408 protein-coding genes, 7 tRNA genes, 9 rRNA genes, 2 other RNA genes, 3 pseudogenes and 1 riboswitch (2 of these 430 running past the window's edge) are annotated in these 455,633 nt (G+C 61.7%); of the genes and pseudogenes, 260 read left to right on the forward strand and 169 right to left on the reverse strand.

Going from position 1 to position 455,633, the window contains the following annotated elements:
• From NKT35_RS07905 to NKT35_RS07960, 12 genes are all read right to left on the reverse strand, one after another.
• On the reverse strand, positions 1–381 hold the 5' end (the start) of the coding sequence (locus tag NKT35_RS07905; RefSeq protein ID WP_254300468.1) for a phage baseplate assembly protein. 666 nt of this gene lie to the left of the window's left edge; only the first 381 of its 1,047 coding nucleotides appear in the window; its start codon is at positions 379–381; its stop codon lies beyond the left edge, outside the window.
• The gene (locus NKT35_RS07910) at positions 365–1,672 is read right to left on the reverse strand and encodes a DNA circularization protein (protein ID WP_254300469.1); all 1,308 of its coding nucleotides are present in this window, start codon (positions 1,670–1,672) and stop codon (positions 365–367) included. The genes NKT35_RS07905 and NKT35_RS07910 overlap by 17 nt, the downstream gene beginning before the upstream one ends.
• Positions 1,672–3,480 carry a hypothetical protein gene (locus tag NKT35_RS07915; protein ID WP_254300470.1) on the reverse strand — a complete coding sequence of 603 codons (1,809 nt, stop codon included), beginning with the start codon at positions 3,478–3,480 and terminating at the stop codon, positions 1,672–1,674. The genes NKT35_RS07910 and NKT35_RS07915 overlap by 1 nt, the downstream gene beginning before the upstream one ends.
• A gap of 136 nt (positions 3,481–3,616) precedes the next feature.
• Positions 3,617–3,958, reverse strand: coding sequence for a hypothetical protein (locus NKT35_RS07920; protein ID WP_254300471.1), 342 nt, complete (start codon positions 3,956–3,958; stop codon positions 3,617–3,619).
• Between the two features lie 8 nt (positions 3,959–3,966).
• Positions 3,967–4,341 (reverse strand): phage tail protein, encoded by a 375-nt coding sequence (locus NKT35_RS07925; protein WP_254300472.1) that lies wholly within the window; start codon positions 4,339–4,341, stop codon positions 3,967–3,969.
• Between the two features lie 121 nt (positions 4,342–4,462).
• Complete coding sequence (locus NKT35_RS07930) at positions 4,463–5,887, reverse strand: phage tail sheath subtilisin-like domain-containing protein (RefSeq protein WP_254300473.1); 1,425 nt, start codon at positions 5,885–5,887, stop codon at positions 4,463–4,465.
• A 77-nt stretch (positions 5,888–5,964) separates the two neighbouring features.
• The gene (locus NKT35_RS07935) at positions 5,965–6,654 is read right to left on the reverse strand and encodes a DUF1834 family protein (RefSeq protein ID WP_254300474.1); all 690 of its coding nucleotides are present in this window, start codon (positions 6,652–6,654) and stop codon (positions 5,965–5,967) included.
• A 70-nt stretch (positions 6,655–6,724) separates the two neighbouring features.
• The gene (locus NKT35_RS07940) at positions 6,725–6,940 is read right to left on the reverse strand and encodes a hypothetical protein (protein ID WP_254300475.1); all 216 of its coding nucleotides are present in this window, start codon (positions 6,938–6,940) and stop codon (positions 6,725–6,727) included.
• 13 nt (positions 6,941–6,953) lie between these two features.
• A complete protein-coding gene (locus NKT35_RS07945; protein ID WP_254300476.1) occupies positions 6,954–7,151 on the reverse strand; it encodes a TraR/DksA family transcriptional regulator in 198 nt (65 codons plus the stop codon).
• A complete protein-coding gene (locus NKT35_RS07950) occupies positions 7,148–7,597 on the reverse strand; it encodes a hypothetical protein (RefSeq protein ID WP_505190910.1) in 450 nt (149 codons plus the stop codon). The genes NKT35_RS07945 and NKT35_RS07950 overlap by 4 nt, the downstream gene beginning before the upstream one ends.
• 178 nt (positions 7,598–7,775) lie before the next feature.
• Complete coding sequence (locus tag NKT35_RS07955) at positions 7,776–8,147, reverse strand: M15 family metallopeptidase (RefSeq protein ID WP_254300478.1); 372 nt, start codon at positions 8,145–8,147, stop codon at positions 7,776–7,778.
• Between the two features lie 53 nt (positions 8,148–8,200).
• Positions 8,201–8,617, reverse strand: coding sequence for a Mor transcription activator family protein (locus NKT35_RS07960; protein ID WP_254300479.1), 417 nt, complete (start codon positions 8,615–8,617; stop codon positions 8,201–8,203).
• A gap of 331 nt (positions 8,618–8,948) precedes the next feature.
• On the opposite strand from NKT35_RS07960, the gene NKT35_RS07965 reads away from it, so the two are divergent.
• The gene (locus NKT35_RS07965; protein WP_254300480.1) at positions 8,949–9,701 is read left to right on the forward strand and encodes a S24 family peptidase; all 753 of its coding nucleotides are present in this window, start codon (positions 8,949–8,951) and stop codon (positions 9,699–9,701) included.
• Positions 9,702–9,756: 55 nt separating this feature from the next.
• Positions 9,757–10,344, forward strand: a complete 588-nt coding sequence (gene gmhA, locus NKT35_RS07970) for a D-sedoheptulose 7-phosphate isomerase (RefSeq protein WP_254300481.1) — start codon at positions 9,757–9,759, stop codon at positions 10,342–10,344.
• A 56-nt stretch (positions 10,345–10,400) separates the two neighbouring features.
• Here gmhA and NKT35_RS07975 read toward each other — a convergent pair whose 3' ends face one another.
• Positions 10,401–11,339, reverse strand: a complete 939-nt coding sequence (locus NKT35_RS07975; RefSeq protein ID WP_254300482.1) for an alpha/beta hydrolase — start codon at positions 11,337–11,339, stop codon at positions 10,401–10,403.
• 85 nt (positions 11,340–11,424) lie between these two features.
• Positions 11,425–12,300 (reverse strand): HD domain-containing phosphohydrolase, encoded by an 876-nt coding sequence (locus NKT35_RS07980; RefSeq protein WP_254300483.1) that lies wholly within the window; start codon positions 12,298–12,300, stop codon positions 11,425–11,427.
• Positions 12,301–12,540: 240 nt separating this feature from the next.
• On the opposite strand from NKT35_RS07980, the gene NKT35_RS07985 reads away from it, so the two are divergent.
• The 6 genes from NKT35_RS07985 to NKT35_RS08010 all read left to right on the forward strand — a co-directional run bounded on the left by NKT35_RS07985 (position 12,541) and on the right by NKT35_RS08010 (position 19,470).
• Positions 12,541–13,884, forward strand: a complete 1,344-nt coding sequence (locus NKT35_RS07985) for an SGNH/GDSL hydrolase family protein (protein ID WP_254300484.1) — start codon at positions 12,541–12,543, stop codon at positions 13,882–13,884.
• A 183-nt stretch (positions 13,885–14,067) separates the two neighbouring features.
• On the forward strand, positions 14,068–15,081 hold the full coding sequence (locus NKT35_RS07990; protein ID WP_254300485.1) for a class I SAM-dependent rRNA methyltransferase: 1,014 nt from the start codon (positions 14,068–14,070) through the stop codon (positions 15,079–15,081).
• Between the two features lie 105 nt (positions 15,082–15,186).
• Positions 15,187–16,424 (forward strand): IS3 family transposase gene (locus NKT35_RS07995; protein WP_254294910.1). Its coding sequence is split into 2 segments (ribosomal slippage): positions 15,187–15,537 and positions 15,540–16,424, totalling 1,236 coding nucleotides; the frame shifts between segments, so codons are not numbered across the junction.
• A gap of 210 nt (positions 16,425–16,634) precedes the next feature.
• Positions 16,635–17,981 (forward strand): SGNH/GDSL hydrolase family protein, encoded by a 1,347-nt coding sequence (locus NKT35_RS08000; RefSeq protein WP_254300486.1) that lies wholly within the window; start codon positions 16,635–16,637, stop codon positions 17,979–17,981.
• Positions 17,982–18,095: 114 nt separating this feature from the next.
• A complete protein-coding gene (locus NKT35_RS08005) occupies positions 18,096–19,190 on the forward strand; it encodes an alpha/beta fold hydrolase (protein ID WP_254300487.1) in 1,095 nt (364 codons plus the stop codon).
• Between the two features lie 85 nt (positions 19,191–19,275).
• On the forward strand, positions 19,276–19,470 hold the full coding sequence (locus NKT35_RS08010; RefSeq protein ID WP_254300488.1) for a Lar family restriction alleviation protein: 195 nt from the start codon (positions 19,276–19,278) through the stop codon (positions 19,468–19,470).
• Positions 19,471–19,473: 3 nt separating this feature from the next.
• Here the strand turns inward: NKT35_RS08010 and NKT35_RS08015 are convergent, their stop codons facing one another.
• A complete protein-coding gene (locus NKT35_RS08015) occupies positions 19,474–20,265 on the reverse strand; it encodes an inositol monophosphatase family protein (protein ID WP_254300489.1) in 792 nt (263 codons plus the stop codon).
• Between the two features lie 102 nt (positions 20,266–20,367).
• Between NKT35_RS08015 and NKT35_RS08020 the strand changes: the two genes are divergently transcribed.
• The gene (locus NKT35_RS08020; protein WP_254300490.1) at positions 20,368–21,093 is read left to right on the forward strand and encodes a 16S rRNA (uracil(1498)-N(3))-methyltransferase; all 726 of its coding nucleotides are present in this window, start codon (positions 20,368–20,370) and stop codon (positions 21,091–21,093) included.
• Positions 21,094–21,210: 117 nt separating this feature from the next.
• On the opposite strand, the gene NKT35_RS08025 is transcribed toward NKT35_RS08020, so the two are convergent.
• On the reverse strand, positions 21,211–22,425 hold the full coding sequence (locus NKT35_RS08025) for an HD-GYP domain-containing protein (RefSeq protein WP_254300491.1): 1,215 nt from the start codon (positions 22,423–22,425) through the stop codon (positions 21,211–21,213).
• 439 nt (positions 22,426–22,864) lie between these two features.
• On the opposite strand from NKT35_RS08025, the gene pyrB reads away from it, so the two are divergent.
• The 3 genes from pyrB to NKT35_RS08040 all read left to right on the forward strand — a co-directional run bounded on the left by pyrB (position 22,865) and on the right by NKT35_RS08040 (position 25,702).
• Positions 22,865–23,785 carry an aspartate carbamoyltransferase gene (pyrB, locus tag NKT35_RS08030; protein ID WP_254300492.1) on the forward strand — a complete coding sequence of 307 codons (921 nt, stop codon included), beginning with the start codon at positions 22,865–22,867 and terminating at the stop codon, positions 23,783–23,785.
• Positions 23,786–23,809: 24 nt separating this feature from the next.
• The gene (pyrI, locus tag NKT35_RS08035) at positions 23,810–24,268 is read left to right on the forward strand and encodes an aspartate carbamoyltransferase regulatory subunit (protein ID WP_254300493.1); all 459 of its coding nucleotides are present in this window, start codon (positions 23,810–23,812) and stop codon (positions 24,266–24,268) included.
• Positions 24,269–24,430: 162 nt separating this feature from the next.
• Positions 24,431–25,702, forward strand: coding sequence for a chloride channel protein (locus NKT35_RS08040; protein WP_254300494.1), 1,272 nt, complete (start codon positions 24,431–24,433; stop codon positions 25,700–25,702).
• Here the strand turns inward: NKT35_RS08040 and NKT35_RS08045 are convergent.
• The 3 genes from NKT35_RS08045 to NKT35_RS08055 form a co-directional block, all read right to left on the reverse strand.
• Positions 25,692–26,210, reverse strand: a complete 519-nt coding sequence (locus tag NKT35_RS08045) for a GNAT family N-acetyltransferase (RefSeq protein ID WP_254300495.1) — start codon at positions 26,208–26,210, stop codon at positions 25,692–25,694. The two genes, NKT35_RS08040 and NKT35_RS08045, sit on opposite strands and share 11 nt — an antisense overlap.
• A 62-nt stretch (positions 26,211–26,272) precedes the next feature.
• Complete coding sequence (locus NKT35_RS08050) at positions 26,273–27,154, reverse strand: NYN domain-containing protein (protein WP_254300496.1); 882 nt, start codon at positions 27,152–27,154, stop codon at positions 26,273–26,275.
• A 53-nt stretch (positions 27,155–27,207) separates the two neighbouring features.
• Positions 27,208–28,017, reverse strand: coding sequence for a substrate-binding periplasmic protein (locus NKT35_RS08055; protein ID WP_254300497.1), 810 nt, complete (start codon positions 28,015–28,017; stop codon positions 27,208–27,210).
• Positions 28,018–28,125: 108 nt separating this feature from the next.
• Between NKT35_RS08055 and NKT35_RS08060 the strand changes: the two genes are divergently transcribed.
• Complete coding sequence (locus tag NKT35_RS08060; RefSeq protein ID WP_254300498.1) at positions 28,126–28,335, forward strand: hypothetical protein; 210 nt, start codon at positions 28,126–28,128, stop codon at positions 28,333–28,335.
• Here the strand turns inward: NKT35_RS08060 and NKT35_RS08065 are convergent, their stop codons facing one another.
• From NKT35_RS08065 to NKT35_RS08085, 5 genes are all read right to left on the reverse strand, one after another.
• Positions 28,336–28,878 (reverse strand): DUF2059 domain-containing protein, encoded by a 543-nt coding sequence (locus NKT35_RS08065; RefSeq protein ID WP_254300499.1) that lies wholly within the window; start codon positions 28,876–28,878, stop codon positions 28,336–28,338. It lies immediately after the preceding gene.
• Positions 28,879–28,962: 84 nt separating this feature from the next.
• Positions 28,963–29,898 (reverse strand): substrate-binding domain-containing protein, encoded by a 936-nt coding sequence (locus NKT35_RS08070; protein ID WP_254300500.1) that lies wholly within the window; start codon positions 29,896–29,898, stop codon positions 28,963–28,965.
• Positions 29,899–29,952: 54 nt separating this feature from the next.
• Positions 29,953–30,525, reverse strand: coding sequence for an alpha/beta hydrolase (locus tag NKT35_RS08075; protein WP_254300501.1), 573 nt, complete (start codon positions 30,523–30,525; stop codon positions 29,953–29,955).
• A gap of 108 nt (positions 30,526–30,633) precedes the next feature.
• Positions 30,634–31,128, reverse strand: a complete 495-nt coding sequence (locus tag NKT35_RS08080) for a YgjP-like metallopeptidase domain-containing protein (protein ID WP_254300502.1) — start codon at positions 31,126–31,128, stop codon at positions 30,634–30,636.
• 54 nt (positions 31,129–31,182) lie between these two features.
• Positions 31,183–31,713, reverse strand: a complete 531-nt coding sequence (locus tag NKT35_RS08085; RefSeq protein WP_254300503.1) for a GNAT family N-acetyltransferase — start codon at positions 31,711–31,713, stop codon at positions 31,183–31,185.
• Between the two features lie 142 nt (positions 31,714–31,855).
• On the opposite strand from NKT35_RS08085, the gene NKT35_RS08090 reads away from it, so the two are divergent.
• A complete protein-coding gene (locus NKT35_RS08090; RefSeq protein ID WP_254300504.1) occupies positions 31,856–32,092 on the forward strand; it encodes a hypothetical protein in 237 nt (78 codons plus the stop codon).
• Here the strand turns inward: NKT35_RS08090 and NKT35_RS08095 are convergent.
• Entirely contained in the window at positions 32,056–32,592 is a 537-nt protein-coding gene (locus NKT35_RS08095) for a YaeQ family protein (RefSeq protein WP_254300505.1), read from the reverse strand. The genes NKT35_RS08090 and NKT35_RS08095 overlap by 37 nt on opposite strands.
• A gap of 99 nt (positions 32,593–32,691) precedes the next feature.
• Positions 32,692–33,384 (reverse strand): MliC family protein, encoded by a 693-nt coding sequence (locus NKT35_RS08100; protein ID WP_254300506.1) that lies wholly within the window; start codon positions 33,382–33,384, stop codon positions 32,692–32,694.
• Positions 33,385–33,599: 215 nt separating this feature from the next.
• On the opposite strand from NKT35_RS08100, the gene NKT35_RS08105 reads away from it, so the two are divergent.
• Both NKT35_RS08105 and NKT35_RS08110 read left to right on the forward strand, forming a co-directional pair.
• Entirely contained in the window at positions 33,600–35,024 is a 1,425-nt protein-coding gene (locus NKT35_RS08105; RefSeq protein ID WP_254300507.1) for a DEAD/DEAH box helicase, read from the forward strand.
• 149 nt (positions 35,025–35,173) lie between these two features.
• Positions 35,174–35,965: a substrate-binding periplasmic protein gene (locus NKT35_RS08110; protein ID WP_254300508.1), complete on the forward strand. Its 792-nt coding sequence runs from the start codon at positions 35,174–35,176 to the stop codon at positions 35,963–35,965.
• Positions 35,966–35,967: 2 nt separating this feature from the next.
• On the opposite strand, the gene NKT35_RS08115 is transcribed toward NKT35_RS08110, so the two are convergent.
• A complete protein-coding gene (locus tag NKT35_RS08115; RefSeq protein WP_254300509.1) occupies positions 35,968–36,828 on the reverse strand; it encodes a GNAT family N-acetyltransferase in 861 nt (286 codons plus the stop codon).
• A gap of 39 nt (positions 36,829–36,867) precedes the next feature.
• Positions 36,868–37,431 (reverse strand): TetR/AcrR family transcriptional regulator, encoded by a 564-nt coding sequence (locus NKT35_RS08120; RefSeq protein ID WP_254300510.1) that lies wholly within the window; start codon positions 37,429–37,431, stop codon positions 36,868–36,870.
• Positions 37,432–37,592: 161 nt separating this feature from the next.
• Between NKT35_RS08120 and NKT35_RS08125 the strand changes: the two genes are divergently transcribed.
• Both NKT35_RS08125 and NKT35_RS08130 read left to right on the forward strand, forming a co-directional pair.
• Entirely contained in the window at positions 37,593–38,474 is an 882-nt protein-coding gene (locus NKT35_RS08125) for a diguanylate cyclase domain-containing protein (RefSeq protein WP_254300511.1), read from the forward strand.
• 152 nt (positions 38,475–38,626) lie between these two features.
• Positions 38,627–40,474, forward strand: coding sequence for a sensor domain-containing diguanylate cyclase (locus NKT35_RS08130; RefSeq protein ID WP_254300512.1), 1,848 nt, complete (start codon positions 38,627–38,629; stop codon positions 40,472–40,474).
• On the opposite strand, the gene NKT35_RS08135 is transcribed toward NKT35_RS08130, so the two are convergent.
• The gene (locus NKT35_RS08135; protein ID WP_254300513.1) at positions 40,447–41,430 is read right to left on the reverse strand and encodes an FUSC family protein; all 984 of its coding nucleotides are present in this window, start codon (positions 41,428–41,430) and stop codon (positions 40,447–40,449) included. The genes NKT35_RS08130 and NKT35_RS08135 overlap by 28 nt on opposite strands.
• Before the next feature lie 96 nt (positions 41,431–41,526).
• Here NKT35_RS08135 and NKT35_RS08140 point away from each other — a divergent pair, with 96 nt between their 5' ends.
• Entirely contained in the window at positions 41,527–42,231 is a 705-nt protein-coding gene (locus tag NKT35_RS08140) for a pseudouridine synthase (protein ID WP_254300514.1), read from the forward strand.
• Between the two features lie 50 nt (positions 42,232–42,281).
• Here the strand turns inward: NKT35_RS08140 and NKT35_RS08145 are convergent, their stop codons facing one another.
• On the reverse strand, positions 42,282–43,103 hold the full coding sequence (locus NKT35_RS08145) for an NAD(P)H-dependent oxidoreductase (RefSeq protein WP_254300515.1): 822 nt from the start codon (positions 43,101–43,103) through the stop codon (positions 42,282–42,284).
• Positions 43,104–43,195: 92 nt separating this feature from the next.
• Here NKT35_RS08145 and NKT35_RS08150 point away from each other — a divergent pair, with 92 nt between their 5' ends.
• Positions 43,196–44,107: a LysR family transcriptional regulator gene (locus NKT35_RS08150; protein WP_254300516.1), complete on the forward strand. Its 912-nt coding sequence runs from the start codon at positions 43,196–43,198 to the stop codon at positions 44,105–44,107.
• Between the two features lie 11 nt (positions 44,108–44,118).
• On the opposite strand, the gene NKT35_RS08155 is transcribed toward NKT35_RS08150, so the two are convergent.
• On the reverse strand, positions 44,119–45,978 hold the full coding sequence (locus NKT35_RS08155; protein WP_254300517.1) for a sigma-54-dependent Fis family transcriptional regulator: 1,860 nt from the start codon (positions 45,976–45,978) through the stop codon (positions 44,119–44,121).
• Between the two features lie 277 nt (positions 45,979–46,255).
• Between NKT35_RS08155 and adh the strand changes: the two genes are divergently transcribed.
• On the forward strand, positions 46,256–47,761 hold the full coding sequence (gene adh / locus NKT35_RS08160; RefSeq protein WP_254300518.1) for an aldehyde dehydrogenase: 1,506 nt from the start codon (positions 46,256–46,258) through the stop codon (positions 47,759–47,761).
• A 489-nt stretch (positions 47,762–48,250) separates the two neighbouring features.
• Here adh and NKT35_RS08165 read toward each other — a convergent pair whose 3' ends face one another.
• The 6 genes from NKT35_RS08165 to NKT35_RS08190 all read right to left on the reverse strand — a co-directional run bounded on the left by NKT35_RS08165 (position 48,251) and on the right by NKT35_RS08190 (position 54,195).
• Positions 48,251–49,666, reverse strand: coding sequence for a methyl-accepting chemotaxis protein (locus NKT35_RS08165; RefSeq protein ID WP_254300519.1), 1,416 nt, complete (start codon positions 49,664–49,666; stop codon positions 48,251–48,253).
• A complete protein-coding gene (locus NKT35_RS08170; RefSeq protein WP_254300520.1) occupies positions 49,663–50,217 on the reverse strand; it encodes a PAS domain-containing protein in 555 nt (184 codons plus the stop codon). The genes NKT35_RS08165 and NKT35_RS08170 overlap by 4 nt, the downstream gene beginning before the upstream one ends.
• A gap of 234 nt (positions 50,218–50,451) precedes the next feature.
• Positions 50,452–52,305, reverse strand: coding sequence for a DUF3857 domain-containing transglutaminase family protein (locus tag NKT35_RS08175; RefSeq protein WP_254300521.1), 1,854 nt, complete (start codon positions 52,303–52,305; stop codon positions 50,452–50,454).
• Between the two features lie 126 nt (positions 52,306–52,431).
• Positions 52,432–52,839 carry an ExbD/TolR family protein gene (locus tag NKT35_RS08180; protein ID WP_254300522.1) on the reverse strand — a complete coding sequence of 136 codons (408 nt, stop codon included), beginning with the start codon at positions 52,837–52,839 and terminating at the stop codon, positions 52,432–52,434.
• The gene (locus tag NKT35_RS08185; RefSeq protein ID WP_254300523.1) at positions 52,826–53,503 is read right to left on the reverse strand and encodes a MotA/TolQ/ExbB proton channel family protein; all 678 of its coding nucleotides are present in this window, start codon (positions 53,501–53,503) and stop codon (positions 52,826–52,828) included. The genes NKT35_RS08180 and NKT35_RS08185 overlap by 14 nt, the downstream gene beginning before the upstream one ends.
• A complete protein-coding gene (locus NKT35_RS08190; RefSeq protein WP_254300524.1) occupies positions 53,500–54,195 on the reverse strand; it encodes an energy transducer TonB in 696 nt (231 codons plus the stop codon). The genes NKT35_RS08185 and NKT35_RS08190 overlap by 4 nt, the downstream gene beginning before the upstream one ends.
• Positions 54,196–54,332: 137 nt before the next feature.
• On the opposite strand from NKT35_RS08190, the gene hslV reads away from it, so the two are divergent.
• On the forward strand, positions 54,333–54,884 hold the full coding sequence (gene hslV / locus NKT35_RS08195) for an ATP-dependent protease subunit HslV (protein WP_254300525.1): 552 nt from the start codon (positions 54,333–54,335) through the stop codon (positions 54,882–54,884).
• Between the two features lie 44 nt (positions 54,885–54,928).
• Positions 54,929–56,272 carry an ATP-dependent protease ATPase subunit HslU gene (gene hslU, locus NKT35_RS08200; protein ID WP_254300526.1) on the forward strand — a complete coding sequence of 448 codons (1,344 nt, stop codon included), beginning with the start codon at positions 54,929–54,931 and terminating at the stop codon, positions 56,270–56,272.
• A 155-nt stretch (positions 56,273–56,427) separates the two neighbouring features.
• On the opposite strand, the gene NKT35_RS08205 is transcribed toward hslU, so the two are convergent.
• Together NKT35_RS08205 and NKT35_RS24025 are read right to left on the reverse strand one after the other, a co-directional pair.
• Complete coding sequence (locus NKT35_RS08205; protein WP_254300527.1) at positions 56,428–57,744, reverse strand: MFS transporter; 1,317 nt, start codon at positions 57,742–57,744, stop codon at positions 56,428–56,430.
• 113 nt (positions 57,745–57,857) lie between these two features.
• Positions 57,858–57,986: a hypothetical protein gene (locus tag NKT35_RS24025; RefSeq protein ID WP_256493440.1), complete on the reverse strand. Its 129-nt coding sequence runs from the start codon at positions 57,984–57,986 to the stop codon at positions 57,858–57,860.
• Positions 57,987–58,253: 267 nt separating this feature from the next.
• Between NKT35_RS24025 and NKT35_RS08210 the strand changes: the two genes are divergently transcribed.
• The 5 genes from NKT35_RS08210 (at position 58,254) to rrf (NKT35_RS08230) (ending at position 63,457) form a co-directional block, all read left to right on the forward strand.
• Positions 58,254–59,789: ribosomal RNA gene (locus tag NKT35_RS08210) — 16S ribosomal RNA — on the forward strand.
• Between the two features lie 92 nt (positions 59,790–59,881).
• Positions 59,882–59,958 (forward strand) — tRNA-Ile (locus tag NKT35_RS08215).
• Between the two features lie 12 nt (positions 59,959–59,970).
• Positions 59,971–60,046, forward strand: a tRNA-Ala gene (locus NKT35_RS08220).
• A gap of 258 nt (positions 60,047–60,304) precedes the next feature.
• Positions 60,305–63,196, forward strand: a 23S ribosomal RNA gene (locus NKT35_RS08225).
• A 146-nt stretch (positions 63,197–63,342) separates the two neighbouring features.
• Positions 63,343–63,457: ribosomal RNA gene (gene rrf / locus NKT35_RS08230) — 5S ribosomal RNA — on the forward strand.
• Between the two features lie 151 nt (positions 63,458–63,608).
• On the opposite strand, the gene kdsA is transcribed toward rrf (NKT35_RS08230), so the two are convergent.
• Positions 63,609–64,454: a 3-deoxy-8-phosphooctulonate synthase gene (gene kdsA, locus NKT35_RS08235; RefSeq protein WP_254300528.1), complete on the reverse strand. Its 846-nt coding sequence runs from the start codon at positions 64,452–64,454 to the stop codon at positions 63,609–63,611.
• 478 nt (positions 64,455–64,932) lie between these two features.
• Between kdsA and NKT35_RS08240 the strand changes: the two genes are divergently transcribed.
• From NKT35_RS08240 to rrf (NKT35_RS08260), 5 genes are all read left to right on the forward strand, one after another.
• Positions 64,933–66,468 (forward strand): 16S ribosomal RNA (locus tag NKT35_RS08240).
• Positions 66,469–66,560: 92 nt separating this feature from the next.
• A tRNA-Ile gene (locus NKT35_RS08245) sits at positions 66,561–66,637 on the forward strand.
• A gap of 12 nt (positions 66,638–66,649) precedes the next feature.
• A tRNA-Ala gene (locus NKT35_RS08250) sits at positions 66,650–66,725 on the forward strand.
• Positions 66,726–66,983: 258 nt separating this feature from the next.
• Positions 66,984–69,875 (forward strand): 23S ribosomal RNA (locus NKT35_RS08255).
• 146 nt (positions 69,876–70,021) lie between these two features.
• Positions 70,022–70,136, forward strand: a 5S ribosomal RNA gene (gene rrf / locus NKT35_RS08260).
• Together the 16S, 23S and 5S rRNA genes with 4 tRNA genes alongside form the textbook arrangement of a ribosomal RNA operon.
• 151 nt (positions 70,137–70,287) lie before the next feature.
• On the opposite strand, the gene NKT35_RS08265 is transcribed toward rrf (NKT35_RS08260), so the two are convergent.
• Positions 70,288–71,445, reverse strand: coding sequence for a branched-chain amino acid ABC transporter substrate-binding protein (locus tag NKT35_RS08265; protein ID WP_254300529.1), 1,158 nt, complete (start codon positions 71,443–71,445; stop codon positions 70,288–70,290).
• Between the two features lie 139 nt (positions 71,446–71,584).
• On the reverse strand, positions 71,585–71,908 hold the full coding sequence (locus NKT35_RS08270) for a Mor transcription activator family protein (RefSeq protein WP_254300530.1): 324 nt from the start codon (positions 71,906–71,908) through the stop codon (positions 71,585–71,587).
• Between the two features lie 230 nt (positions 71,909–72,138).
• Between NKT35_RS08270 and NKT35_RS08275 the strand changes: the two genes are divergently transcribed.
• From NKT35_RS08275 to NKT35_RS08435, 34 genes are all read left to right on the forward strand, one after another.
• Positions 72,139–72,597, forward strand: coding sequence for a Gp37 family protein (locus tag NKT35_RS08275; protein WP_254300531.1), 459 nt, complete (start codon positions 72,139–72,141; stop codon positions 72,595–72,597).
• The gene (locus NKT35_RS08280; RefSeq protein ID WP_254300532.1) at positions 72,594–72,791 is read left to right on the forward strand and encodes a hypothetical protein; all 198 of its coding nucleotides are present in this window, start codon (positions 72,594–72,596) and stop codon (positions 72,789–72,791) included. The genes NKT35_RS08275 and NKT35_RS08280 overlap by 4 nt, the downstream gene beginning before the upstream one ends.
• A 2-nt stretch (positions 72,792–72,793) precedes the next feature.
• Entirely contained in the window at positions 72,794–74,263 is a 1,470-nt protein-coding gene (locus NKT35_RS08285; RefSeq protein ID WP_254300533.1) for a phage tail sheath subtilisin-like domain-containing protein, read from the forward strand.
• 2 nt (positions 74,264–74,265) lie between these two features.
• Positions 74,266–74,790 (forward strand): phage major tail tube protein, encoded by a 525-nt coding sequence (locus tag NKT35_RS08290; RefSeq protein WP_254300534.1) that lies wholly within the window; start codon positions 74,266–74,268, stop codon positions 74,788–74,790.
• Positions 74,791–74,920: 130 nt separating this feature from the next.
• Entirely contained in the window at positions 74,921–75,160 is a 240-nt protein-coding gene (locus NKT35_RS08295) for a phage tail assembly protein (protein ID WP_254300535.1), read from the forward strand.
• A 40-nt stretch (positions 75,161–75,200) separates the two neighbouring features.
• On the forward strand, positions 75,201–75,329 hold the full coding sequence (locus NKT35_RS24030; protein WP_256493441.1) for a hypothetical protein: 129 nt from the start codon (positions 75,201–75,203) through the stop codon (positions 75,327–75,329).
• A gap of 88 nt (positions 75,330–75,417) precedes the next feature.
• Positions 75,418–78,471: a hypothetical protein gene (locus tag NKT35_RS08300; protein WP_254300536.1), complete on the forward strand. Its 3,054-nt coding sequence runs from the start codon at positions 75,418–75,420 to the stop codon at positions 78,469–78,471.
• Positions 78,472–78,500: 29 nt separating this feature from the next.
• The gene (locus NKT35_RS08305; RefSeq protein WP_254300537.1) at positions 78,501–79,415 is read left to right on the forward strand and encodes a phage tail protein; all 915 of its coding nucleotides are present in this window, start codon (positions 78,501–78,503) and stop codon (positions 79,413–79,415) included.
• Between the two features lie 6 nt (positions 79,416–79,421).
• Positions 79,422–79,637, forward strand: a complete 216-nt coding sequence (locus NKT35_RS08310; RefSeq protein ID WP_254300538.1) for a tail protein X — start codon at positions 79,422–79,424, stop codon at positions 79,635–79,637.
• Positions 79,634–80,674: a phage late control D family protein gene (locus tag NKT35_RS08315; RefSeq protein ID WP_254300539.1), complete on the forward strand. Its 1,041-nt coding sequence runs from the start codon at positions 79,634–79,636 to the stop codon at positions 80,672–80,674. The genes NKT35_RS08310 and NKT35_RS08315 overlap by 4 nt, the downstream gene beginning before the upstream one ends.
• A complete protein-coding gene (locus NKT35_RS08320; RefSeq protein WP_254300540.1) occupies positions 80,671–81,402 on the forward strand; it encodes a phage baseplate assembly protein V in 732 nt (243 codons plus the stop codon). Before NKT35_RS08315 ends, NKT35_RS08320 begins: the two co-directional genes overlap by 4 nt.
• 24 nt (positions 81,403–81,426) lie before the next feature.
• Positions 81,427–83,286: a phage tail protein gene (locus tag NKT35_RS08325; protein ID WP_254300541.1), complete on the forward strand. Its 1,860-nt coding sequence runs from the start codon at positions 81,427–81,429 to the stop codon at positions 83,284–83,286.
• Positions 83,283–83,855 (forward strand): hypothetical protein, encoded by a 573-nt coding sequence (locus NKT35_RS08330; protein ID WP_254300542.1) that lies wholly within the window; start codon positions 83,283–83,285, stop codon positions 83,853–83,855. Before NKT35_RS08325 ends, NKT35_RS08330 begins: the two co-directional genes overlap by 4 nt.
• A gap of 81 nt (positions 83,856–83,936) precedes the next feature.
• On the forward strand, positions 83,937–84,674 hold the full coding sequence (locus NKT35_RS08335) for a phage tail protein I (protein ID WP_254300543.1): 738 nt from the start codon (positions 83,937–83,939) through the stop codon (positions 84,672–84,674).
• 107 nt (positions 84,675–84,781) lie between these two features.
• Positions 84,782–86,068: a baseplate J/gp47 family protein gene (locus NKT35_RS08340; protein WP_254300544.1), complete on the forward strand. Its 1,287-nt coding sequence runs from the start codon at positions 84,782–84,784 to the stop codon at positions 86,066–86,068.
• Positions 86,061–87,380: a phage tail protein gene (locus NKT35_RS08345; RefSeq protein ID WP_254300545.1), complete on the forward strand. Its 1,320-nt coding sequence runs from the start codon at positions 86,061–86,063 to the stop codon at positions 87,378–87,380. The genes NKT35_RS08340 and NKT35_RS08345 overlap by 8 nt, the downstream gene beginning before the upstream one ends.
• Positions 87,381–87,393: 13 nt before the next feature.
• A complete protein-coding gene (locus NKT35_RS08350) occupies positions 87,394–87,876 on the forward strand; it encodes a BW3TFN family phage tail fiber component (protein WP_254300546.1) in 483 nt (160 codons plus the stop codon).
• 11 nt (positions 87,877–87,887) lie between these two features.
• Complete coding sequence (locus tag NKT35_RS08355) at positions 87,888–89,828, forward strand: DUF4815 domain-containing protein (protein WP_254300547.1); 1,941 nt, start codon at positions 87,888–87,890, stop codon at positions 89,826–89,828.
• A gap of 9 nt (positions 89,829–89,837) precedes the next feature.
• On the forward strand, positions 89,838–91,046 hold the full coding sequence (locus tag NKT35_RS08360; RefSeq protein ID WP_254300548.1) for a hypothetical protein: 1,209 nt from the start codon (positions 89,838–89,840) through the stop codon (positions 91,044–91,046).
• Between the two features lie 8 nt (positions 91,047–91,054).
• Complete coding sequence (locus NKT35_RS08365; RefSeq protein ID WP_254300549.1) at positions 91,055–91,375, forward strand: hypothetical protein; 321 nt, start codon at positions 91,055–91,057, stop codon at positions 91,373–91,375.
• Positions 91,376–91,387: 12 nt separating this feature from the next.
• The gene (locus NKT35_RS08370; RefSeq protein ID WP_254300550.1) at positions 91,388–92,935 is read left to right on the forward strand and encodes a hypothetical protein; all 1,548 of its coding nucleotides are present in this window, start codon (positions 91,388–91,390) and stop codon (positions 92,933–92,935) included.
• 11 nt (positions 92,936–92,946) lie between these two features.
• A complete protein-coding gene (locus NKT35_RS08375) occupies positions 92,947–93,654 on the forward strand; it encodes a hypothetical protein (RefSeq protein ID WP_254300551.1) in 708 nt (235 codons plus the stop codon).
• A gap of 451 nt (positions 93,655–94,105) precedes the next feature.
• Positions 94,106–94,501, forward strand: a complete 396-nt coding sequence (locus NKT35_RS08380) for a GPW/gp25 family protein (RefSeq protein WP_254300552.1) — start codon at positions 94,106–94,108, stop codon at positions 94,499–94,501.
• A gap of 22 nt (positions 94,502–94,523) precedes the next feature.
• Entirely contained in the window at positions 94,524–95,873 is a 1,350-nt protein-coding gene (locus tag NKT35_RS08385; protein ID WP_254300553.1) for a baseplate assembly protein, read from the forward strand.
• Entirely contained in the window at positions 95,866–96,576 is a 711-nt protein-coding gene (locus NKT35_RS08390; RefSeq protein ID WP_254300554.1) for a phage tail protein I, read from the forward strand. Before NKT35_RS08385 ends, NKT35_RS08390 begins: the two co-directional genes overlap by 8 nt.
• Positions 96,573–97,289 carry a phage tail-collar fiber domain-containing protein gene (locus tag NKT35_RS08395; RefSeq protein ID WP_254300555.1) on the forward strand — a complete coding sequence of 239 codons (717 nt, stop codon included), beginning with the start codon at positions 96,573–96,575 and terminating at the stop codon, positions 97,287–97,289. The genes NKT35_RS08390 and NKT35_RS08395 overlap by 4 nt, the downstream gene beginning before the upstream one ends.
• Positions 97,290–97,298: 9 nt before the next feature.
• Positions 97,299–97,994, forward strand: a complete 696-nt coding sequence (locus tag NKT35_RS08400; RefSeq protein WP_254300556.1) for a hypothetical protein — start codon at positions 97,299–97,301, stop codon at positions 97,992–97,994.
• 11 nt (positions 97,995–98,005) lie between these two features.
• Positions 98,006–98,260: a hypothetical protein gene (locus NKT35_RS08405; RefSeq protein ID WP_254300557.1), complete on the forward strand. Its 255-nt coding sequence runs from the start codon at positions 98,006–98,008 to the stop codon at positions 98,258–98,260.
• A gap of 727 nt (positions 98,261–98,987) precedes the next feature.
• Positions 98,988–99,173: a hypothetical protein gene (locus NKT35_RS08410; protein ID WP_254300558.1), complete on the forward strand. Its 186-nt coding sequence runs from the start codon at positions 98,988–98,990 to the stop codon at positions 99,171–99,173.
• A 147-nt stretch (positions 99,174–99,320) separates the two neighbouring features.
• On the forward strand, positions 99,321–99,896 hold the full coding sequence (locus tag NKT35_RS08415; RefSeq protein WP_254300559.1) for a phage tail protein: 576 nt from the start codon (positions 99,321–99,323) through the stop codon (positions 99,894–99,896).
• Positions 99,896–102,268, forward strand: coding sequence for a tail fiber protein (locus NKT35_RS08420; RefSeq protein WP_254300560.1), 2,373 nt, complete (start codon positions 99,896–99,898; stop codon positions 102,266–102,268). The genes NKT35_RS08415 and NKT35_RS08420 overlap by 1 nt, the downstream gene beginning before the upstream one ends.
• 11 nt (positions 102,269–102,279) lie before the next feature.
• Positions 102,280–102,858: a tail fiber assembly protein gene (locus NKT35_RS08425; protein WP_254300561.1), complete on the forward strand. Its 579-nt coding sequence runs from the start codon at positions 102,280–102,282 to the stop codon at positions 102,856–102,858.
• Between the two features lie 253 nt (positions 102,859–103,111).
• Positions 103,112–106,498 carry a hypothetical protein gene (locus tag NKT35_RS08430; RefSeq protein ID WP_254300562.1) on the forward strand — a complete coding sequence of 1,129 codons (3,387 nt, stop codon included), beginning with the start codon at positions 103,112–103,114 and terminating at the stop codon, positions 106,496–106,498.
• Between the two features lie 9 nt (positions 106,499–106,507).
• Positions 106,508–106,891: a phage tail assembly chaperone gene (locus NKT35_RS08435; RefSeq protein WP_254300563.1), complete on the forward strand. Its 384-nt coding sequence runs from the start codon at positions 106,508–106,510 to the stop codon at positions 106,889–106,891.
• Positions 106,892–107,058: 167 nt separating this feature from the next.
• Here NKT35_RS08435 and NKT35_RS08440 read toward each other — a convergent pair whose 3' ends face one another.
• The 3 genes from NKT35_RS08440 to NKT35_RS08450 are packed head-to-tail and all read right to left on the reverse strand — an operon-like array spanning position 107,059 to position 112,796.
• Complete coding sequence (locus tag NKT35_RS08440) at positions 107,059–108,459, reverse strand: efflux transporter outer membrane subunit (RefSeq protein WP_254300564.1); 1,401 nt, start codon at positions 108,457–108,459, stop codon at positions 107,059–107,061.
• Positions 108,452–111,595 carry an efflux RND transporter permease subunit gene (locus NKT35_RS08445; protein ID WP_254300565.1) on the reverse strand — a complete coding sequence of 1,048 codons (3,144 nt, stop codon included), beginning with the start codon at positions 111,593–111,595 and terminating at the stop codon, positions 108,452–108,454. Before NKT35_RS08445 ends, NKT35_RS08440 begins: the two co-directional genes overlap by 8 nt.
• Positions 111,596–111,614: 19 nt before the next feature.
• The gene (locus tag NKT35_RS08450) at positions 111,615–112,796 is read right to left on the reverse strand and encodes an efflux RND transporter periplasmic adaptor subunit (RefSeq protein ID WP_254300566.1); all 1,182 of its coding nucleotides are present in this window, start codon (positions 112,794–112,796) and stop codon (positions 111,615–111,617) included.
• A 339-nt stretch (positions 112,797–113,135) separates the two neighbouring features.
• On the opposite strand from NKT35_RS08450, the gene NKT35_RS08455 reads away from it, so the two are divergent.
• The 5 genes from NKT35_RS08455 to murA all read left to right on the forward strand — a co-directional run bounded on the left by NKT35_RS08455 (position 113,136) and on the right by murA (position 117,109).
• Positions 113,136–113,783, forward strand: a complete 648-nt coding sequence (locus NKT35_RS08455) for a TetR family transcriptional regulator (RefSeq protein ID WP_254300567.1) — start codon at positions 113,136–113,138, stop codon at positions 113,781–113,783.
• Positions 113,784–113,867: 84 nt separating this feature from the next.
• Entirely contained in the window at positions 113,868–114,770 is a 903-nt protein-coding gene (locus tag NKT35_RS08460) for an ABC transporter ATP-binding protein (protein ID WP_254300568.1), read from the forward strand.
• On the forward strand, positions 114,767–115,522 hold the full coding sequence (locus NKT35_RS08465) for an ABC transporter permease (protein ID WP_254300569.1): 756 nt from the start codon (positions 114,767–114,769) through the stop codon (positions 115,520–115,522). Before NKT35_RS08460 ends, NKT35_RS08465 begins: the two co-directional genes overlap by 4 nt.
• Positions 115,523–115,547: 25 nt before the next feature.
• A complete protein-coding gene (locus NKT35_RS08470; RefSeq protein ID WP_254300570.1) occupies positions 115,548–115,793 on the forward strand; it encodes a BolA family protein in 246 nt (81 codons plus the stop codon).
• A 62-nt stretch (positions 115,794–115,855) separates the two neighbouring features.
• Positions 115,856–117,109 (forward strand): UDP-N-acetylglucosamine 1-carboxyvinyltransferase, encoded by a 1,254-nt coding sequence (gene murA / locus NKT35_RS08475; RefSeq protein WP_254300571.1) that lies wholly within the window; start codon positions 115,856–115,858, stop codon positions 117,107–117,109.
• Positions 117,110–117,188: 79 nt separating this feature from the next.
• On the opposite strand, the gene NKT35_RS08480 is transcribed toward murA, so the two are convergent.
• The 11 genes from NKT35_RS08480 to dapC form a co-directional block, all read right to left on the reverse strand.
• The gene (locus tag NKT35_RS08480; RefSeq protein ID WP_254300572.1) at positions 117,189–117,968 is read right to left on the reverse strand and encodes an alpha/beta fold hydrolase; all 780 of its coding nucleotides are present in this window, start codon (positions 117,966–117,968) and stop codon (positions 117,189–117,191) included.
• A gap of 204 nt (positions 117,969–118,172) precedes the next feature.
• Positions 118,173–118,931, reverse strand: a complete 759-nt coding sequence (locus tag NKT35_RS08485; RefSeq protein WP_254300573.1) for a substrate-binding periplasmic protein — start codon at positions 118,929–118,931, stop codon at positions 118,173–118,175.
• A gap of 75 nt (positions 118,932–119,006) precedes the next feature.
• Entirely contained in the window at positions 119,007–119,345 is a 339-nt protein-coding gene (locus NKT35_RS08490) for a zinc ribbon domain-containing protein YjdM (RefSeq protein ID WP_149298263.1), read from the reverse strand.
• A gap of 184 nt (positions 119,346–119,529) precedes the next feature.
• Positions 119,530–120,345, reverse strand: a complete 816-nt coding sequence (locus NKT35_RS08495; RefSeq protein ID WP_254300574.1) for an MlaA family lipoprotein — start codon at positions 120,343–120,345, stop codon at positions 119,530–119,532.
• A gap of 1 nt (position 120,346) precedes the next feature.
• Positions 120,347–120,637, reverse strand: coding sequence for an STAS domain-containing protein (locus NKT35_RS08500; RefSeq protein ID WP_254300575.1), 291 nt, complete (start codon positions 120,635–120,637; stop codon positions 120,347–120,349).
• Positions 120,637–121,266, reverse strand: a complete 630-nt coding sequence (locus NKT35_RS08505) for an MlaC/ttg2D family ABC transporter substrate-binding protein (RefSeq protein ID WP_254300576.1) — start codon at positions 121,264–121,266, stop codon at positions 120,637–120,639. The genes NKT35_RS08500 and NKT35_RS08505 overlap by 1 nt, the downstream gene beginning before the upstream one ends.
• A gap of 73 nt (positions 121,267–121,339) precedes the next feature.
• Positions 121,340–121,807, reverse strand: coding sequence for an outer membrane lipid asymmetry maintenance protein MlaD (mlaD, locus tag NKT35_RS08510; RefSeq protein WP_254300577.1), 468 nt, complete (start codon positions 121,805–121,807; stop codon positions 121,340–121,342).
• A gap of 12 nt (positions 121,808–121,819) precedes the next feature.
• Positions 121,820–122,605 carry a lipid asymmetry maintenance ABC transporter permease subunit MlaE gene (gene mlaE, locus NKT35_RS08515; protein ID WP_254300578.1) on the reverse strand — a complete coding sequence of 262 codons (786 nt, stop codon included), beginning with the start codon at positions 122,603–122,605 and terminating at the stop codon, positions 121,820–121,822.
• Complete coding sequence (locus NKT35_RS08520) at positions 122,598–123,416, reverse strand: ABC transporter ATP-binding protein (protein ID WP_254300579.1); 819 nt, start codon at positions 123,414–123,416, stop codon at positions 122,598–122,600. The genes mlaE and NKT35_RS08520 overlap by 8 nt, the downstream gene beginning before the upstream one ends.
• Before the next feature lie 359 nt (positions 123,417–123,775).
• Positions 123,776–124,597 carry a 2,3,4,5-tetrahydropyridine-2,6-dicarboxylate N-succinyltransferase gene (dapD, locus tag NKT35_RS08525; protein ID WP_254300580.1) on the reverse strand — a complete coding sequence of 274 codons (822 nt, stop codon included), beginning with the start codon at positions 124,595–124,597 and terminating at the stop codon, positions 123,776–123,778.
• 67 nt (positions 124,598–124,664) lie between these two features.
• On the reverse strand, positions 124,665–125,870 hold the full coding sequence (gene dapC, locus NKT35_RS08530; RefSeq protein ID WP_254300581.1) for a succinyldiaminopimelate transaminase: 1,206 nt from the start codon (positions 125,868–125,870) through the stop codon (positions 124,665–124,667).
• Positions 125,871–125,921: 51 nt separating this feature from the next.
• On the opposite strand from dapC, the gene NKT35_RS08535 reads away from it, so the two are divergent.
• The gene (locus tag NKT35_RS08535; protein ID WP_254300582.1) at positions 125,922–126,842 is read left to right on the forward strand and encodes a DMT family transporter; all 921 of its coding nucleotides are present in this window, start codon (positions 125,922–125,924) and stop codon (positions 126,840–126,842) included.
• A gap of 20 nt (positions 126,843–126,862) precedes the next feature.
• A complete protein-coding gene (locus NKT35_RS08540) occupies positions 126,863–127,444 on the forward strand; it encodes a GNAT family N-acetyltransferase (RefSeq protein ID WP_254300583.1) in 582 nt (193 codons plus the stop codon).
• 42 nt (positions 127,445–127,486) lie between these two features.
• Here the strand turns inward: NKT35_RS08540 and NKT35_RS08545 are convergent, their stop codons facing one another.
• From NKT35_RS08545 to NKT35_RS08555, 3 genes are all read right to left on the reverse strand, one after another.
• A complete protein-coding gene (locus NKT35_RS08545; RefSeq protein WP_254300584.1) occupies positions 127,487–127,999 on the reverse strand; it encodes a hypothetical protein in 513 nt (170 codons plus the stop codon).
• Positions 128,000–128,377: 378 nt separating this feature from the next.
• Positions 128,378–128,605, reverse strand: coding sequence for a SlyX family protein (locus tag NKT35_RS08550; protein ID WP_371926464.1), 228 nt, complete (start codon positions 128,603–128,605; stop codon positions 128,378–128,380).
• Between the two features lies 1 nt (position 128,606).
• A complete protein-coding gene (locus NKT35_RS08555; protein WP_254300586.1) occupies positions 128,607–129,920 on the reverse strand; it encodes a Na+/H+ antiporter family protein in 1,314 nt (437 codons plus the stop codon).
• A 207-nt stretch (positions 129,921–130,127) separates the two neighbouring features.
• On the opposite strand from NKT35_RS08555, the gene NKT35_RS08560 reads away from it, so the two are divergent.
• The 3 genes from NKT35_RS08560 (at position 130,128) to NKT35_RS08565 (ending at position 131,053) form a co-directional block, all read left to right on the forward strand.
• Positions 130,128–130,424: a DUF2325 domain-containing protein gene (locus tag NKT35_RS08560; RefSeq protein WP_254300587.1), complete on the forward strand. Its 297-nt coding sequence runs from the start codon at positions 130,128–130,130 to the stop codon at positions 130,422–130,424.
• Positions 130,421–130,552: a hypothetical protein gene (locus NKT35_RS24035; RefSeq protein ID WP_256493442.1), complete on the forward strand. Its 132-nt coding sequence runs from the start codon at positions 130,421–130,423 to the stop codon at positions 130,550–130,552. Before NKT35_RS08560 ends, NKT35_RS24035 begins: the two co-directional genes overlap by 4 nt.
• Positions 130,553–130,657: 105 nt before the next feature.
• Positions 130,658–131,053 carry an acyl-CoA thioesterase gene (locus NKT35_RS08565; RefSeq protein WP_254300588.1) on the forward strand — a complete coding sequence of 132 codons (396 nt, stop codon included), beginning with the start codon at positions 130,658–130,660 and terminating at the stop codon, positions 131,051–131,053.
• A gap of 6 nt (positions 131,054–131,059) precedes the next feature.
• Here NKT35_RS08565 and NKT35_RS08570 read toward each other — a convergent pair whose 3' ends face one another.
• Positions 131,060–131,380 (reverse strand): hypothetical protein, encoded by a 321-nt coding sequence (locus NKT35_RS08570; protein WP_254300589.1) that lies wholly within the window; start codon positions 131,378–131,380, stop codon positions 131,060–131,062.
• Positions 131,353–131,784, reverse strand: coding sequence for an ArsR/SmtB family transcription factor (locus NKT35_RS08575; protein ID WP_254300590.1), 432 nt, complete (start codon positions 131,782–131,784; stop codon positions 131,353–131,355). Before NKT35_RS08575 ends, NKT35_RS08570 begins: the two co-directional genes overlap by 28 nt.
• 80 nt (positions 131,785–131,864) lie before the next feature.
• Between NKT35_RS08575 and NKT35_RS08580 the strand changes: the two genes are divergently transcribed.
• From NKT35_RS08580 to NKT35_RS08590, 3 genes are read left to right on the forward strand one after another with little or no spacing between them, the layout of a single operon-like run.
• Positions 131,865–132,491 carry a DUF6058 family natural product biosynthesis protein gene (locus tag NKT35_RS08580; RefSeq protein ID WP_254300591.1) on the forward strand — a complete coding sequence of 209 codons (627 nt, stop codon included), beginning with the start codon at positions 131,865–131,867 and terminating at the stop codon, positions 132,489–132,491.
• Entirely contained in the window at positions 132,488–133,582 is a 1,095-nt protein-coding gene (locus tag NKT35_RS08585) for a cytochrome P450 family protein (protein ID WP_254300592.1), read from the forward strand. The genes NKT35_RS08580 and NKT35_RS08585 overlap by 4 nt, the downstream gene beginning before the upstream one ends.
• Entirely contained in the window at positions 133,579–133,926 is a 348-nt protein-coding gene (locus tag NKT35_RS08590) for an antibiotic biosynthesis monooxygenase family protein (RefSeq protein WP_254300593.1), read from the forward strand. The genes NKT35_RS08585 and NKT35_RS08590 overlap by 4 nt, the downstream gene beginning before the upstream one ends.
• On the opposite strand, the gene NKT35_RS08595 is transcribed toward NKT35_RS08590, so the two are convergent.
• Positions 133,918–134,694 (reverse strand): class I SAM-dependent methyltransferase, encoded by a 777-nt coding sequence (locus NKT35_RS08595; RefSeq protein WP_254300594.1) that lies wholly within the window; start codon positions 134,692–134,694, stop codon positions 133,918–133,920. The genes NKT35_RS08590 and NKT35_RS08595 overlap by 9 nt on opposite strands.
• A 213-nt stretch (positions 134,695–134,907) precedes the next feature.
• Between NKT35_RS08595 and NKT35_RS08600 the strand changes: the two genes are divergently transcribed.
• The 6 genes from NKT35_RS08600 to NKT35_RS08625 all read left to right on the forward strand — a co-directional run bounded on the left by NKT35_RS08600 (position 134,908) and on the right by NKT35_RS08625 (position 149,285).
• Positions 134,908–142,917, forward strand: a complete 8,010-nt coding sequence (locus NKT35_RS08600; protein WP_254300595.1) for an Ig-like domain-containing protein — start codon at positions 134,908–134,910, stop codon at positions 142,915–142,917.
• A gap of 75 nt (positions 142,918–142,992) precedes the next feature.
• Positions 142,993–144,516 carry a TolC family protein gene (locus tag NKT35_RS08605; protein ID WP_505190911.1) on the forward strand — a complete coding sequence of 508 codons (1,524 nt, stop codon included), beginning with the start codon at positions 142,993–142,995 and terminating at the stop codon, positions 144,514–144,516.
• Positions 144,513–145,253: an efflux RND transporter periplasmic adaptor subunit gene (locus tag NKT35_RS08610; protein ID WP_254300597.1), complete on the forward strand. Its 741-nt coding sequence runs from the start codon at positions 144,513–144,515 to the stop codon at positions 145,251–145,253. Before NKT35_RS08605 ends, NKT35_RS08610 begins: the two co-directional genes overlap by 4 nt.
• A gap of 99 nt (positions 145,254–145,352) precedes the next feature.
• Entirely contained in the window at positions 145,353–146,582 is a 1,230-nt protein-coding gene (locus tag NKT35_RS08615) for an efflux RND transporter periplasmic adaptor subunit (protein ID WP_254300598.1), read from the forward strand.
• A gap of 4 nt (positions 146,583–146,586) precedes the next feature.
• On the forward strand, positions 146,587–148,692 hold the full coding sequence (locus NKT35_RS08620; protein WP_254300599.1) for a site-2 protease family protein: 2,106 nt from the start codon (positions 146,587–146,589) through the stop codon (positions 148,690–148,692).
• Positions 148,693–148,757: 65 nt separating this feature from the next.
• Positions 148,758–149,285, forward strand: a complete 528-nt coding sequence (locus NKT35_RS08625; protein WP_254300600.1) for a GNAT family N-acetyltransferase — start codon at positions 148,758–148,760, stop codon at positions 149,283–149,285.
• A 51-nt stretch (positions 149,286–149,336) separates the two neighbouring features.
• Here NKT35_RS08625 and NKT35_RS08630 read toward each other — a convergent pair whose 3' ends face one another.
• Positions 149,337–149,672 (reverse strand): hypothetical protein, encoded by a 336-nt coding sequence (locus tag NKT35_RS08630; protein WP_254300601.1) that lies wholly within the window; start codon positions 149,670–149,672, stop codon positions 149,337–149,339.
• 57 nt (positions 149,673–149,729) lie between these two features.
• Positions 149,730–150,317 carry a phage tail protein gene (locus NKT35_RS08635; RefSeq protein ID WP_254300602.1) on the reverse strand — a complete coding sequence of 196 codons (588 nt, stop codon included), beginning with the start codon at positions 150,315–150,317 and terminating at the stop codon, positions 149,730–149,732.
• 201 nt (positions 150,318–150,518) lie between these two features.
• Between NKT35_RS08635 and NKT35_RS08640 the strand changes: the two genes are divergently transcribed.
• On the forward strand, positions 150,519–152,780 hold the full coding sequence (locus NKT35_RS08640) for a DNA internalization-related competence protein ComEC/Rec2 (RefSeq protein ID WP_254300603.1): 2,262 nt from the start codon (positions 150,519–150,521) through the stop codon (positions 152,778–152,780).
• On the opposite strand, the gene NKT35_RS08645 is transcribed toward NKT35_RS08640, so the two are convergent.
• The 5 genes from NKT35_RS08645 to NKT35_RS08665 form a co-directional block, all read right to left on the reverse strand.
• Entirely contained in the window at positions 152,767–153,657 is an 891-nt protein-coding gene (locus NKT35_RS08645) for a response regulator (protein ID WP_254300604.1), read from the reverse strand. The two genes, NKT35_RS08640 and NKT35_RS08645, sit on opposite strands and share 14 nt — an antisense overlap.
• Complete coding sequence (locus tag NKT35_RS08650) at positions 153,632–156,229, reverse strand: sensor histidine kinase (RefSeq protein WP_254300605.1); 2,598 nt, start codon at positions 156,227–156,229, stop codon at positions 153,632–153,634. Before NKT35_RS08650 ends, NKT35_RS08645 begins: the two co-directional genes overlap by 26 nt.
• Before the next feature lie 11 nt (positions 156,230–156,240).
• On the reverse strand, positions 156,241–157,017 hold the full coding sequence (locus tag NKT35_RS08655) for a ParA family protein (RefSeq protein WP_254300606.1): 777 nt from the start codon (positions 157,015–157,017) through the stop codon (positions 156,241–156,243).
• A 31-nt stretch (positions 157,018–157,048) separates the two neighbouring features.
• Positions 157,049–157,528, reverse strand: a complete 480-nt coding sequence (locus NKT35_RS08660) for a surface-adhesin E family protein (RefSeq protein ID WP_254300607.1) — start codon at positions 157,526–157,528, stop codon at positions 157,049–157,051.
• A gap of 203 nt (positions 157,529–157,731) precedes the next feature.
• Positions 157,732–158,697 (reverse strand): IS1595 family transposase, encoded by a 966-nt coding sequence (locus NKT35_RS08665; protein WP_254293992.1) that lies wholly within the window; start codon positions 158,695–158,697, stop codon positions 157,732–157,734.
• 136 nt (positions 158,698–158,833) lie between these two features.
• Between NKT35_RS08665 and recQ the strand changes: the two genes are divergently transcribed.
• The 20 genes and pseudogenes from recQ (at position 158,834) to NKT35_RS08765 (ending at position 180,246) form a co-directional block, all read left to right on the forward strand.
• Positions 158,834–160,630, forward strand: coding sequence for a DNA helicase RecQ (recQ, locus tag NKT35_RS08670; protein WP_254300608.1), 1,797 nt, complete (start codon positions 158,834–158,836; stop codon positions 160,628–160,630).
• Positions 160,631–160,707: 77 nt separating this feature from the next.
• Positions 160,708–161,925, forward strand: a complete 1,218-nt coding sequence (gene argJ / locus NKT35_RS08675) for a bifunctional glutamate N-acetyltransferase/amino-acid acetyltransferase ArgJ (RefSeq protein WP_254300609.1) — start codon at positions 160,708–160,710, stop codon at positions 161,923–161,925.
• A gap of 450 nt (positions 161,926–162,375) precedes the next feature.
• A 16S ribosomal RNA gene (locus NKT35_RS08680) occupies positions 162,376–163,911 on the forward strand.
• A gap of 92 nt (positions 163,912–164,003) precedes the next feature.
• Positions 164,004–164,080: transfer RNA gene (locus tag NKT35_RS08685), tRNA-Ile, on the forward strand.
• Between the two features lie 12 nt (positions 164,081–164,092).
• Positions 164,093–164,168 (forward strand) — tRNA-Ala (locus NKT35_RS08690).
• Between the two features lie 258 nt (positions 164,169–164,426).
• A 23S ribosomal RNA gene (locus NKT35_RS08695) occupies positions 164,427–167,318 on the forward strand.
• 146 nt (positions 167,319–167,464) lie between these two features.
• Positions 167,465–167,579, forward strand: a 5S ribosomal RNA gene (gene rrf, locus NKT35_RS08700).
• Between the two features lie 270 nt (positions 167,580–167,849).
• The gene (pilV, locus tag NKT35_RS08705) at positions 167,850–168,341 is read left to right on the forward strand and encodes a type IV pilus modification protein PilV (protein ID WP_254300610.1); all 492 of its coding nucleotides are present in this window, start codon (positions 167,850–167,852) and stop codon (positions 168,339–168,341) included.
• On the forward strand, positions 168,341–169,408 hold the full coding sequence (locus NKT35_RS08710) for a PilW family protein (protein WP_254300611.1): 1,068 nt from the start codon (positions 168,341–168,343) through the stop codon (positions 169,406–169,408). The genes pilV and NKT35_RS08710 overlap by 1 nt, the downstream gene beginning before the upstream one ends.
• Entirely contained in the window at positions 169,405–169,959 is a 555-nt protein-coding gene (locus NKT35_RS08715; RefSeq protein ID WP_254300612.1) for a pilus assembly PilX family protein, read from the forward strand. Before NKT35_RS08710 ends, NKT35_RS08715 begins: the two co-directional genes overlap by 4 nt.
• A 28-nt stretch (positions 169,960–169,987) precedes the next feature.
• A complete protein-coding gene (locus NKT35_RS08720; protein WP_254300613.1) occupies positions 169,988–173,611 on the forward strand; it encodes a pilus assembly protein in 3,624 nt (1,207 codons plus the stop codon).
• Positions 173,608–174,045 (forward strand): type IV pilin protein, encoded by a 438-nt coding sequence (locus tag NKT35_RS08725; RefSeq protein WP_371926465.1) that lies wholly within the window; start codon positions 173,608–173,610, stop codon positions 174,043–174,045. Before NKT35_RS08720 ends, NKT35_RS08725 begins: the two co-directional genes overlap by 4 nt.
• A 9-nt stretch (positions 174,046–174,054) precedes the next feature.
• The gene (locus NKT35_RS08730; protein WP_254300615.1) at positions 174,055–174,606 is read left to right on the forward strand and encodes a GspH/FimT family pseudopilin; all 552 of its coding nucleotides are present in this window, start codon (positions 174,055–174,057) and stop codon (positions 174,604–174,606) included.
• 113 nt (positions 174,607–174,719) lie between these two features.
• Positions 174,720–175,220, forward strand: a complete 501-nt coding sequence (gene rfaE2 / locus NKT35_RS08735) for a D-glycero-beta-D-manno-heptose 1-phosphate adenylyltransferase (protein ID WP_254300616.1) — start codon at positions 174,720–174,722, stop codon at positions 175,218–175,220.
• Positions 175,217–176,182: a biotin--[acetyl-CoA-carboxylase] ligase gene (locus NKT35_RS08740; RefSeq protein WP_254300617.1), complete on the forward strand. Its 966-nt coding sequence runs from the start codon at positions 175,217–175,219 to the stop codon at positions 176,180–176,182. The genes rfaE2 and NKT35_RS08740 overlap by 4 nt, the downstream gene beginning before the upstream one ends.
• Entirely contained in the window at positions 176,179–176,892 is a 714-nt protein-coding gene (locus NKT35_RS08745; protein ID WP_254300618.1) for a type III pantothenate kinase, read from the forward strand. Before NKT35_RS08740 ends, NKT35_RS08745 begins: the two co-directional genes overlap by 4 nt.
• The gene (locus NKT35_RS08750) at positions 176,892–177,740 is read left to right on the forward strand and encodes an SPOR domain-containing protein (RefSeq protein WP_254301360.1); all 849 of its coding nucleotides are present in this window, start codon (positions 176,892–176,894) and stop codon (positions 177,738–177,740) included. Before NKT35_RS08745 ends, NKT35_RS08750 begins: the two co-directional genes overlap by 1 nt.
• Before the next feature lie 97 nt (positions 177,741–177,837).
• Positions 177,838–178,635, forward strand: coding sequence for a YoaK family protein (locus NKT35_RS08755; RefSeq protein ID WP_254300619.1), 798 nt, complete (start codon positions 177,838–177,840; stop codon positions 178,633–178,635).
• Between the two features lie 166 nt (positions 178,636–178,801).
• A pseudogene (locus tag NKT35_RS08760) lies at positions 178,802–178,945 on the forward strand (agmatinase); the annotation flags it as partial.
• A 188-nt stretch (positions 178,946–179,133) separates the two neighbouring features.
• A complete protein-coding gene (locus NKT35_RS08765) occupies positions 179,134–180,246 on the forward strand; it encodes a hypothetical protein (protein ID WP_254300620.1) in 1,113 nt (370 codons plus the stop codon).
• A gap of 7 nt (positions 180,247–180,253) precedes the next feature.
• Here NKT35_RS08765 and cobS read toward each other — a convergent pair whose 3' ends face one another.
• Genes cobS through cobT form a run of 3 tightly spaced genes read right to left on the reverse strand, consistent with a single transcriptional unit; the run spans position 180,254 to position 182,612 of the window.
• Positions 180,254–180,994 carry an adenosylcobinamide-GDP ribazoletransferase gene (gene cobS / locus NKT35_RS08770; RefSeq protein ID WP_254300621.1) on the reverse strand — a complete coding sequence of 247 codons (741 nt, stop codon included), beginning with the start codon at positions 180,992–180,994 and terminating at the stop codon, positions 180,254–180,256.
• Positions 180,982–181,584, reverse strand: coding sequence for a histidine phosphatase family protein (locus tag NKT35_RS08775; RefSeq protein ID WP_254300622.1), 603 nt, complete (start codon positions 181,582–181,584; stop codon positions 180,982–180,984). The genes cobS and NKT35_RS08775 overlap by 13 nt, the downstream gene beginning before the upstream one ends.
• On the reverse strand, positions 181,581–182,612 hold the full coding sequence (cobT, locus tag NKT35_RS08780) for a nicotinate-nucleotide--dimethylbenzimidazole phosphoribosyltransferase (protein WP_254300623.1): 1,032 nt from the start codon (positions 182,610–182,612) through the stop codon (positions 181,581–181,583). Before cobT ends, NKT35_RS08775 begins: the two co-directional genes overlap by 4 nt.
• Before the next feature lie 116 nt (positions 182,613–182,728).
• Positions 182,729–182,936: riboswitch (cobalamin riboswitch) on the forward strand.
• A 62-nt stretch (positions 182,937–182,998) separates the two neighbouring features.
• On the opposite strand from cobT, the gene NKT35_RS08785 reads away from it, so the two are divergent.
• From NKT35_RS08785 to NKT35_RS08815, 7 genes are all read left to right on the forward strand, one after another.
• Positions 182,999–185,017: a TonB-dependent receptor gene (locus NKT35_RS08785; RefSeq protein ID WP_254300624.1), complete on the forward strand. Its 2,019-nt coding sequence runs from the start codon at positions 182,999–183,001 to the stop codon at positions 185,015–185,017.
• Between the two features lie 4 nt (positions 185,018–185,021).
• A complete protein-coding gene (gene cobU, locus NKT35_RS08790) occupies positions 185,022–185,549 on the forward strand; it encodes a bifunctional adenosylcobinamide kinase/adenosylcobinamide-phosphate guanylyltransferase (RefSeq protein ID WP_254300625.1) in 528 nt (175 codons plus the stop codon).
• A complete protein-coding gene (locus NKT35_RS08795; protein WP_254300626.1) occupies positions 185,546–186,415 on the forward strand; it encodes a cobalamin-binding protein in 870 nt (289 codons plus the stop codon). Before cobU ends, NKT35_RS08795 begins: the two co-directional genes overlap by 4 nt.
• Positions 186,416–186,436: 21 nt before the next feature.
• Complete coding sequence (locus NKT35_RS08800; RefSeq protein ID WP_254300627.1) at positions 186,437–186,640, forward strand: hypothetical protein; 204 nt, start codon at positions 186,437–186,439, stop codon at positions 186,638–186,640.
• A complete protein-coding gene (locus NKT35_RS08805; protein WP_254300628.1) occupies positions 186,640–186,951 on the forward strand; it encodes a cell division protein ZapA in 312 nt (103 codons plus the stop codon). Before NKT35_RS08800 ends, NKT35_RS08805 begins: the two co-directional genes overlap by 1 nt.
• 29 nt (positions 186,952–186,980) lie before the next feature.
• Positions 186,981–187,164, forward strand: a non-coding RNA gene (gene ssrS, locus NKT35_RS08810) — 6S RNA.
• A 15-nt stretch (positions 187,165–187,179) separates the two neighbouring features.
• Positions 187,180–187,791, forward strand: coding sequence for a 5-formyltetrahydrofolate cyclo-ligase (locus NKT35_RS08815; protein WP_254300629.1), 612 nt, complete (start codon positions 187,180–187,182; stop codon positions 187,789–187,791).
• Positions 187,792–187,794: 3 nt separating this feature from the next.
• Here NKT35_RS08815 and NKT35_RS08820 read toward each other — a convergent pair whose 3' ends face one another.
• A complete protein-coding gene (locus NKT35_RS08820; RefSeq protein ID WP_254300630.1) occupies positions 187,795–189,348 on the reverse strand; it encodes a POT-type proton-dependent oligopeptide transporter in 1,554 nt (517 codons plus the stop codon).
• Between the two features lie 177 nt (positions 189,349–189,525).
• Here NKT35_RS08820 and NKT35_RS08825 point away from each other — a divergent pair, with 177 nt between their 5' ends.
• The gene (locus NKT35_RS08825; protein WP_254300631.1) at positions 189,526–189,798 is read left to right on the forward strand and encodes a DUF1294 domain-containing protein; all 273 of its coding nucleotides are present in this window, start codon (positions 189,526–189,528) and stop codon (positions 189,796–189,798) included.
• Positions 189,799–189,971: 173 nt separating this feature from the next.
• On the opposite strand, the gene NKT35_RS08830 is transcribed toward NKT35_RS08825, so the two are convergent.
• Positions 189,972–190,127, reverse strand: coding sequence for a hypothetical protein (locus tag NKT35_RS08830; protein WP_254300632.1), 156 nt, complete (start codon positions 190,125–190,127; stop codon positions 189,972–189,974).
• Positions 190,128–190,252: 125 nt separating this feature from the next.
• On the opposite strand from NKT35_RS08830, the gene NKT35_RS08835 reads away from it, so the two are divergent.
• The 6 genes from NKT35_RS08835 (at position 190,253) to holA (ending at position 196,915) form a co-directional block, all read left to right on the forward strand.
• Positions 190,253–190,726: an EVE domain-containing protein gene (locus NKT35_RS08835; protein ID WP_254300633.1), complete on the forward strand. Its 474-nt coding sequence runs from the start codon at positions 190,253–190,255 to the stop codon at positions 190,724–190,726.
• Complete coding sequence (locus NKT35_RS08840; protein ID WP_254300634.1) at positions 190,723–191,688, forward strand: hypothetical protein; 966 nt, start codon at positions 190,723–190,725, stop codon at positions 191,686–191,688. The genes NKT35_RS08835 and NKT35_RS08840 overlap by 4 nt, the downstream gene beginning before the upstream one ends.
• A 56-nt stretch (positions 191,689–191,744) precedes the next feature.
• Complete coding sequence (locus tag NKT35_RS08845) at positions 191,745–192,548, forward strand: sulfite exporter TauE/SafE family protein (protein ID WP_254300635.1); 804 nt, start codon at positions 191,745–191,747, stop codon at positions 192,546–192,548.
• Positions 192,549–192,670: 122 nt separating this feature from the next.
• Positions 192,671–195,289, forward strand: a complete 2,619-nt coding sequence (gene leuS / locus NKT35_RS08850; RefSeq protein WP_254300636.1) for a leucine--tRNA ligase — start codon at positions 192,671–192,673, stop codon at positions 195,287–195,289.
• Between the two features lie 83 nt (positions 195,290–195,372).
• On the forward strand, positions 195,373–195,930 hold the full coding sequence (locus NKT35_RS08855) for an LPS-assembly lipoprotein LptE (RefSeq protein ID WP_254300637.1): 558 nt from the start codon (positions 195,373–195,375) through the stop codon (positions 195,928–195,930).
• On the forward strand, positions 195,911–196,915 hold the full coding sequence (holA, locus tag NKT35_RS08860; protein ID WP_254300638.1) for a DNA polymerase III subunit delta: 1,005 nt from the start codon (positions 195,911–195,913) through the stop codon (positions 196,913–196,915). The genes NKT35_RS08855 and holA overlap by 20 nt, the downstream gene beginning before the upstream one ends.
• Positions 196,916–196,957: 42 nt before the next feature.
• Here holA and NKT35_RS08865 read toward each other — a convergent pair whose 3' ends face one another.
• On the reverse strand, positions 196,958–198,133 hold the full coding sequence (locus NKT35_RS08865) for an MFS transporter (RefSeq protein WP_254300639.1): 1,176 nt from the start codon (positions 198,131–198,133) through the stop codon (positions 196,958–196,960).
• A gap of 138 nt (positions 198,134–198,271) precedes the next feature.
• Here NKT35_RS08865 and NKT35_RS08870 point away from each other — a divergent pair, with 138 nt between their 5' ends.
• The 10 genes from NKT35_RS08870 (at position 198,272) to NKT35_RS08925 (ending at position 213,708) form a co-directional block, all read left to right on the forward strand.
• Positions 198,272–199,171, forward strand: a complete 900-nt coding sequence (locus NKT35_RS08870) for a LysR family transcriptional regulator (protein WP_254300640.1) — start codon at positions 198,272–198,274, stop codon at positions 199,169–199,171.
• Positions 199,168–199,617: an HIT family protein gene (locus NKT35_RS08875; RefSeq protein ID WP_254300641.1), complete on the forward strand. Its 450-nt coding sequence runs from the start codon at positions 199,168–199,170 to the stop codon at positions 199,615–199,617. The genes NKT35_RS08870 and NKT35_RS08875 overlap by 4 nt, the downstream gene beginning before the upstream one ends.
• Positions 199,618–199,881: 264 nt before the next feature.
• Positions 199,882–201,159, forward strand: coding sequence for an MFS transporter (locus NKT35_RS08880; RefSeq protein ID WP_254300642.1), 1,278 nt, complete (start codon positions 199,882–199,884; stop codon positions 201,157–201,159).
• A gap of 227 nt (positions 201,160–201,386) precedes the next feature.
• Positions 201,387–203,525, forward strand: coding sequence for a type I secretion system permease/ATPase (locus NKT35_RS08885; RefSeq protein ID WP_254300643.1), 2,139 nt, complete (start codon positions 201,387–201,389; stop codon positions 203,523–203,525).
• A 6-nt stretch (positions 203,526–203,531) separates the two neighbouring features.
• Entirely contained in the window at positions 203,532–204,953 is a 1,422-nt protein-coding gene (locus NKT35_RS08890) for an HlyD family type I secretion periplasmic adaptor subunit (RefSeq protein ID WP_254300644.1), read from the forward strand.
• Between the two features lies 1 nt (position 204,954).
• A complete protein-coding gene (locus tag NKT35_RS08895; protein WP_254300645.1) occupies positions 204,955–206,169 on the forward strand; it encodes a glycosyltransferase family 4 protein in 1,215 nt (404 codons plus the stop codon).
• 160 nt (positions 206,170–206,329) lie between these two features.
• Positions 206,330–206,728, forward strand: a complete 399-nt coding sequence (locus NKT35_RS08900; protein WP_254300646.1) for a hypothetical protein — start codon at positions 206,330–206,332, stop codon at positions 206,726–206,728.
• Positions 206,729–206,902: 174 nt separating this feature from the next.
• Positions 206,903–207,097 carry a hypothetical protein gene (locus NKT35_RS08905; RefSeq protein WP_254300647.1) on the forward strand — a complete coding sequence of 65 codons (195 nt, stop codon included), beginning with the start codon at positions 206,903–206,905 and terminating at the stop codon, positions 207,095–207,097.
• A 66-nt stretch (positions 207,098–207,163) separates the two neighbouring features.
• Positions 207,164–207,496, forward strand: coding sequence for a hypothetical protein (locus tag NKT35_RS08910; protein WP_254300648.1), 333 nt, complete (start codon positions 207,164–207,166; stop codon positions 207,494–207,496).
• Entirely contained in the window at positions 207,484–213,708 is a 6,225-nt protein-coding gene (locus NKT35_RS08925; protein ID WP_505190940.1) for a calcium-binding protein, read from the forward strand. Before NKT35_RS08910 ends, NKT35_RS08925 begins: the two co-directional genes overlap by 13 nt.
• A 109-nt stretch (positions 213,709–213,817) precedes the next feature.
• Here NKT35_RS08925 and rlmH read toward each other — a convergent pair whose 3' ends face one another.
• From rlmH to NKT35_RS08945, 4 genes are all read right to left on the reverse strand, one after another.
• Complete coding sequence (gene rlmH, locus NKT35_RS08930; RefSeq protein ID WP_254300650.1) at positions 213,818–214,288, reverse strand: 23S rRNA (pseudouridine(1915)-N(3))-methyltransferase RlmH; 471 nt, start codon at positions 214,286–214,288, stop codon at positions 213,818–213,820.
• Between the two features lie 66 nt (positions 214,289–214,354).
• On the reverse strand, positions 214,355–214,723 hold the full coding sequence (gene rsfS / locus NKT35_RS08935; protein ID WP_254300651.1) for a ribosome silencing factor: 369 nt from the start codon (positions 214,721–214,723) through the stop codon (positions 214,355–214,357).
• A 79-nt stretch (positions 214,724–214,802) separates the two neighbouring features.
• Positions 214,803–215,441 carry a nicotinate-nucleotide adenylyltransferase gene (gene nadD / locus NKT35_RS08940; RefSeq protein ID WP_254300652.1) on the reverse strand — a complete coding sequence of 213 codons (639 nt, stop codon included), beginning with the start codon at positions 215,439–215,441 and terminating at the stop codon, positions 214,803–214,805.
• Positions 215,438–216,019, reverse strand: a complete 582-nt coding sequence (locus tag NKT35_RS08945; RefSeq protein WP_254300653.1) for a beta-class carbonic anhydrase — start codon at positions 216,017–216,019, stop codon at positions 215,438–215,440. Before NKT35_RS08945 ends, nadD begins: the two co-directional genes overlap by 4 nt.
• Before the next feature lie 301 nt (positions 216,020–216,320).
• Between NKT35_RS08945 and NKT35_RS08950 the strand changes: the two genes are divergently transcribed.
• Entirely contained in the window at positions 216,321–216,881 is a 561-nt protein-coding gene (locus NKT35_RS08950) for an acetate uptake transporter (RefSeq protein WP_254300654.1), read from the forward strand.
• 58 nt (positions 216,882–216,939) lie between these two features.
• On the opposite strand, the gene NKT35_RS08955 is transcribed toward NKT35_RS08950, so the two are convergent.
• Together NKT35_RS08955 and NKT35_RS08960 are read right to left on the reverse strand one after the other, a co-directional pair.
• A complete protein-coding gene (locus tag NKT35_RS08955; protein ID WP_254300655.1) occupies positions 216,940–217,698 on the reverse strand; it encodes a hypothetical protein in 759 nt (252 codons plus the stop codon).
• A gap of 22 nt (positions 217,699–217,720) precedes the next feature.
• Positions 217,721–218,704, reverse strand: coding sequence for a DUF2804 domain-containing protein (locus tag NKT35_RS08960; RefSeq protein WP_254300656.1), 984 nt, complete (start codon positions 218,702–218,704; stop codon positions 217,721–217,723).
• A gap of 149 nt (positions 218,705–218,853) precedes the next feature.
• Between NKT35_RS08960 and NKT35_RS08965 the strand changes: the two genes are divergently transcribed.
• From NKT35_RS08965 to NKT35_RS08985, 5 genes are all read left to right on the forward strand, one after another.
• Positions 218,854–220,302, forward strand: coding sequence for a M48 family metalloprotease (locus NKT35_RS08965; protein WP_254300657.1), 1,449 nt, complete (start codon positions 218,854–218,856; stop codon positions 220,300–220,302).
• A 301-nt stretch (positions 220,303–220,603) separates the two neighbouring features.
• Complete coding sequence (aceE, locus tag NKT35_RS08970; protein ID WP_254300658.1) at positions 220,604–223,267, forward strand: pyruvate dehydrogenase (acetyl-transferring), homodimeric type; 2,664 nt, start codon at positions 220,604–220,606, stop codon at positions 223,265–223,267.
• Positions 223,268–223,386: 119 nt separating this feature from the next.
• Positions 223,387–225,045: a dihydrolipoyllysine-residue acetyltransferase gene (gene aceF / locus NKT35_RS08975; RefSeq protein WP_254300659.1), complete on the forward strand. Its 1,659-nt coding sequence runs from the start codon at positions 223,387–223,389 to the stop codon at positions 225,043–225,045.
• A gap of 188 nt (positions 225,046–225,233) precedes the next feature.
• Positions 225,234–227,033, forward strand: coding sequence for a dihydrolipoyl dehydrogenase (lpdA, locus tag NKT35_RS08980; protein WP_254300660.1), 1,800 nt, complete (start codon positions 225,234–225,236; stop codon positions 227,031–227,033).
• A gap of 192 nt (positions 227,034–227,225) precedes the next feature.
• Positions 227,226–227,423, forward strand: coding sequence for a hypothetical protein (locus NKT35_RS08985; protein ID WP_254300661.1), 198 nt, complete (start codon positions 227,226–227,228; stop codon positions 227,421–227,423).
• Positions 227,424–228,739: 1,316 nt separating this feature from the next.
• On the opposite strand, the gene NKT35_RS08990 is transcribed toward NKT35_RS08985, so the two are convergent.
• On the reverse strand, positions 228,740–229,672 hold the full coding sequence (locus NKT35_RS08990) for an IS5 family transposase (RefSeq protein ID WP_254294827.1): 933 nt from the start codon (positions 229,670–229,672) through the stop codon (positions 228,740–228,742).
• 167 nt (positions 229,673–229,839) lie between these two features.
• Here NKT35_RS08990 and NKT35_RS08995 point away from each other — a divergent pair, with 167 nt between their 5' ends.
• Positions 229,840–230,163 carry a hypothetical protein gene (locus NKT35_RS08995; RefSeq protein ID WP_254300662.1) on the forward strand — a complete coding sequence of 108 codons (324 nt, stop codon included), beginning with the start codon at positions 229,840–229,842 and terminating at the stop codon, positions 230,161–230,163.
• A 94-nt stretch (positions 230,164–230,257) separates the two neighbouring features.
• On the opposite strand, the gene NKT35_RS09000 is transcribed toward NKT35_RS08995, so the two are convergent.
• Positions 230,258–230,623, reverse strand: coding sequence for a hypothetical protein (locus NKT35_RS09000; RefSeq protein ID WP_254300663.1), 366 nt, complete (start codon positions 230,621–230,623; stop codon positions 230,258–230,260).
• A 222-nt stretch (positions 230,624–230,845) separates the two neighbouring features.
• Positions 230,846–232,039: a GGDEF domain-containing protein gene (locus NKT35_RS09005; protein WP_254300664.1), complete on the reverse strand. Its 1,194-nt coding sequence runs from the start codon at positions 232,037–232,039 to the stop codon at positions 230,846–230,848.
• 255 nt (positions 232,040–232,294) lie between these two features.
• On the opposite strand from NKT35_RS09005, the gene NKT35_RS09010 reads away from it, so the two are divergent.
• The gene (locus tag NKT35_RS09010; protein ID WP_254300665.1) at positions 232,295–232,786 is read left to right on the forward strand and encodes a GNAT family N-acetyltransferase; all 492 of its coding nucleotides are present in this window, start codon (positions 232,295–232,297) and stop codon (positions 232,784–232,786) included.
• A complete protein-coding gene (locus NKT35_RS09015; RefSeq protein WP_254300666.1) occupies positions 232,776–233,540 on the forward strand; it encodes an HAD family hydrolase in 765 nt (254 codons plus the stop codon). Before NKT35_RS09010 ends, NKT35_RS09015 begins: the two co-directional genes overlap by 11 nt.
• A gap of 9 nt (positions 233,541–233,549) precedes the next feature.
• On the opposite strand, the gene NKT35_RS09020 is transcribed toward NKT35_RS09015, so the two are convergent.
• The 4 genes from NKT35_RS09020 to NKT35_RS09035 all read right to left on the reverse strand — a co-directional run bounded on the left by NKT35_RS09020 (position 233,550) and on the right by NKT35_RS09035 (position 237,703).
• Complete coding sequence (locus NKT35_RS09020) at positions 233,550–235,841, reverse strand: sulfatase-like hydrolase/transferase (protein ID WP_254300667.1); 2,292 nt, start codon at positions 235,839–235,841, stop codon at positions 233,550–233,552.
• Positions 235,842–236,225: 384 nt separating this feature from the next.
• On the reverse strand, positions 236,226–236,405 hold the full coding sequence (locus NKT35_RS09025) for a hypothetical protein (protein ID WP_254300668.1): 180 nt from the start codon (positions 236,403–236,405) through the stop codon (positions 236,226–236,228).
• A 36-nt stretch (positions 236,406–236,441) separates the two neighbouring features.
• Entirely contained in the window at positions 236,442–236,702 is a 261-nt protein-coding gene (gene infA, locus NKT35_RS09030) for a translation initiation factor IF-1 (protein WP_254300669.1), read from the reverse strand.
• A 227-nt stretch (positions 236,703–236,929) separates the two neighbouring features.
• Positions 236,930–237,703 (reverse strand): substrate-binding periplasmic protein, encoded by a 774-nt coding sequence (locus NKT35_RS09035; RefSeq protein ID WP_254300670.1) that lies wholly within the window; start codon positions 237,701–237,703, stop codon positions 236,930–236,932.
• Positions 237,704–237,937: 234 nt separating this feature from the next.
• Between NKT35_RS09035 and NKT35_RS09040 the strand changes: the two genes are divergently transcribed.
• The 8 genes from NKT35_RS09040 to NKT35_RS09075 all read left to right on the forward strand — a co-directional run bounded on the left by NKT35_RS09040 (position 237,938) and on the right by NKT35_RS09075 (position 250,456).
• Positions 237,938–239,713 carry an autotransporter assembly complex protein TamA gene (locus NKT35_RS09040; RefSeq protein ID WP_254300671.1) on the forward strand — a complete coding sequence of 592 codons (1,776 nt, stop codon included), beginning with the start codon at positions 237,938–237,940 and terminating at the stop codon, positions 239,711–239,713.
• Positions 239,714–239,718: 5 nt separating this feature from the next.
• The gene (locus tag NKT35_RS09045; protein WP_254300672.1) at positions 239,719–243,531 is read left to right on the forward strand and encodes a translocation/assembly module TamB domain-containing protein; all 3,813 of its coding nucleotides are present in this window, start codon (positions 239,719–239,721) and stop codon (positions 243,529–243,531) included.
• A 206-nt stretch (positions 243,532–243,737) separates the two neighbouring features.
• Positions 243,738–245,180, forward strand: a complete 1,443-nt coding sequence (locus NKT35_RS09050) for an efflux transporter outer membrane subunit (RefSeq protein WP_254300673.1) — start codon at positions 243,738–243,740, stop codon at positions 245,178–245,180.
• Complete coding sequence (locus NKT35_RS09055) at positions 245,177–247,294, forward strand: FUSC family protein (protein ID WP_254300674.1); 2,118 nt, start codon at positions 245,177–245,179, stop codon at positions 247,292–247,294. The genes NKT35_RS09050 and NKT35_RS09055 overlap by 4 nt, the downstream gene beginning before the upstream one ends.
• Positions 247,284–247,484: a DUF1656 domain-containing protein gene (locus NKT35_RS09060; protein WP_254300675.1), complete on the forward strand. Its 201-nt coding sequence runs from the start codon at positions 247,284–247,286 to the stop codon at positions 247,482–247,484. The genes NKT35_RS09055 and NKT35_RS09060 overlap by 11 nt, the downstream gene beginning before the upstream one ends.
• A gap of 22 nt (positions 247,485–247,506) precedes the next feature.
• A complete protein-coding gene (locus tag NKT35_RS09065; RefSeq protein ID WP_254300676.1) occupies positions 247,507–248,370 on the forward strand; it encodes an efflux RND transporter periplasmic adaptor subunit in 864 nt (287 codons plus the stop codon).
• A 227-nt stretch (positions 248,371–248,597) separates the two neighbouring features.
• On the forward strand, positions 248,598–249,065 hold the full coding sequence (locus NKT35_RS09070; RefSeq protein WP_254300677.1) for a putative pterin-binding protein: 468 nt from the start codon (positions 248,598–248,600) through the stop codon (positions 249,063–249,065).
• Entirely contained in the window at positions 249,065–250,456 is a 1,392-nt protein-coding gene (locus NKT35_RS09075) for a sensor histidine kinase (protein WP_254300678.1), read from the forward strand. Before NKT35_RS09070 ends, NKT35_RS09075 begins: the two co-directional genes overlap by 1 nt.
• On the opposite strand, the gene NKT35_RS09080 is transcribed toward NKT35_RS09075, so the two are convergent.
• Positions 250,453–251,367, reverse strand: a complete 915-nt coding sequence (locus NKT35_RS09080; protein WP_254300679.1) for a helix-turn-helix domain-containing protein — start codon at positions 251,365–251,367, stop codon at positions 250,453–250,455. The two genes, NKT35_RS09075 and NKT35_RS09080, sit on opposite strands and share 4 nt — an antisense overlap.
• 487 nt (positions 251,368–251,854) lie before the next feature.
• Here NKT35_RS09080 and NKT35_RS09085 point away from each other — a divergent pair, with 487 nt between their 5' ends.
• Together NKT35_RS09085 and NKT35_RS09090 are read left to right on the forward strand one after the other, a co-directional pair.
• Positions 251,855–252,292, forward strand: coding sequence for a MarR family winged helix-turn-helix transcriptional regulator (locus NKT35_RS09085; protein ID WP_254300680.1), 438 nt, complete (start codon positions 251,855–251,857; stop codon positions 252,290–252,292).
• Between the two features lie 20 nt (positions 252,293–252,312).
• Entirely contained in the window at positions 252,313–252,885 is a 573-nt protein-coding gene (locus tag NKT35_RS09090) for a cysteine hydrolase family protein (RefSeq protein WP_254300681.1), read from the forward strand.
• A 28-nt stretch (positions 252,886–252,913) separates the two neighbouring features.
• On the opposite strand, the gene NKT35_RS09095 is transcribed toward NKT35_RS09090, so the two are convergent.
• Positions 252,914–256,069: an EAL domain-containing protein gene (locus tag NKT35_RS09095; RefSeq protein ID WP_254300682.1), complete on the reverse strand. Its 3,156-nt coding sequence runs from the start codon at positions 256,067–256,069 to the stop codon at positions 252,914–252,916.
• A gap of 106 nt (positions 256,070–256,175) precedes the next feature.
• On the opposite strand from NKT35_RS09095, the gene rnpB reads away from it, so the two are divergent.
• The 6 genes from rnpB (at position 256,176) to galE (ending at position 262,379) form a co-directional block, all read left to right on the forward strand.
• An RNA gene (gene rnpB, locus NKT35_RS09100) (RNase P RNA component class A) lies at positions 256,176–256,636 on the forward strand.
• 126 nt (positions 256,637–256,762) lie between these two features.
• Positions 256,763–257,812 carry a tRNA dihydrouridine synthase DusB gene (dusB, locus tag NKT35_RS09105; RefSeq protein ID WP_254300683.1) on the forward strand — a complete coding sequence of 350 codons (1,050 nt, stop codon included), beginning with the start codon at positions 256,763–256,765 and terminating at the stop codon, positions 257,810–257,812.
• A 43-nt stretch (positions 257,813–257,855) separates the two neighbouring features.
• Positions 257,856–258,092: a helix-turn-helix domain-containing protein gene (locus NKT35_RS09110; RefSeq protein WP_011134100.1), complete on the forward strand. Its 237-nt coding sequence runs from the start codon at positions 257,856–257,858 to the stop codon at positions 258,090–258,092.
• A gap of 73 nt (positions 258,093–258,165) precedes the next feature.
• A complete protein-coding gene (purH, locus tag NKT35_RS09115) occupies positions 258,166–259,743 on the forward strand; it encodes a bifunctional phosphoribosylaminoimidazolecarboxamide formyltransferase/IMP cyclohydrolase (RefSeq protein WP_254300684.1) in 1,578 nt (525 codons plus the stop codon).
• Between the two features lie 255 nt (positions 259,744–259,998).
• Positions 259,999–261,276 (forward strand): phosphoribosylamine--glycine ligase, encoded by a 1,278-nt coding sequence (purD, locus tag NKT35_RS09120; protein ID WP_254300685.1) that lies wholly within the window; start codon positions 259,999–260,001, stop codon positions 261,274–261,276.
• Positions 261,277–261,374: 98 nt separating this feature from the next.
• A complete protein-coding gene (galE, locus tag NKT35_RS09125) occupies positions 261,375–262,379 on the forward strand; it encodes a UDP-glucose 4-epimerase GalE (protein ID WP_254300686.1) in 1,005 nt (334 codons plus the stop codon).
• Between the two features lie 87 nt (positions 262,380–262,466).
• Here the strand turns inward: galE and NKT35_RS09130 are convergent, their stop codons facing one another.
• The 15 genes from NKT35_RS09130 to NKT35_RS09200 form a co-directional block, all read right to left on the reverse strand.
• Positions 262,467–262,952 (reverse strand): hypothetical protein, encoded by a 486-nt coding sequence (locus NKT35_RS09130; RefSeq protein ID WP_254300687.1) that lies wholly within the window; start codon positions 262,950–262,952, stop codon positions 262,467–262,469.
• 217 nt (positions 262,953–263,169) lie between these two features.
• Complete coding sequence (locus NKT35_RS09135; protein ID WP_254300688.1) at positions 263,170–264,411, reverse strand: capsule polysaccharide biogenesis protein; 1,242 nt, start codon at positions 264,409–264,411, stop codon at positions 263,170–263,172.
• A 150-nt stretch (positions 264,412–264,561) separates the two neighbouring features.
• Positions 264,562–266,520, reverse strand: coding sequence for a capsule polysaccharide biogenesis protein (locus tag NKT35_RS09140; RefSeq protein ID WP_254300689.1), 1,959 nt, complete (start codon positions 266,518–266,520; stop codon positions 264,562–264,564).
• Positions 266,521–266,603: 83 nt separating this feature from the next.
• Positions 266,604–267,620 (reverse strand): CgeB family protein, encoded by a 1,017-nt coding sequence (locus NKT35_RS09145; protein WP_254300690.1) that lies wholly within the window; start codon positions 267,618–267,620, stop codon positions 266,604–266,606.
• Complete coding sequence (locus NKT35_RS09150; RefSeq protein ID WP_254300691.1) at positions 267,613–269,211, reverse strand: methyltransferase domain-containing protein; 1,599 nt, start codon at positions 269,209–269,211, stop codon at positions 267,613–267,615. Before NKT35_RS09150 ends, NKT35_RS09145 begins: the two co-directional genes overlap by 8 nt.
• 17 nt (positions 269,212–269,228) lie before the next feature.
• Positions 269,229–270,152: a polysaccharide deacetylase family protein gene (locus NKT35_RS09155; RefSeq protein WP_254300692.1), complete on the reverse strand. Its 924-nt coding sequence runs from the start codon at positions 270,150–270,152 to the stop codon at positions 269,229–269,231.
• A gap of 134 nt (positions 270,153–270,286) precedes the next feature.
• Positions 270,287–271,666 (reverse strand): glycosyltransferase, encoded by a 1,380-nt coding sequence (locus NKT35_RS09160; RefSeq protein WP_254300693.1) that lies wholly within the window; start codon positions 271,664–271,666, stop codon positions 270,287–270,289.
• Between the two features lie 271 nt (positions 271,667–271,937).
• Positions 271,938–272,945: a polysaccharide deacetylase family protein gene (locus tag NKT35_RS09165; protein WP_254300694.1), complete on the reverse strand. Its 1,008-nt coding sequence runs from the start codon at positions 272,943–272,945 to the stop codon at positions 271,938–271,940.
• Positions 272,932–276,879, reverse strand: a complete 3,948-nt coding sequence (locus NKT35_RS09170; RefSeq protein WP_254300695.1) for a glycosyltransferase — start codon at positions 276,877–276,879, stop codon at positions 272,932–272,934. The genes NKT35_RS09165 and NKT35_RS09170 overlap by 14 nt, the downstream gene beginning before the upstream one ends.
• A gap of 11 nt (positions 276,880–276,890) precedes the next feature.
• On the reverse strand, positions 276,891–278,156 hold the full coding sequence (gene wecC / locus NKT35_RS09175; protein ID WP_254300696.1) for a UDP-N-acetyl-D-mannosamine dehydrogenase: 1,266 nt from the start codon (positions 278,154–278,156) through the stop codon (positions 276,891–276,893).
• Positions 278,157–278,172: 16 nt separating this feature from the next.
• Entirely contained in the window at positions 278,173–279,372 is a 1,200-nt protein-coding gene (gene wecB / locus NKT35_RS09180; protein ID WP_371926470.1) for a non-hydrolyzing UDP-N-acetylglucosamine 2-epimerase, read from the reverse strand.
• Positions 279,373–279,386: 14 nt separating this feature from the next.
• Complete coding sequence (locus tag NKT35_RS09185) at positions 279,387–281,015, reverse strand: polysaccharide biosynthesis/export family protein (RefSeq protein ID WP_254300697.1); 1,629 nt, start codon at positions 281,013–281,015, stop codon at positions 279,387–279,389.
• Positions 281,016–281,055: 40 nt separating this feature from the next.
• The gene (locus NKT35_RS09190; RefSeq protein WP_254300698.1) at positions 281,056–282,252 is read right to left on the reverse strand and encodes a KpsE/RkpR family capsule polysaccharide export protein; all 1,197 of its coding nucleotides are present in this window, start codon (positions 282,250–282,252) and stop codon (positions 281,056–281,058) included.
• On the reverse strand, positions 282,236–282,907 hold the full coding sequence (locus NKT35_RS09195; RefSeq protein ID WP_254300699.1) for an ABC transporter ATP-binding protein: 672 nt from the start codon (positions 282,905–282,907) through the stop codon (positions 282,236–282,238). Before NKT35_RS09195 ends, NKT35_RS09190 begins: the two co-directional genes overlap by 17 nt.
• Complete coding sequence (locus NKT35_RS09200) at positions 282,904–283,677, reverse strand: ABC transporter permease (RefSeq protein WP_254300700.1); 774 nt, start codon at positions 283,675–283,677, stop codon at positions 282,904–282,906. The genes NKT35_RS09195 and NKT35_RS09200 overlap by 4 nt, the downstream gene beginning before the upstream one ends.
• A gap of 289 nt (positions 283,678–283,966) precedes the next feature.
• Between NKT35_RS09200 and tsaC the strand changes: the two genes are divergently transcribed.
• Together tsaC and tolQ are read left to right on the forward strand one after the other, a co-directional pair.
• The gene (tsaC, locus tag NKT35_RS09205) at positions 283,967–284,527 is read left to right on the forward strand and encodes an L-threonylcarbamoyladenylate synthase type 1 TsaC (RefSeq protein ID WP_254300701.1); all 561 of its coding nucleotides are present in this window, start codon (positions 283,967–283,969) and stop codon (positions 284,525–284,527) included.
• A 25-nt stretch (positions 284,528–284,552) separates the two neighbouring features.
• The gene (gene tolQ, locus NKT35_RS09210) at positions 284,553–285,221 is read left to right on the forward strand and encodes a protein TolQ (protein WP_254300702.1); all 669 of its coding nucleotides are present in this window, start codon (positions 284,553–284,555) and stop codon (positions 285,219–285,221) included.
• A 129-nt stretch (positions 285,222–285,350) separates the two neighbouring features.
• Here the strand turns inward: tolQ and NKT35_RS09215 are convergent, their stop codons facing one another.
• Positions 285,351–286,325, reverse strand: a complete 975-nt coding sequence (locus tag NKT35_RS09215; RefSeq protein WP_254300703.1) for a lytic polysaccharide monooxygenase — start codon at positions 286,323–286,325, stop codon at positions 285,351–285,353.
• 387 nt (positions 286,326–286,712) lie between these two features.
• Between NKT35_RS09215 and NKT35_RS09220 the strand changes: the two genes are divergently transcribed.
• The 6 genes from NKT35_RS09220 (at position 286,713) to gap (ending at position 295,151) form a co-directional block, all read left to right on the forward strand.
• Positions 286,713–287,447: a GntR family transcriptional regulator gene (locus NKT35_RS09220; protein ID WP_254300704.1), complete on the forward strand. Its 735-nt coding sequence runs from the start codon at positions 286,713–286,715 to the stop codon at positions 287,445–287,447.
• Positions 287,444–288,565 carry an N-acetylglucosamine-6-phosphate deacetylase gene (nagA, locus tag NKT35_RS09225; protein ID WP_254300705.1) on the forward strand — a complete coding sequence of 374 codons (1,122 nt, stop codon included), beginning with the start codon at positions 287,444–287,446 and terminating at the stop codon, positions 288,563–288,565. Before NKT35_RS09220 ends, nagA begins: the two co-directional genes overlap by 4 nt.
• A complete protein-coding gene (locus tag NKT35_RS09230) occupies positions 288,546–289,568 on the forward strand; it encodes an SIS domain-containing protein (protein ID WP_254300706.1) in 1,023 nt (340 codons plus the stop codon). Before nagA ends, NKT35_RS09230 begins: the two co-directional genes overlap by 20 nt.
• A gap of 67 nt (positions 289,569–289,635) precedes the next feature.
• Positions 289,636–292,131, forward strand: a complete 2,496-nt coding sequence (gene ptsP, locus NKT35_RS09235) for a phosphoenolpyruvate--protein phosphotransferase (protein WP_254300707.1) — start codon at positions 289,636–289,638, stop codon at positions 292,129–292,131.
• Between the two features lie 86 nt (positions 292,132–292,217).
• On the forward strand, positions 292,218–293,900 hold the full coding sequence (gene nagE, locus NKT35_RS09240; RefSeq protein WP_254300708.1) for an N-acetylglucosamine-specific PTS transporter subunit IIBC: 1,683 nt from the start codon (positions 292,218–292,220) through the stop codon (positions 293,898–293,900).
• A gap of 252 nt (positions 293,901–294,152) precedes the next feature.
• Positions 294,153–295,151, forward strand: coding sequence for a type I glyceraldehyde-3-phosphate dehydrogenase (gene gap, locus NKT35_RS09245; protein WP_254300709.1), 999 nt, complete (start codon positions 294,153–294,155; stop codon positions 295,149–295,151).
• Between the two features lie 212 nt (positions 295,152–295,363).
• Here the strand turns inward: gap and NKT35_RS09250 are convergent, their stop codons facing one another.
• A complete protein-coding gene (locus tag NKT35_RS09250; RefSeq protein WP_254300710.1) occupies positions 295,364–295,807 on the reverse strand; it encodes an Lrp/AsnC family transcriptional regulator in 444 nt (147 codons plus the stop codon).
• 418 nt (positions 295,808–296,225) lie between these two features.
• On the opposite strand from NKT35_RS09250, the gene phoB reads away from it, so the two are divergent.
• The 3 genes from phoB (at position 296,226) to tal (ending at position 299,385) form a co-directional block, all read left to right on the forward strand.
• A complete protein-coding gene (gene phoB / locus NKT35_RS09255; protein WP_254300711.1) occupies positions 296,226–296,912 on the forward strand; it encodes a phosphate regulon transcriptional regulator PhoB in 687 nt (228 codons plus the stop codon).
• Positions 296,913–296,921: 9 nt separating this feature from the next.
• The gene (gene phoR / locus NKT35_RS09260; RefSeq protein ID WP_254300712.1) at positions 296,922–298,229 is read left to right on the forward strand and encodes a phosphate regulon sensor histidine kinase PhoR; all 1,308 of its coding nucleotides are present in this window, start codon (positions 296,922–296,924) and stop codon (positions 298,227–298,229) included.
• A 94-nt stretch (positions 298,230–298,323) separates the two neighbouring features.
• On the forward strand, positions 298,324–299,385 hold the full coding sequence (gene tal / locus NKT35_RS09265) for a transaldolase (protein WP_254300713.1): 1,062 nt from the start codon (positions 298,324–298,326) through the stop codon (positions 299,383–299,385).
• A 73-nt stretch (positions 299,386–299,458) separates the two neighbouring features.
• Here the strand turns inward: tal and NKT35_RS09270 are convergent, their stop codons facing one another.
• Positions 299,459–299,989, reverse strand: coding sequence for a hemerythrin domain-containing protein (locus NKT35_RS09270; RefSeq protein WP_254300714.1), 531 nt, complete (start codon positions 299,987–299,989; stop codon positions 299,459–299,461).
• A gap of 210 nt (positions 299,990–300,199) precedes the next feature.
• On the opposite strand from NKT35_RS09270, the pseudogene NKT35_RS09275 reads away from it, so the two are divergent.
• Positions 300,200–300,589: pseudogene (locus tag NKT35_RS09275) on the forward strand (GNAT family N-acetyltransferase); the annotation flags it as partial.
• 48 nt (positions 300,590–300,637) lie between these two features.
• Positions 300,638–301,216 carry a 1,6-anhydro-N-acetylmuramyl-L-alanine amidase AmpD gene (gene ampD, locus NKT35_RS09280; RefSeq protein WP_371926499.1) on the forward strand — a complete coding sequence of 193 codons (579 nt, stop codon included), beginning with the start codon at positions 300,638–300,640 and terminating at the stop codon, positions 301,214–301,216.
• A gap of 56 nt (positions 301,217–301,272) precedes the next feature.
• Here the strand turns inward: ampD and kup are convergent, their stop codons facing one another.
• On the reverse strand, positions 301,273–303,138 hold the full coding sequence (gene kup / locus NKT35_RS09285; protein WP_254300715.1) for a low affinity potassium transporter Kup: 1,866 nt from the start codon (positions 303,136–303,138) through the stop codon (positions 301,273–301,275).
• A gap of 333 nt (positions 303,139–303,471) precedes the next feature.
• Here kup and NKT35_RS09290 point away from each other — a divergent pair, with 333 nt between their 5' ends.
• Together NKT35_RS09290 and NKT35_RS09295 are read left to right on the forward strand one after the other, a co-directional pair.
• Entirely contained in the window at positions 303,472–305,178 is a 1,707-nt protein-coding gene (locus NKT35_RS09290) for a proline--tRNA ligase (RefSeq protein ID WP_254300716.1), read from the forward strand.
• Positions 305,179–305,309: 131 nt separating this feature from the next.
• Entirely contained in the window at positions 305,310–305,921 is a 612-nt protein-coding gene (locus NKT35_RS09295) for a lytic transglycosylase domain-containing protein (protein WP_254300717.1), read from the forward strand.
• 84 nt (positions 305,922–306,005) lie between these two features.
• On the opposite strand, the gene NKT35_RS09300 is transcribed toward NKT35_RS09295, so the two are convergent.
• From NKT35_RS09300 to NKT35_RS09310, 3 genes are read right to left on the reverse strand one after another with little or no spacing between them, the layout of a single operon-like run.
• The gene (locus NKT35_RS09300; RefSeq protein WP_254300718.1) at positions 306,006–306,674 is read right to left on the reverse strand and encodes an ABC transporter ATP-binding protein; all 669 of its coding nucleotides are present in this window, start codon (positions 306,672–306,674) and stop codon (positions 306,006–306,008) included.
• A complete protein-coding gene (locus tag NKT35_RS09305; protein ID WP_254300719.1) occupies positions 306,671–307,738 on the reverse strand; it encodes a hypothetical protein in 1,068 nt (355 codons plus the stop codon). Before NKT35_RS09305 ends, NKT35_RS09300 begins: the two co-directional genes overlap by 4 nt.
• Positions 307,739–307,760: 22 nt before the next feature.
• A complete protein-coding gene (locus NKT35_RS09310; protein WP_254300720.1) occupies positions 307,761–308,258 on the reverse strand; it encodes a MarR family winged helix-turn-helix transcriptional regulator in 498 nt (165 codons plus the stop codon).
• 236 nt (positions 308,259–308,494) lie between these two features.
• Here NKT35_RS09310 and guaD point away from each other — a divergent pair, with 236 nt between their 5' ends.
• Both guaD and NKT35_RS09320 read left to right on the forward strand, forming a co-directional pair.
• A complete protein-coding gene (guaD, locus tag NKT35_RS09315; RefSeq protein WP_254300721.1) occupies positions 308,495–309,805 on the forward strand; it encodes a guanine deaminase in 1,311 nt (436 codons plus the stop codon).
• A 473-nt stretch (positions 309,806–310,278) separates the two neighbouring features.
• Positions 310,279–310,440 carry a hypothetical protein gene (locus NKT35_RS09320; protein ID WP_254300722.1) on the forward strand — a complete coding sequence of 54 codons (162 nt, stop codon included), beginning with the start codon at positions 310,279–310,281 and terminating at the stop codon, positions 310,438–310,440.
• Positions 310,441–310,572: 132 nt separating this feature from the next.
• On the opposite strand, the gene NKT35_RS09325 is transcribed toward NKT35_RS09320, so the two are convergent.
• Together NKT35_RS09325 and NKT35_RS09330 are read right to left on the reverse strand one after the other, a co-directional pair.
• Positions 310,573–311,001: a carboxymuconolactone decarboxylase family protein gene (locus tag NKT35_RS09325; RefSeq protein WP_254300723.1), complete on the reverse strand. Its 429-nt coding sequence runs from the start codon at positions 310,999–311,001 to the stop codon at positions 310,573–310,575.
• Positions 310,998–311,276 (reverse strand): DUF2798 domain-containing protein, encoded by a 279-nt coding sequence (locus NKT35_RS09330; RefSeq protein ID WP_254300724.1) that lies wholly within the window; start codon positions 311,274–311,276, stop codon positions 310,998–311,000. The genes NKT35_RS09325 and NKT35_RS09330 overlap by 4 nt, the downstream gene beginning before the upstream one ends.
• Positions 311,277–311,375: 99 nt before the next feature.
• On the opposite strand from NKT35_RS09330, the gene NKT35_RS09335 reads away from it, so the two are divergent.
• On the forward strand, positions 311,376–312,269 hold the full coding sequence (locus NKT35_RS09335) for a LysR family transcriptional regulator (protein WP_254300725.1): 894 nt from the start codon (positions 311,376–311,378) through the stop codon (positions 312,267–312,269).
• A gap of 33 nt (positions 312,270–312,302) precedes the next feature.
• Here the strand turns inward: NKT35_RS09335 and NKT35_RS09340 are convergent, their stop codons facing one another.
• From NKT35_RS09340 to NKT35_RS09355, 4 genes are read right to left on the reverse strand one after another with little or no spacing between them, the layout of a single operon-like run.
• Positions 312,303–312,821 carry an RDD family protein gene (locus tag NKT35_RS09340; protein ID WP_254300726.1) on the reverse strand — a complete coding sequence of 173 codons (519 nt, stop codon included), beginning with the start codon at positions 312,819–312,821 and terminating at the stop codon, positions 312,303–312,305.
• Positions 312,818–313,204 carry a DUF3106 domain-containing protein gene (locus NKT35_RS09345; RefSeq protein ID WP_254300727.1) on the reverse strand — a complete coding sequence of 129 codons (387 nt, stop codon included), beginning with the start codon at positions 313,202–313,204 and terminating at the stop codon, positions 312,818–312,820. Before NKT35_RS09345 ends, NKT35_RS09340 begins: the two co-directional genes overlap by 4 nt.
• Positions 313,197–313,577, reverse strand: coding sequence for a DUF3619 family protein (locus tag NKT35_RS09350; RefSeq protein WP_254300728.1), 381 nt, complete (start codon positions 313,575–313,577; stop codon positions 313,197–313,199). The genes NKT35_RS09345 and NKT35_RS09350 overlap by 8 nt, the downstream gene beginning before the upstream one ends.
• On the reverse strand, positions 313,574–314,140 hold the full coding sequence (locus NKT35_RS09355) for an RNA polymerase sigma factor (RefSeq protein WP_254300729.1): 567 nt from the start codon (positions 314,138–314,140) through the stop codon (positions 313,574–313,576). Before NKT35_RS09355 ends, NKT35_RS09350 begins: the two co-directional genes overlap by 4 nt.
• A 194-nt stretch (positions 314,141–314,334) precedes the next feature.
• Between NKT35_RS09355 and ilvB the strand changes: the two genes are divergently transcribed.
• The 5 genes from ilvB (at position 314,335) to NKT35_RS09380 (ending at position 318,454) form a co-directional block, all read left to right on the forward strand.
• A complete protein-coding gene (gene ilvB, locus NKT35_RS09360; RefSeq protein ID WP_254300730.1) occupies positions 314,335–316,101 on the forward strand; it encodes a biosynthetic-type acetolactate synthase large subunit in 1,767 nt (588 codons plus the stop codon).
• Positions 316,102–316,111: 10 nt separating this feature from the next.
• On the forward strand, positions 316,112–316,603 hold the full coding sequence (gene ilvN, locus NKT35_RS09365) for an acetolactate synthase small subunit (protein WP_254300731.1): 492 nt from the start codon (positions 316,112–316,114) through the stop codon (positions 316,601–316,603).
• A gap of 45 nt (positions 316,604–316,648) precedes the next feature.
• Complete coding sequence (gene ilvC / locus NKT35_RS09370; protein ID WP_043578325.1) at positions 316,649–317,665, forward strand: ketol-acid reductoisomerase; 1,017 nt, start codon at positions 316,649–316,651, stop codon at positions 317,663–317,665.
• A gap of 210 nt (positions 317,666–317,875) precedes the next feature.
• Positions 317,876–318,127, forward strand: a complete 252-nt coding sequence (locus tag NKT35_RS09375; protein ID WP_254300732.1) for a hypothetical protein — start codon at positions 317,876–317,878, stop codon at positions 318,125–318,127.
• Between the two features lie 30 nt (positions 318,128–318,157).
• A complete protein-coding gene (locus NKT35_RS09380; protein WP_254300733.1) occupies positions 318,158–318,454 on the forward strand; it encodes an NfeD family protein in 297 nt (98 codons plus the stop codon).
• Between the two features lie 145 nt (positions 318,455–318,599).
• Here the strand turns inward: NKT35_RS09380 and NKT35_RS09385 are convergent, their stop codons facing one another.
• The 9 genes from NKT35_RS09385 to NKT35_RS09425 form a co-directional block, all read right to left on the reverse strand.
• Positions 318,600–319,661, reverse strand: a complete 1,062-nt coding sequence (locus NKT35_RS09385; RefSeq protein ID WP_254300734.1) for a ferritin-like domain-containing protein — start codon at positions 319,659–319,661, stop codon at positions 318,600–318,602.
• 178 nt (positions 319,662–319,839) lie between these two features.
• Positions 319,840–320,682 (reverse strand): archaetidylserine decarboxylase, encoded by an 843-nt coding sequence (gene asd, locus NKT35_RS09390; RefSeq protein ID WP_254300735.1) that lies wholly within the window; start codon positions 320,680–320,682, stop codon positions 319,840–319,842.
• Positions 320,683–320,939: 257 nt separating this feature from the next.
• On the reverse strand, positions 320,940–321,761 hold the full coding sequence (locus NKT35_RS09395; RefSeq protein ID WP_254300736.1) for a class I SAM-dependent methyltransferase: 822 nt from the start codon (positions 321,759–321,761) through the stop codon (positions 320,940–320,942).
• A 28-nt stretch (positions 321,762–321,789) separates the two neighbouring features.
• Positions 321,790–322,428: a phenazine biosynthesis FMN-dependent oxidase PhzG gene (gene phzG, locus NKT35_RS09400; protein ID WP_254300737.1), complete on the reverse strand. Its 639-nt coding sequence runs from the start codon at positions 322,426–322,428 to the stop codon at positions 321,790–321,792.
• A gap of 25 nt (positions 322,429–322,453) precedes the next feature.
• The gene (locus NKT35_RS09405) at positions 322,454–323,623 is read right to left on the reverse strand and encodes a PhzF family phenazine biosynthesis protein (RefSeq protein ID WP_305883472.1); all 1,170 of its coding nucleotides are present in this window, start codon (positions 323,621–323,623) and stop codon (positions 322,454–322,456) included.
• A gap of 12 nt (positions 323,624–323,635) precedes the next feature.
• Positions 323,636–325,561: an anthranilate synthase family protein gene (locus NKT35_RS09410; protein ID WP_254300738.1), complete on the reverse strand. Its 1,926-nt coding sequence runs from the start codon at positions 325,559–325,561 to the stop codon at positions 323,636–323,638.
• The gene (locus NKT35_RS09415) at positions 325,558–326,181 is read right to left on the reverse strand and encodes an isochorismatase family protein (protein WP_254300739.1); all 624 of its coding nucleotides are present in this window, start codon (positions 326,179–326,181) and stop codon (positions 325,558–325,560) included. Before NKT35_RS09415 ends, NKT35_RS09410 begins: the two co-directional genes overlap by 4 nt.
• A 25-nt stretch (positions 326,182–326,206) precedes the next feature.
• Positions 326,207–326,698 (reverse strand): PhzA/PhzB family protein, encoded by a 492-nt coding sequence (locus NKT35_RS09420; protein WP_254300740.1) that lies wholly within the window; start codon positions 326,696–326,698, stop codon positions 326,207–326,209.
• 38 nt (positions 326,699–326,736) lie between these two features.
• Positions 326,737–328,005 (reverse strand): acyl-CoA dehydrogenase family protein, encoded by a 1,269-nt coding sequence (locus NKT35_RS09425; RefSeq protein WP_254300741.1) that lies wholly within the window; start codon positions 328,003–328,005, stop codon positions 326,737–326,739.
• Between the two features lie 844 nt (positions 328,006–328,849).
• Between NKT35_RS09425 and NKT35_RS09430 the strand changes: the two genes are divergently transcribed.
• The 3 genes from NKT35_RS09430 to metK all read left to right on the forward strand — a co-directional run bounded on the left by NKT35_RS09430 (position 328,850) and on the right by metK (position 332,640).
• Entirely contained in the window at positions 328,850–329,890 is a 1,041-nt protein-coding gene (locus NKT35_RS09430; RefSeq protein WP_505190912.1) for an MDR family NADP-dependent oxidoreductase, read from the forward strand.
• Positions 329,891–329,951: 61 nt separating this feature from the next.
• A complete protein-coding gene (locus tag NKT35_RS09435; protein WP_254300743.1) occupies positions 329,952–331,376 on the forward strand; it encodes a class II 3-deoxy-7-phosphoheptulonate synthase in 1,425 nt (474 codons plus the stop codon).
• A gap of 64 nt (positions 331,377–331,440) precedes the next feature.
• Positions 331,441–332,640, forward strand: coding sequence for a methionine adenosyltransferase (gene metK, locus NKT35_RS09440; RefSeq protein ID WP_254300746.1), 1,200 nt, complete (start codon positions 331,441–331,443; stop codon positions 332,638–332,640).
• A 182-nt stretch (positions 332,641–332,822) separates the two neighbouring features.
• On the opposite strand, the gene NKT35_RS09445 is transcribed toward metK, so the two are convergent.
• Positions 332,823–333,812 (reverse strand): DUF2860 domain-containing protein, encoded by a 990-nt coding sequence (locus NKT35_RS09445; RefSeq protein WP_254300748.1) that lies wholly within the window; start codon positions 333,810–333,812, stop codon positions 332,823–332,825.
• A 193-nt stretch (positions 333,813–334,005) separates the two neighbouring features.
• On the opposite strand from NKT35_RS09445, the gene NKT35_RS09450 reads away from it, so the two are divergent.
• From NKT35_RS09450 to NKT35_RS09460, 3 genes are all read left to right on the forward strand, one after another.
• Positions 334,006–334,662, forward strand: a complete 657-nt coding sequence (locus NKT35_RS09450; protein WP_254300750.1) for a response regulator — start codon at positions 334,006–334,008, stop codon at positions 334,660–334,662.
• Complete coding sequence (locus NKT35_RS09455; protein WP_254300751.1) at positions 334,652–336,058, forward strand: sensor histidine kinase; 1,407 nt, start codon at positions 334,652–334,654, stop codon at positions 336,056–336,058. Before NKT35_RS09450 ends, NKT35_RS09455 begins: the two co-directional genes overlap by 11 nt.
• Positions 336,059–336,242: 184 nt before the next feature.
• Positions 336,243–338,030: a 2-isopropylmalate synthase gene (locus NKT35_RS09460; RefSeq protein WP_254300752.1), complete on the forward strand. Its 1,788-nt coding sequence runs from the start codon at positions 336,243–336,245 to the stop codon at positions 338,028–338,030.
• Positions 338,031–338,266: 236 nt separating this feature from the next.
• Here the strand turns inward: NKT35_RS09460 and NKT35_RS09465 are convergent, their stop codons facing one another.
• Positions 338,267–338,713 (reverse strand): hypothetical protein, encoded by a 447-nt coding sequence (locus NKT35_RS09465; RefSeq protein ID WP_254300753.1) that lies wholly within the window; start codon positions 338,711–338,713, stop codon positions 338,267–338,269.
• A 93-nt stretch (positions 338,714–338,806) separates the two neighbouring features.
• On the opposite strand from NKT35_RS09465, the gene NKT35_RS09470 reads away from it, so the two are divergent.
• The 3 genes from NKT35_RS09470 (at position 338,807) to blaOXA (ending at position 341,378) form a co-directional block, all read left to right on the forward strand.
• The gene (locus tag NKT35_RS09470; RefSeq protein ID WP_254300754.1) at positions 338,807–339,808 is read left to right on the forward strand and encodes a S66 family peptidase; all 1,002 of its coding nucleotides are present in this window, start codon (positions 338,807–338,809) and stop codon (positions 339,806–339,808) included.
• 54 nt (positions 339,809–339,862) lie between these two features.
• The gene (gene bioD, locus NKT35_RS09475) at positions 339,863–340,489 is read left to right on the forward strand and encodes a dethiobiotin synthase (protein ID WP_254300756.1); all 627 of its coding nucleotides are present in this window, start codon (positions 339,863–339,865) and stop codon (positions 340,487–340,489) included.
• Positions 340,490–340,568: 79 nt separating this feature from the next.
• Entirely contained in the window at positions 340,569–341,378 is an 810-nt protein-coding gene (gene blaOXA, locus NKT35_RS09480; RefSeq protein ID WP_254300758.1) for a class D beta-lactamase, read from the forward strand.
• A 4-nt stretch (positions 341,379–341,382) separates the two neighbouring features.
• Here the strand turns inward: blaOXA and NKT35_RS09485 are convergent, their stop codons facing one another.
• A complete protein-coding gene (locus NKT35_RS09485) occupies positions 341,383–342,648 on the reverse strand; it encodes an HD-GYP domain-containing protein (RefSeq protein ID WP_254300760.1) in 1,266 nt (421 codons plus the stop codon).
• A 220-nt stretch (positions 342,649–342,868) separates the two neighbouring features.
• Between NKT35_RS09485 and coxB the strand changes: the two genes are divergently transcribed.
• Genes coxB through NKT35_RS09510 form a run of 5 tightly spaced genes read left to right on the forward strand, consistent with a single transcriptional unit; the run spans position 342,869 to position 347,250 of the window.
• A complete protein-coding gene (gene coxB, locus NKT35_RS09490; RefSeq protein ID WP_254300762.1) occupies positions 342,869–343,984 on the forward strand; it encodes a cytochrome c oxidase subunit II in 1,116 nt (371 codons plus the stop codon).
• Between the two features lie 10 nt (positions 343,985–343,994).
• Entirely contained in the window at positions 343,995–345,638 is a 1,644-nt protein-coding gene (ctaD, locus tag NKT35_RS09495; RefSeq protein ID WP_254300764.1) for a cytochrome c oxidase subunit I, read from the forward strand.
• Positions 345,610–346,197, forward strand: coding sequence for a cytochrome c oxidase assembly protein (locus NKT35_RS09500; protein WP_254300766.1), 588 nt, complete (start codon positions 345,610–345,612; stop codon positions 346,195–346,197). The genes ctaD and NKT35_RS09500 overlap by 29 nt, the downstream gene beginning before the upstream one ends.
• Positions 346,194–346,370: a DUF2970 domain-containing protein gene (locus tag NKT35_RS09505; protein ID WP_254300767.1), complete on the forward strand. Its 177-nt coding sequence runs from the start codon at positions 346,194–346,196 to the stop codon at positions 346,368–346,370. The genes NKT35_RS09500 and NKT35_RS09505 overlap by 4 nt, the downstream gene beginning before the upstream one ends.
• A 22-nt stretch (positions 346,371–346,392) precedes the next feature.
• Positions 346,393–347,250, forward strand: a complete 858-nt coding sequence (locus tag NKT35_RS09510) for a cytochrome c oxidase subunit 3 (protein ID WP_254300769.1) — start codon at positions 346,393–346,395, stop codon at positions 347,248–347,250.
• A gap of 6 nt (positions 347,251–347,256) precedes the next feature.
• On the opposite strand, the gene NKT35_RS09515 is transcribed toward NKT35_RS09510, so the two are convergent.
• Complete coding sequence (locus NKT35_RS09515) at positions 347,257–347,454, reverse strand: DUF2909 family protein (RefSeq protein WP_254300771.1); 198 nt, start codon at positions 347,452–347,454, stop codon at positions 347,257–347,259.
• Between NKT35_RS09515 and NKT35_RS09520 the strand changes: the two genes are divergently transcribed.
• The 24 genes from NKT35_RS09520 (at position 347,453) to NKT35_RS09635 (ending at position 364,878) form a co-directional block, all read left to right on the forward strand.
• Entirely contained in the window at positions 347,453–348,163 is a 711-nt protein-coding gene (locus NKT35_RS09520; RefSeq protein WP_254300772.1) for an SURF1 family protein, read from the forward strand. The genes NKT35_RS09515 and NKT35_RS09520 overlap by 2 nt on opposite strands.
• Complete coding sequence (locus NKT35_RS09525) at positions 348,150–348,659, forward strand: redox-active disulfide-containing membrane protein (protein WP_254300774.1); 510 nt, start codon at positions 348,150–348,152, stop codon at positions 348,657–348,659. The genes NKT35_RS09520 and NKT35_RS09525 overlap by 14 nt, the downstream gene beginning before the upstream one ends.
• Before the next feature lie 48 nt (positions 348,660–348,707).
• Positions 348,708–349,745, forward strand: a complete 1,038-nt coding sequence (locus tag NKT35_RS09530; protein WP_254300775.1) for a COX15/CtaA family protein — start codon at positions 348,708–348,710, stop codon at positions 349,743–349,745.
• Positions 349,742–350,641 carry a heme o synthase gene (cyoE, locus tag NKT35_RS09535; protein ID WP_254300777.1) on the forward strand — a complete coding sequence of 300 codons (900 nt, stop codon included), beginning with the start codon at positions 349,742–349,744 and terminating at the stop codon, positions 350,639–350,641. The genes NKT35_RS09530 and cyoE overlap by 4 nt, the downstream gene beginning before the upstream one ends.
• Positions 350,641–351,219, forward strand: coding sequence for an SCO family protein (locus tag NKT35_RS09540; RefSeq protein WP_254300779.1), 579 nt, complete (start codon positions 350,641–350,643; stop codon positions 351,217–351,219). The genes cyoE and NKT35_RS09540 overlap by 1 nt, the downstream gene beginning before the upstream one ends.
• Before the next feature lie 45 nt (positions 351,220–351,264).
• A complete protein-coding gene (locus NKT35_RS09545) occupies positions 351,265–352,029 on the forward strand; it encodes a flagellar brake protein (protein WP_254300781.1) in 765 nt (254 codons plus the stop codon).
• A 43-nt stretch (positions 352,030–352,072) separates the two neighbouring features.
• Positions 352,073–352,714, forward strand: a complete 642-nt coding sequence (hisG, locus tag NKT35_RS09550; protein ID WP_254300783.1) for an ATP phosphoribosyltransferase — start codon at positions 352,073–352,075, stop codon at positions 352,712–352,714.
• A 68-nt stretch (positions 352,715–352,782) separates the two neighbouring features.
• Positions 352,783–354,075, forward strand: a complete 1,293-nt coding sequence (hisD, locus tag NKT35_RS09555; RefSeq protein ID WP_254300784.1) for a histidinol dehydrogenase — start codon at positions 352,783–352,785, stop codon at positions 354,073–354,075.
• Positions 354,076–354,199: 124 nt separating this feature from the next.
• Positions 354,200–355,132 carry an ABC transporter substrate-binding protein gene (locus NKT35_RS09560; protein ID WP_254300786.1) on the forward strand — a complete coding sequence of 311 codons (933 nt, stop codon included), beginning with the start codon at positions 354,200–354,202 and terminating at the stop codon, positions 355,130–355,132.
• 101 nt (positions 355,133–355,233) lie between these two features.
• Positions 355,234–356,304 carry a histidinol-phosphate transaminase gene (gene hisC / locus NKT35_RS09565; protein WP_254300787.1) on the forward strand — a complete coding sequence of 357 codons (1,071 nt, stop codon included), beginning with the start codon at positions 355,234–355,236 and terminating at the stop codon, positions 356,302–356,304.
• A 7-nt stretch (positions 356,305–356,311) separates the two neighbouring features.
• Positions 356,312–356,905: an imidazoleglycerol-phosphate dehydratase HisB gene (gene hisB / locus NKT35_RS09570; RefSeq protein ID WP_254300789.1), complete on the forward strand. Its 594-nt coding sequence runs from the start codon at positions 356,312–356,314 to the stop codon at positions 356,903–356,905.
• A complete protein-coding gene (locus NKT35_RS09575; protein ID WP_254300791.1) occupies positions 356,902–357,309 on the forward strand; it encodes a VOC family protein in 408 nt (135 codons plus the stop codon). The genes hisB and NKT35_RS09575 overlap by 4 nt, the downstream gene beginning before the upstream one ends.
• Before the next feature lie 4 nt (positions 357,310–357,313).
• Complete coding sequence (hisH, locus tag NKT35_RS09580; RefSeq protein ID WP_254300793.1) at positions 357,314–357,952, forward strand: imidazole glycerol phosphate synthase subunit HisH; 639 nt, start codon at positions 357,314–357,316, stop codon at positions 357,950–357,952.
• 21 nt (positions 357,953–357,973) lie between these two features.
• Positions 357,974–358,714, forward strand: coding sequence for a 1-(5-phosphoribosyl)-5-[(5-phosphoribosylamino)methylideneamino]imidazole-4-carboxamide isomerase (gene hisA, locus NKT35_RS09585; protein WP_254300794.1), 741 nt, complete (start codon positions 357,974–357,976; stop codon positions 358,712–358,714).
• 69 nt (positions 358,715–358,783) lie between these two features.
• Positions 358,784–359,548: an imidazole glycerol phosphate synthase subunit HisF gene (gene hisF, locus NKT35_RS09590; protein ID WP_254300796.1), complete on the forward strand. Its 765-nt coding sequence runs from the start codon at positions 358,784–358,786 to the stop codon at positions 359,546–359,548.
• Positions 359,545–359,964, forward strand: coding sequence for a DUF3617 domain-containing protein (locus tag NKT35_RS09595; protein WP_254300798.1), 420 nt, complete (start codon positions 359,545–359,547; stop codon positions 359,962–359,964). Before hisF ends, NKT35_RS09595 begins: the two co-directional genes overlap by 4 nt.
• The gene (hisI, locus tag NKT35_RS09600) at positions 359,955–360,359 is read left to right on the forward strand and encodes a phosphoribosyl-AMP cyclohydrolase (protein ID WP_371926472.1); all 405 of its coding nucleotides are present in this window, start codon (positions 359,955–359,957) and stop codon (positions 360,357–360,359) included. Before NKT35_RS09595 ends, hisI begins: the two co-directional genes overlap by 10 nt.
• Positions 360,360–360,489: 130 nt before the next feature.
• The gene (locus tag NKT35_RS09605; RefSeq protein ID WP_254301364.1) at positions 360,490–360,813 is read left to right on the forward strand and encodes a phosphoribosyl-ATP diphosphatase; all 324 of its coding nucleotides are present in this window, start codon (positions 360,490–360,492) and stop codon (positions 360,811–360,813) included.
• 17 nt (positions 360,814–360,830) lie between these two features.
• Positions 360,831–361,154 carry a histidine triad nucleotide-binding protein gene (locus tag NKT35_RS09610; protein ID WP_254300802.1) on the forward strand — a complete coding sequence of 108 codons (324 nt, stop codon included), beginning with the start codon at positions 360,831–360,833 and terminating at the stop codon, positions 361,152–361,154.
• 54 nt (positions 361,155–361,208) lie between these two features.
• A complete protein-coding gene (tatA, locus tag NKT35_RS09615; protein ID WP_254300804.1) occupies positions 361,209–361,415 on the forward strand; it encodes a Sec-independent protein translocase subunit TatA in 207 nt (68 codons plus the stop codon).
• Positions 361,416–361,431: 16 nt separating this feature from the next.
• Positions 361,432–361,965: a Sec-independent protein translocase protein TatB gene (gene tatB / locus NKT35_RS09620; protein WP_371926473.1), complete on the forward strand. Its 534-nt coding sequence runs from the start codon at positions 361,432–361,434 to the stop codon at positions 361,963–361,965.
• Positions 361,962–362,702: a twin-arginine translocase subunit TatC gene (gene tatC, locus NKT35_RS09625; RefSeq protein ID WP_254300806.1), complete on the forward strand. Its 741-nt coding sequence runs from the start codon at positions 361,962–361,964 to the stop codon at positions 362,700–362,702. Before tatB ends, tatC begins: the two co-directional genes overlap by 4 nt.
• Entirely contained in the window at positions 362,699–363,043 is a 345-nt protein-coding gene (locus NKT35_RS09630; protein ID WP_254300808.1) for a DUF2069 domain-containing protein, read from the forward strand. The genes tatC and NKT35_RS09630 overlap by 4 nt, the downstream gene beginning before the upstream one ends.
• A 203-nt stretch (positions 363,044–363,246) precedes the next feature.
• Positions 363,247–364,878 (forward strand): methyl-accepting chemotaxis protein, encoded by a 1,632-nt coding sequence (locus NKT35_RS09635; protein WP_254300810.1) that lies wholly within the window; start codon positions 363,247–363,249, stop codon positions 364,876–364,878.
• Positions 364,879–364,932: 54 nt separating this feature from the next.
• On the opposite strand, the gene NKT35_RS09640 is transcribed toward NKT35_RS09635, so the two are convergent.
• The 8 genes from NKT35_RS09640 to NKT35_RS09675 form a co-directional block, all read right to left on the reverse strand.
• On the reverse strand, positions 364,933–365,721 hold the full coding sequence (locus tag NKT35_RS09640; protein WP_254300813.1) for a TatD family hydrolase: 789 nt from the start codon (positions 365,719–365,721) through the stop codon (positions 364,933–364,935).
• Positions 365,721–366,404 (reverse strand): hypothetical protein, encoded by a 684-nt coding sequence (locus NKT35_RS09645; protein WP_254300815.1) that lies wholly within the window; start codon positions 366,402–366,404, stop codon positions 365,721–365,723. Before NKT35_RS09645 ends, NKT35_RS09640 begins: the two co-directional genes overlap by 1 nt.
• Positions 366,405–366,473: 69 nt before the next feature.
• On the reverse strand, positions 366,474–367,013 hold the full coding sequence (locus NKT35_RS09650) for an NUDIX domain-containing protein (RefSeq protein ID WP_254300817.1): 540 nt from the start codon (positions 367,011–367,013) through the stop codon (positions 366,474–366,476).
• Positions 367,014–367,015: 2 nt separating this feature from the next.
• Positions 367,016–368,782, reverse strand: coding sequence for an ABC transporter ATP-binding protein (locus NKT35_RS09655; RefSeq protein ID WP_254300819.1), 1,767 nt, complete (start codon positions 368,780–368,782; stop codon positions 367,016–367,018).
• Positions 368,772–370,514 (reverse strand): ABC transporter ATP-binding protein, encoded by a 1,743-nt coding sequence (locus NKT35_RS09660; protein ID WP_254300821.1) that lies wholly within the window; start codon positions 370,512–370,514, stop codon positions 368,772–368,774. Before NKT35_RS09660 ends, NKT35_RS09655 begins: the two co-directional genes overlap by 11 nt.
• A gap of 84 nt (positions 370,515–370,598) precedes the next feature.
• Positions 370,599–371,516: a bestrophin family protein gene (locus NKT35_RS09665; protein WP_254300823.1), complete on the reverse strand. Its 918-nt coding sequence runs from the start codon at positions 371,514–371,516 to the stop codon at positions 370,599–370,601.
• Positions 371,517–371,579: 63 nt separating this feature from the next.
• Positions 371,580–371,987: a hypothetical protein gene (locus tag NKT35_RS09670; protein ID WP_254300824.1), complete on the reverse strand. Its 408-nt coding sequence runs from the start codon at positions 371,985–371,987 to the stop codon at positions 371,580–371,582.
• On the reverse strand, positions 371,984–372,805 hold the full coding sequence (locus NKT35_RS09675; protein ID WP_254300826.1) for a hypothetical protein: 822 nt from the start codon (positions 372,803–372,805) through the stop codon (positions 371,984–371,986). The genes NKT35_RS09670 and NKT35_RS09675 overlap by 4 nt, the downstream gene beginning before the upstream one ends.
• Before the next feature lie 1,118 nt (positions 372,806–373,923).
• On the opposite strand from NKT35_RS09675, the gene NKT35_RS09680 reads away from it, so the two are divergent.
• A complete protein-coding gene (locus tag NKT35_RS09680; RefSeq protein WP_254300828.1) occupies positions 373,924–374,613 on the forward strand; it encodes a magnesium transporter in 690 nt (229 codons plus the stop codon).
• Positions 374,614–374,680: 67 nt separating this feature from the next.
• On the opposite strand, the gene NKT35_RS09685 is transcribed toward NKT35_RS09680, so the two are convergent.
• Both NKT35_RS09685 and NKT35_RS09690 read right to left on the reverse strand, forming a co-directional pair.
• Complete coding sequence (locus NKT35_RS09685; protein ID WP_254300830.1) at positions 374,681–375,040, reverse strand: NADH-quinone oxidoreductase subunit A; 360 nt, start codon at positions 375,038–375,040, stop codon at positions 374,681–374,683.
• Positions 375,041–375,362: 322 nt separating this feature from the next.
• Complete coding sequence (locus NKT35_RS09690) at positions 375,363–376,034, reverse strand: hypothetical protein (protein WP_254300832.1); 672 nt, start codon at positions 376,032–376,034, stop codon at positions 375,363–375,365.
• A 196-nt stretch (positions 376,035–376,230) separates the two neighbouring features.
• Between NKT35_RS09690 and NKT35_RS09695 the strand changes: the two genes are divergently transcribed.
• A complete protein-coding gene (locus tag NKT35_RS09695; RefSeq protein ID WP_254300834.1) occupies positions 376,231–377,019 on the forward strand; it encodes an alpha/beta hydrolase family protein in 789 nt (262 codons plus the stop codon).
• A 187-nt stretch (positions 377,020–377,206) separates the two neighbouring features.
• Positions 377,207–378,139, forward strand: a complete 933-nt coding sequence (locus NKT35_RS09700) for an IS5 family transposase (RefSeq protein ID WP_254294827.1) — start codon at positions 377,207–377,209, stop codon at positions 378,137–378,139.
• A 35-nt stretch (positions 378,140–378,174) separates the two neighbouring features.
• Here NKT35_RS09700 and NKT35_RS09705 read toward each other — a convergent pair whose 3' ends face one another.
• The 5 genes from NKT35_RS09705 to NKT35_RS09725 all read right to left on the reverse strand — a co-directional run bounded on the left by NKT35_RS09705 (position 378,175) and on the right by NKT35_RS09725 (position 381,906).
• Positions 378,175–378,288 (reverse strand): ogr/Delta-like zinc finger family protein, encoded by a 114-nt coding sequence (locus NKT35_RS09705; protein ID WP_254300836.1) that lies wholly within the window; start codon positions 378,286–378,288, stop codon positions 378,175–378,177.
• 10 nt (positions 378,289–378,298) lie between these two features.
• Positions 378,299–379,288 (reverse strand): P2 family phage major capsid protein, encoded by a 990-nt coding sequence (locus NKT35_RS09710; protein ID WP_254300838.1) that lies wholly within the window; start codon positions 379,286–379,288, stop codon positions 378,299–378,301.
• 14 nt (positions 379,289–379,302) lie between these two features.
• A complete protein-coding gene (locus NKT35_RS09715) occupies positions 379,303–380,028 on the reverse strand; it encodes a hypothetical protein (RefSeq protein WP_254300840.1) in 726 nt (241 codons plus the stop codon).
• Positions 380,029–380,058: 30 nt separating this feature from the next.
• On the reverse strand, positions 380,059–380,277 hold the full coding sequence (locus NKT35_RS09720; protein WP_254300842.1) for a helix-turn-helix transcriptional regulator: 219 nt from the start codon (positions 380,275–380,277) through the stop codon (positions 380,059–380,061).
• Between the two features lie 486 nt (positions 380,278–380,763).
• Positions 380,764–381,906: a hypothetical protein gene (locus NKT35_RS09725; protein WP_254300844.1), complete on the reverse strand. Its 1,143-nt coding sequence runs from the start codon at positions 381,904–381,906 to the stop codon at positions 380,764–380,766.
• A 29-nt stretch (positions 381,907–381,935) separates the two neighbouring features.
• Between NKT35_RS09725 and NKT35_RS09730 the strand changes: the two genes are divergently transcribed.
• Complete coding sequence (locus tag NKT35_RS09730) at positions 381,936–382,868, forward strand: IS5 family transposase (protein ID WP_254294827.1); 933 nt, start codon at positions 381,936–381,938, stop codon at positions 382,866–382,868.
• A 35-nt stretch (positions 382,869–382,903) separates the two neighbouring features.
• On the opposite strand, the gene NKT35_RS09735 is transcribed toward NKT35_RS09730, so the two are convergent.
• From NKT35_RS09735 to rsmI, 4 genes are all read right to left on the reverse strand, one after another.
• Positions 382,904–383,341: a hypothetical protein gene (locus tag NKT35_RS09735; protein WP_254300846.1), complete on the reverse strand. Its 438-nt coding sequence runs from the start codon at positions 383,339–383,341 to the stop codon at positions 382,904–382,906.
• Between the two features lie 26 nt (positions 383,342–383,367).
• Positions 383,368–384,543, reverse strand: a complete 1,176-nt coding sequence (locus NKT35_RS09740) for a tyrosine-type recombinase/integrase (RefSeq protein WP_254300848.1) — start codon at positions 384,541–384,543, stop codon at positions 383,368–383,370.
• 242 nt (positions 384,544–384,785) lie between these two features.
• Positions 384,786–384,870, reverse strand: a tRNA-Leu gene (locus NKT35_RS09745).
• Between the two features lie 62 nt (positions 384,871–384,932).
• The gene (rsmI, locus tag NKT35_RS09750) at positions 384,933–385,829 is read right to left on the reverse strand and encodes a 16S rRNA (cytidine(1402)-2'-O)-methyltransferase (RefSeq protein ID WP_505190913.1); all 897 of its coding nucleotides are present in this window, start codon (positions 385,827–385,829) and stop codon (positions 384,933–384,935) included.
• Between rsmI and NKT35_RS09755 the strand changes: the two genes are divergently transcribed.
• The 4 genes from NKT35_RS09755 to NKT35_RS09770 are packed head-to-tail and all read left to right on the forward strand — an operon-like array spanning position 385,824 to position 388,508.
• Positions 385,824–386,972 (forward strand): penicillin-binding protein activator, encoded by a 1,149-nt coding sequence (locus tag NKT35_RS09755; RefSeq protein ID WP_254300850.1) that lies wholly within the window; start codon positions 385,824–385,826, stop codon positions 386,970–386,972. The genes rsmI and NKT35_RS09755 overlap by 6 nt on opposite strands.
• Positions 386,969–387,307 (forward strand): YraN family protein, encoded by a 339-nt coding sequence (locus tag NKT35_RS09760; protein WP_254300852.1) that lies wholly within the window; start codon positions 386,969–386,971, stop codon positions 387,305–387,307. Before NKT35_RS09755 ends, NKT35_RS09760 begins: the two co-directional genes overlap by 4 nt.
• A 23-nt stretch (positions 387,308–387,330) precedes the next feature.
• Entirely contained in the window at positions 387,331–387,921 is a 591-nt protein-coding gene (locus NKT35_RS09765) for a phosphoheptose isomerase (protein WP_254300854.1), read from the forward strand.
• On the forward strand, positions 387,918–388,508 hold the full coding sequence (locus NKT35_RS09770) for a BON domain-containing protein (protein ID WP_254300855.1): 591 nt from the start codon (positions 387,918–387,920) through the stop codon (positions 388,506–388,508). The genes NKT35_RS09765 and NKT35_RS09770 overlap by 4 nt, the downstream gene beginning before the upstream one ends.
• A 40-nt stretch (positions 388,509–388,548) precedes the next feature.
• Here NKT35_RS09770 and NKT35_RS09775 read toward each other — a convergent pair whose 3' ends face one another.
• Entirely contained in the window at positions 388,549–389,046 is a 498-nt protein-coding gene (locus NKT35_RS09775) for a DUF2938 domain-containing protein (protein WP_254300856.1), read from the reverse strand.
• 75 nt (positions 389,047–389,121) lie between these two features.
• On the opposite strand from NKT35_RS09775, the gene NKT35_RS09780 reads away from it, so the two are divergent.
• Positions 389,122–389,757: an ArsR/SmtB family transcription factor gene (locus tag NKT35_RS09780; RefSeq protein WP_254300857.1), complete on the forward strand. Its 636-nt coding sequence runs from the start codon at positions 389,122–389,124 to the stop codon at positions 389,755–389,757.
• Positions 389,758–389,760: 3 nt separating this feature from the next.
• Here NKT35_RS09780 and NKT35_RS09785 read toward each other — a convergent pair whose 3' ends face one another.
• The 3 genes from NKT35_RS09785 to tsaA all read right to left on the reverse strand — a co-directional run bounded on the left by NKT35_RS09785 (position 389,761) and on the right by tsaA (position 392,896).
• Complete coding sequence (locus NKT35_RS09785) at positions 389,761–390,963, reverse strand: sensor domain-containing phosphodiesterase (RefSeq protein WP_254300858.1); 1,203 nt, start codon at positions 390,961–390,963, stop codon at positions 389,761–389,763.
• A gap of 159 nt (positions 390,964–391,122) precedes the next feature.
• Positions 391,123–392,142 (reverse strand): Tim44 domain-containing protein, encoded by a 1,020-nt coding sequence (locus tag NKT35_RS09790; protein WP_254300859.1) that lies wholly within the window; start codon positions 392,140–392,142, stop codon positions 391,123–391,125.
• Between the two features lie 67 nt (positions 392,143–392,209).
• On the reverse strand, positions 392,210–392,896 hold the full coding sequence (gene tsaA, locus NKT35_RS09795) for a tRNA (N6-threonylcarbamoyladenosine(37)-N6)-methyltransferase TrmO (RefSeq protein WP_254300860.1): 687 nt from the start codon (positions 392,894–392,896) through the stop codon (positions 392,210–392,212).
• 170 nt (positions 392,897–393,066) lie between these two features.
• Here tsaA and NKT35_RS09800 point away from each other — a divergent pair, with 170 nt between their 5' ends.
• Complete coding sequence (locus NKT35_RS09800; RefSeq protein WP_254300862.1) at positions 393,067–393,495, forward strand: hypothetical protein; 429 nt, start codon at positions 393,067–393,069, stop codon at positions 393,493–393,495.
• Positions 393,496–393,561: 66 nt separating this feature from the next.
• Here the strand turns inward: NKT35_RS09800 and NKT35_RS09805 are convergent, their stop codons facing one another.
• Positions 393,562–394,311: a GNAT family N-acetyltransferase gene (locus NKT35_RS09805; RefSeq protein ID WP_254300863.1), complete on the reverse strand. Its 750-nt coding sequence runs from the start codon at positions 394,309–394,311 to the stop codon at positions 393,562–393,564.
• A 191-nt stretch (positions 394,312–394,502) separates the two neighbouring features.
• On the opposite strand from NKT35_RS09805, the gene mnmG reads away from it, so the two are divergent.
• The 14 genes from mnmG to glmU all read left to right on the forward strand — a co-directional run bounded on the left by mnmG (position 394,503) and on the right by glmU (position 407,161).
• Positions 394,503–396,401 (forward strand): tRNA uridine-5-carboxymethylaminomethyl(34) synthesis enzyme MnmG, encoded by a 1,899-nt coding sequence (mnmG, locus tag NKT35_RS09810; RefSeq protein ID WP_254300865.1) that lies wholly within the window; start codon positions 394,503–394,505, stop codon positions 396,399–396,401.
• Positions 396,398–397,027 (forward strand): 16S rRNA (guanine(527)-N(7))-methyltransferase RsmG, encoded by a 630-nt coding sequence (rsmG, locus tag NKT35_RS09815; protein WP_254300867.1) that lies wholly within the window; start codon positions 396,398–396,400, stop codon positions 397,025–397,027. Before mnmG ends, rsmG begins: the two co-directional genes overlap by 4 nt.
• Positions 397,024–397,815, forward strand: coding sequence for a ParA family protein (locus NKT35_RS09820; protein WP_254300869.1), 792 nt, complete (start codon positions 397,024–397,026; stop codon positions 397,813–397,815). The genes rsmG and NKT35_RS09820 overlap by 4 nt, the downstream gene beginning before the upstream one ends.
• Positions 397,816–397,819: 4 nt before the next feature.
• Positions 397,820–398,677 (forward strand): ParB/RepB/Spo0J family partition protein, encoded by an 858-nt coding sequence (locus NKT35_RS09825; protein WP_254300876.1) that lies wholly within the window; start codon positions 397,820–397,822, stop codon positions 398,675–398,677.
• Between the two features lie 115 nt (positions 398,678–398,792).
• A complete protein-coding gene (locus tag NKT35_RS09830; RefSeq protein WP_254300881.1) occupies positions 398,793–399,131 on the forward strand; it encodes an ATP synthase subunit I in 339 nt (112 codons plus the stop codon).
• 10 nt (positions 399,132–399,141) lie between these two features.
• Positions 399,142–399,954, forward strand: a complete 813-nt coding sequence (atpB, locus tag NKT35_RS09835; RefSeq protein ID WP_254300883.1) for a F0F1 ATP synthase subunit A — start codon at positions 399,142–399,144, stop codon at positions 399,952–399,954.
• A gap of 65 nt (positions 399,955–400,019) precedes the next feature.
• A complete protein-coding gene (atpE, locus tag NKT35_RS09840) occupies positions 400,020–400,307 on the forward strand; it encodes a F0F1 ATP synthase subunit C (protein ID WP_254300885.1) in 288 nt (95 codons plus the stop codon).
• A 58-nt stretch (positions 400,308–400,365) separates the two neighbouring features.
• A complete protein-coding gene (locus NKT35_RS09845) occupies positions 400,366–400,836 on the forward strand; it encodes a F0F1 ATP synthase subunit B (protein WP_254300887.1) in 471 nt (156 codons plus the stop codon).
• Between the two features lie 7 nt (positions 400,837–400,843).
• Complete coding sequence (locus NKT35_RS09850) at positions 400,844–401,380, forward strand: F0F1 ATP synthase subunit delta (RefSeq protein WP_254300889.1); 537 nt, start codon at positions 400,844–400,846, stop codon at positions 401,378–401,380.
• An 8-nt stretch (positions 401,381–401,388) separates the two neighbouring features.
• Positions 401,389–402,933: a F0F1 ATP synthase subunit alpha gene (atpA, locus tag NKT35_RS09855; protein WP_254300891.1), complete on the forward strand. Its 1,545-nt coding sequence runs from the start codon at positions 401,389–401,391 to the stop codon at positions 402,931–402,933.
• A gap of 40 nt (positions 402,934–402,973) precedes the next feature.
• The gene (atpG, locus tag NKT35_RS09860) at positions 402,974–403,840 is read left to right on the forward strand and encodes a F0F1 ATP synthase subunit gamma (RefSeq protein WP_254300893.1); all 867 of its coding nucleotides are present in this window, start codon (positions 402,974–402,976) and stop codon (positions 403,838–403,840) included.
• 40 nt (positions 403,841–403,880) lie between these two features.
• On the forward strand, positions 403,881–405,278 hold the full coding sequence (gene atpD / locus NKT35_RS09865; RefSeq protein ID WP_254300894.1) for a F0F1 ATP synthase subunit beta: 1,398 nt from the start codon (positions 403,881–403,883) through the stop codon (positions 405,276–405,278).
• 11 nt (positions 405,279–405,289) lie between these two features.
• Positions 405,290–405,712 carry a F0F1 ATP synthase subunit epsilon gene (locus NKT35_RS09870; protein ID WP_076226530.1) on the forward strand — a complete coding sequence of 141 codons (423 nt, stop codon included), beginning with the start codon at positions 405,290–405,292 and terminating at the stop codon, positions 405,710–405,712.
• Between the two features lie 84 nt (positions 405,713–405,796).
• Positions 405,797–407,161: a bifunctional UDP-N-acetylglucosamine diphosphorylase/glucosamine-1-phosphate N-acetyltransferase GlmU gene (gene glmU, locus NKT35_RS09875; RefSeq protein ID WP_254300896.1), complete on the forward strand. Its 1,365-nt coding sequence runs from the start codon at positions 405,797–405,799 to the stop codon at positions 407,159–407,161.
• A 95-nt stretch (positions 407,162–407,256) separates the two neighbouring features.
• Here the strand turns inward: glmU and NKT35_RS09880 are convergent, their stop codons facing one another.
• Positions 407,257–407,679 (reverse strand): DUF6404 family protein, encoded by a 423-nt coding sequence (locus NKT35_RS09880; RefSeq protein WP_254300903.1) that lies wholly within the window; start codon positions 407,677–407,679, stop codon positions 407,257–407,259.
• A gap of 150 nt (positions 407,680–407,829) precedes the next feature.
• Between NKT35_RS09880 and NKT35_RS09885 the strand changes: the two genes are divergently transcribed.
• The 3 genes from NKT35_RS09885 to NKT35_RS09895 all read left to right on the forward strand — a co-directional run bounded on the left by NKT35_RS09885 (position 407,830) and on the right by NKT35_RS09895 (position 411,531).
• Positions 407,830–408,621, forward strand: coding sequence for a DeoR/GlpR family DNA-binding transcription regulator (locus NKT35_RS09885; RefSeq protein ID WP_254300905.1), 792 nt, complete (start codon positions 407,830–407,832; stop codon positions 408,619–408,621).
• Positions 408,621–410,450: a glutamine--fructose-6-phosphate transaminase (isomerizing) gene (gene glmS / locus NKT35_RS09890; RefSeq protein ID WP_254300906.1), complete on the forward strand. Its 1,830-nt coding sequence runs from the start codon at positions 408,621–408,623 to the stop codon at positions 410,448–410,450. The genes NKT35_RS09885 and glmS overlap by 1 nt, the downstream gene beginning before the upstream one ends.
• Positions 410,451–410,634: 184 nt before the next feature.
• Positions 410,635–411,531, forward strand: coding sequence for a TnsA endonuclease N-terminal domain-containing protein (locus tag NKT35_RS09895; RefSeq protein ID WP_254300908.1), 897 nt, complete (start codon positions 410,635–410,637; stop codon positions 411,529–411,531).
• A gap of 117 nt (positions 411,532–411,648) precedes the next feature.
• Here the strand turns inward: NKT35_RS09895 and NKT35_RS09900 are convergent, their stop codons facing one another.
• Together NKT35_RS09900 and NKT35_RS09905 are read right to left on the reverse strand one after the other, a co-directional pair.
• Positions 411,649–412,497: a hypothetical protein gene (locus NKT35_RS09900; protein WP_254300910.1), complete on the reverse strand. Its 849-nt coding sequence runs from the start codon at positions 412,495–412,497 to the stop codon at positions 411,649–411,651.
• A gap of 447 nt (positions 412,498–412,944) precedes the next feature.
• Positions 412,945–413,487: pseudogene (locus NKT35_RS09905) on the reverse strand (IS256 family transposase); the annotation flags it as partial.
• 396 nt (positions 413,488–413,883) lie between these two features.
• Between NKT35_RS09905 and NKT35_RS09910 the strand changes: the two are divergent.
• From NKT35_RS09910 to NKT35_RS09920, 3 genes are read left to right on the forward strand one after another with little or no spacing between them, the layout of a single operon-like run.
• On the forward strand, positions 413,884–415,971 hold the full coding sequence (locus NKT35_RS09910; RefSeq protein WP_254300912.1) for a ferritin-like domain-containing protein: 2,088 nt from the start codon (positions 413,884–413,886) through the stop codon (positions 415,969–415,971).
• A 12-nt stretch (positions 415,972–415,983) separates the two neighbouring features.
• Entirely contained in the window at positions 415,984–416,868 is an 885-nt protein-coding gene (gene bufB / locus NKT35_RS09915; RefSeq protein WP_254300914.1) for an MNIO family bufferin maturase, read from the forward strand.
• On the forward strand, positions 416,846–417,715 hold the full coding sequence (locus NKT35_RS09920; protein WP_254300916.1) for an HvfC/BufC N-terminal domain-containing protein: 870 nt from the start codon (positions 416,846–416,848) through the stop codon (positions 417,713–417,715). The genes bufB and NKT35_RS09920 overlap by 23 nt, the downstream gene beginning before the upstream one ends.
• A 65-nt stretch (positions 417,716–417,780) precedes the next feature.
• Here NKT35_RS09920 and NKT35_RS09925 read toward each other — a convergent pair whose 3' ends face one another.
• A complete protein-coding gene (locus NKT35_RS09925; protein WP_254300918.1) occupies positions 417,781–419,202 on the reverse strand; it encodes a TolC family protein in 1,422 nt (473 codons plus the stop codon).
• A gap of 192 nt (positions 419,203–419,394) precedes the next feature.
• Between NKT35_RS09925 and NKT35_RS09930 the strand changes: the two genes are divergently transcribed.
• From NKT35_RS09930 to NKT35_RS09960, 5 genes are all read left to right on the forward strand, one after another.
• On the forward strand, positions 419,395–421,503 hold the full coding sequence (locus NKT35_RS09930; RefSeq protein ID WP_254300920.1) for a type I secretion system permease/ATPase: 2,109 nt from the start codon (positions 419,395–419,397) through the stop codon (positions 421,501–421,503).
• The gene (locus NKT35_RS09935) at positions 421,500–422,927 is read left to right on the forward strand and encodes an HlyD family type I secretion periplasmic adaptor subunit (RefSeq protein WP_254300923.1); all 1,428 of its coding nucleotides are present in this window, start codon (positions 421,500–421,502) and stop codon (positions 422,925–422,927) included. The genes NKT35_RS09930 and NKT35_RS09935 overlap by 4 nt, the downstream gene beginning before the upstream one ends.
• Positions 422,928–423,272: 345 nt before the next feature.
• Entirely contained in the window at positions 423,273–424,442 is a 1,170-nt protein-coding gene (locus tag NKT35_RS09940) for a hypothetical protein (RefSeq protein ID WP_254300924.1), read from the forward strand.
• Complete coding sequence (locus NKT35_RS24100) at positions 424,439–436,243, forward strand: putative Ig domain-containing protein (RefSeq protein WP_305883473.1); 11,805 nt, start codon at positions 424,439–424,441, stop codon at positions 436,241–436,243. Before NKT35_RS09940 ends, NKT35_RS24100 begins: the two co-directional genes overlap by 4 nt.
• Positions 436,244–436,282: 39 nt before the next feature.
• On the forward strand, positions 436,283–436,513 hold the full coding sequence (locus tag NKT35_RS09960; RefSeq protein WP_254300926.1) for a hypothetical protein: 231 nt from the start codon (positions 436,283–436,285) through the stop codon (positions 436,511–436,513).
• Positions 436,514–436,573: 60 nt separating this feature from the next.
• Here NKT35_RS09960 and NKT35_RS09965 read toward each other — a convergent pair whose 3' ends face one another.
• The 4 genes from NKT35_RS09965 to NKT35_RS09980 form a co-directional block, all read right to left on the reverse strand.
• Positions 436,574–437,320, reverse strand: a complete 747-nt coding sequence (locus NKT35_RS09965) for an AraC family transcriptional regulator (RefSeq protein ID WP_254300927.1) — start codon at positions 437,318–437,320, stop codon at positions 436,574–436,576.
• 154 nt (positions 437,321–437,474) lie between these two features.
• Positions 437,475–439,718 (reverse strand): M9 family metallopeptidase, encoded by a 2,244-nt coding sequence (locus NKT35_RS09970; protein ID WP_254300929.1) that lies wholly within the window; start codon positions 439,716–439,718, stop codon positions 437,475–437,477.
• Positions 439,719–439,896: 178 nt separating this feature from the next.
• Positions 439,897–440,517 carry a LysE family translocator gene (locus NKT35_RS09975; protein ID WP_254300932.1) on the reverse strand — a complete coding sequence of 207 codons (621 nt, stop codon included), beginning with the start codon at positions 440,515–440,517 and terminating at the stop codon, positions 439,897–439,899.
• 1 nt (position 440,518) lies between these two features.
• Complete coding sequence (locus NKT35_RS09980) at positions 440,519–441,418, reverse strand: NAD-dependent epimerase/dehydratase family protein (protein ID WP_254300934.1); 900 nt, start codon at positions 441,416–441,418, stop codon at positions 440,519–440,521.
• A gap of 125 nt (positions 441,419–441,543) precedes the next feature.
• On the opposite strand from NKT35_RS09980, the gene NKT35_RS09985 reads away from it, so the two are divergent.
• The 4 genes from NKT35_RS09985 (at position 441,544) to NKT35_RS10000 (ending at position 446,230) form a co-directional block, all read left to right on the forward strand.
• Complete coding sequence (locus tag NKT35_RS09985; RefSeq protein WP_254300935.1) at positions 441,544–442,437, forward strand: LysR substrate-binding domain-containing protein; 894 nt, start codon at positions 441,544–441,546, stop codon at positions 442,435–442,437.
• Between the two features lie 212 nt (positions 442,438–442,649).
• Positions 442,650–443,609 (forward strand): choline kinase family protein, encoded by a 960-nt coding sequence (locus NKT35_RS09990; RefSeq protein ID WP_254300937.1) that lies wholly within the window; start codon positions 442,650–442,652, stop codon positions 443,607–443,609.
• An 82-nt stretch (positions 443,610–443,691) separates the two neighbouring features.
• Positions 443,692–445,515: an ABCB family ABC transporter ATP-binding protein/permease gene (locus NKT35_RS09995; protein ID WP_254300939.1), complete on the forward strand. Its 1,824-nt coding sequence runs from the start codon at positions 443,692–443,694 to the stop codon at positions 445,513–445,515.
• Between the two features lie 70 nt (positions 445,516–445,585).
• Entirely contained in the window at positions 445,586–446,230 is a 645-nt protein-coding gene (locus NKT35_RS10000) for a DUF2239 family protein (RefSeq protein ID WP_254300940.1), read from the forward strand.
• A 12-nt stretch (positions 446,231–446,242) separates the two neighbouring features.
• On the opposite strand, the gene NKT35_RS10005 is transcribed toward NKT35_RS10000, so the two are convergent.
• Entirely contained in the window at positions 446,243–446,983 is a 741-nt protein-coding gene (locus tag NKT35_RS10005) for a substrate-binding periplasmic protein (protein WP_254300941.1), read from the reverse strand.
• Between the two features lie 47 nt (positions 446,984–447,030).
• Between NKT35_RS10005 and NKT35_RS10010 the strand changes: the two genes are divergently transcribed.
• Both NKT35_RS10010 and NKT35_RS10015 read left to right on the forward strand, forming a co-directional pair.
• Positions 447,031–447,261, forward strand: coding sequence for a hypothetical protein (locus tag NKT35_RS10010; RefSeq protein WP_254300942.1), 231 nt, complete (start codon positions 447,031–447,033; stop codon positions 447,259–447,261).
• A 39-nt stretch (positions 447,262–447,300) separates the two neighbouring features.
• On the forward strand, positions 447,301–448,896 hold the full coding sequence (locus NKT35_RS10015; RefSeq protein ID WP_254300943.1) for a sulfatase-like hydrolase/transferase: 1,596 nt from the start codon (positions 447,301–447,303) through the stop codon (positions 448,894–448,896).
• Positions 448,897–449,076: 180 nt separating this feature from the next.
• On the opposite strand, the gene NKT35_RS10020 is transcribed toward NKT35_RS10015, so the two are convergent.
• The 3 genes from NKT35_RS10020 to gcvA all read right to left on the reverse strand — a co-directional run bounded on the left by NKT35_RS10020 (position 449,077) and on the right by gcvA (position 452,105).
• Complete coding sequence (locus NKT35_RS10020) at positions 449,077–450,264, reverse strand: DUF3734 domain-containing protein (RefSeq protein WP_254300944.1); 1,188 nt, start codon at positions 450,262–450,264, stop codon at positions 449,077–449,079.
• Positions 450,265–450,273: 9 nt separating this feature from the next.
• Positions 450,274–451,056: a 3-hydroxybutyrate dehydrogenase gene (locus NKT35_RS10025; protein WP_254300945.1), complete on the reverse strand. Its 783-nt coding sequence runs from the start codon at positions 451,054–451,056 to the stop codon at positions 450,274–450,276.
• Positions 451,057–451,226: 170 nt separating this feature from the next.
• The gene (gcvA, locus tag NKT35_RS10030; protein WP_254300946.1) at positions 451,227–452,105 is read right to left on the reverse strand and encodes a transcriptional regulator GcvA; all 879 of its coding nucleotides are present in this window, start codon (positions 452,103–452,105) and stop codon (positions 451,227–451,229) included.
• A gap of 113 nt (positions 452,106–452,218) precedes the next feature.
• Between gcvA and NKT35_RS10035 the strand changes: the two genes are divergently transcribed.
• Positions 452,219–453,508 (forward strand): adenylosuccinate synthase, encoded by a 1,290-nt coding sequence (locus NKT35_RS10035; RefSeq protein ID WP_254300948.1) that lies wholly within the window; start codon positions 452,219–452,221, stop codon positions 453,506–453,508.
• A gap of 48 nt (positions 453,509–453,556) precedes the next feature.
• Here NKT35_RS10035 and NKT35_RS10040 read toward each other — a convergent pair whose 3' ends face one another.
• Entirely contained in the window at positions 453,557–454,327 is a 771-nt protein-coding gene (locus NKT35_RS10040; RefSeq protein ID WP_254300949.1) for a substrate-binding periplasmic protein, read from the reverse strand.
• A 68-nt stretch (positions 454,328–454,395) separates the two neighbouring features.
• Positions 454,396–455,271 carry a LysR family transcriptional regulator gene (locus NKT35_RS10045; protein ID WP_254300951.1) on the reverse strand — a complete coding sequence of 292 codons (876 nt, stop codon included), beginning with the start codon at positions 455,269–455,271 and terminating at the stop codon, positions 454,396–454,398.
• Positions 455,272–455,369: 98 nt separating this feature from the next.
• On the opposite strand from NKT35_RS10045, the gene NKT35_RS10050 reads away from it, so the two are divergent.
• On the forward strand, positions 455,370–455,633 hold the 5' portion of the coding sequence (locus NKT35_RS10050; RefSeq protein ID WP_254300953.1) for an MFS transporter. It continues 930 nt past the right edge of the window; only the first 264 of its 1,194 coding nucleotides appear in the window; it begins with the start codon at positions 455,370–455,372; its stop codon lies off the right edge, out of view.

Here is a 455,633-nt window from a genome sequence, read left to right on the forward strand (position 1 = left end):
GCGGGAGATGCCCAGCGGCTTCACCACATTGTCCAGCACGTCTTGCAGCGTCATGCCTTTGGCGGTGAACAAGGGCGCGCTGCTATCGATCAGATGGCCGGCCAGGTCGCGCCCGGACAGGGCGAGCTGGTGTTCGCCGGCCGCCACGCTGTGGCTGATGTCGTCGATGCGGCCCAGCAGCACGGTTTCGCCGCCGACTTGCACTTTCACCATCGCGCCGGGCTCGACCTCGGGCGGGAACACGCCGCCGGGCAGACCCAGCGATACGTGCCAGCCGTCGGCGGCCATGGCCAGGTCGGAATCGATGGAGTAGTGCGTCCAGTCGCCGTGCTGGCGGCCGTTGATTTGCAGGCTGACGGCCTGATTAGCGGGCGTAGCCATAGACCAGGGTTCCTGCGCTCAGATGGTTGGGTTGGGGCAGCTGCGGATTGAGACGCAGCAGTTCCTCGGCGCGGCCGCTGTCGCCATACCACAGGTGAGCCAGCTGGCGCAGGCTGCAGGCGGCGTCCACTTTGCGTTTCAGCAGCGGCGGCTTGGCGGCGATCAGCGCGGCAGCGCCTTGCTGGACCTGCTGGCCCAGGGTGCGCAAGCCGTCCACCAACGGATAAGCGTCCTCGGGCGGCAGCGCGGCGCGCCATTGATCAATGCTGGTTTGCAGCGAGGAGCGGACATCGCCGGCGATCTCCTCCAGCGCCGGCGGCGTCAGCGTGGGCTTGCGGGTTTCTCCATCGAAGATGCCGGCGGCGGCGGAAGCGAGCTGAGTGGAGACATGCAGCTGCAGCATGGCGTCGATGCGGCGCTGGTCGTCGGACCAGACCGACAGCGAAGCGCCAGCGGCGAAGGGCCCGATGTTCTGGCGCACCGTCGCGGGCAGGTTTTCCACTCGGCGGCGCAGCGCCTTCCAGTCCGCCAGCGTGGCGGAAGGCAGCTCCGCCGCGGCTTTCAGCGCCGGCAGCGGGCCGATGTCCAGTTGGATGCCGAAGCGCCAATCGGCAAGCGAGTGAATCAATTGCCCGGCTTGGGCGACGAAGGCCTGAGGATAGGACAGCAAGTCGGTCGCCTGGGCCGCCGTCTGGTTGGCCATTTTGGCTAATTGTCCGACCGTGGCGGTGAGCTGCTGGCGCAAGGCGGCGACGCGGCCCAGCGCGCCCTGGGCGGTGGCGACCAGGCCCTGGGCTTTGGCGAAGGCTTCGCCGGCGATCTGGCGCAGCTTGTCCACTTGGCTGGAGATGGCATCCACCTGGGGCAGCGTTTTCTTGGCGGCGAAAAACGGGTTGCGGGGCGTGGCTTCCACCCAATTGACCTCCACTGTGCAGGAGTCCGGCGCGTCGGCGTCGTGGTGGATCTGATAATCCGTCACCAAGGCCTGCGGCATGCTGCCGAACACAGGGTGGATCAGCTCGCCCGGTCCGGCGGCATCCAGCGCGGCGACGAACTGGCGCAGCCGGCTTTGATAATCCTTGCCCCAGAACATGGCCGACAGCGAAACCTTGCGCGCCTTGCGGCCCAGATCCTCCACATCGGCCCCGTCCTTATACGGGTATTCATGCATGGCCTGGTCGCGCTGCGCGCTGTCGGCGCTTTTCAGGCAATCGAAGCGCACGCCGCGAAAACTGGCGTCCACTGGCGCGGGGGAGGCGCCGAGGCTGGCCGAAAGGTTGAGGCTGAACATCAATTCCTCCTTTGCTGTTTGCTGTTGGCGGCGTTGACGGCGGCGACGATATTGCCGTTCTGGACGTCGACGGTGATGTGGAGGGGTTGGTGGAATTGCGTAATGGCTGCCGAGAACTGATTGACCAAGGCCTGGAGTTGGGGCAACAAAGATGCCGCAGTGCCATCCCCTTTGCCTTTCGGCGGCAGGGGCGGCGTCTTGGCTGCTGCGGGCTGGGGCGCCGTCGGTTTGGCGACGGCCGGCGGGCTCGCAGCGGCCATGGCGCTTGTTTTCGATTGCTGGGCCAGCGCGGCCGAAGCCGGTTTGCTGGCTGCTGTTTGCTTATTGTCTATTTTGTTGCCCAGCATGGACCCGGCCTTGTCTCCCAAGGTTTCGCCCAGCCATCCTCCTAGCGCGCGCCCTGCCATGGTGCCTAAAGCGACTCCGACAGGTCCTCCCAGCATGCCGATTGCGCCGCCCACGACGCTGCCGATGGCGGAGCCGCCGAGATTGCCTAGCTGTCCGCTGACGGCGCGTACTTTATTGCCGATGGTTGCGTTGGGATCGGTCAGCATTTGGTAGGCGCCGATGGCGCCAGTGGCAAGCCCGAGCACGCCTGAGGCTTTGCCTGCCATCTTGAGGCCGCCTTTCAGAACGCTGCCTAGCACGCCGCTCGATTTCTTCAGCGCGTTGCCGCCGGGGCCGGCCAGGCTACGAAGCTTGTCGGGCAGACTTTTGCCGGATTGAACGGTTTTCTGAAGGAATCCTTTGGTTTTGGTCGCCAGTTTGCTGAAGATGCCTGGACTGCTTCCTGATGTGCTTGCGCGGCTGGGCGTGGAGGCCCGAGGCGGCGGCGAGGCTTGAGCGGGTTTGGCCGGAGACGACTTTTGAGCGCGGGAGTTGGCAGTTTTTGCCGTTGAGGGGGACTTCTTGGAGGCGGGAGTGTTGCTGGAGCCCTTGCCTTTCTTACCGCTGGATTTGGATGGAAGGGAGGGCGGCGAGGCATCGGCTCCGCGCGTAAGCTTGCCAACGATGGAAACGACACCCGCTAGCGCAGAGCCGAATGTCAGCAATGCGGCGGCGCAGTCCAGCAATGGGGCGACGATTTCACTGTAATTGGCCTTCTGGTCGCCAAGTATTTGGCTGGCTTTCTTGTTCTGCTCGCTGTTCGCCAGCGCGCTTTGCTGGCTTTGGTCCTTGAATTGGGCGCTTTCCCGCATCATTTGGACATTGTTGTCGTAACGATTCAGATTCTCTTGGCTTACGCCGGTCTTCTCTACTTTCTTCAGCAAGTCCGGCAGCCACTTGCTTGCATCATCGGGATGATAGTCGCTAGGCTTGGCGGCGGCTTCAGCCAAGGCAAGCCGCAGGTTCTTGTTGATTTTGTCGGCGTCGGGCGCTTGCGTCGCCTGGTCTTTTTCGTTCTTTTTATCGCCGCCTGATGCGACGGCGGCCTCGGCGAGCTTCTGCGCGCTGACGCCTAGCGCCTGCCCGCCGTTGACCAATTGCGGCAGTATCTTTTCGGCATCATTGAGCTTGATGCCATTCTGTAACAGCGTGGTCAGGGCTGCCGCCGCATCATCTCTGCCGCCGCCGGCGGAAACGATGATTTTGTCCAGCTGCTCCATGCCTTGTTTTCGCCCAGACATATCGCGTTCAGGGAAGGCAAGGTTCGCGAGCTGGCGCAATTGGTGATCGGCGGCATCGGCCTTGCGCGCCATATTGACCATGCTATCGCCGGCTTTTTTAGCGTTTTCCGGCAATTTACCAAGCTGCTCCGCTGCGTCTTTGCTTGTCGCCCAGGCGCTTTCCTGTTCTTTTCCTGGCATCTAACCATCCTTTCAATTTTGAAAAACAGGCGTCCCTGTCACCCCATCGTGGCGACGAGGGACGCTTGCAAGCGGTTTGCGGCTTGTAGATAACCGTCCAGCTCAGACTCTGTCAGCTGTCTGATCTGGGGTTCGGTCAGACCGTAGCGGCCGAGGAGGAGGATGGCTTCGCGGTAGTCGGAGAGGCGTTTTTCGCGTTTATCCGCTTTTTTTTAAGCGCATTGCGCATGTCGATCAGCAGTTCGAAGTCATCGTCCACCAGATTCGCCGACAGGAAATCGGTAGTGATGGCCTCCGCCGGCATGTCGCCTAGCTTGGTCAGGCAGCGCGCGGTCAGCGCCAGATTGAATAGAAGGTTGGAGTCGGCGCCGACTTCATCGATGGCGGCGATGCTGTCCGCGACCATAGGCAGCCGCAGGTCCACGTCATAGTGCATTGCGCCTTGGTACTCCACGCCATAGCGCAGGCGTGCTTGCATGGTCTTCATCATTCCACCACCTTCCGCAGCGACATCAGCTTGATATCGCGGCGCGCTTCATTCTCTACGCCGTACTTTTCGCCGACTTCCAAGCTGAAGCAATCCAGATAGCTGGTGCGCTTGCCGCCCGGGGCCAGCGGGAATTCGGTCAGTTTGGCGCCTTCTATCGCCTCCCAGTCCAGATCGCCGGTCAGCGGAATGGACACCGTGACCGACAGGTCATACTCGGTAACGCCGCGGGCGAAGCCTTTGGCGCGGCCGCTGGAGTTCATGGTTTTCACCAGCTTGCGGCCGGTTTTGCTGCTGACATTGAGGTCGATGACGTCGATTTCCTGGCCGTTGACTTCCAGGATGATGGAACCTACGTATTCTTTGAGAGCCATGAGACTTTCCTTTTGGATTCGGGAGGGGCCGGTCGGGCATAGGCCTGGCCGGTGGGGATGTCGCGTTCAGTGGGGGCCAGACGGCGGGGCGTTTGCGGCGCTGCCGTCTGGCCGCGTTGGCTTACAGCAGAAGGTCGATGCGGCCGGCGAAGATGTGCAGGCCGTTGACCACGTCTACCGGGATCTTGGCGTCCAGACGGTTGGCGTCCTGCAGATCGCGTTCGACGATCAGGCCGGCCTTGTTGGCGTCCACCTGTTCGATGATTTCCAGCTCTTCCAGCTTGTACAGCACGTCCAGGAGCTCGGAGCGGACCTTGGACGGCGTGCGGTCGGACAGTTTTTCGCGCGGGAAGCGCAGGGCGATGCGTTCGCGGCAGGCTTTGCGCACATAGTCCAGGGTGCGGATGGTGGTGATGTCCAGCAGCGAGACATCGTCCACGCCTTGCGCATCCTTGGTATAGGTGCTGAGGGCGCGCACGATCTGCACGCGGTTGCCGGCGGAGACTTCCAGCGGGGTGAGGCCGTTGTAGAGCGCGTTTTCCTGCTCGGTGCGAGTGGTGCGGGAGGACAGGTCCACCACGTCCAGGCCCGGCAGCTCCAGCGTGTTCAACGGGCGGGCCGGATCTTCCTCGCTGGCGATCACGGCGGCGTAAGCGGCGGCGATGTCGCTGGGCAGTTTGACCGAGCCGCGATACCAGGCGGCGGTGATGCGGCCGCTATCCAGTTTTGCGGCGATCGTCGAGGCGTCGGCCAGCGCGCCGGTGGCGGCGATCACGCCGATGGCGCCGCGTTGTTCCAGCGGACCGGACACGAAGTCCAGATGGGTGCGCAGCGCGGTCAGGGCGGCATCGTTGGTGTACGGATTGGCGATGATTTGGTGGCCGCCGCTGGCTACCGCGGCCAGCGCCGGGGCGATGTCCGGGTCGCCTGCGCCGCCCTTCATCGGCACGACGGTCACGCCCAGGCCGGCGATCTGTTCTTGAACCTTCACCACGATGGCGTTGCCCAGGCTGCCCTTGTTGCGGGCGGTGAGGGTCAGCACTTCTTTGGCTGCGGAGGCTACGATCGGCAGGTCGGTCAGCTTGGACAGCGCGGTTTGCACATTGGCGGCGATCTTGGCTTGGTCGTCGCCGGCGGCTACGGCCACGTCGATGCGGACCGTGCCGATGAACACGCTGAGCAAGCCCGCGGACGTGGCCGGGCCGCTGAAGGTCAGAGTGCCGGATGCCGCGATGCCGGCCGCGTTGTCATCGACGGCAACCATGGTCAGTTGCAAATAGGGGTTGGCGTTGATCGCGGCGCGCGCCATCAGGTGGGCGATGGAGCCGCGGCCGAAGGCCTGGGCGGCTTGTTCGTCGCTGAAAATATCAATCGCGGTCAGCGCCAGCTGATTGGCGGTGTCGGAGAAACGCTGGCCGATGGCCAGGACGCGTTGCGGGTTGCCCGGCAGCGTGCGCACCGCCAGCTTGGTGTTGAACTCGAAGTACTTGCCCGGCTTGCGGATCGAGGCCGGAATTTGGTCGAAGCTGATGTTGGGGCTGGCCATGAGGAAAGACTCCTGGTTTGGCGGTTGGGAAGATGGCCGCGCCGGACGGCGCGGCGAGAGGGAAATAGGCCGACGCGTCAGTTTTTGGGCGCGTTGACGGTGTCTTGCGTCTTGGCTGCTGCGGCGCCATCGAGGCTGTAGTTGAGCTGCACGCTTTGGGCTGGCTTGGCCGGGTCCTCCAGCTTGCCGCCGAAGGCGCGGAACAGCGCGTCCGGATCGGCATCGGTTTGCGGCGCCGGCCAATGGCCGTTATCCAGCGCCTCGTCCAGCCAGTAAGTGCTGAAGTCGCAGGCCACCAGGCTCCAGGGCTGTCCTTCGCGGGCGGCTTGCCCCAAGGGGCGGACTTTCTCCGGCACCAGCGGATTGACCGGCAAGCCAAAATCTTGCGACACCAGTAGCCGGCGCGCGGCGTAGACCAGTTGCCAGACGCCGGCGCCGGCGTAATTGGCGTCGGTCTGCAGGCGATCGCCTACGATGACGGTAAACAGCGCATTGGCCTTGTAGCGCAGGCGCTGGCTGTTGTGCGGCTGGCTGGAGGTGATGCCGCCTGCCACGGTCCATAAGGCAGGCAATCTCGCCAGCGCTTGCGGATTGATGGTGGGGCTGGATTGGCCCGGGGTGAGCCGGCTGGCGTAATCGCCGTGGGCCAGCTGCAAGCCGCACAGGCCGGTTTCATCCAGATCGGCCGCCACTTCGCGCACCATCCGGCCCATGCCCTGTCGCAGGCGGTCGGAGATGGCGGATTGCAGGGTGATCAGCATGGACATTGAGTTTTCCTTGCGGGAAGGGATGGGGGAAGTGTGGCGGACGCCGGGGAGAGAAGGCAGTTGAGCGGTGTCAGTGGATCAGGCGTTTGAGCAGTTCGCCGGCCAGGGTGACCAGCAGGGCGGAAAGCGCGCCGGAAACGGCGCCGCTTTTGGCGGCTTGCACTTCGACATCGCGCAGGCGGCTGTCCAGTTCTTCCAGTTTCTTATCTTGTTTGGCCAGGTGGGCGACGATCATGTCGAGCTTGCCCTCTATCCGGCCCAGGGCCATGAGATTGTCGTGTTCCACGTGAAACCTTTCGTCAGCGCTCGGCTGCTTGCTGGCAGATGACGCAGCGGGTGCTGTGCGGCACCGCGGCGCGGCGAGCGGCGGGAATGGCATCGCCGCAGTCTTCGCAGTGGCTGAGTCCGGCTTGTTGCAGCTGCCGGAAATGCTTGGCCAGGGCTTGTTCGCGAAACTCGATCTCGAGCTCGCTGGCGCGATCGAAAAAGTCGGTCATGGATGAGGCTCCGGGGGAGAGAAAAGCTGTCTCAGCGCGATGAGGCGCTGCTCGAGCTGTTGGCACCAGACGCCGTAGTCGGCGGCATGGGCGAGGAGGTCGGCTGCCGGTAGCCCGCTTGCGGGGCCGGCGGCTTGGGGGGAATTTCCAGCAGCAAGGGGCTGGGCGCCGGGCAGATCGGCTGAATAACCGAGGAGCTGGCGGTAGAGGCGCAAGCTGTCAGGGCCAAGGCCGGTATAACGAGGGCCATCTTGTGTAATGACATGGTCTATCCTTTGCGCGGCAAGGCGCTGCTGTTGTTGCAAGGCGTGCTGTTGACGCAGCAGTTCGGCTTCCAATTGGTTGATGCGCTGCTGCCATTTCTGCTGAGCGAGCAGGGCCTGGGCCTGCTGATGCTGCAGGCTTTGGCTATGCTGGGCTTGCAAGATGGCGATGCGGGTTTGCATCTGGTTTTGCCCGTCGTGCGCGCCATGTCGCCAACCCGCGTAATAGCCGCCGCTGGCGGCAAGCGCGGGCAACAGCAGCCGGATGGCCAGCCTCGAAAAAGGAAGGGGCATAGTGGGCTCCGTCAATGGATATGTTCATGGAATGAAAAGATGCCAATGCGGTACTGGCGGGCGCGCCTCAGCCTTCTGGAGGCGGCAGCTCGAAGTGCGCGAGCTCCGGCCACGGGCTTTCTGGATGGCCATGCCAGTGCAGGCCCAGATCCTGTCCTATGTCTGCCATGAGCAGCCAATGCGGATGATCCGGGTAACGGACCGGCTTGCCGGCGGCCAGGGGGACGACATCGAAGGCTTGCGCGGCGGGCGAGCCGAACAGCATGGCGTTATGGGCCGACTCGCCGGGCCGGGCGTGAGTCAGGATGGGGCCGGGCAGCGTGCGGCCGAATTGGTATAGCCAGGCTTGCTCTGCGGCGGAGCGCCAAGTGCAGACGAGCAGGGGATCGAGTCCATGATCGCGGCACCGGCGCAGAAATGCCTCGGCGAGAGGTTGCAACCGCGGATGCAAGTCGGAAAGAGCGCGGCTGGCGATGATGTTCTCCTTGGCGGCTAGTGCGTGATGCTTTGAGTCGGCGTCTTCAGTACGCGCCAGATCATGCGGTCGCTGAGGTGGTAGCGCATGGCCAGCACGCTGACAGACTCGTTCGCGCCCAGGCCTTCAATCAACAGGGCGTCGAAGTCGTGGATCAGTTGTTGGTTGCGGGCTTGCCGCAGCGCCTGGCTGCAACGCGGGATATACAGGATGTCCCCGCCGAAGTGCTGGGTCAGCTGCTCCGCCGCGTCTTGGCCGATGACATCCACCAGCGCGGCAAAGCGTAGTTGGCCGGCCTTGCTTTGGTTCTTGGAAAAGGGCAGCGTGGTGCCGCCCAGCGCCTGAACCAGTTGAAGAGTGCGCGGCATGCCGATCAATTGGGCGACCAGCTGCATGGTGTGGGGCAAGGCGGGCAGGGCTTGTTTGGTATTCATCGCCGGAACTCCTGTAATCTTCGCTTGTTTCGAAGACTTTTAGTTCTAAATTAGTTATAATTCGCCAAGGTGCCAAATCGACAGGCAAAAAATTGCGTCGGCACAATTTGGAACGCACTTAAACAAAAACAACTAGAATTAATTCTAAAATATAGGGTTAAACTGTTTTGTAGAACTGATTGAGCAGTGTTGCAGCCATTTTATTCGGGTATTTAGAACCGTACAAGCGATGACGTGTCACTACCGATGTCAGTTCCATTAGACAATATGACAAAAAAATAGTACTCTGGAGCGTCGCGCCAGGCGTGCTTGCTTACTGAGGGAGTTCTAAATGGAAGGCGCTCTGCAGCAAACGGAGTTTCGGCAGCGACTGGAGCTGCTGATCGGCTTGGAAAAGCCCTATGCCTGGGCTGCCCGGATCGGGATCAACAAAGGCTCCTTTACCAATATGTGGTACAAGGGCGGAGTGCCCCGGCAGGCGACGGCGCGGCGGATCGCGGACAGCTGCGATGTCCGGTTTGAATGGCTGATGTTTGGCGAAGGCGCGATGCGCGATGCCGCGCGCGCGCGCGAAGAACCGCGGCGCGAGGAGCCCGTGGCAGCCGATTTAGAACGACAACAGGATAAGATCCCGGAATATTTTGTACCGGCGGATGTCGGACAAGAGTTCTGTTTTATTCCCAGATATAACTTGAAGGCCTCGGCCGGCTTTGGTTCCAATGGCGATGATGAAAGACCAATGTTCTATATGGCATTTCGTCGCTATTGGGTAAAGAACTACCTGAACGCCTCGCCCAGCGACCTGGTGGTGATCAGCGTCAAGGGCGACAGCATGAGCGGCGTGCTGGAGGATAGGGATACGATTCTGGTGAATACGGCGGAAAGTTCGCCGGGAGAAGGCTTGTTCGTGATCCGGATCGGCGACGATATCTTTGTCAAACAATTGCAGCGCCTGCCTGGCGGCGCGGTGCAAGTGAAAAGCGCCAATCCCTTGTATGAGTCGTTCACTGTGGACCTGGGCCGCTCCGCCGGCGAGTTCGAAGTGATAGGCCGCGTGGTGTGGTTTGGCCGGCAGATCGGGTGAGCGCCGCGGGGCTTGCAGGGTGTAAACTGTCCGCTTGTTAGAAAGGCAGATCCGTATGAAGCAATTTATCCATGCCAGTCTCAGCGAGGCGAAGTCCGCGCTGGACCAGTTGTTGGCCAATCCGGCGGCGCTGGATGAGGTGGCCAAGGCCGCCGACGCGATCATTGCGTCCCTGTCGGCTGGCGGCAGGGTGTTTTCTTGCGGCAATGGCGGCTCCATGTGCGATGCGATGCACTTTGCCGAAGAGCTGACGGGGCGCTACCGCAATAACCGTCGCGGCATGGCCGCCATCGCCATCAGCGACGCCAGCCATATCAGCTGCGTGGCCAATGATTTCGGCTACGACGAAATTTTCGCCCGCTATCTGGAAAGCCATGCCCGCGAGGGCGATGTGCTGTTGGGGCTGAGCACCAGCGGCAATAGCCGCAACATCATTCGCGCGGCCGAAACGGCGCGCGAAATGGGGGTGAAAGTCATCATTCTGACAGGGCGCGCCGGCAGCAAGCTGGAGCCTTTGGCCGATGTCTATGTCAATACGCCGGGCGGCCAGTACGCAGACCGGGTGCAGGAGCTGCACATCAAGGTGCTGCATATCCTGATCGAGCTGGTGGAGCGTCATTTCTGCCCGGAAAACTACGCTTAGTTTCCCGCTTGGCGAACAGCCGCCCTAGCTGACTCAAGTCAGCCGGGCGGCTGTTTTCATTGAGGATTCAGGAATTCGCCGATGCGCCGGTATACCAGGTCGCAGACCTCCGGCACCAGGTTTTGCATGTTCAGGAAGGCATGGATCTGATCGTCCAGATGCAGCGACTCCACCGCCACGCCGGCACCACGCAACTTGTCGGCGTAGCGCAAGCCTTCGTCGCGCAAGGGGTCGAAGCCGGCGGTGATCATCAAGGTGGCGGGTAGTTTGGCGCTGAACTCGCCGTAGAGCGGAGAGACGCTGCGGCGATCTTCCGCATGCTGGAAATACTGGTCGAAATACCAGGCCGTTCTCGCCTTGGTCAGGAAGAGCCCTGTTGCATTTTCGTCAACGGACGGCTGGCTCAAGGTGTAATCGGTGCAAGGATAGACCAGCACCTGGCGCGCAATCTCCAGCGCGGCGTCGTGCTGCGCCAGGCGGCTGACGCTGCTGGCCAGCGCGCCGCCGGCGGAATCGCCGGCCAGGGACAGCTTGCGGACATAGGGCAGCCCACGCTCGTCCAATACGCCCCACACGCCTTTGGCCGCGCCATAGGCGTCACGCAAGCCGGCGGGATAGGGGCTTTCCGGCGCCAGCCGGTATTCCACTGCGACGACGATGTGCTGGCTAGCCGCGGCCAGGCGGCGATTGATGGCGTCGTAGACGCTGACGCCGCCGACCATATGGCCGCCGCCATGCAGAAACAGCAGCACGGGCAGCGCCTGCTCGGGCGCGGGATGGTAAATCCGCACCGGAACCGGATACTCGGCTGACAGGATCAGGTCATCGTTGACCCATTCGATCGCGGGACCGGCGGGCACAAGCTCGCGGGTGAGTTCCGCCAGCGCCTCGCGCGCGCCGATGGCGGTGGGTTTATAGCCGGCGGCGAGCTTTTGTTCAACCTGCCGGTTGAATTCGGCCAGCCATTCGGCCAGCCTGGGGTGGAGTTGACGCATCTTCGTTTCTCGTTAAGGAATGGGCGCGGATGAATGGCATAAAATTATACCTTTGTCATTTTGCGCGCAATCGCGCGCGCCAGCCTCAACCAAACAATAAATCCAATAAACCCGGCTTGCTGCGGCTATGCAATTGCGGGCTGTGCAGCAGCAGGTCGTCGATCAGCGCGCTGTCGGCATGCGGCTGCCTGGCCAAAACCGCATCGGATTTGCCGCTGGGCGCCAGAGACAATTGGCCGCCGTCTCTTCGCAGCCGATAACCGCTGGAGCATGCCGGGCAGAAGATTTCGGCGCCGTCGGCGGCGCTGCTCGGCACGGCGATGATGGGGCCGCACGCCAGGCAAGACTGCATGGGGATGCCTGGCTCGCTATGGCCCAACACATGCTCCAGGCGGCCGCGATGCGCCAACTGGATGAAATGATCGCCCAGCTCGGCGTCGAACTGGCTGCCCAGGCGGTCTTGGATGATGGCCAGCGCCTGGGCGGCGGGCATGCCTTTGCGATAGGGCCGGGTGCTGGTCATCGCGTCGAAAGCGTCGGTCAGGCCGACGATGCGCGCCACCAGCGGGATGTTCTTGCCGGTCAGCCGCTGCGGATAGCCATTGCCGTCCGGCGTTTCGTGATGGCACAGCACCGCGTCCAGCACCAGTTCGGCCAAGGGGTGGTCTTTCAGCAATTCCGCGCCGACGCGCGGATGGGTCTTGATCACCGCGTACTCTTCATCGCTGAGCTTGTCCGGCTTGTTCAGCACCGCGTCGGGCACGCCTATCTTGCCCAGATCGTGCAGGAAGCCGCCGAGCGCGATTTTTTCCACTTCCGCTTGCGGGAGCTGCAGCGCTTCCGCCAGCAGATAGCTGTATCGCGATACGCGCCATAAATGGCCGCCGGTATAGGCGTCTCTCGCCTCCACCAGCATGGCCATGGTGTACAGGGTCTTCAGCATGTCTCGACTGGCTTGCATTTCAACCTCGTCCGGACGTGGGTTCATTTTCACTATGGCATATGCGGCGCGATTCGCCGTTGGCCCGCGCAAAAATGCTGCGCTGGCGAAGATGCAACCTCATTCGAGCGTTTAATCTAATTTTTAGCATTCTGTCACAGCATGCCATGTACATGCGTCACATTTCCTCTCTATCTTGATGCTTGCGGCATTTGTTGAGTGAGTTTAAATCCAAAAGAGATAATCATAGAGAGGAGTATCATGAAACATTGGTTGCTATTGGGCGTGGCCTTGTCCGCGCCGGCTTGGGCGGCGCAAGAGCAAGTGACGCCGGATGCCCGCTACGCGCATGTGTTGTCGCCGTCCGGCCCCTTGAGCAAGGCGGAATTGCTGAAGCAGGGCTTGCCCAAGACTCAGGCCAAATTCAAAACGCTGGCGACGCCCGGCGGCGCGACTTACACCTATGTGCGCTGCTACTACCGCACCTCTTCCTCCAACACTGCGCCGACGACCGATTATGTCTGGGCGCTGGACGGCTCCAGCGGCGACTACTACCGCTTGAACGGCCATTGGTGGTCCAGCGGCGCGCTGGAGTGGAAGAATATGTTCTACAGCGATGTCAGCCAGGATGCCTTGCGCTCGGTATGCCAAGGCACCTTGGCCAAAAAGGGCATTCAGCAACAGCCGGCCATGGTGTTCGCCGCCGACAACGCGCTGTCGTTCAATTACACGGTCTGGACCAACGATGCGGCGGGCCAGGGCGGCAAGATCAACAAGATCATCGCCTTCGGCGACAGCCTGTCCGATAACCAGAACGTCTTCAACGCCTCGCAATGGACTTTGCCCAACCGCAACAGCTGGTTCATCGGCCACTTCAGCAATGGTCCGGTCTGGGTGGAATATCTGGCGTCGCGCTTGAATCTGCCGCTATACAACTGGGCGATCGGCGGCGCCGGCGTCACCACGCAGAAGCTGGTGATCCCGGGCGTGGTGGAGCAGGTGCAGTCCTGGCAGCAATACATGCAGCAAGCGCCGAACTACAATCCGGCGACCACGCTGTTTACCTTGTGGATAGGCGGCAATGATCTGGTCAACTACGGCAGCACGCCGGAAAAAGTGATCGCCGGCGAAAAGCAGGCGCTGACCAATCTGATCGGCGCCGGCGCACGCAACATCCTGTTGCTGAAGCTGCCCGATGTGTCGCGCGCGCCGGTGTACCAGCTGAAGGGCGGCGCGGCGACGGTGGCGGCGCAAGTGCTGTCGCTGAACCAGCAGCTGGATGCGTTGGCGACGTCGCTGAGCCAGCAATACGGCGTGAACATCCGCGTGTTCGACAGCTATGCCTTGTTCAATGACCTGCTGACCAATCCAGGCAAATACCAGGTGAGCAATACCACCCAATCCTGCCTGAACATCAACAAGGACTCGTCGCTGAACTACCTGCAGAGCCAGTCGCCGCGCGCCAATTGCGGCAATGCCGATGCCTTTGTGTTCTGGGATACGCTGCATCCGACCACGCACACCCACCTGCTGTTGGGCAATGCGGTGGCCGATTTCCTGAACGCGCCGGGCACAGGCTTGGCGGATTTGAAGAAAACCCGCTGAGCGCAAGCGGGCCGGGCTTGAGCAGGCGGCGCGTTCCAGGCCAGGCTTCGCCGCTCTGCAATGACCTTCCTGGCCCGCTGCATGCGGCGGCGCTTGGTGCGCCGCCCATCAGGGCTTACAATTTCAGTTTGAACCGGCCGCGGATCGCACCGCGGCCCGGCCGAACCGTAATCGAAAGCCCTCATGTCCACCCTGACCGAACTACTCAGCCGCGCCGCAGCATCCCGCGCCGAGCTGATCGCGCGCCTAGCCGCCGAAGACACCAACTGTTACCGCCTGTTCCACGGCAGTGTGGAGGGCGTGCCTGGCCTCACCATCGACCGCTACGGCGAGCAGATCCTGGCGCAAACCTTCCATCAGCCGCTGCAAGAGGCCGAGCTGGCGGAAATCCGCGCCTTCTATCAGGCCGCCTTGCCTGAGCTCGCGCTGGTGTACAACGATCGCAGCGACGCGAACTCCCGCGTCCGCAACGCCTTGCCGCTGGCTGAGCAGGCGGTGGCCGAGCAGGATGTCGCCATCCGCGAAAACGGCGTGGCCTTTCATTACCAGGCTCGCCACAAGGGGCAGGACCCCTGGTTGTTCCTCGACCTGCGCGCCGCGCGCCGCCGCGTGATGCAGCTGGCCGAAGGCAAGAGCGTGCTCAATCTGTTCTCCTATACCTGCGGCGTGGGCGTGGTGGCGGCCAAGGCCGGCGCCAGCTTCGTGCTGAATGTCGATTTCGCCGAATCCAGCCTCAGCGTCGGTCGCGCCAACGCCAAGCTGAACCAACTGGCCAGCCGCCCGCGCTGCCTGCATAGCGATGTGTTCGCTGCTGTGCGCCAGCTGTCCGGCATCGGCCAGCCCGACCGCGTGCGCGGCAAGCGCATGCCTCCCTTCCCCAAGCTGGAGGCGCGCCAGTTCGATCTGGTGTTCCTGGACCCGCCGCGGTATTCCAAGAGCCCCTTCGGCGTGGTGGACCTGGTCAACGACTATCAAGCGCTGTTCAAGCCGGCTTTGCTGGCCACCGCGTCGGGCGGCATGCTGATTTGTTGCAATAATGTTGCAGAAGTGGACGGCGAGGCCTGGCTGGAATCGCTGAAGCGCAGCGCCGCGAAAGCGGGCCGCGAGGTGCGTTCGGCGGAGTGGATCGAGGTCGACGCAGACTTCCCCAGCGCCGATGGAAAACACCCGCTGAAGGTGGTTCTGCTTAGTGTTTGAGACGCATTCTCAAATGGAAAAGCCGCGGAGACGCGGCTTTTTTTATGGACATTGTCCCGTCCTGGAATAAGTTGACACTTTTTCGCCGTAACGAAGGAGAGTCACATGGAATCAAGGATTAAACGTACCCAGCAAGACTACAGCCTGGCTTTTAAACTGTCGGTCGTAGAGCAGGTAGAAAAAGGCGAACTGACTTACAAAGAGGCGCAACGCCGCTATGGTATTCAAGGTCGTTCGACGGTGCTGGTATGGTTACGTAAGCACGGTTTGCAGGACTGGAGTGCCCAGCCCTCCCGTAGCGCCCAGGGGATCGCGATGGGGAATCAAGGCAACAAGCCGCTGACGCCAGAACAGCGGATCAAGGAACTGGAAACCCAACTCAAAGAGGCCAATGAGAAGGCGCAGCTATTCGAAGCGATGCTTGAGGTCTTGAAGAAAGACTACGGGGTGCGCGTAGTAAAAAAGCCTTCGGGCAGGTCCTTGCCCAAAGGCTCGTCCAGGGGTTGAGCGTGGGCCGGGCCTGTCGATATGTCCAGCTGAGCCGCCAGGCCTATTACAAGCGCCGCCAAAGCGAAAGCCATCGTGCCGAACGGAATGGCAAAGTGATCGCGTGGGTGAGGGACGTGCGCTTGCGCCAGCCCCGACTGGGAACGCGGAAGCTGCACCATGTGCTGCAATCGCGAATGGCGGAAGCGGGGATCAAGCTGGGACGGGACGGTTTGTTCGATCTGTTGCGTACAGCCCGCCTGCTGGTCGTGCCGCAGCGGGCGTACCATAAGACCACACACAGTCACCATCGCTTTTACCGCCATCCTAATCTGCTCAAGGCCGGGCCGCACCAAGTCGTCCCGACGGGGCCGGAGCAGGTCTGGGTGGCGGATATCACCTACTTGCCGACAGCGCAGCGGTTTGCTTACCTGAGTCTCGTGACTGACGCTTACTCAAGGAAAATTGTTGGGTATCACGTGCATGACAGCCTGCAGGCGGAGGAAGTCAGCGGAGCCCTCAAAATGGCCTTGCGGACGCGACGTTCACGGCAGCCGTTGATTCACCACTCCGATCGCGGCATTCAGTATTGTTCGGCCTACTATCAGCAGATCCACGAACGACACGGGCTGATGTGCTCAATGACGGATGGCTACGATTGCTACCAGAATGCCCTGGCAGAGCGGGTGAACGGCATTCTAAAAGGCGAACTGCTGCTGCATCGCCCAGCCGATTTGCAGCAGGCGAGGAAAATGGTGGAGCAGTCGGTGAGGATCTACAACCAGGAGCGCCCTCACCAGGGCTTGAAATACAAGACGCCCGATGAGGTACATCGGGCGTCTGTCGCGAGCATCTGACCAGCGCATGCGGCGCGCTGGCAGGTGTCAACCTATGTCAGGACTGGACACATATTGCAAATGCTTTGAGCTGTTTTTGGTTTTTGTATTTAAAATTAGTGCTTTATTTTAAATCTATTTACTTGGTATCCTTGCGTTTACAAAAGCCGGCCGCAGGCGTGATCGATCGATGACGCGGCAGAGCCAGGCATAAAACAAGGTATCGGGACCATGAAAACTATAATCGCCATCACGTTGCTGGCAGGCACGTTGGCGAGCGGCGCGGCGACAGCGCAGTCGGAGCAACCTCCCAGCGAGGCGCTCGACGGCGTGCTGTCCGCCGGCAAGCCGCTTTCCGAAAGCGAAGCCGCCGCCGCGGCCAGCCAATCCAAGCCTCAAGCGGGCAGCGCCACTTACACCTATCTGCGCTGTTATTACCGCCTCAACCCCGCGGCCAATCAGCCGCAAACCAGCTATGTCTGGGCCACCGACCCCAGCAGCGGAGACTATTACCGCGTCAACGGCTATTGGTGGTCGGGCAGCCTCGTCGCCTTGAAGAATATGTTCTACAGCGACGTCAGCCAGGACACCTTGCGTTCGGTCTGCCAGAGCACGCTGGCCAAGCAGGGCATCAATCGCCCGCTGGCGCTGACGGCCGCCGCCAACAACGCCTTGTCTTACAATCACACCATCTGGACGCTGGACAGCGCCGCACAGGGCAGCGGCATCAACAAGATGATCGTGTTCGGCGACAGCCTGTCCGACACCCAGAACATGTACGGCGCTTCGCAGTGGAAGCTGCCCACGGCCAAAAGCTGGTATATCGGCCGCTTCAGCAATGGCCGCGTCTGGGTGGAGCATCTGGCCGATCAGCTGAGCCTGCCGGTGTACAACTGGGCGATAGGCGGCGCGGCCGCCGACCAGCACCTGGTGGTGCCGGGCCTGCTGCAGGAAGTGGAGTCCTGGACCCAGTACATGCAGAAGGCGCCGAATTATCGGCCGGAAAACTCCTTGTTCACCATGCTGATAGGCGGCAACGACCTGCTGAACTACGGCCGCACCGTCGATCAGGTGATCGCTGATCAGAGCAAGGCGCTGGAGAAGGTGATCGCCGCCGGCGGCCGCAATATCGTGGTGTTGAACCTGCCGGACCTGTCGCGCACGCCGGCCGGCAGCAGCGGCGGCAAGGCCGCGCAACTGGCGCAGCAGGTGAAGGACTACAACCTCAAGCTGGCCGCGCTGGTGGCGAACCTGCAGCAGAAATACGGCGCCAGCCTGCGTCTGCGCCAGTTCGACGCCTACAGCATGTTCAATGACCTGCTGACCAATCCGGCCAAGTACCAGGTGAGCAATGCGACGCAGTCCTGCCTCAATATCGCCGCCAACGCCAGCCTGCCCTATGTGTCCGGCCAAACGCCGCGCGCGGAGTGCGGCAACGCCGACGCCTACGTGTTCTGGGACAATCTGCACCCGACCACGCACACCCACCTGCTGCTGGGCAACTTCGTCGCCGATTTCGTGCGGCAGCAAGGCTACCCGCTCTCTTTGCAGGCCAAGATGAAGGCGCGCCGCCGCTGATCCCTGGGTGTTGCCATGCACGCAAACCGCATGCTGATGCAGCATGCGGTTTTTTCTTGTCTGCGCGCCATGGGCAATGCTTAACTATGCGTCCGACATTCTTTCAAGCCCGCCATGTTCACCTTTCCTTTGGATAGCCGCGAGCTGTTCGCCGAGCGCCGCCGCCAGTTCGCCGGCTGGGGCATTCCCCGCGTCTGCATGGACCGGGTGGAGAGCCGGGTGGTCGATGTATGGCGGGACGGCGAGGGCGGCTGGAGCCGCGAGTGGGCGCGCGAGGCGGAACAGGCGGTTGAGCGCCGGCGCTGGCTGCTCGCCGCGCATTTGTACGGCGCGGCCTGTTTCCCGGTCGCCAATACGCCCTTGCGGCGCGAAGCGCAGCGCTTGCAAGTGGCCTGTTTTCTGCGCGCTTCGGCGTGGTTTCCTTGCCGGTTCGAGCGTTTGGAGCTGCCAGGCCTGGGCGCGGCGCACCTGTACCAGCCGCATGGCGAGGGTGCCTGGCCCTTGGTATGCCTGAGCGGCGGCGTCGATACCGGCAAGATCGCGCTGCATAGACTGGCCTTGGCATTGGCGCGGATAGGCCGGTTCCGGGTCTTGGCCGTGGATATGCCGGGAACCGGCGAGAGTTCCCTGCCGCTGCGGGCGGATTCGGAAGGCTATTATCGCGCATGGCTGGCACGCTTCGCCCAGGGCGGCCCGCGCGCGCTGTTGGGCATCAGTTTCGGCGGGCATTGGGCCGCCAAGCTGGCGCTCGGGGGCGAGGTGGACGCGGCGGTCAATCTGGGCGGTCCGCTGATAGGCGCCGCGGAGCTGGATGCGGACTACGCCGCCGCCTTGCCCAATGGCATGAGCGGCATTGTCGCCCATGCGCTGGGCTTGGCCGCCATGCCGTCCGCCGAAGAGGCGCTGGCCTTATTGCAGTTGTTTTCCCTGCGCCGGCAAGGGCTGCTGGATGGTTGCGACGCTGCGCCTTTGCTGGCGGTGAACGGCGAAGCCGATCCCTATGTGCCCGCCGCCGAAACCGAGGTGTTCCGCGCCTGGCCGCAGGCGGAGGTCTGGCGATTTTCCGGACTGGGCCATTGCGCGGCGGAAGCGCTGCCGCGGATCTTGCCGGCGCTGATTGCCTGGCTAAGAATGCGTTTGCATGGCGATACGCCGCTCAACCGGCTGGCTTGGCGCGCCAGCCGGGCGCTATTGCCGCGGTTGGCGTAGACGGCGGGCGGCCGCTAAGCTTGGATGGGATGAAGACCACCTTACGGGGCCCGCGCGGCCCCGCCCGCATTGAGAAAGAACGCCCGTGACCGAAACCGCCGCTCCGCTGGTCCCGAAACCCTGCCCGAAATGCGGCGCGCCCGGCATGCTGGTGAAAGCCGGCTCGCGGCGGCTGTGGGTGCAGTGCAGCCGCTATCCGGAGCGGGGCAACTGCCCGGCCATCGGCGCGCAAGCGGACAACAAGAAGGAAGCCATTCTGAATTGGAATCGGCTCAAGTAGCGCTTACTGATTGGCGCGCACCCAGCGGTGCCATTGCGCGAACAGCTCCGGCGTGATGGCGGCGATGACCGAGCGCTTCCAGACCACGTCGCTCCAGTAGTCGTCGGTGTTCAGTGTGGCCAGGGTGGCGCCGGCTTCCTCGGCGATGACCGCGCCGGCGGCGTAGTCCCACAGCCTTTGGCCGCCATGCAGATAGAGATCGTAGCGGCCGGCCGCCAGGAAACACCAGTCCAGCGTGCTGGAGCCCATATTGCGCTGGCTGCCGCAGGGCGACACGCTGCCGATGCGCGCGGCCAGCTTGCCGGAGCGCAGGTATTTCACCTCGACGCTGGCGATGGCATCGCCCATGCAGTTGTTGATGGTTTTCAGCGGCAGCCGCTCGCCGTTTAGCCAGGCGCCGCGGCCGCGGCGGGCGTAGAACATCTCGTCCGACACCGGATTGTAGATCACGCCCAGCTCGCTTTTGCCATTCACCACCAGGCCGACCGAGATGGCGAAATAGGGCAGGCCGTTGACGAAGTTGGTGGTGCCGTCTATCGGGTCCACCACCCACAGGCCATCCGGGTTGGCCGTCCATAGCGCGTCCTGCTCTTCGCGCTCCATTTCTTCGCCCAGCACCGGATGCGGCAGGATGGCGGGCAGGCCGCGCTGCAGCGCCTGCTGGCAGGCGAGGTCCGCTTCGGTGAACAGGGTGCCGTCGTCTTTTCGGCTCTTGCCGACGCGTAAAAAGCGCGGCATTACCTCGCGGGCGGCCACGTCGCGTACCAGCTGCATCACCTGTTCCAGCACCTGCATCCTGTCTCTCCTGCAAAAATGCGTCGTCGCGGCGCAAAAGCGGTTTGCCGAATGAAGCAAACCTAGCAAAATACCGGTATCAACAGCGACTTTCAATATCTCATGCCCAGGTTTTATCTCGATGCCGACCTCGCGGTCGGCCAGCAACTGTCTTTGCCCGATGCTGTGGTGCGTCATATCCAAGTATTGCGGCTGAATGCCGGCGACGCCATCACCTTGTTCAACGGCCGCGGCGGCGAATACCACGCGACGCTGACGGCGGTGATGAAACGCGACGCGCAAGGCCTGATTGAACGTTTCGACGACGTTTCACGTGAAACGCCGTTGTGGCTGGGGCTGGCGCAGGGCATCTCCAGCGGCGACAAGATGGAGTTCACGCTGCAGAAGGGCGTGGAAATGGGCGTGGCGGTGTTCCAGCCCATCGCCGCCGGCCGTTCGGTGGTGAAGCTCAGCGGCGAGCGCGCCGACAAGCGAGTGGCGCGTTGGCAGGAGATCGTGATTTCGGCTTGCGAGCAAAGCGGCCGCAACACGGTGCCGCAAGTGCTGCCCATTCTGAGCCTGCACGAGTGGCTGGCGCAGAAACAAGAAGCCGAGGTGCGGCTGGTGCTGTCGCCGCGCGGCGACAAGAGCCTGGCCGAGCTGGCCGAGCGTCCGGCGCGCAGCTGGCTGATGGTGGGGCCGGAAGGCGGCTTTTCCGGGCCGGAAGAGGACGCGGCGCTGGCGGCCGGCTGGACGCCGTTGAAGCTGGGGCCGCGCATTCTGCGCACCGAAACCGCCGCGCTGGCGGCTGTCGGCGCCATGCAGGCGGTGTGGGGGGATTACCGCTAGGGTGCGTCACCCCGCAGGGGCGACGCACCAGCCATCTTGCCGCATGCGAATGATCGGCGCGGGATTCAAAGATGCGGTTGGGTGTTGATGGCGAAACGCCCCGCAGGGGCTTCCGCCCTACAGGAAGCGCAGCGGGTCGATCTTCCACTTCTCAGGCGTTTCGTGTTTGACGATTTTGTCGCCGCCGCCGGCGCCCATGCCGCGCGACAGGTCGACGATCTCGGGCGGGATATGGGCATTGCTCTTGGTGCTGAAAATGACCTTCACTTTAGGCGAGACAAGGTTGTTTTCATTCTGCTCCACCACCACGCCTAGCCGGCCGCTCTCCAGCCGCACCAGCGTGCCGATAGGATAAATGCCTATCACCCGCATGAAGGATTGCACCAGCTGCGGATTGAAGTGGAACTTGGACCATTCGTAGATTTTGCGCAGCGCGTCGGTAGGCGGCATGGCCTTGTGATAGCAGCGGGTGGAGGTGAGGGCGTCGTAGACGTCCACAATCGCCGCCATCTGCCCCAGTTGCGAGATCTCCTCGCCCTTGAGGCCGGCCGGATAGCCGCTGCCGTCGTGGCGCTCATGATGCTGGCCCGCCACCAGGATGGCGGTCTCGGAGATGCCCTTGGTGTTGTTCAGGATTTGCTGGCTTTCCACCACATGGCATTTCATCACCTGGAATTCCTGCTCGGTGAGTTTGCCGGGCTTGTTCAGGATTTCATCGGGCACCCGCATCTTGCCGATATCGTGCAGCATGCCGCCGATGCCGGCGTGGTGGATGATTTCCTTGCTCATGTTCAGGCCATTGCAGAAGCTGACCATCAGCGCGCCGACGCTGACCGAGTGCTGGAAGGTGTAGTTGTCCTTGTCCTTGATGCGGCATAGCGACAACAGCGCGCCGCCATTGCGCAAAATCGATTCCGTCAGCCGCTCCACTTGCGGCTCCACCAGCTCCAGCTCCACCTGCTTGCCCATCCGCGCATCCTGCAAGATGCCGCGCACGATCAGGTTGGCTTCGTTGTGGATCAGCTGGGCGCGGCCAAACTCTTGCGCGGCCTCGACTTTTCTTTCGACGGCGCGATGCTGGCTGGCGATCTCCAGCAACTGGCTTTCCAGCTGCTCGCGCACTTCGCCCGCCGTGGGCGCGGAAGGCAGGTCCAGTCCCCTGTTGGTGTCGATATAGACTTCATGGATGCCGGCCTCGACGATCTTTTCGATTTCGCTGTCCTTGCGGACCAGGAAACGGTTGACCAGAAAGGGGTGGGACATCCAGTCGCAATTGAGGTCGTGGATGTACATGCCTACCCGCAGTTCGCTGATATCGATGCACTTGATCATTGCGCGTGTTTGAGAAACCGGACGGTAAGGTGGAAACAGGCTGCGCGCCATCCTTCGCTGGAGCCGCGCGGTTTTCTACAAGCATCAACCTCAGCCGTCCGATTTGCAAGTATCGGACACAGCCATTTGCAATTCGACGCGGTCGCCTTGATCCATGGCAGAAGACGGGCGCCTTATGCCGATGCGGGCGAGGGCTTGGCCGGAACGGTCTTGTCGAGCCTGGCCAATTCGGTATATAGTCCCGCAGTTTTGTTCGGAACGGCAGTAATGAGACAGGCAATACGACAGCGACGACCAGCATACGCACCCCGCGCGGGCGCGGCGGCGGCGTTGCCGTTTGGCGCCGCCGTTCCCGACGTTCCCGTATTCCAGAAGAAAAGCCCCTGAAGCCAGGGGCTTTTTTTTCGTCCGCACAACCGCCAACACGAGGAAAGCGACCATGGCCAATCCCCTGTACCGGAAACACATCATCTCCATACCCGACTTCAGCCGCGAGGAACTGGAATTGGTGGTGGATACCGCTGGTCGCCTGAAACAGAACCCGAGAGGCGATTTGCTGAAGGACAAACTGGTGGCCAGCTGCTTCTTCGAGCCCTCCACCCGCACCCGTCTGTCGTTTGAAACCGCGGTGCAGCGCCTGGGCGGCAATATCATCGGCTTCGCCGACGGCGGCAATACCAGCGCCAAGAAAGGCGAGACGCTGGCCGATTCCATCAAGATCATCAGCTCCTATACCGACGCGGTGGTGATGCGCCATCCCAAGGAAGGCGCGGCCCGTCTGGCCAGCCAGTTCTCCGCGGTGCCGGTGATCAACGGTGGCGACGGCTCCAATCAGCACCCGACCCAGACCCTGCTCGACCTGTTCACCATCCGCGAAACCCAGGGCCGGCTGGATGGCCTGACCGTGGCCTTCGCCGGCGACCTGAAATACGGCCGCACCGTGCATTCGCTGGCGCAGGCCTTGTCGCTGTTCGGCGCGCGCTTCTACTTTGTGGCGCCGGAAGTGTTGGCGATGCCGGACTACATCTGCGAAGAACTGGACGAGAAGGGCATCCAGTACACGGTGGTGGATAGCCTGGAAGAGGTGATCCCGGAAGTGGACGTGCTGTACATGACCCGCGTGCAGCGCGAGCGTTTCGACGAGGCCGAGTTCAAGAAGATCCAGGGCCAGTACGCGCTGCGCGCCGAGATGCTGAAGGGCGCGCGCGCCAATATGAAGGTGCTGCATCCGCTGCCGCGCGTGGACGAGATCGCGGTGGATGTGGATGCCACGCCGCACGCCTACTACTTCGAACAGGCCAAGAACGGCGTATTCGCCCGCCAGGCGCTGTTGTCGCTGGTGCTGAACGAAACTGTGTAATCAGGCAAGGAAAAGGACAAGATCATGCAATACACCCGCACCGTCGAAGCACTGAAGCAAGGCACTGTGATCGACCATATCCCGGCCGGAGAGGGCATCAAGATTCTGCGCCTGTTCAAGCTGGCCGAAAGCGGCGAGCGCGTCACCGTGGGCCTCAACCTGGTGAGCCGCCACATGGGCAGCAAGGACTTGATCAAGGTGGAGAATGTGGCCTTGACCGAGGAGCAGGCCAACGAGCTGGCGTTATTTGCGCCGCAGGCCACGGTCAATGTGATCGAAAATTTCGAAGTGGTGAAAAAGCATAAACTTATGCTGCCGGAGGAGATTGAGGGCATTTTCTCCTGCCCGAACTCCAATTGCATTTCGCATCAGGAGCCGGTAAAGAGCCACTTCTACGTAAAAACACTTGCTCATGACACAAAAATGAAATGCAAGTATTGCGAAAAGGTGTTCACTAGGGATATTGTTGTAGAAGTGCGCTGAGTCGTACAAAGGGTGAGAATAGAGAAATATCAAGAAAAACACTGCATTCGACAGTGGCAGTAACAAAACCGGGAAGCGCCGCAGGCAACTGCGGCGCTTTTCATTTTCTGCGAAACTGTGTCGAACTTGCCCGCTTCCGCCGCCGGCGTTATCGTCCCGCCCATGAACGCACCTCATACCTCCCGCCCTTGGCAGACCCTGGCGCTGGCGCTTTGCGGCGGCGCGCTGGGCGCTTTGCTGGTGTCCGGCTTCCAGGGCCTGCTGCATGCGCTGGAATGGCTGATGGCCGGCCGCAGCGGCAGCCTGGTCGATATCGCCCGCCAGTTGCCGCCCTGGCAGCGGGCCTTGGCCCCGGCGCTGGGCGGCCTGTTGGCCGGTGTGATCTTGGAGCAGGGCCGCAAGTGGCTGAGCGGCGCGCGCGCCGGCGACTATCTGGAAGCGGTGCGGGTGGGCGACGGCTATCTCAGCCTGCGCCGCACGCTGCTGAACAGCCTGTCCTCGCTGAGCACGGTGGCCAGCGGCGGCTCCATCGGCCGCGAAGGCGCGATGGTGGCGCTATCCGCCCTGGGCGGCTCGCTGCTGACCCGGCTGGCGCCGATGAGCCTGCCGCGCCGCCGTTTGCTGACCGCCTGCGGCATCGCCGCCGGCTGGGCCGCCGCCTATCACGCTCCCCTGTCCGCCATCGCCTTCGTCTGCGAGGTGGTGTGGCGCCGGCTGGCCTGGCGCGCGCTGCCGGCCTTGTCGCTGTCCGCGCTGGCCGCCAGCTTGACGGTGGGCCATCTGTTCGGCCTGGCGCCCTTGTACCAGCCCGCGCCGCTGCCGGCGCCGGACAGGCTGGCGCTGGCCGGTTATTGCCTGTTGGCGGTGTTGCTCGGCGCGGGCGCGCCCTTGTTTCTCATCGCGATGGAGCAAGGGCGCAGCCTGATGAGCCGGCTGCCGGTCCGCTTGCCGCTGCGCATGGCGCTGGGCGGCGCGATCGTGGGGGGGTTGGCCTGGTTCTGGCCGCAGATGTGGGGCAATGGCTACAGCACGGTTTCCTGGCTGCTGGTCAACAATGCGGCGTGGCAGCTGGTGTTGACGCTGCTGGTGTGCAAACTGGCGGCGACCGCCGCCACCAGCGGCTCCGGCGCGGTGGGCGGCATTTTCACGCCGATGTTGTTCGCCGGCGCGGCGGGCGGCGCCTTGGCGGGGCAATTGCTGAATCTGTTGCTGCCGGGATGGCTGCCGCCGGGCGGCGCGGTGCTGGTGGGCATGGCGGCGTTTCTGGCCGCGACGGCGCAGGCGCCGGTGTTGGCTGTGCTGATGCTGATGGAGCTGACGGGCGCTTACCGGATGCTGCTGCCGGTGGTCCTGGCCGCGCTGCTGGCGGCGAGAATCGCCCGCCGCCTGGGCGGACGGGCCTTGTATCGCGACGAGGACGAAATCAGGCGCTAGGGCCGGCGCTGCTGTCGTCGATGAAGCGCTGCAGATAGACCAGGTCCAGCCAGCGGCCGAATTTGAAGCCTACCTGCGGCAGGCGGCCTACCTGGACGAAGCCCAGCTTCTCGTGGAAGCGGATCGAGCCTTCGTTGTCGGCGTCCACCGCGCCCAGCATGGTGTGTTTGCCCAGCGCCTGGGCGCGCGGGAACAGCGCTTGCACCAAGGCGGTGCCTATGCCCTTGCCGCGGGCGTCCGCGGTCAGGTGCACGCTGTGCTCCACGGTGAAGCGGTAGCCGGGGCGGGCGCGGAAATCGCCGAAGCTGGAAAAGCCCAGCGGGCGGCCGTCTTCTTCTTCGGCCAGCAGCACCGGGTAGCCGGCGGCGGCGCGGTCCTGGAACCACACCGCGAACTCGCCCGGCGTCAGCGGATCGTCGTTGTAGACGGCGGTGGTGGTCGCGATCACTTCGTTGTAGATGTCGAGTATCGCGGCCAGGTCTTCTAAATTGGCTTCACGAATCTGCATGATCTGTCCTTGCTTGAGGTCGTTGGGGCCTTGGCCAGGCCACTGCAATTAACGTGCCAGTTTTAACTGGTCGTCGAAGGTTTCTTGCGCGGACTGCGCTTTTTGCGCTGCGGCGCGGGCGTTTCCACTTCCGCCGCAGCCGTTTCGCTAAGCGGCGGCGTCTCGGCGGCATGGGCGTCCGCCTCGTGCTTCAGCCGAATCTCGCTGTGCAGCTTGGAGCCGTTGCGGCTCTCCTGCACCGTCAGGAAATCCAGTTTTTTCACCATTTGCGACAAGCGGCCATGGCCCCAGTTGCGCGGGTCGAAAGAGGGGTCGTTCTTGGCCAGGTAGGAGCCGACGGCCGACAGCTCGGCCCAGCCGCTGTCGCGCGCCACCGCCTCGATGGCGGAGGTGAACATGTCTTGCAGCGGATGGCGTTCCTTGGCCGGCGCCGGTTTGGCGCGGGCGCGGGAGGCGCGGGTCTTGGGTTTGTCGGCGGCGGGCTCCGGCTTGGGTTTGGCTGGCGGCGCCGGGCGCAGGATCTCGGTGAAGACGAATTTGTCGCAAGCGGCGATGAAGGGCCGCGGCGTTTTGGACTGTTCGCCCAGGCCGATCACCGTCAGCCCGCCTTCGCGCAGCCGCGTGGCCAGCCGGGTGAAATCGCTGTCGGACGACACCAGGCAGAAACCGTCGAAATTGCCGGTATACAGCAGGTCCATCGCGTCGATGATCAGCGCCGAATCGGTCGAGTTCTTGCCCTTGGTGTAGGCGAACTGCTGGATGGGCGAAATGGCGTACTGGTGCAGCACTTCTTTCCAGCCCTTGAGCTGGGTGGTGGTCCAATCGCCGTAGGCGCGCTTGACGATGGCGGTGCCGTATTTGGCCACTTCGGCCAGGAGCTCGGCGATCAGCGACGACTGGGCGTTGTCTGCGTCTATCAGCACCGCCAGTTTGCGGTTTTCCATTGCTTCTTTCATGAATGGCGATGCCCCATGCTATGCCGGGGCTTCCATCGCTGTCAAAAGGGCGGCTGCGGAGTGAGGCGGCGCGCGGTCTGCATCGCCTTCTCGACGATGCGGTCGATCTCGCCGTTGCGCCTCATCGCGGACAGCGCGCGATTCAGTTGTTCGATGAAGTCCTGCTTGTACGGAAATCGGCCGGCGTCGCGGTCGGTGAAGCCGACATAGCCTTGCTCCTCCGATATCGCCGCGCCCTCCATCAATTGGCCGGTCTGGTAGAGCTTTTGCTGGCGCAGCCGCTCCAGCTCCAGTTGAATGGCCAGCCTGTCGTTGAGATAGCAGTCCAGGTGGCCGCGTATCACTTTCAGCAGATTGGTGCGGGCATCGGCGGCCTCCTCCAGGGGAATATCGCCTTGTTTGACCAGGCTCCAAAACGCCTCGCCGCCGGGGCGGAAGCCGGCGTTATTGCCGAAGCGCAGGCCGCGGTAATCGTCCGGCCAGGCGGGGCGAGGCTTGGCCATCCGCTCCGCTCGGCAAAATACCACCACTTGTTCGGTCAGCAGCGGCACCGAATAAGGGCGGATATAGGGCCGGTCCTGCGGTCGGTAATAGGGCGGCGACAAGGCCAGCGCCTGGCCGGATTCCAGCTCCGCCAGCCCGCGTTTCCAGGGCACCGGCTTCAGCTCGATGCGGTAGTCGCGCAGCTTGCCGGAGGCGGCGCGCAGGATGTCGTTGTACACGCCTTCCGCTTGGCCGGATGCTTCGTAGGAATAGGGCGGATAGCCGTTGTCGGTCAGGATGGTGACCGTTTTCGGCGGCGCGGCGAAGCAAGCGGCCGGCATGAGCAAGGACAACAGGATGGATCGCATGGGCGCGGAGGAGGCGAAGCAATAAACCCTTTATAGCCTTTGCTGGCTTAAGGCATATGGCATGGCTTTTGCGTTAGCCGAAACAGGGCATGCAGAGAGGGAGCGGCGATGACTGCGACAGCGAAAACCAGCGATATGGTGGTGTTCAATTACCGGCGGCCGGTGCGGGCGCGGCGGGTTGTGTTGAGCGGCGGAACGGGGTTGTGGCTGGTGGAGATGCTGGATCGCGCCTGCCAGCTATGGGTGTGGCAAGACGAATGGCAGGCGGCCGACGCCGCGCTGGAACGCGCGCGCCGGCTCAGCCTGATGCTGGACTGATTACTTCTTGGCGATGGTCTTGCCGTAAGTTTCCGCCGCGGACTGCATTTTCGGCAGCAGCGACTTCTCCGCCGTCTTCAGCGTTTCGCCGGCGATGCCGTTGACGATCTGCGGCTGCAGCTTCAGCATTTTCTGACCCGGCGCGCTCTTGTAGAACGCGTTGATCTGCTTCAACTCATCGGCGCTGAACTGGGCGCTGAAGTTCTTGACCACAGTCTGTTCGAACTGGGTCTTGACCGCGGCGGAACCGAAGTAGTCGGTCGCCAGTTTGTGGATGCCGTCGCCATAGCCTTTCAGGCCGGCTTGCGCCTTTTTCTGCTGGGCGTCGGACAGCTTGATCTTGTTCTTGAGGAAGTATTCCTGCAGCAGCGGCAGCGCGCTGGCGGTGGTGCGCTGCGCCAGATCGGGCAACATATTGTCCAGATTCAGCGTGGCGGCCAGCTCTTTGGCGGCGGTTTCCTGGGCGGCGTCGGCATGGGCCAGCAGCGGCAGGGACAGCAACAGGGCGGCAACGCCAGCCTTGAGCGCGCGGGAAGCGAACATGGCAAATCCTTTGATCTGATGAAAGATGTCGGACCGGCAGTGTGACACCCTGCGGGCCTCAGGTCAAAGCGGCGAAATGCCGGGTCAGCGTTTGGGGATGGGGGGCAGCGCGCTCAGCCAGCCTTGGTATTGCGCCAGATTGTAGCGGTTCACCAGCGAGACCGGCACTTTGATCAGGCGCTCGGTCGGCTGGCGCAATTGCAGCTTCTGGCCCAGCAGCACCGCTTCGCGGCCGATCAGATAGGGCGATTGGCTGGCCGAGGCGATGATGCGGCCGGGACGGCGCAAGGCGCGTTCGATATCGGGCGAGCCGTCCACGGCGCCGATCAGCAAATGGCCATGCGTTTGCGCGTCCAATGCTTTTTCCGAGCCCAGCGCCTGGCGGTCATTGGTGGCGAACAAGGCGTCGATGGCGGGGTAGCGCGCCAAATCCTGTTGCATCGCCCTTTGGCCGCCCAGGCTGGAGCCCAAGCCATTGCCGCCGTCCAGCGCGTGCATCTTGGGAAAGGCGGCCAGCGCGGCGCGGCAGCCGGCGATGCGGTCGCTGACCGAGGACACCGGCGGGCCGCCCTGTATCAGCAAATTGCCCTTGCCGCCCAATTGCTCGGCCAAATAGCGGCAGGTGATTTCACCCGCCTGGCGGTTGTCCGACTTCACCGTGCCGTCCACGCCCGGCGCGTCGACATCCACCGCCACTACGGTGATGCCGGCTTCGCGGGCGCGCTGAACTTCCGGCGCGATGGCCTGGCTGTCCACGGCGCCGAGCAGGATCAGGTCGACCTTCTGGGCAATCAACTGGCGCATCTGCTGTTGCTGCAGCGGCAGGGTGAAATTGGCGGACAGCGAGGTGATCTGCGCCGAGGGGTTGAGATGATGCGCCGCCTGTATCGCGCCGCGAACCAGCGCTTGATAGAAGGGATTGTCCAGCGCGCCCACCGAAATGCCGATGCGGGACGGCGCGGCCCAGCTGGGGGCGGCGCTAAACAAAAACAGGATGGGCAACAGGCGTAGCGAAAACATGGCGGACTCGAAGACAAGATGCTTCAGTCTAGACCATCCCGTCTGGCTTGGGATTCAGGCGGCGGGCTCCAGCCGGGCGGCTGCGCGAATGGCCAGTTGCGCCAGCAGCGGCCAGCCTTCTTCCCAATGGCGGTGGCCGGAGTCGATATTGATATGGCCGGCGTGTTGCAGCCAGGTAATCGGCGTTTGCCAATAGCCGGCCATCCGCGCGGCGCGGGCGGTTTTGCAGAAGGGATCGTTGCTGCTGGCCACCACGCGGGCGGGAAAGGGCAGCGGCTGGCGCGGCAGCGGCGCGAAATTCATCAGCTCGGCCGGCGCGAAGGGGCGCTCGACATCGGCCGGCGCCACCAATAGCGCGCCGGCGATCTTGTCCGCTTGGCGGGCCGCATAGTGGGCCACCGCGACGCAGCCCAGGCTGTGGGCGATCACCAGCGCCGGCTTGCTGCAGCGGGTGAGGGCGACATCCAGGCCGTCCAGCCAGTCTTCCAGCTGCGGCCGCGCCCAGTCGGCGTTATCCACCCGGTGCGCGCCCAGGCGGCGTTGCCAGTGGCTTTGCCAGTGCAAAGGGCCGGAATTGTTCCAGCCAGGCTGGATGATCAGGTCGAACGATGACAGGGCGGCGAGCATGTCGGGTTTTCCGTTATCGGGATGCTCGACTGTATCCTGCTAGTAATGGCATGAAAAATAATAAGAAATTGTTTTTTTATTATCTTGAGGAATAAGTTGGGCGGCGGATCACGCCGCCCACTCGCGCCAAGTCAGCCAGAGGCGCAGGTCGAACTCCAGTTGATGGTAGTCCGCCAGCATGTGGCAGCAGAGCTGATAGAAGGCCTTGTCGTGGTCGCGTTCTTTCAGGTGAGCCAGCTCATGCACCGCGATCATCTGCAGGAAGGGGAGCGGCAGCTCGCGGAACAGCGAGGCGATGCGGATTTCGTTTTTGCTTTTCAGGCGTCCGCCCTGCACCCGGGAGACGGAGGTATTGGTGCCCAGCGTGCCCTTGAGCGGGTGCTGCTTGTTGTCGAACAACACCTTGGCCGGCAGCGGCGCGTGTTTCATATGGCGTTGTTTGAGATCGGCGATGAATTCGTACAGCGCTTTGTCGGTCTGGATATCGTGGCGCGGCGGATACTTGCGCTGCAGCCAGTCGCCCAGTTCGCCGGAGGCGATCAGGGTGCGGACTTGCGCCAGCAGCGGCGCGGGGTAATGGGACAGATATTTCAGCTCGGACATGGGCGCATTGTACGCGCTAGCCGATGCGAGGTGTTGCCGCGTCCGCGAGGCGGCTCAAGACGTCAGCGCCGCGGGGTCGTCCCATTGGAAGCATAGCGCGGGCTGAGGGTTGCCGGCCGGGGTGAGGGTGTCCTTCTGTTCCGTCACCGTCCCGCCCAACGCTTGGTAAAAGCGGCAGGCCGATTGATTGGCGGCGAAGGTCCAGAGAAACAGAGGGCGGCCCGGGGCGATGCGCAGGCATTCCGCCGCCGCCGCGGCCAGCAGCAGGCGACCGATGCCGTGGCCTTTAAACTCCGGCAGCACATGCAGATTGTCTAGATAGACGCCGCGAGCGGGCTCCGTGTCTGGCAACAGGCAGGCGAAGCCGGCGGGCCTGCCCGCCAGGTAAGCGATGCGCGTCCAGGAAGACGCATGCTGCGCCAGGCGGTCTTTCCACATGGCCAGTCGCTCGCCGGGCGCGATCTCGTCCAGATAGGCGTCCGGCAAGATGCCGCGATAGGCGCTTTGCCAGCTGGCGACATGAAGACTGGCCAGCAGGTCGGCATCTTGAGGCGTGGGCATGCGCAGCGAGATGATGGGATCCATGCTGATTCTCGGTTTGGTTTCACGTGGAACAGACGCGCATCCGGCCTTGATCGGATTTTTATATGGACGGCTGCTCTTTTTGCCGCAATTTTAGCGCGGTCTTTCTAGCATGGGCCTATTGTCAAACCCAGTCGAGCCGCTTATGTCCGTCCCTGTGCGAACCGCCTTGCGCCGCAGTTGCCGCGAAGCCTCCGGCGTGGTGATCCTCAGCCGACTGCCGATGCGCGACGCCGGCTGGCAGACTTTGCGCCAGCGCCGCCAGTTGGCGCGCATCCGCGTCAATCATGGCGGCTTGCCGCTCAGGCTGAATCTTTGGCAGCGGCTGTGCCGCTGGTGCGGCGCTTATTTCAAGCGCAGCGGCGCGATCAAGATGTTTTGAGCGTCATTGGCCAGCCACAGCTGGCCGTCTTGTATGGTGGCGGTCAGCTGCATGCTGCGTTCGGCGATGGCGGCCAGCGCTTGCAGCGCGTCGAAATCGATGCGGAACACCGACAGCTTGTCCAGGCGGGCGAGCTTGTTTTCGATCTGGCTCCACCACACTTCGCTGGCGCGGCCGCCGTAGCTGTACAGCGCTACCTGCTCGGAGCGGCTGCAGGCCTTCTTCAGCCGCTTTTCGTCCGGCTCGCCCAGCTCCACCCACAGTTCGATTTCGTCGGCGTAATTCTTCTGCCACAGTTCCGGCTCGTCGTCGGCGCTCAGGCCGCGGGTGAAGCTCAGCGTTTCGCTGGCGTGCAGCGCGAAGGCGACGATGCGCAGCATCATCCGCTCCAGCGTTTCGGAAGGGTGTTGGGCCAGCGTCAGCGAGTGGGTGGCGTAATAACCGCGATCCATGTCGGACAGGGTCAGGTTGGCTTTGTATATGGTGGCGGTCAGGGCCATGGCGGTCTTCGGCTAAATTTAAGGCCCGCGCAAATGCGTCGGGCCATGGATGATGACAAACTGCCTGATTTTAAACGTTCGCCGGCGGCGGCGCCATGCTCAGGGCGTGGGCTGGCTGCTGCATTCCAGCTGTTCGCCGCGCCAATTGACGCTGGCGTCGCGGCCTTTGATCCAGAACTCGATGCCCTGTCCCAGATAACGCGCGCCGCTGCCGCTCAAGCCCTGGTGGACAATCACCAGGGTATTGCCGCGCTCCAGTTTGGCGGTGGCCGGATGGGTGCGGTAGAACGTGGCCAGAATGGTGGCGGATGGGCCGCCCTTGCACAGATAACGCAGCGGCGTCAGCGACGGCGCCAGATTCCAGGCCGCCTGCAGCTGCGAAATGTGCAGAATGTAGGTGTCGCCCAGGCACATGTGCGGGTCTTCGTTCTTCAGGCAGTCCTTCAGATTCTTGACCCAGCGTTTTTGTTCGGAGATCAGTTTGGGATAAGCGTTGCCGCCGGCTTGCTCCGCCTTGGCCAGGGCTTGGGCGTAGACTTTTTCCAGGCGATTGTCGAGCCGCGTCAGGCCGTCATCCTGGCAGACCATGCTTTCCACCTGGTTGGCCGGCTGGTCGCAATGAAAGTCGGTGGCGACCGGCGGCAGCGCCGCTGGCGCTTCATCGACGCTTTTGGCGGCATCGGCGGAGGGGCGGCTCGAGCCGTTGGCATGCAGATGGTCGTTCTTGGAGGCAAAGGCCAGAACGGGCAGCGCGAACAGCAAGCCTATCAGCCGGGAAGCGGCAATGGACATAATCTTTCCTTGAATGCGACAACAGGGCTGGTGGGCGGAGTCTGGGCCGATCAGACGCGGTTGGCAAGTTCCCAATGCAGGCGATTGCCTGTAAACTGCGGCGCTCCCGTGCGAGTGCCAGTCCCGCGCGCCGGTCTCATCCTCGAGCTCAACCCCGTTTTCCCGTCTGCCTGGATTGGTCGCCTTGCTGCGATGGGCCGTCGCAGGAGCATATTATGTCCGAACTTACCTTCGCCGATCTAGGCTTGGCCGACCCGTTGTTGCGCGCGGTTTCCGATACCGGTTATACCACGCCCACCCCGATTCAGGCTCAGGCCATTCCGCAAGTGCTGCAGGGCGGCGATCTGTTGGCCGCTGCGCAGACCGGCACCGGCAAGACCGCTGGCTTCACGCTGCCGCTGTTGCAGCTGCTGATGCGTTCGCCCAGCCACCATGCCGGCCGCCCGCGCGCGCTGGTGCTGACCCCCACCCGCGAGCTGGCCGCCCAGGTGGAGGAGTCGGTGCGTACTTATAGCAAATACCTGCCGCTGAAGTCGCTGGTGATGTTCGGCGGCGTCAACATCAATCCGCAGATCAAGGCGCTGCGTTCGCCGGTGGACATCCTGGTGGCGACCCCGGGCCGCCTGCTGGACCACGTGGGCCAGAAGACCGTCGACCTGTCCGGCGTGGAAATCCTGGTGCTGGACGAGGCCGACCGCATGCTGGACATGGGCTTCATCCACGACATCAAGAAGGTGCTGGCCAAACTGCCGGCCAAGCGCCAGAACCTGCTGTTCTCGGCCACCTTCTCCGATGAGATCAAGGCGCTGGCCGACAAGCTGCTGGACAACCCCAAGCTGGTGGAAGTGGCGCGCCGCAACACCACCAACGAGCTGGTGACGCAGAAGGTTCACCTGGTTGACCGCGACAAGAAAACCGACCTGCTGATCCACCTGATCCGCGAGCACAACTGGTTCCAGGTGCTGGTGTTCACCCGCACCAAGCACGGCGCCAACCGCCTGGCGGAAAAGCTGGACAAGATCGGCATCCCGGCCGCCGCCATCCACGGCAACAAGAGCCAGAACGCGCGCACCCGCGCCCTGGCCGATTTCAAGAGCGGCGAGCTGCAAGTGCTGGTGGCCACCGACATCGCCGCGCGCGGCCTGGATATCGACCAGCTGCCGCACGTGGTCAATTTCGAATTGCCCAACGTGCCGGAAGACTACGTGCACCGCATCGGCCGCACCGGCCGCGCCGGCACGCCGGGCGAAGCGCTGTCGCTGGTCTGCGTGGACGAGTTCAGCTTCCTGCGCGACATTGAGAAGCTGATCAAGATGTCGATCGAGCGCTTTACCGTGCCGGGCTTCGAGGCCGACCTCAACGTCAAGCCGGAGCCGATCCCGATGGGCGGCGGCGCCCGCGGCCGCGGCCAGGGCGCGCCGCGCGGTCAAGGACAAAGCCGCAGCCAGGGCCAAGGCCAGGGCCAATCCCGCCACGGCAGCGGCAAGCCGCGCCATCAGACCGAAAGCAAGCCGGCCGGCCATGGCCGCAACGGCGGTCCGCGCCAGGGACAGGGCCAGGGCGCGCGCACGGAAGGCGGCCGCTCCGCCAAGCCGGCGGCGCCCAAGTCGGCCTTGTTCAGCCCGCCTAAGAGCCGCTGACGCCGATGCGCCCGACCGCTAGTCGGCTTCGGGCGCAATCGCATTGCTGAGGGGCGCATTGCCGGTTATGCTCAACTTAATAGACCGCGTGATCGATACCGATCGACAATAAATGGCGGCTGTCAGACTTTGCAAGAATCGGGAAAAGAATGCGATACCACGGCCTGCTGCTGGGTATCCTGAGCTGGGCCGCCTTGGCGGCGGCGCCGGTTGAGGCTGCCCCGCGCCTCAAAATCACCCTGTCCAATCAGGAATGGCCGCCGTATATGGGCCAGGAACTCCCTTACGACGGCATCTTGTCGCGGCTGGTGAAGGAAGCCTTCGCCCGCGGCGGCGTCGATGTCACCTTCCGCTATTACCCCAATAACCGCACGCTGCAATCGGCCCGCAACGGGCAGGTGGACGGCAGTTTCGGCTGGGCGCCCACCGAGGAGCGCAAGCGCGATCTGCTGTATACCTTGCCGGTGTTGAATGCCCGCATGGTGTTTTTCCAGCGCAAGGACCACAAGCTGGAATGGAGCCGCTGGGCGGATTTGAAGGGCGCGCGCGCCGGCGTGACGGTGGGCAACTACTATTCCGACGAGTTCGACGCGCAGGTGAAGTCCGGCGTGTTGACCGCCGATACCGCGCCGGACGATCTGATCAATTTCAAAAAGCTGCTGGCCGGGCGCGTCGATCTATTCCCTATCGATTTGGAAGTGGGGCGCTATTTGCTGGCCCACCATTTCACCGCTCAGCAGGCCAATGCGGTGGAAGCGCAGGGGCGTTCCTTCTGGAACGCGCCGCTGCACGTGGTGATCTGGCGCAAGCATGTCAAAGGGCAGGAGCTGGTGGAGCGCTTCAACCGCGGGTTGAAGGCGCTGCAGGATAGCGGCGACTTCGAGCGGCTGGTGACCGAGACCCGGGAAGCCTGTCTATTGCCGCACAGCTCATCGCCCTGAGTTCAAGCCAGCGTTTTGCGCAGCACCTGCCGGCTGGCCTGCTGCTGAAAGCCCAGCTTGCGGTGCAGGGCCATGGAGGCCGAATTGCTGTCCGCCACCATGGCGGACAGCCGCTGTTGTCCCTTGGCCTGCAGATGCAGCGCCGCCCGGCCGTACATGGCCTGGGCGATGCCGCGTCCGGCGCAGCTTGCCGACACGCCGACGCCGTTGATGTGTCCTGTCGCAGAAATATCCAAGAAAGCCTGGTAGCCGCCGTTTTCGTCCGCCCATAACTGCGCGGCGTCCAAGTCGCACTCGGCCCATTCATCGCGCAACCTATCTATTTCCAGCCCTGGCGCGTGCGGCGTGGCTTCGAAACAGCGGTTGTAGAGATCGGCGAGGCGCCGCCAGTCGATATGCGCGGTCTCCACCATGCGCCAGCCTGCGGGGAAGGCGCGCAGCGGCAAGGTCGCGCTATCCGCTTCCAGCGTCAGAAAACAAAAATGCGCCGCGAAGCCGTGCTGCGCCAAGGCTTGAAGCTTAAGGGCTTCGTCCGGCTCCGCGCTGAAGTGCAAATAGCGCGCGCCGGCTAAAACGCCTTGGCGCACGCATTCATCGATCAAGGCATCGTAGCTTTGGCGGCTGGCCGCTTGCAGCGGGCCGCCATACATTTCGCCGTTTTTGGCGATGCCGGCGCTCACCCAGGCCAGCATGCCGACCACCTGATCGCCATCCAGCAGCATGCGCGCGAATTCTCCTTTGCCGCGCATCGGGTCTTCCAGTTGTTGGCGCAAAGCGGCTGTCTGTTCTGCGCTAGGCGCGGGATAACGTAAAGCAGCCAGCTCGGCTAGCCGTGAAGGATCGTAGGGATGCAGCGTGAGCATGTTGAGGGCGAAGAGGGTTTTGATACTTAAATGCTATCATCATTTATCGGTCAGGCGCGCGCGGGCGCTTTCCAGCAATTGGCGCGATCGATCCGCATCATTCACCAATCTGGCCAAGGCCAGGCAGCCCACCATCAAGGCCAGGTCCAGCAGGGCGTCGCCTTCCTTGCCGTCTTGGGCGCGCGCCTGGGCCAGCGTGGCCGTCAATTGGCCGACTTCTCCGGCGATCCGGCCGCGCACCGGCGCGCCCTGGCGCGCCAATTCGCCGGCTAGCGCGGCCAAGGCGCAGCCGGAATCGGGAAAGTCGCGATGTTCGATATTCAAATACGCGTCCGTCACCGCGGCGAGTCCTTCGCCGGCGGGCGCTTGCGCCAGCAGTTGCCGCCAGCGGTCGTTCTGCTGCCGCAAGGCCTCGCCGCATGCTGCCGCCACCAGTTCTTCCTTGCTGCCGAAGTGGGCGTAGAAACCGCCATGGGTGAGTCCCAGGTCCGCCATCAGATTGGCGATGCCCACTTGCGCCAAGCCCTCGGCACGAAAGCGCAGGGCGGCGATGGAAACAATGCGTTGGGCGATTTCCGCCTTGTGGTCGCTGGGGTAGCGCATGCGGTTCCCTCCTGCCTTGGTTTTATATGATCCCAATCATGTAAACAATGTTTATAAGAATCAGCCGGATAAGAATATGGCATCGCCTAGACTTTGAAGCGAAGGCCATCCTGCTGCTATCACTAATAAACGCGGTTAGCCAAACCGGAGTGGAGGGCCCCATGCCATTGCCTCTCAGCGTTTTCCATTTGATCGTCCATCACGGCAACGATGCGGTGCTGGTGACGGAGGCCGAGCCCTTGCATGAGCCCGGCCCCGCGATCATCTATGCCAATCCCGCCATGTGCGAGCTGAGCGGCTATCCGCTGGACGAGTTGCTGGGCCAGTCGCCGCGGATGCTGCAGGGCCCGCTGACGGATCCGGCGACGCTGGTGCTGTTGGGCGTGGCGCTGCGCGCGGGGCGGGAAACCAAGGTGGAGCTGTTGAATTACCAACGCTCCGGCACGCCGTATTGGGCGGAAATCCATATCCTGCCCTTGAGCGACGAGACGGGCAGCATTCGCTACTTCGCGTCCATCCAGCGCGACATCACCGAGAAGCGCACGCGCCAGGAGTCTTTGTATCGGCTGGCGGTGGCCGATGACATGACCAATCTGTTCAATCGCCAGATGTTTTTCGATGTCGGCGCCAAATGCATGTTGCTGACGTATCGCCAGAATACGCCGCTGGCGGTGGCGGTGCTGGAGCTGGTGGATTTCCGCCGCCTGCAGGAGAGCTATGGCCAGCTGGTGGGGCACATGATCTTGCGGCTGGTGTCGCAGGCCTTGCTGGCGGCCATCCGCGACAGCGATATCGCCGGGCGGCTGGACAATAACGAGTTTGGATTGTTATTGCCGGAGGCGAGCCCCGACACGGCCCAGATCGTGCTGGATCGCATCAAGCAGCAATTGGCGCAAAGCTGGCGCGAGGCGGGCCTGCCGTCGGGCGTGAGGCTGTCTTTGCGCTGCGGCGTGGCCAGCGCGGGCGACGCCGATGAAAATCTCGAACAGGTGTTGCAGCGCGCGCGCGCCTCGCTGCAACAATTGGCGGAGGCGAGCAGTTAGACGGCCAGGACGGGCGCGCATGGATTTCATGTGGAACGGCGGCTAATCTAAAAAGCATAAAACGCGGCGCGTCAGCCGCGGAATAATCGGATGGGACACCGATGGGGGCGTTTTCGGCAAGTCTGAAAGGGGAGGCTTGGCGGCAAGCGGGATTGGCGATTGCCTACGCGCTGGCCGTCGCTTGGCTGTCGCGCGGATTTCCAGCGCTGACCGCCTATGGCTATTGGCAGCCGGGTTTGCCGCTGGCCTTGGCGGCGCTGTTGCGGTTCGGCGGACGGTGTTGGCCAGCCTTGCTGGCCGGCGCCGCATGGCTGGCCTGGCGGAATGGGCTGGCGGTGTCGGCCGCCGCGCCGCAAATCGCCGCCATGTTAGGCGCGGCCTTGCTCAGCAGCCAGGCTTTGCGCCCGCGCGCGTCTGCGCTTTCCCATCTGCCGGGCGTATTGCGCTACCTGTTCGGCGCGGCCCTGTGCGGCAGCCTGTTGTCGGCGCTAGGCTGGTTTTTCGCGCAATTGCCCAGCGCCGATCCCGCGCGGGCGGCGCAAGACGCCCTGCGCATCGCGCTGGGCGATATGGCCGCCATGGCCGCGCTGCCGCCCTTGCTGCTGCTGAATGGCCACTCCTGCATGGCGACGCCGGAGCGCCGGCGCGAAACGGTTGCGGTTGGGATGCTGACCTTGTGCTTGTCCTTGCTGGTTTGCGTCTGGCTGGACGGCCGGGACGGCCGCTACGCCGCGCTGCCTTATTTGTTCATCATGCCTTTGCTGTGGCTGGCTTTCCGCAGCCAGCAGCTGCTGGCCCATGTCCTGTCGCTGGCCATCGTGGCGTTCGCGCTGCGGGGGGCGCATCTCGAGCGCGGCGCGCTGTCCATCGTCGGCGAGCGGGCTGCCTTGTTGAATGTGGCGCTGCTGGCATTGGTCCAGTCTGTGGCGCTGCTGGTGTTCGGCGCGCTGTTGGCCGAGCGCCGGAGCGTGGAGCGCAGCCTGATGCAGGCGAACCAGTCCTTGGAAAGCAAAGTGGCGGAGCGCACCGCGCAATTGGCGGAGAGCGAAGCGCGGCTGCGGCTGCTGGCCGACGCCGCTCCTTTTCCGCTGGCGATGAACCGCCTGTCCGGCGGCGAGCTGAACTATGCCAACGCGCGCGCCGAAGAGCTGTTCGATACGCGCATTGAGGCCTCCGGCTCGCAGAAGGTGCAGGACTTCTACGCCGATCCGGATGAATGCGAGCGGGTGGCCCAGGTGCTGCGGGCGGGCGGCCGGGTCATGGACCGGGAGGTCCGGCTCAAGGGGGCGGGCGGCCGGGAGTTCTGGGCGCTGATCTCCTGCGCGGTGGTGAAGAGCGACAAGGTGTGGCATGTGATCAACAGCATCAACGACATCAGCGAGCGCAAACGGCTGGAGCAGAGCTTGCGGGACGCCAATACGGCCTTGCGCCGCCAGGTCGGCGAGATCGAGCATCTGCAGCAGGGCCTGCGCGAGCAAGCGCGGCGTGATCCGTTGACCGGGTTGTTCAACCGCCGCCATCTGGACGACATCCTGCCCAGAGTGCTGTCCCATATGCTGGCACTGCATCGAGAAGTGGCGGTGCTGATGGTGGACGCCGACCATTTCAAGCGGGTCAACGATACCTATGGCCACCGCTGCGGCGATATCGTGCTGACGGCGCTGGCGGCCTATCTGAGCGACCACTTCCGCAGCGGCGACATCGTCTGCCGCTACGGCGGAGAGGAGTTCTTCGTCTTGCTGCCCGGCGCTTCGCTGGAGGCGGCGCACGCCAAGGCGCAAGGACTGTGCGACGCGGTGCGCGCCATGCCCATCCAGGCGCAGGGCCATGCGCTGACCGTGACGCTGTCGGTCGGCCTCGCGCTCAGCCCCATGCATGGCGAAGACGCCGAAAGCGTGGTCCACGCCGCCGACGCCGCCTTGTATCAGGCCAAGCAGACCGGACGGGACCGGGTATGCGTCGCCGCGCCGCTTCAGTCGCTGCTGTTGGGCGAGGGCTGAGCGCGCTGGCGCAGAAACCAGGCCAGCGCGCCGAACAGCAAGGCGGCGATCAAGGTATCCTCCACCCGCTCCAGCGCGCCGCTGGCCAATTGCGCTGTTGGCAGCAAGGACAGCACCAGCGCGGTCAGCAGCGCGACGAAAACACGGAAGCTGTGCCGCATGGCGATCAGCATCGTCATCTGCAACGCGGCCAGCGCCAGCACATGCCATAGCGGCCCCAGGCTCAAGGCCCGCAACAGCCAGTACAGCAAGCCGCTGAGCAGCGCGCCGGCCAGCGTGCCCATGGCGCGCTCGCGCGCCAGCCACAGCATCCGCTCCGGCGACGGGTCGGGAATGGCGATGGCGGCGATGGGCAGCCACCAGGCATGGGCGCTATGCATCCAGCCGCCGGCCAGCCAGGCCAGCAGGCCCCAGGGCAGAAGATGCCAGGCATAGCGGCGGACATCGGCGGCGGAGGCGGCAGGCAAGACCCGAAACCAGTCTTTCAGGCCGATTCTGGCCAGCGTGCCGCCATAGGCGGCGCCCAGCAGCATCCAGCCGGCCTCCTGCCAGGGCGGAATGGCCGCGGCCGGGGTCATGTCGCCCAGCAGCAGCGCGAACACCCAGAACTGCACGCCCTTGTGCAGGCCATGGCGGGCGCTGCAGGCCAGCAAGGCCAGGCTGGCGGCCAAGACGGCAAACATGGGCAGCGGCCAATCCACGCACAGCCGGCCTATCAGGTAGCACGCCGGTATCGCCAGCCAGGATGCCGGCTGCAAGCGCCGCGCCAGCATCATGCACAGCGCGCTGTAATTGGCCGCCAAGGCGAATACGAACACGCCGGCCCCCAGGCCGCCCATAGTCAGCGCCGCGGCCGGCGCGAACAGCAAAGCGCTGAATAGCGCGGCTTTCAGGATGCGCCGGCGCTGGTAGCGGACCCAGCCCAAGCTATGCAGCGCGTATTTCTGGTAAGGCATGCGGTCTCTCCAGGCTGTCGCCTTTGGCTGACTATGGCGCGATGGCGGGCCGCAGGCAAGGCGGCAGGGCCGCGCCGCGCATGCTAACATCGGCGTATGGAACTTTATCGACTGTTGCAACAACAAGGCTTTGGCGGCCGCAAAGAATGCCGCCAGCTGATCGAATACGGCCTGGTGGAAGTGAACGGCGAGGTGGTGGACAACTATCGCGCCCAATTCGAGCTGGCCGACATCGCTAGCCTGACGGTGGACGACGAGCCGTGGCCGGTGGTGCGCGGGCCGCTGTATCTCTTGCTGCACAAGCCGGCCAATTACGAAACCTCGCACAAGCCGAATTGCCACCCCAGCATCTATCGGCTGCTGCCGGACCAGTTTTCCAATCTGGACATCTGCGCGGTGGGCCGGCTGGATGTGGATACCACCGGGCTGATCCTGCTGTCCAACAATGGCCAGTTCATCCATGCCCTGAGTTCGCCGAAAAAGCTGGTGCCCAAGGTCTACCGCGTCACGCTCAAGCATGAGGCGACGGAAGAGCTGATCGCCCAGCTGCAGAGCGGCGTGTACCTGAACGACGAGGCGCGCGAATTCGCCGCCGACAGCATCGAGCAGCTCGACGCGCACACCATTCTGCTGACCATCACCGAGGGCAAGTACCATCAGGTGAAGCGCATGGTGGCGGCGGCCAGCAACCGCGTCGAGGCGCTGCACCGCGAAAGCCTGGGCGCCATCGTGCTGGGCGACTTGCCGGCGGGCGAATGGCGGCATCTGACGGCCGAAGAATTGGCGGCCTTCGGCTTCTGATCGGAACGGAAACGCAAAAACGGCGAGGAGCGCGTCTCCCCGCCGTTTTTTTATTGCGCCGCGGCTTCGGTCATCGCCGGCCGCGGCGTGGGGCTGCTCGGCGCGGCCAGGTGCGCCCAGATGCCCTCCATGTCCGGCGCGATGTGGCCGGCCAGCTGGTGTCCGTCTGGATAGTCGCCGCCGTTCTGGCGTCGGAACGGGATGGGCGTCTCGTCGAACAAGCCGGCCAGCCGCTTGCGCCAAGCATGCAGTTGGTCTGCTATCTGCTCGCGGCTCAGCTGGTTGACGCCATAGACCGCGTGGGTGGGCAGCACGTCCATGCCGGGGTAGAACAGGCAGCCGTGGGTGACGGGGAACAGCAGCTCCTGCAGCGGGCCGTTGATGCCGCGCGGACCGTAGTCCCGTTCGCCGCCGCCCACCATCGCCGCCAGCAGCGCCCGCTTGCCCTTGAGCGCGCCGTCGCCATAGCGCAGCCGGTTGCCTTGGTTCTGGTAGCCATAGCCGAAGCCATAGGCGTATACCCGCTCGAACCAGCCTTTCAGAATGGCCGGGATGCCGTACCACCATAGCGGAAACAAGAAGATCACCGCGTCGGCGGCCAGGAGTTTGCGCTGCTCCTCGGCGACATCAGGCGTTTGCGCGCCGTTGGCGTAGGCGTGGCCGGATTCGTCGATGAAGGACAGGCGGGCGGGGTCGGCGCGCGCCGGAAAATCGTCGGCGTCCAGCACCGCTTTCCAGCGCATGGCGTAGAGATCGGATTGCAGCACTTGGTGCCCTTGCGCCGTCAGCGTTTCCACGGCGGCGGCGGCGAAGCTGCGGGTCAAGGAGCTGGGCTCGGGCTGGGCGTAGACCAGCAATAGGGTGCGGCGCATGAGCGGACTTTCAGTGGGGTGGCGATGGCGCCAGTGTGTCCTGGCATGATAAATAAGTGAAATCGATGATTTTCTTGTGAGCTATCTGTTTCATGGATACCAAGCGCCTGGATTTGAATCTGCTGCATACGCTGGAAGTGCTGCTGGAGGAGCGCAATGTGACGCGCGCGGCGGCGCGGCTGCATCTGAGCCAGCCAGCCGTCAGCGCGCAACTGGCCCGTTTGCGGGAACTGTTCGGCGATCCGCTGTTGCTGCCGACGCAGCGCGGCATGCGTCCCACCGCCAAGGCGGAGCAGTTGCTGGCGCCTTTGCAGGCCTCGCTGCAGCAACTGCGCGCAAATCTGCTGGCGAGCCAGGATTTCGATCCGGGCGCAGCCAGCATGACCTTGCAGCTCGCCTGCACCGATTACGCCCAGGCGGTGGCGGCGATTCCGCTGATCCAGCGCTTGCGCCAGCGCGCGCCGGGCATTCGGGTGGCGATGCGCCATCTGGAGGCGTCCCGCTTGCAGCGCCAGGCGGAGAGCGGCGAGGTGGATCTGGCTTTGATCAGCCCGGATTGCGCGCCACCGGGCTTGCATGCCAAGCCCTTGTTCGAAGACCGCTACGTCTTGATCGGCCGGCCGGAGCATCCCGTCTGGCGGCAAGGCCTGACGCTGGAAAACTATCTGGCGCACGAGCATGTGGTGGTGTCGCTGGGCAGCGGCGATTTCAGCACCGCAGTCGACGTGGCGCTGGCCGAGCAAGGGTTGGCGCGGCGAGTGGCCTTGTCGGCGGCGTCTTTTCTGCTGGTGCCGGAAATCGTGGCGCAAACCGATTATCTCGCCTTGCTGCCGGCGCGGCTGGTGTCGGCCAGCCGGGTGCCGCTGCGGACGGCGGCCTGCCCGTTTCCCTTGCGCGGCTTCGGCGTGGCCATGGTCTGGCATCCGCGCAACCATAGCCATCCCGGCCAGCGCTGGATACGGCAGCAGTTTTCCGAGTTGATGGCGGAGGCCGCCGCGACATAGCGTCGCCGGACTTATTTGGCGGTTTTGCCCAGCCGTCGGTACAGCGTGGCGCGGCTGATGCCCAGGGCGCGTGCCGCCGCGCTGGCGTTGCCGCCGCAGCGCCGCAGCAGATCGGCGATGGCGCTGTCCGGCACCGCATGGCCCTGGTTTTCCATATCGGCGCGCAGCAAGGCCGGCAGATGGCGCATTTCCAATTGCGCGCCGTCGTCGGCCAGCGCCAGCAAGGTGGCCAGCAGATTGGCCAGCTCGCGCAGATTGCCGGGCCAGCGGTAGCCGCGGAAGGCTCGGCCGAGCTCGGCGGACAAGGCGATGCCGCGACGCGCCGCGCCCATCTCGTCCAGCATGCGCTGCGCGATGGCGGCCACGTCGCCGCGCTCGCGCAGCGGCGGCAGGCTGAGCGGGTAATGGCACAGGCGGTAATAGAGGTCGGCGCGGAACGCGCCTTCGGCCACCTTGGCGCGCAGGTCGCGGTGGGTGGCGCAGATCAGCCGGATGTCCAGCTGTTGCGCCGGCCCGCCGCCCAGCGGCGTCACTTCGCGCTCCTGCAGCACTCGCAGCAGCCTGGCCTGCAGCGCCAGCGGCATATCGCCTATCTCGTCCAGGAACAGCACGCCGCCGTCCGCCTCGCGCAGCCTGCCTTTGCTGCCTTGGCGGCTGGCGCCGGTGTAGGCGCCGGGCAGGTAGCCGAACAGCTCGGCCTCGATCAGGCCTTCGGGAATGGCGGCGCAGTTGACCGCGATGAAGGGCTGGCCGCGGCGGCTGCCGGCGGCGTGCAGGGCGCGCGCCAGCCTGTCCTTGCCGGTGCCGGTTTCGCCGAGGATCAGCACCGGAATATCGGCCTCCAGCTGCTTGAGCGCGGTGGCGCACAGTTCGGGCGGCGCGCCGTCCAGCGGCTCAAGGACGGCGGCGGGGGGCGCTTTGGCGGGCTGGGCGGGCCTTGCCGCGCGGGGGGGCGACGCAATGGGCGCGGCGGCGGGCGGCTTCAAGCGGGCGGAAAAGCGCTGTGCGCCGATCTGCAGCGCGCCTAGGGCCTGGCCGTGGCGTTGCAGCCAATGCTCCAGGCTTTGGCCGAACAGCGCGGCGAAATGGCGCGCCTGCCAGCGGCCGGGCTCCAGCCCGCACAGCGAGAGCCCGGGGCGGTTGGCGGCCAGCAGCCGGCCATCGCCGTCGAAGGCCAGCTTGCAGGCCGAGGGCGCGTCCAGCAAGCGCGGATCGGCGTGCAGGCACAGCAGCCAGCCGTGGCGGGCGGCCTCTTCCAGCAGGCGCGACTCGATCTGGCCGCGCGCCGCCTGCAGCGCCAGAATTTGCGGCTGGCCCAGCTTGCGGCTGGCGCCGCTGATGTCCAGCGCGCCCAGCAACTGGCCCTGCGGCCCTAGCAAGGGCTCGGCGGCGCAGGCCAGCACGCGGTTGCGTTCCAGATAATGCTCGGCGCCGCGCACCAGCACGCTGTCGATGGCGGCCAGCGCGGTGCCGATGGCGTTGGTGCCGCGCGCGGCTTCGCTCCAGTCCATGCCCGGAGTCAGGGCCAGCTGTTCCGCCTTGTTCAGAAAATCGATGTGGCCGCTTTCATCCAGTATCAGGCCGCGGCTGTCCGCCACCACCAGGGCCAGTTGCCGGCTGGCCACCTGTTCGAACAGGCCGGCCAGCGCCGGCGCGGCGGGCGCGAGCCAGTCCTGGTTCGCTTCTTGCCGCTGGTTCAGCTCCATCGCCGTCAGCTTGTCGCCGCCGCCGCCGCCCGCCGGCAAACCCAGGCCGCGGCAACGTTGCCAGGAATGCAGGATGGGCGGCGGCAAGGCCTGGCCGGGCAAGGGCTGATCGGTGAAGAAACGGCGGCGGATCTCGTCCAGCGGCAAACGGCTGACAGCGTTCATGCGCGGCTCCTGGCCTGTCTCGCCGTGCTGAGACAGGTGTCGCGGCGCGAGACAGTTTGATTGGCGTTTCGGTCGATTATCGCCGCATCTGCGCGCATGGCAATGCATTGATTTGAATGGACTATTGTTGCGGTGCGAAATGAGAGGCCGCAAAGCGTTGCGGTTTCAGGCGGTCTGCTATTTTGCAATGCAAAAATCATAATTCTGGCACGCTGCTTGCGCTGTTGCGAAATCCGCTGAACGGATAGCCACCATCCACCAGACGAGGAGACTGAAGATGGCAAGCCTGCAACCTGGATTTCAATTGAAGCCGCGTTACGCCAACTATATCGGCGGCCAGTGGGTGCCGCCGGTGAACGGCCGCTATTTCGAAAACGTCACCCCGATTACCGGCAAGACACTGTGCGAGATTCCCCGCTCGGATGAGCAGGACGTGGAGCTGGCGCTGGACGCCGCCCACGCCGCCCGTTTCAAATGGGGCCATACGCCGGTGACCGAGCGCGCCATCATCCTGAACAAGATCGCCGACCGGATGGAGGCCAATCTGGCCCTGCTGGCCGAGGTGGAAACCTGGGACAACGGCAAGCCTATCCGCGAAACCCGCGCCGCCGACATCCCGCTGGCCATCGACCATTTCCGTTATTTCGCGTCCTGCGTGCGCGCGCAGGAAGGCAGCCTGGGCGAGATCGATGCCAACACCGTGTCCTACCATTTCCACGAGCCGCTGGGCGTGGTCGGGCAGATTATTCCCTGGAACTTCCCCATTCTGATGGCGGCGTGGAAGCTGGCGCCGGCGCTGGCCGCCGGCAATTGCGTGGTGCTGAAGCCGGCCGAGCAGACGCCCTTGTCCATTCTGGTGCTGATGGAACTGGTGGGCGATCTGCTGCCGCCTGGCGTGCTCAATGTGGTGAACGGCTTCGGAGTGGAGGCCGGCAAGCCGCTGGCCAGCTCCAAGCGCATCGCCAAGATCGCCTTCACCGGCGAAACCGGCACCGGCCGGCTGATCATGCAGTACGCCAGCCAGAATTTGATCCCGGTGACGCTGGAGCTGGGCGGCAAATCGCCCAATATCTTCTTCGATGACGTGGCGGCGCAGGATGATGCCTTCTTCGACAAGGCCATCGAAGGCTTCGTGATGTTCGCGCTGAACCAGGGCGAGGTGTGCACCTGCCCCAGCCGCGCGCTGATCCACGAATCGATCTACGACCGTTTCATGGAAAAAGCGCTGCAGCGCGTCGCCGCCATCAAGCAGGGCAACCCGCTGGACCCGCAAACGATGATAGGCGCGCAGGCCTCGCAAGAGCAGATGGACAAGATCCAGAGCTATCTCGCCATCGGCCGCGACGAAGGCGCCAAGGTATTGGCCGGCGGCGCCCGCGCCCACCTGGACGGCGATCTGGCTGGCGGTTTCTACATCCAGCCCACGGTGTTCCACGGCCACAACAAGATGCGCATCTTTCAGGAAGAAATCTTCGGGCCGGTGGTGTCGGTGACCACCTTCAAGGACCGCGACGAGGCGCTGGCTATCGCCAACGACACCCTGTACGGCCTGGGCGCTGGCGTGTGGACGCGCAATATCAACAGCGCCTTCTTCATGGGCCGCCATATCGAGGCCGGCCGGGTGTGGACCAACTGTTACCACGCCTACCCGGCGCATGCGGCCTTCGGCGGCTACAAGCAATCGGGCATCGGCCGCGAAACCCACAAGATGATGCTGGAGCATTACCAGCAGACCAAGAACCTGCTGGTCAGCTACGGCGAGGACAAGCTGGGTTTCTTCTGATCGCTGACTGATCAGCCGCCAATCACACCGCCCTCTGGGGCGGTTTTTTTGCGTTTTGCGTATACGGTGGCTTTCTGCCTGAAAAGTGTCATGCTTTTTATACAAGCAAAACATTGGGCGATTTATCCATACCGGCTAGAGTATGAATTCTTTTGTAATTTAAAACATGAAATACATTATTTATTTACGTAAAATATTTCATTAATTATGCTTTTGGCAATTCAAGGGGCGTGTCGAGCGCGAGATGCGGCTGGGCATGGCGGAGAGCGGCCAATGACCGCGCCAAGCGCGGCTGCGGGGTTTGGATCTGAGTTATCGCCGGACGCGCATGGCGGGATGCGCGCTAGCGGCCGTCCGCAGCCAGGGTGCGGATGAGGAGAGGCGTTCGGAACAGGGTGGAGGAGCGCTGGCGTGGCGAGGGCTGTGAGGGGAAAGCGGAGAGGGGAAATGCCGCGCGGCAGCGGCCAAGCGCCACCGCGCGATCGTCGTTTAGGCGGAGAGCTGGTCCAGAGACCGCTGCAATTTCACGCTGATCTGCTCCAGCGACTGCATCTGGGCGACGATGCCCGCCTCATCCAGTTGGCCGCTGGCGCCGGCCGAGGCCAGTGCGGTTTCGACATGGCGCTGCAGCTGCGCCAGCGGCGCGCGCAGCGGCTGGCAGGCCGCGCCGAACAGCGTGGCGCCGTTTTCCTCGAGCCAGGCTTCCAGATCCGGCGCGGGCATGGGCGAGCCGCTTTCTTCAATCGCGTGATAGGCGCGTTGCTTGTAGATGACGTGGGCCAGCTTCTGCAGCGAAACCTGAGACTTGCGCTGCACATCGCTGACGCTTTGCAGCACGCGATCGGATTCGTCGGCCAGGCTGGAAAAGCGCTGGCGGAAGGATTCGACCGAGGATTGCACCTCGCCGGCCACGCCGCCGGCCGCGCTGGCTTGTTGCCGCATGTCTTCTATGCGCGAGGACAGAGACTCCAGCACGCCTTGCACCTGGTTGGCGGTGCTCTTGCTGCGTTCGGCCAGCTTGCGCACCTCGTCCGCCACCACGGCGAAGCCGCGGCCGGTTTCGCCGGCGCGGGCGGCCTCGATGGCGGCGTTCAGCGCCAATAGATTGGTCTGGTCGGCGATGGCCGAGATATCGGCCAGCGAGCTTTCAATCCCTTGCCATTCGCGGGCCAGCATCTGGCTGGCGGTATCCATGCTGGCGACGCTGCCGGCGATGGTGTCGAGGTGGCCGGACAGTTCGTCGGCGCTTTTCAGGCTGTCGCGCGCGCCGGCGGCGTTGTCGCGGGTGATGCTGGAGACGGCGTCCATCGATTGGCTGATGACGGACAGATCGCGCTGGCTGCCGGCCAGATCTTCGCGCAAGTGGGGATTGCTCAAGGAGGCCAGCTGCGACGACAGGCGGTTGCGGCGAATATAGCCTTCATTGTCGGCCATGGTCTGGATGGCGACGCTGACGTTTTCCAGCGAGCTGGACAGGATGCCGGGCAAGCCCTGGCTCAGCGGGCGGCGGTTGAAATTGCCGGCGCTGATCTCCTTGAAGCAGGTGTTGATTTCCTTGAAGTAGGTTTCCACCAGATCGAGAAAATCGTTCAACTGCCAGGCCACCTGGCCGACTTCGCCCATTTCGCGGGTTTGGGTGCTGCGATGGTGCAGTTCGCCGCAGCAGGCCAGGCCCAGCTGCCGGGTCAGCGTATTGAGCAATAGCAGGATCCGGCTGCCTTTGCTCCATACCCAGACGCTGAGCGCTATGGTGCCGGCCAGCAGCGCAGCATTGACGATGGCCTGTCCCAGCGGCGGCAGCAGATATTCGTCCGCAATGGAAAGCAGCACCAGCAGGTTGAAGCCAATCAGCGCGATGGCCAGGTGCGATCGCAGAAAGGGGGTGGGTTTGCGCGTGGAACTCATCCGGAGACTCCTTTGGCTTTCAGAACATCGGCGTTAAGCCCGAGGATGAAGTCCTGATAACTGCAGTTTTTTTCTTTGAGCACGTTCAGCAGCCAGTCGCGCGAAACGTCCGGCGCGCTGGCCTTGCCTTGCGCGGCTTCGATTTTGCGCATTTCGGCGTAAATGGGCTCGATGGCGGCGATGGCCTGCCGGCTGGGCGGACGTCTTACCGAGTAATAGCCTTTCAACTGGCCGCGCAAGTCGTAATCGGGGGTGACATTGGCCAGCACCCAGTAATAGTTGCCGTCCTTGGTGGCGTTTTTCACGATCGCGAAAAACTCATGGCCGGATTGCAGGGTTTGCCACATCAGCCGATAAGCGCCGCGCGGCATGTCGGGATGGCGGATCAGATTGTGCGGCTTGCCCAGCAGCTCATGCTCGGCGTAGCCGGCGATGCGCATGAACACGCGGTTGGCGTAGGTGATATGCCCGCTGGGGTCGGTCTTGGTCACGATCAGTTCGTGAGGCGCTAGCATCACTTCCCGCTCGCGGCCGGTGGTGGGGTGGTTCATGGTGGGCGCTTTTCGAAATGCTATTTATCGATATGACAAAGGTCATTGTCTGGCGGACGGCCGCCGCGGGCAAGTCGGAAGGTGACAGTGTCTCTGCGGCGCGGGGCCTGCGTCGTTTCTAACCATAGCGGAATGAGACGCAAAAAAAAGCGGGACCGCGTTTGCAGTCCCGCTTGAGCGGATCGCCGGCGCAGGCCGGAAAGGCGCTTCCGCCAGCGCGGGCGGACGGACGGTTTACAGCTTGAGGATCTGCCGCACGCTGTTGGCGCAGTCGCGGCCCTGGGCGATCAGTTTGCCGAAGGCGTCGCTGGCCAGATCGTCATGGCTCAGCCAGCGGGTTTTGCGCGTCAGCTGATATTGCAGATGGATGCCGTCGGCGGCGTTGCGCTGCTTGACGGCAAGGTCGAACCAGGGCGAATTGACCTGGCAGCTGGATGCCGGCTGCACGGCGCGGGCGCCTTTCAGCCAGATGCTGCGCTCGACGATTTCTGCATCGCCCAAATAGACGTCTCCCTGATTGCCGTTGCTGCGATAGCTGGCGAAGTGGTTCCAGAGATAGGCCAGATCCGGGTCGTAAAGATACATGCCGGAAATCTTCTCCACCGCGCGCGCGTCGTCGCTGCGGGTTTGCACGTTGTAGCCGTTTTGCAGCTGGTAGGCGGTGGCGGCGCGCTGCACCTGGCAATTGACCGGCTGGTTGCCGATGCCGTTGCACATCGAGGTATCGCTGCTGCTGTCGCCTTGGTAACGGTCGCGAACGGCCACTTGCACCAGTTGCTGGCCGGAAATCATGCTGTCGCTGGCGATGCTGGCGCTGCCGTCGCGGCGCAGCGTTTCCACCCTTTGCACCTGCACCACCGGGGCGGGGGCCTCGGCGGGAATGGTTTCCTGCCGGACGGCGCCGTCGGCGGAGTAGACATAGGTCGGCCGGTCCTGAATATCGGACGGGGTGTAGCCCGGCAGATAGAAAGGATTGGTCGGATCCAGCCACAGGGTTTTGCCGCCCAGCGTCCCGCGCACGATCATGTGGTTGACGGTGCCTATGCCCGGCAGCAGCGGCACCGGCGCGAAATCGCCGCGGAAAACCAGCGCCGGTTCGGCTGGCAGGCCGGCCGCGCGCAGCATGGCGGTCAGCAAGAAGGCCAGGTCTTTGCAATCGCCATAGCCGTGCTGTTCGATCTCGGCCAGCGTGAACGGAATGAAGCCGCGCTCGGCCAGCCGGGTATCGTTCAGATAGCGATAGCGGTTATTGATGTGTTGCAGGAAGGCGGCGATCTGTTCCGCCGGCGGTTTGCCCTTGGCGGCTTCCACCGCGGCGGCGGCGGCCGGCGGCAGCGGCGCGGCCAGGATTTCGCGGTAGCGTTGGCTATAGATGCCCAGGTGGTCGTTCAGCTTGTCGCTGGTGGAAATGCTGAGACGGGGCCAACTGCGCAGGTCGCTGTTGTTCCACTCATTGGTGTAGTTCTGGTAGTGCGGCTTTTTCAGGGCGACTTGCAGCTTTTTGCCGCCGTCGCTGGATTCGATGGCGAAATTGTCGGCCTGCTCGCCGCGCCACAGCAGCGGGCGGTTCGATTGCAGCTTCAGCGTCAGTTGGTCCAGCCGCACCGGGCCGATGTAGGCGTTGAAGGCGTAGAGCAATTCCTTGCTCAGCGGCGGGCTGACGATGTGGTGGCGGAAGCGGTAGCTCACCACGCTGCCGACCGACAGCTCGGGGAAGGTCAGCCAGGTTTGCTTGTCATGGCTGATCCCGGCGTAGGGATTCGGCGCCATGCGGGTTTCCACCTGCGACTTGTCCAGCTTCACCACTTTGCCGTCGGCCTGGCGGACTTCGCCGGATTCTATCGTCAGCGTGTCATTGACCGGGTAGGTCAGGTCGATGCGGGTCAGCTGGTCTTTGCCGGCCGGCTTGAGAATGGTGTACTGGTAGCTGACATCGCAGTCCAGGCTGTTGTCGGCGTTATGGACGCAGTCGGTGCGCTGGCTGAGGGCCAGCGGGGCTTCGCTGACCGGCTGCAAGGCCGCCAGCGCGGCCGGGCAGGCCAGGGCCAAGCCGCAAGCCAGCGACAGAGTATTGCGGTTAAAGCGCATGAAAGTCTTGCCTCCGTGACATCGAGGGGGTGTGTGTCAATGAATTTGGCATGATTGCCGGCGCATGGCAATCCTGAAAGAGAACGCGCCCGCTCATCGATGCGATGACGGGCGCGCGGGGAGGAGTCAGGGCGTGGTGACGAAGCCCAGTTTGGCGATGCCGTTTTGCTGGGCGGCGGCCAGCGCCTTGGCGACGATCTCGTAGCGCACGGCTTTGTCGGCGGACAGGTGCAGCTCGACATCCGGATTGGCGCTGGCCGCGGCCTGGAAGCGCTGCGCCAGCGCGGCCTCGGCCACCGGCTGGTCGTTCCAGAACAGTTTGCCGGACGCGTCTATCACCAGGCGGATCTGTTCCGGCTTGTCCTGATGCTGGGCCGCCTGGGCCTGGGGCAGATCCACCTTGACCGCATTGGTCAGCAGCGGCGTGGTGATGATGAACACCACCAGCAGCACCAACATCACATCCACCAGCGGGGTGGTGTTGGGTTCGGCCATCGGCGCGGATGGCCCCTGGTTGAAACTACCGAACGCCATGGCCGTCTCCGGATTGGGTCAATAGCTGCGCGTGCAGATCGTGGGCGAAGTAATCCAGTTCCTGCGACATCACGCGCTGGGCGCGGGTCAGCGCGTTGTAGGCCAGCACCGCGGGGATGGCGGCGGCCAGGCCGGCGGCGGTGGCCACCAGCGCCTCGCCTATCGGGCCGGCGACCGCGCCTATGCTCATCTGGCCGGCGTGGCCGATGTTCACTAGCGCGTGATAAATGCCCCATACGGTGCCGAACAGGCCGATGAAGGGCGCGGTGGAGCCGATGGAGGCCAGCACGGTCAGGCCGGCTTCCTGGCGGGCGTTTTCCTGCGCCAGCGCCTTGCGGATGGCGCGGGTCAGAAATTCATCCACGCCGCAGGCCTGGCCCAGCGCGCGGCCGGCCTGGCTTTGGTATTGCTTGAGCGCGGCGAGGCCGGCGCGGGTGAGGTTAGCGAATTGCGAGCGGCTGTGTTGCAGGCATTGCTCGGCCTGGCCCCAGTCCGGCGCGTTCCACAGGCGGCCTTCCAGCGCGCGGTTGGCGCGGCGCAGCTGCCAGGTTTGCGCGCCGCGCACCAGGATCAAATACCAAGTCAGGATGGACATCAGGATCAGGGACAGAAACACTGTGATCAGGATGGCGTCGCCGTGTTCGAAAACAGTCAGGAAGTTCATGTGCGTGCGGATTGAAGTGAGAATTCGATGGGAACGATAAAGGTGTAGTCAATGGGCTCGCCGCCGCGTTTGGCCGGGATGAAGCGCCAACGGCGCACCGTGGCCAGCGCCGAGCGGTCCAGCCGCGGGAAACCGCTGCTGTGGTGCAAGGACACATCGAGCGCCTGCCCCTGGGCGCTGACGCGCACCTTGAGCTGCACCGTGCCGGTTTCGCCTTCCTCCATCGATAAAGCGGGGTAGGGCGGCTTGGGGTTGCTCAGATAGCCGCCTTGCGACAGCGGCGGGGTGACTTCCGCCGAGCGGCCGGCGTTGTCGGATTGCGCCGGCGGGCCCGAATCGGCGCGGGAGGCGGCGGCCGGCGCGACGGCGTGGCTCGGGCTCGCCGCCGGGGTTGCGGGCGCTTGCGGGGTTGTGGCGGCTTGGGTCGGCGTGCTCGGCCGCGCCATCGGTTTCGCTGGCGCGGGGGCGGCTTTGGGCGGGCTCTTGGCCGGCTCGACGGTCTTGCGCGATGCGGGCGGCGCGGCAGGCTTGGCCGCGGCGGGGCGTTCCGCCGCCACCAGGCTGGCCAGCAGCGGTTGAGGCGGCGTCGCCGGCGCGTCTTTCTGCCGTGCCCCGCTCCAGCCCAGCGCCAGGACATGGGCGGCGCAGACCGCGACAAAGGCGCTGATTTGCAAAGAGGGGACGGATTTCATGCTTGTCATGTTAATACAAATAATTCTCATTTACTACAAAAGACCGTATCGCCAGCCTTGCAATTGTTCGAATCGGCAGCATATTTATTGCCAGGCTGGCTCCGCGCCGGCGTCCACTCACTAATGGAATACCGAATATGCAGCAGTTCGACGGAACCACCATCGTTTCCGTCCGTCGCGGCGAGCGCGTGGCGCTGGGCGGCGACGGGCAAGTAACCCTCGGCAACATCGTGATCAAGTCCACCGCGCGCAAGATACGCAAGCTGCACGGCGGCAAGGTTTTGGCGGGTTTCGCCGGCGGCACCGCCGACGCCTTCACACTGATCGAACGTTTTGAAGCCAAGCTGCAAAAGCATCAGGGCAACTTGCTGGTGTCGGCGGTGGAACTGGCCAAGGACTGGCGCACCGACCGCATGCTGCGCCGCCTGGAGGCGATGCTGATCGTGGCCGACAAGGATCATACGCTGATCATCACCGGCAACGGCGATGTGCTGGAGCCGGAGCAGGGCATCGCCGCCATCGGTTCCGGCGGCGCCTTCGCCCAATCGGCCGCGCGCGCGCTGTTCGAGAACACCGAGCTCGCGCCGGATGTGGTGGTGAAGAAATCGCTGGAGATCGCCGGCGACATCTGCATCTACACCAACCACAACCATCTGATCGAAACCCTGGGCCCGGACGACGCGGCCTGATCCCGAATGCAAGACCCGGCCGCGCTGGCCGGGCGGAGACCGTCATGACGCAAATGACCCCGCAGGAAATCGTCCACGAGCTGGACCAGCACATCATCGGCCAGCACAAGGCCAAACGCGCCGTCGCCATCGCGCTGCGCAACCGCTGGCGCCGCCAGCAGGTGGCCGAGCCGCTGCGCAGCGAAATCACCCCCAAGAACATTTTGATGATAGGCCCCACCGGCGTCGGTAAAACCGAGATCGCCCGCCGTCTAGCCAAGCTGTCCGGCGCGCCCTTCATCAAGGTGGAAGCCACCAAATTCACCGAAGTGGGCTATGTCGGCCGCGACGTGGACACTATCATCCGCGACCTGATGGACGTGGCGATCAAAGACACCCGCGAAGCGGCGATCAAGCGCAACCGCGCGCGCGCCGAGGATGCCGCCGAAGAGCGCATCCTCGATGTGCTGCTGCCCCAGCCGCGCAAGGCATCCGGCTTCTTCACCGATGAGCCGGCGGCAGAGGAGAAACAGGAGGACGGCGCCACTCGCCAGAAATTCCGCAAGATGCTGCGCGAGGGTAAGTTCGACGATAAGGAGATCGAACTGGAAATCGCCGCGCCGGTAGCGCAGATGAACGTGATGGCGCCGCCGGGCATGGAGGATTTCGCCAGCCAGCTGCAAGGCATGTTCCAGGGCATGGGCGCGGGCAAGAAGCAGACCGCCAAGATGAAGGTGGCGGACGCCTTCAAGCAACTGATAGACGAAGAGGCCGCCAAGCTGGTCAATGAGGAAGAGCTGAAGGCCGAGGCGCTGAAGAACGTCGAGCAGAACGGCATCGTCTTCCTCGACGAAATCGACAAGGTCACCAGCCGCGGCGAAGGCCACAGCGGCGCCGACGTGTCGCGCGCAGGCGTGCAGCGCGACCTGTTGCCGCTGGTGGAAGGCACCACGGTGTCCACCAAGTACGGCATGGTGAAGACCGACCACATCCTGTTCATCGCCTCCGGCGCTTTCCAGCTGTCCAAACCGTCGGACCTGATCCCGGAGCTGCAAGGCCGCTTGCCGATTCGCGTCGAGCTGTCTTCGCTGTCGGTGGATGATTTCAAGGCCATTCTGACCAGCACCAACGCTTGCCTGACGCGCCAATACCAGGCGTTGCTGGCCACCGAGGGCGTGGAGCTGGCGTTCGAGGAGTCCGGCATCCAGCGTCTGGCCGAGATTGCCTGGCAGGTCAACGAGAAAACCGAAAACATCGGCGCCCGCCGTCTGTACACGGTGATGGAAAAGCTGCTGGAAGAGGTGGCTTTCGACGCCAAGTCCGGTGAGTGCAAGATCGATGGCGCTTATGTGGACAGCAAGCTGGGCGAAGTGGCCGAGCGCGAGGACCTGGCGCGCTACGTGCTGTAATTTATTCGCAAACGCAGCAGACGCATCGCTTATGCCTGCCCGAGATTCCCCTCTCCCCTCACGGGAGAGGGGCCAGGGGAGAGGGGCGATTCCGTACCCCTGCATATATATAGAGAGAGAACGGCGACCATGGATGGAATGGCCGCCGTTTTGCTTTATATAGGTTGCTTCAACTTGCCATCCGCCGAGGCAATCGGCTCAAACGCTTCGGGGTGCTGTTTCAGATACCAGTCCTTGGCCTCATCATGATTCAAATTGAGGAAGCGATTGACGCCCGGCAGCAGCAGCATCGGTATCACGGACAGCAGATGAAATACCGCGAAGAACATATAAACCGCATCCAGCGACCAGCTGTGCAGCAAGATGCCCGCCAGCGCCGGCCCCAGCATCCCTCCCAATTTCGCCACCAGTATATTGATGGCTTGCACTCGGGCGCGGTAGGCCTCCGGCACCGCCAGCGTGCGGTGAGTCTGGCCGATCAGCATGGTGATGGACAACAACAGTCCTTCAATGGCGAACATCGCCAGCATCACCATGGGATGGTGGGTCCAGGCGATGACCAGGAATACAGCCGCCAACGTCCACAAGGCCAGCATGCGGGCGTTGGCGCGGCTACAGTGTTGCAGCAGCCTGTGCGTCAGCCACAAGCTGCCGATCAGCAGCCCGCCGCTCATCGCCGCCTCACAGGCGCCCAGCCAGAACGCGGGCAGGCCGAGCTGGTGTAGCTTGATCGGCAATAGCGTCAGCACCATAGGCATGTAGGCCGTCATCGTCACCAGGCCCCAGAATGCCCACTTGCGTTCCAAGGGGATGCGCCAGCGTATGCGCAGGCCGACACGGATCTGATCGAAAAAACCTTCCGCCTGGATATGCTCGCGGCTGCGCGCAGGAATATGAATGCGCAGGGCGCCGATCGCGGCGATGGCCAATAGCGCGGCATAGCTGCCTAGGGCCAGCCAGGCCGGTGTAAACGCCATCAAACCGCCGCCGATGACTGGACCAATCAGATTGCCCACCGCCTGCGAGCTTTTCTGCAGCGATAAAGCGTCTGACAGCCGGCCCGCCGGCACCAGCTCCGCGGCAATGCTCATCATGGAAGGAAAGACGATGGCCCAGGCGAACATCGACACAGACTCGCTGGCGATCACCCACTCCAGCCGATAGAAATTGAACCAGGCCATCGTCGCCAGCGTGAGGCCGGACAGCATGGCCAGCGCGATGCCGCAGGAGATGACGCGGTTTTTGGGAAAGCGGTCGCCCAGCGGCGCGGTCAGCGGCAGCGCCACCAGCATCACCAAGGCGGTCAGCGCGCTGAACCAGGCCATATCCTTGGCGCCCCCTTGGCTGACCACCCACCAACTGATGCTGACGTAACCTGCGCCCATGGCGAGGCCGCTCAAGACATCGCTCAGCATCAGCAGATGGAAACCGGCGGGCAAGCCGGACATACGCTGTCGAAGGGAAGTCTGCATGGGCGCTCCTCAAGGCTGAAGGGCGTTTCATCCTAGCACGAAATGACATTGTCAAAAAAGTGATGCGAAGCAAACTGATTCCTTCCGCTTTTCTTGAGAAATTGGCCATAAATTCAGCGTTTTTGAAAATTTCTCCAGGCTTTCCCTGTGCCGGATGGCTGCTTTTCCAAAGATAAAGCTGGTGGAAAGTTAAAATTTAATAAATTGATTTCAATTGAAATCAATAACTTAGCTGTTTTCATGTGGGAATCTCTGCATTTTCTAAAAAAACCTGTTGACCGAGGCAGGGGGCGCGGGTATAGTTCGTCTCCTCAGCTGACGCAGCGAACGAAACAGCGGAAACGAAACGGTTTCCGAGGTGACGAAAACTGCACCGGCACTGCTCTTTAACAGAACGAATAACCGATAGGTGTAAGTGCTTGGTGAAAGCCAAATACTTGCACTGCAAGAGACAAGAGATACTTGTTTATTTCTTTGAACTTGCGTGCCAGAAAATTTGCTATGAGATTGAACTGAAGAGTTTGATCCTGGCTCAGATTGAACGCTGGCGGCATGCTTTACACATGCAAGTCGAACGGTAACAGGGTGCTTGCACCGCTGACGAGTGGCGAACGGGTGAGTAATGCATCGGAATGTACCGTGTAATGGGGGATAGCTCGGCGAAAGCCGGATTAATACCGCATACGCCCTGAGGGGGAAAGCGGGGGATCGAAAGACCTCGCGTTATACGAGCAGCCGATGTCTGATTAGCTAGTTGGTGAGGTAAGAGCTCACCAAGGCGACGATCAGTAGCGGGTCTGAGAGGATGATCCGCCACACTGGGACTGAGACACGGCCCAGACTCCTACGGGAGGCAGCAGTGGGGAATTTTGGACAATGGGCGCAAGCCTGATCCAGCCATGCCGCGTGTCTGAAGAAGGCCTTCGGGTTGTAAAGGACTTTTGTCAGGGAGGAAATCCCGCTGGTTAATACCTGGCGGGGATGACAGTACCTGAAGAATAAGCACCGGCTAACTACGTGCCAGCAGCCGCGGTAATACGTAGGGTGCAAGCGTTAATCGGAATTACTGGGCGTAAAGCGTGCGCAGGCGGTTGTGCAAGTCTGATGTGAAAGCCCCGGGCTCAACCTGGGAACGGCATTGGAGACTGCACGACTAGAGTGCGTCAGAGGGGGGTAGAATTCCACGTGTAGCAGTGAAATGCGTAGAGATGTGGAGGAATACCGATGGCGAAGGCAGCCCCCTGGGATGACACTGACGCTCATGCACGAAAGCGTGGGGAGCAAACAGGATTAGATACCCTGGTAGTCCACGCCCTAAACGATGTCAACTAGCTGTTGGGGGTTTGAATCCTTGGTAGCGTAGCTAACGCGTGAAGTTGACCGCCTGGGGAGTACGGCCGCAAGGTTAAAACTCAAAGGAATTGACGGGGACCCGCACAAGCGGTGGATGATGTGGATTAATTCGATGCAACGCGAAAAACCTTACCTGCTCTTGACATGTAACGAACTTGGTAGAGATATCTTGGTGCCCGAAAGGGAGCGTTAACACAGGTGCTGCATGGCTGTCGTCAGCTCGTGTCGTGAGATGTTGGGTTAAGTCCCGCAACGAGCGCAACCCTTGTCATTAGTTGCCATCATTTAGTTGGGCACTCTAATGAGACTGCCGGTGACAAGCCGGAGGAAGGTGGGGATGACGTCAAGTCCTCATGGCCCTTATGAGCAGGGCTTCACACGTCATACAATGGTCGGTACAGAGGGTTGCCAAGCCGCGAGGTGGAGCTAATCTCAGAAAACCGATCGTAGTCCGGATCGCACTCTGCAACTCGAGTGCGTGAAGTCGGAATCGCTAGTAATCGCAGATCAGCATGCTGCGGTGAATACGTTCCCGGGTCTTGTACACACCGCCCGTCACACCATGGGAGTGAGTTTCACCAGAAGTGGGTAGGCTAACCGTAAGGAGGCCGCTTACCACGGTGGGATTCATGACTGGGGTGAAGTCGTAACAAGGTAGCCGTAGGGGAACCTGCGGCTGGATCACCTCCTTTCTAGAGAAGGCGATTGCCAAGTACTTACAGCCTATCGGTTATTTGTGTTAAGGGCATTGAGGTTGTGGAGTCCACGATCTCTAAAGTCAACTGGGTTTGTAGCTCAGCTGGTTAGAGCACTGTGTTGATAACGCAGGGGTCGTAGGTTCGAGTCCTACCAGACCCACCATTTGACCTGTTTGGGGGATTAGCTCAGTTGGGAGAGCACCTGCTTTGCAAGCAGGGGGTCGTCGGTTCGATCCCGTCATCCTCCACCACTCCAGTGCAAACATAATCACTCTTGAGAGAGTGTGATTTTGTTTGCGTTGAAAATACGCCCGATCTTTAACAAACTGAAGAAGCCGAATATATATAGACGGCGAGATGAAAACATGGAGTTAACTCTTCATGTCGACAGATCGTCATCTTGGGTATTTGATTGTATCTAAGGCTGCGTCGCCATATCAAAAGGGGCGGTGCAGTCGTCGCACAAACACTCTCTATTGTCGCAGTAATTTAGGTTACTGAAATGATAGGGTCAAGCGACTAAGTGCATCTGGTGGATGCCTTGGCGATCATAGGCGATGAAGGACGTGTAAGCCTGCGAAAAGCGCGGGGGAGCTGGCAATAGAGCTTTGATCCCGCGATGTCCGAATGGGGAAACCCACCGTTTAGGCGGTATCCCAGACTGAATACATAGGTCTGCGGAGGCGAACTCAGCGAACTGAAACATCTAAGTAGCTGAAGGAAAAGAAATCAACCGAGATTCCGTAAGTAGTGGCGAGCGAACGCGGAACAGCCTGTATGTGTTATGAGTTGCGTTAGTGGAAGGTTCATGGAAAGGACCGCCGTAGTGGGTGATAGCCCCGTACACGAAAACGCATCGCAAGAACTAGGCATACGACAAGTAGGGCGGGACACGAGAAATCCTGTCTGAAGATGGGGGGACCATCCTCCAAGGCTAAATACTCATGATCGACCGATAGTGAACCAGTACCGTGAGGGAAAGGCGAAAAGAACCCCGGGAGGGGAGTGAAATAGAACCTGAAACCGGATGCATACAAACAGTGGGAGCGGACTTGTTCCGTGACTGCGTACCTTTTGTATAATGGGTCAGCGACTTACATTCAGTGGCAAGCTTAACCGAATAGGGGAGGCGTAGGGAAACCGAGTCCGAATAGGGCGTCTTAGTCGCTGGGTGTAGACCCGAAACCGAGTGATCTATCCATGGCCAGGATGAAGGTGCGGTAACACGCACTGGAGGTCCGAACCCACTAGTGTTGCAAAACTAGGGGATGAGCTGTGGATAGGGGTGAAAGGCTAAACAAACTCGGAGATAGCTGGTTCTCCCCGAAAACTATTTAGGTAGTGCGTCAAGTATCACTTCCGGGGGTAAAGCACTGTTATGGCTAGGGGGTCATTGCGATTTACCAAACCATGGCAAACTCTGAATACCGGAAAGTGCGAGCTTGGCAGACAGACAGTGGGTGCTAACGTCCATTGTCAAGAGGGAAACAACCCAGACCGCCAGCTAAGGTCCCAAATGATCAGTTAAGTGGTAAACGAAGTGGGAAGGCCTAGACAGCCAGGATGTTGGCTTAGAAGCAGCCATCATTTAAAGAAAGCGTAATAGCTCACTGGTCGAGTCGTCCTGCGCGGAAGATGTAACGGGGCTCAAACTGATAACCGAAGCTGCGGATGGGCGCGTAAGCGTCCGTGGTAGGGGAGCGTTCTGTAGGTCTGTGAAGGTGTGTCGAGAGGCATGCTGGAGATATCAGAAGTGCGAATGCTGACATGAGTAGCGATAAAGCGGGTGAAAAGCCCGCTCGCCGAAAGCCCAAGGTTTCCTACGCAACGTTCATCGGCGTAGGGTGAGTCGGCCCCTAAGGCGAGGCTGAAAAGCGTAGTCGATGGGAAACGGGTTAAAATTCCCGTACTTTTGTGTAGTGCGATGTGGGGACGGAGAAGGTTAGGTCAGCAGACTGTTGGAATAGTCTGTTCAAGCCGGTAGGCGTGAGGGGTAGGCAAATCCGCCCTTCTTTAACGCCGAGAAGTGATAACGAGGGTCTACGGACCTGAAGTGACTGATACCACGCTTCCAGGAAAAGCCACTAAGCTTCAGCTACACAAGAACCGTACCGCAAACCGACACAGGTGGGCAGGATGAGAATTCTAAGGCGCTTGAGAGAACTCAGGAGAAGGAACTCGGCAAATTGATACCGTAACTTCGGGAGAAGGTATGCCTGTTGGGGTGTAGTGATTTACTCACGAAGCTTTGACAGGTCGCAGAGAATAGGTGGCTGCGACTGTTTAACAAAAACACAGCACTGTGCCAACACGAAAGTGGACGTATACGGTGTGACGCCTGCCCGGTGCCGGAAGGTTAAGTGATGGGGTGCAAGCTCTTGATCGAAGCCCCGGTAAACGGCGGCCGTAACTATAACGGTCCTAAGGTAGCGAAATTCCTTGTCGGGTAAGTTCCGACCCGCACGAATGGCGTAACGATGGCCACACTGTCTCCTCCTGAGACTCAGCGAAGTTGAAGTGTTTGTGAAGATGCAATCTCCCCGCTGCTAGACGGAAAGACCCCGTGAACCTTTACTGTAGCTTTGCATTGGACTTTGAACAGACTTGTGTAGGATAGGTGGGAGGCTTTGAAGCCAGGACGCTAGTTCTGGTGGAGCCGTCCTTGAAATACCACCCTGGTGTGTTTGAGGTTCTAACCTTGGTCCGTGATCCGGATTGGGGACAGTGCATGGTAGGCAGTTTGACTGGGGCGGTCTCCTCCCAAAGTGTAACGGAGGAGTTCGAAGGTTACCTAGGTACGGTCGGAAATCGTGCTGATAGTGCAATGGCAAAAGGTAGCTTAACTGCGAGACCGACAAGTCGAGCAGGTGCGAAAGCAGGACATAGTGATCCGGTGGTTCTGAATGGAAGGGCCATCGCTCAACGGATAAAAGGTACTCCGGGGATAACAGGCTGATACCGCCCAAGAGTTCACATCGACGGCGGTGTTTGGCACCTCGATGTCGGCTCATCACATCCTGGGGCTGTAGCCGGTCCCAAGGGTATGGCTGTTCGCCATTTAAAGTGGTACGTGAGCTGGGTTCAAAACGTCGTGAGACAGTTTGGTCCCTATCTGCAGTGGGCGTTGGAAGTTTGACGGGGGCTGCTCCTAGTACGAGAGGACCGGAGTGGACGCACCTCTGGTGTACCGGTTGTGACGCCAGTCGCATCGCCGGGTAGCTAAGTGCGGAAGAGATAACCGCTGAAAGCATCTAAGCGGGAAACTTGCCTGAAGATGAGACTTCCCTGGAGGCTTGACCTCCCTGAAGAGTCGTTCGAGACCAGGACGTTGATAGGTCGGGTGTGGAAGCGCTGTGAGGCGTGAAGCTAACCGATACTAATTGCTCGTGAGGCTTGATCCTATCATTTGAGTGGCTTAGCGTACGGATCTTGGATTCGTATGATACTGAGCGACGAGATAGAGTGTGTGCGACACAATTAAATACCGAATATTCAGAATCAGAGAGCTTCTCTGGTTCAGGCTTCTTTAAGTTTGTACAAGTTTATGTCTGGTGGCCTTAGCGAGATGGTCCCACGCCTTCCCATCCCGAACAGGACCGTGAAACATCTTAGCGCCGATGATAGTGTGGCCTTGGCCATGTGAAAGTAGGACACCGCCAGACGCCCCATACCACAAGCCCAGCTCTTCGAGCTGGGCTTTGTGCATTGGCGCGCCGGAAACGCGATGCCTGCCACGGCACGACATTCTCGACACGCTCCCAACAAAAAGCCCCGCTGATCCCAGCGGGGCTTTGGCGTTTCTGGTGTTTGAAATCAGATGTTCAGCGGCGCGAACGACTTGACCAGATCGTCGATGGCTTTGATCTGCGCCAGGAAAGGCTCCAGCTGATCCAGTGGCAGCGCGCTCGGGCCGTCGCATTTTGCGTGGTCCGGGTCCGGGTGGGATTCCAGGAACAGGCCGGCCAAACCAACAGCCATGCCGGAGCGAGCCAGATCGGCCACTTGCGAGCGGCGCCCGCCGGAGGCTGCTGCGCCGGATTCGCGTTGTTGCAACGCGTGAGTGACGTCAAAGATGATGGGCGCGTCATTGGATGCTTTTTTCATCACGCCAAAGCCCAGCATGTCGACTACCAGATTATCGTAGCCGAAGCAGGTGCCGCGGTCGCACAGGATCAGCTGCGAATTGCCGGCTTCCTGGAATTTCTCCACGATATTGCCGATTTGAGACGGGCTGAGGAATTGCGGCTTCTTGATGTTGATGACTTTGCCGGTCTTGGCCAGAGCGACAACCAGGTCTGTCTGTCGAGCCAGGAAGGCGGGCAGTTGCAGCACATCGACCACTTCCGCAACCAGCGGCGCCTGCCAGGGTTCATGGACGTCGGTAATCACCGGTACGCCGAAAGTGGATTTGATCTCCTGGAAAATCTTCATGCCTTCTTCCAGTCCGGGGCCGCGATAGGAGTGGATGGAAGAGCGGTTGGCTTTGTCGAAGCTGCCTTTGAATACGTAAGGGATGCCCAGCTTTTGGGTAACCTTTACATAATGCTCTGCCGCCTTTAGCGCCAAGTCGCGGGATTCGAGTACATTGATGCCGCCGAACAGAACGAAGGGCGCGCTGTTGTCGACGCGGATATTGGGGGTCAGGGTAACGCTGGACATGATGCCTCTCTTGTCTTGCCTCGCTTGCCTTGGGCGGCAGGAGCGCAAAGTGTGTTGCCGGGCCGGTTTGGCGCATTTTTTCGCATCAAACCGAATAGATGGTAGAGATGTTAGCACGCCGGGCTGAGATGTTTCAGGCTTCTGGACAAGGCTTTTTTAAAAACCCTTTATTCATATTCTTTGTGAAATCATCAAGTTGCTGGTGATTTTGTAAGAATATCAGTCTTTTCTCAAAAAACCTGTTGACCGAGGCAGGGGGCGCGGGTATAGTTCGTCTCCTCAGCTGACGCAGCGAACGAAGCAGCGGAAACGGAACGGTTTCCGGTGTGACGAAAACAGCGTCCGGCACTGCTCTTTAACAGAACGAATAACCGATAGGTGTAAGTACTTGGTGAAAGCCAAATACTTGCACTGCAAGAGACAAGAGATACTTGTTTATTTCTTTGAACTTGCGTGCCAGAAAATTTGCTATGAGATTGAACTGAAGAGTTTGATCCTGGCTCAGATTGAACGCTGGCGGCATGCTTTACACATGCAAGTCGAACGGTAACAGGGTGCTTGCACCGCTGACGAGTGGCGAACGGGTGAGTAATGCATCGGAATGTACCGTGTAATGGGGGATAGCTCGGCGAAAGCCGGATTAATACCGCATACGCCCTGAGGGGGAAAGCGGGGGATCGAAAGACCTCGCGTTATACGAGCAGCCGATGTCTGATTAGCTAGTTGGTGAGGTAAGAGCTCACCAAGGCGACGATCAGTAGCGGGTCTGAGAGGATGATCCGCCACACTGGGACTGAGACACGGCCCAGACTCCTACGGGAGGCAGCAGTGGGGAATTTTGGACAATGGGCGCAAGCCTGATCCAGCCATGCCGCGTGTCTGAAGAAGGCCTTCGGGTTGTAAAGGACTTTTGTCAGGGAGGAAATCCCGCTGGTTAATACCTGGCGGGGATGACAGTACCTGAAGAATAAGCACCGGCTAACTACGTGCCAGCAGCCGCGGTAATACGTAGGGTGCAAGCGTTAATCGGAATTACTGGGCGTAAAGCGTGCGCAGGCGGTTGTGCAAGTCTGATGTGAAAGCCCCGGGCTCAACCTGGGAACGGCATTGGAGACTGCACGACTAGAGTGCGTCAGAGGGGGGTAGAATTCCACGTGTAGCAGTGAAATGCGTAGAGATGTGGAGGAATACCGATGGCGAAGGCAGCCCCCTGGGATGACACTGACGCTCATGCACGAAAGCGTGGGGAGCAAACAGGATTAGATACCCTGGTAGTCCACGCCCTAAACGATGTCAACTAGCTGTTGGGGGTTTGAATCCTTGGTAGCGTAGCTAACGCGTGAAGTTGACCGCCTGGGGAGTACGGCCGCAAGGTTAAAACTCAAAGGAATTGACGGGGACCCGCACAAGCGGTGGATGATGTGGATTAATTCGATGCAACGCGAAAAACCTTACCTGCTCTTGACATGTAACGAACTTGGTAGAGATATCTTGGTGCCCGAAAGGGAGCGTTAACACAGGTGCTGCATGGCTGTCGTCAGCTCGTGTCGTGAGATGTTGGGTTAAGTCCCGCAACGAGCGCAACCCTTGTCATTAGTTGCCATCATTTAGTTGGGCACTCTAATGAGACTGCCGGTGACAAGCCGGAGGAAGGTGGGGATGACGTCAAGTCCTCATGGCCCTTATGAGCAGGGCTTCACACGTCATACAATGGTCGGTACAGAGGGTTGCCAAGCCGCGAGGTGGAGCTAATCTCAGAAAACCGATCGTAGTCCGGATCGCACTCTGCAACTCGAGTGCGTGAAGTCGGAATCGCTAGTAATCGCAGATCAGCATGCTGCGGTGAATACGTTCCCGGGTCTTGTACACACCGCCCGTCACACCATGGGAGTGAGTTTCACCAGAAGTGGGTAGGCTAACCGTAAGGAGGCCGCTTACCACGGTGGGATTCATGACTGGGGTGAAGTCGTAACAAGGTAGCCGTAGGGGAACCTGCGGCTGGATCACCTCCTTTCTAGAGAAGGCGATTGCCAAGTACTTACAGCCTATCGGTTATTTGTGTTAAGGGCATTGAGGTTGTGGAGTCCACGATCTCTAAAGTCAACTGGGTTTGTAGCTCAGCTGGTTAGAGCACTGTGTTGATAACGCAGGGGTCGTAGGTTCGAGTCCTACCAGACCCACCATTTGACCTGTTTGGGGGATTAGCTCAGTTGGGAGAGCACCTGCTTTGCAAGCAGGGGGTCGTCGGTTCGATCCCGTCATCCTCCACCACTCCAGTGCAAACATAATCACTCTTGAGAGAGTGTGATTTTGTTTGCGTTGAAAATACGCCCGATCTTTAACAAACTGAAGAAGCCGAATATATATAGACGGCGAGATGAAAACATGGAGTTAACTCTTCATGTCGACAGATCGTCATCTTGGGTATTTGATTGTATCTAAGGCTGCGTCGCCATATCAAAAGGGGCGGTGCAGTCGTCGCACAAACACTCTCTATTGTCGCAGTAATTTAGGTTACTGAAATGATAGGGTCAAGCGACTAAGTGCATCTGGTGGATGCCTTGGCGATCATAGGCGATGAAGGACGTGTAAGCCTGCGAAAAGCGCGGGGGAGCTGGCAATAGAGCTTTGATCCCGCGATGTCCGAATGGGGAAACCCACCGTTTAGGCGGTATCCCAGACTGAATACATAGGTCTGCGGAGGCGAACTCAGCGAACTGAAACATCTAAGTAGCTGAAGGAAAAGAAATCAACCGAGATTCCGTAAGTAGTGGCGAGCGAACGCGGAACAGCCTGTATGTGTTATGAGTTGCGTTAGTGGAAGGTTCATGGAAAGGACCGCCGTAGTGGGTGATAGCCCCGTACACGAAAACGCATCGCAAGAACTAGGCATACGACAAGTAGGGCGGGACACGAGAAATCCTGTCTGAAGATGGGGGGACCATCCTCCAAGGCTAAATACTCATGATCGACCGATAGTGAACCAGTACCGTGAGGGAAAGGCGAAAAGAACCCCGGGAGGGGAGTGAAATAGAACCTGAAACCGGATGCATACAAACAGTGGGAGCGGACTTGTTCCGTGACTGCGTACCTTTTGTATAATGGGTCAGCGACTTACATTCAGTGGCAAGCTTAACCGAATAGGGGAGGCGTAGGGAAACCGAGTCCGAATAGGGCGTCTTAGTCGCTGGGTGTAGACCCGAAACCGAGTGATCTATCCATGGCCAGGATGAAGGTGCGGTAACACGCACTGGAGGTCCGAACCCACTAGTGTTGCAAAACTAGGGGATGAGCTGTGGATAGGGGTGAAAGGCTAAACAAACTCGGAGATAGCTGGTTCTCCCCGAAAACTATTTAGGTAGTGCGTCAAGTATCACTTCCGGGGGTAAAGCACTGTTATGGCTAGGGGGTCATTGCGATTTACCAAACCATGGCAAACTCTGAATACCGGAAAGTGCGAGCTTGGCAGACAGACAGTGGGTGCTAACGTCCATTGTCAAGAGGGAAACAACCCAGACCGCCAGCTAAGGTCCCAAATGATCAGTTAAGTGGTAAACGAAGTGGGAAGGCCTAGACAGCCAGGATGTTGGCTTAGAAGCAGCCATCATTTAAAGAAAGCGTAATAGCTCACTGGTCGAGTCGTCCTGCGCGGAAGATGTAACGGGGCTCAAACTGATAACCGAAGCTGCGGATGGGCGCGTAAGCGTCCGTGGTAGGGGAGCGTTCTGTAGGTCTGTGAAGGTGTGTCGAGAGGCATGCTGGAGATATCAGAAGTGCGAATGCTGACATGAGTAGCGATAAAGCGGGTGAAAAGCCCGCTCGCCGAAAGCCCAAGGTTTCCTACGCAACGTTCATCGGCGTAGGGTGAGTCGGCCCCTAAGGCGAGGCTGAAAAGCGTAGTCGATGGGAAACGGGTTAAAATTCCCGTACTTTTGTGTAGTGCGATGTGGGGACGGAGAAGGTTAGGTCAGCAGACTGTTGGAATAGTCTGTTCAAGCCGGTAGGCGTGAGGGGTAGGCAAATCCGCCCTTCTTTAACGCCGAGAAGTGATAACGAGGGTCTACGGACCTGAAGTGACTGATACCACGCTTCCAGGAAAAGCCACTAAGCTTCAGCTACACAAGAACCGTACCGCAAACCGACACAGGTGGGCAGGATGAGAATTCTAAGGCGCTTGAGAGAACTCAGGAGAAGGAACTCGGCAAATTGATACCGTAACTTCGGGAGAAGGTATGCCTGTTGGGGTGTAGTGATTTACTCACGAAGCTTTGACAGGTCGCAGAGAATAGGTGGCTGCGACTGTTTAACAAAAACACAGCACTGTGCCAACACGAAAGTGGACGTATACGGTGTGACGCCTGCCCGGTGCCGGAAGGTTAAGTGATGGGGTGCAAGCTCTTGATCGAAGCCCCGGTAAACGGCGGCCGTAACTATAACGGTCCTAAGGTAGCGAAATTCCTTGTCGGGTAAGTTCCGACCCGCACGAATGGCGTAACGATGGCCACACTGTCTCCTCCTGAGACTCAGCGAAGTTGAAGTGTTTGTGAAGATGCAATCTCCCCGCTGCTAGACGGAAAGACCCCGTGAACCTTTACTGTAGCTTTGCATTGGACTTTGAACAGACTTGTGTAGGATAGGTGGGAGGCTTTGAAGCCAGGACGCTAGTTCTGGTGGAGCCGTCCTTGAAATACCACCCTGGTGTGTTTGAGGTTCTAACCTTGGTCCGTGATCCGGATTGGGGACAGTGCATGGTAGGCAGTTTGACTGGGGCGGTCTCCTCCCAAAGTGTAACGGAGGAGTTCGAAGGTTACCTAGGTACGGTCGGAAATCGTGCTGATAGTGCAATGGCAAAAGGTAGCTTAACTGCGAGACCGACAAGTCGAGCAGGTGCGAAAGCAGGACATAGTGATCCGGTGGTTCTGAATGGAAGGGCCATCGCTCAACGGATAAAAGGTACTCCGGGGATAACAGGCTGATACCGCCCAAGAGTTCACATCGACGGCGGTGTTTGGCACCTCGATGTCGGCTCATCACATCCTGGGGCTGTAGCCGGTCCCAAGGGTATGGCTGTTCGCCATTTAAAGTGGTACGTGAGCTGGGTTCAAAACGTCGTGAGACAGTTTGGTCCCTATCTGCAGTGGGCGTTGGAAGTTTGACGGGGGCTGCTCCTAGTACGAGAGGACCGGAGTGGACGCACCTCTGGTGTACCGGTTGTGACGCCAGTCGCATCGCCGGGTAGCTAAGTGCGGAAGAGATAACCGCTGAAAGCATCTAAGCGGGAAACTTGCCTGAAGATGAGACTTCCCTGGAGGCTTGACCTCCCTGAAGAGTCGTTCGAGACCAGGACGTTGATAGGTCGGGTGTGGAAGCGCTGTGAGGCGTGAAGCTAACCGATACTAATTGCTCGTGAGGCTTGATCCTATCATTTGAGTGGCTTAGCGTACGGATCTTGGATTCGTATGATACTGAGCGACGAGATAGAGTGTGTGCGACACAATTAAATACCGAATATTCAGAATCAGAGAGCTTCTCTGGTTCAGGCTTCTTTAAGTTTGTACAAGTTTATGTCTGGTGGCCTTAGCGAGATGGTCCCACGCCTTCCCATCCCGAACAGGACCGTGAAACATCTTAGCGCCGATGATAGTGTGGCCTTGGCCATGTGAAAGTAGGACACCGCCAGACGCCCCATACCACAAGCCCAGCTCTTCGAGCTGGGCTTTGTGCATTGGCGCGCCGGAAACGCGATGCCTGCCACGGCACGACATTCTCGACACGCTCCCAACAAAAAGCCCCGCTGATCCCAGCGGGGCTTTGGCGTTTCTAAAGCCTGGAGTTACAGATTGACCCACTTGCCCTGCTTCAGCTGGTACAGCGAAACGGTGGCATGCTCGATATCGCCCTTGGCATCAAACTTCACCGGGCCGGTCACGCCTTGATAATCCGTTTTGAGGATCTCCGGCAGATATTTAGCCGGATCGGCAGAGCCCGCGCGCTTCATGGCGGCGATCAGCACCTTGGCGGCATCGTAGTTGTATGGCGCGTAGGCCTGGATTTCCGTTTGGTACTGCTGCTGGAATTTCTTGCTGAAGTCCGCATAGCCAGGCAGTTTTTCCTTGGGCACGCCAGCGGTGGAGGCATAGGCACCTTCGGCGCTGCCGCCGCCCAGCTTGGCGAACTCAGGGGTGTTGACGCCATCCGCGCCCATGAAGGCGGCCTTGATGCCCAGCTTGGCCATTTGCTTGACCATCGGGCCGGCTTGCGCGTCCATGCCGCCGTAGAACAGCAGGTCGGGCTTTTCGCCCTTGATGGAGGTCAGCACTGCCATGAAGTCGGTGGCGGTGTTGGAGGTGAATTCGCGTTTGACCACCTTGGCGCCGGCCAGCGTCACCGCCTTGTCGAAGTCATCGGCCAGGCCCTGGCCGTAGGTGGTGCGGTCGTCGATGATGGCCACGCGCTTGGCGCCTAGCTTCTCCACTGCGTATTTGGCCAGAGCTTGGCCCTGCTGCAGGTCGTTGGCGATCAGGCGGAAGGTGTTCTTATAGCCTTGCTGAGTGAAGCTGGGGCTGGTGACCGAGCCGGAAATCATCGGCACGCCAGCGTCGGAATAAATGCGGGAGGCGGGGATGGCGGCTCCGGAGGTCAGGTGGCCGATCACGCCGGCCACTTTGGCATCGACCAGCCTTTGCGCCACCTGGGTGGCGACTTTCGGATCGGCCTGGTCATCTTCCGATACCACTTCGAAGGTGACCGGCTTGCCATCCAGCACCAGCTTTTCCGCATTGGCTTCTTGCACTGCCAGCTTGACGCCGTTGTCGGCGTCGCGTCCCCAGTGAGCGAAGGGGCCGGTGAGGGGATTGGCGGTGCCGATCTTGACCACCGAGCCGGCGTTATCCGCCGCGGGACTGGCCTTGTCGGCCTCCGCGGATGGTTTGTTGCAGGCGGCCAGGGCGGCCAGGACGCTGCACATCAGCAGGCTGTAACGGGTTTGCATATAGGACTCTCCTAGTCTCTTTGTCGTATGAGTTTTTATTGCCTTGTCCCAGGCATCCCCTCACTCTGTCCCCAGCCTATGTCTTTGTCAATAAAGCGATTTAAAAATCAAGGCTGAGAATATTGACTGTGTGTTGGCATCAACAGCTGGTTTGACGCTGGTTCTTGATGATCTTGTATACCCACTGCACTGAAATGCCATGCTTTTGTGCCAATTCCGCATGATTGGCGCCGGTGAATTCCTGCAGGATGCGCTGGTCCCGCTCGGCGGAACGCGTGCTTTTGCCCAGCGGAAAATAAATATTTTGGCCGCCCCAGTGCTGGGTCATTCTCCGGGTGATTTCCTGGGCGATCTTTTCCGCTTGCCGGCTCTCGGTGTGAGCCAGTTGCTTCAGCGCCTCGGTGATGTGGTCGGTCAGATCGGCTAACAGTTCCGGCCCCTTGCTGCGAAACGAAGTGTTCATGCGCGCTCCCGTGTGCGTTATCTGGCAAGGATTGTTCCATTTTGGCGCGATGCGGGCAGCGTGACCGGTGTCAGCGCGATGTCAGTGCCGGTGAGTTTGTAAAGCCGATTACAAGATCGCTCCCTCCCCTCTGGTGCATTCTCTGCCTCGTTCGGCAAGCAGCCTGCTTGGCCGGCGATTCGAGCGCATTTCCGCGCATCTCCTTTCCTCTCTCATTTCTGGAGTTTCCCTTGGCAAGCACTTCCCAGATTGTCGGCGCGCTGCTGGCGCGTTTGCGCGCCGCATTGCCTCAGATGGCGGTCGAGTACTTCGCCGGCGCCGAGGACGACTACCCGCTGCCGCATCCGCAAGGCGCCGTGCTGTTGTGTCTGCGCGGCAGCCAGTTTGGCCCCCTGCGAGACGGCTATGGGCAACTGCGCACGCTGCAACTGACGGCGACGGTGCTGCTGAGCCAGTCCAGCGCGGGAGTTGCGGATGGCGATGTGCTGGATGCGGTGCGGCAGAGCTGCCTGGGCTTTGCTCCGCCGGATTGCCAGCCGGCCTGGCTGTTGTCCGAAACCTTTCTGGGTTACCGCGACGGCGTGGCGCGCTACGCCATCGCGTTGGCGACCGACACCCTGCAAGTGGCGGACGTCGATCCGGAGTCTTCGTCTCGGTTAACCGTAGTCTCACTCGAGGAGCAAGCATGAAGTACCTGTATTCCGGCCCGATCAGCGGCGTCACCCTGGCCGATGGCCAGGAAATCATGTTGTTTCCCGGCAAGGAAGTGGAAATGCCGGAAGAACACAACTACACCCGCACCCTGGTGGCGCTGGGTTATCTGAATGCCCAGCCGGCCGCCGGCGAGGCATCCCCGTCTGAAACCGCAGTACAAGGAGCGTAAGCATGGCTGCAAATTATCTGCATGGCGTTGAAACGATCGAAGTGGAGCGCGGCCCCCGTCCGGTCAGCACTGTCAAATCGGCGGTGATCGGCCTGATCGGCACCGCGCCGATCTGCCCGACCGTAAAGGATGTGAACGGCAACGACGTGAGCTCCGTCAACACTGCTGTGCTGAGCTTGTCGGAAAAGGACGCGGCCGGTTTCGGTCCGCAGCTGCCGGGCTTTAGCATTCCGCAGGCCCTGAGCGCAATCTATGATCATGGCGCCGGCACCGTGGTGGTGATCAATGTGCTGGATCCGACCGTACACAAGTCGCCCGCTGCTCCGGAGTCCGTTACGCTGAACGCGGCGGATGTCGCCCGCACCAAGAATCCGGCCGTGGCCAATGTGGTGGTGAAGAACGCCGATGGCACCCAGACCTATGTGCTGGGCAAGGATTATGCGTTGGAACCGCTGACCGGCAAGATTACCCGTCTGAAAGCCGGCAACATCGCCGCCGGCGCCAACCTGACGCTGAGTTATGACTACGCCGATCCGGGCAAGGTGACCGCGGCCGACATCATCGGCGGCGTCAACGCGGCCGGCAAGCGCTATGGCGGCAAGGCGCTGCAAGACACCTTCAACCAGTTCGGCTTCTTCGCCAAGCTGCTGATCGCGCCGGGCTTCTGCACCCAGAGCAGCGTGGCCGCAGAGTTGGCTGCCATGGCCGACAAGCTGGACGCCATCGCCTACATCGACGCGCCTATCGGCACTAGCCTCACCGATGTGCTGGCGGGCCGTGGTCCGTTGGCGCCTGCCGGTACCATCCATTTCAACACTTCCAGCGACCGCGTGCGCCTGTGCTACCCCTATGTGATGGTGGCGGACGGCAACGGCGGCCTGCGTCTGGACCCGCTGTCGGCCCGCGCAGCCGGCCTGCGCGCCAAGGTGGACAACAGCAAGGGCTTCTGGTGGTCCAGTTCCAATCAGGAACTGGCCGGCGTGGTGGGCGTGGAGCGCCAGCTGACCGCGATGATCGACGACCCGAACAGCGAAGTGAATCAGCTGAACGCCGTCGGCATCTCCACCGTGTTCAACAGCGTCGGCACCGGCTTCCGCCTGTGGGGCAACCGCACCGCCGCCTGGCCGGCCGTGACCTCTATGCGCAACTTTGAAAACGTGCGCCGCACCGGCGACGTGATCAACGAGTCCATCCGCTACTTCAGCCAGCAATACATCGATATGCCGCTGAACCAGGCCACCATCGATTCGCTGGTGGAGTCGGTGAACGGCTACGGCCGCAAGCTGATCGGCGACGGCGCGCTGCTGGGCTTCAAGGCCTGGTTCGATGTGTCGCGAAATCCGCAGACCGAGCTGTCCGCCGGCCACCTGCTGATCAGCTACAAGTACACCGTGGCGCCGCCGCTGGAACGTCTGTCGTTTGAAACCGAAATCACCTCGGAATACCTGCTCAGCCTGAAGGGAGGCAATTAATCATGGCCGGCAAGATTGAAATCAACCGCATCACCAACGCCAATATCTACATCAACGGCAACTCGCTGCTGGGCCGCGCCGAAGAAGTGAAGCTGCCCGATGTGGCCGCCATCATGCAAGAGCACAAGGCGCTGGGCATGGTCGGCAAGATCGAGCTGCCCGCCGGCTTCGACAAGCTGGAAGGCGAGATCAAGTGGAATTCGCTGTACAAGGACGTGGCCAAGATCGTCGCCAATCCCTTCCAGGCCGTGCAGCTGCAATGCCGCTCCAACATCGAAACCTACGGCTCGCAAGGCCGCCTGCAGCAGGTCAGCCTGGTGACCTATCTGACGGTGATGTTCAAGAAGAACCCGATGGGCAACTTCAAGCAGCATGAAAACGCCGACTTCAGCTCCGCCTTCACCGCCACCTACATCAAGCAGGTGATCGGCGGCGAGGACATCCTGGAGCTGGATTACATGGCCAACATCTTCCGCGTGGCCGGCAACGACATGCTGGACGTGTATCGCCAGAACATCGGCGGCTAAGCCTTAGCGCTGCGCTCCGCGGGCTGCGTCCCGCGGGGTGTTTTCAAGCGTTTTCCTAAAGCGCTTTCGCATACCCCGGGCAGGGGAAACGGGACAATGAGTCCATTCCCAACCCGCTCAAGGAGCCATCATGCAACTCAAGCTGCAATATCCCTTCACCAATGCCGCCGGCGAACGCATCGAAGTGCTGGAACTGAAGCGCCTGAAGCGCGCCGACCTGAAGGCCGCCAACCAGCACAGCCAGGATGACGCCGATCAGGAAGACTTTCTGTTCGCCCGCATGACCGGCCTGACCCTGGAGGACATCGATCAATTGGACATCGCCGACAGCCGCGCGCTGGCCGACAGCTTTCGCGACATGGTGGGCTGAGCCCGGCACGCTCAGGACTTGCGACGAAGCGCTGCTGACCGTGCTGGCCCTGCCGCCGTCTGAAATCGACGCGCTGGCGATGGACGACTACTGGTTCTGGTGCGAAGTCGCCGAACGCGAAGTCCAGCGCCGCCAGGAACGCGAGCAGTCCTTGCTCGACGCGCTCTGATCTCCCGCCCGTCGGCCGCCGCCTGCTTAGCCAGGACGGGGCCGACCCCTCCGGCGGTCTTATTTCTCCCCCATTACAGGCACACACCATGATTAGCGAGTTTTTCGTCGGTCTGAAGGTGGGCGCGACGCTGTCCGGGGTGTTCGACAACGCCTTCCGTTCCGCCCGCTCCGCCATGGACGACCTGCGCAAAGGCAGCCTCCGGCTGTCCGACGCGCAAAAAGACCTGGCCGCCAATGTCGAACGCGCCCGGCAAGCCTTCGCCGCGCTGGATATGCCGCGGCTGGAGCGGCAGCACCGCCAGCTGGAATCGTCGCTGGGCCGGCTGACCCGCCAGCACGAGGCTTGGCAGGCCAGCCTGCGCCGCGGCAGGGCGCTGCAATCCGCCCTGAATCTGCAAGAAAGCCGCCGGATCGAGCTGATGGCCTCGGTCCGGCTCAATGCCGTCATCCGCCTGGCTGAGGAAAAGGTGGAGCGGCAGCGGCGCGATCAGGACAAGACCCAGCGCGAAATGCCGCCGGCGGATTGGCAGCGTCCCGCCCCGCATGGCGGCAAGAAGGGCGAACGCAAGAGCGGCGATAAAGGCGACGCCTCCGCCGATGCGCCCCGCGCTCCCTCCGCCCATCCCACCTCCCTCTCTCTTAGCAAACTCAGGCTGCCTACCCGGCAAGAACTGATCCAGGCTGCCGACTTCATCCATAAAGCAGGCAACGCGGTCGCCGATCTGAGCGGCAAAGCGCATGGACTGCTGTCTGAAGGCGCTGGCCGCAAACTCTTCGACCAACTGCACGGCAAAATCAACGCCCGCCTGGGCGGCAAGCTGCCCAGCGTCGACAAAATCCTCTCCGGCCTGAAAACCACAGAAAGCGTGGCCAAGGCGGTAGCCAAAGGCGGCGAACTGGCCGGCAAGTGGCTGCGGGGCATGGATGGCACGGGTGGCGGCTTTAAACTGCCCAGCCTGCAGTTGTCCGGCTTCAAGCCGAAGATGCCGACGCGGCAAGATCTGATCGCCGCCGCCGACTTTGCCCAAAAAGCGGGCGGCAAAGTGGCCGATCTGAGCGGCAAGGCGCATGGACTGTTGTCCGAAGGTCAAGGCCGCAAGGTATTCGAGCTGCTGCACGGCAAAATCAACGCCCGCCTGGGCGGCAAACTGCCCAGCGTCGACAAAATCCTCTCCGGCCTGAAAACCACAGAAAGCGTGGCCAAGGCGGTAGCCAAAGGCGGTGAATTGGCCGGCAAGTGGCTGCGAGGCATGCCTGATGACAAGGCAACACCAGGCTCGGCGGTGTCGAAATCCAAGAAGACAAATAGCAAAACCAAACCAGGCTCGTCGGTTCCAAAGTCCAAGAAGCCGGATGCCAAAACCAAGCCAGGCTCGTCGGTTCCAAAGTCCAAGAAGCCGGACGCCAAAACCAAGCCGGGCTCGTCGATTCCGAAATCCAAGAAGCCGGACGCCAAAACCAAGCCGGGCTCGTCGGTTCCAAAATCCAAGAAGCCGGATGCCAAAACCAAGCCGGGCTCGTCGGTTCCGAAATCCAAGAAGCCGGACGCCAAAACCAAGCCGGGCTCGTCGGTTACAAAGTCCAAGAAGCCGGATGCCAAAACCCAGTCGGCTCCATCCAAGGACAAGCGCAAAGGCGCGCCGCCACGCAAGCCTGAGAACAAGGGGAGAGGCAAACGCTCCGATTCGAAACCGGATATCAAACCGGGTTCGACCGCGTCGTCCTGGTTGGACAAGTCGGTCTACGGCACCGCCAAGCTGAAGAAACTCAGCGAAACCAGCGAGAAACTGACCGGCGGCGCGGCCAAAGCCTTGCGCACCGACAGCGGCCGCAAGGCGTACGAGGCGGCGCGCGCCAAGCTCAACCCCATGCTGGGCAACCGCCTGCCGGACACCGACAAGGCGCTGGAGTGGCTGGACAAGGCCAATGAATACAGCGAAACGGCGGCGGACTATCTGGGGAGAGGCAATTCCGCGCTAAACCGCTTCCGCAAGACCAAGGGTTCGATGCCCAAGCGCTTGCTGGCCGCCGGCATCAGCTTCTTGAAGGATGACGCCGAGGACGAAGGCGAGCGCAAGCCGAAAGGAAAGCAAGACGGCAAGGCCGGCGACAAGAAGGGCAAGGGCAAAGCCGGCAAGACGGAAGAGCGGGCCAAACCGACCACGCGCCGCGCAGGGAAGGGCGAGGCGAAGCCGGCATCTGAGGGCAGAGCGGCCAAACCGACGGCCAAGGGCGTGGAAAAGACGGCCTCCGCGAGCAAACGCGCGGCGCCGCCCAAGCCCAAGGCGGCAGTCAAGCCCGCCGCCGCGCGCGCGCTCAAACCGGGCGCGGCGCTGAAGGAAAGCGGCGCCATGAAGGCCTTGCGCCAGACCGAAGGCGCGCTGGCGGGCGGCAAATCGCTGAAGAGCGCGCTGAGCGCCGGCAAGGTGGTCAAAGGCGCGATGAAGAAGTTGGGCGTGGTCGGCGACGTGGTGGGGCTGGCCTCGGACCTGGCGGATATCCATCAATCCAAGATGAGCGCGCAAGCCAAATCGGCGGCCTATGGCAAGGCGATAGGCGGCACGGTCGGTTCAATGGCCGGTGGCGCGGCAGGCGCGGCGATAGGCAGCTTCCTGGGGCCGGTCGGCACCATAGTCGGCCAGCAGCTGGGCAGCTGGGTGGGGCAAAAGGGCGGCGAAATGTTGGGCGAGTACATCGGCAAGTCGCTCGCCAAACCCGACAAGCCGGCCGCCGCCGTCAAAAAGACCCAGGCCAAACCGCTCGCCCTCGTCAAGCCGGTGGCCGCGCCCAAACCGGTTCCCACCGCCAAACCCGTCGCCACCGCCAAAGCGGCGAAAGCACCTGCGGCCAAGCCTGCAAGCAGACGGCCGGCGGCGCAAATGGAAGTGGCGGCGCGCGCCCGCGAGCAGGCGCAACGCTTGCAGCGCGCCCAGCAGCCATCGGGAAAGGGCGCGAAGCCAGCCGGCGGCGCGGTGTTCAACATCACTTTCTCTCCGCACATCACCGTGAGCGGCGGCCAGGGCGCGGGCGTGAAACAACAGGTTCAGCAGGCGATGCAGTTGTCTTTCGCCGAATTCGAACGGCTGATGAAGCGCTACGAGTCCGACCGCATGCGGCGCAATTACGCCGGACGCGGCTGAGGAGAACCACATGACACAAGGAGCGAGCGATGTACGCGGTACTGGGTGACATCGAGTTTGATCTGATCAGCTATTTCGACGGGCTGGAACAGCGCGGCGGCAGCGACTACGCCGAGCACGGCCGCATCGGCGGCAAGCCGGTGCTGCAATTCGTCGGCGATAGGCTGGACGAAATCCGCATCGACCTGGTGCTGCATGCCGCCTATTGCGATCCGGACGGCGAGCTGCAGCGGCTGCACGCGGCGCGGCAGCAGCACCAGGCGCTGGCGCTGGTGTTGGGCAATGGCGATCACAAAGGCCACTTTGTGATCACCGAGCTGACCAGCACCGGCCGCCAAACCGACCGCAGCGGCAATTTGATCGCGGTGGAGGCGCAGCTGTCGCTGCGCGAGTTCGGCGGCCAGCCGGCAGCGGGGGCGCGGCCGGGCCTGCTAGGCACCATCAGCGGCCTGGCGCAGGCCAAGGTGAACCAGCTGGCGCCGGGCGCCGGGCTGCGGCCCAATCTGAGCGGCCTGACCCAGGCGGTGTCGCAGGCCAAGAATCTGGCCGACAAGGTCAGAACCGTGGTCAACGACGTGCGCGAGCTCAAAGACCAGGCGGGACGCGATCCGCTGTCCGCATTCGCGCGAGTGCCGAAACTGATCAACGACGCGCAGGTGGCGGCGCCGGGCCTGGCGCAGTGCGCCAACCGTCTGAACGACTTCATCCAGCCCTACGCGCACCTGGCTGAGACCATACAGCCCTTGGTCCAGCCGATGCGGGACACCGGCGCGAAGCTGGTCAGCCTGGGCAAGTCGCTGGGCGGCTGCACGCAGGACAACGTGGCCGACAAATTGAAAGAAGCCGCCGGCGCGCTGCAGGACATCGACAAGGACTGGCAAAGCCGAGACCGGCAAATGGCCTTGCTGGCTGCGCAAACCGCGGTGCGCCGCATTCTGGAGTGATCAATCATGTTTCTCAAACACACGTGCAAGGAAGGCGAACGCTGGGATCAGATCGCCTGGCACTACTACGGCGACGTGGGGCAGATGGTGATGCTGATCGCCGCCAACCCGCAAGCGCCGATCTGCGAGACGCTGCCCGGCGGCCTGCAACTGGCCATCCCGCTGCTGGAGGCCAAGGACGACGTTCTGACCGATCAGCTGCCGCCGTGGAGGCGCGCATGAGCGCCCGCCGCCTCGATGTGGCCGCGCCGGTCTTCGAGCTCAGCTACAACGGCAAGTCCATCACCGCGGATATCGCGCTGTACGCCCTCAACATCAGCTACACCGATCATTTGTCGGGCGAGTCGGACGAGCTGGAAGTCGAGCTGGAGGACAGCGACGGCCGCTGGCTGAACGGCTGGTACCCGGACAAAGGCGCCACGCTGGATTTCAAGCTGGGCTATCGCGGCCAGGCGCTGGTGTCTATGGGCAGTTTCGATGTGGACGAGGTGGAGTACAGCGCGCCGCCATCCACCGTCCACATCCGGGCGCTGGCCACCGGCGTGCAGCACCCGCTGCGCACCCGCCAGGGCCGCGCTTATGAAAAGAAATCGCTGCAGCAGCTGGCGCAGCAGATCGCCGGCCTGCACGGCATGAAGCTGGAAGGCAAGATCGAAGCGGTAGAGATCGACCGGCTCACCCAATACCACGAAACCGACCTGGCCTTCCTGCAGCGCGTGGCCGGCAATTACGGCTATGTCTGCAAGGTGATGGACAACAACCGCAAGCTGGTGTTCTGGAAGCGCGGCGCCCTGCTGGACGAGGCCGGGGTCCGGACCTTCAGCCCGGCGGACCTGATCAGCTGGCGCGCCCGCGACCAGCTGTCCCAGGTGCCCAGCGCGGTGGAGGTGAGCTACCACGATACCCAAACCCGCAAGCTGCAAACCGCGCGGGTGGCGGCCGACGCGCGCGCGCCGGGCGGCAAGGCCAGCAGCGCCGACGTGGTCAAGCTGACGCGCAAGAGCGGCGGCAAAACCCAGGCCGAGCAGCAGGCCAAGGCCGAGATGGAGCGCCGCCAGCTGGAGCGCACCCAGCTGAGCGTCACCGTGGACGGCGCGCCGCAGCTGGCGGCGGGGCGCAATGTCGAGCTGTCCGGCTTCGGCAAACTGTCCGGCCGCTACCTGATAGAGCGCGCCCGCCACCGGCTGTCGCGGCAGGACGGCTATCTGTGCGAACTCGATCTGAAGCGGGCCGCGCCCGCCGCCAAGGAGCTCACATGAACGACATCTCCCTCAGCAACGCGCTGGCGACGCTGAAATTCGGCAGCGTGTCCGATATGGACATCCAGCGCCACAAGGTGCGGGTGATTCTGCCGGAATTAGGCGGACTGGAAACCGCCTGGCTGCCGGTATTGACCCGCAAGAGCCTGCAGGACAAGGACTACTGGATGCTGGACAAGGGCGAGCAGGTGGCGGTGCTGCTGGACGCCCGCGGCGAAGACGGCGTGGTGCTGGGCGCCATTTTTTCCGATGTGGACAAGACCGACGTCAACAGCCAGGACAAGTGGCAGCGCCGCTTCAACGACGGCGCGGTGCTGGAATACGACCGCAAGGCCCATCAGCTGACGGTGAACGGCGGCGTGCAGCATGTGGTGGTGGAGACGCAGGCCGACATCACCCTCAGAACCAAAAACAATCTGACCGGCCATTCCGACGACGCCGTGCTGATAGAAGGCGGCAACACCATCACCATCAAGGCCGGCAGCAAGGTCAGCATCAACGCGCCGGCCACAGAGATCAGCGGCACGTTGACGGTGCAAGGCGCCATCACCGGCCAGGGCGGCCTGGCTATTTCCGGCGGCAGCGGGGCCAGCGTCAGCGGCGACATGAAAGTGTCCCAAGGCAGCGTGACGGTCAGCGGCGGCGACGTCACGGCCAGCGGCAAGAGCCTGGTCGGCCACATCCACCAAGCGCAGGGCCCCAGCTCGCCGACCTCCGCGCCGCTGTAAGACTTTTCTTTCCCAGGAGCTAGCATGAGCAACGACTTTTTCACCATCCTGACCGCCGTCGGCAAGAACAAGCTGGCGGCGGCGGCTACTGGCGGCGCGCCGCTCAAGCTCACCCATATGGCGGTGGGCGACGGCGACAACGGCGGCTACTACTCCCCCAGCGAGGCGCAGGCCGCGCTCAAGCATGAGGTATGGCGCGCGCCGCTGAACAATCTGTCCACCGATCCGCAAAACCCCAACTGGATCATCGCCGAACTGGTGATCCCGGACGCGGTGGGCGGCTTCACCATCCGCGAAGTCGGCGTGTTCGACGCCGACGGCGCGCTGATCGCGGTCGGCAAATTCCCGGAAAGTTACAAGCCGGTGCTGGCCGACGGCGCCAACAAGCAGCTGTATGTGCGGCTGATCATGGAGGTGAGCAACGCCGCCGCGGTGACGCTGCAGGTGGATCCGAGCGTGGTGCTGGCCACCCGCGCCACCGTCGATCAGCGCATCGCCGAGGAGCTGGCCAAGCTGGACGGCAAGCCATCGGTCCGCGCCGCCACCACGGCCGCCATCGCCTTGTCCGGCCTGCAAGCCGTGGATGGCGTGGCGCTGCAAGCCGGCGACCGCGTATTGGCCAAGAACCAGGCCAATGGCGCGGACAACGGCATCTACGTCGCTTCCGCCGGCAACTGGGCGCGCGCGGTGGACTCCAACGCCAGCATCGAAGTGACGCCCGGCCTGTTCGTGGCGGTGGAGCAGGGCGCGGTGAATGGCGGGGCGATTTGGCAATTGACGACGCCATCGCCGATTTCGCTAGGCGCTACGCCTCTGAGCTTTGTCATGCTGGGCGGCAATACCGGCGTGGCGGCGGGCACTTATCGCAGCGTCACCGTCAATGCGCGGGGGCTGGTGGTGGGGGGCAATAACCCATCGTCTGCTGATGACTATGGTTTGAGCGCGGACCTTGCTTTGCCGTTGTCCGCCTTGTCTTTACCGGTGATTGGTACACCGGATAACCGTCTGACGGTAACGGCCGCCGCAGTAGCAGGGCAAGGGAGTACTGTCTCAATACCGGCGGGTGTGACGCTGGCCTTGGCGCAGGAGGTGGTCGTAGGGCAAAGCGGCCGCGTCCGTTCATTTGCGACTTCCGCATGGACCAGTCCGGTGTTGCAAGCTAATGCCGAATATTACTTACGCGCCCAGGCGGGGTCTGGCGGTTTGATGATCTATGTGCAGCGTGGACAATTGAATGATGCGAAACCGGACGGCTTGAAAGGCAGCCCCAATGGCGGAGGCGGTGGCGGGTTTTACTCCACGGTGCTGGATATTTGCCTTGCCCGCATATTGACCGGCGCGCCAGGCGCCTTGCCGATAGTGCAGAGGGTGATCAACCGCGGGGAAAACAGTTGGTCGGCGACGATGAATGGCAACGGAACCATTTATATGCCATTTGATCCGTTTATGCGGATGGGACGCATATCCGCTGGGATTGTCACGCCGCATCCAGCAGCCATTTCAACTGTCATACATGGCTCTGCGGGTTGGACCGGGTATGCATATTGGTATGCCGCTCCCAGTGGCCCGAATGGTAGCAGTTATGTAACTGGCAGTTCTTTGAATTGGACCATCAATACGAGCGGAATCCTGACCACAAGCAATGTCGTGGGCGATGCCACTGTATCGACTAGCACGGGCATGTTTGAGCATGTCACGGGCAAGTCTATGTGGCAGGTGCTGCAGTTGGAGCATCAGCTTGGTGATTTGACGGGGGCCAATGGCGATGAGCACTTGATGGGGGAGGCGACTAAGAATCTTTTGCAAGCCGACTATGACTTGGGTTTGGCGATCAGCTTCGCCAACTGCGTCAATGCTTTGCTGACTTGGGAGATCGTGCGATGAAAATCATACAAGACTTGCTGGCCTACGATGGCGAGCTGCGTCCGGTGCAACCCAGTCCGGATCACATTTGGGATGGCGCGGCTTGGCAGTTCTCCGCTGAGAGGCAGATCGCGGCGCTAACCCAGATGAAGACCGAGATCGGTATCCGCCTGGACGCCGCCGCTGACGCAGCCGGCCAGCCTTACGCCGGCAATGAGCTGCGTGCCTGGGAATACCAGCGCGCCGCCGCCGACGCCCAGGCGTATAAGGATGCCGGCTACAAGGGCGACGCGCCGGCCAGCGTGCAGGCCTGGGCAGACGCCAAGAGCCTGTCCGGCAAGGATGCGGCCGATGGCATCCTGGCCAAGGCGATGGCGGCGGATCAGGCGCTGGCCGCCATCCGCGCCATTCGGCTGAAGGGCAAGGAGGCGGTGCGCAACGCGACCAGCCTGGATGCCGTTCAGGCCGCCGCCGACAGCGCCTTGGCGCAGTTGCAGGCAGTAGAGGCCGGCGCGCCGGATGCCTCGCCGGCCGATGCCGCGGCCAAAGCCAGCCTGTGGCGCGCGCCGCTCAAGCTGTTCTCCCGTTAAGTTTCCTGGCGGCGTTCCGCCGCTTCTTTCCCGCCCGCGCGGATGCGCAAGCGTCCGCGCTCGGGCTGCGGAGCACCCCTCATGACCGATATCCTCCCCACCATGCTGGCGGCGGACGGCCGCCTGTCGTCCATCGCCGGGCTGAGCCAGCGTTGCCAGGCCATCGAGCTGCCGCCTTTTCTGGTCTACCTGATAGACAGCGTGCAGACGGAGTGGCTGCCCTTGCTGGCCGAGCAATTGCACGTGTCCGGCGATGAGGGCTGGCTGTTGGCGCAAACCGACGCGCAGCGCCGCCAGCTGATCCGCCGCGCCATCGCCTTGCATCGCAGCAAAGGCACGCGCTGGGCCTTGGTCCAGGTGCTGGCCACGCTGGGCCTGAACGGCCGCATCAGCGAATGGTTCGAGTATCAGGGCGAGCCTTATCACTTTCGCATTGAGCTGGACCTGGCCGGCGGCGCGCTGACCGAGTCCACCTACCACGCCTTCCGCCAGATGCTGGAGCAATACCGCAACGCCCGCTCCACGTTGGAGGGGCTGACGCTGCGCTACGAGCGGCAGGACCGCTTGCCCTGGCTGGCCGCTACGGCGGAAGGCGGCGAGCTGGCGACGGTTTATCCCTACCGCATCGGCGAAATCCGCCAGCAAAACACGCTCTGCCTGGCGGCGAGCCAGGGCGGGTCGGAGCGCGCCACGATCTACCCCTACCGGCAGACCCGCTGGCTGGGCGCGGGCCCGCTCAATTGGGCGGGCGGCCAACTGGTCCGCGAGACCGTCACCTTGCCGCCGCGCGGCGCGTCAGCGTTTCCTAAAGCCGTTTAAAAGCCCTCATTGCCGCGGCTTTATATGATTTCGTCATTTCTACCCTGCGCCGCGCCCATCGCGGCGGCCGGCATGCGCTTCGCGCGCCATCCACTAAGGACCAGACCATGAGCCAGACCCCCTCCGAGCCGCTCAAGCCGCCGCTGGCCGATCCGGCCGCCGCGGCCAGCGCCTTGGCCGACGCCTATTTGAAACTGGGCGGACAAGAGCGCTATCCGCAGCAGATGGAGCAGTTGCTGACGCAGATGCTGGCCAACCGGCAGCCCAGCCTCGCCGCCGCCGACTTGCCTAAATTCATCGTCGACGACCCCAGGATACTCTCCGCCGAAATGGCGGATGCCTATCAGCAGATGGCGGGCAAACCCTTGTATCCCGGCCAGGTGGAGCAATTGCTGATCGATCTGTTCGCCTACCGCGAAAGCCTGATGCGCGCGGCGTTCAATGATGCGGGGCGGCAAAACCTGGTGGCCTTCGCCCGCGCGCCGATGCTGGATTATCTGGGCGAACTGGTGGGCATCGTCCGCCAGCCGGCCCGGCCCGCGACGGCCAAGGTGCGGCTGCTCTTCCCGGCGCAGGCGAAAGGCTTGAAACAAGCGCTGGTGCCGATAGGCGCGCGCATCGCCGGCACGGCCGAGGTGTGGTTTCAGACCACGTCGTCTGTGACGGTGGACTTGACCGAGCAGCCGCAGGAGCGGGAGTGCGAGGTGATCGCCTGCGTGCCGGGCGAGATCGGCAATCAGCTGCAGGCCGGCGATCTGAATCTCTTGCTGGATGATGTCGGCCTGCCGGTGGCGGTGGCCGGCATCGAGGCGCCCAGCGGCGGGGAAGAGGCGGAGGACGATGAGCGCTTGCGCCAGCGCATCCGTCTGGCGCCGGAGGCCTACTCCTGGGGCTCGGCCAATCGCTACCGCTTGGCGGCGCTGACGGCGTCGGCAGATGCCGTCGATGTGCGGGTGACGTCGCCGCGGCCCGACGGCACGGTGCGGGTGGTGGTGCTGGGGCGGGACGGCGCGCCCGCGCCGGAAACCATCCGGCGCATCCAGGCCGCCCTGGAAGACGGCAAGGCGCGGATGATCAACGACAGGATAGAAGTGGCGCCGGCCCAGGTGGTCGAGTACGCCATACATCTGGAAATCGATGTGCTGGCCACCCGCATCCCGGACCTGGTGTGCCGGGTGGCCAAGGAGCGCTGCCAGGGCTTCGCGGCCAACCTGGCGCGCCGGCTGGGCGGCGACATCGTGCCCTCGCAGATCAAGACCGCCTTGAACGATATCGACGGCCTGTACGACGTCCGCGTGCTGGAGCCTGCCGACAAGCGGGTGTTGTCGGCGGCGGAATGGCCGCGTTGCGCAGCGGTGACGGTGACGCTGGGCAAGGTGGTGAGCGATGACTGATCTGCTTGTGCCGCCGCTGGCGAGCGATGTCCGTGGACCGGCCTTCGATGCCCTCGCCGCGCGGCTGATGAGACTCGATCTGGCGCCGCTGCTGCTGTACCTGGTGGATCAGGCGCCGGAAGGGCTGCTACCTTTGCTGGCCGAACAGTTCAATGTGGTGGGCCCGTTGTGGGCCTATCTGCCCGACGCGGCGGCCAAGCGGCGGGCGCTCAAGGACGCCGTCGCCTGGCACCGGGCCAAGGGCTCGCCCTGGGCGGTGGAAACCGCGCTGTCGTGGGCCGGATTTTCGGGCCGGGTGGAGGATAGGACCGGCACGGCCAGCCGCTGGGCGGAGTTCCAGCTGGAGCTCGGCGCGCCGGCGGATGGCGAGGCCTTGCTGACGGTGCTGGAACTGGTCCGTTTTGCCGCGCCGGCCCGTTCGCATCTGGCGCGGCTGTATGGCGGCTACGACCGGCGCTTGCTGCGCGCCTCGCAATCCGGTCTTTGGTCGGATGCGTTTCTCTCCGACGATTCCGGCGTGTGGCGCGATGGCGTGCAGCTGAGTTTTGGACGTTTGTTGCCGCTCGCCGCGACGAGGGAGGAGAGCGGCGTGCTTTCCGCGCGCGGGCGGCGGCATGTCTCCCGGGTGTTCTATCCCGACGTGCTGCGCTACGGCATCTTCCGTTTCGGCGACGCGCCAGTGCTCAACCACCCGGTGATGCATAGCCGCTTGATCGGCTTGGGCAATGCCCAAGGCTTGCGCAATCCGGTCATCCTGGCGGGCAATCCGCCCGCGCCGGCCTGGCGCGGCGGCTGGGACGCCCGGCAGTGGGGACGCTGGATGCCGATGACGCCGCACCGCCGCATCGCCCGCGCCGCTCTGGCGTTGTCCGAAGACGCGCGCCTTGGCGAACCGAATACCCGTTTCGGCGGCTATGCCGAAACCGCGGCCAATCGCTTTATCTGGTCCGACCCCGCGTCGCGGCTGTCCGAATTCGATCCCGGCCGCGCGCGCTTTCCCATCGAGGCGGTGCAAATCGCCGCGCATGGCTCGGCGACGGTCTGTCCAGACCAGACCGCCGTCGTCAGCGCGCGCCATGCCCGCAGCGCAGCCTGGGCCGATTGGCGCGGCTCCGTCCGGCTGGGCGGCGGTTTGCGCTGGTCGGACCAGCCGTTCTCCCTGTCGACCGGCAGCGGCGCGACCTATCGCCTGCATGGCGGCGGCACGTCCGGCATCGGGCCGCGCGCCGGCGCCTACCGCTGGCTGGGCGCCTGGGACGACCGCAGCTGGCGCGGCGACAGCAGTCTCACCCATCACACCCTGAACCCATGAGGAGAAACATCGAATGGCAACTCTGACCCATAGCGGCCGGACGGCGCTGGCCGCCGCGCTGGCTTCCCAGACGCTGCATTTCGCCTGGGGCGTCGGCGACGCCGCCTGGGACGACAAGCCGGTTCCCGAGCCGGTGGACGCCACGGCGCTGCTGTCGGAAGTCGGCCGCCGGCTCATCACCGAGGTGCGCTTCGTCACCGAAGATCCGGCTGGCGAAGTCGTGGTGCCCACCGGCCGTTACCGGGTATCCGCCGATCCGACCCGCCACCTGCTGCTGCGCATCGCTTTCGAGTTCGGCGACGCCGCCGCCTCGGTGATCCGCGAGGTCGCCGTATTCGCCGGCACCCACACCAAGCCGGATTTGCCGGCCGGACAGCGCTATTTCACGCCAGACCAGATGGTGTCGCCCGGCACCCTGGTGGCGCTGGAGCGCATCACGCCCATCCATCGCTCGCCCGCCACGCGCGAGACTTTCGAACACGTCATTTCCCTGTAAGGACAGCAGCCATGTCTAATATGCCCGACGGTTACTACAACCGTTTCGATCCGGCCAAGCATTTCGACGCGCACCTGTTCCGGGTGGGTTACGCGGTGCAGGCGGCTGAATTCAATGAAGTCCAGTCCGGTCTGGCCGCCCGCATCCAGGGCGTGGCCGACGCCATGTTCCGCGACGGCAATGTGGTGCGCGACGCCCGCATCGTGGTGCAGGCCGACAGCGGCGACACCGTCTGCGAAGCCGGCGCCGTCTATCTCAAAGGCGCCGTGCGCGGCGTGGCGCCGAAAAAGCTGACGCTGCCTGTCATCGGCGTGATTGCGGTGGGTTTGTACTTGCAAGACAGCGTGGTGACCGAGCTGGAAGACCCCAGCCTGCGCGATCCGGCGGTGGGCGCGCGCAACTACCAGGAAGCCGGCGCCGCCCGCCTCAAGGTGGAGGCGGTGTGGGGCTATGCCGGCGATGGGCAGCCGGGCGAGTTTTTCCCGGTCTATCAAGTGGAAAACGGCGTGCTGCGCGCCAAGGAGCCGCCGCCGCAGCTGGACGGCGTCACCCAGGCGCTGGCGCGCTACGACCGCGACAGCTCCGGCGGCTCTTATGTCGTTTCCGGCTTGTCCGTGGCCGCCGCCGCCGATTTGCCGAGCGGCGAACAGGTCTACACCGTCAGCGAAGGCCGCGCCCGCGTCAACGGCTATGGCGTGGAATTGAACACCTCGCGCCGGCTGGTGTATGCCGCCGCCCCCGATTTGCGGCAGATAGACAGCGAGCCGCATACCAGCGCCAGCGGCGACGCGCAGCGCATCAATCTGGATCGCGCGCCGGTAGCCGCCATCAGCCAGGTGCGCATCACCAAGGAAGTGACCGTCACGCTCACCCATGGCGGCTACACCGGCGCGCAGGACCCGTTGCCGGACACCTCGGTCATTTCGGTGCTGGAAGTCAAACAGGGCGCGACGGTTTACGCGGCGGGCACCGATTACAAGCTCAACGCCGGCAAGCTGGACTGGACCCTGCCGGGCAATGAGCCGGCGCCGGGCAGCACTTATACGGCGCGCTACCAGTTCATCGCCGCGGCGCAGCCGGCCCAGGCCGATGCGACCGGCTTCACCGTGGCGGGCGCGGTGCCGGGCAGCCTAGTCTTGGTCAGCTATAGCCAGAAGCTGCCGCGGATAGATCGCCTGGCCATCGGCGCCGACGGCAAGCTGGTGTGGATCAAGGGCGTGGCGGCCGACTGGAATCCCCAGCCGCCGACGGTGCCGGCCGCCTTGCTGCCGCTGGCCTCGGTCGCGCAGAACTGGAGCGGCGATCGCCAGGTCAGCAACGACGGCGTGCGGGTGGTGCCGATGTCGGACCTGGCCGGGCTGCAAGGCCGCCTCGACCATATGGCCGAGTTGATCGCCCAGCAGGCGCTGAGCGCCGATGCCCAATTGCGCGAGTCCGGCGCCAAGAAGGGCTTGTTCGTCGATCCCTTCTTGTCCGACGGCATGCGCGACGCCGGCATCGCCCAGACCGCGGCCATCGTCGGCGGAGAGCTGACCCTGCCCATCCGCGCCGGCGTCTCGGCCCTGCCTGGCGATGTGGCGGCGCGCGTCAGCCTGGACTTCAGCCTGTCGCCGGTGATGGAGCAGCCCATGCGCACCGGCAGCATGAAGGTGAATCCCTATCTGGCCTTCGATCCGCTGCCCGCGCCCGTTACCTTGACCCCGGCGGTGGATCGCTGGACCGAGACGCAGACCAGCTGGGCCAGCCCGATGACCGAGCGCTTGACCATAGGCTACGGCAACCGCTCCAGCATCAGCCAATCCACCGACGACATGCTGCTTTCCACCAGCCGCCGGGCGCTTGAAACCCTGCGCGCGATCGACGTCGGTTTCACGGTGTCCGGCTTCGGCCCCAACGAAGCCTTGTCCAGCCTCAAATTCGATGGCATCAGCGTCACGCCCGTCGCCCAATAAGGAGCAACCATGCCTCTCAATGCCAATAGCGCCGGCGTGCTTGCCGGCAAGTTCACCATCCCCGCCGGCGTGCCGGCCGGCGCCAAGCGCGTCGAGTTCATCGGCGCCGGCGGCAGCCGCGGCGAGGCCGTGTTTGTCGGCCAGGGCGAGCTGCAAACCAACTTGCGCCGTCTGGTGACTCGGATTACCGAAACCCGCTGGCAGGTCGACCCGCTGGCGCAAACCTTCACGCTGAATGCCGATACCCAGCTGGGCGGCGTCGAACTGTGGTTCACCGCCAAAGGCGCCAGCCCGGTAGTGGTGCAAATCCGCGAGACCGCCAGCGGCGTGCCCACCCGCGCGGTGCTGGCGGAGGCGCGTCTGCAGCCGGCGGACATCTCGCTGGCCGGCCCCACCCGCTTCCAGTTTGTCGCGCCGGTGTGGCTGCAAGGCAGCGTCGAATACGCGCTGGTGGCGCTGTGCGACGATGCCGACGCCGCGCTGGCCATCGCCGAGCTGGGCAAGTGGGACAGTGCGGCCAACCGCTGGGTGACCAGCCAGCCCTACCAGGTGGGCGTGCTGTTGTCGTCCAGCAATGCCAGCACCTGGACCGCGCACCAGGACCGCGACATGGCGTTCCGCCTGCTGGCCGCCAGCTATGCGGTCACGGTCAAGACGCTGGATCTGGGCAAGGTGGCGGTGCAGAACGCCACCGATCTGATGCTGCTGTCGTTGTCGGACAGCCCCGTGGCGTCCGCGCGGGTCGAATACAGCCTGGGCCTGCCGGACGGCGGCGTGGTGCAGGTGGCGGACAGCCAGCCGGTGCGCTTGCCCGCGCCCTTGAGCGGCCAGGTCAGCGTCACTGCCCGCCTGCTCGGCACCGAGCAAGCGTCGCCAGTGCTGTTTCCGGGCACTCAGCTGGTCAGCGGCCAGGTGGCGCAAAGCGCCGACTACGTCAGCCGCGCCATTCCCGCCGGCAACAATGCCCGCGTGCGCGTGGTGTTCGAGGCGCTGATCCCGGCCGGCGCCGGCGTGGCGGTGACCGCCTCCGGCATCGATCCCAGCGACGTGTTCCAGCCGGTGGCCTATCAAGGCAGCAAGCCGCAGGGCGACGGCTGGATGGAGATGACGCACGAACTGGCCTCGATCAGCGAAGCGATGGTGCGGGTCAAGCTGACGCTGAGCGGCAACAGCGCCGCGCGGCCGCGCGTGCGCAAGCTGCGCGTCATCGTGCTGTAGGAGGCGATATGCCGGACATCCTGACGACGCCCCATCTCAACCTGCCGCTGCCGCATCCGGCCAATAGCCTGGCCGAGGATGTGCTGCGCATCCGCGACGCCTTTTCCGCGCTGGATCAGAAGATCGCCGGCCTGGACGCGCTGTTGGCCAGCGACGATCTCAACCTCGACACCTTGCAAGAGCTGGTGGCCGCCATCAAGCGCGAGCGCGGCGATCTCGATCAAGCCGCCGCCCAGCTGCTGGAGCACAAGAACGCCGTCAATGCCCGGATGGCCGAGCACGACGCGCGATTGACAAACCTGGCGGCGCTGGCTTGCGCCGGCTTGTAGCCTGGAGGAACCATGTCTAAAGACTTACAGGATTACCGCGGCCAGCTGCTGGCGCGGATCAAGGGCCAACTGCTGGCGGCCGATTTCGGCAACGCCGGCGCAAGCGATCTGGTGATGCAGTCGGCGCTGCTCAAGGCCTACAGCTATGTCGGCAATCTGGACGCGCTGGATATCGATTATCTGCTGGACATGACGGCGGCGGATCTGGACAACCATCTGCAAGACGCCGCCAACAGCGCGCGCTTCGGCCAATTGCTGATGTCCACCCGCGCGGTCAAGGCGCTGGCGGCCAGCGCGCCCATCATGGCTGCCATCGCCGGCAGCGCCGCCGCCATGGCACTGCTGGCCGCCAATGGCCCGGCCACGGCGTCGATCGCCGACAATGCGCAGGCGATCGGCCAGCTGGCGCTCAGCGCCACGGCGATGAAGGCGCTGGCGGGCAGCGCGATCGCCATGTCCGCCGTGGCGGCGTCCTCGACGGCGATGGCCATCGTTTCCGCCTCCACCATCGCCATGACGGCGCTGGCGGCATCGACGCCGGCGATGAACGCGCTGGCGGCCTCGGCCGCGGCGATGTTCGCCATCGCCTCCTCGACGACGGCGATGGCTATCGTGGTCGCCTCGGCGACGGCGCTGGCGGCGGTGGCGGGGTCTTCTAATGCAATGACTGTGGTGGCGGCTTCCCCGCTGGCGATGAATATCATCGTCGCCTCTCAGTCTGCGACGGCTGCGGTGGTCGCCTCCGTAGTGGCAATGAATGCATTGACGACGTCTGTGGTTGCCATGCCGATACTAGCCGGATCGTCGGCTGTCATGACTGCAGTGGCCGCCTCCGCTGTGGCGATGGCTATGATCGCGTCTTCTGCGGCTGCGATAGGCGTCGTGGTCGCCTCTACTCCGGCGATGAGCGCCATCGTGGCCTCCAATACAGCGATGAACGTGCTGGCAGCCAGCCAGGTCGCGCGGTCGGCTCTGCTGGGGTCGACCACGGCCATGAGCATCATCGGCGGCAGCTCGATGGCGGTCGGCAAGCTGGCGTCTGGCATCGCGGGACAGGACGCGCAAACCATCGCAGACCTTGCCGCCGTGATCGCTTCGCCGGCCGCCTTGGCCGCTGTGGCGGCATCTTCCACTGCGATGACGGTACTAGCGGCATCTGCGGCGGCGATGACGGTGCTGGCTGCGTCTGCGACGGCGATGAACGCCCTGAACGCATCGGACGTCGCCATGAATGCGCTGTATGCGTCGCCATTGACGACAAAGATCAGCTACACCTCCACCCAGCTTTGGAGCGCCGTCAATACGCTGCGTTCCGGCATCACGCTGTTTGTGCGCTTGACCACCAAGGCGGGCGTAGCGGGCTGGGGGGAGGGCAATAGCGTCAATGAATGGATGCTGTTTGACGGCGCGCAGATCAATTTCGCGGAGCGCAATGCGAACCCGTACAACCACTCTGGTTTGTCGTCCGCGCCACGTCTGCCGATGCGCCGCTGCGCTTCCACTTTGCAAATCCGTGTCTACCAGGCGTGTGAAATCGCCTATATCGCGCTGCCGGCATAAGGAAGATCTCCATGAAGCAATTTATTTTCGACAAGACCACCCGTCGCTGCATCGGGTGCGTGGAAGGCGTTTTCGATGGATACCACGGGCAAGGCCTGTTGGTGGACGCGGACCACATCTCTCCAGACGTGGAAACCGATGACATGGGTAGTTTGTACCTGTCCGACGATGGCGTAACGGTTAAACAAGACAGGACCGCGCAGCTGGCTCAAGCCAAGTCCGGCCGTAAAGCCCGCATCAAGGCCGAGGCGGCCCGGCTGATAGAGGCGACCGCATGGAAGCTGGAGCGCGCCCGCGAACGCGAAACCGCCGGCTGGGGCAGCCTGGCCGAGGTGGACGCGGTTCTGGCCGAGCGCGAGGCGATCCGCCGGTCGTCCAGCGCCGCCGAGCTTGCGCTGGACACGCTGACCGATGTCGCCAGCGTTCAGGCTTTCGCCTGGTCGGTCGATGTCCAGGTCGCCGCGCCGCGCCGGCTGACCCACAAGCAATTCCTGGCCCGGTTCAGCGACTCGGAAATCCAGGCCATGCTCAAGTCGGTTGCCGACAATTCCCCGCTGCGGCCCTGGTGGGAGCGTTTCAGCCTGGCCAGCGACATCAGCCTGGACGACCCGGCCACCCAGGCCGGAGCGCAGGCCATGGAAGACGCGGGCTTGATCGCCAAGGGCAGGGCTGCGGAGGTGCTGGGCAAGGCGCCGACCCAAGCGCCTGTCCAAGCGTAGTGTGTTCACCGCTGCGCGCCCCGCTATTGGGGCGGCAGTTCCAGCCGCCCGGTCGGCGTAAAGTCGGCTTGGCGCTTTTCTATCCAGACCCCGCGGGAGAAATGCCGCTTTCTCCAGCTTTCTCCCGCGAGGAGGAGGGCTTTCAGCCGTAGGCCGTTTGAGAGCGTTCCCCCTTGCCTAGCCTAGGCCGAGAGGCGGGTTGCCGCAGGCAAGTTGCCATGTGGCAACACGCTCTTTCCCCGCCTGGTTGGCGCGCCCTGTTTTCCTTTCCATGTCTGCCGTGAACGGCGGGGAAACCCGGCGCCCTTGAGCGGGCAAACCACGCCGCGCATGCGCCGCCTGGCACCCCTCTCCCCTCGCGGGAGAGGGAGCGCCCCGCCAATCTTCTCTCGCCCATTTCCCTAACCCTGTTTAAAAGCCGCCGCCCACAGCGGTTTGGCACCATGACGCCATGACAAAGCTAACCGACATCACCTCGCTGCACTGGCAGCCCGCGCTGCAGCCGCGCGGCCAGAAACCCGGCCCCAACGGTTTTCCGGACATCGTGGAGAACCTGGACGACATCCATCAGGCGCTGCGCATCATCCTGGGCACGCCCAAGGGCAGCGATCCGCTGCGGCCGGAGTTCGGCAGCGACCTGCACCGCTATCTGGACTATCCGATAGACCGCGCCCGGCCGCATGTGGTGCGCGAGGCGGTGGCGGCCATCAGCCACCCGCGATACGGCGAGCCGCGCATCGAACTGGTGCGCGTGCTATTCAGCGTGGACGGCGACGCCAGCGCTCGGCTGTGCGCGCAATGGAAGCTGGCCGACGGCGTCATCCGCGAAACCGAGCTGAAGCTGTAAGCCACCCGACAAGGACAAGATCATGACGAGCAATGTGAGCAATCCGGCCGCCGCCGCCAGCGCCCTGGCCGACGCCTATCTGAAACTGGGCGGCCAGGAGCAATACCCCAAGCAGATGGAGCAGCTGCTGACGGAGATGCTGGGCAATCGCCAAAGCGGCCTGGCCGCGGCGGATCTGCCTAAATTCATCGCTGACGATCCCAAGGCCATCGCCCAGGAAATGGCCGACGCCTACCAGAAAATGGCCGGCAAGCAGCTGTATCCGGGTCAGATCGAACAATTGCTGATCGACTTGTTCGCATACCGGGAAAGCCTGGTGCGCGCGGCCTTCAACGACGCCGGCCGGCAAAACCTGGTGGCCTTTGCCCGCGCGCCGATGCTGGATTATCTGGGCGAACTGGTGGGCGTGACGCGCCAGCCGGCCCAGCCGGCCATGGCCAAGGTCAAGTTCACTTTTCCTGCCTATGCCGGCGGCGCGCGGCAGGTGCAGGTGCGCATGGGAACGCGCGTGTCCGGCAATTCCGATATCCAGTTCCAGACCACTGCCCAGTTGACAGTGGATCTGGGTGATCAGCCGCAACCCGCTGATTGCGATGTGGTGGCCACGGTGCCGGGCGAGATCGGCAATTTGCTGCAGGCCAGTGATTTGAACCAACTGCTGGACGATGTCGGCGTCAAGGTGGGGGTGGTCTGCGTGAAAGCGCCGTGGGGCGGGGCCGAGGCGGAAGACGACGAGCATCTGCGCCAGCGCATCCGCCAGGCGCCGGAATCATTCAGCGTGGCCGGCAGCGCCGCCGCCTATCGTTTCCACGCGCTCAGCGCCAGCCCGGACATTGTCGATGTGGCGGTGGTGAGCCAGTCCAGCCTGCCGGACGACGATCCCCTGAAGGCAGAAATCAAAGCCGGAGAAGTGAGACTGTTTCCCTTGTTCGTCGGCAATGGCGCGGGCCAGGCGGCGCCGGTCCCCGGCGACCCCCGGCCGCCGGAAGAGGCCGATCCGCAATTGCGCAAGGTATGGCTGGCTTGCAGCGCCGACAAGGTGCGGCCGTTGACCGACAAGGTCACCGTGCGCCGTCCGCCCACCGAACACTTCGACGTCGAGGCCTTGTTGCAAACCTATGCCGGAATGGATGGCGAGCTGGTCAAGCAAAAGGCTCGCGCCGCGCTGCAGGCCTATCTGGACGAGCGGCAAAACCAGCTGGGCCGCGACATTGTGCCATCGCAACTGGTGGCGGCCCTGTCGGTGCCCGGCGTATATCAGGTGAAGCTGCTGCAGCCCGCCCAGGCGAAAACCGTGGCCAGCTACGCTTGGTCCAGCTGCGCGTCGGTGAGCGTGGATCTGGATAAAGACAACGGCGGCAGCCATGACTGAGCGCCGCGACGGCGCCGTGTCGCCCGTGTTGCGCCAGGATGCGCGCTTCCGGCCGCTGGCCGAGCTGGCGCGGCGGATGGGCGTGCCCTATGCCGAACCGGCGGTGGCCCAAACGCAGGGCCAGTTCGAAACCACCGACCTGCTGGTGTACCTGGTGGACAGCGTCGAACCCGCGCTACTGCCCTTGCTGGCCGAGCAATTCCATGTGGCCGGAGACGAAGGCTGGCTGCTGGCCAACGGCGACGCCAAGCGGCGAGAGCTGATCAAGCGCGCCATCAGCCTGCATCGCTACAAGGGCACGCGCTGGGCGGTAACGGAAGTGTTCCGCGTGCTGGGCGTCAATATCGAGCTGACCGAGTGGTGGGAAAAGAACGGTTCAGGCGAGGCTTACACCTTCAACTTCACCGCCTGGGCCAACGACAACCTTTTGCCCGGCCAGGCCATCCTCAGCCCGCAATTGTATGAACGGCTGCGGCGCATGGTGGAGCAGGTGAAACCGGCGCGCAGCAGCTACCGCTTCAAGATCGGCGCGGCTTTTAGCCAGCCGCTGGGCTTGGCCGGCGCGCTGGGCAGCCTGGCGCTCAGCCGCCGCAGCGCCGACTGCCGGCCCAACCCGGCCAAGCCCTTATCGCAAGCCCTGCGTTGCGCCGGCGCGCTCAAGCCGCTGGCGGTGATGCGCCTACCCATGGAGATGAGCCGATGAGCAGCACCCCCTTGATTCCGCAGATCCTCGATGGCGGCCTGGCCGCCATTCAGTTGGCCAGCCATGACGGCATGCGGCTGCGGATCACCCATATCGCGCTGGGCGACCAAGGCTACACGCCCGACCCGTCCCAGGCCGCGCTGAGGCATGAGGTGGTCCGCTACCCCATCGCCGACGGCAAAAGCGAGGGCCCGCGCCAACTGCACCTGACCGCGCTGGCCAACGACGCCACCGAGTTCTGGGTGCGCGAAGTGGCCTTCATCCTGGAGGGTGGGCAAACGCTGGCCGTCTGGTCCGATCCGCAACAGGCGCTGGCCTATAAGCAGGCCAATCTGGAGCTGTTGCTGGCCTTCGACCTGGCCCTGTCCGGCGTGCCGGCCGGCAGCGTCACCGTCGAATCCACCGGCGCCGGGCTCAACCTGTCCCTGGGCGAGGAGCTGGCCAGCTTCGCCGCCGCCCAGATTGGCGAGATGCAGCGCGGGCTGGGCCGGGACGACAGCCTGCGGCAGCACCAGGCGAGGTTGGACCGCACCGAACAAAGACTGGATGGCCACGATCGTCAACTGAACGACCAGAACAATGCCTTGCTGGACGCCGACCAGCGCGCCCGGCATCGCCATGAAGAATTGCTGGAACTGGCAACCGCCCAAGCCGCGGCCTTAGTCCAGCTGCAATGCCTCACCCTGAATCAAACCGTTTTGCATTCCCGTTAAGGAGAGAACATGAGTTTGGAACAACAAGTCGCCGCGCTGGTGACGGCGTCAAACAACCTGACCGGCATGGTGGCCGGCAAGCAAGCCGATATCGACGCCAAAGTGGCGGCCAAAACGGCAGAGCTGGATGCGTGGAAAAGCAGCGTTGTAGAGGTGATCAACGGAGTAGAGGTTATCAAGGCTGGGGGACTCTATCAGTTTAAGCGCAGCCTTCATATCGAAACCGGTGGGTGGCCTGCATGCAATACCACGCCTTCAGGTCCTACCTATGTTCAATTGCTTGAATTTACCGCTGGTGCAGTAGAGGGCTCATTTTTCGAGATCAATGTTCATAAAGCACACCGCGGAATGGGGTACGCCGGTTACTATGAGTATGTAGAGTTGCGTGGTACGTATTGGTATGACGGTATTGGCGGGATTGCCCGTAAATTCTCTAATGGGGAGGATAAAATTAGTTTGTATACGTCGGATGCCACCAATGTTAGCAATGTCATTCCCCTGCCTTTGACAGGGGCACCAGTTCCTTTTGCAGTAAAACAGATTGCAAATGATGGTAATGATAAAAAATATGCATTAATGCTTGTTTGCAACCCAGAATGCGGTGCGGATGAATTTTTGGGAATATCGGTACGATATTCTGATCCTCATGCTAAGCCTGCAGCAAATTTTGCTTCCTTGGTCAAGCCGACCTACCCCAATTTATAAGGAATATGAAAATGACGGATTTGATGCAGGGCTATGACAGCATTACGCTTGCTAAACAAGAAAATCAAACCATGCAAGTGAATTTGGCAAGGGTTAGTTGTGAAAGCCGAATTGAGCTGTATTATCCGTTGTGGCAGCAGTTAAATGTCATGCGGGCGGGGAGTGATGTGGAGAAAAGTAAAATGGGCATTTTTATTGATGCTTGTAGAGCTTGGAGTAATGGGGTTAACCCAGATCCTGCCGCTTTGCTAAATATAAAGCCGTAAATGGTAATTGCTATGGTCTGATTCGCCGCTGTATATTTGAATGTCTTTTCAAGGAAGGCTGGTGAAAATAGTCAGCTGATTTTTAACATAAAGACAGTGTAAGATTTCTATTGTCAGCCGGTCTCGCGCCCGCGAATCACCGACTGACGCAGTCGTTTATTTCCTCACTCCTCATTTCACGCCGGGCTTCGCCCGAGGCCCGGCGGTCTTTTTCTCCCCTTATCTGTTCCCCAAGGCGTTTGCCGGCCGCGAGACCTTATGCTTGCCACTGCTCCTGAATGGGCTGAGCCGCAATAGTCGCCCGTTCTTCCCTCTGAATGCCGCCTGGCGGGAAACCTTCTCTTTTCGCTGCTGTTATCGTTTGCAATCTTCCTATCCTTATTGGCCTGATCCACCCGCATCGCGCGCGCCGCATGATTATCTATTGGGCGCATGGCTCCGAGTCCTGCCTGATCGTGGTAGGGCGGAAGCGCCGGCTTGCCGGGGCGTTCCGCCGCTTGGCCACGCGGCGGGGTGTCGACGGAATATGGATGGCGAATGAATGGCGGAACGCCCCGCAGGGGCTTCCGCCCTACGGCGGCGAGTTTCGCCCAGCCGTCGCGCCACTGCCATTTCAGCCCTTACAACACCCCACCTCCGGCGCTATCAAGGCGTGACTCAGTCATGCCCGCGCATCCCCTCCCTGTCTCTCCTCGACTTTTCGACTTTCCCCTCCCTGGAGCTCGCCATGCCGTTCACCGCGTTTCCATCTCTTTCCCCCATTTCCACGCTGTCCCCTGCCGATGACGACGCTGGCGTCAGTCGAAAGCCCGCGGCCATGCCCGCATCCAGCGAGACGGCACGCGCCCGCCCGCAATTACACGCCGTCGCCAGCGTGCGCGCCGTGCTGCGCGTGAGCATGCAGGTGGGTTGAGCTGGTTTTCCCGCGGCGACGTTTGCGCCGCGTTTCGATTTCTTCATGGCACGCAAAGGAGGTTTTCCATGAATGCGCATCCCCGCGTCCGCCCGCGCCCGCTCGCGGCGGCGGATCGCGCCCGGCGGCGGGCAAAGGAGGGCGGCCATGGCTGACGCTGTCGCTCCACTCATCAAGGCCGATGCCCGCTTTGGCCCGATGGCCCAGTTGTCCGAGCGGCTGACCGGCATCGATACCTCGCCGTTTCTGGTTTACCTGATAGACCACGTTGACGTTTCGCTGCTGCCCCTGCTGGCCGAGCAGTTTCATATCCAGGGCGATGAAGGCTGGGTACTGGCCGAATCCGACGACGCCCGCCGCGCGCTATTGCACAGCGCCAACGAGCTGCACCGCTACAAGGGCACGCCGTGGGCGATCCGCGAGGTCATCCGCCGCTTAGGCTTGGGCGAGGCGGTGCTGATCGAAGGGCTGGGCGACCAGCACCGCAACGGCGCCATCAGCCGCAACGGCTACTACGTGCATGGCGACCCGGCCAGCTGGAACCGCTACCGGGTGCTGTTGTCGCGGCCCATCACCAACGACCAGGCCGCGCTGCTGCGCCGGATGCTGGCGGCTTACGCGCCGGCGCGCTGCGTGCTGGCCAGCCTGGAGTATCAAAAGGTGGCTAACCGCCACAACGGCGCCATTTTCCGCAACAAGCAATTCAACCGAGGGAGTGCCTGATGGCAAATCTGATCGAAAGCAATGACTGGGTGGACGGCATTTACCAGCTGGAAACCTCCGACCCCGTGCTGGGCGGCCCGGAAGGTGTGGACAATCTTCAGGCCAAGCAGCTGGGCAGCCGCACCCGGTTTCTCAAAAAGAAGCTGGACGATATGGTGTCCGGCGCGCTGGCTTCCGCCTACGCCGCCCAGCTCAAAACCCCGCGCAACATCGCGATGAGCGGCGACGGCAACTGGAACGTGACGTTTGACGGCGGCAAGGATGTCAGCGGCCAGCTCACGCTGAGCAATAGCGGCGTGACGCCGGGCAGCTACGGCCAGGTGACGGTGGACGCCAAAGGCCGCGTCACCGCCGCCCGCGCCATCCAAGCGAGCGATGTGCCGGGGCTGGACTGGAGCAAGATCGCCTCCGGCAAGCCGACCACCTTGGCGGGGTACGGCATTGCCGATGGCGCGAGCAAGGGCGATTTGCAAAGCGCGGTGAGCGGGTTGGTGTCCAGCGCGCCGGACAACCTCAATACGCTGCAAGAGCTGGCAGCGGCGGTGAACAACGACCCCAAGTATTCGTCGACGGTGGATGGCAAGCTGGCGGGCAAGGCGGACAAAGCGACGACGCTGGCGGGATATGGCATTACCGACGCGGCCAGCGCAAGCGATTACGCCAGGGTAGCCGCTAAAGTCAACGGCCGCCGTTTGATTCGGGTACGGGCAGTCGGCGCTGCCGCGCAGGGCAGTGCCAGTGTGGAAATAGATGGCCAAACCATAGCTTCAGGTGCTCGCAGCTATAACATGGTGCAGTTGGATGCGGTAGGAAATGTCGCTCGTTCGGCCGCATTTGATGTGTATGCCGGCACAGGTCAGGCTGCGGCCGATTGGCTTAATGCCGTGCCGGACGGCATGACCGTGATTGTGTACACCAATGACGAACCACAAGGTAACCGTCTGTCCGGTGGCCTGCCTCAGGCCTTGTACCGCTGCGGCGCTAGCAATCAGGTTTTTGCAAGCGACAAATTCCAGTACCGCAGTGCGTACATCCTGATTGGCAGGGCGGGGTGTGGCGAAGGGCAGGGGATGGAGCGCTATCGAGGCGATAAGGCTGAAAGTCCAGATGCCAAGCTGGATGTAGTCTTTGAGCTGGTCAGCGGTCAGCCTTTACTCAATGGTGGTCAAGTCAGCGGCGCAGCCGCGCCGACGGGGCTGGTCGCCTATTTCGCCATGCCAAATGCGCCGGATGGCTGGCTGAAGGCCAATGGCGCGCAAGTCTCTCAGACGAGTTACAGCCGTCTGTTCGGGGCGATTGGCCATGCATTCCGGCCAAACAAGAGCGGTGTCGCCGCTCTGCTTCGGCTGGATGATAAAGACCAGTTGCAAGAGCGTTTGCAACCGGGGCGGTCGGTCCAGTTATTTGGCGGCGCCGGTTTGTCTACCGATGTCGCCAAGTTTGGGACGAAATGCCTGAAAACGACGCGAGGTGGCGGTTATGCCGCATTTAACTTGCCAGAACGCTTGAACACCAAGCAATTCACGCTAGAGGGCTGGCATATGCCTACGCTTAACGGCGGTTGGACGGATACCAATCTCTACAATGGCATCATCGGCATGAATATCAGTACCTATATGGGTGAGATCACGTTGGCGATTGAAAATGGCACGGGATTTCCAACCGTCTGGTTAAGTGATGGCACGGAAAAGAGAGTGGAAGACTGGATTTGCTATCGCAGTGTGGCATCCGCCAAGCGAGTGTTCTCTCCGCGCGCCTGGTATCACATCGCTTTTAGCTATGACGGTTCTACTTATCGATGGTTTGTCGATGGAAAATTGGTGTGGAGCTTGGCCAGCCCCAGACAGGTAGGTCTGCCTGATAATGTTTTGCTGTTTTCCGTCGATGGTTGCTCGCCTAGTTTTGGAGCTTCATCCGAGGGCTATTATCAGGACTGGAAAGTCAGCAATGTCTGCAACTATGCGAGCGAGTTTTCTCCTCCAACACAACCAGCTGAATATCAGGCTGACGTCGACGCGGGGAAATTTTATCTCCCGAATCTGTGCGGCGAATTTATCCGAGGTTTCGATGAGTTGAACCTGGCAGACCCAGGGAGGCAGTTCGGCAGTTGGCAGAAAGGCACCTTGACTACATCGGATCCTAATATCGACTCCGTGTCGGCATCTACCCTGATCCACAATAACAATTCCTCTCCGGACATGGCGCGCGATATGGGCATGGACCCAATAGACTCGTGGAAGTACCCGGTATCTAGAGCCTTTGCCACTAGCACAGCGGAGTACATTTACGATCTGGATAGCCGCGGCTGGTTAGGTGGAAACGGTGCCACTCGCCCGCGCAATGTCGCCTTGCTCGCCTGCGTCAAATACTAAGGAGATACGTCATGCCAGAACAGAAAACCGTTTATAGCTACCACCCGCAAACCGGCGAATACCTTGGTCCGATGCAAGCGGATCGCTCTCCGCTGGAGATGGAGGAGGTATGGCTGATTCCGGCCTTCGCCACCGCGCAGCCGCCGCTGCAGACCGGCGAGCGTCAGGTTGTCGTGTTCCACGATGACACGTGGAGTCTGCATGCCGACTGGCGCACTGTGCCGCTCTGGAGCAAAGAGACGGCCCGGCAACTAATGCCGCAAATCGGCGACACGCCGGACAGCCTGAACGCGACGCCGCTGCAACCGCCAGCATTTGCGGTCTGGAAAGACCAGGCTTGGGCAGTGGACGAGGCGGCTAAGCTTGCTGCGCAAACCGCCTCCTCGCTGCAAAAGCAGCAGCAGCGATTGACGGAGGCGCTGAGGCAGCGCAAGCCATTTGAGGACGCGGTCGAGTTGGGCATCGCCAGCGCGGCGGAACAAGCTAAGTTGGTGGAATGGAAGCGCTATTGCGTCGACTTATCCCGCCTGCCACAGCAGCCAGGCTGGCCGCAATTGGCGGACAGCGCCTGGCCCAGTCAGCCCGCTTGACTGTCTTGCGGGGAAGCCTTGCCCGTTAAACCCCCTTCCTAAACCCCTTTCCAATCCGCACGCCGCAGGTTTGGGCACCATATCGTCCTGACCGGAAGGCCGGCCTCGTCGCGAGGCTGGCTGTTGCCGCGCCTGTGCGCGGCGCAGGCGCTTGGGCGCTCGCCTTGGTTCTTCGCCCGGTCATGCCTCCGCGTTCCATCGTTTCCCTGGCGGAAACGGAGCGCCCCTACTGTTAAAGCATGCGAGGAATGACATGGCTTTTTTGAAGGAAACCAATAACTGGGAAGCCGGCATCTACCAGCTGGAAACCACTGACCCGGTGCTGGCCGGCCCGGACGGCATCGATAATCTGCAAGGCAAACAGCTGGCCAACCGCACCGTCTATCTGAAAGACCAGATCGATCAATTAGCCAATGGCAAGCAAGCTGCCGGCAATGCCGCCAAGCTAAGCGCGGCGCGCAATATCGCCATGAGCGGCGATGGCAGCTGGAAAGTGGCTTTTGACGGCAGCGGCGATGCCGCCGCGCAGATGACGCTGAGCAATAGCGGCGTGACGCCGGGTAGCTACGGCCAGGTGACTGTGGACGCCAAAGGCCGCGTCACTGCCGCCCGAGCCATCGCCGCTGACGATGTGCCGGCTCTGGATTGGAGCAAGATCGCCTCCGGCAAGCCGACTACCTTGGCGGGGTATGGCATTGCCGATGGCGCGAGCAAGGGCGATTTGCAAAGCGTGGTGAGCGGCCTGGTTGCCAACGCGCCAGCCAATCTGAACACCTTGCAGGAGCTGGCCTCGGCCATCAATAACGATGCGGCTTACTCCGCCACGGTAGATGGCAAGTTGCAGGGGAAGGCTGACAAGGCGACGACGCTGGCGGGGTATGGCATCACCGATGCGGCCAGCAAGAGCGATTTGAAGGCCATCGCGGATGGCATCAACAGCGGCAAGGCTGATAAGGCCACGACCTTGGCCGGCTATGGCATTGCCGATGGCGCGAGCAAGGCTGAGTTGAAAGCCGCCATTGATGGCGTGGTGTCTGGCGCGCCGGGCGCATTGAATACCTTGCAGGAATTGGCGGCCGCGCTGGGCAATGACGCCAATTATGCGGCGTCTATGACCAAAATGTTGTCAGGCAAGGCGGAGAAAGCGACGACTTTGGCGGGGTATGGCATTACCGATGGCGCGCCATCTTCTGCGGTGGGAAACTTTAAGGCGCGGGTATTTCTATCCGCTGCGTCAGGCACGGCATTGAGACTTAGCCCTGCGCAGTCGGGTGGCATATTTGAGCTATTTGATTCTACCGCTTTCACAGTTACGCTTCCCAGCCCTGTGGTGGATAATCAGGTATTCAGTTTTTTCAATGCCAGCGGGGCAACGGCCCATTCTATTCAAACAATAGGCGGGGCGATCTATAACAAGGGCATAGCATCGCCATCGATTAGTCTGCCCCCCAGTTCGGCTGTGATGCTGATCAGCGATTGCAGTAATTGGACAGTGTTGTTTATCAGCGCCACCACGTTGGCTGGTTATGGCATTACCGATGCAACTAGCAAAGATGCCAACAATCGTTCTTGGGCTAATGCTTTCCGGGCAAATAAAGGCACGCCTGTCAATGATGATGCGGCACTAGGCTTTGCTTTTGGTTTGGATGGAGATACTGGTTTATTTGCAGATACCTCCGGCTCGAATGCCAATACAGGCACCAATAATCTCAGTCTGTATATCGATTCCAGCAAAGTTTTTAATGTCTATCGAAATGGCAGCATTTGGACACCTGCGTATGGCGCATTGGAGGACAAGTTCGCCTCAAAGGCCGATCTGAAAACGGCCATCGACAATGTGGTCGCGGGCGCGCCGGGGGCATTGAACACCTTACAGGAGCTGGCGGCTGCGTTAGGCAATGATCAGAACTTCGCAGGTACTATCACCAATTCCTTGGGGAGTAAGGCGGACAAGGCCACGACGTTGGCGGGCTATGGCATTAGCGATGGTGCGAGCAAGTCTGATCTGAAAACTGCGATTGATGGCGTAGTTTCAGGCGCACCGGGCGCATTGAATACCTTGCAGGAATTGGCAGCTGCGCTGGGGAATGACGCCAATTATGCGGCGTCTATGACCAAACTGTTGTCTGGCAAGGCGGACAAAGCTACAACGCTTGCAGGCTATGGCATCACCGACGCTACCAGCGCGGATGCTAATAATCGTTCTTGGGCTAGTGCTTTTCGAGCGAAAAAGGGCCTGCCTAATGGAGATGAATCCCGGACCGGATTCGCCTTCGAAGCAGATGGCGATACCGGTCTATTTGCCGATGGTTCAGGGGTTTCTGGCAGTAGCGCGTTAAGCATGCATATTGATAGCAGCAAGGTTTTTCAAGTGAGCCGAGCCGGTCAAATATGGTCTTCCGCTTATGGCGCTTTAGAGGATAAGTTTGCCGCTAAATCCTCCACTCTAGCTGGATATGGCATTACTAATGCGTTCACCAAAGATGAAGGGGCTAAAGTCAATGGCGATGTTGGGCGAGTATTTTCTGTAGCTGCAGGAGCGCAGGGTGAGCATGCGGTACAACTTTCACAGCTGTACAGTTCGCGGAACAAGATTATTAATGGGGCAATGAGAATCGATCAGCGGCTGGCAGGGCAGATGCTGACACCAACAGGTACGCAGTCTTATATTGTTGATCGTTGGAGATTTAACTATAGCCAGCCTGGTAAATTGACATTCCAACAAAACTTGAACGCCATCGTTCCTCCGGCTGGTTTTACACACTACTTGGGTGTGACAGCTAATACTGCTAGCGCACTTTTAGAAACGGATTACTTGTCGCTTGTGCAGGTGATTGAGGGGAATAATGTGTCGGATCTGGCATGGGGGGGGGTAGGAGCTCAGCCGATTTCTTTGCAATTTTATGTATATGCCTCATTGACGGGGAAGTTTTCCGGGGCGCTGGTAAATGCCGATGGAAGCCGATCTTATGTGTTTACTTATACGATCTCTCAGGCAAAAGCCTGGACATTGATCAAGCTGGCCAATATTCCTGGAGATGTTGCCGGAAGTTGGTCTATGAAGGGGGCGGGTGCCGGACTGAATCTGGTATTTAACTTGGGGGCCGGGGTAGGTTATCAGGGGATAGAAAATTCCTGGAATGCGGGGAATAAAATGGCCTCTGCTGGAGTGGTGAATCTTGTGAATACGGCTGGGGCGATTTTTTGTGTGACAGGCGTTCAACTTGAAAAGGGAGTTGCCTGCACGCCTTACGAGCATCTTTTATATGGGCATGAGATTTCGCTTTGTCAGCGATATTTTGAGATTATGGGGAGTGGGGCTATTTATCAATATGGGGTGGGAGGGTTCAATGGTAGTAACACTGTGTATGTTGGCATGCAGTGGAAAATAAGGAAGCGAGTCGCTCCCTCTGTTATGGCCTCGGCAGCGAGTAGCTTCACTATATGGTCCTTCGCTACTAGTAATGTTGCTCCTTTGAAACTTGAATTTGCTCCGACGGTAGATGGAACGTTGATATCATTAGCTATATCAGGGGGGTGGGTGGGCAGGCAGCTTTGCTGGAGGATGGGACGGCGGGTGGCGGCACTGGTGGGTCGTGGATTGCAGCAGATGCCGAACTGTGAGAATTCTACAACTTAAGGATAAACCATGGCCCAGTATAAATTAACGGCTAGACCGGACATAGTTCTAAATATGGAAACGGGGGCAACGATTCCAGAGGGTGTTTGGCTTTGGAATCAATATCAGGACTGGCTTGCAGCTGGCAATACGCCATTGCCTGTGGATCTGCCAGACAGAGGGCTGTTAGCGAGTCAAGTTCGCGTTCAGCGAGATTCTCATCTATTCGCAACAGAATGGTTAGTCCAGCGCCATCGCGATGAAATTGACCTGGGTCGCCCTGCCACGCTTAATCAAGAGACGTTTAACCAACTGATGGCGTATCGCCAAGCCTTGCGCGATGTGCCGTTGCAAACAGGTTTTCCTGAACGAGTGGATTGGCCCAAGGTTCCGTCCTGTCATGGAATGAATTAGGTCCAGGATTTGAAGGATATTGGTTTGCGAAGAGTGGGTGGTAGTGTCGAGGTGTCCTCTCAGAGCCCTCTCCCGGAGGAGAGGGCTTGGAGGCGCGGTGTTCGCGCCATTGCTTGGAGTGGTTTCTCTATATTGCCAAGCGTGGCGCGAGGGCATGGCGGATTAGCTTAAGGCTTACTCGCCTCCCACCCGCCGCCCAGCGCCTTGTAGACGCTGATGGTGGCGTTGAGGCGGTCCAGCTTGGCGCTCACCAGGTTGAGCTGGGCCTGGAAGCTGCTGCGCTGCGCGTCCAGCACGTCCAGATAGCTGGCGTAGCCGTTGTCGTAGCGCAGGCCGGCCAGTTTGAGCGCGCGGTCCACAGCGTTCAGCTGGGTGGTTTGCGCGGCGACGATGTCGCGGGAGGTGCTGTTGGCGGCGAGCGCGTCCAGCGCGTCCTTGAACGCCGTTTGCACCGTCTTCTGGTATTGCGCCAGCGCCTGCTTCTGGACGGCGCTGGCGGCGTCCACGTTGTAGCCGGTGGCGCCGAAGTTGAAGATGGGCGCGGCGGCGTTGCCGGCGAAGCTCCAGGTGCGGGTGGCGCTGGTGAACAGGCTGTCCAGCGACAGGCTTTGCGACCCCAGCGCGCCGGTCAGGCTGATGCTGGGGAAGTAAGCCGCCTTGGCCACGCCGATGCGGGCGTTGGCGGCGATCAACTGCTGCTCGCTGGACGCCACGTCCGGCCGGCGCTCCAGCAGGCTGGAGGGCAGGTTGGCCGGCACGTCCGGCGGCGTGGCCAGGCTGTTGATGTCCTTGCCGCGTTGCAGATTGCCATCCGCCAGCTGCTTGGGGCTATGGCCCAGCAGCACGCCCAGCGCTGTTTCGGTCTGCTCCAGCGAGCGGGCGATCTGCGGCACGGAAGCGCGCGCCGCTGCGGCTTCGGCTTCGGCCTGGCGCTGTTCCAGCTCGGAGATCAGGCCGCCGTGAAAGCGCTTGGTTTGCAGGCGCAGCGATTCCTCGCGGCTTTGCAGCGTGCGCTTGGCGATGTCCAGCTGGGCGTCGAAGGCGCGCAGCTGGAAGTAGGTCTGCGCCACTTGCGCGCTCAGGGCCAACTGGGCCGCGTCGCGGTCGTAGCGGCTGGCCGCGTAGCTGGCGCGGGCCGCTTCGTTGCTGCGGCGCAGCTTGCCCCACAGGTCCAGCTCCCACGCCGCCGTCAGGTTGGCGACGCGGACATCGTTGACCAGCGGCGCGCCGGGGCTGGCCAGCTGGCTGGAGCTGCGGCCGCTCTGGTAGCCGGCGTTGGCGTTAAGCGCCGGCAGCAGCGCGGCGCGGGCGATGCCAGCCTGGGCGGCGGCTTGCTCGACGCGGGCGGCGGCCAGTTGCAGGTCGGCGTTGTTTTTCAGCGCCTCGGCGATCAGCTGGTTCAGCGTAGCGTCGTCGAAGCGCTGCCACCAGTCGGCGCTGAGCGCCGGGTTTGGCGCGCCGGCCTGGGCGGCCGGCAGCTCGACCTTGGGCCGGCTGTAGTCGGGGCCCACCGCGCAGGCCGACAGCGCCAGCGCGACGGCGGCGGGTATCAGGGCGCGCTTAAGCATCTGCGTTTCCTCCGGCCTCGGCGTTTTGCTGAGGCTTGTTCTGTTTGCTGAGCTTCATGATCAGAATGAAGAACAGCGGAATGAAGAAGGTGGCGATGAAGGTGGCCGACAGCATGCCGCCGATCACGCCGGTGCCGATGGAGTGTCGGCTGGCGGAGCCGGCGCCGCTGGAAATGGCCAGCGGCACGCAACCCAGCACAAAGGCGAGCGAGGTCATCACGATGGGGCGGAAGCGCAGGCGGGCCGCTTCCAGCGCGGCATCCATCGCATCCAGCCCTTCTTCCATCTTTTGCACCGCGAACTCCACGATCAGGATGGCGTTCTTGGCCGACAGGCCGATCAGGGTCACCAGCGCCACCTGGAAGTACACGTCGTTGGCCAGGCCGCGCAGCCAGTTGGCCATCAGCGCGCCGAACACGGCGAAGGGCACCGCCATCAGCACCGAGATCGGCAGACTCCAGCGTTCGTATTGCGCCGCCAGGATCAGGAACACCATGATCATGCCGAAGCCGAACACCAGGGCGGATGAGCCGCTGGTGGATTTCTCCTGGAAGGCCGAGCCGGTCCAGGCCAGGGTATAGCCCTCGGGCAGCGTTTCGCGCGCCGCGTCTTCCAGCGCCGCCAAGGCCTGGCCCGAGCTATAGCCCGGCGCCGGGCCGCCCACCACCTTGGCCGCCGGGAACACGTTGAAGCGTTCCAGGGTTTCCGGACCGGTGGTCTGCTCGATGTTCACCAGCGCAGTCAGCGGGATCATCTGGCCGGCTTGCGAACGCACGTAGACATTGCGCAGATCGTCCACCTTGGTGCGGAACGGCGCTTCAGACTGCAGCTGCACGCGGAAGGTGCGGCCGAACTTGTTGAAGTCGTTCACGTACAGCGCGCCGAAGGTGCTCTGCATGGTGTCGAACACGCTGTTCACCGGCACGCCCAGCGCCTTGGCCTTGCTGCGGTCCAGCTTGACGAAGACCTGCGGTACGCTGGCGGAGAAGGTGGTTTGCACCCCCTTCAGTTCCGGGCGCTTGGCGGCGGCGGCCACCAGTTTCTTGGTGATCTCGCCCAGCTCGGCCGGCGTGCGGCCGGCGCGGTCCTGCACATAGGCCTCGAAACCGCCGGTGTTGGACATGCCGGAGATCGGCGGCGGGTTGAAGGCCAGTACGATGCCGTCGTTGATGCCCATCATGCCTTTGCCGAACACGTCTTTCACCACCGCCATCGACGACAGCTGCGGGCTCTTGCGTTCATCCCAAGGCTTGAGAATGATGAAGGACACGCCGGCGTTGGACTTGTTGCCGCCGGTGAGGATGTCGAAGCCGGCGAAGGTCATCCGGTCCTTTATCGCCGGGTTCTTGGCCATCATGGCGTCCAGCTTGTCCATGGTGTCGGCGGTGCGGGTCAGCGAGGCGCCGTCCGGCAGGAAGGCCGCGGCCAGGATGTAGCCCTGGTCTTCGTCCGGCGCCAGGCTGGTCGGGATGATGCGGAACAGGCCGGCCGAGGTGGCGATCAGGCCGCCGAACAGCAGCACGGACAGCACGGCGCGCTTGTTGATGAAGGCCACGCCCTTGGCGTAACGGCTGGTCAGGCGGTCGAAACGGTTGTTGAACCATTCAAAGAAACGGTTCTGATGCTGGTGTTCCGACTTGAGGATCAGCGCGCACAGCGCCGGCGTCAGCGTCAGCGCCACGATGCCGGAGATCACCACCGATACGGCGATGGTCATCGCGAACTGCTTGTACATCTGGCCGGCGATGCCGCCGAGGAAGGCCACCGGAATGAATACCGAGCACAGCACCAGCACGATGGCCACCAGCGCGCCGGAGACTTCCTGCATCGCCTTGAAGCTGGCCTCGCGCGGCGACAAGCCTTCCTGCGTCATCAGGCGCTCGACGTTCTCCAGCACCACGATGGCGTCATCCACCACGATGCCGATGGCCAGCACCAGGCCGAACAGCGTCAAGGTGTTGATGGTGAAGCCGAACATATACATGCCGGCAAAGGTGCCGATGATGGATACCGGCACCGCCAGGCAGGGGATCAGCGTGGCGCGCCAGTTCTGCAGGAACAGGAATACCACCAGGAATACCAGCAGCATGGCTTCGCCCAGCGTGTGGTACACCTCCTTGATGGACACTTCCACGAACTTGGTGGTGTCGTAGGGAATGCCGAAGGACAGGCCTGTCGGGAAACCCTTGGACAGGCGCTGCATCTCGCTTTCCACCGCCTGCGCGGTGGCCAGCTGGTTGGCGCCCGGCGCCAGGAAGATGCCGATCGGAATGGTGGCCTTGCCGTTGTGCTTGCCGTGGAAGTCATAGGACAGCGCGCCCAGTTCCACGCGGGCCACATCCTTCAGCTTCACCGACGAGCCGTCCGGATTGGCGCGGATGATGATGTTTTCAAACTCTTCCGGTTCGGACAGGCGGCCCTGGGTGGTCACGGTGTAGGTGAACTCCAGTTTTTCCTGGGTGGGCTGCGCGCCCAGCTTGCCGGCGGCGAATTGCGAGTTCTGCTCGCGGATGGCGGCGGCCACGTCGCTGGGGGTCAGCTTGAGCTGGGCCAGCTTGTCCGGGCGCAGCCAGATCCGCATCGAGTAGTCCTGGCCGGCGAAGTTGACCACATCGCCCACGCCCGGCACCCGCTTCAGCTCGTCCACCACGTTCAACAGCGCGTAGTTGCTGATGAACAGCGTGTCGTGGCTGTTGTCGGGCGAGAATAGCGAGATCACCTGCAAGATGGTGGCCGACTTTTTGCGCACGTTCACGCCTTGGCGGCGCACTTCTTCCGGCAGCTGCGACAGCACCGATTGCACGCGGTTGTTGACGTTGATGGTGGCCTGGTCGGGGTTGGTGCCGATCTTGAACGATACGCTCAGCGACAGCGTGCCGTTGCTGGCGCTGTTGGACTGCACGTAGAGCATGTCGTCCACGCCGTTGATCGCCTGTTCCAGCGGCGCGGCCACGGTGTTGGCGATCACTTCGGCGGAGGCGCCCGGATAGCTGGCGGTGACGTTCACCACCGGCGGCACGATTTCAGGGTACTGCTGGATGGGCAGCGCCTTGATGGCGGCCAGACCCGCCAGCATGATCACGATGGAGATCACGCTGGCGAAGATCGGTCGCCGGATGAAGAAAGCGGAAAACATGTGTCAGGTTCCCCCTGGCTTACTGCTGGGCGGCCGGCGCGCTGGCGTCGGCCTGGTACGGGTGCGGTTTCACCGCGGCGCCCGGACGCAGCTTGATGATATTGTCGACAACCACTTGATCGCCGGCTTTCAGGCCCTGCTCAACCAACACGTCCAGCCCCACTTCCTGCGAAGTGGCGATGGGGCGGGGCGCGACCTTGCCGTCGGCGCCGACCACCCACACCATCTTGCCTTGCTGCGTGGTCAGCACCGCGCGCTGCGGCACGGTGATGGCGGCGGTGCGCACCGCGCCCTTCAGCTGCACGCGGACGAACTGGCCGGGCAGGATGCCGCCTTGCGGATTGGCGAAGGTGGCGCGCGAGCGGATGGTGCCGGTGGTGGCGTCCACCAGGCTGTCGGTGAAGTTCAGGTGGCCGGTCTTGCCGTACATGCTGCCGTCCGGCAGCTTGAGCTGCACCTCGAAACCGCCGCCATTGGCCAGTTTCAGCTTGCCGCTGTGCTGCATCTTGCGCAGGTTCAGCATGTCGCTGTCGGACATGCTGAAGTTGACGTAGATCGGGTCCAGCTGCGAGATCTTGGTCAGCAGGCTGGCGTCGGCGCTGGTGGCCACCAGGCTGCCCTCGGAGCGGGCTTCCTGGCTGGTGATGCCGGAAATCGGCGCGGTGACGCGGGTGTAGCCCAGATTGATCTGGGCTTGCTCCACCTGGGCCTGGGCGGCGGCGACCGATGCCTTGGCGGCGGTGTAGGCGGCCTGGGCGTCGTCGCGGTCTTTCTGGCTGACGGCGTTTTCCTTGAACAGCGGCATCACCCGGTCGTAGTCCTGCTTGGTGCGCGACAGCTGCGACTGCTGCACCTGCAGATTCGCTTTGGCCTGGTCCAGCGCGGCCTTGAACGGCTCGGGATCGATCTGGAACAACAGGTCGCCGGCCTTGACCGGTTTGCCTTCGGTGTAGGAGCGCTTTTGCAGAATGCCGCCGACACGGGCGCGCACTTCCACTTCGCGCGAGCCGGCCGCCTGGCCGACGTATTCATAGGTGACCGGCACATTGGCGGGCTGCACGGCGAGCACTGCCACCGGCACCGGCGGCATGGCGGCGCCGGCCTGGGCGTCAGGCTTCTGGCCGCAGGCCGCCAGGCTGGCGGCGATGGCGCCGAGCAGCAGGCCGCGTGTGGCGCGCGGCAGTAAATCTTTTCCTTGCATGGTATCGAATCCTCAAAAGGGCAGAATCGCTAGGTAAGGCTGGTTTTAGTTGGTATGGGGTAAAAATCTTTGCGGCATGCCGTCCGGTCTGGATCCTGGATTATCGCACGTTAATGCTATTGTCATTCGTTTTCATGTCTATCCTAAGCAGAAGTCGGCTCGCGCTCAGTCTGCTTCAGTATGGTTTGGATAAGACCGACCGGAAATGTCGGGTATTTTACATACATGCGCGCATGTATGTAAAATGGAGAATATGGTTGTTCGGGTGCGAACACAGATCGGATTGACCGTGTTTTAACGGTAAAATTCATTTACTAGTACTAGCGCAAAGATTAAGGAATGGCACGGAAGACACGCGAAGAGGCGGAACAGACGCGGCAGTTGTTGCTGGATGCGGCCGAGCAGATGTTCAGCGAGCATGGCGTGGCCAGCACCACGCTGGCCGAGATCGCTACGGCGGCGGGCCTGACGCGCGGCGCGGTGTACTGGCATTTCCAGAACAAGCTGGACCTGTACCGCGCCATGCTGGACCGGGTGTCGCCGCCTTTTGACGATATCCGCGCCCAATTGGTGGAAGTGGCGCAGAAGGACCCGGCGCAGGCGCTGTGGGGTCATAGCCACAGGCTGCTGATGTTGTTGCAGGACAATCCGCAAGTGCGGCGCATCTTGATGATTCTGTTCATGCGCAGCGAGCATGTGGGCGAACTGGCGCCCATCCATGAGGAATGCGTGGCGCGGATGCATGAAATCCGCGGCCTGTTGCGCCAGGTGATCGTCGATGCCAAGGCGCGCGGCCAGGCTTTCGACTATGTCGAGCCGGACGAAGCGGCGGTGGCCTTGCAGTCGCTGCATGAGGGCTTGTTCAACCGCGCGCTGACTGTGGAAAACTGCTTTAACGAAGGCCTGTCGGTCAGCCGACTGTTGCAATATTTCTACCGCGGGGTTTTCACGCCGCAAGTGATGGAACAACTTTTCCCAAGTCGCTGAGCCAGCGCTATAATTGCGCTTTTTTCTCAAGCCACTAGCCTTGCCCCGCGATGGCGGCATAACGCTGGCGGCGTCATGGTCTTCATGTCCCACGCAATCGAAATCGAGGCCGTCAGCAAACGCTACGGCCAGCTGCAGGCGCTGGATAAGGTGAGCTTCACCGTCGAGCCCGGCGAATTCTTCGCGCTGCTCGGCCCCAACGGCGCGGGCAAGACCACGCTGATCTCGGCGCTGGCCGGTTTGGCGCGTCCCGACAGCGGCGCCATCCGCGTCATGGGCCACGACGTGGTGGGCGATTTCCGCCAGGCGCGGCGCGCCCTCGGCGTGGTGCCGCAGGAGCTGGTGTTCGATCCCTTCCTGTCGGTGCGCGAAACGCTGCGCTTCCAGTCCGGCTACTTCGGCCTGTCCCGCAACGATGCCTGGATAGACGAAATGCTGGATAAGCTGGGCCTGGCCGACAAGGCCGACAGCAATATGCGCGCGCTGTCCGGCGGCATGAAGCGCCGGGTGATGGTGGCGCAGGCGCTGGTGCACCGGCCGCCCGTGGTGGTGCTGGACGAGCCCACCGCCGGGGTGGACGTGGAGCTGCGCCAGAGCTTGTGGGCCTTTGTGCAGGAGCTGAACCGCGCCGGCACCACCATCGTGCTGACCACCCACTATCTGGAAGAGGCCGAAACGCTGTGCGGCCGCATCGCCATGCTGAAAAAGGGCAAGCTGCTGGCCTTGGAGAACAAGGACAAGCTGCTGGCGCATAGCGCGCGCCGCGAAGTGGCGGTCAAACTGTCCGCCGCGCTGCCCGCCAGCCTGGCCGCGCGCAAGCTGCGCGAGGAAGATGGCCGCATCGTGCTGCAATTGGCCGATCTGTCCGAGCTGGAAGGCGTGCTGGCCGAGCTGCGCCAGGCCCGGGTGGAAGTGCGCGAACTGAACGTAGTGGAGACCGATCTGGAAAGCGTCTTCGTCAAGATGATGAACGGAGGCGCGGCATGATAGGTTTCCTCACCCTGTTCAAGAAGGAGCTGGTGCGCTTCTGGAAGGTGTCGTTCCAGACCGTCGCCGCGCCGGTGCTGACCGCGCTGATGTACCAGCTGATCTTCGCCCACGTGCTGTCCAAGCATGTCGAGGCCTATCCCGGCGTCGGCTACACCGCGTTCCTGATTCCCGGCCTGGCGATGATGTCGATGGCGCAGAACGCCTTCGCCAATAGTTCGTCCAGCCTGATCCAGTCCAAGATCACCGGCAATATCGTGTTTCTGCTGCTGCCGCCGCTGACTGCCGCGGAGTTTTTCTTCGCCTATATGCTGGCCTCGGTGGTGCGCGGCCTGGCGGTGGGCGCGGGGGTGCTGGCTGTGACCGCCTGGTTCGGCCTGCCGCTGCCGGCTCAGCCGTTGTGGGCCTTGGTGTTCGCTTTGCTGGGCTGCGGCGTGCTGGGCACGCTGGGCGTGATCGCCGGCATCTGGGCGGAGAAGTTCGACCAGTTGGCCGCCTTCCAGAATTTCCTGATCATGCCGCTGACTTTCCTGTCCGGCGTGTTCTATTCCATCAACAGCCTGCCGCCGTTCTGGTACGCCGTGTCGCACGCCAACCCGGTGTTCTACATGATCGACGGCTTCCGCTATGGCTTCTTCGGCCAGGCCGACGTCAGCCCCTGGCTGTCCGCCGGCGTGACCGGAGGCAGCCTGATCGCGCTGGTGTCCTTGGCCCTGTGGCTGATCCGCTCCGGCTACAAAATGCGCCATTAATCAATATTCGCTCAGGATTCCCGCCATGACTGAACAACAGGTTCAACAATATATCGAGGCCGGCCTAGACTGCGCCTATATCAAAGTGGAGGGCGACGGCCACCACTTCTACGCCACCGTGGTATCCGCCGCTTTCGAAGGCAAGCGTCTGATCGACCGCCACCGCATGGTGAAGGAAGTGATCGCCAGCCGCCTGGCCAGCAACGAGATTCACGCGCTTTCCATCGTCAAGGCCGCCACGCCGGACGAGTGGGCCAAGCTGCAAGGTTGATAGATAGATTCAGCCGCGCGGAAGGCACCCGCAGCCCGCGCGGCGCAAGAGGTTTTAGAGTAATGGACAAACTGAGAATCACCGGCAACGGCCCGCTGAACGGCGAAATCCGCGTATCCGGCGCCAAGAACGCCGCGCTGCCCATCCTGTGCGCCGGCCTGCTGACCGCCGACACCATGCGCTTCACCAATGTGCCGATGCTGCGCGACATCGCCACCACCCAAAAGCTGCTGCAAGGCATGGGCGTGCGGGTGATGACCGACAATGTGCACGAGATGGAAATCACCGCCGCCCAGCTGGACAGCCTGGTGGCGCCGTATGATCTGGTGAAGACCATGCGCGCCTCCATTCTGGTGCTGGGCCCGACGCTGGCGCGCTTCGGCGAGGCCACCGTGTCCCTGCCCGGCGGCTGCGCCATCGGCAGCCGGCCGGTGGACCAGCACATCAAGGGCCTGGTGGCGATGGGCGCGGAAGTGTCGATCGAGCATGGCTATGTGAAGGCGCGCGCCAAGCGCTTGCGCGGCGCCCGCATCGTGATGGACATGGTGACCGTCGGCGGCACCGAAAACCTGCTGATGGCCGCCACGCTGGCCGAAGGCACCACCATCCTGGAAAACGCCGCCCGCGAGCCGGAAGTGACCGACCTGGCCCACTGCCTGGTGGCGATGGGCGCCAAGATTTCCGGCATCGGCACCGACCGGCTGGTGATCGAGGGCGTGGACAAGCTGCACGGCGCTGAGTACGCAGTGATGCCTGACCGCATCGAGGCGGGCACCTTCCTGGTGGCCGGCGCGATGACCCGCGGCCACGTGGTGCTGCGCAACGCCGCGCCCAAGAGCATGGAAGCGGTGCTGGACAAGCTGCGTGAAACCGGCGCGCTGATCGAGTGCGGCGACGACTGGATCTCGCTGGACATGAAGCAGCGCCCCAAGGCCGTCAACTTCCGCACCCTGCCGTACCCGGCCTTCCCGACCGACATGCAGGCGCAGCTGATGACGCTGAACTGCGTGGCCGAGGGCGCCGGCGTGGTGACCGAGACCATCTTCGAAAACCGCTTCATGCACGTGCCGGAGCTGAACCGCATGGGCGCCAACATTGAAGTGGAAGGCAACACCGCCATCGTCAAGGGCGTGGACAAGCTGTCCGGCGCCACCGTGATGGCCACCGACCTGCGCGCCTCCGCCAGCCTGGTGATCGCCGGCTTGGTGGCCGAAGGCGAAACCATCGTCGACCGCATCTACCACCTGGACCGCGGCTACGAGTACATCGAGAAAAAGCTGGGCGCCGTCGGCGCGCTGATCGAGCGCGTCAGCTGATCCTTTCCGCTGTCGACAAGCAAAACGCCGCGAGCCCTGGGGACGCGGCGTTTTTCATGTTTTCCGATTGCGGCCGGCGTTAGTCCAGCAGAAACTTGCGGACCAGCTCGACCACCCGGTCCGGCTGCTCCAGCAACACGCCGTGGCCGGCGTCGACTTCGGCGTAGAGGCTGCCGGCGATTCTTTGCTGCAAATCCTGAGTCTGATAGGCCGGCACCAGATAGTCCTGTTTGCCGGCGATGACCAGGGTGGGCGCGGCGATGGCGGATGCGGCGTTGCGGATGTCGATGCCCAGGCCCAGCTCTACGCGGCGCAGCGTGTCCGGCGGCGGCGTTTGCCGCAGGAAGGCGGTTATCACGTCTTCGCCCAGGGCGGACAAAAAGGCCGGGCTCAGCGCCAGCGCGGCGGCGTAGCGGTTGCACAGCGCATTGTCGGCTTGCAGCAAGTCCGCCCAGCCGCGGAACACCATCTGATGGCGCGCATCATGGCTATTGGCCCAGCCGGCCACCAGGATCAAACGGCGGATGCGCTGGGGATGGCGGGCGGCGACGGCGGCGGCCACCACCGCGCCGAGCGAGTCGCCGAGCAGATCCACCGGCTGCTCGGGAGAGGCGTCATCGATCACGGCGGCAATCTGTTCAACTAGCGTGTCCAGTCGCAGCGGGCCGGGCGGCAGGGTGGAGCCGCCGTTGCCGCCGTAATTCGGCAGCACGACGCGGCGGCGGTCGGCGAAACGCTCGGCCAGATGGCCGAAATTGGCTTGCGCATCCACGCTGGTGCCGTGCACCAGCACCAGCGCGGGGCCATCGCCCTGGCTGCTGTAATTGACTTGAGTATGGTTGACGGCGAGTTGCGGCATGAGGAGCTCCTGGGCAAGGCGGCGTCTGGGGCGGGCCATCGACGATTGAGCCGGCAATCGGCTATCGGGCGGGCCTGCATCCATCCGCGCTTGATTCGCCGCAGTGTCAGCGCAGCCAAACCTGGCGCTGAACTGGCGGATTTGAAAATGATATTGTATTTATTTTGCCGCCGCATTAAATGCCAAATTGATGGCTGCGACGGCTTATTTTCCAGGCTTGGCGGCGAGGTAGGCGGGCGAGGCGCGCACTGCGGCGATGGCGTCCCAGACTTGATGCGCCCTATCCGGCTGACGCTGGTAGAAGGCGTGCGAGAAGATCAGGTAGTAAGGCTTGGTCGCCAGCGGAGGCTCCAATTTATCCAGTTTGCCTTGCAAGGCAGGCTCGGCGGCGATGGCGTCGTCCGCTTCGCGGCTTTGCAGCGCCGCGCCGCTTACGCGCCCGAGCAGCACCTTGTGCAGAATGACCGCCGCGTTGCGCGAGCTGCTGTCCACCGGCAAGCCCATTTGCTGCAAGCGGTTGACGATGGAGAAGCCGGCCTGGGCCGCGATGCCTTTGCCCGCGCCTTCGATGCGATGGCCATCCCAGGCGAGCGCGCTGTCTTTCAATCGATACAGGCTATAGCTGTCGGTCAGCATGCGCAGCGCGGCGTCGGGCTGGCCGTTCTTCATCGGAAACACGCCCAATTCCTGCCGTTCCGGCGAGAAGCTGATTTTATACAGACCATCCATCCGCCCGGATTTCACTTCCAGCATGCAGCGCACCCAGGGCATGGCTTCGTTCTGGATGGCGATGCCGAGCTTGTCGGCAACCATCGTCAGCATGATTTGGCTGAGTCCGCGGCCATTTTCCAGCAGCCAGGGATAGGAGGGCGCATCCTCGTGGCAGACGCGGAGGACGATTGGCTGGGCCGAGGCCAGGCTTAGCCACAGCAAGAGAAGGAGTCCGGACAGCAAGCGCTTCATCGAAATGGCGGCGAGTGGGGCTGTCTGGAGTATAGGAGGGCGGGACGGCGGCATGCCGCCCCGCGGGCGGGAAAATCAGGCTTTCTTGACGAACTCGGACTTCAGGCCCATCGCGCCGATGCCATCGATCTTGCAGTCGATGTCGTGGTCGCCGTCCACCAGGCGGATGTTCTTGACCTTGGTGCCGACTTTCACCACCAGCGACGATCCCTTCACTTTCAGATCCTTGATCACGGTGACGCTGTCGCCGTCTTGCAGCACATTGCCGACGGCGTCGCGCACCACGCGCTGTTCTTCAGCCGGCGCGGCGGTTTGTTCGTTCCATTCGTGGGCGCACTCCGGGCACACGAACATCGCGCCGTCCTGGTAGGTGTATTCCGATCCGCATTGCGGGCAGGCGGGCAATTGGCTCATGGTGTTTCCTGACAAATTAAAAATGAAAACGGCCGCCGGGCTGCGGACAGCCGGGGCGGCGGGCGTATTGTAACCTTACTAGGCTTAGGGATGCTTGCCTGTGTGGCGGGGATGGCCGGCTCGCGGCAAAAAAACGGCGCGTCGCTCTTGCCGAGCGGCGCGCCTGTTCCTGCTAGCGGCAGCCTTACTGAGCGGCCGAGGCTGCCGTTTTCGGAGCCGGGCTTTCGCTTGCATGCGCAGCCGGAGCGGAGCTGTCGCTCTTGCCGGCGGGCGCGGGGCTGTCCATCAACTCGTCCAGGTTCAGGTTGTCGCTGGACTGGGTCGGGTCGGGCTGGCCCAGTTGCTTGGCGCGCATCTGCATGAACACGTCGCGGGTATAGCTGTAGCGGTCCACTGCGGCGGTGTCCAGCAGGCCTTCCACGCCCAGATACTTGGCGCGGGTGCTGACGCCGTAGACGCCGTAGAAAGCGACGGCTTCGCCGGTGTTGTGATAGAAGTGGCGCTCCGGTCCCGGACCGGCCAGCGAAACCGTCAGGCCGGCGCCGTCGCGGACGGTGGATGGGCCGAAGAAGGGCAGCACGAAGTAGTTGCTGTTCTTCCAGCCCCAGCTGGCCAGCACATCGCCAAAGGAGGTCTTGTTGTTCTTCAGACCCGCCTGGTCGGCGATGTCGATCAGACCGAATAGGCCGAAGCCGGTGTTGATCGCCACGCGCATGAAGTCGTTGGCGGCTTTTTCCGGTTCGGCGCGCGCGATGTTGAAGGCGAAGCTGTACACGTCCTTCAGATTGTCGAAGAAGTTGCTGACGCCGGTGCGCACCGGCGAGGGCACCACCTTCTGGTAACCCTTGGCGGCGGGCTGCAGCACCCATTGGTCGGCCTTGTCGTTCACCGTGTACATCGCCCGGTTATAGGGCTCGTACGGGTCGTAGGCCGTCGTGGGGGCGCTGGCGCAGCCCGTCAGCAGCGCGGCGATGGCGATCAGCGGTTTGGCGCTGCGCATATCATTCAGTCTCCGAGAACAGCAGGGCTTGCAGGCCGTACAGTCCGGCCAGCGCCCGCACATTATCCGGCGCGCCGGCGAGCGTCAGCGCGTGTCCCGCGGCGCGGGCGGCGCGATGGGCCGCCAGCAGCAAGGCCACGGCGGCCGAATCGGCGGCCTCGACGGCCGACAGGTCCAGCCGCAGCGGGCCCTGCGCGGCGAGCCGGCGCAGCGGTGCGGCCAGCGCGCCGCTATTGGCCATGTCGATGCGGCCTTTCAAGGCCGCCTGGCCGGTGGCGAGCGTCTCCAGCATCAGCCTTTGCCCTTGGCGGCCGGCGCGGCGGCGCCCGGTGCCGCGTTCTTGTCTTGCAGCAGCTTGATCAGGCCGTCCACGCCGCTCTTCTGGATTTCTTCATTGAAGCTGTTGCGGTACACGGTGACCAGGCTGGCGCCTTCCACGCTGACATTGTAGATCTTCCAGCCCTTGTCGCCCTTGTTCAGCACGTAGTCCACGGCCACCGGATTGGCGTTGCCCGGCAGGGTGACGCTGGATTTGACGGTGGCGTCGCGGCCGTTGGCGCTGATCACCGGGTTGGCCTGCACATTGACCTGGGCGGTCTTGAAGCGGGTCATGGTGGTGGAGTAGGTGCGAACCAGCAGGGTCTGGAACTGCTGGGTCAGCTGCGTGCGCTGCTCCGGCGTCGCTTGGCGCCAGCCGATGCCGACGGCCAGGGCGGTCATGCGCGGGAAGTCGAACAGCGGCACGGCGATGGTTTCGGCCTGCTGGCGGACTTGCTTGGTGTTCTTGCCGTTGTCCTGCTTCAGGACGTCCAACACTTGGCGCGAGCCGTCCTTGATGATATCCACCGGGGTGTCGGCGGCCAGCGCCTGGGCGGAGGACAGACCCAACATCAGACAGAACAGCGAGATCAGTTTTTTCATTTGCGAGATTCCATGGTTCACAAATCCAGCCCGGCAGCGCCGGGCCAAGGGAGGGAGTTGCCCCGATTGGACGCTACTTGCTGGCGTCTTTGCCGGTAAAACCGGTCATGAATTTGCCGATCAGCTGCTCCAGCACCATGGCCGACGAGGTGATGGTGATGGTGCCGCCAGCCGACAGATTGTTTTCCGAGCCGCCCTGCTGCAGGCCGACGTACTGCTCGCCCAACAGGCCGGAAGTCAGGATGGAGGCGCTGACGTCGTCGCTCATCTGGTATTGCTTGTCGATATTCATCGTCACGCGCGCGCGGTAGGTTTTCGGGTCCAGGCGGATGTCGGACACGCGGCCCACCAGCACGCCGGCTTCTTTGATCGGCGCCTTCACCTTCAGGCCGCCGACATTGTCGAAATCGGCGTACAGCACATAGGTCTGCGACGCGCTTTGCGGAGTCAGGTTAGCCACCTTCAGCGACAGGAAGGTGACGGCGGCGATGCCCAGGGCGACAAAGATGCCGACCCACAAATCAATGGTAGAGCGTTTCATTCGATTTTTTTCCTAGAACATGAAGGCGGTCAGCACGAAGTCCAGCGCCAGGATCACCAGCGCCGAGGTCACCACGGTGCGGGTGGTGGCGGCCGATACGCCGGCGGCGGTCGGGGTGGCGTCGTAGCCTTCGAACACGGCGATCAGCGTCACGGCGATGCCGAACACCAGGCTCTTGATGATGCCGTTGATCACGTCGTAGTGCAGGTCCACATTGCTCTGCATCTGCGACCAGAACGTCCCGGCGTCCAGGCCTATCATCACCACGCCCACCAGATAGCCGCCGAACACGCCGACGACGTTGAACAGCGCGGCCAGGATGGGCATGGAGATGACGCCGGCCCAGAAGCGCGGCGCGATCACCCGAGCCATCGGATTGACCGCCATCACGCTCATCGCGTCGAGCTGCTCGGTGGTCTTCATCAGGCCGATCTCGGCGGTCATGGCGCTGCCGGCTCGGCTGGCGAACAGCAAGGCCGCCAGCACCGGGCCGAGTTCGCGCAGCAGCGCCAGCGCTACCATGGCGCCCAGCGCGTCGGCGGAGCCGAACTTGGCCAGCGTGGTGTAGCCCTGCAGGCCCAGCACCATGCCGACGAACAGGCCGGACACCACGATGATGATCAGCGACATCACGCCGGCGAAGTAGATCTCGCGTATGGTCAGCTGCAGCCGCAGCAGGCTTTGGCCGCTATTGGCCAGAATGGCCAGCAGGAAGCGGCTGGCGAAACCCAGCCGCCACACGGCGTTGATGACGGCATGGCCCAGACGGCGCAGCGGCGAGGTAATCAGGTCAAGCATGCGCGCCTCCTTGCAGACCCAGGTCGGATTCCAGCGTGCTGGCGGCCGGATAGGCGTAATGCACCGGGCCGTCGGCTTCACCGTTGATGAATTGCTTTACCCAAGGCGAATCGGAGCCGCGGACTTCGTCCGGCGTGCCCTGGGCGATGATCTGGCCATTGGCGACGAACAATACGTGATCGACGATGGCCAGCGATTGGTGCACGTCGTGCGTCACCATCACCGCGGTGGTGCCGAGCGCGTCGTTCAGCTTCTTGATCAACAGCGCGATCACGCCCAGCGAGATCGGATCCAGGCCGGTGAAGGGCTCGTCGTACAGCATCAGCTGCGGGTCCAGCGCGATGGCGCGCGCCAGCGCCACCCGGCGCGCCATGCCGCCGGACAGCTCGGCCGGCATCAGCTTTTGGGTGCCGCGCAGGCCGACGGCCTCCAGCTTCATGGTGACGAGGTCGCCTATCATGGCGTCCGGCAGCTTTGTGTGCTCGCGCAGCGGGAAGGCGACATTGTCCTCTACCGACAGGTCGGTGAACAGCGCGCCGAACTGGAACAGCATGCCCATGCGGCGGCGGTGCTGGTACAGCTCGGCCTGGCTCATCCGCGCGATGTCGCGGCCGTCGATCAGCACCTCGCCCGAGTCGGGGCGGATCTGGCCGGAAATCAGCCGCAGCAGCGTGGTCTTGCCGCTGCCGCTGCCGCCCATGACGGCGACCAGCTTGCCGCGCGGCACGCTGAGGGTGAGGTTTTTCAGGATGGGCCGATCGCCGTAGGCGAAGCTGACGTTCCTGAATTCGATGAAATGTTCTGAGGGCACGAAAATTCCAAACAGCTTGCAAGAGAAGTCTGTATGAGACTCCGATGAGTCGGGGAAATTCAAACGAGTCTTGCAGCGGCGACGTGTTGCGTCGCGGCATGGGTGAGGATGGCTGCCGCTCTGTTTTGACGGCTGAACGTCCGTCATGGCGATGCGCTATCCCATCTCGAATAGCGAGATTTTATAGCTTTGCCGCCAAGCAGCCAAATATCACTATGTTACTGTGTGCAATTATGACGCAACATCAACACAGTTGACGTGATTTGGCGCGGTTAAGCAACGGCATTTTGTTGCGCTGCGAGAAAGCGGGCGGCGCCAGGAGCGGCAAACGACAGGCCCCGTTTGCCGCTGTTGCGGATTTACACGCCGCGCAGCAGTTCGTTGATGCTGGTCTTGCTGCGGGTTTGCGCGTCCACCTTCTTGACGATCACCGCGCAGTACAGGCTGTGGCTGCCATCCTTGGACGGCAGGTTGCCGGATACCACCACCGAGCCCGGCGGCACGCGGCCGTACATCACTTCGCCGGTTTCGCGGTCGTAGATCTTGGTGGACTGGCCGATGTAGACGCCCATCGAGATCACCGACCCTTCGCCGACGATCACGCCTTCGACGATTTCCGAGCGCGCGCCGATGAAGCAGTTGTCTTCGATGATGGTCGGGTTGGCTTGCAGCGGCTCCAGCACGCCGCCGATGCCGACGCCGCCGGACAGGTGCACGTTCTTGCCGATCTGGGCGCAGGAGCCGACGGTGGCCCAGGTGTCCACCATGGCGCCTTCATCGACATAGGCGCCGATATTGACGTAGGACGGCATCAGCACGGTGTTCTTGGCGATGAAGCTGCCCTTGCGCGCCACCGCGCCCGGCACCACGCGGAAGCCGGCCTCCTGGAAGCGGGCCTGGCTCCAATCGGCGAACTTGGTGTCCACCTTGTCGAAGTAGCGGTTGACGCCGTCGTCTTGCACGGCGTTGTCGCGGATGCGGAAGGACAGCAGCACCGCCTTCTTCACCCACTGGTTCACCACCCATTTGTCGCCCTGTTTCTCGGCGACGCGCAGATGGCCGTTGTCCAGCTCGGTGACGACCTGCTCGATGGCGGCCTTCAATTCCGGCGATACGGTGGCGGGGGTGATCTCGGCGCGGTTTTCGAACGCCTGCTCGATCAGGCTTTGGATCGGATGCATTTGGTTAAGTCCTTTGGCAATGTGAATCGAAGTCGTCATGTGGTTTCTGAAGGATGGGTTTCGGGTGTCACGCCGGAATGGCGGCGCGTTGTGTCTGGATGAATTCTACAATTCTAAGGGCGGCGGCCACGCATTCCGCCTCTTCCGCCACCAGGGCGATGCGGATATAGCCGCGGCCGGGATTGGCGCCGTGGGCGTCGCGGGCCAGATAGCTGCCCGGCAGCACGGTCACATGCTGGCATTCGAACAGCGCGCGGGCGAAGCCGACATCGTCGCCGCCCGGCGCCTTGGCCCATAGATAAAAACCGGCGTCCGGCATTTCCACATCCAGCTCGCCGCGCAGCAAGGGCAATACGGCGGCGAATTTGGACAGATAGGCCGCCCGGTTGGACTCGACATGGGCTTCGTCGTTCCAGGCCGCGATGCTGGCGGCTTGCACCGTCAGGCTCATCGCGCTGCCGTGGTAGGTGCGGTAAAGCAGGAATTTTTCCAGGATGGCGGCGTCGCCGGCGACAAAGCCGGAGCGCATGCCAGGCACATTGGAGCGCTTGGACAGGCTGGTCAGCATCACCAGCCGCTCCAGGCCGCGGCCGGACAAGCGCGCGGCGGACAGGCCGCCCAGCGGCGGCTCGCCGAAGTGGATTTCCGAATAGCACTCGTCGCTGGCGATGACGAAGCCGTAGCGGTCCGCCAGCGAAAACAGTTTTTGCCAGCCGGCTAGGTCCATCACCGCGCCGGTGGGATTGCCGGGGCTGCAGACGATGAGCAGCTGGGTGCGGCGCCAGATGGCTTCCGGCACGCTGTCCCAGTCCGGCTGGAAGCGGTTTGCCGCCTCGCAATTCAGGTAGTAGGGCTCCGCCCCGGCCAGCAGTGCCGCGCCCTCGTAAATCTGGTAAAAAGGATTGGGAGAGATCACTATCGGTTTTTCGCCGCCGTCGGCGTCTATCAGGCATTGCGTCAGCGAAAACAGCGCCTCGCGGCTGCCGTTGACCGGCAGGACCTCGCGCGCCGGATCCAGTTTGACGCCGTAGCGGCGCTGAGCCCAATCCGCGCAAGCCTCGCGCAAGGCGGGCGTGCCCTGCGTGGCGGGGTAGCCGGACAGGCCGGACAGATTGGCGCACAGCGCGTCCTTCACCAATTGCGGCGCCGGATGTTTGGGTTCGCCCATCGCCAAGCTGATATGCGGCAACGCGGTTGGCGGCTGGCTGCCCGCCAGCAGCGCGGACAGGCGCTGGAAGGGGTAGGGGTGCAATTGGGATAGGCGCGGGTTCAAACTCGTCTCCATCAAAAACGGCTGCGGCAATCGACCATCTTAAAAACTGCGATGACACCTGTAAAACAAAAATTTCTCGCCACCAGCGGCATACTCACCACAGCGCTGGTATGGGCATTGATGTGGTATCCCTTCCGCAGCCTCAAGGCCAGCGGCGTCAGCGTGCCCATGGCTTCGCTGGCGACCTATCTGATCACCATCGCGGTCGGCGTGGCGGTGTTTTTCAAGGTTTATCGCCGCCAGTTCCGTTTAGAGCCGCCGTTGCTGCTGCTGATGCTGGTGTTCGGCTGGTGCAATTTCAGCTATACCCTGGCGGTGGCCGAGGGCCAGGTGATGCGGGTGCTGCTGTTGTTTTACCTGTCGCCGCTGTGGACCGCGCTGCTGTCGCGCCTGTTGTTGCATGAACGGCTGACGCGCAGCGGCTGGATGGTGGTGGCCCTGTCCCTGCTGGGCTGCGGCGTGTTCATCTATCGTCCCGGCTTATTGGATGGCGGCCTGCCTTTGACCCACCAGTATGAATGGCTGGCCTTGTCCGGCGGCATGGCTTTCGCTTTCGGCAATGTGGTCAGCCGGCGCTTGCACACCATACCGGTGGCGGTGAAGTCCGCCACCATCTGGTTCGGCGTGGCGCTGCTGGGCGCGATCAGCCTGGCCCGCAGCGGCGAATTGCACAAGATGCTGGAGATTCCCGCAGAAAGCTGGCTGATCCTGGCCATCCTGGGCGTGGTGCTGTTGTGCACCAGCGTGATTTCGCAGCATGGCTTGTCCATCCTGCCGGCCACCCAGGCGATGACGCTGATGCTGATGGAACTGGTGTTCGCCGCGGTATCGGCCTACCTCCTGGCCGGCGAGCAGATGACGCTGCAAGAGTGGCTGGGCGGCGCGCTGATCGCCGGCGCCAGCCTGCTGTCGGGCGATATGACCCATCCCGCGCCGCGCCATCACGACCATCCGCCGCAAGCGCAGGCGTGAGATTCCATTCAGGAGAAATAATGCAGATTCGAGCAATGACGCCGCAAGACTTCGCGGCGTTCTGGCCCATTTTCCGCGACATTGTCGCGGCGCAAGAGACTTACGCTTTCGACCCGCAGATGGATGAGGACGCCGCGCGGCGGCTGTGGTGCGAAGCGCCGCTGGAAACCTGGCTGGCGGAGGAGGACGGCGCCGTGCTCGGCAGCTATTTCCTGAAGCCGAACGCCGCCGGGCCGGGCGGCCATGTCGGCAATTGCGGCTATATGGTCTCGCCCGCCGCGCGCGGCAAGGGCGTGGCGCGGGCCATGTGCGAACACTCGCAGCAGCGCGCGCGCGAACGCGGCTTTCTGGCGCTGCAATTCAACAGCGTGGTGGCCACCAACGAGGCGGCTGTGGCGCTGTGGCAAAAGCAGGGCTTTGCCATCGTCGGCCGATTGCCGCGCGCCTATCGTCATGCCAGGCACGGGCTGGTGGATTGTCTGGTGATGTACAAGTGGCTGGGGGAGGACGCCAAGCTGGAAATGCCCGAGCCGGTGAAGTTGATCGGTCGCAAGAATATCGAGGCGGTGGTGTCGCGGCAGCGCAAGCGGAGGCCGCAGTAAAGCGCCCGCCGCCGGTTTGAGTCGGCGGCGGAGCTTTAGCGCTTAGGCCAGTTGCTGCAGATACTGCTGCAGGGCCTTGATATTGGTCTCGTAGGCGGCGGGGGTGCCGAGTTCGACATTGCCGCTGCGCACGTAGTAGGCGAAAGGCACGCCGCGGGTGTCGAAGAAGGGCAGGAAGTCGTCCGGCTGCAGCGTGGTGCCGTTCAGGCCAATCGCCCAATTATTGGCCTTGTAGCGGTTCAGCTGGTCGATCACCGCGTGGACGGCGATGCCTTCCGAGCTGCGGATCAGGCCGACATAGTGATTCAGCGTGTCGGTGTTGATCTGGTAGGCCACCGGCTCGCCGACGCTGACGCCCTGGGCGCGGACATAGTAGCTGAACGGCAGCTGGCGTTCGGTGAAGAAGGCCAGGAAATTGTCCGGCGCCAGGTTGTCGCCGTTCAGGCCGATGGCCCAATTCTTGGACTGATACTCCTTCAGCTGCTTGATCACGCCGTTGACGGCTTCGATTTCCTGCTTGGCCGGAACGTTCACTGCGATAGTGTTGTGCGCCATGATGTGCAACTCCTGTGATGGGGGAAGAGATCAACAGGGTTGGGCGAGGCGGCAGAGACGGCGGACCAGCGTCATGAAGTGTCTCCCGGCTGTGGGGTTGGGGGCCGCCGATGGCGGTGGATGGGCTTAGATTAGCGATGGCTACGGGTGGGAGCTACTGATCTATCGGTCTGCAGTCTTTTGTGGATTTTTATTCTATAAAAGCAAATTGAATCATCTGTTTTTAATCAATAAATCGAATTTGCTTAGCATTGCGCCTGGATAGGTCTCAGACATGAAAACGCCCGAACCGTTGCCGGTGCGGGCGCATATGGCCGATGCATTCCTCCCGCCTTCTCGCAAGAGCGGCTCCCTTGCAGGACAGAGCGCGCAACGCGCTCAGTAATGCGGCGGGATTTCGTCGCGCAGCGAGCCGCCGGGCGCGTCGTCCGGCTGCGCGTTTCTGAACTGCTGGTATAGCAGGCGGATTTGCTGCTGCAGCAGGTCGATTTCCTTCTGCTGGCGGGCGACGGTGGCGTTGAGCGCGTCCAGGAGCTCGTCCTGGAAGGCGAGGCGCACTTCCAGCGCCTCGACGCGGTGTTCGGTATTGGTGTCCATGTCCGCCATTCTACAACACCATCGCCGCGATCCAGCCGGCCGCCATCAGCGGCAGGTTGAAATGCAGGAAGGTGGGGATGACGGTGTCGCGGATGTGGTCGTGCTGGCCATCGAGGCTCAGGCCGGAGGTCGGCCCCATGGTGGAGTCCGAAGCCGGCGAACCGGCGTCGCCCAAGGCGCCTGCGGTGCCGATGATGGAGACGGTGGCCAGCGGGGAAAAGCCCAGGTGTGCGCACAGCGGCACGTAGATGGCGGTGAGAATGGGCACGGTGGAGAACGAGGAGCCGATTCCCAGCGTCACCGTCATGCCTATCGCCAGCATCGCCAGCGCCGCCAGCGGCCGCTGGCCCTCGAACAAGGCCGCGCCGGCCTTCACCAGCGGGGCGATCTCGCCGGTGGCGCGCAGCACTTCGGCGAAGCCCTGCGAGGTGATCATGGTGAAGCCCACCATCGCCATCATCTTCATGCCCTCGTTGAACACGCCGTCGGCGTCCTTCCATTTCACCACCCCGGTGGCGAGGAACAGCAGGAAGCCGGCCAGCGCGCCCATGATCATCGAACCGGTGTACAGCTGCACCGAGAAGGCCGCGACGATGGCAGACAAGGCGGTGATCAGCGACTTGCGGCTGACGCGGGCGCGGGTGCGCTCGGCGTGTTCGATCTTGCCCAGCGAGTAATGGCGCGGCTTGCGGTAGCTCAGCAGCACCGCCGACAGCAGACCCGCCACCATGCCCAGCGCCGGAATCGCCATCGCGTGCATCACATTGATGCCCTCGGTATGCATGCCGGCCTTGGCGGCGTTGCCCAGCAGAATCTGTTTCAGATAGATGTCGCCGAAACCCACCGGAAACACCATATAGGGCGTCACCAGGCCGAAGGTGATCACGCAGGCGACCAGGCGGCGATCCAGCTTCAAGCGCGCCATCACGTACAGCAGCGGCGGGATCAACATGGGGATGAAGGCGATGTGGATGGGCACCAGGTTCTGGCTGGCGATGCTGACCGCGCCCAAGAGCAGGATCAGCGTCCACTTCAGCTTGCCATGGGCGCTGCTGGTTTCCAGTTTTTTCACCGCCAGATCGGCCATGGCGTGCGGGAGGCCGGACTTGGCGATGGCGACGGCGAAGGCGCCGAGCAAGGCGTAGGACAGCGCCACCGAGGCGCCGCCGGTGATGCCGTTGTTGAACGCGGCGAGGGTGGCGGACAAGGACAGCCCGCCGGCTAGGCCGCCGACCAGGGCGCCCAGCAGCAGGCTGATGACGACGTGGGCGCGCAGCAAGGTGAGGGTGAGCATGACGCCCACGGCTAGAACAACGGCATTCATTTGTATAGACAAATCAGTCACTTGTGCGCTGACGCGCGGGGCGGGCAGGGTAGCCGGTTTTGGCCGGGCTGTCGAGCCGGGTGGCTGGATCGGGGTTTTATATTCTCTAAAGTGATTAGCTTTTCATTCAATATTTCTAGGAGAAATTTAAAAGCCGCTTTACAGTCAGTTCATCACCTGAATCCGCGCGACACGCAAGGAGGCGAGATGGATGCGCTGCTGGTTGGGGCTGACAGCCTGGGAAACATTCCCGAAGTTCTGCGTAGCTACAATATCCGCATCGCCCGCCACATCTGCGGCCGCAATGTCGCGCACCAGCGCAAGACGCCGCTGCCGGGCAAGCCGGACGTGCTGATCCTGTTGACCGATTTTCTCGGCCACAATGTCATGCGCAATTACCGCGACAGCGCCGCCGCGCTGGGGATTCCGGTGCTGGCCTGCCGCCGTTCCGCCACCGCGGTGGAACAGCGCCTGAAACACCACGGTTGGGATAAACGGTCATGATATTTTCCGGCAATGAAAACTGGCTGGCCTGGCTTCTGGGGCTGACCGCGCTGCAAGCCAAGCCTAAGCTGGAATGGCTGGACTTGGGCCGCAACGTCCGCAAGATCGGCGCCTCGCCGCGTCGCTGAACGGCGGCGCCGCGCGCGGCGGCTGGCTGATCGCGCCCGCTTCTGCGACACTTTCCCCTTTGTCCGTTTCTGCCGCCTGGCAGAGGCTCAAGGGGAAGGTTCGCCATGTCTGTTTTTTCCGTTGAATTCAAAGTGCGCGACTACGAATGCGATATGCAGGGCATCGTCAATAACGGCGTGTATTTCAACTATCTGGAACACGCCCGGCACGAGTTCCTGCTGGAGAAGGGCATAGATTTCGCCCAGCTGGCGCGCGACAAGATCAACCTGGTGGTGGTGCGCTCGGAAATGGATTACAAGGCCTCGCTGACCAGCGGCGATCAATTTGTGGTCACCGTGGCTTACGAGGCGGTGTCCAAGGTGCGCTTTGGTTTCCGCCAGCAAGTGATCCGCCAGGCCGACGGCAAGGTGGTGCTGGATGGCCTGGTGATCGGCACCGCCATCAACGAGCGCGGCCGCCCGGCCATTCCGGAAGGTTTCGCCGAGCGCTTGACTGCCTGAGCCGGTTTACTCCTCCGCCAGCGCGTCCGGCCGGATGCCCCACTGCTCGCGCAAAAAGGCGAGCCCGGCCGGCGTGATGCGCAGCGCGCGGCTGTCCTGCCGCCGCTCTACCCAATGGCGCGCCAGAAATTCCCGGCATAGCGACGCGCCATAGCCGCCCGCCAGGTGCGGCCGCCGCTCGCTCCAGTCCAGACAGGCGCGCGCCGGCGGCCGGCGGCTGGCAGACGGCGCCGCCACGCCCAGCGTGTCGGCGAACCAGACCCGTCCCGCCGCGGTGACTTCGAACTGCCTCTCCTCATTCAGCGCCAGCCAGCCGCTCGCTTGCATGCCGTCGGCGACGGCGATGCCCAGCTTGCCGGCCAGATGGTCATAGCAGGTGCGCGCCAGCCGCAGCGTCGGCGCCACCCGGCTGGCTGCCGGCTGGCTGCCGGCTTCTGCATATCCTGGCCATGCGCCGCCGCGCTCAAGGCCTCCAAAGCTTGGGCGATGGCGGCGTTGGCCAGCAGGTAATAACGATGCCGGCCGTGCTGCTCCACTTTCACCGCGCCGCCTTGCAGCAGCTTGGCCAGATGATTGCTGGCCGCCTGGGCGCTGAGGCCGGCGTGCTGCGCCAGTTCGCTGGCGGGATAGCTGCGGCCATCCATCATCAACAACAGCATGCGGGCGCGGCCGGGGTCGGCCAGCAGGCTGGCCAGGCGGCTGATATCGGGCAGGGTGGCGGTGGCGATCATGGTTCACTCCAGCGTGAAACATCGTGGGGAAGGGATGGCTACGATAAGGGCATTGAAAGCGTTAGCCAAGGAGTTTTGCCATGCAGGCCTGGTTGGATTATCTGCAAAGCCATTTTTTGAGCGAATCGCAGCTCTTGTTTCGCTGCCGCAGCGCGCCTGAGCGCTTGCGCGAGCTGCAACAGGCCGGGCGCATGCCTTGGCCTTCTTACCGACTGTCCGGCTCGGGCGTGGCGTCCTCGTATTTCGGCGAACGCCGGCTGAGCGGCGAGCTGGCCTGGTATCCGCGCGCCGCGGCGGAATGGCTGATCGAGGCGGAACAGGCTGACGCCGCCGCGCTGCGCGCGCGTTTCGACTCGCGATATCGCGCCGAGCGGCGCCGCTTGGCGGCGCAGGGCATCGCGGCGGAGGACGAAGCGACGTTGGATGGGGAATGGGCGCACTTCCAGGCTGGGGTGTACGGCGTCTGCACCCGGCAGGGGCGCATCGAGCAGATCGCGGCCAAGGGCGCGGCCATCGCCGTGATCGACAGGCTGACCGACTGCCAGCGGCTGGCGCGGGTGCGGGCGGAGGACATTCCTTTGTTGTGGCGGGCGGTGGACTTGCTGGACGCGGTCAGCGCCTGGTTTGCGCCGCATGAACGGGCGGCCAGCTCGCGCGCCCGCTGTGTGGATGGGGTGAAACGCAAATATCTGGGGGCCGCGGCATGAGCGCCTGGCCGGAAAACATCTTGCTGGCCTCGAGCCATTCAGATCCTTATCCCTTCTACCGCAGCCTGGCGGAGCAGGGCTGGCATTACGACGCGTCCTTGGGCATATGGCTGGCGGCGTCGCATCGGGCCGTCCGCGCGGTCTTGGACAGCCCGGCCTGCCGGGTGCGCCCTCTCGCGCAGCCAGTGCCGCCCGCCATAGCCGGCTCGATTCTGGGCCAGACCTTCGGCCGCTGGCTGCGGATGCGCGATGGCGCGGCGCATGCCGGTCTGCGCCGCGCCGTCATGGCCAGCCTGGCCGGTTTGCCGTTGCAGGAGGCGGAGGCGAGCGCGGCGGCTTTGGCTGGCCGTTTCTTGTCCGAGGGCGAGTTAAGCGGCCGCCGCATCGATGGCCTGATCGATTTTCTGCCCGTCGCCGCGCTGGCGGCGGCGCTGGGTTGGCCCGTGGCGGGTTTGTCCGCGGCGGCGGAGCGCATCGCCCTGGTTTGCCGCGCGCTGGCGGCGGATGCCGATGAGGCGGCGCGGGAGCAAGGCGCGGCGGCCTGCCAATCGCTGCTGGACGAACTGGCGGCTCTGCCCGGGGAGGGCTGGCTGCGGCGCTGGCGCGAGGCCTTTATGGATTTGGACGAAACCGCGCTGGCGGCCAATCTGCTGGGCGCGCTGTTTCAAAGCCGAGACGCGGGCGCGGGGCTGTTGTCGGCCGCCATCGCCTGGCGTGGCGAAGCGCCGTGGGATTGGCGCGACGAAGGCCAATGGAGCCAGCGTTTGCGGGCGGACCCCGTGTTGCATCACACCCGCCGCTTCGTGGCGGAGGATGTCGAGTTGGCTGGACAGCGGCTCAAGGCCGGCGACCAGGTGTTGGTGTTGTTGGCCGCCGCCGCGCAAGATCCGGCGGGGCCGGGAGAGGCAATGGATTTTGGCCGCGGCCGGCATGCCTGTCCGGGCGAAGGGCTGGCCTTGGCGATAGCCAGAGGCGCGTTGCGCGCTTTGGAGGAGGCCGGGGCGGACTGGTCCGCCTTGTTGAAGCAGATGGTTTTTCTGCCGATTCCCAATGCGCGGATACGGCGGTTTGGCGAAGGGAGCGCGCGATGATCGCGGTGATATTCGAAGTGTGTTTGGCCGAAGGCGGCCGTGATGGCTATCTGGACTGGGCGGCGCGCTTGGCGGAGCAGCTGCGGGCCATGGACGGTTTTATTTCCATCGAGCGCTTCCAGAGCATGACGCAAGCGGACAAGCTGCTGTCGCTATCGTTCTGGCGCGACGAGGCCTCGCTGATGGCCTGGCGCAATCTGGCGTCGCACCGGATGGCGCAGGCGGCCGGCCGCGGCGGTTTGTTCGCCGACTATCGCTTGCGGGTGGCGGCGGTGCTGCGCGACTATGGCCAGATCGATCGCGAACAGGCGCCGCCGGATAGCCGCGCGGCCCACTCAGCCTGAGGCCAGCGCCTTGATCACGTAAAGGTCGAAGCGGGTGGATTTGCCTTCCAGCACCGCTGATGGTTTCACGCCTTCAATCGGCGCGCCCAGGCGCGGGCGCTTCACCACCACCCGCACCTTGGCCGCGCCGATGGCGGCGGCGAGAAGCTCGGCGCTGTCCATATCGTCGCCTATCACGTGTTGGAAAGCCTGCATGTCTTTCTTGGCGGCGGCGGATTTTTTGTCGGTGTCCGGAAACATCGGATCGACGAACACCACGTCCGGTCGTTGCGTCTCTTCCAGGCCGGCCAGCCAGTCGCGCGAGTTGGCGTGCACCAGCGTCATCCTCTCCGCGATATGGCGGGTGCCTTCATCGCGCAGTGCGCGCTCCAGCGCATCGGCCAATAGCGCCGCCGCTACCGGCGAGCGTTCCACCATGGTGACCCGGCAGCCCAGTGTGGCCAGGACGAAACTGTCACGGCCCAGGCCGGCGGTGGCGTCCGCCACGTAGGGCAAGTCTTTCGCCCCTTTTAAACCTACGGCCTTGGCCACCGGCTGGCCGCGGCCGCCGCCTTGCTCGCGGCGATGCTTGGCCGCGCCTTCGACAAATTCCGCGAACACCGCGCCGTGTTTGCCGGTGGTCAGCAGTTCAAGCCTTTCGCCGTTCAATTCCAGCCAGTAGCCGTCTGTCGGGCGCTGGCGCACTAGCGGCAAATTGAAGCGTTCACAGAGGCGCAAGGCGGCGTCGAGGCGGGCAGGTTCTGAGCAGTAAAGCGGCGTGGCGGTCATCGGCAATCCTTGAAAACTGCTGCGCACGATACGGTATGCGCGTGAGCGCCGCAAGCCAAGCGAACATCGCCGCCAGGTGACTACGTAGAATTATCTAAAAAACATTTACCCATACAACATTTTTTTATGTTCGGAACTAGTCTATCTCTGTAGTTGGGACGGTTTTATTCCAACGCGATCGGTGGCAGCCGGCGCTCAGGCGGGAGAAGGGTCATGGCATGGTGGAAATCGACGGGCCGGAAGTCGGCCAAGCAGGCTGCGCGTCCGGTCAACCGTCTGCTGTTGCAGGCGCTGGAACCCAGAATGATGTTCGACGGCGCGGCGGCGGCCTCGGTGGCCGAGGCGGTGCAACACGCCTTCGTTTCTCATCATGATGTCACAGCCGCGCTGCAGCGGCATGGCGAGATGAATGCCGCATCGCCTCAGGCCGCCCCTTCCCCTGCCGAGGCCATGGCCGGCGCCGCCAGTTTGCGAGACAGCAATCCCCATGCGAGCGCTGCCAACGCGCCGCAGGTGGTGTTCGTCGAGTCCGACGTCGTCAACTACCAGAGCCTGATCTCGCAGCTGCCGGCCAATTACCAGGTGGTGATTCTGGACAGCAGCAAGGACGGTCTGGCGCAGATCGCGCAGTGGGCGCAAACCCACAGCGGCTACGGCGCCATCCATATCATTTCGCACGGCCAGGAAAATGATCTGCAACTGGGAACAACGGAACTGACCACCGCCAATGTGGCGAATTACCAGGCCGAGCTAGCCACCATAGGCCAGGCGCTGCGTCCGGGGGGCGATATCCTGTTGTATGGCTGCGATGTGGCCGAAGGCAGCGACGGCGCGGCGCTGGTCAATGCGATCGCGCAGGAAAGCGGCCGCGTGACAGCCGGCTCTACCGACCTTACCGGCGCCGCCAGCCTGGGCGGCGACTGGACGCTGGAATACGCCACCGGCAAGCTGCACGTGGCGACGCTGGACCTGTCGGGCTATGACGGTCTGCTGACGCAGCCGACTTCCGGCACCACCAGTTTCGATTCGCTGGACGGTTCCACCACCGTGGTGCCCACCGGCAACGCCACGCTGACGGTAAGCAATTACCTTGGCTGGAATTTCACCATGAACATGAACTCGAACAGCGACGGTCAGAACGAGATGATCATCGTCGAGAAGGATGGTTCGAGCTCCACGGAAACCGTCGACGCGCTGAGCAACGGCGTCAAGCAGATCAATTATTTCTCGGTCAAGCCCAACGACGGCAGCCTGTTCACGCTGAACTCCATCACCGTGGTGATCAACGGCTACGATTCCACCTTCAACGGCGGCACCATGCAGCTGGTGGGCTATCTGAACGGTTCCGCCGTCGCCGGCGCCACCTTGAGCCAGAGCGTCAGCGACATCGACAACGACGGCTCGCCGGTCACCTTCAATGTGTCCAGCAACAGCAATTTCGTCGGCATCGACTCCTTCCGCGTGATCGCGGCCAACGGCCACAACATCACCGGCTTGCTCGGCATCGGCGCCATCAACGCCACCACCTTCCATTTCCCGGGGCCGACGCTGACCGCCAGCGGCGGCAGCAGCGCCTACAGCTCCGGCAACGGCAACGCGGTGACGGTGGACAGCGGCATCACCCTCAGCGATACCGCGGCCTCGACCCAAACCAGCGCCACGGTATCGATTACCGGCAACTTCCACAGCGGCGAGGACGTGCTGGCATTTACCAATAACGGCAGCACCATGGGTAATATCAGCGGCAGCTACAACAGCGGCACCGGGGTGCTGACGCTGACCTCCAGCGGTTCCACCGCCACCAATGCGCAGTGGCAGGCGGCGCTGGAGGCGGTGACTTACCGGGACAGCTCGCTGTCGCCGAATACCAGCACCCGCACCCTCAGCTTCGCCATCACCGACGCCAGCAGCAACACCAGCTCCACGGTGACCAAGACCGTCACCGTGGCGGCGGACAGCGCGCCGGTGATCAGCAACCTGAACGGCGACAGCAACACCTATTACGCCGGCAGCGGCGCGGTGAGCCTGGACACTGGCACCGCGGCCACGGTCAGCGACAGCGATACTTCGAACTTCAACGGCGGCAACCTGACGGTGCACATCTCCGCCAACGGCCATAGCGGCGAGGACGTGCTGGGCATCAGCACCGCCGGCACGGTCACACTCAGCAACGGCACCAATTCCGGCAGCACGGTGTCGGTAGGCGGCGTAGCGGTCGGCACCATAGACAGCAGCGGCGTGGGCAGCGGCGGGCAGGATCTGATCGTCGACTTCAACAGCAACGCCACCGCCTCCAGGGTGGGCACGCTGGTCAACGCGCTGACCTTCAACGACACCGCCGGCACGCCCAATACCTCCACCCGCACCGTGCAGGTGACGGTCAACGACGGCCGCGGCGGCACCAGCTCGGCGTCTAGCGTGACGCTGGCGATCAGCGACGCGCCTCTGCTGACCACCAGCGGCGGCAGTTCGGCCTTCACCGCCGGCGACAACGCCACCTCCACGCCGGTGGCGGTGGACGGCAGCGTCAGCGTCACCGACAACGCCAGCAGCACGCTGGCCAGCGGCACGGTGTCGATCACCGGCAACTTCCACAGCGGCGAAGACGCGCTGGCGTTCAGCAACACCAACTCCACCACTTACGGCAACATCGTCGGCAGCTACAACAGCGGCACCGGGGTGCTGACGCTGACCTCCAGCGGCGCCACCGCCACCATCGCGCAATGGCAGGCCGCGCTGCGGGCGGTGACCTACACCGACAGCGCGCTGACGCCGAACAGCGCCACCCGCACCATCAGCTTCCAGGTGCAGGACGGCAGCAGCAATACCAGCACGGCGGTGACCAAGACGGTGACGGTGGCCGATACCGACCAGACGCCTATCGCCACCGCCAGCGGCGGCAGCACCGCCTTCACCGCCGGCAACAACACCTCTTCCACGCCGGTGGCGGTGGACAGCGCCATCACGGTGTCCGACCTCGACAACACCACGCTGGCGAGCGGCACGGTATCGATCACCGGCAACTTCCACAGCGGCGAGGACTCGCTGAGCTTCACCAACACCAGCGCCTCCACCTACGGCAATATCACCGCCAGCTACAACAGCGGCACCGGCGTGCTGACGCTGAGCTCCAGCGGCGCCACCGCCACCATCGCGCAATGGCAGGCCGCTTTGCGCGCGGTCAAGTACACCGACAGCGCGGTGACGCCTAACAGCGCCACCCGCACCATCAGCTTCGTGGTCAACGACGGCACCAAAAACAGCGCGGCGACGACCAAGACGGTGACGGTGGCGGACACCGATCAGACGCCTATCGTCACCGCCAGCGGCGGCAGCGCCTCGTTCACCGCCGGCAACAACGTCACGTCCACGCCGGTCACCATAGACGGCGGCGTCACGGTGTCCGATCTGGACAACACCACGCTGGCGAGCGGCACGGTGTCCATCACCGGCAACTTCCATAGCGGCGAAGACGTGCTGGCTTTCAGCAACACCAACTCCAGCACCTACGGCAATATCAGCGCCAGCTACAACAGCGGCACCGGCGTGTTGACGCTGACCTCCAGCGGCGCGACGGCGACGGTGGCGCAATGGCAGGCCGCTTTCCGCGCGGTGACTTACACCGATACGGCGATCACGCCTAACAACGCCACCCGCACCATCAGCTTCGTGGTCAACGATGGCCAGCAAAACAGCACTGCGGCGACGCGCACCGTGACGGTGGCGGATACGGATCAAACGCCGATCGCCACGGTGTCCGGCCCCAGCGGCAGCTACACCCTCAGCGGCACGCCGACCCCGGTGGCGGTGGACAGCGGCATCACCGTGTCCGACCGCGACAACACCACGCTGGCCAGCGGCACGGTGTCGATCACCGGCAACTTCCATAGCGGCGAGGACGTGCTGGCCTTCACCAACACCAGCTCCGCCACCTTCGGCAACATCGTCGCCAGCTACAACAGCGGCACCGGCGTGCTGACGCTGACCTCCAGCGGCGCGACGGCGACCGTGGCGCAATGGCAGGCTGCCTTGCAAGCGGTAACGTACAACGACACCTCAGGCTCGCCCAACACCGCCACCCGCGTGATCAGCTTTGTGGTCAGCGATGGCGAGCAGAACAGCTCGGCGGTCACCCGCAACATCGCCATCCAGCTGCCGACGCCGACAGTCAGCGGCTTGACCGCGGGCACCGACACCGGCAGCAGCAGCTCGGACGGCATCACCAGCGACAATACGCCGACCGCGCAGGGCACGGCCGAAGCCAACAGCACGGTGACCATTTACGTGGACGGCGTGTCGGTGGGCACCACCACCGCCAGCGGCACCGGCGCTTGGAGCTATGCCTTCAGTGACCCGATCGCCAGCGGCAGCCATGCGATAACCGCCATGGCAACCAGCGGTTCGGTGAATAGCAGCGTATCGTCGTCGTATACCGTGGTGATCGATACCGCCGCGCCAAGCGCGCCGGTGGTGACGGGTCTGACCACGGCTACCGACACCGGCAGCAGCAGCGTAGACGGCATCACCAGCGACAATACGCCGACGGCCAAGGGCACGGCCGAGGCGAACAGCACGGTGACGGTGTATATCGACGGCACAGCGGTGGGCACGACGACGGCGGATGGCTCCGGCGCATGGGTCTACAACATCTCCAGCAGCCTGGCGGACGGCAGCCACAGCATCCGGGCGACGGCGACCGATACCGCCGGCAATGTCAGCGGCCAATCGACGGCGTACAGCATCACCATCGACACGGCGACGCCATCGACGCCGGCAATCTCTGGCTTGACGACGGCGACCGACACCGGCAGCAGCAACAGCGACGGAATCACCAGCGACAACACGCCGACCTTGCAAGGCACCGCTTTGGCGAACAGCACGGTGACGGTTTATGTCGATGGCTTCGAGGTCGGCACTACCACGGCCAATGGCAGCGGGGCCTGGAGCTATGCTTTGACGGATAGTTTGCCGGACGGCAACCATGGCGCGCGGGTGACCGCCACCGATACCGCCGGCAATGTGAGCTCTTTGTCCGCGGCCTATAGCATCGCCATCGATACCGCCGCGCCGAGCGCGCCGACCGTCAGCAGCCTGACCACGGCGACAGACACCGGCAGCAGCCACAGCGACGGCATTACCAGCAATAATGAGCCGACGGTGCAAGGCACGGCCGAGGCCAACAGCACGGTGACGGTGTATATCGACGGCACAGCGGCAGGCACGACGACGGCGAATGGCAGCGGAGTGTGGACATTCAGTCCCGAGTCCGTCCTGGCGGACGGCAATCACAGCATCAAGGCGACAGCGACGGATGCGGCCGGCAATGTCAGCGGCCAATCGACGGCATACAACATCACCATCGACACCAGCGCGCCGAACGCGCCGACAGTCAGCAGCCTGACGATGGCGACAGACACCGGCAGCAGCCACAGCGACGGCGTCACCAGCAATAATGAGCCGACGGTGCAAGGCACGGCCGAGGCCAACAGCACGGTGACGGTGTATATCGACGGCACGGCGGCGGGCACGGCGACGGCGAACGGCAGCGGCGCATGGAGCTACAACCTGACTAGCAGCCTGGCGGACGGCAACCACAGCATCCGGGCGACGGCGACCGATACCGCCGGCAATGTCAGCGGCCAATCGACGGCATACAACATCACCATCGACACCAGCGCGCCGAACGCGCCGACAGTCAGTAGTCTGACCACGGCGACGGACACCGGCAGCAGCCACAGCGACGGCGTCACCAGCAATAATGAGCCGACGGTGCAAGGCTCGGCCGAGGCCAACAGCACGGTGACGGTGTATATCGACGGCACGGCGGCGGGCACGGCGACGGCGAACGGCAGCGGCGCATGGAGCTACAACCTGACTAGCAGCCTGGCGGACGGCAACCACAGCATCCGGGCGACGGCGACCGATACCGCCGGCAATGTCAGCGGCCAATCGACGGCGTACAACATCACCGTCGACACCAGCGCGCCATCCGCGCCGACAGGCCTGGCCTTGACCACGGCGACGGACACCGGCAGCAGCCACAGCGACGGCGTCACCAGCAATAATGAGCCGACGGTGCAAGGCACGGCCGAGGCGAACAGCACGGTGACGGTCTACGTCGACGGCTCGGCGGTAGGCACGGCGACGGCGAACAGCAGCGGCGCATGGAGCTACAACCTGACTAGCAGCTTGGCGGACGGCAACCACAGCATCCGGGCGACGGCTACGGACGCGGCGGGCAATGTCAGCGGCCAATCGACGGCGTACAACATCACCGTCGACACCAGCGCGCCATCCGCGCCGACAGGCTTGGCCTTGACCACGGCGACGGACACCGGCAGCAGCCACAGCGACGGCGTCACCAGCAATAATGAGCCGACGGTGCAAGGCACGGCCGAGGCGAACAGCACGGTGACGGTCTACGTCGACGGCTCGGCGGTAGGCACGGCGACGGCGAACAGCAGCGGCGTATGGAGCTACAACCTGACTAGCAGCTTGGCGGACGGCAACCACAGCATCCGGGCGACGGCTACGGACGCGGCCGGTAATGTCAGCGGCCAATCGACGGCGTACAACATCACCGTCGACACCAGCGCCCCATCCGCGCCGACAGGCCTGGCCTTGAGCGCGGCGACGGACACCGGCAGCAGCCATACCGACGGCGTGACGAGCGACAACGAACCGAGGGTGCAAGGCACGGCCGAGGCGAACAGCACGGTGACGGTCTACGTCGACGGCTCGGCGGTAGGCACGGCGACGGCGAATGGTAGCGGCGCATGGAGCTACAATCTGACTAGCAGCCTGGCGGACGGCAACCACAGCATCCGGGCGACGGCTACGGACGCGGCGGGCAATGTCAGCGGCCAATCGACGGCGTACAACATCACCATCGACACCAGCGCGCCATCCGCGCCTACAGGCCTGGCCTTGAGCGCGGCGACAGACACCGGCAGCAGCCATACCGATGGTGTGACCAATGCCAACCAGCCCACCATTACCGGCAATGCCGAGGCCAACAGCACGGTGACGGTGTATGTCGACGGCACGTCGGTGGGCACGGCGACGGCGAACAGCAGCGGCGCATGGAGTTATAACCTGACTAGCAGCCTGGCGGATGGCAACCACAGCATCCGGGCAACGGCGACAGACGCGGCGGGCAATGTCAGCGGCCAATCGACGGCTTACAACATTACCGTCGATACTGCGCCGCCCAAAGTGCAAAGCTTTACCGCGAATGATACTTTGGATACCACGGCGTCCACCGTGTCGTATCAGGTTGTGTTCTCCAAACCGCTCGCTTCTTTCGATGCCTCTGACCTGACCGTGGTGGAGGGGAGCGGCGTGACCGGCAGCATTGCATCGGTTACCAAGGTGAATGCGACGACCTATACGATCACCTTGTCAGGAGTGGGCGGCGGCGGATCGCTGTCGGTGGCGATCACGGGCGGCGTGGTGGCGGATCAGGCAGGCAATCTGCTGGCAGGGCCGGTCAACTCGCCGGCTTACCAGATATCCACGCCAGTGACGACGACCAGCACGGTCACACCGATCACAGTCGGCACCACGACTACATTCACCAACACCATCCAGTTGCCGCCCATCACCCCCAATATCGTGCTGGCGGCGGTCAGCGGCACCCCCGTTGTGACGACAGGAGGCGTTACAACGGTCACGGAAAACCCGGTGACCAACACAGGAGCCATCTCGACGCCCACCTTCGGCACCAGTGACAACGTCAATGGCGCGGCGCCGACGTTCATCAGCAATGTCGCGGCCAATCCGACCATCGCTTTGCAGGTGAATCCGGATCTGGGTGTGCGTCCTTTGGTGTCCGGACAGTCGTTCAGCATCGCCTTGCCGCCAGCCACCATCATCACCCGCGAATCGACCGCCAGCTTGAGCATCGTGGCGCGGCAGAGCGATGGCCAGCCGCTGCCGTCCTGGCTGAAGTTTGACCCGGTGACCGGCAAGTTCACCGGCCAGGCGCCGGCGGGCTGGAATAAGCCTATCTCGATCAATATTCAGGTGCAGGACAAGAGCGGACACCATGGCAACAGCCACATCCAGCTGAATTTTGGACAGCGCACGAACACGGTGCCCGCTGGCAGGACGGCTCAGGCGGCCGCGGGCAAGTTGGCGCTGAACCGGCAATTCGACGAGCATGGCCAGAAAGCCTTCTTGCAACGTTTGCAGGCTTTGCTAGGGGAGGATGCGCAAGCCTAGGCATTGAGTCAATCGCAATACCCGCGGCACCGACGAGCAACTCGAATTGTTATCAAGCTTATGGGGGGTAACAGCATGGGAGAGGCGGTTCTGAAAGCAAGCCCGGCATTGGGCGGAAAAAAGTTGGCCGTATTGGCGGTGGCGGTGGCGTTGAGCGGTTGCGCCGTCACGCCTGAGCCGCTCAGCCTGGCTGAGCATAAGGCCACGCTGGAGGCGGATCGGCAGGCCATGTTCGGCAGCCAGGAGAAGATTACGGCGCCGGTCACGCTGCAGGAAGCGATGGCGCGGGCCTTGAAATACAACCTGGACTACCGGGTCAAGATCATGGAGGAGGCGATGGCGCAGCGGCAGCTGGACCTGTCCAGTCTGGACATGCTGCCCAAGCTGGCCCTGGCGGCGGGCTATACCGCGCGCAACCGCGACAACGCCTCGTCGTCGCAGAATGTCGCGACGGGCGAGCAATCGCTGGTGCCGTCCATCTCCAGCGAGAAGCATGATAGCACCGCGGATTTGAACCTCAGCTGGAATGTGCTCGATTTCGGCGTCAGCTACTACTCGGCGCATCAGCAGGCCGACCGCGTGCTGATCCTGGAGCAGCGCAAGCGGAAGGTGTCGCAACAAATGATGCAGCAGGTGCGCGAGGCGTGGTGGCAAGCGGCCGGCGCGCAACAGCTGCAGGGCCGCATCGACGAGCTGCTGAAACAGGCTGAAGAGGCCTTGAACGATGCCAAGCAAGTCGAGCAACAAAAGCTGCGTGCGCCGCTGGACGCGCTGAACTATCGGCGGCAATTGCTCGATGTGATCCGCCAGATGACGGCCGTGCGCAGCGCCTTGTCCCAGGCCAAGCCCAGGCTGGCAGCCATCATGAATATCTCGCCGGGGCAAGATTTCCAGATCGCGGTGCCGTCCGATATGCCCATGCCGGCCTTGGGCGTGGATCTGGACAAGATGGAAGAGCTGGCCTTGCTCAACCGGCCCGAGGTGGTCGAATCGCATTACAGCCAGCGCATCAGCGCCCTGGAGACGCGCAAGGCCATCGCCAAACTGCTGCCGGGGCTGGAGTTCAGCGTGGGGCAGCATTACGACAGCAATAAATTCCTGATCAACAACTCCTGGAGCGATGCCGGCCTGCGGCTCAGCTGGAATTTGCTCAATCTGTTCAGCGCCGGGCCCATCATGCGGGCCGCCGACGCGCAGAAGCAGGTCGACCAGGCGCAAAGAATGGCGCTCAATATGGCGGTGCTGACCCAGGTGCATGTCGCCTATCTGGACTTCCAGGGCAAGTCCCGCCAGTTCTGGATCGAGCGGGAGCTGAACAAGGTCGATCAAAGCATCTACGAGCAAACCCGCAATGCGGTGGATAGCGGCGCCTCGGCGCGTCTGCAGGGCATTTTGGCGGACGCCAACGCGGTTTTCTCGTCGCTGCGGCTGTATCAATCTTATGGCGACATGCAGAACGCCTATGGGCAGATGGCCGCCAGCCTGGGTCTGGATCCCATGCCCAAAACGACAGCGGGCTATGATCTGAAATCACTGAGCCAGGCCTTCAAGGGCGCGGAAACCCGCTGGCAAGGCACGGTTGCGGGAGGCAAGCAATGAAGACCGTCTGCTTTGTGTTGTTGATGGGAGCAGCGGGCGGCGTTGCGGCCGCCACGCCGCCGCCAGCCGCCATCAACGCCGCGGATGGCCGAGTCCGGGTGCAGCTGATGTCGCGCCATGCGGTGACGCTGTCCGGAGAGATCGCCGCCAAGATCGCCGCCTTGTCGGTGGTCGAGGGCGGCAGCTTCCGCCGCGGTCAGGCCCTGGTGGAGTTCGACTGCGGCAGCTACCGCGCGCAGCTGCGCAAAGCGCAAGCTTCGCTGGAGGCCGCCAGCGAACTGATGAAGGTGAACAATCAGCTGGCCAAATACAACTCGGTGGGCAAGCTGGAGCTGACCCAGGCCCAAGGCAAAGCCAAGGAGGCCGCGGCCGACGCGAGTTACGCGCAGACCCTGGTTTCCAAATGCAGCATCGTCGCGCCCTTTGACGGCCGGGTGGCCAAGCGCAGCGCGGCGGTGCATCAGTACGTTAATCCCGGCAGCCCGATTCTGGACATCGTCGACAGCGATTCGCTGGAGCTGAGAATGCTGGTGCCGTCCAAATGGCTGGCCACGCTGAAATCCGGCAGCGCGTTCAAGGTGACGGTGGACGAGCTGGGCGCGACCTTTCCCGCTCATGTCGAGCGGCTGGGCGCGCAGATCGATCCGGTGACCCAAACCATACTCGCCATCGGCGTGATCGACGGCAAAGCCGCCAACCTCTTGCCCGGCATGAGCGGCTGGGCCAGTTTCAAATAGCCTATGGGACATGCTGACCGAAGTCGGGAACTGGCCACATTATTGCAGTTGTTGCGTCGGGGACGGGAAGCCGAAAGCGCGGCGCGCCTGGGGTTCATCATGGTCAATGAAACCCAGCAGTTGCTGTCTTACCGGCAAGCCGCTTTCTGGCGCGAGGGTCTGCATCGCCATGTGGAGGCTTTGTCCGGTCTGGCAGAGCCCGATCCCACCGCGCCTTATCTGCAATGGCTGGCGGCAGCATTCCGCCAGCTGCAAAAGCAGGCGGGAGGCGCCCTCAGCTTGGCGTGCGAGGCGGGCAGCCTGCCGGACAAGCAAGCGGCGGAGTGGGAGCAATGGCTACCCGAGCATGGGCTGTGGCTGGCCTTGGGCGAGCATGGCGCTTTGCTGCTGGCCAGGGACATGCCCTGGGGCGAGTATGAAATCCGTTTGGCGGAAGAACTGGCCGACGGCTATGGCCATGCCTTGAAGGCATTCGCCCCGCGGCGCGATTGGCGCGAAGAGGCGCGCGGCTGGCTGAGGCCGGGGGGGAAGCGCCGCCGGGCGCTGCTGATCGCGCTGGCGGTGGCCTGCTTCCCGGTGCGGCTGAGCGTGCTGGCCAAGGCCGAGGTGGTGCCCAGCGACCCCATGCTGTTGCGCGCGCCGGTGGCGGGCGTCATCGACAAAGTGGCGGTGTTGCCGAATCAGCCGGTCAAGCGCGGCGCCGCTTTGTTCGATCTGGACGCCACGGCGCTGACCGGCCAGTTCGAACTGGCCCGGCAGGAGGCGCAGGCCGCCGAGGAGAGCTTCCGCGCCAGCGCCCAGCTGGCCTTGACCGACGACAAGGGCAAGCTGGCCCTGGCCCAGGAGAAAGCCAAGCTGGAGGAGAAGGATATCAGCGCCGATTTTGCCGGTCGGGAGCTGAAACGCCTGCATGTGGTGGCGCCCGCCGATGGCGTGGTGGTGTTCTCCGACCGCAATGACTGGCAAGGCAAAGCCGTGGCGGTAGGGGAAAAGGTCATGACGCTGGCCGATCCGGCCAAGGTGGAGTTGACCGCCTGGCTGCCGGCCGGAGAGGCGCTCTCATTGTCGCCGGGCAGCCAGGTGACCTTGTACCCCAACTCTTCGCCCTTCCATTCCTATGGCGCCACTTTGTTGAGAGTGGCTTACAAGGCGGAGCCGGCGGAGGGCAATATGCTGGCGTATCGCCTGCAGGCGAGGTTTGATCCGGAGCAGCGTTTGCCGGCCTTGGGCCAGATGGGAACCGCCAGAGTCTATGGCGACTGGGTGCCCTTGACCTATTACGCCTTGCGCCGGCCCTTGACGGCGGCGCGCCAATGGCTGGGGTGGTAAGCCTATGCAAATCCGCGCCCTGCCGGCTTTGCGTCAAGAATTGACCCTGCATGACGGCCCGACGCAAGCCGATGGCTCGCCCTGCTGGATGCTGCATGATCCGGCGGCCAATCGTTTTTATCAGCTCGGCTGGGCCAGCTTCGAGCTGCTGTCGCGTTGGCCGCTGGGCGATGTGGACGCCGTCCTGGCATCCGTCAACAGCGAAACCACCTTGCATGTGGCCGAAGAGGACCTGGAGCAGCTGCTGCGCTTTTTGCAGATGCATCAGTTGCTGCAGGCGCCCAGCGTGGCCGAGTGCAACTGGCTGTGGCGCATACACCAGGCGAACCGGCCGGGAAAAGCGATGTGGCTGCTGAAGAACTATCTGTTTTTCCGTATCCCGCTGATTCGGCCCGAGGCGGCGCTCAACCGGATATTGCCTTGGCTGGGCGTGTTGTACCGGCCGGTTTTCTGGTGGGTGGTGGCCGGGATGGCCGCGCTGGGCTTGAGCCTGGTCTCCCGGCGCTGGGATGAGTTCACTCATACCTTTTCCGCTTACGGCGGCTGGGGCGCGGCGGCCGGCATCGCCGTTTCGCTCAGCTTGGCCAAGATACTGCATGAAATGGGCCATGCGCTGACGGCGCGCCATTTCGGCTGTCGGGTGCCGGCGATGGGGATGGCTTTCCTGGTGATGGTGCCGGTGCTGTACACCGATACCAATGACGCCTGGAAGCTGCCTTCGCGGCGGCAGCGTTTGCTGATAGGCGCGTCCGGCATGCTGGCGGAGCTTACGCTGGCCGCTGGCGCCACCCTGGCCTGGTGTTTTCTGCCCGAGGGCCCTTTGCGCGCAGGCGCATTCATGCTGGCGACGACGACCTGGCTGGCGACGCTGGCGATCAACTCCAGCCCCTTCATGCGTTTCGACGGCTATTTCTTATTGGCTGACTGGCTAGGTGTGCCCAATTTGCACGCCCGCGCCTTTGCGCTGGCTCGCTGGCGCATGCGCAGCCTGATATTGGGGCTGGACGATCCGGTGCCCGAGTATTTTCCGGAAGCGCGCCGGCGCGGGCTGATCCTGTTCGCCTGGGCGACCTGGCTATATAGACTGGTGTTGTTCACTTCGATCGCGTTGTTGGTGTATCACATGTTCTTCAAGGCCCTGGGCTTGATGCTGCTGATGGTGGAATTGGGCTGGTTCATCGTCCGGCCCATCGTCGCCGAGTTGCAAGTGTGGCGGCGGAGGCGCGGCGAACTGCAGTGGCGGCGGGAAACCCGCCGCAGCGCGACGCTTGCGGTCTTGTTGGTCTTGGCGCTGCTATTGCCTTGGCAAAGCCGGGTGTCCAGCCCCGCGGTGTTGGGCGCGGCGCAGTGGCAGGGCTTGTATGCGCCGGCCGCGGCCGAGGTCAGGCAGGTGATGGTGAAAGAGGGCGATAGTGTGCGCCAGGGACAAGAGCTGGCCAGGCTGGCGTCGCCTGAGCTGGAGCTGGCGCTGGCGCAGGCCGGCGTGATCGAGAGCCATCTGGCTTGGCAGGTGGCCCAGCAGTCGTTCAATGCTGAATTGCAACAGCAGGGCACGGCGCTGGCGGAAGAGTGGCGCGCGGCGCGCGATCAGGTGGAGAGCCTGCAAAAGCAGAAACAGCGGCTGACGCTGACCGCGCCTTTCGCCGGGCGGGTGGCCGATGTCAGCGACGCCCTGCGCCAGGGAACCGCGCTGGCCGATGGCGAGCATTTGCTGGATGTGGTGGGGCGGGAAGGAGTCAAGGGCGAGGCTTTCGTCGATGAGGACGCGCTCGATGGCCTGCATCCGGGCGCTCAAGCCCGTTTTGTCGCCGACAGCGGCGAGGCCTCGGTGGGATGCCGGCTGGGGCCGATAGACAGGCTCAATCTGGCGACGCTGGACCAGCCGTTGATGGCTTCCCTGTATGGCGGCCCCATCCCGGTGGAGCAGCGCGAGCATGGACTGGTGCCGTTGGCGGCGGTGTTCCGGGTCCGCTTGGAGGATTGTGGCCATCGCGCCGCGCCCTTGAGAGAGATGCTGGGGGTGGCTAGGTTGAGCGGCGAGCGCTACAGCCTGCTGCAGCGAGGCTGGCGGCATGTCGCCGCGATATTGGAGCGGGAGGCGGGCTTGTAGGGGACAGATCATCGAGAACCGCCATCCGCATGATGTGGCCAGTGGCTGAAAATAAGGAGAACCGCGTGTCAGCAGAACTGAATTTTTCCGACTTGGCTCAGGGCTTGTCGCTGCGGCCGGCGCAGCCAAGAGACATGCCCTGCGTGGAGCGCATCTATCGCAGCGCGCGTCCGGATTTGCTGTGGATAGACGGCGAGCAAGAATTGATCGATCAGGTGCAGCGCCAGCAGTTCCAGGCCATGCAGTTTGGCGCGGGAAGCCAGCATCCCAATGCCATGCATTTCATGGTCGAGAAGCTGGGCGCGCCGGTCGGGGCGGTGATGGTGGATTTCGGCCACAACGAAGTGCGCATCCTGTTTTTGGCGATGCTGCCGGAAGCGCGTGGGCATGGGTTCGGCAAGGTGGTGTTGCAAGGTTTGCAACAGGCGGCGCAGCAGGTCGGCTGTCCATTGGCCGTGGTGGTGTGGCATCAAAATCCCGAGGCGCGGAGGGTGTATCAGGCGCTGGGATTTACGCTGGAAGAGACCGGAACCATGGCGGACAAGCTGGTGTGGTATCCGGGGCGGCGCAATATCATGGTGGGCGCCGGCTGATGCCAGCTGGCTTGCGGGGCCGGCTTGGGCCGGCCCTGGGCTGGGCGGTCGTTAATTGAACGTCAACTGGAAATAGCTGAAGTCGCGGTCCCGGCCCATGGCGCCGGTACGGCTGATCCAGACATTTTCCAGCGTCCGTTGCTGCTGGCTATCGGTTTGGGGCAGGCTTAACTGGCCCACGGCGTCGACAAGTTGCGCCTCGCCTGCCGCCACCATTTCCACCACGAATGGCGTGCGGTATTGTCCTTCTCTGCCGGGCACTTGGGACAAGGGCTTCTCCCGGATGCTCTGAATCCGCAGCTCCACATCCGGCATTTGTAGCACGCGGAAAGTGCAATTCTTTCCTATCAGCGGGGCGAAGTCTTCGCTGCGCAGCTTATCCAGCATGAAAATTCCTTTGACTGTGCGAGGCGGCGCGCGGCAAGCGCGCCGCCATCGGAGCGACTATTGGCGAGTCGGGAACAGCCCTTGCACGGCGACACAGAAATTCAGCGCCAGGTAGGGGTTGAGCACGCTGACCGGAGTGTTGCCGCCGGCGACATCGGTATTGCCGCTCAGGCCCAGGCCCTTGACGGTGACCGGGCTTTCCAGCTGCTGGCTCCAGATGGTGGCGAGGCCGGTGCCGCCGCCGGAAGCGCCAAGATAGGGGTTGCCGGCGCTGGGCGCGCTGGCCGGTGTTGTGGGGTTCGGCACGGTCGTCGCCTGGAAGCTGACATTCACGGCGGACGTGCCGTGATTGTGCAGCGGCATGTTGGCGGTGAGCAGCGCGACGGTCTGTTGGCCGCCGAAGTTGCCGATGGCGTAGGACGGCAAGTTGTAGGTGGGTTGAGCCGGACCGGTGCTGATCAGCGTGCGGCCGCACAAATTGGGCAACTGGAAGGTAGTCGGCGGCGTGCCGCCGTAATGATTGCCGATGACGGCGTACAAGGCTTGATTCTGGCTGACTTGCAGCGTTTGACCCTGACATTGCGACCAGTCCATTGGCGGGTAGTCAAAGGCAAAGGGGATGATAGTGCCGATATAGACGTCCACGTTGACTCCTTCGTCACAGAGTCCGGCGGCGGGATGCCGACGGAAGAAATCCCAGTCAATGACCTAGGTTTAGATCATGGTGTAGCGAAATCAATCGACAACGTCATATGTTTGATAGGTAGTTACACCTATCGGGTTGTTTGTGCCATCTGCGGACTGAAAAAGGTCAGATTAGCTAACTTAGTTTGCGCGAGGGGGATCATGCTGCTGATGGCGGGCTGGGTGGCGGGCATTGCGCTGTGCGCCGTCCTGCCGTTTTTGCCGCAGGGCTTGTACTGGCTGCCGCTGTTTCCCGCCGCGGCCATCTGGCGGAGTTCAGGCATGCTCCGGCAGGGGCTGCTGGGCGTATTGGCGCTGACTGCCGGCTTGGCGTACGGCGGCTGGCGGGCGAACCTGCGCTTGGCGCAGGAGCTTCCGCCTGCATGGGCGCAACGGCCGATCGAGCTGGTCGCGACGGTTCGCGGCTTGCCGGATCCCGGCGAGTATGGCGTGCGTCTGGCGCTGGAGGTGGAGTCGACGCTGACGCCGGGCGCGGCATTGCCGGCCAAGGTGCAAGTGCATGACTACCTGAAGCGAGACTGGCCGCCGGGCAGTCGATGGCAACTGAACGCCCGTTTCAAGCCCCGGCGCGGCAGCGCCAATGCTTTTGGCTTCGACGCTGAGCAGTGGCTGTGGTCCGAGGGCATGCTGGCTAGCGGTTCGGCTGGCAAAGGCAGGCGCAGGCTGGAAGACAGGCATGATCTGCTGGCCTGGGTGGATGCTTGGCGGGCGCGCCAGGTGGCGCGCATCGAACGCGTATTGCGGCCGGGACGCGAGTCCGCGCTGGTGGCGGCCTTGACGGTGGGCGCGCAACAAAGGGTGGCGCGCGAGGACTGGCAGTTGTTCTCCGCGACCGGCCTTACGCATATCGTGTCGATTTCCGGCCTGCATATCACCATGTTGGCGGGATTGGTCGCCTGGCTTGGCATGCGAGCGCTGCGCTTTCTTCCTCTGGCGCGCGCGCCGCGGGTGGCGGCGGCTTGGGCGGCGCTGGCCGCTGCGACGGGCTATGCCTTGTTGGCGGGTTTCTCGGTGCCGACCCAAAGGACATTGTTCATGTTGGCGGTCGGGTGCGGCTGCTTGGCGTGGCGGCGCCGTCTGAGCGCTTTCCAGGCCTGGTGGCTGGCCTTGGCTGTGGTGTTGTTGATCGATCCGTTCTCTGTGCTGGCGCCGGGCTTATGGTTGTCCTTTGGCTTGGTGGCGGCATTGATGTTCAGCTCGCTGGCTCGGCGCGCGCCGGCGGGGAGGTGGCGCGCGGTTTGGGATGGCCAGTGGGCGGCGGGCGTCGCCAGCCTGGCGCCGCTGGCGGCGATGTTCGGCGGTTTTCCCTTGCTGTCGCCCCTGGCCAATGCCTGGGCCATTCCCTTTGTTTCCGTCTTGCTGACGCCGTGGTGCTTGCTGGCGGTGGCTTTGCCGTGGGATAGCCTGCTGCTGCCAGCGGGGTGGCTGGTTCAAGGCTTTTATCTGGGGGTGGAGTGGATGGCCAAGGGGCCGGCCTGGCATGTGGCGGGCGCGCCGTGGCCGGTGTGGGGACTGGCCGGGCTCGCTTCGGCATGGCTGCTCGCGCCCCGCGGCGTGGCGGGCAAGCCGTTGGCGGCCTTGCTGATGCTGCCCATGCTGGCGTATCGCCCTGCGGGTCCGGCGCCGGGCGCCTTTCGCGCGACAGTATTGGATGTGGGGCAGGGATTGGCGGTGCTGGTGCAGACTGCCGAGCGCGCCTTGCTGTTCGATACCGGCGCAGGCGAGGCCGGCCGGGTGGTCTTGCCGCAGTTGCGCGGCTTGGGTGTGCCGCGCTTGGATGTCTTGATCCTATCGCATCATGACAGCGACCACGATGGCGCGGCCGCGGGCGTATTGGACGGCATCCCGGTATCCCGCTTGCTGGCGGGGCAACCGCAGAGTTTTCGCTTGAGGGGGGCGCAGTTGTGCCGGCAGGGCGAGAGTTGGGTTTGGGACGGCGTCCGTTTCGACATTCTGGCGCCGCTGGCCGGCGTTCAAGGGGAAGACAACGCGCATAGCTGCGTGTTGCAGGTAGCCGGAGAGAAGCAAGCGCTGATGGTGAGCGGAGACGCGCCGGAAGCGGTGGAGAACGCATTGGCCGAGCGCTGGGCCGGCCGGCTGCGCAGCAGCGTGCTGATCGCCGGCCATCATGGCAGCCGCACCTCCAGTTCCGATGCCTGGCTGGCGGCGACCCAGCCCCAGCTGGCGATAGTGAGCGCCGGTTTTCTGAACCGTTACCGGCACCCGCATCCGCAAGTGCTGGAGCGCTTGCGCAGGCATGGCGCGCGCGTGCTGCGCACCGATCAGGACGGCGCCCTGACGATAGAGTTCGGCCCGACGCTGTCCTGGCGCTGCTTGCGGCAGGATCAACCGCGCTACTGGCGCGCGCGCGGGGCATGCGGCGATGGCGTCACGCCTGATTGACGATGGCCACCACGCGGTTGCCCTTGTCTTCGTACAGCAGATTGTCGAAGGAGAGCTTGCGAGCGATCAGGATGCCGCGGCCATGGCTGTTCATCAGCGAGGACGGCTCCGCGTTCTGGTAGTACTCCCAGTCGAAGCCCGGCCCCATGTCCTCGATCACGAAGCTCAGATGGTCGGCGTGGCGGCTGAATTCCACCGATACCGTGCGCTCGCGGAAGGCGGGGTCCTGAAGCCGGGATTCCAGTTCCTGCTCCCAGCTGCCCTCCGCGATCAGCAGGCTCTTTTGCTCGTAGCTGATTTCCAGATTGCCGTGTTCGATGGCGTTGACCAATAGTTCGAACAAGCCGGTCGCCACCCGCTCGGGCTGGGCGCTGGTTTTGGCCAGCAAGGCGGTGATGGATTGCGCCTCCCGGTGGGTGCGGCAGCTGAAGCGCGCGCCTTGCAGGTGGCGCAGGGCGTCGATGTGCAGATTGGCCAGCTCCCGGAAGTTGACGTAGCGGTCCCAGTGGCTGACGGCGGCGCCGACGATGGCCAACAGCATGTCGCGGGAGAAGGGTTTGGTCAGGTAATAGAAGGCGCCGGCGGCCAGCCCCTCTTGCACGCTGGAGGCGGCGCCCATGGCGGTTTGCATGATGACCGGCAGAAACTCCAGCCGCGGTTCCGCCTTGATTTTTTTCAGCACGTCGAAGCCGCTCATGCCCGGCATCATTTTGTCCAGCAGAATGCTGGAGAAATTCTCTCCCTCCTGTTGCAGGATGTCCCAGGCCACTTCGCCGTTTTCCGCCAGCCGGGTTTCGTAGCCGGCGTCTTCCAACAGCTCGGACATCAACTCCAGATTGAACGGCTCGTCGTCAACGAGCAGAAGCTTGTGGGGCATTCGGATCTCCCTCCTCTGGGGGCCGCGCATGCTGGCGCGGAATCATGAAAGTGAAGACGGCGCCGCTGTCAGGCCGGTTGCCGGCGGCGATGCTGCCCTGATGAGCATGGACGATCTCCCGGCAGATCGCGAGGCCCAGGCCTGTGCCGCCGGCGCCGGTTTTGGTGGCGCTGCTTTGAATGAATTTGTCGAAAATGGACTCCAGCTCTTTTTCCGGTATGCCGGGCCCCTGGTCTTCCACGGCCACGCAGACCCATTCCTTACCTTCTTGTTCTAGCAGCTGGGCGACCACTCTGATTTCCGAACTTGCCGGACTGAACTTAATGGCATTGGACAGCAGGTTGCGGATGACCTGGCCGATGCGGAAGGGATCCAGATCCACCGTCAGTTGTTCCGGTTCGCAGCGCAGTTCGATGCGGATCTTGCTGCGCGACGCCAGCGGGGTCAGTTCGTCGCAGGCCTCGCGCAGGCATTGCGTCAGGCTGCCGGGCTTGATCGCGTAGTCCATGCGGCCGACCTCCATCTTGGCCAGGTCCAGCAAGTCGTTCAGCAGCGTCAGCAGCCGGCTGCCGCTGGTATTGATGCGGGTGAAGTATTGTTCCAGCTTGCCCTCGCCCAGGCTGTGCGCGCGCAGCTGGCCCATCTCGGTGAAGCCGAGGATGGCGTGCAGCGGCGTGCGCAGCTCATGCGACATATTGGCGAGGAACTCGGTTTTGGCGCGGCTGGTTTCCTCCGCCAGGATCTTGGCGTGGCGCAGCGCCTCTTCGACGGCACGCTGCGCGGAAATGTCCTGGTAGATCCAGATGGTGCCGAGTTTGGGGACTGAGGGGTTCACTGCCTTGCCGTGCAAGCGGCACCAGAACAGCTGGTCTTTGCCGGTGCGCAATTTCACCTCCGCCTGCACCACTTTGCCGTCATTCAGCAGGCTGTACAGCGCCTTGCCGGTGCGCTCCCATTGCTCCGGGTTTTCGAAATACGGCCGGGTGGGGTGGCCGATCACGTCCTGGCCTTTTTGCTGGAACAACTCCAGGAAGGCATGGTTCACCTGGCGCAGGTGGCGATCGACGATGTAGGCCATGGCCAGCGGGCTGGCATCCAGCAGGGCCGCCAGCTGGCGGCTTTGCACCTCGACCTGCTCCGCCAGGCTGTTTTTCAGCTGTATCAGCGCCTCTTCCTGCTCCTTGCGGATGGAGATGTCGCGGCAGACCGCCACGTAGAACCAGTCGTCGGGCAGGATGACCCGGCTGAGCGACAACTCCACCGGCAGACTTTGCTCGTCGCTGCGCAGCAAGGTGGCCTCGAAGGGGCGGCCTTCATGGTGTTGCGCGGTTTGTTCGAAGGGATGTTGCGGGTCGGCGTTGTAGAGTTCGGGAAACAGCACGCCTGCGGGCAGCCTTTCCAGCGATTGCGCGGATTGCTCCACCAGCTTGGCGGCGGCGGGGTTGGTCTGCAAAATGAAGCCGTCGCGATCGATCAGGACGATGGCGTCGGAGCTGGCTTGCAAAATGGCGCGCTGTCTCGCCTCGCTCTGCGCCAGGGCCTGCTCGGATTGCACCCTGTCGTTGATTTGTTCGCGCAGGGTCTGATTGTTGAGGTCGATGACCTGCTGCTGGTGCTGCAATTGCGTTTTCAGCGTACTGACGCTGCGCATCTGTTTTTGCAGCAGCAACAGCAACAGCAGCATGGCTGCGCCCGATTGCAGCAACAGCGTCCAGCTGGCGGCGCTGGGCAGGGCGCGATCCGGCTCCAGCGAGTAGGCCCCCAGCAAAAGCTCATTGCCGCCTATGGTGGCGTTGAGCGAGTAAACCGGCGTTTCGGTCGGCATGGCCCGGCCGGGCGAGGAATCCAGCAAGGGCAGGTCGGGTTGGCTCTTGCTCCAGATCTGCAAGCGGACATGGTGCAGCGGATTATCGTTGACCAAGTCGTTGCCGACCGGCTGCATCAGCTTGTCCGGCCGCAGGTTGAGCAAAAGCAGGGTGTGGTCGTCGTTGAGGCGGGTGACGATGTCCAGCCTGTTGTTGCCGGGACCCGCGAGGTGGCTGGGCAGCAGCATGGGCTGGTCGCTGCGGCGGGCCAGATCCAATAGCCACTTGGCGTTGCCCTGGTGGCTCAGATCCATGCCCTGCGGCAGCGCGTTGGCGTCGTCCGGCAGATAACTGGCTACCGGGTAGTATTGCATCTGCGGCGGGCTGGGCAGCAGATGCTGGTCTTGTAGCACGCGGATGCCGGTGGCGATGCGGTTTTCAAAGGCTTCGCGCTGGTTTTGCTCCACCAGCGCCACGGTGCCGACGCCGGCGAACACGCTGTCGTCGCGGACGACGCGGTGGGCGAGCTCGGACAAGGCATGCGGCTGGCCGCTGGCCGCCAGTTGCTGGGCCAGCAGACGGCTGTGTTCCAGCGCGTCCTCCAACTGGAAGACTGCCAGGCTGGTCGCCAACGCACCCCAGTGTTGCTGACGCTCGCGATGCTCGGCGTGATCATGGGCCTGCAGCAGCCAGTATTCGGCCAGCAACAGACCCGCGCTCAGCAGGCATCCCAGCAACAGCGAGGTGAGGCGATTCAACCTCGGCATGTAATTCCTCGTCAGCGGTCGGCCAATTCTTGGTACAGGGCCTCGAATTCTCGGGAAAGCTTATGGCGCGGGTCGAGGTAAACCATGGGCCGCGCCGCCTGGTGCGATTCCCGGATCTTGACCGATGCCGACAGCGGCGACGACAACACGGGCAGACCTTCGGATTTCAGCTCGTCCACCAGCCTGACCGGCAGGCTGGCGCGCGGCTGGAACTGGTTGACCACGATGCCCTCGATGAACAGCTCGGGGTTGTGGTCGGCCCGGATTTCGTCGGCGCTATCCTTCAGGTTATAGAGGGCATGGCGTGAGAACGCATCGCAATCGAAGGGAATCAGGCAGCGCTCGGCGGCGATCAGCGCCGAACGGGTATAGAAATTCAGCGCCGGGGGCGTATCGATCCAGATTTCGTCGAAACGCGGCGCCAGCTGGTCCAGCGTTTCCTTCAGCTTGAACATCTTGTAGCGCGATTCCAGCTTGCCCATCAGCTCCGCCAGTTCCGGGTGGGAAGCCAGCAGCGACAGGCCGTCCAGGCCGGTTTCCCGGATGAATTCGTGCGGTTCCTTGGCGAACAGCGAGATATTCAGCATCTGCTGGAACAGATCCGCCACGCTGGGGCCCGGCTGGCTGGCGGTCTCGCCCAGCAGGTAATGGCTGGCATTGCCTTGCGGGTCCAGGTCGATCAGCAGCACGCGCCGGCCGCGGCTGGCGGCCACGGCGGCCAGATTGACGGCGATGGTGGACTTGCCCACCCCCCCTTTTTGATTGAATACCACGCGGCGGATGGCCATGGCGCGCTCCTGTCGGTTGGCGATGCGGGAATTAGAAGCCGGGCTGTCCCTTGCAGACTTGCAGCATCTGTTGATAGCTGGCCGAGTTCTGCACGACCGGCATGGATTTTATCTGGCTGTCATTATAGTTGAAGCTGGCGATCTGCCTGCCGTTCGCGTCGAACAAGGTCATGTCCAGCAGCCGGAAGGTGTGCTGGGCGCAGTCTATCTGCCAGGTGTTCAACGAGGTCTTGTGCTGCGGCGTGGTCAGGAAGTTTTCCTTCTTCAGATTGAAGATGGTTTTGCGATCGCGGAACGTTACTTGCGCGCCCTGGCGTTTGATCGACAACAGATCCAGCTCGTTGAGGATATTGCCGTTGGGCGAGACGCCCAGATTTTGCCAGTCGGCGCTGACCGGGTTGGGCGTCGGCGTCGGCGCGGGCGTCGGCTTGATGGCGGGCACAGGATGAGGGGCGCTGGCGCAGGCCGCCAGCAAAAGCGCGGATAGCAGGGAAAGGATACGAATGCGCATATTGGTCTCCAGAATTGCCGCCAGTGTCGCATAGCGGCTGGCCGGGGGAAACGGCTCGATGCATTGTGGCATCAATTTACAATTCAACCGGAACTTTGCTCCGGAACGGCCGGTCTCTAGCTGTGCGAGAGCATTTTTCCTCTTCGTTTCACATTGTCTCCATCCAACTTGTGGCCGCCTTGACCTGGCGGCCTTTTTTTTGGCTATGTCCCAATAATGTGTTGCAAGGGACGACCCACTGCCTCCTGCAAGCAGTGGCAAGGCTGCATGGTTTGCTGATAGCGCTCCAGCATCCGTCGCCACCCCAGATAGTTTTCAAGGTATTTGGTGGCAACCCCGTGGAATCGAGCCATCCAAAGCTTCAAGCGGCTATGGTAGGCATTCACATGCTGGATATGGAACGCCCCCTCGCGTACCCGCTGTCCCGTCTTGGCATGCACGACTCGATGGGTAATGCCATGCTGCCTGGCAAAGGTCGAGTACACCGCTGCGCCGTCCGAACACAGGATGGCGTCGCTATCCACCAACGGGGCTAAAGCCGCTTCCACATGAGCGCCATTGAGCTTCTTCAACTTGAAGTCCGCTATATGTCCCTCTCGGTCCTGCACCACCATGATGGGAATCTGATCCGGCCCGGTTCCCCGTGTTTGGCTGACGCCACCCCGCTGGCGCGGCGCGCGGGGGAGGCACCGCTGCCCTTTGAATGATTCCAGAATGAAGGTTTCATCTACTTCGACGATGCCTCGGGCTTGCGCCGCCAGATGGTCTGATGCGCGATGCAAGAAGCGATGCCGCCATAGGAAAGCCGTGTTCTTGCTGATGCCGCATGCACGAGCGGCTGCTCGCACGGTCAAGCCATCCTGCAGTGCTTGGGCGTAGCTCAGCCAGCGATCGGCCTTGCGCAATTTGGCTAATGGACTGCCCGACAAGGCATTGCAGGTCCGGTGGCACTGTTTGCAGCGATAACGCCGCAGGCCTCGGCTCCAGCCCCATAACGCCAACTGGTTGGCCTCGGCCTGGCAGTGTGGGCAAGCCGTCAGGTCAGGCAAGGCGTCCTGAATGGCGTCATGGTGAGTGGGATGTTTAAGCGCAGAAGACAGCAAGCTCCTCTGTTTGAGCGTGAGCTGATCCAGTTGGGCAAGAAAACGCTGAAAACTCTGGGCATCCATGGCGCGACTCCCGGTCTGCTACTGTATTCAGCATAGCTCCCAACACGGAATTGGGACATAGCCTTTTTTTTGCCCGCCGTCCGGCCGCCCTCCGCTTGCCGTACAATGTCGGCTTTTCCTGGTTCTTGGTTCCGCCATGCGCGACGCAGTCTCCATCCTCAATCATATTTTCGGCTATCCGGAATTCCGCGGGCAGCAACAGGAGATCGTCGAGCAAGTGGCGTATGGCGGCCACGCGCTGGTGCTGATGCCGACCGGCGGCGGCAAGAGCCTGTGTTATCAGATTCCGGCCTTGATGCGCGAGGGCGTGGCCATTGTCGTTTCGCCGCTGATCGCGCTGATGCAGGACCAGGTGGCGACGCTGCAGGAGCTGGGCGTGGCCGCGGAGTGCCTGAACTCCGCCACCAGCCAGGACGAGGCGCGCGACATCGCCCGCCAGGCCCGCGCCGGCACGCTGGATCTATTGTATGTCGCGCCGGAAAGGCTGCTGACGCCGCGCTTCCAGGAATTCATGGCCAGCCTCAAGATCGCGCTGTTCGCCATCGACGAGGCGCATTGCGTCAGCCATTGGGGCCACGATTTCCGGCCGGAATACCAGCAGCTGGGCATGTTGGCCGAGCAGTTCCCGCAAGTGCCGCGCATCGCGCTGACCGCCACCGCCGACGAGCAGACCCGTCTCGACATCATTCATTATCTGAAGCTGGCGGACGCCGAAGTGTTTCTGTCCAGCTTCGACCGGCCCAATCTCTTCTATCAGGTGGTGGAGAAGCACAACGCCAAGAAACAGCTGCTGGACTTCATCCGCCAGGAACACCAGGGCGCCACCGGCATCGTCTATTGCCTGTCGCGCAAGCGGGTGGAGGACACCGCCCAGTGGCTGCGCGACAACGGCATCGAAGCGCTGGCCTATCATGCCGGCATGAGCCACGCCGAGCGTGAGGCCAATCAGCGCTTGTTCCTGCGCGAGGACGGCATCGTGATGGTGGCCACCGTCGCCTTCGGCATGGGCATCGATAAACCCGACGTGCGCTTCGTCGCGCACATCGACATGCCCAAGAGCCCGGAGAACTTCTATCAGGAATCCGGCCGCGCCGGCCGGGACGGCCTGCCGTCCGCCAGCTGGCTGTGTTATGGCCTGAACGACGTGGTGCAATTGCGGCAGATGATAGAGGGCAGCGAGATGGCCGAGCTGCAGAAACAGGTGGAGTTGAGCAAGCTCGACGCCATGCTGGCCTTCTGCGAAACCGCAGGCTGCCGCCGCCAACATATCCTGGCCCACTTCAGCGAGGCGAGCCAAGCCTGCGGCCATTGCGACAACTGCCTGCATCCGCCCATCACTTACGACGCCACCGAATCGGTGCGCAAACTATTGTCCTGCATCTATAGAGTGGGCCAGCGCTTTCCCACCGGCCATGTCATCGATGTGTTGCTGGGCCGGCAGAACGCCAGCGTCAGCCATCACGGCCACGACCAGCTCAGCACCTACGGCATAGGCAAGGACATGAACCAGCGTTGGTGGCGCTCCATCGTCCGCCAACTGGTGGCGCGCCAACTGGTGCAGGTGGACATCGCCCGCGGCCAGTCGCTGGTGTTGACCGATGCCTGTCGCCCCTTGCTCAAGGGCGAAGAGAAAATCTATCTGCGGCCGCTGGCGGATGAAAAGAAATCGCGCGGCAGCGCCGCAACCGACCGTTGGCTGCGCACCGAACGCGAGGAGCGCCTGTGGCAAGCCTTGCGCCGCTGGCGCCGCCAGGTGGCCGACGAGCACAATGTGCCGGCCTACGCGGTGTTTTCCGATCGCACGCTGCGCGACCTGGTGGAAAAACGGCCTGACAGTCCGGCCGGCCTGCAGCGCATCTACGGCCTGGGCGAATTGAAATTGGCGCGCTATGGCGAGGCGCTGTTGACCTGCCTGAGAGAGGCGCAGGAATAGGGCAAATGATTTGCCCAGCCATGAGTGGCGAAATTCTTATACAATCCGTCGCATATCTGTAAATGCTGGAGAATTTCATGGCTGTGAATCTGAATCCGCCCCAGGCTAAGTTATTGCCGGCCATCGCCGGCGTCGAATTATTGGTCGGCTCCGCCGGCATCAAAACGCCGGGCCGCAAAGATGTGCTGGTGATCAAGCTGGATAAAGGCAATACCGTCGCCGGCGTCTTCACTCGCAACCGCTTTTGCGCGGCGCCGGTGCGCTTGTGCCAGCAGCATCTCTCCGCCGGCGTGCAGATTCGAGCTTTGGTGGTGAATACCGGCAATGCCAATGCGGGCACCGGCGTGGATGGACATCATCGCGCCTTGTCCGTTTGCCAGGCGGTGGCTGATCAGAACCAGCTGCAAGTAGAGCAGGTGCTGCCGTTTTCCACTGGCGTGATCCTGGAGCCGCTGCCGGCGGACAAGATCATTTCAGCATTGCCGGCCTTGCAGCAGGCCGATTGGGCTGAGGCCGCTCAGGCCATCATGACTACCGATACCCTCGCCAAGGCCGCCAGCCGGACGATAGCCATAGACGGCAAGCCGGTGGCCATCACCGGCATCGCCAAGGGTTCGGGCATGATCCACCCCAATATGGCTACCATGCTGGGCTACGTCGCCACCGACGCGGCGGTGACCCGGCCGCTGCTGAACCAGTTGGTCAAGGAAGTGGCCGACCAGTCCTTCAACAGCATCACCGTGGATGGCGACACCTCCACCAATGACAGTTTCATGCTGATCTCCACCGGCAAGAGCGAAGCGGCGCTGATCGACTCGGCCGAGTCGCCGGCGTATCAGCAACTGAAGCAGGCGCTGCTGGAGGTGGCGATCGAACTGGCGCAGGCCATCGTCCGCGACGGCGAAGGCGCCACCAAGTTCATCACCGTGGAAGTGAACGGCGGCCGTTCGGTGGCCGAGTGCAAAGACGTGGCCTATGCCATCGCCCGCTCGCCCTTGGTGAAGACCGCCTTCTTCGCCTCGGATCCGAATCTGGGCCGTTTGTTGGCTGCGATCGGTTACGCTGGCGTGGCCGATCTGGATGTCGATCGCCTTTCTCTATATCTGGATGATGTGCTGGTGGCCTGCGATGGCGGCCGGAATCCTGCTTATAGAGAGGAGCAAGGCCAGGCGGTGATGAACCAGAGCGAGATCACCGTTCGGGTGGAGCTGGGTCGCGGCGCCGCTTGCGCCAAGGTTTGGACCTGCGACTTCTCTTATGAGTATGTGCGCATCAACGCCGACTACCGCAGCTAGGCAGTTCAGCAATAAGTGGTAGATCAGATCAAATCTGAAAAAAGCCCCAAATTTTGGGGCTTTTTTGCATTTATGCCTGCTTGCGATAAGCAGCGGTGTGGCTTGTTTGGCGGGGTTTGGATGTGTGTATGGGAAAATCCATATTCATATCTTGTTTGTTTTCATGGCTTTGTCGATTGATCTGTAAAAATATCAGTCTTTTCTCAAAAAACCTGTTGACCGAGGCAGGGGGCGCGGGTATAGTTCGTCTCCTCAGCTGACGCAGCGAACGAAACAGCGGAAACGAAACGGTTTCCGAGGTGACGAAAACTGCACCGGCACTGCTCTTTAACAGAACGAATAACCGATAGGTGTAAGTGCTTGGTGAAAGCCAAATACTTGCACTGCAAGAGACAAGAGATACTTGTTTATTTCTTTGAACTTGCGTGCCAGAAAATTTGCTATGAGATTGAACTGAAGAGTTTGATCCTGGCTCAGATTGAACGCTGGCGGCATGCTTTACACATGCAAGTCGAACGGTAACAGGGTGCTTGCACCGCTGACGAGTGGCGAACGGGTGAGTAATGCATCGGAATGTACCGTGTAATGGGGGATAGCTCGGCGAAAGCCGGATTAATACCGCATACGCCCTGAGGGGGAAAGCGGGGGATCGAAAGACCTCGCGTTATACGAGCAGCCGATGTCTGATTAGCTAGTTGGTGAGGTAAGAGCTCACCAAGGCGACGATCAGTAGCGGGTCTGAGAGGATGATCCGCCACACTGGGACTGAGACACGGCCCAGACTCCTACGGGAGGCAGCAGTGGGGAATTTTGGACAATGGGCGCAAGCCTGATCCAGCCATGCCGCGTGTCTGAAGAAGGCCTTCGGGTTGTAAAGGACTTTTGTCAGGGAGGAAATCCCGCTGGTTAATACCTGGCGGGGATGACAGTACCTGAAGAATAAGCACCGGCTAACTACGTGCCAGCAGCCGCGGTAATACGTAGGGTGCAAGCGTTAATCGGAATTACTGGGCGTAAAGCGTGCGCAGGCGGTTGTGCAAGTCTGATGTGAAAGCCCCGGGCTCAACCTGGGAACGGCATTGGAGACTGCACGACTAGAGTGCGTCAGAGGGGGGTAGAATTCCACGTGTAGCAGTGAAATGCGTAGAGATGTGGAGGAATACCGATGGCGAAGGCAGCCCCCTGGGATGACACTGACGCTCATGCACGAAAGCGTGGGGAGCAAACAGGATTAGATACCCTGGTAGTCCACGCCCTAAACGATGTCAACTAGCTGTTGGGGGTTTGAATCCTTGGTAGCGTAGCTAACGCGTGAAGTTGACCGCCTGGGGAGTACGGCCGCAAGGTTAAAACTCAAAGGAATTGACGGGGACCCGCACAAGCGGTGGATGATGTGGATTAATTCGATGCAACGCGAAAAACCTTACCTGCTCTTGACATGTAACGAACTTGGTAGAGATATCTTGGTGCCCGAAAGGGAGCGTTAACACAGGTGCTGCATGGCTGTCGTCAGCTCGTGTCGTGAGATGTTGGGTTAAGTCCCGCAACGAGCGCAACCCTTGTCATTAGTTGCCATCATTTAGTTGGGCACTCTAATGAGACTGCCGGTGACAAGCCGGAGGAAGGTGGGGATGACGTCAAGTCCTCATGGCCCTTATGAGCAGGGCTTCACACGTCATACAATGGTCGGTACAGAGGGTTGCCAAGCCGCGAGGTGGAGCTAATCTCAGAAAACCGATCGTAGTCCGGATCGCACTCTGCAACTCGAGTGCGTGAAGTCGGAATCGCTAGTAATCGCAGATCAGCATGCTGCGGTGAATACGTTCCCGGGTCTTGTACACACCGCCCGTCACACCATGGGAGTGAGTTTCACCAGAAGTGGGTAGGCTAACCGTAAGGAGGCCGCTTACCACGGTGGGATTCATGACTGGGGTGAAGTCGTAACAAGGTAGCCGTAGGGGAACCTGCGGCTGGATCACCTCCTTTCTAGAGAAGGCGATTGCCAAGTACTTACAGCCTATCGGTTATTTGTGTTAAGGGCATTGAGGTTGTGGAGTCCACGATCTCTAAAGTCAACTGGGTTTGTAGCTCAGCTGGTTAGAGCACTGTGTTGATAACGCAGGGGTCGTAGGTTCGAGTCCTACCAGACCCACCATTTGACCTGTTTGGGGGATTAGCTCAGTTGGGAGAGCACCTGCTTTGCAAGCAGGGGGTCGTCGGTTCGATCCCGTCATCCTCCACCACTCCAGTGCAAACATAATCACTCTTGAGAGAGTGTGATTTTGTTTGCGTTGAAAATACGCCCGATCTTTAACAAACTGAAGAAGCCGAATATATATAGACGGCGAGATGAAAACATGGAGTTAACTCTTCATGTCGACAGATCGTCATCTTGGGTATTTGATTGTATCTAAGGCTGCGTCGCCATATCAAAAGGGGCGGTGCAGTCGTCGCACAAACACTCTCTATTGTCGCAGTAATTTAGGTTACTGAAATGATAGGGTCAAGCGACTAAGTGCATCTGGTGGATGCCTTGGCGATCATAGGCGATGAAGGACGTGTAAGCCTGCGAAAAGCGCGGGGGAGCTGGCAATAGAGCTTTGATCCCGCGATGTCCGAATGGGGAAACCCACCGTTTAGGCGGTATCCCAGACTGAATACATAGGTCTGCGGAGGCGAACTCAGCGAACTGAAACATCTAAGTAGCTGAAGGAAAAGAAATCAACCGAGATTCCGTAAGTAGTGGCGAGCGAACGCGGAACAGCCTGTATGTGTTATGAGTTGCGTTAGTGGAAGGTTCATGGAAAGGACCGCCGTAGTGGGTGATAGCCCCGTACACGAAAACGCATCGCAAGAACTAGGCATACGACAAGTAGGGCGGGACACGAGAAATCCTGTCTGAAGATGGGGGGACCATCCTCCAAGGCTAAATACTCATGATCGACCGATAGTGAACCAGTACCGTGAGGGAAAGGCGAAAAGAACCCCGGGAGGGGAGTGAAATAGAACCTGAAACCGGATGCATACAAACAGTGGGAGCGGACTTGTTCCGTGACTGCGTACCTTTTGTATAATGGGTCAGCGACTTACATTCAGTGGCAAGCTTAACCGAATAGGGGAGGCGTAGGGAAACCGAGTCCGAATAGGGCGTCTTAGTCGCTGGGTGTAGACCCGAAACCGAGTGATCTATCCATGGCCAGGATGAAGGTGCGGTAACACGCACTGGAGGTCCGAACCCACTAGTGTTGCAAAACTAGGGGATGAGCTGTGGATAGGGGTGAAAGGCTAAACAAACTCGGAGATAGCTGGTTCTCCCCGAAAACTATTTAGGTAGTGCGTCAAGTATCACTTCCGGGGGTAAAGCACTGTTATGGCTAGGGGGTCATTGCGATTTACCAAACCATGGCAAACTCTGAATACCGGAAAGTGCGAGCTTGGCAGACAGACAGTGGGTGCTAACGTCCATTGTCAAGAGGGAAACAACCCAGACCGCCAGCTAAGGTCCCAAATGATCAGTTAAGTGGTAAACGAAGTGGGAAGGCCTAGACAGCCAGGATGTTGGCTTAGAAGCAGCCATCATTTAAAGAAAGCGTAATAGCTCACTGGTCGAGTCGTCCTGCGCGGAAGATGTAACGGGGCTCAAACTGATAACCGAAGCTGCGGATGGGCGCGTAAGCGTCCGTGGTAGGGGAGCGTTCTGTAGGTCTGTGAAGGTGTGTCGAGAGGCATGCTGGAGATATCAGAAGTGCGAATGCTGACATGAGTAGCGATAAAGCGGGTGAAAAGCCCGCTCGCCGAAAGCCCAAGGTTTCCTACGCAACGTTCATCGGCGTAGGGTGAGTCGGCCCCTAAGGCGAGGCTGAAAAGCGTAGTCGATGGGAAACGGGTTAAAATTCCCGTACTTTTGTGTAGTGCGATGTGGGGACGGAGAAGGTTAGGTCAGCAGACTGTTGGAATAGTCTGTTCAAGCCGGTAGGCGTGAGGGGTAGGCAAATCCGCCCTTCTTTAACGCCGAGAAGTGATAACGAGGGTCTACGGACCTGAAGTGACTGATACCACGCTTCCAGGAAAAGCCACTAAGCTTCAGCTACACAAGAACCGTACCGCAAACCGACACAGGTGGGCAGGATGAGAATTCTAAGGCGCTTGAGAGAACTCAGGAGAAGGAACTCGGCAAATTGATACCGTAACTTCGGGAGAAGGTATGCCTGTTGGGGTGTAGTGATTTACTCACGAAGCTTTGACAGGTCGCAGAGAATAGGTGGCTGCGACTGTTTAACAAAAACACAGCACTGTGCCAACACGAAAGTGGACGTATACGGTGTGACGCCTGCCCGGTGCCGGAAGGTTAAGTGATGGGGTGCAAGCTCTTGATCGAAGCCCCGGTAAACGGCGGCCGTAACTATAACGGTCCTAAGGTAGCGAAATTCCTTGTCGGGTAAGTTCCGACCCGCACGAATGGCGTAACGATGGCCACACTGTCTCCTCCTGAGACTCAGCGAAGTTGAAGTGTTTGTGAAGATGCAATCTCCCCGCTGCTAGACGGAAAGACCCCGTGAACCTTTACTGTAGCTTTGCATTGGACTTTGAACAGACTTGTGTAGGATAGGTGGGAGGCTTTGAAGCCAGGACGCTAGTTCTGGTGGAGCCGTCCTTGAAATACCACCCTGGTGTGTTTGAGGTTCTAACCTTGGTCCGTGATCCGGATTGGGGACAGTGCATGGTAGGCAGTTTGACTGGGGCGGTCTCCTCCCAAAGTGTAACGGAGGAGTTCGAAGGTTACCTAGGTACGGTCGGAAATCGTGCTGATAGTGCAATGGCAAAAGGTAGCTTAACTGCGAGACCGACAAGTCGAGCAGGTGCGAAAGCAGGACATAGTGATCCGGTGGTTCTGAATGGAAGGGCCATCGCTCAACGGATAAAAGGTACTCCGGGGATAACAGGCTGATACCGCCCAAGAGTTCACATCGACGGCGGTGTTTGGCACCTCGATGTCGGCTCATCACATCCTGGGGCTGTAGCCGGTCCCAAGGGTATGGCTGTTCGCCATTTAAAGTGGTACGTGAGCTGGGTTCAAAACGTCGTGAGACAGTTTGGTCCCTATCTGCAGTGGGCGTTGGAAGTTTGACGGGGGCTGCTCCTAGTACGAGAGGACCGGAGTGGACGCACCTCTGGTGTACCGGTTGTGACGCCAGTCGCATCGCCGGGTAGCTAAGTGCGGAAGAGATAACCGCTGAAAGCATCTAAGCGGGAAACTTGCCTGAAGATGAGACTTCCCTGGAGGCTTGACCTCCCTGAAGAGTCGTTCGAGACCAGGACGTTGATAGGTCGGGTGTGGAAGCGCTGTGAGGCGTGAAGCTAACCGATACTAATTGCTCGTGAGGCTTGATCCTATCATTTGAGTGGCTTAGCGTACGGATCTTGGATTCGTATGATACTGAGCGACGAGATAGAGTGTGTGCGACACAATTAAATACCGAATATTCAGAATCAGAGAGCTTCTCTGGTTCAGGCTTCTTTAAGTTTGTACAAGTTTATGTCTGGTGGCCTTAGCGAGATGGTCCCACGCCTTCCCATCCCGAACAGGACCGTGAAACATCTTAGCGCCGATGATAGTGTGGCCTTGGCCATGTGAAAGTAGGACACCGCCAGACGCCCCATACCACAAGCCCAGCTCTTCGAGCTGGGCTTTGTGCATTGGCGCGCCGGAAACGCGATGCCTGCCATGCCATTCTCGACGCACCCGACACTTCCAACAAAAAGCCCCGCTGATTCCAGCGGGCCTTTGGCGTTTCTGGCGATCTGATCAATTCTCTTGGGCCGAGACGGCCATGCCGCTTATCTCCCGTGTAACGGCTTTTGTCGGCTGGGATTGTATTTTGCCGGCATGGCCCCGCTATGGTTAAAAAAAGGGGTGGGGAGTCATGACTAGCGGCATGCGATGCGACTGCGGCAAAGGGGAGAAGGGCTTCACCATGCTGGAGGCCTTGATCGCCCTTTTGGTCTTGGCGATGGGGGTGCTGGCGGCGGTGGCGGTGATTCTGAATGCCGAACGCGCCAGCAGTTCCAGCTATCTGAGGCAAATGGCCAACCAGTACGCTTACGATATGGTGGATCGAATGCGGGCGAACTCGGCTGAGGTCAGCGCAGGTGCTTATGACATGGCTTCCGGCGCCGCAGCCTCTACTTTTCAAAGCAACTGCGTCTCCACGGTGTGCACCGCCTCAGGGACTGCCGCATTCGATAAATACCAGTGGCTGACCGATTTGCAAAACAATTTGCCAGGCGGCACCGGCAGCATCTACCAGCCAGCCAGCGGAACCTCGACAGAGCGGGTTGTGCAGGTGTGGTGGACGGATGGCACGCAGGCCAGCGGCTCAACGCAGCAGACGGAAATCGTCAGGACCATCATGTGATGAAGCGACGCCCGCGCATGCAAGGCTTTTCCATGGTCGAGATGATGGTCGCCATCACGATAGGCCTGCTGCTGCTGGTGGCATTGGTGGGCACCATGGTGGCAGGGCGCAAGGATTACTCGACGAATGCCGGCCAGGGCGAGCTGCAGAATGCGGGCGCGACGATTTCAAACCTGATTGCGCAAAGCGCGAGGGGAGCGGGTTTTTTCGCTTGCTCCGGATCCTCCACCTCCAATGAGCTGCTCACGGCGGGCAGTTTGCTGGGCAATTTCAGCAATCCGGTGATTGGTTATGGCGCGGTGGTCGCCTCGTCATCGCTGGCCTTGAGCAGTCTGAACGGCAGCAATGACGGCGCTTTGTCGGATTGGAGCCCCGCCTTGGATAGCAGCCTGCAGGGCTTGGTCGCCAAAGGCAGCGATGTCCTGGTTCTGAGCGGGCAGGCCAATGGCGCGGTTCCCGTGTGGGTGAGCGCTTATGCTTCGGCCGGGGCCACCAGTTTGCAGACGCAGTCTTCTTCGACGATCGCCGTGAATAATGTATTGGCGGTGTCCAATTGCGCCAACTCCACCATAGTCCAAGTCAGCGGCGTCAATAGCGCCAGCGGCGTGGTGACGGTCAGTTTGGCTCAGGCCTTGGACAGCAATTATCCGGCCGGCTCAATGGCGGCCCCGTTGGCGCAGACCGCTTATTTTGTCGGTCAGGCTACCGGTAGCCAGAGCGCCTTGTATCAGGCTTATTACGATGGCACCACGACCAACTGGAAAACCACGCCGCTGGTGCCTGGAGTGGACACCATGCAAGTGTGGTACGGCATAGGCGGCGCGTCCGGCGCGGTGAATGAATATGTGCCGGCGGGGCAGGTGAGCAATTGGAGCCAGGTGTATGCGTTGCGGGTGGCGCTCTTGCTGGAAGGGCCGCTGGGTTCGGCCCCGGCTTCCCCAAACACGGGAAGCTGCGTCAATCAGAGGCAATGGACGGTGCTGGGCAATACCGTAACCGTGCCTTGCGATACCAGGCTGCGCCATGTCTACACGATGACGGTTTCTCTCAGGAATGCGGGGCTATGAAATCGCGCCATGGAGTGTCAATCGCCAAACAACGGGGCGTGGTGCTGATCGTCGCGCTGATTTTCATGCTGGTGATCATGATTTTAGGTCTGGCGGGGAGCTCGCAGTCGCTGACCGAGCTGCATATGGCGGGCAATAATATGCAGTACGAGAGCAATCTGGAGCTGGCCGAAGGGACGCTGAAGCAGGCCTATTCGTCGATGATGCAGGGCGTATTCGCCAGCCAGACCTTCACCACGGCCGGCAGCAATGGGTATTACCAGTTCAACTCCAGCGCGCAGCCGATCTGGCAGCAGAATCTGAACACCGTCTCATTCTGGTCGGACACCACCAAGACCATAACCGGCTATGCCGGCACGCCGGTCAACACGAGCGTGACCAGCAGCTATGTGGTGGAAAGCATACCCATCGCTTGCAAACGCGGAACCAATTGCGGCAATCAGCAGAACTATGGGCAGCAAGGCGTGCACAACAGCTATCGGGTGACGGCGAGAGTCAGCGGCAGCAATGGCGCCAACCCGGTCGTGCTGCAGGCTATTTTCTCGCAGTGAGGCGGCGATGATGAAATCAGGCGGGCGTGTGCTGCGATGGCTGGCGGGCTTTGGCCTGTTGGCGGGCTTATGCCTGAGCGGCTACTGGGTGCGGGGAAGCGGCTCCACGGCGACGCTGGCCATTTCCCAGGTGCCGTTGACCATCACCACGCCGGCGCGGCCGCAAGTGGTGATCGCCGTGACCAACTCCGAGTCCATGGACGGCAGCACCATCACCTATTGCAACGGAACCGGCAACAGCAGCGCCAATTGCAGCAATGGTTTTTCGACGACCTATACCGGGCGCGGCGGCGCTTTGCTGACCGGCAGCGGCGCGGTGGCGGCCTTGTCTGGCTCGGCCTCGCCGGTCAATTACCCGGTGCCGGCGGGGTTCACGCCGCCGGTGAGCGGCGGGTCGGCGGGCAGCATGCAGCCTTATACCTCGACCTTGTCCAGCGGCAAGCTGGCGGATAATAGCCCATCGCGCTTGAATGTGGCCAAGGCGGGGATTCTGTCGATTCTGAATACGTATCTGGCCACCACGGATTTCGCCTTGCTGTCGTATCAGATCAGCAGCACCTCGCTGAACACGACCTGGGTGTATTACATGTCGCCCTCAGGCGGTTTTGGCTTTACCAATACGCCAACCGCCACCTCCTCGACCGACACTGTGTTGAACCCATGCTATGGCTATAGCTCCTCATCTTCGTCTACGGTGAAAAGCAACTGCGGCTCCATCGTCACGGCGCTGGGCGCCAGCAGCAGCACCGTGGGCGGCTCGCAGTATATGACGGTGCAGGCCACCAGCGACGACGCCAGCATCAACGATGTGCTGTACAGCTCGGGGCTCAACCCGGTGTTCATGACCTACGGCACGGTCAGCCCCAGCAATCCTTATACCTATTTCTCCCTGAGCAGCTATAAAAGCGGCTCGATCACCGTGTCGTACAGCCAGCTTGCGCCCAGCAGTTATGGCGGCTGGGGCACTTCGCCGACCAATGCGGGTTACGTGCCGTATTCGCCGCAGGTGCTGTATGCGCAGCGCGGCTGGGGCTATGGCGGCACGCAGTCCTATTCGTCTGCCTCCACCAATGTGGCGATGACCAATCTGGGCACTCCTTCCGCCAGTCAGTTGACGGCGGCCTACAATAGCTTCTCGCCTTATCTGCAGCCGGAAACCAACTCCACCAGCACCAGCGAGATCAAGGCGGCGGCGGGGCAGTCGCCCATCTATGCCTTGATGAAAACGGCGCAAAACGCGTTCACCAGCAGCTCGTCCAGCACCGGGTGCACGCCGCAGAAATACGTAGTGCTGATCACGGACGGCTTGCCGACGCAGGATAAAAGCGGCAATTACTGGCCGCCTGCCGGCAGCGCCGCGGCGACAGGGTATGGCGTGACGGCCAAATTCAATGCCGACGGCTCTTTGAATACCGGCGGCACCAACGACCAGGCCTTGCTCGATGCCATCAGCCAGATCCAAACACTGGCCGGCAGCGGCATCAAAACCTATGTGATCGGCCTGGGCGCCGGCGTGGCGCCGGCGACCAACCCCACCGCCGCGCAAACGCTGACGGCGATGGCGGTGGCGGGCAATACCGGCAGTTATTATCCGGCCGTGAACGCGGCGGCCTTCAGCAGCGCGCTGAGTTCGATTCTGGTGCAGATCCAGAAAGGCTCTTACGATCAGGTGTCGGTCGCCTTGAACAGCACCACGCTCAATACCAATACCCAGGCCTTTGTCGCCAGCTTCAATCCCAGCGATACCCCCTACAGCGACTGGACCGGCAACCTGACGTCGTACTCGCTGAGCGCGGGCAGCAGCGGCATCAGCATAGGCACGGCTCCCAACTGGCAGGCCCAGACCCAGATAGACGCTTTTTCCTCCAGCAGCGGCTGGCAGAACAGCCGGCTGATCGCCGCCTGGGATGGCGTCAACAAGAAGGGGGTGCCGTTCGAGTGGCCCAGCGGCAGCGCGGCGGGCATCAACAGCACCCAGCAGGGGCAATTGCAGCCTTCGGACACAAAGGGAAATCTGCGGCTCAACTACCTGCGCGGCGACAAATCGCAAGAAGCGCAGAATGGCGGCGGGTTCCGCAATCGCAGCCATCTATTGGGAGACATCGTCAACAGCGCGCCGGTGTATGTCGGCAAGCCGGATGGGCCTTATCCGGACAGCAGCTATCAAACCTTCGTCAGCAACAATGCCAGCCGCACGCCCTTGATCTATGTCGGCGCCAACGACGGCATGCTGCATGCGCTCAACGCCAGCAATGGCAATGAAGCCTTCGCTTTTGTGCCGAATGGCGTGTTCGGCAATCTCTATCAATTGACCGCCTCCTCGTACAACAACAACCATCAATATTTTGTCGACGGCTCGCCCCAGGCCGGCGACGTGATGTTTTCGGACAATAGCTGGCATACGGTGGTGGTGGGCGGGCTGGGCGGCGGCGGGCAGTCGATTTACGCCATGGACGTGACAACGCCCGCCAACCTCACTTCGGAAAGCGCCTTGGCCAGTGCGGTGTTGTGGGAGTTCACCGACAGCGGGCTGGGCGACACCTATGGCCGTCCGACCATTGCGCGCGTCAATGCCAGCCCAGGCTTCGCGGTGTTTTTCGGCAACGGCTACGCCAGCAGCGTCAATCATTCCATTTTGTATGCGGTCAACCCGCAAACCGGCGCCGCTTTGGCCAAGATAGATCTCTGCAGTTCGGTGCCGGCCGCTTGCAGCAGCTCTTCCCCACAGGGCTTGTCTGAAGTCGTGGCGGTCAATAGCAGCGGGAACTCCGGTTCGGCGGTCGATATGGTTTACGCGGGCGATCTGCAGGGCAATGTCTGGGCCGTCAATGTCAGCAATGCTAATCCCGCCAGCTGGACCGTGCGCCTGCTGTTTACCGCGACGGACAGCAGCGGCAACCATCAGGCCATTACCACGGCGCCGGCGACCACGCTCAATCCCAACTTTCCCAAGCAGAAGGGATTGATGGTGTATGTCGGCACCGGCCAACTGCTGACGCAAGCCGACCTCAGCAATAGCAATGTGCAGGCGTTCTATGGGATTTACGACAACCTGTCCGTCAGCAGCCTGACGCCGTCCAGTCTATTGCAGCAGACCGAGTCGCTGGTCACTACGACGGCTTCCGGCTTCCCGGTGACCACGGTATCGTCGACGACTTATAACTGGCAAAGCCCAAACCCGCCGCTCAGCTGCGTGGTGGGCAGCACGTGTCCGACGCTGCATGGCTGGTATTACAACTTGAGTTTCGCCGGCAGCGGCACGCGCGTGGTCAGCAATCCGCTGGTGTACTACGGCAATGTGATCTACACCACCTTCGCGCCCTCGTCCACGGCATGCACCAGCGGCGGCACCTCCTACCTGATGTCTTCCGGCTATGCCGCTGGCGGTCCGCCGGCACAGCCATTTCTCGATGTGAATCGCGACGGCGTGGTCAATAATCAGGATGTCTACAATCAACAGCCGCTGTCCGGCGTGCAATTAGGCAGTTTTTACGCATCGTCTCCGGCCGTGGTGAACGCAAATGTCAACGGCGCCATCAGCGCCAGCTTGTTGCTGGGCGGCAATACCCAGGGGGGCGGGCCGGCCTCCTCTCAGACCATTTCCGGGTCGGTCGGCAATTACACATGGAGCGGCTGGTGGCAAATCCAATGACAGGATGGGATGCGGGCAGGGAGAGGGTGGCAGGTTTCACGATGGTCGAACTGTTGGTCGCGATGGCCATCGTAGGCATACTCGCCGCCATCGCGACGCCCTTGTACATCAGCTATGTGCAGCAGTCCCGCCGCAGCGATGCCTGGCAGGCGCTGTCGGCTGCGCAGACCCAGATGGAGCAGTGTTACGCCCAGTATTTCGCTTATAACAGCGCCTCTTGCTCCATCACCGCCAGCTCGCCCAGCGGCTATTACCAGGTGCAGATCGCGTCCGCCACCACGGTTAGCAGCTATACCCTGACTGCGAGCCCCGCATCCGGCAGCGCGCAGACCCGGGATACCAGCTGCAGCACGTTAAGCGTGACCAGCACCGGGTTGAAAACGGCCGCCAATAGCGCGGGCAGCGATACCAGCAGCACCTGCTGGCCCAGCTGAGGCAAGCGCATGAGCGAAGGCAGAGGTTTTTCCATCATTGAAATGATGGTAACTATCGTGGTGCTGATGGTATTGCTGGCGATGGCGCTGCCAGCCTGGCAGACCTTTGTGCGGAACGAGCGCCTGAATACGGCGCGCGATAATCTGGCCAATGCGCTGTCCCAGGCCCGAGGCTCGGCGGTGTCGGACAACGATGTCGTCACCGTGTGTCCTTACAATGCCAGCGCCAGCGGCAGTTGCGGCAGCAACTGGGGCCAGGGCTGGGCGATTTTCGAGCAGCAAGGCGCCAGCTCGGTGCTGCTCAAGGCCTGGCCGGTCAGCAATGCCGCCGCGCCGACGGTGGGCACGCTGGCGACGGGAACCGCGAGCGGCGCCATCGCCAGCGTCAGCTTCAATCCTCGTCCGCCCTATGTCGCGGTGGCGCAGACTGGCGACTTCCGCTTCTGCGACAGCCGCGGCGCATCCTATGCCCTGTCCTTCAATCTGCAAACCACCGGCTATGTCCAGTACGCCTCCAGCATCGGCCAAACGCTGGGCGGCGCGACGCTCAGCTGTCCTTGAGCCAGACGGGATTGGGCAGCCGACGGCGACGGTGGTATGCTTCGCCACTTGTCCAATTTAATGGCGCAGGGCCCGATCGGCCAGGCGCCGGAATTTCCTGCGCAAGGAAAAGCATGGTTTACCCGACGCCGTCGTTTGAAGACAAGATCTGTCCGCCCGAGCAGCTGGCCGAGCGGCTGGCGGCCCTGCCGCGGCCGCTGGTGTTCACCAATGGCTGTTTCGACATTCTGCATCGCGGCCACGTTACCTACCTGGCCCAGGCGCGCGCCTTGGGCGCCAGTCTGGTGCTGGGCTTGAATACCGACGCCTCGGTGCGCCGGCTGGGCAAGGGCGACGACAGGCCCATTAATAACGAGCTCAACCGCGCGGCCGTGCTGGCCGCGTTGGACAGCGTCAGCCTGGTGACCTGGTTCGATCAGGATACGCCGGCGGAGTTGATCGCGGCGATCCAGCCCGATGTGCTGGTCAAGGGCGGCGACTGGACGGTGGACAAGATCGTCGGCAGCGCCGAAACCCTGGCCCGCGGCGGCCAGGTGCACTCCATTCCTTTTCTGTTCGATACCTCCACCACCAAGACGCTGGAGAAAATCCGCGCCAGCGAGGGCCAGGCGTGAGCGAGCACGCTTTCGCGGTGCTGCATCATCTGTCAGACGGCCGCTTCCACTCCGGCGAGGATATCGCCCAGGCGCTGGGCTGTTCCCGCACGCTGGTGTGGCAGGCGGTGCACGCCATCGAGGCTGAGCTCGGGCTCACCGTATTCAGCGTCCGCGGCCAGGGCTACAAGCTGGCGCAGCCGTATTCCTGGCTGGACGTGTCAGCCATCCGCGCCGGTTTGAATGCGCGCGCGGCGGAAAGCTTCACCCTGGCGGTGGCGGAGCGCACCGACTCCACCAACAGCCAGCTGATGGCGCGCGCCGGCAACGGCGGCCTGCATGGCCTGGTATTGGCTTGCGAGCTGCAAACCGCCGGCCGCGGCCGGCTCGGCCGGCGCTGGCAGGCGCGCTTGGGCTCGGGGCTGACCTTTTCGCTGCTGTGGCGCTTCGAGCGCGGCATGGCGCAATTGGCCGGTTTGTCGCTGGCGGTCGGGGTGGCCTTGGCGCGCGCTTTGCGCGGCCTGGGCGCGCCGGTGGAGCTGAAGTGGCCGAACGACGTGCTGCTGGATGGCCGCAAGCTGGCGGGCATTCTGATCGAACTGTCCGGCGACGCGCTGGGCCCGGCCGCCGTGGTGGTCGGCATAGGCGTCAATGTGGCCGATCCGGGCGAGGTGGATCAGCCGGTGGCGACGCTGGCGCAGGCCGGCGTGACGGCGGATCGCAGCGTCATCCTGGCGGCTCTGCTCAATGAGTTGGAGGCCGCGTTGGCCGCTTTCGATCAAGAGGGCTTCGCGCCGCTGCGCGAAGAGTGGTGGCAAATGGCCGCCCATCGTCATGCGCCGGTGCGGCTGAGCTTTTCCCACGGCGAGCCGGTGGACGGCATCGCCTGCGGCGTGGCCGACAACGGCGCGCTGCAGGTGGAGACGGCGCAGGGGACGCGGACCTTCCATATCGGCGAGGTCAGCCTCAGGGAACGCCAATGAAATTATTGATAGACGCCGGCAACAGCCGGGTGAAATGGGCGGTGTATCAGGGCGAGTCCTGCGCGGCGCGCGGCGCGGCCGAGCACCACGAGTTGGACGCGCTGGCCGAGGCCTGGAAAAATCTGCCTCTGGAAGGGGCATGGATGTCCAATGTGGCGAAGCGCGAGGTGGCCGAGGCCTTGGCTCAGGCCGCCCCTTGCCCGCTGCACCGGGTGCATGCCGAAAAACAATTCGGCGGCGTGTGTAACCATTATCGCAACACCGCCGAGCAGGGCGCCGACCGCTGGCTGGCGGTGCTGGCGGCGCGGGAAATCTGCCAGGGCGATGTGATCGTCGCCTGCGCCGGCACCGCGCTGACGGTGGAAACGCTGACCGCCGAGGGAGATTATTTGGGCGGGCTGATCCTGCCCGGCCATGGCCTGATGCTGCAAAGCCTGGCGCAGGGCACCGCCAATCTCAATCGCCAAGTCGGCGAGGTGGCCGATTTTCCGCAGGGCACGCAAGACGCCCTGGCCAGCGGCGTGATGGCGGCCTTGACCGGCGCGATAGAAGGGCAGCGCCGCAAGCTGGCCGAACGCACCGGCCGCGGGCCGGCGACGGTCATCCTCACCGGCGGCGACGCCGCCCGCATCGCGCCTTGGCTCGCGGCGCCGTTGCAGATCGTGGATAATCTGGTGTTGATGGGTTTACATAAGGTGGCTAACTCGTGATGAAGTGGCTTGTGGCGTTGGTGGTGGCGCTGAATCTGGTGGTGGCGATGTACGGCTCGCTGAAGCAGCGGCCGCCGCTGGACGTGCACGCGCAAGAGGTGAGTCCCAGCCAGGTGAAGCTATTGCCTGCCAGCTGGACCCCGGCCGCGTCCGCGCCGCAGGCTTCCGCGCCCGCCGCCAGCGCGCCATTGGGCAAGATCGCCGCGTCCGCGCCATCGGCCCAAGCCAAACCGGCCGGGCATGATAAAAAGGCGGCCAGCGCGCCCAAGGCCGAAGTCAAGCCGGCGGCCAAGGCCGAAGCATCCAAGCCCGCAGCCAAGGCGGCGCATGCCGCCGCCGCCAAGCCGCAGGACAAAGCGGCGGACAAGCCGGCGGAAGCCAAGGCCATGGCCTGCTTCAGCTGGGGCGCTTTGAATGACAGCCTATTGGCGCGGGTGAAGGGCGGCGTGCCGCAGCTCAAGCTCAAGCCGGGCCAGATGCAAGAGGCCAGCAAGGAAGAGGCCAAAGGCTCCGGCAAGTTCTGGGTGTACTACCCGCCGCTGTCCACCCAGTCGGAAACCAAGACCTTGTCCGCCGAGTTGAAGGACAAGGGTTTCGACAACTACATCGTCAGCAACGACGAGTTCAAGGGCAATCTGTCCATGGGCCTGTTCGGCAAGGAAGACGCCGCCCGCACGCTGGCGGCGCGTCTGAAGGCCGCCGGTTACGACAAGGCCGTGGTCAAGTCCAAGGATCAGCCGGCCAAGAGCACCACGCTGACCTTCAAAGACCTGGACGCGGCGCAGGCCGAACATCTGAAAGCCTTGCAGAAGCGGTTGACGCCGGGCATCGCCCTGAAGGGCTGCTGAGGCGCGGCAAGTTTGATCCCGCTGCTTGCCAAACAAGCATGTTGCGGCGCAATATCAAAACGGCGACAAAGGGTCGCCGTTTTGCTTTCTCTCCCTCATGGCCCGACATTTCCATATCACCCGGCTGCTGGACCGCGGCCGCTTCAACGACAAGGTATTGCGCCAGCTGGGCTGGTCCATGGCCTTCATCGCCGGCGCCATCAATGCCGGCGGTTTTCTGGCAGTGCACCGCTATACCTCGCACGTGTCCGGCATCGTGTCCGGCATGGCCGACGCCTGGGCGACAGGCGAGATCCGCCTGGCCTTGTCCTTGCTGGTGATGTTGTGCTGTTTTGTCGGCGGCGCCATGCATAGCACCTGGCTGATTCTGTGGGCGCGGCGGCAGCGGCTGCGCGGCGGCTACGGCGTGTCGATGATGGAGGAGGCGCTGCTGTTGCTGGTGTTCGGCCTGCTGGGCGCCGGGCTGTCGCTGCACAAGGGCTTGTTCACGCCGCCGACGGTGATGTTGCTGTGCTTCATCATGGGCATGCACAACACCATCGTCACCAAGCTGTCCGGCGGCTTGTTGCGCAGCACCCACATGACCGGCATCGCCACCGACCTGGGCATCGAGCTGGCCAAGATGAGCTATTACAACCGCCAGCACAATGCCCGCGTGGCAGCGGTGCGCTCCAATCGCAAGAAATTCCGCGTCTACGCGCTGATCCTGCTGGCGTTCTTCCTGGGCGGCGTGGTGGGGGCGCTGGGCTTCAAGCATCTGGGTTTCGGCTTCACCTTGCCCTTGGCGCTGTTCTTGTTTTTGCTGGGACTGAGGCCCGCCTGGTACGACGTCAAACTGCGCTGGCGCTGGTGGCGCGGCCGTTTGGCGGCGCGCCGTTCCGCCGCCGCCGCATAGTCTTTATGTGAACGTATCGCCTCATCGCGGCACACTTCGGGTTTCCGCGCCGCGGGGCGCGGCAGCTTCAGGCCGTAGGCTGCGCAAGATGGGCGGCAATCGCTGCGAAAACCATGCGGAATAAATATATTGGCCGAAGGCGGCGCGCTCTCGCCAGGAGAGTGGCATGAGTGATGCAATGATCTACGGCGACGGCGACGGCGCCATCCGCCGTCAGGGCCTGTACGGCTCCGTGATCGAAAACACCTACGCCGGCGCGCTGTCTTTCATGTGCAGCAACTACACGCGCAATCTGGAAGGCGCGGACGTGGAGTAAGTGGCGCTGAGCTACGACCAGAGCGAAATCACCGCGCTGGCCGCCGCCCGTATCGCCTGTGAGATATTGCGCCTGATGCGCAACAAAAAGGTGGCGGGCATGCGGTAAGCTGCCTTCCCACCGGATTCAGTCGGCGCCAGCCCCGGTGTTTGGGCAGGCGTTTGTTCATCTAAAGGGGCTGCATGAACGCACGAAAAGCGGCGGACTGTTTGTTTGGCTGGGTTTTGGCGGCGCAGGTTCACGCCGATGTGTGGCAGGGCGAAGTGGGCGGCGCGCCGGTGGTGATGGAGTGGAGCGTCGATGAGCAAGGCGAGGCGGAGGGACGCTATTTCTATCGCCAGCGCCATAGCGACATCGCGCTGACGGGCAAGCGCGATGCGCAGGGCGTGCTGCGTCTGGGTGAGAACCTGTCCGCGGACGAGGCTCGAGTCGATCTGGTATTGCGTCCCGCAGGCGCGGGCTGGGCCGGGGAGTGGCGCGGGCCGCAAGCCAAGCGCGCATTGCCGGTCCGATTGAAGCTCTTGGCTCTGGCTGGCGAGGGCGGCGCGGATGCGGGAGGCGAGATGGACGACTACAACCGAGCCAGGCTGGCCGACTTGCGTTTGAAACCCGCGGGCAAGCAGCATTTTCAGGGTTATCGGCTGGCGTGGTGGGTGGAGCCGGTCAGCAAGATCCGCTGGTTCCGGCTGGAGAGCGGCTATCCCGCCGACGCCATGGCGCGATTGAACCGGATTTTGGAAAAACGGCAATGGCGCGAGATCGTCGATGCTTTCGAATGTGTGGCGGGGGCGCGGGGCTCCGGGTTGGGGGCGTATGAGCAGACCGTGATTCCGCATTGGTTTACGCCGCGGGTGATGAGCCTGAGCGTGGAAACCGGCGCATTTTGCGGCGGCGCCCACCCTGATTTCGGCGATGCGCCGTTGAACCTGGCTGTGGCGAGCGGGCGGCTGCTGCATCTGGAAGATGTGTTGTGGCTGGGGCGGGGCAAGCCGGCTCGGGATGAGAATGGCCAGCTGCTGGATAGCCGATATGAGCAGAAGGTGTTGCAGCCCTGGTTGGCGGATGTCTTCGGCAGGCTGTATCCGAGAGAGATGGATAATGAGGAAGGCGGGGATTGCGATTACCGCAATCCCGAGGTCTGGAGTCCCGACACCTGGTACCTGACGCCGCAAGGCATTCAGATTGGCGCTTTCTTTCCGCGCGTCGAGAAGGCCTGCGACAACCCCGCCTGGAGCCTGTTGCCCTGGGCTCTGGCGCGCAAGCATCCAGGCGTTCTGACGCCGCGCTTGCCGTAAACTGGCCTTATCGCAACGCGGGGTAGAGCGCCGGCAGGATGAACAGCGCGGCCAGCAGCGCGATCTCGCAAAGCTCCACCCCCGCGCCCAGGCAATCGCCGGTCATGCCGCCCAGTCGGCGTTTCAGGAAGGCCCGCCAGGACAGGCCGGCCAGCGGGGCCAGCAGCAGCGCCGGCGCCAGCCAGGCGGACAGCGCCAGCAGCGCGGCCAGGTTCAGGCCCATGCCGGCCCAGTCGCGTCTCCAGGCGAAGCGCTCGCCGCTGCCGGGAGCGATGGCGGGCAGGCTGGCGGACCAGGCCACCGCGAAAGCGCGCGCCCAGGCCGGGATCAGCAACAGGCCCCAGGCCGGCTGGCCGGACTTGGCCAGCAACATCAGCAGCACCAGCTTGGCGATCACCGCCAGCAGCAGCGACAACACGCCGAAACTGCCCAGGTGCGGGTCCTTCAATACCTCGAAGAAGCGCTCGCGCGAACGATGCGAAGCGCCCAAGGCATCGGCTAGATCGGCCAGGCCGTCCAGGTGCAGGCCGCCGGTGACGGCCACCCAGCAAACCAAGGCCAGCAGCGCCGCCAGCCACGGGTCTATCCGCGCGCCGACGCTGAGCGAGGCCAGCAGCAGCGCGCCGACGATGACGCCGACGGCGGGAAACCAGCGGGCGCTGTCGGTCAGCCATTCCGGTTTGAAGTCTTTCAGCTGCGGTGTGGGCAGCCGGGTGAGGAACTGCACCGCCAGGATCAATCCGCGCACGTCGTCTCCAGCCGCATCAGATAGGCCGGATGGCCCTCCAGCATCGACAGCTGGACGAAGCCGCCGCGCTGCACCGTCATCAGCTTGGCCACCGAAAAATCGGCGCCCAGCAGCTCGGCCATCAGCACGGTGATGACGCCGCCATGCGTCACTAGCAGCCGGTGGCTGCCGCGCGCGATCGTCATCCACTCCGACAGTCCGGCCAGCACGCGGGTGCGGAACTGCTCGTAGCTTTCGCCGCCGGGCGGGCTGAGCCGGCCTTCGGCCAGCGCGTCGCCCCAGCCAGGGTGCTCATGCTCCAGGTCCGACACCGGCTGGCCGTCCCAATCGCCGAAATCCATCTCGGCGAAGCGCGGATCGACTTTCAGCGCCAGCGAGCCGCCCAGCGCCTGCTTGACGGCGAACTCGCGGCAGCGCTGCAGGGGCGAGGTGGCGATGGCGGTGACCGGCGCCAGGCTGCTGATGCGTTGCCAGCTGCCTTCCAACTGGCGGTGGCCCAGTTCGGTCAGCGGCAGATCTGTCAGGCCGATCAGCCGGCCGTCGTGGTCGATGTCGCCGTGGCGCAGCAAGGTGAGTGTGTAGGGATTCATTCGTTCTTGCCGCTGATGCCGGCTTCGGCGAAGGTGGCCATCTCATTGTGCAGCCGCACCGCCATTTGCAGCAGCGGCACGCACAACGCGGCGCCGGAGCCTTCGCCCAGGCGCATGCCCAGGTCCAGCAGCGGCTGCAGCTGCAGCGCTTCCAGCGCCAGGTGGTGGCCGGCTTCGGCCGAGCGGTGGCTGGCCAGCAGCCAGTCGTGCAGATCGGGCTCCATGGTCTTGGCGCACAGCGCGGCCGCGCCGGCGATGAAGCCATCCACCAGCGAGGGCACGCCCAGGCGGGCGCCTTCCAGATAGAAACCGGCCATGGCGGCGATTTCCAGTCCGCCCAGTTCGGCCAGCGTGTCCAGGCCGCTGAGATTTTCCCAGGCCACGCGGGCCAGCGCGGTGCGCACCGCGCGGCGCTTATTGGCCAGGCCCACATCATCCACGCCGGTGCCGCGGCCCACTACTTGCTCCGGCGCGGCGCCGGTCAGGCGGCAGATCAGCGCCGCCGAGGCGGTGGTGTTGCCTATCCCCATGTCGCCGGCGATCAGCAGATTGGCGCCGGCCTCCACCGCGCGGCGGGCGGCGGCGCGGCCAGCCTCCAGCGCCGCTTCCACTTCGTCGGCGCTCATTGCCGATTCCTTGGCCAGATTGCGGCTGCCGTCGCGCACCTTGGCGTGGACGATGGGCAAGGCGGACACATCGCCGGCCACGCCGACATCCACCACCTCCAGGCGGGCGTCCAGCGCGCGCGCCAGCACGCAGATGGCCGCGCCGCCATTGGCGAAATTGCGCACCATCTCGATGGTGACGGCAGAGGGGAAGGCCGACACGCCTTCCACGGTGACGCCGTGGTCGCCGGCGAACACGGTGATGGCCGGACGCAGCGGATCGGGACAGCTCTTGCCCTGCCAGGCGGCAAAGCGGCAGGCCAGTTCTTCCAGCTGGCCCAGGCTGCCGGGCGGCTTGGTCAGCACGGCTTGGCGGGCGCGGGCGGCGTTGCGGGCGGAAAGGTCCAGAGGTTTGCTGTTCATGATGGGGCCTGCTGCGAGTCGGACGCGGGGTCCGGTGGAAAGGTAAGAGGCCGGTTTTCGCCGGTCGGACTCTAAGCATATTACCGCTTGGCGGGTGTCGCCAAAAGTCCGCTTCGGTATAATGGCCCGCTGCAGGTGCCCGCGATGCCTTTACTACGGCGCGCGGGTGAAACGGGAAGCCGGCGAAATTCCGGCGCTGCCCCCGCAACGGTAAGGCCCGGCGCGCAAGCGCCCAGGCGACGCATGCTGCCACTGTCCTCTGGATGGGAAGGCGCGCCGCCGGCATGGCCCAGCCCGGAGACCGGCCTGCGCGCCCCGGCCGGAAGCCGGGTCATTGCTGGAGAATCGCGGGGAGGCGATCCGACAGGCGTTCCGGTCTACCACCCGTGCCGTCCTTTGCTGCTGTTGTCCTCTTCGCACTCAACGTCGCCCTTATCGTGGAGTGTGCCCTTATGTTCAAGCTTCAACCCTGCGCCGCCCTGGTTGCGCTAGCCTGTTCCGGCCTGGCCCTGGCCGATGCCGGTCCTTTGCTCGCCGGCGACCCGGTGATCGTGACGGCGAGCCGCGTGCCTCAGAAAATTTCCTCGCTGCCTGCGAACGTGACGGTAATCAGCGCAGAGGATATCGCCAACAGCGCCGCGACGACGGTGCAGGATGTGCTGTCCAACTACGCAGGCGTGCATGTGCTCAACAGCTCCGGCTCCGCCAGCAGCGCGATGGTCGATCTGCGAGGCTTCGGCATGACCGGTTTGAGCAATACTTTGATCCTGGTGGATGGCGTCAGACAGAACACCAACGACTTGGCCGCGCCGAATTTGGGTTCTGTTACCTTGGCCAACATTGATCACATCGAGGTGGTCCGCGGCATGGGCGGCGTGGCTTATGGCGGCGGCGCGACCGGCGGCGTGATCAACATCATCACCAAGTCCGGCGCAGGCAGCGGTTTGAGCGGCAGCGTCACGCTGACAGGCGGCAGTTATGATTTGCGTCAGCTGGACGCCAACTTGCATGCGGCCAATCAGTATGTGGCGCTGGATGCTTATGTCCAATCGCTTAAGACCGATAATTATCGGCAAAACAACGCCGAACGCGATGACAACGCCGGCTTGTCGCTGACTTTCAAGCATGCTGACGGCAGCGTCAAATTGTTTGCCAATTCGGCCAATCAAGGCTTGCGTTTGCCGGGCTATCTGACGGCTAATTCTTTGCAAGGGCGTGATCCGCTGGCCACTAATCCAACCGGCACCTATACCCCTGATGATTTTTCCTCCACTGACAAGACCAGCGGCGGCATTTCGATCAAGCAGGATTTGGGCAAAGGGGTCTTGTACGCCGACTTTGCGCGCCGCAACAAAGATGCGTTGTCAAATTACAGCGGCTATGTTGTGCAAAGCAGTTTGACTGAAGATGCCAGCGCCGTTCGTTATGTATTGCCGATTGGCCAGCATGAAGTGACGACAGGGGCGGATTGGCTGAATAGCACCATGGATGTGTTGAATACCAGTCACGCTCAGCAGAAACACGCGGGCTTCTTCCTGGATAGCCAGTGGAAGGTGTGGCAAGGCGCGACGCTGTCCGTTGGCGGACGCCAGCAACTGGTGGACGACAAGGTCAATGCCGCCTCGGGGGGCGCCAATCTTTCGACGATTGAAACGCATTTACATGCGTGGTCACTGGGTTTGAAGCAGGTCTTGGGCGGTGGCTGGAGCGCTTATGCGAGAGCGGGCCAAAGCTTCCGGATAGGCACCGCGGACGAGGTGACTTATACCAATGGCCAGCCTTTAGTCCCGCAACAGTCCCATGACAAAGAAGTTGGGGTGGAGTGGTCGGGTGATACCGCAAAGCTCAAGACCGCGCTGTTCAGAAATGATTTAACTAACGAAATTGTTTATTTGCCATTCGTTATCGGTCCGTCTGGATATCCTGGTGTAAACATCAATTTGCCTCAAACCCGTCATCAAGGCGTGGAACTGGAAAGCAGCATCAAGTTGAGCCCGGCAGTCAGCTTGAATGGCAACCTCACCTGGACTCAGGCCACATTCCAAGGCGGTTTTGGATTGACGGGAAAGACACTGCCTATGGTGCCTAAGTTGATGGCTAATCTGGGTTTGGCTTGGCAGATCAACGACGCCAACAAGTTGGCTGTCAATGCGCAATATGTATCGGAACAGGTGTACGACAACGATCAGCAGAATGTTTTCCCGAGCAAGCTGCCGGCGTATACGGTATTGAACGCGAAATACAGCTATCGTTTTGATAAGAGCCTGTCCGCTTCGGCCAGCGTCAATAATATGCTGGGCAAACGCTATGCCAGCTATGGTTCGGCTAGCGCCGCCAGCGGAAATATTTCCTTGTATCCCGCAAACGGCCGTAACTGCCAGTTCGCGCTCACTTACGCTTTCTAAGACCATGCCCCACCTGATCACAGGCGGCGCCCGCAGCGGCAAAAGCCGTCAAGCCGAGGAACTGGCCCGCAAGCACGGCGGGCCGGTGTGTTATCTCGCCACCGCCGAGGTGCGCGATGCTGAGTTCGCGCGCCGGGTGGAGCGGCATCGCGCCCAGCGGCCCAAGCACTGGAATGTGGCCGAGGCCGGGCGCGGTTTGGCGGCGGCCATGGCGGCGCACGACGCGCCGGGCGGTTTGATCCTGATCGACTGCCTGGGCATGTGGCTGATGCGTTTCTTCGGCGAAAAGGGCTTTGACGAGGCCGAGTACGCGGTCGAGCGCGATGCTTTGCTGGCGGCCTTGGGCCGCGCGCGCGGCGAAATCCTGCTGGTGAGCAACGAGGTGGGCTGGGGCGTGGTGGCGGGCGATGCCGAAACCCGCCGTTTCGTCGACGAGCTGGGGCGGCTGAACCAGCTGGTGGCCGCGCGCTGCCAGCGGGTGACGCTGGTGGCCTGCGGCTTGCCGCTGCCCTTGAAAGGCGGCGAGGCATGAAGTGGAGCGGGATCGCACTATTGGCGCTGTCCGCCGTTGCGCAGGCCGCGGTCAGCGCGCGGGATGGCGATGGCCATGAGTTGACGCTGGACAAGCCGGCCGCGCGCATCGTCAGCCTGGTGCCGCATGCCACCGAGCTGCTGTTCGCCGCCGGCGCGGGCAGCAAGGTGGTGGCGGCGGTGGATTACAGCGACCATCCCGAGGCGGCGAAGAAGTTGCCGCGAGTGGGAGGCTACACGGGCTTCAGTCTGGAAGCCGTGCTGCGGCAACAGCCGGACCTGGTGGTGGCGTGGAAGGACGGCGGCACTCCGCGCGAAGTGGAGCGGCTGAGGCGCATGGGCATTCCGGTGTTCATCAGCCATCCGCTGCAGCCGGACGACATCGCCGCGGAAATCGTCAAGCTGGGCAAGCTGGCCGGCACCGAGGCGGCGGCCAACCGGGCGGCGGCGCAGTACCGGCAGCGTTTCGCCGAGCTGCGGCAACGCTATGCCGCCAAGCCCAAGGTCAAGGTGTTTTATCAGCTGAGCCAGACGCCCATCTTCACTATCAGCGGCAAAAGCTATATCGATTCGCTGATCCGTGTCTGCGGCGGCGTCAATGTGTTTGGCGAGCTGGCCGTGCCCGCGCCGCAGGTATCCACCGCCGCAGTGGTGGCGGCGCAGCCGCAGGCCATCATCGCCGGCGACGACGCCACGCTGGCCATGTGGCAAAGTTGGCGCAGCGTGCCGGCGGTGGCCAAGGGCGCGCTGTATGCCTTGCCCGGCGACGAAATCAGCATTCCCGGCCCGCGTCTGGCCGACGGCGCGGCGGCGCTGTGCGGCCGTTTGGACGCCGCGCGGCGGCAACTGGGTTTGACGGCCAACTGAGCGCCCGTTATCCTCGCCGCCATGGACAATGAACTGGAATATCTCGAATCCCGCGTTTCGGCGCTGATTGCCCGCATCCGGGAGCTGGAAACCCAGAACGGCCGTTTCGCCGAGGCGCTGTCCGAAGCGTTGAAGGAAAACGCCGAGCTGAATTTCCGCGTGAACGAAACCCGCAACCGGGTGGCGGCCCTGGTGGCGCGCCTGCCGGCGCCGGAGGAGGAATAATGAGCGACGTGGTTCAGGTTGACATCGAGCTGCTGGGACGCCACTTCACCATCGGCACCCCGCAGGGCGAGCAGGAAACGCTGCGCGAGGCGGTGCGCTTGCTGGAAGGCAAAATCGCCACCATCCAGCAAAATGGCAAAGTGATGGACGCCGACAAGATCGCCATCATGGCCGCGCTCAACATCGCCCACGATCTCTTGAAGACGAAAGTCGGCGAGGGCTTGGAGATGGCGGCGTTTCAGCGTAAAATACGCAACATGAGCGAAGCCGCCGACGAGGCGCTTCGCCAGAGCCAGCAACCCTTGTTCTGATCAGGGTCGGCTCGCATCACAGGTCAGTTTTTCCCCTGCGGTGTTCGTGACGGCACACAATTCCTTTGTACCAATGCGTTCGCTTTTGGCTGCCAGCGTGAGACATGGGTGTGACGCATCCTTTATCGGACGCGCCCGAAATGTCTGGCAGGCGGCCCCTCCTGGAAACAGGGTACAAGCGAATTTAGCCCGAACGGCACTCGCGGGGGGTCCCTCTCCTCCCCAAACATGACCGCTATTTCCCCCATTCAAGATAAAGCCGCGCTGCGCCGGCAGCTTCGCCGCGCCCGCATGGCCTTGCCGCCCGCTTATCGCGCCGCGGCCGCTCACGCCATCGCACGCCATGCCTCGCGCTTGCTCAAGCGCGGCAAGCGCGTGGGCGGCTATCTGGCCGCCGGCTCCGAGCTGGATCTGGCCGAGATCCTGAATGCGGCCTTGTGGCGCGGCGCGGACGTGTATCTGCCGCAAATCCCCCGCGATAGCCGCCGGCTGTGGTTTACCCGCCTGGGCGCGGCCGACCGCTGGTATCTGCACCCGCGCTACCGCATTCTGGAATACGCTGGCGCGCGCTTGCGGGCTGAACGTCTCGATGTGATCTTCGTGCCCTTGCTGGGCGTGGACAGGCAAGGTTATCGGATGGGGCAGGGCGGCGGCTTTTACGACACCACCCTGGCGTATCGCCGCCGCCATCCGCAGGGCGGACGGCCTTTGCTGGTTGGCGTGGCTTACGATTGCCAGCTGGTGGACGCGGTGCCGCGCGAGGCCTGGGATGTGAGGCTGGATTATTTGCTGACCGAGTCCGGCCTGCGGCGGCTGCCGCTGGCCGAACCCATGGCCTGAGGATCAGGCCGAGCGGTAGTGGCTGAGCATGCGGTAGTTGCGGGCGTAAAGGCCGAACAGTGCCGCCGCCACGAAGGCGATGCCGGCGAAGAAGAACATCAGGAAGGCTTCCAGGCTCAGGCCGCTGGCCGCCACGGTGCTCTTCATCGCGGAACTGGCCACGCCGGCATTGATCAGCAGCACCCACAGATTGCCCACGGTGGTGGACAAGCCCCAGAAGCTCATCAGCGTGCCCTTCATCGACAGCGGCGCCTGGCTGTAGGCGAACTCCAGACCGGTGGCCGATACCAGCACCTCGCCCATGGTCAGCAAGGCGTATGGCAGGATCTGCCAGGCGATGGTCAGCGCGTCGCCGCTATCCAGATGCAGCTGCATCATTCCCACCACAATCCAGGCCAGCGCGCTGAACACGATGCCGGCGGTCATGCGGCGCAGCGCGGTCGGCTCGATGCCGGCGCGGCGCAGCGCCGGATACAGCACCATATTGTTGAAGGGGATCAGCAGCATCACCAGCGCCGGGTTCAGCGCCTGCATCTGCGAGGGCGCGAACCATTCCGGCTTGCTCATCAGGCCGGCCTGGATCACCCAGGTGGAGGCCTTCTGGTCGAACAGCGAGAAGAAAGGCGTGGCCAGCGCGAACACCACCAGAATGCGCAATACCGCGCGCACGCCTTGCAGCGCCTCGTCCGGGTGCTGGCCGCGCAGCGCGTCCAGCTGCCACCAGGCGGCCAGGCTGGCGCTGAACAGCACCAGCACAAAGGCCAGGCAGAAGCCGGCCACCAGGCCTTGGCCCAGGTTCAAGCTGCCGTAGATGGCCAGCGCCACGCCGGCGGCGAACAGCCAGCCGCCGCGACGGCCATTGGCCGGCGACAGAATGCCGGATTTGAGCACTTGCCAGAAGGAGTGCGGGTCCTTGGGCGCCGGCGGCAGAATGGTGTAGTGCTTGCGGCCCATCCAGAAGATCAGCAGGGCGATGAACATCAGCACGCCCGGTATGCCGAAGGCGACCGATGGGCCATAGGATTTCAGGAAAATCGGCATCAGCAGCGAGGCGAACAGCGAGCCGAAGTTGATGATCCAGTAGAAGGAGTCGAACACGATCTTGGCCAGATGCTTGTTCGATTCGTCGAACTGGTCGCCGCAGAACGAGGACACGCAGGGCTTGATCCCGCCCGAACCGATGGCGATCAGCGCGAGGCCGGTGTAAAAGCCGGTGAGATTGTTCTCGAACAGCGCCAGGCAAGCGTGGCCGACGCAGTAAATCAGGCTGAAGGCGACGATGGTGTTGTACTTGCCCCAGAGCCGGTCGGCCAGCCAGCCGCCCAAGAGCGGGAAGAAATACACCCCGATCATGAAGTTGTGGAAAATATGCTTGGCCTCGCCGGCGCGCATCTCTTCCGGCAGATACAGCAGCAGCGAGGTGGTGAGGAAAGCGGTGAGGATGTTGCGCATGCCGTAGAAGCTGAAGCGCTCGCAGCCCTCGTTGCCGATGATGTAGGCGATCTGGCGCGGCATGCCGCCGCTGCCGGCTGGCGCCTGCGTCGTGACAGTGGTCATGAGGCGGTTTCTCCCGAGTAGGTTGAATGTGCAAAGCCCGGATGCGCCGGGCCATTGTTATAGTGCGGACAATAATAAGGCCGGGCGGCGGCGGTTTTGGCGAGCTTGTGGTAAATGGTGTTTACAATATTCAAATGGTCTTGCGCGGCGGCGCGGTTTGGAAATGAGGGGCAGGAGATGGGGAAGGCGGTTTTGATCTGGCTGCTGGCGGCCAGCGCGGCGACATTTGTCTTGTATTGGCGGGACAAGCGCGCCGCCTTGGCGGGAGCGTGGCGCACGCCGGAATCCACGCTGCTGCTGATGGGGCTGGCAGGCGGCTGGCCGGGCGGCTGGCTGGCCCGGCATGCCTTTCGCCATAAAACGCTGAAGCAGCCGTTCCGGATGTTGTTCTGGCTGGGCGCGCTGGGCAATCTCGGCGCCTTGCTGCTGCTGTGGCGCTGGCTGGATTAGCCGGGCTGCAGCCAGGTGGGTGGTCGGGCGGATGCCCCGCTGGCGGGGCGATCCGCCGAGCCGTATCGACAAGGGAAAGGCGGCAAAGGCGGAACTCCCGGCTAAAGCCGGGATTCCGCCCTACCTTTCTCTTTGGGCCGCGCTAGCGCTGGGGGCTGGGCGGAGGGCTGGCTTTAGCGCCAGCCGTAATGCGGGCCATAGACAAATACCGGCGCCGGCACGATAAAGGCCGGGCGCACCACCACCGGGGCCGGGGCGACATAGGGCGGGGCCACCACGCAGCCGCTGAGTCCGCCCAGCAAGGCCAGGCATGCGATCCATCTTTTCATTTGGCTTCTCCTGCATCGAAACAAGGCAACGGACCTGTCTTGTCAGTCTCAGCATAGGCGGCATTCTTTCCAGTAAGATTGAGCAAGTTTTTCCCTTCCTCCCCAGTGATGAACAGAGATTGCCCATGCGCTATTGGCTGATGAAGTCCGAGCCCGATGAAACCTCGATCGACCACCTGGCCGCCGAACCGGCGCGGCTGTTCGAATGGACCGGCGTGCGCAATTACCAGGCGCGCAACTTCATGCGCGACGAGATGCGGCCCGGCGACAAGGTGCTGTTCTGGCACTCGTCCTGCCCGGAGCCGGGCATCGCCGGCATCGCCGAAGTGGCCGCCGCCGCGCATCCGGATTCCAGCCAGTTCGACCCCGCCAGCCCTTATCTCGACGCCAAGTCCGATCCCGCCAATCCGCGCTGGCTGTGCGTGGACGTCCGCTTCGTCAAAAAGACCCGGCTGGTGTCGCCGGCCGAACTGCGCCAGCACCCCATGCTGGAAAGCATGACCGTGCTCAAGCGCGGCAACCGGCTGTCCATCACGCCGGTGACGGAGCAGGAGTGGGCCTATCTGATGGACATGCTGGGCGTGGGCCAGGCTGAATGAGCGGGGACAGAAACAGGCGCATCGCTTTATGCGCTTACGGCAGCGCTTATCTGGCGGGACGGATTGTCATGGAGGATTGGTATCGGCATGGCTTGTTCAGCCAAGTCGCCATGCAGTTTCGGGTGGCCGTTTCCGGCCAGCTGCTGGCTGGCGATTTTGTGCAATGGCTGTTGTGCTTAAGGCAGCGCGGGGCGCAGCGTCTGCATATGGCCGAGGCGGAGGAGCTTGGACTGGACGATCGCAAATGCGCTGGCGGCATTGTGGTTTGTTTCTCCGACTCAAGCGAGCTGTGGGCATGTTATCCGGAACCGACTGAGGCGGCGTTGCCTGAGGATGGGCCGGCTCATTCGCCTTGGGCTGCGGAGCTGGATTGCTACTGGCTGCAAGCCGGGCCAATGACCGCCCCGCCTCTTATGCAGGTGGACTGGCCGGCCTTGAGGTCCCAAGCCGAGTCGGCGCTCGAAGAAAAAATGGCTTATGGCGCGGTGAAGCCGGGAGATGGGGCGGCGGCGCCTTATATGCCGACATCGGCCGGCGAGTGGGCGGACTGGCAGCGTCTGCCGCTGGTTCCATTCGGCGCCGGCAATGCGGCAGGGCATGGTCTGCTGTCCGCCTTGCATGAAAAAGAAGCGGGCTTTCGAAACTACGCCCATCCCAAGAACGACTCCAGCGATTACTGGCTGCTGGATGAGGACGCTAGAGCGGCATGGGAGGCGTGGCATGCCGAGCTTGAAGTCTGGCGCCGGCGGGTGGAGATCGCCTTGGCTAATGCCTGCGTGGAGAAGGGGATAGCCTGCGAGTCTGTCCCTATGGCTCAGCCCACTGCTGAGGTGGCGGAGCTGACGGAGCCGGCCACGCCGGTCGGCAAACGCGCAGTTTTGCCAGGCCTGATGGCTGTCGCGGTTTTATTGTCGCTGATTGTCGGCGCGGGATACCTGATATGGCGCTTTTCTGCGCGCTGACAGGGTTGTTTCGTTGGAGTGGTGGATCATAGACAGGATTGTTTGCCGGAGATGCCATGTTGTCTTTTGAATTGTTCGCCGCGCTGTTGGCCTGCGGTGCCATCGCCGGCTTCCTGGCCGGTTTGCTGGGCGTGGGCGGGGGATTGATCATCGTGCCGGTGGTGGTGGCCGTCTTGTCGGCCGCGCAGCTGGGCGGCACTCATATCCAGCATCTGGCGGTGGGCACCTCGTTGGCGGTGATGGTGTTCACCAGCGCCTCCAGCGTGCGCGCCCACCATCGCAAGGGCGCGGTGGATTGGCGCATCGTCCGCGGCATGGCGCCGGCCATGGTGTTGGGCACCTTGGGCGGCAGCCTGCTGGCGGGCTGGATTCCCGGCCGCGCGCTGGCCTGGTTCTTCGTAATCTACGCCTATGCGGTGGCGGCGCAGATGCTGATAGGCAAGCAGCCCAAGGCCGGGCGCGAAATGCCGGGCTGGGCCGGCCAGGGCGCGGCCGGCGGCGCCATCGGCATGATTTCCAGCTGGGTGGGCATAGGCGGCGGTTCGATGAGCGTGCCTTTCATGAGCTGGTGCAATGTGGCCATGCACCGCGCCATCGGCACCAGCGCAGCCTTGGGCTGGCCCATCGCCATGTCCGGCGCGCTGGGTTATCTGGCCAGCGGCTGGCGGGCGGCAGGCCTGCCCTGGGGCAGCGTGGGCTATGTTTATCTGCCGGCGATGTTGACGCTGACCCTGATGACGGTGGCGATGGCGCCCTTGGGCGCGCGCGCCGCCCACCGGCTGCCGGTTGCCCGGCTGAAAAAGGCGTTTGCGTTGCTGATGGTGGTCATGGCCAGCGAAATGTTGATCCGTCTGCTGTGAACGCCTTGTTTTTGTACGGAAATCGGACATCCTGTCCGTTTCTACGCATCCCCTTTTTGGCGCTTTTGCCGATATAATCGATCCATTCGACTCGAATTCCATTGAATAAAAAGACTCCGGACATGCAAGAACACTACACACCGCGCGAGCTGGAAGCCGCCGCGCAGCAGAAATGGCAAAAAACCGCCGCCTTCAAGGCCGTTGAAGACGCGTCGCGTCCCAAGTACTACGCGCTGTCGATGTTCCCGTATCCGTCCGGCAAGCTGCACATGGGCCACGTGCGCAACTACACCATCACCGACGTGCTGGCCCGCTTCAAGCGCCTGCAAGGCTTCAACGTGCTGCAACCGATGGGCTGGGACGCCTTCGGCCTGCCGGCCGAAAACGCGGCGATGAAGAACGGCGGCGCGCCGGCGGCGTGGACTTACGCCAATATTGAATACATGAAGAAGCAGCTGGACAGCCTGGGCTTCGCGCTGGATTGGGAGCGCGAGCTGGCCACCTGCAAGCCGGACTACTACCGCTGGGAGCAGTGGCTGTTCACCCGCCTGTTCGAAAAGGGCGTGATCTACAAGAAGAACGGCGTGGTCAACTGGGACCCGGTGGACCAGACCGTGCTGGCCAACGAGCAAGTGGTGGACGGCCGCGGCTGGCGTTCGGGCGCGCTGGTGGAAAAGCGTGAAATCCCGATGTACTACTTCCGCATCACCGACTACGCCGAGCAGCTGCTGGCGGATCTGGACACGCTGGACGGCTGGCCGGAACAGGTCAAGACCATGCAGCGTAACTGGATAGGCAAGAGCTACGGTTCCGACGTGGTGTTCCCGTATGACCAGGCCAGCATCGGCCACGCGGGCGAGCTGAAGGTTTACACCACCCGTCCAGACACGCTGATGGGCGCCACCTACGTCGCCGTCGCCGCCGAGCACCCGCTGGCCACCCAGGCCGCCGCCGGCAACGCCGAGCTGCAGGCCTTCATCGCCGAGTGCAAGTCCGGCTCCGTGGCCGAGGCCGACGTCGCCAAGATGGAAAAGAAGGGCATGCCGACCGGTCTGTCCGTGATCCACCCGCTGACCGGCGACAAGCTGCCGGTATGGGTGGCCAACTACGTGCTGTGGGGCTACGGCGAAGGCGCGGTGATGGCCGTGCCGGCGCACGACGAGCGCGATTTCGAATTCGCCAACAAATACCAGCTGCCGATCAAGCAAGTGATCGCGCTGGCGTCCGGCGAAGGCGAGTACGACGCCGCCAACTGGCAGGAATGGTACGGCGCCAAGGATGAGACCGTGAAGACGGTCAATTCCGGCAAGTACGACGGCCTGGGCTATCAAGCCGCCTTCGACGCCATCATCGGCGACCTGCAAGCCAAGAGCCAGGGCCAGAAGAAGACACAGTACCGCCTGCGCGACTGGGGCATTTCCCGCCAGCGTTATTGGGGCTGCCCGATTCCGATCATCCACTGCGCCAGCTGCGGCGACGTGCCGGTGCCGGAAAAAGACTTGCCGGTGACGCTGCCTGAAAACGTGATTCCGGACGGCGCCGGCTCCCCGCTGGCCAAGATGCCGGAATTCTACGAAACCGCCTGCCCGAAGTGCGGCGGCGCGGCCAAGCGTGAAACCGACACCATGGATACCTTCGTGGAGTCCAGCTGGTACTACGCCCGCTACGCCTCGCCCAAGTGCGACACCGCGATGTTGGACAAGAAAGCAGCCGACTACTGGCTGCAGGTCGACCAATACGTGGGCGGCATCGAACACGCCATCCTGCACCTGCTGTATGCGCGCTTCTTCCATAAGCTGATGCGCGACGAAGGCCTGGTGTCGTCGGACGAGCCGTTCAAGAGCCTGCTGACCCAGGGCATGGTGGTGTGCGAAACCTTCTACCGCGACCTGGCCAACGGCTCCAAGGACTGGATCGCGCCGCAGGACGTGATCCTGGAACGCGACGCCAAGGGCAAGATCGTGGCGGCCACGCATCGCGTCGACGGCCAGCCGGTGGTGGTGGGCGGCATCGAGAAGATGTCCAAGTCCAAGAACAACGGCGTGGATCCGCAGGAGTTCATCGAGAAATACGGCGCCGACACCGCGCGCCTGTTCATGATGTTCGCCGCGCCGCCGGAGCAGAGCCTGGAGTGGTCCGACGCCGGCGTGGAAGGCGCGTTCCGCTTCCTGAAGCGTCTGTGGAAGAGCGCGCGCGAGCACGTCGAGGCCGGCGTGGTCGCCCCGTATGCCGCGGGCGAGCTGAACGCCAGCCAGAAAGAGCTGCGCTTCAAGCTGCACAGCACCATCCAGAAAGTGGCCGATGATTACGGCCGCCGCCAACAGTTCAACACCGCCATCGCCGCGGTGATGGAGCTGTTGAACGCTTACGACAAGGCCGACACCGCAGGCGAAACCGGCCGCGCCGTGGCGCAGGAAGTGCTGGAAGCCGCGACCCTGCTGCTGTCGCCCATCGTGCCGCATGTTTGCGACGGCATCTGGAACGAGCTGAAGCCGGGCACCGAGCTGCTGGCGCAAACCTGGCCGAAGGTGGACGAGGCCGCGCTGGTGAAGAGCGAGATCGAGCTGATGGTGCAGGTGTGCGGCAAGCTGCGCGGCAGCGTGACCGTGGCCGCCGAAGCGTCCAAGGACGCCATCGAAGCCGCCGCGCTGGCGCACGAGAACGTGATCAAGTTCATGGAAGGCAAGCCGGCCAAGAAGATCATCGTGGTGCCGGGCCGTCTGGTGAACATCGTCGTTTAATCCTATCGGGGATGCGCGGCGCGGGCTGCCGTTGGGCCCCGCGCCGCTTTTGCTTGGCGGCGCGTCCGCCATGGGGGAATGCAATGAAACACACGCTGCAACTCGCGCTGCTTGCCGGTTTCGCTCTGCTGCTGACCGCTTGCGGATTCCATCTGCGCGGCCTGGGCGGGCCGATCAAGCCGCTGCCATTCGCTACCTTGTATCTGGAAGCCGGCGGCAAGTTGATCGAGCCGGATCTGCGCACCGTGCTGGCGCGCCAACCCAAGCTGACGCTGATGGATAGTTCCAAGGATGCGCAGGCGGTGCTGACGCTGGAAGCGGAGAACCAGTCCAAGGACATTCTCACCATCAATACCGGCGGCCGCATCAGCGAATACCAGCTGACCTATAGCGCGCAGGTGCGGGTGTCGATAGGCGGCGTGCCCATCGATCCGCCGATGATGGTGACCGTTCGCCGCAGCATGAACTATTCGGATAACCAGGTGCTGGGCAAGCAGCAGGAAGAAGACCTGCTGTGGGCCGACGCGCGCCGCGACGCCGCCGAGCAGATCGTGCGCCGACTGGCTTATCTGAAAGCGCCGGCAGCGGAACCCGCCGGCCCGCAAAGCGTGAAACCCGCCAATGCCGTCACTCAGCCCTGACGCATTGACCGCGGCGCTGCCTAAAGGGCTGGCGCCGCTGTACCTGGTGCACGGCGAAGAGGCCTTGCTCGCGCTGGAGGCGGCGGACGCGGTGCGCGCGGCCGCCCGCGCGGCCGGCTATCTGGAGCGCGAAGTGCTGACGGTGGAGTCGGGCTTCGATTGGTCGCAGCTGAGCGATTCGATGTCCAGCGTGTCGCTGTTCGCCTCCTTGAAGTTGCTGGAAATCCGCATTCCCGGCGGCAAACCAGGCACCGAGGGCGCGGAAGCGCTGCAGCGCCTGGCCGCCGAGCCGCCGCAGGACACCATTACGCTGATCACGCTGCCCAAGCTGGAAAAGGCGCAGCAGCAGAGCAAATGGTTCACCGCGCTGGAAAAGGCGGCGCAGGTGGTGGAAGCGCGGCTGATCAGCCGCGGCGAGCTGCCGGGCTGGATAGGCCGCCGGATGAAGGCGCAAGGCCAGCAATTGGGGGCGGAGGCGCTGGAGTTTTTCGTCGACCGCGTGGAAGGCAATCTGCTGGCCGCGCGCCAGGAGGTGGACAAGCTGGCCCTGCTCTATCCCAAGGGCGAGCTGAGTTTGGCCGATCTGCAGGCCGCGGTGGCCAATGTGGCGCGTTTCGACGTGTTCCAGCTGTCCGAAGCCTGGCTGGGCGGCGACGCGCCGCGGCTGACGCGGATGCTGGACGGCCTGATGGCCGAAGGCGAAGCGCCGGTGCTGGTGTTGTGGTCCTTGGCCGAGGATGTGCGCATGCTGCTCAAGCTGCGCCAGGGCCTGAAAGACGGCCGCCAGCTGCGCGACATGGCGCGCGAACTGAGGCTGTGGGGCGAGAAGCAGAAGCTGGCCGAGCCGGCGCTGCGCCGCATCGGCCCGCGCAAGCTGATGGACGCGCTGTCGGAGTGCGCGCGCATCGACCGCCAGATCAAGGGCGTGGAGCCGGGCGAGCCCTGGCAGACCATGCGGGCGCTGGCGACCAGGCTGGCCGCCTGATGCTGCAATCCAAGGAACGGACCGCTGAGCGGTCCGTTTTTTTCATGCTTGCGCCAAAGCGTGTTGTTTGGCGGTGGTCGCGCGAGAAATGAACAGCGCCAGCAGCAAAGCCAGCCCTGCCAAAGCGGCAGCCAACAGGCTGGTTTGCGTCAGCCTGCCGCCGTGGTCCAACAGCAGTCCCGCCAGCCAGGCGCCCAAGGCATTGCCCAGATTGAAGGCGCCGACATTGAAAGCGGAAGCTCTCGCGGCCGCCTCGCCGGCCTGGCGGATGGCCAGCGCTTGCAGCAGCATGCACAGGGCGAAAGCCAGCCCGCCCCATAGCGTCATCAGCGCCAGCGCGAAAGGCAGGCGCGCGGCCAGCAGATAAAAGGCGGCCAGACTGGCGCACAACAGCGCCAGTGTCATTGCCAAGGCCTGGTTCAGCTTCCAGTCCGCCAATCTGCCGCCCAGCCAGCCGCCGGCGACCAAGCCCGCGCCGCATAGCAGCAAGGCCGCGCTGGCGTATTGCGCGGGCAGGCCGCTGACCTGGCTCAGCGTCGGCACCAGATAAGTGAAAAAGGCGAACATGCTGGCGGCGGCCAAGACGCTGGCGAGCAGCGCCAGCCAGGCGCGGCCGGGCAAGCGCGCTTGCGTCTTGCCTTGGCTGCGTCCAACCGCTTGGGTCGGCAGCTGGCAACGGATCAGCCATAGCGTGATGAAGCCCAGCGCCGCCACCGCGGCGAAGCTGGCGCGCCAGCCCGCCCATTGCCCGATCAGCGTGCCGGCCGGCACGCCCAGCACATTGGCCAGCGTCATGCCGCTGAACATCAAGGCCATCGCCCGGCCGGCCATGCCGGGCGGAGCCAGCCGCGCCGCCATCACCGCCGCCGCGCCGATGAAACTGGCGTGGCAGAAGGCGGTGAACACCCGCGCCAGCAGCAGCGGCCACAGGCCAGGAGCCAACAGGCAGGCCAGGTTGCCGACGATGAAGATCAGCATCAGCCCGCTCAGTGCGCGTTTTTCATCCACGCGGGCGATCAGGCCGGCCAGCAGCGGGCCGCCGGCCACCACGCCCAGCGCGTAGCCGGACACCAGATAGCCGGCGCGCGGCAGGCCGACTTGCAAATCGGCGGCGATGAGGGGCAGCAGGCCCATGATGATGAATTCGGCGGTGCCGATGGCGAAGGCGGCCATCGCCAGCGTCAACAGCGCTGGTGTGAAGAGGCGGGAAGAAGACATGGCGTGGCGATCTCAGCGTGAAGGCAAAGCGCCAGCCTAAGCGATGGCCATGGCCGGAAACAGCCGGTCGCCGCTCCACTCTGTGCGGAACCATTTGGCATGAATGGCGTACACTTGCCGATTGGCAAAGGAGGGCGTGTGCTGGCTTCATTGAGCGAACTGGCGGTGTTCATCGCCGTGGCGGAACAGGGCAGTTTTGTCGGCGCGGGGCGTGTCCTGGGCGTGTCGGCGTCGGCTGTGGGCAAGCGCATCAGCCGGCTGGAAGCGGATTTGGGCGTGCGGCTGTTGCAACGCAGCACCCGTTCATTGGCGCTGACGGCGGAGGGTGAAACGGTATTGAGCCGGGGCCGGACGTTGCTGGAAGAAGCCGAGGCGCTGCGCGCGGAGCTGGAGCGGTCGAGCCGCCAGCCTGGCGGCGTGTTGCGCTTGAGCCTGCCGCCGATCGGCGGCGTGCTGATGGCGGAGCTGGCGGCTTTCCGGCAACGTTATCCCGAAGTGGCATTGGAGCTGGATTACAGCGAACGCAATGTGGACATCATAGAGGAAGGTTTCGACGCGGCCATCCGGGTGGGCGCGGGCGACGATGGCAAGCTGCGCAGCCTGGCCTTGCCGGGATTCCGCCGTCTCATCGTCGCCGCGCCGGACTATCTGGCCCGCCACGGCCAGCCGCGAAGCGCGGCGCAATTGGCGGAGCATCAATTGATCCACTACCGCTCGCCCAATAGCGGCAAGTTGGAGGCATGGCCTCTGGTCGATGCGGAATTGCCGCGCGCGCTGGTGTGCAACAGCGTGCATGCGCGGCTGGATTTCGCTTTGCAGGGGCAGGGCATCGCCTGTCTGCCGGACATCTCCATCCGCCGGGAACTGGAAGACGGCAGCTTGAGGCCGCTGTTAGGCAGCGAAAACGGCGAGGCGTTGGCGCTGCGGCTGTTGTGGCCGTCTTCGCGCGGTTTGTCCGCCAGGCTGGAAGCGTTTCTTGGCTTTATGCGGGAGCGGTCCCGTTCGGTTCCCTGTGAAAATTTCAAGGCGCGGGCATGAGTGAATTGCGGATTTTTGAAATGGCGCATTGGCAAGCGACGCATCGGCGCGATGCCCGTTTCCCTGGCTATCTCATCCTCTCAGCCAAGGAGCGGGCTGCTGATCTGCCCGCGCTGAGCATGGCGGCATTGCAAGAGTTGGGCGCCGCGCTCGCAAGAGCCGAAACCATCCTCCAGCGCGCCTACGAGCCATACAAGGTGGTTTTCTACAAACTGGGCTTCACCAGCGGTTTGAACTGTCATTTTCATGTCGCACCCATTACCCAGAGCCTGCTTGATGAAATCATTGCCGACCCGGGCTATGCAAACGAACCGGATGGAAACGATGCCATTTTATTTCTTAGCCGCGTCTATTGTGAAAGACCGCTCACGGCGCAGGAGCGGGAGGGGATGCAAGCCACGGTGCAAAGGCTGAGAGCCATCGCTGATATTGAAAGCGCCGCCTAGCGCCGCTTGGCGTCGATCACTGCATTTTGGAGGCCGCCACGCGCCATGCCGGCGAATCAATGCTCTGCCGCCAGGTGGCGCGGATGGTCGGGATCGCGTAGCGGCGGGTGGAATGCCGCTGGATGTTGATAACTTGGCGATCTGGACAAGGCTGTGGATAAGAAGCCTGGGACGATGCCTGGCTGCCAAATGGGCGCATCGTGCCGGAGGCTGGGTCTCGCGCTCTACTATTGTGAAGTGTTGCATATCTAGACGAGGTGTCGCATGAGCGGCTTGCGCGACTGGACCGGCGGGCGTTTCCACTACGCCTGGGTGGCCGTGGCCGTCACTTTCCTGGTGATGCTCGCCACAGCGGCCATCCGCGCCGCGCCCAGCGTGATGATGGTGCCGTTGGAGCGGGAGTTCGGCTGGAGCCGCGCCGCCATTTCGCTGGCTTTGTCCATCAACCTGGCCTTGTTCGGCCTGATGGGGCCGTTCGCCGCCGCCGCGATGCTGCGTTTCGGCTTGCGGCGCACCGTATTGAGCGCCTTGGCCTTGCTGGCGGCGAGCGTGGCCTTGTCCAGCCTGATGCGCAGCAACTGGCAATTGCAGGTATTGTGGGGATTGCTGGTGGGCTGCGGCACCGGCGCCACGGCGATGACCTTGGGCGCGTCGGTGGTCAACCGCTGGTTCGTCCAGCACCGCGGCCTGGCCATGGGCCTGCTCACCGCCAGCTCCGCCACCGGCCAGTTGGTGTTTCTGCCCTTGATGGCCTGGCTGACCAGCCAGCATGGCTGGCGCGGCACGGTTTGGCTGATTGCCGCTTGCATCGTCTGCGTGTGGCCGCTGGTGTGGCTGCTGCTGCCGGAACGGCCCGCCAGCCTGGGCTTGCGGCCTTTGGGCGAGCGAGACGACGCTCCTCCGCCCGCGGCGACGCATCACAACCCCATTCTCATCGCCTTCGGCGCGCTGAAAACCGCCAGCCGCTCCGGCGACTTTTGGCTGCTGTTCGCCAGTTTCTTCGTTTGCGGCGCCAGCACCAACGGCTATATCGGCACTCACTTCATCGCCATGTGCGGCGATTACGGCCTGACGCCGGTGCGCGGCGCCGGCCTGCTGGCGGCGATGGGCATGTTCGACCTTTTAGGCACCACCCTGTCCGGCTGGCTGTCCGACCGCTTCGCGCCGCAGGCGCTGCTGTTCGTCTATTACGGCTTGCGCGGGCTGGCGCTGCTCTATCTGCCGCATGCCTTCGGGCTGGAGTATTTCTACGGCTTGCCGCTGTTTACCTTGTTCTACGGCCTGGATTGGGTGGCGACGGTGCCGCCCACGGTCAAGCTCACCACCGGGGTATTCGGCAGCGAACAGGCGCCGGTGGTGTTCGGCTGGATCGTCGCCGGCCACCAGCTGGGCGCGGCTTTTGCGGCGCTGGGCGCGGGCATGCTGCGCAACAGCTTGGGCAGCTATACCGCGGCGACGATGATTTCCGGCGCGCTCTGCCTAGTGGCGGCGACGCTGGTGCTGCGCATCGGTCTGGAACGGAATAAACCGGTGTCGGCATAAATGAAGTTTATGTGATCAAACGACACAGAAGGAATATCTCCGCTAACGGCGACGATGCATGAAGATCAATGCTCCGGGCAGATTATGTGAATCGAGCAATGAAAATAAATCGTTAAATGATTATATTTAAACAGATATTTATTATTGGTATTTTTAACTCAAGTAAATATTGAAATGAATATTATATGGCTGTATATGACATGGATTCGTAAAAATCAGCAAGAACCATGTCATCTGCACCATTTTGCGCTCATCCTGAGACGCCGAGCGATCTAGGCCTGCTTGGCCTGGTTTTATTGGCCCAGTTCCACGGCATCGCCGCCGATCCCGAGCAACTGTCCCACCAGTTCGGCCGCTCTGCCGAACTGTTCTCCGAAACCGATCTCCTCCTCGCTGCCAAGCATTTGGAGCTGAAGGCCAAGATCGTCAAGCAGCCGCTGGACCGCATCGGCCTGATGGCGCTGCCGGCGCTGGCGCTGGCGGCCAATGGCGAGCACTTCATCATTGCTCGCTGCGACGGCGGCAAAGTCTTGATCCACGATCTGAAGCAGGGTCGTCCCGCCGTGTTGAGCCAAGACGAGCTGGCGGCGCGCTACGACGGCCGGCTACTGGTTGTCGCCTCGCGCGCGTCGGCGGCCGGGGCGCTGGTCAAGTTCGACTTCACCTGGTTCGTGCCGGCCATCGTCAAGTACCGCAAGCTGCTGCTGGAAGTGCTGGGCGTGTCCTTCGTGCTGCAGCTGTTCGCGCTGGTGACGCCGCTGTTCTTCCAGGTGGTGATGGACAAGGTGCTGGTCAATCGCGCCTTCAATACGCTGGACGTGATCGCCGTCGGCCTGCTGGCGCTGTCGGTGTTCAATGTGATTTTGTCCGCCCTGCGCGGCCACGTGTTCGCCCACACCACCAGCCGCATCGACGTGGAGCTGGGCGCACGCTTGTTCCGCCATCTGCTGGCGCTGCCGCTGGCCTATTACGAGGCGCGCCGCGTCGGCGACACGGTGGCGCGGGTGCGCGAGCTGGACAGCATCCGCAACTTCCTTACCGGCCAGGCGCTGACCACGGTGCTGGACCTGCTGTTCTCCTTCGTGTTCCTGGCGGTGATGTTCTATTACAGCGGCTGGCTGACGCTGATCGTGGTGATTTCCTTGCCGTGCTACGCCGCCTGGTCGGCGCTGCTGACGCCGGTGCTGCGCCGGCGGCTGGACGAGAAATTCGCCCGCGGCGCCGACAACCAGTCCTTCCTGGTGGAGTCGGTCGGCGGCATCGGCACCATCAAGTCGATGGCGGTGGAGCCGCACATGACCCGGCGTTGGGACAACCAGCTGGCGGCCTACGTGGCCGCAGGCTTCCGCGTGACGCGGCTGGCCAATATCGGCCAGAACGGCGTGCAGCTGATCCAGAAGCTGGTGACGGTGGCCACGCTGTGGCTGGGCGCCAAGCTGGTGATCGGCGGCGACCTGTCGGTGGGCCAGCTGATCGCCTTCAATATGCTGGCTGGCCAGGTGGCGGCGCCTGTGGTGCGTCTGGCCCAGCTGTGGCAGGACTTCCAGCAGGTGGGCATTTCGGTGGAGCGGCTGGGGGACATCCTCAACACCCGCACCGAATTGCCGGCCAGCCGGGTGGCGCTGCCGGCCATCCAGGGCAAGATCGAGTTCGACCAGGTGGTGTTCCGCTACCGTCCGGACGGTCCGGAGGTTCTGCGCAAGCTGAGCCTGGAGATCCGCGCCGGCGAGGTGGTGGGCATCGTCGGCCGCTCCGGCTCCGGCAAGAGCACGCTGACCAAGCTGGTGCAGCGGCTGTACGTGCCGGAATCCGGCCGAGTGCTGGTGGACGGCAACGATCTGTCCCTGGCCGATCCGGCCTGGCTGCGCCGCCAGATCGGCGTGGTGCTGCAGGAGAACCTGCTGTTCAACCGCAGCGTGCGCGACAACATCGCGCTGTCCGATCCCGGCATGTCGCTGGACGCGGTGATCCGCGCCGCCAAGCTGGCCGGCGCCCACGATTTCATCATGGAGCTGGCCGAGGGCTACGACACCATGGTCGGCGAGCACGGCGCCAGCCTGTCCGGCGGCCAGCGCCAGCGCATCGCCATCGCCCGCGCGCTGGTCTGCAACCCGCGCATCCTGATTCTGGACGAAGCTACCAGCGCGCTGGACTACGAGTCCGAGCGCGCGGTGATGCAGAACATGCGCGCCATCTGCCAGGGCCGCACCGTGCTGATCATCGCCCACCGCCTGTCCACTGTACGCGGCGCTCACCGCATCATCGCGATGGACAAGGGCGTGATCGTCGAGGCTGGCAGCCATGCCGAACTGGCGCAGAAGCCCGGCGGCTACTACGCCCACCTCCACAGCCTGCAGCAAGGATAAGCCGAGATGAAGCATCAGATTGAGGCGCTGCGGGACTTCCTGCAACGCTACCGCCAGGCGTTCGCCGACCATTGGTCCATTCGCCACCAGCTCGATCCCAAGCCGCGCAGCGAGGACGAGTTGGCCTTCCTGCCCGCCCACCTGGAGCTGACCGACAGCCCGGCTTCGCCCTTGCCGCGCTGGAGCATGCGGGTGATCGTCGCGCTGTTCGTCTGCGCGCTGCTGTGGGCGCTGATCGGCCAGCTGGACATCGTCGCCGTCGCCGGCGGCAAGACCGTCAGCGGCGGCCGCACCAAGATCATCCAGCCGCTGGAGCCCAGCGTGGTCAAGGCTATCCACGTGCGCGACGGCCAGCTGGTCAAGGCCGGCCAGCTGCTGATCGAGCTGGACGCCACCGCCGCCGGCGCCGACAACCGCAAGGCCGGCGACGCGCTGGAAACCGCCCGCCTGGCCGCCGCCCGCTACCAGGCGCTGTTGGCCGCGCTGGACAACGGCCGGCTGCCGCAGCTGGAGAAGCTGGACGGCGTCGACCCGGCCAAGCAGCTGAACGAGGAGACGCTGGCCATCGGCCAGTGGCGCGCCTACCAGGCCAAGCGCGACGCGCTGCAGGCCACGCTGCGCCAGCGCGAGGCCGAGCTGTCCACCACCCGCCAGCAAGTGATCAAGCTGCAAGGCACGGCGCGGCTGGCCGAAGCGCGCGAGCACGATTACCAGGAGCTGCTGGACAAGAATTTCATCTCCAAGCATGCCTATCTGGACAAGCAGCAGGCGCGCATCGAGCAGCAGGGCGACCTGGCCAGCCAGCAGAGCCGCATCCAGGAACTGGCCGCCGCCATCGCCAGCCAGCGCGAAGAACTGCAAGCGCTGACCGCCAACTTCCGCAGCGACGCGCTGGACAAGCTGCGCGAAGCGCGCGAGCAGGCCAGCCAGTCCGGCGAGGAAGTGAAGAAGACCGGCCGCCGCCAGGCGCTGACCCAGCTCACCGCGCCGGTGTCCGGCAGCGTGCAGCAGCTGGCCATCCACACCGTCGGCGGCGTGGTCACCGAGGCCCAGCCGCTGCTGGCGGTGGTGCCTGCCAACGAGGCGCTGGAAGTGGAAGCGCAGATTGAAAACAAAGATATCGGCTTTGTCCGGCCCGGCCAGGCGGTGACGGTGAAAGTGGAAAGCTTCCCATATACCCGTTACGGCTATCTGGACGGCGTGGTGGAAACCGTCAGCCACGACGCGCAGCAGGACGAAAAGCGCGGCCTGCTGTTTCCCGCCCGCATCCGGCTCAAGCAAAGCCATCTGCTGATCGACGGCGCCCGCGTCAATCTGAGCGCCGGCATGGCGGTCAGCGCCGAGATCAAGACCGGCAAGCGCCGGGTGATCGACTACTTCCTCAGCCCGCTGCAGGAACACGTCGGCGAAGGCCTGCGGGAGCGCTGAGATGAAAATCCTGCTGATTCACCAGAACTTCCCCGGCCAGCTGCGCCACATCGCCGACGATCTGAAAACCCGACGCGGCATCGACCTGCTGGCGGTGGGGCGCGACACCGCGCCCGGCCTGCCAGGCGTGCGTCTGCTGCGCTATAAGCCGCATCGCCAACCCAGCCGCAAGGCCCATCCTTATCTGTTCAGCTACGAGGATGCGGTGCTGCACGGCCAGGCGGTGCTGCGCAGTTTGCAGCCGCTGGCCCGCCGCGGCTACCGGCCAGATGTGATCCTGGCCCATCCCGGCTGGGGCGAGACGCTGTTCCTGAAGGATCTATTTCCCGACGCGCGGCTGATCCACTACTGCGAATTCTTCTACCACGGCCGCGGCGCCGACGCCGACTTCGACCCGGAATTCCCGCTCAGCTTGGATAGTGCGGCGCGGTTGCGAGCCCGCAACGCGCTGCATCTGCTCAACCTGGAAAACTGCGATGCCGGCATCTGCCCCACTCATTGGCAGCACAGCCTGCACCCGGCCGCCTACCGCGACAAGCTAGTCGTCGCGCACGAGGGCATCCGCACCGAACAGCTGGGGCCGGACCCGAATGCCGAGCTGACCCTGCCCAACGGCCAAACCGTGCGCGCCGGGCAGAAGATCATCACCTATGTCGCGCGCAACCTTGAGCCCTACCGCGGTTTCCACATCTTCATGCGCGCGCTGCCGGAGTTGCTGCGCGCCGAGCCCGATTGCCAGGTGGTGGTGGTGGGCGGCGACGGCGTCAGCTATGGCAGCGCGCCGACGGACGCCGCCAACTGGCGCGAGAAGCTGCTGCGCGAAAATTCCATCGACCTGAACCGGGTGCATTTCCTCGGCAAAGTGCCCTACGAGGTCTATCGCAAGGTGCTGCAGGTGTCGGCGGTCCACGTTTACCTGACCTATCCCTTCGTGCTGTCGTGGAGCTTGTTGGAAGCGATGGCCAGCGGCTGCCGCATCGTGGCGTCCGACACCGCGCCGCTGCGCGAGGTGATTCGGGATGGCGAGAACGGCTATTTGGTGGGTTTCTTTGATCGGGAGGCGTTGATTGAGCGGGTAGTCGCGGCGCTGCGCGAGGACGATCTAACCATGCGTAAAAGCGCAAGAACACATGCGTTGGAATATGGAAGAGGAAGCGGGCAAGCCAGTTATCGCACCATTCTGGATTTGCAAAATGAAAATGTGGAGATGGTTTGAATGATGAATACAGAGTGGCTGGGTTTTATAACTATTAGAAGATAATTTTCTCGAATTTCTTGTTGGTTAACAAGATTATTTTTTTCGAGAAAGTTCGTGTGATGGCTTGCGGGTATTCAAAATAAATTACCTGATTCGCCTGATGAGACGGGAGGTTGTAATGGGTAAAGTAGTGACTTGGATGATGTGGATTTTCTTAATTTTTTCTCAGGGGAGCGCTATGGCTAAAGGTGATCTAATTGCTGAGGTATTAAGCTTTGCAAAGCCGGAGCGGTTTCATTCTCTTGATGTCTCTACAGTGGTTTTACGGTATGTCCCTTTGGGTGTGGAGAAGAAAACTGCAATGCGTGAGCTTAGAGAGCAAGGGTTTGAAGTTGAGGAAATTACGAAAAAATTGGATGGTTGTGCAGGCTGTGAACCTCGGATTGTTCTAGGAGGTTACACGAAAAGCGCAACCATTCCCTTTCTGCCATATGAGTCATTTATATCAGTTGGACTTGGTTTTAAAAAGGGTAAGGTGGCATTTGTTTCTGCGTGGCATACGAAAAATGCCTATTGATTTTGGATGTTTAAATTTTAAAATGGAGCGTGAATTTCATGGCTGAGTCAATATCTGTTGGGTATCGTCAGTTAGGTCCGGGGTATTATCATAAGTTTATCGTTTACACAGATGGTAATGGAAACAAGTGGGCTACAAGTGGTTGGGCTGGTAAGGATACATCCATAAGGTTTAGTGATTTTTCTCAAAGTGGCTCATCTGGAAGTGGCTCATCTGGAAGTGGCTCATCTGGAAGTGGATCATCAGGAAGTGATTTTGGAAATATTATTACGACTGGCGGGGCAAGTGATCCAAGACGATATGACTCAAGCTATCCAGATTATCCAAAAAATTCGGATGGGACTGATAGATATCCGGGGAAAGATATAAAGTGGGAAAACATAAAAAATGGAACTGATCTATCTGGAGATTGGAAAAAAATAACGGATGCTATGGATGGGATTGCAGGAGAGAAGCATCAGTATCGGCCCTTGGATCAAAATAGCAATACTACTGCTGATGAGGCACTTCGTCGAGCAGGCTTACCTGAACCAAAAGATGATAATCTTGGTGATAATTGGGCTCCTGGGTCAGGAAATAACTTATCAGGTGATTCGAATGCTGTGGGAGACGGTGGTGATCGGAGTCAATCTGGCAGTGGTGGCGGTTCTGGTGATCCCGATGAAAAGACTGGTGGCGGCGCATCTGGCGGTCCTGGCCGTGGCGGCGGGAATGCAGGGTCAGAAGGCACGACTCCCCCTCGGCGAGACCCGTTGGTGCTCGATCTAGATGGCGATGGCATTGAAACCACCAGCACACGGGATGGCAAGGTCATTCTGTTTGATCATGATGCAGATGGAGTAAAAACAGGCACCGGCTGGGTCAAGCCCGATGATGGCTGGCTGGTGCTGGATCGCAATGGCAACGGCGCCATTGATTCTGGCAGAGAGCTTTTTGGCATCGATACGCTGAAGAGCAATGGTCAATTGGCGACGGATGGCTTCGATGCGCTGCGCGATGTGGATGCCAATAAGGATGGCAAGATTGATGGCGCTGACAGCGTGTTTGCCAACCTGCGTATTTGGCGCGACTTGAACCAGGATGGCATCAGCCAAGCCAACGAACTCACTTCGCTTTCGGAAAATCAAATTGTCTCGATTGGCGTCAACTCGACGGCGGTTCGCACCGACTTAGGCAACGGCAACTTACAAACCGCTGCGGGCACATTTGTCCGCGCCAACGGCACAACAGGCGCGACTGGTGAAACCAATGGCGCGGCAGCCAATTTGGATTTGCTGGTCAACACTTTCTATCGCCAGTTCTCCGACCATATCCCCTTGACTGATCAAGCCAAGGCGCTGCCGACTTTGCGCGGTTCAGGCCGCGTGCGTGATCTGAACGAAGCCATCAGCCTATCGACTGAATTAGGAAAATGGGTTCAGAGCTACGCCCAACAAACCACGCGGCAAGAGCAAATTGACCGCTTGGATGGTTTCATCGAGAAATGGGCCGATACTGCGGATCTAAAGTCTCTCAAGGCTCAGGCCGATGCCCTTTCAGGCAACGGTGTCAAGCTCACCTACAATTTGGCGGGTTTGGCCGCGGGCACTGCGGCCTACGATGCGTTTATCAGGAAGCTGGGCATAGTAGAGCGTTTCATGGGCTTTACTTATGGAGGCGCAAACGGGCAAGCACGATTCACGCCCTTAGATGCGGGCTCGGGTGCGATCTCGGTTACGTTGGCTGCCGAGCAAATGAGCAGTATTTCCATAGCATATGAGCGCTTTAAAACGGATATTTATGAGTCATTATTGCTGCATACCAGATTGAAGGATTACTACGGAAACATTAGCGTCACTACTTTACATGGTGTGCCAACTTTTTCTTTCACGGGTGTTGAGCAATTATTTACTCAGGCAATTCGGCTAGATCCCCGAAAAGGGCTATTAGATTTGATCGAGTTCATGAGCGCTTGTGGTGAAGTAAAGCTAATGCAACTAGGTTGGAATGCTACTGACTTTCTCATTACCCAACTTAATTCTGCCCCTGATCTAGGGGCATTCACTGAAGAACTGAGCAGCTGGACAGTGCGCCTCGCCGCAACCGCTGAGCACAACCTCGTCGGAACCTCGCGGCCAGATTTATTAGTGGGTACAAATTCCAACGATTATATGCAGGGTCAGGATGGTAACGACATACTGGTGGGGGGCCAGGGCAACGACACTCTCAGCGGCGGCGACGGCAACGACACCTTGAATGGCGGTCAGGGCGATGACTACTTGGACGGCGGCGCAGGCAACGACCTCTATCAGCTGCGGCGCGGCGATGGCCAGGACACCATCAGCAATTACGATTCCAGCACCGGCCGCAAGGACACGCTGCAATTCCTGGATGTAGCGTCCGGCGAATTGCGTGGGCTTTACCGCCAAGGGAACGACCTGATTCTGGCTTATGGGGCAGAGGATCAAGTGACCTTGAAGAACCACTATTATTCGTCGACATATCGGGTGGATGACATTGTATTCAGCGATGCGCGTTGGAGCATGGACGAACTCATACGCCACTACGCCGTCCAGATCCGATCGAGCGACATCATGAATTTCACCAATGCCAGCGAAAGCATAGTCGGCAGCGCGAACAATGACTCGATCAATGGCATGGGCGGCGACGATTCGATTCAAGGTGGCCAGGGCGATGACTACTTGGACGGCGGCGCAGGCAACGACCTCTATCAGCTGCGGCGCGGCGATGGCCAGGACACCATCAGCAATTACGATTCCAGCACCGGCCGCAAGGACACGCTGCAATTCCTGGATGTAGCGTCCGGCGAATTGCGTGGGCTTTACCGCCAAGGGAACGACCTGATTCTGGCTTATGGGGCAGAGGATCAAGTGACCTTGAAGAACCACTATTATTCGTCGACATATCGGGTGGATGACATTGTATTCAGCGATGCGCGTTGGAGCATGGACGAACTCATACGCCACTACGCCGTCCAGATCCGATCGAGCGACATCATGAATTTCACCAATGCCAGCGAAAGCATAGTCGGCAGCGCGAACAATGACTCGATCAATGGCATGGGCGGCGACGATTCGATTCAAGGTGGCCAGGGCGATGACTACTTGGACGGCGGCGCAGGCAACGACCTCTATCAGCTGCGGCGCGGCGATGGCCAGGACACCATCAGCAATTACGATTCCAGCACCGGCCGCAAGGACACGCTGCAATTCCTGGATGTAGCGTCCGGCGAATTGCGTGGGCTTTACCGCCAAGGGAACGACCTGATTCTGGCTTATGGGGCAGAGGATCAAGTGACCTTGAAGAACCACTATTATTCGTCGACATATCGGGTGGATGACATTGTATTCAGCGATGCGCGTTGGAGCATGGACGAACTCATGCGCCACTACGCCGTCCAGATCCGATCGAGCGACATCATGAATTTCACTAATGCCAGCGAAAGCATAGTCGGCAGCGCGAACAATGACTCGATCAATGGCATGGGCGGCGACGATTCGATTCAAGGTGGCCAGGGCGATGACTACTTGGACGGCGGCGCAGGCAACGACCTCTATCAGCTGCGGCGCGGCGATGGCCAGGACACCATCAGCAATTACGATTCCAGCACCGGCCGCAAGGACACGCTGCAATTCCTGGATGTAGCGTCCGGCGAATTGCGTGGGCTTTACCGCCAAGGGAACGACCTGATTCTGGCTTATGGGGCAGAGGATCAAGTGACCTTGAAGAACCACTATTATTCGTCGACATATCGGGTGGATGACATTGTATTCAGCGATGCGCGTTGGAGCATGGACGAACTCATGCGCCACTACGCCGTCCAGATCCGATCGAGCGACATCATGAATTTCACTAATGCCAGCGAAAGCATAGTCGGCAGCGCGAACAATGACTCGATCAATGGCATGGGCGGCGACGATTCGATTCAAGGTGGCCAGGGCAATGACACGCTGAACGGCGGCGACGGCAACGACACCTTGAATGGCGGCCAGGGCGATGACTACTTGGACGGCGGCGCAGGCAACGACCTCTATCAGCTGCGGCGCGGCGATGGCCAGGACACCATCAGCAATTACGATTCCAGCACCGGCCGCAAGGACACGCTGCAATTCCTGGATGTAGCGCCCGGCGAATTGCGTGGGCTTTACCGCCAAGGGAACGACCTGATTCTGGCTTATGGGGCAGAGGATCAAGTGACCTTGAAGAACCACTATTATTCGTCGACATATCGGGTGGATGACATTGTATTCAGCGATGCGCGTTGGAGCATGGACGAACTCATGCGCCACTACGCCGTCCAGATCCGATCGAGCGACATCATGAATTTCACCAATGCCAGCGAAAGCATAGTCGGCAGCGCGAACAATGACTCGATCAATGGCATGGGCGGCGACGATTCGATTCAAGGTGGCCAGGGCGATGACTACTTGGACGGCGGCGCAGGCAACGACCTCTATCAGCTGCGGCGCGGCGATGGCCAGGACACCATCAGCAATTACGATTCCAGCACCGGCCGCAAGGACACGCTGCAATTCCTGGATGTAGCGTCCGGCGAATTGCGTGGGCTTTACCGCCAAGGGAACGACCTGATTCTGGCTTATGGGGCAGAGGATCAAGTGACCTTGAAGAACCACTATTATTCGTCGACATATCGGGTGGATGACATTGTATTCAGCGATGCGCGTTGGAGCATGGACGAACTCATGCGCCACTACGCCGTCCAGATCCGATCGAGCGACATCATGAATTTCACTAATGCCAGCGAAAGCATAGTCGGCAGCGCGAACAATGACTCGATCAATGGCATGGGCGGCGACGATTCGATTCAAGGTGGCCAGGGCGATGACTACTTGGACGGCGGCGCAGGCAACGACCTCTATCAGCTGCGGCGCGGCGATGGCCAGGACACCATCAGCAATTACGATTCCAGCACCGGCCGCAAGGACACGCTGCAATTCCTGGATGTAGCGTCCGGCGAATTGCGTGGGCTTTACCGCCAAGGGAACGACCTGATTCTGGCTTATGGGGCAGAGGATCAAGTGACCTTGAAGAACCACTATTATTCGTCGACATATCGGGTGGATGACATTGTATTCAGCGATGCGCGTTGGAGCATGGACGAACTCATGCGCCACTACGCCGTCCAGATCCGATCGAGCGACATCATGAATTTCACTAATGCCAGCGAAAGCATAGTCGGCAGCGCGAACAATGACTCGATCAATGGCATGGGCGGCGACGATTCGATTCAAGGTGGCCAGGGCAATGACACGCTGAACGGCGGCGACGGCAACGACACCTTGAATGGCGGCCAGGGCGATGACTACTTGGACGGCGGCGCAGGCAACGACCTCTATCAGCTGCGGCGCGGCGATGGCCAGGACACCATCAGCAATTACGATTCCAGCACCGGCCGCAAGGACACGCTGCAATTCCTGGATGTAGCGCCCGGCGAATTGCGTGGGCTTTACCGCCAAGGGAACGACCTGATTCTGGCTTATGGGGCAGAGGATCAAGTGACCTTGAAGAACCACTATTATTCGTCGACATATCGGGTGGATGACATTGTATTCAGCGATGCGCGTTGGAGCATGGACGAACTCATGCGCCACTACGCCGTCCAGATCCGATCGAGCGACATCATGAATTTCACCAATGCCAGCGAAAGCATAGTCGGCAGCGCGAACAATGACTCGATCAATGGCATGGGCGGCGACGATTCGATTCAAGGTGGCCAGGGCGATGACTACTTGGACGGCGGCGCAGGCAACGACCTCTATCAGCTGCGGCGCGGCGATGGCCAGGACACCATCAGCAATTACGATTCCAGCACCGGCCGCAAGGACACGCTGCAATTCCTGGATGTAGCGTCCGGCGAATTGCGTGGGCTTTACCGCCAAGGGAACGACCTGATTCTGGCTTATGGGGCAGAGGATCAAGTGACCTTGAAGAACCACTATTATTCGTCGACATATCGGGTGGATGACATTGTATTCAGCGATGCGCGTTGGAGCATGGACGAACTCATGCGCCACTACGCCGTCCAGATCCGATCGCGCGACATCATGAATTTCACCAATGCCAGCGAAAGCATAGTCGGCAGCGCGAACAATGACTCGATCAATGGCATGGGCGGCGACGATTCGATTCAAGGTGGCCAGGGCGATGACTACTTGGACGGCGGCGCAGGCAACGACCTCTATCAGCTGCGGCGCGGCGATGGCCAGGACACCATCAGCAATTACGATTCCAGCACCGGCCGCAAGGACACGCTGCAATTCCTGGATGTAGCGTCCGGCGAATTGCGTGGGCTTTACCGCCAAGGGAACGACCTGATTCTGGCTTATGGGGCAGAGGATCAAGTGACCTTGAAGAACCACTATTATTCGTCGACATATCGGGTGGATGACATTGTATTCAGCGATGCGCGTTGGAGCATGGACGAACTCATGCGCCACTACGCCGTCCAGATCCGATCGAGCGACATCATGAATTTCACTAATGCCAGCGAAAGCATAGTCGGCAGCGCGAACAATGACTCGATCAATGGCATGGGCGGCGACGATTCGATTCAAGGTGGCCAGGGCAATGACACGCTGAACGGCGGCGACGGCAACGACACCTACCTCTTCCGCCGCGGCGATGGCGTGGATCTGGTGCAGGATTCCGTCGGGCAGGATGAGCTGGCGTTCGACCAGGGCGTTAATGCCGATCAGTTGTGGTTCCGCAAGCAGAACAACAGCTTGGAAGTCAGCGTGATCGGCAGTGGCGACAAGGTGGTGGTGGACAATTGGTTCGGCAATGCCGCCAACCAGCTGGAAACCATACGCTCCAGCGATGGCAAGACGCTGGCCGCGTCCCAGGTGCAGGCATTGGTCACCGCGATGGCGGCATTCAACCCGCCAGCGGCGGGGCAGATGACGTTGCCGGCCGATTACCAGGCGGCGTTGCAGCCGGTGATCGCGTCCAGCTGGAAGTAAGCGCTTAGTTCCCGCCGCGTTTGCGCGTGGCGGGGCCGCAAAAACGATAGCCCCGTCGGCTTAGGCCGCGGGGCTGTTTTCCTTGGACGGCGCTGGCGAGCCGGCGGGCTTATTCGCGATGGTAGGGGTGGTTGTTCAGTATCGAGTAGGCGCGGTAGATCTGCTCGGCCAGCATCACCCGCACCATGCCGTGCGGCAGCGTCATCGCCGACAATTGCAACAGCACGTCGGCGCGTTGTTTCAGCTCTTGAGACAGGCCGTCGGCGCCGCCGATGATGAATACCACGTCATCGCCGCCTGCCATCCATTCCTTCAGGCCTTCGGCCAGTTTGACCGAGGTCCAGTTTTTGCCGCGTTCGTCCATCACCACCAGCCGCGCGCGCGGCGGGATGGCGGCGATCAGCCGTTCGTGCTCGGCGGCGATGCCTTTTTCAGCGGTGACGCCGCCGCCGCGCTTTTCCGGCTTGATCTCTTTCAGCTCAAGGGTGATGTCGCGGCCGAAGCGCTTGGCGTAGTCGGAATAGGCTTCGTCCACCCAGCGCGGCATCTTGGTGCCGACGGCGAGTATGGTGATCTTCATGGCAAAAAACGTGGGAAAGTGAAGAAAAACAAAAGGGCGGGAAACCCCGCCCTCTGTTGAGTCAGCTTAAACCGCCGACCACGGCTTGCCTGCGCCGGCGGCGAAGCTGGGCTTCTGGCCGCCCCACAGGGCTTCGATGTCGTAGTAGTCGCGCACGGCGGGCAGCATCACGTGGATCACCACGTCGCCTGCGTCCACCAGCACCCATTCGCCGCTTTCGTGGCCTTCGCTGCCGACGATGTCCACGCCGGCTTCCTTCAGGGTGACTTGCACGTTGTTGGCCAACGCCTTCACTTGGCGGTTGGAGTCGCCGGTGGCGACGATCATGCGCTGGAACAGCGAGGTGAGGTTGCTGGTATCCAGTTCGATGATGTCCTTGCCCTTGATGTCTTCCAGGGCTTCCACTGCCAGTTTGCTGATTGCTTGAATGTCCATGATTCCTTTTCCTGTGCCGGTACTTAGCAGGCGCAGGAGCCGGCAAGAGGTACCACAAAAGAGCGAGTAAGGCGGCGCCTTACCGGTATAGGCCGTGTTGGCGGATATAGGCCAGCGCGGCGGGGGCGATCAGGCCCTCCACCGCTTCGTTCGCGGCCAGCATTTCCCTCAGGCGGGTAGCGGACAGGTCGAACGGCGGCAGGGCCAGGGGCCGGATTGTACCGGAAGCCGTTCGATTTGAAAAATCATGGACTTGGCGGGTGTCCCACTCTTGCCGCACTTCGGGCGGCAGGGCGGCGGCGTCGAAGCCGGGGCGCATCGCCACCGCCAGGTTGGCGAGGCGGAACAGCTCGCGCCATTCTTGCCAGCTAGACAAGTTGAACAGCGAGTCGCCGCCGATCAGAAACCATAATTCGGCGGCGTCGCCCAGCTCGGCGCGCAGCTCGCGCAGCGTGTCCACGGTGTAGGCGGGCTTGGCGCGGCGGACTTCGCGGTCGTCGCTTTGCAGGCGGGCATCGCCTTCGATGGCGAGCTTCACCATTTCCAGCCGTTGGCGGGGAGAAGCGTGCGGGCCGCTGTCGCGGTGATAGGGCTGGCCCGCCGGGATCAGCTTGACCTGGTCCAGCGCCAATTCGTCGGCGAAGGCGCGCGCCATGCGCAGATGGGCCAGGTGGATGGGGTCGAAGGTGCCGCCGAAGACCCCGACGCGCATCGTCATGCGGCCGGTTCGGCCTTGTCGCCGTAACCGCTGACGATCACTTCCAGCCGGCCGGTGGACGGGTGGATCACCAGGCCGTGCACCGGAATGTCCTTGGGCATCAGCGGGTGGTTGCGTATGGTCTGCACCGAGTGGCGCACGCTGTCGGCCACGTTGTCGAAGCCCTTCAGCCAGTTGTCCAGGTCGATGCCGGCGCCGCGCAGCGTGGCGATGGTTTCTTCGCTGACGCCGCGTTCCTGGGCGTGGCTGAGAATCTTGTGCGGGTCGATGGCGCGCATGCCGCAGTCGTGGTGGGCCACCACGCAGATTTCTTCGGCGCGCAGCTCATAAACGGCGACGATCAGGCTGCGCATCACCGAGCCCCATTGGTGGGTGATCAGCGCGCCGGCGTTCTTGATCAGCTTGGCGTCGCCGTTCTTCAGGCCCATGGCCTTGGGCAGCAGCTCCACCAGACGGGCGTCCATGCAAGCCAGGATGGCCAGGCCTTTGCCCGGAAACTTGTCGGTTTTGAATTGTTCGTACTCGCGGTTTTCCACGAAGGCGCGGTTGTGGTCGAGCAGGGTATTCAGTCGGTCCATGTTTACGGTGTTCCTGTGCGGATGTCGGAAAGGGACGTATTCAGCTTCGTATTCCCCTGTTTTTATTAGGGAAACGCGCAGATCAATACGCTGTATAGAGAGTTTGCTCCATTTGGGGCGGCATGCTACCACCGATCCAGCCCGCGCGGCGAAAAATCGGCGCGCGAATGATTATCAGATGGGGTTGGCCAGGCAAATTTCAATAAGAAGCAATGGCTTGCGCCTCTTGCCGGATGCCGGGCGCTTGTCTAGAATCGCGCCCTCAAAATATTAACGATTACTTATTTAAATGGAGTATCCCGTGAGCGAAAAACTCGCCAACCCGGCGCCGCTGGGCCTGATGGGCTTCGGCATGACCACTATTCTGCTGAACATCCACAATGCCGGATTCTACCCGATCAGCGCCATGATCCTGGCCATGGGCCTGTGCTATGGCGGCTTGGCCCAGATTGTGGCCGGCATCATGGAATTCCGCCGCGGCAACACCTTCGGCGTCACCGCCTTCCTGTCCTACGGCCTGTTCTGGCTCAGCCTGGTGCTGCTGATCGTGCTGCCGAAAACCGGGCTGGCCGAGGCTACGCCGGAAGGCTATATGGGCTGGTATCTGCTGATGTGGGGCGTGTTCACCTTGTTCATGCTGGCCGGCACCGTCAACTACCCGCGCGTGAAACAGTTCGTGTTCGCTTCGCTGACTGTGCTGTTCTTCCTGCTGGCGGCGCGGGATTTCACCGGCAACGCTGTCATCGGCATGATCGCCGGCTTCGAGGGCATCGTCTGCGGCGCCAGCGCCATCTACCTGGCTATGGCTACGGTGCTGAATGAGCAGTACGGCCGCACGGTGTGGCCTGTCGGCGCGCGCTGAGCCCGGCCCGCTGCTTTGGAAACGCCCCGCCGCTTAGCGCCGCGGGGCGTTTTGCTATCTAATGATGGCGTCGCCCCAGCCACATCATCAGCATCTGCACCGATATGGCCAAAGCCAGCGCGGCGCTGAAGGCTGCGGGCGCGGGCCAGGCATTCAGTGCCGCGGCCAGCGCGATGCAGAAGGCGACAAAGGCGTAAAAGCCCCTCACCATGCCGCGCAGCAGCTTGATGGTGGCGGCGGGGCCGGCGCTGAGGTGGCTGAACACCGCCAGCACGCTGCCCAGCACCGGAAACACCGCCAGCAGGCCGCTGAGGCTGGGGCCTAATCGCGCCGACAGGCTGGTGATGATCAACGCCAGGGCGGCGCCGGCCAGCATCCGCGGCGCCATGCCGGCGTTGCGCGGCGGCTGGTCGCGGGCAACAGGCGGAGCGGGAAACAGCCGTCCCGCCAGCGGCAGAAACAGCAAGCCGGCAACGGCGCTTTGCCAGCCAGACGGCTGCGCCCAGTGTCCCAGCGCGACGGCCAGCGCATAGGCCGCCAAGCCCAGCAGCAGACAAGGCAGCCAGCGCCAGCGGAGCGCGGCCCAGCTGTAGGCGATGCCGAACACCAGGTTGGCGCTGGTGCCCAGCGAGGCGGCCAGCGAGGCTTCGCGGACAAAGGCGGGCGTTTGCTCCAGGCTCAAGATCAGCAGGATGGAGCCGGTGATCACCGGGAAACCGGCCAGCGCGCCGGCCACGCCCGGCCCCCATTTCTTGGCCGCCAAGGTGATCAGCCAGATCAGCGTCGGCACCAGGCACAATTTCAACAGCAACAGCATCGCTATGATTTCTTCCCCGCGCTTACCAGCGCGATAAATGATCCTCGGTGACGCCGACAAGATTCTCGATGATATGGCGCTGCCCGCTGGCGGGGTCGACCAGCGCGCCGTTGAAGCGGCCTATCGGCTGCACATAGCGGCTGGCGGCGATGATCAGGTTCTTGTCCTCGCGCCGCGCGCCTTCCGGGGTGAAGATCAGATCGACCAGCCCGTCCTCGGTGGCGACGTGCCAGGGCGCGAGCGGGTCTTGTTGCTGATATTCAAATGCGGCCGCGCCGACGCGGAACAGCCGCTCGCCCAGCCATACCGCGTTTTCCTCCGCGCCCATATAGCCCTGCTGCAGATTGAAGCCGACGCCGCGGCCGTGGGCGCTGGCCCAGCGCCAGCCGGTTTCGCGCGCCAGCAAGCCGTTGGAATGGTCGAGCGAGGCGACGGCGTCGGCCAGGTCGAAACGTCCCGCCGCGCAGCTGGCCTCGCCGCTGACTAACAAGCCGCCGCTTTTATGGGTGCTGTGGGCCAGGTAGTTGGCCGGCGCGATGCTGGCCAGCACCGGCGGCAGACGGCTCAAGTCGATGGCGGCGTCTATGCGCAAGGCCCGGCTGTCCAGCCGCAGGCGCAGCGTTTCGCCTTCACGATCAAAGGCCAGGTCCAGGCCGGCGAAGCGGAAGCGCGCGTCGCCGAATACCTGGTCGGCCACGCGGGCGCCGATGCCGGGCAGGCCGTTGGCGCTGGCGGCGGCGGCCACTTCGCCGCGGCGGCGGTCGAACAGATAGGCGAAGGCCGTGCCGTTCCAGCCCACGTCCACCACCGCCAGGCCAATGAAAAAGTCGGCGTGGGCGAGGGCGGCGTATTGCCAGCGCTTGTGATGCAGCCGCCGGGTCAGCCGCTTGCCGGCGGGCAGGGCCAGTTCGCGCCAGTGCGGCATGGCGACAATGCCCTGATACATTCCGAACAAGGGCGCGCCGTCTCGGGTCAGCGTGGCGGGCGCGGCGGGCAGCATGGACATGGCGAGTTCGCGGGCGGGTCAAAGCCCCAGTCTACCCGTAATTTCAATGTCATGATGAACAAGGTTACATTTGTTTAGCAATCTGCCTGACGCCGCTCATGCAACTTTCATCGCATCGCGGCTATCATAGCCAGATGATGAAACGCCGCATGCTACCTGTCTTGTTGGCCGCCGCGCTGGCGCAGCCGCTGTCCGTTCGCGCCGACGCGCCCGGCCGCAACGATCTGCCTGATCTGGGCGAGATTTCCGATGCCTCGCTGTCGCTGGCCGACGAATCGCGCATCGGCCGCGATGCCTTGCGCGCGATGCGCGAGGCCGGCGACGTGCTGGACGATGCCGAAATCAACGCCTATCTCAACGATATCGGCGGGCGCCTGTCCGCGTCGGTCCACCTGCCGGGCGTGCATTTCACCTATTTTTGCGTGGCCGATGCCGGTATCAACGCCTTCGCCATGCCTGGCGGCTATGTGGGGGTCAATATCGGCCTGATCCTGGCCACCCAGAGCGAAGGCGAGCTGGCCGGCGTGCTGGGCCACGAAACGGCTCACGTCGCCCAGCGCCACATCGCGCGGATGCAGGCGGCCAACAGCGCCACCAGCCCCTTGCTATTGCTGGGCACCATCGTCGCCGCCGCCTTGGCGGCTAAGGCGGGCAGCGGCGAAGGCGCGATGGGCGCGGTGTCGGCCGGCATGGGTTTGTCGATTTCGCGCCAGCTGGCGTTCTCGCGCGATTTCGAACGCGAGGCGGACCGGGTCGGCATGCAGTACATGAGCAATGCCGGCTTCGACGTGCGCAATATGGCCAGTTTCTTCCAGCGGCTGGAGCAGGCCAGCCGCTACACCGACAACACCGCTTTCGCCTTTTTGCGCACCCACCCGGTGACGCTGGAGCGGATCAGCGAAGCGCAGAACCGCGCGCTGGATTATCCGGTGAAGATGCGCGCCGACAGCGCCGATTATCTGTTGGTGCGCGAAAAGCTCAGGGTGCTGACCATGACGCCGGAAGAGGCCGTGGCTTATTACAACAACACGCTGCAGCGCGGCCTGTACCTGAGCGAGGGCGCCAACTGGTACGGCCTGGCGCAAGCCCGCTTGCAGCAGCATGACCGAGCCGCCGCGCGCGAGGCCTTGTCCAAAGCCAGGGCCAAGCTGTCCGACCATCCCATGCTGTACGGGCTGGAGGTGGCCATCGCCCAGGATGGTCGCGACTGGCCTGCCGCGGCGGCGGCGGCGCGCCGAGGCCTGGACGCGTTTCCGCGCAATGTCGCCTTGCAGCAAGCGCAGGTTGAAGTGGCGCTGGACAGCGGCGACAACAAGGGCGCGGAGCAGATGTTGCGCCAGCTGTTGAATGACAGGGCCGGCGACCCGGCGCTGTACCGGCTGCAGGCCAAGCTGTACGCCGACAAGGATCCGTTGCGCTACCATGCCGCGCTGGGCAATGCGTTCTATTACGAACAGCGCTATAGCGCCGCCTTGGAGCAGTATCAACTGGCCAGCAAGGCCAAGGGCGACGATTTCTACCTGAAGTCCATGGTGGAGGCGCGGCTTCGTGAGGTGGAGAAGCTGGCCAAGGACGAAAGAAAGGCGGCGCGGAATTGAAACAATTGTTTCAAATTCGCGCGGGTTATCGCAAAAAAACAACATGATGCGGCGCAGCAACCGTTTTATTCGCGACATCCTTCTAAGATAACGCTTCCCGCCTATTCCTTTCCGAATCCCGCAGGACGTACACTGGCGGGGTTGCTCTGCACTAATTCGCAAATGAACATTTTTATTTGCGAATCTGTTCGTTTATAATCTCAAATCAAATATTTGGCTCGCTTGCGAGCTGATCGCATAAAAGCGGGGCCGGCCTGAAGCGAGCGCGGTCCCCGATAGTCACCCGCTGTGAGGACCAGAGATGGCTGCAACTTTCCCTGACGATATCGACCCGTTGGAAACCCAGGAATGGACCGAAGCGCTGGAGTCGGTGCTGGACAACGAAGGCGCCGAACGCGCGCACTTCCTGCTGGAGACTATGGTTGAGCGCACCCGCCGCCGCGGCGCCCACCTGCCGTTCGACGCGACCACCGCTTACCAGAACACCATCCCGGTCGGCAAAGAAGCCAAGTCCCCGGGCAACCACGAGATGGAGCACCGCATCCGCTCGATCAACCGCTGGAACGCCGCCGCCATGGTGCTGCGCGCCGGCAAGAAGGATCTGGAGCTGGGCGGCCACATCGCCTCCTTCCAATCCTCCGCCACGCTGTACGACGTCGGTTTCAACCACTTCTGGCGCGCCCAGAATGAAAACCAAGACGGCGACCTGATCTACTTCCAAGGCCACATCGCCCCGGGCGTGTACGCCCGCGCCTTCATGGAAGGCCGCCTGACCGCCGACCAGATGGACAACTTCCGCCAGGAAGTGGACGGCCAAGGCCTGTCCTCCTATCCGCACCCGTGGCTGATGAAGGACTTCTGGCAGTTCCCAACCGTATCGATGGGCCTGGGCCCGCTGATGGCCATCTACCAAGCCCGCTTCCTGAAGTACCTGGAAAGCCGCGGCCTGGCCAAGACCATGGGCCGCAAGGTGTGGTGCTTCTGCGGCGACGGCGAGATGGACGAGCCGGAATCGCTGGGCGCCATCGCCATGGCCGCTCGCGAAGGCCTGGACAATCTGGTGTTCGTGATCAACTGCAACCTGCAGCGCCTGGACGGCCCGGTGCGCGGCAACGGCAAGATCATCCAGGAACTGGAAGGCGACTTCCGCGGTTCCGGTTGGAACGTGCTGAAAGTGATCTGGGGCTCCCGTTGGGACCCGCTGCTGGCCATGGACACCAAGGGCCTGCTGAAGAAGCGCATGGACGAGTGCGTGGACGGCGACTACCAGACCTTCAAGTCCAAGGACGGCGGCTACGTGCGCGAACACTTCTTCGGCAAGTATCCGGAGCTGCGCGAGATGGTGGCCAATATGTCCGACGAAGAGATCTGGAATCTCAATCGCGGCGGCCATGACCCGCACAAGGTGTACGCGGCTTACCATCAAGCCAGCCACAATGCCAACGGCCGTCCGACCGTGATCCTGGCCAAGACCATCAAGGGTTACGGCATGGGCGCGTCCGGCGAAGCCAAGAACATCGCCCACCAGGCCAAGAAAATGGACCTGGAAAGCCTGCGCAACTTCCGCGACCGTTTCGGCATCCCGGTGTCCGACGCCGACCTGCCGAACGTGCCGTACTATCTGCCGGCCGAAGACAGCCCGGAAATGAAGTACATGCGCGAACGCCGCGCGGACCTGGGCGGCTACCTGCCGGCCCGCAAGCCGGTGAACCACCCGCTGGCCGTGCCGGAACTGTCCGCCTTCGACGCGCAGCTGCAAGCGTCCGGCGACCGCGAGTTCTCCACCACGATGGCCTTTGTCCGCATGCTGGGCACCATCATGAAGGACAAGAACATCGGCAAGCGCATCGTGCCCATCGTGCCGGACGAATCCCGCACCTTCGGCATGGAAGGCATGTTCCGCCAGTACGGCATCTGGTCCACCCAGGGTCAGAACTACGTGCCGCAGGACCATGACCAGCTGATGTTCTACAAGGAATCCAAGGACGGCCAGATCCTGCAGGAAGGCATCAACGAGCCGGGCGCCATGGCCGACTGGATCGCCGCGGCGACCAGCTACGCCAACAGCAGCCAGCCGATGATTCCGTTCTACATCTACTACTCGATGTTCGGCTTCCAGCGTATCGGCGACCTGGCCTGGGCAGCTGGCGACATGCGCGCCCGCGGCTTCCTGCTGGGCGGCACCGCCGGCCGCACCACGCTGAACGGCGAAGGCCTGCAGCACGAAGACGGCCACAGCCACATCCAGGCCGGCCTGATCCCGAACTGCATCAGCTACGACCCGACCTTCGCTTACGAGCTGGCCGTGATCGTGCAAGACGGCATGCGCCGCATGTACGCCGAACAGGAAGACGTCTTCTACTACCTGACGCTGATGAACGAAAACTACGTTCACCCGGCGATGCCGGCAGGCGCGGAAGAAGGCATCCTGAAGGGCATGTACCTGCTGCAGGACGGCGGCGACGCCAAGGTGAAGGTGCAGCTGATGGGCTCCGGCACCATCCTGCGCGAAGTGATGGCCGCGGCCGACCTGCTGAAGGCTGACTTCGGCATCGGCGCCGACATCTGGAGCGTGACCTCCTTCAACCAGCTGCGCCGCGACGGCATGGAAGCCGAGCGCCACAATCTGCTGAACCCGACCGCCGAGGCCCGTTCCTCCTACGTCGAGCAGCAGCTGGCCGGCCGCAACGGCCCGGTGATCGCCGCGACCGACTACATCCGCAACTACGCCGACCAGATCCGCGCCTACGTGCCGGGCCGCTACGTCGTGCTGGGCACCGACGGCTTCGGCCGCTCGGACAGCCGCGCCAACCTGCGCTCCTTCTTCGAAGTGGATCGTTACCACGTGGCGCTGGCGGCTCTGTCCGCTCTGGCCCGCGACGGCAAGATCGAAGGCGCCAAGGTGGCCGAGGCCATCGCCAAGTACGGCATCAAGACCGACAAGCTGCCGAGCTGGAAGGTGTAATCGCAGGGCGGAAGCCCCGGTTTTGGCCGGGGCCTTCCGCCTTTGCACGGCAAGCGAATCTGTAGCGGATATCCGGCGGAGCGCCCAGACAGGGACTCCGCCTTACGAATGGAAAGCTCATGAGCAATCTGATCGAACTGAAAGTGCCCGACATCGGCGGTCACAGCAACGTAGACATCATCGAAGTATTCATCGCCCCGGGCCAGACCGTGTCCGTGGACGATTCCCTGATCACCCTGGAAACCGACAAGGCCACCATGGAAGTGCCGGCTGAAGCCGCCGGCGTGATCAAGGAAGTGAAAGTCGCCTTGGGCGGCAAGATTTCCGAAGGCGACGTGATTGCCATCCTGGAAGTGGGCGCAGCCGCGTCCGCTCCGGCTCCAGCCCCGGCCGCCGCAGCGCCGGCGCCCGCAGCCGCTCCTGCCGCAGCTCCGGCTCCGGTAGCCGCAGCTCCCGCGGCAGCGCCTGCCGCACCGGCCGCTTCCGGCCGCAGCGAAATCCGCGTGCCGGACATCGGCGGCCATAACGGCGTCGACGTGATCGAAGTGACTGTCAAAGTGGGCGACGAAATCGCCGTCGACGACAGCCTGATCACGCTGGAAACCGACAAGGCCACCATGGAAGTGCCGGCCACCGCCGCAGGCAAAGTGGTGGAAGTGAAGATCAAGGTGGGCGACAAGGTCAGCGAAGGCGACCTGATCGTCGTGGTGGAAGGCGCTGTCGCCGCGTCCGCCCCGGCCGCCGCTGCGCCGGCTCCGGCAGCAGCTCCGGCCCCGGTTGCCGCTGCGCCTGCCGCCGCGCCGGTAGTGGCTCCGGTAGCCGCCGCCGTGGCTGCAGCCATCGACGAAATCGCCTTCTCCAAGGCCCACGCCGGTCCGTCCGTGCGCCGCCTGGCGCGCGAACTGGGCGTGGACCTGGGCAAGGTGAAGGGCAACGGCCGCAAGGGCCGCGTCACCGAAGACGACGTCAAGGCCTTCGTCAAGGGCGTGATGCAGAACCCGGCTGTTCTGGCCCCGGCCGCCGCGCCGGCCGGCTCCGGCGTGGGTCTGGACCTGCTGCCGTGGCCGAAGGTGGACTTCGCCAAGTTCGGCCCGATCGAAACCAAGCCGCTGTCGCGCATCCAGAAGATTTCCGGCGCCAACCTGTCGCGCAACTGGGTGATGATCCCGCACGTCACGTTCAACGACGAGTGCGACATCACCGAGCTGGAAGACTTCCGCAAGACCGTGGGCAAGGAATGGGAAAAGTCCGGCCTGAAGATCAGCCCGCTGGCCTTCATCATCAAGGCCGCCGCCGAAGCGCTGAAAGCCTTCCCGAACTTCAACAGCTCGCTGGACGGCGACAACCTGGTGCTGAAGCAGTACTACCACATCGGCTTCGCCGCCGACACGCCTAACGGCCTGGTAGTGCCGGTGATCAAGGACGCGGACAAGAAGGGCCTGCGCCAGATCGCCCAGGAACTGACCGACCTGTCCAAGCTGGCCCGCGAAGGCAAGCTGAAGCCGACCGACATGCAAGGCGCGACCTTCACCATCTCGTCCCTGGGCGGCATCGGCGGCACCAGCTTCACGCCTATCGTGAACGCGCCGGAAGTGGCCATCCTCGGCGTCTGCAAGTCGCAGATCAAGCCGGTGTGGAACGGCAAGGAATTCGCGCCGCGCCTGATGTGCCCGCTGAGCCTGTCCTTCGATCACCGCGTGATCGACGGCGCGGCCGCGGCCCGCTTCACCGTGCACCTGGGCAAGCTGCTGACCGACGTGCGTCGTCTGATCCTGTAAGCCACCTCATCGTAGGGTGGGCAAGCTTTGAGCTTGCCCACGCGGCCTGGCGTTGGCTGGCAAGCCCGCTGGCGCGCCGACCCTAAGGATGGAAAGCCCAGTAGGGCGGGCTGGCCGCAAGGCCATGCCCGCGCGGATTAGAGGCGGCCGGCTATTTGCCGGCCTCCCAATATTGCGGATGGAAAACCATGAGCAATCTGATCGAATTGAAAGTCCCGGACATCGGCGGCCACAACAATGTGGACGTGATCGAAGTGTTCGTCAAACCGGGCGACGTGATCGAAAAAGAAGCCAGCCTGATCACGCTGGAAACCGACAAAGCCACCATGGAAGTGCCGGCTGAAGCCGCCGGCACCGTCAAGGAAGTGCGCGTCGCCGTAGGCAGCAAAGTCTCCGAAGGCGACCTGGTCGTCATCCTGGAAGCCGCCGGCGCAGCCGCCGCGGCTCCGGCCGCCCCGAAACCGGTGGAAACCACCGGCGTCGCTTCCGCCACCACCCAAGCCGGCTTCGCGCCGCAGGCCGCTCCGGTTGCCGCTACTCATAGCGGCGGCGCGGACGTGGAATGCGACGTGATGGTGCTGGGCGGCGGCCCCGGCGGTTACTCCGCCGCCTTCCGCGCGGCCGACCTGGGTCTGAAAGTGGTCATCGTCGAGCGCTACGCCACTCTGGGCGGCGTATGCCTGAACGTGGGCTGCATTCCGTCCAAGGCGCTGCTGCACAACGCCGCGGTGATCGACGAAGTGAGCCACCTGGCCGCCAACGGCATCAAGTTCGGCAAGCCGGAAGTGGACATCGACATGCTGCGCGGCTACAAGGAAAAGGTCATCGCCAAGCTGACCGGCGGCCTGGGCGGCATGGCCAAGGCGCGCAAGGTGGAGATCGTGCGCGGCAACGGCCACTTCATCGACCCGCACCACATCGAAGTTTCGGTGACCACCGGCCAGGGCCGCGAAGAATCCGGCGAGAAGAAGATCGTCAAGTTCAAGAACGCCATCATCGCCGCCGGCTCCCGCGTGGTGAAGCTGCCGTTCATCCCGAACGACCCGCGCGTGGTGGATTCCACCGGTGCGCTGGAGCTGAAGGGCGTGGCCGACCGCATGCTGATCATCGGCGGCGGCATCATCGGCCTGGAAATGGGTACCGTCTACTCCACGCTGGGCGCGCGCCTGGACGTGGTGGAAATGCTGGATGGCCTGATGCAAGGCGCCGACCGCGACCTGGTCAAGGTATGGCAGAAGTGGAACGCCCACCGCTTCGACAACATCATGCTGAACACCAAGACTGTGGCCGTGGAGCCTAAGGAAGACGGCGTATGGGTGACTTTCGAAGGCGCTCAAGCCCCGAAAGAACCGCAACGCTACGACCTGGTGCTGTACGCGACCGGCCGCGCGCCTAACGGCAAGCTGATCGGCGCCGAAAACGCCGGCATCGCGGTGACCGACCGCGGTTTCATCCAGGTGGACAAGCAGCAGCGCACCAATGTGCCGCACATCTTCGCCATCGGCGACATCGTCGGCCAGCCGATGCTGGCGCACAAGGGCGTGCATGAAGGCCACGTGGCGGCGGAAAACTGCGCCGGCCAGAAAGCCTACTTCGACGCCCGCGTGATTCCGGGCGTGGCCTACACCGATCCGGAAGTGGCCTGGGTGGGCGTGACCGAAGACGAAGCCAAGAAGCAAGGCCTGAAGATCGAGAAGGGCGTGTTCCCGTGGGCCGCCTCCGGCCGCGCCATCGCCAACGGCCGCGATGAAGGCTTCACCAAGCTGATCTTCGACGCCGAAAGCCACCAGATCATCGGCGGCGGCATCGTAGGCCCGCACGCCGGCGACATGATCGGCGAAGTGTGCCTGGCGATCGAGATGGGTTGCGACGCGACCGATATCGGCAAGACCATCCACCCGCACCCGACCATGGGCGAGTCCATCGGCATGGCGGCGGAAGTGGCGCACGGCACCTGCACGGACCTGCCGCCGCAACGCAAGAAGTAAGGTTTGAGCGGCGGTTTTGACCGCCGTCAGATGAAGAAGGGGCAAGCCTGGCGGCTTGCCCTTTTTGTTTTGGCCGGGTGATATGATAAGTGGATTGCGTAGGGCGGAAGCCCGCCAAGCGGGCGTTCCGCCGCCATTAAGCCCCTCTCCCCGGGGGAGAGCGTCGGGCACTGAATTTCATCAGGAGTAGACATGCGTAATCATGTACTGGCAGCGGGGCTTGCGCTTGCCCTCGCGGCTGCCACTTTGTATCTAATCATCGCAGGAGTGGCCTATCTGCAACCTTATCTATTCCAGGTAAAGCCGCTTTATATGGTCATTTTTTCGACCACCGTTGTCGCGGCTTCCGGCTTGCTGGTGATTCGCCGCCGCTTGCGAAAGAGCGGCTAGGGTGCGTCACCCCGAAGGGGCGACGCACCGATTATGGTGTTGCGGTTTGGTGTCCGCTTCGCGGACGATGATTTTCATGGCGGGGCTGCCCGCCGGGCAGGTCAGGGAGCTGTCTCGCCAACTCCTATCGCTGAGCGAATCCAAGATTCGCACGCAGTCACCCCTAGGCGACCCCAGTAGCGCGGCGAAACCCCGTCTTCAAAGCCATTCCCAAGGAGCCGCCGGAACTAGCGGGGCGCTAACGTCGCCCCGCCTCGAACAGCCGGCGGCTTAAAACTTTGGAAATGGCTTCGGAGCCGGCTTGCGCTGATGGGGAATGGGGCGCGTCGGTTCGGTTTTATGTTCAAGATGGCCTGGGATTGGCTGGCGTGTAGGTTGGTGCTGAGCGTAGCGAAGCCCAGCTTACTTGGACCGATTAGGTTGCCAAGCCCCTCTCCCCTCGCGGGAGAGGGGTTGGGGAGAGGGGGCAACGCTAGGTGGCCTGTGCGTAGGCGAAGGTTTTGTGTCCGCTTTGCGGACGATGGATTTTGATGGCGGGGCTGCCCGCCGGGCAGGTCAGGGAGCTGTCTCGCCAGCTCCCCGACACCCCTAGGCGACCCCAGCAGCGCGGCGAAACCCCGTCTCCGAAGCCATTCCCAAGGAGCCGCCGGGACTACATGCGTGCGAATCTTTGATTCGCTCAGCGGTACGCGCTAACGTTGCCCCGCGTCGGACAGCCGGCGGCTTAAAACCATTGGAAATGGCTTCGGAGCCGGCTTGCGCTGATGGGAAATGGGGCGCGTCAGTTCGGTTTTGTGTTCTCGATGGCCTGGGATTCGTTGGCGTGTAGGTTGGTGCAGAGCGCAGCGAAGCCCAGCTTACTTGGACCGATTAGGAGGAGAGGGGCTTGTGCGTAGGCGAAGGTTTTGTGTCCGCTTCGCGGACGGATGATTTTGGTGCCGGTTCCGCCCGGCGGACGGGCCAGGGGCTGTGCGGCCAGCCCCTTGGCAATCCCAGGCCGCCCCAACAGCGCGGCGAAACCCCGGCTCCAAAGCCATTTCCAAGGAGCCGCCGGAACTAGCGGGGCGCTAACGTCGCCCCGCGTCGAACAGCCGGCGGCTTAAAACCTTGGAAATGGCTTCGGAGCCGGCTTGCGCTGATGGGGAGTGGGGCGCGCCGGTTCGGTTCTGTATAAAGGCAATGTACCATTTCTCATATCAAGTATGTCCAATCACTTCTTAAAATGATGGTTTCTATATTCGTATCCAATTCCACTTATGAGAGGCTTTGTTGCATAAATAGGCTTCGGCATGCAAAGCCCCTTTCCCCGGACGGATTTATGGCATGCGCACCGTCATCGGCGTCCCGAGCCGCGTGAAGCGGTTCAAGATCGCCGCTCGCACTTGGAGCTCTGCGACTTGACGGTCGAAGTCCCTTGCCATTACCCGCTCGCCCAGCAGCTTGAAACAGCGCATCTTGGTTTCCACCAGGCTGCGGCGATGGTAACCGCTCCATTTCCTCCAGATCGCTCGACCCAGGAGCCGGGTAGCACGCAGTATCTCGTTTCGGACATGGGCGCCCAACCGATTTTCCTTCCACGGCTTGGCATTCTTTCGGGTAGGAATCACCGCCTCGGCTTTTCGCTTGGCAATCGCTTCATGGCAGCCTTTGGTGTCGTAGGCACCATCGCCACTTACTGCAGCAATCCTTTCCCCCGCGGAAATCTGGTCCAGCAACTCCGGCAACATTGGCGCATCGCCCACCGCGTTGTCGGTCACTTCAATCGCCCGGATTTCCAGCGTCTGCGCATCAATGCCCAAATGCACCTTGCGCCACTGACGGCGGTACTCCGCGCCGTGTTTCTTCGTTTTCCATTCGCCTTCACCCAGCATCTTGATGCCGGTGCTGTCGATCAACAGGTGCAGCCCGGTCGTGGTTGGACGGCAAGGAATGGCCACCTGCAAATGCTTTTGCCGCCGGCACACGGTGCTGTAGTCCGGCGTCAGCCAGTCCAGCCCCGCCAGTTTGAGCAGGCTTTGCACCATACCCACGGCCTGTCGGAGCGCAAGATTGAACAGGCATTTGATCGTCAGGCAGAACTGAATGGCGGCATCGCTGAAAGTCGGTGTCCGTCCACGTTTGCCGACTGCAGAGCCATGCCAGCGCATGTCACGGTCCAACCAGATCATCAGCGACCCACGCGCCTTGAGCGCAGCATTGTAGGTCTTCCAGTTGGTGGTCTTGTACTTGGGCGGGGCGGGCTTGCTCATGCCGTCATTCTACCCCGCCTGCTGGGAGGGTGATTTGTGCAACAAAGCCGCGGCTCCTTGGAAATGGATTTGGGGGCGGGGTTTCGCAGCGCTGTCGGGGCGGCCTGGGGGTGCCGGGGGGCTGGCCGCGCAGCCCCCTGGCCCGCCTCCGGGCGGAACACTACGATATGAAGAGCCACTTTGATCAAAGCACGCCCTGGCTATTAGGCTTAGTTCCGCTGAGCCGCGCGGTGATGGAGGCGGTGCTGCGCAGCCCGGGGCCTTGGCAGCATTCGCGCTGGGTGGTGGCGCTGGATTACGAGCGCCACAACAAACAGCGCTGGCCGCATGGCAAGCTGATCGGCCTCAGCAGCTCCGTGGCCACGCTGGAGGGCTTGGCCGAGCTGATCGCCGAGCCGGGCCGGATGCCGGTCAACAATACCGATCTGGTCAAACTGGCCGCCGCCTGCCATTTGCGGCTGGCGGAATGGATGGGGCGGATTGCCGGCTGAAAGAGCGGGGCCCATCAATCCAGGCCCGCTGGGCGGGCCTGGCAGAAACAGCCGTTTGGGCTGCGATGGCGCAATCGAGGCTAGACGGGTTGGCTTACTGTTGCAGCGAAACCGGGGAGGATACCCATACCACGCCCACTTCGGGGTTGGTGTACACCGGCTTCAGAGCGGCACCGTTGAGGCTGACGGCATAGGCTTGCGGGCCGCCCCAATTGATGCCAGTGGCCACCAGCGTGTAGGCGCCGGGAGCCAGATAGACGTTGTAGTTGCCGGACAGCGGGGTGGTGACGCCGTTCAGGTTGAGCGGGCCGGTATATTGGCCGGACTGCAGGCTGATGGTGAAGTTGACCGGCTCATTGTTGCCGCTCTTGATGTCTGCGATCTGGTAGCTGTTGGCGCCGGTGTAGGCGATCAGCACGAGTTCGTTGTCGCAGGCGGTGATGGTAAGGGTATTGGCCATAACTTTCTCCTTTAAAGGCGATCTCGGGACGGAGTTGAGGCGGCGCTGAAAACCAGCCCTGGGACTATAGAGCACAGGATTCGCTAATAACCCTTAATTACGCTTTTCGAGTATTTGCGCTTAGCGTGATGCGAGACACTGAGGGACGACGCGCTGATGCTTGAACCGATGGCGCGGGCTGGCGGCGGCAGGAGCAGTCTCTTGGCATCAGCAGCGGGGTGCTTAGGCTTGCGGCTCGCCAGGCGCCGGCGGCGCGATGCTCACCACCCTATCCCGCCCGCCGTCCTTGGCCTGATACAGCGCCTTGTCCGCCCGCGCCAGCGTGTTGTGTATCCGTTCGCCGTTCATCCACAAGGTGACGCCCACGGAGAAGGTCTGGCCGTCCGGCAGGTTGCGGCGTAAAGACTCGATGCGGGCGACGGCTTGCGACAGGTCGCAGTCCATCAGCGCCAGCACGAACTCCTCGCCGCCGAAGCGGGCGAACAGATCCGACTGCCGCATGCGGGATTTGATCAGCAAGGACGCCTCCCGCAGCAGGCGGTCGCCTTCCGGGTGGCCGTAGGTGTCGTTGAATTGCTTGAAGTGGTCCAGATCGAACAAGGCGACGGCGACGGGCTGGCCGTAGCGTTTGGCGGTGGCCAGCATCATTTCGATTTGCAGATCCCAGGTGCGGCGGTTGGGAAGCTGGGTCAGTTCGTCGGTGCCGGCCAGCGATTCCAGCTTCTGCATCAGGCTGCGCATCTGTCCCAGCCATTTGTGCAACAGCCGCACCAGCAGAATGGCCATGGCGCTGGCGATGATCCACATCACCAGCATCATCCAGCGGGCGACGATGCCGTAGGAGTTGGACTGCGCCACCTTTTTCATCAGGTCAAGGGTGATGGATACAGCCAGCGCGTTGGTGTTTTGCGAAATGTGGGTGAAGATCTGGATTTCCTCGCCCATCACCAGTTTGGACGCTTTGTCGCGGGCGATGGGAGAGCCGGAGCGGTACATGGCGATGATGTCGCGGTCCATTTCCATGAAGGCGTTGAAATCCTTTTGCACGCTGTCCAGCTGGCTGCGCTGGTCGGCGCTGAGGGTCATGCCGCGCAAGGTTTGGATGTCGCGGCGGAAGTTGTCGGCCGAACGCAGGAATTCCGAACGGGAAATCGCGTCGTCGCGGCTGGCGCCCTCCACGCTGCGGATGATGTCGAAGGCGTAGCCGGTTTGCCAGCCGTTAAGATCGGCGGCGTCGAATTTCACCTCCATCGCCGCCTGGGCGATGGCGATGTAGTCGACGATCTGGGCGCGGCCGTCCTCTTCCATCTTTTCGATATAAAACGACAGCAGCGGCAACAAGCCCATGCACAACAGGATGGGCGCGGCCACCATGATGGCTTTCAGCATGATGCCTTTGTCGTTGTTGTCGGACATGATCGTTCTACCGGTGCGCGGGAGGAGCTTCCAACTGGCCGCGCTTGCGTCTCGCGGGCTTGTTTCAAGATAGATCGTTTTTGTAAGAACAAATACTTATGGTTCATGCGGCGACTTTTGTCATCCAGGCAATGCCTAAGGCATAATGTCGCCGCGGCGCAGCCGGCGGTTTGCGCGCGTTCCGGGCCTGCGCATGGGCCATAAGCGGCAGGCCATCGCGGCATATTGATTGATGCAGTCTTGAAGGTTTCCAGCATGCGGATTCGACAGATCGAGGCGGACGATTTCGCCGTTCTTTCCTTGGCCATGGATGATTGGTGGGGCGGCAAGCCGGTGCGTCACCTATTGCATCGCATGTATTTCGACCATTTTTCCAGCACCAGCTTCGCGGCGGTGGAGGGGGACGAGGTGATTGGCTTCCTGGTCGGTTTCCGTTCCCAATCGCAGCCTGAACAGGCTTATATCCATTTGGTGGGCGTGTCGCCGCAGGCGCGCGGGCGTGAGGTCGGCCGCAATCTGTACCGGCATTTTTTCGAGGCGGTCGGCAAGTCCGGATGTCGGGAAGTGCGTGCCATCACCTCGCCGGGCAATGCCGCATCCATCGCTTTTCATCGGCGGATGGGCTTCGCGCTGCTTCCGGGCGATGGCGTAGAAGAGGGCGTGCCGGTGATGTACGACTACAGCGGGCCGGGCCAGCATAGGGTGGGCTTCCAGTTGCGGCTGGATGCGGATGCTTATGGGGCGTAGCGCCGGCGCATGCGCGCCATCAGTTTCCGTCGAGCGCGGCAGGCTGCGATGCGGCGCGCGTCTGCCGCAGGCGGTTTTCTTCGATCTGGACAATACCCTGGTGCATCGGAACGCCAGCATCGATTTATACGCGCGCCGGTTCTGGCGGGATTTCGGCCATGTCATGGCGGGCGGCGGCGCGGATGATGCCGCGGCGGTGATCAAGCGTTTTGACAATGGCGGCTATCTTCCCGCCGGCTCGCCGTTTGCTTCGATCAAGCAGGCGGTGTCCCATGGCTTGCAAACCGAGCTGGCCTGGCGGCGAGCGCCTGAGCACGAAACCTTATTGGCGCACTGGGAGCGTTATAACGCCGTCTGCACGGCGGCGATGCCGGGCGCGGCGCAGGCGGTGGCCTGGCTGCTGAGCGTGGGCGCGCGCATAGGCGTGGTTTCCAATGGCAGCCATCGCACCCGGCTGGAAAAAGTGGCGCAGCTGCCATTCGCCGCCGCCATCGAATTGACCATCAGTTCGGAATCGGCGGAGGTAAAAAAGCCGGACCCGGCCATTTTTCTGATGGCGGCAGACGCGATGGGCGTGCGGCCGCAAGACTGCTGGTATGTCGGCGACCATCCGCTGAATGACGCGCAGGGCGCCATGCGCGCCGGGATGCATCCGGTCTGGCTGCAGGGTTTCCATCCTTGGCCGGAGGACATGCCCGCCGCGTGTTGCGCCATTCCTGCGCTTGAGGCTTTGGCCGGCTTGGCCGACGCGTAGCGGGCGCGCTCAGTAGGTGTTGGGGTCGGAGGAAGTGTCCATGATGATGAAGTCGAAATCCTGGCGCGGGAAGGCATGGAAATCTTCCGCGCGGATGGCCCAGGTGCCCCATTTCAATTGCCGGGCGGCCGGTATTTTCTTGATGGCGGCGTAGCCGTCGAAGTCGAAGCTCAGGTTGGTGAAGATGCCCGATGAAACCGCCTGTTCGACGATGTCTTCCAGCTTGTTGCAGGCGCCTGCGTTTTTGGCCGGATCCATGGCGCAGGGCACGGAAACGTCGCCGTTAACGTAATAAGACGTTCTCGCGCCCAGCGCTCTCAAGCCCGCGCCGCACTGCTGCAGTTCCGGCAGCCGTTGAATGGCGGGTGGCGGGAACTCCACCAGCAGCTGCCCGACGCGGTTGCGGTTCTTGCCCAGATAAGCCAGCAGCCGCAGACAGGCTTCGGGCTGGTCCAGATTTTTCGAATCTATCCACAGCTTGGTCTTGCGGGCCTCGGCAATCTTGAAAATATCCTCCACCAGCATGCCGGTGGACGGCAGCGGCGGATGATGCACCGTCAGCTTGTCGCCCTCCACCACCATGTCGAACTCCAGGCAATTGGTGATGGCCGCGCCGCGCAGCGCCTTGGCGATGGAGTTGGAGCGGTGGTAGCAAATGGGGATGTCCGGCCCCAGTTTTTCATGGATGGTGGCGATATAGGTCGGCGCGGGCGTGCCGACGCGCAGGCGGTTGCCAGGCAGGCCGGCGCGGAGGTCGTAGTCGATGTTGATTCTTTGCTCGTCGCCCTGGATGTCCCGCTTCAGGATATAGGGCCTGGGGTGCGGCAGATGGGACGCCAGCGTGGGAATGGGCAGCGGCGTGGCGGAGCTGACGCCCAGCAGATCCAGAATGCTGGGGGTGATTTGATCCAGTAGGCGCACGCGGTTTTCCGCGGCGGCTTGCCGGTATTGCCGGACGCGGTCGGGATATTTGTCCTGGTAGGCCTGATTGAAATACAGGATCAGCGGCACCGTGGACATTTCGTCGATGTAGCGCGAGGAGTCGTGGCCGCGCAGGGTATAGGCCGAATCGCCGTGATCGGAAAAATACACCAGGACGGCGGGCTGGAGCCGCTGGCGGATGTTGTCGATGGCGTGGGCGACGTTGCGGTCGATATAGGTGATGGCCTGGTTGTAGTCGGCCACGTTTTGGCGCAGATCGGCCCGGAGCAGCCTGGGCATGCTATTGCCGAATAAGCCGTCGGGCTGGATGTCCGGCATGGCCACCGGCTGGGTCAGGCTGGGATCGATAAAGTTCAGATAAGGACCATGGCCGGCGTAAGAGTGGAAAAACACCACGCCTGGCGTGGCCAGCGCCGTCTCCAGCAATTGGTGCCCTTCGGTGCGGGGTTCGGAGAAATTGCCTTTGTATCGGTCTTCGGGATGCAGATCAAAGCGCATGCCGTCATAGATGAAGTGCGAGAACGAGGCGAAGGAGCCGTTCAAGGGCTGGATGGAATACAGCCTGGGTTGCAGGCCCGCTTGATGCAGGATAGCGCCGATGCCGTATTTCAGATGGTGCAGGTCTTTATCGCTGACCGTGATGGACAGGGCGCGCAATAAGCTCAGCGAGGTATGGGTGTGGGTGGAGCGCACCTTGTCGAAGCGGAGAAAGCCCGCATCATGGCTGGCCAGATAGTCCAGGCGGGGGGTGGTGGGAAAGGGATAGCCGTACAGGCTCATGTTCAGGCTGGAGGTGCTTTCGCCGATGTAAACCAGCATGTCCACCTTGTCCCGGCTGCTGAAGCCTTGAGGCTTCTGGCCAAACTCCGCCGCGAGATGGTCGATGAATCCCCGGCCGGCGGCAAAGCCTGAATAGCCCAGAAAAACCAGGTAGGAAACCATTACCATTTCCAGCAAGGCCAGTTGTTTTACAAGCCTGAGCCGGCGGCGGCTCCACGCATGCAGCGCGGCGGACAGCAGCAGCGCGTCGAGCAGCACCACGATGGTGGGCTTCTCGCTGGCGGTCTGGATCAGTATCTGCAGAAACAGGGTGCGGAAAGTGGCGAGCCAGAACAGCGCTTCGCGCCAGTTGAAGGCGTTCAGCTCCAGAAACGAATCGCCGCCCAGGCCGGAGAGCCAGTCTATCAGCCCATTGACCGTGCCTATGCTGAGCAGGCCCAGCGTGGCGAACAGCAGGGCCGAGACATACTTTTTCCGCGACAACAGGAAATGCCAGGCAAAAGTGAACAGCAGGGCGGAAAACAGAATGACTGTCCAATTTTCTATCGACTTGCCGATGATTTTGGATAACCACTCCATGACGCGCCCCTGATTGACTGGATATTGATGAAGCATCGGCAAGGCTGCCGCGAGAGGGCGGCGGCGCTGCAAGTTCATCGGCTGCGAGAAGCTTTATTGTCGGGACGGCGGTTAGCGTCTGCGCCTGTCCGTCGCTTAATTGTGTCGGCGATGGCGATGAGCGGCCATCTCTCCCATCCGGAGAGCCTGAACGGGAGTCATTTCATTTTATGATTGGCTGCGGCTCGGCGGGGTGAAAGTTTGCGATCAAATGTTGCAACAATTACCCATTTTGGGTATGTGGAAAGCGGGGCGCGGGCAGCCACTGCGCTTGGCTTGGGAAAAGGGCTGGGAAGGGAGGCTTTTTGCCGGCGGCGGCGTGAGATGCGCGCGCCGGCTGAGCGCTCAACCAGCGGTGACGTAGGCTTCGCCGGAGTATTCGGCGGTTTCGATGCCGAAGGCGGAGCGGAAGGTCACCATGAAGCGGCGTCCCAGTTGCTGGATGGCCAGCACTTCGAAAGAGACGGGCGACTGGTCGATGTGTTGGGTGATGCGATCACCCTGTTTCAATTCTTTGATTTTCATTGGGTTTCCATTCTAGGCCACCCAATGGGCGGCCTGTTACGGGCGGCGGTGGGGCGCTGCGCCCATATCGATTTTCGGTGTCGGATGACGGAAATTGATCCGCCCCTTGGTGAGATCGTAGGGGGACATTTCCACGGTAACTCGGTCGCCAACCAGCACGCGGATGCGGTGCAGTTTCATCTTGCCCGAGCCATAAGCAAGAATCTCTACGTTGTTGTCCAGGCGAACGCGGAAACGCGATTCCGGCAGCATTTCAATGACAACACCTTGCAGTTCGATCATGTCTTCTTTGGACATGGCAGCTCCAATTCTGAAATAGTAGGCAGCCGCGCGAGCGATGCGTCACACGCGGCGTATTGCTTCGTAAACCTGAGCGGAAATTGCTATCGGCGCGACAGCAGTTAAGGCAAGGCAAACCGCTGTTGGGGCGCGGCTTGAGAAGAGGCTGCCAAGATTATCAATCTAATTGATTGATTTGTCAAATTTAATTGATTTTCTTTGCCTCGGCGAAACGAGCCCGGCCTTTAGAACATCAGCGCCTTTTCCACCTCGTCCGCCGGCAGGTAGCGGGAAAAGATGCGGCGCAGCGTGCCATCCTGTTTCATTTGCGCTACCAGCTTGCGCAGCTGGGCCCTTTCCGTTGCGGCCAACAGCGTTTTGCTCAGCACCAAACAGCCCAGGACCGGCGGCTGCTGCGTTTGCCAGTCGTAGATGCGCACCCTTTCCTCCAATCCATTCTCCTTCAAGTACTTGAGATAGAAAACGGGGATGGAAATCACCAATTGGGCGTGCCCGCGCGCCAGCATCAGGAACAGGCTCTGGGTGTCCGGCACCTCGGTCACCGCGCCGCGGGCGCGCAAGCGCGCAATCAGGCCATCATAAGGATTGCCGTAGGCGAAGCCGCGCACCACGGCGACGCGGGCGGCGGGATCGGCAAGCAGGCTGGCAGGGGTGGGATACCTCCCATCCAGCGTCAGCGCGCGGTTGCTTTGCGCGATATAAGGGATGAATTCCGCGAAACGGCCGCGTTCGGCGGTTTCCACGCCGGAGGTGGCCATGGCCAGTTTGCCGCCGGCCAATTGGCTCCAGATGCGGGCGCGGGGCATGTCCTGCCGCAGGAAGACATAGCCGCCCCGCCGCGCCAGCTCGTCTATCACGTCCGCGTCTATCCCCTTGCCGTCGCTATATTCCAATCCGGCTTCGTAAAAGCCTATGGACAGCGCGGGCCGTTCGGCAAGCGGCTCGGCGCGGCATGGCGCGCAAGCGATGGCCAGCAAGAGCAATAGCGTCTTTTTCAAGATCGGCGGCCTGGGGAGAAGGTAGACACAATCCAGTGTAGTGTTTATTCCGGCGGCTATGGCGGCAGCGGATCTGCATCTGGGCGCAGGGCGCGGACGGCAATGTGTAGATATAGGGAACTTGCGCGCCGCTAGGCAAGTCTGACCCGGCTGTTTGACAATCGCTCAGCGTCGCCAGCCCGGCCGACTTCCGCTACCATGCCGTATCGCTTTCACATTCGGACGCCGCCCAGCTTGCCGATCATTTCGACTACCTTTTCCGCCGCGCGCCGCCGCTCTCGAAGCCTGCGGCTAAGCGTCCTGGCCGTCTGCCTGTGGGCAGGCGCCGCCCATGCCAAGCCCGATTACACCGTGGATATCGACGCGCCGGCCAATCTGGCGCAGCTGCTGCGCAATAATCTGGAGCTGGTGGCGGGGCAGCAAGATGCGGACATCGACCAAGGCTGGTTGGATGAATTGGTGAAAGAGGCGCCGGACGAGGCGAAGAAGCTGCTGGATACCGAAGGCTATTTCCATGCCAAGGTGTCCGCCAAGCTGGAAAACGGCAATCAGGTGAAGATCAAGGTGGAGCCGGGCGAGCCGGTGTTGATCGACGATGTCACCATCCGTCTGGTCGGCTCGATCCGCGAGCAGGCGGATTACCAGCAGCGCTTCGCCCAGGCGCTGGAGGCGTGGGCCTTGCCTATGGGGGCGCCGTTCCGCCAGGAAGACTGGGACGCCAGCAAGCGCGCGGTGCTGCGCAAGGTGCAGGCGGACAGTTTTCCCAGAGCCAGGATGACGGCGAGCGAGGCCAGAATCGATCCAGCCAGCGGCAAGGCGACGCTGGATGTGACGGTGGACAGCGGCGCGCTGATCCGCTTCGGCGACATCCAGGTGAAAGGCATGAGCCGTTATCCGTCCGACCTGGCCAATGGCTTGGCCGACTTCAATCCCGGCTCGGCCTACAACCAGCAGAAGTTGCTGGATTACCAGTCGGCCTTGGAGCAGTCGCCGTATTTCTCCTCGGTGATCGTCAGCCCGGATTTCGACCATCTCGCCGACAACCGGGTGCCGGTGGCGGTGGATGTGGTGGAGCTGCCGCGGCAAAAGCTGGAGTCGGGCCTGACCTATGATTCCGATGTCGGCCCCGGCGTGCGTCTCGGCTACGACCACTACAATATTTTCCAGCGCGGCTACACCGGTTCCATGCTGGTGGACTGGAAGCGCGAGCAGCAGTCGTTGAGCCTGGGCCTGGGCTTTCCGCGCCAAGCGGACGGCTATTCCCACTCCATCACCAGTTCCTTCAAGTCGGAAACGGTGCAAGGCCTGAAAACCGATACCGTCGATGCCGGCCTGTGGCGCATCCGCAGCCGCGGCAATATCGAATCGCGGCTGGGCGTGGAGTTTTTGAAGGAAAGCGAGGAGGCCGGCGGCGTCACCTCGCGCGATACCCACGTCAGCCAGCTGGTGTATGGCTGGACCCAGCGCGCGGTGGACGATCCGATGCGGCCGCGCAGCGGCTATCTGCTGGATGCCCGGCTATCGGGCTCGCTGGGCATGCTGGGTTCTTCAACTTCGATTATCCGGGGCTATGGCCGCGCCGTCGGCTATTGGTCGCCGTTCCCCAAATACGGCACTTTTGTCGGCCGGATAGAGCTGGGCCAGGTCTGGGCCAAAGACGGCGCCGAAGTGCCGTCCGCCTTGCTGTTCCGCGCCGGCGGCGCCAATAGCGTGCGCGGCTACGATTACCAAAGCCTGGGCTTGCCCGGCCCCAACGGCTCGGTGCTGGGCGGCCGCGTGGTGGCCACCGGCAGCGTGGAATACCAGATTCCGATCAAGCCGGACTGGCGTTTCGCCCTGTTTTCCGACGCCGGCAACGCCGCCGACAGCTGGAAGGGCTTCCAGACCATGCGCGCCTACGGCGTGGGCGTGCGTTGGCTCAGCCCGGTGGCGCCGCTTTCTTTTGACATCGCCAAGGGTGAGAACGACGGCAAGCTGCGTTGGAACCTCAGCCTGGGCCTCGCTTTCTGATCGCCATGAACGAGCAAGCCACCCCGCAAACCCCGCCGCAGGAGCAGGCGCCGCCGCCGCGCCGGGCGTCTTTCTGGCGCATTTTTCTCTTCAGCCTGCTGTTGCTGTTCGCCGCCCTGGTCTCCGGCCTGGCTTGGCTGAGCGCCAGCGAGGCGGGCTTCGCCTGGGCATTGCGCGCCGCCGGCCAACTCAGCGGCGGGCATTTCAGCGTGGCCAAGGCCGAGGGCACTTTATGGCGCGGCTTCGCCTTGCGCGATGTCCGCGTGCGCAGTGCTTACGACGACATCGATATCGAATCGTTGCGGCTGGACTGGCAGCCCGAGCGCCTGTGGCGCGGCTGGCTGGATGTGGACCGCTTGGCGCTGGGCCATGTGCGCGTCGCCAGCCGGCCGCAGCCGCAAGAAAAAACCGCGCCGCCGCAGGCTCCGCGGACATTGTCCCTGCCGTTCAAGATCCATGTCGGCGAGCTGAGCCTGGCCAGCCTGACGCTGCAGCCTGGCCAGTTGAGCCTGTACCGCCTGAGCGCGTCCTACCGTTATGACGGTGCGAACCATAGCCTGCAATTAAAGCGCCTGGACACGCCCTGGGGCGGCTTGCGCGCCGGCGTGAATCTGGCGGCGGCGTCGCCGTTCGCGCTGAGCGGGCAATTGGCGGCGCAGGGCGAATTGGAGCATGTGGCGGTGAAGGCCGAGCTGAAGGTGTCTGGCAGCTTGCTGCAGCCGGCGTTCGCCGGGGAACTGGACGGCAAGGGCGTCAGCGTCGATGTCAGCGGCGCGCTGAAGCCTTTCGAGGCCAACGCCTTCAATCGGCTGACGCGTTTGGACGCCCGCGTCGGCAACATCAATCCGCAAGCCATTCTGCCAAGCTGGCCCAAGGGGCGGGTCAGCTTCGCCGTATTCGCCGAACCGGATGCCGGCCAGCGGGTCAAGGGCGGGCTGACGCTGATCAATGCCGAATCCGGCGCGCTGTCGGCGCAGCATCTGCCGCTGTCCCTGCTGGCGGGCGAGTTCCGCGCCGACGCGCAGGCGCTGGAGCTATACAACAGCTATGCCGAGCTGGCGGGAGGGCGAGTCGATGTCGCCGGCGAGCTCAAGTCGGATCGGATCAAGCTGGCGCTGGATCTCAAACAGCTGGCTTTGCGCAAAATCCATGAGGCCGCGCCGGACGACGCCATCAGCGGCCGCGTGACGCTGGAAGGCGCGCCGTCCGCGCCCAATATCGCGGCGCAGCTGAAGGGCAAGTTGTTGCAGGCGGAGGCGCTGACGGAGTTTTCCTCCGGCAAGCAGCCGGCGCTGTTGCTGAGAAAGCTGGAGCTGTCGGCGGGCGGCGGGCATTTCAGCGCCGCCGGCAAGCTGGGTTTGGCCGGCAAGCAGTTGTTCGAATTGAATGGGCAGTTGAGCCGGGCCGATCCCTCGCGGCTGCTGCCCAGCTTGCCCAAGGGCGATCTGAACGCCAGCCTGAAGCTGGGCGGCCAACTGGCCGAGCCGATGGAGGTGGGCGCCAAGCTGCAGTTCGCGCCCAGCAAACTGTCCGGCGCGTCCTTGTCCGGCAGCGCCAATCTGTTGCTGGCGCAAGAGCGGCTCAAGCAGCTGCTGATGGATGTGCGGCTGGCGGACAACCGTCTGCAAGCCAGCGGCAGCTACGGCGCGGCGGGCGACAAGCTCAAGCTCGCCATCAACGCGCCCAATCTGTCCTTGCTGGGGCCGGGCTTCGCCGGCACGGTGCAGGGGCAGGGCGAACTGGCCGGCGTGCCCAAGGCGCCGCTGCTGAACGCCAAGCTGCAGGCGGAGCGTCTGCGCCTGCCGGGCGGCGTGTCGCTGCAGTCCATGCAGTTTTCCGGCAATATCAAGGCGGATCAGGCCAGCCCCTTCCAGCTCAGCCTGGATGTGGCGGCGCTGCAGGCGGGCGGCCTGCGCGCCGAACAGCTGCGCGCGCGCGCCTCGGGCACGCGCGCCAAGCACAGCTTGCAGCTGGATGGCCGCTTCCGGCTCAACGATCTGGCTTACGGCCTGCAATTCGCCGCCGCCGGCGGCCTGGGCGCGAACCATGATTGGCAGGGCGGCGTGCAGCGGCTGGAATTGTCCGGCTCGCCGGCTATCAGCCTGTTGTCGCCGGTGGCGCTGACGATAGGCGGCGACGGCCAAGTAAAGCTGGGCGCGACGCGCCTGTCCGCGCTGGGCGGCAATTTGAGCCTCAGCGACTTCACTCGCCAGGCCAATGGCGCGCTCAGCGGCCATGGCAGCGCGCGCGGCCTGCGCTTGGCCGAGCTGGGCAGCCTGCTCAAGCTGCCGATCGAGCACAATCTGCAATTCGACGCCGACTGGGGGCTCAGTCCCGCCGGCGTCGGCCAGGTGTCGGTCTGGCGCAGCGGCGGCGACATCCAGCTGCCCTTGGACAAAAAGCGCAAAGCGCCGCTGGGCCTGAAGACGGCCCGGGCGGATTTGACGCTGGACGGCCGCATGCTGAACTTCAACGTCAATCTCGACAGCCGCTTCGCCCAGGCTCAGGGCCAGGGCAGCCTGCCGTGGAACGGCGGCCAGATCGACGGCCGCACGCCCTTGTCCGGCACGGTGCGCGCCAGCCTGCCGTCATTGGCGGTGTTGGCGGAGCTGGCGGGGCCGGGCTTGGAGCTGGGCGGGCAGTTGAGTGCCGCCATGGAGCTGAGCGGGCCCTTGTCCCAGCCGCAGGCGCAGGGACAGATACGCGGCGAGCGGCTGAAGCTGGCCGATCATCGCACCGGCATCACCTTGGATCAGGGCAGCTTGCTGGCCAGGCTGGATGGCCGCCAGCTGCAATTGCAGCAGCTGCGTTTCGTCAGCGGCAAGGGCGAGGTCAATGCCAGCGGCTCGCTGGACTTCAGCCATGAGCAGCCGGACGCGCGGGTGAAGGTGACGCTGCAGCGTTTCAGCGTGTTCGACAAGCCCAACCGGCGGCTGGTGGTGTCCGGACAAAGCGAGCTGGCCTTTATCGGCGGCAAGCTGTCGCTCAATGGCCGCATCCGTTCCGATTACGGCCGGGTGGGCTTGCCCAAGCTGGGCGCGCCCGATCTGGGCGGCGACGTGGTGGTGGTGGGCCGGGCGGCGCCGGAGCCCTCCGCCTTCGCCAGCATGCCTTTGACCGTGGCGCTGGACCTGGATCTGGGCGACCGCTTCCGCTTCTCCGGCCAGGGGCTGGATGTCGAACTGTCCGGCCAGGTGCGGGTGACGGCCAATCCGGGCGAAGCGCCGGCGGCCAAGGGCCAGGTCAAGGTCGACAAGGGCCGTTACAAGGCATACGGCCAGGATCTGGATATCACTTTCGGGGCCATCACCTTCAATGGTCCGCTGGACAATCCCTTGCTCAATGTCCAGGCCACCCGGCGCCTGTCGCCGGTGGGCGCGGGCGTGGAGGTGAGCGGTTCGGTATCGGCGCCGAAAGTGCGGCTGATCACCGATGAGCCGATGGCGGACAAGGACAAGCTGGCCTGGCTGGTGTTGGGGCGGGCCGCCAGCGGCGATCGCGACAACAACGATCTGGCGGCTTCGGCCGGCATGATGCTGGCCGGCTCCATCAACGACCACGTCGGCCTGTTCGACGATCTGGGCGTGTCCAGCCGCAAGGAGAGAACGCTGGCCAACGGCACGGTCAGCCCGGCCGAACAGGTGGTGACGGTGGGGCGGCAGCTGACGCGCGAGCTGTATCTGGGCTACGAATACGGCATCAGCAGCGCGGATCAGGCGGTCAAACTGGCTTACCAATTGTCCAAGAGCTGGTCGGTGATTCTGAAAGCCGGCACGGCGATGTCGGCCGAGTCGCGCTACACCGTGCGTTTTGATTGACGCTTGCCGCTGGCGGCCTGGGGCCGTCCAGCGCGCGGAGCGCTTGCGCTATATTGAGTTGTCGAGGGGGAGCTGGGGCGGCAGGAGCTGGCCTAGGATCTCTGCGATGAGATTGTCATCATTCGATGTTAGAATGGCGAAACGATTTCGATTCGCCTTGGCCGCCGCGCGGCCTTCTCTTTTTTTGGTTGGTGTAGGTGCGACGGATGCCTAGGTTTCACAAGATCACAGCGTGTCTGCTGGCGATGACGCTGGCGGGGTGCGCCGCTGTCGGCGATAACGGCTCGCGGGCAAGATTATTGGACCCGAATAGCCTGGAAGGCGGCGCCGCGCTGGCCGCCGCCGCGGATAAGGCGGCTTGGCCGAAAGGCGAGTGGTGGCGCGAGCTGAACGATCCGCAGCTGAGCGGTTTGATCGCGGCGGCCTTGACCGGCAATCCCAATCTGCAGGCGGCCGAAGCCCGTCTGGCGCAAGCCAGGGCGCTGGCCGGCGTCGCCGAGTCCGCCACCCGTCCGCAAGTGGCGGGCGAGTTGTCGCTGACCCGGCAGCGTTATTCCGAGCAAGATTTCATTCCGCCGCCCGAAGCCGGCAACTATTCCTGGTACAACCATGCTTCGCTGAACGCCGGCTACGATCTGGACCTGTGGGGACGTCAGCGCGCGACGCTGGCCGCCGCGCTGGATCAGGCCGAGGTGCTGGCGGCCGAGGCGCAGCTCGCCAGGCTGAATCTGTCCACCGCCATCGTCCGCGATTACGCGCGGCTGGCCGTTCAATACGAAATCAAGGATCTGCTGCAAGACAGCCTGGCGCAGCGCGAGCGTTTTCTGCAGTTGGCGAAAAAGCGCAAGGCGGCCGGGCTGGGCACCGAGGCCGAGGTAGTGCTGAGCGAGTCGCGCTTGCCGGCCTTGCGCAATCAGATCGAGCAGATCGACGAAAACATCTCCTTGCTGGACAATCAGCTGGCGGCGCTGTCCGGCCAGGGCCCGGGCGCGGGCGACAAGCTGCATAGGCCCGCGCTGAAGCCGGCCGAGCGCGAAGCGGCGCTGCCTGCGGTTCTGCCCGCCGAGCTGATCGGCCGCCGGCCTGACGTCGTCGCCCAGCGCTGGCAGGTGGAGGCGGAGGCGAAGAAGATAGACGCCGCCCGCGCCGCCTTCTATCCCAATATCAATCTGTCGGCCTTCATCGGCTTCCAGGCCATCGGTTTCGACAATTTCCCGTCCTCGTCCACCGCGGTGCGCGGCGTCGGCCCGGCCATTAGCCTGCCCATCTTCGAAGGCGGCCGTTTGCGCAGCCAGCTGGGCGCGCAGTCCGCCGCCTATGACGCGGCGGTGGCGGCCTACAACGCCAGCGTGGTGCGGGCGCTGAACGAGGTGGCCGCGGCGGTGACGCGCTCGCGCTCATTGGCCGAGCAGCAAAAACAGGCCGAGCAGGCGCGCGCCAGCGCCGAGCGCGCGCTGAAATTGGCGCAGCAGGGCTTCCGCGCCGGCTTGTCGGAGCAGGACGGCGTGCTGTCGGCCAGATTGTCGCTGCTGGACGCTAGGCAACAGCTGGCGCGAATCCATGGCGAGCGGCTGGACAGCTATGCTGCTCTGATGAGCGCGCTGGGCGGCGGCGTACAGACGCGCGCGCCGCAAGGGGCTGGCAGATGAGCGGCAGCCTGGCCGCGGCTGGCCGGCGCGTCGCCGCCGACTGGCTGGCCACTGAGGGCGAGAGCTGGAGTTTCGCCGCCAAAACCATGTTGTCGGCCTTCGCCGCCTTGTGGATCGCGTTCCGGCTGGGGTTTGATTCGCCCAGCACGGCGATGATTTCGGTATTTCTGGTGGCCTTCCCGCGCAGCGGCGCGGTGCTGGAAAAAAGCGTGTACCGGATACTCGGCACCCTGGTGGGCAGCGTGATGGCGCTGGGTCTGGCCGGCGTGTTCGATGGCCAGCCGGTGCTGATGCTGATCAGCATGGCGCTGTGGGTGGGCGTCTGCGCCAGCGGCGCTACGCAGTATCGCGATTCGCGCTCCTACGCCTTCGTGTTGTCCGGCTACACCGCCTGCATCATCGGCCTGCCGGCCTTGAACCATCCCTTGGCCATCTTCAACCTGGCGGTGACGCGGGTGTCCGAAATTTCCTTGGGCATTTTGTGCTGCGCGCTGGTCAACGATTTCATCCTGCCCAAGAGCCAGACCGAGCTGGTGGTCCGCACCGTGCGCAGCCGCTATCACGGTTTCGCCTTATTGTGCCGGCAAGCCTTGGCGCAGCGACTGGACAAGTCCACGCTGGAGGCGACGCAATTGCGCTTCGCCGCCGATATCGCCGCGCTGGAGGCCGGGCGCGCCGCCGCTTTTTTCGAGGCCGGCAATCTGCGCGCGCGCAGCAATCAGCTGCATGCCTTCAACGCCACCTTCATGGCGGCGCTGACGACCTTCCATACCTTGCACCGGCAGATGGAGCGGCTGCGCGCCGACGCGGCTTCGCCGCTGCTGGGCCTGCTTTATCCCTTGTTCGCCCTGGCCGCCGAGGCCTTGGAGCGGGAGGACGGTCCGGCGCGCACCGCGCTGGAGGCCGGCGAGACGCTGGAAAAACTGGAGGCGATGCGGCCGGCGCTGGCCCAAGGGCTGGAAGAGGCGCGGGAAAGGCTGCTGGCGATGCCGCATGACGAGACGCAGCGCATCGAGTTCGATACCGCTTCTGAATTGCTGCAGCGTTTCGTCGACGAAATGGTGAGCTTCACCGCCGTCTACCATGGCTTGAAGCAGCGCCATCCGCGGCAAGTGGAGGCGCTGGCCTATTCGCCGCGCACGCCGGCCGCCATCGTGCTGGCCAGCGGCGCGCGCGCCGCCCTGACCCTGCTTACGCTGTCCCTGGCCTGGTATTGGCTGGCCTGGCCCAGCGCCCTGGGCGCGGTATTGCTGGCGACCATTTTTTGCGGCCTGGCGTCGTCGTCGCCCCGGCCGACGCTGATGGTGAAGCAGATTCTGATCGGCTTCGCCGTGGGCACGCCGCTGGCCTATGTCTGCGCCTTCTGGATGGTGAACCAGGCGGAAGGCTTTGCGCAGCTGGCCTTGGCGATGGCGCCGTTTTTGGCCCTGGGCTGCTATTTGAAGAGCCTGCCCAAAACAGCGGGCATCGGCACCGGCATCATCCTGATGATCGCCCAAGGGGTGGAGCCGCAAAACCTGATGCGTTTCGACGTGACCGGCTTTTTCAACGACAGCATCGCCCGCTTGCTGGGCCTGGGCTTGGCGGCGCTGTTCTTCGTGCTGGTGTTGCCCGAGCACACCATGGGCTCGCGCCGCCATATCGCCGCGGCCCTGTGGCGCGAGGCGCGCTCCACCTGCCGCGCCGCCTTGCCGCATTTGCGGCAGCGTTTCGGCAATCGCATTCGCGACCTGCTGAACCAACTGAGCGCGGCGCCCGGCCCGCGCGACGATCCGGCGCGCCAGGCCACGGTCAGCCAGGCCATCACCTTGCTGGAGATGGGGCTGGCCATTGTCGATTTGCGCGAGCTGGCCGACGGCGCGCCCTCGGCGGTGCGCCAGGCCTTGCTGGAGGCGGTGGCGGCATTGGACCGCTATTTCGCCGCGCCGGACGAGGCCGCCCTGCGTCAGGCCCTGGCCGCCTTGCGGGCGGGCGGGCCGCCGATCCGGGAGCGCCAGGCCGCGGCCTGGCCGGATGAGTTCGCGCGGCTCAAGCGCATGCTGGCCACGCTGCATTTGATTCATACCTCGCTGTTGGACGCGCTGCCGGATACGGGAGAAAACCATGCCGCGTGAAATCGCCGTATACGGTATTTTGTTGCCCACTTTATTGCCTATTTTCATCGCCAGCCTGCTGCTGCAAACCGGCGCGGATTGGCTGCTCGGCAAGCTGGGCGTTTACGAGCGGGTATGGCATCCGGCCTTGTTCCGCTGGTGCCTGCTGGCTGTGATCTTCGGCGGCCTCGCCTTGCCGCTTTATCGTTGAACCCGTTTTCTGGACTTACGCCATGCGCGCCAATCTCGTCATCCGTTATCTGATCACTCTCGCCATGCTTGCCGCCGCCGTCTGGATAGGCAAAGCGCTGTGGGACCACTACATGCTGTCGCCGTGGACGCGCGATGGCCGCGTCAAGGCCGATGTGGTGACCATCGCCGCCGACGTGTCGGGCCTGGTGACCCAGGTGGCAGTCAAAGACAACCAGCTGGTGCGCAAGGGCGAGGTGTTGTTCGAGATCGACCCGGCGCGCTACCGCGCCGCGTTGGCGCAAGCCGAGGCCGCCCTGGCCGGGCACAAGGCGGACAAGCAGCGCCGCGGCAAGGAAGCCGCGCGCCGCGCCAGCCTGGACAGCGCCATCGTATCGACCGAAAGCCGCGAGAGCGCCGATTTCGCCGCCACGGCGGCCGATTCGCAGTACCAGGCCGCGCTGGCCGCCCGCGATCTGGCGGCGCTGAATCTGCAGCGCGCCGTGGTGCGCGCGCCGGCCGACGGCTATGTCACCAACCTCAATGTCCATCCCGGCGATTACGCCGCCGCCGGCGCCGCCCGCTTGGCCCTGATCGACAGCCATTCCTTTTATGTGGATGGCTATTTCGAGGAAACCAAGCTCGGCAGCCTGAAGGTGGGCGATCGCGCCGATGTGACGCTGATGAGCGACGGCCGCCTGTTGAAGGGCCGCATCGCCAGCATCGCCCGCGGCATCACCGACCGCGACGCCGCCACCGGACGGGAATTGCTGGCCGATGTGAACCCCACGTTCAACTGGGTGCGATTGGCGCAACGGGTGCCGGTGCGCATCGAACTGGATGCCTTGCCCAAAGATCTGGCGCTGATCGCCGGTCAAACCTGCACGGTGGTTGTGGGCGGGCGCTGAGGCCTGTTTGGCGTCAATACATGAATATCGGCTAGGCGATACGAGTTCCATCGGCATTCCGCGTATGACTTTGTTGGCCCGCGCTGCGCGTGCTGCGGCGCTCTGCCAGCGGGCCGCAGCCTCTCCTTGCCGGGCGACTGGCTAGACGCCGCCGCTGATGGTAGGCTTGGCCGTTTTTCAGCCCGGTTTTGGGCAAGCGGTCGCGGGAGGGGGAGATGGTGAGACGAGTGATATGGCTTGTCCTGGCGCTGTTCTGGATGGGACAGGTCCAGGCTCAGGACTTGTTGGTGGTGACGGGCAAGATCGGGGCGAGCAACGACCCCAACGGCAACACTTATCATTTCAGCGAGCAGGCCCTGCTGCGCCTGCCGCAGTACACCATCAAGACCCGCACCACCTGGACGCCTACTTCCGCCTTCACCGGTCCCCGCTTGGCGGACGTGCTCAACGCCGTGAAGGCGAAGGGGCATAAAGTGGATGTCGTCACCTATGACGAGTTCCGGGTCAGCATTCCGCTCAGCGATCTGGACCGCTACCGCCCCGTTCTGGCGCATACGGTGGATGGGAAGCGGCTCAAGCGCAGCGATTTCGGCCCCCTGTGGCTGATGTATCCGGTCAGCGATTTTCCTGAACTGCAGCAAGTCCGCTCCGACGCCAAGCTGGCTTGGCAGATCAAGGCGCTGGTGGTGTATTGATGAGCGCCGGCATTCGCAGGTCGCAGGGCTGGCAGTGGCTGGCCTATCTATTCCTGGCTGTGCTGCTGCCCATGCTCTGTTTTTTCTATGTGCAGAGCACGCTGTTTTCCAAGCAGGTGCTGGAGCAGGCGGCGGGGCCGGGCGAAGGCTACTATTGGGCGGCGTCCCAGTACCGCTATGCGATACAGCGGATGAATATCGAACTGTCGGCTTACTCTTTGAAAGAGGAAAGCTACGAAGAGCTGATGCTGGCGCATGATGTGCTGCGCTCCAAGTACTTGGTGCTCAGCCGCTCGGTGTCGCCGCAGCTGGGCACGGTGCAGGAATACGTGGGCTTGCTGCATCGCAGCGAAGCTTTCATGCGCGAGGTGGACAAGCTCTTGCCGCTGGTGCGCGACAACCCCGGCGCCGCCATCGCGCTGCGGCGCGAATTCCGCGACATGACGCCTGTCATCGCCGATCTGGTCATCGCCGCGCACGACGAAGAGGTCAAGCTGCGCGATATCTCCATCAACCAGACCATGCGGCTGCGGCATTTCGCCTTGATCAGCCTGATCACCTGGGCCTTGTTGGCCATCTTCCTGGGTTGGGAGCTGTGGAAGGCGATCCGCCGCCAGGAGGTCATCGAGCTGCAGCGCGAGGCCATCCTGGCGGAACGGCAGGCGCACGAGGAGGCGGTGCGGATGGCGCTGGCGCGCTCCACCCTGCTGTCCACGGTCAGCCATGAGGTCTTGACCCCTCTGCACACCATCCAGGGCGGCGTCGAGCTGCTGGGCGAGATGGTGCGCAATCCGCGGGTGGGGCGCACCTTGGCCAATGTGCGGACGGCGGCCGATTATTTGTCGCAATTGATGCAGGACTTGCTGGACATGGGGCGCCTGGATGCCGGGCGGATGATGCTGCGGCCTGGCGCATTCCGCGCCGATCAGCTGGTGGCCAGCGTGGTGGGCGAGTTTCGTCCGGTGGCGGAAGCCAGAGGCTTGAGCCTGGCGTTTGAGGGTTGCGGGTTGGTCCGGCCGGTGTATGCCGACGCCACCCGTTTCCGGCAAATCGTCAGCAATCTGATTTCCAATGCCGTCCGTTATACCGACGAGGGCGGCATCCGGGTCGCGTTGAGTTATGAGTCCGGGACGGACGACAGCTGGCTGTTGGTGACGGTCAGCGATACCGGGATAGGCATACCCGAATCGGAGCAAGCCGGGCTGTTCGAGCCCTTCGTCCAACTGGCCAACGGCGGGCCGCGCGGCGGCGCCGGCATGGGGCTGGCGATCGTGGCCAGGATAGCGGTGCTGATGAATGGCGGCGTGCGCCTGGTCAGCAGCGCGCCGGGGAAGGGATCGGTATTCGAGATCCGGCTGCCGCTGCTGTGGGCGCCGGATGCGGCGGCTTAACGGGCTTCGCCGCCAGGCTCTTGCTCTCTCAGATCTTTTTTCAGCTGCGCGACGATGGGTTTGAACAAACCGGTCTTCTGGAAGTAGCGCACGCCGTGGCGATCGATCGCGCGTTCGATTTCCGCCTCGCTGGCTTCGCCGGTGATCAGCATTATGGGCGTGTCGGGCGGCAGGGTGCGGCGGATCTCCTCGATCAGCGGCTCGGTGTTTTCGCCCTGGCCCATAGACCAATCCAGCACGAAGGCGTCGTAGCGGGTGGTTTGCAGCGCGGCGCGCGCCGCCGCCGTGCCGGTGAAGGTGTCGGCGAGGAAGCCGGCCTGCTCCAGAAAGCTCTGCATCACTTCCGCGGTTTCCGCTCTATCGTCGACAACGGCCACGCGATGATTGTTCAGGCCGGATTCCACCATCAAACAGGCGATCACCGGGCGTAATTCGCATGCTCCCGGCGCATCGCCTTGCAGGCCGAACCACCATTCGCCGCTGTCCTGGCAGCGCCAGGCGACATTCCGTGCATTATTCGCACGTTCTATCTTCCCAAGCCAAACAATGCAGCTGTCCATACCTTCTGCCGGTTGCCAGGCTCGCGCGCTTGTGGCGAAGAGCTCATCCGATGCCAGGCCCTCCATGCGCAAGGTGGCGGACAGGCTTTGGCTTTGAAAGGCCGCGGCTTCTTCCTGGCTGGAGGAAGTCAGACCCAACAGGTAGTCGGATGAGCAGGAGAGCGCGCCGGCAACCTTGGCAAGTTCTTCAATATTCAGGGCAATTCCGCCGCGCAGCTTGCGATTGGCGCTGGATAGATCGATCTCCAGCAGGTTCTTCAGCCAGACATTGCGTTCCCGCTCGGCAATGCCCCGCAGTTCAAGCAACTGTGTGAGCCGAGATAGGAACAGCGGCTTGAAATCATCGGTCATCAACGAGCTCCGGGCAGGGTGCGAGGGGTGCGAAATCCTAGCAGCAATTCCAGGGAGTGACAAACTGGCAACACTCAACTACAGAATAGTTTGCATATTTCGCATGATCTATGCAAAATATGTGCGGTAAGTGCACACTCTCTTTGGCCACCAGCGGTATCTGGCGGGCGAGGGGAAGCCCCGGTTAATTTTTGGATGGTAGTGTTGGGGCGCGGGCATGACCATTTTTGGTAGTTTCCATTTTTGAGTGATCTCGTATTGTTTAGCGGCATTTCTTGGCTGATTCGTGTTGCAATCAGGGCACGGCTTTGTCGTCGGTCGAGCGTCTCTCACTCAGCCTGGTTCGGGAAAGGTTAGGGGTTTCTGAACAAGGCCGGAGACGAATGGCGGCTGTGCGGCAAAGCCGGTTGGCCTAAAGGGCTGCGGTGGATTGCCGCACTTTTTTTTATGCGTTTGCTATTAAAACATAGCTATCAAGAAATAGATTATGTCTAATATCTCGCTTCTTCCGGCTGATGCGACCCGCTTGAGCCAGCAATTGATGAACTTGGCCCGCAAGCTGCGCAAGCCTGCCGCCGAGGATGTATTGCCCATGGGGCTGTTGTCCGTGCTGACCGCGATAGATCGGGCGGACGGCGAGGCGACGCCTTCCCAATTATCCCGCAGCGAGGGCATGCGTTCGTCCAATCTGGCCAGCGCCCTGCGCGAGCTGGAGGAGGAAGGGCTGATTTTGCGCCGCCCCGATCTGGTGGATGGCCGCAAGACGCGCTTGAGCGTGTCTGAGGCCGGCAGGGCGGCCTTGCAACGCAATCGCCTGCTGCGCGATGGCTGGCTGTTGGAGGCGATGCGCGAGCTGGACGAGGACGAGCTTGCCGTCTTGTTGCGCGCGGGTCCGCTGATGGAAAAATTGGCCGTCGCTAACTGATTCTTCATGGAGGATGCCGCGTGAAAACAGCGCTGCTGACCTTGGATTACATCCTGGATATCGTCGATCCGACTCGCCCCGCCGCGCGTTGCGGCGCGCATGCCGCCGAACGCGGCGTGATCGATGAGGCGAATCGCGCCATCGCGCTGGCCCGCTCCCGCGGTTGGCCGGTGATTCATGTCAAGCTGGGCTTCTCTCCCTCTTATATCGAAATGCCGCAAGGCTCGCCCTTTTTCAGCCGCGCGGCGGCGCTTGGCGTTTTCAATCTGGAGGGCGAGGGGACGCGTTTTCATCCGCAGCTGGATGTGCGCCCGGAAGACGCCGTCGTGGTGAAGCACCGCGTCAGCGCGTTTTATGCGACGGCGCTGGAAGCCATCCTGCGCGCCCATGGAGTTGAACGATTGGTGATCGCCGGCGTCAGCAGCACCTGGGCGGTGCAGGCGGCGGCGCGGGACGCGCACGACAGGGACTACCGCGTGCTGGTGCTGGAGCCGGCTTGCGCGGCAGCCAGCGACGAGGAGCATCAAGTCAGCATGCGGCAACTGGCGGCCATCGCCGGCGTCGTCTCGCAGGCGGAGCTGGAGTCTTTGTAATCCACGCCGGCGGCGCGGCGGATTCTAATCAGATAGGCGAGGCGGCGGCTGTTTGCATGGCCGTCAGCCTGGCCGTCATTTGCTCCTCCGGCAAGGGCGTGCCCAGCAGGTAGCCCTGCATCGCTTCGCAGCCCAGGCTTTGCAGATAACTCTGCTGGTTTTCGTTCTCCACCCCTTCCGCCAACGTTTCCATGCCCAGCGCGCCCGCCAGATGAACGATGGCGCTGACGATGGCGGCGTTTTCCTCATCGCCGGGCAGATCCATGATGAAGGAGCGGTCTATCTTGACCGTGTCCGGCGCGAAGCGTTTCAGATAGGCCAGGCTGGAGTAGCCGGTGCCGAAATCATCCACCGACAGCCTGACGCCCATCGCCTTGATCACAGCCAGCTGGCGCGAGGCCAGGTCGGCATCGGCCATCAGCGTGCTTTCCGTCACCTCCAGCTCCAGGCAGTGGCCTGGCAGCTTGTGTTGCTGCAACGCTTCGCGCACGTCGTCGATGAAATCGTGGCGCATCAGTTGATGCGCCGAGACGTTGACGGCCACCCGGATCGGCCCCAATCCCGCGCGCAGCCAGCGGCTGGCCTGTTGGCAGGCCTCATTCAATACCCAGCGACCCAGCGGCACGATCAGGCCGGTGTCCTCCGCCACAGGAATGAAGCGGCTCGGCATGATCAGCCCCTGCTCCGGATCGCGCCAGCGCAGCAGCGCTTCGCAGCCCAGCAGCCTGCGTCCGCCCATATCGTATTGCGGCTGGTAGACCAGATACAGCTGGTTCTGCTCCATCGCCCGGCGCAGCCGGTTTTCCACCAGCAATCGCTCCGCCACTTGCGCGTTCATCTCGCGGGTATAGAAGCGGAAAGTGTTCCGGCCATGCGCCTTGGCGTGGTACATCGCCAGATCGGCGTTCATCAGCAGGTTCTGGATATCGTTGCCGTCGTCCGGCATCAGGCTGATGCCTATGCTGCAACTGACCACCAGCGAGTGGCTGCCAATCTGGAACGGCTGTTGCATGGTGCGCAAGATGCGTTCGGCGATCTGCGCCGCCTCGCTAGGCTGGTGGATGGAGGGCAGGATCAGCACGAACTCGTCGCCGCCGGTGCGGCCGACGGTATCCAGTCCGCGCACCGAGGCCGCCAGCCGGCGCGCCACTTCCTTCAGCAGCTCGTCGCCGGCGCTGTGGCCCAGGGTGTCGTTGATGTTCTTGAAATGGTCCAGATCGACGAACAGCACCGCCAGCTGGCTGTGCTGCAGCTCCGCCTGGCGGATGGCCTGATGGAGGCGGTCATTGACCAGCACGCGGTTGGGCAGGTCGGTCAGCGCGTCGTATTCCGCCATGTGCTGGACCTTGGCCTCTTGCTCCTTGCGTTCGGTGATGTCGGCGAACAAGGAAATGAAATGGCTGATTTCGCCTTGATTGTCGCGCAATACGGTGATGTTCACCCAGCAGGGAAACTGTTCGCCATCCTGGCGGCGATTCCAGATTTCGCCGGTCCAGTGGCCGCGCTGCAGCAGCATTTCCCACATCTGGCGGTAGAAGGCGGCGTCATGGCGGCCGGAGGCCAGCAATGACGGCTTCTGGCCGCGCGCCTGGGCTTCGCTATAGCCGGTGATATGGGAGAAGGCGCGGTTGACGGTGAGGATGCGGTTGTCCGGATCGGTGATCAGAATGGCTTCGTTGCTGGATTCGAACACCTGGGCCGCCAGCCTGAGCTGGCGCTCGGTCTGGCGGCGGCCGCTGATGTCGCGCGCGGAGGCGCACAGGTAACGCTCTCCTTCGTAGATCAGCTCGGTCAGCGTGATTTCCAGGTGCTGGCTTTCACCGCAGGCGATTTCAAAGGTGAGCGGATAATTGCCGGGCGGGTGGCGGAATAGTTGCTCCGTCAACTGCGGCTGCTGGCGCAGCGCCTGGTTGCAATAGACAACCTCGCCCTGGGTATTGCGCAGCGCCACCATGTCGGTGGCGTTGTCGATCATGAAGTGGCTGAGCCGCAATTCGCGCGCCTGCTCCTTCAGCGACAGATGGCTCATCGCCAGATCGTGCTGATAGCGCCGCACCAGCGTGTCGACCCAGCGCACGAAATACCAGCAGAACAGGCCGGCGCACAGCATGGCGATCAGCGTCATGCCCAGCGTGGCGGCGATCCGTTCCGCCAGCCGGCCTTTCAGCCTTTGCGCGGCGCGCAGGCTGTCGTCCTGTATGGTTTGCACCTTGAGGCTGGCCACCAGGGTCCAGTCCCAACCCGGCAGCAGCTTGCTGTAGGCCAGGTAGGCGATATTGCCCATGCCGGCGCTGTCGGGGCGGGTGAATTCGATATAGCCGCCGCGCTTGCCCTGGTTGATCAGCTGTTCGACGCGGGCGCGCTCGTCTGCCGCCAGTTGGCGGTAAGGTTTGCCGACCAGGGAGGGCTGGCTGGGGTAGAGGCGGATGATGCCCTGGCGGTCGATGATCATCAGCTCGCCGCCTTCCTGGTTGAAGCGCATCCGCGACAGCGTGTCCAGGCCCTGCTGTTGCAGCGAGGCCTCCACATTGCTGACGTACTCGCCGCTGCCTATCAGCCAGTTGTAGGGGTGGAAGCGGCGCGCGTAAGTGATTTTGTCGTCCATCTGCCGGTTGCCCGGCAAATACCAGCGATAGGCGGTGAAGCCGGCGCCGTCTTCGCCGCTGACCGAGTCGATCAGGTTCTTCATGATGAAGCGGCCGTGATCGTCGCGGTTTTCCAGCAAGGAGCTGCCTTCGCGCTTGGGATCGATGGGCAGCAGCACGCAATGGCCATCGAGGGTGTCGATGAAGAAATAGCCGCGGCCGTCGAAATAGCGCAAGGGCCGCAACGCTTCGATGATCAGCTTTTTCACGTCCTGCTCGCGGCGGCGGCTGTGCTCGCGGCGCCAGATGGCGTCGGCGGTGCCCCAGGCCAGGTCGACCTGCTCCTGCAACTGGCGCTTGACCGTGTCGTTGGTGCGTTCGCGCAGCGCCGAGAGCAGCAGCAGCCCGTGTTCCGCATAAGCCTGCAGGCTGCCGCGGGCGCGAGCCGACGCTTCCTGCTCGATGTTTTGCCGGCCGGATTGGAAGTCGTGCCAGCTCATCGCCAGGAAATAGCTGGTCAATGTCAGCGCCAGCGCAAACACGATGGCCAGGGTGCCGAACAATTGCAGGCGCGACAGTCTGGCTTGATTCAACTCCATCAGAATCTCATGGCGACGACAAGGGATAGCCAGTATACGGGATTCTCCTGAATGTCATGAAAAATTGTCGGGCGGAGGAAGCGCTTTTCCGTTAAAATCGCGCCCGGAAGTCAGTCAGACAATCGCCGCGCCCGCAAGGGCGGGGAGGAAAGTCCGGGCTCCATAGAGCAGGATGCCGGCTAACGGCCGGGCGCCGCGAGGCGACGGAAAGTGGAACAGAGAGCTGAACCGCCGATGGCCGGACTTGTCGACCGCAAGGTCGACAAAGTCTTTTCGAAGGGCTAGTCCCGACGAAAACCCGCAAGGGCGGATCAGGCAAGGGTGAAAAGGTGTACCGGGAGGCGCAAGCCGGCCCGGACAGGCGGGGCAACCCGCCTGCGGTAAGAGCGCACCGCGGACGTGGCGACACGGACGGCAGGCTAAACCCCATCCGGAGCAAGACCAAATAGGGGGGCGCTAACGCGGCTCGCGTTGTCCCCGGGTAGGTTGCTTGAGCCTGTCGGCAACGGCAGGCCTAGAGGAATGATTGTCCAACGACAGAACCCGGCTTATCGACTGACTTCCACCCAATTCCCGAGCCGATTATTTTCGGCTATCGAACTTGCTTAAAAAATAAGCAAAAATTTTTCCCGCCCCGCGGGAAAAGCTATACAATACCGACCCTTCCCAGTCTTTACTTGTCATTTATTCGTCATGCAGATAGGCCCTTATTCACTGAAAAACCGGTTGATCGTGGCACCGATGGCCGGAGTGACCGACAGGCCCTTCCGCATGCTGTGCAAGCGGCTGGGCGCCGGCATGGCGGTTTCGGAGATGATCACCGCCAACAAGGCGCTGTGGACCACGCCGAAAACGCTGCGCCGCGCCAACCATGAAGGCGAAGTCGAACCCATCGTGGTGCAGATCGCCGGCGGCGATCCGCAGATGCTGGCCGACGCGGCCAGGCTGAATGTTGAGCACGGCGCGCAGATCATCGACATCAATATGGGTTGTCCGGCCAAGAAAGTGTGCAATGTGGCCGCCGGTTCGGCGCTGCTGCGCGACTTGGACAATGTCGGCCGCATCCTGGAGGCGGTGGTCAAGGCGGTAGACGTGCCGGTGACGCTGAAAACCCGCACCGGCTGGAGCCAGGAAGTGAAAACCGCGCTGACGGTGGCGAAGATGGCGGAAAACGCCGGCATCGCCGCTCTGGCCTTGCATGGCCGCACCCGCGAGGACATGTACCGCGGCGCGGCCGAGTACGACACCATACGCGAGGTCAAGCGGGCGATTTCGATCCCTGTGATCGCCAATGGCGACATCAACTCACCGGAGAAGGCCCGCCACGTGCTGGATTACACCGGCGCCGACGCGATCATGATAGGCCGCGCGGCCCAGGGCAGGCCGTGGATCTTTCGCGAGATCCAGCATTACCTGGAAACCGGCGAGCCGCTGCCGCCGCCGACGGTGGGCGAAATCCGCGAGCTGATGCTGGGCCATCTGGACGAGCTGTATGGGTTTTACGGCGAATACTCGGGCTGCCGCATCGCCCGCAAGCATATCGCCTGGTATACCAAGGGGCTGGCCGGCGGCAACGCCTTCCGCCAACAGATGTACCAGCTGGAAAGCACTGACGAGCAGCGGCTGGCGGTGGGCGAGTATTTCGGACGGCTGGGCGGGGCTTCGGATCGTCTAAGCTATGTAGTCGAGAATGACGGGATGGACCGCGACGATGTCGCGGAGGGCGAGACCTGCGGGGCTTGAGCGGGTCTCATGGGGACCCTTGGATCTGGACAGATATAACAAGATGCAGAACAACGATCACATTTCCCAGTCAGTGAGGCTGGCGATGGAACAATATTTTCGCGACCTGGACGGCGAGGCGCCGTCGGCGATCTACGACATGGTGCTCGCCTGTGTCGAAAAGCCGCTCTTGGAGGTGGTGCTGATACACACCCAGGGCAACCAGACGCGAGCGGCTGAGTTGCTGGGTTTGAACCGCAACACGCTGCGCAAGAAGATGAAGTCGTATGATTTGATTTGAAGATAACCGGCCATACCGTAACAGGATGGCCGGTTTTTTTTGTGTTTATCCATAGCCTAAGCGGTAGAGAAACATGACCAAGATCGAACGAGCGCTGATCAGCGTGTCCGACAAGAGCGGTGTACTGGAATTCGCCAAGGAGCTGGCCGCTCTCGGCGTGCATATCCTGTCCACCGGCGGCACCGCCAAACTGCTGCAGGACGCCGGCGTGCCGGTGACCGAAGTGTCCGATTACACCGGCTTCCCGGAAATGCTGGATGGCCGCGTCAAGACGCTGCATCCCAAGGTGCACGGCGGCATCCTGGGCCGCCGCGACCTGCCCGAGCATGTGTCCACCATGGCCGAGCACGGCATCGGCAATATCGACCTGGTGTGCGTCAATCTTTACCCCTTCGAAGCCACTATCGCCAATCCGGATTGTTCGCTGGAAGACGCGATCGAGAACATCGACATCGGCGGCCCGACCATGGTGCGCTCGGCGGCCAAAAACTGGGCGCATGTGGCCATCGTCACCGACAGCGGCGATTACCCGGCGCTGACGGCCGAATTGCGGGCCAATGGCGGCAAGCTGGCCAAGGCTACCCGTTTCGAGCTGGCCAAAAAGGCTTTCACCCACACCGCCGCCTACGATGGCGCCATCTCCAACTACCTGACCAGCCTGGCCGAAGGCGTGGTGGCCGGCAAGCCGGAACGCGTCGCCTTCCCGAACCGCCTGAACGCCCAGTTCATCAAGGTGCAGGACATGCGCTACGGCGAGAATCCGCACCAGGCGGCGGCGTTCTACCGCGATCTGGACCCGGCCGCCGGCAGCATCGCCCACTACCAGCAGCTGCAGGGCAAGGAGCTGTCCTACAACAACATCGCCGACGCCGACGCGGCCTGGGAAGCGGTGAAGACTTTCGAGCAAACCGCCTGCGTCATCGTCAAGCACGCCAACCCGTGCGGCGTGGCGGTCGGCCCGGACACGCTGTCGGCCTACAAGCTGGCCTTCGCCACCGACACCACCAGCGCCTTCGGCGGCATCATCGCCTTCAACCGCCCGGTGGATGCCGCAACGGTGGAGGCTGTGACCGGCCAGTTCCTGGAAGTGCTGATCGCCCCGGCCTTCAGCGACGAAGCCAAGGCCATCATCGCCGCCAAGAAGAATGTGCGCGTGCTGGAAATCCCGCTGGAGTCCGGCGCCAACCGCTTCGAGCTGAAGCGTGTCGGCGGCGGCGTGCTGGTGCAGACGCCGGACATCCGCAACGTGGGCCTGGACGAGCTGCGCGTGGTCAGCAAGCGCCAGCCGACGCCGCAGGAAATGTCGGACCTGCTGTTCGCCTGGCGCGTGGCCAAGTTCGTCAAATCCAACGCCATCGTATTCTGCAAGGATGGCCAGACCGCCGGCATCGGCGCCGGCCAGATGAGCCGCGTCGACTCCACCCGCATCGCCGCCCGCAAGGCGCAGGATGCCGGTTTGAGCCTGGCCGGCGCGGTGGCGGCGTCTGACGCCTTCTTCCCGTTCCGCGACGGCATCGACGTCATCGCCGAGCAGGGCATCAAGGCCATCATCCAGCCGGGCGGCTCGATGCGCGACGAAGAAGTGTTCGCCGCGGCGGACGAGCACGGCATCGCGCTGGTGTTGACCGGCGTGCGCCATTTCCGCCACTGACGGTAGGGCGGAAGCCCCGCAGGGGCGTTCCGCCGATGTTGTAGACAAGCAGCGACACTCCGTCTCTTCTTGCCCAGGATGACGGGATCGAAATTCAATGGCATCTCGCCATTCCGCGTCATAATGGCTGGGCAGAATTTTACCGGGCTCCGGCCCGGGTTCTTCTCTCTGATAAAGAGAAGACGTCATGCTTGCCCGCCATAAACATTTGCACGCGCAACGCCTTGAGGCGCGGCGCACAAGGGAAAGAAAACCATGAAAGTTCTCGTGATCGGTTCCGGCGGTCGCGAACATGCGCTGGCCTGGCGCATCGCCAAGTCCAAGCGCGTGTCCAAGGTGTTTGTCGCGCCGGGCAACGCCGGAACCGCGTTGGATGCCAATCTGACCAATATCGCCGCCAATGGCGTAGCCGAGTGGCTGGCCTTCGCCAAAGAAGAAAAGATCGACCTGACTGTGGTCGGTCCGGAAGCGCCGCTGGCCGCCGGCGTGGTGGACGCTTTCCGCGGCGAGGGCCTGAAAGTGTTCGGCCCCACCCAGTATTGCGCCCAACTGGAAAGCTCAAAGGATTTCGCCAAGGCCTTCATGCAGCGCCACGGCATCCCCACCGCGGGCTATCAAACCTTTACCGACGCCGCGGCCGCGCATGCCTATGTGGACGGCAAGGGCGCGCCCATCGTGATCAAGGCCGACGGCCTGGCCGCCGGCAAGGGCGTGGTGGTGGCGATGACGCTGGAAGAGGCGCACGCCGCCATCGACGACATGTTGCTGGGCAACAAGATGGGCGAAGCCGGCAGCCGCGTAGTCATCGAGGATTTCCTGCACGGCGAGGAAGCCAGCTTCATTGTGATGGTGGACGGCGAGCACGTGCTGCCGATGGCCACCAGCCAGGACCACAAGCGTCTGCTGGATCATGACCAGGGGCCGAATACCGGCGGCATGGGCGCCTACAGCCCGGCGCCGGTGGTGACGCCGGAAGTGCACAACCGGGTGATGCGCGAAATCATCCAGCCGGTGGTGCAGGGCATGAAGAAGGACGGCCATTCCTACACTGGCTTTCTTTACGCTGGCCTGATGATAGACGAGGCGGGCCATCCCAAGGTGATCGAGTTCAACTGCCGTTTCGGCGACCCGGAAACCCAGCCCATCATGGCGCGCCTGAAGACCGACTTCACCACGCTGCTGGAAGCCGGCGTCAACGGCAAGCTGGATAAGGTAGAAGCCGAGTGGGACCGCCGCGTGGCGCTGGGCGTGGTGCTGGCTGCGGCCGGTTATCCAGACGCGCCGCGCAAAGGCGACGGCATTCACGGCATTCCGGCGGAAAGCGAGGACGGCATCGTGTTCCATGCCGGCTCCGTGCTGGACGAGCAGCGCCAGCTGCGCACCAGCGGCGGCCGAGTGCTGTGCGCGGTAGGCTTGGGCGACAGCGTGAAGATGGCGCAAAACCGAGCCTACCAGCTGGCCGACGCCATCGAGTTCTCCGGCAAGCAATATCGCCGCGACATCGGGGCGAGGGCGATAGGCCGCAAGCATTAGTTTGCGATCAGAAGATGAAGCAGCGCCTGCGGGCGCTGTTTCGCTATCTGGAATCGGCTAAACTTTATGTCTCATATCGAGAGCGAGTGGACAACAATATGATCTTGGTGACGGGCGGCGCGGGCTATATCGGCTCGCATACTTGCGTGCAATTGCTGGATGCGGGCTATGAGCTGGTTGTCTTGGACAATCTGTGCAATAGCAAGGCGGAATCGCTGCGTCGTGTCGAAAAATTGACCGGCAAGACGCTGACTTTCATTGAGGGCGATGTCCGCGATGCCAAGGCGCTGCAGGCGGCTCTTCAGCATCCTGTTCAAGCTGTCATCCATTTTGCCGGCTTGAAAGCAGTGGGCGAGTCGGTGGCCAAGCCGCTCGAATATTATGAGAACAATGTGGATGGCACTTTGTCTCTGCTGCGCGCGATGAAACAGCACGGCGTGCGCAACTTCGTATTCAGCTCTTCCGCCACCGTCTATGGCAATCCGGCCTCGGTGCCGATCACGGAATCCTTTCCGTTGTCCGCCACCAATCCTTACGGCCGCAGCAAGCTGATCGTCGAAGACATGCTGCGCGATTTCGCCAAGGCGGAGCCGGATTGGAATGTCGCGCTGTTGCGTTATTTCAACCCCATCGGCGCGCACGAAAGCGGCGAGATCGGCGAAGATCCCAACGGCATTCCCAATAATCTGATGCCTTTCATTACCCAAGTAGCCTGCGGCAAGCAAGCGCAGCTCAAGGTGTTCGGCAGCGACTACCCGACCAAGGACGGCACCGGCGTGCGCGACTATATCCACGTGGTGGATTTGGCGGCAGGCCATGTCAAGGCGGTGGAGGCTCTGGCCAAGCAGCCAGGCTTGCTGACGGTGAATCTAGGCACCGGCAAGGGCTATTCGGTGCTGGAAATGATCCAGACTTTTGAGCAGGTCAACGGCGTGAAAGTGCCTTACCAGATTGTGGAGCGTCGGCCAGGGGACATCGCCGAGTGCTGGGCAGACCCCTCCGCGGCAGCCACGCTGCTGGGCTGGACGGCAGAAAAGGGCCTGCAAGACATGTGCCGCGACAGTTGGCGCTGGCAAAGTCAAAATCCGGCCGGCTTCCTCTAAAAGTGAAAGAGCGACTGTAAAGCAGTCGCTCTTTCACTTCATGAAGTCTTTTTTGTGCTTTGATTTATTGGTTTATCTAACCGAGGATCATAGGTCATACCTTGCACTAAAGGTAAGAATATGATTCACCTCTTCTTTATGTGTGTGATGACCTGCTTTGGAGTCGCCGTATCCAATTTCAAAGGATAGCTTTTTATAGCCAACGGAAACAAATGGTAATGCTGCAAAGCCTCGATGGTCTGAGCCATTCAGGTAGCCAGCGTATAGCCCTACGCCTAATTTGACATCATCCATCACATTAAAGTCTTTGCGTATGCCGCCTGCGGCATAGTAAGCAAATTTGGCAGATGAATCGCTATAGACAGCTCCGCGTATAATGGGGCGGCCCCAGCTATATTCTTGTGGCGACCACTCAACGCCTAGTCCCGGATTGAACTGGTGAAATTCGCATTCATGCTTTTTATTGTTGCAGCCATAGTGTTTGGAGGCAAAGGGTGCCAAGATGGAAATATCTGCAAAGGACTGTGTGGATGGGAGGGCAAGCACGATGGGTAACAACCAATTGATTTTCATGTCTTTCCATTTTGTGATGGTTGGTTGAGTCGGAGTAGGGCTCCTGGCGACAATCATGCTCTTTATTTTGAAAAAATAAAACACTATTTTTATTTTTTACATTTTGAAATATATTGTTTTCATGTGAATTATTGCATTGTGGATTAGTAGTCTATCCTTGTGATTGGAAGGATAGACTGCGAGCTATATGCTACGCAAAGAAAAATGGGCGTAGAGATCATTTTGTGAGTCTGAGTAAGACTCTCCACGAAAATGAGTGCGACGCTAGCCTGGGGGGCTGCATCCAGTGAGACTTGCCGAAGAACGCTCCGTTCAACTGCGTGTGCTTGATCATGTAGGAGCGCAGCTTGCCATATAGCTGGTGGTCAACGGAGTATGGCTCGTTCCAGAAGTGCTTCAGATCGTTCTGGAAGGTTAGTCCTTGAATATCGTAGAAGGCTCTTCCCATGGCGATAGTGGGTTTCCCATGGTGGATGGCGGATAAGCCAACTGTGCTGTTGATGGTGATCACACCGCGACTGAGTTTCAGCAAAGTCGGTAGGTGGGCATCATGCACGTAGTGCACCCTGCCTGCGACTCCCGCTAGTGACGCTTGTTCATGAATGAAGCGGCCATAGTTCCTGTGACCTCTATCCATGGGGTGATGCTTGAAAACCAATTGATGCGTTGTGGCGGCTTGCGCTGCGAATGCCTGGATGATTTCCGTGATGAAGTCGCGAATATCTTGGTAATGGCTGTGTTGATGAATCTGACTATCATTGAACACCTGCAAAGCAACCAGGTAGTATTGGTTGTGCCACTGATCCACGATGCGCTGGATGAGACGAGTTTCCGTAAGTCGATACACTTGTTTTCGCCAGCCGGCTCGTATCCAGAAGAAACACTCGCGAAAAGGCGAAAAATCTTTGTGATGGCGGTAGTGTGGGAACTGTCGCCGCAGCAACCACCCGGCTGCGTAGTAAGCCATGGCGGTAAGGCCCATGCGACGGAACGATGGATGAGTGGGCAATGGCGGTATGTTGTGGACAGGTTCATGTTCGATGTAGCGCGCCGGCTGGCTGGCTAGCTGGGAAAATGCATTGACGCCCCCTTCTTCCAGCGTGACATAGTCTGGGCGTAGGTAGCCCTCTTCGAAGGCGTAAAAAGCAACCCCCATTTCCTTTGCGACCAGAGAGGCAACTCGGTGCGGCCGTCTGCAGTCACCAAAGCAGACGATGCCATCGATTCCTTCCTTGCGAATGTAGGAACGCAGCCAGCGGCTGAAGCTGGATGGCTTACCCTGATAATGCATCGTTCCTGGGCGTCGATGGAATAGCCAGTCGCCGCCATTGAAATTGACTTTACGCGACTCAATGTCATGAGCTCCAAGCCAGTCAGCAAACTGGTTGAAGAAGTTGCCCATTGGACCTTGCAACAGCAACAGCCGTTTGTGTTTGAGCAGAGATTGTGCAGCGAGCATGGTCAGGTTTATTAGGCGTGTATTTTTTAAAAGTATGAAAACGCTAGACGGGAAGCAATTTGTAGATATTTAACGACAATTTAATATTGCATTGCAATGAATTGTCTTGTTAATCGTCACATTTGGCACATTTTCCATTTTCAACTGGTCTCAGAAAAGTGTGCAAAGTAGCCCCTGGGCCTTGCGCCATTGCCGGGCATACCAGTTGGTTTGCAGTGATTGTGTCTTGTTTTCCTGTTTTTGCTGCATAAGCAAGTCTACAACCGCTTCCACTCGAGCATAGCCGGCTTGGCCTGGAATGACGTAACGTGGGTAGGCGATCAGTGCGCCGTACACTAGCTCGTTAAGCGTGAGGCGACGTTTCCTTTCCGGCAAGGCGATATGGTCTTTTGTCAAGCCCCAGCCGGCGTAGAACGGAGCGCCATGGCAATGTACTGTTTTGCCTTGCAGCAGAGCCTCGAATCCGGCTAGCGAAGTCATGGTGTGAATCTCGTCGGCGGCGGCGATGCAGCTGGAGATGTCGGCATTTTCGACCACTTGATCGGCCAGCGCGGCCAATTGGCCAGCGTCGATATGGCCCGTGCGATTGCCGGACACCACATCCGGGTGCGGTTTGTAGACAATCCAGGCATCAGGCTGCTCCGCGCGGGCAGCCTGGAGCAATGCCAGATTGCTGTGAATGACCGGCGATCCCAACCTGATGGACGCGTCATCTTCCACTTGCCCCGGCACCAGTACGATCAATTTGCCGGCAGCTTCCGAACCCAATTGAAACCCGCTTCCCACGTTGTATTTGCTGATGCGGCCGGATACCAGCCGGGCGCGCAGTTGCCTGGCCCGCAGGCAGTCCTCTTCGCTCGGGGCTGCCGCGTTCAGATGGCGTTGCAAATCGCTGTCCGATCGATAGGCGTAATACAGCCCGCCGCCATCGACCACCAAAGATAGCGGCGGCAGCAAGTGGGAGCCCAATCCGACCGAGCGCAAAAAGCCGTCCTCCATCGCCAGCAGCGGGATATTTCTTGCCCGGCATGCTTCTTGAAGCTCGCTCTTCATGCCCCAGGCCACAACTTTGCTGTCATGCGGCAATTGTCGCGGAAGCTTCCGCACAAAGCGCAGCCGATTTTGCGGTGACTTGAGAAACGGCCATACCACGGCGCGTTTCCATAGGGTCATGCCGACGCACCACAGGATGCCGCTAGCTTGTTCCCTCAGTTCCCGGTTTAGGCGTATCCATTCCGCCACGTCGAAAAATGAACCGGGCTCACCGGTTTCCGGCTGAATATAACGGGCATAGCGCAGATAAGCGGCATGAAACAACTCCTCCAGCGTGCATTGACGGCGGCGGCGCTGGAGTAGCGTGGGCATCTCCGGATGCCTGTCATCGGTCAGCCCCCAGCCGGCATACCAGGGCATGCCAAAGCAGACTACTTTGCAGCCGGCTGCCAGCGCTTCAAAGCCCATGTGCGAGGTAGCGGTGTATACCACATCAAACTGAGGGAGGAGGGATTGCGGGCAGGCGTCCTGATCTAAGCAATGCGCGGCGTGCGGAACCTCAGACAAATAACCGCGCCGCTTGCCGGCCACAACATCAGGATGGCGTTTGATCCAGATCTCAGCTGTGGGGTTCTCGCGTTGAGCGGTTGCGAGCATATTGCGAAAAGTATCGGCGTTCGCGCAGCCAAACCGGACGGAAACATCACCATATGTCTGGTCGATGACTAGCACACGCTTCGCAGAGCCTTTCGGAGGCAAAAGTAGAGATGGCGCATGGTTGTATTTTGAAAGGCGGTACAAGCTTAGTAACGCCAGTCCGCGTTTCGCCTCGATTCTAGCCGCCGCATCCAGTTGCCCGTCGGCTATCAAGCGTTCTAGCCGGGAAGGCTGCGTGGCGTCATAGTAAATACCAACGTCGTCCACAACGATTGAAAGCAATTGGCTTCCTGTGACACCCAAACCCAAGCTGCGAAGGAAGCCGTCCTCGAGTCGCCAGCAAGGCAGCATATAGTGTTGGGCCAATGACTGCGCACGAATCCCGCTGGTGCGAAGCCCCCAGCCTGCAAACGCCTGAGCGCCATTTGCAGGCGTTTGTCCTGGCAGCAAGATGGACATTTTGGCTTGAAAAAATGCAGCCAGCTCAGGCTGCCTCCATAGTCCATGGTCTCGCCATGAAACAAAGAATGTGGGTGTGAGGCTCATAAGAGATCTATGCCAGTGACTGAAGAGATCTGTTCCAGTCGATGTTTCCAAGTATGATGGCGCGAGACATATTCAGCCCCGGCTCTTGCCTGTTCCAGATCGATTGCGCTTGGTCCATCACGATACAGGCGGTCAAATAGCTCTCGCGTCTCAGAAGCCTCCCTGACAACGTGACAGTAGTCTTTGAAAATAGCGTCTACAGCCCGGCTCGGATTAGTAACGGCAATGCCTCCGCAGGCGATAACCTCTACCAGCCTGCGGGAGAACATGGTAGCCGAGTTTTCTACCGTATTGATATTCAGAGAAACCAGGTAGTCTTTATACATTTGAGCTGTTTGTGCGTAAGGAATTGCGGGCAATACTTCAAGACCGGCAATGTCGGGGTATCGATAGTGTTCGGCCTTTCTGTCTGAATTACGGTCGCGCACACTAACTCCTAAGCCGCTATTACATGCCTCCTGAAATAGCATGTTTTGCCATTCCCGTCGTTTGGGATGAATATGTTGACTATAGCTGCCGACAAAATTGGCGCGGCGATGTTTGAAGTCAAAACCGGTAAAGCAATGTAGCTTGGGTTGTACGGCAAACATCAGGGTATGTATAGAGGCGTGCTCCCCCATTACTGCCTTATAACGTGGAATGCAACTTTTATCTACTGTAAATACATGATCGAATAACTTGGCGCTATCGATGAAACGATCGAAGTGCACGCCATCCTCTTTATTCCAGAATACAGTTACAATCCCTTTGCTTTTGGCATGGCTAACCAGGCGGCGCAATGCTTGATTATTACGTTTAGGATGGTCAGCATAGGAGGCGATTTTGAACTTCCATGCGTTCCGCCAACCGTTCCACGCCGATTCAACCATCAATACCGGCGCATGTCTTAGCCATCTAGGGCGGTATATATGCCAAGGTGTCGCCATGTTAAGGCTAAGCTGCGCCTGCAAGGCATCACGGGTCAGCTCGTCCGATATCAAAGTAATCCTTGGCGTGGCAGAGAAATCAAACATTGCTTATGTCATCAAGTGCAGGTTTTGTCAGGATAAAAATAGGCATGAACTCACCGGTCATGAAATCCTCTCCCTGTTCTACCTGTACCTGAAATCCTATTCGGCCAAGCAGTTCTTGTAGATCATTCAGGCCATAACGGCGAAATGACCCTACGCCAAACTCTTTTAATGCGGCTTCTCCATAATGCTCGGTTTGGTTTTCATTGCTGGTTGTCGGCTCATGCTCCCGGCAGGGTACGGTTAATACAGTTACTCCGCCAGGAGTCAGTACGCGGTACATTTCCGCCAACGCGCGCTCGTCATTCTGAACGTGGTTGAGAATATGAATGGAAAAGAAACCATCGTAACTGGCGGAGTCAACAGGATGCATATCCTGCACATCCATTTGCAAGTTGCATTCGCCGACCGGGCGGATATCGAAATTTAATACCTCCCTGCATGGCTTTAAAAAGGTATGGAGCTCCAAGCGGTTGGCAAAGTTGGCCAGAACCTTTCGTCCAGCCAGTGGATTGCCGATGCGGGTGAATACATCCAATAGCTGGCGATGCCGGGCGCGGGCTCCACAGGCTGGGCAGATATCGCTTTGAGGCTTTTGACCAAATTCTCCGCCACATATCGAGCAGCTAGTGCTGATTCCAGTCACCGGAACGGATTGTGCATGGCAGACAGGGTTCTCACGCGCGGGCAGGCTGTTCAAATAGGAGCGGTACGTCATCGGGCGCGTATGTTTGGTCAGGTGTTGACATATCCGATGCAGCCGTTCTTCATGCTCAGGCGCATGGCTGTCGAATATTTCACCGTTGCGACGCATCAAGGACCACGAATGCAGCGTCAAATTGAAAGTCTGAATGCGCTTGCGCTGCTTGACGCGAGAGAACGCGCCTTCATAAACCTGCCAGTTGGAAGATAGTGGCTCGGGGGCGCAATCTACAGGCAGCTCCAGCATGCCATTGGGCCAGTAAAACAGCTCGTTGCGTTGTCCGGCAGGGCCGGCTTGCCAGCTGCCTGCATGACGCTGGGCGTTGAACTGGCTTAGGGCCACAAAGCCGGCGGAGAGAGCCGCGTCTATCGTATGCTGGTTGAAACGGAAAGCGCCGGCGCGAAACACCTGCGGTTTTTCACCATATAGCTGGTAAAACTTGAGTGCGGAATACTGTAAAAAGGCCTGGTTGAGGCGTGCATCCAGCTGGTCGCAACCTGCCGGGCCGCCAAAATCGGCATCCGGCAAGCCCCACTGCCGCAGTAACCACTCAGAATGCAGGTGTACTTGCAATTCATGTCCCTGATTGCGCAGATAGTCGCCCACCTGGCGCATGGCCTTGTCGCCGTAAAGCGCGCAGGCAGCCATGTCTATCATGAAACTGGCCTGCAAATTGTGCTCGCCCAGAATCCGGCAGATGCGGCGCAGGCCATATTCCTTATTGGCCACCTTGCCCCAGATCAGCCGGTCAATGGCATCGGTGTCTTCAGGGTGGCGCCCTGGCAGGGCCTCCACGTCAAACGACAAAAAGGAAATCGGCCGTTTGGCTGTTTCCCGTAAGATATTGGTGGGTTTCAACTTGTCCGCCCATTGCGGCAATATTTTAAACATGCAATCTCCTGCGGCGCTTAACCGCCAAGCAAACGTCGCCACCAAGGCATGGATTGGCTGGTGGAGTCGCTCTCCACGGTTGATGTCCGGCTAACGGCAGGCTGGCTGGTATCTTGTTGTTGAAGAAACTGGCCGTATGTTGTCTGAGTGGTATGGCTGGTCAGGTGCTCGCAAATTTTATGCAACCTGGCTTCGTGTTCAGGAGCAAAACGAACAAAATGTTCTCCCTGACGCTCAAGCAGGGACCAAGAGTGCAAGGTCAGGTTGAAGGTAGGGTATTGCTTGCGAAATCGCGCGCGGTCAAACCATCCCTCATAGATATTCCAATCGGAAGTCAAAGGCTCTGGAGAATAATCCACTGGCAGCTCCAGTAGTCGGTCGCTCCAGTAGAAATAATCGTTATGGGCCAATGCGCCGGTGACTTGCCATTGATTTCCATGACGCTCGGCATTGAAATTGCTGAGCAGGCTAAAACCGGCCTGTTCCGCCGCCTGCACGGTGTGCTCATTGAATAAAAAGCCGCCGGCCCGGAATGCGCACGGTTCCAGCCCAAACAGCTTACGGTGCTTGTTGGCGGCGTAGTCCATGAAACGCTGGTTCTGCTCCGCATCCAGCCGGTCCATGCCCACCGGGCCGGACAAGCCCAGCTCCATGCCCCAGCGCCGCACCAGCCATTCAGAATGCAAATGCACGTGCAACTCATGGCCGCGTGACAGCACATACTCACCCACTGCCTGCATGGCGGCATCGCCATACAGCTCGCAACCGGCCAGGTCCAGCATGAAGCTGGCCTGCAGCCGATGCTGTTGCAGGATGTCGCAAATGCGGGCTATGCCGTACTCTCCGCCATCAAAGCGCCCCCAGATCAGCCGGTCGACGTGTTTGCTGTCGGCGCGGCCAGGAAGGGATTCGATATCAAAGCTGATGAATGATTTAATCATGCCGTAAGAATGCCATGCATCAGTAATTTTTATAATTTCGCTATTGAAGCGTCACTTGCATGTGGAAAATGCGATTTTGGTGACGTTCACAATGTGAATTTATTTTGGTGTTCAAGTAATAATTGAATATCAACTTATATGTTGAGTAGCAATTGGTTTGCCATTGCGTTAATTATTCTCTTATTCTCTTCCTCTATATCTTTGTCAGGATTGATTGACTCCCCCCCAATTGGTTGCACTTTCCATGATATTTTCTTTGCGTCTGCAATTAGGGATTTGTAATTTTCAATCCATTCCCTCTCCCATTCTATCAAAATGGAATAATCCGTTATTTTTTCTATCAAGGTTATATATTTTTTTAAGTTAGATATAGTGATGCTATGTTCAAGACCTGATGAAAATATTTCAATTGGATCAAATATACATACATCAAAATATTGTCCATTGGAGACGATTGTAATCAGGTCATTAAATGAAGCATAGTGTATGATAGGGTTGGTGGGTAATGAATTAGATACTTTTGCTGCGACTTGCCTGCTTGATATCCCAAGAGTAAGTATGGAGATTGCTGTTTTTTTGTCAATTCTTTTTCTGGTTAGCGACTGAAGAATATGCTTTTTTTTTACCTTAGATTGTAGACGAACAAGATCATCAATTTCTGTTCTTACTTTATCCTCTATTCTTTCAATCTCAGTTATGAATTTTCCTGGATAGCCAATTGGGGAGGATTTTGTAATTTTTTCTAGATACTCAATATTCTCCGGAGATAGCCCGAATGTGCTCCAAAATGGATCTTTATCTTTCAGTTCTTTCTTTTCTGATGATTTTTTAAATCTCGCCAGCATTGCAAAGTACGAGTTGTCACAAAATGGATGCCTTGTATATAAATATGATCCTGGGGATAGTTTTATGCTGGTGGAGCCATTGGCACCATTTACTTTCTTAAAATGGTCTATAACTGTCATGTGTGATATTGAGAATATACCTGCAGTGTTAATGTGTGGTTGAAATGCAAGTGATAATCCAATCGATAAACTATTCTCATGGATAGGTTTTATAGCCTTCTCTTCGCAAAGATAGTCATATCCTGAGTCAAGCCCGATTGCGGTTATTTCATGATGCTTTATTAATTCCACAGCTTGATTTTGTATATTCTCAATGGCTTCAATATGCATGGCATCGTCATCGTCAATTCGACTTTGAATGATGATTGATGGCTCTTCTGAGGCGATCCTATATTTTGTTATTTCAACTGATTTTTGAATTCGATCAGAGTATTTTGATACTGCGACTAAGGTGATCATTTCAAATGATTCTGTAGTACGTATTAAATTACTCTTTATCAACTCACTACAGTTCTCATCAAATAAAATATACCATGTAAAATTTTTACTGGTTTGAGATGCCATTGATGGAATGGTTATATTTTTTAGTATTTCTAATCTGTACAGTGAAACTAGCTCATCTTCCACGCCGATGCAAAAAGGTGTAAAAAATAAGTGCAATATTTTCATAAATTAACTTTCTAATTATTAATTTTCAGAGGGTGCTATATATTTTAAGCTTGGCATTGTTTGGAATGTGATACTCTGGATTTGTAAGCTTTATTGCATAACTCTAAATTACGCCGGAAAATGATGGATTTGGGTAGAAAATTTCACAAATACGCTGAAATTTTCTCAGGATTTTTGCCTCGCCGTGGAGTAAAATTTAGCGATGCAACAAAGCCATATTTATCACAATACCTGAATTGACTTGATCTTACATGTAAGGCTACCAATTTTATTACTCTGTTTGATTAATGTTGTTTACGGTTGTAAAATTAATTTCCGCCCCGATCATATATGCAATGCATGATCTAAATTCATTATATCCCCTATCGTCCCATCTTCCGGGATGAATTTGAACTTGCGATATTTCTTGATCTTTTGTTCTCTCAAATCTTTCAATAAAAGCGAGTAAATTCGGCTGACCATCACCATTTTTATTTAGCTCCGGCGTGATATTTCTTGGGAAGTCTGTTTCAAAGATTATATCTAGGTTGTGACTTTTTGCCACTTCAATCACGTTGTCATTTACTTTATTAAATGGAGCACCAAATATGGTTAGGTTTTGATCAAAAATTTTTTTGAACGCATCTAGTGTTTTTGTTACTTCGTTCTCTATTTCATATCTTGGGATTAGAGTGAGGTCTTTATGGCTCCATGAGTGATGCCATATTTCTATATTGTTTTCTCCAAGCTGATTTTTTATAAATTCAATTTGATATTTGGAGGCATTTTCTAATGTGTTACCAATAACGCCTATGCTTGCAGGTATTTTAAATTCGTTGCATATTTCAATGACGCGAGAAAATTTACTAAATGACTCATCAAATCGCAAATCATCTACTTTAAGTATTACTTTTCTCTTAGGTCTATCGTTTGATGATAATTGTGTGATTTTTAGTTGCCGTATTTCTTTTACTAACTCATTGCCCCAAGGAATAATTTTATATTTGAATTTTTTGCAGCCGCGGGGCGGGGTTATACGAATATCAAATATGTTTAAATACTTTTCGGTTTCAAGGTATCGAAAATAAGATATCTTGGGATTGTCTGCGCGATATACTCCAGTTTTTTTTTCATCTATATTGAAACTATCAAAATCAAATGCTAAAAGAGCTTGTTTGGCCTTTTGGGGAGAAGAAGCTTCAATAATGAAAGAAAAAATTACCTCTGACTCATCTTTAAGAGATAACTCTTCATAATCAGATGAGTGTGTTAATTGTATATTGTTTTTATTTATTAGCATTTTTCATTCTCTTGTTAATCAGCGAGAGTTCGTGAGTTATAATTCGAGACTTGGAAAGTTTTTCTCTTCTCGAGACGGCTGCATTTCTACTTAAATCTGAGAATAAACCTCCATCATTTATAAGGGTTATAATGGATTTTTTTAATGAATCCCAGTCCTCTGGGGGGGACAACATTCCATTTTCCCAATGTACAAACTCAGGAATTGCAGCAACGGCATTAGTAATAGGAACTAGTCCGGAAGCCATCGCTTCGTCGCGGGAAACACCTTGGGTATCCATACGGCTGGGACAGAGGAAAATGCCGTATTCCTTGTGCAGGGCGGCAATTTCCGCCTGCTTGAGAAAGCGGCGCTCGATATGCACATTGGATAATCCGCGCAGCGGGGCTAGAGTTTCATCAAACAGTTTGCCGTCCCCTATCAGGCGGAATTCCAGTTCTGAGAAGAATGGCTCCTTGGACAGCTCCAGGATGGCTTTCACACTCAGGTCATTGGCGTAGGTGCGCGAGGCGTAGGGACGAATAGAGAGGATCTTCTTGCGTTGCTCAGCAGGTTTGGGCTGGTAGCTGAAGATATCGGTATCAATTGGGTTGGGAATGATGGCGTAGCTGGTTTCCGGCAGGCGGAAGCCGAGGTCTTCCATTACGGTTTCGGCCAGATAGCGAGAAACAAAAACCAGTTTCAGCATGGCTGGCGGCATACGCAGCAAGCCGTGCCAGAAGGCCATGCGCTGGTCGCTTTTGAGCTGCTCGCTGCGGCGCTGTTCTTCGCTGCTGATGCTGTATTCGCGGCGATGAAGCGGCTGGATTTCCGCCCCGTGAACCCAAACGATGATTTGTGTGTGTTCGACATGTTGTGACAGCACCCGCCACATGGCCTCGTCAAGGAAGTGCACCAGCACGCTCTGGTAGGCGCCGTCGGCCAGCAGGCGTTGCAGGGCTTCGGCGCTGCCGGTGGCTACGTCTACGCCCTCAAACTCGTGGTAGCTGGTGGCCTGGTTTTCGCGCAGGCGGAATACGTCGCAACGCACGCCGTGTTGGCGATAGGCGCGCACCCGGCTGTGGACAAAGCCGTTGCGGTACAGGTCTTCATACGAGGGGTAATGGTTGGTCAGCACCAAATGGCGACCTCGTCCCAGCAAGGTGCCCGGCTCCAACTTCTTGTGCGCCAGCAGCAACGAGCTGATTTGCGCGCAGCCGCCAGCGTAGATGCGCAGGCCCAGCCGTAGGTTGGCTGCGCCGGCTGGCAGATTGATTTCGATATTGCGGTTGGTGGGGTGGATCACATGGCCGATGCGCTGCCCGGCCTTGTCCAGAAACAACACTACCAGTTGAATATTGAGGCCCGGAGTGGTTTCCAGGTGCAGGGCCAGGCGGCTGCTGTTGGCACCGAGTGCCTGTGGACTGTGGGTTTGACTGGCGTACCAGTATTCATGTACGCCGTCTTCGAGCCGGGAGTCCACACTCAGCGAAGCGCCTTCGGCTTCCAGCCTGACCTTGCTGTTGGCGGGCCCTTTGGCAAATAGACGGACCAGTTCGGTAGCGCTGAGCTGCGGTAGATGACTGCTATCCTCCGCTACCGGCACGGCGTTTTCGGCATGAGTTTGCAACTGGGCCAGCGGCAAACCGGTATCCAGCTCCGGCAGGTCATCCAGTATGGCGCGGGTGGCGGCATCCATCTGCATGCCTCGCACGCAATAGTGGAATTCGTCTATCGCAAAACCATTGCTATTGTCGTAACGGCCTGTGTACAGCGTGCTAACCCAGTCGCGCAGATTATGGCCGGCCAGCGCTTCGTCTCGGGCAATGGCGGCGCGTAAGGGCAGCGTATGCCCAGCGGTATAGGCGCGCTCGCGGTTGAGTAGTTGCAGGCCGCGGTTTGCCGAGTAGGTGTAGTGGGCGGCCTTGCCGATGACGCAGGCCGGTGTGTAACGGCTGGCCAAGATCAGGTCGGATAGGTAGTGCGGGCCGTAGTAATCTTCCGGCACCAACGGGGCTAGCCATTCGCCCTCGCCCAGCAGCTGGCGCACGGTGAAGAATTCGGCCTGATGCGACGATATCAGTTCGATGTCCGCGCGTTCTTCGGGCAGCGACGGCTGGAAGTATTGCGGCGCTACCAGCACCAGGCGCTTGTGGGGATAGCGCTGGTGGTCAAAATGCGCCAGCAACGCATCGGCGTGGGTTTGCGTGCGGGCGTAGCCCAGTACCACCACTCCGGGTAGCAGGGTGGGGAGCTTGGCGTTGGCGACTTTGCTCCAGATATAGGCCAGGCGTTCCTGGTAGACATGCTCGCCCATGGCTTTGCGCAGCGCTGCCAGTCGCAGTTTGCGTTCGGCTGTTTCGTCGCCTGCCAGAGTTTGCAGATGCCGCAGCATTTCTTCGCCGCTGTCAGTGCAGGCAACGAGGTCGCCAAACATCAGCCGTACCCCTCGCGAAAAGTTGCTCACGGTAAGGGTATTGGATGCCAGCAGTTCGTAGACGCGACGTGCAAACATGGTTTGAGACTGCTTGATGGAGTTGAGGTTGATCGCGTAGCGGTATCCCTTGTAGGCCTTGTCTATCTGGTCATAAGGCAGCGTGCCGACAATAAAGGGTTGATATTCCGCCGGGAAGCGGTAGTCCGGGTGGTCTTTGCCGTAGTTGCGGTCATAGATTTCCACCCGTTTGTAAGTAGACAGGTGGCCCAGTAGGTTACCCAAGTCGCGGGTGCGTTCAGGATAGCGTGCATAGTAAGCGCCGGCGAAACAGAATCCATCCTGTCGAGGATATTTCTCAATAGGGTTGTTTGCGGTAGGCTGGGCTGCGAATGGCAGGAAATAGACACGATTGTGTCCCAGCGCAGCCTTGTAGCGCGGTACACATTCTAGATCAGTAGTAAAAACATGGTCGAATAGACGCGCGGTATTGAGGAAAGTTTCAAAGTGAACCGGATCCTCTTTGTTCCAAAATAGAGTGGGTACATTGTGCTGTCGGCACCAAACAACGATATTTTGCAACTCTTGACTACGGTGGCCGATCTTGCTGCCCCATAGGTCATCTTTGCCTCGCCAAGCAGACTCTATAAACAATAGATGCGGCTGAAAAGCTTGTAGCTCTGCATGCCAATTGCCAGGAGTAAGCTGTTGAAGTTGGCATTCGGGTGCATAGGAACTGGCTGTAAATTCATCCATAACCGCTGCAACCTTGAGGTTGCGTAACAGCTTGACTAGTTCGTCTGTGGTTTGTGGTATAGGCAGCTTGCTTTCTATAACCTTTTCTGTAGCAGTACCTTGTTTACGCAAAGAGGGTGGTGCCAGCCGCTCCATTTTAGGAGGATGGTTAATGGCTGACAATTTTGTGGCCTCTCGACGCAGTCGAGCAGTTTTACGCAGCTGCCACAGTCGGCCTGGTAATGCTCCAAAATCAGCCCACGATTTGAAGGCGAAAATAAGGGCGTTGCCTAATTGAAAGGAAAGGGTGGACTTGATGCGTACGGCTTGTTGTTGCGCCTCCAGCACCTTTTGTTGCAAACGTTCCTGCTGGGCGCGAGCATCCGCCAGCGCGAGCTTGCTGCGTAGCAATTCACCTTGAAGTGTATTGCGTTCGCCTTGCCATTGCTGAATTTTGCATTCCGATACCTGCAGCTGAGTTTGGGTCGCTTGAAGCTGAGTAGATTGGATAAGTTGCAACTGATTGTAGTTATCTAATGTTTGCTTCAGCTCACTTACCTTGCTAGTCGCCTCTCGATATTTCAGATTGGCACTGTGCAATTTTTGTTTAAGATGCTCATGCTCTTGTGTGATAGCTTCTCGAGATGCTTCTGCATCCAACAGTAGCTCATAGCTGGACTGTAGTTGCTCCAGTTCATGTTGCAGTAAAGATAGACGAGGGTCTAACACAGGGACAGCAGCCCGTGGTGGAGCGTTTTTGTTACGGCGCTTGCTATTTTTATTCATGGTGCGCAATCTTATTGCTGATTGGCGGCGATGCCAACAGTATCAATTATCAGTTGCTGAGCGTTCGAGTGCTGAGCAATTTCCTTGAATTCTTTATGGGAAACCAGCAGAACCAGCAAGTGAGCTTGTTGAATTGCTTCTTCATAGCCAGTCATTCTCACCGAGGTCTTGGCAAGCGATTTTGGTTCCACATTAATATTGGGTTCAACAGCTAAAATTTGACCGGGATATAATTTGTCCAGTTTATTGGTGATGTTCAGAGCCGGACTTTCGCGCAGATCATCGATATCAGGTTTGAATGCGAGACCAAAGCACGCAATTTTTATCATTTCTTTCGGCTGTCCCAGAGCTTCTAGTTTTGAGACAGCATTTTTCACTTGTAGAATTACCCAGTCAGGCTTGCTATCATTGACCACTCGCGCAGAGTGGATCAGGCGAGCTTGCTCAGGTGTTTTGTTGACGATGAACCAAGGATCTACAGCTATGCAGTGGCCTCCGACTCCAGGGCCTGGCTTGAGAATATTGACTCGAGGATGCCGGTTAGCCAGGCTAATCAGATCCCAAACATTAATATCCAGTTTGTCGCAAATCAGAGATAATTCGTTGGCGAACGCTATGTTTACGTCTCTGTAGGCATTTTCAGTCAGCTTGGCCATTTCGGCTGTTCGAGCATTGGAAACTAATAGTTCACCGCGTACGAATATCTGATAGACCTCTTTCGCTTTTTGGGATGAGACTGGATTGATACCGCCAATGATACGATCATTTTCTACAAGTTCACGCACTACTTGGCCAGGAAGGACACGTTCTGGGCAGTAGGCGACATATATATCACACTCATCTGATTTTTCAGTTGCGATAGTTAAATCTTTTCTCCATCGACTTAGCCATTGAACCATCTGTTCCGTCGAGCCGACAGGAGAAGTTGATTCAAGGATAACAATATCGCCTTGTTTCAAAACCGGTGCAATTGCTTCGCAGGCAGATTTTACATGGGATAGATCGGGCTCATAGTTTCCCTTGAATGGAGTAGGCACTGCGATCAAAAATGCATCAGAGGGTTCCGGTTGGGTAGTGGCACGCAGATATCCTTCGGTGACTGCTGAATGGACTATTGTGTCCAGTTCAGGCTCTACAATATGAATTTTACCTTGGTTGATTGTATCTACCGCATGCTGATTGATGTCTACGCCGATGACTTGTGCCTTGTGAGACGCAAACATGGCGGCAGTGGGTAAGCCAATGTAACCTAATCCAATCACGGAAATTTTTTTCATTTCTTATCTCAATATATTAAACGGAAAGCGTAGAATTCATTTTTGCAAAATTGAAGTTATGAGCTATGAAATTTTCAAAAGCTTGTTTATCTTTTTTGTATTTTGTTTTCAGGCAGTTGACTATATAGTGGCTGGCCTTCCCATCACCGTATGGATTGCTTGCTTGAGCCATGGCTAAGTACTCGGTTGGATTATCCAGTAAATTGGTTGTTGCCTCGATAATGGTGTGTGAATTAGCTCCAACCAGACGTACCGTGCCTGCCAGCACCGCTTCTGGTCTTTCAGTGGTGTCGCGTAATACCAAGACAGGCTTGCCGATAGAAGGTGCTTCTTCTTGAATTCCGCCAGAATCAGTAAGCATCAATGTCGAGCGATTCATTAGATAAACGAAAGGTAAATAGTCTTGTGGTTCGATTAGATGGATATTGGAAACACCGTCCAGATGTTTTTTTGCCGGATTTTGAATATTTGGGTTAGGATGAACCGGGTATACAAAGTCAATTCCAGGATACTTTATAGCCAATGCTTTGATTGCTTTGCATATTTCCAAGATGCCATTGCCAAAGTTTTCACGGCGATGAGCTGTTACTAATACCATTTGATGATTTTGGCGCAAGAAGCTGAACTTTTCTTCAATCTTTTCACGGAGCATATGGTCGGATTGAAGTTTTCTTGATATCACGAATAGGGCATCAATGACGGTATTTCCAGTAACGAAAATTTTGGATGGATCAATATTCTCCAATTCTAAATTTTTACGAGCTTCACGAGTCGGAGCAAAATGCAATTCAGATAATGCGCCGGTAAGGCGGCGATTGCCTTCTTCCGGCCAGGGTGAGTACATGTCACCAGTTCTCAAGCCGGCTTCGACGTGTCCGATTGGAATTTTTTGGAAATAAGCTGCCAATGAGGCAGCGAAGGTGGTAGCAGTATCTCCGTGTACCAGTATGTAATCGGGTTTAAACTCTTCAAGAATATTTGCTAATTTTTCGGTGATGGTATTTATAATGCCGGTTAGTGTTTGACCTTTGCGCATAATATCCAGATCATATTCTGGCTGAATATTAAATAATGATAGTACCTGATCTAGCATTTCGCGGTGCTGTGCGGTGACGCATACGCGGGATTCGATATCCTCGTGAGCAGACAATTCATGCACAAGAGGTGCCATCTTGATAGCCTCGGGGCGAGTTCCGAAAATAGTTAATACTTTCATTTATTTTATTTCCCTTATAAATCCAAAATGACTTTTGCAGCGACTGCAATTTGGTAAAGAATCTGAGTAATACCGCGAGTGACTTCTATGCTCTTACTGTCAATTTTTGGCATTACCATGATCTCATCGCCAGCGGCTACTTTCGTATTGGGACTGACGGGAAGCGCTTCACCATTCTGTTTCATCAGGATCAGGCGAGATTTGTCGGCGCTTTGGTTGTAACTTCCAACTTGCTCTACGTAATCGCCGACATTTTGGTCAGGCTGCCAGCTAACGGCATTTGGAAACAACACATCTCCGTGGACCATGACTACGCTGGTTTTTTCCGGGATCACGAGTATGTCGCCATCCTCCAGCAAGGTGGTTTGCAGGCTTTTTTCATTGAGGACCACTTGGCCTTTAGGTTCCACCTTACTGGCTTTGGCTACGAATCTCTCGATCAGCTCTGCCTCTCGTGTACGTAAATCAGATTCCTCTTTGGTCGCGGAACGGGCGGAGAAGGCTGTTTCTTGCAGCTTTTGTAATGAGAGCGCCAGCATGGCCTTCTGCCGTTCGGCCACGGACTTGCGGAATAGTTGAATGGCATCGATTTTCGACATGCTGTTGGCGCGTATCTTGGTCAAGACGTCGGCCATGGTGGCTCCATATGGGAGTACGATAGCGTGCTCGCCTGAGTGCGCGCCTTCGACGCGTATCTGAATAGTGCCGGCATAACGGTCAGCCGTTACATTGAGCTGATCGCCGTCCTGCAGTGTGATTTCGCCTGCATCGGCCAGCGGATAGTATTCGCTGCTTTGCCTGCTTCCTTGTCGTCGAGTGATGCTGACATGAGTGGTGCCTGGTTTAGGGCGGGCCATGGCAAGAGCATCATGGATACTGATCTGGCTTTTGCCGAATTCGAAATCGTTGGCATTGTATACCTCGCCGTTAACGGAGAAGGTGTGCTGACGAGGGCCTACTACGATTACGTCGCCATCGGCAAACTGAACCAAGTCTAGTTTTCCTTTAAGCAGAAAATCATAGAGGTTCAATTTTTTTCGGTTGGCGTCACCTCTGCGAATGGTGATGTCCACATAACTGCCGCGTTCAGTATCTACTCCGCCTGCTTTATCAAGATAGCTCAGTACGCTGTCGGCGGAGATTCCGCTATATAAGCCGGGTTGTTTGACAAAGCCGGTGACAAAAACTTTAACGGGCTGGGCAATATCGAGCGAAGCATAGGCATTGACATTGGCCTTGTAGACACGACGCACATAATTTGCCACTAAATTATTTAGATTGCCATTTCGGGTGCCTGCTACTGTCACAGGTCCAACGTTGGGAATGAAAATATTGCCTTGTGGATCGACAACCATTTGACCGTCAAATACGAATGCTCCCCATAGGCGCAGAGCAATTCGGTCTCCGATACTGATTTGGTAATCAGGATTGAAACCTATGCCTGTGCTATGACGGAATGCTCCTCCAAACAAGGATGAACCAAACATCTTGCTTGGAGGCTGAATCGGAACTTGTGGCTCGATAACGGGTGAAGGCTGGGCGGTATCCACTGCACTCTGGCGAGATTTCAGGGCAGAAAGCTGGTCTCGTTCCGCGATTGAGCTACCAAAAGTGGGCATTGAATTAGGCAAGGCTGCAGCCATGCTGGAAGCGAAAAGGAAAACTATAGGAGTCGGGCGCATGTCAAATTTTGTGATCTTCAATAATTGAAATAGTCAAACGTACTGTTCCGTACAGCAAGCTGCATATAAAAAGCAAGGATGCTAATACATAGAGTTTTCGTGGATACTCCGCCTCTTCCGGTAATTGAGGGGAGCTAATTACTGCCAGATTCTTAAGTTTGTGAGCTGCCGAAACTTTAGATTTTTCCAGTGCTGTAAGAGCTAGTTTGTAAAGATCAGCTCGGAACTCTACTTGAGACTTTATTTCTTGAAATTGAGCTGCTTTCCGATTCAGCTTGTCGTCATCAGGTGAGGCTAGCTTGGTTTTTTCTTTGATGATTTGAGTCTGGATCGCACTCAAGGCATTTTGTGCGGAAACGACTTGGGGCGAGTCTGTTTGCAAGTAGCTTTGCAAATTACGCAGTTCCGCCTCTAGTTGTGCCTGTTTGCTTTCTAGTTCAGCGACGAGTTGGCTGGTAACTTGTGCTTCGGCATGCGGATCTATAAGTCCATTCTTATTTTGGTAACTAAGCAAGCTCTCTTTTGCTTGATTGAGTTGAGCATAGGAGCTGTCGACCTCTTTTTGTGCAAATGCTACATCTTCTCGACTTATCTTGTGGGACAGTTCATTAATAAATCGCTCACTTTCAGCGAGAATGGCTTGGTTCAATTTTCTTGCATAAGCTGGGTCAAAGCCTTGGGTGCGAATTTGTAGCAGTGAGTTTTTTTCATCGAACTGTACCTCTACACGAGCTCGGTAGTAGTCCAAGAACTTCTCTTTGCTGGCATTTGATGGCAATCGGTATAGGAAATCTAAGCCTGCAGCAGATCCAAACTCTTGTTTTAGCTTAAGTGTTTTATCAAGCTTGACCAGCATATCTGGTGAGTAAATATACTGTTGAAGTAACACTGCATCTTCTCGCAGCGTGGATGGTCCCCCGTTTAGCAATGATCCGAGATCAAGATTGACACCTTTGCTATCATCGCTACGTTTGATAATTATTTTTGACTCACTAACGTAACGCTCTTTGGAGAATGTAAGAAAATACAGACCTGTTACTGTTAACGGAAGAGCGATTAATAGCAGAGCTAGTCGGTCTTGAGATAGTTTTAGAATTAACTTTGGAGCAAAATTTTCTGAAATAGGTAATGTAGCTACATCACTAGGGTTGAGCTGTAAAGTTACTGTATTTCGTAGGTACTTAAACAACCTGAACATTTTCTTCTTTCCCGTAGGCTGCAATAGCCTCTTCAATATCATTAAAATAAGAGACGCCAGTGCGGCCAACTAGCAAGGCGGTATCGCAAAATCTTCTGACTTCTTCCATGCTGTGAGAAACCATAAGAAACTGGCTGCTCTGGCGCTTTTCGTCTATTAATTTCGCGCCTTTACTATTAAAGCTTGCATCACCAACAGCTGTAATTTCGTCGATCAGGTAATAGTCAAAATCGAATGCCATAGAAAGGCCAAAGCCAAGGCGAGAGCGCATGCCTGACGAGTATGTTTTAATGGGCATGTCAAAATGTTTTCCGAGTTCGGCAAAGTTTTCTACAAAAGCAACTTTTTCATATAGCTCATGCTTCTTTGCATAAAGCCTTGCGACGAATTTTACATTTTCACGTCCAGTCATGCTGCCTTGGAATCCATTTGATAATCCTACCGGCCAGGAAATGCTGCAATCAGTATTTACTGAACCGCAGTCAGGCCGATCTATGCCGCCCAATATTCGCAGTAAAGTAGATTTGCCTGCCCCATTGCGACCAATCAGGCCGACACTGACATCTGGGGGAATGTCTAACGTTAGATTTTTAAATACGTAGTGCCGACCTGTAGGTGTACGGTAGGATTTGCTGAGATTACGAATCTGGATCATGAGCGCAAGATTGCTGGTTCACGGGCCTTGTAAAGTAAAAGCCCAATAAAGAGGGATGTTAGCGAACAAATCCATAAATAGCTCAGACTGACGCCATATAGTGGATAGCTGGGTGAGACGGCATGACGAATCAGCTCAAATGCGTGCAGTAGCGGATTCCAGTCGATTAGATAGCGATACTCTGCAGGAATCATGTGCAAGGAAAACATAACACCGCTTGCAAAATATAGTGGACGTATAAGGAGTGGCAAAATCTTGTCTGCGGCCTTGAATGCATGGCCCAATACCATAAAGGTGAAGCCTATTCCCTGAGACAGCAGCGCTAAAGCCAGCCAACTGGTGACTAGAGCAGGTATATCGTTGATCTGTATTGGCTCTCCTATTAACCACAGCCCTGTCATCAGTACAACAAAGCATCCTCCTTGTACGAGACACTCCAATAAGGACCGGGCCAGAACGGCATCTACAGGATGAACAGGGCGATAGCTGAGCAAGCCTCGGTTGGCTTCTATGGCGTTGAGGGAGCGTGTTGCGATATTGGAAAAAAGACTATAGGGAACGATGCCGCATACAAAGAACACAGGAAAGGAAATATCTGGCATCGAGCGATGCATCAGGTAGCCAATTAGCGCTAGCATTACGGCCATCTGCAGCACTGGTTCAAGAAGGGCCCACAGATATCCTAGGCGGTATTCGCCAAATCGGGTTTTCAGTTCACGCAGGAATAGTGCATGAACTGAGCGGGTCATGATTGGCAAGCCTTTTGACATGTGAAATATCTTTAAAAATCAAGAAAGTTTCTTGATTTTGTTGCTAAGTGTTGGTGTTTTTTCAAAAAATGTTAAGGATTGTATACTAATGACGGTGGAAATTCAAAGGTAGTAATGAATGGCTAATGTATTATCTAATTTGCAACATCTATAACCAATTGATTTTATTTGATATATTTTTGTGAAAGTACTTTCGCTGCATATGCCATGCATGAGCGTTACAATGCTTCTTTTCTGTATTGTTTAATGAGCCTAACTCTTGTTTGAGCTGAATTCACATCAGCGGCCTTTGCCGCATCTCCCTGGCAGCGCCTTGCGCCACAAGGCTTTGGGACGGTTGCGCCGTGGCGGCGTGATCGCCTATTCCACCGAGTCCTGCTTCGGACTGGGCTGCAATCCTTTGGATGTTCGCGCCATCAAGCGGGTGCTGGCGATCAAGGCCAGACCTAATCACAAGGGCTTGATCGTCATCGCGGCGGACTTCGAGCAGATCCGCCATCTGGTCAAGCCGCTGACGGCGGCGCAACGCGCGGAACTGTCTCGCTATTGGCCTGGTCCATATACCTTTCTGCTGCCGGCGTCGCGGCGGGTGCCGCCGGCATTGCGCGGCCGGCACCACAAGATCGCCGTGCGCGTGACGGCGCATGGCGAGGCGGCGGCCTTGTGCCGGGCGCTGGGGACGGCCTTGGTGTCGACCTCGGCCAATCGGGCGGGGCAGAAATCGCTGAAGACGGCGCGGGAGTGCCGCAAAGCGTTTAAAGATAAGGTGTTGACTTTGCCCGGCCGGATAGGAAAACGGCGCAAACCATCCACCATCATCGATCTGGAGAGCGGCCGCGTGTTACGCTAGGCCAATGTGAACCGAGGATAATGTTGTGCAACAGATTTCGTTTATCAGCCTGATCATGAATGCCAGCCTGATGGTGCAGCTGGTGATGGCGGGCCTGGCCCTGACCTCCTTGCTGTCCTGGGCGCTGATCTTCAACAAGATCGCCGTATTGAGCTCGGCCAAGCGCCACAGCGAAGAGTTCGAGCGCAATTTCTGGAGCGGGGCGGATCTGAACCGCCTGTATGAAGATGTCAGCCGCCGCAGCGACTCGGTGGGCATGGAGCGCATCTTTCAATCCGGTTTCGCCGAATTCTTGAAGCTGCGCGGTCGCAGCGGAGCTGAGCTGTCGGACATCATGGATGGCTCTCGCCGCGCCATGCGAGCGGCGGCGCAGCGCGAACTGGATACGTTGGACAGCCATACCTCTTTCCTGGCCACCGTGGGTTCGGTGAGCCCGTATGTCGGCTTGTTCGGCACGGTGTGGGGCATCATGCATGCCTTCATCGGCCTGGGCAATGCCGGCCAGGCCACGCTGAGCACGGTGGCGCCGGGCATCGCCGAAGCGCTGGTGGCTACAGCCATCGGCTTGTTCGCGGCGATTCCGGCGGTGGTGGCGTACAACCGCTTCGCTACCGATGTGGACCGCCTGGCCACCCGTTTCGACACCTATATGGAAGAGTTTTCCAACATCCTGCAGCGCTTGGCAACGCGTTAAGCCGCTGCGCTTCGATCCGCGCGTTTCCGTCCCGTCCTCACGCAGCGCCTGGATGAATTGGATCGCGGTTCGAATGATAAAGCCCACGCCCTCGCGCAGCCGCGCGGCGGCGTGGGCTTAGTCTTGCCGTCAATCCGGCAGTTTTCTATCCAGGCTATAGCTATAGCCGGCATAGCCCTCGTTCAGATAAATGCGATTGTCGCGCGCGCTTGACTGCGCCTGCACTTCGGCTTGGCGGCCTTGTTGCTTCAGCGCGCCGATGCGGAGGATGCGGGAAGCCTGGTTCACCTTCTGCGCCAGTAAATATGGCCAGTTGCCGGCCTGGCCGCTGTCGCGGTCCAGCGTGACGGTGTGGCTTTCCGCGTCGTGGCCCTGGGCGTCGAATACTCGCAAGGTGACGCGGCTGCCGGCGGGGAGGGCGCGGCTGGCGGCTATCTGGCCGATTTCCTTCCACGGGTTGGCCAGCGGCGGCTGCGAGGTATTGCCGTCGAACACCACATCCGAGCATGAGTAGAACGCCTCCTCGCTGTCTGAGCGTTTCCATACGTTGTAGATGATGTGCGGGCCGGTTTTGCCGGGGGGCAGTTTCAGCGTCATGTGATAGCGCTTGTTGGCGTCCTGCGGCGGGTTGCCGTTGATGGCGCCGAACAATTCCAGATCGGACCATTTGAGCGGCTGCGCCGGATTCCAGCCGTTCTTGGTGATGTAAAAGCGGAAATACTTGGTGGCGTGCGGCGCGGTGGCGCGGTAGATGAACTCGAAATTGCCATTGGCGTCCGGCACCATACGGCTGGATTTCCAGTCCTGGCGCGGCAGGTTGAAAGAGCGGAAGGTGGATTGGCCGCCGCCGCACAGCTGGCCATCCGACACCACGGCCTGGTGCTTGTCGCCCGGCGGGTTTTGATTGATGCCGTTCCAGTTGTACATCCCCTCGGTGCCGTCCAGTTTTTGCACGGCTTGGCAGGCGGGCGTTTTCGGCTCTTCCGGGTCTTCCAGGAAGCAGCTGTATACCCGGTTGATCGGCACTTCCATCGTGCCGTGGGCCCATGCACCATGCGGCAAGGTCAACAGGACCAATAGCGGTCCACTCCAGCGTAATTTCATCGCGGTCTCCAGAATGGTTGTGAGCGAGCGGCGCAGCGTGTTGGCCTGTGTCCTCGCTTGTTGCGCGGCTGGCTGAGTGGCGAGGCTAATACCAGTCGCGGCAGGTTTGGGCTTGCATATCGGTTGATATGAAATGCCTGGTGCATTTTCAATTGACCTTATGGATAGGAGACATCGTCTTTTTGAGCAGAATCAACTGATTGTCGCTTTATTGCCATGCAGCAGTCGTAAAGTGGTTTGACTGAAAAAATGGTATTGACGTGGTATTAATGTGGTATTACCTTTGCGGCAAATGAAGGCCGTTTTGCACCATTGTTGTGGAAAAGCGGATGCCGGCCATGACGGCCTGGGCTTACACTGCAATTTTCAGACCACTTGCAGACGACCATGGAAAACCGCTGGCAAGCATTGAAACCGGATGAAAACCTGAGCACGCCGCTGTATTTGCAGCTGTCGCGGAAATTGGCCGACGCCATCAACGCCGGCTGGTGGCAGGCTGATGAGGCGCTGCCCTCGGAGCGGACGTTTTCGGAAGAGCTGGGCATTTCGCGGGTGACCGCGCGCAAGGCGATGGATGTGTTGCTGGAGCAGGGCCTGATTCGCAGGCGGCAGGGTTCCGGCACTTTCATCACCCCCAGGCTGGAGCAGCCGCTGTCCCGGCTGACCGGTTTTACCGAGCAGTTGAGATTGAGAGGTTTCGTGCCTTCTTCGGTGTGGCTGGAGCGCGGCGTGTTTCCGCCCAGCAATGAGGAGGTGATCAAACTGGGGCTGTCGCCGACTTCGATGGTGGCGCGGCTCAAGCGCCAGCGCCTGGCGGACGGCGTGGTGATGGCGATTGAAATGAGTACTTTGCCGGTCGCGTATTTAGCCGACCCGCAAGCGGTGGGCACTTCGCTGTACGCCCATCTGGACGCGACAGGACATTCGGTGGTGCGGGCCTTGCAGCATATCCGGGCGGTGAACGCCTCGGGCGATGTGGCCACGCTGGCGGGCATACGCCCCGGCGAGGCGATGCTGCTGATCACCCGGATCGGCTTCAACGCCGACAATGTGGCGATCGAGCTGACCGACACCTACTGCCGCAACGATTACTACGACTTTGTTGCTGAACTGAAACGATGACTCAAACTCAGACCTTGCAGGGCCGCATTCTCACCGCCTCCGGCTGGATGGACGGCACGGTACGCCTGGCCGAAGATGGCCGCATCGCTGCGATCGACGCCAGGCTGGCTTCCGGCCGGCAGGCCGAGCGCTATATTCTGCCTGGCTTCATCGATCTGCACGTCCATGGCGGCGGCGGCGTGGACATCATGGAGGGCGGCAACGCCATCTCCCATGTGTCCCGTCTGCATGCCCGTTTCGGCACTACCTCTTTGCTCGCCACCACCATGACCGCGCCGCCGGAGGAAATCTCCCGCGTGCTGGCCGATCTGGGCCGCGGCTGCAAGGAACGGGCGCCGGGCGGCAGCCGCGTGCTGGGCGTGCACCTGGAAGGTCCCTATATCAATCCGGGCAAGCTGGGCGCCCAGCCGGACGACGCCTGCGCGGCGGCGATGAGCCAGATCGACGCCTATCGCGCGCTGGCGCCGATTTCGCTGATCACGCTGGCGCCGGAAATCCCCGGCCATTTCGACATCATCCGCACCCTGAGCGAACAGAACGTCCGGGTGCAGATGGGCCATACCCTGGGCAGCTATGAGCAGGCCGTGGCCGCGCTGGAGCAGGGCGCGTCCGGCTTCACCCATCTCTTCAACGCCATGACCGGCCTGCATCATCGCGAGCCGGGCGTGGTGGGCGCGGCGCTGGCGCATGCCGAGTACGCCGAGCTGATTCCCGATTTGCTGCACGTCCATCCGGGCGCCATCCGCACCGCCTTGCGCGCCATTCCGCGCCTGTATTGCGTCACCGATTCCACCGCCGCCGCCGGCATGCCGGACGGCGAATACAAGCTGGGTTCGCATACGGTGAGCAAATGCATGGGCGGCGTGCGGCTGGCGGACGGCACGCTGGCGGGCAGCACCCTGACCATGGATCAGGCGCTGCGCAACCTGGTGTCCATCGGCCTGTCCTTGGCCGACGCCTCCAATCGCCTGTCGCTGTATCCGGCCGACTATCTGGGCCAGGCCGACCGCGGCCGGCTGGCACCGGGCGCCTGGGGCGACATCGTGGTGATGGACGCGGATCTGAATTTGCAGCACGTCTTTGTAGAGGGAGAAGAGATTGGCCTCGTTGATGCTTGAAGAAGCGCTGTACGCCGCCGAGGCGGTGTCCGCTCAACATATGTACGCCGATGAAGGCTTGGCCGCGCTGGGGCGCGAACTGGCCCGCATCAGCCCGCGCCTGGCGCTGACCGTGGCGCGCGGCAGTTCCGACCACGCCGCCAGCTATTTCGCCTATCTGGTGATGCAGCGTCTGGGCATTCCGGTGGTGTCGCTGCCGATGTCCATCCTGACGCTGCACCAATCGCCGCTGGCGGTGGAAGGCCAGCTGGCCGTCGCCGTGTCGCAGTCCGGCCAGAGCCCGGACCTGGTGGACACCGTCAAGGCGCTGTCCGCGGCCGGCGCCCACACTGTGTCGCTGGTCAACAAGCAGCAGTCGCCGCTGGCCGAAGCCAGCGATTGGGCGGTGCCGCTGTGCGCCGGCGAGGAAAAGAGCGTCGCCGCCACCAAGAGCTACATCACCGCGCTGTCCGCCGTCGCCCGTCTGGTGGCGCACTGGCAGGCCGACGACAAGCTGCTGGCCGCGCTGGAAGATCTGCCGCAGCGCCTGACCGAGGCCGCCGCCCAGGACTGGTCCGCCGCCATCGAAGTGCTGCAGCCGGCCGAGCGCATCATGGTGGTGGGGCGCGGCCTGGGTTTCGCCGTGGCGCTGGAAGCCGCGTTGAAATTCAAGGAAACCTGCGCCATCCAGGCCGAAGCCTTCTCCGGCGCGGAAATCAAGCATGGCCCGATGGCGCTGATCGACGACGGCTATCCGCTGCTGATCTTCGCGCCGCGCGGCCCGGAACAGCAAGGCCTGATCGACCTGGCCGCCGAAATGCGCGGCCGCGGCGCCCGCGTGCTGCTGGCTGCGCCGGCTAATGTCGATAGCCGCGACCTGACGCTGGCGGTGGCCGACGACGAAGCGCTGGACCCGCTGTTGGCGATCCAGAGCTTCTACCTGATGGCCGCCCGCCTGTCCGAAGCCCGTGGTTTGAATCCCGACGTGCCGCGCCACCTGTCCAAGGTGACCTGCACCCGCTGATGAAGCGGCGCCGGCGTCGCTCTGGGGCGGCGCCGTACAAATACGATTTGAAGAATAAGGAATATCGATGACCGCAACGCTCGAACTGCTGGCCCCGTTTTCCGGCCCCGTCGTTCCGCTGGACCGCGTGCCGGATCCGGTGTTCGCCGGCCTGATGATGGGGGATGGCCTGGCCATCGAACCGCTGTCGCCGACCTTGCTCGCGCCCTGTGCCGGCACGGTCAGCCAGGTGGCCCGCACCGGCCACGCGCTGACGATTACCGCCGCCAACGGCGCGGAAGTGTTGATCCATATCGGCATCGACACCGTCAAGCTGGATGGCCAGGGCTTCAAGCCGATGGTCAAGGCCGGCGACGCAGTCAGCCAGGGACAAGCATTGATCGAGGTGGATCTGGACGGCGTGGCGCGCCGCGCGCCCTCGCTGATCACCATGGTGGTCATCGCCAATAGCGAACAATTCAGTTTCCCCCGCCGTGCCGAGGGCCTGTCGCAAGCGGGCCGCTCGCACTTCCTGACCCTGGCGGCTCGCGAGGCTGTCTCCCCTCGCGAGCTTGCCGGCGGCCCGGAATCCCGCGCCGAGGCGGTGGTGAACCATGAGGGCGGACTGCATGCGCGTCCGTCCGCGCTGGTGCAGCTGGCTGCCAAAGCCTACGGCGCCAGCATTGAAATCCATTTCGGCGGCAAGCAAGCCAACGCCCGCAGCGTGGTGGCCCTGATGGGGCTGGGCGTGGGCGAGGGCGACCGCGTGGAGGTGGTTGCTCGCGGCGGCGATGGCTTAGTCGCGCTTGAAGCCGTAGTGGCGGCGCTACAAGCGCATAGCCAGGCCGGGCATGCGCCGGCCGCGCAAACGGCTGCCGTGGCCCAGGTGGAAGGCCGCATCGCCGGCGTCGCCGCCGCGCCGGGTTTGGCCATCGGCCAGGCAGTGCGCCTGGACGCGTATGAAATGGATGTGCCGCAGCAAGCGGCCAGCGCCGCCGCCGAACGCGCGGCGCTGAGCGAGGCGCTGCTCCAAGTCCGCTCGCACATCCAGCAAGGCATAGACGATGCCCTGCGCCGCGGCGCGACCGCTGAAAGCGATATCTTCGCCGCGCATCTGGCGCTGCTGGATGATCCGGAGTTGCAAGCCGCCGCCGAGCGCGACATCGCGGCCGGCGCGAGCGCGGGCTACGCCTTTCGCCGGGCGGTGCGCGCCCAATGCGCCATCCTGGCCGGCCTCGGCAATCAATTGCTGGCCGAACGCGTGGCCGATCTGAAAGACATCGAGCGCCAAGTGCTGGTGGCCCTGTACGGCGAGCCGGAGCAAGGCCCGGAGCTATTCGACGCCTCCATCCTGGTGGCCGAAGACCTGGCGCCGTCTGATTTGACCCGTCTGCCGCGCGCCAAGATCGCCGGCATCGTCACCGCCGCCGGCGGCGCCAGCGGCCACGTCGCCATTTTGGCGCGCGCCATGGGCATTCCGGCGCTGGTGGCTTGCGGCGCGTCCGCCCTGCAGCTGGAACATGGCCAGACCTTGATTCTGGATACCCAACTCGGCTTGGCCCATCCGCAACCGGACGCCGCCGAATTGGCGGCCGCCCAGGCTGAGATCGACCGCCGCGCCGCGCGCTTGCGCGCGATGCAGGCTTCGGCCAATGCGCCGGCCATCACTGCTGACGGCGCGGTGATCGAAGTGGCGGTCAATATCGCCAATGCCGACGACGCCCGCGAAGGCGTGGCCAACGGCGCCGATGCCGTGGGCTTGCTGCGCACCGAATTCCTGTTCATAGACCGGCGAGACGCGCCGAATCAGGCCGAACAGACCGAAGCCTATCAAGCGGTGCTGGACGCGCTGGAAGGCCGCAACGCCATCATCCGCACTCTGGATGTGGGCGGCGACAAGGATGTGCCTTATCTGCAGCTGCCGCCGGAGCCGAATCCGGCGCTGGGCCTGCGCGGCATCCGCACCGGCTTCGCCTATCCGGAGATGCTGGATACCCAATTGCGCGCCTTGCTGGCGGTGAAGCCGCTGTCGCGCTTGCGCATCCTGGTGCCGATGATCGCCGATGCCGGAGAGCTGATCCGCCTGCGCGCCCGCATCGACGAGCTGGCCGCGGAAATGGGCCTGAGCGAGCGGCCGCAGCTGGGCGTGATGATAGAAGTGCCGTCCGCTGCGCTGCTGGCCGACCAATTGGCCAAGCACGCCGACTTTTTGTCGGTGGGCAGCAACGACTTGACCCAATACACGCTGGCGATGGACCGCTGCAATGCCACCTTGGCGGCGCGGATCGATTCGCTGCATCCGGGTCTGCTGCGCTTGATCGCCATCGCGGTGGAAGGCGCGAAGAAACATGGCAAGTGGGTGGGCGTGTGCGGCGCGATGGCGTCGGATCCGCAGGCCGTGCCGGTGCTGCTGGGCCTGGGCGTGACCGAGCTGTCGGTCAGCCCGCGGCTGGTGCCGGAGGTGAAGAGCCAGGTCCGGGGCCTGTCTCTGGAAGAGTGCGGCCGAGAGGCGCAGCGTCTGTTGACGCTGGGTTCGGCCGAGGCAGTGCGCGGACGCGTGGCCGAATTGTGGCCGAAGGCGTGAGGCGCGATGGGGAAGCTTAGGAATGACGACACGCTGGCGAACCTCCGGATGACAGGACGGCGCCAGATTAACCTGGGAGATATGTTGTGAGTACCTTGAACAAGTTTGCAGGCATCCAGCAGCTGGGGCGCGCCCTGATGCTGCCGATCGCCGTGCTGCCTGTGGCCGGCTTGCTGTTGCGGCTGGGTCAGCCCGATCTGTTGAACATCAAGATCATGGCGCAGGCAGGCGACGCGATTTTCGGCAATCTGGCGTTGATCTTCGCCATCGGTGTGGCGGTGGGTTTCGCCAAGGACAACAATGGCACCTCCGGCCTGGCCGGCGCCATCGGTTTCCTGGTGCTGACCGCGGTGCTGAAGGTGATAGACGACAAGATCAATATGGGCGTGCTGTCCGGCATTCTGTCCGGTTTGATCGGCGGCTATCTGTACAACCGCTACAAGGACATCAAGCTGCCCAGTTATCTGGCCTTCTTCGGCGGCAAGCGCTTCGTGCCCATCGTCACCGGCTTCAGCATGCTGATACTCGGCGCGGTGCTAGGCTATATCTGGCCGCCTATCCAGCACGCCATCGACACGATCGGCAAGTGGCTGATCGGCGCCGGCGAAGTGGGCGTGTTCTTCTACGGCATCCTGAACCGCATCCTGATCGTCACTGGCCTGCACCACATTCTCAATACCATGGTGTGGTTCCAAGTGGGCGACTTCACCGACGCCGCCGGCAAGCTGGTGCACGGCGACCTGACCCGCTTCTTCGCCGGCGACAAGACCGCTGGCATGTTCATGTCCGGCTTCTTCCCGGTGATGATGTTCGGCCTGCCGGCCGCCTGCCTGGCGATGTACCGCACCGCCAAGCCGGAAAACAAGGCGGCTGTCGGCGGCCTGCTGTTCTCGATGGCGCTGACCGCGATGCTGACCGGCGTGACCGAGCCTGTTGAATTCGCCTTCATGTTCCTGGCGCCGGCGCTGTACGCCATCCACGCGGTGTTGACCGGCGTGGCCATGGCCATCATGCAGACCCTGGGCGTCAAGCTGGGCTTCGGCTTCTCCGCCGGCCTGTTCGACTACGTGCTGAACTTCGGCCTGGCCACCAAGCCGGCTTACCTGTTGCCGATCGGCATTGTTTATTTCTTCGTCTACTACGTGCTGTTCGTGTTCTTCATCAAGAAGTTCGACCTGAAGACCCCGGGCCGCGAGGATGTGGCTGTGGTCGCCGCCGTGGTGAGCGCCGGCACTGAGCGCGCCCGCGCCTTCATCGACGCGCTGGGCGGCGCCGCCAACCTGAAGTCGGTCGACGCCTGCACCACTCGTTTGCGCCTGCAAGTGGCCAGCAATGACAAGGTGAACGAAACCGCGCTGAAGAGCCTGGGTTCGCGCGGCCTGATCAAGCCGGCCGCCGGCAGCGTGCAAGTGGTGCTGGGACCGGAGGCCGACCTGATCGCCGATGAAATCCGCACTGCGCTGAATGCCGGCCCGGCCGCAGCCGCGCCGCAAGCCGCCGCGGAAACGCTGGTGTCGGCGGCAGCCGCCAGCGGCGCCAGCATCGACAAGAGCCGTTGGCTGGTCGCCTTGGGCGGCGCCGACAATGTGCGCAAGGTAGAGGCCATCGCCGGCAGCCGCCTGCGCATCGAAGTGGCCGATTCGGCCCGCGTGGACCAGGCTGCGTTGCAGCAGCTGGGCGCCAGCGGCGTCAGCGTGATGTCGGCTACCTTGTTGCATGTGGTTTTGCAAGGCGACGCCAGTCCTTACGCGGCGGTTTTGCAAAGTTAAGTCAAGCAAATGGCAAACACTTGATGTAGCGTGTTGATTACAAGCGCGAATCAGTGGAAAGTGACAGCGCAAGGCGGATAAAACCTTGCGCTGTTTTGTTTTCGGGCGGGCGTCTCCCGCGCCGGCCGGGTCGAGGGAAACTCCCCGGACGCGGCAGCCGGAAGCCCGCGGGAATTTGCATTGCTGGATGGCGAACACTTGGGCCATCGAGTCGTTCATCGCATTGTTACAAGGTGACAAGGAGACTTCATCATGACTATCAAAGTCGGTATCAACGGTTTCGGCCGCATCGGCCGCATGGCTTTCCGCGCGATCGCAAAGGATTTTCCGGAACTGGAAGTAGTGGGCATCAATGACCTGCTGGATCCGGAATACCTGGCGTATATGTTGAAGTACGACTCGGTGCATGGCCGCTTCCAGGGCGATGTCAAAGTGGAAGGCGGCAGCCTGGTGGTCAACGGCAAGAGCATCCGCCTGACCGCCGAAAAAGATCCGGCCAATCTGAAATGGAACGAGATCGGCGCGGAAATCGTCATCGACTGCACCGGCTTCTTCCTGACCAAGGAAGGCTGCCAGAAGCATATCGAAGCCGGCGCCAAGAAAGTGGTGCAGTCCGCTCCGTCCAAGGATGACACCCCGATGTTCGTGTTCGGCGTCAATCACGACAAGTACGCCGGCGAAACCATCGTCTCCGCCGCTTCCTGCACCACCAACTGTCTGGCCCCGGTGGCCAAGGTGCTGCATGACAACTGGGGCATCAAGCGCGGCCTGATGAGCACCGTGCACGCCGCCACCGCCACCCAGAAAACCGTTGACGGCCCGTCGTCCAAAGACTGGCGCGGCGGCCGCGGCATCCTGGAAAACATCATTCCGTCGTCCACCGGCGCCGCCAAGGCTGTGGGCAAGGTGATTCCGGAACTGAACAAGAAGCTGACCGGCATGGCCTTCCGCGTGCCGACTTCCGACGTGTCCGTGGTCGACCTGACTGTGGAGCTGGAGAAGGAAGCCGACTACGCCGACATCTGCAAGGCGATGAAGGCCGCTTCCGAAGGCGCGCTCAAGGGCGTGCTGGGCTACACCGATGAAAAAGTGGTGTCCACCGACTTCGTCGGCAACACCGCGCCGTCCACCTTCGACGCCGACGCCGGCATCGCGCTGGACAAGACCTTCATCAAGGTGGTGGCCTGGTACGACAACGAATACGGCTACACCTGCAATATGCTGCGCTTCGTCAAGCACATCGCAGGCTGAGCTGTGAAGGTGTAAGGGAGAGTTGTACTCCTTCTACCGGCGCCATGGAGCGCCGGTTTTTTTATGCCCTGGCGGGGCGTGCCGCCTATCCGCCGGCGCGCCGCTGATCCGCGGGCATCCCGCCCATCATGATCGACAGCCGACGGAGAAACCTCTGCGGGCTTCCGTCTATCGGGAGGTCCTGATGAGCGCGGGGAGGGGATGGGCGGGATTCATTCGTCTTCCTGCAGCGCCGGCATGCGCGGCGGCACCGGCATGTCGATGATGATGGAGGTCTTGGTGTCGCCGAATTGCATCAGCCGGGCGATCAAGGCCTGCAGCGCGGTCATGGTGTCCACCGCCACTTTGATCATCAATCCGCTGGTGCCGGTGATCGAGGCGCACTCGATCACTTCCGGCGTGTTGCGGATTTCTTCTATCACCACGTAGTACTCCAGATGTTTCACTGTCAATTCGATCAGGCAGGAGATGGGCAGCCCAACGCGCGCCGGGTCGATCTGTGCGCGATAGCCGGTGATGACGCCGCTTTGTTCCATTTTTGTGACGCGGTCGGCAATGGCCGGCGCGGAAAGATTCACGCGGCGGGCCAATTCCGCATAGCTGATTCTGGCATTTTCATGCAGTGCAACAAGGATTTTTCGATCATATCTGTCCATGTTTCGATTCTAATGAAAAAACAGAAAACAAACATCAAAAGAAAGGCTGAATGGCTTTAAAACGCTTGTTTGATAGGCTTTGTACCTTGAAATGCTACGTAGAATGCACCCCGTATCTGGAACGCGAGGCATGTCCCGCCGGACGTTCCTTACCAAGATTAGTTGTGGATGAGGAGTGTCCCCTCCTTGTTCTAGAGACTGTCCTGGTGATCTCTTTGTCCCTGGTCTCTTGTCAGATCAACGTTTTTGACGACGACCATTCCGGGCCTGCGCCATCTGCGCGGGCCCATTTTTTTTGCGCTGGCGCATGGGCTGCGAATGCGGCAGAATCGCGCGCGCAGCCTAATCAAGACATGTCATATTAATGTCATCTGCCGTTTGTATCCTTGCCACAAAACCAAACCGAGGATAGCCGAATATGGCCGCCAACATCTTGCTGGTAGAAGACGAACCGGCGATTCAAGAACTGATCGCCTTCAACCTGACTCAAGCCGGCCACCACGTGCTGCGCGCCGGCACCGCCGAGGCGGCGCTGACGCTGGTCAGGAACGCGCTGCCCGATCTGGTGTTGCTGGACTGGATGCTGCCGGGCGCCAGCGGGGTGGACGTAGCCAAGCGCCTGCGCGCCGACGAGCGCACCCGCCACATTCCCATCATCATGCTGACCGCCCGCTCCGACGAGCAGGACAAGATCGTCGGCCTGGAAACCGGCGCCGACGACTACATCACCAAGCCCTTCTCGCCGCGCGAACTGCTGGCCCGCATCAAGGCGGTGCTGCGCCGCCGCGCGCCGCAGATGACCGACGACGCGGTGGATGTGCAAGGCCTGCGGCTGGACCCGGTGACGCACCGCGTGACCGGCAACGGCAGCGTCATCGACCTGGGGCCGACCGAATTCCGCCTGCTGCATTTCTTCATGACCCATCCGGAGCGCGTGCATTCGCGCGCCCAGCTGCTGGACCAGGTATGGGGCGACCACGTTTTCGTCGAGGAGCGCACCGTGGATGTGCATATCCGCCGTCTGCGCAGCGCGCTGGAAGATACCCAGCATGACAGCCTGATTCAGACCGTGCGCGGCACCGGCTATCGCTTCTCGGTACAGTAACGGATAAATATGCGTGAATTCTTGCAACGGACGCTGATGTGGCTGGCGGCCATCGCCTTGGTCAGCGCCGGTTTCTGGGCGCTGAGCTCGGCCACGGACGCGCTGCTGGTGTTGGCCATCAGCCTGGGCGGCTGGCTGGTTTTCAATCTCTACCACATCGCCTTGTTGCTGCGCTGGCTGCGCCACCCGGTGGCGGAGCGGGTGCCGGATGGTTTCGGCGTCTGGCACGCCGTGTTCATGACGCTGTACCGCATCATGCGCAACCAGAGCCAGAGCAAGAAGAAGCTGACGCATACGCTGGAGCGCTTCATCAATGCCGGCGAGGCGATGCCGGACGGCGTGGTGGTGCTGGACGATCTGGACCGCATCGAGTGGGTCAATCCGATGGCGGTGGACCACCTGGGGCTGGACCGCAAGCGCGATGTCGGCAATCAGATACTCAATCTGATCCGCCAGCCGGCGTTCCACGCGTATATGAAGAACGCCAGCTTCAGCCAGCCGCTGACGCTGAATTTCAGCCAACCGCGCGAGCTGGTCATCTCCTTGCAGCTGGTGCCGTTCGACTCTACCCGCAAGCTGCTGCTGACGCGCGACATCACCCAGCTGGAACGGGTGCAGACCGTGCACCGCGACTTTGTCGCCAATGTGTCGCACGAGCTGCGCACGCCGCTGACGGTGGTGGGCGGCTTTCTGGAAACGCTGGCCGACATGCCCGAGGTGAACGATCAGATGTTCCGCCAGTTTCTGCCGATGATGATGGAGCAGTCGCGGCGGATGCAGAGTCTGGTTGAGGATCTGTTGACGCTGTCGCGGCTGGAGAACAGCCCCAAGGCGGCGGCGGCGGAAAAAGTGGACATGCGCGAGATGCTGGACACCTTGATGGTGGAGGCCGAGGGCTTGTCGCAAGGCCGCCACGCGGTGAAACTGGCGCGCTGCTGCGACTCCGGCCTGTGGGGCAGCGGACAAGAGCTGCACTCGGCCTTCGGCAACCTGGTGTCCAATGCGGTGCGCTATACGCCGGAAGGCGGCTGCATCACCCTGTCCTGGCAAGAGGAGGGCGAGCAGCTGCGCTTCTCGGTATGCGACACCGGCATCGGCATTCCGCGCGAGCATATTCCGCGGCTGACCGAGCGCTTCTACCGCGTCGATCGCGGCCGTTCGCGCGGCAGCGGCGGCACCGGCCTCGGCCTCGCCATCGTCAAGCATGTGCTGGCGCGGCATCATGCCCGCCTGGAAATCAAAAGCGAGCCGGAGAAGGGCAGCACTTTCAGCGTGGTGTTTCCCCGCGAACGCCGCAACGACAGCCTGGCCGCCTGAGCCAGCGCAAACCGCCGCGTCAATCCCCTTGGCGCGGCGTGCCCATCGGGGTAGGATTCTCTCTTTATCTCAAGCAATACCCGGACGCCACACCATGAATCGTTTGCAAGCCATCCGTCCCTTCGGCCAGCGCATCTGGCTGGACAATCTGTCCCGTGAACTGATCGCCTCCGGCGAACTGGCCCGCCTGCTGGCCGACGACGGCATCGCCGGCGTGACCTCCAATCCGGCCATTTTTTACAAGGCGATCAGCAGCGACGCCAGCTACCAGGGCGAACTGGCTGTGCTGAAGCAAGACGCGGCGCTGTCCGCCGAAGCGCGCTACGAAAAACTGGTGGTGGCCGACATCCAGGCCGCCTGCGACCTGTTGCTGCCGCAATACGAAGCCAGCCAGGGCAACGACGGCTACGTCAGCCTGGAGGTGTCCCCGGAACTGTCGCGCGACGAAGCCGGCACCCTGGCCGCCGCCCGCCGTCTGTGGGCCGAGATCGGCCGCGCCAACGCGATGATCAAGATCCCGGCCACCGCTGAAGGCATCCGCGCCTTCCAGACGCTGACCCGCGAAGGCGTCAACGTCAACATCACCCTGCTGTTCTCGCTGCCGCAGGTGGAAGCGGTGTGGGACGCCTACATCGCCGGTCTGAACGCCCGTCTGGCAGATGGCAAGCCGGTGTCCGGCATCAAGGCCGTGGCCAGCTTCTTCCTATCGCGCGTCGACAGCCTGCTGGACGCGCAAGTGGCGGAGCAGCACAAGGGCAAGGTGGCGATCGCGCTGTCCAAGGCCGCTTACATCCGTTATCAGGCGCGTTTCCATGGCGAAGAGTTCGCCAAGCTGCGCGCCGCCGGCGCCATGCCGCAATTCCTGTTGTGGGCCTCCACCGGCACCAAGAATGCCGCCTACAGCGACGTGCTGTACGTGGAAACCCTGATCGGCGATGAAACCGTCAATACCGTGCCGGACGCCACCATGGCCGCCTTCCGCGATCACGGCAACGCCGCGCTGACGTTGCCGCAAGCGCTGGAGCAAGCTCAGGCCTTGCTGGCTGAAGTGGAAGCCGCGGGCATCGATCTGGCCGCTGTGGGCGAGAAGTTGCAGCAAGACGGCCTGAAACTGTTCGAGGACGCTTTCGCCCAGCTGCTCAAACTGACGGCTTAAGCTTCCGGTCGACGGAAAAAAACAACGGGTTGCCGGCGCGAGCGGGCAACCCGTTTTGTTTGCGCGCCGCGGCTTAGGCGGCCTGGGCGCGTCTGGCGGCCATGTGTTCTCCGGCCTGTCTGAGTTCTTCCAGGCTCAGCGTGCTGGACGCGGTGGGAAACAGCCAGGCCTCCTCGGTGGCGGCGTGTTCGCGGTATTGGCGGGCGAATTCCTGCAATTCATTCTTGCTGATCTGCTTGATGCGGCCATCGCGCAGCGCGGTCAGATCGTCGCGGATGGCGTTCCAGCAGGAGTGCAGATAGCCGTGCTCGGCGGAGAGCTGCTCCAGCCTGGGCACTGCGGTGGGCACGCGCTGTTCGATCAGCGGGAACAGCTCTTCTTCCTCGTCGGTATGATGGGCCGGTCCGGCGACGTCGAAATAGCGCACGATGTCGTCAATGGTGTTGCGCGCGGCGTCGTCGACGCCATGCTCATCGATATAGGGCGGCAGTTTGTCCAATAAGTCGCAGAAGCGGCGAATTTTGTCGTGGCAGGCCAGCAGCATTTCCAGCGGCTGTTCGAAACTGGGGGCGGTGGGGCCGCCCAAGGTGTCGAGCGTGAGCATGAGGGTGGTCTCCTGCATTGAGGTCCGGGACATTGTGCCGCAACAGCCAAGCCATGGACATGACGCGCCTCAAGCGTAAACTAGACGTCATGCGAAATATGGCGCAGGCGCAACGCGAAGGCGCAAATTCTTGATACCGCTTTGCGGGCGGGAACACAAGCGGATTTTTCCGTAGCGCCGACGTCATGAATATAAGAGGTTTTTATGTCGATGCCATTTGAAGTGAGGGGGCTGGATAGGGCGGATTCCAAGCAGGTGGGAGAGGCCTTGCGTCTGCAATTGGCCGCGCATCGCTTGGAGGCGTCATGGCTGGATTATCCGGATCTGCCCTTGCTATGGGCCGACGAGGCGGCGCTGATCGCCTGCGGAGGCCGCATCCTGGGCGCATTCGAGGGCGAGGCGCTGCGAGGCCTGGTGGTGGCGTCGCGCCGCTCCGATGGCGGCCTGCATATCGATCGCACCGTAGTGGATCCGGATCATCTGAACCAAGGCTGGGGCTATCGCTTGCTCAATCATGTCGCGCAGGGCGAAGTCCGGATCAGCGTGGATACGGCCGAGGTCAACCAGGCGGCGATCCGTTTGTATCACAAGGCGGGTTTCGTGCTGGAAAAACGCTGGAGCACGCCGGACGGGCTGGTTTTGTGGCGGCTGGCCTATCGTCCGGCTACGCCCCCGGCGCTGGAGCTGGACGCCGATGGCTGGCTGCGGGGCGCGCGGCAGATTCCCTCGCCCAATTGCGACGATCGCAGCCCAGGCTGCGCGCCGGAGCTGCTGGTGATCCACAATATCAGCCTGCCGCCCTACCGTTACGGCGGAGAAGGGGTGGAGCAGTTGTTCAGCAATGCGCTGGATCCCGATGCTCACCCTTATTATCAGGGCATTCATCAGCTGCGGGTGTCGGCGCATTTTTTCATCCGCCGCGACGGGCAGTTGCTGCAGTTCGTGCCGGTGGGCAAACGGGCCTGGCATGCCGGGGTGTCCAGCTGGCGGGGCAGAGAGAAGTGCAACGATTTCTCCATCGGCGTGGAGATGGAGGGCTGCGACTTCGAACCGTTCAGCGAGGCGCAATACCGCGCCTTGGCGGCGCTGAGCGCGGCATTGCGCCGTCGCTTGCCTTTGATCGCGGTCACCGGGCACGAGCATATCGCGCCCGGCCGCAAGACCGATCCCGGTCCGTGGTTCGATTGGGCCAGGGCGCAGGCGGATATCGGCTTGGCGCGCGGCTGATCGTTGACATAAAAACGGCGGCTTCAAAGGCCGCCGTTTTCATGATGCGCCAGGGTTTACAGCTCGACTTGCGCGCCCAGCTCCACCACCCGGTTGGCGGGCACCTGGAAGAAGTCGGTCGCGCGCAGCGCGTTCTTGCTCATCCAGACGAACAGCTTTTCGCGCCAGCGCGCCATGCCGGGGTGCTCGGTGGCGACGATGGTTTCGCGCGACAGGAAGAAGGACGTATCCATCACTTCCATGGCGAAGCCTTCCTGGCCGCACTTCTCCAGCACCTCTAGCACATTGGGCTCTTCCTTGAAGCCGTAACGCGCTACCACGCGCCAGAACGAGGCCGACATCTGCACGATGTCCAGTCTTTCGTCTTCCGGCACGAAGGGGATGTCCTCGGTGCGCACCGTCATCAATACCACCCGCTCATGCAGCACCTTGTTGTGCTTGAGATTATGCAGCAGCGCATGCGGCACGCCGTGCAGCGTGCTGGTGAGGAAGACAGCCGTGCCCTCCACCCGCGCCGGCGGATAGGCTTCCAGGTTGCGGATGAAATCGTCCAGCGGCAGGGCTTGATCGCGCAGGCGCTTGAACAGGATTTCGCGGCCCTGTTTCCAGGTGCCCATCAAGGTGAAGATGATCATGCCCAACACCAGCGGCAGCCAGCCGCCGTCCGCCACCTTGTGGACATTGGCGGCGAAGAAGGCGGTGTCGATCACGCCGAACACGATGGTGATGCCCAGCGCCAGCGGCAGCGGCCAGCGCCAGTTCACGCGCGCCACCACGAAGAACAGCATGGTGGTGATCAGCATGGTGCCGGTCACTGCGATGCCGTAGGCGGCTGCCAGGCTGGACGAGGTCTTGAAGGTCAGCACCACCACCAGCACGGCCACCAGCAGCGCCCAGTTGATGAAGGGCATGTAGATCTGGCCGATTTCCTTTTCCGAGGTGTGGCTGACGGCCAGACGCGGGCAGTAGCCCAGCAGCATGGCCTGGCGGGTCAGCGAATAGGCGCCGGAAATGACCGCTTGCGAGGCGATGACGGTGGCCAGCGTGGCCAGGCCTATCATGGGCAGCAGCGCCCAATCGGGCGCGGCCAGGAAGAAGGGGTTCTTGATGGCGGACGGGTCGCGCATCAGCAGCGCGCCTTGGCCGAAGTAGTTCAGCGCCAGGCCGGGCAGCACCAGGCCGAACCAGGCGCGGCGGATGGGCTTGTTGCCGAAGTGGCCCATGTCGGCGTACAGCGCTTCGGCACCGGTCAACGCCAGCACCACCGAGCCCAGGGTCAGGAAGGCGTGGAAGCCGTGCTGGGTCAGGAAGCTGACCGCGTGCCAGGGATTGAGCGCCTGCAATACGGCCGGCTGCTGCATGATCTGGTTCAGGCCGATGATGCCGAGAATGGCGAACCAGACCGTCATCACCGGTCCGAACAGCAGGCCGACGCTGGCGGTGCCGTGTTTCTGCAGCAGAAACAGCGCCACCAGCACGCAGACCGACATCGGCAGCACATAGGCCTCCAGGCCGGAGGAAACGACCTCCATGCCTTCGGCGGCGGACAGCACCGACACGGCCGGGGTGATGATGGCGTCGCCATAGAACAGCGCCGCGCCGAACAGGCCCAGCATCACGATCTTCCAGCGGGCGGCATGGGTGGTGTAGTGCCGCGCCAGCGCCATCAGCGCCATGATGCCGCCTTCGCCGCGGTTGTCGGCGCGCAGCACGAAGGCCACGTATTTGACCGACACCACGAAGATCAGCGACCAGAAGATCAGCGACAGAATGCCGAAGATATTGTCCGGCGTGGTGGGGATGTTCTGGCTGACGAAACACTCGCGCAAGGTATAGAGCGGGCTGGTGCCGATATCGCCGTATACCACGCCGAGCGCAGCCAGGGTCAGGCCAGCCATCGCCTGTTTATTGTGATCCTGCATAAGCTTCCATAACGGTTGTGCAGCATGGCGGTTAGGGCGCCGGGCCGCGATGAGTCAGGGACTGCGAGCTTGCCGCTCTCTTCATTGTTGGCGACGGGAGCGGAATAAAAAAGCCGTAAAAATCCCAGGCAGGGCGCAGGGTACTCCAGAGTCCGCGCGCAGCCAAGCATGGCTAGGGACGGCAAGGCAGGCCGGTTGTGCAGGTGCAACAGCGGATAGTCCTTGTCGGGATAAAGGGCTTGACTTGCCGCCGTGACGGCGCGGCGCTTGGCCGCCAGGCGTTGCAAACGCTACAATCGTCCACATTGATCAGACACATTCCAAGGACGCATCATGCGCGCATCGCAGTTTTTCATTTCCACCCTGAAAGAGGCGCCCGCCGACGCCGACATCACCAGCCAGAAACTGATGATCCGCGCCGGCTTCATCCGCAAGCACGCCGCCGGCATCTATTCCTGGATGCCGATGGGCCTGCGCGTGCTGCGCAAGGTTGAAACCATCATTCGCGAGGAAATGAACCGCGCCGGCTCCATCGAAGTGAGCCTGCCGGTGGTGCAGCCGGCCGAACTGTGGCAGGAAACCGGCCGCTGGGACGCGATGGGCGCCGAACTGCTGCGCTTCAAAGACCGCCATGACCGCGATTTCGCCCTGCAGCCGACCGCCGAGGAAGTGATCACCGACATCGCCCGCCGCGAGCTGCGCAGCTACCGCGCGCTGCCGAAGAACTTCTTCCAGATCCAGACCAAGTTCCGCGACGAGCGCCGTCCGCGTTTCGGCGTGATGCGCGGCCGCGAGTTCACCATGAAGGACGCGTATTCGTTTGACCGCAGCGCCGAGGACGCCGGCAAGAGCTACGACAATATGTACGCCGCCTATCGCCGCATCTTCGACCGCTTCGGCCTGACCTACCGCGCGGTGGCGGCCGATACCGGCGCCATTGGCGGCGACCGCTCGCATGAATTCCAGGTGATCGCCGACACCGGCGAGGACGCCATCGTTTACTGTCCGCAATCGGAATACGCCGCCAATATCGAGCTGGCCGAAGCCGTAGCGCCGGCAGGCGAGCGCGCGGCCGCGGCAGCCGCCTTGAGCAAGGTGCATACGCCCAAGATCAAAACCATCGCCGAACTGGTCGATTTCCTGAAGATAGACATCAAGCAGACCGTCAAGGCGGTGGTGGTGGAAGGCGAAGAGGGCGAAGCGGTGCTGATGCTGGTGCGCGGCGACCACGAATTGAACGAGGTGAAGGCCCAGAAAGTGGCCGGCATCAAGAACCCGCTGGCCTTCGCCAGCCCGGCCGCCATCCGCGACGCCTTCGGCGCCAACCCCGGCTCGCTGGGCCCGGTGGGCTTCAAGGGGCGCGTCATCGCCGACCGCACCGTGGCCAAGATGGCCGACTTCGCCATCGGCGCCAACGAGGACGACCAGCACTATACCGGCGCCAACTTCGGCCGCGACTGCGCTGAGCCGGAAGTGTGCGACATCCGCAACGTGGTGGAAGGCGACGCGTCGCCGGACGGCCTGGGCGTGCTGGCCATCCAGCGCGGCATCGAAGTGGGCCACGTGTTCTACCTGGGCACCAAGTACTCGGCCGCGATGAACGCCACCTTCCTGGACGAAGACGGCAAGCCGAAACCGTTCGAGATGGGCTGCTACGGCATCGGCGTGACCCGCATCCTGGGCGCCGCCATCGAGCAGAACTACGACGACAAGGGCATGATCTGGCCCGATTCCATCGCCCCGTTCGCGGTGGTGCTGTGCCCGGTGGGCTATGACCGCTCCGAAGCGGTGAAGGAAGCCGCCGACAAGCTGTACGCCGATCTGGCCGCCAAGGGCGTGGATGTGATTCTGGACGACCGCGGCGAGCGCCCGGGCGCGATGTTCGCCGATTGGGAGCTGATCGGCGCGCCGCACCGTGTCACCATCGGCGACCGCGGCCTGAAGGAAGGCAAGGTCGAGTACCAGCACCGCCGCGACAGCGAAGCCACCGCCGTCGCCGCCGATGCTATTCTGGAGCATGTCCTCTCCAAGCTGGCCTGATGAAACCGACCTCTTTCCCTCCAGCCTGTGAATCGCCGCGCCGGATCGCGGCGGTTTGCTCGCCTCTCCCCTGGCGGGAGAGGGGGCGGGGGAGAGGGGGCGTCCTTTTTAGGCAGGCGTTAACGCCGGTCTTGGTCCTGGCCGCCATTTTGCTGTCCGCGCCCGCTTGGGCCGGCGCGCAAAAAGAGGAGGCCTTGTCCGCCAACGTGGCCTCGGCGATGAGCCGCTCCATTTCCGACGTCAACGCGCCCAAGCTGGTGTTCGACGATCCGCGCGAAGGCCAGGCCTGGCTGGCCGAGATGTCATCCCGGCTGCAAAAGAAAATTCCGGACCCCTGGGTGCGCGAGCGCCTGCTCACCGCCATCCAGTACGAAGCCGTTCGCGCCGGGCTCGATCCGCAATTGGTGTTGGGCCTGATTCAAGTGGAGAGCGGCTTCAATAAATACGCCATCTCCGGAGCCGGCGCACGCGGCCTGATGCAGGTGATGCCGTTCTGGACCCGCCATATCGGCACGCCGCAGCATAATCTGTTCGACCTCACCACCAATCTGCGCTATGGCTGCACTATCCTGCGCTACTACCTGGACGTGGAGCGCGGCAATCTGTTCCGCGCGCTGGGCCGCTACAACGGCAGCCTGGGACGGCCGGAATACCCGGACCGGGTGGTGGGCGCCTGGAAGAAGCGCTGGGCCTGGACGCCGCCTGCGGGCTTGCGCCTGGCGGCCGACAAGCGGCCGCGTTGAGGGCGGATGCCCCGCAGGGGGCGATCCGCCGGGAGCCTGTGATGTGGAGAATGGCGGAACGCCCGATAAGACCGGGCTTCCGCCCTACGCGGGTTCAATCAATAAAGGGTCGCTGGCCTTGGCCAGCCGCGCGAGGCGGCTGTCGCCGATTTCCCATTCGCTGTCGGTTGGCAAAGCAATCTGCGCTTGATGGCTGGTGAACAGCACGATGGCGCCGCGCCGTTTCGCCTCCAGCATCTCTGTTTCCAATACCCGCAGCGAAGCCTGATCCAGCGCGTTGAAGGGCTCGTCGAACAGCAAGAGCGCGGTTTGGCTGGCCAAGGCCAGCGCATGCTGGAACTTGTGGCGGCTGCCCAGCGACAAGTGCGACATCGGCTGCTCCGCCATCGCTTCCACCGCGAAATCACGCAATAGTTTGAGCCAGCGAGCCATGTCGAAATCGGGAAACAGCTGCGCGGCCATGTGCTGGAATTGCGCGGGAGTCAACCAGGGCAGCGGCAAATCCTCGCTGCCGGAAAAGCACAGCTGGCGACGGTAGTCGACCGGCTGCGTGCGCTCGGCTATGCCATTGAGCGAAACGTTGCCGACATAGCCGGCCTGCGCGCCGGCCAGTGTCCGCAGCAGGCTGGATTTGCCGCTGCCATTGCGGCCGCGCAATTGATGGATGCCAGGCTCCAGTTGCAAGGACAGGTTTTCCGCGATCACTCGGCCAGGATAGGCGATGCCCACTTGTCGCAAGATTAGGGTATTCATCCGGACAGCTCCGACAGGAATGCCAGCTGCAGACCCCAGCTCAGCAGGTAAAAGGGATAGGACTCGGCCAGCGGTTTGGCGTGGGCTGAACGCAGCAGCAGGCAAAAGCCAAGCATGGAGACGCCCAGCCATAGCAAAGGCGTCAAATGCGCCGCCGGCTGAAAAAGCATGAGCGTGATGAATAAGAGGCTAAGGGTGAAATAGGGCGCGAGGCCCAGTGCGGTGGCGTGCCATCGCAAACGCCTGGGCTGCAAGGGCCAGTGGGCCAACTGAGTCTGGAGCTGTTGGCGGCTGCGCTCCAGGCTGTCATGCCATAACTTGCCAGCCAGTTGTAGCAGCGTGAAAACCAGCATCGCCAGCAGCATCTGGTAATGCCAGCTCAACAGCGTGAGCGCCAGGGCGAGAATTGGAAACGCCGCCAGCAGCAATGCGCGCCATTTGGCGGGCAGGGTAGCCAGCGTGTGGTTGAGAGGCAGCCATAGATACAAAGGCCGGGCGCGCCATGGGGGCTGATATAGCCGATGGCGACGGGACTGCTGCCATTGCAGCCATAGCCAGAGCAGGCCGCTCGCAAGCATCCAGCTGAGCAGGCCAAGCCCGCTTAGCCGCATCAAGCTGGCGGAGGACACCCAGCCGCCGCGCAGCCAGGAGGTTACAGCGCTGAACAGCAGCAAGCCGGGCAGGGCGGAGCAGGCGATGAGCGCCAGTAAAATATCAGCGAGGCGATGCCAAACGGCGGGAATGGGCAAGCTGGCGAGCAGGGACGACAGTTCCGGCGGGCGCAGCCTGTCGACGCTGGACAAGAAAGGCAGCCAGAACAGCAAGGCATAGCTGGCGATCAGCAGGGGGAAAGGCCAGCCGCGCAACGCGGGCAGCCAGAAAATCGCGGCGTCGCCGCCGTGCGCCAACAAATAGAAATAGGCCAGCGCAGGCAAAAACAACCACCAGACCCGGCGGCGCAGCAATTCGGCTAGCGAATGGCGAAAGGCCTGCCAGCGCAGGCCCAGATAGCAGACAAACATGCGGAAAGCGGACGCTAGGGAAAGAGACAGCTTTTCATGCATGTCATGGGCATGTCAATGCGACTTAGTCTTCTTGCGACTGCAGCATCTTCTTCAGCAGGCCGGCCAGCGTTTGGCGCTCTTCCTCGCTGAGCATGTCCAGCAACTCGGCCTCTGCGGCCAAGTGATGGCCGGCGGCGTCTTCTATCACCTGGAAGCCTTTGGGCGTCAAGGTGACGATCACGCCGCGGCGGTCGTCCGGATCGGGCGAGCGGCTCACCAGTGCGGCCTCTTCCAGCCGGTTGATGCGATTGGTCAGCGCGCCGGAGGAAATCAGCACCATGCCTTGCAGCTGGTTGGGCGACAACTGATACGGTTCGCCGCCGCGGCGCAGGGCCGCCAGCACGTCGAATTCGCCTACATTGAGATTATGGCGTGCCAAATCCTGCAAAACCCGGCGGGTGATGAAGTATTCCATCCGCACAATGCGGCCGATCACTTCGGTGGCGGAGGTGTCGAGGTCGGGGCGGACTTCGTTCCACAGGGCGACGATACGGTCAATCTGGTCTGGTGCTTGCTGCATGCTGCGGGTTCCAATCCAAAGAAGGCAAACGCGATCGGGCGCAAGAGTATCACGACTTGAAAATATACTATCTTCATGTAAAGGAAAAGCGGCATCGCCGTGAAACTTGCGTTTGATCAGCTTGACTTGCCCTGCCGCGATGATCGGCGTTATAGTTACATGTGAAGATTCTTTATATGAAGATAGTTGACGAGTAAACCGTCAAACCAAGGCCGCGGACGCGGCGGGAGCAGAGCTTGAAAACAGCGGTACGCGGCGATGTGCTGACCTTCCGGGGCAATCCCTTCCGGCAGGCCGAGCAGGATAGCCTGGTGTTCCAGCGCGACGCGCTGGTGGTGATGGAAAATGGCCGCATCGCGGCATGCGGGCCGGCGGCTGAGCTATTGGCCACGCTGACGCCGGATGTGGCTTTGACGCACTATCCCGACCATCTGATCCTGCCGGGCTTCATCGATTGCCACGTCCATTATCCGCAAACCGAGATGATGGCCGCCTTCGGCGAGCAGCTGCTGGACTGGCTGCATCATTACACCTTCGTCACCGAGCAGGGCTTCGCCGACGAGCTGCATGCGCGCGAAGTGGCCCAGGTCTTCTTGTCCGAGCAGCTGCGCAACGGCGTCACCACCGGCTGCGTGTTTGGCACGGTGCACCCGGCCTCGGTGGAAATGCTGTTCCAGGAAGCGGCGCGCATCAATTTGCGCATTCTGGCCGGCAAGGTGTGCATGGATCGCCATGCGCCGGACGCCTTGCTGGATACGCCGCTGACCGCTTACGAGGATTCGCGCGCGCTGATCGAGCGCTGGCATGGCCAGGGCCGCGCCGAATACGTCATCACCCCGCGCTTCGCTCCCACCTCCAGCCATGGCCAATTGGAAATGCTGGGGGCGCTGGCGGCGGAGTTTCCCGATGTCGCCATCCAGTCGCATATTTCGGAAAACCTAGACGAGATCGCCTGGGTCAAGCAGCTGTTCCCCGGTTGCCGCGACTACGCCAGCGTCTATCAGCGCTACGGGCTGCTGCGGCCGCGCGCCATCTATGGCCATGGCATCCATCTGTCCGGTGAGGAGCTGGATGCCTTCCGCGACAGCGGCGCCTCGCTGGCGCATTGCCCGACTTCCAATTTCTTCCTCGGCTCCGGCAGCCTGAACCTGCGCCCTTGCGTGGAGAGCGCGCGCCCGATTCCGCTCGGCCTCGGCACCGATCTGGGCGCCGGCACCAGCTTCTCCATGCTGCAGACGATGAATGCGGCCTATATGGCGGCGCAGAGCCACGGCAAGCCGCTGTCCGCCGTTCAGGCTTTCTATCTGGCCACCCGCGGCGGGGCCGAAGCGCTGGGCATCGCCGACAAGGTCGGCAGCATCGCGCCGGGCATGGAGGCCGATCTGGCGGTGCTCAATCTGCGCTCCACGCCGCTGCTGGATTTCCGCATGCGCTATGCCCGCGACCTCTCCGAAGCCCTGTTCATCCAGATGATGCTGGGCGACGACCGTGCGGTGGCGGCGACGTATGTCAGTGGATCAAAGGCGTATCAACGACTACTGGTTTGAATGTTTTGAAAATATGGCTGCTTATCCCGTTTTCTGTCGAGGGGGTGGGCTGTTGTCTGATAACAAGGGGATGGCATGGAGCCATCCCTTTTTTGTGGAGAACTTTTGTTTTCAAGGCGGGCTGTGGGTAAGTTTGCTATCCAGTGGTGCTTGGCAGGAATAAGCCACCGCATTGCAGTGGACGGTATTGGGCAATAAGTAATGACAATAAAGTAAAAAATAGTGTGAAAGTTAAGTTGCAATTCTTGATTCAATGTAAATTGAATTGACTTCAATTTAATAAAATGCTTATTTTATCTTAAAAATGCAATTTTTAATCATTATTATAGTTATAAGTGAATTATTTATTTATAAATAATAAAATTTTAGTCATGTTAAACCTATGTGCAATTAAGATGTTGACATAATATTATTCCGAAGATAAATTTTAATGGCATTAAAAGTGCAAATCACTCAAAAAAGGAGAAATAATTATGTTTAACAATAAAATTGAACAGCATTCTGCTGCTGAAGTTGTCGAGCTGTCTTCCCGTGAACTGGATTTGGTTGAGGGTGGCGTCGATGTTTCTGTGAAGGTTACTGCTGGAAGCGGTGAGAAGCCGAAAATTGAAGTAACTGCTACTTGGCACTTCTAAGCAAGATATTTGTGCTGCTCCGTCTTCAGTGGTGGCCGCGTAACGGACTCTAGCGGAAGGTTTGGGCGGCAAGGCCGAAAAAGGCGGCTGGCAATCATTGTCAGCCGCTTTTTGCTTTTGCGGCGAGTGGGCTTACTGCCTCACCGCCACCGCAATGCGGGTGAAGGCGTTCATCAAGGCGATGGCCAGCGTCAGGTCGGAGATTTCCGCGTCGCTGAAGTGCTCGCGCAGGCTTTGATACAGGCTGTCCGGCGCGCGGCTTTCGCCGATGCGGGTCACCGCTTCGGTCCAGGCCAGCGCGGCTCTTTCCCGCGGGGTGAACAGCTTTTCTTCCGCCACATCCCATCCAGCCAGCGCATCCAGTTTTTCCTGGCTTTCGCCCTTGCGGCGCAGCGCATGGCTGTGCAATTTCAGGCAGAACACGCAGCCGTTGAGCTGGGCGATCCTCAAATAAGCCAATTCGATCAAAGGCAGGCCCAGCGGGCTTTCCGCCAGCGCGTTCTTGCAGGCCAGCAGGCCCTGGTAAGCCTTGGGCGACAGTTGGGTGTAATCCACTCTCATGATCTTGCTCCTTTGGTGTTGAGGGCCGGCGTGTCGCCGGCGGATGAGTCGAAGCGCGCCAGCAGCGCCCGCGTCAGTCGCTGCAGCGACGGGGCCAGCAACAATACCGACGCCAGGGCCAGCGGCCAGGCCAGGCCGAAGGCGCGCAGCCACAGCGAGGCGAAGTCGGCATGCAGGCCGTGATTCAGCGCGGTGAACCAGGCCGTCATGATCAAGGACATCGCCGCCGACATCAGCGACGAGAACAGCAGGCGTTGGCGAAGGGCGGGGGACATAGGGCGCGCTCCATTCAGGTTTCGACGAGTGGAGTCTAGTCAAAATCGAATTGCGAAAATAGAATGAAAAAATCAATTTCAAATTTCATTTTTGCAATCATGCTGGATGATCTGGAACTATTTGTGGCGATTGTCGATGCCGGCAGCCTGAATGCCGCGGCCAAGCGGCTGGGCATGCCGGCCCCGACTCTGACCCGCCGGCTGCAGGCCTTGGAGGCCAGACTGGGCTGCAAGCTGCTGAGCCGCAGCGCGCGGCGGATGGCGCCGAGCAATGAGGGCTGGCAATACTACGAGCGCTGCAAGCCTTTGCTGACGGCTTTGCGGCAGGAGACGGCGGCCCTGGATGGCGCGCTGAACCGGGTGGAGGGCGTGGTGAGGCTGTTGGCGCCCTTGAGCATGGCCAATGACATGCTGGTGCCGGTGTGGTCGCGCTTGCTGCGCGATCATCCGCAGCTCAGGCTGGAGTTGAAGCTGAACAACAGCCTGGATGATTTATACAGCGGCATGGCCGATCTGGCCTTGCGGGTGGGCGAGCAGTCGGATGCCTCGCTGCGGCAGCGCAGGCTGGGCGCGGTGCGCACCATCCTGGTGGCGTCGCCCGCTTATGCGGCTGCGCATGCCATGCCGGGAACGCCGCAGGAGCTGGCTGCGCACAAGCTATTGCTGGCCGAGCCGTTCGAGCGCTGGAAGCTTAGGCATAGGGAGAGCGGAGAAGAGGCGGTTTGGCCTGTCGAACCGGCGGTGCGGACCAACGATATGCTGCTGACGCGCCGCCTGGCCGAGGAAGGCGCGGGCATCGCGGTCAGTCCGCTCAGCATTTGCCATCGGCAATTGGCGGATGGCCGCTTGGTCCGGGTGTTGGGCGAATGGGAAATCGCCACCCGGCCGGTTTACGCGGTGTGGCCGGAGCGGCGCGTGTTGCCGGCGAGGGTGAGGATGGTGCTGGATGCGCTGCTGGAGTTTGCGGCCGACCTGCCGCAGTTGCAGGGCTGACGCCTCTGGCTCGCCGGCTTGGCGGCCAAGCGCTTACTTTCCGCCGCGCGCCGGCTTGGGCAGCAGCAGCAGGCGGGTGCCGGCCAGCCTGTCGTGCAGGTGGCGGCGGTCTTTATCGTAGAAGCGGGACAGGAAGGGCACCAGCCACCACAGCAGCGCCAGCCACTTCAGGGCTGGGTGGTCGCCGTAGCTGCGCTGCCAGCCCAGGTAGGAGATCACTGGCAGGCCGACAAACAGCATGGCGGCGATGGCGTAGCGCATCAGCGCCTGCGGCCAGCCCAGCAATTGGCCGTCGGCGCGCACCAGCCGGATATGCCAGGTTTTCATCGCCGCGGTCTGGCCGCTGCGGGTCCAGCAATAGCCGAAATAGGCGAACAGCACGCCGGCGACGGCTAACTGGATCAGGCTGTGCAGCAGCCAGGAGTCCTGGCCCAGCATCAGTTGCAAAGGCGTGAGCACGGCGCTGCTGATCAGCATCATGGCGACGATGAGCAGCGATTCGTAAAACAGGCTGGCCAGGCAGCGCGCCAGGCTGGGCGGGGTATCGGTCATTGGGCGGAAGAGGCGTTTTGTTGGCGCAGGCGTTGGATCACCTGCTGGCGTTGATCCGGCGGCAGCTTTTGCAGCTTGTCCCAGTTGCCGCGGATTTCGTGGCGTTGCTGCGGGGTCAGTTCGGACCAGGCTTTGAGGTTTTGCTGCACGCGCTGTTTTTGCTCGGCCGGCAGCGCGCGGTAACGCGGCACGATGTCCAGCAGGTGTTGTTTTTTCTCGGCGGAATAGCGGTTCCATTCGCCCGCCAACGGCGCCAGCACTTGCTGTTGTTCTACGCCGAGTTGTTCCCAGCGCGGGTCGCTGGGCGGGGATGCCTGGCTGGCGGGAGAGCACAGGCCGGCCAGCAGGGCCGCCGCAGCGAACAAGCGCGGGAAGCTAGTCATGCATCCCCCGGCTGAAATGCGGCTCCAGCAGGGCGTTGAGCGGGATGTCCTGCGACAGCACGGCCGCGTCGACGACATCGGTTTCCAGCAAAAAGCCTTCCAGCAGCAGCATGCCGGCGCCGGTGGCCAGCGCGAAACCCAGCGCGGCGCCGCCGCGGCGCAGCAACAGCGTGTGGCGCTGCACCCATAACGACACTTTTTCCTTCAGGCGCATCGGCTGCTGGACGCGCTCGTCGAAGCGCTCCATCGCGGCCATGCGGGCCTGGCGCAGCTTGGCTTGTTGCGTCGGCGTGGGATCGGTGTTGCGGGTGTCGAGAATGCGGGTGATATGGGACGGCAGATGGTCGCCCTGGCTATCGTGGGGGTGTTTCATAGCAATACTCCCTTCTGCGCGAGAATGGCGGCAAGGGTGTGGTTGGCGCGCGAACAGTGGGTCTTCACGCTGCCTTCCGAGCAGCCCATCACCAGGGCGGTCTCGGCGACATCCAGTCCTTCCCAATAACGCAGCAGAAAAGCCTCGCGTTGACGAGCTGGCAGGAGCTGCAGCGAGGCGTCTATCATCTCGGCCACTTCCTTGCGCTGATACCACTTTTCCGGATTGGTGTGCGCCTCGTCGGCGGCGACGTCCAGCGTCTCCAGCGGGTCGAGGGTGTCGTCTTCGGCGTGAGTGGGGATCAGCGAGGACAGCAGGGTGCTGACAAAGCTGCGCACCTTGCTGCGGCGATAGTGATCGCGGATCGTGTTCTGCAGGATGCGCTGGAAGATCAGCGGCAGCTCTTCCGCCGGCGCGTGAGCGTAGCGGTCGGCCAGTTTCATCATCGAATCCTGCACGATGTCCAGCGCATTGTCTTCCTGACGCACCGCGTATAGCGCCTGTTTGAAGGCGCGCTTCTCCACCGACTCGAGGAAGTCGGCCATTTCTTTGCGGCTTGCCATCTGTGCGTTTCAAGTTGATGCCAACCAATGATGGTAGCAGAGCAGAAATCTCTAGGCTAGTCCGTTTTTTTTGCCTGAAATAACCGTGGTTTAGCGTTATTTTGCACCTGCACAAAATCACTTGACCATGGTTTGAGCCTTAGGCTAAGGTCTTTGAGCAAACGGGATGAAATCAACTAAGAAATAGAGGCGATATGCAGATATCGGGCGCCGAAATACTGGTCCGCTGCCTGCAGGAAGAGGGAGTCGAATTTGTTTTCGGCTACCCGGGCGGCGCGGTATTGGAAATTTACGATGCCATCTTCCGGCAAGACAAGTTCAAGCACGTGCTGGTGCGTCACGAGCAGGCGGCCGTGCACGCCGCCGACGCCTTCTCGCGTTCCAGCGACAAGGTGGGCGTGGCCTTGGTCACCTCGGGACCGGGCGCGACCAACGCCGTCACCGGCATCGCCACGGCTTATCTGGACTCCATCCCGCTGGTGGTGATTTCCGGCCAGGTCGCCACGCCTGCCATCGGCCTGGACGCGTTCCAGGAAGTGGACATGGTGGGCATCACCCGGCCGTGCGTGAAGCACAATTTCCTGGTGAAGGACGTCAACGATCTGGCGGCCACCATCAAGAAGGCTTTCTATATCGCCCAATCAGGCCGTCCCGGCCCGGTGGTGGTGGATATCCCCAAAGACGTGACGCAGCATCGCGCCGAGTTCCATTACCCGGACAGCGTGCACATCCGCTCTTACGTGCCGGCTACCCGCGGGCACAGCGGACAGATCAAGAAAGCGGTGAACCTGCTGCTTGAGGCCAAGCGTCCTTTCATTTATGTCGGCGGCGGCGCGGTGCAGGGCCGGGCCGAGGCTGAAGTGACCGAGCTGGTGCGCATGCTGGGCGTGCCCTGTACTAATACCTTGATGGGCCTGGGCGCTTATCCGGGTTCGGACAGCCAGTTCCTGGGCATGCCGGGCATGCACGGCACTTACGAAGCCAATATGGCGATGCAGCATTGCGATGTGCTGGTGGCGGTGGGCGCGCGCTTCGACGACCGCGTCATCAGCGTGCCATCGCACTTCCTCAGCCGGCCGAAGAAGATCATCCACATCGATGTGGATCCGTCCTCGATCTCCAAGCGAGTGAAGGCGGACATTCCCATCGTCGGCGACGTCAAGCTGGTGCTGCGCGACATGCTGGAGCAGCTCAAGCAGTCCGGCGGCAAGCCGGACGCCGCCGCGCTGGCGCAATGGTGGAAGCAGGTGGAGGCGTGGCGCGGCCACAACTGTCTGCTCTACACCCCGTCCGATGAGCTGATCAAGCCGCAGGCGGTGGTGCAGACGCTGTATGAAGTCACCGGCGGCCAGGCCATCGTCACTTCGGACGTGGGCCAGCACCAGATGTGGGCGGCGCAGTACTACAAGTTCGACCGCCCCAAGCAGTGGCTGAACTCCGGCGGCCTCGGCACCATGGGCTTCGGCTTGCCGGCGGCCATAGGCGCGCAGCTGGCGAACCCTAATGCGCAGGTGGCTTGCATCACCGGCGAGGGCTCGATCCAGATGAACATCCAGGAGCTGTCCACCGCCAAGCAATACCACACCCCGGTGAAGGTGCTGGCGCTGAACAACCGCTATCTGGGCATGGTGCGCCAGTGGCAGGAGTTCTTCTACGGCACCCGCTATTCCGAGTCCTATATGGACGCGCTGCCGGACTTCGTCAAGATCGCCGAGGCCTATGGCCATATCGGCTTCAAGGTGGAGAATCCGTCCGATGTGGAGCCGGTGTTGCGCGAGGCGTTCAGCGACAAGCTGAAAGAGCGGCTGGTGTTTATCGACTTCCGCACCGATCAGTCGGAAAACGTGTTCCCGATGATCCAGAACGGCAAGGGGCTGGATGAGATGGACCTGCCGCCGCATATGCGCGATATCCAGCAGGTGCCCTTCGAGAACAACCGTGACTACGGCAATATGTGCTAAGGCGGCCGGCATGCGACATATTTTATCCATCCTTCTGGAAAACGAAGCGGGCGCCTTGTCCCGCGTGGTGGGGCTGTTTTCGGCCCGCGCCTACAACATCGATTCGCTGACAGTGTCCACCACCGAGGACCCGACGCTGTCGCGGATGACCATCGTCACCCACGGTTCCGACGAAGTCATCGAGCAGATCACCAAGCAGCTCAACAAGCTGATCGAGGTGGTCAAGGTGATAGACCTCAACGAATCCGAGCACATCGAACGCGAGATGATGCTGATCAAGGTCCGCGCCCTGGGCAAGGACCGCGAGGAGATGAAGCGCATGGCCGACATCTTCCGCGGACGCATCATCGACGTGACGGAAAAGACTTACACCATCGAGCTGACTGGTACGAGCGAAAAGCTTGGCGCCTTTATCGAGGCGGTGGACCGCGCAGTGATCCTGGAAACGGTCCGTACCGGCGCATCCGGCATTGGTCGAGGCGAGCGGGTTCTGAAAATCTGAGCAGGGCAGCAAGTCCCTTAGCAAACAAATACCAAGGATAAAGAAATGAAAGTTTATTACGACAAAGACGCCGATCTCTCCATCATCAAGGGCAAGAAAGTGGCCATCATCGGCTACGGCTCGCAGGGCCATGCCCATGCGCAGAACCTGAAGGAGTCGGGCGTCGACGTCATCGTCGGCCTGCGCAAGGACGGCGCGTCGTGGAAGAAGGCTGAAGCGGCCGGCCACAAGGTCAAGGAAGTAGCCGAGGCGGTGAAGAAGGCCGACGTGGTGATGATCCTGCTGCCGGATGAATCGCAGCCGGACGTCTACCACAAGGACATCGCGCCCAACCTGAAGAAGGGCGCGGCGCTGGCCTTCGCCCACGGCTTCAACATTCATTACAACCAGATCGTGCCGCCGGCCGATGTGGACGTGATCATGGTGGCGCCCAAGGGCCCGGGCCACACCGTGCGCTCCGAGTACCTGAAGGGCGGCGGCGTGCCGACCCTGATCGCCGTTTACCAGGACAAGTCCGGCAAGGCGCGCGATGTGGCGCTGTCCTACGCCGCGGCCAACGGCGGCACCAAGGGCGGCGTGATCGAGACCAACTTCCGCGAGGAAACCGAGACCGACTTGTTCGGCGAGCAGGCCGTGCTCTGTGGCGGCGCCGTCGAGCTGGTGAAAGCCGGCTTCGAGACGCTGGTGGAAGCCGGCTACGCGCCGGAAATGGCCTACTTCGAGTGCCTGCACGAGCTGAAGCTGATCGTCGACCTGATGTACGAAGGCGGCATCGCCAATATGAACTACTCGATCTCCAATAACGCGGAGTACGGCGAGTACGTGACCGGCCCGGAAGTGGTGACCTCCGCCACCAAGGAAGCGATGAAGAAGGCGCTGTACCGCATCCAGAGCGGCGAGTACGCCAAGATGTTCATCCTGGAAGGCAAGACCAACTACCCGTCCATGACCGCCCGCCGCCGTCTGACCGCCGCCCATCCGATCGAGAAGGTCGGTGCCGAGCTGCGCGCGATGATGCCGTGGATCGCCAAGAACAAGCTGGTGGACCAGTCCAAGAACTGATCTGACAGTTTAGCTTGATCAGACAAAGCCGGGCATTTGCCCGGCTTTTTTATTGATGGCGATAAAGATTATTTAGCTATGAAATGAAATATATTTTTATTTTAAAGCTAAATAATGAATTATTATTTCATTGTCATTTAATTTTGTGGGATTATTCACCTACCGAGCGAGATCGGTAAAATTTGAAATCCATTTTGAAGAGGGTATGAAATGAAAGAGTTGATACTGTTGGAAATCGAAGCGGTGAATGGTGGAGCGGATGTCAAGCAAGTTGCAATCGGCTTGGGCGTGGCAACGGTCGGCGCGCTCGCGGTGGCCGCCGCTCCCGTCGCTTTGGGCGCGGGCTTGGCTGCGGCCTCTGTGGGCTTGGGTGGGATAGGCGCGGCTTCCACCGCGGTGGGCCTGTGGTGGGCGGATAAGTGTTCCAGCCCGGGACGCGGCCCTTGCTTTGCTAAGGATTAAACGTTGAATTAGGGCGAATAAGGCGCGCAGATGGGCGGCAAGTCGATCTGCGCGCCTTACCGAGAAAATGACGGCGAGGCGCGCATGAATTCAGTTTCTTGGACTTATGGCTATTACTGCATGTTTATGTTGCTGATGATGCCGGTCGCTGCGCTGCTGGCATCGCGTTTCAGTCTGGCAATGGGCATGGGCTGGATAGGACAATTACTGTCGATCGCCGCGGCGAGCGGCGCGATGGGGGTTGTTGCCGTCTTATTGCTGATGAGATGGCAGGATCAAGCGCGACGCCGACTGGGCAGTCATGATCAAGCTTCGGGCAAAACCTGATTTTGGAAAAGCGTCGCGTTTGTCATCCGGGCAGGGGCGGATGACGGGAAAGGCGTGCGGATGGCGAGGCAGGATAAATAAAATCAGGGAGCAAAGCTTGCTCCCTGCTGCGCTCGCCTTCAATGTTTTGTCGGGAGCGCTTGGTTCAGTGAGTGGGAAAGGCCGGCACCGCGCCGGTTTGCCAGACGGCGGTGATCAGGTTTTGCAGATTGAACATGCTGGTGTAGAAGCTGTCAGGCATCTGCTGATTCGGCTGCGCGGCGTTGAAGCCGGTTTGCAGTTCGGACAGGAAGGCGCGGAAGCCTGTTTGAAGCTGGATTTGCGCTTGGGCTTGTTCGGCCAGCTGTTGCTTGTCAGGGTTCGGAATCAGCGGGTAGGTGGCGGGGATCCAGCGCCGGGCGTCCAGAAGCAGGATGTTGAGGATTTCGTTGAATTTCAGAAAATGGCTTTGCGAGGGGTCGAAATCGCTGGGGTCGTAATTGGCGGGGTTTTCCGCCGGCGGCTGGTCGCGGGGCGGGATTTCCTCGGTGGCGCGGTTGCCCTCGCCTTGCTTGACGATGGCCTGCATCGCCGCCAGCGCCTGGTCCAGGCTGTTGATGGTCTGGCTGAAACCGATGCCCTTGCTGTTCTTCTGGGTGTAGTCGGTGAAGTTGGCCTGCTGCTTGGTGTTGGCGGCGGCGCCGACGTATAGGTCCTTCCATTGCAGCGACACGGCGATTTCCAGCGCCTGGTATAGCTCGCCTATCGAGTTGTAGCGAGTTTGCTTGTTCCAATCCGGTTTGCCCGCGGGCTCGGGCAGTTCGATCACACAGAACAGCTTCAGCTGGTTGATGTCCAGCGGCCCTAGCTGAACCTGGTAACCGGCGTACTTGGGTGGCACATCGGGTTTGAGGAAGGGGATGCCTTCCGCCTCTTCATAAGTCGGGAAGGGGTATTGCGGCGCATAGCCCAGCGCATTGCATAGATTGGAGATCAGCTCCAGATGCAGCATTTCCTGGATCACCACGCTTTCAATCAGTTTGGCGGTGGCGGGATAGGCTTGTTGATTATTGGCGTTCAGCCCCTGGATGGAATACAGGGTGGTCAGGTAGAGCGGGATGGTCCACAGCTCCACATCCACCGCGGCCTGTAGATTGTCGTAGAGCTCCTGCTTGCTCCAGGTAGCCGGGTTGTGGATGGTTTTGCGCAAGACATCGGCGATATGCATGACAGCCTCCTCCGAGGGACGGTTGCCCTTCCGGCAAACGATGCCGTAGGTGCCTTGTCATTTTAGATAGGCAATCGATAATTCCCATTTGATAGTTATTTCTACTTATCAACCCTGCTGAGTGAGAAAAGCAAAACGCGGCGCAAGGCCGCGTTTGTCTGCCGAGATGGCAATTGGCTCAGTCGGCCATTTTCTCGCCCATGCGCACCGGGCTGGCGGCCTGCCATTGCGGGTTGAACTTGAGCGGGCCGGCCGGGTACAGCAGCACCACGGTGGAGCCGAGTAGGAAGCGGCCCATCTCTTCGCCCTTGGCCAGGCGGATGTCCTGGCTGCGGTAATCCCATTTTTCCACCGCCGGTCGGCGCGGCGGATTGACCACGCCGTGCCAGACGGTGGCCATGCTGCCGACGATGGTGGCGCCGACCAGCACCATCACGAAGGGCTGGCCTTGCTCATCCTCGAATACGCACACCACCCGCTCGTTGCGGGCGAACAACCGGTCCACGCCGCGCGCGGTGGCGGGATTCACCGAATACAGATCGCCCGGCACATAGGTCATTTCCAGCAGCTTGCCGGCGCAGGGCATGTGGATGCGGTGGTAGTCGCGCGGGCTGAGGTAGATGGTGGCGAAATGGCCGTCGGCGAAGCGCGCCGCCAATTCGGCGTCGCCGGCCAACAGCGCGGTGGCGCTGTAATCGCGGCCCTTGGCCTGGAAGATGCGGCCGCTGTCAATGGCGCCTAGCTGGCTGACCTCGCCGTCCACCGGGCAGACCAGTCGGGCGTCGGCCAAGGGGCGCACGCCCGGTTTCAGCGCGCGGGTGAAGAAGTCGTTGAAGGTGGCGTAGGCCGCCGGGTCGCTATTGGCGGCCTCGTTCATGTCCACCCGGTAGCGGGCGATGAAGCGGCGGATGGCCGCCGTGGTGATGCCGCCGCCTTGCCAAGAGGCGAGGCAACCCGCCAGCCGGGTCAGCGCCAGCTTGGGCATCACATGTTGGGACAGCACGAACAGGCGCTCGGACACGGGCGTTTCCTGGAAAATGAAGTGAACCTCGCATTATATCCCAGCTAGGCGGGGATGGCGCGCGGCGCGCCGCTGTCGTGGCGAAGCTGGATTTGCAGCGTTTGAGAATGGGCCATCGCCAGGAGGGAGGATAAGGGGCGTTTACGGCGCAGCGGGTGGCGAATGGCCGAGATCGGCGCTCGAAGTTTTGCGCCGCGCGGCTATCGGCATCGCGCAGGCGCGAACCGAATAGCCGCCGGCTGAGCGGCTTATGTCGCTTAGGGCGCCAGGATGGCCGAGGCGAACCAGCCGGCCGGAATCGGCGCGACTTGCCGGCCATGGGCGATGGCGGGCGAGGTCGAGGCGAATGTGGCGGCGCGCCAGCCGTCTCGTCCCAGCCAGTCGGCGATGTCATCGCGCGCGGACAGCCAGCGCGCGCCTTGCGACTCGACGCGCGCCCGCGCCTCCCGGCCCTCTTCCTGCAGCATGCGGGTGTCGAGGTGCTCGAGCAGCAGCGAGCTGCCGGCCGCGGACAGCGCGGTGATCCGGTTGATCAAGGCATCGCCGTCTTGTTCGCTTAAATACATGAGGAGCCCTTCGACCAGCCAGATCGTCGGCTGGGCGGGGTCGTAGCCTGCGGCGAGCAGGGTTTGCTCCCAATCGGTCGTCAGATCGGCGGCCAGGGGGCGCCACTCGCACTGCAGCGGCAGGCGGGAGCGGTTAACGAGTTCGCGCTTGAAGGCGATCATCTCGTCGAGATCCAGCTCGAACCAGCGAGTGCCCTCCGGGCAGGCCAGCCGCAGGGCGCGGCCGTCCATGCCGGCAGCCAGGGTGACGATCTGGCGGATGCCGCCTTCCAGCGCCGCCTGGATGGCATCGTCGAAAAAGCGGGTGCGCACCACGAAGTACTGGGGAAACTTGGCCAGGCGCGCCACATTGCTGACGTGGGCGTGGGTTTCGGTGCCCTCCAGCTGGTCTATCAGCGACGCGGCCAGCGGGTCGAGAAACAGCGCGTCCGGGCGCTGGCTTTCCGCATGGCGTTGCCAGGCGATGAACAGGGCGGTTTGGCCGACGCCGGCCGGAATATCGAGAGTCGTCACAAGCTGGCTTCCTTGTCTGAAAGTGGGGTCAGGGTTGCAGGTGGGAGGTTTTCCAGATGGACCCGTCGAGATCGTATTTCAGCCGATGATGCAGCCGATCCGGACTGGGCGACCAGAATTCCATTTCTTGCGGTTCAATGCGGTACGCGACGAAGCGGCTGGGCCTGGGCAAGGCCTTGCCGGTGGCGAACAAGGCGTCGGCCTCGCCGAGCAGGGCGGCGCGGTCGAGCAGTACATCGCTTTGGCTGGACGCGGTCGACATGGCGTGCATGGGCACCGGGCGGGCGAACCAAAGCGTGTCGGCCTCTTGCTCGTCCAGCAGGACGGCCCGGCCGGAGATCATGATTTGCTGGCCGGTCTCGCGCCAATACAGAATGCCGGAGACCCAGCCGGTTTCCGATATCTCCCGTCCCTTGCGGCTGGAGGCGTGGGTGCAGAATACCAGGCCGCGCTCGTCTATCGAGTTGAAGGCGATGATGCGGGTGGATGTCCGCCCGTCTTTGCCGGCGGTGGCCAGCGCCATCGCCTTGGGTTCCCGCACCGGCAGCGTTTGCGCATGGTCCAGCCAGCGGCGCATCAGCGTCATCGGGTTGGGCGGGGGCGCGTCATATTCGGGGAACGGGATATCAACCCGTCCGGTCAGCGTCTCAAATCGGCTGGTCTTCATCAGTGATGCTCCGATGCGCGATGGCTTAGAGGGTCAGCCGGCCATGGGCGGCGACGACGCCATGCCCGCTGACCTCGACCGATTGGATGTCTCGCGCATGGCCCTTCACCAGCGCGAACAGATGCGAAGGCCGCTGGATTTCCACGCCCTGCAGGATGTGCAGCGGCTGCCCCCAGTCGATCAGGCCGTGCTGCGCCAGATGGATGGCGATCGGCCCGGCGGCCGAGCCGGTCGCCGCGTCCTCGGTGACGCCATAGGCGGGGGAGAACATGCGGCAGCGCCAATGATCGCCGGCCGGCGCCAGGCAAATCGCCGACATGTCCTCGAAATCGGCGAGCGCGCGGTGGTCAGGCCGGACATTGGACAGGGCTTCGACATCCTTGCACACCACCAGCACATGGCGCGGGCCGTTGCGGTAGGCGGTGACGGGCAGGACGGAAGAGGCCAGGCCCAACGCCTCCAGCAGGCGATCCGCATGCTGATAGGGCTCCCAGCTTGGAATGGGCTGGCGCATGGTGACGAAGGCGCGGCCGGCCTGCTCGGGCTCGGCATCGAAGCGGAATAGCCCCATGCCGGTTTCGAACACAAACGCGGGTTGATCCCTCAAGTGCCTGAGCGCGACGGCGGTGCCCAGCAGCGGATGGCCGGCGAACGGCAGCTCGTTGACCGGCGTGAAGATGCGGACATGGCAATCCCCGCCTTGTTTGGGCGGCATCACGAAGGTGCATTCGGACAGATTCATTTCGCGGGCGATGCTTTGCATGCGCTCCGCCGGCAGCGGCTGATCCAGCAGGAAGACGGCGACGGGATTGCCTTCCAGCGGGGTGCGGGTAAAGGCATCCACCACGATATAGTCTATGCCCGCGCCGCCATGCGGTTTCAGTCCGGCGAGCCACGGCAGGGCGCGGTCCCGCTCGGCGGTCGCCGCCACGGCGAATCGCGCGCGCAGCGAAGGCGGCTGGCCTATCAGTTGCTGCGCGCGGTTGGGCGGCAGCTGCTCATTGGCCGGGCGCTCGCCATCCCACAGCATGAGCGCGCCCCAGCGCTTGGTTTCTGGATCGAAGATCCAATGCTTGCGCGCCAGGCCGGGCACGCGAGTCCACGCGTCCACGCCTTCTTCGCGCAGTTGGTTTTGCAAGGACGCTAGCGTTTGCGGAGGGGTGTCCAGGTCCCACCACACGATGTCGATGTTCATGCAACCCTTATCCTAATGAGAGGCTATCGCCTGAGGCGGAACGGTCTGGCCGAGGCGGCCTGCGCCGCGCAGGGCGTGAGCCAGCGCTTGGGCGAGAATCCGCGGGCCATCGACGGTCAGCACCGATTCGGCGTGAAACTGCATCGAGCTGAACGACTCGCCGCGCAGCGCATGCACTTCGCCGCTGGCGGGGTCGCGGCAGACGCTGACCGGGCCGACGTCTTCGATAGCCAGCGCGTCGCGGGCGGAATAGGCCGCGAAGGCGTTGTAGAAGCCCACCCGCTCCCGCTGGCCGAAAAGGTCGATCTCGACCTGGATGCCTTGATTGGGCGTGGCGCGCTGGCGCAGGGGAATGTCCAAGGTCGCGCTCAGCACTTGATGGCTGAGACAAACGGCGACGAAGGGTTTCTTGTCCGCCAGCAAGCGGCGTATCCAGGCATGCAGCTGGCCGATGCGCGGCTCGTCGAGGGCGCGGGGATCGCCGGGGCCGGGGCCCATCACCACGACGTCGTAGGCGTCGATATCGGCGGGCTCATGGGCTTGGCGGATGTCCGTTTCCAGGCCCAGGGCGCGCAATTGGTGGGCGATCATCGCGGTAAAGTGGTCTTCGGCGTCGATGATGAGCGTGCGCAGGCCGGCCAGCTCGCGCGACGCGCCGTTGTCGGCATCGGCGGCGCGGAACCAGAAGTCGGCGATATGGGCGTTGCGTTTGGCCAGGTCCTCCCGGACCAGCGGGTGCTCTCCAAACGGTTGCGCGCCGGCGTGCGGATCGAAGGCGTTGGACAAGGTTGCCACTTTCGAATGGGTTTCCATGACTTCCGAACGGGGAACGGAATGGCGGACCAGCGTGGCGCCGACGCCGATGCGGACGCGGCCCTGAGGGGAAACTTCCGCGGTGCGGATCAGAATCGACGAATCCAGCATGCGGCCGCCTTGCTCGTCCTGGCCGATCAAGGCGGCGATGCCGCTGTAGTAGCCGCGGCCGACCGGTTCGTGCCTGGCGATCACTCGCGCGGCGCTCTCGATCGGGCTGCCGGTCACGGTGGGGGCGAACAAGGTTTCCCGCAGCAGATGCCGGACATCGGCATCGGTTTTTCCCGAAATGAAGTATTCGGTATGGGCAAGTCTGGCCATTTCGCGCAAATGCGGTCCGGTGACGCGCACGCCGCTGTGGCAGAGGCGGGTCATCATTTTGAGCTCTTCATCCAGCACCATGTACAGCTCGTCGGACTCCTTGCGGTCTTCGAGAAAGGCCCGGATGCCGGCCAGCGTCGGTCCGCTCTGGGGGTAACGATAGGTGCCGCTGATCGGATTCATCGTCGCCACGCCGTCATGCAAGGTCAAATGGCGCTCCGGCGTCGCGCCGATGAAGGTGCGCTCCGGCGTGTGGGCCAGGAAGATCCAGTGCGCGCCGGATTCCTGGCGCAACAAACGCTTGAATACCGAGAAGGCCTGCTCGAGCGAATAGTGATCGAGCTGCCCTTCCAGCGTGCGCTTGATCACGAAATTGGAGCCCGCACCATGGCCGATTTCTTCCGCCAGGACTTGCTCCACCATGCGAGCGTAAGCCTCGTCGTCGATGTCGAAGCGGCGCTCGCTCAAGCGGGTGGGCGTGTCCGGCAGCCGCGACAGGACTTGCTGGACCGGCAGCTGCTCATGCTGGCGGCAGCGGATGGCGAGCAGCGGCGCGCCATCGTCCCGGCATGCGAATCCGCGTTCCAGAATTTGCCGGTAAGGCAGCAGCAGCAGCCAATCCCATGACTGCCCCCCGTTTCGCGCCGCGTCCCGCAGCGGCAGATCCTGCAATGAGGCGGGATAGCACAGCTCTCCGATGATGACGTCGACGTGCGCCTGGCGCGCGGCGCCCCCCGCCCTGCAGAGCAAGGCGAAGGAGGAGGCCTGACCGCTGAGCGCTTGGTCCAGCAGGTCGACGCTCATGCCAGCGCCTCCTCGGCGACGACGATCTTGCCGCAGCATTGCGCGATGTATTCCAGCATCTGGAGATGCTGGCGTTCGGAGAAGTCCGCCACGCCGTCGGCTACCAGAAACGCTTGAATATCGTTGGAATACGCTTCGACCGCGGTCGCCTGTATGCCGATATGGGCGTATACGCCGCACAGGATCAATTGGTCTTTGCCGGCTGCGCGCATCTTGTTGAGCAATTCGGTGCGATGGAAGGCGCTATAGCGCCATTTGGCGAACAGCCAATCGCCCTCGTCGGGCCGGACGGCATCGGCGATGTCCCGGTCGGCCGGCGTGGTTTCCATGCCGGGGCCCCAGAAGTCGAGCAAGAGGCCGCGCTCCTCCCGGGTCATCCGGCCGGTATGGGCGGTGTAGGCGACGGGAATGCCCGCCGCGCGGCAGCGTCCCAGCAAGCCGGCGACCCTGGCGAGCAGCGTGTCGCGCAGCGCGGCCGGCAAGGGCGACAGGAAATAGTTCTGCATGTCATGAATCAGCAGCAGCGCCCGCGAGGGCTCCAGCCGCCATGACACCAGGTTTTCAGGGAGATCGGATGCCGCGGGCAAAGCGTAGTGTTGGATTTGGGGAATACCGGCCATGGTTCGCCTCCTTGCTGATTCCGAATTAAGCTGGCAGACCCGCGCGACGAATGGCGGGCAGCGGGATGCCGAGCGAGCGGAACTGCTCGCATGGGTTCATGAATTCGCGCTGCTCCTTGATCAGGCCATTCTCAAAGCGGAAGGAGTGGAGGAAGTGGTTGCGATAGATGCCCGGCGGATAGTCGGGGAAGAGGATCGCGCCTTCGCCCCGGCACTCGACCCAGAAGTGATTGGGGTCCTGGGTGTCGAAGATTTCGATGTCGGTCCATTTCCAATCGGGGAAGCATTGCAGCGACCAGACCGCATGTTCGGCCAGACGGTCGCGTCCGCGGATGGCGATAGGCTGGCCGGTATCGGTGGTCCACAGGCCGCCGACGCCGTCTTCGGTGAACAGCAAGTGCCGCTTCAATCGGGCTTCGCCCAGCGTGTGCATGTATTGCTCGACGATTTGCCGGTTGTGCCGGCGGATAGCGTCCTGATCGTTGGCCGCATCCAGGGTGTTTTCATGAACAGACATATGCGCTCCCAGGGTCCATGGCGGACCGGTTCGTGGATTTAGACCAGATAGCTGATTTCTCTCGGATCCAGGCCAACCAAGGAACGGCCGTAGACCAGTTGCGGAATGCCCATGCCGAAGCCGGCGTGGCGGCTGCCGACATGAATGTCGCGCCAGATCCGCTGCAGCGGATTGCTCTCCATGAAGGCCGCGCTGCCGTAAGCGGTGAGGATGCGTTCGATGGCGTCCCGGCAGAGTTTGGTGGCGCGGGTGGATTCCATGCGGAAGCTGGAGCGCGTCAACTCATCCGGCAGCGCGCCGGACAAGGCATGGTGTTCGACGGTGTCGACGATCTGGCGGGCGTGCAGCCGCGCGCCTTGTATCATCATCGCGGCCTCGGCCATATCGGTCTGGAAGGCCGGCGATTGGGCCTGGCTGCGGAAGGTGGAGGAGGTGACGCGGCGGTCGTGCGATTGCTCGCGCACCATATTCAATGCGGTTTCGACCGCGCCCAGCTGCGGCCCTAGCAGCCCGAGAGACAGCAGGCCGGAAAAGCTGACGCTGTAAAGCGGGTGCCGCGCGGCGATGTGGGGATTTTTCCCGGTGACGATGGGGGCGTAAGGCGTGATGCGATGATTGGGGATGAACAATTCCTTGGCGACGACGGTGTTGCTGCCGGTGCCGCGCATGCCGGTGATATGCCAGGTGTCGCGGATTTCCACGTCCTCGGCGCGCATCAGGATCAGGTTGGGCGTTTCATCGTCCGGCGCGATGCCTTTGGGAATGAGCGCGGCGATCCAGCCGGCGTGGAGGCAGCCGGAGGCATAGCCCCATTCGCCGGAAACGATGACGCCGCCTTCGACGCGTTCCACGCTGGCGCGGGATGGCGAAATGATCAGCGCGATGCCGATGTCCGGATCCTCGCCCCAAACCTCGTCCTGCGTGGCTACCGGGTAGTGTCCCACCATGTAATTGCCCATATTGAGCACGCTGACCACCCATGAGGCGGAACAACATCCTCTGCCCAACTCCACGCAGGCATCGAACAACACGCTGGGTTTGGCCTCGAACCCGCCATAACGCTTGGGCGTGAAGAGTCGGAACATGCCGGCCCCCACCACGGCGTCGACCGAGCGTTCGGTCAAGCGGCGCTGCTGATCGGATGTCTGCGCTTCTTCGGACAGCGTGGAGCGGATGGCTGCGGCCTGGGCAATCGCGTAGCTGTGATTGTCCGCATCCGCAGCAGAATGGTCTTCATGCGCCGCCTGCTTTTCCAATGAGGAGGCGTGGCGCTCAGCGGTGTGCCGGGTCGTTTCCGTGGTATTCATGATTTCTCCGATGGTTTACGTTTGTCGTTGAAGCCTGAACGAAGGGTGATTAAGACTTTTCATGCCGGTCGGCTTAATTCATCACGGTCTTAATATGGTTATGCCCACTGATGCCTGCTCTTATAGGGAAATGCATCTAACAGCCTTTATGCGAATGCATCTGCTTTTAGCGGGTTTTGTGAAATATTATTTTAGTTAATGAGGGTTGTATTGAGGTTTTATGGCAATTCCTCGGTTAACGCTTTATTTGATTTTTGGCTCAAGGTTTATTGTTCTTTTGGTGACTGTTTGTCTGCTTTTGTTTTCCCACGCAATAGCTGTGTTTTTCGTTTAGCTAGGATTGGATTGGCATTTTTAACCATGTTTTCTTTGTTTGTTGAAACTTTATTATGCTTATTTTATTTCCATATGATTAATAACCTGAGCACTTATTCAGCCAGGGTTTAGTTTCTCAATTAATGACTTCAACATAAAATTTCCGAGGATGCTATTGATTTTGTTTCATAGCGTCAACATTAAATTGGAGTGAAGAATTTATTTAAATTTGAAATCAGACTATTCATTAAAATCTTTATCTATTTGTGATTATTTCAATTAATAAAATACGTAGTAGTTATTTTTATTTGGAACTCGATTGCGTCGATAGGATAAGGTTTCGGCTTTTTTGAGACAGAAAGCGCAGCGCAAAACTAAAAAGCAGGCTCCGCAGGCGGGAGAAATGTCAAAGTTTTTTTACTGTATTGACATTGGCATTTCATATTGAAAAGAATGGCGGGTCTATAAAAGCTGCGCATGCATCTGTGCTGCGTTTTGATTAAAACAAATCGCCAGTTAGGAACCGATGATGGAATTGCCAACACTGCAGCGTGAAATCCGTTTGATAGAGCGGCTCAAAGGCCTGCCCTCCCCAGAACATTTTGAATTGGCGCAAGCCGCCATGCCGGTTGCGAACCCGGGCGAGGTTCTGGTTCGCAATCATTACTTTTTAGTGTCGGCCTCGCTGCGCGCCATGATCAGCGAAGGCGCCGAGGATGTGCCGGGCGTGCCTTTCCCCGCCTTGAACGCGGGAGACGTGCTGCGGGCGGAAGCCCTGGGCGAAGTGCTGGCGGCGCCGGCGGGATCGAATCTGTCCCCGGGAGACTGGGTGACGCACTTCATGGGATGGCGGGATTACGCCGCCGTTCCCCTGGCGCAATGCGAGCGCGTCGGCGCGCCGATGCCGGAGCCGGTAGGCCGCCTCGGCTATCTGGGACATGGCTGGACCGCTTATGCCGCCCTGACCCGCGGCGTGCAGATCCGTCCTGGCGATACGGTGTTTGTGTCGAGCGCGGCCGGCGCCATCGGTTCGATGGCGGGGCAGATCGCTCGCAAGCTGGGCGCTAAGCGCGTCATCGGCAGCACCAGCACCCAGGAAAAGGGCAGGCGTTTGATCAGCGAGCTCGGTTACGACGCGGCGGTGACGCGCTGCGAGGGAAGCGCTCTGGCCGACCAATTGCTGGATGCTTCGCAGGGCGGCATCGATGTGTTCATCGACATGGTGGGAGGCGAAACCTTGCAGGCGTCGCTGGCGGCCGCGCGGGAGGGCGCGCGCTTCCTGAGCATCGGCACCCTGTCAGGCCAGCTGGCGGCTACCGGAACCGGAAGGGTGGCGCCGGTGGAGCTGGATGGGCTCCAGTTCTTGCTGAAGCGCATCACCATGCGGGGCTATAGCGCCGATGACAATCCGGAAGCGCGCGAAGAATGGCTGCAGCGTCTGCCGGAGTGGTTGAGCGCGGGGGACATCACCTTCCCCTTCACCATGATAGACGGACTGGAACGCGCGACAGAAGCGTTGCGGGATACGGCAAAGGGCCGTTATCTCGGCATGGTTATCGTCAAGTTGTAAGCGGAAAACGATGGCGCGCCCGCCTCGTCAGCCGAGGGGGCGCGCAACCTGAAAGGCAATCATGGAACATACTCTTTCGTCTGCGCGCAATGCTCAGCTGTGGTCTCCGGACTCGTGGAAAAGCAAGCCGGCGTTGCAGCAATCGACCTATCGCGACGCTGCCGAACTGGAGCGGGCCTTGGCCGAGCTGGGCGCCCTGCCGCCGCTGGTCACCTCTTGGGAGGTGCTGGCGCTGAAGCGCAAATTGGCGGACGCGGAGGCGGGGCGCTGCTTTCTGCTGCAAGGGGGGGATTGCGCGGAAAGCTTTTCAGACTGCACGCCTTCCGTGATTTCCAATCGGCTGAAAGTGCTGTTGCAGATGAGCCTGGTGCTGGTGCACGGCTTGAAACTGCCGGTGGTGCGGGTAGGCCGTTTCGCGGGGCAATATGCGAAGCCGCGCTCGGCGGAGATGGAGACGCGGGATGGCGTGACCCTGCCTTGCTATCGAGGCGACATCATCAACGGCAGCGCGTTCACCGCCAGGGAGCGCGAGCCGGATCCGCGCCGGATGATAGACGCGCACTCCAAATCCGCGCTGACGATGAATTTCGTGCGGGCGCTGATCGACGGCGGTTTCGCCGATTTGCATCATCCGGAGTATTGGGATCTGGAGTGGGTGTCGCATGCGCCTTTGCGCGACGAGTACTGGAAAATGGCGCAATCGGTCGGCGAGTCCATCCGTTTCATGGAAGCGCTGGGCGGCCAATCGTTTGGCTGCTACCCGAAAGTGGATTTCTACACCTCGCATGAAATGCTGCTGCTGCCTTACGAGTCCACGATGACTCGCCAAGTGCCGCAGCATGAGGGCTGGTTCAATCTATCGACGCATTTTCCGTGGATAGGCATGCGTACAGCCCAGCTTGACGGCGCGCACGTGGAGTATTGCGCCGGCATCAGCAATCCCATCGGCTTGAAGGTTGGCCCCAGCGTGAAGCCCGAGCAATTGCTGCGCGTCATCGAGGCCTTGGATCGCGAAAACGAGCCGGGACGATTGACCATCATCACGCGCATGGGCGCCGAGCAAGTCGAATCCGCTTTGCCGCCCTTGTTGCGAGCGGTCAAGTCGGAGGGGCGGCGCGTGTTGTGGTGCTGCGACCCCATGCACGGCAACAGCGAAACGACGGCTGGCGGCGTGAAGACGCGCCGCTTCGAAAACATCCGCAGCGAACTGGAAGCGGCATTCACCATCCATGCCGCTTGCGGCACGCGTCTGGGGGGCGTTCACCTGGAGCTGACCGGGGAGAACGTGACCGAATGCCTGGGCGGCGCCCGCAATCTCCGCGAGGCGGATCTAGCCCAGGCCTACAAGTCCACGGTGGATCCCAGATTGAATTACGAGCAATCGCTTGAGATCGCGATGCAGATCGTGCGTCAGCACAGCTCAACCGTGCAACAAAGCAAGCTTGACGCCGCGGAGCCCCGCGCAGCCATGCTGGAGGCTTCCTGATCGGGGCGCAGGCCGCTGGCTTATACACACCTAATGAAAACTTGATCCCACTTAGGCTGGTTCTATGACATTTTATACTTTTACTTCTGAGTCCGTCTCCGAAGGCCATCCGGACAAAGTCGCCGACCAGATTTCCGACGCGATTCTGGACGCTATCCTGCGCGAAGACAAGCACGCTCGCGTGGCTGCTGAAACGCTGGTGAATACCGGTCTGGTCGTGCTGGCGGGCGAGATCACCACCACCGCCAACATCGATTACATCAAGATCGCGCGCGAAACCATCAAGCGCATCGGTTACGACGATTCCGAGCTGGGCTTCGATTACCGCGGCTGCGCGGTGATGGCCTGCTACGACAAGCAATCGCCTGACATCGCTCAGGGCGTGAACGAAGGCGAGGGCTTGGACCTGAACCAGGGCGCCGGCGACCAGGGCCTGATGTTCGGCTACGCCTGCGACGAAACGCCGACGCTGATGCCGTTCCCGATCTACTACGCGCACCGTCTGGTGCAGCGCCAGGCTGAATTGCGCAAGGACGGCCGCCTGCCGTGGCTGCGTCCGGACGCCAAGAGCCAGATCACCTGCGTGTACGACGCCGCCACCGGCCTGCCCAAGCGCATCGACACCGTGGTGCTGTCCACTCAGCACAGCCCGGACATCGACCACAAGACGCTGACCGAGGCGGTGATCGAAGACATCATCAAGCCGGTGCTGCCGCCGGAGATGATCACCGAAGAAACCAAGTTCCTGATCAACCCGACCGGCCGTTTCGTCATCGGCGGCCCGATGGGCGATTGCGGCCTGACCGGCCGCAAGATCATCGTCGACACCTATGGCGGCGCGGCGCCGCACGGCGGCGGCGCTTTCTCGGGCAAGGATCCGTCCAAGGTGGACCGTTCGGCGGCTTACGCCGGCCGCTACGTGGCGAAGAACATCGTCGCCGCCGGCCTGGCGCGCCAGTGCCAGATCCAGGTTTCCTACGCCATCGGCGTGGCCGAGCCGACCTCGATCGCCGTGGATACCTTCGGCACCAACAATATTCCGAACGAAAAGATCGTGGAACTGGTGAAGAAGCACTTCGACCTGCGTCCGAAGGGCATCATCCAGATGCTGGACCTGTTGCGTCCGATCTACGGCAAGACCGCGGCTTACGGCCACTTCGGCCGCGAAGAGCCTGAATTCACTTGGGAACGCACCGACAAGGTGGCCGCATTGCGCGCAGATGCCGGCTTATCCCGAGAAGCCGTGGAACTAGCCGTAGTCTGAACGGCGCAAACAAGGCGGCTGCCCGCGGGCGGCGTGGATAGTTTCTTATCCGCTCCCGCTCCGCGAGGTCCGCCATGTTTTGAGGCGAATGCTGCGCCCCCATTCCGGCCCGGTCATGTCCGGGCCGGCCATTGCGGGCGCGGCTGTTCGGACCCTCATCCGCAGTCGGCAGGGCGCTGGATTCAGAAATGGTAGCCCAGACCCACGGAGACTTCCCGGATGTGCGCGTCGAAATAGGCGAGGTCTGAATTGGAGCGGCCGTAATTGCCGCTGAGAAAGGCGGACCAGGCCTTGGCGCCGAACAGGTTTTTCCGGGTCAAGCCCAGGCTGAGCAAGGCTTCGCGGCTATCGGCCTTCTGTCCGTTGAACAAGGGATTGCCGGCCTGATAACGGGTGCGGGCCGCGACCACGGAGGTGTTGGCATCCCAATCGGCGCCTTTGTAGGCATAGGCCAGCTGTACGCCATAGCGCGTGGTGCTCATGGCCTTGCCGTTCAGATCGCTGCGCGCGTAGATCAGGCCGGGGCTCAGCGTATGCGCGCCTTGTCCATCCAGTTTCCAGGCATAGCCCAGCTGCGCGCCGTAATTGTTGCCGTCGCGTTTCAGCAGGGCTTGATTGGCAAGGGACAAACCTTGTGCCTGGCCGCTTTGTTCATTATCCAGCGTTTGTTTGGCATAGCTGACGCTGCTGCTGAAGGGCGTGTTCATGATATTGGACCAGCCCAGGGTCAGCCCCGCGCTTTTCAGCTTGCCGTCCTGGCGGGCGATGTTAAGCGCATAGGGATCCAGCCAGACCTCGGTTTGTCCATATGTCAGCGCCGCCGACACTGCGCCTGCTTGCGGCAATTGCTGGCGGACGCCCAGTTGCAGGCCGCCGCCGGCGGCGAAGGTGCTGGTATTGGAGGGCGAAAAGAACAGCTGAGTGCCGGTGCCGTGGAAGCCATAGTTCCATTCGCCATCGATCAGGGGGGCTGCGCCGGATTGCGAGGCCGGCGATTGCGCCAGGCTGCCGGCAATGGGGTGGCCATCGTTCGGCGCCTTGAGGAAATTGCTGGCCAGCTGATAGTGGCTGACGCCTAATTGAAAAGCGCCGGAAAAACCATCTTGCTCATTCTCTGCCGCGGCTGCCAGCAAAGGTATGCTCAGTAATATCAATTCGGCATAATGTTTCATCGAAAATTCCTTCGGGTTGAATCAGAAGAGCGGGCTGCTGGGCGGATGCTTCATCCGCTTGGCTTGGGGCGAGTCGGGCCTGAGCTTGTCATGCTGAGGCCTTGCATGCATGGGTGACTCCCCCGTACGCTTGGCGCCAGTATGAGCATGTCAACCTTTTGCTAAGCCAAAGATTGTTGTGGCGAGAACGAAAATGCATTTATTGATCATCGAGGACGACTTGGACTTGGGCCGGGCTTTGCAGGCTGCGTTGAAAGCTGAAGCGGTGACGACCGAATGGGTGCGCAAGCTGGCGGATGCGGACGCCTTGTTCGAGGCGGACCGTTTCGATTGCGTATTGCTGGATCTGAGCCTGCCGGACGGCAGCGGTTTGGCCTTGCTGCGCGCCTGGCGGGCAAGGCAAATCACGGTGCCGGTGATCATGATCACCGCCAGCGCCGATTTGAGCGACAAACTGGCGGGTCTGGATGACGGCGCCGATGATTATCTGTGCAAGCCGTTCGCGGTGTCGGAAATGGTGTCGCGAGTGCGGGCGGTGTGCCGCCGCAGCGCGCGCCAGGCCAGCGAAATATGGAGCCTGGGCGCGCTGAGCCTCAAGCCTAGCGCCCATCTGGCCTGGCTGGACGGCTTGGCGCTGGATCTGTCGCCGCGCGAATTCCGCTTGCTGGTGGAGCTGGCGCGCGATCCCAGCCGCATCGTGTCCAAAACCCTGTTGGGGCAGCGTCTGGAACCGCTGGGCGATATCGTGGACGGCGCGACGATAGAGGTGCACTTGTCCAATCTGCGCCGCAAGATCGGCGCCGAACGCATCCGCACTGTGCGCGGCGTGGGCTATCAATATGTGGTTTAAAAGTTTGGCGCAATGGTTTGCCCCATCGCTGACGCGAAGGGTGCTGCTCGCCTTGTTGCTGGCTTTCGCCCTGATCTGGCTGGTGTTGGTGGTTCGGGATTACCGTGAAGCGATGTCGGTGCAGGCGCGACACAAAACCTTGTTGAGGCAGGCAAATATGTTTGCCGGAGTATTGGACGGGGTGGATGAAGATCAAGCGGTGCAGGCGCTGCGTACCGTGGAAGCGCTGATGAATGCGGCCCGGCGCGACGCGACCAACTCTGTGATCGCTTATCCTGGCGATATACGGATTTTGATGCTCGCCCCGGATGGCGCGCGCATCTATGCCTCCCCAGGCATGGAGAGGGCGGATCTGCTTATACGCAATGTGGATCTGGGCCATGGAGTGATTCGCCTTGAGGGGCGGGAGTACTGGGCTGCGGAGCGCGTTTATCCAAAGTTCCGCTTGGTGGTTTTCGAACCGGTGATTCCGGATGAGGACGCGCTGTCATTTTTGTTCAGACAGTATGTGACGCCATTGGCCATCGCGTTTCCTTTGATTTTATTGCCGTTGTGGCTGGCGGTGTCGCGCGGCTTGCGCCCTCTGAGGACGCTGTCGGCTTATCTGCATAGCCGGGATAAGACTGACTTTTCTCCATTGTCTTTGCCGGCGCCTTATCGGGAATTGAAGCCTGTGGTGCAGGCGCTGGACGAGTTATTGCGGCGCAGCCGCGACAGCATCGCCCGCGAACGCGCCATCGTGCAGGATGCGGCCCATGAAATGCGTACGCCGCTGGCGGTGATTTCCACCCAGGCGCATGCCTTGGCCAGCGAAAACGACGCCGAAGCGAGGCAGCAAAACCTGGCCGCTTTGGAGCAGGCGGTGGCCCGCCATTCCCATTTGGTGCAGCAGCTGTTGCGGCTGGCGGCGCTGGAGGGCGGGGAGGAAGAGCGTCGGCAGCCAGTCGATCTGGTCGAAGTGACGCGCAATGCCTTGATCGGACTGTCGCCGCGGGCGGAAGCGCAAGGCATGGAGCTGGAGCTGGACTCGTCGGATGGCTTGCCGGCCAGCTTGGCCTTGGTTTCCTTCCTCTCCATTGTGGACAATTTACTGTCCAATGCGGTGGCGTATGGCCGCGTCGGCGGCCGCGTCCGGGTGCGCCTTGCCGCCGCCGAGGGGTGGGTCGAGTTGGCGGTGGCGGATGACGGGCCAGGCATCGCCGTGGAGGACAGACCGCATCTGTTCGAGCGCTTTTATCGGGGCAAAACGGCAAGCGCGCCGGGCTCCGGCTTGGGGCTCGCCATTGTTTGGCAGGCGGTGCAGGCGCAGGGCGGCCATATCCGGATAGAAGAAGGTTTGGACGGCCGGGGCGTCGCGTTTCATGTCAGCCTGCCTTTATTGTCGCTATCTGACTAGCGGTGCTTCAGGTTTGTCCAAGCGCGTAATGCGCTTGTTTTTTACGCCAAAATTCTACAATTTGTCTAAATAAAATAGTTGGACATGCAGTGTGACGAATTTGATACAGATTTTTCCTATCAAATTTGACCTTGTGTCTCATGTTTGAGTAGTCTGCTTCAAAACATGCTGCAGGAGCACATTGATGCAAGTGGATATCGAACGACTGGTCGCGGACTTTGGCGGACCGAGCCATCTGGCCGACGAACTGAACCGTTTGTTCCCCGACGAGCCGGTGAGCCGCGCAGCGATATACAAATGGAGGGAACGCGGCAGCCTGCCGCTGGCGCAACTGAGCCGTCTGGCGCAGCTGGCCGCCGGGCAGGGCAGGCGCTTTGATTTCAACGACTATCTGGTCGGCGAGCCGGCACAGACAGCAGGGAGAACTATCGACATGGGCGACCGCCTCTATATCTTCGACACCACCTTGCGCGATGGCGAGCAGTCGCCGGGCGCTTCGATGACCAAGGAAGAAAAAATCCGCATCGCCCGCCAGTTGGAGCGGCTGGGCGTGGACATCATCGAGGCCGGCTTCGCCGCCGCCAGTCCGGGCGATTTCGACGCCATCCATGCCATCGCCGAAACGATCAAGGAATCCACCGTCTGTAGCCTGGCGCGCGCCAACGAACGCGACGTGTGCGCCGCCGGCGAAGCCATCAAACCGGCCGCCCGCGGCCGCATCCATACCTTCATCGCCACCAGCCCCATCCATATGGAGAAGAAGCTGCGCATGAGCCCGGATGAGGTGGTGGAGGCGGCGGTGAACGCGGTGAAGATCGCCCGCGAGTACACCGACGACGTCGAATTCTCCGCCGAAGACGCGTTGCGCTCGGACATCGATTTTCTGGCACGCATTTTCGGCGAGGTGATCAAGGCCGGCGCCACCACGCTGAACGTGCCGGACACGGTTGGCTACGCCGTGCCGCGGCTGACCGAGGCCTTCTTCCGCGAGCTGATCGCCCGCACGCCGGGCGGCGACAAGGTGGTCTGGTCCGCCCACTGCCACAATGATCTGGGCATGGCGGTGGCCAATAGTCTGGCCGCGGTATTGGGCGGCGCGCGCCAGGTGGAGTGCACCATCAACGGCCTGGGAGAGCGCGCCGGCAACGCCAGCCTGGAAGAAATCGTGATGGCGGTGAAGACCCGCCGCGACGTGTTCGGGGTGGATAGCCGCGTCGACGCCACCCAGATCGTGCCGGCCTCCAAGCTGGTGTCCACCGTCACCGGCTACCCGGTGCAGCCGAACAAGGCCATCGTCGGCGCCAACGCCTTCGCCCACGAATCCGGCATTCATCAGGACGGCGTGCTCAAGCATCGCGAAACCTACGAAATCATGTCGGCCGAGTCGGTGGGCTGGAGCGCCAACCGGCTGACGCTGGGCAAGCTGTCCGGCCGCAACGCCTTCAAGACCAAGCTGGCCGAGCTGGGCATCGTGTTGGACAGCGAGGAAGCGCTGAACGCCGCCTTCGCCCGCTTCAAGGAGCTGGCTGACAAGAAACGCGAAATCTTCGACGAAGACCTGCACGCGCTGGTGTCGGACGAGATGGTGGCGATCGAGCAGGAGCATTACAAGTTTGTGTCGCTGCGCATCGCCACCGAAACCGGCGAAGCGCCGCAGGCCAGCATCGTGTTCGTCGAAAACGGCCAGGAGCGCCATGCCGAATCCAGCGGCTCCGGCCCGGTAGATGCCGCTTTCAAGGCGATAGAGAGCGTGTCGGATAGCGGCGCGGAGCTGGAGCTTTACTCGGTCAACGCCATCACCAAGGGCACTGAATCACAAGGCGAAGTCACCGTCCGCCTGGCGCGGGACGGCCGCATCGTCAACGGACAGGGCGCCGACACCGACATCATCGTCGCCAGCGCCAAGGCGTATCTGTCGGCACTGAACAAGCTGGCCAGCGAGGCGAAAGTCCACGCTCAGGCCATTTTATAAAAGCGATTTCGTATCCCGGCGCGGCCAGATGGCGCCAAGGGGAGGCGGCAAGGTTTTCCATCCCGTCCTTGTCGTTGCGCCCCGCGGAGCATCCGGCCAAGCCCAAAGGCTTTCACTCCATCCCCGCGTGAAATCCTGCGCAGGCCTATCCGGCCGAACCCATGCCGCTTCATGCCCATAAGGCTGCAAGCACAACGCCGACCCACAAGGTCGGCGTTGGCGTTTCAGCCGTTTGACTATCGAGCGGCCAAGGCAGGGGCCGATGGGGCCAGCATGCGGCGGTAGCCGGACATTTTGCTCCAATGCACGATCCACAGCACCAGCGCCGGAATGGCGGCCAATAGATTGACGTAGGGAATCAAGCACAGCGCTTGCAGTATCACCAGCGCCACGCTGATGCCGAAACCGCCGTCGCCGGCCAGCTGTCTTTGCGCCAGCTCTTTCTTCAGCGCGCCGGAGAGCAGCAGGATGTAAATCATGTACCAGATCAGACCCAGGCCAGGTATCAAGCCCAGCCAGATCAGCGCGCCGGGAAAAGGGCGGTTGTTCTCGCTGACCGCATTCATTGCTTGATGCAGGGTCAGGAAATAAAAGATGCCGACTGCGAGCAGCAGGGCGGCAATCACCACCAGGGCCATGATGCCCATGCCGGCAAGGGTGGAGAATACGGCGGTTTCATTCATGGGATGTTCCGAAGGCGTGAAGGAAAAATGATTCTGGCATGACTTTTTGGCTTTTATTTGTCATGCTGTTCTTTTTGCCTGTGGGGTTTGGCCATGGTTCAGTCTTTGCGTCGCGGCGATCTGGTCGCCTGTTTCAGTCCTTCTTTTCCGATCGCCGTTCGCCAGCCGGCGCGTTATCAACGCGCGGTCGAGTTTCTAGGCCGCCAAGGTCTGCGTTTTCTGCCCGGGAACTTGACGGATAGCGACGATCATTACCGTTCCGGCAGCGCGCGGGAACGGGCCGAGGAATTAAACGCGCTGCTGCGCAATCCGGAAGTGCGCTGCATCTTGTCCACCATAGGCGGCACCAACAGCAATGCCATGCTGCCCTATCTGGATTATGAGGCGTTCCGGAAAGACCCCAAGATCGTGGTCGGCTATTCCGATACCACCGCGATTCTGCTGGCGCTGTACGCCAAGACCGGCGTGCCGACGTTTTACGGGCCGGCGCTGGTGGCTTCCTTGGGCGAGTTTCCGCCGCTGGCCGATGAGATCTGGCGCTATTTCGCCGCCATCGTCATGGATCCGCCGGCTTATCCGTTGCGCTTGCCGACGCCAACGCACTGGACGGACGAGTTTCTGCCTTGGGAAAAGCAGGATCGCGCCAAAATCATGCAGGCCAACCAATGGCGCTGTTTGCAGCCGGGGAGGGCCGAGGGGCGCTTGATCGGCGGCAACCTCAATACTTTGTACGGATTCCTGGCCAGCCCCTATTTCCCGGCCTTGCGGCAGGGCGATATCTTGCTGTTGGAGGATGGTTTGAAGGACGCGGCCACGGTGGAAAAGAACTTCGCCATGCTGAAACTGGCCGGCGTGTTCGACAAGGTGGGCGCGGTGCTGTTGGGCAAGCACGAGCTCTTCAATGACTGCGGCACCGGCCGCTTGCCGTCGGACATTCTGTTGGAAATTTTGGATGGCCAATCGTTGCCGATCCTGGCCGATTTCGATTGCGGCCATACCCTGCCGCAATTGACCCTGCCGATAGGCGCGCGGATACGGGTGGATGCGGCGGCGCGATCTGTGGAAGTGCTGGAAGATTGGCGCGAGCTGGTGTAGAACGTGGCTCCAGTCCGCTGTAGGCGGGTAAAGCACCATTGCTAAGGAGCGCGCATGAGTCAGGGATTTTTCATTACCGGCACCGATACCGAAATCGGCAAGACCCATTCCGCGGTCGCCTTGATCCGCCATTATCAGGCGCAGGGCCAGTCTGTATTGGCGATGAAGCCGGTGGCTTCCGGCTGCGAGATCCTGCCTGATGGGCGCTGGCATAACGATGATGTGGCGCGTCTGACTGCCGCCAGCGGTCAGACGGATATCGATTTGATGAATCCTTACCGCTTCTTGCCGCCGGTGTCGCCGCACATCGCCGCGCGGGAGGCGGGAGTGGAAATCGAGCTGCCGCGCATCGCCGAGCATTACCGCCGCCTGGCCGCCCAAGCCGACATCGTGCTGGTGGAAGGGGCCGGCGGCTGGCTGGCGCCCTTGAGCGACAAGCTGTTCATGGAAGATCTGGCGCGCGATCTGGCCCTGCCGGTGATTCTGGTGGTGGGCATGCGGCTGGGCTGCATCAACCACGCGCTGTTGACGGCGCGCGCCATTCAGAGCTGCGGCCTGCAACTGGCCGGCTGGATCGCCAATTGCCCGCAGCCGCGACAGACGGCTTATGAGGCGAATCTGGACACGCTGCGGCGCCATATCCCGGCGCCTTTGCTGCTGGAAATACCCTTTCAGTCTTGACGCCTGGGGAACATTCGCGCAATGGATTTGCCTGAAGGCGGGAGGTTTTAAAATTTTCGTCCCTTTGCAGGTAAATCGCATGAAACTCTTTTTCCTCTCGGCCGGCGCCATGCTGGCCGTTCTTGCCGCGCCTTCCCAGGCGAGGGTGGTATGCACAGCCATCTCCGACGGCGAGAGCGGCCGCGTGCTTTCGCAGCAGGGCGACTGCGCCACTCGCGTCACGCCGGCCTCCACCTTCAAAATCGCCCTGGCGGCGATGGGCTATGACGCGGGCGTGCTGAAAAGCGAGCACGAGCCGAGCTGGCCGTATCGCCCAGGCTATGTCGATTGGGGCGGCGACAACTGGAAGCAGAACACCGATCCCACCCGTTGGCTGAAATATTCGGTGGTGTGGTATTCGCAGCAGATCGCCCAACGCTTGGGCGAGCAAAAGCTGAGCGACTATGCGCGTTCTTTTGGCTACGGCAATGCCGACTTTTCCGGCGATCCCGGCAAGCGCAACGGTTTGGAGCGCGCCTGGATAGGTTCGTCGCTGAAGGTGTCGCCGCTGGAGCAAGTGGCTTTTCTGAACAAACTGCTGAATGATAAGTTGCCGGTTTCCAAGGAGGCGCAAAGGCTGACGCGCGCCATCGTCGAAACCTCGGCCTTGCCTGGCGGCGGAAGCGCGCATGGCAAAACCGGCATGGCCTATCCGAGGCTGGACAACGGCGAGCAGGATCTGACCCATCCTTACGGCTGGTTTGTCGGCTGGACGGAGCAAGACGGGCGCAAGCTGGTGTTCGCGCGCTTGATTCAGGATGACCGCAAGGAAAGCGGCACTGCCGGCGTGCGCGCCCGCGAAGCCTTCTTGCGCGAATTGCCGGGCATCGCGGCGTCCTTGCCGCGTTGAGGCCTTAATTTTCCATTAAGGCCTTGGCCAGCGACTGAAAAGGCGTCTGCTCCCTGGGCGTCAATTTTTCGATGTGCAGCGCCACCTGACGGGCGAGATTGCGCAGCCGCCAGCGGGTTTCGCCTATGACGCACCATAATTCGCGGGAGAGCTCTTCGTCCTTGTGGTCTTGCGGCAACTCGCTGGCCCCGGTGCTGGTGATGGCCCTCTGTATGGTGTTGAATCGCGCCATGCTGTCATCCAGCAAACGCATGGCTGGGGGCGACATGCCGGCATCCAGCTCTTTCATCGCCCAGAAGCGCTGGGTGAGCCGGCCTATCGTCTGCAGCAATTGCTGCAGTTGTTTGCTCAAGTCCGGCACGCTCATGGTTGGCGGCGGCAGGCTTTTGCTGCTGAGCCGGTTGACCTTGCATAACATCGAGACCAGGTTGTAATCGAATTCGCCGGGCAGGATTTTCAAGGCGGTGTCGATGCGTTGCGGGAAGAACGGTTCTCTTCCCAGCAATTGGCAGATGGTGTCCGCCAGCATCAGGATTTGCCCGCCCGTGTTCAATTTGTCGCCTTGTGTGCCTAAAGGGTAGCCGCTGCCGTCCAGCCGCTCATGATGCTGCAGAATGGCCAGCGCCACCGGCCGCGGCTGCTCCAGGCCGCCGAGCGCCAGCAGCAGCTGGCAACCCAGCACGGGATGGTTGACGATGTGGCGCCATTCTTCCGGCTGCAGCGTATGGGGCGCCGCAAGGAAGGCGGGATCGATATACAGCTCGCCGATATCATGCAGCAAGGCCGCCAGGGCGATCTGCTGCTGTTCCTGGCTGGATAGATTGAGCTGGCGCGCGATGCCGATGGACAGCAGGCACACGCGCAAGGCATGGTCCAACTCGCCTTGGTGGCGCATGGCCGCCAGCCATAGCGCCAACGGGCCTTTCAAGGGCAAGAGTTTGAGAATGGCTATGCTGTTGTTGCACTCGTCCACCTGTCCCAATAGCGCTTGCAGGAAGCGCGAGTCCTGCAGTACGTGGCGGCTGCGCTGCGGCAGCACCAGCCTGGGCTCGAAAGCCGGGGCCTGCAATAACTTCTCCAAGGGCTGCCTCAGGCGGTTTTGGCCCAGTTTTTCCGGCCAGTTGCCATCCGGCGAATCCCCCGCGCTCAGCAACACCCGTCCCTCCTGATCTAGCACATCCTCAGCCAGCCTGGCCCGGCAGTCGCCCTGCAGACCAATCAAGCGGTTGAGCCAGAAGGGATTGACGAGTGTGAAGTCGTTGTCGCGCATGATGAGGCTGAGGAGTGAGTGCGGCCGTTCTTCAGTTAAGGCGATTTATCGACGGTTGCAAGCGTGGGCTGCGTAGTTATCCGGATGTCCCGTTCTGATGCGTTGCATCATGACGTCTTCTTGTTTTTCCAGGCTTAGTTTCTACGATGAAAGCATGCCGGCGGAAAGCCGGTCGCTGTGCATGCATCGCATTGTTCGGTCGCTTGACCTAGGGGGAAACATGTTTTGTTTGCGCATTTTTTTGTGCTGTCTGCTGCTCACTCAAAGCGTGGCGGCCGCGCAGTTCAATCTTCAAACGCCAGTCACCCCATTGGCTCGCGTCGAATACCATCTGCACACCATTCTGCTGGTCATTACCGGCGTCATCTTTCTCGCCGTCTTTCTGGTGATGCTGTATTCCATCCTTCGCCACCGCAAGTCGGCCGGACACGAGGCCAAGCAGTTTCACGAAAACATCACGGTGGAAATCATCTGGACGGTGGTGCCGCTGTTGATCCTGGTGCTGATGGCGCTGCCTGCCACGCGCGCGGTGCTGGCGCAGAAAAGCACCCGCAGCGAGGACATGACCATCAAGGTGACCGGCTATCAGTGGAAATGGCGTTACGACTACCTGGACGACAATTTCGGCTTCGTCAGTCATTTGTCCACGCCGCGCGACCAGATCGAAGGCCGCGCGCCGCCAAGCGGAAATTATCTTTTGGAAGTGGACGAGCCGCTGGTGGTGCCGACCAATCGCAAGATCCGCTTGCTGCTCACCGCCAATGACGTGATCCACTCCTGGTGGGTGCCGCAACTGGGGGTGAAGCAGGACGCCATTCCCGGCTTCCTGCGCGACAGCTGGATGCTGATCGAAAAGCCGGGTACTTATCGCGGCCAATGCTCGGAGCTGTGCGGCAAGGATCACGGCTTCATGCCCATCGTGGTGGAGGCCAAGTCGCCGGAGGACTACGCCAAGTGGCGAGAGGCCAAGATGAAGCAATTGGCGGCCGGCGCCGATGACCCCAACAAGGTGTGGCAATTGGCGGATTTGAAGGCGCGGGGCGAGAAGGTCTACACCCAGAATTGCATTCCCTGCCATCAGGCCAACGGCAAGGGCATACCCGGCACTTTCCCGGCGCTGGACGGCTCGCCCATCGCCACCGGCGACAAGGCCGCGCATATCGAGATCGTGCTGTTCGGCGGCAAAAAGAATCCGGCGATGGCGGCCTGGGGCAAGCAATTGTCCGATACCGACATCGCGGCGGTGATCACCTACGAACGCAATAGCTGGGGCAACCATACCGGCCAGGTCGTGCAGCCCAAGGAAGTCAAGGCTGCTCGCGGCAAGACGGCATAAGGAGTCGAGCATGGCAATCGCGGAAACCACTCACGCCGGCGGCCTCCCTCACGGCAAGCCGCATGGCATCATGCGCTGGCTGATGGCCACCAACCACAAGGACATCGGCACGATGTATCTGTGGTTCTCTTTCACCATGTTTCTGTCGGGCGGGGTCCTGGCGCTTTGCATTCGCGCCGAGCTGTTCAGTCCCGGCCTGCGGCTGTTCCAGCCCGAGCTGTTCAATCAGCTGACTACGCTGCATGGCCTGATCATGGTGTTCGGCGCCATCATGCCGGCTTTCACCGGCATGGCCAACTGGATGTTGCCGCTGATGATAGGCGCGCCGGACATGGCATTCGCGCGGATGAACAACTGGAGCTTCTGGCTGTTGCCGCCGGCCGCGCTGTTGCTGCTGATGTCGTTCGCGGTGCCCGGCGGCGCGGCCGCGGCGGGGTGGACGCTGTATGCGCCCTTGTCCACTCAGATGGGCATGGGCATGGACATGACCATCTTCGCCATCCACATTCTGGGCATCAGCTCCATCATGGGTTCGATCAACATCATCGTCACCATCCTAAACTTGCGCGCGCCGGGGATGACGCTGATGAGAATGCCGATGTTCGCCTGGGCGAGCCTGATCACAGCCTATCTGATCATCGCGGTGATGCCGGTGCTGGCCGGCGTGGTCACCATGGTGCTGACCGACCGCCATTTCGGCACTCACTTCTTCAATGCCGCCGGCGGCGGCGACCCCATCCTGTACCAGCACGTGTTCTGGTTCTTCGGTCACCCCGAGGTCTACATCATGGCGCTGCCGGCCTTCGGCATCGTCAGCCAGGTGATCCCCACTTTCGCCCGCAAGCCTTTGTTCGGCTACACCTCCATGGTGTACGCCACCAGCTCCATCGGCGTGCTGTCCTTCATGGTGTGGGCGCACCATATGTTCGTCACCGGCATGCCGGCAACGGCCCAGCTGTTCTTCATGTACGCCACCATGCTGATCGCGGTGCCGACCGGGGTCAAAGTGTTCAACTGGATCGCCACCATGTGGCAGGGCGCCATGAGTTTCGAGACGCCGATGCTGTTTTCCATCGGCTTCATTCTGCTGTTCACCATAGGCGGCTTGTCCGGCATCACGCTGAGCGTGGCGGCGGTGGATGTGCAGTTGCATGCCAGTTATTACGTCGTGGCCCACTTCCATTACGTGCTGGTGGCCGGCGCGCTGTTCAGCCTGTTTTCGGCCATCTATTACTGGTTTCCCAAGATGAGCGGCCGGATGTATCACGAGGGGCTGGGCAAGCTGCATTTCTGGTGGTCGATGATCTGGTTCAACGTCACCTTCTTCCCGATGCACTTCCTGGGTTTGGCCGGCATGCCGCGGCGGATTCCCGACTACGCGCTGCAATTCACCGACTTCAATCGCATCGCCAGCGTCGGCGCCTTCATGTTCGGGCTGGGGCAGCTGATTTTCCTCTACAACATCCTGCATTCGCTGCGCCATGGCGCCAAGGCGCCGCACAAGCCATGGGAGGGCGCCAATACGCTGGAATGGGAGCTACCGACGCCGGCGCCGTATCACAGTTTTGAACAGCCTCCCAAGGTGGAGGTGGCGGAGAACGGGGTGATCCTGTCCTGCCAGGATCATGGCTCCGCCCACCACGACCACCACTGAGCGCGCGGCGATGGAAAGTGTCCGCCCGCCGATGCGCCGCAATCAACGCCTGCTGCGCAAGCTGTTGGTCATCGCCGCGCTGATGTTCGGTTTTGCCTGGGCGATGATTCCGATGTACCGCATCATCTGCGAGCAGACCGGGCTCAACGATGTGGTGAAGGCGGACGAGCTGGACAAAAACGATCTGCAGGCCGCGGCTGGCGAGGTGAGCATGACTTTCGACTCGACGGTGCAGGCGGGCTTGCCCTGGGAGGTGAGGCCGCTGACTACGCATCTCAAGGTCAAGCCAGGCACCTTCGTCCAAGTGCAGTATCAAATCACCAATGCCAGCTCGCGCACGGTGGTGGGCCAGGCCCTGCCGCGCTACCTGCCGGGCGAGGCGGCGCGGTACGTGAAAAAGCTGGAGTGTTTCTGCTTTACGCAGCAGCGGTTCCGGCCGGGCGAGATGCGCACCTTCCCGGTGGTGTTCGTGGTGGACCGCAATCTGCCGTCCTCCATCGGCAGCATCACGCTGGCTTACACGGTATTCGACGTGCCGGGGCAGGGAGGGGCGGGATGAACTGGGTTCAGGGTGTTCGAGCCGTCTTGGGAGCCTTCATCGGCGTGCGCCGGGGCGAGTCCTCGCAAGCGGATCAAAAGATCAAGCCATGGCAGCTGGTGGCCACCGCCTTCGCGCTGGCTGGCTGCCTGATCGCGGCATTGCTGTTGTTGGTGTCCTGGGTGACAAGTTAAAAAGGCCTGCGGGGAGAACGATATGGCAACAATGGAAGAGCAGAATCGTTATTTCGTGCCGGCGCCGTCGCGCTGGCCCATGGTGGGCGCGCTGGCCTTGTTTTGCATCGGACTGGGCGCGGCCTTGGCTGTCAACGGCATGCTGTTCGGCAAGCTGTCGCTGGCGCTGGGCGCGGCTATCTTGGTGTATATGCTGATCGGCTGGTTCGGCGATGTGGTGCGGGAAAGCCGGGGCGGGTCCTATCTGGGATGGGAGGACATGTCTTTCCGCTGGGGGATGGGTTGGTTCATCTTTTCCGAAGTGATGTTCTTCGGCGCGTTCTTCGGCGCCTTGTTCTGGGTGCGGACCGTGTCGGTTCCTGAGCTGGGATCGATGGACTACAAGATGCTGTACCCGGATTTCGAAGCCTCATGGCCGCTCGCCACCGGTCCCGGCATCACCGAGGCGTATCGCGCGATGGAGGCCTGGGGGCTGCCGGCGATCAATACCATGATCCTGCTGACATCCGGCGCTACGGTCACCTGGGCGCATTGGGGGCTGCTGGCGGATAAGCGGGATCAGTTCAAGCTGGGTCTGCTGGTCACGGTCTTGCTTGGCTGCACGTTTTTATCATTGCAGGCGTATGAATACGGGCATGCATTCAGCCATTTGCATCTGACCTTGGCTTCAGGCGCTTATGGCATGACTTTCTTCATGCTGACCGGGTTTCACGGCCTGCATGTGTTATTGGGGTCCATCATTCTGTTTGTGGTATGGCTGCGCAGCCTGAGCGGGCATTTCGATGTGAAGCACCACTTCGCCTTCGAAGCCGCCAGCTGGTACTGGCACTTCGTCGACGTGGTGTGGCTGTTGCTGTTCGTTTTCGTGTACTGGCTATGAGGCGGCTCAGGCCTGATGCGGCCGCCACCAGCCAAACAAGGCGCCGAGCAGCAGCAGCAGAAACAGGCCGATCGACAGGCCGACGCGCAGCGTCAAGGAGCGCACCAGCCGTTGCGAGCCGTGCTCGGCTTTCATCAGGCCGGTCAGCCCCCAGAACAGGGCGAGGACGATACAGACAAGCGACAACAGGATGACGAGTTTCATGACCGTATCCTCCGATCAGGACCGCAAGGGCGGCCGCAGGTGGCAGTCGTTGTTATGGGGGCTGCTGCTGGCGATCAGCGTCATACCCTATCTATTGGCAGTATGGCAGTGGCAGCGGGGGCAAGACAAGGAGGCCTTGCTGCGCTCTTTGGCCAGTGCGATGAGCATCGCGCCTGTGCCGCTGGTATATCGAGAGGTCGAGCCGCCGCCGGAATTCACGCGGGTGCGCTTGACCCAGGCGGCACCCGCGGGACGCATCATTGAGTTGCGCAATAGCTTTCTGGCCGGCCAGAGCGGTCGGCGCATCCTGCAACCCTGGCGGCAGGGCGCCGATCAATCGCTGGTATTGGTCGACCTGGGATGGCTGGTGGACGGTGTGCCGGCGCCCGCATTTAGACCGGATCAACTTCAGCTGCAAGGCTACAGGATGCCGATGCCGCATCACTTTCTGTTGTCCGGCGCGACGAAAGGCTTTGAAGGACCGGTGGATGACGTGGACGAGGCCGCGCTGAAACGACGTTATCCGGGACATTGGTTCCAGGGGCTGGTGGTGTTGGAGACATCGCACGATCCGCTGGTCCATTGGCCGGTGGTGCCGGAGTTCATGCCGGATCGCCATTACGCTTACGCTATCCAGTGGCTGTTGCTGGGCGTGTGCCTGAGCGGCTTGAGCTGGCTGTTGTGGAGGAGGCGGCATGAAATCCATTAATCGCGGCAGAGCGGTGTTGCTAGCCATGGCGCTGTTGTGCCTGGTGCCGGTATTGGCCGCTTGGCTGGCCTATGCTTTGCTGCCTCCGGCCGGTGGGGGCAGCTTTGGACAATTGCTGCCGACCAAACCGTTCGCCGCCGCCAATCGGCCGGAATGGCCGCGCGGGAAATGGGTGTTGGCGTCTACGCTGGGGGCGGATTGCCAGGCGCGTTGCCAGCAACGCTGGTACGCCATGAGCCAGATAGAGAAAGCCCAGGGCGAGGCGGCGGAGAAACTGACCCGCGTGGCGCTGCTGGTGTCGGCCAGGCCCGTGTCGCTCGACGTGCCGCATCGTTTGGCGCATGCGCCGGAGCATGCGTTGCCGGCGGGCAATCAAGGATTCTATCTGGTGGACCCGCTGGGCAATCAAGTGATGTTCTATCAGGATGGCGCGGATCCGCGCCGCATCATCGATGAAGTCGGGAAGGTGCTGAAGGTAAACAACGGGTTGGGCTGAGCCGGCGGCGTGCCGGCGAGTGTGCGGAGCGATTCAGGGGCGCTTGCCATGCGAAAACTGGTTTGGCTGGCCTTGCTGCTGGCCATGATCGTGGTGCCGTTCGGCGCTTATGTGCGCCTGTCCAATGCAGGCCTGGGCTGTCCGGATTGGCCGGGCTGTTATGGCCGGCTGTCTCCCGCCCATGCGGTCGACAGCATTCAGGCGGCTCAGTTAGCCTCGCCGGAGGGACCGGTCAGCTTGGGAAAAGCCTGGAAGGAGATGTCGCACCGCTACCTTGCCGGCAGCTTGGGCTTGCTGATCCTGTTGATCGCCTGGCGGGCTTGGCGCGAGCGGCTGCAACGCCTGCCTGCCAGCTTGCTGATCGCGGTCGTGGCGTTGCAGGGCGCGCTGGGCATGTGGACCGTTACCTTGCTGCTCAAACCCGCCATCGTCACCTCCCATCTGCTGGGCGGCATGGCGGTGTTGCAGATTCTGGCCTGGATGATGTTCGCTCCGCGATTGGCGCCTGTGGCCGGTCCGCCTGTCTTGCGCATGCTGTCCGCGTGGCTCATTTCCGCGCTCATCCTTCAATTGCTGCTGGGCGGCTGGGTGTCGAGCAACTATGCCGCGCTCGCCTGCCAGGGCTTTCCCGCCTGCAATGGCCAGTCTTGGCCGTCTTTGAGATTCGATCAGGCCTTTCATGTGGTCAGAGAGTTGGGCCAGGCTGCGGATGGCAGCCTGCTGGGTTTCGACAGCCTGGTGACGATTCACTGGCTGCACCGGCTGGGCGCTTTGCTGGTATCGCTGTTGGTCATGGCCGTGATGCTGAAAGGCTGGCCGGAGGCCGGGCTGCGTCCGCACTTGGCGTGCCTGGGCTCGGCTTGGCTGGCCCAGATTGGCCTGGGCATCGCCAATGTGTTGCTGCAATTGCCGTTGCCGCTAGCGGTGGCGCATAACGCAGGGGCGGCCTTTCTGCTGGCGACGGCGTTGCTTTTGCGTTCGAGGCTTCGCGCGAAGGAGCGGGAGGCTCAAGCGGGCCAGCGGGTCTGGAGACGAATGATGCGGCCTCCTGCTGAACGATTGGGTTGGCCGGGAGAAGGGCGATGAGCGCGATAGCCTTGACGTTGTGGCGGCGCCAGGCTTTGGCGATGTGGCCGCTGGCCAAGCCAAAAGTGGTGGCCTTGATCGTGTTCTGCGCCTGGATAGGCATGTGCCTGGCCAGCTCCGGCGCGCCGGACTGGGCCCGCGTCCTGCCGGCGACGCTGGGCATCGCCTTGGTGGCTGGCGCGGCGGCGATGGTCAACTGTTTGGTCGAGCGCGGCGTTGATGCCAGGATGAGGCGCACGGCGTGGCGGCCGTCGGCTACCGGAGAGGTCGGGGCCGGATCGACGCTGGCGGTGGCCTTGGCCGCGGGCGCGACGGGCATGGCCTTATTGGCAGCGTGCTGCAATGCGCTGACCGCCTGGCTGACGCTGGGCACCTTCGTCGGCTATGCGGTGGTGTATACCCTGCTGCTAAAACCGAACACGCCGCAAAATATCGTGATAGGCGGCGCCAGCGGCGCGATGCCGCCAGTGTTGGGATGGGCGGCGGTCAACGATGAGATCAGCGCGCTGGCGCTGGTGTTGTTCCTGATCATTTACGCGTGGACGCCGCCGCATTTCTGGGCCCTGGCCTTGTATCGGCGCGAAGACTACGCGCAGGCGGGATTGCCGATGTTGCCGGTGACCCATGGCCAGCGTTTCACCACCTTGTCCATCGTGTTGTACAGCGTGTTGCTGGCGGCGATCACCTTATTGCCTATTGCCTTGAATGCCGCGGGCTGGCTTTATCTTGCCGCCTTGCTGCCTTTGAACGGCAGATTGCTGTTTCTTGCTGTCAGCCTGCATCGCCAGTATTCTGACTCCCTGGCGCGTCGCTGCTTTGTCTGGTCGATCTGGTATCTGACTTGGCTGTTCGCGGCGTTATTGTTTGACCATTACTGGCGGATACCTCTTTACTGATGTCGAAGATATTGCAATTCCTGGCTGCGCTGCTGTGCGCGGCGATGCTGTCCTCCTGCGCGCAGAAGATCGATTTCAAAGGCACGGCGATAGACGATGACTCCATGGGCGGGAATTTCTCGCTGACCGATCATCAAGGCAAGCCGCGCAAACTGGACGAATTCCAAGGCAAGGTGGTGGCCCTGTTCTTTGGCTATACCCACTGTCCGGACGTGTGCCCGACTACCATGCTGGAATATTCATCGGTGATGAAGCAACTGGGCGCGGATGGCGACAAGGTGCAGGTGTTGTTCGTCAGCGTGGACCCGGAGCGCGATACGCCGCAAATCCTGGCGGGCTATGTTCCGCATTTCGACAAGCGATTCATCGGCCTGACCGGCAAGCCGGAACAGATCGAACAGGTCAAAAAACAATATAAAGTGGTTGCGCAGAAGGTGCCGACGCCCGGCGGCGGTTATAGCGTGGACCATAGCGCCGGCTCGTATTTGCTGGATCAGAAAGGCAAGTTGAGGGTGTTCGAGGCCTATGGCACGCCGGCCGCCAACCTTGCTTATGATATTAGGCAGCTGTTGCGCTAAACTGGGCATATCCACACCCACCGGATACAAGAAAGCCGCATTATCGTGAGCAACGACAGCACAATGGGCAGCGCGGCGGGGGCTCCGCCGTCGCTTGACCTCGCCAAGTTCACTTTGACCTCGGTCGCCGAGATCGCCCAGCATTTGGCCGCCATCGCCAAGAACGGCCATATGGTGACGGTTTTCGCCAACAAGGGTAAGAATTTCATTCTGACCCGGCTGCTGGATGTCGATTATCAGACCGGTTTGTTCACGTTTGACTGGGGCGCGGACGAAGAAACCAACAGCCAGGTGCTGCAGAGTGAGCGCAATGTCTTCGTCTGCTCGCCGGAAGGGGTGAAAACCCAATTCGTCACCGGCCAGGTCAGCCGCGTCATGAAGGACGGCAGGCCCGCTTTTCTCGGCAAGCTGCCCGAGCAGGTGATCAAGTTGCAGCGGCGCGAGTTTTTCCGCATCCAGACCCCGTTGGGCGCGCCGATTTTCTGCCATATCGCCGATTACGGCCAGCGAGCGATCGATCTGGCGCTGTTCGACATCAGCCTGGGCGGCATGAGCTTGTGGCTGCCGGGCGTGGCGACGCAGGGCTTCGATATCGGCCAGCAGTATTTGAAATGCACGCTGGAGCTCAAGCCTTTCGGCGTGCTCAATCTGGGCTTGGAGGTGCGGCATAGGCTGACCGCGCGCATGCGCAACGGCAATGAGGCGATGCGCATCGGTTGCTCCTACCTCCACCTGAGTCCGCAGATGGAAACGCTGATCCAGCGCTACGTCGGCTACCTCGAGCGCGAACGTCGCGCCTTGCTGGGCTAATATCCCGGTTTTTATAGATTTCACCTTTTAGCAGTAGAACGACATGAAGCTGACTATCGCCCTGTCCAAGGGCCGCATTTTTGAAGAAACCATGCCGCTGCTGGCTGCCGCCGGCATCATCCCCGCGGAAAAACCGGAATCGTCGCGCAAGCTGATCATCGGCACCAACCATCCCGATGTGCAGCTGGTGATCGTGCGCGCCTCCGACGTGCCCACCTATGTGCAATACGGCGCGGCCGATCTGGGCATCGCCGGGCGCGATGTGCTGATCGAGCATGGCGGCGCGGGACTGTACCAGCCGCTGGACCTGAACATCGCCAAGTGCAATATGATGGTGGCGGTGCAGGAAGGCTACGATTACGACGCCGCGGTGCGCCAGGGTGCGCGTCTGAAAATCGCCACCAAATACCCGCAGATCGCCCGCGAGCACTTCGCCAAGAAGGGCGTGCACGTCGACATCATCAAGCTGTACGGCTCAATGGAACTGGCGCCGCTGGTTGGCCTGGCCGACGCCATCGTCGACCTGGTGTCCACCGGCGGCACCTTGCGGGCCAACAAGCTGGTGGCGGTGGAGCACATCATCGACATCAGCTCGCGCCTGGTGGTCAATCAGGCCGCGCTGAAGCTGAAATACGACGCGATCCAGCCGGTGCTGGACGCTTTCTCGGGCGCCGTGCCGGCCTGATCCCGCCTCGCCGGTCAACCAAAGCGGCTGGCCGGCGTTGCCCATAGTTCTAGTATCAGAGAATCATTATGTTGAAACTGTCCTCCTCCCAGCCCGACTTCGCCGCGCGCCTGAAAGCGCTGCTGGCTTTTGAAACCGCGCAGGACCCCGCAGTCGACGCCGCCGTGGCGGCCATCTGCGCCGATGTCCATCATCGCGGCGACGCGGCGCTGGTGGAGTACACCAACCGTTTCGACCGCATGCAGGCGGCCTCCATGGCCGACCTGACGCTGTCGCGCGAGCAGCTGGAAGCGGCCTGGCAGCGCCTGCCGGGCGATGTGCGCGACGCGTTGTCCGCCGCCGCCGAGCGCGTGCGCCGCTACCATGAAAAGCAGCTGGCGCACAGCTGGAGCTATGAAGACGAAGACGGCACCCTGCTGGGCCAGCAAGTGACGCCGCTGGATCGCGTCGGCATCTACGTGCCGGGCGGCAAGGCGGCCTATCCGAGCTCGGTGCTGATGAACGCGCTGCCGGCCAAGGTGGCAGGCGTCGGCGAAATCATCATGGTGGTGCCGACGCCGGGCGGCGAACGCAATGATCTGGTATTGGCCGCGGCTTATATCGCCGGCGTCGACAAGGTGTTCACCGTCGGCGGCGCCCAGGCGGTGGCCGCGCTGGCCTACGGCACCGCAACCGTGCCGCAGGTGGACAAGATCACCGGTCCGGGCAATGCCTACGTCGCCGCCGCCAAGCGCCGCGTGTTCGGCGTGGTGGGCATAGACATGGTGGCCGGTCCGTCCGAGATCCTAGTGATCTGCGACGGCGCAACCGATCCAGACTGGGTGGCGATGGACTTGTTCAGCCAGGCCGAGCACGACGAGATCGCCCAGGCCATCCTGCTGTGCCCGTCGGCGGACTACATCGCGCAAGTGGAAGCCAGCATCGCCAAACTGATGCCGGCCATGCCGCGCCGCGCCATCATCGAGCAGAGCCTCGCCAATCGCGGCGCGCTGATCCAGGTGGCCGATCTGGCCGAGGCCTGTGAGATCAGCAACTACATCGCGCCCGAGCACTTGGAGCTGTCGGTGGCGGATCCGGACGCGCTGCTGCCGCAGCTGCGCCACGCCGGCGCCATCTTCATGGGCCGCTTCACTTCGGAAAGCCTGGGCGACTACTGCGCCGGCCCTAATCACGTGCTGCCCACCAGCCGCACCGCCCGTTTCGCCAGTCCGCTGGGCGTGTATGACTTCCAGAAGCGCAGCAGCCTGATCCGCGTATCGCATGCCGGCGCGCAGAAGCTGGGCCGCATCGCCAGCCTGCTGGCGCATGGCGAGGGCCTGACCGCCCACGCCCGCGCCGCCGAACTGCGGCTGGATGACTGAAATCCGCCGCGCCATCGCCTAGGCTGGAAGCATTGACCGCACTCCTGAAGTGGACGCTGATATGGCATTCTGGCGAAGCGCGATGGCGGTATTTCTTGCCTTGTTATTATGGTCTGGCGGGGTGATGGCAGAGGCGAAGCGAGTCTTTGTCGTCAGCAGTTATCATCCGGAATACCAATGGGAGCGGGATTACTTGCGGGCCTTGTCCGCGCGGCTGTCTTCCCGCTGTCAGTTGGCTTTTTACAATCTGGACAGCAAACGGTTGCCGGCCGATCAAGTCGAGAAACGGGCGCAAACCGCTTTAGAGCGAGTGCGCGCTTTTCATCCTGACCTTGTCATCGTCGGCGACGATGCCGCGTTGAAAATGGTGGGGACGGCGCTGGCGCCCTCCGGCCTGCCGGTGATTTTTCTCGGCATCAACAATAATCCGCGCAATTATTTTCCCGGCGGCATGCCGGGCAATGTCAGCGGCGTATTGGAGCGGCCCTTGCTGCTGCGCAATCTGTTTGAACTGGGGCATGCCGTGCCCGGCACGCGCCGGGCCTTGGCTTTGTTCGATACCGATTTAACTTCGGCGGTGATCCGCGACGAAACCTTTCTTGGCCATGACAGCATCCGGGTAGGCGATATCGACGTGGATATGGCGATGCTGGGCAGTTTCGCCGATTGGAAAAAACAGGTGCTGGCTGCGCCTGGCCATTATCAGGTGATCTGGGTCGGTTTGTATTTTACCCTGCGAGACGATAAGGGAAGGGTGGTCGATGGCGAAGATGTGGTGCGCTGGACTGCGCAAAACGCCAAGCTGCCCTTATTCGCCTTTTGGGACTTCGCCGTCGGGCGGGATAAAGCCGCAGGCGGGCTGGTGCTGACCGGCCGCGAGCAGGGCGAGGAAGCAGCCAAGATGGCCGAAGCGGTGCTGTTCAAAGGCCAGGCATTGGCCGGCATATTTCCGCTGGTGCCTTCGCAAGGCCAGTTTTTGTTCAGCCGAAGCGCCTTGCAACGCTATCGCGTGCGGCTGCCCGCCCGGATAGAAAACAAGGCCAGTTGGCTTGAGTAGCCCCTTATCGGGGAACGATGTAGGATGAGCATGTCCCGTCCGTAGATCTTGGAGCGCGCGAGCCGCGCTCCGCTAGCCGCCGCAAGGCACAGTAAATCGCGATGAAACTGACGACAGAACAATTGATCCGCCCCGAAGTCGCCGCCATCGGCGCTTATCACGTCGCCGATGCCCAGGGCTTCATCAAGCTGGACGCGATGGAAAACCCGTGGCCGCTGCCTATCGATCTGCAGCATGAGCTGGCGGGAGAGCTGGCCCAGGTGGCCCTGAACCGTTATCCGGACGCCAACGGCGGCGGTTTGAAGGATGATTTGCGCGCCGCTTTCGCCATTCCGGCCGCGGCGGACATCGTGCTCGGCAATGGCTCGGACGAGCTGATCACCCTGGTCACCCAGGCGCTGGCGCGCCCCGGCGCCAAGCTGCTGGCGTTGGAGCCGTCCTTCGTGATGTACAAGATGAACGCGCTGTTCTCCGGCCTGCAGTATGTAGCCGTGCCGCTGCGCGAGGACTTCACGCTGGATCTGTCGGCTACGCTCGCCGCCATCGAGCGCGAACAGCCGGCGGTGGTGTTCGTGTCCTACCCCAATAATCCTACCGGTCCGCGCTACGCCCGCGACGAGGTGATGGCCATCTGCCGCGCCGCGCCGGGGTTGGTAGTGGTGGACGAGGCCTACCAGAGCTTCGCCTCCGACAGCTTCATGGATCTGTCCGGCGAGTTGGACAATCTGTTGGTGATGCGCACGCTGTCCAAGCTGGGCCTGGCCGGCATCCGCCTCGGTTACGCCGCGGCCAGTCCGGCCTGGATAGAGCAGTTGAACAAGGTGCGGCCGCCGTACAACGTCAATGTGCTGACCCTCGCCGCCGCGAAGTTCGCGCTGAAGCATCTGGAGGTGTTCAATCGCCAGGCAGCCGAGTTGCGCGCCGAACGCGGCCGCTTGTTCGATGCCTTGGCGGCGGTGCCGGCCTTGACGGTGTTTCCGTCCGAAGCCAATTTTCTCACCGTCCGCGCGCCGGACGCGCCGGCGTTGTATCAGCACCTGAAGGCGTCCGGCATCCTGATCAAGCAGCTGCACGGCAGCCATCCGCTGCTGGCAAACTGCCTGCGCCTGACCGTGGGCAGCCCGGACGAAAACGCCGCGCTGCTGTCCGCCATCCAACGTTTTTTCGCTTGAAGCCGCAATGAGAACCGCAACTGTCACCCGCAACACGCTGGAAACCCAGATCACCGTCAGCCTGAACCTGGACGGCGCCGGCGTCGGCCGCTTTGAAACCGGCGTGCCCTTCCTCGACCACATGATGGACCAGATCGCGCGCCACGGCTTGATCGACCTGGACGTCAAGGCGGTGGGCGACCTGCACATCGACGCCCACCACACGGTGGAAGACATCGGCATCACGCTGGGCCAGGCCTTCGCCAAGGCCATAGGCGACAAGAAGGGCATCCGCCGCTATGGCCACGCCTATGTGCCGCTGGATGAGGCCTTGAGCCGGGTGGTGATCGATCTGTCCGGCCGCCCCGGCCTGGTTTACAACGTTGATTACACCCGCGCCAGCATCGGCCAGTTCGACGTGGATTTGTTCTCCGAATTTTTCCACGGCTTCGTCAACCACAGCATGACGACGCTGCATATCGACAATCTGCGCGGCCATAACAGCCATCACCAGGCCGAAACCATCTTCAAGGCTTTCGGCCGCGCGCTGCGCATGGCCTGTGAGCACGACGAGCGGATGGCCGGCATCATGCCGTCCACCAAAGGGACGCTGAGCGCATGAGCCGGGTCGATCCCGGCATCGCCGGACTCAACCACCTGTGCCTGTCGGTGCCGGATCTGGCGGCGGCGAAGGCCTTCTACGATGCCGCGATGCCGGCGATGGGCTGGCGCGCGGCAGGGCCGACCGCCTTTGCCGCCGGCAACTATGAAATCTATCTGCAGCAGAGCCAGGTGGACGGCGCGGGCTTCATCCGCCATGGCGTCGGCCTGCAGCACCTGGCTTTCAACGCGCCCAGCCGGCAGGCGGTCGACGCGCTGCATGCGCTGCTGCTGGAGATCGGCGCGCGCGTCACCGACGCGCCGGCCGAGTATCCGCATTACAGCGACGGCTACTACGCCGTCTTTTTCCAGGATTCCGGCGGCATCGCGCTGGAGTTCTGCCACACCCCGAACATGAGCTTGTAGCAAGATGAAAGTCGCAGTCATCGACTACGGCATGGGCAATCTGCACTCGGTGCTGAAGTCCCTGCAGGCCGTCAACGAAAACGGCGCCGATATTTTCCTCACCCGCGATCCGGAAGCGGTGGTGAAGGCCGACAAGGTGGTCTTCCCCGGCCAGGGCGCGATGCCGGATTGCATGCGCGAGCTGAACCGCCACGGCCTGGCCGACGCGGTCCGTGAAACTACGCAGAGCAAACCGTTTTTTGGAATCTGCGTCGGCGCGCAACTATTGTTCCAACATAGCGAGGAGGGCGATACCGCCGGCCTGGGCCTGTTTCCGGGCAAGGTCGTGCGCTTCGCCGACAACCTCGTCGCCGCAGAGGAACGCCTCAAGGTGCCGCATATGGGCTGGAACCAGGTCTACCAGGCCAAATCCCATCCCCTGTTCGCCGGCATCGCCGACGGCGAGCGTTTCTATTTCGTGCACAGCTACCATTTCGCGCCGTCCGACGCGGCGCTGACGCTTGCGGAAAGCGACTATCCAGAGCGTTTTGCCTGTATCGTCGGGCGTGGCAATATATTCGCCACGCAGTTTCACACTGAAAAGAGCCACCACGCCGGACTTCAGATGATGAAGAACTTCCTGGCCTGGGACGGCAATGTTTAACTCACCACTTTACCAAGCACCATGCTGCTGATACCCGCGATAGACCTGAAAGACGGTCAATGCGTACGCCTGAGACAGGGCGCGATGGACGACGCCACCATCTTCTCCGACGACCCGGTCAAAGTTGCCGCCCATTGGCGCGACCAAGGCGCGAGACGCCTGCATCTGGTTGACCTGAACGGCGCTTTCGCCGGCAAACCCAAGAACCTGTCGGTGATCCGCGACATTCTCGGCGAAGTCGGGAAAGACATGCCGGTGCAACTGGGCGGCGGCATCCGCGACCTGGACACCATCGAGGCCTACCTCGACATGGGCTTGTCCTACGTCATCATCGGCACCGCCGCCGTCAAGACGCCGGGCTTTTTGCACGACGCCTGCGACGCCTTCCCCGGCCAGGTCATCGTCGGCCTGGACGCCAAGGACGGCATGGTGGCGATCGACGGCTGGGCCAAGATCACCAACCATAATGTGATCGATCTGGCCAAGCGCTTCGAGGACTACGGCGTCAACTCGGTGATCTACACCGACATCGGCCGCGACGGCATGATGACCGGCGTCAACATCGAAGCCACCGTCAAGCTGGCCCAGGCGTTGACCATTCCGGTGATCGCCTCCGGCGGCCTGACCAACCTCGACGACATCCGCGCCTTGTGCGCGGTGGAGAGCGAGGGCGTGGAGGGCGCCGTCACCGGCCGCGCCATCTACGAAGGCAGCATCGATTTCGCCGCCGCGCAAACGCTGGCGGACGAACTGGCTGGTTAACCCAGCTGACGGCGCCAAGCGGCGGACGGGTTCCGCCGCTTGGCGCATTCGAGTTTTTTGGAAACACACATGCTTGCCAAACGCATCATTCCCTGTCTGGACGTGACCGCCGGCCGCGTGGTCAAGGGCGTCAACTTCCTGGGCCTGCGCGATGCGGGCGACCCGGTGGAAATCGCCCGCCGCTACAACGAGCAGGGCGCAGACGAACTGACCTTCCTGGACATCACCGCAAGCGTTGACCAGCGCGACATCATCCTGCACGTGATCGAGGCGGTGGCGGACCAAGTCTTCATCCCGCTGACGGTGGGCGGCGGCGTGCGCAGCATCGCCGACATCCGCCGCTTGCTCAACGCCGGCGCGGACAAGGTCAGCATCAATACCGCCGCGGTGACCCATCCTGAATTCGTGCGCGAGGCGTCCGAGCATTTCGGCAACCAGTGCATCGTCGTGGCGCTGGACGCCAAGGCGGTGACGCCGGAAAACGACCGCTGGGAAATCTTCACCCACGGCGGCCGCAACCGCACCGGCCTGGATGCCGTCGAGTGGGCGCGAAAGATGCAGCAGCTGGGCGCCGGCGAGATCCTGCTCACCAGCATGGACCGCGACGGCACCAAGGCCGGCTTCAACCTGCCGCTGACACGCGCCGTGTCTGACGCGGTCAATATCCCGGTGATCGCCTCCGGCGGCGTCGGCAATCTGCAGCATCTGGTGGACGGCGTCAAAGAGGGCCACGCCGACGCGGTGCTGGCCGCCAGCATCTTCCACTTCGGCGAATACACGGTGGATCAGGCCAAGCAGGCGATGCGCGCCGCCGGCATCGAGGTGAGGCTGTGAGAGCCGCCTCCGCCCTGTGCTGCGCCTTGAGCGCCCAGCTGGCCATCGCCGCCAGTCCGCTCAAGCTGGAGCCGGGTTTGTGGCGTCTGGATGTGACCGGCGGCGACATGCAGTCGGCCGGTTCGATGTTTTGCGAGAAAGATCCGCTGCCAGTCACCGAGATGGCGGCGAAAGTGATAGGCCTGCCGCTGAAGCAAGCCGGCACGGAATGCGCCATGGCGGGCGCGGTGGAGGCGCCTGGCATCACCCGCATCAGCTGCCGCATCGGCGACGGCGCCAAGATGGACGCGGTGTTTTTCTGGCAGCAGCTGCAGCCGCGCGAATGGTCCGCGGGCAGCGTGGTCCGCTTGCGGCCGGCCAATCAAGAAGTCGGCGTGCAGCAATTGCGGCTGCGGCGCCTGGGAGAATGCAAGTGAGCAGTGCGAGCGCGTCCTGGCTGGACGAAGTGAAATGGGACGACAAGGGCCTGGTGACCGCCATCGCCCAGGATGCCGCCAGCGGGCGGGTGCTGATGGTGGCCTGGATGAACCGCGAAAGCCTGGGCCTGACCGCCGAGACCGGCGTCGCCCACTATTTCAGCCGCTCGCGGCAGAAACTGTGGAAGAAGGGCGAAGAGTCCGGCCATCTGCAAACGGTGAAGGAGTTGCGCCTTGACTGCGACGGCGACGTCATCGTGATGCAGATCGAACAAAATGGCGGCATTGCCTGTCATACCGGACGGGAGAGCTGTTTCTACCGCCGTTTCGAACAGGGCGGCTGGGTCACGGTGGACCCGGTGCTGAAAGACCCGAACCAGATCTACCCGGCCTGAGTTGCCGCCGGTCAACGCCAAGGCGGCCGGACAGGGTACAATGGCGGGCGGTTGCGCGTGGCCTTGTTATCGTATTGCCATGCGCGGGCCGTATATTCGCCTGCTGGACAGGCGTTAAAGGAAAATGATGATGACCCCGGATGTGTTGAAAAGCATCGCCGATACGCTGGAAGCCCGGCGCGAGGCCGCGCCGCAATCGTCCTATGTCGCCTCGCTGTTCCACAAGGGCGAGGACGCCATCCTGAAAAAGGTGGCGGAAGAGGCGGCCGAGACGCTGATGGCGTCCAAGGACAAGGACAAGCTGCACCTGGTGCGCGAAGTGGCCGACCTGTGGTTCCATTCCATGGTGCTGTTGGCATATCATGGCCTGCGTCCGGAAGACGTGGTGATGGAGCTGCATCGCCGCGAAGGCATTTCCGGGCTGGACGAGAAAGCCTCGCGCAAAACCTCTTGATTTAGAGACTCACAACCATGAGCGATTGCCTGTTCTGCAAGATCGTGGCGGGCCAGATTCCCGCCAACAAGGTTTACGAAGACGACGATGTGCTGGCCTTCCACGACATCCGTCCGATCGCGCCGGTGCATTTCATGATCATTCCCAAGCAGCACGTGGACTCGCTGGCCCATTGCGGCCCGGAGCACGAAGCGGTGCTGGGCAAGATCCTGACTCTGGCGCCCAAGCTCGCCAAGGAGCAAGGCCTGGAAGCCGGTTTCAAGACCGGCATCAACACCGGCCGCGGCGGCGGCCAGGAAGTGTTCCACCTGCATGTGCACGTGTTCGGCCACAAGGGCTGAGCGCGCCTGGGCGGCGCGCGGCGCCGCCCGTTTCTGAAATAAAAGGAAAGTGAAATGGGTTCTTTCAGCATCTGGCACTGGCTGATCGTATTGCTGATCGTGGTTCTGGTATTCGGCACCAAGAAGCTGCCCAATATAGGCAAAGACTTGGGCAATGCGGTCAAGGGCTTCAAGGAAGGCATGAACGAAGGCGCCAAGGACGGCCAGCCGCCGGCTAAGGAAGCCGGCCGCGTCATCGACGGCGAAGCCGACAAGAAGTAAGGACGGGTGACGCGTCGTGCTTGACATCAGTTTCGGCGAGTTCGTCCTGATCGGCGTGGTGGCCCTGGTGGTGCTGGGGCCGGAGCGCCTGCCCGCCGTGGCCCGCACCGTCGGCGCGCTGGTGGCGCGCGCGCAGCGTTTCGTTTCCACCGTCAAGGCCGATATCCAGCAGCAGGCCAATCTGCAGGGCCTGGAATCCATCCGCCAGGATTTGCACGAAGCGGCGCAAGGCTTCCGCAACCAGCTGGAATCGGAAGTGCAGCAGGTCAAGCAAAGCTTCGACCAGCACGCCGAAGAGGCCCGCGCGCTGGCCGGACAGGCCGCCGAGCCTTTCCACGAAGCCGAGCGCACCATCCATGGCGGCGATGCCGCGCCGGCTCCGGAGCCGGCGCCGGCGCAGGAAGTCGAAGCGCATCTGTCGATTTTCCCGCCCGTGCAGGCGGAGCAGGCCGCGCCGGTCCGCGATGAAAACCAGCTGGATCTGTTCGACGAACTGCCGCCGCATCCGCCCGCCGCTCCTCAACCTACCGCCTCTCAAGCCCGCGAATGAACGAACAACCGCTGCTCGCGCACCTGATCGAGCTGCGCACCCGGCTGGTGCGCGCCCTCCTGGGCATCGCCGTGGTTTTCCTCGGCCTGTTTCATTGGTCGTCCGACATCTACCATCTGCTGGCCAAGCCGCTGCTGGACGCCTTGCCGCACGGCGGCAGCATGATCGCCACCGAGGTGACTTCCACCTTCTTCGTGCCGATGAAGCTCACCATGCTGGCGGCCTTCCTGATCGCGCTGCCCAATACGCTGTACCAGATCTGGGCTTTCGTCGCGCCGGGCCTGTACAGCCATGAAAAGAAACTGGTGCTGCCGCTGGTGCTGGCCAGCCTAGTGCTGTTTATCACCGGCATGGCCTTCGCCTATTTCCTGGTGTTTCCGGTGGTGTTCCATTTCATGTCGGCGGTGACGCCTTCCGGCGTCAGCATGATGACGGACATCGATAAATACCTGTCCTTCGTGTTGGGCATGTTCATGGCCTTCGGCACCACCTTTGAAGTGCCGGTGATCGTGGTGGTGCTGACGCGGATGGGCGTGGTGACGGTGGCCAAGCTGCGCGAAGCGCGGCCCTATGTGATTGTCGGCGCCTTCATTGTCGCCGCCATCGTCACGCCGCCTGACGTGCTGTCGCAAACCATGCTGGCCGTGCCCTTGTGGCTGTTGTACGAGGTGGGCGTGCTGGTGGCGGCGGCCATGGAGCGTAAGGCGCGCCGCCAGGAAGCCGAGTCCGCGCCATGAACCGCGACGCATTCCGCCACGGCGCGTCCGCCGCGCTGATTGCCCTGATCGCCCTGACGCTGGCCTGGGAGCTGTGGCTGGCGCCGCTGCGCGCCGGCGGGTCTTTCCTGGCCTTCAAGGCCTTGCTGCTATTGCTGCCCTTGCGCGGCATTCTGGCCGGCCGCTTGTATACCTATCAATGGTCCAGCATGTTCATCCTGGGCTTCTTCACCGAGGGCGTGATGCGCGGCTGGGCCGATAGCGGACTATCGCAGCGCATTGCATGGTGTGAAGTTCTGATTAGTACACTATTCTTCATCTGCGTATTGGGATTTGCCAGGAGCTTCAAGCAACGCGCTTGAAGTGCATCAGATCAAGAAAAATATCCGGCGGCTCATGCTGCCGGATTTTTTTTGGTCTTTTGGATACTACCCAGTCGTTAATTTAGCGCTTGAGCATGCCGAGTCTGGCCGCATGTCATTTCGCTGCTTTAGAATCGGCGCTCTAAAAAATGGACCGGAAACAGTTCGGCCAGGTTCATCTCTATCGGGTGTGGGGAAGCACAATGCGTAATTTGTCTATCGCGGCCAGGATCACTCTTGGCTTCGCGCTGCTATTGGCGGCGCTGATCATGACTGGCCTGTTGACTCAGCTGGGCCTGGGCAAAATCTCGAAGCGGGTGGAGGACGTCAGCTCGCATGATCTGGCGTTTTATACCGACATCGTCGAATTGCAGCGCGACATGGGCAATCTGCGGCGTTTCGAGAAGGATTACTTCATCAATATCGCCAATGACGCCAAACGCGGCGAATACATAGGCAAGTGGAAAACCGCCCAGGCCAGCGCGCAGAAGGCGATCCAGCAGGCCGGCAGCCATCCGCTTAACGATGAGTCGACGCAGCGGCTGAATCAGCTCGCTACCTTGCTGGGCGGCTACGCCGATGGCGTAGGCAAAGTGTCGGCCATGATAGAAAGCAAGCAGATCACCGCCACCGCCGACGCCAACAAGGAACTGGAGAAGTACAAGGATAATATCCACCAGATGGAAGGCGTGACGGAGCAATTGGGCAAAAGCGCGGCAGATGCGGTGGGCCAGCTGGATGATCAGATCGACGCCACCGCCTCCAGCGTGCGCTCGCAGCTGATGGTGGAAATCGCCATCGCGCTGGCGGCCGGGGTGGCCATCGCCTGGTTCATCATCGCCTCCATCCGCCAGCCTTTGCTGCAGATGCGGGATGCCAGCCAGGAGCTGGCTGAGCAGCGCAATCTGCGGCTGCAGCTGCCGGACTTCGGCCAGAATGAACTGGGCAATGTGGCCGGCTCGCTGGCCAAACTGGTGGACAGCGTGCGCACCGTCGTCGTCGAGTCGCAAAGCCATTCCGCCAGCCTGGCGCAGGCGGCCCGGCAGCTCAGCTCGGTCAGCGAGCACGTCTCATCGGCATCGGCGCATCAGTCGGAAGCCGCCTCCAGCGGCGCGGCGGCGATCGAGCAGATGTCGGTCAGCATCAATCTGGTGGCGGACAGCACCCTGGATGTGGAGCGGCAAGCGCGCTTGACCATGGAGCAGGCGACGGCGGGCAGCGATCTGGCGCAGCGCGCAGCCGGCGAAATCCGCCAAGTGGCCAACAGCATCACCGAAACCGCGACGGTGATGGATGGCCTGAATCAGCGCTCCGCCGACATCGGCGACATCGTGCGGGTGATTCACGACATCGCCGACCAGACCAATCTATTGGCGCTGAATGCGGCGATTGAAGCGGCGCGGGCCGGCGAAATGGGCCGCGGCTTCGCGGTGGTGGCCGACGAGGTGCGCAAGCTGGCCGAACGGACCAGCCAGGCGACCACGGAAATCACGGGCCACATCGATGGCGTGCAGGCGGATACCCAGCGTGCCTTCCAGAGCATGCAGCAGGCCAATAGCCGCATCGAAACCGGCGTGGTCAGCGCGTCCAGCGTGGCCGAGGCTTTGCAGCAGATCCGCGAGCTGGCGGAAAAGTCGGTGGACCGCATCGCCGATATTTCCAACGCCATCAAGGAGCAAAGCCACGCCAGCCAGGAAGTGGCGCGCAATGTCGAGCAGATCGCCCAGATGAACAGCCAGACGACCGAGGCGGCCGGCGAGGCCAGCGGGCTGGCGGCGGAGCTGAATGGCTTGTCCAATCAGCTGGATGGCTGTCTGCAGCGTTTCCGCACCTGATCCTGTTGTTGGCCCCAGCGCCCGCGCCGCGGCGGGGGGCTTGACGCGCGCGGTTCAGGCCAAAGCCAGCGCGGCGAGGGTGTTGCGATGCAGGGCGCGCCGCAAGGAGGCTGCGTCTGCGCCGCGCAGTTCGGCCAATGTGTCAATGAAGCGGGCCAGCTGGCTGGGTTCATTGGGCCGGTCTTGCGCGTATTCGGGGCGGATGTCCGGCGCGTCGGTTTCCAATGCCAGGCTGTCCAGCGGCAGCGTGGCGGCCAAGGCGCGGATGCGGCGCGAGCCGCTATAGGTCATGGCGCCGCCGAATCCCAGCTTGAAGCCCTGGCGGATGAAGGCCTGGGCCTGCTGTTCGCTGCCGTTGAAGGCATGGGCGATGCCGCATTCCACTTTTTGCTCGCGCAGATGCTTGAGCACCCGGTCCACCGAGCGGCGCACATGCAGCACCACCGGCAGGCTGTGCTTGCGCGCCAGCTTCAGTTGTTCGACCAGCAGTTTTTCCTGCCGCGCCGGGTCCAGTTCCGGCAGATAGAAATCCAGGCCGATTTCGCCGACGGCGACCGGCGCGTGCGCCGCCAGCGCGGCGTCGAGCAGGGCCAGATGCTCGTCCAGATGCCTATCCAGATAAATGGGATGCAGGCCGAGGGCGATCCAGCAGCCGTAGCGCTCGCGCATGGCCAGAACGGCGTCGAAGTTGTCCGCCATCACGGCCGGCACCAGCAGCTGGCCGACTCCGGCCGCCTGCGCTCTCGCGACTACGCCGTCCACATCGGCCGCCAGCTCCGGCGCGTCCAGATGGCAGTGGCTGTCTATCAGGCAGTCTTCGGCGGGCAAGGAATCGAAGCGCATCACAGCTTCCAGGTGAAGCCCAGCAGCGTTTGCCAGCCGGCGCTATGGCTGCCGGTGTTTTCCGCCGCCCAACGGCTGCCGGCGCCCACATCCAGCGTCCAGTGCTGGGCCAGGGGGTGGGACATCACCAGCATCAGATTGCTTTGCTCCAACTGCCAGCCGGGGCCGTCGTCGCTATGGCTCAGGCCCAGGCGCCGTTTCTGGTTGGCCAGGCTGCCCCAGCCCAGCACCGAGAATTTCTGCCCCTTCCAGTCGCCCAGCGGCGCTTCCAGGCTGGCCACCAGCAATTGGCCGGGATGGCTGTCGCCGATGCGGCTGGCGTAGCCGAAGGACAGGCTGCCGTCGCGCGGCAGGTCAAAGCCGTAGCGGGCGATGCCCAGGCTTTGCGATACGCCGCCGCCCAGGCTCCAAGCCGGTTCCGAGGCCACGCCCAGCGATACCCAGCCGCCGGGGGCGGGCAGCGCCCAGCCGCCTTCGCCGTCCTGGATGTACAAGGCGCCGAAGCGGGTGCGGTACTGCATGTCCACGCTGGGCTGCAGCCGCGATGAATTGCCATAGGCAGTTTGCCGCGTCATCAGCTCGGTGCTGATGGACAGATCCAGGTCTTTGCCGTCGTCGGCCAGGCTGGGAAGCGACGTCAGCAGCAGGCTGCAGAAGCTGGCGAGGAAAATCAGGCGGGGCATGCTGACTCCCGGAGGGTGGTTAAAAGGGCGGATGGCCCTGTTTGCGTTTGAGCGGACCCGCGGCCCGGTTCAAGCCCTTATTTTATCCAACTTGGCGGCAAAGCGCCCCAGATGCGGGTCGCTGTCGGCAAAAGGCAGTTGGTCGAAGTCGAACCAGCGGGCTTCATGGAATTCTGCCTGGTCATAGTGCAAGGGCAAGCTCCGCGCAACCGGCAGCGCATACCACAGCGTCACATCCAGATGGCTGGCGGCATGGGCATCGACCTGCGTGCGGGTGAGCAGGGTGGGCGCGGGCAGATGGCGGACGCCCAGCTCTTCGAACAGTTCGCGCGCCACCGCCTCGCGCGGGTGTTCGCCGGGATCGACATGGCCGCCGGTGGGCAGCCATAAGCCGGCGTTTTTATGGTCCACCAGCAATATACCTTCCGCATCGATGAGCGCGAAGTAGGTCGCCAGGTGGACGGCGGGCGTGGCCGGCTTGATTCTGCGCCATAGCTCGGCGCCGCTGTCTATCCACGCCAGCGTGGCTTGCTGATGCTCTTCTTCCAGCGCATCCAGAGGGGCGAGGGCGGCCACCTCGGCGCGGATGGCGGCGCGCAGCTCGCTCATGCTCACGCCTCTTCCTCCTCCTCGGTCTGCAATTGCTGCAGCAGATAGAGCTTGTGGTAGATGCCGCCATGGCGCATCAGCTCGTCGTGGTTGCCGGACTCGGCCAGCTTGCCGTGGCTGAGCACGATGATGCGGTCGGCGTCGCGGATGGTGGACAGGCGATGGGCGATGGAGATCAAGGTGATCTTGCCCGCCAGCTTGGCCAGCGCCTGCTGCACCAGCTGCTCGGTTTCGCTGTCGATGTGCGAGGTGGCTTCGTCCAGCAGCAGGATGCGCGGCTGGCCGGCCAGCGCGCGGGCGATGGCGATCAACTGCTTCTGGCCGCTGGACAAGCGCGCGCCGCTTTCGCCCATATCGCTGTCGTAGCCGTTTTCCAGCGACAGAATCAGCTCGTGCACGCCGGCGGCGCGGGCGGCTTCTTCAATCCTCTCCTGCGGCAGGCCGCGGCCCATGTCGATGTTTTCGCGGGCGCTGGCGGCCAGCAGGAAGGGGTCTTGCGGCACCAGGCCCACGCCGGAGCGGAAGGCGTCATCGCCTATCGATTCCAGCGGCTGGCCATCGATCAGAATCTCGCCCTGCTGGGCGCGGTAAAAGCGCAGCAGCAGAGACAGCAGCGTGGACTTGCCGCTGCCGGTGTGGCCGACGATGCCGATGAAGCCGCCGGCCGGCACCTCCAGCGAAAAATCATGCAGCACAGGGTGCTCCGGCTGATAGCCGAAATTCAGCTGGTGGAAACTGACCGCGCCGGCATGGATGCGGCCGGCGTCGGCCGCGCGCGGCGCGGCGGTTTCGGACAATAGATGGCTGACGCGGCCGGCGGCCACCACCGCCTGCTGCAGCTGGCCGAATTGCAGCGTGATCTGGATCAGCGGCTCCACCACCCGGCCGATATAGCCGACAAAGGCGTACAGCACGCCGATCTCCACGCCGCCCAGCTCGCGCGCGCCATAGCTGTAGACCACCGCGATCAGCAGCAGCACATTCAGCAGGTCCAGCGCCGGGCGCAGCAGCCAGGCGTTGGCGCGCAATTCGCCCAGCCGCGCCTGGTAGTAGCGCTGGTTGACGCCGTCGAAGCGCTCGATGAAGCGCGGCTCGGCATTGCTGGCCTGCAGCACGGTGATGCCCGCTATCGATTCCGCCATTTGCGCGTTGATGTCGCTGCGCAGCGCGCGGGCGCGCGCCACCGACGGCGCGCTCAGCCGCTGATAGAGCCAGATGATGGCGAAGGTGGCTGGAAACAGCAGCAGCGCCACCAGCATCAGCCGCCAGTCCAGCCAGGCCATGGCCGCCAGCGCGCCCAGCACGATGATGCTGTTGTTGAGGATCACAAACAGCGCCTGCACATACAGCGCTTTGACCGATTCGGTGTCGTTGGTGACGCGGCTGACCAGTTGGCCGGTGATGGCCTGGTCGAAAAAGGCCATCGGCAGCCGGATCACATGGCCGTAGACCTTTTCCCGCAAGCGGCGCACCGCCCGCATCGCCACGCCGGCCATGCGGATCAGCTGCAGATAGCGCAGCGCCGCGGCGGAGAAGCCCAGCAGCAGCGTGGCGGCCAGCAGGCCGACGATGGCCGGCCAGTCCAGCCGGTGCGGCAGCAGATAGCTGTCGATAAACACCTTGCCCAGCAGCGGCGCGGCCGCTTCCAGCAAGGCGGCCAGCAGCAGCCAGACGCCGCCGCGCCACAGGTGGCGGCGGTCGGGCCGGGCGGCGTCGATCAGAAGCTGTATCGCCTGGCGGCGCGGGAGACGGCTGGCGTCAGATTTCATCGAGGCTGGCCTCCAGTTGTTGATAGCGCCATTGGCTGGCATACCAGCCATTGCGTTGCAGCAGTTGCTCGTGCGCGCCTTGCTCGGCGATATGGCCGTGATGCAGCGCGATGATGTGGTCGGCGTCGGCCACGGCGGACAGGCGGTGGCTGACGATGATCACGCTGCGGCCGCGCCGGGCTTCGCGCAGATGCCGCAGAATCTGGGTTTCGGTAAGGGTGTCCACCGCCGACAGCGCATCGTCCAGCAGCAGCAGCGGCGCGTCGGCCAGCAGCGCGCGGGCGATGGCCAGGCGCTGGCGCTGGCCGCCGGACAGGGCCACGCCTTTTTCGCCCACCGGGGTGTCGTAGCCTTGCGGCAGCCGCAGGATATCGTCGTGCACCGCCGCCAGCCGCGCCACGCGCTCGATGTCGGCCTGGCTGGCCTCCGGTTTGGCTAGGGCGATGTTTTCCGCCACGCTGGCGGAAAACAGGAAGGGCTCCTGCGGCACCCAGCTGATGGCCCCGCGCAGCGCTGCCAGGGTGTAATGGTCTATGGGTTGGCCATCCCAGCGGATGTCGCCCTGTTGCAGGGGGTGGTGGCGCATCAGCAGCTTGAGCAGCGTGGACTTGCCGCTGCCGGTGGGCCCGACCACGCCCAGCGTGTGGCCGGCAGGCAGCGACACTGACAACTGCTGCAGCGCGGGAGACGCTTCCGGCGCGTAGCGATGGCTGACGCCATCGATTTGCAACAGATTGGGCCGCAGCTGGGCGATGCGGCCTTGGTCGGCCACGTCCGGCTCGGCGTCCAGCACCGGTTGCAGCCGCAACCAGGCGGCGGAGCCGCGCTGCAATAGCGACAGCACCCAGCCGGCGGCGAACATCGGCCAGATCAGCTGCACCAGATACATGCTGAAGCTGGTGAGAGCGCCTATGGTCAGCTGGCCGTGCCAGACCAGATAGCCGCCCAGCGCCAGCGTGATGGTGGTGGCCAGCACCAGGGTAAAGCCCACCACCGGTTCGAACGCCGCCTCGCCGCGTTGGGCTTCGAAGCTGCTGTGGGCGGCCGCCTCGGCCAGCCGCGCCAGTTCGGCGGTATTGCGCGCCTCTAGACCCAGCGCGCGCAGCGTGCGCACGCCGCTGAGCGTTTCCTGCACATGGTTGTTGAGCTGGCCGAAGCGCTTCAGCGCCTCGTCCCATTGCTGGTGGATGTATTTGGCGATGCGGGAGAAGCCCAGGGCCATCAAGGGGAAGGGCAGCAGCGCCGCCAGTGCCAGACGCCAGTCCACCCCCAGCGTCATCATGGCCAGCACCAGCACTAGGGTCAGCGCGCCGTCGAAGCCGGCCAGCATCGCCTCGCCGGCCGCCATTTCCACCGAGTCGATGTCATTGGTGGCCAGCGCCATCAAGTCGCCGGTGCGCTGGCGTTGGAAGAAGTCCGGCCCCTGGCGCGTCAATTGGCGGTAGAGCCGCGAGCGCAGCTCGGTGCCAAGATAGTAGGACACCGCGAACAGCTGCAGCCGCCAGCCCACGCGCAGAAAATAAATGGCAAGGCCCATGGCGGCCAGTTTGGTGAGTTCGGTCAGCAAGGTGTCCAGCGGCAGCCGATGCGCCACCAGATCATCGACGATATGTCCCACCTGGCGGGGAATGGAGACGGTCAGCACCGCCACCGAGGCCAGCATCAGCGCGGACAGCAGATAGGCGCGCCAGTTGCGGCGGATGAACTGCAGCAGAAAACGGGACAGCGGCATGGGCGGCTCGGGCAGTGGGTGGAGCCTTATTCTATGGAAAAGCCATTGTCATTGCCAGAACGAACTGGCGCAGCCCGCCTGCCCTCAGTAGAGGTAGATGCCCTGCTTGGGCGGCGCGGGAATATCCAGCGGCAGCCCCTGCATTTCGCGCAGCGAGCTTTCTATGGTGTGGCACAAGGTGGCCAGCGGCAGATCGTTGCCTTCGGTGCCGAACGGCTCCTCCAGCTCCTCGGCCACTTCTTCCAGCGCGAAATAGGTGTAGGCGATGAACACCGCGATCGGCGGCGTCAGCCAGCCTATGCTGCTGACCAGCCCGGCGGGCAGCAGCAGGCAATAGATGCTGACGGTGCGGTTGAGCAGCACCCGATAGGTGAAGGGGATGGGCGTGGTGGCGATGCGTTCGCAGCCGCCCAATATTTCCGACAGGGTGTTGAGGTTGCGGTCCAGCGCGTGCCATTGCAGCTCGCTGATCCGGCCTTCGCGCTGCCAGCGCTGGATTTCCGCGCCCAGCCAGGCCAGGATCAGCGCCGGGCGGAAACGGCCGGCCAGGATTTTGTCCAGCGCATCCGGCGGCAGCAGGCGGCGCAGATGCTCCTCGGCGTCCAGCCCGCGCAGCTGCGCTTTGAGCGCATAGGCGAAAGCGCAAAGGGCGGCGATGAAGCGGCGGCCGTCTGCGTCGTCGCCGCGCGCGGCCAGGGTTTGCCGCGTCAGCGAGCGGCTGGTGATCAGCAGATTGCCCCACAGCTTGCGCGCTTCCCAGAAGCGGTCATAGCTCACCGAGTTGCGGAAACCCAGAAAGATGGCCAAGGACACGCCCAGCAGCGTGAAGGTGGGGATGCTCAGCGCCGAATCATGCAGGCTTTGCAGCCACCAGTGGCGGATGGAGGCCGCCAGCAGCGCCACGGCGGCCACGATGGCGAGCTTGGGCCAGATGCGCGGCAATACCGAGCCATGCCAGACAAACAGCAGGCGGAACCAGGAGGGCGTGTGGCGGACGATCATGCGCGAAGAGGCGGATGCAAAAACTGAATGTTACACAATTATCCGCAGCATGACCTTGTCAATTCAGCCTTTCCCATCCAATTTGGGCAGCGGCATCAGCCCGGTGTTCTCCTCGCGGCTTTCATCCTGCAGCCGCCACTGTTGGGCGTTGCCGCGAGCGTCGAACAATACCACCAGCTCTTTGCTTTGATGGCTTTGCGCGCGGAACAGCAGCGAAACATTAGTGAAGTTCTGCCATTTGGGCTGATATTTATCGCTGCGATACACCCAGAGCTGGCGGCCGTCGCCGAAGCGGATCTTGTCGTCCGGCCGTCCCAGCCGCGCCTGCAGCCTGGCCTGGGCGGCTTGCGATTGCCGCAGCAACTGGCGGACCTCCTGGCTATCCGCCTCCTGCAAAGCGTTGTTGCCGATCACGGCGCAGCCGGACAGCGCGGCGGATGCGCAGGCCAGGGCGAGGAGGAGGCGATTCATGGCTTCTCCAGCGGTTCGAACAGCACCAGGGTATCGTCAGGCCAATCGGCCGACTCCAGCGGCAGCGAATACAGATACTCGCGCGGGTACGGCCAGCTGGCGAAAGGGCTGGTGGTGATGGCGCTGCCGTATTGCCACACCGCCGGCAGCAGCAAGTGCTTGTCGCCATGGCGCAAGGTGATGGAAAACAGCGGCTGATCGGCCACGAACAGATAGTGCGGCGGCCGGTTTTGATAGGGGCTGGGCTCGATCTCCAGCTGGCCCAGTTGTTCCACCTGCTTTTTCAGCCGCAGCGAGGCTTCGCGCAGGCAGCTTTCCATTTCGTTCAGACAGTCTGGTTTGCGCGCGCCGGGCTGGCAGTGGCTGTTCTCGCTGGCGGGATTGAGTCCGCTTTGCGCATCCACCACGCATTCCAGCCGCAAATCGCCCAGCCTGCGCGCGCCGTCGGGAAGATCGGGGCTGCGGATGTCCGGGCGCCACAAGGCCGCTTGCCCCGATTTCGTCGCGGCTTGCAGCGATTGGCCGGCGACCGGCGCCGGCCAGGAGAAGCTGGAGCGCTCATCCAATGGCACGCGGTTTTTGGCGCCGCCGATGGTTTGCGTCAGCGTGAGCTGCCCTTGGGCCAACACCCGGTAGCGCAGTTGCGCGCGCGGCGCCAGCGCATGCTGCTGCGCAAACGCCGATTGGGCCTTGATGAAAACATCGGCGGAGCGGAGGTTGTTATCGGGAACGTTGGCATGGCTCAGGGCCGAAAGCAGGCAGCAGAGGGAGCATGCACAAAGACAGCGAAACGGAATGGGGCGCAGGGCGGCTCTCACGAATTCTCCTATTCCTGATGGCCATGCATTCGCAGGCGATTGGGATTGGGGGTTATGATAATCCTTATGACATTTAATATGTGATTTTGTTATGCATAATATCTTCCCAGCGGCTGTCGGCTCCAGGAGGGGCAGGTTGCCCGTGCTTGCGCGCGGGCTTTATCCAGGGCTGAGCGGCAAGCGCGGGAAAGCCTCAGGAATGAAAATATTAATTCCAAATGGCTAAATTTAAAAAATTCCGCGCTTTTATGGGTTTTATAGAGGGTGTCGGCGGAAAAATGTAAAACCTCCGTCACAAAGTTTGCTTTGAAATGGCTGGGCGGATATAGTCCTCAGCGTTATCAATCATGCAAAGGTTCAACGTGAACAACGACGGATGTAGTCGATCCTATATCGACGCGTCGCTTTGCAGGATTCGCGCAGTCTGATTCTTCCGCTGCCGCATCCTGCCAAGCCAGGGTGTGGCGCATCGGCCTGACGGCCAACGCTCTCCTCCCATCCGCCTTTCGAGGCATTGTCGGCCGGCCCTGGGCCCGCCGCATCGCATCCGCCTGTTCCAATCGAACCGAAGCCCCGGCGCGCGGCCATTGCGTCTGCCTGCCCGGTGATTCCCTTTATCCGCCACACGGAGATTTCGATGTCTGAAGAACCAGAACCTCGACCGTGCCGGCCGGTATTCTCGTCCCGCTGACCTTGGTCGCTGCGGGGCGCGGTCCCGTCGGCATGACTCGGAAAACGGGCGCGGCCTAGTCTCGTCTGTCTATCCCTATTTTGGATTTGTCCGTCGCAGCGCGGAGGAACCCTTGCGTCTATCGCAGCTGGACAGTGGTTCTTTCTAGCGGCAGGAGCGCGTGCGCCTGCTATCGCGCGACGGCGCCAATGGGGCGGTCAGTTTCAAGATTTCCATCAAGTCCAATAATCCGGGTGTCTGCTTTTCAGCAGCGTTTCGTTTGTATCGCATTCCATATCGCTTTGATTTTAAAGACTGGAATGGCGATTGGCCGAGTGTTGCCTGCGAAACGCCAAAATTATCTATTAGGCATTAAAAATTTAATTTCAAGATTGGATGCTCGCGCAAATTTCCGGGCATCCACTGCTAATTAGCAAAGGAATGCAAGATGACTCAAGCAACCAAGATTTTCATGACCGACGCCCAAGGCATGCGCTGGGTGAATGCCGACTACGTGAAGGAAGTGGCTGACGATATCGCCGATTTCGGCGGCAACCACGCTATCGACGGCAACGATCTGGACATAAAGCGCGACAGCATTTGGCGCATCTTCCGGGTGCGCGCCATGTGGCTGCTCATCCTGACCGCCTTCGGCATACTGACCAGCAGCATCATCGCTGGCCAAGCGGAACTGTTGGACAAAGCCATCATTTTGGCAGCCTTCCTGCCGGCCATCGTCGACATGGGCGGCAACTCCGCCAGCCAGGTGGCCACGCTGGTGATCCGCTCCATCGCGCTGCAAGACCTTAAGGTCCGCATCAAAGATGTGTTCCTGGTGCTGAAAAAGGAAATCGTGATCGCCTGCATGCTGGCCGTCGTAGTGGCGGTAGCCGAGGTGGTGATGGCTCACTTCACCAAGTCCCCGGGCGGCGACATCCTGCTGGTGGTGGGCGTGTCCATGTTCGCCTGCACGCTGACCGGCTCTGTCATCGGCGCCATCCTGCCCTTCGTGGCCAAGAAGTTCGGCGCCGATCCGGCCACCCTGTCCTCGCCGATGCTGACCAGCATTTGCGACTTCGTCGGCGTGCTGATCTATCTGGGCTTCGCCATGGTGATCCTGGGCGGCAATCTGATGTAACGCATTGCCGTGAAAAAAGCCTCTGGTCGAGAGACCGGAGGCTTTTGCTATTCGACGCGGGCGGGGTTTATTCCCACTTCAGCGCGCCCTTTTTCCACTCGTAGATGAAGCCTATGGTCAGAAAGCCCAGGAACACCGCCATCGCGCCCAGGCCGAACAGACCTAGCTCGTCTTTCAGCGTGACCGCCCACGGGATCATGAAGGCCACTTCCAGATCGAACAGGATGAACAGGATGGCCACCAGGTAATAACGCACGTCAAAGCGCATCCGCGCGTCTTCAAATGCTTCGAAGCCGCATTCGTAGGGAGACAGCTTTGCCGGGTCCGGCCGGTCGGGGCCTAGGAAGCGGCCGGCCAGCATGGGCAGCACGCCTACCAAGAGGCCAACGACGATGAACAGCAGGATGGGGAAGTAGTTTTCCAGCATGGTTCTATTCCTGATGGCGAAACAGAAATAGACCGCTCTGCGGCGGCAAGTGCCGGCAAAAACGGTAAACCACGGGTAAAACCACGCTGGCATGCAGAAATAACAAGGGCCATCTCTTGGTGGATGGCCCGCTGTTGCGAGGCCGGCTTGGCGCCGGCTGGCCGTCGCCGTCCGGGCGTCCGCTCAGTTTGACCGGCGACAGGGTTCCTGGCCTGTGGACGCGGTCGGGTGGGGCTGAGCGGGGGCGGATGGCGGCGGCTGACAAGCATTCTGTGTGCGATGCGCGTTCAGGTTTGCCGCTATGTTGATCTCCGTGGCAAGACTATCGGAACTTCCTGTCCTTAATATCGGCAGCGCGCGGAGAAATTAAATCCCTGTTTTGGTTACGTTTTGTCTCGGTTTGTACGGCGTGCGCGCACTCTCCGATGAAGTGCCAGCGCAGATACGCAGCCTCGCCGGCGATATTGGACATCCGCCATGGCCGATAGCGTTTCAGACAGATGCCCACGGTGGCGTTGCCCAGTTTCGCGGGCGCGAGGCCTACCAGCATGGCGGCCCGTTGCCGCGCGTCCGGCAGCGTGGCTTCTCCGCGCCAATGGCGGCAGCTGGCGCAGTCGTTATGTTTAGCCGCTAGCCGCTCGGCCTGGGCGCGCGGCAGGCCGGCGTCGTATTCCAAAATCGCCGCCCGCTCTTCAAACGCCTCCACATCGTCGGCGTGGGCATGTTCCGGATGATGGGTATAAAGATGGGCGTCCAGCGCCGCGATCAAGTCCGCTGTGGCCACGCCGTCATCGTTCAATTGCCGGCCTAGCATCGCCAGCCAGCTGTCGCGGTCTGCATCGCGCCAGTTTTCCAGGCGGCAGATCGTGCGGACGCGGTCTCGCAGCGCAGCGGGCAGCGTGGAGCGCAACGGCGCGCAGCGCAGAGGCGCCGGCGCATGGCGGGCCGTGGCGATGTGCAGCGGAGTATCAGCGGCTCTGATGAATGCGTTCATGCCCTGCCTTTCTGTCGGCGTGGTATCGGGAAAACTAGGCGATAGGGTGGGGCTGCGAGCGGGGCGGAGCGAGCCGACAGGGTTCAGCGCTGACATGCGGAAACGGCAAAGCATTTGCCACGCGTTGCAATTACAATGGCATGTTTGGCGCTGCACCCTTTGCTGCCAGCGCCGTCGTTTAAGAAAGCCCACCGCTATGGAACACGCCGCCGCTACACGCGATATTGCTCAACCTTGTCTCACCGCATCCTATGGACCGGATGCAGCGCAGGCGGGCGATCTTTACCTTCCCGCCCAGCCGCATCCCGCCGTGGTTTGCTTGCTGCATGGCGGTTTTTGGCGCATGCCTTATGGCCGCGAGCAGATGCATGCCGTCGCGCAGGACTTGGTCGCCCGCGGTTTCGCGGTATGGAATCTGGGCTATCGCCGCATCGGCGCGCCGACCGGCGGCTGGCCGAATACCGGCGACGATGTGCTGCGCGGCATCGAATACCTGTCTAGCCTGGCTGGCAAGGGCATCGCGCTGGACCTGGACCGTATCGCGCTGGTGGGGCATTCGGCCGGCGGGCAGCTGGCTCTGTGGGCTGCCGCGCAGGAGCTGAACGGCATCCGTGTCCGGGCGGTGGCGGGAGAGGCGCCGGTCAGCGATCTGCACGCCGCTTACCAGTTGGGCCTGGGCCGGTGCTCGGCGCAGGAACTGCTGGGCGCTACGCCGGATGCGCAGCCGAAACGTTACGCCGCCGCCTCGCCTCTGCACTGTTTACCTCTGCGCATTCCGCAGCTTGTGGTCCACGCCATCGACGACCAGGCTGTGCCCATCGATATGTCGCGCGCTTACGCGGCTGCCGCCCGCGCCGCGGGCGATGCCATCACGCTGCGGGAGCTGTCGGATTCCGACCATATGGCCTTTATCGACCCGGCCAGCAGCGCCCATGCCGTTGTGCGCGAGTGGTTATCCACCGCCTTGGGTGTGAGTGAGCCGTGATGTGGATAAAAAAGCGCTGCGGCGAAAGCTGTGGATAAATTGTCCAGACGCGGAGATCAGGCCGAGGAGGCTCGCAAGCCGCTGCTCCCTCATTGGGTCTTCACGGGGTATGTCTTGTTTGCGTTTGAGCTCAGGGAGGGCTTTGTTGCACAAATCACCCTCCCAGCAGGCGGGGTAGAATGACGGCATGAGCAAGCCCGCCCCGCCCAAGTACAAGACCACCAACTGGAAGACCTACAATGCTGCGCTCAAGGCGCGTGGGTCGCTGATGATCTGGTTGGACCGTGACATGCGCTGGCATGGCTCTGCAGTCGGCAAACGTGGACGGACACCGACTTTCAGCGATGCCGCCATTCAGTTCTGCCTGACGATCAAATGCCTGTTCAATCTTGCGCTCCGACAGGCCGTGGGTATGGTGCAAAGCCTGCTCAAACTGGCGGGGCTGGACTGGCTGACGCCGGACTACAGCACCGTGTGCCGGCGGCAAAAGCATTTGCAGGTGGCCATTCCTTGCCGTCCAACCACGACCGGGCTGCACCTGTTGATCGACAGCACCGGCATCAAGATGCTGGGTGAAGGCGAATGGAAAACGAAGAAACACGGCGCGGAGTACCGCCGTCAGTGGCGCAAGGTGCATTTGGGCATTGATGCGCAGACGCTGGAAATCCGGGCGATTGAAGTGACCGACAACGCGGTGGGCGATGCGCCAATGTTGCCGGAGTTGCTGGACCAGATTTCCGCGGGGGAAAGGATTGCTGCAGTAAGTGGCGATGGTGCCTACGACACCAAAGGCTGCCATGAAGCGATTGCCAAGCGAAAAGCCGAGGCGGTGATTCCTACCCGAAAGAATGCCAAGCCGTGGAAGGAAAATCGGTTGGGCGCCCATGTCCGAAACGAGATACTGCGTGCTACCCGGCTCCTGGGTCGAGCGATCTGGAGGAAATGGAGCGGTTACCATCGCCGCAGCCTGGTGGAAACCAAGATGCGCTGTTTCAAGCTGCTGGGCGAGCGGGTAATGGCAAGGGACTTCGACCGTCAAGTCGCAGAGCTCCAAGTGCGAGCGGCGATCTTGAACCGCTTCACGCGGCTCGGGACGCCGATGACGGTGCGCATGCCATAAATCCGTCCGGGGAAAGGGGCTTTGCATGCCGAAGCCTATTTATGCAACAAAGCCCTGCAGTTGTAGTAAATCTCCTTGGCGGTGGCGGACAGCATGCGGCTGGTGCGCACCCGCGACATCGCGCCGCATAGCGGGCAGGGAAAGGCCATCTCTGTCTCCTCAGTCCACGATTTCCACGTCTTCAATCAGCGCGCAGGCGGCCAGGTTCTCGATCACATAGGCGTCGGCGCTGGAGTGGTAGAACAGCACGCTGTTGATGGACGGTTCTTCCTGATAGCGGTAGCGCACAGCGTTTTGGTTGAAGTACAGCGACAGGTTGTCGAGTCGGGTAATCAGGATGCTGTCGCCGGGGAAGAAGGCGGCCGTCGCCGCTTGCAGGCCGCCCAGCCGCTGCTTGTGGAACACCAGATCGTCCCACGGCTCGGCCTGGCCGCTCGGCTCGCATACTGCGTCTGGCAGCAGGTCTGCGCCGACCAGCGCCACCAGCAGCGGATCATCGCGCCAGGCCGGCGCCAGCAAGTTGTTGACGGCATGGCGCACCAGGCGGTGCAGGCTGCGGAAGCGCTGGCCTTCGCCGACCCGCACGCGCTCCAGGCACGCTTTCGGCGCTTGCTCGCGGATCTGCTGCAGCCAGCCGATATTGACGTCCTGTAGCTGCGGATGCTGCTCCCGGTCAGAGTCTTTGGCGCGCATCAGGCCACGGAAGCCGATCATCACTCGGTCCAGCAGAATCCGCCGGTCCAGCGTCTGCCGCGCGCGGGCCTCGAACAAGGCTTGGTCTTGCGCCTCGTTCATCCAGGCGTCCAGCGTGGCGTAATCAAAGGCGGCATCAAAGTTGGTCTGCTGGCAGAAGTATTGCGCCGGCTGCCAGGTCTGTTGCGCCGGCTGGCGCGCATGGCGGTTGGTGTCCACCGTGGCGGCCAAGGTGCCGGCAAGGTCGAAGTTTTGCGAGCGGCCTTTGATCTCGGCCACGCCCAGCACATTGATGGCGGACAGCAGCCGGCTCTTGGCTTTCAGCGCCTGAATGCGGGCCTGCGCGGCTTGCGGCTCCGGGGCGGCATGGCAAATCCCTGGGGATTGGTGGGCGTCCATATGGCTGAAGTAACGGCCGATGAAGTGGTCCAGGGCTTGGCGGGTCGTGTTTTGCATGGCGGCGGTCTCGCTTAACGGTTGATCAGGGCTTGGTATTGCGCGTCGCGCTCGGCTTGATAGCGCCGACGGGCCAGCGGGTTGTGCGCCATCGAGGCCGGGGCGGCCAGCGCCGGCAGCGGCCGATTGAGCAGGGCCAGCAAGTCATCCGGTTCCGCCTGCGCGGCGGATTGCAGCGCCTGTTGCAGCTCGCCCGGCTGCTGCGCGGCAAAGAATTCTTCGTGATTTCTGCGCAGCTCGGCGCGGCCGAACAGCCGTTCAATGCACGCCTTCGGCGCTTCAGCCAGCAGCAGCGCCAGCACCGGCAGCTGTTGCCCCCATTGCGCGATTTGATCGTCCAGCACCGCGTCCCAATACTGGCGGCGCAGCGCGTGGCGTGCCTCGACCAGCGCTTCGCGCTGCTCGAACAACGTCTCCTGCTGCATTTCGGCTTGGATCTTTTCTTCCTCGGCGATCTTCAGCGTTTCTTCGGCCAATTCCAGATTGGCCATTTCCTTGCTCTTCAGCTCGCGCACCGCCTTGGTGGGAATGCCCAAGGACGTGCGCATCGCCTGGCGGCAATCCTTGCGCGCCTGCTCGGCTTCGTTGCGCAGCGCTTCAGCGGTTTGGACGCGGCGGGCAGCGTTGTCAGCCAGCATCTGCCAGGCGGAGAGGTCTTGCTCGAAGGCGGCCAGGCGTTCGGTCAGGCCGGCGACGGCGAAAGCGACGGTTTCTTGGGTGTTGGGGTTCTGGATATGCATGTTCTGAGTCCGGGTGCGTTTATTGAGGTTTTAGGTGTGGCGGGCGGCGATGCGATCCACCATCCAGGCGTCGATTTCAGACGACAGCCAGGCCACGCTTTTACCGCCCAGCGGCACCGGGGCCGGAAAGCTGCCGCGCTTGATGGCGTCGTATACCGACGAGCGGGACAAGCCGCAGGTGGAAATGACTTCCGGCAAGCGCAGAAAGCGCAGCGGCTGGGCGGTGAGCGAAGGGGCAATGGCGGTCATTGGATTTGTCCTTATCGTTTTGACTGAATATCTGTGGATGCAATCGGATGCGCCGATCAGCGAATGCAGTATTTCAGAAATTTCAAATCGAGTTTGGCGGGCTTGTTGTGTGGCATCGCCACACAACAACGAAACTTGAAAAGCCGGAAAAACTCAGTTTTGGCTATTGACGAGAGGAGGGGAAAGCCAAATAGACAGCGGAAAATGTGAATCACTGGACCGTATCGGACTGATATGGACGCCATCGGACATACTCGGCGGCAGATTTAAGCGGGAAGATATGGAGAAGGGCGGAAACGTCAGTCAGCGAAAAGCGCGGCTGCATGCATAGAGTGCATGAAAACGCATGAATTTTGGCAGGGAGAAAACAGCGCGCCAGGCCATACGGTGCGGGCCTGGCGCGGGCTCATGCAGGTGCATGATTAGCGGCACATGAAGCGCGGGGGTGAGGCGGGGCTTCGATAGCGCGCGCTGGGGGTAAAAGACTTATTTGACCTTTTCAGTGCCTGAATCGTTATTATCGATGATTTCCTTTTCTTCAAGGTCCTCATTGATTTTGAGTCCTTCCTCTACTTTTTTTGTCTGGTTGCTTAGGAGTTCTTCTCCTTTTTCACTTATTTTCTTTGCAAGTGCATTAAAGCCAGGGATCTTGCCAAGTGCATCAACTGCGTCGGAAAGTTTTGCACTTTTCTCAAGAGCCTCCATGAGCGGGTGGTCTGATTTTTGATAGTCAGTTATTAGTTTGCCTGGGTTTTCTGCACTGACCTGAAGAACGCTAAATAATAGCTTTGTTCTGAGATCTTCTTTTATTTTTCCTTCGTGAGGCAAACTTTCGATTTGATTTGATAGGCCAGAGAACGTTTTCCCGAGAACAGATTTATGTGTGTATTCTTCGATTAATCGCTTTGATAGGTTGATTTTCTTGTTGGATGAGTATGCTAACCATAGAACTGGAAAGTAAATTGGTAGTATAGAGATAATTAGGCTTGGGGTGTCTTTGATAACATTAATCAATTCATGGCCCTTCCAGCCTAGTAAATATATGTCTACGGCGAATGGAATAGTCGATATGGCTACTAGTCCCATTATCGATTTCTTAAAACTTTCTTCGAATCTATTTAATGTTTTTGTTTCTTCTTCTTTTTTGCTTTCATATGCTGCACTTAATCCAGCTGCCATTGCTCCAGGCATAAGTGCTTTGAGTTGCTCTTGTGTTGATTTTATTGTGTCGTTTGATGTTTTTATGAGATTTTCGAATTCAATCTTTTGGTTTGATTGTTGTTCCTCATATTTGGCCAGTTGTTGAGCTGTTGCACTGGCAAGGGATTCGTCAAGATTCTTGATGCCCTCAGATACTCTTTTATAACTAATTTCTAATTGGTCTTTTAGTCCATCAGTATGTTCGGAACTTCCATCTTCTTTGGTGATGTCTGTGCCATATATCTTTCGGTGGAGGTCATCTATTTCAGATTTTTTCTTGATTGCATGATTCAAAAGTTCATTTATATTTTCTAAATATTTTTGGCTCTGTTCTACTAGTGATTTGGTTTTATCGACCTGTTCTGGTAGTTCTTGACTTTCCTCAAGATATTGATTTATATCTTTTGTGGGCTTTGTTGCACAAATCACCCTCCCAGCAGGCGGGGTAGAATGACGGCATGAGCAAGCCCGCCCCGCCCAAGTACAAGACCACCAACTGGAAGACCTACAATGCTGCGCTCAAGGCGCGTGGGTCGCTGATGATCTGGTTGGACCGTGACATGCGCTGGCATGGCTCTGCAGTCGGCAAACGTGGACGGACACCGACTTTCAGCGATGCCGCCATTCAGTTCTGCCTGACGATCAAATGCCTGTTCAATCTTGCGCTCCGACAGGCCGTGGGTATGGTGCAAAGCCTGCTCAAACTGGCGGGGCTGGACTGGCTGACGCCGGACTACAGCACCGTGTGCCGGCGGCAAAAGCATTTGCAGGTGGCCATTCCTTGCCGTCCAACCACGACCGGGCTGCACCTGTTGATCGACAGCACCGGCATCAAGATGCTGGGTGAAGGCGAATGGAAAACGAAGAAACACGGCGCGGAGTACCGCCGTCAGTGGCGCAAGGTGCATTTGGGCATTGATGCGCAGACGCTGGAAATCCGGGCGATTGAAGTGACCGACAACGCGGTGGGCGATGCGCCAATGTTGCCGGAGTTGCTGGACCAGATTTCCGCGGGGGAAAGGATTGCTGCAGTAAGTGGCGATGGTGCCTACGACACCAAAGGCTGCCATGAAGCGATTGCCAAGCGAAAAGCCGAGGCGGTGATTCCTACCCGAAAGAATGCCAAGCCGTGGAAGGAAAATCGGTTGGGCGCCCATGTCCGAAACGAGATACTGCGTGCTACCCGGCTCCTGGGTCGAGCGATCTGGAGGAAATGGAGCGGTTACCATCGCCGCAGCCTGGTGGAAACCAAGATGCGCTGTTTCAAGCTGCTGGGCGAGCGGGTAATGGCAAGGGACTTCGACCGTCAAGTCGCAGAGCTCCAAGTGCGAGCGGCGATCTTGAACCGCTTCACGCGGCTCGGGACGCCGATGACGGTGCGCATGCCATAAATCCGTCCGGGGAAAGGGGCTTTGCATGCCGAAGCCTATTTATGCAACAAAGCCTCTTTTGTGTCGGATTGTATTTTATCGAGTGATTCCGTAATAAAGTTCCGCGAGTTGATAAGCTCGCTATATAGCTCATTTGTGCTATCAATTTTCTTTTTTAATTCATCGATACTATCAGTTACATAGTTCTGTTCTTCAAGTAACTTGTTCTTTATTTCCTCGGATGAATTCCGTATTTCTTCAATCTTGTTTGTGTGCTCCTCAATTTTTGAGGTTAGAGAGGCAGCATTGTTTTCGTGTGATTTTGCAGATTCAGCATATTTTCTTGCTTCTTCCTCAGAGTCAGTAATTTTCCTATTTATCTCTTCTTGTAAGTGGGTCGTTTTTTTTTCTATTATTTCTTTGATTTGATTTATTTCTGACTTTGTGCTTTGTTCAAGTTTTTCCAGGTCTTCTTTATACGCAAAACTAAACATATTATTTCCTTTGAATAGATGGTCTATCAGCAGCTGTGTTTGGTTAGAAAATCAGCCCACCATTGCATAATTTTCCTGCGATCTTCCAAGTATTCAGCGCGATGGTAAGCGGCACGTACTTTGTTGCGCTCTGCGTGTGCGAGCTGCTTCTCTATGATATCTGGATCGAAGCCTTCTTCGTTAAGAACAGTCGAAGCCAAAGCGCGGAAGCCGTGCGGTGTCGCAGTGCCTTTGTAGCCCATGCGGCCCATGGCATAGCCCAGCGTGTTCTCGGACATTGGCTTCTTGAGGTCTGTCACGGCTGGGAAGAGCAGGGCGCTTTTGCCGGTCAGCGGTCGCAGTTCTTTCAGCAGCTCCAGCGCTTGGCGCGATAGCGGTACAAGGTGAGGCTCGCGCATCTTCATGCGCTCGGCCGGGATGCGCCATTCGGCGCGCTCTTCATCAAACTCTTCCCAGCGCGCGGCGCGTAGTTCGCCAGGGCGAACGAAGGTCAGCATCAGTAGATGCATGGCAATGCGTGTCGGGATGTAGAGAGGTTCGGCTGCCAGGCGGCGGTAGAACTCGCGCAGCTCGCCGCGTGGCAGCGCCGGGCGATGCTCCACCTTCTTGGCGCGTATCGCCCCTACAAGGTTGACTGCTGGGTTGTCCGTGGCCCTGCCGGTTTGGATGGCAAAGCGGATGATGGCACTGATGCGCTGCAAAACCCGTTGCGCAGTTTCGACTGCGCCGCGTTTTTCGATTTTTAAGATGGTGTTCAGGATGAGCGGGGCGGTCAGATCGGGTACGGGTAGCTTGCCCAGGTCGGGGAAGGCGTCTATCTCCAGCGAGTCCATCACTCGCCGCGCATGATCAGGCGTCCAGCGGTCGAGCTGCTTCTCATGCCATTCTCGGGCCACCAGTTCGAAAGCGTTAGTTGCCGCGATCTGGGCGACAACCTTGGCTTCTTTCTTGGCCTGGCTGGGATTGATGCCTTGGGCGAGCTGTACTCGCGCCTCGTGGGCTTTCTGGCGTGCATCGCTCAAGCCGACAGCAGGGTACTTGCCCAGGGCCAGGATGCCGGCCTTGCCTTGAAAGCGGAAACGGAAGCGCCAGAGCTTGCCCCCGGATGGCGACACTTCGAGATAGAGGCTTTCGCCGTCGGCGAGTTGGTAGGGCTTGTCTTGGGGCTTGGCTTGCCGGATGGCAAGGTCGGTCAGGGCCATGTGCATAGATTCCTGTGTATAGATTCGCTCTTGGTGGCGATGGGCGCGCAGCCTTGAGCTGCGGGCCTCTGAGGAGGGTGTGTATAGATTTTAGCCCTGCGTTGGCATCTATACACGGATCTATACACAAAAATGCTGGATCTGGCTGGACGAGTCCGGATCAAAATGGACAACAAAAAACCCGCAAAGCCTTGTGCTGTGCGGGTTTCCTGGTACTTCTCGGACTCTCTCGGAGAGGTCGCTGGTGCCCAGAGTCGGACTCGAACCGACACACCTTGCGGCGGGGGATTTTGAATCCCCTGCGTCTACCAATTTCGCCATCCGGGCTTCACATTGCTGTGAGAGAGAGCATCATAGCGCCGCGCGCGGCGCTTGTAAATGGGTGGGCCTCACTCTTTTTTCATTTTTATTGCATGGTCATACAGCTGCTTGCGATTGGCGCCGCTGATCTGGGCCGCCAGCGTGGCTGCCTGCTTGGTGGGCAGTTCGGCGGCCAGGATTTGCAGCACGCGCAACGCTTCGGCCGGCGGGGCGTCGTCGTCGGCCTCCACTGCGGGGGCCGCGTCCAGGATCAGCGCGATTTCGCCGCGCTGCTGGTTGGAATCGGCCTTCACCCACTCCAGCAGCTCCGCCGCCGGCAGGGTGTGGAAGGTTTCAAAGGTTTTGGTCAGCTCGCGGGCTATCATCACCCGGCGTTCGCCGCCCAGCTCGGCCACGATGTCTTCCAGCGCGTCCACGATGCGGTGCGGCGCCTCGTAGCAGATGGTGAGGTGCGGCGCCGACAGCCATTGCTGCAGCGTTTTGCGGCGCTCGCCGCTCTTGGGCGGCAAGAATCCGTGAAACAAAAAGGTGGGCGCGGTAAAGCCGCTGGCGGACAGCGCGGCGATGACGGCGCTGGCGCCGGGCAAGGGGCGCACCGGGTGGCCGGCGGCGCGCACGGCTTCCACCAGGCGCGCGCCGGGGTCGGACACTGCCGGGGTGCCGGCATCGGACACTTGGGCCACGATCTGGCCTTCGGCCAGCCAGCGCACCACCTGTTCGGACATGGCGCGTTCGTTGTGCTCGCGCAGGCTTACCAGGCGTTTGGCGCGGATGCCGTATGCGGATAGCAACTGGCCGGTGACGCGTGTATCCTCGGCGCAAACGACATCGGCGGCCTCGAAAACGGCCAGGGCGCGGGCGCTGATGTCGGACAAATTTCCAATGGGCGTGGCCACCACATATAATGTGCCGCTACAGAAACTATCCCTGGCGGCATCAAGCAGATGGGCGAACGAAGTATGCAAAGACTGACTCCGCTGTTGTTGATCGGCGCGGCGCTGGCGTGGCTGACGCCGGCACAGGCGCAAACCCCAGACTATATCATCCAGAGCAACAGCGCGCCGGTTCGATCGCTGACCCAGCCCGCGCAGGCTCCCCGCGCGGCCCCGGCTTCCGCGCCCCGTTCCGCGCCGATGAGCGCCGCGCCGCAGGCCAGCGCGCCAGTTGCCAAACCCGCTCCCGCGCGCGGCAAAGTGCGCATCGGCGTGATTTTGCCGGCCGAATCCTCGGCGCTGGGCGAGGCGGCGGCGGTGGTGCGCAATGGCATCGAGGCGGCGGCGCAGGTGGATCAGAATGCCGAGCTCGTCAATGTGGACGCCACCAGCGACAACGTGGTGGACCGTTACCGCGAGGCGGTGGCGGAGGGCGTCAATGTGGTGATCGGCCCGTTGTCGCGCGGCTCCATCGCCCAGCTGGCGCCGTCGGTGACGGTGCCCACGCTGGCGCTGAATTCGATTGGCCGCGAAGTGGCGCCCAATCCCAAACTCTATTCGCTGTCCTTGATCGTCGAGGGCGAGGCGCGCCAGCTGGCGCAACTGATGCGCGACGACGGCCGGACCAATCCCTTGCTGATCGTGGGCGGCGACGCCTTGTCGCAACGGCTGGCGGCGGCGTATTCCGCGCAATGGAAGGCGCTGACCGGCAAGCCGGTCAATACGCTGGCCCTGGATCCGGCCAATTTGCTGGCGGCGCTGCAAGCCAGCGGCCAGGCGGATTCGCTGGCCTTGGCGCTGGATGCCGCGCAGGCGGCCAAGCTGAAGGCGGCGCTGACGCCGGATATGGCGGTATACGGCACCTCGCAGCTGAATGCGGGCGGCAATCAGCCTGAACTCGCCGGCATCCGCTTTGTCGATATGCCTTGGTTCCTGATGCCGGACCACCCGGCGGTGAGACGCTATCCCAGACCGGCGGCGGCGCTGACGACGCAAACCGAGCGGCTGTACGCGCTGGGCATCGACGCCTACCGGCTGGCGGTGCAGCTGGCCGGCGCGCGCGCCAATGCCGGCTTGAGGCTGGACGGCGTGACCGGCGATTTGCGGCTGGGCCGCGACCGCGTGTTCGACCGCCAGTTGCCGGCCGGCGTGATGGGCGGCAACGCGCTGCAATGAATCAGGCCGGCCGCGACGCCGAGGACCGGGCGCTGGCGCTGCTGGAGGCCGCCGGCCTCAAACTGGTGGCGCGCAACTGGCATTGCCGCGGCGGCGAGATCGATCTGATCATGCGCGACGGGGCTTATTGGGTGTTCATCGAGGTGCGCCATCGCGGCGGCAGCCGCTTTGGCAGCGCCGCCGACAGCATCACAGCATCCAAACAAAGGAAACTGCTGCTGGCGGCCGAGGTCTATCTAGCTGGCAAGGGCATAGACGCGCCTTGCCGCTTCGACGCGGTGGTGAGCGTCGGCGATGCCCGGCCGCAGTGGTTGAAGAATGTTTTTACGCAGTAATTGTGAGTAGAGGGGATTCCCCAATGGATTTGATTGACCGCGTCAACGGCCATTTTCTGGAAAGCATCGCCGTCAAGCAGGAGGCGATGGAGCTGTTGTCGCCCGGCGTGGCGGTGGCTGCGGAACGCATGGTGGCCTGCCTGATGAATGAAGGCAAAATTCTCGCTTGCGGCAATGGCGGTTCGGCCGCCGATGCCCAGCACTTCGCCGCGGAGATGCTGGGGCGCTTCGAGAAAGAGCGTCCGGGCCTGGCGGCGATGTCGCTGGCGACCGATGGCTCGTCGCTGACCGCCATCGGCAACGATTACGATTTCGACATGGTGTTCTCCAAGCAAGTGCGGGCGCTGGGCCATACCAACGACCTGTTGCTGGCGATCTCCACTTCCGGCAATTCCGCCAATGTGATCGAGGCCATCTACGCCGCGCATGAGCGCGGCATGGGCGTGATCGCGCTCACCGGCAACGACGGCGGCAAAATCACAGAAATTTTGTCGCCGGAAGATATCCACTTGAACGTGCCGTCGCTGCGCACCTGCCGGATTCAGGAAACCCATATCCTGCTGATCCACGCGCTGTGCGACGCCATTGATTGCATGCTCCTCGGAGGGGAATGATGAAGAGATTGATGACTGCGGCGCTGTTGGCCGCGGGTTTGGCCAGCAGCCTGAGCGGCTGCGTGGGCCTGGTGGCAGCCGGCGCGGCCGGCGGCGCGCTGGTGGCGTCGGATCGCCGCACCAGCGGCGCTTATGTGGATGACCAGGGCATTGAGTTGAAATCGGGCGAGCAGATCGCCAGCCAGTTGCCTTCGTCCCATGTCAACCGCACCAGCTTCAACCGCGCGGTGCTGTTGACCGGCCAGGTGCCGAGCGAAGAGGCCAAGCAGAAGGCCGAGCTGATTGTGCGCGGCATTCCCAATGTGCGCCGCGTGTTCAATTATCTGACAGTGGCGCCGGCTTCCGGCTTCTCCGATCGCAGCAACGACACCTGGATCACCAGCAAGACGCGCGCGCGCCTGTTGCAAGGCAAGGGCTTCAACCCGAACGACGTGAAGGTGGTGACCGAGGGCGGCGTGGCCTACATGCTGGGCCTGGTGACGCAGGCGGAAGGCGATGCGGCTACACGCATCGTCAGCGAAACCGCCGGCGTGCAAAAAGTGGTGACCTTGTACGAGTTCATCTCGGAAGTCGCGCCGGCCAAATAAGGCGGGCGGGCGAGAGAAGGGCGGCCCAGGCCGCCCTTTTTCATTGCAACTGAGCCAGCGCCAGGGCGCTCAGATACAAACCCACTCCGAAAGAGGCATGCGCCGACAGGCTGCGCAATCGCGCCCGGACCGGCTGCGGGGTTTTGCGGGCGGCGACGCCGGCGCCGAAGGCTGGTTGCAGCAACAGGAAGGGCGCGGCCACGCTGGCCAGGCCTAGCAGCAGCGCAGGCGGCAGCGTAGGCGCGCGCAGCCATTCCGGCCCGGCCAGGGCCAGCAGCAGGGCGGCAAACAGCGCGCCGATGGCGTAGTGGGCGGTCCAGCCCAGGGCTTGCTCGCCGGGCATGGGGGCGGCCTTGCCTATGGCCGGATGGCGGAAGCGGCCATGGCGGAAATGGCCTAGCCAGCGGCCTACCAGGGCGTAATCCAGCGAGGGAACGCCGAAGCGCCGCAACAGCCAGGCCCAGGCATCCATCACCAGCGTGGCGCCGATGCCGATAAAGAGAGATTGCAGCAAAAACAGAGTGCTTGTTTGATCCATGGTTTCTCCAATACTCAATCATTCAACGAATTGATTGAATGATTGAGTATTGCTAGCATAATGTCAATGGAACCTATGCCGATTGAGAACCTGGCCGCAATGGCCGAACTGGCCCGCGCCTTGGGCAATACCCACCGTTTGCTGCTGCTGCAGGCCTTGGCGGAGGGGGAGAGGGCGGTCGAGCCGCTGGCGGTTCGCTGCGGTTTGTCTGTGGCGAATGCGTCTCAGCATTTGCAGCAGCTCAAGCGCGGCGGACTGGCGGCCTCGCGGCGCGAGGGCAAGCAGATGCTGTACCGGCTGGACGCGCCGCAGGTGGCGGACATGTTGGCGGCGCTGGAGTGCTGCGCCGCGCACCAGCGATCGCGGCTGGGGGCCTTGCTGAAAGGCGAGGCGGCGCCGGGGCTGGAGTCCTTGTCCGCCGCAGAGCTGCTGCAGCGCTTAGCGCAAGGCGAGGCCGCCTTGCTGGATGTGCGGCCGGAGGAAGAATATGCCGAGGGGCATCTGCCGGGCGCGCGCAACATCCCGCTGGACGAGCTGGAGCGCCGTCTGGCCGAGCTGCCGGCCGGCACGGAGGTGATCGCCTACTGCCGCGGGCCGTATTGCGTGCTGTCGGTCAATGCCGTGGCCTTGCTGCGCGCGCGCGGCATGCGCGCCCGGCGCTTGTCCGGCGGCTTCGAGGGCTGGCGCGATGCCGGCGGGGCGCTGGAGTAGCGCTCAGGACGCGTCGGTTTTCGGCACCAGCAAGTCGGCGCACAGCACGTGCATGCATTCATCTATCTCTATCGCCATCGACATCGTCACGCAGGAGCGCGGGTCGGTCATCGATAGATAAGGCTCGCTCATGTACAGCACGCCGGGTTGGTCTACCGCGTGCTGGAAATAGCTGCGGCGCGACCACACCGCGCCGGTGGTGTCGGCCAGCGGCGCGTAGCGCGGGTCCAGCGCGCTGGGCGACTGGCGGCTGTTGAGATTGCGGCCGATCTGCCGGCCTTCGCTGTCCAGCAGAAAGCAGCGGATCACATCCGGCAGCGACAGCATGGGGCGCGCGGCCAAGTCGAAAGGCGTGCCCTGCATCAGCGAAATGGCGCTTTGCACAAAGCATTGCCGCGCCAGTTCGATCTGGCGGCGGGTCAGCTTGCGCTTGAGCAGCGCATGCGCCATCAATTCGTCCCAGCGCTCGTCCAGTTTCGGGGTAATCAACTCGTCGCCGTCCGGGTGCGGATGGGGATGGGCGATGAAAAAGCCCTGGATCAAATCGCAGCCGGAGTCCATGGCGATCAGCACGTCGCGCTCGGTTTCCGTGCCTTCCACCACCACCAATGCACCAATCTCGTGCATCAGCCTGACCAGGCGCGACAGCAGATTGCGGCTGCGCGGCTGGGTGATGGCGTTGCGCAGCAGCTGGCGGTCGAATTTCACCAGGCTGGGCTCCAGCTGGCAGACGCGCTCCAGGTTGGAATGGCCGACGCCGAAATCGTCGATGGCGATCATGAAGCCGTTGTTCTTCAGCACATTGACGCCTTCGATCAGCGCCTCGTCCACCTCCAGCACATGCTCAAGCACCTCCAGCACCACCTTGTGCGGCTCCAGGCCGGCCTGGCGTATGGTGTTGATCAGCGCCATCACCCGTTCCGGGCGCGACAGCGAAGCGGCGTCGATATTGAGGAACAGCCAGCGCGGCTTGTCCGATTGCAATTGCAGGAAGCGGTGGATGTGGGCCTGGCTGACGGCCAGATCCAGCTGATGGCGCTGCTCGGGCGACACCACGGTGTAAAAGGCTTCGGATGGGCTGAGCGCGACATCGCCCTGCTCGGCCCGCAGCAATGCCTCCACGCCTATGGTGCGTCGGTGCGCCAGGCTATAGATGGGCTGAAAGTGGCTGCCGATTTTCAGGCCGGCGTGCTCGAAAGCGGTCATGGGCTTGCCTCCAGTGTCCAGAATCGGGCTCTTGAGGCCCTTGTCCGCTGCCAAAGCAATCGGCATTCCAGTTTAGTGCAAGCGGGGCGGAAAATGAAAAACGGGCCCGTAGGCCCGTTGTCAACGTCTGTTAACGCTGTGTCATTCGCGTCCGGCGCATCAGTCCTGCTGGATGCCCGCCACCAGCCACTTGCCGCCGGTGGTGCCGTCTTTCACGTAGTGCCAGGTTTCGCGGAACGGCACGGCCGGCGCGTTGACTTCTTCGCTGACATTGCCGCTGAACACCACGCTGGCGATGTAGGCGCCGTTTTCAATGGTGGCGTCGGACAGCTGGCAATCCAGTTGCGAGAAGTCGGCCACGCCGGTGTTGGAGGCGATGTCTTCGCGCAGCGCTTCGAACAGATCCGGCGTCATGTACTTGCGCACTTCTTCCAGGCTGTCCGGCGAGTTCAGGCTTTGCAGGTGCAGGAAGGTGGCTTTGGCTTGACGCAGGAAGTTCGGCGTTTCGGTGCCGTCCGGCAGACGGGCCGCCGCCGGCTGGGCGGGCGCGCCGAAGCCGCCGGCCGCGCCGCCGTTGTTCAGGCCGGAGCCGATCTTGGGGATGGCGTCGAAGTTGGCGTTGTTATTGCCCATCGCCGGCATGCTGGCGGCGCGAGGCGCTGCCATGCCCGGCGTGCCTGCCTTGCGGCGGAAGAAGTACAGGCCGGCGGCCAGGGCCAGACCCAGCATCAGCAGCGTGCCCCAGGGCATGCCGCCTTTTTCATGCTGCGCAGGCGCGTTTTGCTGAACCTGAGCCTGTTGGGCGGGTTCTTGCTGCGCGGCCTGGGCGGGTTGCTGCTGGCCTTGAGCCGGTTGCTGCGCCTTTTCGCTGTTGGAGGAGCCGGCCATATAGCCGATGGCGGCGCCGGCTACCGCGCCGGCCGCGCCGGCGGCCAGGGCCTTGCCCATGCCGCTGCCTTGCTGGGCCGGGGCTTGCGCCGGAGGCACCGCCGCGCCGCTGCGCGGCTGCGGAGCCGCCATCGGTTGCGCCGGCGTGCTCGGCTGGTAAGTACGGGTGGGAGCGGAGCGCTGCATGCCAGCGCTCTTGCTCTTGCCGAGGCGCGCGGCCTCGGCGAACGGGGTAGCCAACACGGAAACCATGGTGAAGGCGAGAATCGTCGTCTTCGCGCGAGTGGTCATGACTATTTTTTCCTGAGTGGTTTGAGTTGCCCGGATAGGACCGGGTAGACGCAATTAAGTTTTGGTTTTATTGCAAAATTTCAAGAACGGTGGCGCAATCGCCGCCGATTTTGAATTTGACATTGTAGCAATGCAGCGACACGCCATAGACGCGCTCGGGGTCGTCCTGGTAAGCGGGACGCGGATCTTGCGCCAGCACTTGCTCCACCAGCAGCGCGAAGCCGGGCGGAAGATCGGGCTGCCGCAATTGCGCGAGGGCGGCATCGCTCCATTCTACCCGCAGTTGAGGCGGCGGGCCGTCCACAAAACCGCCCACCGCTTCGGGGCGGGATTCGACAAAGGGGATATAGGGCTTGATGTCGACCACCGGGGTGCCGTCCAGCAAGTCCGCGCCGGCCAGTTCCAGCGTCACGCCGTTGACGGTGTTCACGCCCTTGAGCTCCACCAGCGACAGGCCCAGCGGATTGGGGCGGTGGGTGGAGCGGCTGGCGAACACGCCCACCTTGGCGTTGCCGCCCAGGCGGGGAGGGCGCACCAGCGGCTGCCAGCCGCGGTCCATGGTCTGATGGAAGACGAAGCTGATCCAGACGTGCGAAAACTCGGACAGGCCGCGCACCGCGTCAGGCTGGTTGTAGGGCGGCAGCAATTCCAGCGTCACCCGCGCGGCGTTGACCAGCGAGGGCTGGCGCGGGATGCCGAATTTTTCCCGATACGGCGAGCGGATCACGCCTATCGGCTCGAAAAGATAAGTCATGGCTGGATTGTAGCATTGCCGGTGCCGCGGCGATCTTGGCTGGCGCGGCTAAGCGTAAGGGTGCGTCTGCTTGTGGCACTGTTATGTGTTTGGCATTATTGTTTGGTGATTTACGCGCGAGAGGCAAGGCTAAGGTGCTGGTGAGACATGGCATTTTGATACGCAGTCAAATGACGAAAATGGGCTGGATATTCCTGTTTGGAGGAGGCTGGCTGGCGCTGGCCATGGATACCTGGGCGCAAATCCTGGGCGGGTGCGGGCTGGCATTGGGATTGCTCGGCATTTGGGAGGCGGTGCGGGCCAAGCATGAGTCGCGCTTGGCGATCTGGAGCGACGGCGAGCGGATTTACTGGCGGAAGCGGCTTTCGGTGCAGGCGGTGAGCCTGAGCGAAGTGGCGGGCGGCCAGTTTTTCTATCGCGGCGACACCCCGACCGGTTTGCGGCTGAGGCTGGCGGATGGCTCGACGCGCGACTGCGAGTGCATGAGCCTGGCCAAGAATTACCAGGAACGCGAGATTTTCGCGAAGGATGCGCGGCAATTTTGCCAGGGGCTGGGCCTGCCATTCGATGCCGGCACGGGCAACTGGGCGGCGGATTGAACGGCGCGAGGCTGGGAGCCCGCAAGCCGCACCCCTGGGGCGCGGCTTGGCGGGGGAGGGGAAGGCTCAGCCGACGAAGTGCTTGTTGTAGCGGGCGTTCAGCCGGCTCATCGGCAGCAGCATGAAGAAGTCGGCGCAGTTGAAGTCCGGATCCCAGGCCGGCTCGCCGCAGACGTGGGCGCCGGCGCGCAGATAGCCCTTGATCAGCGGCGGCAGCGGCACCGCGGCGGTGTCGTCTATCACCCGGTCCAGCGGCAGCGGCAGGTGCGGAAACACGCGCCATTCCGGCGGCGACAGGTATTGGCCTTCCAGCTGGCGGTACAGGCTCACGGCCTGGTGGCCGCCGTCGGTCAGCGACACGCTGGCGCAGCCGGCCAGATAGGCGCCGCCCTGTTGTTGCACATAGTCGGCCAGGCCGGACCACAGCAGCGCGATGACGGCGCCGGAGCGGAAATCGCGATGCACGCAGGAGCGGCCCACTTCGATCAGCCCGTCGCGCAGATGGGACAGGCGGGATAGATCGAATTCATGTTCGGAATACAAGCTGGGCGCGCGCCGCGCGTTGGCGGGCGACAGCATGCGGTAGGTGCCCACCACCAGGCCGCTGTTGTGGTCTTCCACAATCAGGTGGTCGCACAATTCATCGTATTCATCGCAATCGATGCCCAGATCCTGCGATGCCAGTTCCGCGCCCATTTCGCCGGCGAAAATATCGTAGCGCAGCTTCTGGGCGCGGCGGATGTCTTCGGCGGACTTGGCCAGGCGCACGGCGAGGCGTGGCTTGACCCGTTCCGCAAGCTGTTCATTTAGCAGCATGTTTTGCCCCTTGTTGTGATGGCTTTCATGCTAGGCGGACAGTTTGACGGCGCGATGTCGTTGGAATGACCGTCGAGTGACAATGTATTGAAGAGAGGATGACAAGCGGCGGCGTATTGAAATCAAGGACTTATCAGCCAAACCGTTTTGGCGTAGAATGGGCCGTTTTTACTCAGCTCTTTGCTTTTGCCATGATTTATCCGACTAGCTTCGACGTGATAGTGGTGGGCGGCGGCCATGCCGGCACCGAGGCCGCGCTGGCCGCGGCGCGCATGGGATGCGCCACGCTTCTTCTGACCCACAACATCGAGACCCTGGGCCAGATGTCGTGCAATCCGTCGATAGGCGGCATTGGCAAGGGCCATCTGGTTAAGGAAGTGGACGCGCTGGGCGGCGCGATGGCGCTGGCCACCGATATCGGCGGCATCCAGTTCCGCACGCTCAATGCCTCCAAGGGCCCGGCGGTGCGCGCCACCCGCGCCCAGGCCGACCGCATCCTGTACAAGGCGGCCATCCGCGAGATGCTGGAGAACCAGCCCAATCTGACGCTGTTCCAGCAGCCGGTGGATGATCTGCTGATCGAAGGCGACCGCGTCGTCGGCGCCATCACCGCCATCGGCATCACCTTCCGCGCCAAGACCGTGGTGCTGACCGCCGGCACCTTCCTGTCCGGCAAAATTCACGTCGGCATGGAAAACTACACCGGCGGCCGCGCCGGCGACCAGGCCGCGTCCACGCTGGGCGAACGCCTGCGCGAGCTGAGCCTGCCGGTGGGCCGGCTGAAAACCGGCACGCCGCCGCGCATCGACGGCCGCAGCGTCGATTTCAGCGTGATGGAAGAGCAGCCGGGCGACACGCCTGAGCCGGTGTTCTCCTATCGCGGCAAGCGCGACATGCACCCCAAGCAGCTGCCGTGCTGGATCACCCACACCAACGAGCGCACCCACGAGATCATCCGCAGCGGCTTCGACCGCAGCCCGATGTTCACCGGCGTGATCGAAGGCGTGGGCCCGCGTTACTGCCCGTCGATCGAAGACAAGATCAACCGCTTCGCCGACAAGGACAGCCATCAGGTGTTCATGGAGCCGGAAGGCCTGACCACCCACGAATTCTATCCGAACGGGATTTCCACCAGCCTGCCGTTCGACATCCAGCTGGCGGCGGTGCGCTCCATCCGCGGCCTGGAAAACGCGCACATCCTGCGCCCCGGCTATGCCATTGAATATGATTATTTCGACCCGCGCGGCCTGAAGGCCTCGCTGGAAACCAAGGCCATCCAGGGCCTGTTCTTCGCCGGCCAGATCAACGGCACCACCGGTTACGAAGAGGCGGCCGCGCAAGGCTTGCTGGCCGGCCTGAACGCCGGCTTGCATGCCCGCGAGCTGGATGCCTGGTGTCCGCGCCGCGACGAGGCTTATCTGGGCGTGCTGGTGGACGATCTGATCACCAAGGGCGTGTCCGAGCCTTACCGCATGTTCACCAGCCGCGCCGAATTCCGTTTGCAGTTGCGCGAGGACAACGCCGATCTGCGCCTGACCGAGATGGGCCGCAAGCTGGGCCTGGTCGGCGACGAGCAATGGGACGCCTTCTGCCGCAAGCGCGATGCCGTGGAGGCCGAGAAGGCCCGTCTGCAAGCCACCTGGGTGCATCCGTCCAAGCTGCAAGACCCGGAGGCGCTGGCGCGCGTGCTGGGCAAGCCTATCGAGCGCGAATACACGCTGATGGACCTGCTCAAGCGCCCGAATGTGCCGTACAGCGAGCTGATGACGGTGCCGGAAGCGGCCGAAGGCGCGCCGGGACTTGACGACGTGGTTGCCGAGCAGGTGGAAATTCAGGTCAAATACCAGGGATACATCAATCGCCAGAACGAAGAGCTGGCGCGCCGCGACAATCTGGAAGACATCCGTCTGCCGGGCGACATCGATTACAGTCTGGTCAAGGGTCTGTCCAAGGAAGTGCAACAGAAGCTGAACCAGCAGCGTCCCGAGACGCTGGGCCAGGCTTCGCGCATCCAGGGCATCACCCCGGCCGCCGTCGCCCTGTTGATGGTGCACCTGAAACGCGGCTTCACCGACGCTAAGACCGCATGACACAACATATCGCTGAATTGAAACAGGGGCTGGCGCAACTGGCGCTGGATTTGACCGAGCCGCAAGTGGAGCTGCTGCAGCGCTATCTGGCGCTGCTGGTCAAATGGAATCAGACCTACAACCTCACCGCCATCCGCCAGGAAGAGCGCATGGTCAGCTATCATCTGCTGGATAGCCTGAGCCTGGTGCCGCACCTGGCCGGCGGCACGCGCATGCTGGACGTGGGCTCCGGCGGCGGCATGCCGGGCATCCCCACCGCCATCGCGCGGCCGGATCTGCAGGTGGTGCTCTTGGATTCCAATCACAAGAAAACCACCTTCCTGCGCCAGGTGGTGATGGAGCTGGGCCTGCCCAATGTGCAGGTGATCACCGACCGGGTGGAGGCCTATCAGCCGGAACAGAAGTTCGATCGCATCACCAGCCGCGCGTTTTCGGAGCTGTCCGAATTCGTCAAGCTGACTCTCCACTTGATGGCTGAGGACGGCCAGTACGTGGCGATGAAGGGCGTGTATCCGTATGAGGAAATCGCCTTGCTGCCGCAAGGCGTGGCGGTTTCGGAGGTGCTGCCGGTAACGGTGCCGGGGCTGGACGCCGAACGCCATCTGGTGAGGATGGTGCTGCAATGAATCCACGCGTGATCGCGGTGGCCAACCAGAAGGGCGGGGTGGGCAAGACCACCACCGTCGTCAATCTGGCGGCCGGTTTGGCCGAGCTGGGCAAGCGGGTGCTGATCGTCGATCTGGACCCGCAGGGCAACGCCACCATGGGCAGCGGCATCCCCAAGCAGCCGCTGGAGAAGTCCGGCTATGAAGTGCTGCTGGGCGAGGCCACCATCGAGGAGGCCCGCCAGGACGCCAAGGCCGGCGGCTACCATGTGCTGCCCGCCAACCGCAATCTGGGCGGCGCCGAGCTGGAGCTGGTCAACGAGCTGGCGCGCGAGGCGCGCTTGAAGAGCGCCCTGGCTGAAGTGGCCGACCAGTACGACTACGTGCTGATCGATTGCCCGCCGTCGCTGAACCTTTTGACGCTGAACGGCCTGGTGGCGGCCGAGAGCGTGCTGATCCCGATGGTGTGCGAATACTACGCGTTGGAAGGCCTGTCCGATCTGGTGACTACGCTGCGCAAGGTGCGCGTCGCCGTCAATCCCAAGATCGAGATCATGGGTTTGCTGCGCACCATGTTCGATGCCCGCAACAACCTGTCTCAACAGGTTTCGGCGCAATTGGCCCGCCATTTCGGCGACAAGGTGTTCCAAACCGTCATCCCGCGCAATGTGCGCCTGGCCGAGGCGCCTAGCCACGGCCTGCCGGGCTTGGTCTACGACCGCAACTCGCGCGGCGCGCAAGCGTACATCACGCTGTCGCAAGAGCTGGTCGAACGACTCGAACCCGCAACCGCAACTCCCACCGTCTGACAATATGGCCAAATTAAAAGGATTGGGGCGCGGTCTGGACGCGCTCCTGTCCACCGTTGACGCGGTGGACGACAGACTTTCCACCCTTCCCATCGACAGCATCCGTCCCGGCAAATATCAGCCCCGCAGCTTCATGGATGAAACCGCGCTCGACGAACTGGCCGCTTCCATCCGCGCGCAGGGCATCATCCAGCCCTTGATCGTGCGTGAATTGGGCCTGGGCGATTACGAGCTGATCGCCGGCGAACGCCGTTGGCGCGCTTCGCGCAAGGCGGGCCTGGCCGAAGTGCCGGTGGTGATCAAGAGCGTGCCGGACGAGGCCGCGCTGGCGATGGCGCTGATCGAGAACATCCAGCGCCAGGAGCTGGACCCGATCGAAGAGGCGCAGGGCATCAAGCGCCTGATCGACGAGTTCGGCCTGACCCACGAAGCCGCCGCCGACGCGGTGGGCCGCTCGCGCAGCGCGGTGTCCAATCTATTGCGTCTCTTGGTGTTGCCGGAGCCGCTGCAGCAGATGATGCACGAGGGCAAGCTGGAAATGGGCCATGCCCGCGCTTTGCTGTCCTTGCCGACCGTCGCCCAGCTGGAGCTGGCGAACGAGGTGGCGCGCAAGGGGCTGTCGGTGCGCGAAGTGGAAAGAAAAGTCCAACAGCATGCTGTGCAAAAAGAGACAGTTTCTTCGCCGCAAAAGCGAGTTGATCCGGATGTTTCCAGGCTGGAAGAGCAAGTCTCCGAGGCCATCGGCGCACGGGTCAGCATTCGCCACGGCAACAGCGGCAACGGCAAGCTGGTCATAGAATACGCCAGCTTGGACGAGCTGGATTTTTTGCTGGAGAGGCTGCAAAAAAATCCCCAAAAATGAGTCTGTTGCGCTGCAAAAACCGTGATTTGGCGAAGTTGACGCAAAGGATGCTCAAAGCCTATAATCCAGCGGTTTTTTTGCACTGACGACCATGGTGAATCCGGAAGTGAGGCGCGTGCTGCGTCTGCAGGCCAGTTTGACTGGCTTGGCTGTAGTGATCGCGCTACTCGTCAGTGGCGGCAGCCCGGCGACGGCGGTGTCCGCGCTGCTGGGCGGTTTGGTGGTGTTGGTGCCGGCCCTGGTGTATGCCAGGATCGCTTACGCCAAGCGCCATGTGCCGCCCGCAGAGCTGATCAAGGCGCATTTTCTGGCCGAAGCGGTAAAGTTTTGCCTGACCGTACTGTTAAGTGGGGCGGTCTTGGCGAGTTTCAAGGATTTGTCCGTAGCCGGCTTTCTCGGTGGGTTCTTTGCCGCCATCTCCGGTTACGGCTTCGGGCTTCTAATCAAAAATTGAGAAAAGAGCGATGGCAAGCAACGCAACAGACTATATCAAGCACCACCTTACCTTCTGGAATTCGGACCCGTCGGCCGGCTTCTGGAGCCTGCACGTTGATACTTTCTCCATCTCGCTGATCCTCGGCTTCATCTTCGCCGGCGTGTTCGCCATGGTGGCGCGCAATGCCAAGCTGGAGAATCCGGGCCGCTTGCAGCTGTTCATCGAAAGCATTCTGGAAATGGTGCAGACCCAGGTCCGCGACATTTTCCACGGCCAGAGCAAGATGATCGCCCCGCTGGCGCTGACCATCTTCTGCTGGGTGTTCCTGATGAACTTCATGGACTTGTTCCCGGTTGACCTGTTCCCGATGATCGCCCAGTGGGTCGGCTTCACCTTCTTCGGTCTGGAGCCGCACCACGTTTACCTGCGCGTTGTGCCGTCCGCTGACGTGAACACCACCTTCGCCATGTCGCTGTCGGTGCTGATCCTGATTATCGCCTTCTCGATCAAGGCCAAGGGCTTGGGCGGCTGGGGCAAGGAACTGCTGAGCGCGCCGTTCCACGCCAGCAGCCCGGTGGCCGCCGTCATCCTGGCCCCGATCAACCTGGCGCTGCAGTTTGTGGAACTGATCGCCAAACCGATTTCGCTGTCTCTTCGTTTGTTCGGCAACCTGTACGCCGGCGAAATGATCTTCATCCTGATCGCGCTGCTGCCGTGGTATCTGCAGTGGATCCTGGGTGCGCCGTGGGCCATCTTCCACATCCTGATCATCACCCTGCAGGCCTTCGTGTTCATGATGCTGACCATCGTGTACCTGAGCCTGGCAGTGGAAAAGCACTGATTTCGCTGTAAATTTTACTTACGTTTTTACCAACCATCCTTGCATTAAGTCTTAGGAGATACACAATGGAAGCACTCGTTTCTCAGATTCAGTCGATGACCGCACTGGCCGCTGCTCTGATCATTGGTTTTGGCGCTCTGGGCACCGCTATCGGCTTCGCCATTCTGGGTGGCAAGTTCCTCGAGTCCTCCGCTCGCCAGCCGGAAATGATCCCGGTTCTGCAAACCAAGCTGTTCATCATCGCCGGTCTGCTGGACGCGATCTCCATGATTGGTGTTGGTGTTGCCATGCTGTTCACCTTCAACAACCCGTTCCTGTCCGCTGCCCTGGCTATCGTTAAGGCTGCTCACTAATCCGTTTTCTACGGATTGGTAAACGGTTGTTGTAGTCATACTCTGGAGGAAAACAAGCGTGGAATTCAACGTAACACTACTGGGCCAGGCGATCTCGTTCGCCATCCTGGTATGGTTCACCATGAAGTTTGTTTGGCCTCCGCTTACCAACATGATGGATGAGCGGGCCAAGCGTATCGCTGATGGCTTGGCCGCTGCTGAGCGTGGCAAGCAAGATCTGGAAGCCGCTGAAAAGCGCGTTGCGGACGAAATCCGCAAGGCCAAGCAGCAGGCCACCGAGATCGTGGTTGCCGCCGAGAAGCGCGCCAATCAGATCGTGGACGAAGCCAAAGACGCGGCACGCACCGAAGGTGCCCGCATCGTGGCCGACGCCAAGTCTGAGATCGATCAGGAAGTCCTGCGCGCCAAGGAAGCTCTGCGCGCGCAAGTGGCTGACCTGGCCGTGGCCGGCGCCGAGAAGATCCTGCGCAAGGAGATCGACGCTGCCAAGCACGCCGACCTGCTTGCCTCCATCAAAGCGGAGTTTTAATTAACTCATGGCAGAACTCATTACCGTCGCAAGGCCCTACGCCGAAGCGGTATACAGCCTCGCCACGGAACAGGGCAAGCTCGACCAGTGGTCGGATGCGCTGTCGTGGCTGGCTGCCATGGTGAATAACCCGGATCTGGCGCAAGTAGTCACCAATCCGAAACATACCGCACAAGAGGTTGAGGCGCTGATGCTGGATGTGCTCGGCTCGCGCGGCAACGATGACGTGAAACGCTTCATCGCCGCGCTGATCGAGAACGCCCGTTTGACGCTGCTGCCAGAAATCGCCGCGCAGTTTGAACTGCTGAAGGCGCAATCGGAAGACATCGTGGACGCCCAGGTGGAGTCCGCTTTTGTTTTGTCCGGTGACCAGAAAGCCGAATTGACCACCATGCTTTCCAAGAAGTACGGCAAGACCGTGCGTCTTGATGTGCGTGAGAACGCCGATCTGATCGGTGGCGTTCGCGTGTCGGTCGGCGACGACGTCATCGATGCTTCCGTGCGCGGCAAACTGCAAGCTATGGCAGCAAGCCTCAAGAATTAGGAGAGATCATGCAGTTGAACCCCTCTGAAATCAGCGATCTGATCAAGGCCAAGATCCAGAATCTGGCTGAAGGCGCTGAAGTTCGCACCAAGGGCACGGTTATCTCCGTGACCGACGGTATCGTCCGCATCCACGGCCTGGCCGATGTGATGCAGGGCGAAATGCTCGAATTCCCGGGCAACACCTTTGGCCTCGCCATGAACCTGGAGCGCGACTCTGTCGGCGCCGTGGTTCTGGGCGAGTACGAGCACATCTCCGAAGGCGACGAAGTCAAGTGCACCGGTCGCATTCTGGAAGTGCCGGTTGGTCCGGAGCTGATTGGCCGCGTGGTCAACGCCCTGGGTCAGCCCATCGACGGCAAAGGTCCGATCAACGCCACGAAATCGTCCCCGATCGAAAAGATCGCCCCGGGCGTGATCGCGCGTCAATCGGTATCGCAGCCGATGCAAACCGGCCTGAAGTCGATCGACTCCATGGTTCCGGTTGGCCGCGGCCAGCGTGAGCTGATCATTGGCGACCGTCAGACCGGCAAGACCGCCGTGGCTCTGGACGCCATCATCAACCAGAAGGGCAATGGCGTCATCTGCATCTACGTAGCCGTAGGTCAGAAGGCTTCCTCCATCGCCAACGTGGTTCGCAAGCTGGAAGAGCATGGCGCGATGGGTCACACCATCATCGTGGCCGCTACCGCTTCCGAAGCCGCCGCCCTGCAGTTCATCGCCCCGTACTCCGGCTGCGCGATGGGCGAATACTTCCGCGACATCGGCGAAGACGCGCTGATCGTATACGACGACTTGTCCAAGCAAGCTGTCGCCTACCGTCAGATCTCGCTGCTGCTGCGCCGTCCGCCGGGCCGCGAAGCCTACCCGGGCGACGTGTTCTATCTGCACTCCCGTCTGCTGGAGCGCGCTGCGCGCATCAACGAAGACGAAGTGGAAAAGCTGACTGGCGGCGCCGTTAAGGGCAAGACCGGTTCGCTGACCGCGCTGCCGATCATCGAAACCCAGGCCGGCGACGTATCCGCGTTCGTTCCGACCAACGTGATTTCGATTACCGACGGCCAGATCTTCCTGGAAACCGACCTGTTCAACGCGGGTATCCGTCCGGCCATCAACGCCGGTATCTCGGTATCGCGCGTGGGCGGCGCCGCTCAGACCAAGGTGATCAAGAAGCTCGGCGGCGGTATCCGTCTGGCGCTGGCTCAGTATCGCGAGCTGGCTGCGTTCGCGCAGTTCGCCTCCGACCTGGACGAAGCCACCCGCAAGCAGCTGTCCCACGGTGAAGTGGTGACCGAACTGATGAAGCAAAAGCAGTTCTCCACCCTGTCGACCGCGGAAATGGCGCTGACCCTGTGGGCGGTGAACAAGGGCAGCTACGAAGACGTTCCGGTGAAGAAGGCTCTGGCTTTCGAAGCCGAGTTCCTGGCCAACGTGCGTGCCAACCACGCCGAAGTGCTGCAGGCCGTGAACGCCTCCGGTGATCTGTCTGCCGACAACGAGAAGGTACTGGCCAAGGCGATGGAATCGTTCAAGGCTGGCTACAGCTTCAACTGAGCCTTAGACGATAAGTCGTTGCTAAAGAAAGGTTCAGGATATGGCAGTCGGTAAAGAGATTCTCACCAAGATCCGCAGCGTGCAAAACACGCAGAAGATCACCCGCGCTATGCAGATGGTGTCGACCTCGAAGATGCGCAAAACGCAAGAGCGTATGCGCGCTGCCCGTCCTTACGCCGAGAAGGTGCGCACGGTTATGGCGCACCTCGCTCAGGCGAACGCGGAACTTGGTCACCCCTTGCTTGCCCGTCGCGAGACGATCAAGCGCGCCGGCATCATCCTGGTTTCCTCCGACAAGGGCCTGTGCGGCGGCTTGAACGTGAACTCGTTCAAGCGCTTCTTCGCCAAGGTCAAGGAACTGCAGGATCAGAACGTCGAGATCGACGTTTGCTGCCTGGGCCAAAAAGGCCTGGGAGCTGCCCAGCGCGCTCGTTTGAACGTGGTGGCAAGCGCGGTTCATCTCGGCGATACGCCGAAGATGGAAAAACTGATTGGCCCGCTTACGGTTCTGTTCAAGCAGTACGCCGAAGGCGAACTGGATGCGGTCTACATCGTGTACTCCAGCTTCGTGAACACCATGAAGCAGGAGCCGGCGCTGGAACAGCTGCTTCCGCTGACACCGCACCATATGGTGGTGGAGCATTCGCACTCGTGGGATTACCTGTACGAGCCGGATGCGACGACGCTGATGGAATTCCTGGTGCGCCGTTATCTGGAATCGGTGGTGTATCAGGCTCTGGCCGAAAACATGGCCTCCGAGCAGGCTGCGCGTATGGTGGCGATGAAAGCCGCCACCGACAACGCCGGCAACACCATCAAGCAGCTGCGCCTGGTGTACAACAAGGCGCGTCAAGCGGCGATTACGACCGAGCTGTCGGAAATCGTGGCAGGCGCCGCCGCGGTGTAGCCCACTTGCGGAACATAAAGTTTATTTTTAGGAAGCGATAATGAGCCAAGGCAAAATCGTACAAATCATTGGCGCGGTGATCGACGTGGAATTTCCGCGCGACGCCATGCCGAAGGTTTATGATGCCCTGAAGCTGGTAGACGCCGACCTGACGCTCGAAGTTCAGCAACAGCTGGGCGACGGCGTGGTCCGTACCATTGCAATGGGCAGCTCCGACGGTCTGAAGCGTGGCATGGCCGTTGCCAATACCGGCGCACCGATTTCGGTGCCGGTTGGCGCCGCCACCCTCGGCCGCATCATGGACGTGTTGGGCAACCCGGTGGACGAAGCGGGTCCGGTAGCGACCGAAGCGCGTCGCGCCATTCACCAGCCTGCGCCGAAGTTCGACGAACTGTCGGCCGCCTCCGACATCCTGGAAACCGGCATCAAGGTGATCGACCTGCTGTGCCCGTTCGCCAAGGGTGGTAAGGTGGGTCTGTTCGGCGGCGCCGGTGTGGGCAAGACCGTCAACATGATGGAATTGATCAACAACATCGCCAAGGCCCACTCGGGTCTGTCCGTGTTCGCTGGCGTGGGTGAGCGTACCCGTGAAGGTAACGACTTCTACCACGAAATGAAGGACTCCAACGTTCTGGACAAGGTAGCGATGGTGTACGGTCAGATGAACGAGCCGCCGGGCAACCGTCTGCGCGTAGCCCTGACCGGCCTGACCATGGCCGAGCACTTCCGCGACGAGAAGGACGAAAACGGCAAGGGCCGCGACGTTCTGCTGTTCGTGGACAACATCTACCGCTACACGCTGGCCGGTACCGAAGTGTCCGCTCTGCTGGGCCGTATGCCGTCCGCCGTGGGCTACCAGCCGACGCTGGCCGAGGAAATGGGCCGTCTGCAAGAGCGTATTACTTCGACCAAGGATGGTTCCATTACCTCCATCCAGGCCGTATACGTCCCTGCGGATGACTTGACCGACCCGTCCCCGGCGACCACCTTCGCCCACTTGGACGCTACCGTGGTACTGTCGCGCGACATCGCCTCGCTGGGTATCTACCCGGCCGTGGACCCGCTCGACTCCACTTCGCGTCAGCTGGATCCGCTGGTGGTTGGCGACGAGCACTACTCGGTTGCCCGCGGCGTGCAGTCCACTCTGCAGCGCTACAAGGAACTGCGCGACATCATCGCGATTCTGGGTATGGACGAACTGTCCGAGGAAGACAAACTGGTCGTGGCTCGCGCCCGTAAGATCCAGCGCTTCCTGTCCCAGCCGTTCCACGTGGCCGAAGTATTTACCGGTTCCCCGGGCAAATACGTGCCGCTGCGCGAAACCATCAAGGGCTTCAAGGCCATTCTCGCTGGCGAATACGACCACCTGCCGGAACAAGCGTTCTACATGGTTGGTTCGATCGAAGAAGCTGCCGAGAAAGCCAAGACCCTTAACTAAGGAGAGGGCGCATGTCCAAGATGCGTGTGGAAGTGGTTAGCACCGAACAACTCATCTTCTCTGGCGAGGCGGAATTCGTCGTCGCGCCGGCTACCGAAGGCGAGATCGGCGTCTACCCGCAACACGTGCCGCTCCTGACCCGTATCAAGCCCGGCGTGCTTCGTCTGAAGGTGCCGGGCGCCAAGGAAGAAGTACTGGTGGCGGTGTCCGGCGGCATGATGGAAGTGCAGCCGAGCCTGATCACCGTGCTCGCCGATACGGCGATCCGCGGCGAGGATCTCGATGAGGCCCGCGCCAATGAGGCGAAACGCGCTGCCGAGGATGCCCTCAAGCACGCGACCGACGACATGAGCACGGCCAAAGCCCACGCCGCACTGGCGGTGGCGATTGCCGAACTCAAGACGCTGGACTACCTCAAGAAGCGCGCTCACTGATTACGTGGGATGCAATCGTGTATAGTGCAAGGCTGCCACATCTGTGGCAGCCTTTTTCATTTTCGGCTCAACTGAAGAAATATCATGGATAGTCTGAATATCGTCATCCTTGCCGCCGGCAAGGGCAAGCGCATGTATTCCAGCATGCCCAAGGTACTGCATCCCATCGGCGGCGCGCCGATGCTGGCGCGAGTCATTCGCACGGCCCGCAATTTGAACCCCGCCCGTCTGGTGGTGGTATACGGCCATGGCGGAGAACAAGTACGCGCGCGCATAACAGACAGCGACATCATCTGGGCCGAACAAACCGAACAACTGGGCACCGGCCACGCTTTGAAAATGGCCTTGCCTCATCTGCCGCAAGACGGCAAAACCCTGGTGCTGTACGGCGATGTGCCGCTCACCAAGACCGCCACGCTCCAGCGGCTGATCGACGCCGCCGGTCAGGGCATGGCCGTGTTGACCGACGTGCTGGCCGACGCCAGCGGCTACGGCCGCATGGTGCGTGGCGCAGACGGTAAGCTGAAAGCCATCGTAGAGCACAAGGATTGCACGCCGGAGCAACTGGCTATCCGCGAAATCAACACCGGCATGATGGCGCTGCCTAACGCGCAATTGGCGGCGTGGCTCAACGCGCTGAAAAACGGCAATGCCCAAGGCGAATACTATCTGACCGACGTGCTGGAACTGGCGGTGAAAGACGGCGTGGCGGTGGAAAGCGCCAGCGTCGATGCCAGCTGGGAAGCTGCCGGCGTCAATAACAAGCTGCAGCTGGCCGAGCTGGAGCGCATTCTGCAAGCCAACCAGGCGCGCGCTTTGCTGGAGGCCGGCGTCACGCTGGCCGACCCGGCGCGCATCGACATCCGCGGCGAGCTGAAGCACGGCATGGACGTCAGCATCGACGTCGGCTGCGTATTCGAAGGCGTGGTGGAGCTGGGCGACAATGTGGAAATCGGCGCCAACTGCGTGCTGAAAAACGTCAAAGTAGCCGCCGGCACTGTCATCGCGCCGTTCTCGCACTTGGAGGATGCGGTGGTGGGCGAAGCCTGCAAGATCGGCCCCTTCGCCCGCCTGCGTCCCGGCGCGGAATTGGCCAGCCATGTGCACATCGGCAACTTTGTCGAGGTGAAGAAGAGCAAAATCGGCGACGGCTCCAAGGTCAACCATCTGACCTATATCGGCGACGCCGAGATCGGCCGCAAGGTCAATGTCGGTGCCGGTTCCGTCACCTGCAACTACGACGGCGTCAACAAGTTCAAAACTGTTATCGGCGACGACGTATTTGTTGGCTCAGGCACTTTGATGGTGGCGCCGGTGACGCTTGAAAACGGTTCGACCATCGCCGCGGGCTCGGTGATCAACAAAACCGCTCCGGCCGGTGCGTTGACCGTGGCGCGCGCTCGGCAAGTTACGGTGCCGGGCTGGAAGCGGCCGGAGAAAAAATCCTGATGAGCAATGGCGGCTGATGCCGTCGACCTGTCTTTGATGCGCGGCGCCCTGTTTTCTTCCAAAGAGAACAGGGCGTTGTTCTTTGGCGGATTCGTTTACTCAAGCTTGGGGTTTTCGATGGAAGAAATAAGCGCTTCCCATTTTGGCAGGCGGTATTTGCGACGACCATAAGCGTAATAAAGCGCCATGGTCAGGCCAAAAAGCGAGCCGGTGAAAAGCATGGAGAGCAAGCGGACCAGACCACTTGGCTGCGGCCAGGAAAAGAAATGGTCAAAAAGCCACATCCAGGCCGCCCAGGCGGGGCCGAAGAATCCGCTTAATAAGAGTGTCGCCTGCCAAAACGGCAGGAAATGCGGCGGAGGGCAATTCAGCCCCAAGCGCCATAACAGTTTGAATAGCGGCGGCGCATAGTTGGCTTTGCCAATCCCGGTCCGTGCCAGGATTTGCAGGGCTTGCTCTCGTTGGGAGAAGGCGGGCGATCCGAACAGGCTTGGCATGGCGGCATTTTCTTTCATCATGGAGCAGGCAACGATTATGCTGATTTTGCAATGACAAATGCATTTTGCCAAGAGGTTTGTGGTCTAAGCGGCGAAGCTGGGGTTTGAAGCCATCTTGCCTTTCATTTTGCGGCGCGTTATCATTCAAAAACTTTCGAAACGAAACTTAAGATGACGAAACGAAACACTCAGCAGCGCCGCCATGCCATCGCGGCGTTGGTGCAGGAAAAAGGCGAAATCAGCGTGGAAGCGCTGACCCAGCGTTTCGCCACATCTGAAGTCACCATTCGCAAAGACCTGGCGTTGCTGGAAACCGGCGGCCTGTTGTTGCGCCGCTATGGCGGCGCGGTGTCGCTGCCAAGCGAGATGATGGCGGAGCCGGATGCGGATAAAGTTTCGAAGCGAAAGCAATCCATCGCCCGCGCGGCGGCGGAAAGGTTGCGCGATCACAACCGCGTGATCGTGGACAGCGGCACCACCACCAGCGCGATGATCCCGCTCTTGGGCAGCAAGCGCGGCCTGGTGGTGATGACTAATTCTCTCAGCGTGGCCGGTCAGCTGCGCGAACTGGAAAACGAACCCACGCTGCTGATGACCGGCGGCACCTGGGATCCGCATTCCGAGTCGTTCCAAGGCCAGATCGCCGAGCAGGCGCTGCGCTCCTACGATTTTGACCAACTGTTCATCGGCGCGGACGGCATAGACCTGGAGCGCGGCACCACCACTTTCAACGAGCTGGTCGGCCTTTCCCGCGTGATGGCGGATGTGGCGCGCGAGGTGATCGTGATGGTGGAGTCGGAAAAAATAGGCCGCCGCATCCCTAATCTGGAGTTGCCCTGGGGCAAGATCCACACCCTGGTGACCGACGACGGCCTGGCGCAAGACGCCAGAGACAAGATTCAAGCGAAGGGCGTCACGCTGATTTGCGCGCCCACTCATCAAGAACACTCTAGGAGAAAGTAATGTGCGGCATTGTCGGCGCCATCGCGCAGCGTAATATCGTTCCGATTCTGGTGGATGGCCTGAAGCGGCTGGAATACCGCGGCTATGATTCCGCCGGCGTGGCCGTGCTGGCCGGCGACGAAATCCGCCGCGTGCGCCGCGTTGGCCGCGTGGCCGAAATGGAAGGCGCCGCGGCAGAGGAAGGATTGCAAGGCCAGCTCGGCATTGGCCATACCCGCTGGGCCACTCACGGCGGTGTGACCGAATACAACGCCCACCCGCACATCTCCTTCGGCAAGATCGCCGTGGTGCACAACGGCATCATCGAAAACCACGAAGAACAGCGCCAGCGTCTGAAGGACCTGGGCTACGCCTTCGAGTCGCAAACCGACACCGAAGTGATCGCCCACCTAGTGCATCACTACTATCAGGCCGGCAGCAGCTTGTTCGACGCGGTGAAGAAAGCCACCCGCGAGCTGACCGGCGCCTATGCCATCGGCGTGATCGCTGTAGACCGCCCGGATGAACTGGTGTGCGCGCGCATGGGCTGCCCGCTGCTGGTGGGCCTGGGCGAAGGCGAAAACTTCATCGCCTCCGACGTCTCCGCCATCCTGTCCGCTACCCGCCGCGTGATCTTCCTGGAAGAGGGCGACATCGGCCACCTGACCCGCGACGGCGTCAAGCTGATCGACAAGCACGACCAGGCCATCGAACGCCCGGTGCATTTGTCCGACGTGTCGCTGGCCTCGCTGGAGCTGGGCCCGTACAGCCACTTCATGCAGAAGGAAATCCACGAACAGCCGAAGGCGCTGGCCGACACCATCGAAGCGGTGCAGGACGCCGGCTTCAATCCGGCACTGTTTGGAGAAGCTGCCGCCGCCATTCTGCCGCAACTGGAAGGCGTGAAGATTCTGGCCTGCGGCACCAGCTACTACGCCGGCATGACGGCCAAGTACTGGATTGAAAGCATCGCCGGCATCGTCTGCGACGTGGAAATCGCCAGCGAATACCGCTACCGCGACGCCTTCGCCAATCCCAAGCACCTGATCGTCACCATCTCCCAGTCCGGCGAGACGCTGGACACCATGGAGGCGCTGAAGTACGCCAAGGAGCTGGGCCACCAGTACGCGCTGTCCATCTGCAATGTGCGCGAATCCGCCATCCCGCGCGCCAGCGACCTGGTGTTCTACACCCGCGCCGGCGCGGAAATCGGCGTAGCTTCCACCAAGGCCTTCACCACCCAGCTGGTGGGCCTGTTCGCGCTGGCCGTGACCCTGGGCAAGACCCGCGGCCGCGTGTCCGCCGAGATGGAAGCGCAATACCTGGACGAACTGCGCCATCTGCCGGGCAGCGTGCAGCACGCGCTGAACCTGGAGCCGCAGATCAAGGCCTGGTCCGAGCGCTTCGCCGCCAAGGACGACGCGCTGTTCCTCGGCCGCGGCCTGCATTATCCGATCGCGCTGGAAGGCGCGCTGAAGCTGAAGGAAATCTCCTATATCCACGCGGAAGCCTACCCGGCCGGCGAGCTGAAGCACGGCCCGCTGGCGCTGGTGGACGAAAACATGCCGGTGGTGGTGATCGCCCCCAATGACTCGCTGTTGGAAAAAGTGAAGTCGAATATGCAGGAAGTGCGCGCCCGCGGCGGCGAGCTGTTCGTGTTCGCCGACGCCGACAGCCACTTCAGCGAGTCCGACGGCGTGCACGTGATCCGCACCCCGCGCCACGTGGGCATCCTCAGCCCCATCGTCCACACCATCCCGGTGCAGATGTTGGCCTACCACGTCGCGCTGTCGCGCGGCACGGATGTAGACAAGCCGCGGAATTTGGCTAAGTCGGTGACGGTCGAATAAGGTTTGCTCAGCGGCATTGACTATGATCTGTTTGCAGACAATAAATATTTATCTTAAACAATAAAGATTTATCTTGGGCAACAAAGATGTAACAAAGCCCGGCAGGTTTACCTGCCGGGCTTTGTTCCTCCTGATTTTACCCTTTAAAGCTTTTGTGATTTAGGATTTGTCAAGAAAACTCATCATGCTAACTTTGGTAAAGCTAAAACTGAGGAGAAGAATACTTGTCTGTGAAGGATTGGCGACTTTCGCAGCGAGAAAGAAGAGCGCTTGTTTCCTTGTAGTGCTCTCCAATAGGGGTACAGGGCACCTGGCGGCTTACAAACCGTGGTTGACCATTCAGGATGTCCCTTCAAGTGGCAGGGTCAGCCGCATATCAGGATGGAAAGCTGCCCGCATCCATCACCTGCTATCAGATGGCGAGACCGGCTTATTCCTGATGTTTGATTGGGAGGACTCGGTTGTCGATATACGGGAGCAGTTTCCCCTTGATCGGGAGATCACCCGCCAGATTGCTACCGACATTGGTGTTTTGCATCCACGCGACACCCAGACCCAGACAGACCTCGTCATGACCACGGACTTTGTTGTGGATGTGTCTGATGCTTCAGGCAGCCGGGTCATTGCTCGAACGTTCAAGCCCCATGTTGAGCTCGATGACAAAAGAGTGATAGAGAAATTCGAGATCGAGCGCCGGTACTGGGAGCTGCAGAAAGTAGACTGGGGTGTGGTGACTGATGTCGAGCTACCCGCAGAACGGGTCAAAAACTTGCAATGGTTGCACCCAATGCGTTCGCTTGATGGTACGCAAGTGCCTTACGAGGGGTATTGGCAGGATCGAGTAAGGGTAGTCCGTGAGAACTGGCATTCTGCTGGCTCTATGGCAATCAAAGGCTTTTGTCGCTGGCTGGAGCAGACCCATGGATTTCAGTCTGGCGAAGGGCTGACGGTAATACGTTTCCTGCTAGCCAATAAGCAGTTGGTCATGGATCTCGATCGAGAATTTGACTCTCTCGCTGCGGTATCCACGCTCAGGATGGACGACAGCATAAAACCCATTGTTCTGAGCTTTGAAAAATAAAGCACAGCTCCACATAGATTGCCATATCCAATATAGAAAAACCCCACACGATCATGACTCTTCACACGTGATCAAGTGGGGGGATCTATATCTGTAGAATTCAATAAAAAGTGCCGTTCAATTTAGGCCCCCTGCAGCAATTACGCTTCTGATATCAGATAGTGTTTCTTCATGGGCGATAAGATTTAGCCTTATTTTTCTAAACTCTTCATCATTAAATTCAATATCTCGCCCTTTAAATGTAATTTTTCCATCCTTCTCGATCGGGCGAGCGTGCGCTAATGCATTTCTGGGTTTTATGATTTCAGAATCATACCTACCCAACACAGCCAACAAATCAGCCACAGTTCGATCATCTTCCTTCGTAGACAAAATACTATTTAAAACCTGGCATTTCAAGGCACTGCTAAATGATCTGTGTTCAATTATTTCTTCAATACCATGTATTTCACTCAGCTTTTGAATTTGCTCTACATTACTATTACAGACCTTGATGATCCTTTGACGTATTGAATCAACTAATGCTTCTTTCTCCCCAGCGTCAAGTTGCTCGTAGCGTAGCCTTATACTCTCATCAATTTGAAAATCGAAATCACTAACAGCTGACATTACAAGCCCCCGCATATGATTCAGATCTAACACCTTCTTAATTGTGTTGTTAATAACTGCCATTGCCTCAGCTGTTAGACTATCTCTTCTTGTACAATATACTCCATCGATATCCTGCTCAAAGATCGCTCGACGCAGATCAGATGGAGAGGCAGAGCTATAGAAAACAATTTCTGTATGAAAACCACTACGAAGCCGTTTTGCAACTACAGCCCCATCATTTTCTTTTTCTCCCAAATTCCAATCCATCAAAATAAGATCAAAATCCCCCATCTTTTTTAACTGAGGAACAAGCGAATTAATATCCCTAACTTTATCAACCCACTTAATATCCAACTTAAAACCCAGGCGTGCCAATCGGCTACTGCATTCCACTGCGTATCTTGTCTTGGCGAAGCTGGATCCAGTGGAGCTCAATTGGGCAATGCTCGACCTTGCTGCAACCATATGTAAGCCAAGGATGCCGAGGTGTAGTGAATGCCCCCTAAGGAGGGCGTGTTGCTTCTACAGGAACAGAGACTCGGGCGAAGGTGCTGCGGTGCAAGACGAACCGTATGTGCCTTGCAAGAGTTGACCGACGTGCTCGAGTGCGCCTTGGAGCCAGGGGTACAACTTTATTGTTGGCGAGGTTGGAGGTGATAGGGCTTGATGATTCTTCTTTGGAGCAACTTTATTTTTATGAAAAAGCTGATGGTGTCTTTGTAAATCAATGCGTTGTGTTTTTTTGTGATCTAATTTTATTGTCGATTGCGTCCGTCAAGGTGGTGTAAATACTTTGGCCTGAACTCCGGTCCGGTTTTGGGTTTACATCCCCAGTAACGGGGCGGTGTTATCGGTCAGCGTATCGGCAGGCTCGCCCATCGAATGCTGCGGCATATAGCGATTCTGTAACTGCCATTCCTCGTTCTGCTCCATCAGCACCGCGCCGATCAAGCGACGGATGCTGGCTTCGTTCGGAAAGATCCCGACCACATTGCTGCGGCGTTTGATTTCCTTGTTCAGCCTCTCCAGCGTATTCGTCGAATGGATCTTGACCCGATGCGCGGCCGGGAAGTCCAAGTGCGCCAGCACGTCATATTCCGCGTCGTCCATGATGGCTGCCGCCTTGGCGAACTTTGGCCTCAGTTTATCGGCCACTTGTCGCCATGCCTCATGGGCTCTGGCAGCATCTGGCTGCTGGAACACTTGCCGAATCAAGCTGCTGACCAGCCCCTGATGCGACTTGGCCACGCAAACCAGGACGTTGCGCATGAAATGCACGCGACAGCGCTGCCAGGTCGCGGAGAACGCTTGCGCGATGGCGGCCTTCAAGCCCTCGTGAGCGTCCGAAATCACCAGCATGACGCCGGAGCGTGTCTGAGGTTCTGTGTAAACTGACCATTATTATCAGAACATTGACCGCTGGATTTGGTTGACCGGTCCTCCTTGCTCCCCGTCCTGAAACCCTTGCTATTGCTGGCTTTGACAGACTATGGCAACAAGTATGCATGTAATACCTTTAAATCATAGAGGTGTGACAGGCTTAAAATTTTTGACGTGTCCGTTGTCGGAAGCTTTGGAAGTCACTGCGGCCGCTGCTTCCTGTCCCATTGATTTGCCTGCGATTTATTGATCGGTTTTGTTAGCGGGTCTAAGTACTATTTCTTAGTTTGGTGCATATGCACTTTCCTATTTCATCGAAATTCCTAAAGTCATAAGGCAGCACCCTGCCATGCGCCTTGCGCGAGCCCTTAGGAGGATGAGATGCCGATACCTGTTCTTGGCGCCAGCCTGAAGCCGATCACGGACCGCAGCCTGAGCGAGTTGGAAAGCGATAAATCCGCCGCCCGGGCGATTATCCAGGCGGCGGTCAGCGTGGAACTGTTCACGATTCCGCTGTACATGACCACGATGTACTCGATTCAGGGCACCCACCAGATCAACAGCAAGAATCAGGACTACTATCGCGGCCGGCAATGGCCCGGCGCGGCGCCGGTCGCGCATCCCTCCGACGACAACCAGCGCGCCTTCAACATCGTGTTCAGCGTGTTCATCCAGGAAATGTTGCATCTGCAGATGGCGGGCAATCTGGCCACGGCCATGGGCGTCAAGCCGGACTTCACGCCCCCGGCGCTGGTGGACAAGGACTTGGGCTGGATCTGCTACGGGCCGCAACAATCGGTGCTGCCCCACATCATCAATTTGCGCGACACCAGCACCTATAACAGCGTGCGGGTCAATCTGGAGGCGCTGAACGAGAACCAGATCGCGTTGTTCCGCGCCATCGAGCAGCCGGAAGGCGCGGCGCGCGCGGAGCTGGCCAAGCAGCCGCAGCAAGTGCAGGCCCGCTATTTCCCGCAAGTGCCGTTCGCCGGCTGGAAGCCGAGCATGACCGTGCGGGACCTGCCCATGTTCGGCACCATAGGCTGGATGTACGAGTGTCTGGCCCAATACATCAGCATTGAGTACACCGACGGCAAAACGCTGTGGGACAAGCTGGCGGTGTCGGACTCGGTGCAGCAGGACCTGTTCAACGTGCATGGCGCGAGCAATCCCAGCCATCCGCTGAAGGAATTCCCGCAGCTGTCCACGCAATTCACGCCCGAAGATTTCTGCGGCTGCGACAGCTCGTTCAACAAGGCCATAGACATGATGGCGGCCATCACCGACCAGGGCGAGGGCGCGGAGATCAGCCTGCGACGCTATCGCCGCGGCGCCATGCTGCAAGAGGTGAAGGAGCCGTACCGTGAAGACCGTTCGGCCCTGGAGGTGGATTATCCCTCCTATGACGGCGCGGGCGGCGAAGTGCCGTCCGCGGATGCCGCCGCGCGTTGCGACAGCGCGGAATGGACGCACTACGAGCGCTTCACCGAGCTCTATCTGATGCTGCGCCGGGTGGAAACCTGGGAGCAATGGCACGCCAAGGGCAACCGCTGGACGGCCGGCATGCTGACCAATACCGAATTCAACCCGGCCGCCGCGCCCAAGAACATTCCCGCGCCGGAACAGGTGGCGGACGCGCTGAACACGTTGAAGCAGGATCGCTCGATGTATTCGGTGCTGAGCCAGGTGTCGGTAGGCGCCATTGCCGGCATCACCACGGTGCTGGACAGCTACTGGGAAAACCAGCAAGCCAGCTTCCCTTATCCGTCCATGGTCGGTTCCGGCGATCGCGTCTCCCTGTGCTGGGCGGTGTTCGGCAAAGCGCCGAATCTGTCGCTGGGCGTGGGGCAGCGCGAGGCGGGCAAGCTCTACCACGCTTGCCAGGGCATGAGCCTGGATGGCTCTACCGGCTCCAGCTGCGCAGCCATCGAGATTTACCACACCTGCCGCGGCTCCAACAGCTGCAAGGCGGAAGGCGGCTGCGGCTTTGTGCAGAGCGACAGCGGCGGCGGCTCCTGTTCCGCGATGCGCCGCGCGGCTCCAAACATGCATGCGCATGCCCCCCGGGGTTTTGGCGGTGCGACGTATGGCGCGCAAGCGCCGGCCTCAGGAGGCATGCTTGGCGCGCCTGGCACTTGTTCTGAGGGCAATCAGTGCAGAGGGCCCACGCCCGGCTCGGACGTCTACAGCGCCCCCAGCGACAACAAGTGCGCCAGCTTCGGCGGCTGCGCGGTGCCGATCTCGGCGTCCCAGCTATTCCCCAGCCAGGGCAAGATGAAGCTGTACCAGTTCGTCGGGCCGCAGCATAGCAGCGAGCCCTTGCCGAAAACGCTGGATTTCGATGTCGGCGAAGCGGTGTACGACAAGGCCTGGCAGGCTTATCGCGAGGTGATGGCCGCCAAGCAGGTGAATGTCAGCGAGCCGCCGAACCCGACGCCGCTGCGCGTGGCCCTGCCGCCTTCGACCTGATGGGAGAGAGATGTGACTGAGCCCAGATTAGGCTTGCCGAATCTCGGCTTCGGCGTCGGCTTGCGCAATACCCATCTGCAGCATATCGCGGAGCATGGCGCCGGCGTCGACTGGTTCGAGATCATCAGCGAAAACTTCATCGGCCATCGCGGCTATGCCAGGCATGTGCTGGACCGAGTGAGGAAAGCCGTGCCCATTGTCATGCACGGGGTGTCGCTTTCCATAGGAAGCTGCGACCCGCTGAATCGGGGCTATCTGGAACAGCTGCGCCGGCTGGCCGAGGAGTTGCGGCCGGCGTGGCTGTCCGACCATCTGTGCTGGAGCGGCGTGGCGTCCGTCAATTCGCACGACCTGCTACCCCTGCCGCTGACCGAGGAAAGCTATCGCCATGTGAAAGACCGCGTCTTGCAGGCGCAGGACGCGCTGGGCCGGCCGCTGGTGCTGGAGAACCCCAGCAGCTATCTGCAGTTCGCCCACTCCACCATGCCGGAATGGGCCTTTCTGTCCCGCCTGGCTGAGGAGAGCGGCTGCGGCCTGCTGTTGGACGTCAACAACGTCTATGTGTCCGGGTACAACCACGGCTTCGATCCCGAGCATTACATACGGCAGTTGCCGGCCGACCACATCGTGCAGATCCACCTGGCAGGCCCCAGCGATTGCGGCGACTGCCTGATCGATACCCACGACCATCCGGTGCCGGAACGCGTCTGGGAACTGTATCTGCTGGCGCAACGGCGCTGCGGCGGCGTCAGCACGCTGCTGGAGTGGGATGCCGACATCCCGCCGTATCCGGAGCTGCTGGCCGAACTGGACAAGGCAAGGCGTCTGCTGGCGGAGCGCGCGCCGGAAACGCTGCCGGGCGGAAAGGAAAGCCATGAGCCAGCCTGCCTTGCTTGACAGCCAGCTGTGGCTGCTGACGGCGATGACCGCCGGAGGTGGTCTGGAACATGGTTTGGCGTTGGCGCAAGCCAACTACGGTCTGGACGAGGAAATGGTGGCCGAGCCGCCGCAGGGCGACCGTCGCTCGCGGATCGGCGTTTACCATCATGGTTACTGGATGCGTTTGCTGGAGTGCCTGCGGGCGGACTATCCGATGCTGGGCAAGCTGCTTGGGCCATCCATGTTCGATCTGCTTGCCCGCGGCTATCTGGCTTCCCGGCCTTCGCGCTCGCCGTCGTTGCACGATCTGGGCGAAGGCTTCGCCGCTTTCCTGGCAGCCAGCCAGCCGGATCCGGATGCGGTTGAGTGCAGGCTGCCGTTGGAGTTGGCCAGGCTGGAGCGGGCGTATGCCGAAGCGCTGAGGGGAGAGGGCGTGGAGGCGGCGAAGCAGGAACCGCAGGACGATTGGCTGGCATTGCTGGCGGTCGGCGAGCCGCTGGCGGCTTACAGCGTGCCTGATTGCGTCAGGCTGCTGGAGACCAGTTTGCCGGTGCATGAGTATTGCCTGGCGCTGGCTGTCGAAGAGAATGCGCCCCCGATCCCGGCGCCTGTCGCCTGCTTCCTTGCCGTGGCGCGGGCGCAATGGCGGGTGCGGTGCCATGAGCTCGAGTTGTGGCAGTGGCGGTTGTTGCACGCCATGAGACAGGGCGTCTCCGCGGGCGAAGCCATGAGTGAGGCGATGGAGGCGGCGGGCATGGTGGAAGAGGCGCTGCGTGCGCAACTGCTGCTGTGGCTGCCTGCTGCCCGGCAGTTGGGGCTGTTGCGGAGGAGCCATGCTGTCGCGCCGGACCAGTCCTCATTGTGAAAATGGAATGCTCTTATTTTCAAACTGCCAGGGATGGCCAAAATTTCAAGCCAGTGAGGGACGATTTATATGTCGTTAATTGAGCCTGTTGTGTCGCCAAGCCTGCCAATGCTTTGCGCTAATTGATATCGAGCAGTCAAAAGGTCTGACATGGCTTGAATGTGCTGTTGCCTTGCCGACGCGAGGTTGCTTTGGACGCTCATGAGTTCCTGGACATCGGCAGCTCCCACTTGATAGCGTTTGCTCGATGCTGCGAATGCGCGTTCTGCAATTTGCAGAAGCTTTTTTGCCTGAGAAAGATTGTCCTCGCCTGCCTGAACTTCTTGATAGTTCTTCCAAACGGCTCGGCTTATTTTTTGCGAAGCCCCATCCAGGATGGCCTGTTGTCTCGCGACCTCCGCCGTCGCACCGTGTATGCGGTAAGTTCGTTCAAATCCATCGAAAAGCGGTATGGATAATTGAATGCCTGCATAGCGTTGCTGGTTATTGGCCGGGGTTTGAGGCATTCCGGTGCCAAGACTTTCCGGTTGATTACTATGATTGGCGCGCAGCGTCAGCGTCACGCTTGGCCGGCCTTCTGCTGCGGCTTGATCGGCTTTCGCTTGAGCAGCTGCTAAGTTTTCTCGAGCTGAGATCAGCTCCGGGTTGTCGCTTTGCGCAAGGGTCAAGAGCTTCTGTATGTCTGAGTCCAGATGCCTCATCCCGGTGTCGGAGGGGGATAACTCGGTGACTGCTGGGTGGCTATTGGCGGGGAGGCCCATGTCGAGGGCAAGATTGCCTTGCGCGATAGCTAATTGTTGCTCGGCTTTGATGCGATTGATTGCGCTTTGAGAAAGCGCCGTTTCTGCTTGCAACTGGTCGCTTATCGCTGCGACTCCGCCATTTGTCTTGGCTGTCGCGGCCTTCAGGCTGTTGGCTGCATTGTGCTCGTTGATGCGTGTGGCTGTAAGCGTGGCTTGCGCAGCTGCGACAGCATAGAAGTCGCGTACGACGGTTGCGAAGATTAGAGCATGCACGGCTTGCTGGCTGGCCAGGGCTGCGCGCAAGCCTGCTTCCGCCACCTTGTGCCGAGCGGATCTCGCGCCAAAGTCGTAGAGCAGCCAGCTGAGGCTTGCGCTGTCGGTGCGGTAGCTATTGCTGTTGGTCGTGTTGAGATAGGGCATTGCCGGCGTGTTCGCGACATTGTGATCACGTGCCCATTGTGTGTTGCCTTCCAATTTAGGCAGGTAGGCTGCGCGGGCTTGCCCGAGTTCGGCTTCTTGCAGTTTGATGCTGGCCCAGGCTTCTCGCGTTTGGGGATCGTGGCATAGCGACATATCGACAGCTGTGGGCAAGTCTAATCGCTTGGGCAGGGCCTGTGCGGAGCATGGCTCCTGCGTGGGAATTGTTGCTGATTGCGACCAGAGGGGGTCGGTTGGATAGGCGTCCCATGCGAGGCATTTTCCACAAACCAGAAGCGATTGTATTAAAAAAAACTTTAAATTCATTTAACTTCCACTTGCATTTTGGATTCTATTTGTCATTTGAAATGATACAATAATTCACAAATTTGTTACAATATGTTGATTGGATTTGCCTGGCAGGGGTATCGTGATGCCGGCAAATCATTGTGACAATTAATCTGACTTATTCATTTTTTTTGAAGGATGGATGAGCGGTATCGATGTGGATTCAGTTGAATGGACGCAGGTATTGACGCTGGGGTGGCAGCCCTGGTGATTATCGCTAGGTATCACGGTTTCGCGGCGGATGCTGCGCAAATCAGGCACCAGTCGGGAAATCTTTCCGCGCAGCTTTCCGACGATGACCTTTTGTTGGCGGCCAGGCAATTGGGGTTGAAAGCCCGCATTGTGTCGCTGCCGCTATCTCGATTGGCGCATGCGAGCTTGCCATGTCTGGCATTGTTGAGCGATGGAACACGCCTGATCATCGGCAAGACGGATGGGCAAAGAGTATTGGTTCAAGACCCCGTGACTGAGCAGCTTGCCATGCTGGCCATGGAGGAGCTGGTCCAGAGGTGGGATGGCCGGGCGGTGCTGTTTGCTTCACGGGCCTCGCTTGCGGGAGAGCTGGCTCGATTCGATTTCACTTGGTTCATCCCTGCCATTGTGAAATATCGCCGGCTGATTGCGGAGGTATTCGCGGTTTCGCTGGCGTTGCAATTGTTTGCCTTGGTGACGCCGCTGTTTTTCCAGGTTGTCATGGACAAGGTGTTGGTGCATCGCGGTTTTGCCACCTTGAATGTGATTTGCATCGCCTTATTGATTACATCGTTGTTCGATGTGTTGCTGACCGGCTTGCGCACATATGTTTTTTCGCATACGACCAACCGTATTGATGTCGAGCTCGGCGCCAGCCTCTTCCGGCATCTGCTTGCTTTGCCCTTGCCATATTTTGGCGCGAGGCGGGTTGGGGATACGGTGGCGCGGGTCCGTGAACTGGAAAACATCCGCAGCTTTTTGACAGGGCAGGCGTTGACAGCCGTATTGGATGTGTTGTTTTCCGTCCTTTTCTTGGTGGTCATGTGTTTTTATTCCCTCAAGCTGACATTGATCGTCGCCTTATCTTTGCCCTGTTACGCCGCCATTTCCTTTGTATTGGTGCCATCGTTGCGGAACCGGCTGGACGAGAAGTTCGCTCGCGGAGCGGATAACCAATCCTTCTTGGTGGAAACCATCTCTGGCATAGAGACGGTCAAGTCGATGGCGGTCGAGCCGCAATTCACCCGACGTTGGGACCAACAACTTGCAAGCTATGTTACGGCTGGTTTCCGCGTGACGGCGCTGTCCATGCTCGGACAGCAGGGCATTCAATTGATCGGCAAGTTAGTCACGGTCCTGACTCTGTGGTTCGGGGCTTTGATGGTCATCGATGGCCATCTGACAGTGGGCGGCCTGGTCGCTTTCAACATGCTTTCCGGGCGAGTGTCCGACCCGGTGCTGCGTCTTGCGCAACTCTGGCAAGACTTCCAGCAGGTAGGCATTTCCATGCGCCGATTGGGGGACATACTCAATACCCGTACTGAATTGCCGCCTAGTCGCCAAGCCCTGCCGGCCGTGCGGGGAGAGATCATGTTCGAGGATGTCCGGTTCCGGTACTCGCCTGATGGCCCGCAGGTGCTCAAGGGAATAGATCTGAGCATCCTCGCGGGAGAGGTGATCGGCATTGTCGGCCGCTCCGGCTCGGGCAAAAGCACGCTGACTAAATTGCTGCAGCGTTTGTATGTGCCTGAGGCGGGCTGCATCCGTCTGGATGGCATCGACCTGGCGCTGGCGGATCCCGCCTGGCTGCGACGCCAGGTCGGTGTGGTATTGCAGGAAAACCTGCTGTTCAACCGCTCGATTCGGGACAACATCGCGTTGAGCGACCCTGGCATGCCGCTAGACCGCGTGATGCAGGCGGCTAAATTGGCCGGAGCGCATGATTTCATTATCGAGCTCCCCGAAGGATACGACTCCAAAGTGGGGGAGCACGGCAGCGGCCTGTCGGGAGGGCAGCGTCAACGTATTGCCATCGCACGCGCATTGATCGGCAATCCTCGCATTTTGATTCTCGATGAGGCGACCAGCGCTCTCGACTATGAGTCGGAACGCATTATCCAACAGAACATGCAGGCTATTTGCCGGGACCGAACCGTCATCATCATCGCTCACCGCTTATCCGCCGTCCGCAATGCGGATCGCATCGTGGCGATGGACAAGGGGGAGATCGTAGAAATCGGCGCGCATGAAACCCTGGTGCGCCAGGGAGGATATTACGCACGCCTAGTGGAGTTGCAAGCGGTATGACCAGCATGAAACTGTATTGGCAGGCAGGAAAGGATTTAGCACAGCGCTATCTCCAGATTTGGCGAGCGGTGTGGGCGCTTAGGCATGAACTGGACACGCCGCAACGGCCTGAGCATGAGCTGGCGTTTTTGCCGGCCCATCTGGCGGTGAGGGATACGCCGGTGCATCCGGCCCCGCGTTGGGCGATGCGAGCGTTGATGGCGCTGGCGCTGTTAGTGCTGCTGTGGAGTTGCTTCGGCCAGTTGGATGAGGTTGCTGTCGCGCATGGCAAGTTGGTGCCGAATGCCCAGGTCAAGATGATCCAGTCCGCGGAGACGGGAACCGTGCGAGCAATCTTGGTCAACAATGGTCAGCGCGTGAAAGCCGGGCAGCCTTTGCTGGAGTTGGATACCACCATGGCTGGCGCGGATGCCTCCAAGACGAGGCTGGCGAGGCTGGACGCGATGGTTTCCATTGCCCGGGCGCATGCTCTGCTGGAGGCGCTGAAAACCTCGCGGCCGCCTCGCCTGGCGCCGGTGCCGGGCTTGTCTGACATCCGGCAGACTCAGGCGCAGCAATTCGCAGAAGGACAATATCGCGAATTCCTCGATAAACAGGGCGCTCAGCGCGCTGAGTTGATCAAACGCCAGGCGGAGTTGGAGAGCACCCGGCGAGAAATCGACAAGCTGCGTCAAACCGCGCCGCTGGCGCGCCAATCCGCCGATGCGTACCGCAGCCTGGTTAAAGACAACTATGTTTCGCGTCAGGACTATCTGCAGAAAGAGCAGCAGCGCATCGAGCAAGAGCAGAACCTGGCCGGGCAGCAAAGCCATGCCCGCGAACTGGAAGCTGGCATTGAGGAGCAGCGTCGGATATTGGATGCGGCCACCTCGTCTTTCCGCCGTGAATTGTGGGATGCCCTGAATCAGGCCCAGCAGCAACTTCCCCAATTTCAAGGGGAAGAAACCAAGGCTAGGCAACGAGAAGCGCGCATGCAGCTGCGCGCGCCTGTGAATGGCACTGTGCAGCAATTGGTTGTGCATACCGTGGGTGGTGTGGTGACTCAGGCGCAAACGGTGCTGGAAATCGTGCCGGATGACACGCTGGAGGTTGAAGCCAATATCGAAAACAAAGACATCGGCTTTGTTCGCGCCGGCCAGCAGGCCATCGTCAAGGTCGAGTCCTTTCCCTTTTCCCGCTATGGCTATCTGGATGGCAAGGTGCTCAAGGTATCGAATGACGCGGTATCCGACCGCAAGCTTGGGTTGATCTTCCCGTCTCGCCTGCATCTGAGTCAAAACCGGATTCGGGTCGAGGATACCTGGGTCAAGTTGTCTCCCGGCATGGCGGTAACCGTCGAAGTCAAAACCGGACGCCGCAGCGTGGCGGCCTATTTCCTCAGCCCGTTGATCGAATACGGACAAGAGAGCCTGCGCGAGCGATAGCAAAGGCATTCGATCCAGCGTGGCCTGTCGCGAGCTCCCTGCCACAGCGGCAATCCCGGTTCGTGTGATTGTCGCTTAATTGCTTGTGCCAAATTTGGGATGTCCGGTATGGGGGGCGCGGAGCGATCTATGGATTAAAGGCATTGCCGGCGAGCTGTTATCCCTCTCCGTATTCAGTCTTAGGGCTGCGGCGCTGAACGCCGCATCTGAAGTTTATGCCTGGCCAAATCTTGAAGTCCGACTCCGCCGCAGAGCGGAACGGCAAGGCCAGCCCGAGTGAGGACGGGCGAATCAGAGTGGACAGGCGGGAGCCTGGATCCGTGATGAAAAAAGGAGTCTTTGCTAATGATGAGGAAAAAGGCGGCGCTGACCTTGTGGGGGAGCTTGCTGCTTTCCTGCTTTGTCAGCCAGGCGGAACCGATTCCGATCCGCGATCCCTATTTTGCCCAGGCGCGCGCCGCCTGGCCGCCGCCGACGCGAGAGCTGCGGGACAAATCGTTTGAGCTTATCGATACCGGCTTAGAGGGAACGTACCACGATATCCGACCCAAATTGGGCGAGTGGCTGGACAACGACCACCTGATCGTGAACGCCGTCCAGCCGGGCTGGCATATGCAGCAGAAGGGACAGTTCCAGATCATGCTGGTCGACGCCCGCACCGGCAAGTCCAGCGTGCTGCTGCCGCATGCGATGCTGCAGTGCTGGAATGCCAAGCGCCAATTGGCGTCGATTCGACCTATTCCGGCCGAACTGCCGCCCGGGCGGCGGGTCTGGGACCTGGAAAACTTTTTGGTGATGCATCTCGGTTCGGATGGCCTGTTGACGCGTCTAAGCGCGCTGCAGCCATTCGAACCGATCACCTGCGAGGCTACCGACAACGATCTCCCATTGCTGAAGGACGGATATGGGCGGCCTTTGCAAGACATCGATGGCTTTCTACAGTGGGGGCTTCCAAAGCAGTCGTTTCAATCAAACTTCAATACGGTGCTGATGCGTCGCGGCCAGCCGCCCAAGCAAATCGGAGTGAGGGCGGGGGAGGTGTTTTCCCCTATTTATCTGCCCTATCTAAAGCGTTATTTGCTCAATAGCGGCGACAGTCAGCATGACTCGGCTACCGACCGCCGGCTGGCCGGCGCCACCTGGGGCGATCGGCCCTACGACCTGACGCCGTACCGGCTGATGTCGGCGGACGGCGAAGTGACGGAAATCCCCTATCCCAAAATCATCTTCAGCTATGGCGTCCATGGTTTCTCCGACCTGCTGCCAACCCCGCAAGGTTTGTTGTTGGACTCCAGCGGCCGTTCCAGCCCGGGACTGCTGCTGCTGAAGGGCGAACAGCTGTACCGCATCTGGGGCGGGCAGCGCTGGTTCGCGCCGGGATGGCGCGAATCGGCCTATGGACTGAAGGTGTCGCCGGATGGCTGTCGGCTGGCCTTCATCCACGCCAGCACCTGGTCCGTGGATAGCAGCAATGAAATCAGCATTTTGAATCTGTGCAAGGAAAATAATAAATGAGTACCCGTATCGATTTTTTGGCCGACAGGTCGGCGCTGTTGTGCGCGGCTTATACCGCGATGGACCAGACCTATGGCAAAACCGCAGCAGGCTACCAATTGCAGGGCATAGACAATTCCGGCAATGGCAAGAAGCTGCCGTGGGATGTACCACCCGGTTGGGTGATTACCCGCTCGGTGGAGGACCCGGGCCAGGGCGGCAAGGTGGTGATCTATCGTAATGAGGCCAGCAACCAGGTGATGGCGGTGGCGATGGGCACCAATGGCAATAGCGATCTGGCCGGCTGGCACAGCAACTTCCAGGATTTCGGCATGTCGCAGTGGCATTCTCAGTACAAGGATGCCAGCGGGAAGACTCTGAAAGACAATGTCTATGAGGCCTTGAATAAAGAGTTGGAGATTCCAGGCGCGCAGTTGGTGTGCGTGGGCGATAGCAAGGGCGGCGCCATCGCCCAGTTCATCTGCGCCGATATCGTTCGTGAGCGCACGGACAATAAAGAGAAGTACCCCAATCTTGCCGGCGTCAGCAACGAAAACATGGCCGTCATCGCCAACTCGGCGCCCGGTTCGGAAGCGGAGCTGAGCAGCGCTTACGGCCATCTGGATCCGCAGCTGTTCGCCGGCATCAGCAGCTATTACACGGCGGCACGCATGCAGGATGGCTCGGCGACGGAGATTGTGTCGCAAACCGGCGGCGCCTATCTGGCCAATGCCGGCGATAAGCTGCATTACTTCGATCAAGGAGTCGGTAAGGATCGCGACAGGATTGATCAGAATTCCAATCGATGGGCGTATCTGCACCGTCTGGCCTATTCCGGTGTGGACAGCATGGAGGCGCTGAGGGGAGACTTCAGCAAGTTGAGCGAAGGTCCGCGCGAAACCAAGAACATCAATGAAATGGTGCTGCTGGGCGGCTGGTTCAGCTCGCTGGGCCAGGGGGATAGCGTAACGACTCCCGAGGCTGCCGCGCGCATCGGTTCCTCCCTTGTGTGCGGTTTAGTGACCTCGCCGATAGCCGCGGTGAAGGGGGCTTTTGAAGGCCATTTCGGTTGGCAGTCGGTGATAGGCTTGGCTATGTTGCCGTTGTGGGCTACCGGATATGGGGAGGTGATGGCGGAGGCCTGCGGTGTTTCTGTAGTCGCCAGCAATGGCGCCAAGTTTTTCGGCGACCCCAAGCTGGTGACCTCCAATACTGATTTGGCCACCTACACCAAGATGGTTGGCGCACCTTCGGATGCGCCAGCCGGTTCCCAGCGCTATTTCGGCATGACCAGCACCGGCGGTCGCTATGTGGTCGATCTGGATAATCATGGCAGCGGCCAGATTTTCTGCGAGGAAAACCAGGAACGTTCGCACTTGGAGATCCAGCCGGGGCGGGTGGATATTTCGCGCTTTGACGCGAAGACCGGCGAGGCTTTGTCCGATGGCGTGTTCCAATGCACGCCGTCCGGCGCCACCATGACCCATTTTTCTCCGCAGGGGCCGAACGCGCCGGTCAAGCTATCCAGTGTTGATGTTATGAGCTGGAATGCCACGCCCCTGCCATGGGAGCAGACTCAGATTCTGGACGGCAATGCAGCCAATGCTGCTGGACATGCGCCTCTGAACGCCAACCAATTCGCCGTCGACGCCACGCATCACGATTGGGCCTCCATTTCCGCAGCCACCGGGGTCTCGGTCAATGATTTGGTCGCCGCCAATCCTGGCAGCAATATCGTGAGTCAATTGCCGGCCGGGCAGATTATTAATCTGCCGGCCGCCGACAACCATCTCGCGCCCAGCATCGTGATCCGTCCCGATCCTCAGCCGCAAAGCCGGACTCAGAGCGAGGGCGAGGCGGTGGACTTGACCCGCCAAGGTTTCATCGACCACACCGCTACGCTCTCCATCGGCTTCGGCAATGGCATGCTCAACCATACCGATCTGGTTTCAACCACGGCGGCGAGCATGGCCTCGGCCTGCATTCGACCCGGGGAGGTGCAGAACGACAACAACGACTTTACCAATAATGCGATAGCCAAAGCCATATTGGCGCCCGCCAGCATGGATGCCTGGGCCTCGCTGAATGCCGCGACGATAGGCAGTCAGTCGGCAAACTGCATGAATCAGGTATACATCGATCCCTTGGTATTGGATCTGAGCGGCAAAGGGATAGGTCTGACATCCTTCCAGAGCAACCCCGTGTTGTTCGATATCGACCATTCCGGCACCTTGAAGCGCACGGGGTGGACCGATGGGCAGACTGGTTTCCTGGTGGTGGCCAACGCCGACGGCAAAGTAACCGACATCAGCCAGATGTTCAGCCAGTATTTCGGCGGGCAGGCCGGGAGCAATGGCGGCGTCGGCACGGCGCCGTACGCCAACGGTTTCGCTGCCTTGGCCGCGCAGGACAGCAACAAGGACAGCGTGATCGACGCCAACGACGCGATCTGGAGCTCCTTGCGGGTATGGGTAGACGCCAACCATGATGGCAAGGTCGGCAGCGGCGAAATGAAGTCGATGGCGGACTTGGGCATCAGCCGCATCGACCTGCATGCGCAACAGACTCACCAGGTGATTGGCGGCAATGTCGTGACCGGCACGGCTACCTTTGTGATGCAAGGGCAGACGCATGTGGCCGCCGATGTGAATCTGGTGTCCGATCCGACCGGCAATACCTTCGAGTCCGGCCAGAGCGGCACCACCATCCATTCCTCGTCGATGGGGCCGAACGGCAAGCGCGAGGTCAAGACCTATCAGGATGCCGACAGCGCCAATGTGACGCTGGACGCGGCCAAGCTGGGGGTGGATAACCTCTATGCCGGCAGCGGCAACGATACATTGATTGCCGCGCCAGGCGGCAGTTGGCTGGTGGGCGGCGGTGGCAGCAACGTCTACCAGGGCGGGGCCGGCAACGACGTGTTCGTGGTGTCGGCCAAGGATGATCCGGCCAATATCCATGGCGGCGGCGGCACCGACATGCTGGTGATCACCGGCGACAAGGGCATGACCATCAATATGGCCCAAGCCAGCGTGACCATAGCCGAAGGCGGCCAGGGCGACGACGTGATCATGAGCGGCGGCCGCAATGGCGTCTACATCAAGGGCGGCACCGGCAACGATATGTTGATCGGCGGCGCCGGCACCGATGTCATCATGGGGGGCAGCGGCCACAACACCATCATAGGCGGGTCGGGCCAGGCCATCATCACCGCCGGACCGAGCGGCGACATCATTTACGGCGCGCAGGGCGATTCGGTGATCAACGCCGGAGGCGGCGCGGACATGATTTACGGCGGCGCCGGCAATGATGTGATCAAGGTGGGCATGGGCAATGCCACCATTGATGGAGGCGGAGGCACTAATATCGCGCAGTTTCACGGCAGCTATGCCGACTACCGCATCATGCCGACCGAGGAGGGCGGCTACTGGGTGGCGGACAAGGTGCCGCACCGAGATGGCACGGTCTATCTGAAAAACATCCAGAAGCTGAATTTCAGCGACATCCAGGCGGTGGACCTGTCCCAGCCCAACCCGATGCCGGTGGCCGATACCTTGAGGGTGGACCAGGCGGGCAAGGCTTTCGATCATCGGCAGCCGCATCTGATCAGCGCCGCTCAACTGCTGGCCAACGACCAGCGATTGCGCTCGCAGGGGCCTTTGCGCATCGCTTCGGTCGGCAGCGCCCAGGGCGGAACGGTCAGTCTGACGGCTTCCGGCGATGTGCTGTTCACGCCGACGGCGGGCTATAGCGGCGTGATGGGCTTCAAATACGGCGTCGCCGACGCCGCCGGCCATGGCAGCTCGGTGGTGCAGGACCTGACCAGCGGCCAGACCGCTCCCATGCAGGCTACCGTCACCATGTTGACGCCCGAGCTGCCGGACGATCCCTTGTTGGGCAAAGAGTGGTATCTGAACGACGCCGACATCTTGCCGGTCTGGAAAGATTATTCCGGCAAGGGCGTGCGCATCGCCCAGTTCGAGCCGGGCGGGGAGTTTGCGGTCGAGCCGGAGATTTTTGATTATCGCCACCCGGACTTGGCGCCGAATGTGGATCCTGCCTGGCTGCAGACCATGCAGTCGACCGACGCGATGCCGAAGGCGACCTCCAACCACGCCACCATGGTGGCGGGGGTGATGGTGGCCGCCAAGAATGGTCAGGGCGGCGTAGGCGTTGCGTATGACGCCACGCTGGCAGGCTATAACCTGGCGAACAGCGGCAGCGATCTGAGCGGCCTGGGTTATATGGTCAGTTATGACATCGCCAACCATAGCTGGGGATTCAAGAACGATTTCGCCTTGAGCAGCTATCAGGATGGCTCCATCGATACAGCGGCCTCGCTGGTGTCGAACGCTCAGTACGCGGCCGACAATGGCCGAGGCGGTTTGGGCACCATTATTGTCGCGGCAGGCGGCAACGCTCGCGCGACTGGCGGGAGCGCACAGGGGTCTCTGACCAATAACAACCGCTTCAGCATCGAGGTCGGGGCGATCAATGCCCAGGGCGACCTGTCTACCTTGCAGATCGGATCGGCTCCGTTCTCCAACCCCGGGGCGAGCTTGCTGGTGTCTGCGCCTGGCAGCAATGTCGCCAGCACCAGCCAGATGGTGATGACCGATCAGGGGTCGACCTTCGGCAATGCCTATAGCACCATGGAAGGCACCAGTTTCGCGACGCCGATTGTGTCCGGCGTAGTGGCGTTGATGTTGCAGGCCAATCCGCATTTGGGCTATCGGGACGTGCAGGAGATCCTCGCCTTGTCGGCCCGGCAGGTCAATGACGCGGCGACCAGTTGGGATCAGAATGCGGCATCCGGCTGGAATGGGGGCGGCATGCATGTAAGCCATGATTATGGCTTTGGCGAGGTGGATGCGCGCGCGGCGGTACGTCTGGCAGAAAGCTGGATGACGCAGCAGACCGGCGCCAACGAGGTGGTCTATAGCGCCGCCAGCGGACAGCTTAAGCTCGCCGCCAACGGCGGCGCGACAGTTCAGTCGGCGTTGGCGATGCAAGCTGGTTTGCAGATCGAGCATGTGGAAGTGGATCTGGATGCCGTGGTCGGGCGGCTGGGCGATGTCGTCGTGACGCTAGTGGCGCCCAATGGCACCCGGAGCATTTTGCTGAACCGCGAGGGCAAGGTGCCCGCCGGCCTCAAGGGCGCCGGCGACGCCGATGTCGGCAGCGCGCGCAGCGGCGTTTTCCGCTATACCTTCATGACCACCCACGACTGGGGAGAGTTGTCGACTGGCAATTGGACGCTGCAGGTCAGCGATGCCAATGGCGGGCAACCGGTGACGCTCAATCATTGGGCGCTGCGTCTGTATGGCCAGGCGGCGACCGCGGATCATACTTTCTATTACACGGACGAGTATAAGGCGCAGGTACAGGCCAATAGCCAAAGGGCGGTTTTGAATGCGGCGGTGTCTGCTGCCGGCGGTGGCCGCAACACCATAGACGCGGCTGCCATCAGCGGCGATGTGAGCATCAATCTGCGGACTGGCGAGGCTAACCTGGCCGGTACGGCATTGACGATACAAAGTCCTGGCGCTATTCAGAACCTGGTTTCAGGCGATGGCAATGACACATTGGTCGCCGGGGACGCCGATGCGCTGTTGGATGGAGGCCGAGGCAGGAATACCTTGGTGGGCGGCGCGGGCAAGGACTTGTTCGTCGTCCATCGCCGTGAACAGGGCCTGGATACCATCGCCAGCTTCCGTCCCGGCAGCGGGGAGCTGATCGATCTGGTGGGTTTCGCCGGCAAACGCTTCCAGGATCTGGTTTTGACGCAGCAGGGCAATGATGTGTCGATCGACTTGGGCGCGGGGCAGCGCATCCTCGTGCAAAACGTGCAGGCCGGCAGCCTGCATGCCGCGGATTTCGTTTTTCAGGACAGTTTGACCGTTCCGGCTTCCTACACCCAAAGCGGGGCATCGCCTTCACAGCCGTTGCCAGCGGGAAGCAGTACGATCGCATTGAAGGGCGGCGCCGGCGGCATTTCCTTGTCCACGTCGGCTACTGGCCAGATGGTGGCTTCGCTCGCGGGCACAGTCTATAGCCATGACGCTGCCACTTCCGATGTGTTCGAGGTGGAAAAGCAGGATGGCGCCAGCGATCTCTCCAATGCGGTGCGCGGCTTCAAGCACGGCATAGACAAGATAGATCTGCGACCGCTCGGCATCGGCAATTTCGCAGATCTCGACATCGCGCTCAGCCAGAGGATGGTGATCAACGGCCTGGCTCAAGTCCACGGCACCATGATCGGCAGCAAGGCTTTGGGCAGCAACGGCAAGCCGTTGAATCTGGTGTATCTGGACACGATAGATCCTGCCCAGCTTAGCGCCGACGATTTCATATTCTCCCCGTCCAAGCCCGGCCAGGCTGGCACGGTAGACCAGCCGGTGGCATCGGCGGGCGCGGTCGCCGGCAGCGGCGTCCAGACGGTGACGCCGAGCAGAGTCGACGCGACGACTGTCGTGGGCACCTCTCAGGGCATAGTCAGGACCGCCGATGAGCATGGTCGTCCACAGATCCAGTCCGCGATTGATATGGCCTTGCCTGAGGATGTCGACAGTCTGCGCTTGACCGGTTCGGCCAATATCATCGGCATGGCGAACCACCATGGCGATACCTTGACGGCCAATGAGGGCAACGATGTGCTGATCGGCGGCGATGGCGACGACGTGCTGGTCGCCGGCAAAGGCCATGATCGTTTGATTGGCGGAGGCGGCCGCAATACCTATGTGGTGTCGCTCAACGGCGGCCATGTCCAGGTCGAGGCCAATGCGGGGCGGCTGGACACGCTTTCGATGCAAGGCGTGCAGGCCGATATGGTGCAGATGGCGCGGCAGGGCAAGGATCTGCTTCTTTCTGTGCGTGATGCTCAAGGGCAGTTTGCCGAAGTCGTGTTGCAAGGCCAGGGAGATGGTCGAGGGGTAGGCAGCGTCGTCTTGGCCGACCGCACCTTGTCCGCCGCGGCGCTGGACAATCTGTTGGCCAATGGCAAGGTGCAGGCCAGCCAGTCTGCGTTGACTTCCACGGCCAAGGCCGGCGAAACATGGAGGTTCGCCTTGCCTGACGGGCTTTTCAGCGCTGCCGCCGGCGGCGACGCGCTTCATTACCGGGCAACTTTGGCCAATGGCGATCCCTTGCCGGATTGGCTGAGGTTTGATCCGCGGACCGGGCAATTGACCGGCACGCCGACCAATCAGACGACAGGAGCGGTAGCCTTGCAGCTGACGGCCATCGATATGGCCGGCAAATCCGCCGTTTCGACGCTGACCGTGCAGGTGCAGCCGGACTATCAGGCTCCTGCGGTTGGCTTGTCCCTGCCGGCCCAGTTCGCCGCGCCGGAAAAGACCTGGCAATTCGCGCTGCCGGACGGGTTGTTCCGCGAAAACGTGCCGGGCGATGCGTTGGCAATCAAGGCGACGCTGGCCGATGGCAATCCTCTGCCGTCCTGGCTTTCCTTTGACGAGAAGCGGGGCGTCTTGTCTGGGCAGCCCGTTAACCAGGCGGCTGGCGATCTGGCCATCAAGCTGACGGCAACCGATATGGGCGGCTTGTCCGCCAGTACCGTGCTGCCGCTGCATGTCCAGCCGGCAGGCGGGGCGCCGCAGCTGGCGCATGGCGTGCCGGATCAAACGATCCAGGCCGGACAGCCTTGGCAATTCACCTTGCCGGCTGATGCCTTCAAGGAGAACGTCGCCGGGGATGCATTGCATTACAGCATAGGCATGGCAAACGGGGGGGCATTGCCCGACTGGCTGCATGTGGATGTCCAGTCCGGCCGATTGAGCGGTACGCCTCTCAATGCGCAGGCGGGAACGCTGGCTTTGTCGGTGACCGCGACAGATCAAGCGGGACTGAGCAGCCAGACCACAGTCAATCTGCAGGTGGCGCCGATCTACCAGGCTCCGACCGTGTCCCAGGCATTGCCGGCCCAGGCGCTGACATCCGGAAGCGCATGGTCGTGGACCATGCCGGCGGGGCTTTTCCAGGAGTCGGTTTCCGGCGATGCCCTGCGCTACAGCGTGACCATGGCCAATGGCGACTCATTGCCAGCCTGGCTGAGCTTCGATCCAGTGAACGGAGTGCTAGCCGGCATGCCGACCAATCAGACGATCGGGACCATGGCCTTGCAGCTTGTCGCAACCGATATGGGCGGACTGTCTGCCCGTACGCCGTTGAGCCTGAATGTCTCGCCGCGCTATCAGGCGCCGGACGTGATGCATCCCTTGCCGGACCAGATCTTGTCCGCGGGTACGGCTTGGCAGTTCGCGCTGCCAGACGATCTGTTCCATGAAACGGTGCTAGGCGACGCCTTGTCGGTACGGGTGACCCTGGACAACGGCGACCCGTTGCCTGCCTGGGTCCAGTTTGACCCGGTCGGCAAGACGCTGAGCGGACTGCCGACCGATCAGACGACGGGTGCGCTGAAGCTGAAAGTCACTGCTTCCGATCAGGGCGGCTTGAGCAATAGCGCAGCCATGAGCGTAACAGTGAAGCCGGTGTACCAGGCACCGAAGGCCAGCAAGGCATTCGATGTCCAGGATGTCGTTGTCGGCAAATCGTGGTCGTATGCTCTGGCGGGCCAAGTCTTTAGTTCGGCAGTCGTTGGCGATGTGTTGAGCTACAGCGTGGCGATGCGCGATGGCAGCGCCTTGCCTGGCTGGCTGAAGCTCGATCCGGTAACTGGCGTGTTGAGTGGTTTGCCGGCGGGGAATAACAATGCTTCGCTGGATATGGTTGTCACCGCGAGCGATATGGGGGGATTGAAGAGCGCTATGTCGCTTAGCCTGACATTGCGCGGCGATAGTTCTCAGCAGGACGCGGATAATCAGCCTCAGGATCAGAGTTTGCAGGTTGGCACGCCATGGTCCTATACACTTCCTGCCGGGATGATCAAGGGCAGTTGGTCGGATAGATACAATATCGCGATGGCTGATGGCAGTTCCCTGCCTGCGTGGCTGACATATGATTCCTTCAACGGCGCCTTATATGGCACGCCGCCCGCGCAGACATCCGCGCCGCTGACGCTGAAAATTACGGCGGCCGGCGGCGCGGAGAGCAAAGACCTGCATCTGCAAGTTGGGCCTGCGCAGCAGCCCGCGGCTGGCAATGTGGTGTTACCGTTGCAGCATCTGCGTGCGGGCACCCGCTGGTCGTATATGGTGCCTCCCGGACTATTGTCGCAGGACCGTTTTGCCAGTTATTCCGCAACCTTGTTGGATGGTTCGCCGCTGCCGGCCTGGTTGCAGCTTTCTACTTGGACTGGTGTCATCAGCGGAACCCCGACGGATCTGACGACCGGGAACGTGGCAATCAAGATCAGCACAGGAGGAATGTGGGGCGTGCCTCTCAAGAGCACCGAGTTGGATCTTCAGATTCGCCCGGTCTACCATGCGCCGACTGCGTCAACTCAAGCTGGCGCGCAAGGCATGATTGCCAATCAACCGTGGCAGTTTAATGCCGCGGGCCTGTTTGCAGAGGATATCCCCGGGGATAGTCTGACTTACAAGGCAAGCTTGGCCAATGGGCAAGCGCTGCCGGCCTGGCTGACGCTGGACCCAGTGTCCGGCAAACTGTCGGGAACGCCCGATGTTCAGGCGGTAGGCGACTTGTCTATCCAGTTGACGGCAACCGATCTAGGGGGGCTGGCCGCCGCGACGACCTTGAACTTGCATGTGTGCCCGCACGGACAGGCGCCGGTGCTGGGCAAGCCGCTTGGTCAGCAAACCTTCAAGGCAGGGACCATTGGCAGTTATGCGCTGCCGGCTGATCTGTTCAGCGAGCCGGTTGTCGGCGATACCCTGCGCTACACCGTGACGCTGGAAAATGGCAACCCCCTGCCGGACTGGCTGAGCTTCGCGCCGGAAACCGGTTTGCTGCGCGCGAGTCCGGGCAATGGCAACGCTGGCACGTTCAATCTCAAAGTGACCGCCACCGATTTGGCCGGACTGTCGACCAGCACGGCGCTTCCTGTGGCAGTGTTGTCCTCCTACGCGGTGCCCAGAGTCAATTACGGGAGGCATGTCATGCTGGCTCCCGGGGCCGCCTGGTCGTATACATTGCCATCCGGCATGTTCAGCTCGGGCGTGGACGGGGATACCCTGAGTTATGGCGTGACCTTGAGCAATGGCGATCAGATACCGGCATGGCTGCATTTCGATCCGGGCCACTTGGCGCTGAGCGGCACGCCGGCTGCGGGAAGCAGCGGGGTTCTCGGCCTGAAAGTGACGGCAACCGATATGGGAGGATTGGCGGCTGACTCCTCTCTTGATCTGGTGTTCCAGCCGCATATCGCGACGCCGGATGCGGGCGGCAATCTGCCCAAGGGGAATGATGGCGTGTTCCTGGTCGATTCGTTCCAGTCGGCCTCCGGTGGGGATGAGGACAGGACCGCGGTTGTGAATGGATCATTCGACAATCTTGTCCTGGGCAATGGCAACAACACCGTGTTTATCGGCGGAGCGATGGGCAAGTTGACATTGGGGAACGGCAACAACATGGTGGTCGCCCAGCAAGGCAGCAATACCATCAAACTTGGCAACGGTCGCAATACGATCACGACTGACAGCGCGGCTTCCAGCGTGACGCTGTTGCTGGGTGATGGCGACAATGCCGTTTCTATGGCCGGGTTTTACAATACGGTCAATCTCGGGAAGGGCAATAACACGCTGGATTACATCACAGGGGGAGGTTCGCTGAATTTCAATACCTCGGCGACCGCAGACCATCTGTGGTTCAAGCGCGTGGGGCAGAATCTTGAGATTGATGTGGTGGGTTCTGCTGAACAGGTGACCTTGCTGCATTGGTTCGATCCGGGTCGTTCTGGCGTATCGATCCGATCCGGCGATAACAGGTCTCTGGGCTTTAATAGTGTCGACAAGCTGGTCCAGGCGATGGCGGCGCTTGCGCCTCTGCCGGCTACGGCGACCAGTCTGCCAGTGGATTACCTGAAGACACTAGCGCCGACACTTGCATCCAGTTGGGGGGGCGAGGTGGTTCAAGGGAGTATCGGAGCGAGCACGGACAAGCCGCTGACGCCGCCGGGCGGAGTGGATCTGACCGTTACCGGCAAGCCGCTGACGCCGCCGGGCGGAGTGGATCTGACCGTTACCGGCAAGCCGCTGACGCCGCCGGGCGGAGTGGATCTGACCGTTACCGGCAAGCCGCTGACGCCGCCGGGAGGTGTTGACCTGACCGTTACCGGCAAGCCGCTGACGCCGCCGGGAGGTGTTGACCTGACCGTTACCGGCAAGCCGCTGACGCCGCCGGGAGGTGTTGACCTGACCGTTACCGGCAAGCCGCTGACGCCGCCGGGAGGTGTGGATCTGACCGTTACCGGCAAGCCGCTGACGCCGCCGGGAGGTGTTGACCTGACCGTTACCGGCAAGCCGCTGACGCCGCCGGGCGGAGTGGATCTGACCGTTACCGGCAAGCCGCTGACGCCGCCGGGCGGAGTGGATCTGACCGTTGTCGGCAAGCCGCTGACGCCGCCGGGAGGTGTGGATCTGACCGTTACCGGCAAGCCGCTGACGCCGCCGGGTGGAGTGGATCTGACTGTTACCGGCAAGTCGCTGACGCCGCCGGGAGGTGTGGATCTGACCGTTGCCGGCAAGCCGCTGACATCGCATTGGTTTGGTCCGAGTGACTCCGGAGTATCGATCCGCTCTGGCGACAGCAAACCCTTAAGCTTTAACGGCACTGACAAGCTGGTTCAGGGCATGGCTTCATTCGTGCCTCCGCCGGCTGCGGCAAGCAGTCTATTGCCGGATTACCAAAAGGCGTCGGCGCCGACACTTGCATCAAGCCGGGGATAAATGTTGTTGTTTGAGTAAAATAAACGCCCATGTATAGACATGGGCGTTTTTATTTTGAACTTACACCGCCTACGTCAACTTGAGCATGCCTGCAAGTTTGTCTGGCCGACGCCGCATTTCAGCCTGCTGCTGCCGGAGGCGAGGTCCGTCAATCCGCTGACGCAGTCCAATTGGGAAAAGGTCGGCGTCCGGCCTGATGTCGAGATCGGCGCGGACGCGGCCCTGGCCAAGGCGCATCAGCTCGCGCGCCAAGCGGGCGGGGGCGTTTAGGGCGCCGCTCTGCCCTTATCCTCACCAGGCGCAAGGCCTGGAGGCGTGCCTGCCTCCGGCTCAGCCTCGGACTTGACCGATTCTGAGCTGACGCGGGCTGAGGTCCAGTAGTTGCCGGCATAGCCGGCTCAGCGCGCTTTGATCGGAAAATCCGCAGGCGGCGGCGATGTCGGCCAGCGGCCGGCGGCTGTGGCGAATGGCGTGGCTGGCGGCGTCCATGCGGGTGCGGCGGATGAAGTCGCCGGCGCTGAGCTGGAACACGCGCCTCATGCGCCGGTCCAGTTGGCCGATGCTGAGGCCGGACAGTTCGCATAGCTCGTTCAGATGCAGCGGCCGGTGGTAGTGCGCCTGGATGTGATCGACGCAGGCGGCGAAGCGCGCGTCCAGCAGTTTTTCTCGGGTCAAGTCGGCCAAGTCTTTGGAGATGCAGACCAATCCCAGCAGCTCCCCATCCGGATGGCGCAGCGGCTGCTTGTTGGTCAGGCACCAGCCGGGCGAGCCGTCCGGATACACGGTCAGATCCAGGCGGTTGCGCAGCGGCGCGCCCTCGGCGAACAGCGCGTGGTCTTGGGCCTGATAGCGGTCGGCCATGGCGTCGGGGAACAGCTCATGGGCGGTGCGGCCTTCGGCCTGCTTGCGATTACGCAAGGAGCAACGCTGGACGCAGCCCTCGCTGAGCGTGAGATAGCGGCTGTCCAGGTCTTTCACCGCGAAGACCATGTCGGGCAGATGATCGAACAAGGCCGCCATGGCGCGGGCGGCGGCGATGTCGCTGGTGAGAAACGTCGATTGCAATGCGGTTTGCATGTCATCACGATCCTTGCGCAAAGCCGCCTGGCGGCGGCGGGGGGCGGTGCCCTTGTACATGCCACTGATTAACATGGCATTAACATAGACATTGGATCAATTTCATGCCTTTTTCAATATGGCCGCGACGGGCAAGCCGCCGCGGCCGAGCCGCTTATTCGTAAGCGGCGCTGACGGAGACGTTGGCGAACGGCTGTTTCGCCTGCAGCGTCAGGTAATACCAGTGCCCGGCTTGCGGCGCAGGAATCGAGACCGACTCCTCATTGCCCGCGCTGACGGAGGCGTAGTCATAGCTGCTGGGGGTGGGGTAGCGATCCTTGGCGACATAAAGATCGACATCGCCGCTGCCGCCGCTGGTCAACAGCTTCAGATTTTTCGCGCCGGCCGGTATCCAGAGGGTGGCGTAGGCCGCGCCGGATGAGGACAGGCCGGAAATCGAGCAGTTCTTGCCCAGCCGCTCGGGGTAAGCCTCATTGCAAGCCGGCAGGCCGGTGCTGGGCGGCAGCGGCGGCTGGCCGGCCGTGGTGGCGCTTTGCGCCCAGGCGGCGAACTCGTTGTCGTAGCGGCTGCCGATCTGCCGCATCAATCCCATATAGCCATTGGCGTAGTCGCCCTTGCGCCACAAAGGCAGCATCGCGTCGATGTCGGCGCGGTGGCGCTCGAACATGAAGCGGGTGGCCATATAGCCCCAGCGGTAGGCGCGGGTGACGTAGTCTGGCATGTCGTAGGTGTTGCCGTAGATCTGGCTGAGCTTGTAGTTGCCGGTCTTGACGATGTCGATGGCGGCCTGGTTGTCGTTGCGCAGCGACAGGTACTCGGCCAGCCCCTCAATCCACCATACCGTCGGTTGCTGGGTGGCGGCGGCGAAATCGCCGTACATGTCGAAGCGGCCATCCAGATAGTGGATGTATTCATGCTCCAGGTTCCATACCTTGAACACCGGACGCAGCCAGGACGCCTCGTGGGCGATGAAGCGGGACTGGTTGTTGGGGTCGGCCGGATTGCCTTCCAGATACATGCCGCCATTGTCGGTGGAGATGCCGTAGATCACGCCGGCGTACTTGGAGTAATTGTCGTAATCGTCAAACACCACCACTTCCAGCGAGGTGTCGTTGTCGTTGGCCACCGGCTGATTATGCGTTTGCAGCATCTGGTGGAAATAGGACTCCTCCTTCTGCAGCAGCGCGCAAGACGACTGCATCTGCTCGGCGGTCATTTCCTGGGAGCGGATGCGGATGGTGGGGCTGCAGGTGTAGCGATTGACCAGGATGGCGTCGGCCAGCTTGGTTTCGAAATTGCAGGTGCCGTACTCACTGCAATTGGCGTTGTCGTAGTACTTCACCGCCTCGGCGGCGGCCAGCCATAGCTCGTTGTCGGCGCCGGTCATGCTGCTGCCGGAGAGGATAGCCTTGGTCTGCGGCTTGATGGCGGGTTTGAGCGCCGGGTATTGCATGAAGCGCAGACCCTCGCGGGCGGCGTCGCCGAGCTGGAAGGCGGTCTCGGTGCCGATCAGGCTGGCCTTGTCGGCCTGGACGAGCTGGGTCAGCGCCGCTGAGTAGCTGCCGTCGTTTTGCAGCAGCGGCGCGGCGTTGGCGCGGCCGTGGGCGTAGAAGAACACGGTCAGCGCGCCGGTGAAGCCTTGGCTGGCGGTGGTTTCGCGCAAGCCTTGCGCGGCATTGGGATTGGCCGCGGTATTGGTGTAGCGCTGGACGATGGCGCGGATGGAGGGCAGGTAATAGGCCTCGTCCGCCATATTGGTGATCAGCGTCATCACCTCGTTGGCGGTGGTGGGCGCTTGGGCATTGGCGGAGAACAGCGCCGCGCCGTCGGCCAGTTGCTTGATGCCGGGACGCAGCACGGACTGCAGATTGGCGTCCAGCGCCGGCAGGGTGCCGGTGCTGGCCAGGTAATAGCCGGCGCGCAGATACAGAGTCAGGTTGACCAGCGCCATCGACGAGGCATTGTAGCCGGCGGCCTCCTGGGCGAACCGGCTGGCAACGGCGTTGAGGTTGCCGGCGCTGTAGATGGTTGACGCCAGCTTCTTGTCCAGCGAGAACAAGCCGTAGGCGCAGGTGTAGTCGGGCAGGCTGACCAGATAATTGGCCAGCTCGGCGCCGCTGTGGCCGGCCAGCGCGTTCATGTCCTGGCATTGCGGCGTGGCCGCGTGGCGGGCCAGTTTCTTCAAGGGCCGGCCGATCACGCTGCGGTTGTCCTGCAAATGGTAGCGGGACTGGAAGTCGGTCGGCGGCCGGTTGCGCCACAGCCGGGGCGCCGCCGGCTGGCGGGGCTGGACTTTATCCAGGTGCGGCGTTTTGTAGGTTTTGGGCGCGGCCTGGACCGGCGCGGCCAGCATGGCGGCCAGGGTCAGGCTCAGCGCGGCGAGGGGGATGCTTCGCATAGTGGTCTCCGGAAAATCAGGGCGTCTCCCTGACCGCAAAATCATGCCAATAGCGCCGCCCCCTTTCTTGGCTCCGCTTGCCGCGCGCGCGCGCGGAATCGCCAAATATGCTCTCCGGGTGTCTGTGCTTGCCGCGGCGCGCGCCAGCCCCTGCCGCGATGCCGCAAACTGTCTATGTTCAGGCCAAACGAGCCGCCGCCAGGCTGGCCGCGCACAGCAGCAGCACGATGCCGGCAAGCTGGCTGACTCGCCAACGCGCCATCGCTTGCGCCAAGCGGCCTTGCCCCAGACGGTGCGCCAGCAGGATCAGCATGGCGAAGTAGCACAGATTGATGGCCTCGAACAGCAGGGCCAGAACCGCGAAACCCGGCTCCAGCCGGGCGGCGGGCGCGTTCAGAAACTGCGGAAAAAAAGCGGCGAAAAACAGCACGGGCTTGGGGTTGATCAGGGTGAGCAGATAGCCCTGGCGGAACGAGGCATCCATCGGCGTTTCGGCCGGGGCAGCCGAGGCGGGGGAGGCGGCGCGCAGCAGGCCCCAGGCCAGATAGGCGAGATAGCCCGCTCCCAGCAGCTGCAGGCCGGTTTGCAAGGCTGGCCAGCGCAGCAGCATCGTTGCCACGCCCAGGGCCGACAGCGCGATCAAGCTGAGATCGCCCAGCACGATGCCGGCTACCGCGCGGGCGGCCAGGCGGCGCGAGCGGCTGGCGCGCTCGCCGACGAAGAAAGTGGCGGGGCCAGGGGTGATGATCAGCAGCAGCGAAGCCAGCAGAAAAGCAGGGAGATGGACCAGGCTGGACATATCAGCGCTCCTGCGCCTGGGCGCGGATGACGCCGGCGAGCCAGTCTCGGCAATCGGCGAAAGCATAGCCCAGCGTTACCGCGCGCTGGGTGCTCATGGCGAAGGGGGCGGCGTAGTCATATGGCAGCGCCGGCGCGGCGGCGGGCTGACTTGGCGGCGGCAAATCCAGGGCGGCGGCGATATGGCGGTCCAGATCGGCCGCGGATAGCGCGCCGTTGTCCGCGGCATTGACCGCGCCGAGAAAGGTCTGCTCGCCGGCCCATTGCAGAAAATGGGCGATGCTGGCGGCGTGGATGAAGGAGCTGCCGCCGCGGGCGGAGGCCGGCGCGGCGATGCCTTGGCGGGCGCGGTGGATATGCTGCGCCAGCCTTTCAGTGAAATCGCCGTTTTCCGCTTGCACGTGGCCTATGCGCACGGTGACCGCGGGCAGCTTGCCGCGCCTGTGCAGCCAGGTTTCGGCCTGGCGTTTGCCGTCTGCGTAGTTGGCCTCGGTCAGCGCGCGCGTTTGCCAAATGAGCGGCGCTTCCACGGCCTCTTCTTGCAGATCGATGGTCTCTTCCCTGCAAGGTTGGGCCCCGGCTCTGCCGGCGTAGACCTCGATGGTGGAGGCCATCACGTATCGTCCCACCCGGCCGGAGAATATCTGTTCGGCCAGGGCGGCGTGGTGCGGCGTGTAGCAAACCTGATCGTAGGCCACATCGAAATCGGCATGGCGGAAGGCCTGCGCCATGGCCTGGCTGTCGGCGCGGTCCACCTGAATGCGTTCGATGGCCGAGCCGAAATCGTCGGGCGAGCGGCCGCGGGTGGCCAAGGTCACTCGGTGGCCGGCCGCTATCAAATTGCCCACCAGCAAGCGGCCGAAATAGCGGGTGCCGCCTATGATCAAGATTTTCTTTGTCATGACATTATCCTGTGGTGTGATTGAGGCAATAATGCTGGCTATGTCATGACGGGCGCAAACGAGCTTTTACGGCGCCTGGCATCAGAAAAACTTAGCCATTCAATCGAACGGGAAAGCGGTGGACCATGACGATGTTTTCTTTGCGCCACCTCGCCGCGCTGGTGGATTTTGAATGCGCCGCGCGTTGGAGCAGCTTTCGCCTGGCGGCGCAGGAGCTGAACAAAACGCCGGCGGCGGTGAGCCTGCAGATCAAGCAGCTGGAGCAGTCTTTGGGCATCCGCTTGTTTGTCCGCCACGCGCGCAGCGTGGTTTTGACCGCAGAGGGCAAGACGCTGGCTGAAGCGGCGCGGCGCGCGCTGGCGGAATGGCAAAACGCGGTGGCTAGCCTGCAAGGCGGCGATGGCGAGCATTCGCTGACAGTAGCGGCCACTCATTCTTTCGCCATCAAATGGCTGGCCGCCCGGCTGCCGGCGTTCACGAGGCTGCATCCCGGCGTGGATTTGCGGCTGGACTCCAGCGACAGGATGGCCAATCTGGAAGCCGGCGAAGCCGACTTGGCCATTCGCTATCTGCCCTGGAGCGCGGATGGCGACGAAAGCTGGCTGTACCGGGAGCAGTTGTGCGTGGTGTACAGCCCCAGCCTGGCTGGAGCAGGGGCCGGGCTGAAGGAACTGGCGGCTCTGCCGCTATTGCATGAGGGCGCGACGGCGCCATGGCTGGCCCTGATGGCGCGGGAAGGCGTGCGGCGCGCGCGTTTCGATTTCGCCGCCGATTTCAGCCATTCAGGCCTGTTGGTGCAGGCCGCCGTGGCGGGGCAAGGCGTGGCGTTGGCGCCGTTTGGGCTCGCGTATGAGGATTGGCGCGCCGGCCGGCTGTGTCGCGCGGCATGCGCGCCGATGGCCGCCAGCCATGGTTACCGGCTGATGCGGGCCAGAGGCAGCCTGGAGAAGATCCGGCCATTCGAGCGCTGGCTGCGGCAGGCGCTGGCCGAGATGCTGACCGAAATCGCGGCAGGCTGAAGTCATTTCAAGCGCGATGCCTGGATGGGCCCAAGCGGCGAAGGTCGAGTGGCGGCGCAAAAGATCTGTGGCGGCTAAGCCGCATCGCTAGGTGAAAATTATTATTTTCCGGGTAATATATTTCATCTTATTTTTACCATGGTATATATTGGCTCGTGCTTGAGAGCCGGCGCGCCTGCCGGCATCGCATGAGCCAAACCAAGAGGCATACCATGGCATTTCCCATACCAGAGGCGATTTCCGCCGCGATACGCCAGGCATTCCCCGAAGGGGCCGGGATCGTTCCGCAAGCATTGGCGCCGGGCCTGTCGGGCGCGCGCATTTTCCGTTTCGAGGCCGGCGGACAAAGCTTTGTCATCCGCCAGAGCGCCCATATCGAGCGCGCCGAGCGCGAGACGCAATGCTGGCGCGGCGCGGCGGCGCTAGGCGTGGCGCCGCGGCTGGTCTACGCCGATGCGGCCAGCGGCATCACCATTTCCGAATTCATCGCGGCTGAGGGAATGGATCGCTCCCCCGCGGGCATCCATCGTGTGGCTTCGGCTTTGCGACGCTTGCATCAAAGCCGGGCTTTCGATGGCGGCATGCCGCTGGCGGAGATTCTGGCGGGCGAGGTGGCCAAGCTAGGCATGGGCCAGCCGGACGCCGTCATTCAGGCGATTTGCCAGGCGGCGGCAGAGGCGGACGCGATCAGCCGGGAAGGCGAGCGCGCGCCCTGCCATTTCGATTTAAACCCTGGAAATATTCTGCTGTCCGGCGAGCGCGTGCTGTTCCTCGATTGGGAAACCGCCGGCCTGGGCGACCCCTACATCGACCTGGCGCAGCTGGGCGTGTTTGTGTTTCCCACGCCGGAGCAAGGGCAAAGCTTGCTGCGAGCCTATTTGCAAACCGAACCCACGCCGGCCGAACAGGGCCGCCTGGCGGCTGGGCGAGTGATCGCGCTGGCTTTCTATGCCCTGGGTTTTTTCCTGGCGGCCAGACGGCGCGACGCCGCTTTGCGCCTGGCTGCGGTGTCGCCGGTATCTTGGGGCGACTTGTTCGCGTTGCTGAGCTCGGGTGGGGCGCAAAGCGCGCCGGAAGTGGCGGCGGCGACATTGGCGGCGGAGATGCGGCGCTGCCAGCAGTCCGAGGCCTATCGGCAGGCTCTGGCTCGGCGCACCGCGCTGGGTGTCTGAGCGGCGGTTGGCGACCAGCAGGCTTGCGGCCAATCAGCCGGCTAGCCGTGATGAGCAGGCGAAACAAAAAAGCGAGAGCGGAATGTTGGCGAGCGAGAAAGGCGGCAAGCGGGCGAGGGCCGGCGCGCTGTGGATGTTGTTCCCCTTGATCTGGCGGTTCAAGGGGCGGGTGCTGCTGGCCATGGCCTGCATGATGCTGGGCAAGGCGGCGGTGGTGTCGGTGCCGCTGTATCTGAAGGATGTGGTGGATCAGTTGTCCATGCCGGCGACCGCCTTGGCCGTGCCGGTGCTGGCGCTGACCGGCTATGGCCTGGCCAGGCTGCTGTCCGGGGTGCTGGGAGAGTTGCGCGATGCGGTGTTCGCCCGAGTGATACAGGGCGCGGTGCGCCAGGCGGCGCTGGATGTGTTCCGGCATTTGCTCCGCTTGTCGTTGCGTTTCCATCTGGAGCGGCAAACCGGCGGCGTCAGCCGGGATATCGAACGCGGCACCAAGGGCATAGGTTTTCTGCTCAATTTCGCGGTGTTCAACATCCTGCCCACCTTGCTGGAGATCGGCATGGTGACGGCGATTCTGCTGCAGCGCTATGCCTGGGCATTCGCGGCGGTCACCTTGGCGACGATGGCGAGCTATATCGTCTACACCCTGTTGGTGACCGAGTGGCGTAGCGGCTACCGGCGGCGGATGAACGAACTGGATTCGAACGCCAACGCCAAGGCTATCGACGCCTTGCTCAATTATGAAACGGTGAAGTATTTCGGCAATGAAGCGCATGAAGCCGCGCGCTACGACCGCAACCTGGCGGCCTGGGAGGCTTCGGCGGTCAAGAACCAGGTGGCGCTGTCGCTGCTCAACGCCGGCCAGGCGGCCATCATCGCCTGCGGCATCAGCTGGATCATGGTGCTGGCCGCGCAGGGCGTGGTCGCCGGAAGCATGACGGTGGGCGACGTGGTGCTGGTGGCCACCTTCATCACCCAGCTGTATGGGCCGCTGACATTTCTGGGTTTTGTCTATCGCGAGGTCAAACACGCGCTGATCGACATCGAGCGCATGTTCAAGCTGCTGGGCGTGCGGGAGGAGGTGAGGGACGCGCCGGATGCTCAGGCTTTGGCGGCGTCTTGCCCGGCGGTCCGCTTCGAGGCGGTGTCGTTCGCCTATGACGGCCAGCGGCAGATTCTGAATGGGCTGAGCCTGGAGATTCCCGGCGGCAAGACCTTGGCGGTGGTCGGGCCCAGCGGCGCCGGCAAATCCACGCTGTCGCGTTTGCTGTTCCGTTTTTACGATGTCGGGCAAGGCGCGGTGCGGATCGACGGCGTCGACATCCGTCGCCTGAGCCAGGACACGCTGCGCGCGCATATCGGCATCGTGCCGCAGGAGACGGTGCTGTTCAACGACAGCCTGTATCGCAATATCGCTTACGCCAAGCCGGAAGCCAGCCGCGAAGAAGTGGTCGCCGCGGCGACGGCCGCGCATCTGCGCGATTTCGTCGCTGCGCTGCCGGACGGTTTCGATACCCAGGTGGGCGAGCGCGGGCTCAAACTGTCCGGCGGCGAGAAACAGCGCGTCGCCATCGCCCGCGCCTTGCTGAAGAATCCGCCCATCCTGATTTTCGACGAGGCGACCAGCTCGCTGGACTCGCGCGCCGAGCAGGCCATCCAGCGCGAGCTGGCCGAGGCGTCGGCCAACCGCACCACGCTAATCATCGCCCACCGCTTGTCCACCATCGTCGACGCCGATGAGATCGCGGTGCTGGACGAAGGGCGGGTGGTGGAGCGGGGCCGGCATGCGGATTTGCTGGCGCAGGGCGGGCGCTATGCTGAAATGTGGCGCTTGCAGCGGGCGGACATGGAAACCGTCGGCGCGCCGACAGAAAAGGCCTGGCTATCAAGGACGGCGGCGCAGGGTTGATGGCTGCGCATCCATTATTACCCTGGTAGTATGTCGCTTCGTATCCGCATTTCCAGGACCGTCTCCCATCATGAGCATACCGGCTGAATCGCTATTGAAACCCTGCACCGCCTTCGAGGGCGCGCGTCGACTGCTGTCCGGCCCGCTGGCCGAGGTGGCGCTGGCGGTGAAAGCCGCCGCGGAGAACGGCTCGACCGAGCCTTTGCTGGTGTTCGACGACGCCAATGGCCGGGTGGTGGATCTGGATTTGCGCGGCAGCGACGCGGAGGTGATCGAGCGCTTGGCTCGCCCGCCGCAGGCCTATCCCGGCCGTTATGCCGCGCCGGCTCAGCCGGCCAAAGCCGAAGCGGCGGTAGAGGAAGACGCTCCGGCCGCGCCGAGGGGGCGGGGGCGGCCCAAGCTGGGCGTGGTGTCGCGCGAGGTGACGCTGCTGCCCCGGCAGTGGGAATGGCTGGCCGAGCAGCCGGGCGGCGCGTCGGCCACGCTGCGCCGCTTGATAGACGAGGCCAGGAAAAAAACGGGCGATCCGCGCAGCCGCCGCGCGGCGCGCGATGCGGCCTATCAATTCATGACGGCGCTGGCTGGCGATCTGCCGGCTTATGAAGAGGCCTTGCGAGCGCTGTTCGCCGACGATGGCGAGCAGTTGGCGCGGCATATGGCATCCTGGCCGGCGGATATCCGCGAGCATGCCTGGCGGCTGGCGTTCGAAGCCTGAGCCGGCTCCGGCTCAGGGCGCGGCCAGATAGCGTTTTTTCACGCTGTCCATGAAACCATCCTTCTGCATGGCGTCCAGCGCCGCGTTCAGCCGGGCCACGCGGCGGAACGGCGTTTGCGGATGGCAGGCGAGATACAGATAACTGGTGGAGAACACCGCCACCTGGCGCAGCGGGCCGAGACGCTCGTGTTCGGCCAGATAGTGGGCGTGGTAGACGCCGGAGGCCCAAAAGTCGATGTGTCCGGCCATCAGCTTGCGCAAATTCAGCACATCGTCCGACACGATGTCCAGCTTGTAGCCGCGGTCGAGCAGATATTGCGCCACCGCGTCGCCGCGATAGCCGCCGATGGCGTAAGGCCGCAGGCTGTCCATGGTCTGCGGGCCGGATGGGCTGCGCGGGCCGGCGAACACGGCCCAGTCGTTCTTCAGCAGCGGGCCTATCCAGACGAACAGCTTTTCCCGCTCCGGCATGCGGGTGGTGGAGAACAGGCAGGCGCGGGGATCGGTTTGGGCCAGATTATAGGCGCGGGCCCAGGGCAGCATGTCGATGCGGTAATCGATGCCGGCGCGGCGGAACATCTCCATCACCATCTCGCTGGAAATGCCGGTGACGCCGCCATGTTCGTCCGGCAAGTTGAACGGCGCGTCGTTCTCGGTCAGCAAGCGAATCGGTTCCGCCTGCGCGAGCCAAGGCAGCAAAAGCGTCAGCGCGGCCCATGCTCCAGTCTTGAACCTCGCCGCCGCATTCGCCATCGTTCATCCGCAAAAAATATCGCCACCGCTCCAGCATAGCAAAGCGGATGAAAGGAAGCATTGCAGAGTGCGGCCTGAGTGATTTAAGCATTGATGGATTGTTTGACATTTTTATTTGGGAACAGAGCGGATGTTTTCAACTTGTTGTCACCTATCTCCTGTCTGCTGTTGAGCAGGTTCACTTTCGATATTGTTGTTTTTCTGTTGACAACGTATTCTCCCACCCTTTCCTTAGATGGCTTGCTAAGGTGAAGGGCGTTTTTGTCTATATTGGCTGACGCTCGTACGTTCTCGTGATGAGTGAAGGAAGGTTCTGGATGAGCAAGATGCGGTGGATAAATAATAAGAAGTTTCTAATAAAAGAGTTATTTTGGTTGTGTGGTATTGCGCTGATTTATTTGGGGATGGATGGTTTTTATGCAAAAGAGCGCTTTCTGAGTATTGGTAATAATACTCAGGGACATTACGGATTTGCGGAGTATGTGCGATGCGTAGTGTTTATTGTTGAGTATATTCTGGCTATCAGTATTTTATACGTAATGGCTAATTTGCGCAAAGTGGTTGGATTGACGTTATTGTCATTGCTGGGAATGGCTATTCTGTTGGATCAAGCTTTGTTTGAGGTTTATGGCGGTCCGGTCGGTATAAGTACTATTGCTATTCTTAATGCTGCAGTAGGTAATGCATTTGATGCAGTGGAGGAGTATTGGCGGCAGATTGTTACGAGTGTTTTTTGGGTAGGACTGTTAATTGTTCCGTTGGCATATAAGGCTTGTCGATCATCCTTGCGTTTGTCAACATGGGTGTTCTCGATCTTGTTTTCCTTGTTGACTGCTATTTATTTGGTAATTCTGATGGTGCGCGGGGAGCCAGCTTTGATTGGTTTCCCTAAAGGTTATTCCTACTTCTTTGGGTCGTCTAGTTTGGCGGCTAATGATGCATATATAAAATTCAATGGCGATAAGCCAGTCCAGCCACGTTGGACAGGGCGCTTCTCTTCTCAAAAAGTGGTGTTGATCATCGATGAGAGCATTCATTATGATGAGTTTGCCGCGCAAGGAAAATTGCTTGATTCAAAAACGGTTGACTATGGAAGGGCGCACAGTGGTGCGAATTGTTCAGCAGCATCAAATTATATCTTGAGACGTGGCACTTGGCATCGAGATGGTAGAGCAGAAATCAATTTGCAGGCAGTGCCCAGTGTGTTCGAGTTGGCAAAAAAAGCGGGATACTTTACAGCTTATGTAGATAATCAAAACGTTTTGCATGATCCAGTAGTGAGGAATTATATCGATAGTCGTGAGGTTGCTGCGATTGATAAAGTATTCGAGGCATCGGGCGAGGCCTACCGGCGAGATGGTGACTCACTATCGACTTTGCAAACCTTATTAAGAAGGGAGGGTAAGGTATTCATTGTGGTCAACAAGGTTGGTTCGCATTTTCCTTACGAAAACGATATTCCGCCACAGATGGACAGTCATGACCGATTGGAAAATTACCGGCGGGCGGTTCGCCATGGTTCCATAGATTTCCTGAATGGGCTGAGCCCATTGTTGAGTGCAGATACTATCGTTTTCTACACATCTGACCATGGGCAGGATCTTCATGGCCGAGTTACACATTGCAATGTCGGAACCCAGGTTGGTCCGGATGAATATGATGTTCCGATGCGTGTGCTGAGTGGGAGCCCTGAATTGGTTGCGGCGCAAAAGGCACGTCTAGGCCAGCTCTATAATCGATTGAGTCATATTGAACTGTCGGAGTCGGTTCGCAATAGTTTGGGTTTTGAGGTGGCGGGTGTGGATTCATTGTTTAAGCCCGCGAAGGATATGCAAAAGCCATTCTGCGGTTTATATGGCCCACCCAAAACCTTCTTTGGAGAAAACCCCCGCTGTTTCATGTTGGGTCATTGAGCGGACTCGCCAATATGCATGCTGGTTGATTGCTCAAGGCCCAGGCATTTTGTGCTAGTAGACGGATGATATAAATTGTCATGAGTGTGGTTTTTTTTGAGTGGTAGCCTGCTTGGCTGCCTTCCTATAGCTCATTCCCGTTCTTGCCATACAAGAAGGGAATGAGCTTCTCGTTTGCGCCTATCGTTGCCTATGCACGTCGTGGCTGACGAAAGGCTGGTCCGGCGGCGGCATTTGCAGCCACTCCGGATGCGATAGGCTGGCGCGGATGTCCGTCAGGCCGGCGCCCCAGTGCTCGCGCATGGTGCGCGAACTGAACTGGTAGTCCTTGTAATGGCCTTCGCAGGGCTTGTCCTGGTAGATCAGATGGATCACGTTGAACAGCCGGTTGCAGGCTTGGGCCGCAGCCTGCTGGAAAGCCGGCGTGTCGCGCTTGTCTTCCGGCACCAGCTCCAGCGCCTGGCGCAGCAATTGGCGATATTGCTGCGTCTCCCGCATGTAGTCGGTGATCATCCGGGTGCGGCTGGAGAACTGGATGTCCTTCTGCCGCAAGGCCACTTTGGACAAGTCGGTGGGCAGCTCGCCGCGCGCGTTCCACAGGTCCACCTGGAATACCAGCGCATGCTTGCGCGGCTTGGCGGTCAACACATGCTGCAAGGGCGTGTTGGAGACCATGCCGCCGTCCCAGTATTGCTCGCCGTCGATTTCCACCGGCGGAAAACCGGGCGGCAGCGCGCCGGAGGCCATGAAGTGCTCGGGCCGGAGCCGCCCTTTGGTGTTGTCGAAGTAGACGAAATTGCCGCTGCGCACATTCACCGCGCCGACTGAAACCCGCATTTCGCCGCTGTCGTTGATGCGGTCGAAATCCGCCAGCCGCTCCAATGTGGCCTTGAGCGGCTTGGTGTCGTAGTAGCTGGTGGTCTGCCCCGACAAGGGCAGCAAGGGCGGGCGCGGCACGAAGAAGCCGTTCTGCCCCTCGGTCAGCGCGCGCCAGGCTTCCAGGCCGTTCAGCCAGCCTTGCAGCGCCGGCGGCAAGGGCTGGTCGCTCAGATTGTGCGGGCTGGGCGGCAGCAGCGGCTGGCGGCTGATGGTGTTCCAGAACTGCTCCAGCTTTTCGGCGCGTTTTTCCGGTGGATTGCCGGCGATGATGGCGGCGTTGAGCGCGCCGATGGAGATGCCCGCCACCCAGTTGGGGTGGAGGCCGGCCTCGGCCAGCCCTTGGTAGACGCCGGCCTGGTAGGCGCCGAGCGCGCCGCCGCCCTGCAGCACCAAGGCCACCACCTGGTAATGGTGGTTGTCGGGCAGGGCTGCGCTCGGGTGGCGGCCGGCATCCACATGGCAGGCCGGGTTGAGTTTTTCCAGCGCCATGCGGGCTCCTTATTGCATGAACCAGCCGTGGCTGACCACGAAGGATTGGCCGGTGAGGGCGGCGCTGGGGAAGGCGGCCAGGAACAGCGCAGTCTGCGCCACGTCGTCTACGGTGGTGAACACGCCGTCCACGGTATTGCCCAGCATCACGCGCTTGATGACTTCCTCTTCGCTGATGCCCAGTTCCTTGGCCTGTTCCGGAATCTGCTTGTCCACCAGCGGGGTGCGCACGAAGCCGGGGCAGATCACGTGCGAACGCACATTGTGCGGCGCGCCTTCCTTGGCCAGCACGCGGGCCAGGCCCAACAGCGCGTGCTTGGCGGCGACATAGGCGGATTTCAGCGGCGAGGCCTCGTGCGAGTGCACCGAACCCATATAGATCACCACGCCGCCGCGGTCGTCCTTGTACATATGCTGCAGCGCGGCCTTGGTGGTGAGGAAGGCGCCGTCCACGTGGATGGCCTGCATCTTCTTCCAGTCGGCGAAGCTGTAGTTGACGATGGGGTTGACGATCTGGATGCCGGCATTGGAAATCAGGATGTCCAGCTGGCCGAAGGCGTCCACCACCTTTTGCGTGCCCTGATTGACCGCGTCCTCGTTGGTGACGTCCATCGCCACGCCTATGGCCTTGCCGCCGGCGCTGATGATTTCATCGGCCGTCTTGTTGGCGGCGTCCAGATTGATGTCGGCGATGGCCACCGCCGCGCCGGCGCGGGCGTAGACCAGGGCGATTTCCTTGCCGATGCCGCTGGCGGCGCCGGTGATCAGTGCGACTTTTCCGTTCAATTGCATGCGCTTCTCCTGTCGTTTCTGGAAGGGGAACTGCTGGCAAAACCAAGATGGCGGGCCGTGGCCCGCCGGGCAAAGCGACTGCAGGGTAGGAAAACGAGCGGCGCGGCGAGTTCCCGCGCCGGAGATTTCTATTCTAATGGCATTCCGCGGCCTGGGTGGCGGATATGGTCTTAGTCTTGGCCCGCCTGCGCCAGCCAGCGGCAGAAAGCCAACACTGCCGGCTGGTCTTCGCGCGCTTGCCGCGCATAGGCGAAGTAGCGCCAGTCTTCCAGCCGCGGCGCGGCGAAAGGCTGGACCAGGCGGCCGCTGGCCAGATCGTCGGCGATCAGCCGGCTGGGCCCCAGCGCCACGCCCAGTCCGCCCAGCGCCGCTTGCAAGGTCAGATAGAAGTGTTCCAGCGTCAATTCGGCGGCCGGGCGCAGCGCAGGCTCGCCGGCGGCGGCCAGCCACTGCGGCCAGAACTCCGGGCTGCCGGCGGTGTGCAGCAGCGTGTGGCGGGCCAGGTCGGCGGGGGCATGGATAGGCAGCTGTTCCAGCAGGCCCGGGCTGCAGACCGGCAACCGGCTTTCGCGCAGGAATTCGCGGGCGACGAAACCGGGCAGCGCCTGCGGTCCGCCGCGGATGGCGATGTCGAAGCTGTCGCCCAGCTGGGAGATGGGCTCGCTGGAGGTGGAAAGCTTCACCTCGATATGCGGATATTGCAGCTGGAAGCGCGACAGCCGCGGAATCAGCCAGCGCAGCGTGAACGTGGCCGGCGCGCTGACCCGCAGCGGCACGGGGCCCTGGCGCAGGCGGGCGCTGGCGGTTTCGATCTGTTCCAGCGCGGCGCCGATGTCCGCCAGATAGGCGCGGCCGGCGTCGGTCAGCCGCACCTGGCGGTGGTGGCGTTCGAACAAGGGCGCGCCCAGCCAGTCTTCCAGCAGGCGGATCTGGCGGCTGACGGCGCCGTGGGTGACGTGCAGCAGCGCCGCCGCCTCGCTGAAGCTTTGGCGCTGCGCGGCGGCTTCGAATGCGCGCAAGGCGTTGAGGGGCGGGAGATCGCGTTTCATCTTGTGTGAGTTTTTCTGACTCAAATGCGCAGAATAAGTCGTTTGTCAGCAGAGGATCAAGCGCCGTAAGGTGTTGTCGCAAAAAGACTTGATTTCACTTACGGAGAATTTCGATGAACAAGGTGGTGGTGATAGGCGCGCAATGGGGCGACGAAGGCAAGGGGCGCATCGTCGATCTGCTGGCGGAGCGGGCTGATCTGGTGGCGCGCTTCAACGGCGGCCACAACGCCGGGCACACGCTGGTGGTGAACGGCCAGACCTGGAAGCTGGCGTTGCTGCCCTGCGGCTTGCTGCGCGGCAAGAAAGGCGTGATCGGCAATGGCGTGGTCGTGGATCCGCAAGCGCTGCTGGCTGAGATCGACCGCGTGGCGGCGCAGGGCCTGGCGGTCACGCCGGACACGCTGGCCATCGCCGACAACGCCACTTTGCTGCTGCCTTCGCATGTGGCGCTGGACGCGGCGCAGGAAGCCTTGCGCGCCCAGCCGGTCGGCACCACCGGCCGCGGCATCGGCCCGGCCTTTGAAGACCGCGCCGGCCGCCGGGCGATCCGCCTGGCGGAGCTGGCCGATCCGGCAATGCTGCGCCTGCGGCTGGCCGAGGCCTTGGCTTATCACAATGCCTTGCTGACGGCGCAGGGCTATCCGGCATTCGACTTGGAAGCGGTGTTGGCGGGGCTGCTGGAACTGGCGCCGCGCTTGCTGCCCTTCATCCAGCCAGCCTGGCAGCTGCTGAACGAGGCGGACGAGGCCGGCCGCAGGATTCTGTTTGAAGGCGCGCAGGCCATGTTGCTGGATGTCGAGCACGGCACCTATCCCTTCGTCACCTCGTCCGGCACCGGTCCGGCCCAGGCCGCCAGCGGCACTGGCCTCGGCGGCGCGGCGCGCGGCCAGGTGCTGGGCGTGTGCAAGGCCTACGCCACGCGGGTGGGCGAAGGACCGTTCCCGACCGAGTTGCTGGGCGCGGCCGGCGACGCGCTGCGCCAGCGCGGCGGCGAGTATGGCACCAACACCGGCCGTCCGCGCCGCTGCGGCTGGCTGGACGCGGCCTTGCTGCGCAAGAGCGTGCGGGTGGGCGGCATCACCCAGCTGGCGCTGACCAAGCTGGACGTGCTGGACGGCATGGAGGAATTGCGGATCTGCACCGGCTATCGGGTGGATGGCGCGCCGCGCGCCGATTATCCGGCGGCGATGGCCGAGCGCGGCCGAGTGGAGCCGGTGTACGAAACGCTGCCGGGCTGGCGCGAAAGCACCCGCGGCGCGCGCAGCCTGGACGCGCTGCCGGAGGCCGCACGCGCTTATATCCGGCGCATCGAGCAACTGGCGGGCGCGCCGGTGGCGCTGATTTCCACCAGCGCCGAGCGCGACGATGTGATTCAGCTGCGCGATCCGTGGGCGGAGCGCTGAGCTATCGGTTTATGTTGAGGCGCGCCTGACTGTACAGAGGGCTGCGCTTCAGCCCTTGCCGTCCAGATAGGCGGAAATGCGCCGCCGCAGCAACTCGTCGCGTTTGACGGACACGGCATGCCAGACGCACTCCATCTGGCTGGGCTGCGCGGCGGCGTAGTGGCGCGAAAAGGGCAGGAAATACGGTTTGGTGCTGATAGGCGGCGACAGTTTGCGCGCCGGCAAGGCGGGGTGGCTCGCCAGATAGGCGTCGCCCAGCGACTCATGCACCGCGTAGCCGTCGATATGGCGGCTGAGCAGCTTGTCGAAGTTTTGTTCCACGCTGTTGGCGGCTTCGGCGGGTATGCCCATCCGTTGCAGATCCAGATTGATGGACCAGCCGGCATTGGTGCCGATGGCGCGCTTTTGATTGGACAGATGGTGGCCGTCCCAGGCCAGGGGGCTGCCTTTGAGCGCATACAGCACATAGCTGAGCGTGGCCAGCCGACGGGCTTCGTCGGGCAGGCCGTTGCGCAGCGGATAGACGGCGAAGCGGGCGCGTTCCGGCGTGTAGGAAAGCATCATTACCGCGTCGAGATTGCCGATTTCCAGTTCCTTGAGCAGCCGCGCGCCGGGCAAGAGGCGGAACTCGGCTTTCAGCCCGCAGCTCTGAACCGCCAGGCGCGTCAGCTCCACCGACAAGCCGGGGCGGCTGGGGTCCAGCGTTTGATTGCCCAGCTTGTATGGCGGAAAAGCTTGGTCGCCTATGCCCACGATCAGCGCGGCGGCTGGGGCGGCGGCGGCCCAGCAGGCGAGCAGCAAGGGCGGCAACAGTTTCATGTCTAAGGTTAGCGTGGGTGGTTCGGCCACTTTAACGTAGTTGACCCGCTGCGGGTAGGCCACTGTCCTTATCCGGCCAGCGTCTCCGCCAGATAGTCCACCAGGCAGGCGACGCGCGGTTGCGGCCGGCCCTGTTTGTAGAACACCGCCCAGATCGGCTGCTTCCAGTCCTGTTGCTCCGGTAGGCGGATTTCCGTCAGCCGCCCAGCGGCGATATCCGCTCCCACCAGGAATTCCGCCAGGCAGGCGATGCCGCAGCCTTGCAGCGCCAGCGCGCGCAAGGTGGCGCCGCTGGAGGCCGCCGGCGACGGCTCGATCCGCAAGCCGTTTGCGCCCAGCGGCCACAGATTGAGCGTGGCCGGGCTGGTGAAGCCGAGCAGCCTGCGCGTCTGCAAATCGGCGGCGGTTTCGGGGCGGCCATGCTGGCGCAGATAGCCGGGCGCGGCGACGATGCGCAGCGGGCTTTCGCACAATAGCCGCGCGTTCAGCGTGGAGTCGGCCAAGGGGCCGACGCGTATCGCCAGGTCCGCGCGTTCCTCTATCAGATCCACCACCGCCTCGGCGCCGGTCAGCTCCAGCCGGATGTCCGGAAAGCGCATCAGGAAGCCGGCCAGCTGCGGCGCCAGCAGATGGTCCAGCACCGGGATGGCGGCGTTGATGCGCACCAGGCCGGAGGGGCGGACGGCGGCGGCCTGCAGCTGCTGTTCGGCGTCGTTCAGGTTCTCCACGATGGCGCGGGCGCGCTCCAGCAGCCAGGCGCCTTCCTCGGTCAGGCTCAGCCGCCGGGTGGTGCGGGTCAGCAGGCGCACGCCTAGCTGTTTTTCCAGCTGCGCCAGGCTGCGGCTGACATTGGACGCGGTGACGCCCAGCTTGTCGGCGGCGGCGGTGAAAGAGCCACAATCCATGATGGCGATAAACGTAATCAGGCTTTCCGTGCTCAGCATTATCAATTTCTACGCAAAAGATATTCTCACTACAGCCCATTTTTCCCTTGGCGGCAAGCGCGGACAATCGGCGTCCTGATTCCTAACCGGAGCGCATCATGCCTCTCGCACTGTGGGCGCTGACGCTCAGCGCCTTCGCCATCGGCACGACCGAATTCGTCATCGTCGGCCTGATTCCCACCATTTCCGCCAGCCTAGCGGTGTCGCTGCCGTCGGCCGGGCTGTTGGTCAGCCTGTACGCGCTGGGCGTGGCTGTCGGCGCGCCGCTGTTGACCGCGCTGACCGGCCGCCTGCCGCGCAAATGGCTGCTGATCGCGCTGATGGCCTTGTTCACCGTCGGCAATCTGGTGGCCTGGCAGGCG

Origin of the sequence: Chromobacterium sp. IIBBL 290-4 (assembly GCF_024207115.1) — a bacterium.
In the GTDB taxonomy this organism is placed as follows: Bacteria; Pseudomonadota; Gammaproteobacteria; order Burkholderiales; family Chromobacteriaceae; genus Chromobacterium.

Excerpts from the sequence above, each read along its gene's own strand:
- NKT35_RS07910 (WP_254300469.1), bottom strand. The coding sequence starts at position 1,672 with ATGTTCAGCCTCAACCTTTCGGCCAGCCTCGGCGCCTCCCCCGCGCCA.
- NKT35_RS07915 (WP_254300470.1), bottom strand. The coding sequence starts at position 3,480 with ATGCCAGGAAAAGAACAGGAAAGCGCCTGGGCGACAAGCAAAGACGCA.
- NKT35_RS07920 (WP_254300471.1), bottom strand. The coding sequence starts at position 3,958 with ATGCAAGCACGCCTGCGCTATGGCGTGGAGTACCAAGGCGCAATGCAC.
- NKT35_RS07925 (WP_254300472.1), bottom strand. The coding sequence starts at position 4,341 with ATGGCTCTCAAAGAATACGTAGGTTCCATCATCCTGGAAGTCAACGGC.
- NKT35_RS07930 (WP_254300473.1), bottom strand. The coding sequence starts at position 5,887 with ATGGCCAGCCCCAACATCAGCTTCGACCAAATTCCGGCCTCGATCCGC.
- NKT35_RS07935 (WP_254300474.1), bottom strand. The coding sequence starts at position 6,654 with ATGTCCATGCTGATCACCCTGCAATCCGCCATCTCCGACCGCCTGCGA.
- NKT35_RS07945 (WP_254300476.1), bottom strand. The coding sequence starts at position 7,151 with ATGACCGACTTTTTCGATCGCGCCAGCGAGCTCGAGATCGAGTTTCGC.
- NKT35_RS07950 (WP_505190910.1), bottom strand. The coding sequence starts at position 7,597 with ATGCAAACCCGCATCGCCATCTTGCAAGCCCAGCATAGCCAAAGCCTG.
- NKT35_RS07960 (WP_254300479.1), bottom strand. The coding sequence starts at position 8,617 with ATGAATACCAAACAAGCCCTGCCCGCCTTGCCCCACACCATGCAGCTG.
- NKT35_RS07965 (WP_254300480.1), top strand. The coding sequence starts at position 8,949 with ATGGAAGGCGCTCTGCAGCAAACGGAGTTTCGGCAGCGACTGGAGCTG.
- gmhA (WP_254300481.1), top strand. The coding sequence starts at position 9,757 with ATGAAGCAATTTATCCATGCCAGTCTCAGCGAGGCGAAGTCCGCGCTG.
- NKT35_RS07975 (WP_254300482.1), bottom strand. The coding sequence starts at position 11,339 with ATGCGTCAACTCCACCCCAGGCTGGCCGAATGGCTGGCCGAATTCAAC.
- NKT35_RS07980 (WP_254300483.1), bottom strand. The coding sequence starts at position 12,300 with ATGCAAGCCAGTCGAGACATGCTGAAGACCCTGTACACCATGGCCATG.
- NKT35_RS07985 (WP_254300484.1), top strand. The coding sequence starts at position 12,541 with ATGAAACATTGGTTGCTATTGGGCGTGGCCTTGTCCGCGCCGGCTTGG.
- NKT35_RS07990 (WP_254300485.1), top strand. The coding sequence starts at position 14,068 with ATGTCCACCCTGACCGAACTACTCAGCCGCGCCGCAGCATCCCGCGCC.
- NKT35_RS08000 (WP_254300486.1), top strand. The coding sequence starts at position 16,635 with ATGAAAACTATAATCGCCATCACGTTGCTGGCAGGCACGTTGGCGAGC.
- NKT35_RS08005 (WP_254300487.1), top strand. The coding sequence starts at position 18,096 with ATGTTCACCTTTCCTTTGGATAGCCGCGAGCTGTTCGCCGAGCGCCGC.
- NKT35_RS08015 (WP_254300489.1), bottom strand. The coding sequence starts at position 20,265 with ATGCAGGTGCTGGAACAGGTGATGCAGCTGGTACGCGACGTGGCCGCC.
- NKT35_RS08020 (WP_254300490.1), top strand. The coding sequence starts at position 20,368 with ATGCCCAGGTTTTATCTCGATGCCGACCTCGCGGTCGGCCAGCAACTG.
- NKT35_RS08025 (WP_254300491.1), bottom strand. The coding sequence starts at position 22,425 with ATGATCAAGTGCATCGATATCAGCGAACTGCGGGTAGGCATGTACATC.
- pyrB (WP_254300492.1), top strand. The coding sequence starts at position 22,865 with ATGGCCAATCCCCTGTACCGGAAACACATCATCTCCATACCCGACTTC.
- pyrI (WP_254300493.1), top strand. The coding sequence starts at position 23,810 with ATGCAATACACCCGCACCGTCGAAGCACTGAAGCAAGGCACTGTGATC.
- NKT35_RS08040 (WP_254300494.1), top strand. The coding sequence starts at position 24,431 with ATGAACGCACCTCATACCTCCCGCCCTTGGCAGACCCTGGCGCTGGCG.
- NKT35_RS08045 (WP_254300495.1), bottom strand. The coding sequence starts at position 26,210 with ATGCAGATTCGTGAAGCCAATTTAGAAGACCTGGCCGCGATACTCGAC.
- NKT35_RS08050 (WP_254300496.1), bottom strand. The coding sequence starts at position 27,154 with ATGGAAAACCGCAAACTGGCGGTGCTGATAGACGCAGACAACGCCCAG.
- NKT35_RS08055 (WP_254300497.1), bottom strand. The coding sequence starts at position 28,017 with ATGCGATCCATCCTGTTGTCCTTGCTCATGCCGGCCGCTTGCTTCGCC.
- NKT35_RS08060 (WP_254300498.1), top strand. The coding sequence starts at position 28,126 with ATGACTGCGACAGCGAAAACCAGCGATATGGTGGTGTTCAATTACCGG.
- NKT35_RS08065 (WP_254300499.1), bottom strand. The coding sequence starts at position 28,878 with ATGTTCGCTTCCCGCGCGCTCAAGGCTGGCGTTGCCGCCCTGTTGCTG.
- NKT35_RS08070 (WP_254300500.1), bottom strand. The coding sequence starts at position 29,898 with ATGTTTTCGCTACGCCTGTTGCCCATCCTGTTTTTGTTTAGCGCCGCC.
- NKT35_RS08075 (WP_254300501.1), bottom strand. The coding sequence starts at position 30,525 with ATGCTCGCCGCCCTGTCATCGTTCGACCTGATCATCCAGCCTGGCTGG.
- NKT35_RS08080 (WP_254300502.1), bottom strand. The coding sequence starts at position 31,128 with ATGTCCGAGCTGAAATATCTGTCCCATTACCCCGCGCCGCTGCTGGCG.
- NKT35_RS08085 (WP_254300503.1), bottom strand. The coding sequence starts at position 31,713 with ATGGATCCCATCATCTCGCTGCGCATGCCCACGCCTCAAGATGCCGAC.
- NKT35_RS08090 (WP_254300504.1), top strand. The coding sequence starts at position 31,856 with ATGTCCGTCCCTGTGCGAACCGCCTTGCGCCGCAGTTGCCGCGAAGCC.
- NKT35_RS08095 (WP_254300505.1), bottom strand. The coding sequence starts at position 32,592 with ATGGCCCTGACCGCCACCATATACAAAGCCAACCTGACCCTGTCCGAC.
- NKT35_RS08100 (WP_254300506.1), bottom strand. The coding sequence starts at position 33,384 with ATGTCCATTGCCGCTTCCCGGCTGATAGGCTTGCTGTTCGCGCTGCCC.
- NKT35_RS08105 (WP_254300507.1), top strand. The coding sequence starts at position 33,600 with ATGTCCGAACTTACCTTCGCCGATCTAGGCTTGGCCGACCCGTTGTTG.
- NKT35_RS08110 (WP_254300508.1), top strand. The coding sequence starts at position 35,174 with ATGCGATACCACGGCCTGCTGCTGGGTATCCTGAGCTGGGCCGCCTTG.
- NKT35_RS08115 (WP_254300509.1), bottom strand. The coding sequence starts at position 36,828 with ATGCTCACGCTGCATCCCTACGATCCTTCACGGCTAGCCGAGCTGGCT.
- NKT35_RS08120 (WP_254300510.1), bottom strand. The coding sequence starts at position 37,431 with ATGCGCTACCCCAGCGACCACAAGGCGGAAATCGCCCAACGCATTGTT.
- NKT35_RS08125 (WP_254300511.1), top strand. The coding sequence starts at position 37,593 with ATGCCATTGCCTCTCAGCGTTTTCCATTTGATCGTCCATCACGGCAAC.
- NKT35_RS08135 (WP_254300513.1), bottom strand. The coding sequence starts at position 41,430 with ATGCCTTACCAGAAATACGCGCTGCATAGCTTGGGCTGGGTCCGCTAC.
- NKT35_RS08140 (WP_254300514.1), top strand. The coding sequence starts at position 41,527 with ATGGAACTTTATCGACTGTTGCAACAACAAGGCTTTGGCGGCCGCAAA.
- NKT35_RS08145 (WP_254300515.1), bottom strand. The coding sequence starts at position 43,103 with ATGCGCCGCACCCTATTGCTGGTCTACGCCCAGCCCGAGCCCAGCTCC.
- NKT35_RS08150 (WP_254300516.1), top strand. The coding sequence starts at position 43,196 with ATGGATACCAAGCGCCTGGATTTGAATCTGCTGCATACGCTGGAAGTG.
- NKT35_RS08155 (WP_254300517.1), bottom strand. The coding sequence starts at position 45,978 with ATGAACGCTGTCAGCCGTTTGCCGCTGGACGAGATCCGCCGCCGTTTC.
- adh (WP_254300518.1), top strand. The coding sequence starts at position 46,256 with ATGGCAAGCCTGCAACCTGGATTTCAATTGAAGCCGCGTTACGCCAAC.
- NKT35_RS08165 (WP_254300519.1), bottom strand. The coding sequence starts at position 49,666 with ATGAGTTCCACGCGCAAACCCACCCCCTTTCTGCGATCGCACCTGGCC.
- NKT35_RS08170 (WP_254300520.1), bottom strand. The coding sequence starts at position 50,217 with ATGAACCACCCCACCACCGGCCGCGAGCGGGAAGTGATGCTAGCGCCT.
- NKT35_RS08175 (WP_254300521.1), bottom strand. The coding sequence starts at position 52,305 with ATGCGCTTTAACCGCAATACTCTGTCGCTGGCTTGCGGCTTGGCCCTG.
- NKT35_RS08180 (WP_254300522.1), bottom strand. The coding sequence starts at position 52,839 with ATGGCGTTCGGTAGTTTCAACCAGGGGCCATCCGCGCCGATGGCCGAA.
- NKT35_RS08185 (WP_254300523.1), bottom strand. The coding sequence starts at position 53,503 with ATGAACTTCCTGACTGTTTTCGAACACGGCGACGCCATCCTGATCACA.
- NKT35_RS08190 (WP_254300524.1), bottom strand. The coding sequence starts at position 54,195 with ATGAAATCCGTCCCCTCTTTGCAAATCAGCGCCTTTGTCGCGGTCTGC.
- hslV (WP_254300525.1), top strand. The coding sequence starts at position 54,333 with ATGCAGCAGTTCGACGGAACCACCATCGTTTCCGTCCGTCGCGGCGAG.
- hslU (WP_254300526.1), top strand. The coding sequence starts at position 54,929 with ATGACGCAAATGACCCCGCAGGAAATCGTCCACGAGCTGGACCAGCAC.
- NKT35_RS08205 (WP_254300527.1), bottom strand. The coding sequence starts at position 57,744 with ATGCAGACTTCCCTTCGACAGCGTATGTCCGGCTTGCCCGCCGGTTTC.
- NKT35_RS24025 (WP_256493440.1), bottom strand. The coding sequence starts at position 57,986 with ATGAAAACAGCTAAGTTATTGATTTCAATTGAAATCAATTTATTAAAT.
- kdsA (WP_254300528.1), bottom strand. The coding sequence starts at position 64,454 with ATGTCCAGCGTTACCCTGACCCCCAATATCCGCGTCGACAACAGCGCG.
- NKT35_RS08265 (WP_254300529.1), bottom strand. The coding sequence starts at position 71,445 with ATGCAAACCCGTTACAGCCTGCTGATGTGCAGCGTCCTGGCCGCCCTG.
- NKT35_RS08270 (WP_254300530.1), bottom strand. The coding sequence starts at position 71,908 with ATGAACACTTCGTTTCGCAGCAAGGGGCCGGAACTGTTAGCCGATCTG.
- NKT35_RS08280 (WP_254300532.1), top strand. The coding sequence starts at position 72,594 with ATGAAGTACCTGTATTCCGGCCCGATCAGCGGCGTCACCCTGGCCGAT.
- NKT35_RS08285 (WP_254300533.1), top strand. The coding sequence starts at position 72,794 with ATGGCTGCAAATTATCTGCATGGCGTTGAAACGATCGAAGTGGAGCGC.
- NKT35_RS08290 (WP_254300534.1), top strand. The coding sequence starts at position 74,266 with ATGGCCGGCAAGATTGAAATCAACCGCATCACCAACGCCAATATCTAC.
- NKT35_RS08295 (WP_254300535.1), top strand. The coding sequence starts at position 74,921 with ATGCAACTCAAGCTGCAATATCCCTTCACCAATGCCGCCGGCGAACGC.
- NKT35_RS08300 (WP_254300536.1), top strand. The coding sequence starts at position 75,418 with ATGATTAGCGAGTTTTTCGTCGGTCTGAAGGTGGGCGCGACGCTGTCC.
- NKT35_RS08305 (WP_254300537.1), top strand. The coding sequence starts at position 78,501 with ATGTACGCGGTACTGGGTGACATCGAGTTTGATCTGATCAGCTATTTC.
- NKT35_RS08310 (WP_254300538.1), top strand. The coding sequence starts at position 79,422 with ATGTTTCTCAAACACACGTGCAAGGAAGGCGAACGCTGGGATCAGATC.
- NKT35_RS08315 (WP_254300539.1), top strand. The coding sequence starts at position 79,634 with ATGAGCGCCCGCCGCCTCGATGTGGCCGCGCCGGTCTTCGAGCTCAGC.
- NKT35_RS08320 (WP_254300540.1), top strand. The coding sequence starts at position 80,671 with ATGAACGACATCTCCCTCAGCAACGCGCTGGCGACGCTGAAATTCGGC.
- NKT35_RS08325 (WP_254300541.1), top strand. The coding sequence starts at position 81,427 with ATGAGCAACGACTTTTTCACCATCCTGACCGCCGTCGGCAAGAACAAG.
- NKT35_RS08330 (WP_254300542.1), top strand. The coding sequence starts at position 83,283 with ATGAAAATCATACAAGACTTGCTGGCCTACGATGGCGAGCTGCGTCCG.
- NKT35_RS08335 (WP_254300543.1), top strand. The coding sequence starts at position 83,937 with ATGACCGATATCCTCCCCACCATGCTGGCGGCGGACGGCCGCCTGTCG.
- NKT35_RS08340 (WP_254300544.1), top strand. The coding sequence starts at position 84,782 with ATGAGCCAGACCCCCTCCGAGCCGCTCAAGCCGCCGCTGGCCGATCCG.
- NKT35_RS08345 (WP_254300545.1), top strand. The coding sequence starts at position 86,061 with ATGACTGATCTGCTTGTGCCGCCGCTGGCGAGCGATGTCCGTGGACCG.
- NKT35_RS08350 (WP_254300546.1), top strand. The coding sequence starts at position 87,394 with ATGGCAACTCTGACCCATAGCGGCCGGACGGCGCTGGCCGCCGCGCTG.
- NKT35_RS08355 (WP_254300547.1), top strand. The coding sequence starts at position 87,888 with ATGTCTAATATGCCCGACGGTTACTACAACCGTTTCGATCCGGCCAAG.
- NKT35_RS08360 (WP_254300548.1), top strand. The coding sequence starts at position 89,838 with ATGCCTCTCAATGCCAATAGCGCCGGCGTGCTTGCCGGCAAGTTCACC.
- NKT35_RS08365 (WP_254300549.1), top strand. The coding sequence starts at position 91,055 with ATGCCGGACATCCTGACGACGCCCCATCTCAACCTGCCGCTGCCGCAT.
- NKT35_RS08370 (WP_254300550.1), top strand. The coding sequence starts at position 91,388 with ATGTCTAAAGACTTACAGGATTACCGCGGCCAGCTGCTGGCGCGGATC.
- NKT35_RS08375 (WP_254300551.1), top strand. The coding sequence starts at position 92,947 with ATGAAGCAATTTATTTTCGACAAGACCACCCGTCGCTGCATCGGGTGC.
- NKT35_RS08380 (WP_254300552.1), top strand. The coding sequence starts at position 94,106 with ATGACAAAGCTAACCGACATCACCTCGCTGCACTGGCAGCCCGCGCTG.
- NKT35_RS08385 (WP_254300553.1), top strand. The coding sequence starts at position 94,524 with ATGACGAGCAATGTGAGCAATCCGGCCGCCGCCGCCAGCGCCCTGGCC.
- NKT35_RS08390 (WP_254300554.1), top strand. The coding sequence starts at position 95,866 with ATGACTGAGCGCCGCGACGGCGCCGTGTCGCCCGTGTTGCGCCAGGAT.
- NKT35_RS08395 (WP_254300555.1), top strand. The coding sequence starts at position 96,573 with ATGAGCAGCACCCCCTTGATTCCGCAGATCCTCGATGGCGGCCTGGCC.
- NKT35_RS08400 (WP_254300556.1), top strand. The coding sequence starts at position 97,299 with ATGAGTTTGGAACAACAAGTCGCCGCGCTGGTGACGGCGTCAAACAAC.
- NKT35_RS08405 (WP_254300557.1), top strand. The coding sequence starts at position 98,006 with ATGACGGATTTGATGCAGGGCTATGACAGCATTACGCTTGCTAAACAA.
- NKT35_RS08410 (WP_254300558.1), top strand. The coding sequence starts at position 98,988 with ATGCCGTTCACCGCGTTTCCATCTCTTTCCCCCATTTCCACGCTGTCC.
- NKT35_RS08415 (WP_254300559.1), top strand. The coding sequence starts at position 99,321 with ATGGCTGACGCTGTCGCTCCACTCATCAAGGCCGATGCCCGCTTTGGC.
- NKT35_RS08420 (WP_254300560.1), top strand. The coding sequence starts at position 99,896 with ATGGCAAATCTGATCGAAAGCAATGACTGGGTGGACGGCATTTACCAG.
- NKT35_RS08425 (WP_254300561.1), top strand. The coding sequence starts at position 102,280 with ATGCCAGAACAGAAAACCGTTTATAGCTACCACCCGCAAACCGGCGAA.
- NKT35_RS08430 (WP_254300562.1), top strand. The coding sequence starts at position 103,112 with ATGGCTTTTTTGAAGGAAACCAATAACTGGGAAGCCGGCATCTACCAG.
- NKT35_RS08435 (WP_254300563.1), top strand. The coding sequence starts at position 106,508 with ATGGCCCAGTATAAATTAACGGCTAGACCGGACATAGTTCTAAATATG.
- NKT35_RS08440 (WP_254300564.1), bottom strand. The coding sequence starts at position 108,459 with ATGCTTAAGCGCGCCCTGATACCCGCCGCCGTCGCGCTGGCGCTGTCG.
- NKT35_RS08445 (WP_254300565.1), bottom strand. The coding sequence starts at position 111,595 with ATGTTTTCCGCTTTCTTCATCCGGCGACCGATCTTCGCCAGCGTGATC.
- NKT35_RS08450 (WP_254300566.1), bottom strand. The coding sequence starts at position 112,796 with ATGCAAGGAAAAGATTTACTGCCGCGCGCCACACGCGGCCTGCTGCTC.
- NKT35_RS08455 (WP_254300567.1), top strand. The coding sequence starts at position 113,136 with ATGGCACGGAAGACACGCGAAGAGGCGGAACAGACGCGGCAGTTGTTG.
- NKT35_RS08460 (WP_254300568.1), top strand. The coding sequence starts at position 113,868 with ATGTCCCACGCAATCGAAATCGAGGCCGTCAGCAAACGCTACGGCCAG.
- NKT35_RS08465 (WP_254300569.1), top strand. The coding sequence starts at position 114,767 with ATGATAGGTTTCCTCACCCTGTTCAAGAAGGAGCTGGTGCGCTTCTGG.
- NKT35_RS08470 (WP_254300570.1), top strand. The coding sequence starts at position 115,548 with ATGACTGAACAACAGGTTCAACAATATATCGAGGCCGGCCTAGACTGC.
- murA (WP_254300571.1), top strand. The coding sequence starts at position 115,856 with ATGGACAAACTGAGAATCACCGGCAACGGCCCGCTGAACGGCGAAATC.
- NKT35_RS08480 (WP_254300572.1), bottom strand. The coding sequence starts at position 117,968 with ATGCCGCAACTCGCCGTCAACCATACTCAAGTCAATTACAGCAGCCAG.
- NKT35_RS08485 (WP_254300573.1), bottom strand. The coding sequence starts at position 118,931 with ATGAAGCGCTTGCTGTCCGGACTCCTTCTCTTGCTGTGGCTAAGCCTG.
- NKT35_RS08490 (WP_149298263.1), bottom strand. The coding sequence starts at position 119,345 with ATGAGCCAATTGCCCGCCTGCCCGCAATGCGGATCGGAATACACCTAC.
- NKT35_RS08495 (WP_254300574.1), bottom strand. The coding sequence starts at position 120,345 with ATGCGCAGCGCCAAACCGCTGATCGCCATCGCCGCGCTGCTGACGGGC.
- NKT35_RS08500 (WP_254300575.1), bottom strand. The coding sequence starts at position 120,637 with ATGCTGGAGACGCTCGCCACCGGCCAGGCGGCCTTGAAAGGCCGCATC.
- NKT35_RS08505 (WP_254300576.1), bottom strand. The coding sequence starts at position 121,266 with ATGAAAAAACTGATCTCGCTGTTCTGTCTGATGTTGGGTCTGTCCTCC.
- mlaD (WP_254300577.1), bottom strand. The coding sequence starts at position 121,807 with ATGAAACGCTCTACCATTGATTTGTGGGTCGGCATCTTTGTCGCCCTG.
- mlaE (WP_254300578.1), bottom strand. The coding sequence starts at position 122,605 with ATGCTTGACCTGATTACCTCGCCGCTGCGCCGTCTGGGCCATGCCGTC.
- dapD (WP_254300580.1), bottom strand. The coding sequence starts at position 124,597 with ATGCATCCGATCCAAAGCCTGATCGAGCAGGCGTTCGAAAACCGCGCC.
- NKT35_RS08535 (WP_254300582.1), top strand. The coding sequence starts at position 125,922 with ATGACACCTGTAAAACAAAAATTTCTCGCCACCAGCGGCATACTCACC.
- NKT35_RS08540 (WP_254300583.1), top strand. The coding sequence starts at position 126,863 with ATGCAGATTCGAGCAATGACGCCGCAAGACTTCGCGGCGTTCTGGCCC.
- NKT35_RS08545 (WP_254300584.1), bottom strand. The coding sequence starts at position 127,999 with ATGGCGCACAACACTATCGCAGTGAACGTTCCGGCCAAGCAGGAAATC.
- NKT35_RS08550 (WP_371926464.1), bottom strand. The coding sequence starts at position 128,605 with ATGGCGGACATGGACACCAATACCGAACACCGCGTCGAGGCGCTGGAA.
- NKT35_RS08555 (WP_254300586.1), bottom strand. The coding sequence starts at position 129,920 with ATGAATGCCGTTGTTCTAGCCGTGGGCGTCATGCTCACCCTCACCTTG.
- NKT35_RS08560 (WP_254300587.1), top strand. The coding sequence starts at position 130,128 with ATGGATGCGCTGCTGGTTGGGGCTGACAGCCTGGGAAACATTCCCGAA.
- NKT35_RS24035 (WP_256493442.1), top strand. The coding sequence starts at position 130,421 with ATGATATTTTCCGGCAATGAAAACTGGCTGGCCTGGCTTCTGGGGCTG.
- NKT35_RS08565 (WP_254300588.1), top strand. The coding sequence starts at position 130,658 with ATGTCTGTTTTTTCCGTTGAATTCAAAGTGCGCGACTACGAATGCGAT.
- NKT35_RS08570 (WP_254300589.1), bottom strand. The coding sequence starts at position 131,380 with ATGCAAGCGAGCGGCTGGCTGGCGCTGAATGAGGAGAGGCAGTTCGAA.
- NKT35_RS08575 (WP_254300590.1), bottom strand. The coding sequence starts at position 131,784 with ATGATCGCCACCGCCACCCTGCCCGATATCAGCCGCCTGGCCAGCCTG.
- NKT35_RS08580 (WP_254300591.1), top strand. The coding sequence starts at position 131,865 with ATGCAGGCCTGGTTGGATTATCTGCAAAGCCATTTTTTGAGCGAATCG.
- NKT35_RS08585 (WP_254300592.1), top strand. The coding sequence starts at position 132,488 with ATGAGCGCCTGGCCGGAAAACATCTTGCTGGCCTCGAGCCATTCAGAT.
- NKT35_RS08590 (WP_254300593.1), top strand. The coding sequence starts at position 133,579 with ATGATCGCGGTGATATTCGAAGTGTGTTTGGCCGAAGGCGGCCGTGAT.
- NKT35_RS08595 (WP_254300594.1), bottom strand. The coding sequence starts at position 134,694 with ATGACCGCCACGCCGCTTTACTGCTCAGAACCTGCCCGCCTCGACGCC.
- NKT35_RS08600 (WP_254300595.1), top strand. The coding sequence starts at position 134,908 with ATGGCATGGTGGAAATCGACGGGCCGGAAGTCGGCCAAGCAGGCTGCG.
- NKT35_RS08605 (WP_505190911.1), top strand. The coding sequence starts at position 142,993 with ATGGGAGAGGCGGTTCTGAAAGCAAGCCCGGCATTGGGCGGAAAAAAG.
- NKT35_RS08610 (WP_254300597.1), top strand. The coding sequence starts at position 144,513 with ATGAAGACCGTCTGCTTTGTGTTGTTGATGGGAGCAGCGGGCGGCGTT.
- NKT35_RS08615 (WP_254300598.1), top strand. The coding sequence starts at position 145,353 with ATGGTCAATGAAACCCAGCAGTTGCTGTCTTACCGGCAAGCCGCTTTC.
- NKT35_RS08620 (WP_254300599.1), top strand. The coding sequence starts at position 146,587 with ATGCAAATCCGCGCCCTGCCGGCTTTGCGTCAAGAATTGACCCTGCAT.
- NKT35_RS08630 (WP_254300601.1), bottom strand. The coding sequence starts at position 149,672 with ATGCTGGATAAGCTGCGCAGCGAAGACTTCGCCCCGCTGATAGGAAAG.
- NKT35_RS08640 (WP_254300603.1), top strand. The coding sequence starts at position 150,519 with ATGCTGCTGATGGCGGGCTGGGTGGCGGGCATTGCGCTGTGCGCCGTC.
- NKT35_RS08645 (WP_254300604.1), bottom strand. The coding sequence starts at position 153,657 with ATGCCCCACAAGCTTCTGCTCGTTGACGACGAGCCGTTCAATCTGGAG.
- NKT35_RS08650 (WP_254300605.1), bottom strand. The coding sequence starts at position 156,229 with ATGCCGAGGTTGAATCGCCTCACCTCGCTGTTGCTGGGATGCCTGCTG.
- NKT35_RS08655 (WP_254300606.1), bottom strand. The coding sequence starts at position 157,017 with ATGGCCATCCGCCGCGTGGTATTCAATCAAAAAGGGGGGGTGGGCAAG.
- NKT35_RS08660 (WP_254300607.1), bottom strand. The coding sequence starts at position 157,528 with ATGCGCATTCGTATCCTTTCCCTGCTATCCGCGCTTTTGCTGGCGGCC.
- NKT35_RS08665 (WP_254293992.1), bottom strand. The coding sequence starts at position 158,697 with ATGGATGCCCAGAGTTTTCAGCGTTTTCTTGCCCAACTGGATCAGCTC.
- recQ (WP_254300608.1), top strand. The coding sequence starts at position 158,834 with ATGCGCGACGCAGTCTCCATCCTCAATCATATTTTCGGCTATCCGGAA.
- argJ (WP_254300609.1), top strand. The coding sequence starts at position 160,708 with ATGGCTGTGAATCTGAATCCGCCCCAGGCTAAGTTATTGCCGGCCATC.
- pilV (WP_254300610.1), top strand. The coding sequence starts at position 167,850 with ATGACTAGCGGCATGCGATGCGACTGCGGCAAAGGGGAGAAGGGCTTC.
- NKT35_RS08710 (WP_254300611.1), top strand. The coding sequence starts at position 168,341 with ATGAAGCGACGCCCGCGCATGCAAGGCTTTTCCATGGTCGAGATGATG.
- NKT35_RS08715 (WP_254300612.1), top strand. The coding sequence starts at position 169,405 with ATGAAATCGCGCCATGGAGTGTCAATCGCCAAACAACGGGGCGTGGTG.
- NKT35_RS08725 (WP_371926465.1), top strand. The coding sequence starts at position 173,608 with ATGACAGGATGGGATGCGGGCAGGGAGAGGGTGGCAGGTTTCACGATG.
- NKT35_RS08730 (WP_254300615.1), top strand. The coding sequence starts at position 174,055 with ATGAGCGAAGGCAGAGGTTTTTCCATCATTGAAATGATGGTAACTATC.
- rfaE2 (WP_254300616.1), top strand. The coding sequence starts at position 174,720 with ATGGTTTACCCGACGCCGTCGTTTGAAGACAAGATCTGTCCGCCCGAG.
- NKT35_RS08745 (WP_254300618.1), top strand. The coding sequence starts at position 176,179 with ATGAAATTATTGATAGACGCCGGCAACAGCCGGGTGAAATGGGCGGTG.
- NKT35_RS08750 (WP_254301360.1), top strand. The coding sequence starts at position 176,892 with ATGAAGTGGCTTGTGGCGTTGGTGGTGGCGCTGAATCTGGTGGTGGCG.
- NKT35_RS08755 (WP_254300619.1), top strand. The coding sequence starts at position 177,838 with ATGGCCCGACATTTCCATATCACCCGGCTGCTGGACCGCGGCCGCTTC.
- NKT35_RS08765 (WP_254300620.1), top strand. The coding sequence starts at position 179,134 with ATGAACGCACGAAAAGCGGCGGACTGTTTGTTTGGCTGGGTTTTGGCG.
- NKT35_RS08775 (WP_254300622.1), bottom strand. The coding sequence starts at position 181,584 with ATGAATCCCTACACACTCACCTTGCTGCGCCACGGCGACATCGACCAC.
- cobT (WP_254300623.1), bottom strand. The coding sequence starts at position 182,612 with ATGAACAGCAAACCTCTGGACCTTTCCGCCCGCAACGCCGCCCGCGCC.
- cobU (WP_254300625.1), top strand. The coding sequence starts at position 185,022 with ATGCCCCACCTGATCACAGGCGGCGCCCGCAGCGGCAAAAGCCGTCAA.
- NKT35_RS08795 (WP_254300626.1), top strand. The coding sequence starts at position 185,546 with ATGAAGTGGAGCGGGATCGCACTATTGGCGCTGTCCGCCGTTGCGCAG.
- NKT35_RS08800 (WP_254300627.1), top strand. The coding sequence starts at position 186,437 with ATGGACAATGAACTGGAATATCTCGAATCCCGCGTTTCGGCGCTGATT.
- NKT35_RS08805 (WP_254300628.1), top strand. The coding sequence starts at position 186,640 with ATGAGCGACGTGGTTCAGGTTGACATCGAGCTGCTGGGACGCCACTTC.
- NKT35_RS08815 (WP_254300629.1), top strand. The coding sequence starts at position 187,180 with ATGACCGCTATTTCCCCCATTCAAGATAAAGCCGCGCTGCGCCGGCAG.
- NKT35_RS08820 (WP_254300630.1), bottom strand. The coding sequence starts at position 189,348 with ATGACCACTGTCACGACGCAGGCGCCAGCCGGCAGCGGCGGCATGCCG.
- NKT35_RS08825 (WP_254300631.1), top strand. The coding sequence starts at position 189,526 with ATGGGGAAGGCGGTTTTGATCTGGCTGCTGGCGGCCAGCGCGGCGACA.
- NKT35_RS08830 (WP_254300632.1), bottom strand. The coding sequence starts at position 190,127 with ATGAAAAGATGGATCGCATGCCTGGCCTTGCTGGGCGGACTCAGCGGC.
- NKT35_RS08835 (WP_254300633.1), top strand. The coding sequence starts at position 190,253 with ATGCGCTATTGGCTGATGAAGTCCGAGCCCGATGAAACCTCGATCGAC.
- NKT35_RS08840 (WP_254300634.1), top strand. The coding sequence starts at position 190,723 with ATGAGCGGGGACAGAAACAGGCGCATCGCTTTATGCGCTTACGGCAGC.
- NKT35_RS08845 (WP_254300635.1), top strand. The coding sequence starts at position 191,745 with ATGTTGTCTTTTGAATTGTTCGCCGCGCTGTTGGCCTGCGGTGCCATC.
- leuS (WP_254300636.1), top strand. The coding sequence starts at position 192,671 with ATGCAAGAACACTACACACCGCGCGAGCTGGAAGCCGCCGCGCAGCAG.
- NKT35_RS08855 (WP_254300637.1), top strand. The coding sequence starts at position 195,373 with ATGAAACACACGCTGCAACTCGCGCTGCTTGCCGGTTTCGCTCTGCTG.
- holA (WP_254300638.1), top strand. The coding sequence starts at position 195,911 with ATGCCGTCACTCAGCCCTGACGCATTGACCGCGGCGCTGCCTAAAGGG.
- NKT35_RS08865 (WP_254300639.1), bottom strand. The coding sequence starts at position 198,133 with ATGTCTTCTTCCCGCCTCTTCACACCAGCGCTGTTGACGCTGGCGATG.
- NKT35_RS08875 (WP_254300641.1), top strand. The coding sequence starts at position 199,168 with ATGAGTGAATTGCGGATTTTTGAAATGGCGCATTGGCAAGCGACGCAT.
- NKT35_RS08880 (WP_254300642.1), top strand. The coding sequence starts at position 199,882 with ATGAGCGGCTTGCGCGACTGGACCGGCGGGCGTTTCCACTACGCCTGG.
- NKT35_RS08885 (WP_254300643.1), top strand. The coding sequence starts at position 201,387 with ATGTCATCTGCACCATTTTGCGCTCATCCTGAGACGCCGAGCGATCTA.
- NKT35_RS08890 (WP_254300644.1), top strand. The coding sequence starts at position 203,532 with ATGAAGCATCAGATTGAGGCGCTGCGGGACTTCCTGCAACGCTACCGC.
- NKT35_RS08895 (WP_254300645.1), top strand. The coding sequence starts at position 204,955 with ATGAAAATCCTGCTGATTCACCAGAACTTCCCCGGCCAGCTGCGCCAC.
- NKT35_RS08900 (WP_254300646.1), top strand. The coding sequence starts at position 206,330 with ATGGGTAAAGTAGTGACTTGGATGATGTGGATTTTCTTAATTTTTTCT.
- NKT35_RS08910 (WP_254300648.1), top strand. The coding sequence starts at position 207,164 with ATGGGATTGCAGGAGAGAAGCATCAGTATCGGCCCTTGGATCAAAATA.
- rlmH (WP_254300650.1), bottom strand. The coding sequence starts at position 214,288 with ATGAAGATCACCATACTCGCCGTCGGCACCAAGATGCCGCGCTGGGTG.
- rsfS (WP_254300651.1), bottom strand. The coding sequence starts at position 214,723 with ATGGACATTCAAGCAATCAGCAAACTGGCAGTGGAAGCCCTGGAAGAC.
- nadD (WP_254300652.1), bottom strand. The coding sequence starts at position 215,441 with ATGACGATGCGCGTCGGGGTCTTCGGCGGCACCTTCGACCCCATCCAC.
- NKT35_RS08945 (WP_254300653.1), bottom strand. The coding sequence starts at position 216,019 with ATGGACCGACTGAATACCCTGCTCGACCACAACCGCGCCTTCGTGGAA.
- NKT35_RS08955 (WP_254300655.1), bottom strand. The coding sequence starts at position 217,698 with ATGCTGTTGCTGTTGAAATTGTGCCTGGTGCCGACGCTGATCTGGCTG.
- NKT35_RS08960 (WP_254300656.1), bottom strand. The coding sequence starts at position 218,704 with ATGTCCATGCTGCCCGCCGCGCCCGCCACGCTGACCCGAGACGGCGCG.
- NKT35_RS08965 (WP_254300657.1), top strand. The coding sequence starts at position 218,854 with ATGCTACCTGTCTTGTTGGCCGCCGCGCTGGCGCAGCCGCTGTCCGTT.
- aceE (WP_254300658.1), top strand. The coding sequence starts at position 220,604 with ATGGCTGCAACTTTCCCTGACGATATCGACCCGTTGGAAACCCAGGAA.
- aceF (WP_254300659.1), top strand. The coding sequence starts at position 223,387 with ATGAGCAATCTGATCGAACTGAAAGTGCCCGACATCGGCGGTCACAGC.
- lpdA (WP_254300660.1), top strand. The coding sequence starts at position 225,234 with ATGAGCAATCTGATCGAATTGAAAGTCCCGGACATCGGCGGCCACAAC.
- NKT35_RS08985 (WP_254300661.1), top strand. The coding sequence starts at position 227,226 with ATGCGTAATCATGTACTGGCAGCGGGGCTTGCGCTTGCCCTCGCGGCT.
- NKT35_RS08990 (WP_254294827.1), bottom strand. The coding sequence starts at position 229,672 with ATGAGCAAGCCCGCCCCGCCCAAGTACAAGACCACCAACTGGAAGACC.
- NKT35_RS08995 (WP_254300662.1), top strand. The coding sequence starts at position 229,840 with ATGAAGAGCCACTTTGATCAAAGCACGCCCTGGCTATTAGGCTTAGTT.
- NKT35_RS09000 (WP_254300663.1), bottom strand. The coding sequence starts at position 230,623 with ATGGCCAATACCCTTACCATCACCGCCTGCGACAACGAACTCGTGCTG.
- NKT35_RS09005 (WP_254300664.1), bottom strand. The coding sequence starts at position 232,039 with ATGTCCGACAACAACGACAAAGGCATCATGCTGAAAGCCATCATGGTG.
- NKT35_RS09010 (WP_254300665.1), top strand. The coding sequence starts at position 232,295 with ATGCGGATTCGACAGATCGAGGCGGACGATTTCGCCGTTCTTTCCTTG.
- NKT35_RS09015 (WP_254300666.1), top strand. The coding sequence starts at position 232,776 with ATGGGGCGTAGCGCCGGCGCATGCGCGCCATCAGTTTCCGTCGAGCGC.
- NKT35_RS09020 (WP_254300667.1), bottom strand. The coding sequence starts at position 235,841 with ATGGAGTGGTTATCCAAAATCATCGGCAAGTCGATAGAAAATTGGACA.
- NKT35_RS09025 (WP_254300668.1), bottom strand. The coding sequence starts at position 236,405 with ATGAAAATCAAAGAATTGAAACAGGGTGATCGCATCACCCAACACATC.
- infA (WP_254300669.1), bottom strand. The coding sequence starts at position 236,702 with ATGTCCAAAGAAGACATGATCGAACTGCAAGGTGTTGTCATTGAAATG.
- NKT35_RS09045 (WP_254300672.1), top strand. The coding sequence starts at position 239,719 with ATGAACGAGCAAGCCACCCCGCAAACCCCGCCGCAGGAGCAGGCGCCG.
- NKT35_RS09050 (WP_254300673.1), top strand. The coding sequence starts at position 243,738 with ATGCCTAGGTTTCACAAGATCACAGCGTGTCTGCTGGCGATGACGCTG.
- NKT35_RS09055 (WP_254300674.1), top strand. The coding sequence starts at position 245,177 with ATGAGCGGCAGCCTGGCCGCGGCTGGCCGGCGCGTCGCCGCCGACTGG.
- NKT35_RS09060 (WP_254300675.1), top strand. The coding sequence starts at position 247,284 with ATGCCGCGTGAAATCGCCGTATACGGTATTTTGTTGCCCACTTTATTG.
- NKT35_RS09065 (WP_254300676.1), top strand. The coding sequence starts at position 247,507 with ATGCGCGCCAATCTCGTCATCCGTTATCTGATCACTCTCGCCATGCTT.
- NKT35_RS09075 (WP_254300678.1), top strand. The coding sequence starts at position 249,065 with ATGAGCGCCGGCATTCGCAGGTCGCAGGGCTGGCAGTGGCTGGCCTAT.
- NKT35_RS09080 (WP_254300679.1), bottom strand. The coding sequence starts at position 251,367 with ATGACCGATGATTTCAAGCCGCTGTTCCTATCTCGGCTCACACAGTTG.
- NKT35_RS09085 (WP_254300680.1), top strand. The coding sequence starts at position 251,855 with ATGTCTAATATCTCGCTTCTTCCGGCTGATGCGACCCGCTTGAGCCAG.
- NKT35_RS09095 (WP_254300682.1), bottom strand. The coding sequence starts at position 256,069 with ATGGAGTTGAATCAAGCCAGACTGTCGCGCCTGCAATTGTTCGGCACC.
- dusB (WP_254300683.1), top strand. The coding sequence starts at position 256,763 with ATGCAGATAGGCCCTTATTCACTGAAAAACCGGTTGATCGTGGCACCG.
- NKT35_RS09110 (WP_011134100.1), top strand. The coding sequence starts at position 257,856 with ATGCAGAACAACGATCACATTTCCCAGTCAGTGAGGCTGGCGATGGAA.
- purH (WP_254300684.1), top strand. The coding sequence starts at position 258,166 with ATGACCAAGATCGAACGAGCGCTGATCAGCGTGTCCGACAAGAGCGGT.
- purD (WP_254300685.1), top strand. The coding sequence starts at position 259,999 with ATGAAAGTTCTCGTGATCGGTTCCGGCGGTCGCGAACATGCGCTGGCC.
- galE (WP_254300686.1), top strand. The coding sequence starts at position 261,375 with ATGATCTTGGTGACGGGCGGCGCGGGCTATATCGGCTCGCATACTTGC.
- NKT35_RS09130 (WP_254300687.1), bottom strand. The coding sequence starts at position 262,952 with ATGAAAATCAATTGGTTGTTACCCATCGTGCTTGCCCTCCCATCCACA.
- NKT35_RS09135 (WP_254300688.1), bottom strand. The coding sequence starts at position 264,411 with ATGCTCGCTGCACAATCTCTGCTCAAACACAAACGGCTGTTGCTGTTG.
- NKT35_RS09140 (WP_254300689.1), bottom strand. The coding sequence starts at position 266,520 with ATGTCCATCTTGCTGCCAGGACAAACGCCTGCAAATGGCGCTCAGGCG.
- NKT35_RS09145 (WP_254300690.1), bottom strand. The coding sequence starts at position 267,620 with ATGTTTGATTTCTCTGCCACGCCAAGGATTACTTTGATATCGGACGAG.
- NKT35_RS09150 (WP_254300691.1), bottom strand. The coding sequence starts at position 269,211 with ATGTTTAAAATATTGCCGCAATGGGCGGACAAGTTGAAACCCACCAAT.
- NKT35_RS09155 (WP_254300692.1), bottom strand. The coding sequence starts at position 270,152 with ATGATTAAATCATTCATCAGCTTTGATATCGAATCCCTTCCTGGCCGC.
- NKT35_RS09160 (WP_254300693.1), bottom strand. The coding sequence starts at position 271,666 with ATGAAAATATTGCACTTATTTTTTACACCTTTTTGCATCGGCGTGGAA.
- NKT35_RS09165 (WP_254300694.1), bottom strand. The coding sequence starts at position 272,945 with ATGCTAATAAATAAAAACAATATACAATTAACACACTCATCTGATTAT.
- NKT35_RS09170 (WP_254300695.1), bottom strand. The coding sequence starts at position 276,879 with ATGAATAAAAATAGCAAGCGCCGTAACAAAAACGCTCCACCACGGGCT.
- wecC (WP_254300696.1), bottom strand. The coding sequence starts at position 278,156 with ATGAAAAAAATTTCCGTGATTGGATTAGGTTACATTGGCTTACCCACT.
- wecB (WP_371926470.1), bottom strand. The coding sequence starts at position 279,372 with ATGAAAGTATTAACTATTTTCGGAACTCGCCCCGAGGCTATCAAGATG.
- NKT35_RS09185 (WP_254300697.1), bottom strand. The coding sequence starts at position 281,015 with ATGGCTGCAGCCTTGCCTAATTCAATGCCCACTTTTGGTAGCTCAATC.
- NKT35_RS09190 (WP_254300698.1), bottom strand. The coding sequence starts at position 282,252 with ATGTTCAGGTTGTTTAAGTACCTACGAAATACAGTAACTTTACAGCTC.
- NKT35_RS09195 (WP_254300699.1), bottom strand. The coding sequence starts at position 282,907 with ATGATCCAGATTCGTAATCTCAGCAAATCCTACCGTACACCTACAGGT.
- NKT35_RS09200 (WP_254300700.1), bottom strand. The coding sequence starts at position 283,677 with ATGTCAAAAGGCTTGCCAATCATGACCCGCTCAGTTCATGCACTATTC.
- NKT35_RS09215 (WP_254300703.1), bottom strand. The coding sequence starts at position 286,325 with ATGAAATTACGCTGGAGTGGACCGCTATTGGTCCTGTTGACCTTGCCG.
- NKT35_RS09220 (WP_254300704.1), top strand. The coding sequence starts at position 286,713 with ATGGAAAACCGCTGGCAAGCATTGAAACCGGATGAAAACCTGAGCACG.
- nagA (WP_254300705.1), top strand. The coding sequence starts at position 287,444 with ATGACTCAAACTCAGACCTTGCAGGGCCGCATTCTCACCGCCTCCGGC.
- ptsP (WP_254300707.1), top strand. The coding sequence starts at position 289,636 with ATGACCGCAACGCTCGAACTGCTGGCCCCGTTTTCCGGCCCCGTCGTT.
- gap (WP_254300709.1), top strand. The coding sequence starts at position 294,153 with ATGACTATCAAAGTCGGTATCAACGGTTTCGGCCGCATCGGCCGCATG.
- NKT35_RS09250 (WP_254300710.1), bottom strand. The coding sequence starts at position 295,807 with ATGGACAGATATGATCGAAAAATCCTTGTTGCACTGCATGAAAATGCC.
- phoB (WP_254300711.1), top strand. The coding sequence starts at position 296,226 with ATGGCCGCCAACATCTTGCTGGTAGAAGACGAACCGGCGATTCAAGAA.
- phoR (WP_254300712.1), top strand. The coding sequence starts at position 296,922 with ATGCGTGAATTCTTGCAACGGACGCTGATGTGGCTGGCGGCCATCGCC.
- tal (WP_254300713.1), top strand. The coding sequence starts at position 298,324 with ATGAATCGTTTGCAAGCCATCCGTCCCTTCGGCCAGCGCATCTGGCTG.
- NKT35_RS09270 (WP_254300714.1), bottom strand. The coding sequence starts at position 299,989 with ATGCTCACGCTCGACACCTTGGGCGGCCCCACCGCCCCCAGTTTCGAA.
- kup (WP_254300715.1), bottom strand. The coding sequence starts at position 303,138 with ATGCAGGATCACAATAAACAGGCGATGGCTGGCCTGACCCTGGCTGCG.
- NKT35_RS09290 (WP_254300716.1), top strand. The coding sequence starts at position 303,472 with ATGCGCGCATCGCAGTTTTTCATTTCCACCCTGAAAGAGGCGCCCGCC.
- NKT35_RS09300 (WP_254300718.1), bottom strand. The coding sequence starts at position 306,674 with ATGAATACCCTAATCTTGCGACAAGTGGGCATCGCCTATCCTGGCCGA.
- NKT35_RS09305 (WP_254300719.1), bottom strand. The coding sequence starts at position 307,738 with ATGCATGAAAAGCTGTCTCTTTCCCTAGCGTCCGCTTTCCGCATGTTT.
- NKT35_RS09310 (WP_254300720.1), bottom strand. The coding sequence starts at position 308,258 with ATGCAGCAAGCACCAGACCAGATTGACCGTATCGTCGCCCTGTGGAAC.
- NKT35_RS09320 (WP_254300722.1), top strand. The coding sequence starts at position 310,279 with ATGTTTAACAATAAAATTGAACAGCATTCTGCTGCTGAAGTTGTCGAG.
- NKT35_RS09325 (WP_254300723.1), bottom strand. The coding sequence starts at position 311,001 with ATGAGAGTGGATTACACCCAACTGTCGCCCAAGGCTTACCAGGGCCTG.
- NKT35_RS09330 (WP_254300724.1), bottom strand. The coding sequence starts at position 311,276 with ATGTCCCCCGCCCTTCGCCAACGCCTGCTGTTCTCGTCGCTGATGTCG.
- NKT35_RS09335 (WP_254300725.1), top strand. The coding sequence starts at position 311,376 with ATGCTGGATGATCTGGAACTATTTGTGGCGATTGTCGATGCCGGCAGC.
- NKT35_RS09340 (WP_254300726.1), bottom strand. The coding sequence starts at position 312,821 with ATGACCGATACCCCGCCCAGCCTGGCGCGCTGCCTGGCCAGCCTGTTT.
- NKT35_RS09345 (WP_254300727.1), bottom strand. The coding sequence starts at position 313,204 with ATGACTAGCTTCCCGCGCTTGTTCGCTGCGGCGGCCCTGCTGGCCGGC.
- NKT35_RS09350 (WP_254300728.1), bottom strand. The coding sequence starts at position 313,577 with ATGAAACACCCCCACGATAGCCAGGGCGACCATCTGCCGTCCCATATC.
- NKT35_RS09355 (WP_254300729.1), bottom strand. The coding sequence starts at position 314,140 with ATGGCAAGCCGCAAAGAAATGGCCGACTTCCTCGAGTCGGTGGAGAAG.
- ilvB (WP_254300730.1), top strand. The coding sequence starts at position 314,335 with ATGCAGATATCGGGCGCCGAAATACTGGTCCGCTGCCTGCAGGAAGAG.
- ilvN (WP_254300731.1), top strand. The coding sequence starts at position 316,112 with ATGCGACATATTTTATCCATCCTTCTGGAAAACGAAGCGGGCGCCTTG.
- ilvC (WP_043578325.1), top strand. The coding sequence starts at position 316,649 with ATGAAAGTTTATTACGACAAAGACGCCGATCTCTCCATCATCAAGGGC.
- NKT35_RS09375 (WP_254300732.1), top strand. The coding sequence starts at position 317,876 with ATGAAAGAGTTGATACTGTTGGAAATCGAAGCGGTGAATGGTGGAGCG.
- NKT35_RS09380 (WP_254300733.1), top strand. The coding sequence starts at position 318,158 with ATGGGCGGCAAGTCGATCTGCGCGCCTTACCGAGAAAATGACGGCGAG.
- NKT35_RS09385 (WP_254300734.1), bottom strand. The coding sequence starts at position 319,661 with ATGCATATCGCCGATGTCTTGCGCAAAACCATCCACAACCCGGCTACC.
- phzG (WP_254300737.1), bottom strand. The coding sequence starts at position 322,428 with ATGAAGACCAGCCGATTTGAGACGCTGACCGGACGGGTTGATATCCCG.
- NKT35_RS09405 (WP_305883472.1), bottom strand. The coding sequence starts at position 323,623 with ATGAACATCGACATCGTGTGGTGGGACCTGGACACCCCTCCGCAAACG.
- NKT35_RS09410 (WP_254300738.1), bottom strand. The coding sequence starts at position 325,561 with ATGAGCGTCGACCTGCTGGACCAAGCGCTCAGCGGTCAGGCCTCCTCC.
- NKT35_RS09415 (WP_254300739.1), bottom strand. The coding sequence starts at position 326,181 with ATGGCCGGTATTCCCCAAATCCAACACTACGCTTTGCCCGCGGCATCC.
- NKT35_RS09420 (WP_254300740.1), bottom strand. The coding sequence starts at position 326,698 with ATGTCTGTTCATGAAAACACCCTGGATGCGGCCAACGATCAGGACGCT.
- NKT35_RS09425 (WP_254300741.1), bottom strand. The coding sequence starts at position 328,005 with ATGAATACCACGGAAACGACCCGGCACACCGCTGAGCGCCACGCCTCC.
- NKT35_RS09430 (WP_505190912.1), top strand. The coding sequence starts at position 328,850 with ATGGAATTGCCAACACTGCAGCGTGAAATCCGTTTGATAGAGCGGCTC.
- NKT35_RS09435 (WP_254300743.1), top strand. The coding sequence starts at position 329,952 with ATGGAACATACTCTTTCGTCTGCGCGCAATGCTCAGCTGTGGTCTCCG.
- metK (WP_254300746.1), top strand. The coding sequence starts at position 331,441 with ATGACATTTTATACTTTTACTTCTGAGTCCGTCTCCGAAGGCCATCCG.
- NKT35_RS09445 (WP_254300748.1), bottom strand. The coding sequence starts at position 333,812 with ATGAAACATTATGCCGAATTGATATTACTGAGCATACCTTTGCTGGCA.
- NKT35_RS09450 (WP_254300750.1), top strand. The coding sequence starts at position 334,006 with ATGCATTTATTGATCATCGAGGACGACTTGGACTTGGGCCGGGCTTTG.
- NKT35_RS09455 (WP_254300751.1), top strand. The coding sequence starts at position 334,652 with ATGTGGTTTAAAAGTTTGGCGCAATGGTTTGCCCCATCGCTGACGCGA.
- NKT35_RS09460 (WP_254300752.1), top strand. The coding sequence starts at position 336,243 with ATGCAAGTGGATATCGAACGACTGGTCGCGGACTTTGGCGGACCGAGC.
- NKT35_RS09465 (WP_254300753.1), bottom strand. The coding sequence starts at position 338,713 with ATGAATGAAACCGCCGTATTCTCCACCCTTGCCGGCATGGGCATCATG.
- NKT35_RS09470 (WP_254300754.1), top strand. The coding sequence starts at position 338,807 with ATGGTTCAGTCTTTGCGTCGCGGCGATCTGGTCGCCTGTTTCAGTCCT.
- bioD (WP_254300756.1), top strand. The coding sequence starts at position 339,863 with ATGAGTCAGGGATTTTTCATTACCGGCACCGATACCGAAATCGGCAAG.
- blaOXA (WP_254300758.1), top strand. The coding sequence starts at position 340,569 with ATGAAACTCTTTTTCCTCTCGGCCGGCGCCATGCTGGCCGTTCTTGCC.
- NKT35_RS09485 (WP_254300760.1), bottom strand. The coding sequence starts at position 342,648 with ATGCGCGACAACGACTTCACACTCGTCAATCCCTTCTGGCTCAACCGC.
- coxB (WP_254300762.1), top strand. The coding sequence starts at position 342,869 with ATGTTTTGTTTGCGCATTTTTTTGTGCTGTCTGCTGCTCACTCAAAGC.
- ctaD (WP_254300764.1), top strand. The coding sequence starts at position 343,995 with ATGGCAATCGCGGAAACCACTCACGCCGGCGGCCTCCCTCACGGCAAG.
- NKT35_RS09500 (WP_254300766.1), top strand. The coding sequence starts at position 345,610 with ATGGCTCCGCCCACCACGACCACCACTGAGCGCGCGGCGATGGAAAGT.
- NKT35_RS09505 (WP_254300767.1), top strand. The coding sequence starts at position 346,194 with ATGAACTGGGTTCAGGGTGTTCGAGCCGTCTTGGGAGCCTTCATCGGC.
- NKT35_RS09510 (WP_254300769.1), top strand. The coding sequence starts at position 346,393 with ATGGCAACAATGGAAGAGCAGAATCGTTATTTCGTGCCGGCGCCGTCG.
- NKT35_RS09520 (WP_254300772.1), top strand. The coding sequence starts at position 347,453 with ATGACCGTATCCTCCGATCAGGACCGCAAGGGCGGCCGCAGGTGGCAG.
- NKT35_RS09515 (WP_254300771.1), bottom strand. The coding sequence starts at position 347,454 with ATGAAACTCGTCATCCTGTTGTCGCTTGTCTGTATCGTCCTCGCCCTG.
- NKT35_RS09525 (WP_254300774.1), top strand. The coding sequence starts at position 348,150 with ATGAAATCCATTAATCGCGGCAGAGCGGTGTTGCTAGCCATGGCGCTG.
- NKT35_RS09530 (WP_254300775.1), top strand. The coding sequence starts at position 348,708 with ATGCGAAAACTGGTTTGGCTGGCCTTGCTGCTGGCCATGATCGTGGTG.
- cyoE (WP_254300777.1), top strand. The coding sequence starts at position 349,742 with ATGAGCGCGATAGCCTTGACGTTGTGGCGGCGCCAGGCTTTGGCGATG.
- NKT35_RS09540 (WP_254300779.1), top strand. The coding sequence starts at position 350,641 with ATGTCGAAGATATTGCAATTCCTGGCTGCGCTGCTGTGCGCGGCGATG.
- hisG (WP_254300783.1), top strand. The coding sequence starts at position 352,073 with ATGAAGCTGACTATCGCCCTGTCCAAGGGCCGCATTTTTGAAGAAACC.
- hisD (WP_254300784.1), top strand. The coding sequence starts at position 352,783 with ATGTTGAAACTGTCCTCCTCCCAGCCCGACTTCGCCGCGCGCCTGAAA.
- NKT35_RS09560 (WP_254300786.1), top strand. The coding sequence starts at position 354,200 with ATGGCAGAGGCGAAGCGAGTCTTTGTCGTCAGCAGTTATCATCCGGAA.
- hisC (WP_254300787.1), top strand. The coding sequence starts at position 355,234 with ATGAAACTGACGACAGAACAATTGATCCGCCCCGAAGTCGCCGCCATC.
- hisB (WP_254300789.1), top strand. The coding sequence starts at position 356,312 with ATGAGAACCGCAACTGTCACCCGCAACACGCTGGAAACCCAGATCACC.
- NKT35_RS09575 (WP_254300791.1), top strand. The coding sequence starts at position 356,902 with ATGAGCCGGGTCGATCCCGGCATCGCCGGACTCAACCACCTGTGCCTG.
- hisH (WP_254300793.1), top strand. The coding sequence starts at position 357,314 with ATGAAAGTCGCAGTCATCGACTACGGCATGGGCAATCTGCACTCGGTG.
- hisA (WP_254300794.1), top strand. The coding sequence starts at position 357,974 with ATGCTGCTGATACCCGCGATAGACCTGAAAGACGGTCAATGCGTACGC.
- hisF (WP_254300796.1), top strand. The coding sequence starts at position 358,784 with ATGCTTGCCAAACGCATCATTCCCTGTCTGGACGTGACCGCCGGCCGC.
- hisI (WP_371926472.1), top strand. The coding sequence starts at position 359,955 with ATGCAAGTGAGCAGTGCGAGCGCGTCCTGGCTGGACGAAGTGAAATGG.
- NKT35_RS09605 (WP_254301364.1), top strand. The coding sequence starts at position 360,490 with ATGACCCCGGATGTGTTGAAAAGCATCGCCGATACGCTGGAAGCCCGG.
- NKT35_RS09610 (WP_254300802.1), top strand. The coding sequence starts at position 360,831 with ATGAGCGATTGCCTGTTCTGCAAGATCGTGGCGGGCCAGATTCCCGCC.
- tatA (WP_254300804.1), top strand. The coding sequence starts at position 361,209 with ATGGGTTCTTTCAGCATCTGGCACTGGCTGATCGTATTGCTGATCGTG.
- tatC (WP_254300806.1), top strand. The coding sequence starts at position 361,962 with ATGAACGAACAACCGCTGCTCGCGCACCTGATCGAGCTGCGCACCCGG.
- NKT35_RS09630 (WP_254300808.1), top strand. The coding sequence starts at position 362,699 with ATGAACCGCGACGCATTCCGCCACGGCGCGTCCGCCGCGCTGATTGCC.
- NKT35_RS09635 (WP_254300810.1), top strand. The coding sequence starts at position 363,247 with ATGCGTAATTTGTCTATCGCGGCCAGGATCACTCTTGGCTTCGCGCTG.
- NKT35_RS09640 (WP_254300813.1), bottom strand. The coding sequence starts at position 365,721 with ATGCGCTTCGATTCCTTGCCCGCCGAAGACTGCCTGATAGACAGCCAC.
- NKT35_RS09645 (WP_254300815.1), bottom strand. The coding sequence starts at position 366,404 with ATGCCCCGCCTGATTTTCCTCGCCAGCTTCTGCAGCCTGCTGCTGACG.
- NKT35_RS09650 (WP_254300817.1), bottom strand. The coding sequence starts at position 367,013 with ATGAGCGAGCTGCGCGCCGCCATCCGCGCCGAGGTGGCCGCCCTCGCC.
- NKT35_RS09655 (WP_254300819.1), bottom strand. The coding sequence starts at position 368,782 with ATGAAATCTGACGCCAGCCGTCTCCCGCGCCGCCAGGCGATACAGCTT.
- NKT35_RS09660 (WP_254300821.1), bottom strand. The coding sequence starts at position 370,514 with ATGCCGCTGTCCCGTTTTCTGCTGCAGTTCATCCGCCGCAACTGGCGC.
- NKT35_RS09665 (WP_254300823.1), bottom strand. The coding sequence starts at position 371,516 with ATGATCGTCCGCCACACGCCCTCCTGGTTCCGCCTGCTGTTTGTCTGG.
- NKT35_RS09670 (WP_254300824.1), bottom strand. The coding sequence starts at position 371,987 with ATGAATCGCCTCCTCCTCGCCCTGGCCTGCGCATCCGCCGCGCTGTCC.
- NKT35_RS09680 (WP_254300828.1), top strand. The coding sequence starts at position 373,924 with ATGACTCAAGCAACCAAGATTTTCATGACCGACGCCCAAGGCATGCGC.
- NKT35_RS09685 (WP_254300830.1), bottom strand. The coding sequence starts at position 375,040 with ATGCTGGAAAACTACTTCCCCATCCTGCTGTTCATCGTCGTTGGCCTC.
- NKT35_RS09690 (WP_254300832.1), bottom strand. The coding sequence starts at position 376,034 with ATGAACGCATTCATCAGAGCCGCTGATACTCCGCTGCACATCGCCACG.
- NKT35_RS09695 (WP_254300834.1), top strand. The coding sequence starts at position 376,231 with ATGGAACACGCCGCCGCTACACGCGATATTGCTCAACCTTGTCTCACC.
- NKT35_RS09700 (WP_254294827.1), top strand. The coding sequence starts at position 377,207 with ATGAGCAAGCCCGCCCCGCCCAAGTACAAGACCACCAACTGGAAGACC.
- NKT35_RS09705 (WP_254300836.1), bottom strand. The coding sequence starts at position 378,288 with ATGGCCTTTCCCTGCCCGCTATGCGGCGCGATGTCGCGGGTGCGCACC.
- NKT35_RS09710 (WP_254300838.1), bottom strand. The coding sequence starts at position 379,288 with ATGCAAAACACGACCCGCCAAGCCCTGGACCACTTCATCGGCCGTTAC.
- NKT35_RS09715 (WP_254300840.1), bottom strand. The coding sequence starts at position 380,028 with ATGCATATCCAGAACCCCAACACCCAAGAAACCGTCGCTTTCGCCGTC.
- NKT35_RS09720 (WP_254300842.1), bottom strand. The coding sequence starts at position 380,277 with ATGACCGCCATTGCCCCTTCGCTCACCGCCCAGCCGCTGCGCTTTCTG.
- NKT35_RS09730 (WP_254294827.1), top strand. The coding sequence starts at position 381,936 with ATGAGCAAGCCCGCCCCGCCCAAGTACAAGACCACCAACTGGAAGACC.
- NKT35_RS09735 (WP_254300846.1), bottom strand. The coding sequence starts at position 383,341 with ATGTTTAGTTTTGCGTATAAAGAAGACCTGGAAAAACTTGAACAAAGC.
- NKT35_RS09740 (WP_254300848.1), bottom strand. The coding sequence starts at position 384,543 with ATGGCCCTGACCGACCTTGCCATCCGGCAAGCCAAGCCCCAAGACAAG.
- NKT35_RS09755 (WP_254300850.1), top strand. The coding sequence starts at position 385,824 with ATGCAAAGACTGACTCCGCTGTTGTTGATCGGCGCGGCGCTGGCGTGG.
- NKT35_RS09760 (WP_254300852.1), top strand. The coding sequence starts at position 386,969 with ATGAATCAGGCCGGCCGCGACGCCGAGGACCGGGCGCTGGCGCTGCTG.
- NKT35_RS09765 (WP_254300854.1), top strand. The coding sequence starts at position 387,331 with ATGGATTTGATTGACCGCGTCAACGGCCATTTTCTGGAAAGCATCGCC.
- NKT35_RS09770 (WP_254300855.1), top strand. The coding sequence starts at position 387,918 with ATGATGAAGAGATTGATGACTGCGGCGCTGTTGGCCGCGGGTTTGGCC.
- NKT35_RS09775 (WP_254300856.1), bottom strand. The coding sequence starts at position 389,046 with ATGGATCAAACAAGCACTCTGTTTTTGCTGCAATCTCTCTTTATCGGC.
- NKT35_RS09780 (WP_254300857.1), top strand. The coding sequence starts at position 389,122 with ATGCCGATTGAGAACCTGGCCGCAATGGCCGAACTGGCCCGCGCCTTG.
- NKT35_RS09785 (WP_254300858.1), bottom strand. The coding sequence starts at position 390,963 with ATGACCGCTTTCGAGCACGCCGGCCTGAAAATCGGCAGCCACTTTCAG.
- NKT35_RS09790 (WP_254300859.1), bottom strand. The coding sequence starts at position 392,142 with ATGACCACTCGCGCGAAGACGACGATTCTCGCCTTCACCATGGTTTCC.
- tsaA (WP_254300860.1), bottom strand. The coding sequence starts at position 392,896 with ATGACTTATCTTTTCGAGCCGATAGGCGTGATCCGCTCGCCGTATCGG.
- NKT35_RS09800 (WP_254300862.1), top strand. The coding sequence starts at position 393,067 with ATGACGAAAATGGGCTGGATATTCCTGTTTGGAGGAGGCTGGCTGGCG.
- NKT35_RS09805 (WP_254300863.1), bottom strand. The coding sequence starts at position 394,311 with ATGCTGCTAAATGAACAGCTTGCGGAACGGGTCAAGCCACGCCTCGCC.
- mnmG (WP_254300865.1), top strand. The coding sequence starts at position 394,503 with ATGATTTATCCGACTAGCTTCGACGTGATAGTGGTGGGCGGCGGCCAT.
- rsmG (WP_254300867.1), top strand. The coding sequence starts at position 396,398 with ATGACACAACATATCGCTGAATTGAAACAGGGGCTGGCGCAACTGGCG.
- NKT35_RS09820 (WP_254300869.1), top strand. The coding sequence starts at position 397,024 with ATGAATCCACGCGTGATCGCGGTGGCCAACCAGAAGGGCGGGGTGGGC.
- NKT35_RS09825 (WP_254300876.1), top strand. The coding sequence starts at position 397,820 with ATGGCCAAATTAAAAGGATTGGGGCGCGGTCTGGACGCGCTCCTGTCC.
- atpB (WP_254300883.1), top strand. The coding sequence starts at position 399,142 with ATGGCAAGCAACGCAACAGACTATATCAAGCACCACCTTACCTTCTGG.
- atpE (WP_254300885.1), top strand. The coding sequence starts at position 400,020 with ATGGAAGCACTCGTTTCTCAGATTCAGTCGATGACCGCACTGGCCGCT.
- NKT35_RS09850 (WP_254300889.1), top strand. The coding sequence starts at position 400,844 with ATGGCAGAACTCATTACCGTCGCAAGGCCCTACGCCGAAGCGGTATAC.
- atpA (WP_254300891.1), top strand. The coding sequence starts at position 401,389 with ATGCAGTTGAACCCCTCTGAAATCAGCGATCTGATCAAGGCCAAGATC.
- atpG (WP_254300893.1), top strand. The coding sequence starts at position 402,974 with ATGGCAGTCGGTAAAGAGATTCTCACCAAGATCCGCAGCGTGCAAAAC.
- atpD (WP_254300894.1), top strand. The coding sequence starts at position 403,881 with ATGAGCCAAGGCAAAATCGTACAAATCATTGGCGCGGTGATCGACGTG.
- NKT35_RS09870 (WP_076226530.1), top strand. The coding sequence starts at position 405,290 with ATGTCCAAGATGCGTGTGGAAGTGGTTAGCACCGAACAACTCATCTTC.
- glmU (WP_254300896.1), top strand. The coding sequence starts at position 405,797 with ATGGATAGTCTGAATATCGTCATCCTTGCCGCCGGCAAGGGCAAGCGC.
- NKT35_RS09880 (WP_254300903.1), bottom strand. The coding sequence starts at position 407,679 with ATGATGAAAGAAAATGCCGCCATGCCAAGCCTGTTCGGATCGCCCGCC.
- NKT35_RS09885 (WP_254300905.1), top strand. The coding sequence starts at position 407,830 with ATGACGAAACGAAACACTCAGCAGCGCCGCCATGCCATCGCGGCGTTG.
- glmS (WP_254300906.1), top strand. The coding sequence starts at position 408,621 with ATGTGCGGCATTGTCGGCGCCATCGCGCAGCGTAATATCGTTCCGATT.
- NKT35_RS09895 (WP_254300908.1), top strand. The coding sequence starts at position 410,635 with ATGCTAACTTTGGTAAAGCTAAAACTGAGGAGAAGAATACTTGTCTGT.
- NKT35_RS09910 (WP_254300912.1), top strand. The coding sequence starts at position 413,884 with ATGCCGATACCTGTTCTTGGCGCCAGCCTGAAGCCGATCACGGACCGC.
- NKT35_RS09920 (WP_254300916.1), top strand. The coding sequence starts at position 416,846 with ATGAGCCAGCCTGCCTTGCTTGACAGCCAGCTGTGGCTGCTGACGGCG.
- NKT35_RS09925 (WP_254300918.1), bottom strand. The coding sequence starts at position 419,202 with ATGAATTTAAAGTTTTTTTTAATACAATCGCTTCTGGTTTGTGGAAAA.
- NKT35_RS09930 (WP_254300920.1), top strand. The coding sequence starts at position 419,395 with ATGGACGCAGGTATTGACGCTGGGGTGGCAGCCCTGGTGATTATCGCT.
- NKT35_RS09935 (WP_254300923.1), top strand. The coding sequence starts at position 421,500 with ATGACCAGCATGAAACTGTATTGGCAGGCAGGAAAGGATTTAGCACAG.
- NKT35_RS09940 (WP_254300924.1), top strand. The coding sequence starts at position 423,273 with ATGATGAGGAAAAAGGCGGCGCTGACCTTGTGGGGGAGCTTGCTGCTT.
- NKT35_RS24100 (WP_305883473.1), top strand. The coding sequence starts at position 424,439 with ATGAGTACCCGTATCGATTTTTTGGCCGACAGGTCGGCGCTGTTGTGC.
- NKT35_RS09960 (WP_254300926.1), top strand. The coding sequence starts at position 436,283 with ATGGGCGTTTTTATTTTGAACTTACACCGCCTACGTCAACTTGAGCAT.
- NKT35_RS09965 (WP_254300927.1), bottom strand. The coding sequence starts at position 437,320 with ATGCAAACCGCATTGCAATCGACGTTTCTCACCAGCGACATCGCCGCC.
- NKT35_RS09970 (WP_254300929.1), bottom strand. The coding sequence starts at position 439,718 with ATGCGAAGCATCCCCCTCGCCGCGCTGAGCCTGACCCTGGCCGCCATG.
- NKT35_RS09975 (WP_254300932.1), bottom strand. The coding sequence starts at position 440,517 with ATGTCCAGCCTGGTCCATCTCCCTGCTTTTCTGCTGGCTTCGCTGCTG.
- NKT35_RS09980 (WP_254300934.1), bottom strand. The coding sequence starts at position 441,418 with ATGACAAAGAAAATCTTGATCATAGGCGGCACCCGCTATTTCGGCCGC.
- NKT35_RS09985 (WP_254300935.1), top strand. The coding sequence starts at position 441,544 with ATGACGATGTTTTCTTTGCGCCACCTCGCCGCGCTGGTGGATTTTGAA.
- NKT35_RS09990 (WP_254300937.1), top strand. The coding sequence starts at position 442,650 with ATGGCATTTCCCATACCAGAGGCGATTTCCGCCGCGATACGCCAGGCA.
- NKT35_RS09995 (WP_254300939.1), top strand. The coding sequence starts at position 443,692 with ATGTTGGCGAGCGAGAAAGGCGGCAAGCGGGCGAGGGCCGGCGCGCTG.
- NKT35_RS10000 (WP_254300940.1), top strand. The coding sequence starts at position 445,586 with ATGAGCATACCGGCTGAATCGCTATTGAAACCCTGCACCGCCTTCGAG.
- NKT35_RS10005 (WP_254300941.1), bottom strand. The coding sequence starts at position 446,983 with ATGGCGAATGCGGCGGCGAGGTTCAAGACTGGAGCATGGGCCGCGCTG.
- NKT35_RS10010 (WP_254300942.1), top strand. The coding sequence starts at position 447,031 with ATGAAAGGAAGCATTGCAGAGTGCGGCCTGAGTGATTTAAGCATTGAT.
- NKT35_RS10015 (WP_254300943.1), top strand. The coding sequence starts at position 447,301 with ATGAGCAAGATGCGGTGGATAAATAATAAGAAGTTTCTAATAAAAGAG.
- NKT35_RS10020 (WP_254300944.1), bottom strand. The coding sequence starts at position 450,264 with ATGGCGCTGGAAAAACTCAACCCGGCCTGCCATGTGGATGCCGGCCGC.
- NKT35_RS10025 (WP_254300945.1), bottom strand. The coding sequence starts at position 451,056 with ATGCAATTGAACGGAAAAGTCGCACTGATCACCGGCGCCGCCAGCGGC.
- gcvA (WP_254300946.1), bottom strand. The coding sequence starts at position 452,105 with ATGAAACGCGATCTCCCGCCCCTCAACGCCTTGCGCGCATTCGAAGCC.
- NKT35_RS10035 (WP_254300948.1), top strand. The coding sequence starts at position 452,219 with ATGAACAAGGTGGTGGTGATAGGCGCGCAATGGGGCGACGAAGGCAAG.
- NKT35_RS10040 (WP_254300949.1), bottom strand. The coding sequence starts at position 454,327 with ATGAAACTGTTGCCGCCCTTGCTGCTCGCCTGCTGGGCCGCCGCCGCC.
- NKT35_RS10045 (WP_254300951.1), bottom strand. The coding sequence starts at position 455,271 with ATGCTGAGCACGGAAAGCCTGATTACGTTTATCGCCATCATGGATTGT.